The organism is Pseudonocardia sp. P-1 (assembly GCF_058111925.1).
The window spans coordinates 1,024,587-1,478,372 of record NZ_CM176614.1; the positions used below are offsets into that span (position 1 = coordinate 1,024,587).

Annotated in this window: 421 protein-coding genes, 2 tRNA genes, 15 pseudogenes and 2 riboswitches (2 of these 440 running past the window's edge); of the genes and pseudogenes, 169 read left to right on the plus strand and 269 right to left on the minus strand. The window is 74.8% G+C overall.

The genetic code is table 11. The annotated features are described in order from the left end of the window. Positions 1-430 (minus strand): annotated as a pseudogene (hemG, locus tag AC0GKK_RS04885) (protoporphyrinogen oxidase) (it extends 1,123 nt beyond the left edge of the window). Next, positions 427-1,521, minus strand: coding sequence for a uroporphyrinogen decarboxylase (hemE, locus tag AC0GKK_RS04890; RefSeq protein WP_251786105.1), 1,095 nt, complete (start codon positions 1,519-1,521; stop codon positions 427-429). Before hemE ends, hemG begins: the two are co-directional and overlap by 4 nt. Before the next feature lie 95 nt (positions 1,522-1,616). Here hemE and AC0GKK_RS04895 point away from each other — a divergent pair, with 95 nt between their 5' ends. The 3 genes from AC0GKK_RS04895 (at position 1,617) to AC0GKK_RS04905 (ending at position 4,484) form a co-directional block, all read left to right on the plus strand. Continuing rightward, positions 1,617-2,237: a DUF3000 domain-containing protein gene (locus AC0GKK_RS04895; protein ID WP_062402372.1), complete on the plus strand. Its 621-nt coding sequence runs from the start codon at positions 1,617-1,619 to the stop codon at positions 2,235-2,237. Positions 2,238-2,562: 325 nt separating this feature from the next. Then, complete coding sequence (locus AC0GKK_RS04900; RefSeq protein WP_033199956.1) at positions 2,563-3,216, plus strand: LuxR C-terminal-related transcriptional regulator; 654 nt, start codon at positions 2,563-2,565, stop codon at positions 3,214-3,216. A gap of 86 nt (positions 3,217-3,302) precedes the next feature. Next, positions 3,303-4,484 (plus strand): HRDC domain-containing protein, encoded by a 1,182-nt coding sequence (locus AC0GKK_RS04905; RefSeq protein WP_482638693.1) that lies wholly within the window; start codon positions 3,303-3,305, stop codon positions 4,482-4,484. Between the two features lie 77 nt (positions 4,485-4,561). Here the strand turns inward: AC0GKK_RS04905 and AC0GKK_RS04910 are convergent, their stop codons facing one another. Genes AC0GKK_RS04910 through dxs form a run of 3 tightly spaced genes read right to left on the minus strand, consistent with a single transcriptional unit; the run spans position 4,562 to position 8,350 of the window. Then, complete coding sequence (locus AC0GKK_RS04910; RefSeq protein ID WP_482637216.1) at positions 4,562-5,728, minus strand: sensor histidine kinase; 1,167 nt, start codon at positions 5,726-5,728, stop codon at positions 4,562-4,564. A gap of 4 nt (positions 5,729-5,732) precedes the next feature. Then, a complete protein-coding gene (locus AC0GKK_RS04915; RefSeq protein WP_062404606.1) occupies positions 5,733-6,410 on the minus strand; it encodes a response regulator transcription factor in 678 nt (225 codons plus the stop codon). After that, the gene (gene dxs / locus AC0GKK_RS04920) at positions 6,410-8,350 is read right to left on the minus strand and encodes a 1-deoxy-D-xylulose-5-phosphate synthase (protein WP_208820160.1); all 1,941 of its coding nucleotides are present in this window, start codon (positions 8,348-8,350) and stop codon (positions 6,410-6,412) included. Before dxs ends, AC0GKK_RS04915 begins: the two co-directional genes overlap by 1 nt. Before the next feature lie 669 nt (positions 8,351-9,019). On the opposite strand from dxs, the gene AC0GKK_RS04925 reads away from it, so the two are divergent. Further along, positions 9,020-10,399 (plus strand): GGDEF domain-containing protein, encoded by a 1,380-nt coding sequence (locus AC0GKK_RS04925; protein ID WP_405417860.1) that lies wholly within the window; start codon positions 9,020-9,022, stop codon positions 10,397-10,399. 165 nt (positions 10,400-10,564) lie between these two features. On the opposite strand, the gene AC0GKK_RS04930 is transcribed toward AC0GKK_RS04925, so the two are convergent. The 4 genes from AC0GKK_RS04930 to AC0GKK_RS04945 all read right to left on the minus strand — a co-directional run bounded on the left by AC0GKK_RS04930 (position 10,565) and on the right by AC0GKK_RS04945 (position 14,730). After that, positions 10,565-11,884 (minus strand): GGDEF domain-containing protein, encoded by a 1,320-nt coding sequence (locus tag AC0GKK_RS04930; protein ID WP_489883257.1) that lies wholly within the window; start codon positions 11,882-11,884, stop codon positions 10,565-10,567. A gap of 199 nt (positions 11,885-12,083) precedes the next feature. Next, complete coding sequence (locus AC0GKK_RS04935) at positions 12,084-13,412, minus strand: MFS transporter (protein WP_489883258.1); 1,329 nt, start codon at positions 13,410-13,412, stop codon at positions 12,084-12,086. 291 nt (positions 13,413-13,703) lie between these two features. Further along, positions 13,704-14,300 carry a histidine phosphatase family protein gene (locus AC0GKK_RS04940; RefSeq protein ID WP_251786098.1) on the minus strand — a complete coding sequence of 199 codons (597 nt, stop codon included), beginning with the start codon at positions 14,298-14,300 and terminating at the stop codon, positions 13,704-13,706. A 4-nt stretch (positions 14,301-14,304) separates the two neighbouring features. Continuing rightward, the gene (locus AC0GKK_RS04945) at positions 14,305-14,730 is read right to left on the minus strand and encodes an HIT family protein (RefSeq protein WP_062402348.1); all 426 of its coding nucleotides are present in this window, start codon (positions 14,728-14,730) and stop codon (positions 14,305-14,307) included. Positions 14,731-14,809: 79 nt separating this feature from the next. Here AC0GKK_RS04945 and AC0GKK_RS04950 point away from each other — a divergent pair, with 79 nt between their 5' ends. The 3 genes from AC0GKK_RS04950 to treY all read left to right on the plus strand — a co-directional run bounded on the left by AC0GKK_RS04950 (position 14,810) and on the right by treY (position 19,986). Next, the gene (locus AC0GKK_RS04950; RefSeq protein ID WP_208820148.1) at positions 14,810-15,277 is read left to right on the plus strand and encodes a PPOX class F420-dependent oxidoreductase; all 468 of its coding nucleotides are present in this window, start codon (positions 14,810-14,812) and stop codon (positions 15,275-15,277) included. A 170-nt stretch (positions 15,278-15,447) separates the two neighbouring features. Next, the gene (gene glgX, locus AC0GKK_RS04955) at positions 15,448-17,616 is read left to right on the plus strand and encodes a glycogen debranching protein GlgX (protein WP_489883259.1); all 2,169 of its coding nucleotides are present in this window, start codon (positions 15,448-15,450) and stop codon (positions 17,614-17,616) included. 3 nt (positions 17,617-17,619) lie between these two features. After that, on the plus strand, positions 17,620-19,986 hold the full coding sequence (gene treY / locus AC0GKK_RS04960) for a malto-oligosyltrehalose synthase (RefSeq protein WP_489883260.1): 2,367 nt from the start codon (positions 17,620-17,622) through the stop codon (positions 19,984-19,986). Positions 19,987-20,078: 92 nt separating this feature from the next. On the opposite strand, the gene AC0GKK_RS04965 is transcribed toward treY, so the two are convergent. Continuing rightward, complete coding sequence (locus AC0GKK_RS04965; protein ID WP_489883261.1) at positions 20,079-20,591, minus strand: DUF5709 domain-containing protein; 513 nt, start codon at positions 20,589-20,591, stop codon at positions 20,079-20,081. 83 nt (positions 20,592-20,674) lie between these two features. On the opposite strand from AC0GKK_RS04965, the gene treZ reads away from it, so the two are divergent. The 5 genes from treZ (at position 20,675) to AC0GKK_RS04990 (ending at position 26,875) form a co-directional block, all read left to right on the plus strand. Further along, the gene (gene treZ / locus AC0GKK_RS04970) at positions 20,675-22,420 is read left to right on the plus strand and encodes a malto-oligosyltrehalose trehalohydrolase (protein WP_489883262.1); all 1,746 of its coding nucleotides are present in this window, start codon (positions 20,675-20,677) and stop codon (positions 22,418-22,420) included. A 147-nt stretch (positions 22,421-22,567) separates the two neighbouring features. Then, a complete protein-coding gene (locus tag AC0GKK_RS04975; protein WP_346106595.1) occupies positions 22,568-23,530 on the plus strand; it encodes a carbohydrate ABC transporter permease in 963 nt (320 codons plus the stop codon). After that, entirely contained in the window at positions 23,527-24,402 is an 876-nt protein-coding gene (locus tag AC0GKK_RS04980) for a carbohydrate ABC transporter permease (RefSeq protein ID WP_202416725.1), read from the plus strand. The genes AC0GKK_RS04975 and AC0GKK_RS04980 overlap by 4 nt, the downstream gene beginning before the upstream one ends. Before the next feature lie 46 nt (positions 24,403-24,448). Then, on the plus strand, positions 24,449-25,780 hold the full coding sequence (locus AC0GKK_RS04985; protein ID WP_405417881.1) for an ABC transporter substrate-binding protein: 1,332 nt from the start codon (positions 24,449-24,451) through the stop codon (positions 25,778-25,780). A 15-nt stretch (positions 25,781-25,795) separates the two neighbouring features. Beyond that, positions 25,796-26,875 (plus strand): ABC transporter ATP-binding protein, encoded by a 1,080-nt coding sequence (locus AC0GKK_RS04990; protein WP_346106590.1) that lies wholly within the window; start codon positions 25,796-25,798, stop codon positions 26,873-26,875. A 185-nt stretch (positions 26,876-27,060) separates the two neighbouring features. Here the strand turns inward: AC0GKK_RS04990 and AC0GKK_RS04995 are convergent, their stop codons facing one another. After that, the gene (locus AC0GKK_RS04995; protein WP_405417885.1) at positions 27,061-28,047 is read right to left on the minus strand and encodes a malate dehydrogenase; all 987 of its coding nucleotides are present in this window, start codon (positions 28,045-28,047) and stop codon (positions 27,061-27,063) included. Positions 28,048-28,146: 99 nt separating this feature from the next. Between AC0GKK_RS04995 and AC0GKK_RS05000 the strand changes: the two genes are divergently transcribed. Both AC0GKK_RS05000 and AC0GKK_RS05005 read left to right on the plus strand, forming a co-directional pair. Then, a complete protein-coding gene (locus AC0GKK_RS05000; protein WP_489883263.1) occupies positions 28,147-29,304 on the plus strand; it encodes a DUF418 domain-containing protein in 1,158 nt (385 codons plus the stop codon). A gap of 70 nt (positions 29,305-29,374) precedes the next feature. Continuing rightward, on the plus strand, positions 29,375-29,887 hold the full coding sequence (locus AC0GKK_RS05005) for a hypothetical protein (protein ID WP_489883264.1): 513 nt from the start codon (positions 29,375-29,377) through the stop codon (positions 29,885-29,887). A gap of 6 nt (positions 29,888-29,893) precedes the next feature. Here AC0GKK_RS05005 and AC0GKK_RS05010 read toward each other — a convergent pair whose 3' ends face one another. Beyond that, positions 29,894-31,297 carry an FAD-binding oxidoreductase gene (locus AC0GKK_RS05010; RefSeq protein ID WP_489883265.1) on the minus strand — a complete coding sequence of 468 codons (1,404 nt, stop codon included), beginning with the start codon at positions 31,295-31,297 and terminating at the stop codon, positions 29,894-29,896. Positions 31,298-31,483: 186 nt separating this feature from the next. Between AC0GKK_RS05010 and AC0GKK_RS05015 the strand changes: the two genes are divergently transcribed. Beyond that, positions 31,484-31,693 carry a hypothetical protein gene (locus tag AC0GKK_RS05015; RefSeq protein ID WP_379673117.1) on the plus strand — a complete coding sequence of 70 codons (210 nt, stop codon included), beginning with the start codon at positions 31,484-31,486 and terminating at the stop codon, positions 31,691-31,693. A gap of 18 nt (positions 31,694-31,711) precedes the next feature. On the opposite strand, the gene AC0GKK_RS05020 is transcribed toward AC0GKK_RS05015, so the two are convergent. Genes AC0GKK_RS05020 through pyk form a run of 5 tightly spaced genes read right to left on the minus strand, consistent with a single transcriptional unit; the run spans position 31,712 to position 36,595 of the window. Then, positions 31,712-32,191 (minus strand): CoA-binding protein, encoded by a 480-nt coding sequence (locus AC0GKK_RS05020; RefSeq protein ID WP_379673118.1) that lies wholly within the window; start codon positions 32,189-32,191, stop codon positions 31,712-31,714. Continuing rightward, a complete protein-coding gene (locus AC0GKK_RS05025; protein ID WP_489883266.1) occupies positions 32,188-33,501 on the minus strand; it encodes an O-acetylhomoserine aminocarboxypropyltransferase/cysteine synthase family protein in 1,314 nt (437 codons plus the stop codon). Before AC0GKK_RS05025 ends, AC0GKK_RS05020 begins: the two co-directional genes overlap by 4 nt. 19 nt (positions 33,502-33,520) lie before the next feature. Further along, positions 33,521-34,231 (minus strand): dienelactone hydrolase family protein, encoded by a 711-nt coding sequence (locus AC0GKK_RS05030; protein WP_208820781.1) that lies wholly within the window; start codon positions 34,229-34,231, stop codon positions 33,521-33,523. Next, on the minus strand, positions 34,228-35,145 hold the full coding sequence (locus AC0GKK_RS05035) for an acyl-CoA thioesterase (RefSeq protein WP_178375207.1): 918 nt from the start codon (positions 35,143-35,145) through the stop codon (positions 34,228-34,230). Before AC0GKK_RS05035 ends, AC0GKK_RS05030 begins: the two co-directional genes overlap by 4 nt. A gap of 25 nt (positions 35,146-35,170) precedes the next feature. Next, positions 35,171-36,595, minus strand: coding sequence for a pyruvate kinase (gene pyk / locus AC0GKK_RS05040; protein WP_251786066.1), 1,425 nt, complete (start codon positions 36,593-36,595; stop codon positions 35,171-35,173). A 112-nt stretch (positions 36,596-36,707) separates the two neighbouring features. Here pyk and AC0GKK_RS05045 point away from each other — a divergent pair, with 112 nt between their 5' ends. After that, entirely contained in the window at positions 36,708-37,058 is a 351-nt protein-coding gene (locus AC0GKK_RS05045) for a VanZ family protein (RefSeq protein WP_224402875.1), read from the plus strand. Positions 37,059-37,103: 45 nt separating this feature from the next. On the opposite strand, the gene AC0GKK_RS05050 is transcribed toward AC0GKK_RS05045, so the two are convergent. The 6 genes from AC0GKK_RS05050 to AC0GKK_RS05075 all read right to left on the minus strand — a co-directional run bounded on the left by AC0GKK_RS05050 (position 37,104) and on the right by AC0GKK_RS05075 (position 43,144). Further along, on the minus strand, positions 37,104-38,135 hold the full coding sequence (locus AC0GKK_RS05050) for a M28 family peptidase (RefSeq protein WP_251786062.1): 1,032 nt from the start codon (positions 38,133-38,135) through the stop codon (positions 37,104-37,106). Between the two features lie 246 nt (positions 38,136-38,381). Continuing rightward, positions 38,382-39,020 (minus strand): DUF2461 domain-containing protein, encoded by a 639-nt coding sequence (locus AC0GKK_RS05055; protein WP_489883267.1) that lies wholly within the window; start codon positions 39,018-39,020, stop codon positions 38,382-38,384. After that, entirely contained in the window at positions 39,017-39,961 is a 945-nt protein-coding gene (gene lgt, locus AC0GKK_RS05060) for a prolipoprotein diacylglyceryl transferase (protein WP_100880275.1), read from the minus strand. The genes AC0GKK_RS05055 and lgt overlap by 4 nt, the downstream gene beginning before the upstream one ends. A gap of 3 nt (positions 39,962-39,964) precedes the next feature. Further along, positions 39,965-40,756 carry an indole-3-glycerol phosphate synthase TrpC gene (gene trpC, locus AC0GKK_RS05065; protein WP_251786461.1) on the minus strand — a complete coding sequence of 264 codons (792 nt, stop codon included), beginning with the start codon at positions 40,754-40,756 and terminating at the stop codon, positions 39,965-39,967. A gap of 127 nt (positions 40,757-40,883) precedes the next feature. Further along, positions 40,884-41,534 carry a Trp biosynthesis-associated membrane protein gene (locus AC0GKK_RS05070; RefSeq protein WP_083658010.1) on the minus strand — a complete coding sequence of 217 codons (651 nt, stop codon included), beginning with the start codon at positions 41,532-41,534 and terminating at the stop codon, positions 40,884-40,886. After that, positions 41,531-43,144: an anthranilate synthase component I gene (locus AC0GKK_RS05075; protein WP_405417901.1), complete on the minus strand. Its 1,614-nt coding sequence runs from the start codon at positions 43,142-43,144 to the stop codon at positions 41,531-41,533. The genes AC0GKK_RS05070 and AC0GKK_RS05075 overlap by 4 nt, the downstream gene beginning before the upstream one ends. Before the next feature lie 57 nt (positions 43,145-43,201). On the opposite strand from AC0GKK_RS05075, the gene AC0GKK_RS05080 reads away from it, so the two are divergent. After that, a complete protein-coding gene (locus tag AC0GKK_RS05080; protein WP_251786055.1) occupies positions 43,202-43,849 on the plus strand; it encodes a TetR/AcrR family transcriptional regulator in 648 nt (215 codons plus the stop codon). Here the strand turns inward: AC0GKK_RS05080 and AC0GKK_RS05085 are convergent. Then, entirely contained in the window at positions 43,807-44,475 is a 669-nt protein-coding gene (locus AC0GKK_RS05085; RefSeq protein ID WP_489883268.1) for a response regulator, read from the minus strand. The genes AC0GKK_RS05080 and AC0GKK_RS05085 overlap by 43 nt on opposite strands. A gap of 195 nt (positions 44,476-44,670) precedes the next feature. Between AC0GKK_RS05085 and AC0GKK_RS05090 the strand changes: the two genes are divergently transcribed. After that, a complete protein-coding gene (locus tag AC0GKK_RS05090; RefSeq protein WP_405417906.1) occupies positions 44,671-45,591 on the plus strand; it encodes an oxygenase MpaB family protein in 921 nt (306 codons plus the stop codon). 12 nt (positions 45,592-45,603) lie between these two features. On the opposite strand, the gene hisI is transcribed toward AC0GKK_RS05090, so the two are convergent. The 3 genes from hisI to priA are packed head-to-tail and all read right to left on the minus strand — an operon-like array spanning position 45,604 to position 47,500. After that, on the minus strand, positions 45,604-45,981 hold the full coding sequence (hisI, locus tag AC0GKK_RS05095) for a phosphoribosyl-AMP cyclohydrolase (protein ID WP_251786045.1): 378 nt from the start codon (positions 45,979-45,981) through the stop codon (positions 45,604-45,606). Beyond that, positions 45,978-46,751, minus strand: coding sequence for an imidazole glycerol phosphate synthase subunit HisF (gene hisF, locus AC0GKK_RS05100; RefSeq protein ID WP_489883269.1), 774 nt, complete (start codon positions 46,749-46,751; stop codon positions 45,978-45,980). The genes hisI and hisF overlap by 4 nt, the downstream gene beginning before the upstream one ends. After that, a complete protein-coding gene (gene priA, locus AC0GKK_RS05105; protein WP_482637198.1) occupies positions 46,751-47,500 on the minus strand; it encodes a bifunctional 1-(5-phosphoribosyl)-5-((5-phosphoribosylamino)methylideneamino)imidazole-4-carboxamide isomerase/phosphoribosylanthranilate isomerase PriA in 750 nt (249 codons plus the stop codon). The genes hisF and priA overlap by 1 nt, the downstream gene beginning before the upstream one ends. 37 nt (positions 47,501-47,537) lie before the next feature. Between priA and AC0GKK_RS05110 the strand changes: the two genes are divergently transcribed. Then, positions 47,538-48,320, plus strand: a complete 783-nt coding sequence (locus AC0GKK_RS05110; protein WP_346109037.1) for a DNA-formamidopyrimidine glycosylase family protein — start codon at positions 47,538-47,540, stop codon at positions 48,318-48,320. A 37-nt stretch (positions 48,321-48,357) separates the two neighbouring features. Beyond that, a complete protein-coding gene (locus AC0GKK_RS05115; protein ID WP_489883270.1) occupies positions 48,358-49,044 on the plus strand; it encodes an SDR family NAD(P)-dependent oxidoreductase in 687 nt (228 codons plus the stop codon). 47 nt (positions 49,045-49,091) lie between these two features. Here the strand turns inward: AC0GKK_RS05115 and hisH are convergent, their stop codons facing one another. Together hisH and AC0GKK_RS05125 are read right to left on the minus strand one after the other, a co-directional pair. Further along, positions 49,092-49,727, minus strand: coding sequence for an imidazole glycerol phosphate synthase subunit HisH (gene hisH, locus AC0GKK_RS05120; RefSeq protein WP_346109033.1), 636 nt, complete (start codon positions 49,725-49,727; stop codon positions 49,092-49,094). 1,036 nt (positions 49,728-50,763) lie between these two features. Continuing rightward, on the minus strand, positions 50,764-51,417 hold the full coding sequence (locus AC0GKK_RS05125; RefSeq protein WP_489883271.1) for an IclR family transcriptional regulator: 654 nt from the start codon (positions 51,415-51,417) through the stop codon (positions 50,764-50,766). 65 nt (positions 51,418-51,482) lie between these two features. Here AC0GKK_RS05125 and AC0GKK_RS05130 point away from each other — a divergent pair, with 65 nt between their 5' ends. Continuing rightward, positions 51,483-52,868 carry a CoA transferase gene (locus AC0GKK_RS05130; RefSeq protein ID WP_476654394.1) on the plus strand — a complete coding sequence of 462 codons (1,386 nt, stop codon included), beginning with the start codon at positions 51,483-51,485 and terminating at the stop codon, positions 52,866-52,868. Here AC0GKK_RS05130 and AC0GKK_RS05135 read toward each other — a convergent pair. From AC0GKK_RS05135 to hisD, 4 genes are read right to left on the minus strand one after another with little or no spacing between them, the layout of a single operon-like run. Beyond that, positions 52,835-53,887, minus strand: coding sequence for an LLM class flavin-dependent oxidoreductase (locus tag AC0GKK_RS05135; RefSeq protein WP_178375225.1), 1,053 nt, complete (start codon positions 53,885-53,887; stop codon positions 52,835-52,837). The two genes, AC0GKK_RS05130 and AC0GKK_RS05135, sit on opposite strands and share 34 nt — an antisense overlap. Positions 53,888-53,923: 36 nt before the next feature. Then, the gene (hisB, locus tag AC0GKK_RS05140) at positions 53,924-54,523 is read right to left on the minus strand and encodes an imidazoleglycerol-phosphate dehydratase HisB (RefSeq protein ID WP_062404576.1); all 600 of its coding nucleotides are present in this window, start codon (positions 54,521-54,523) and stop codon (positions 53,924-53,926) included. 11 nt (positions 54,524-54,534) lie between these two features. Next, positions 54,535-55,656: a histidinol-phosphate transaminase gene (locus tag AC0GKK_RS05145; RefSeq protein WP_346109024.1), complete on the minus strand. Its 1,122-nt coding sequence runs from the start codon at positions 55,654-55,656 to the stop codon at positions 54,535-54,537. Then, on the minus strand, positions 55,653-56,981 hold the full coding sequence (gene hisD, locus AC0GKK_RS05150) for a histidinol dehydrogenase (RefSeq protein ID WP_489883272.1): 1,329 nt from the start codon (positions 56,979-56,981) through the stop codon (positions 55,653-55,655). The genes AC0GKK_RS05145 and hisD overlap by 4 nt, the downstream gene beginning before the upstream one ends. A 92-nt stretch (positions 56,982-57,073) precedes the next feature. Between hisD and AC0GKK_RS05155 the strand changes: the two genes are divergently transcribed. After that, the gene (locus AC0GKK_RS05155) at positions 57,074-58,264 is read left to right on the plus strand and encodes a winged helix DNA-binding domain-containing protein (RefSeq protein ID WP_482637193.1); all 1,191 of its coding nucleotides are present in this window, start codon (positions 57,074-57,076) and stop codon (positions 58,262-58,264) included. 71 nt (positions 58,265-58,335) lie between these two features. Here AC0GKK_RS05155 and nadC read toward each other — a convergent pair whose 3' ends face one another. The 3 genes from nadC to nadA are packed head-to-tail and all read right to left on the minus strand — an operon-like array spanning position 58,336 to position 61,816. After that, the gene (gene nadC, locus AC0GKK_RS05160) at positions 58,336-59,223 is read right to left on the minus strand and encodes a carboxylating nicotinate-nucleotide diphosphorylase (protein ID WP_405417928.1); all 888 of its coding nucleotides are present in this window, start codon (positions 59,221-59,223) and stop codon (positions 58,336-58,338) included. After that, on the minus strand, positions 59,220-60,821 hold the full coding sequence (locus tag AC0GKK_RS05165) for an L-aspartate oxidase (RefSeq protein WP_476654391.1): 1,602 nt from the start codon (positions 60,819-60,821) through the stop codon (positions 59,220-59,222). The genes nadC and AC0GKK_RS05165 overlap by 4 nt, the downstream gene beginning before the upstream one ends. Beyond that, on the minus strand, positions 60,818-61,816 hold the full coding sequence (nadA, locus tag AC0GKK_RS05170; RefSeq protein WP_062402227.1) for a quinolinate synthase NadA: 999 nt from the start codon (positions 61,814-61,816) through the stop codon (positions 60,818-60,820). Before nadA ends, AC0GKK_RS05165 begins: the two co-directional genes overlap by 4 nt. 166 nt (positions 61,817-61,982) lie before the next feature. Here nadA and AC0GKK_RS05175 point away from each other — a divergent pair, with 166 nt between their 5' ends. Then, positions 61,983-62,693, plus strand: a complete 711-nt coding sequence (locus AC0GKK_RS05175; RefSeq protein WP_307799233.1) for an NUDIX hydrolase — start codon at positions 61,983-61,985, stop codon at positions 62,691-62,693. 13 nt (positions 62,694-62,706) lie between these two features. Beyond that, positions 62,707-63,378, plus strand: coding sequence for an LON peptidase substrate-binding domain-containing protein (locus AC0GKK_RS05180; protein WP_405421879.1), 672 nt, complete (start codon positions 62,707-62,709; stop codon positions 63,376-63,378). A gap of 2 nt (positions 63,379-63,380) precedes the next feature. Here the strand turns inward: AC0GKK_RS05180 and AC0GKK_RS05185 are convergent, their stop codons facing one another. After that, positions 63,381-65,009, minus strand: coding sequence for an ABC-F family ATP-binding cassette domain-containing protein (locus AC0GKK_RS05185; protein ID WP_489883273.1), 1,629 nt, complete (start codon positions 65,007-65,009; stop codon positions 63,381-63,383). A gap of 128 nt (positions 65,010-65,137) precedes the next feature. Next, positions 65,138-65,674 (minus strand): type II toxin-antitoxin system PemK/MazF family toxin, encoded by a 537-nt coding sequence (locus AC0GKK_RS05190; RefSeq protein WP_405417935.1) that lies wholly within the window; start codon positions 65,672-65,674, stop codon positions 65,138-65,140. Positions 65,675-65,755: 81 nt separating this feature from the next. Here AC0GKK_RS05190 and AC0GKK_RS05195 point away from each other — a divergent pair, with 81 nt between their 5' ends. Next, complete coding sequence (locus AC0GKK_RS05195; RefSeq protein WP_405421881.1) at positions 65,756-66,793, plus strand: zinc-dependent alcohol dehydrogenase family protein; 1,038 nt, start codon at positions 65,756-65,758, stop codon at positions 66,791-66,793. A 54-nt stretch (positions 66,794-66,847) separates the two neighbouring features. On the opposite strand, the gene bsaP is transcribed toward AC0GKK_RS05195, so the two are convergent. The 7 genes and pseudogenes from bsaP to AC0GKK_RS05230 all read right to left on the minus strand — a co-directional run bounded on the left by bsaP (position 66,848) and on the right by AC0GKK_RS05230 (position 74,277). Continuing rightward, entirely contained in the window at positions 66,848-67,069 is a 222-nt protein-coding gene (gene bsaP / locus AC0GKK_RS05200; RefSeq protein ID WP_405417936.1) for a biotin synthase auxiliary protein BsaP, read from the minus strand. Then, positions 67,066-68,073 (minus strand): biotin synthase BioB, encoded by a 1,008-nt coding sequence (gene bioB / locus AC0GKK_RS05205; protein WP_489883274.1) that lies wholly within the window; start codon positions 68,071-68,073, stop codon positions 67,066-67,068. The genes bsaP and bioB overlap by 4 nt, the downstream gene beginning before the upstream one ends. Continuing rightward, positions 68,070-68,758: pseudogene (gene bioD, locus AC0GKK_RS05210) on the minus strand (dethiobiotin synthase). Before bioD ends, bioB begins: the two are co-directional and overlap by 4 nt. Positions 68,759-68,810: 52 nt before the next feature. Then, positions 68,811-69,950: pseudogene (locus tag AC0GKK_RS05215) on the minus strand (8-amino-7-oxononanoate synthase); the annotation flags it as partial. 75 nt (positions 69,951-70,025) lie between these two features. Next, positions 70,026-70,415: a thioredoxin family protein gene (locus AC0GKK_RS05220; RefSeq protein WP_020623876.1), complete on the minus strand. Its 390-nt coding sequence runs from the start codon at positions 70,413-70,415 to the stop codon at positions 70,026-70,028. Between the two features lie 49 nt (positions 70,416-70,464). After that, entirely contained in the window at positions 70,465-72,774 is a 2,310-nt protein-coding gene (locus AC0GKK_RS05225) for a SulP family inorganic anion transporter (RefSeq protein ID WP_489883275.1), read from the minus strand. Between the two features lie 279 nt (positions 72,775-73,053). Beyond that, positions 73,054-74,277, minus strand: a complete 1,224-nt coding sequence (locus tag AC0GKK_RS05230; protein WP_235975479.1) for an adenosylmethionine--8-amino-7-oxononanoate transaminase — start codon at positions 74,275-74,277, stop codon at positions 73,054-73,056. Positions 74,278-74,432: 155 nt separating this feature from the next. Between AC0GKK_RS05230 and AC0GKK_RS05235 the strand changes: the two genes are divergently transcribed. Continuing rightward, positions 74,433-75,386, plus strand: a complete 954-nt coding sequence (locus AC0GKK_RS05235) for a PaaX family transcriptional regulator (protein WP_489883276.1) — start codon at positions 74,433-74,435, stop codon at positions 75,384-75,386. Between the two features lie 155 nt (positions 75,387-75,541). Here the strand turns inward: AC0GKK_RS05235 and dnaE are convergent, their stop codons facing one another. After that, a complete protein-coding gene (dnaE, locus tag AC0GKK_RS05240; protein ID WP_346108998.1) occupies positions 75,542-79,090 on the minus strand; it encodes a DNA polymerase III subunit alpha in 3,549 nt (1,182 codons plus the stop codon). Positions 79,091-79,434: 344 nt separating this feature from the next. Between dnaE and AC0GKK_RS05245 the strand changes: the two genes are divergently transcribed. Further along, positions 79,435-80,061 (plus strand): HAD-IA family hydrolase, encoded by a 627-nt coding sequence (locus tag AC0GKK_RS05245; protein WP_062402208.1) that lies wholly within the window; start codon positions 79,435-79,437, stop codon positions 80,059-80,061. Between the two features lie 517 nt (positions 80,062-80,578). On the opposite strand, the gene AC0GKK_RS05250 is transcribed toward AC0GKK_RS05245, so the two are convergent. Genes AC0GKK_RS05250 through AC0GKK_RS05275 form a run of 6 tightly spaced genes read right to left on the minus strand, consistent with a single transcriptional unit; the run spans position 80,579 to position 85,134 of the window. Beyond that, positions 80,579-80,809, minus strand: coding sequence for a hypothetical protein (locus tag AC0GKK_RS05250; protein WP_489883277.1), 231 nt, complete (start codon positions 80,807-80,809; stop codon positions 80,579-80,581). Positions 80,810-80,823: 14 nt separating this feature from the next. Further along, complete coding sequence (locus AC0GKK_RS05255; RefSeq protein WP_405417949.1) at positions 80,824-81,300, minus strand: hypothetical protein; 477 nt, start codon at positions 81,298-81,300, stop codon at positions 80,824-80,826. A gap of 3 nt (positions 81,301-81,303) precedes the next feature. After that, positions 81,304-82,215: an RluA family pseudouridine synthase gene (locus tag AC0GKK_RS05260; protein WP_062404557.1), complete on the minus strand. Its 912-nt coding sequence runs from the start codon at positions 82,213-82,215 to the stop codon at positions 81,304-81,306. Between the two features lie 10 nt (positions 82,216-82,225). Further along, positions 82,226-82,774 (minus strand): signal peptidase II, encoded by a 549-nt coding sequence (lspA, locus tag AC0GKK_RS05265; RefSeq protein ID WP_357438027.1) that lies wholly within the window; start codon positions 82,772-82,774, stop codon positions 82,226-82,228. A gap of 43 nt (positions 82,775-82,817) precedes the next feature. Further along, on the minus strand, positions 82,818-84,311 hold the full coding sequence (locus tag AC0GKK_RS05270; protein WP_405417951.1) for a potassium/proton antiporter: 1,494 nt from the start codon (positions 84,309-84,311) through the stop codon (positions 82,818-82,820). Between the two features lie 13 nt (positions 84,312-84,324). After that, positions 84,325-85,134 (minus strand): methyltransferase domain-containing protein, encoded by an 810-nt coding sequence (locus tag AC0GKK_RS05275; RefSeq protein ID WP_346109338.1) that lies wholly within the window; start codon positions 85,132-85,134, stop codon positions 84,325-84,327. A gap of 66 nt (positions 85,135-85,200) precedes the next feature. Between AC0GKK_RS05275 and AC0GKK_RS05280 the strand changes: the two genes are divergently transcribed. Beyond that, entirely contained in the window at positions 85,201-85,815 is a 615-nt protein-coding gene (locus AC0GKK_RS05280) for a hypothetical protein (protein ID WP_489883278.1), read from the plus strand. Positions 85,816-85,838: 23 nt separating this feature from the next. On the opposite strand, the gene ileS is transcribed toward AC0GKK_RS05280, so the two are convergent. From ileS to mraZ, 20 genes and pseudogenes are all read right to left on the minus strand, one after another. Next, the gene (gene ileS, locus AC0GKK_RS05285) at positions 85,839-89,024 is read right to left on the minus strand and encodes an isoleucine--tRNA ligase (protein ID WP_489883279.1); all 3,186 of its coding nucleotides are present in this window, start codon (positions 89,022-89,024) and stop codon (positions 85,839-85,841) included. 266 nt (positions 89,025-89,290) lie between these two features. Next, positions 89,291-90,859 carry a hypothetical protein gene (locus AC0GKK_RS05290; protein WP_489883280.1) on the minus strand — a complete coding sequence of 523 codons (1,569 nt, stop codon included), beginning with the start codon at positions 90,857-90,859 and terminating at the stop codon, positions 89,291-89,293. Between the two features lie 88 nt (positions 90,860-90,947). Continuing rightward, positions 90,948-91,802, minus strand: a complete 855-nt coding sequence (gene wag31, locus AC0GKK_RS05295) for a DivIVA-like cell division protein Wag31 (protein WP_073573917.1) — start codon at positions 91,800-91,802, stop codon at positions 90,948-90,950. A gap of 47 nt (positions 91,803-91,849) precedes the next feature. Continuing rightward, the gene (locus AC0GKK_RS05300) at positions 91,850-92,146 is read right to left on the minus strand and encodes a YggT family protein (RefSeq protein WP_374203845.1); all 297 of its coding nucleotides are present in this window, start codon (positions 92,144-92,146) and stop codon (positions 91,850-91,852) included. A gap of 3 nt (positions 92,147-92,149) precedes the next feature. Further along, a complete protein-coding gene (locus AC0GKK_RS05305; RefSeq protein ID WP_489883281.1) occupies positions 92,150-92,899 on the minus strand; it encodes a cell division protein SepF in 750 nt (249 codons plus the stop codon). Between the two features lie 128 nt (positions 92,900-93,027). Next, positions 93,028-93,786 (minus strand): YggS family pyridoxal phosphate-dependent enzyme, encoded by a 759-nt coding sequence (locus tag AC0GKK_RS05310; RefSeq protein ID WP_073573919.1) that lies wholly within the window; start codon positions 93,784-93,786, stop codon positions 93,028-93,030. 64 nt (positions 93,787-93,850) lie between these two features. Then, positions 93,851-94,633 carry a peptidoglycan editing factor PgeF gene (pgeF, locus tag AC0GKK_RS05315; RefSeq protein WP_405417959.1) on the minus strand — a complete coding sequence of 261 codons (783 nt, stop codon included), beginning with the start codon at positions 94,631-94,633 and terminating at the stop codon, positions 93,851-93,853. A gap of 5 nt (positions 94,634-94,638) precedes the next feature. Then, complete coding sequence (gene ftsZ / locus AC0GKK_RS05320) at positions 94,639-96,036, minus strand: cell division protein FtsZ (protein ID WP_489883282.1); 1,398 nt, start codon at positions 96,034-96,036, stop codon at positions 94,639-94,641. Positions 96,037-96,260: 224 nt separating this feature from the next. Then, positions 96,261-97,292: a cell division protein FtsQ/DivIB gene (locus AC0GKK_RS05325; RefSeq protein WP_489883283.1), complete on the minus strand. Its 1,032-nt coding sequence runs from the start codon at positions 97,290-97,292 to the stop codon at positions 96,261-96,263. A 23-nt stretch (positions 97,293-97,315) separates the two neighbouring features. Continuing rightward, a complete protein-coding gene (murC, locus tag AC0GKK_RS05330; protein ID WP_489883987.1) occupies positions 97,316-98,680 on the minus strand; it encodes a UDP-N-acetylmuramate--L-alanine ligase in 1,365 nt (454 codons plus the stop codon). A gap of 47 nt (positions 98,681-98,727) precedes the next feature. Next, positions 98,728-99,804, minus strand: a complete 1,077-nt coding sequence (locus AC0GKK_RS05335) for a UDP-N-acetylglucosamine--N-acetylmuramyl-(pentapeptide) pyrophosphoryl-undecaprenol N-acetylglucosamine transferase (RefSeq protein ID WP_208820799.1) — start codon at positions 99,802-99,804, stop codon at positions 98,728-98,730. Positions 99,805-102,049: 2,245 nt separating this feature from the next. Next, entirely contained in the window at positions 102,050-103,330 is a 1,281-nt protein-coding gene (ftsW, locus tag AC0GKK_RS05340) for a putative lipid II flippase FtsW (protein WP_489883284.1), read from the minus strand. Then, a pseudogene (gene murD, locus AC0GKK_RS05345) lies at positions 103,327-104,744 on the minus strand (UDP-N-acetylmuramoyl-L-alanine--D-glutamate ligase). Before murD ends, ftsW begins: the two are co-directional and overlap by 4 nt. Further along, on the minus strand, positions 104,741-105,811 hold the full coding sequence (gene mraY, locus AC0GKK_RS05350) for a phospho-N-acetylmuramoyl-pentapeptide-transferase (RefSeq protein ID WP_062404548.1): 1,071 nt from the start codon (positions 105,809-105,811) through the stop codon (positions 104,741-104,743). The pseudogene murD and the gene mraY overlap by 4 nt, the downstream one beginning before the upstream one ends. Further along, positions 105,808-107,253 (minus strand): UDP-N-acetylmuramoyl-tripeptide--D-alanyl-D-alanine ligase, encoded by a 1,446-nt coding sequence (locus AC0GKK_RS05355; protein WP_489883285.1) that lies wholly within the window; start codon positions 107,251-107,253, stop codon positions 105,808-105,810. The genes mraY and AC0GKK_RS05355 overlap by 4 nt, the downstream gene beginning before the upstream one ends. Positions 107,254-107,347: 94 nt before the next feature. After that, positions 107,348-108,958: a UDP-N-acetylmuramoyl-L-alanyl-D-glutamate--2,6-diaminopimelate ligase gene (locus tag AC0GKK_RS05360; protein WP_405417967.1), complete on the minus strand. Its 1,611-nt coding sequence runs from the start codon at positions 108,956-108,958 to the stop codon at positions 107,348-107,350. 367 nt (positions 108,959-109,325) lie between these two features. Further along, positions 109,326-111,152, minus strand: a complete 1,827-nt coding sequence (locus tag AC0GKK_RS05365) for a peptidoglycan D,D-transpeptidase FtsI family protein (RefSeq protein ID WP_489883286.1) — start codon at positions 111,150-111,152, stop codon at positions 109,326-109,328. Next, positions 111,152-111,838 (minus strand): cell division protein FtsL, encoded by a 687-nt coding sequence (gene ftsL, locus AC0GKK_RS05370; RefSeq protein ID WP_489883287.1) that lies wholly within the window; start codon positions 111,836-111,838, stop codon positions 111,152-111,154. The genes AC0GKK_RS05365 and ftsL overlap by 1 nt, the downstream gene beginning before the upstream one ends. A 64-nt stretch (positions 111,839-111,902) precedes the next feature. Beyond that, a complete protein-coding gene (gene rsmH / locus AC0GKK_RS05375; protein WP_489883288.1) occupies positions 111,903-112,901 on the minus strand; it encodes a 16S rRNA (cytosine(1402)-N(4))-methyltransferase RsmH in 999 nt (332 codons plus the stop codon). 394 nt (positions 112,902-113,295) lie between these two features. Beyond that, positions 113,296-113,727 (minus strand): division/cell wall cluster transcriptional repressor MraZ, encoded by a 432-nt coding sequence (gene mraZ, locus AC0GKK_RS05380; protein WP_489883289.1) that lies wholly within the window; start codon positions 113,725-113,727, stop codon positions 113,296-113,298. Positions 113,728-114,385: 658 nt separating this feature from the next. On the opposite strand from mraZ, the gene AC0GKK_RS05385 reads away from it, so the two are divergent. The 3 genes from AC0GKK_RS05385 to AC0GKK_RS05395 all read left to right on the plus strand — a co-directional run bounded on the left by AC0GKK_RS05385 (position 114,386) and on the right by AC0GKK_RS05395 (position 119,034). Next, positions 114,386-115,339 carry an AAA family ATPase gene (locus tag AC0GKK_RS05385; protein WP_489883290.1) on the plus strand — a complete coding sequence of 318 codons (954 nt, stop codon included), beginning with the start codon at positions 114,386-114,388 and terminating at the stop codon, positions 115,337-115,339. A 1-nt stretch (position 115,340) separates the two neighbouring features. Beyond that, complete coding sequence (locus AC0GKK_RS05390; protein WP_208827051.1) at positions 115,341-116,693, plus strand: DUF58 domain-containing protein; 1,353 nt, start codon at positions 115,341-115,343, stop codon at positions 116,691-116,693. A gap of 103 nt (positions 116,694-116,796) precedes the next feature. Then, positions 116,797-119,034 carry a transglutaminase TgpA family protein gene (locus AC0GKK_RS05395; RefSeq protein WP_405417977.1) on the plus strand — a complete coding sequence of 746 codons (2,238 nt, stop codon included), beginning with the start codon at positions 116,797-116,799 and terminating at the stop codon, positions 119,032-119,034. Between the two features lie 470 nt (positions 119,035-119,504). Here the strand turns inward: AC0GKK_RS05395 and AC0GKK_RS05400 are convergent, their stop codons facing one another. Together AC0GKK_RS05400 and AC0GKK_RS05405 are read right to left on the minus strand one after the other, a co-directional pair. Continuing rightward, positions 119,505-119,915 carry an SCO2097 family morphological protein gene (locus AC0GKK_RS05400; RefSeq protein ID WP_100880227.1) on the minus strand — a complete coding sequence of 137 codons (411 nt, stop codon included), beginning with the start codon at positions 119,913-119,915 and terminating at the stop codon, positions 119,505-119,507. A 314-nt stretch (positions 119,916-120,229) separates the two neighbouring features. Beyond that, positions 120,230-120,988: a class I SAM-dependent methyltransferase gene (locus AC0GKK_RS05405; RefSeq protein WP_308819803.1), complete on the minus strand. Its 759-nt coding sequence runs from the start codon at positions 120,986-120,988 to the stop codon at positions 120,230-120,232. A 128-nt stretch (positions 120,989-121,116) separates the two neighbouring features. Between AC0GKK_RS05405 and AC0GKK_RS05410 the strand changes: the two genes are divergently transcribed. Next, positions 121,117-121,947 carry a ParA family protein gene (locus AC0GKK_RS05410; RefSeq protein WP_489883291.1) on the plus strand — a complete coding sequence of 277 codons (831 nt, stop codon included), beginning with the start codon at positions 121,117-121,119 and terminating at the stop codon, positions 121,945-121,947. A 99-nt stretch (positions 121,948-122,046) separates the two neighbouring features. Here the strand turns inward: AC0GKK_RS05410 and AC0GKK_RS05415 are convergent, their stop codons facing one another. Both AC0GKK_RS05415 and AC0GKK_RS05420 read right to left on the minus strand, forming a co-directional pair. Beyond that, positions 122,047-122,442, minus strand: a complete 396-nt coding sequence (locus AC0GKK_RS05415; protein ID WP_405417981.1) for an SAV_6107 family HEPN domain-containing protein — start codon at positions 122,440-122,442, stop codon at positions 122,047-122,049. 416 nt (positions 122,443-122,858) lie between these two features. Then, the gene (locus AC0GKK_RS05420) at positions 122,859-123,179 is read right to left on the minus strand and encodes a hypothetical protein (protein WP_051050348.1); all 321 of its coding nucleotides are present in this window, start codon (positions 123,177-123,179) and stop codon (positions 122,859-122,861) included. A 326-nt stretch (positions 123,180-123,505) separates the two neighbouring features. On the opposite strand from AC0GKK_RS05420, the gene AC0GKK_RS05425 reads away from it, so the two are divergent. Together AC0GKK_RS05425 and AC0GKK_RS05430 are read left to right on the plus strand one after the other, a co-directional pair. Continuing rightward, entirely contained in the window at positions 123,506-124,117 is a 612-nt protein-coding gene (locus AC0GKK_RS05425; RefSeq protein WP_489883292.1) for a GNAT family N-acetyltransferase, read from the plus strand. Between the two features lie 37 nt (positions 124,118-124,154). Next, the gene (locus AC0GKK_RS05430) at positions 124,155-124,835 is read left to right on the plus strand and encodes an LppM family (lipo)protein (protein ID WP_346102278.1); all 681 of its coding nucleotides are present in this window, start codon (positions 124,155-124,157) and stop codon (positions 124,833-124,835) included. A 39-nt stretch (positions 124,836-124,874) separates the two neighbouring features. Here AC0GKK_RS05430 and AC0GKK_RS05435 read toward each other — a convergent pair whose 3' ends face one another. The 4 genes from AC0GKK_RS05435 to AC0GKK_RS05450 form a co-directional block, all read right to left on the minus strand. Then, positions 124,875-125,873, minus strand: a complete 999-nt coding sequence (locus AC0GKK_RS05435; protein ID WP_405417985.1) for an NADPH:quinone reductase — start codon at positions 125,871-125,873, stop codon at positions 124,875-124,877. A 47-nt stretch (positions 125,874-125,920) separates the two neighbouring features. After that, entirely contained in the window at positions 125,921-126,541 is a 621-nt protein-coding gene (locus AC0GKK_RS05440) for a DedA family protein (protein ID WP_405417988.1), read from the minus strand. A 78-nt stretch (positions 126,542-126,619) separates the two neighbouring features. Further along, the gene (locus AC0GKK_RS05445; protein ID WP_489883293.1) at positions 126,620-127,852 is read right to left on the minus strand and encodes an LCP family protein; all 1,233 of its coding nucleotides are present in this window, start codon (positions 127,850-127,852) and stop codon (positions 126,620-126,622) included. Between the two features lie 320 nt (positions 127,853-128,172). Further along, complete coding sequence (locus AC0GKK_RS05450; RefSeq protein ID WP_251784452.1) at positions 128,173-128,523, minus strand: ArsR/SmtB family transcription factor; 351 nt, start codon at positions 128,521-128,523, stop codon at positions 128,173-128,175. Positions 128,524-128,609: 86 nt separating this feature from the next. Between AC0GKK_RS05450 and mgtA the strand changes: the two genes are divergently transcribed. Further along, on the plus strand, positions 128,610-131,342 hold the full coding sequence (mgtA, locus tag AC0GKK_RS05455) for a magnesium-translocating P-type ATPase (protein WP_489883294.1): 2,733 nt from the start codon (positions 128,610-128,612) through the stop codon (positions 131,340-131,342). Continuing rightward, a complete protein-coding gene (tatA, locus tag AC0GKK_RS05460) occupies positions 131,339-131,587 on the plus strand; it encodes a twin-arginine translocase TatA/TatE family subunit (protein WP_285898640.1) in 249 nt (82 codons plus the stop codon). The genes mgtA and tatA overlap by 4 nt, the downstream gene beginning before the upstream one ends. A gap of 45 nt (positions 131,588-131,632) precedes the next feature. Here the strand turns inward: tatA and AC0GKK_RS05465 are convergent, their stop codons facing one another. The 3 genes from AC0GKK_RS05465 to AC0GKK_RS05475 all read right to left on the minus strand — a co-directional run bounded on the left by AC0GKK_RS05465 (position 131,633) and on the right by AC0GKK_RS05475 (position 133,342). Next, a complete protein-coding gene (locus tag AC0GKK_RS05465) occupies positions 131,633-132,277 on the minus strand; it encodes a vitamin K epoxide reductase family protein (protein WP_405417997.1) in 645 nt (214 codons plus the stop codon). Further along, positions 132,274-132,921 carry a DsbA family protein gene (locus tag AC0GKK_RS05470; protein WP_062402120.1) on the minus strand — a complete coding sequence of 216 codons (648 nt, stop codon included), beginning with the start codon at positions 132,919-132,921 and terminating at the stop codon, positions 132,274-132,276. Before AC0GKK_RS05470 ends, AC0GKK_RS05465 begins: the two co-directional genes overlap by 4 nt. Before the next feature lie 82 nt (positions 132,922-133,003). After that, entirely contained in the window at positions 133,004-133,342 is a 339-nt protein-coding gene (locus AC0GKK_RS05475; protein WP_208824504.1) for a hypothetical protein, read from the minus strand. Between the two features lie 156 nt (positions 133,343-133,498). On the opposite strand from AC0GKK_RS05475, the gene AC0GKK_RS05480 reads away from it, so the two are divergent. Continuing rightward, entirely contained in the window at positions 133,499-133,999 is a 501-nt protein-coding gene (locus AC0GKK_RS05480; RefSeq protein WP_405418000.1) for a cupin domain-containing protein, read from the plus strand. On the opposite strand, the gene AC0GKK_RS05485 is transcribed toward AC0GKK_RS05480, so the two are convergent. Genes AC0GKK_RS05485 through AC0GKK_RS05495 form a run of 3 tightly spaced genes read right to left on the minus strand, consistent with a single transcriptional unit; the run spans position 133,992 to position 137,397 of the window. Next, the gene (locus AC0GKK_RS05485) at positions 133,992-134,669 is read right to left on the minus strand and encodes a response regulator transcription factor (protein ID WP_224402914.1); all 678 of its coding nucleotides are present in this window, start codon (positions 134,667-134,669) and stop codon (positions 133,992-133,994) included. The two genes, AC0GKK_RS05480 and AC0GKK_RS05485, sit on opposite strands and share 8 nt — an antisense overlap. Then, the gene (locus AC0GKK_RS05490) at positions 134,666-135,973 is read right to left on the minus strand and encodes a sensor histidine kinase (RefSeq protein ID WP_405418003.1); all 1,308 of its coding nucleotides are present in this window, start codon (positions 135,971-135,973) and stop codon (positions 134,666-134,668) included. The genes AC0GKK_RS05485 and AC0GKK_RS05490 overlap by 4 nt, the downstream gene beginning before the upstream one ends. Further along, complete coding sequence (locus AC0GKK_RS05495) at positions 135,970-137,397, minus strand: DUF418 domain-containing protein (RefSeq protein ID WP_482637169.1); 1,428 nt, start codon at positions 137,395-137,397, stop codon at positions 135,970-135,972. Before AC0GKK_RS05495 ends, AC0GKK_RS05490 begins: the two co-directional genes overlap by 4 nt. A 267-nt stretch (positions 137,398-137,664) precedes the next feature. Here AC0GKK_RS05495 and AC0GKK_RS05500 point away from each other — a divergent pair, with 267 nt between their 5' ends. From AC0GKK_RS05500 to AC0GKK_RS05555, 12 genes are all read left to right on the plus strand, one after another. Then, positions 137,665-137,967, plus strand: a complete 303-nt coding sequence (locus AC0GKK_RS05500) for a hypothetical protein (RefSeq protein ID WP_489883295.1) — start codon at positions 137,665-137,667, stop codon at positions 137,965-137,967. Between the two features lie 1,831 nt (positions 137,968-139,798). After that, positions 139,799-140,758: a tetratricopeptide repeat protein gene (locus AC0GKK_RS05505; RefSeq protein WP_482637167.1), complete on the plus strand. Its 960-nt coding sequence runs from the start codon at positions 139,799-139,801 to the stop codon at positions 140,756-140,758. Between the two features lie 118 nt (positions 140,759-140,876). After that, positions 140,877-141,614 (plus strand): SDR family NAD(P)-dependent oxidoreductase, encoded by a 738-nt coding sequence (locus AC0GKK_RS05510; RefSeq protein WP_482638692.1) that lies wholly within the window; start codon positions 140,877-140,879, stop codon positions 141,612-141,614. Positions 141,615-141,637: 23 nt separating this feature from the next. Beyond that, positions 141,638-142,444 carry an enoyl-CoA hydratase/isomerase family protein gene (locus AC0GKK_RS05515; protein ID WP_489883296.1) on the plus strand — a complete coding sequence of 269 codons (807 nt, stop codon included), beginning with the start codon at positions 141,638-141,640 and terminating at the stop codon, positions 142,442-142,444. Between the two features lie 53 nt (positions 142,445-142,497). Further along, positions 142,498-145,350: an FAD-binding and (Fe-S)-binding domain-containing protein gene (locus AC0GKK_RS05520; protein WP_489883297.1), complete on the plus strand. Its 2,853-nt coding sequence runs from the start codon at positions 142,498-142,500 to the stop codon at positions 145,348-145,350. A gap of 127 nt (positions 145,351-145,477) precedes the next feature. Then, complete coding sequence (locus tag AC0GKK_RS05525; RefSeq protein WP_476654357.1) at positions 145,478-145,876, plus strand: hypothetical protein; 399 nt, start codon at positions 145,478-145,480, stop codon at positions 145,874-145,876. A gap of 178 nt (positions 145,877-146,054) precedes the next feature. Beyond that, positions 146,055-147,557 (plus strand): APC family permease, encoded by a 1,503-nt coding sequence (locus AC0GKK_RS05530; RefSeq protein WP_405418013.1) that lies wholly within the window; start codon positions 146,055-146,057, stop codon positions 147,555-147,557. Positions 147,558-147,592: 35 nt separating this feature from the next. Then, positions 147,593-148,303: a response regulator transcription factor gene (locus tag AC0GKK_RS05535; RefSeq protein ID WP_073573943.1), complete on the plus strand. Its 711-nt coding sequence runs from the start codon at positions 147,593-147,595 to the stop codon at positions 148,301-148,303. After that, positions 148,300-149,595: a sensor histidine kinase gene (locus AC0GKK_RS05540; RefSeq protein ID WP_489883298.1), complete on the plus strand. Its 1,296-nt coding sequence runs from the start codon at positions 148,300-148,302 to the stop codon at positions 149,593-149,595. Before AC0GKK_RS05535 ends, AC0GKK_RS05540 begins: the two co-directional genes overlap by 4 nt. Positions 149,596-149,679: 84 nt before the next feature. Then, positions 149,680-150,048: a hypothetical protein gene (locus AC0GKK_RS05545; protein WP_489883299.1), complete on the plus strand. Its 369-nt coding sequence runs from the start codon at positions 149,680-149,682 to the stop codon at positions 150,046-150,048. 112 nt (positions 150,049-150,160) lie between these two features. Next, positions 150,161-150,952 (plus strand): hypothetical protein, encoded by a 792-nt coding sequence (locus AC0GKK_RS05550; RefSeq protein ID WP_489883300.1) that lies wholly within the window; start codon positions 150,161-150,163, stop codon positions 150,950-150,952. A gap of 179 nt (positions 150,953-151,131) precedes the next feature. Continuing rightward, complete coding sequence (locus AC0GKK_RS05555; RefSeq protein ID WP_489883301.1) at positions 151,132-151,746, plus strand: C40 family peptidase; 615 nt, start codon at positions 151,132-151,134, stop codon at positions 151,744-151,746. A gap of 51 nt (positions 151,747-151,797) precedes the next feature. Here the strand turns inward: AC0GKK_RS05555 and AC0GKK_RS05560 are convergent, their stop codons facing one another. Then, positions 151,798-152,202: an STAS domain-containing protein gene (locus AC0GKK_RS05560; protein WP_489883302.1), complete on the minus strand. Its 405-nt coding sequence runs from the start codon at positions 152,200-152,202 to the stop codon at positions 151,798-151,800. A 315-nt stretch (positions 152,203-152,517) separates the two neighbouring features. Between AC0GKK_RS05560 and AC0GKK_RS05565 the strand changes: the two genes are divergently transcribed. Next, positions 152,518-153,207: a TVP38/TMEM64 family protein gene (locus AC0GKK_RS05565; protein WP_251784469.1), complete on the plus strand. Its 690-nt coding sequence runs from the start codon at positions 152,518-152,520 to the stop codon at positions 153,205-153,207. A gap of 4 nt (positions 153,208-153,211) precedes the next feature. Here AC0GKK_RS05565 and AC0GKK_RS05570 read toward each other — a convergent pair whose 3' ends face one another. Genes AC0GKK_RS05570 through AC0GKK_RS05585 form a run of 4 tightly spaced genes read right to left on the minus strand, consistent with a single transcriptional unit; the run spans position 153,212 to position 156,472 of the window. After that, a complete protein-coding gene (locus tag AC0GKK_RS05570; protein WP_489883303.1) occupies positions 153,212-153,430 on the minus strand; it encodes a hypothetical protein in 219 nt (72 codons plus the stop codon). Beyond that, on the minus strand, positions 153,409-154,002 hold the full coding sequence (locus AC0GKK_RS05575) for an endonuclease/exonuclease/phosphatase family protein (RefSeq protein WP_489883304.1): 594 nt from the start codon (positions 154,000-154,002) through the stop codon (positions 153,409-153,411). Before AC0GKK_RS05575 ends, AC0GKK_RS05570 begins: the two co-directional genes overlap by 22 nt. 8 nt (positions 154,003-154,010) lie before the next feature. Continuing rightward, positions 154,011-155,576 carry an FAD-dependent oxidoreductase gene (locus tag AC0GKK_RS05580; protein ID WP_482637158.1) on the minus strand — a complete coding sequence of 522 codons (1,566 nt, stop codon included), beginning with the start codon at positions 155,574-155,576 and terminating at the stop codon, positions 154,011-154,013. Next, positions 155,573-156,472, minus strand: coding sequence for a carotenoid biosynthesis protein (locus tag AC0GKK_RS05585; protein ID WP_489883305.1), 900 nt, complete (start codon positions 156,470-156,472; stop codon positions 155,573-155,575). The genes AC0GKK_RS05580 and AC0GKK_RS05585 overlap by 4 nt, the downstream gene beginning before the upstream one ends. A 126-nt stretch (positions 156,473-156,598) precedes the next feature. Here AC0GKK_RS05585 and AC0GKK_RS05590 point away from each other — a divergent pair, with 126 nt between their 5' ends. After that, positions 156,599-157,735 (plus strand): glycosyltransferase family 2 protein, encoded by a 1,137-nt coding sequence (locus AC0GKK_RS05590; RefSeq protein WP_476654352.1) that lies wholly within the window; start codon positions 156,599-156,601, stop codon positions 157,733-157,735. Then, a complete protein-coding gene (locus AC0GKK_RS05595; protein WP_405418042.1) occupies positions 157,732-159,285 on the plus strand; it encodes a phytoene desaturase family protein in 1,554 nt (517 codons plus the stop codon). Before AC0GKK_RS05590 ends, AC0GKK_RS05595 begins: the two co-directional genes overlap by 4 nt. Here the strand turns inward: AC0GKK_RS05595 and AC0GKK_RS05600 are convergent. Beyond that, positions 159,185-159,865: a CDP-alcohol phosphatidyltransferase family protein gene (locus AC0GKK_RS05600; RefSeq protein ID WP_251784474.1), complete on the minus strand. Its 681-nt coding sequence runs from the start codon at positions 159,863-159,865 to the stop codon at positions 159,185-159,187. The genes AC0GKK_RS05595 and AC0GKK_RS05600 overlap by 101 nt on opposite strands. A gap of 36 nt (positions 159,866-159,901) precedes the next feature. Here AC0GKK_RS05600 and AC0GKK_RS05605 point away from each other — a divergent pair, with 36 nt between their 5' ends. Then, entirely contained in the window at positions 159,902-160,714 is an 813-nt protein-coding gene (locus AC0GKK_RS05605; protein ID WP_489883306.1) for a YhjD/YihY/BrkB family envelope integrity protein, read from the plus strand. A gap of 25 nt (positions 160,715-160,739) precedes the next feature. On the opposite strand, the gene AC0GKK_RS05610 is transcribed toward AC0GKK_RS05605, so the two are convergent. Further along, entirely contained in the window at positions 160,740-161,534 is a 795-nt protein-coding gene (locus AC0GKK_RS05610) for an SDR family NAD(P)-dependent oxidoreductase (RefSeq protein WP_062402044.1), read from the minus strand. Positions 161,535-161,687: 153 nt separating this feature from the next. On the opposite strand from AC0GKK_RS05610, the gene AC0GKK_RS05615 reads away from it, so the two are divergent. Beyond that, positions 161,688-162,320 (plus strand): TetR/AcrR family transcriptional regulator, encoded by a 633-nt coding sequence (locus AC0GKK_RS05615; protein WP_251784475.1) that lies wholly within the window; start codon positions 161,688-161,690, stop codon positions 162,318-162,320. Between the two features lie 10 nt (positions 162,321-162,330). Here the strand turns inward: AC0GKK_RS05615 and AC0GKK_RS05620 are convergent, their stop codons facing one another. After that, positions 162,331-163,110 (minus strand): SDR family NAD(P)-dependent oxidoreductase, encoded by a 780-nt coding sequence (locus tag AC0GKK_RS05620; RefSeq protein WP_489883307.1) that lies wholly within the window; start codon positions 163,108-163,110, stop codon positions 162,331-162,333. A gap of 136 nt (positions 163,111-163,246) precedes the next feature. Between AC0GKK_RS05620 and AC0GKK_RS05625 the strand changes: the two genes are divergently transcribed. Both AC0GKK_RS05625 and AC0GKK_RS05630 read left to right on the plus strand, forming a co-directional pair. Beyond that, positions 163,247-164,488 carry a PucR family transcriptional regulator gene (locus tag AC0GKK_RS05625; protein ID WP_489883308.1) on the plus strand — a complete coding sequence of 414 codons (1,242 nt, stop codon included), beginning with the start codon at positions 163,247-163,249 and terminating at the stop codon, positions 164,486-164,488. 73 nt (positions 164,489-164,561) lie between these two features. After that, positions 164,562-165,392, plus strand: coding sequence for an alpha/beta fold hydrolase (locus AC0GKK_RS05630; protein WP_489883309.1), 831 nt, complete (start codon positions 164,562-164,564; stop codon positions 165,390-165,392). Positions 165,393-165,398: 6 nt separating this feature from the next. On the opposite strand, the gene AC0GKK_RS05635 is transcribed toward AC0GKK_RS05630, so the two are convergent. The 6 genes from AC0GKK_RS05635 to AC0GKK_RS05660 all read right to left on the minus strand — a co-directional run bounded on the left by AC0GKK_RS05635 (position 165,399) and on the right by AC0GKK_RS05660 (position 171,838). Continuing rightward, positions 165,399-166,151 carry an IclR family transcriptional regulator gene (locus tag AC0GKK_RS05635; RefSeq protein WP_307799891.1) on the minus strand — a complete coding sequence of 251 codons (753 nt, stop codon included), beginning with the start codon at positions 166,149-166,151 and terminating at the stop codon, positions 165,399-165,401. Between the two features lie 143 nt (positions 166,152-166,294). Beyond that, entirely contained in the window at positions 166,295-167,068 is a 774-nt protein-coding gene (locus tag AC0GKK_RS05640; RefSeq protein WP_489883310.1) for an SDR family NAD(P)-dependent oxidoreductase, read from the minus strand. Continuing rightward, the gene (locus tag AC0GKK_RS05645; RefSeq protein WP_100880211.1) at positions 167,065-167,838 is read right to left on the minus strand and encodes an SDR family NAD(P)-dependent oxidoreductase; all 774 of its coding nucleotides are present in this window, start codon (positions 167,836-167,838) and stop codon (positions 167,065-167,067) included. Before AC0GKK_RS05645 ends, AC0GKK_RS05640 begins: the two co-directional genes overlap by 4 nt. Then, a complete protein-coding gene (locus AC0GKK_RS05650; RefSeq protein WP_405418057.1) occupies positions 167,835-169,145 on the minus strand; it encodes an MFS transporter in 1,311 nt (436 codons plus the stop codon). The genes AC0GKK_RS05645 and AC0GKK_RS05650 overlap by 4 nt, the downstream gene beginning before the upstream one ends. Before the next feature lie 37 nt (positions 169,146-169,182). Next, complete coding sequence (locus AC0GKK_RS05655) at positions 169,183-170,919, minus strand: oxidoreductase (protein WP_476654347.1); 1,737 nt, start codon at positions 170,917-170,919, stop codon at positions 169,183-169,185. Then, positions 170,912-171,838, minus strand: coding sequence for a dihydrodipicolinate synthase family protein (locus AC0GKK_RS05660; RefSeq protein ID WP_405418061.1), 927 nt, complete (start codon positions 171,836-171,838; stop codon positions 170,912-170,914). The genes AC0GKK_RS05655 and AC0GKK_RS05660 overlap by 8 nt, the downstream gene beginning before the upstream one ends. A 126-nt stretch (positions 171,839-171,964) precedes the next feature. Between AC0GKK_RS05660 and AC0GKK_RS05665 the strand changes: the two genes are divergently transcribed. Continuing rightward, the gene (locus AC0GKK_RS05665; RefSeq protein ID WP_489883311.1) at positions 171,965-172,855 is read left to right on the plus strand and encodes a LysR family transcriptional regulator; all 891 of its coding nucleotides are present in this window, start codon (positions 171,965-171,967) and stop codon (positions 172,853-172,855) included. Here the strand turns inward: AC0GKK_RS05665 and AC0GKK_RS05670 are convergent. From AC0GKK_RS05670 to AC0GKK_RS05685, 4 genes are all read right to left on the minus strand, one after another. Then, positions 172,852-174,057 carry a cytochrome P450 gene (locus tag AC0GKK_RS05670; protein ID WP_489883312.1) on the minus strand — a complete coding sequence of 402 codons (1,206 nt, stop codon included), beginning with the start codon at positions 174,055-174,057 and terminating at the stop codon, positions 172,852-172,854. The two genes, AC0GKK_RS05665 and AC0GKK_RS05670, sit on opposite strands and share 4 nt — an antisense overlap. A gap of 38 nt (positions 174,058-174,095) precedes the next feature. Then, positions 174,096-175,043 (minus strand): PDR/VanB family oxidoreductase, encoded by a 948-nt coding sequence (locus AC0GKK_RS05675; protein ID WP_489883313.1) that lies wholly within the window; start codon positions 175,041-175,043, stop codon positions 174,096-174,098. An 87-nt stretch (positions 175,044-175,130) separates the two neighbouring features. Further along, a complete protein-coding gene (locus tag AC0GKK_RS05680; protein WP_489883314.1) occupies positions 175,131-176,801 on the minus strand; it encodes an FAD-binding dehydrogenase in 1,671 nt (556 codons plus the stop codon). Positions 176,802-176,941: 140 nt separating this feature from the next. Continuing rightward, positions 176,942-178,345: a CARDB domain-containing protein gene (locus AC0GKK_RS05685; protein ID WP_489883315.1), complete on the minus strand. Its 1,404-nt coding sequence runs from the start codon at positions 178,343-178,345 to the stop codon at positions 176,942-176,944. Positions 178,346-178,741: 396 nt separating this feature from the next. On the opposite strand from AC0GKK_RS05685, the gene AC0GKK_RS05690 reads away from it, so the two are divergent. Together AC0GKK_RS05690 and AC0GKK_RS05695 are read left to right on the plus strand one after the other, a co-directional pair. Then, positions 178,742-179,653, plus strand: coding sequence for a trypsin-like serine peptidase (locus AC0GKK_RS05690; RefSeq protein ID WP_489883316.1), 912 nt, complete (start codon positions 178,742-178,744; stop codon positions 179,651-179,653). Positions 179,654-179,706: 53 nt separating this feature from the next. Then, on the plus strand, positions 179,707-180,618 hold the full coding sequence (locus AC0GKK_RS05695) for an arsenic resistance protein (RefSeq protein ID WP_489883988.1): 912 nt from the start codon (positions 179,707-179,709) through the stop codon (positions 180,616-180,618). A 12-nt stretch (positions 180,619-180,630) separates the two neighbouring features. On the opposite strand, the gene AC0GKK_RS05700 is transcribed toward AC0GKK_RS05695, so the two are convergent. The 5 genes from AC0GKK_RS05700 to AC0GKK_RS05720 all read right to left on the minus strand — a co-directional run bounded on the left by AC0GKK_RS05700 (position 180,631) and on the right by AC0GKK_RS05720 (position 185,043). Then, entirely contained in the window at positions 180,631-181,830 is a 1,200-nt protein-coding gene (locus AC0GKK_RS05700) for a homogentisate 1,2-dioxygenase (RefSeq protein ID WP_405418075.1), read from the minus strand. Beyond that, positions 181,805-182,299, minus strand: a complete 495-nt coding sequence (locus AC0GKK_RS05705; RefSeq protein WP_489883317.1) for a hypothetical protein — start codon at positions 182,297-182,299, stop codon at positions 181,805-181,807. The genes AC0GKK_RS05700 and AC0GKK_RS05705 overlap by 26 nt, the downstream gene beginning before the upstream one ends. A 71-nt stretch (positions 182,300-182,370) precedes the next feature. Beyond that, positions 182,371-182,688, minus strand: a complete 318-nt coding sequence (locus AC0GKK_RS05710; RefSeq protein WP_489883318.1) for a hypothetical protein — start codon at positions 182,686-182,688, stop codon at positions 182,371-182,373. Next, positions 182,673-183,503, minus strand: coding sequence for a TetR/AcrR family transcriptional regulator (locus tag AC0GKK_RS05715; protein ID WP_489883319.1), 831 nt, complete (start codon positions 183,501-183,503; stop codon positions 182,673-182,675). Before AC0GKK_RS05715 ends, AC0GKK_RS05710 begins: the two co-directional genes overlap by 16 nt. 823 nt (positions 183,504-184,326) lie before the next feature. Further along, on the minus strand, positions 184,327-185,043 hold the full coding sequence (locus AC0GKK_RS05720; protein ID WP_208825682.1) for an alpha/beta fold hydrolase: 717 nt from the start codon (positions 185,041-185,043) through the stop codon (positions 184,327-184,329). 166 nt (positions 185,044-185,209) lie between these two features. Between AC0GKK_RS05720 and AC0GKK_RS05725 the strand changes: the two genes are divergently transcribed. The 6 genes from AC0GKK_RS05725 to AC0GKK_RS05750 all read left to right on the plus strand — a co-directional run bounded on the left by AC0GKK_RS05725 (position 185,210) and on the right by AC0GKK_RS05750 (position 190,342). After that, complete coding sequence (locus AC0GKK_RS05725; protein WP_405418086.1) at positions 185,210-186,400, plus strand: FAD-dependent monooxygenase; 1,191 nt, start codon at positions 185,210-185,212, stop codon at positions 186,398-186,400. 110 nt (positions 186,401-186,510) lie between these two features. Then, complete coding sequence (locus tag AC0GKK_RS05730) at positions 186,511-187,431, plus strand: LysR family transcriptional regulator (RefSeq protein ID WP_489883320.1); 921 nt, start codon at positions 186,511-186,513, stop codon at positions 187,429-187,431. Then, positions 187,428-188,531, plus strand: a complete 1,104-nt coding sequence (locus AC0GKK_RS05735) for a mandelate racemase/muconate lactonizing enzyme family protein (RefSeq protein WP_346104521.1) — start codon at positions 187,428-187,430, stop codon at positions 188,529-188,531. The genes AC0GKK_RS05730 and AC0GKK_RS05735 overlap by 4 nt, the downstream gene beginning before the upstream one ends. 26 nt (positions 188,532-188,557) lie before the next feature. Further along, positions 188,558-189,397, plus strand: a complete 840-nt coding sequence (catA, locus tag AC0GKK_RS05740; protein ID WP_489883321.1) for a catechol 1,2-dioxygenase — start codon at positions 188,558-188,560, stop codon at positions 189,395-189,397. Continuing rightward, the gene (locus AC0GKK_RS05745) at positions 189,397-189,681 is read left to right on the plus strand and encodes a muconolactone Delta-isomerase family protein (RefSeq protein ID WP_178375327.1); all 285 of its coding nucleotides are present in this window, start codon (positions 189,397-189,399) and stop codon (positions 189,679-189,681) included. Before catA ends, AC0GKK_RS05745 begins: the two co-directional genes overlap by 1 nt. 226 nt (positions 189,682-189,907) lie before the next feature. After that, complete coding sequence (locus tag AC0GKK_RS05750) at positions 189,908-190,342, plus strand: hypothetical protein (protein WP_405418092.1); 435 nt, start codon at positions 189,908-189,910, stop codon at positions 190,340-190,342. On the opposite strand, the gene AC0GKK_RS05755 is transcribed toward AC0GKK_RS05750, so the two are convergent. Next, positions 190,329-190,961 (minus strand): TetR/AcrR family transcriptional regulator, encoded by a 633-nt coding sequence (locus tag AC0GKK_RS05755; protein ID WP_179760402.1) that lies wholly within the window; start codon positions 190,959-190,961, stop codon positions 190,329-190,331. The genes AC0GKK_RS05750 and AC0GKK_RS05755 overlap by 14 nt on opposite strands. A 117-nt stretch (positions 190,962-191,078) precedes the next feature. Here AC0GKK_RS05755 and AC0GKK_RS05760 point away from each other — a divergent pair, with 117 nt between their 5' ends. Continuing rightward, entirely contained in the window at positions 191,079-193,121 is a 2,043-nt protein-coding gene (locus AC0GKK_RS05760; protein ID WP_405418095.1) for a fatty acid desaturase, read from the plus strand. A 277-nt stretch (positions 193,122-193,398) separates the two neighbouring features. On the opposite strand, the gene AC0GKK_RS05765 is transcribed toward AC0GKK_RS05760, so the two are convergent. Continuing rightward, a complete protein-coding gene (locus tag AC0GKK_RS05765; protein WP_139282678.1) occupies positions 193,399-193,602 on the minus strand; it encodes a hypothetical protein in 204 nt (67 codons plus the stop codon). Between the two features lie 204 nt (positions 193,603-193,806). After that, positions 193,807-194,238: an amidase family protein gene (locus tag AC0GKK_RS05770; RefSeq protein WP_489883989.1), complete on the minus strand. Its 432-nt coding sequence runs from the start codon at positions 194,236-194,238 to the stop codon at positions 193,807-193,809. A gap of 108 nt (positions 194,239-194,346) precedes the next feature. Between AC0GKK_RS05770 and AC0GKK_RS05775 the strand changes: the two genes are divergently transcribed. The 4 genes and pseudogenes from AC0GKK_RS05775 to AC0GKK_RS05790 all read left to right on the plus strand — a co-directional run bounded on the left by AC0GKK_RS05775 (position 194,347) and on the right by AC0GKK_RS05790 (position 201,408). After that, positions 194,347-195,021, plus strand: a complete 675-nt coding sequence (locus tag AC0GKK_RS05775) for a hypothetical protein (RefSeq protein WP_482637145.1) — start codon at positions 194,347-194,349, stop codon at positions 195,019-195,021. A gap of 238 nt (positions 195,022-195,259) precedes the next feature. Continuing rightward, the gene (locus AC0GKK_RS05780; RefSeq protein WP_489883322.1) at positions 195,260-196,111 is read left to right on the plus strand and encodes a hypothetical protein; all 852 of its coding nucleotides are present in this window, start codon (positions 195,260-195,262) and stop codon (positions 196,109-196,111) included. Between the two features lie 766 nt (positions 196,112-196,877). Then, a pseudogene (locus AC0GKK_RS05785) lies at positions 196,878-200,246 on the plus strand (GAF domain-containing protein); the annotation flags it as partial. 106 nt (positions 200,247-200,352) lie between these two features. Further along, positions 200,353-201,408, plus strand: a complete 1,056-nt coding sequence (locus tag AC0GKK_RS05790) for an ATP-binding protein (protein WP_489883990.1) — start codon at positions 200,353-200,355, stop codon at positions 201,406-201,408. A 49-nt stretch (positions 201,409-201,457) separates the two neighbouring features. Here the strand turns inward: AC0GKK_RS05790 and AC0GKK_RS05795 are convergent, their stop codons facing one another. Continuing rightward, positions 201,458-202,948 (minus strand): alpha/beta hydrolase, encoded by a 1,491-nt coding sequence (locus tag AC0GKK_RS05795; protein WP_489883323.1) that lies wholly within the window; start codon positions 202,946-202,948, stop codon positions 201,458-201,460. 193 nt (positions 202,949-203,141) lie between these two features. Here AC0GKK_RS05795 and AC0GKK_RS05800 point away from each other — a divergent pair, with 193 nt between their 5' ends. The 3 genes from AC0GKK_RS05800 (at position 203,142) to AC0GKK_RS05810 (ending at position 205,295) form a co-directional block, all read left to right on the plus strand. Continuing rightward, positions 203,142-203,558: a hypothetical protein gene (locus AC0GKK_RS05800; protein ID WP_062401967.1), complete on the plus strand. Its 417-nt coding sequence runs from the start codon at positions 203,142-203,144 to the stop codon at positions 203,556-203,558. Further along, the gene (locus AC0GKK_RS05805) at positions 203,555-204,538 is read left to right on the plus strand and encodes an Acg family FMN-binding oxidoreductase (RefSeq protein ID WP_489883324.1); all 984 of its coding nucleotides are present in this window, start codon (positions 203,555-203,557) and stop codon (positions 204,536-204,538) included. Before AC0GKK_RS05800 ends, AC0GKK_RS05805 begins: the two co-directional genes overlap by 4 nt. A gap of 106 nt (positions 204,539-204,644) precedes the next feature. Further along, positions 204,645-205,295 (plus strand): response regulator, encoded by a 651-nt coding sequence (locus AC0GKK_RS05810; protein WP_062401952.1) that lies wholly within the window; start codon positions 204,645-204,647, stop codon positions 205,293-205,295. Positions 205,296-205,300: 5 nt separating this feature from the next. On the opposite strand, the gene AC0GKK_RS05815 is transcribed toward AC0GKK_RS05810, so the two are convergent. Further along, positions 205,301-206,998: a sensor histidine kinase gene (locus AC0GKK_RS05815; protein WP_489883325.1), complete on the minus strand. Its 1,698-nt coding sequence runs from the start codon at positions 206,996-206,998 to the stop codon at positions 205,301-205,303. Positions 206,999-207,159: 161 nt separating this feature from the next. On the opposite strand from AC0GKK_RS05815, the gene AC0GKK_RS05820 reads away from it, so the two are divergent. The 5 genes and pseudogenes from AC0GKK_RS05820 to AC0GKK_RS05840 all read left to right on the plus strand — a co-directional run. Further along, positions 207,160-208,164 (plus strand): Acg family FMN-binding oxidoreductase, encoded by a 1,005-nt coding sequence (locus tag AC0GKK_RS05820; RefSeq protein ID WP_489883326.1) that lies wholly within the window; start codon positions 207,160-207,162, stop codon positions 208,162-208,164. 148 nt (positions 208,165-208,312) lie between these two features. After that, positions 208,313-209,713, plus strand: coding sequence for a cytochrome ubiquinol oxidase subunit I (locus AC0GKK_RS05825; RefSeq protein WP_489883327.1), 1,401 nt, complete (start codon positions 208,313-208,315; stop codon positions 209,711-209,713). Between the two features lie 13 nt (positions 209,714-209,726). Beyond that, positions 209,727-210,725 (plus strand): cytochrome d ubiquinol oxidase subunit II, encoded by a 999-nt coding sequence (gene cydB, locus AC0GKK_RS05830; protein ID WP_489883328.1) that lies wholly within the window; start codon positions 209,727-209,729, stop codon positions 210,723-210,725. A 322-nt stretch (positions 210,726-211,047) separates the two neighbouring features. Beyond that, positions 211,048-212,097: a fatty acid desaturase family protein gene (locus AC0GKK_RS05835; RefSeq protein WP_489883329.1), complete on the plus strand. Its 1,050-nt coding sequence runs from the start codon at positions 211,048-211,050 to the stop codon at positions 212,095-212,097. A 50-nt stretch (positions 212,098-212,147) separates the two neighbouring features. Beyond that, positions 212,148-212,228, plus strand: a pseudogene (locus AC0GKK_RS05840) (hypothetical protein); the annotation flags it as partial. 311 nt (positions 212,229-212,539) lie between these two features. On the opposite strand, the pseudogene AC0GKK_RS05845 reads toward AC0GKK_RS05840, so the two are convergent. From AC0GKK_RS05845 to AC0GKK_RS05855, 3 genes and pseudogenes are all read right to left on the minus strand, one after another. Continuing rightward, positions 212,540-213,289: pseudogene (locus AC0GKK_RS05845) on the minus strand (ATP-binding cassette domain-containing protein); the annotation flags it as partial. A 96-nt stretch (positions 213,290-213,385) separates the two neighbouring features. Beyond that, the gene (locus AC0GKK_RS05850; RefSeq protein WP_489883330.1) at positions 213,386-214,324 is read right to left on the minus strand and encodes an NAD(P)/FAD-dependent oxidoreductase; all 939 of its coding nucleotides are present in this window, start codon (positions 214,322-214,324) and stop codon (positions 213,386-213,388) included. Beyond that, complete coding sequence (locus AC0GKK_RS05855) at positions 214,321-215,337, minus strand: LLM class flavin-dependent oxidoreductase (RefSeq protein ID WP_489883331.1); 1,017 nt, start codon at positions 215,335-215,337, stop codon at positions 214,321-214,323. Before AC0GKK_RS05855 ends, AC0GKK_RS05850 begins: the two co-directional genes overlap by 4 nt. A gap of 149 nt (positions 215,338-215,486) precedes the next feature. Between AC0GKK_RS05855 and AC0GKK_RS05860 the strand changes: the two genes are divergently transcribed. Together AC0GKK_RS05860 and AC0GKK_RS05865 are read left to right on the plus strand one after the other, a co-directional pair. After that, positions 215,487-215,969: a CBS domain-containing protein gene (locus tag AC0GKK_RS05860; RefSeq protein ID WP_489883332.1), complete on the plus strand. Its 483-nt coding sequence runs from the start codon at positions 215,487-215,489 to the stop codon at positions 215,967-215,969. 70 nt (positions 215,970-216,039) lie between these two features. After that, positions 216,040-216,276 carry a hypothetical protein gene (locus AC0GKK_RS05865; RefSeq protein WP_251784525.1) on the plus strand — a complete coding sequence of 79 codons (237 nt, stop codon included), beginning with the start codon at positions 216,040-216,042 and terminating at the stop codon, positions 216,274-216,276. A 334-nt stretch (positions 216,277-216,610) separates the two neighbouring features. Here the strand turns inward: AC0GKK_RS05865 and AC0GKK_RS05870 are convergent, their stop codons facing one another. From AC0GKK_RS05870 to AC0GKK_RS05935, 14 genes are all read right to left on the minus strand, one after another. After that, on the minus strand, positions 216,611-217,240 hold the full coding sequence (locus AC0GKK_RS05870) for an SDR family oxidoreductase (RefSeq protein ID WP_489883333.1): 630 nt from the start codon (positions 217,238-217,240) through the stop codon (positions 216,611-216,613). A 185-nt stretch (positions 217,241-217,425) separates the two neighbouring features. Next, complete coding sequence (locus tag AC0GKK_RS05875; protein ID WP_405418128.1) at positions 217,426-217,734, minus strand: hypothetical protein; 309 nt, start codon at positions 217,732-217,734, stop codon at positions 217,426-217,428. Between the two features lie 141 nt (positions 217,735-217,875). Continuing rightward, positions 217,876-218,688, minus strand: a complete 813-nt coding sequence (locus AC0GKK_RS05880) for a mycofactocin-coupled SDR family oxidoreductase (RefSeq protein ID WP_100880181.1) — start codon at positions 218,686-218,688, stop codon at positions 217,876-217,878. Between the two features lie 20 nt (positions 218,689-218,708). Then, complete coding sequence (locus tag AC0GKK_RS05885) at positions 218,709-219,593, minus strand: alpha/beta fold hydrolase (RefSeq protein WP_100880180.1); 885 nt, start codon at positions 219,591-219,593, stop codon at positions 218,709-218,711. Beyond that, complete coding sequence (locus AC0GKK_RS05890; RefSeq protein ID WP_489883334.1) at positions 219,593-220,513, minus strand: alpha/beta fold hydrolase; 921 nt, start codon at positions 220,511-220,513, stop codon at positions 219,593-219,595. Before AC0GKK_RS05890 ends, AC0GKK_RS05885 begins: the two co-directional genes overlap by 1 nt. After that, complete coding sequence (locus tag AC0GKK_RS05895; RefSeq protein ID WP_346104368.1) at positions 220,510-221,421, minus strand: alpha/beta fold hydrolase; 912 nt, start codon at positions 221,419-221,421, stop codon at positions 220,510-220,512. Before AC0GKK_RS05895 ends, AC0GKK_RS05890 begins: the two co-directional genes overlap by 4 nt. 18 nt (positions 221,422-221,439) lie before the next feature. Next, positions 221,440-222,252, minus strand: a complete 813-nt coding sequence (locus AC0GKK_RS05900) for a mycofactocin-coupled SDR family oxidoreductase (protein ID WP_100880178.1) — start codon at positions 222,250-222,252, stop codon at positions 221,440-221,442. A 1-nt stretch (position 222,253) separates the two neighbouring features. Next, positions 222,254-223,363, minus strand: a complete 1,110-nt coding sequence (locus tag AC0GKK_RS05905; protein WP_489883335.1) for a glycoside hydrolase family 5 protein — start codon at positions 223,361-223,363, stop codon at positions 222,254-222,256. 2 nt (positions 223,364-223,365) lie between these two features. Then, positions 223,366-224,250 (minus strand): alpha/beta fold hydrolase, encoded by an 885-nt coding sequence (locus AC0GKK_RS05910; protein ID WP_346104373.1) that lies wholly within the window; start codon positions 224,248-224,250, stop codon positions 223,366-223,368. 11 nt (positions 224,251-224,261) lie between these two features. After that, entirely contained in the window at positions 224,262-225,413 is a 1,152-nt protein-coding gene (locus AC0GKK_RS05915) for a glycoside hydrolase 5 family protein (RefSeq protein WP_405418139.1), read from the minus strand. Between the two features lie 10 nt (positions 225,414-225,423). Then, a complete protein-coding gene (locus tag AC0GKK_RS05920; protein WP_489883336.1) occupies positions 225,424-226,269 on the minus strand; it encodes a sugar phosphate isomerase/epimerase family protein in 846 nt (281 codons plus the stop codon). Between the two features lie 8 nt (positions 226,270-226,277). Beyond that, on the minus strand, positions 226,278-227,198 hold the full coding sequence (locus tag AC0GKK_RS05925; protein ID WP_100880173.1) for a sugar phosphate isomerase/epimerase family protein: 921 nt from the start codon (positions 227,196-227,198) through the stop codon (positions 226,278-226,280). Further along, on the minus strand, positions 227,195-228,238 hold the full coding sequence (locus AC0GKK_RS05930) for a Gfo/Idh/MocA family protein (protein WP_379673479.1): 1,044 nt from the start codon (positions 228,236-228,238) through the stop codon (positions 227,195-227,197). The genes AC0GKK_RS05925 and AC0GKK_RS05930 overlap by 4 nt, the downstream gene beginning before the upstream one ends. A gap of 14 nt (positions 228,239-228,252) precedes the next feature. Further along, a complete protein-coding gene (locus AC0GKK_RS05935) occupies positions 228,253-229,110 on the minus strand; it encodes a sugar phosphate isomerase/epimerase family protein (protein WP_489883337.1) in 858 nt (285 codons plus the stop codon). Between the two features lie 130 nt (positions 229,111-229,240). Here AC0GKK_RS05935 and AC0GKK_RS05940 point away from each other — a divergent pair, with 130 nt between their 5' ends. Then, the gene (locus AC0GKK_RS05940; RefSeq protein WP_253067187.1) at positions 229,241-230,533 is read left to right on the plus strand and encodes an ROK family transcriptional regulator; all 1,293 of its coding nucleotides are present in this window, start codon (positions 229,241-229,243) and stop codon (positions 230,531-230,533) included. Positions 230,534-230,708: 175 nt separating this feature from the next. Here AC0GKK_RS05940 and AC0GKK_RS05945 read toward each other — a convergent pair whose 3' ends face one another. The 6 genes from AC0GKK_RS05945 to AC0GKK_RS05970 are packed head-to-tail and all read right to left on the minus strand — an operon-like array spanning position 230,709 to position 237,225. After that, on the minus strand, positions 230,709-231,866 hold the full coding sequence (locus AC0GKK_RS05945; RefSeq protein WP_379673481.1) for an acyl-CoA dehydrogenase family protein: 1,158 nt from the start codon (positions 231,864-231,866) through the stop codon (positions 230,709-230,711). After that, positions 231,863-232,657 (minus strand): NAD(P)H-dependent oxidoreductase, encoded by a 795-nt coding sequence (locus tag AC0GKK_RS05950; RefSeq protein ID WP_379673482.1) that lies wholly within the window; start codon positions 232,655-232,657, stop codon positions 231,863-231,865. Before AC0GKK_RS05950 ends, AC0GKK_RS05945 begins: the two co-directional genes overlap by 4 nt. After that, positions 232,654-233,874 carry an acetyl-CoA C-acetyltransferase gene (locus tag AC0GKK_RS05955; protein ID WP_379673483.1) on the minus strand — a complete coding sequence of 407 codons (1,221 nt, stop codon included), beginning with the start codon at positions 233,872-233,874 and terminating at the stop codon, positions 232,654-232,656. The genes AC0GKK_RS05950 and AC0GKK_RS05955 overlap by 4 nt, the downstream gene beginning before the upstream one ends. Further along, a complete protein-coding gene (locus AC0GKK_RS05960; RefSeq protein WP_489883338.1) occupies positions 233,871-235,514 on the minus strand; it encodes an AMP-binding protein in 1,644 nt (547 codons plus the stop codon). The genes AC0GKK_RS05955 and AC0GKK_RS05960 overlap by 4 nt, the downstream gene beginning before the upstream one ends. After that, the gene (locus AC0GKK_RS05965) at positions 235,511-236,332 is read right to left on the minus strand and encodes an alpha/beta fold hydrolase (protein WP_489883339.1); all 822 of its coding nucleotides are present in this window, start codon (positions 236,330-236,332) and stop codon (positions 235,511-235,513) included. Before AC0GKK_RS05965 ends, AC0GKK_RS05960 begins: the two co-directional genes overlap by 4 nt. Next, positions 236,329-237,225: a hotdog family protein gene (locus AC0GKK_RS05970; RefSeq protein ID WP_489883340.1), complete on the minus strand. Its 897-nt coding sequence runs from the start codon at positions 237,223-237,225 to the stop codon at positions 236,329-236,331. Before AC0GKK_RS05970 ends, AC0GKK_RS05965 begins: the two co-directional genes overlap by 4 nt. Before the next feature lie 150 nt (positions 237,226-237,375). Between AC0GKK_RS05970 and AC0GKK_RS05975 the strand changes: the two genes are divergently transcribed. Together AC0GKK_RS05975 and AC0GKK_RS05980 are read left to right on the plus strand one after the other, a co-directional pair. Next, on the plus strand, positions 237,376-237,993 hold the full coding sequence (locus AC0GKK_RS05975) for a TetR-type transcription factor C-terminal domain-containing protein (RefSeq protein WP_489883341.1): 618 nt from the start codon (positions 237,376-237,378) through the stop codon (positions 237,991-237,993). Between the two features lie 153 nt (positions 237,994-238,146). Continuing rightward, positions 238,147-239,499 (plus strand): MFS transporter, encoded by a 1,353-nt coding sequence (locus AC0GKK_RS05980; RefSeq protein WP_489883342.1) that lies wholly within the window; start codon positions 238,147-238,149, stop codon positions 239,497-239,499. Positions 239,500-239,742: 243 nt separating this feature from the next. Here AC0GKK_RS05980 and AC0GKK_RS05985 read toward each other — a convergent pair whose 3' ends face one another. After that, entirely contained in the window at positions 239,743-240,570 is an 828-nt protein-coding gene (locus AC0GKK_RS05985; RefSeq protein ID WP_489883343.1) for a phosphatase PAP2 family protein, read from the minus strand. Positions 240,571-240,655: 85 nt separating this feature from the next. After that, a complete protein-coding gene (locus AC0GKK_RS05990; protein ID WP_179760449.1) occupies positions 240,656-241,567 on the minus strand; it encodes a LysR family transcriptional regulator in 912 nt (303 codons plus the stop codon). Between the two features lie 274 nt (positions 241,568-241,841). On the opposite strand from AC0GKK_RS05990, the gene AC0GKK_RS05995 reads away from it, so the two are divergent. The 3 genes from AC0GKK_RS05995 to AC0GKK_RS06005 all read left to right on the plus strand — a co-directional run bounded on the left by AC0GKK_RS05995 (position 241,842) and on the right by AC0GKK_RS06005 (position 244,307). Continuing rightward, positions 241,842-242,942, plus strand: coding sequence for a PrpF domain-containing protein (locus AC0GKK_RS05995; protein ID WP_489883344.1), 1,101 nt, complete (start codon positions 241,842-241,844; stop codon positions 242,940-242,942). Between the two features lie 73 nt (positions 242,943-243,015). After that, complete coding sequence (locus AC0GKK_RS06000) at positions 243,016-243,714, plus strand: hypothetical protein (protein WP_489883345.1); 699 nt, start codon at positions 243,016-243,018, stop codon at positions 243,712-243,714. Beyond that, positions 243,597-244,307 carry an SLC13 family permease gene (locus AC0GKK_RS06005; RefSeq protein WP_489883991.1) on the plus strand — a complete coding sequence of 237 codons (711 nt, stop codon included), beginning with the start codon at positions 243,597-243,599 and terminating at the stop codon, positions 244,305-244,307. Before AC0GKK_RS06000 ends, AC0GKK_RS06005 begins: the two co-directional genes overlap by 118 nt. Here AC0GKK_RS06005 and AC0GKK_RS06010 read toward each other — a convergent pair. Further along, positions 244,231-244,863: an Lsr2 family DNA-binding protein gene (locus tag AC0GKK_RS06010; protein WP_489883346.1), complete on the minus strand. Its 633-nt coding sequence runs from the start codon at positions 244,861-244,863 to the stop codon at positions 244,231-244,233. The two genes, AC0GKK_RS06005 and AC0GKK_RS06010, sit on opposite strands and share 77 nt — an antisense overlap. A 642-nt stretch (positions 244,864-245,505) precedes the next feature. On the opposite strand from AC0GKK_RS06010, the gene AC0GKK_RS06015 reads away from it, so the two are divergent. Continuing rightward, complete coding sequence (locus AC0GKK_RS06015; protein ID WP_489883347.1) at positions 245,506-246,060, plus strand: hypothetical protein; 555 nt, start codon at positions 245,506-245,508, stop codon at positions 246,058-246,060. 434 nt (positions 246,061-246,494) lie between these two features. On the opposite strand, the pseudogene AC0GKK_RS06020 reads toward AC0GKK_RS06015, so the two are convergent. The 3 pseudogenes from AC0GKK_RS06020 to AC0GKK_RS06030 all read right to left on the minus strand — a co-directional run. Continuing rightward, positions 246,495-246,989, minus strand: a pseudogene (locus AC0GKK_RS06020) (transposase); the annotation flags it as partial. Positions 246,990-246,996: 7 nt separating this feature from the next. Beyond that, positions 246,997-249,080: pseudogene (locus AC0GKK_RS06025) on the minus strand (ISAzo13 family transposase). 52 nt (positions 249,081-249,132) lie between these two features. Then, positions 249,133-249,903 (minus strand): annotated as a pseudogene (locus AC0GKK_RS06030) (IS256 family transposase); the annotation flags it as partial. A gap of 146 nt (positions 249,904-250,049) precedes the next feature. On the opposite strand from AC0GKK_RS06030, the pseudogene AC0GKK_RS06035 reads away from it, so the two are divergent. Further along, positions 250,050-250,911, plus strand: a pseudogene (locus AC0GKK_RS06035) (IS5 family transposase). A 43-nt stretch (positions 250,912-250,954) separates the two neighbouring features. Here AC0GKK_RS06035 and AC0GKK_RS06040 read toward each other — a convergent pair. The 3 genes from AC0GKK_RS06040 to AC0GKK_RS06050 form a co-directional block, all read right to left on the minus strand. Continuing rightward, positions 250,955-251,425: a helix-turn-helix domain-containing protein gene (locus tag AC0GKK_RS06040; RefSeq protein ID WP_489883348.1), complete on the minus strand. Its 471-nt coding sequence runs from the start codon at positions 251,423-251,425 to the stop codon at positions 250,955-250,957. Positions 251,426-251,514: 89 nt separating this feature from the next. Next, positions 251,515-252,726: a tyrosine-type recombinase/integrase gene (locus AC0GKK_RS06045; protein WP_489883349.1), complete on the minus strand. Its 1,212-nt coding sequence runs from the start codon at positions 252,724-252,726 to the stop codon at positions 251,515-251,517. Positions 252,727-252,839: 113 nt separating this feature from the next. Next, positions 252,840-252,914, minus strand: a tRNA-Ile gene (locus AC0GKK_RS06050). Positions 252,915-253,010: 96 nt separating this feature from the next. On the opposite strand from AC0GKK_RS06050, the gene AC0GKK_RS06055 reads away from it, so the two are divergent. Then, on the plus strand, positions 253,011-253,880 hold the full coding sequence (locus tag AC0GKK_RS06055; RefSeq protein WP_100880158.1) for an LLM class flavin-dependent oxidoreductase: 870 nt from the start codon (positions 253,011-253,013) through the stop codon (positions 253,878-253,880). A 14-nt stretch (positions 253,881-253,894) separates the two neighbouring features. On the opposite strand, the gene AC0GKK_RS06060 is transcribed toward AC0GKK_RS06055, so the two are convergent. The 3 genes from AC0GKK_RS06060 to AC0GKK_RS06070 form a co-directional block, all read right to left on the minus strand. Beyond that, the gene (locus AC0GKK_RS06060; RefSeq protein WP_489883350.1) at positions 253,895-254,596 is read right to left on the minus strand and encodes a TetR/AcrR family transcriptional regulator; all 702 of its coding nucleotides are present in this window, start codon (positions 254,594-254,596) and stop codon (positions 253,895-253,897) included. Positions 254,597-254,681: 85 nt separating this feature from the next. Continuing rightward, a complete protein-coding gene (locus AC0GKK_RS06065) occupies positions 254,682-255,437 on the minus strand; it encodes an SDR family oxidoreductase (RefSeq protein WP_476654283.1) in 756 nt (251 codons plus the stop codon). A gap of 69 nt (positions 255,438-255,506) precedes the next feature. Then, entirely contained in the window at positions 255,507-256,046 is a 540-nt protein-coding gene (locus AC0GKK_RS06070; protein ID WP_489883351.1) for a metal-dependent hydrolase, read from the minus strand. Between the two features lie 116 nt (positions 256,047-256,162). Between AC0GKK_RS06070 and AC0GKK_RS06075 the strand changes: the two genes are divergently transcribed. Both AC0GKK_RS06075 and AC0GKK_RS06080 read left to right on the plus strand, forming a co-directional pair. Next, the gene (locus tag AC0GKK_RS06075; protein WP_489883352.1) at positions 256,163-257,473 is read left to right on the plus strand and encodes a D-arabinono-1,4-lactone oxidase; all 1,311 of its coding nucleotides are present in this window, start codon (positions 256,163-256,165) and stop codon (positions 257,471-257,473) included. After that, a complete protein-coding gene (locus AC0GKK_RS06080; protein WP_489883353.1) occupies positions 257,455-258,465 on the plus strand; it encodes an alanine racemase in 1,011 nt (336 codons plus the stop codon). The genes AC0GKK_RS06075 and AC0GKK_RS06080 overlap by 19 nt, the downstream gene beginning before the upstream one ends. 3 nt (positions 258,466-258,468) lie before the next feature. Here the strand turns inward: AC0GKK_RS06080 and AC0GKK_RS06085 are convergent, their stop codons facing one another. The 4 genes from AC0GKK_RS06085 to AC0GKK_RS06100 are packed head-to-tail and all read right to left on the minus strand — an operon-like array spanning position 258,469 to position 261,707. Beyond that, positions 258,469-258,909 carry an SRPBCC family protein gene (locus tag AC0GKK_RS06085; RefSeq protein ID WP_251784596.1) on the minus strand — a complete coding sequence of 147 codons (441 nt, stop codon included), beginning with the start codon at positions 258,907-258,909 and terminating at the stop codon, positions 258,469-258,471. 22 nt (positions 258,910-258,931) lie between these two features. Further along, the gene (locus AC0GKK_RS06090) at positions 258,932-259,687 is read right to left on the minus strand and encodes a hypothetical protein (RefSeq protein WP_489883354.1); all 756 of its coding nucleotides are present in this window, start codon (positions 259,685-259,687) and stop codon (positions 258,932-258,934) included. Further along, the gene (locus tag AC0GKK_RS06095) at positions 259,687-260,520 is read right to left on the minus strand and encodes a phosphoenolpyruvate hydrolase family protein (RefSeq protein ID WP_405418263.1); all 834 of its coding nucleotides are present in this window, start codon (positions 260,518-260,520) and stop codon (positions 259,687-259,689) included. Before AC0GKK_RS06095 ends, AC0GKK_RS06090 begins: the two co-directional genes overlap by 1 nt. After that, complete coding sequence (locus tag AC0GKK_RS06100) at positions 260,517-261,707, minus strand: Tm-1-like ATP-binding domain-containing protein (RefSeq protein WP_489883355.1); 1,191 nt, start codon at positions 261,705-261,707, stop codon at positions 260,517-260,519. Before AC0GKK_RS06100 ends, AC0GKK_RS06095 begins: the two co-directional genes overlap by 4 nt. Before the next feature lie 127 nt (positions 261,708-261,834). Here AC0GKK_RS06100 and AC0GKK_RS06105 point away from each other — a divergent pair, with 127 nt between their 5' ends. Beyond that, the gene (locus AC0GKK_RS06105; RefSeq protein WP_489883356.1) at positions 261,835-263,034 is read left to right on the plus strand and encodes a hypothetical protein; all 1,200 of its coding nucleotides are present in this window, start codon (positions 261,835-261,837) and stop codon (positions 263,032-263,034) included. A 74-nt stretch (positions 263,035-263,108) separates the two neighbouring features. On the opposite strand, the gene AC0GKK_RS06110 is transcribed toward AC0GKK_RS06105, so the two are convergent. Next, on the minus strand, positions 263,109-264,197 hold the full coding sequence (locus AC0GKK_RS06110) for a DoxX family protein (RefSeq protein ID WP_489883357.1): 1,089 nt from the start codon (positions 264,195-264,197) through the stop codon (positions 263,109-263,111). Between the two features lie 123 nt (positions 264,198-264,320). On the opposite strand from AC0GKK_RS06110, the gene AC0GKK_RS06115 reads away from it, so the two are divergent. Beyond that, on the plus strand, positions 264,321-265,283 hold the full coding sequence (locus tag AC0GKK_RS06115; RefSeq protein WP_224403036.1) for an ROK family protein: 963 nt from the start codon (positions 264,321-264,323) through the stop codon (positions 265,281-265,283). Between the two features lie 43 nt (positions 265,284-265,326). Further along, positions 265,327-267,048, plus strand: coding sequence for an alkaline phosphatase D family protein (locus tag AC0GKK_RS06120; protein ID WP_489883358.1), 1,722 nt, complete (start codon positions 265,327-265,329; stop codon positions 267,046-267,048). Between the two features lie 23 nt (positions 267,049-267,071). On the opposite strand, the gene AC0GKK_RS06125 is transcribed toward AC0GKK_RS06120, so the two are convergent. Further along, on the minus strand, positions 267,072-267,941 hold the full coding sequence (locus AC0GKK_RS06125; RefSeq protein ID WP_476654278.1) for a maleylpyruvate isomerase family mycothiol-dependent enzyme: 870 nt from the start codon (positions 267,939-267,941) through the stop codon (positions 267,072-267,074). Here AC0GKK_RS06125 and AC0GKK_RS06130 point away from each other — a divergent pair. Together AC0GKK_RS06130 and icmF are read left to right on the plus strand one after the other, a co-directional pair. Beyond that, on the plus strand, positions 267,940-268,323 hold the full coding sequence (locus AC0GKK_RS06130) for a hypothetical protein (protein ID WP_489883359.1): 384 nt from the start codon (positions 267,940-267,942) through the stop codon (positions 268,321-268,323). The genes AC0GKK_RS06125 and AC0GKK_RS06130 overlap by 2 nt on opposite strands. Before the next feature lie 114 nt (positions 268,324-268,437). Next, positions 268,438-271,704: a fused isobutyryl-CoA mutase/GTPase IcmF gene (gene icmF / locus AC0GKK_RS06135; RefSeq protein ID WP_489883360.1), complete on the plus strand. Its 3,267-nt coding sequence runs from the start codon at positions 268,438-268,440 to the stop codon at positions 271,702-271,704. A gap of 36 nt (positions 271,705-271,740) precedes the next feature. Here the strand turns inward: icmF and AC0GKK_RS06140 are convergent, their stop codons facing one another. Both AC0GKK_RS06140 and AC0GKK_RS06145 read right to left on the minus strand, forming a co-directional pair. Beyond that, positions 271,741-273,156, minus strand: a complete 1,416-nt coding sequence (locus AC0GKK_RS06140) for an MFS transporter (RefSeq protein ID WP_251784606.1) — start codon at positions 273,154-273,156, stop codon at positions 271,741-271,743. A gap of 446 nt (positions 273,157-273,602) precedes the next feature. After that, on the minus strand, positions 273,603-274,850 hold the full coding sequence (locus AC0GKK_RS06145; RefSeq protein ID WP_405418276.1) for an MFS transporter: 1,248 nt from the start codon (positions 274,848-274,850) through the stop codon (positions 273,603-273,605). A gap of 67 nt (positions 274,851-274,917) precedes the next feature. Here AC0GKK_RS06145 and AC0GKK_RS06150 point away from each other — a divergent pair, with 67 nt between their 5' ends. Beyond that, on the plus strand, positions 274,918-275,817 hold the full coding sequence (locus AC0GKK_RS06150; protein WP_489883361.1) for a LysR substrate-binding domain-containing protein: 900 nt from the start codon (positions 274,918-274,920) through the stop codon (positions 275,815-275,817). A gap of 82 nt (positions 275,818-275,899) precedes the next feature. Further along, positions 275,900-276,667 (plus strand): helical backbone metal receptor, encoded by a 768-nt coding sequence (locus AC0GKK_RS06155; protein ID WP_489883362.1) that lies wholly within the window; start codon positions 275,900-275,902, stop codon positions 276,665-276,667. A 16-nt stretch (positions 276,668-276,683) separates the two neighbouring features. On the opposite strand, the gene AC0GKK_RS06160 is transcribed toward AC0GKK_RS06155, so the two are convergent. Further along, the gene (locus AC0GKK_RS06160) at positions 276,684-277,331 is read right to left on the minus strand and encodes a TetR/AcrR family transcriptional regulator (RefSeq protein WP_405418281.1); all 648 of its coding nucleotides are present in this window, start codon (positions 277,329-277,331) and stop codon (positions 276,684-276,686) included. A gap of 60 nt (positions 277,332-277,391) precedes the next feature. Here AC0GKK_RS06160 and AC0GKK_RS06165 point away from each other — a divergent pair, with 60 nt between their 5' ends. After that, positions 277,392-279,830 carry a glycoside hydrolase family 3 C-terminal domain-containing protein gene (locus AC0GKK_RS06165; RefSeq protein WP_489883363.1) on the plus strand — a complete coding sequence of 813 codons (2,439 nt, stop codon included), beginning with the start codon at positions 277,392-277,394 and terminating at the stop codon, positions 279,828-279,830. 152 nt (positions 279,831-279,982) lie between these two features. On the opposite strand, the gene AC0GKK_RS06170 is transcribed toward AC0GKK_RS06165, so the two are convergent. Genes AC0GKK_RS06170 through AC0GKK_RS06180 form a run of 3 tightly spaced genes read right to left on the minus strand, consistent with a single transcriptional unit; the run spans position 279,983 to position 284,607 of the window. Further along, the gene (locus AC0GKK_RS06170) at positions 279,983-281,542 is read right to left on the minus strand and encodes a GMC family oxidoreductase (protein ID WP_489883364.1); all 1,560 of its coding nucleotides are present in this window, start codon (positions 281,540-281,542) and stop codon (positions 279,983-279,985) included. Continuing rightward, a complete protein-coding gene (locus AC0GKK_RS06175) occupies positions 281,539-283,095 on the minus strand; it encodes an APC family permease (protein WP_489883365.1) in 1,557 nt (518 codons plus the stop codon). Before AC0GKK_RS06175 ends, AC0GKK_RS06170 begins: the two co-directional genes overlap by 4 nt. A gap of 42 nt (positions 283,096-283,137) precedes the next feature. Continuing rightward, entirely contained in the window at positions 283,138-284,607 is a 1,470-nt protein-coding gene (locus AC0GKK_RS06180; protein WP_489883992.1) for an aldehyde dehydrogenase family protein, read from the minus strand. Between the two features lie 127 nt (positions 284,608-284,734). On the opposite strand from AC0GKK_RS06180, the gene AC0GKK_RS06185 reads away from it, so the two are divergent. Next, positions 284,735-285,496 carry an IclR family transcriptional regulator gene (locus AC0GKK_RS06185; RefSeq protein WP_346105234.1) on the plus strand — a complete coding sequence of 254 codons (762 nt, stop codon included), beginning with the start codon at positions 284,735-284,737 and terminating at the stop codon, positions 285,494-285,496. Positions 285,497-285,505: 9 nt separating this feature from the next. On the opposite strand, the gene AC0GKK_RS06190 is transcribed toward AC0GKK_RS06185, so the two are convergent. Then, complete coding sequence (locus AC0GKK_RS06190) at positions 285,506-285,970, minus strand: SRPBCC family protein (RefSeq protein WP_073574048.1); 465 nt, start codon at positions 285,968-285,970, stop codon at positions 285,506-285,508. Positions 285,971-286,172: 202 nt separating this feature from the next. On the opposite strand from AC0GKK_RS06190, the gene AC0GKK_RS06195 reads away from it, so the two are divergent. The 3 genes from AC0GKK_RS06195 (at position 286,173) to AC0GKK_RS06205 (ending at position 288,953) form a co-directional block, all read left to right on the plus strand. Next, on the plus strand, positions 286,173-286,532 hold the full coding sequence (locus tag AC0GKK_RS06195; protein ID WP_405418292.1) for a hypothetical protein: 360 nt from the start codon (positions 286,173-286,175) through the stop codon (positions 286,530-286,532). Continuing rightward, positions 286,529-288,145: an alpha/beta hydrolase gene (locus tag AC0GKK_RS06200; protein ID WP_489883366.1), complete on the plus strand. Its 1,617-nt coding sequence runs from the start codon at positions 286,529-286,531 to the stop codon at positions 288,143-288,145. Before AC0GKK_RS06195 ends, AC0GKK_RS06200 begins: the two co-directional genes overlap by 4 nt. 160 nt (positions 288,146-288,305) lie before the next feature. Then, positions 288,306-288,953 carry a TetR/AcrR family transcriptional regulator gene (locus AC0GKK_RS06205; protein ID WP_346105240.1) on the plus strand — a complete coding sequence of 216 codons (648 nt, stop codon included), beginning with the start codon at positions 288,306-288,308 and terminating at the stop codon, positions 288,951-288,953. Positions 288,954-289,020: 67 nt separating this feature from the next. Here the strand turns inward: AC0GKK_RS06205 and AC0GKK_RS06210 are convergent, their stop codons facing one another. From AC0GKK_RS06210 to AC0GKK_RS06235, 6 genes are all read right to left on the minus strand, one after another. Beyond that, positions 289,021-289,224 carry a cold-shock protein gene (locus AC0GKK_RS06210; protein ID WP_020624259.1) on the minus strand — a complete coding sequence of 68 codons (204 nt, stop codon included), beginning with the start codon at positions 289,222-289,224 and terminating at the stop codon, positions 289,021-289,023. Positions 289,225-289,370: 146 nt separating this feature from the next. Next, positions 289,371-289,742: a hypothetical protein gene (locus AC0GKK_RS06215; RefSeq protein ID WP_489883367.1), complete on the minus strand. Its 372-nt coding sequence runs from the start codon at positions 289,740-289,742 to the stop codon at positions 289,371-289,373. A gap of 42 nt (positions 289,743-289,784) precedes the next feature. Beyond that, positions 289,785-290,192, minus strand: coding sequence for a DoxX family protein (locus AC0GKK_RS06220; protein ID WP_489883368.1), 408 nt, complete (start codon positions 290,190-290,192; stop codon positions 289,785-289,787). Positions 290,193-290,253: 61 nt separating this feature from the next. Further along, a complete protein-coding gene (locus AC0GKK_RS06225; protein ID WP_405418297.1) occupies positions 290,254-291,510 on the minus strand; it encodes an alpha-hydroxy-acid oxidizing protein in 1,257 nt (418 codons plus the stop codon). 103 nt (positions 291,511-291,613) lie between these two features. Beyond that, positions 291,614-291,820, minus strand: coding sequence for a tautomerase family protein (locus tag AC0GKK_RS06230; RefSeq protein ID WP_489883369.1), 207 nt, complete (start codon positions 291,818-291,820; stop codon positions 291,614-291,616). A 44-nt stretch (positions 291,821-291,864) separates the two neighbouring features. Next, positions 291,865-292,623, minus strand: a complete 759-nt coding sequence (locus AC0GKK_RS06235) for an SDR family oxidoreductase (protein WP_346105247.1) — start codon at positions 292,621-292,623, stop codon at positions 291,865-291,867. Positions 292,624-292,724: 101 nt separating this feature from the next. Between AC0GKK_RS06235 and AC0GKK_RS06240 the strand changes: the two genes are divergently transcribed. Then, positions 292,725-293,567, plus strand: a complete 843-nt coding sequence (locus tag AC0GKK_RS06240) for a helix-turn-helix transcriptional regulator (protein ID WP_489883370.1) — start codon at positions 292,725-292,727, stop codon at positions 293,565-293,567. A 12-nt stretch (positions 293,568-293,579) separates the two neighbouring features. Here the strand turns inward: AC0GKK_RS06240 and AC0GKK_RS06245 are convergent, their stop codons facing one another. Next, entirely contained in the window at positions 293,580-294,791 is a 1,212-nt protein-coding gene (locus AC0GKK_RS06245; RefSeq protein ID WP_489883371.1) for a cytochrome P450 family protein, read from the minus strand. Positions 294,792-294,868: 77 nt separating this feature from the next. Between AC0GKK_RS06245 and AC0GKK_RS06250 the strand changes: the two genes are divergently transcribed. After that, positions 294,869-295,477 (plus strand): TetR/AcrR family transcriptional regulator, encoded by a 609-nt coding sequence (locus AC0GKK_RS06250; RefSeq protein WP_405421892.1) that lies wholly within the window; start codon positions 294,869-294,871, stop codon positions 295,475-295,477. A gap of 230 nt (positions 295,478-295,707) precedes the next feature. Here the strand turns inward: AC0GKK_RS06250 and AC0GKK_RS06255 are convergent, their stop codons facing one another. Continuing rightward, positions 295,708-296,085 (minus strand): hypothetical protein, encoded by a 378-nt coding sequence (locus AC0GKK_RS06255; protein WP_476654270.1) that lies wholly within the window; start codon positions 296,083-296,085, stop codon positions 295,708-295,710. A 486-nt stretch (positions 296,086-296,571) separates the two neighbouring features. Here AC0GKK_RS06255 and AC0GKK_RS06260 point away from each other — a divergent pair, with 486 nt between their 5' ends. Further along, positions 296,572-297,213, plus strand: a complete 642-nt coding sequence (locus AC0GKK_RS06260) for a class I SAM-dependent methyltransferase (protein ID WP_489883372.1) — start codon at positions 296,572-296,574, stop codon at positions 297,211-297,213. 198 nt (positions 297,214-297,411) lie between these two features. On the opposite strand, the gene AC0GKK_RS06265 is transcribed toward AC0GKK_RS06260, so the two are convergent. Beyond that, positions 297,412-297,483: transfer RNA gene (locus tag AC0GKK_RS06265), tRNA-Asn, on the minus strand. Between the two features lie 174 nt (positions 297,484-297,657). On the opposite strand from AC0GKK_RS06265, the gene AC0GKK_RS06270 reads away from it, so the two are divergent. After that, entirely contained in the window at positions 297,658-297,855 is a 198-nt protein-coding gene (locus AC0GKK_RS06270) for a hypothetical protein (protein ID WP_226365781.1), read from the plus strand. 48 nt (positions 297,856-297,903) lie between these two features. Here the strand turns inward: AC0GKK_RS06270 and AC0GKK_RS06275 are convergent, their stop codons facing one another. From AC0GKK_RS06275 to AC0GKK_RS06295, 5 genes are all read right to left on the minus strand, one after another. After that, a complete protein-coding gene (locus tag AC0GKK_RS06275; RefSeq protein WP_251784631.1) occupies positions 297,904-298,677 on the minus strand; it encodes a trans-aconitate 2-methyltransferase in 774 nt (257 codons plus the stop codon). Continuing rightward, on the minus strand, positions 298,674-299,186 hold the full coding sequence (locus AC0GKK_RS06280) for a hypothetical protein (RefSeq protein WP_251784632.1): 513 nt from the start codon (positions 299,184-299,186) through the stop codon (positions 298,674-298,676). The genes AC0GKK_RS06275 and AC0GKK_RS06280 overlap by 4 nt, the downstream gene beginning before the upstream one ends. Then, a complete protein-coding gene (dnaG, locus tag AC0GKK_RS06285) occupies positions 299,183-301,051 on the minus strand; it encodes a DNA primase (protein WP_405418342.1) in 1,869 nt (622 codons plus the stop codon). Before dnaG ends, AC0GKK_RS06280 begins: the two co-directional genes overlap by 4 nt. Before the next feature lie 10 nt (positions 301,052-301,061). Beyond that, complete coding sequence (locus AC0GKK_RS06290) at positions 301,062-302,045, minus strand: DMT family transporter (protein WP_489883373.1); 984 nt, start codon at positions 302,043-302,045, stop codon at positions 301,062-301,064. Positions 302,046-302,114: 69 nt separating this feature from the next. Next, the gene (locus AC0GKK_RS06295; RefSeq protein WP_482637021.1) at positions 302,115-302,498 is read right to left on the minus strand and encodes an STAS domain-containing protein; all 384 of its coding nucleotides are present in this window, start codon (positions 302,496-302,498) and stop codon (positions 302,115-302,117) included. Between the two features lie 144 nt (positions 302,499-302,642). Between AC0GKK_RS06295 and AC0GKK_RS06300 the strand changes: the two genes are divergently transcribed. The 3 genes from AC0GKK_RS06300 to AC0GKK_RS06310 all read left to right on the plus strand — a co-directional run bounded on the left by AC0GKK_RS06300 (position 302,643) and on the right by AC0GKK_RS06310 (position 304,635). Beyond that, the gene (locus AC0GKK_RS06300) at positions 302,643-303,026 is read left to right on the plus strand and encodes a helix-turn-helix domain-containing protein (RefSeq protein WP_489883374.1); all 384 of its coding nucleotides are present in this window, start codon (positions 302,643-302,645) and stop codon (positions 303,024-303,026) included. Positions 303,027-303,137: 111 nt separating this feature from the next. Next, entirely contained in the window at positions 303,138-303,584 is a 447-nt protein-coding gene (locus AC0GKK_RS06305) for an Hsp20/alpha crystallin family protein (protein WP_489883375.1), read from the plus strand. Between the two features lie 268 nt (positions 303,585-303,852). Continuing rightward, positions 303,853-304,635 carry an HNH endonuclease family protein gene (locus AC0GKK_RS06310; RefSeq protein ID WP_489883376.1) on the plus strand — a complete coding sequence of 261 codons (783 nt, stop codon included), beginning with the start codon at positions 303,853-303,855 and terminating at the stop codon, positions 304,633-304,635. A 67-nt stretch (positions 304,636-304,702) separates the two neighbouring features. Here the strand turns inward: AC0GKK_RS06310 and AC0GKK_RS06315 are convergent, their stop codons facing one another. From AC0GKK_RS06315 to AC0GKK_RS06330, 4 genes are all read right to left on the minus strand, one after another. Then, positions 304,703-306,001, minus strand: a complete 1,299-nt coding sequence (locus AC0GKK_RS06315) for a deoxyguanosinetriphosphate triphosphohydrolase (protein WP_482637018.1) — start codon at positions 305,999-306,001, stop codon at positions 304,703-304,705. After that, positions 305,998-306,615: a YdcF family protein gene (locus AC0GKK_RS06320; RefSeq protein ID WP_062404469.1), complete on the minus strand. Its 618-nt coding sequence runs from the start codon at positions 306,613-306,615 to the stop codon at positions 305,998-306,000. The genes AC0GKK_RS06315 and AC0GKK_RS06320 overlap by 4 nt, the downstream gene beginning before the upstream one ends. Positions 306,616-306,704: 89 nt before the next feature. Next, the gene (locus AC0GKK_RS06325) at positions 306,705-307,751 is read right to left on the minus strand and encodes an XdhC family protein (RefSeq protein WP_476654252.1); all 1,047 of its coding nucleotides are present in this window, start codon (positions 307,749-307,751) and stop codon (positions 306,705-306,707) included. Between the two features lie 80 nt (positions 307,752-307,831). Then, entirely contained in the window at positions 307,832-308,911 is a 1,080-nt protein-coding gene (locus tag AC0GKK_RS06330) for an SLAC1 family transporter (RefSeq protein ID WP_476654251.1), read from the minus strand. A 279-nt stretch (positions 308,912-309,190) separates the two neighbouring features. Between AC0GKK_RS06330 and AC0GKK_RS06335 the strand changes: the two genes are divergently transcribed. The 3 genes from AC0GKK_RS06335 (at position 309,191) to AC0GKK_RS06345 (ending at position 311,886) form a co-directional block, all read left to right on the plus strand. After that, positions 309,191-310,612: a hemolysin family protein gene (locus AC0GKK_RS06335; protein ID WP_489883377.1), complete on the plus strand. Its 1,422-nt coding sequence runs from the start codon at positions 309,191-309,193 to the stop codon at positions 310,610-310,612. Beyond that, entirely contained in the window at positions 310,609-311,598 is a 990-nt protein-coding gene (locus AC0GKK_RS06340; RefSeq protein WP_208824226.1) for a CNNM domain-containing protein, read from the plus strand. The genes AC0GKK_RS06335 and AC0GKK_RS06340 overlap by 4 nt, the downstream gene beginning before the upstream one ends. A gap of 87 nt (positions 311,599-311,685) precedes the next feature. Beyond that, complete coding sequence (locus tag AC0GKK_RS06345) at positions 311,686-311,886, plus strand: hypothetical protein (protein ID WP_073577983.1); 201 nt, start codon at positions 311,686-311,688, stop codon at positions 311,884-311,886. A gap of 64 nt (positions 311,887-311,950) precedes the next feature. Here AC0GKK_RS06345 and AC0GKK_RS06350 read toward each other — a convergent pair whose 3' ends face one another. The 3 genes from AC0GKK_RS06350 to AC0GKK_RS06360 all read right to left on the minus strand — a co-directional run bounded on the left by AC0GKK_RS06350 (position 311,951) and on the right by AC0GKK_RS06360 (position 315,022). After that, positions 311,951-313,357: a glycine--tRNA ligase gene (locus tag AC0GKK_RS06350; protein WP_062401525.1), complete on the minus strand. Its 1,407-nt coding sequence runs from the start codon at positions 313,355-313,357 to the stop codon at positions 311,951-311,953. A 202-nt stretch (positions 313,358-313,559) separates the two neighbouring features. Beyond that, positions 313,560-314,501 carry a type IV toxin-antitoxin system AbiEi family antitoxin domain-containing protein gene (locus AC0GKK_RS06355; RefSeq protein ID WP_405418361.1) on the minus strand — a complete coding sequence of 314 codons (942 nt, stop codon included), beginning with the start codon at positions 314,499-314,501 and terminating at the stop codon, positions 313,560-313,562. Between the two features lie 191 nt (positions 314,502-314,692). Then, positions 314,693-315,022: an antibiotic biosynthesis monooxygenase gene (locus AC0GKK_RS06360; RefSeq protein WP_346105315.1), complete on the minus strand. Its 330-nt coding sequence runs from the start codon at positions 315,020-315,022 to the stop codon at positions 314,693-314,695. 105 nt (positions 315,023-315,127) lie between these two features. On the opposite strand from AC0GKK_RS06360, the gene AC0GKK_RS06365 reads away from it, so the two are divergent. Then, positions 315,128-315,505 (plus strand): ArsR/SmtB family transcription factor, encoded by a 378-nt coding sequence (locus AC0GKK_RS06365; RefSeq protein WP_020624590.1) that lies wholly within the window; start codon positions 315,128-315,130, stop codon positions 315,503-315,505. Further along, the gene (locus AC0GKK_RS06370; RefSeq protein WP_373324130.1) at positions 315,502-315,954 is read left to right on the plus strand and encodes a Fur family transcriptional regulator; all 453 of its coding nucleotides are present in this window, start codon (positions 315,502-315,504) and stop codon (positions 315,952-315,954) included. Before AC0GKK_RS06365 ends, AC0GKK_RS06370 begins: the two co-directional genes overlap by 4 nt. 10 nt (positions 315,955-315,964) lie before the next feature. Here the strand turns inward: AC0GKK_RS06370 and AC0GKK_RS06375 are convergent, their stop codons facing one another. Then, positions 315,965-317,353 carry an aminotransferase class V-fold PLP-dependent enzyme gene (locus tag AC0GKK_RS06375; protein WP_489883378.1) on the minus strand — a complete coding sequence of 463 codons (1,389 nt, stop codon included), beginning with the start codon at positions 317,351-317,353 and terminating at the stop codon, positions 315,965-315,967. A gap of 43 nt (positions 317,354-317,396) precedes the next feature. After that, positions 317,397-317,511: riboswitch (SAM riboswitch) on the minus strand. 74 nt (positions 317,512-317,585) lie between these two features. On the opposite strand from AC0GKK_RS06375, the gene AC0GKK_RS06380 reads away from it, so the two are divergent. Together AC0GKK_RS06380 and AC0GKK_RS06385 are read left to right on the plus strand one after the other, a co-directional pair. Further along, positions 317,586-318,230: a hypothetical protein gene (locus AC0GKK_RS06380; protein WP_062401517.1), complete on the plus strand. Its 645-nt coding sequence runs from the start codon at positions 317,586-317,588 to the stop codon at positions 318,228-318,230. A 76-nt stretch (positions 318,231-318,306) separates the two neighbouring features. Continuing rightward, positions 318,307-318,516: a DUF2795 domain-containing protein gene (locus AC0GKK_RS06385; protein WP_208824731.1), complete on the plus strand. Its 210-nt coding sequence runs from the start codon at positions 318,307-318,309 to the stop codon at positions 318,514-318,516. Between the two features lie 39 nt (positions 318,517-318,555). Here AC0GKK_RS06385 and AC0GKK_RS06390 read toward each other — a convergent pair whose 3' ends face one another. From AC0GKK_RS06390 to hrcA, 13 genes are all read right to left on the minus strand, one after another. Then, positions 318,556-318,948, minus strand: coding sequence for a hypothetical protein (locus tag AC0GKK_RS06390; protein WP_062404463.1), 393 nt, complete (start codon positions 318,946-318,948; stop codon positions 318,556-318,558). Positions 318,949-318,968: 20 nt separating this feature from the next. Then, positions 318,969-319,796: an isoprenyl transferase gene (locus tag AC0GKK_RS06395; protein ID WP_251784647.1), complete on the minus strand. Its 828-nt coding sequence runs from the start codon at positions 319,794-319,796 to the stop codon at positions 318,969-318,971. A gap of 34 nt (positions 319,797-319,830) precedes the next feature. Beyond that, positions 319,831-320,193, minus strand: coding sequence for a hypothetical protein (locus AC0GKK_RS06400; protein WP_062401510.1), 363 nt, complete (start codon positions 320,191-320,193; stop codon positions 319,831-319,833). A 222-nt stretch (positions 320,194-320,415) separates the two neighbouring features. Further along, positions 320,416-321,252 carry a DNA repair protein RecO gene (gene recO / locus AC0GKK_RS06405; RefSeq protein ID WP_253067073.1) on the minus strand — a complete coding sequence of 279 codons (837 nt, stop codon included), beginning with the start codon at positions 321,250-321,252 and terminating at the stop codon, positions 320,416-320,418. Between the two features lie 20 nt (positions 321,253-321,272). After that, on the minus strand, positions 321,273-322,175 hold the full coding sequence (era, locus tag AC0GKK_RS06410) for a GTPase Era (RefSeq protein WP_224403076.1): 903 nt from the start codon (positions 322,173-322,175) through the stop codon (positions 321,273-321,275). Then, complete coding sequence (lhgO, locus tag AC0GKK_RS06415) at positions 322,172-323,404, minus strand: L-2-hydroxyglutarate oxidase (protein WP_178375482.1); 1,233 nt, start codon at positions 323,402-323,404, stop codon at positions 322,172-322,174. The genes era and lhgO overlap by 4 nt, the downstream gene beginning before the upstream one ends. Positions 323,405-323,517: 113 nt before the next feature. Further along, positions 323,518-324,942, minus strand: a complete 1,425-nt coding sequence (locus AC0GKK_RS06420; protein ID WP_489883379.1) for a hemolysin family protein — start codon at positions 324,940-324,942, stop codon at positions 323,518-323,520. Between the two features lie 37 nt (positions 324,943-324,979). Further along, entirely contained in the window at positions 324,980-325,525 is a 546-nt protein-coding gene (ybeY, locus tag AC0GKK_RS06425; RefSeq protein ID WP_251784650.1) for an rRNA maturation RNase YbeY, read from the minus strand. Positions 325,526-325,616: 91 nt separating this feature from the next. Next, positions 325,617-326,720 (minus strand): PhoH family protein, encoded by a 1,104-nt coding sequence (locus AC0GKK_RS06430; protein ID WP_405418373.1) that lies wholly within the window; start codon positions 326,718-326,720, stop codon positions 325,617-325,619. 93 nt (positions 326,721-326,813) lie between these two features. Next, on the minus strand, positions 326,814-327,710 hold the full coding sequence (locus AC0GKK_RS06435) for an alpha/beta hydrolase family protein (RefSeq protein ID WP_489883380.1): 897 nt from the start codon (positions 327,708-327,710) through the stop codon (positions 326,814-326,816). A gap of 158 nt (positions 327,711-327,868) precedes the next feature. Further along, complete coding sequence (locus tag AC0GKK_RS06440; RefSeq protein WP_489883381.1) at positions 327,869-328,624, minus strand: 16S rRNA (uracil(1498)-N(3))-methyltransferase; 756 nt, start codon at positions 328,622-328,624, stop codon at positions 327,869-327,871. Between the two features lie 4 nt (positions 328,625-328,628). Further along, positions 328,629-329,795 carry a molecular chaperone DnaJ gene (gene dnaJ / locus AC0GKK_RS06445; RefSeq protein WP_161151755.1) on the minus strand — a complete coding sequence of 389 codons (1,167 nt, stop codon included), beginning with the start codon at positions 329,793-329,795 and terminating at the stop codon, positions 328,629-328,631. 45 nt (positions 329,796-329,840) lie between these two features. Beyond that, on the minus strand, positions 329,841-330,860 hold the full coding sequence (gene hrcA / locus AC0GKK_RS06450) for a heat-inducible transcriptional repressor HrcA (protein ID WP_208824747.1): 1,020 nt from the start codon (positions 330,858-330,860) through the stop codon (positions 329,841-329,843). An 89-nt stretch (positions 330,861-330,949) separates the two neighbouring features. On the opposite strand from hrcA, the gene AC0GKK_RS06455 reads away from it, so the two are divergent. Together AC0GKK_RS06455 and AC0GKK_RS06460 are read left to right on the plus strand one after the other, a co-directional pair. Further along, positions 330,950-332,092, plus strand: coding sequence for a hypothetical protein (locus tag AC0GKK_RS06455; protein WP_489883382.1), 1,143 nt, complete (start codon positions 330,950-330,952; stop codon positions 332,090-332,092). Next, positions 332,089-333,894, plus strand: coding sequence for a DUF2705 family protein (locus tag AC0GKK_RS06460; protein WP_489883383.1), 1,806 nt, complete (start codon positions 332,089-332,091; stop codon positions 333,892-333,894). Before AC0GKK_RS06455 ends, AC0GKK_RS06460 begins: the two co-directional genes overlap by 4 nt. 22 nt (positions 333,895-333,916) lie before the next feature. Here AC0GKK_RS06460 and AC0GKK_RS06465 read toward each other — a convergent pair whose 3' ends face one another. After that, positions 333,917-334,702 (minus strand): lipase, encoded by a 786-nt coding sequence (locus AC0GKK_RS06465; protein ID WP_489883384.1) that lies wholly within the window; start codon positions 334,700-334,702, stop codon positions 333,917-333,919. Then, entirely contained in the window at positions 334,699-335,889 is a 1,191-nt protein-coding gene (hemW, locus tag AC0GKK_RS06470; RefSeq protein ID WP_482637008.1) for a radical SAM family heme chaperone HemW, read from the minus strand. Before hemW ends, AC0GKK_RS06465 begins: the two co-directional genes overlap by 4 nt. A gap of 453 nt (positions 335,890-336,342) precedes the next feature. On the opposite strand from hemW, the gene AC0GKK_RS06475 reads away from it, so the two are divergent. The 10 genes from AC0GKK_RS06475 to AC0GKK_RS06520 all read left to right on the plus strand — a co-directional run bounded on the left by AC0GKK_RS06475 (position 336,343) and on the right by AC0GKK_RS06520 (position 344,145). Next, a complete protein-coding gene (locus AC0GKK_RS06475; protein ID WP_489883385.1) occupies positions 336,343-338,010 on the plus strand; it encodes a nitrite/sulfite reductase in 1,668 nt (555 codons plus the stop codon). Further along, positions 338,007-338,183 (plus strand): hypothetical protein, encoded by a 177-nt coding sequence (locus tag AC0GKK_RS06480; protein ID WP_062401491.1) that lies wholly within the window; start codon positions 338,007-338,009, stop codon positions 338,181-338,183. The genes AC0GKK_RS06475 and AC0GKK_RS06480 overlap by 4 nt, the downstream gene beginning before the upstream one ends. Continuing rightward, positions 338,180-338,884 carry a phosphoadenylyl-sulfate reductase gene (locus tag AC0GKK_RS06485; protein WP_251784658.1) on the plus strand — a complete coding sequence of 235 codons (705 nt, stop codon included), beginning with the start codon at positions 338,180-338,182 and terminating at the stop codon, positions 338,882-338,884. Before AC0GKK_RS06480 ends, AC0GKK_RS06485 begins: the two co-directional genes overlap by 4 nt. After that, a complete protein-coding gene (gene cysD / locus AC0GKK_RS06490; protein ID WP_208824758.1) occupies positions 338,881-339,819 on the plus strand; it encodes a sulfate adenylyltransferase subunit CysD in 939 nt (312 codons plus the stop codon). The genes AC0GKK_RS06485 and cysD overlap by 4 nt, the downstream gene beginning before the upstream one ends. Beyond that, positions 339,819-341,150 carry a sulfate adenylyltransferase subunit 1 gene (locus AC0GKK_RS06495; RefSeq protein ID WP_489883386.1) on the plus strand — a complete coding sequence of 444 codons (1,332 nt, stop codon included), beginning with the start codon at positions 339,819-339,821 and terminating at the stop codon, positions 341,148-341,150. Before cysD ends, AC0GKK_RS06495 begins: the two co-directional genes overlap by 1 nt. A 243-nt stretch (positions 341,151-341,393) precedes the next feature. After that, positions 341,394-341,549: a hypothetical protein gene (locus AC0GKK_RS06500; RefSeq protein ID WP_251784661.1), complete on the plus strand. Its 156-nt coding sequence runs from the start codon at positions 341,394-341,396 to the stop codon at positions 341,547-341,549. 95 nt (positions 341,550-341,644) lie between these two features. Then, positions 341,645-342,547, plus strand: a complete 903-nt coding sequence (locus AC0GKK_RS06505; protein ID WP_251784662.1) for a sulfite exporter TauE/SafE family protein — start codon at positions 341,645-341,647, stop codon at positions 342,545-342,547. Positions 342,548-342,635: 88 nt separating this feature from the next. Then, the gene (locus AC0GKK_RS06510; RefSeq protein ID WP_168172205.1) at positions 342,636-342,776 is read left to right on the plus strand and encodes a hypothetical protein; all 141 of its coding nucleotides are present in this window, start codon (positions 342,636-342,638) and stop codon (positions 342,774-342,776) included. 53 nt (positions 342,777-342,829) lie between these two features. Continuing rightward, positions 342,830-342,982: a hypothetical protein gene (locus AC0GKK_RS06515; protein WP_168172052.1), complete on the plus strand. Its 153-nt coding sequence runs from the start codon at positions 342,830-342,832 to the stop codon at positions 342,980-342,982. Further along, positions 342,979-344,145 (plus strand): YeiH family protein, encoded by a 1,167-nt coding sequence (locus AC0GKK_RS06520; protein WP_489883387.1) that lies wholly within the window; start codon positions 342,979-342,981, stop codon positions 344,143-344,145. Before AC0GKK_RS06515 ends, AC0GKK_RS06520 begins: the two co-directional genes overlap by 4 nt. A 37-nt stretch (positions 344,146-344,182) precedes the next feature. On the opposite strand, the gene AC0GKK_RS06525 is transcribed toward AC0GKK_RS06520, so the two are convergent. The 3 genes from AC0GKK_RS06525 to AC0GKK_RS06535 form a co-directional block, all read right to left on the minus strand. Further along, complete coding sequence (locus AC0GKK_RS06525) at positions 344,183-346,135, minus strand: FAD/NAD(P)-binding protein (RefSeq protein ID WP_489883388.1); 1,953 nt, start codon at positions 346,133-346,135, stop codon at positions 344,183-344,185. Between the two features lie 231 nt (positions 346,136-346,366). Continuing rightward, complete coding sequence (locus tag AC0GKK_RS06530; RefSeq protein ID WP_489883389.1) at positions 346,367-346,738, minus strand: barstar family protein; 372 nt, start codon at positions 346,736-346,738, stop codon at positions 346,367-346,369. Further along, positions 346,735-347,202, minus strand: a complete 468-nt coding sequence (locus AC0GKK_RS06535; protein ID WP_489883390.1) for a guanyl-specific ribonuclease — start codon at positions 347,200-347,202, stop codon at positions 346,735-346,737. The genes AC0GKK_RS06530 and AC0GKK_RS06535 overlap by 4 nt, the downstream gene beginning before the upstream one ends. 314 nt (positions 347,203-347,516) lie before the next feature. Here AC0GKK_RS06535 and AC0GKK_RS06540 point away from each other — a divergent pair, with 314 nt between their 5' ends. Further along, positions 347,517-347,759: a hypothetical protein gene (locus AC0GKK_RS06540; protein WP_145983293.1), complete on the plus strand. Its 243-nt coding sequence runs from the start codon at positions 347,517-347,519 to the stop codon at positions 347,757-347,759. Between the two features lie 10 nt (positions 347,760-347,769). Here AC0GKK_RS06540 and AC0GKK_RS06545 read toward each other — a convergent pair whose 3' ends face one another. Beyond that, complete coding sequence (locus AC0GKK_RS06545; protein ID WP_489883391.1) at positions 347,770-348,630, minus strand: LLM class F420-dependent oxidoreductase; 861 nt, start codon at positions 348,628-348,630, stop codon at positions 347,770-347,772. Between AC0GKK_RS06545 and AC0GKK_RS06550 the strand changes: the two genes are divergently transcribed. Genes AC0GKK_RS06550 through AC0GKK_RS06560 form a run of 3 tightly spaced genes read left to right on the plus strand, consistent with a single transcriptional unit; the run spans position 348,611 to position 350,147 of the window. Then, positions 348,611-348,853, plus strand: coding sequence for a putative leader peptide (locus AC0GKK_RS06550; RefSeq protein ID WP_357546261.1), 243 nt, complete (start codon positions 348,611-348,613; stop codon positions 348,851-348,853). The genes AC0GKK_RS06545 and AC0GKK_RS06550 overlap by 20 nt on opposite strands. Before the next feature lie 38 nt (positions 348,854-348,891). After that, positions 348,892-349,341, plus strand: a complete 450-nt coding sequence (locus tag AC0GKK_RS06555; protein WP_073578011.1) for an OsmC family protein — start codon at positions 348,892-348,894, stop codon at positions 349,339-349,341. A gap of 17 nt (positions 349,342-349,358) precedes the next feature. Then, positions 349,359-350,147 carry an enoyl-CoA hydratase-related protein gene (locus tag AC0GKK_RS06560; RefSeq protein ID WP_405418402.1) on the plus strand — a complete coding sequence of 263 codons (789 nt, stop codon included), beginning with the start codon at positions 349,359-349,361 and terminating at the stop codon, positions 350,145-350,147. Between the two features lie 166 nt (positions 350,148-350,313). On the opposite strand, the gene AC0GKK_RS06565 is transcribed toward AC0GKK_RS06560, so the two are convergent. Then, on the minus strand, positions 350,314-351,201 hold the full coding sequence (locus AC0GKK_RS06565) for an endonuclease domain-containing protein (protein ID WP_489883392.1): 888 nt from the start codon (positions 351,199-351,201) through the stop codon (positions 350,314-350,316). A 327-nt stretch (positions 351,202-351,528) separates the two neighbouring features. On the opposite strand from AC0GKK_RS06565, the gene AC0GKK_RS06570 reads away from it, so the two are divergent. Continuing rightward, the gene (locus tag AC0GKK_RS06570) at positions 351,529-352,374 is read left to right on the plus strand and encodes an NAD-dependent protein deacetylase (RefSeq protein ID WP_489883393.1); all 846 of its coding nucleotides are present in this window, start codon (positions 351,529-351,531) and stop codon (positions 352,372-352,374) included. A gap of 4 nt (positions 352,375-352,378) precedes the next feature. Here the strand turns inward: AC0GKK_RS06570 and AC0GKK_RS06575 are convergent, their stop codons facing one another. Beyond that, positions 352,379-352,561: a hypothetical protein gene (locus AC0GKK_RS06575; protein ID WP_062401450.1), complete on the minus strand. Its 183-nt coding sequence runs from the start codon at positions 352,559-352,561 to the stop codon at positions 352,379-352,381. A gap of 44 nt (positions 352,562-352,605) precedes the next feature. On the opposite strand from AC0GKK_RS06575, the gene AC0GKK_RS06580 reads away from it, so the two are divergent. Together AC0GKK_RS06580 and AC0GKK_RS06585 are read left to right on the plus strand one after the other, a co-directional pair. Continuing rightward, complete coding sequence (locus AC0GKK_RS06580) at positions 352,606-353,571, plus strand: zinc-binding dehydrogenase (RefSeq protein WP_489883394.1); 966 nt, start codon at positions 352,606-352,608, stop codon at positions 353,569-353,571. A 221-nt stretch (positions 353,572-353,792) separates the two neighbouring features. Next, complete coding sequence (locus tag AC0GKK_RS06585; protein WP_062401445.1) at positions 353,793-354,221, plus strand: MarR family winged helix-turn-helix transcriptional regulator; 429 nt, start codon at positions 353,793-353,795, stop codon at positions 354,219-354,221. 85 nt (positions 354,222-354,306) lie between these two features. On the opposite strand, the gene lepA is transcribed toward AC0GKK_RS06585, so the two are convergent. Beyond that, a complete protein-coding gene (lepA, locus tag AC0GKK_RS06590; protein WP_062401443.1) occupies positions 354,307-356,169 on the minus strand; it encodes a translation elongation factor 4 in 1,863 nt (620 codons plus the stop codon). Positions 356,170-356,397: 228 nt separating this feature from the next. Between lepA and cynS the strand changes: the two genes are divergently transcribed. Then, positions 356,398-356,862, plus strand: coding sequence for a cyanase (cynS, locus tag AC0GKK_RS06595; protein WP_405418412.1), 465 nt, complete (start codon positions 356,398-356,400; stop codon positions 356,860-356,862). Positions 356,863-357,033: 171 nt separating this feature from the next. Next, a complete protein-coding gene (gene rpsT / locus AC0GKK_RS06600) occupies positions 357,034-357,297 on the plus strand; it encodes a 30S ribosomal protein S20 (RefSeq protein WP_062401442.1) in 264 nt (87 codons plus the stop codon). Between the two features lie 103 nt (positions 357,298-357,400). Here the strand turns inward: rpsT and holA are convergent, their stop codons facing one another. Beyond that, positions 357,401-358,369 (minus strand): DNA polymerase III subunit delta, encoded by a 969-nt coding sequence (holA, locus tag AC0GKK_RS06605; RefSeq protein ID WP_251784670.1) that lies wholly within the window; start codon positions 358,367-358,369, stop codon positions 357,401-357,403. A 140-nt stretch (positions 358,370-358,509) separates the two neighbouring features. Beyond that, positions 358,510-358,663, plus strand: a riboswitch (SAM riboswitch). Between the two features lie 6 nt (positions 358,664-358,669). On the opposite strand from holA, the gene thrC reads away from it, so the two are divergent. Then, entirely contained in the window at positions 358,670-359,938 is a 1,269-nt protein-coding gene (gene thrC / locus AC0GKK_RS06610; RefSeq protein WP_489883395.1) for a threonine synthase, read from the plus strand. A 240-nt stretch (positions 359,939-360,178) separates the two neighbouring features. Here the strand turns inward: thrC and AC0GKK_RS06615 are convergent. Further along, positions 360,179-361,666, minus strand: a pseudogene (locus AC0GKK_RS06615) (ComEC/Rec2 family competence protein); the annotation flags it as partial. Between AC0GKK_RS06615 and AC0GKK_RS06620 the strand changes: the two are divergent. Beyond that, entirely contained in the window at positions 361,562-361,927 is a 366-nt protein-coding gene (locus AC0GKK_RS06620; RefSeq protein ID WP_476654234.1) for a hypothetical protein, read from the plus strand. The pseudogene AC0GKK_RS06615 and the gene AC0GKK_RS06620 sit on opposite strands and share 105 nt — an antisense overlap. A gap of 470 nt (positions 361,928-362,397) precedes the next feature. Here AC0GKK_RS06620 and AC0GKK_RS06625 read toward each other — a convergent pair whose 3' ends face one another. The 7 genes and pseudogenes from AC0GKK_RS06625 to rsfS form a co-directional block, all read right to left on the minus strand. Next, positions 362,398-362,742, minus strand: a complete 345-nt coding sequence (locus tag AC0GKK_RS06625; protein ID WP_489883396.1) for a ComEA family DNA-binding protein — start codon at positions 362,740-362,742, stop codon at positions 362,398-362,400. Positions 362,743-362,810: 68 nt separating this feature from the next. Continuing rightward, positions 362,811-363,374 (minus strand): annotated as a pseudogene (locus AC0GKK_RS06630) (hypothetical protein); the annotation flags it as partial. Positions 363,375-363,786: 412 nt separating this feature from the next. Continuing rightward, on the minus strand, positions 363,787-364,641 hold the full coding sequence (locus tag AC0GKK_RS06635) for a DegV family protein (RefSeq protein ID WP_489883397.1): 855 nt from the start codon (positions 364,639-364,641) through the stop codon (positions 363,787-363,789). 9 nt (positions 364,642-364,650) lie between these two features. Continuing rightward, positions 364,651-366,093 carry a xylulokinase gene (locus tag AC0GKK_RS06640; protein WP_489883398.1) on the minus strand — a complete coding sequence of 481 codons (1,443 nt, stop codon included), beginning with the start codon at positions 366,091-366,093 and terminating at the stop codon, positions 364,651-364,653. After that, positions 366,090-366,821: a diglucosylglycerate octanoyltransferase gene (octT, locus tag AC0GKK_RS06645; RefSeq protein WP_489883399.1), complete on the minus strand. Its 732-nt coding sequence runs from the start codon at positions 366,819-366,821 to the stop codon at positions 366,090-366,092. Before octT ends, AC0GKK_RS06640 begins: the two co-directional genes overlap by 4 nt. Next, the gene (locus AC0GKK_RS06650) at positions 366,814-367,434 is read right to left on the minus strand and encodes a histidine phosphatase family protein (protein WP_208825198.1); all 621 of its coding nucleotides are present in this window, start codon (positions 367,432-367,434) and stop codon (positions 366,814-366,816) included. The genes octT and AC0GKK_RS06650 overlap by 8 nt, the downstream gene beginning before the upstream one ends. Beyond that, positions 367,431-367,814 carry a ribosome silencing factor gene (rsfS, locus tag AC0GKK_RS06655; RefSeq protein WP_062401418.1) on the minus strand — a complete coding sequence of 128 codons (384 nt, stop codon included), beginning with the start codon at positions 367,812-367,814 and terminating at the stop codon, positions 367,431-367,433. The genes AC0GKK_RS06650 and rsfS overlap by 4 nt, the downstream gene beginning before the upstream one ends. A 278-nt stretch (positions 367,815-368,092) precedes the next feature. Between rsfS and AC0GKK_RS06660 the strand changes: the two genes are divergently transcribed. After that, on the plus strand, positions 368,093-368,800 hold the full coding sequence (locus tag AC0GKK_RS06660) for a MaoC family dehydratase (RefSeq protein WP_489883400.1): 708 nt from the start codon (positions 368,093-368,095) through the stop codon (positions 368,798-368,800). Positions 368,801-368,804: 4 nt separating this feature from the next. On the opposite strand, the gene AC0GKK_RS06665 is transcribed toward AC0GKK_RS06660, so the two are convergent. The 3 genes and pseudogenes from AC0GKK_RS06665 to AC0GKK_RS06675 form a co-directional block, all read right to left on the minus strand. Continuing rightward, complete coding sequence (locus tag AC0GKK_RS06665; protein ID WP_405418420.1) at positions 368,805-369,485, minus strand: hypothetical protein; 681 nt, start codon at positions 369,483-369,485, stop codon at positions 368,805-368,807. A gap of 211 nt (positions 369,486-369,696) precedes the next feature. Next, a pseudogene (locus AC0GKK_RS06670) lies at positions 369,697-370,041 on the minus strand (GNAT family N-acetyltransferase); the annotation flags it as partial. Between the two features lie 14 nt (positions 370,042-370,055). Next, positions 370,056-370,793, minus strand: coding sequence for a class I SAM-dependent methyltransferase (locus AC0GKK_RS06675; RefSeq protein WP_073578028.1), 738 nt, complete (start codon positions 370,791-370,793; stop codon positions 370,056-370,058). Between the two features lie 63 nt (positions 370,794-370,856). Between AC0GKK_RS06675 and AC0GKK_RS06680 the strand changes: the two genes are divergently transcribed. Both AC0GKK_RS06680 and AC0GKK_RS06685 read left to right on the plus strand, forming a co-directional pair. Further along, positions 370,857-371,486 carry a DedA family protein gene (locus AC0GKK_RS06680; RefSeq protein ID WP_405418426.1) on the plus strand — a complete coding sequence of 210 codons (630 nt, stop codon included), beginning with the start codon at positions 370,857-370,859 and terminating at the stop codon, positions 371,484-371,486. Continuing rightward, positions 371,483-372,124 (plus strand): maleylpyruvate isomerase family mycothiol-dependent enzyme, encoded by a 642-nt coding sequence (locus AC0GKK_RS06685; RefSeq protein WP_251784683.1) that lies wholly within the window; start codon positions 371,483-371,485, stop codon positions 372,122-372,124. The genes AC0GKK_RS06680 and AC0GKK_RS06685 overlap by 4 nt, the downstream gene beginning before the upstream one ends. Here the strand turns inward: AC0GKK_RS06685 and AC0GKK_RS06690 are convergent. The 7 genes from AC0GKK_RS06690 to map all read right to left on the minus strand — a co-directional run bounded on the left by AC0GKK_RS06690 (position 372,109) and on the right by map (position 377,628). Continuing rightward, complete coding sequence (locus AC0GKK_RS06690; protein WP_346105387.1) at positions 372,109-372,672, minus strand: dihydrofolate reductase family protein; 564 nt, start codon at positions 372,670-372,672, stop codon at positions 372,109-372,111. The two genes, AC0GKK_RS06685 and AC0GKK_RS06690, sit on opposite strands and share 16 nt — an antisense overlap. A 76-nt stretch (positions 372,673-372,748) precedes the next feature. Further along, a complete protein-coding gene (locus AC0GKK_RS06695) occupies positions 372,749-372,946 on the minus strand; it encodes a ferredoxin (RefSeq protein WP_062404434.1) in 198 nt (65 codons plus the stop codon). A gap of 14 nt (positions 372,947-372,960) precedes the next feature. Continuing rightward, the gene (locus AC0GKK_RS06700) at positions 372,961-374,175 is read right to left on the minus strand and encodes a cytochrome P450 (protein WP_405418429.1); all 1,215 of its coding nucleotides are present in this window, start codon (positions 374,173-374,175) and stop codon (positions 372,961-372,963) included. A gap of 126 nt (positions 374,176-374,301) precedes the next feature. Next, positions 374,302-375,402 (minus strand): alpha/beta fold hydrolase, encoded by a 1,101-nt coding sequence (locus tag AC0GKK_RS06705; RefSeq protein WP_251784686.1) that lies wholly within the window; start codon positions 375,400-375,402, stop codon positions 374,302-374,304. Between the two features lie 81 nt (positions 375,403-375,483). Then, positions 375,484-375,663 carry a hypothetical protein gene (locus tag AC0GKK_RS06710; protein ID WP_405418430.1) on the minus strand — a complete coding sequence of 60 codons (180 nt, stop codon included), beginning with the start codon at positions 375,661-375,663 and terminating at the stop codon, positions 375,484-375,486. 248 nt (positions 375,664-375,911) lie between these two features. Next, the gene (locus tag AC0GKK_RS06715) at positions 375,912-376,844 is read right to left on the minus strand and encodes an alpha/beta hydrolase (protein ID WP_489883401.1); all 933 of its coding nucleotides are present in this window, start codon (positions 376,842-376,844) and stop codon (positions 375,912-375,914) included. Between the two features lie 7 nt (positions 376,845-376,851). Then, positions 376,852-377,628 (minus strand): type I methionyl aminopeptidase, encoded by a 777-nt coding sequence (map, locus tag AC0GKK_RS06720; RefSeq protein ID WP_489883402.1) that lies wholly within the window; start codon positions 377,626-377,628, stop codon positions 376,852-376,854. A 63-nt stretch (positions 377,629-377,691) separates the two neighbouring features. Here map and AC0GKK_RS06725 point away from each other — a divergent pair, with 63 nt between their 5' ends. From AC0GKK_RS06725 to AC0GKK_RS06740, 4 genes are all read left to right on the plus strand, one after another. Continuing rightward, entirely contained in the window at positions 377,692-377,961 is a 270-nt protein-coding gene (locus AC0GKK_RS06725) for a helix-turn-helix domain-containing protein (protein ID WP_208825176.1), read from the plus strand. Positions 377,962-378,291: 330 nt separating this feature from the next. Continuing rightward, positions 378,292-378,723 carry a nitroreductase family deazaflavin-dependent oxidoreductase gene (locus AC0GKK_RS06730; RefSeq protein ID WP_489883403.1) on the plus strand — a complete coding sequence of 144 codons (432 nt, stop codon included), beginning with the start codon at positions 378,292-378,294 and terminating at the stop codon, positions 378,721-378,723. 349 nt (positions 378,724-379,072) lie between these two features. Beyond that, on the plus strand, positions 379,073-379,627 hold the full coding sequence (locus tag AC0GKK_RS06735; protein ID WP_476654221.1) for a sugar O-acetyltransferase: 555 nt from the start codon (positions 379,073-379,075) through the stop codon (positions 379,625-379,627). A gap of 132 nt (positions 379,628-379,759) precedes the next feature. Next, positions 379,760-380,134, plus strand: coding sequence for a DUF4345 domain-containing protein (locus AC0GKK_RS06740; protein WP_489883404.1), 375 nt, complete (start codon positions 379,760-379,762; stop codon positions 380,132-380,134). 175 nt (positions 380,135-380,309) lie between these two features. Here AC0GKK_RS06740 and nadD read toward each other — a convergent pair whose 3' ends face one another. Continuing rightward, positions 380,310-380,903, minus strand: a complete 594-nt coding sequence (gene nadD / locus AC0GKK_RS06745; RefSeq protein ID WP_062401391.1) for a nicotinate-nucleotide adenylyltransferase — start codon at positions 380,901-380,903, stop codon at positions 380,310-380,312. Between the two features lie 9 nt (positions 380,904-380,912). Continuing rightward, positions 380,913-381,527 carry an alpha-ketoglutarate-dependent dioxygenase AlkB gene (locus tag AC0GKK_RS06750; protein WP_357546230.1) on the minus strand — a complete coding sequence of 205 codons (615 nt, stop codon included), beginning with the start codon at positions 381,525-381,527 and terminating at the stop codon, positions 380,913-380,915. Positions 381,528-381,589: 62 nt separating this feature from the next. On the opposite strand from AC0GKK_RS06750, the gene AC0GKK_RS06755 reads away from it, so the two are divergent. After that, positions 381,590-382,243, plus strand: a complete 654-nt coding sequence (locus AC0GKK_RS06755; RefSeq protein ID WP_489883405.1) for a DUF998 domain-containing protein — start codon at positions 381,590-381,592, stop codon at positions 382,241-382,243. Positions 382,244-382,336: 93 nt separating this feature from the next. Here AC0GKK_RS06755 and AC0GKK_RS06760 read toward each other — a convergent pair whose 3' ends face one another. Next, entirely contained in the window at positions 382,337-382,651 is a 315-nt protein-coding gene (locus AC0GKK_RS06760; RefSeq protein WP_100880087.1) for a hypothetical protein, read from the minus strand. Between the two features lie 153 nt (positions 382,652-382,804). Next, a complete protein-coding gene (locus AC0GKK_RS06765; RefSeq protein WP_489883406.1) occupies positions 382,805-383,857 on the minus strand; it encodes an ABC transporter substrate-binding protein in 1,053 nt (350 codons plus the stop codon). 156 nt (positions 383,858-384,013) lie between these two features. On the opposite strand from AC0GKK_RS06765, the gene AC0GKK_RS06770 reads away from it, so the two are divergent. Then, positions 384,014-384,838: a hypothetical protein gene (locus AC0GKK_RS06770; RefSeq protein ID WP_489883407.1), complete on the plus strand. Its 825-nt coding sequence runs from the start codon at positions 384,014-384,016 to the stop codon at positions 384,836-384,838. A gap of 19 nt (positions 384,839-384,857) precedes the next feature. On the opposite strand, the gene AC0GKK_RS06775 is transcribed toward AC0GKK_RS06770, so the two are convergent. Both AC0GKK_RS06775 and AC0GKK_RS06780 read right to left on the minus strand, forming a co-directional pair. Next, entirely contained in the window at positions 384,858-385,409 is a 552-nt protein-coding gene (locus AC0GKK_RS06775) for a TetR/AcrR family transcriptional regulator (protein WP_489883408.1), read from the minus strand. Between the two features lie 83 nt (positions 385,410-385,492). Further along, positions 385,493-385,861, minus strand: coding sequence for an SPW repeat domain-containing protein (locus AC0GKK_RS06780; RefSeq protein ID WP_062401380.1), 369 nt, complete (start codon positions 385,859-385,861; stop codon positions 385,493-385,495). 177 nt (positions 385,862-386,038) lie between these two features. Between AC0GKK_RS06780 and AC0GKK_RS06785 the strand changes: the two genes are divergently transcribed. Further along, on the plus strand, positions 386,039-386,713 hold the full coding sequence (locus AC0GKK_RS06785; RefSeq protein ID WP_208825159.1) for a hemerythrin domain-containing protein: 675 nt from the start codon (positions 386,039-386,041) through the stop codon (positions 386,711-386,713). Here the strand turns inward: AC0GKK_RS06785 and AC0GKK_RS06790 are convergent. The 4 genes from AC0GKK_RS06790 to AC0GKK_RS06805 form a co-directional block, all read right to left on the minus strand. Next, complete coding sequence (locus tag AC0GKK_RS06790; RefSeq protein WP_489883409.1) at positions 386,674-390,093, minus strand: ATP-binding protein; 3,420 nt, start codon at positions 390,091-390,093, stop codon at positions 386,674-386,676. The two genes, AC0GKK_RS06785 and AC0GKK_RS06790, sit on opposite strands and share 40 nt — an antisense overlap. A gap of 61 nt (positions 390,094-390,154) precedes the next feature. Then, positions 390,155-391,597, minus strand: coding sequence for a vWA domain-containing protein (locus AC0GKK_RS06795; RefSeq protein WP_489883410.1), 1,443 nt, complete (start codon positions 391,595-391,597; stop codon positions 390,155-390,157). A gap of 229 nt (positions 391,598-391,826) precedes the next feature. Then, entirely contained in the window at positions 391,827-392,699 is an 873-nt protein-coding gene (locus tag AC0GKK_RS06800) for a serine protease (RefSeq protein WP_357457836.1), read from the minus strand. A gap of 146 nt (positions 392,700-392,845) precedes the next feature. Continuing rightward, the gene (locus AC0GKK_RS06805) at positions 392,846-393,739 is read right to left on the minus strand and encodes an AAA family ATPase (protein ID WP_476654213.1); all 894 of its coding nucleotides are present in this window, start codon (positions 393,737-393,739) and stop codon (positions 392,846-392,848) included. Positions 393,740-393,837: 98 nt separating this feature from the next. On the opposite strand from AC0GKK_RS06805, the gene AC0GKK_RS06810 reads away from it, so the two are divergent. The 6 genes from AC0GKK_RS06810 to AC0GKK_RS06835 all read left to right on the plus strand — a co-directional run bounded on the left by AC0GKK_RS06810 (position 393,838) and on the right by AC0GKK_RS06835 (position 401,496). Next, the gene (locus tag AC0GKK_RS06810) at positions 393,838-395,949 is read left to right on the plus strand and encodes a RecQ family ATP-dependent DNA helicase (RefSeq protein ID WP_405418448.1); all 2,112 of its coding nucleotides are present in this window, start codon (positions 393,838-393,840) and stop codon (positions 395,947-395,949) included. Positions 395,950-396,010: 61 nt separating this feature from the next. Then, positions 396,011-397,018 carry an ABC transporter substrate-binding protein gene (locus tag AC0GKK_RS06815; RefSeq protein ID WP_489883411.1) on the plus strand — a complete coding sequence of 336 codons (1,008 nt, stop codon included), beginning with the start codon at positions 396,011-396,013 and terminating at the stop codon, positions 397,016-397,018. 63 nt (positions 397,019-397,081) lie between these two features. Next, positions 397,082-397,486: a nitroreductase/quinone reductase family protein gene (locus AC0GKK_RS06820; RefSeq protein ID WP_062404411.1), complete on the plus strand. Its 405-nt coding sequence runs from the start codon at positions 397,082-397,084 to the stop codon at positions 397,484-397,486. A gap of 63 nt (positions 397,487-397,549) precedes the next feature. After that, positions 397,550-400,456, plus strand: coding sequence for an ATP-binding protein (locus AC0GKK_RS06825; RefSeq protein WP_489883412.1), 2,907 nt, complete (start codon positions 397,550-397,552; stop codon positions 400,454-400,456). Positions 400,457-400,590: 134 nt separating this feature from the next. Further along, complete coding sequence (locus tag AC0GKK_RS06830) at positions 400,591-401,127, plus strand: DUF4333 domain-containing protein (protein ID WP_251784726.1); 537 nt, start codon at positions 400,591-400,593, stop codon at positions 401,125-401,127. 3 nt (positions 401,128-401,130) lie between these two features. Beyond that, positions 401,131-401,496, plus strand: a complete 366-nt coding sequence (locus AC0GKK_RS06835) for a hypothetical protein (RefSeq protein WP_489883413.1) — start codon at positions 401,131-401,133, stop codon at positions 401,494-401,496. A gap of 167 nt (positions 401,497-401,663) precedes the next feature. On the opposite strand, the gene AC0GKK_RS06840 is transcribed toward AC0GKK_RS06835, so the two are convergent. The 7 genes from AC0GKK_RS06840 to AC0GKK_RS06870 all read right to left on the minus strand — a co-directional run bounded on the left by AC0GKK_RS06840 (position 401,664) and on the right by AC0GKK_RS06870 (position 410,785). Continuing rightward, entirely contained in the window at positions 401,664-402,902 is a 1,239-nt protein-coding gene (locus AC0GKK_RS06840; protein ID WP_489883414.1) for a methyltransferase domain-containing protein, read from the minus strand. A 25-nt stretch (positions 402,903-402,927) separates the two neighbouring features. Continuing rightward, on the minus strand, positions 402,928-404,040 hold the full coding sequence (gene proB, locus AC0GKK_RS06845) for a glutamate 5-kinase (RefSeq protein ID WP_251784729.1): 1,113 nt from the start codon (positions 404,038-404,040) through the stop codon (positions 402,928-402,930). A gap of 7 nt (positions 404,041-404,047) precedes the next feature. After that, positions 404,048-405,547, minus strand: coding sequence for a GTPase ObgE (obgE, locus tag AC0GKK_RS06850; RefSeq protein WP_346107640.1), 1,500 nt, complete (start codon positions 405,545-405,547; stop codon positions 404,048-404,050). A 119-nt stretch (positions 405,548-405,666) separates the two neighbouring features. Continuing rightward, entirely contained in the window at positions 405,667-405,924 is a 258-nt protein-coding gene (gene rpmA / locus AC0GKK_RS06855) for a 50S ribosomal protein L27 (protein WP_020624745.1), read from the minus strand. Positions 405,925-405,936: 12 nt separating this feature from the next. Further along, a complete protein-coding gene (rplU, locus tag AC0GKK_RS06860; RefSeq protein WP_020624746.1) occupies positions 405,937-406,242 on the minus strand; it encodes a 50S ribosomal protein L21 in 306 nt (101 codons plus the stop codon). A gap of 181 nt (positions 406,243-406,423) precedes the next feature. Continuing rightward, the gene (locus AC0GKK_RS06865; RefSeq protein ID WP_489883415.1) at positions 406,424-409,798 is read right to left on the minus strand and encodes a translation initiation factor IF-2 N-terminal domain-containing protein; all 3,375 of its coding nucleotides are present in this window, start codon (positions 409,796-409,798) and stop codon (positions 406,424-406,426) included. A gap of 168 nt (positions 409,799-409,966) precedes the next feature. Further along, positions 409,967-410,785: a TIGR03936 family radical SAM-associated protein gene (locus tag AC0GKK_RS06870; RefSeq protein WP_179760648.1), complete on the minus strand. Its 819-nt coding sequence runs from the start codon at positions 410,783-410,785 to the stop codon at positions 409,967-409,969. Between the two features lie 94 nt (positions 410,786-410,879). Here AC0GKK_RS06870 and AC0GKK_RS06875 point away from each other — a divergent pair, with 94 nt between their 5' ends. Then, entirely contained in the window at positions 410,880-411,695 is an 816-nt protein-coding gene (locus tag AC0GKK_RS06875) for a class I SAM-dependent methyltransferase (RefSeq protein ID WP_489883416.1), read from the plus strand. A gap of 75 nt (positions 411,696-411,770) precedes the next feature. Next, entirely contained in the window at positions 411,771-412,259 is a 489-nt protein-coding gene (locus AC0GKK_RS06880; RefSeq protein WP_251784733.1) for an AfsR/SARP family transcriptional regulator, read from the plus strand. Here the strand turns inward: AC0GKK_RS06880 and AC0GKK_RS06885 are convergent. After that, positions 412,202-412,750, minus strand: coding sequence for a GNAT family N-acetyltransferase (locus AC0GKK_RS06885; protein ID WP_208819388.1), 549 nt, complete (start codon positions 412,748-412,750; stop codon positions 412,202-412,204). The two genes, AC0GKK_RS06880 and AC0GKK_RS06885, sit on opposite strands and share 58 nt — an antisense overlap. After that, entirely contained in the window at positions 412,743-414,716 is a 1,974-nt protein-coding gene (locus AC0GKK_RS06890; RefSeq protein ID WP_251784734.1) for a TIGR03960 family B12-binding radical SAM protein, read from the minus strand. The genes AC0GKK_RS06885 and AC0GKK_RS06890 overlap by 8 nt, the downstream gene beginning before the upstream one ends. Before the next feature lie 66 nt (positions 414,717-414,782). Here AC0GKK_RS06890 and AC0GKK_RS06895 point away from each other — a divergent pair, with 66 nt between their 5' ends. Both AC0GKK_RS06895 and AC0GKK_RS06900 read left to right on the plus strand, forming a co-directional pair. Then, the gene (locus AC0GKK_RS06895) at positions 414,783-415,658 is read left to right on the plus strand and encodes an alpha/beta fold hydrolase (protein WP_482636978.1); all 876 of its coding nucleotides are present in this window, start codon (positions 414,783-414,785) and stop codon (positions 415,656-415,658) included. A gap of 90 nt (positions 415,659-415,748) precedes the next feature. Then, positions 415,749-416,924 (plus strand): acyl-CoA dehydrogenase family protein, encoded by a 1,176-nt coding sequence (locus tag AC0GKK_RS06900; RefSeq protein WP_482636977.1) that lies wholly within the window; start codon positions 415,749-415,751, stop codon positions 416,922-416,924. A gap of 7 nt (positions 416,925-416,931) precedes the next feature. On the opposite strand, the gene AC0GKK_RS06905 is transcribed toward AC0GKK_RS06900, so the two are convergent. Further along, positions 416,932-417,738, minus strand: a complete 807-nt coding sequence (locus AC0GKK_RS06905; protein ID WP_489883417.1) for a helix-turn-helix domain-containing protein — start codon at positions 417,736-417,738, stop codon at positions 416,932-416,934. 141 nt (positions 417,739-417,879) lie between these two features. On the opposite strand from AC0GKK_RS06905, the gene AC0GKK_RS06910 reads away from it, so the two are divergent. After that, positions 417,880-418,260 carry a nuclear transport factor 2 family protein gene (locus tag AC0GKK_RS06910; RefSeq protein ID WP_489883418.1) on the plus strand — a complete coding sequence of 127 codons (381 nt, stop codon included), beginning with the start codon at positions 417,880-417,882 and terminating at the stop codon, positions 418,258-418,260. A gap of 13 nt (positions 418,261-418,273) precedes the next feature. Here AC0GKK_RS06910 and AC0GKK_RS06915 read toward each other — a convergent pair whose 3' ends face one another. Genes AC0GKK_RS06915 through AC0GKK_RS06925 form a run of 3 tightly spaced genes read right to left on the minus strand, consistent with a single transcriptional unit; the run spans position 418,274 to position 421,022 of the window. Next, complete coding sequence (locus AC0GKK_RS06915) at positions 418,274-418,705, minus strand: hypothetical protein (protein WP_346107625.1); 432 nt, start codon at positions 418,703-418,705, stop codon at positions 418,274-418,276. A gap of 47 nt (positions 418,706-418,752) precedes the next feature. After that, a complete protein-coding gene (locus tag AC0GKK_RS06920; protein ID WP_489883419.1) occupies positions 418,753-419,934 on the minus strand; it encodes a fatty acid desaturase family protein in 1,182 nt (393 codons plus the stop codon). Between the two features lie 29 nt (positions 419,935-419,963). Beyond that, positions 419,964-421,022 (minus strand): ferredoxin reductase, encoded by a 1,059-nt coding sequence (locus tag AC0GKK_RS06925; protein ID WP_489883420.1) that lies wholly within the window; start codon positions 421,020-421,022, stop codon positions 419,964-419,966. 87 nt (positions 421,023-421,109) lie between these two features. Between AC0GKK_RS06925 and AC0GKK_RS06930 the strand changes: the two genes are divergently transcribed. Then, entirely contained in the window at positions 421,110-421,919 is an 810-nt protein-coding gene (locus AC0GKK_RS06930; RefSeq protein ID WP_208819397.1) for a MerR family transcriptional regulator, read from the plus strand. Positions 421,920-421,932: 13 nt separating this feature from the next. Here AC0GKK_RS06930 and AC0GKK_RS06935 read toward each other — a convergent pair whose 3' ends face one another. The 11 genes from AC0GKK_RS06935 to AC0GKK_RS06985 form a co-directional block, all read right to left on the minus strand. Next, on the minus strand, positions 421,933-425,085 hold the full coding sequence (locus tag AC0GKK_RS06935; RefSeq protein WP_489883421.1) for an acetyl-CoA carboxylase family protein: 3,153 nt from the start codon (positions 425,083-425,085) through the stop codon (positions 421,933-421,935). 59 nt (positions 425,086-425,144) lie between these two features. Next, positions 425,145-426,023, minus strand: coding sequence for a 4-hydroxy-tetrahydrodipicolinate synthase (dapA, locus tag AC0GKK_RS06940; protein WP_062401273.1), 879 nt, complete (start codon positions 426,021-426,023; stop codon positions 425,145-425,147). A 90-nt stretch (positions 426,024-426,113) separates the two neighbouring features. Then, positions 426,114-426,890, minus strand: coding sequence for a TspO-related membrane protein (locus AC0GKK_RS06945; RefSeq protein ID WP_476654207.1), 777 nt, complete (start codon positions 426,888-426,890; stop codon positions 426,114-426,116). Positions 426,891-426,967: 77 nt separating this feature from the next. Next, a complete protein-coding gene (locus AC0GKK_RS06950) occupies positions 426,968-427,492 on the minus strand; it encodes a GNAT family N-acetyltransferase (RefSeq protein ID WP_405418467.1) in 525 nt (174 codons plus the stop codon). Continuing rightward, positions 427,489-427,899, minus strand: a complete 411-nt coding sequence (gene ndk / locus AC0GKK_RS06955) for a nucleoside-diphosphate kinase (protein ID WP_062404405.1) — start codon at positions 427,897-427,899, stop codon at positions 427,489-427,491. Before ndk ends, AC0GKK_RS06950 begins: the two co-directional genes overlap by 4 nt. Positions 427,900-427,971: 72 nt before the next feature. Then, positions 427,972-428,382 carry a DUF4233 domain-containing protein gene (locus AC0GKK_RS06960; protein ID WP_489883422.1) on the minus strand — a complete coding sequence of 137 codons (411 nt, stop codon included), beginning with the start codon at positions 428,380-428,382 and terminating at the stop codon, positions 427,972-427,974. Continuing rightward, the gene (locus AC0GKK_RS06965) at positions 428,379-430,016 is read right to left on the minus strand and encodes a bifunctional folylpolyglutamate synthase/dihydrofolate synthase (protein WP_489883423.1); all 1,638 of its coding nucleotides are present in this window, start codon (positions 430,014-430,016) and stop codon (positions 428,379-428,381) included. The genes AC0GKK_RS06960 and AC0GKK_RS06965 overlap by 4 nt, the downstream gene beginning before the upstream one ends. A 7-nt stretch (positions 430,017-430,023) precedes the next feature. After that, a complete protein-coding gene (locus AC0GKK_RS06970; protein WP_476654204.1) occupies positions 430,024-432,660 on the minus strand; it encodes a valine--tRNA ligase in 2,637 nt (878 codons plus the stop codon). Between the two features lie 55 nt (positions 432,661-432,715). Further along, positions 432,716-433,393 (minus strand): acetamidase/formamidase family protein, encoded by a 678-nt coding sequence (locus AC0GKK_RS06975; RefSeq protein ID WP_489883424.1) that lies wholly within the window; start codon positions 433,391-433,393, stop codon positions 432,716-432,718. Next, a complete protein-coding gene (locus AC0GKK_RS06980) occupies positions 433,350-433,841 on the minus strand; it encodes a hypothetical protein (RefSeq protein ID WP_489883425.1) in 492 nt (163 codons plus the stop codon). Before AC0GKK_RS06980 ends, AC0GKK_RS06975 begins: the two co-directional genes overlap by 44 nt. 259 nt (positions 433,842-434,100) lie before the next feature. Beyond that, on the minus strand, positions 434,101-434,622 hold the full coding sequence (locus tag AC0GKK_RS06985; protein ID WP_476654202.1) for a hypothetical protein: 522 nt from the start codon (positions 434,620-434,622) through the stop codon (positions 434,101-434,103). Between the two features lie 189 nt (positions 434,623-434,811). Here AC0GKK_RS06985 and AC0GKK_RS06990 point away from each other — a divergent pair, with 189 nt between their 5' ends. Together AC0GKK_RS06990 and AC0GKK_RS06995 are read left to right on the plus strand one after the other, a co-directional pair. After that, positions 434,812-435,234: a PPOX class F420-dependent oxidoreductase gene (locus AC0GKK_RS06990; protein ID WP_346107610.1), complete on the plus strand. Its 423-nt coding sequence runs from the start codon at positions 434,812-434,814 to the stop codon at positions 435,232-435,234. A 96-nt stretch (positions 435,235-435,330) separates the two neighbouring features. Further along, the gene (locus AC0GKK_RS06995; protein WP_405418474.1) at positions 435,331-436,791 is read left to right on the plus strand and encodes an MFS transporter; all 1,461 of its coding nucleotides are present in this window, start codon (positions 435,331-435,333) and stop codon (positions 436,789-436,791) included. 233 nt (positions 436,792-437,024) lie between these two features. On the opposite strand, the pseudogene AC0GKK_RS07000 reads toward AC0GKK_RS06995, so the two are convergent. The 9 genes and pseudogenes from AC0GKK_RS07000 to AC0GKK_RS07040 form a co-directional block, all read right to left on the minus strand. Next, positions 437,025-438,568 (minus strand): annotated as a pseudogene (locus AC0GKK_RS07000) (alkaline phosphatase D family protein). A gap of 66 nt (positions 438,569-438,634) precedes the next feature. Next, on the minus strand, positions 438,635-438,781 hold the full coding sequence (locus AC0GKK_RS07005; protein ID WP_157818505.1) for an MFS transporter small subunit: 147 nt from the start codon (positions 438,779-438,781) through the stop codon (positions 438,635-438,637). Then, positions 438,778-440,166, minus strand: a complete 1,389-nt coding sequence (locus AC0GKK_RS07010) for an OFA family MFS transporter (RefSeq protein ID WP_489883426.1) — start codon at positions 440,164-440,166, stop codon at positions 438,778-438,780. The genes AC0GKK_RS07005 and AC0GKK_RS07010 overlap by 4 nt, the downstream gene beginning before the upstream one ends. A 134-nt stretch (positions 440,167-440,300) precedes the next feature. Then, on the minus strand, positions 440,301-441,590 hold the full coding sequence (gene clpX / locus AC0GKK_RS07015) for an ATP-dependent Clp protease ATP-binding subunit ClpX (RefSeq protein ID WP_489883427.1): 1,290 nt from the start codon (positions 441,588-441,590) through the stop codon (positions 440,301-440,303). Between the two features lie 170 nt (positions 441,591-441,760). Next, positions 441,761-442,423, minus strand: a complete 663-nt coding sequence (locus AC0GKK_RS07020; RefSeq protein ID WP_062404399.1) for an ATP-dependent Clp protease proteolytic subunit — start codon at positions 442,421-442,423, stop codon at positions 441,761-441,763. Positions 442,424-442,452: 29 nt separating this feature from the next. After that, on the minus strand, positions 442,453-443,049 hold the full coding sequence (locus AC0GKK_RS07025; protein ID WP_062404398.1) for an ATP-dependent Clp protease proteolytic subunit: 597 nt from the start codon (positions 443,047-443,049) through the stop codon (positions 442,453-442,455). A 295-nt stretch (positions 443,050-443,344) separates the two neighbouring features. Continuing rightward, positions 443,345-444,790: a trigger factor gene (gene tig / locus AC0GKK_RS07030; RefSeq protein ID WP_346107601.1), complete on the minus strand. Its 1,446-nt coding sequence runs from the start codon at positions 444,788-444,790 to the stop codon at positions 443,345-443,347. A gap of 211 nt (positions 444,791-445,001) precedes the next feature. Beyond that, positions 445,002-445,307 (minus strand): hypothetical protein, encoded by a 306-nt coding sequence (locus AC0GKK_RS07035; RefSeq protein ID WP_224403143.1) that lies wholly within the window; start codon positions 445,305-445,307, stop codon positions 445,002-445,004. 73 nt (positions 445,308-445,380) lie between these two features. Continuing rightward, a complete protein-coding gene (locus AC0GKK_RS07040) occupies positions 445,381-445,554 on the minus strand; it encodes a CsbD family protein (RefSeq protein ID WP_062401261.1) in 174 nt (57 codons plus the stop codon). Between the two features lie 118 nt (positions 445,555-445,672). Here AC0GKK_RS07040 and AC0GKK_RS07045 point away from each other — a divergent pair, with 118 nt between their 5' ends. From AC0GKK_RS07045 to AC0GKK_RS07055, 3 genes are read left to right on the plus strand one after another with little or no spacing between them, the layout of a single operon-like run. Next, a complete protein-coding gene (locus AC0GKK_RS07045; protein ID WP_489883428.1) occupies positions 445,673-446,311 on the plus strand; it encodes an RNA polymerase sigma factor in 639 nt (212 codons plus the stop codon). After that, complete coding sequence (locus tag AC0GKK_RS07050) at positions 446,302-446,874, plus strand: Asp23/Gls24 family envelope stress response protein (RefSeq protein ID WP_489883429.1); 573 nt, start codon at positions 446,302-446,304, stop codon at positions 446,872-446,874. The genes AC0GKK_RS07045 and AC0GKK_RS07050 overlap by 10 nt, the downstream gene beginning before the upstream one ends. Next, positions 446,871-447,233 carry an Asp23/Gls24 family envelope stress response protein gene (locus tag AC0GKK_RS07055; protein WP_489883430.1) on the plus strand — a complete coding sequence of 121 codons (363 nt, stop codon included), beginning with the start codon at positions 446,871-446,873 and terminating at the stop codon, positions 447,231-447,233. The genes AC0GKK_RS07050 and AC0GKK_RS07055 overlap by 4 nt, the downstream gene beginning before the upstream one ends. Positions 447,234-447,270: 37 nt before the next feature. Here AC0GKK_RS07055 and AC0GKK_RS07060 read toward each other — a convergent pair whose 3' ends face one another. Next, positions 447,271-448,092 carry a (2Fe-2S)-binding protein gene (locus AC0GKK_RS07060; protein WP_489883431.1) on the minus strand — a complete coding sequence of 274 codons (822 nt, stop codon included), beginning with the start codon at positions 448,090-448,092 and terminating at the stop codon, positions 447,271-447,273. A gap of 587 nt (positions 448,093-448,679) precedes the next feature. On the opposite strand from AC0GKK_RS07060, the gene gltB reads away from it, so the two are divergent. Together gltB and AC0GKK_RS07070 are read left to right on the plus strand one after the other, a co-directional pair. Beyond that, positions 448,680-453,164 carry a glutamate synthase large subunit gene (gltB, locus tag AC0GKK_RS07065; RefSeq protein WP_489883993.1) on the plus strand — a complete coding sequence of 1,495 codons (4,485 nt, stop codon included), beginning with the start codon at positions 448,680-448,682 and terminating at the stop codon, positions 453,162-453,164. Then, positions 453,157-453,786, plus strand: partial view of a glutamate synthase subunit beta gene (locus AC0GKK_RS07070; protein WP_489883432.1) — the beginning only. Its footprint extends 822 nt past the window's final position; only the first 630 of its 1,452 coding nucleotides appear in the window; its start codon is at positions 453,157-453,159; its stop codon lies beyond the right edge, outside the window. Before gltB ends, AC0GKK_RS07070 begins: the two co-directional genes overlap by 8 nt.

A 453,786-nucleotide genomic window follows, 5' to 3' on the forward strand; every position in this document is an offset into this window, starting at 1 on the left:
GCGCGACATCGGTGCCCGGGTCCCAGTCCAGCGGCGTGGTCGGCTCGGCGGCGACCGCGGCCCGTCCGGCGTCGGACAGCACTCCCCCGAGGTCGGCGTCACGACCGGGCACGCCCATCAGCGTGCCGCGGGGCAGGCCGACGGTCCGCCCGCCGGCGCGGATCGTCGCCGTCGCCGCGGTGGGGTGGGTGAGCGCGTCGGCCAGCCCGATCTCGGTGAGCAACGCGGGGACCTCGGGGCGGCGGACGAGGAAGGCCTCGGCGCCGACGTCGAAGGGCGCCCCCGCGAGGTCGACCGTGCGCAGCACACCGCCGAGCCGGTCACGCTGCTCGAGCACGACGATCTCGGCGGCCGGGCCGAGCAGCGTGCGCAGCCGGTGCGCGCAGGCCAGACCGGAGACACCGCCGCCGACGACGGCGACGCGGGTCATCGCGACGGACGGTCGCCCGTCGGCCCGGCCACGGGCTGGGCGTGCACCGTCTCGACGGTCCGGGTGATCGCGTCCGGGTCGGTGGGGGGCAGGACACCGTGGCCGAGGTTGAACACGTGCCCGCGGGTGCGGGCCCCCTCGGCGGCGATCCGCACGACCTCGGCGTCGACGGCCTCCTGACCGGCGAACAGCACCGCCGGGTCCAGGTTGCCCTGCACGGGCACCGCGCCGCCGGCCCGGCGGGCCGCGACGTCGAGCGGGGTCCGCCAGTCGACGCCGATCACGTCGGCGCCCGCGTCGGTCATCGCACCCAGGAGCTCGGCCGTGCCGACCCCGAAGTGGATCCGCGGCACGCCGGCCCCGGCGAGCGCGCCGAGCACGGCGGCGGAGTGCGGCAGCACGAACTCGCGGTAGTCGCGCTCGGACAGCGCGCCCGCCCAGGAGTCGAACAGCTGGACCGCGTCCACCCCGGCGGCGACCTGCTGCTGCAGGAACGTGCCGGTGAGCACGGCGAGCTTGCCGAGCAGGGCGTGCCACACGTCGGGGGCCGAGCGCATGAGGGACTTGGTCCGCTCGTGGTTGCGGCTCGGGCCGCCCTCGATGAGGTAGGAGGCGAGGGTGAACGGGGCGCCCGCGAACCCGATCAGCGGGACGCGGCCCAGCTCGGGCAGCAGCAGGCCGATCGCCTCGGTGACGCGCGCCACCTGCTCGGGCGCCAGCTCGGGCAGCGCCGCGACGTCGGCGGCGGTGCGGACCGGCGAGTCCACGACGGGTCCGGTGCCCGGCACGATGTCCACCCCGATGCCAGCCAGGTACAGCGGCACCACGATGTCGGAGAACAGGATGGCCGCGTCCATGTCGTGGCGGCGGACCGGCTGCAGGGTGATCTCGCAGGTCAGGTCCGGGGTGAGACACGCCTCGAGCATCGCGTTGTCCCGGCGCAGGGCCCGGTACTCCGGCAACGAGCGACCCGCCTGGCGCATGAACCAGACCGGCAGCCGCGACGGCGTCGCACCGCGCGCTGCGTCGAGGAACGGTGCTCCCGCGAGGTCGCGGCGGGCGGGGGGCGCGGAGACGATGCCTGCAGTCATGACCTCCTGATGATCCCACGCGGACCGGGCCGGTGCTCGGGCGCCCCGGCGCGCCTGCCAGGGACGACGGGTGTCGCACCCTAGAGTCCGACGCCGTGCCGGACCCGAACTCACCACCACCAGCAGCGTTCCGCAGCGCGGTCCGCTCGCTCGCGTCGGTCCGACCGCGCCCCGAGCTCGTGGTGCGGCCGCTCGAGGCCCCTCCCCGGCTCGCGCCGTACAGCTGGGCGACCAGCGTCGAGGCCGACATCGGGCACCGCGGCGACGGGACCGACGACCTCGACGAGCCGGACACCTCCGGCCGGTTGATCCTGCTCCACGACCCCGACGGCCAGGAACGCTGGGAGGGCACCTTCCGGCTGGTCTGCTTCGTGCAGGCCCGGTTGGAGCCCGGCCAGCTCGGCGACGACATGCTCCCGCGGATCGGCTGGTCCTGGCTGACCGACGCCCTCGAGCACGCCGGCGCCGGGTTCACCGCGCTCGGCGGGACCGTCACCCAGACCTCGTCGGTCCGCTTCGGCGGGCTCAGCGGCGGCGGTGGCGGCCCCGGCGACGGGCCGCCGCGGGAGGACGACGTCGAGCTGCGCGCCTCCTGGTCGCCCACGGAGAGCGACGGCGATCTGTCCCGACACGCCGTCGCGTTCGCGTCCCTGGTGTCGACCGCTGCGGGTCTGCCGCCGGTCGGCGCAGTGCCGTTGAGCCGATCACCCGGCTGAACGTCGCAGGTCAACGGCATGCGTCGGAAATCTTTCACCCGGAGGGGTGGGACCGCGCCCACATGCATGTAACTTTCCAGGCCGGAAAGACGAATGCACACCAGACGTTAGGCCGCATGGAGGGATACCATCTCTTCCATGGCACCCGCCCGGGCGGCCGAGCGCCACTCTCCGTCCCTCGGGTTCCGGTGTTGGTCGGGGGCGTACGACCGACTCCAGGAAGGTTGACGACGTGGCTGTACTTGGCCAGCAAGTGCCGGCGCAGAGCTCCGGCAGCACCACCCCAGGTGGCGCTCCGATCGGTGGAGCAGTGCTCTCGCCGGGGATCGTCCCGCAGCCGCGGGAGGAGCTGTTCACGGTTCTCGTCGTGGACGACCACCCGCTGCTCCGCGAGGCGATCGCCGGACGGCTGCGCTCCATGGGAGCGGGCACCGTGCACGAGGCCGCCTCGGTCACCGAGGCGCGGGCCCGCGCCCACGCCGCGGGTCCCTGCGACCTCGCGATCCTCGACCTGACCCTGCCGGACGGCAGCGGGCTGGACCTGGTCAGCGAGCTCCGCTCGCTGGGCTGGAACCGGCTGGTCGTGCTCGCCTCCTCCGACGACCCGTACGCGGTCCGCTCGGCGTTCCAGGCCGGCGCGCAGGCCTACCTGCTCAAGTCGGCCTCGCCCTCGGTCGTGACCGACGGCGTCAAGCGGGTCCTCGACGGCGGCGTCTACGCCGACCCGACGGTCGCCCCGCTGCTCGCCACCGGGTCCCGCGTGCCCGGCACCGACAACACCCCGCGGGAGCTCTCGGCCCGCGAGGTCGAGGTGCTGCAGCTCGTCGCGGACGGCCAGTCCAACAAGGAGATCGGTGAGGCCCTGAACCTCTCCGCCCTCACGGTGAAGAGCCACCTCTCCCGGATCGGCCGCAAGCTCGGCACCGGCGACCGCGCCCAGATGGTCGCGCTCGCCATGCGCGCGGGGGTCATTCGCTGACTCCCGGGACCGGCGCCGCCGGCGGTACGGACACGACCCGGCCGCCGGTCTCGGCGACTCCGGACGGTTCACCCGATCCGGTACCGCTGCTCCGTCCCGCCGACGGCCTCCCCCCGGTCACCGCGACCGCCGACGACCTCGCCCGCGTGGCCGCGGCGATCGCCGGCGGCAGCGGCCCGGTCGCCGTCGACGCGGAGCGTGCCTCCGGCTTCCGGTACTCCCAGCGTGCCTACCTGGTGCAGCTCCGGCGTGCCGGGGCCGGGTCCGCGCTGGTGGACCCGATCCCGCTGCGCGGCGAGCTGGGCCCGCTCGCCGAGGCCCTCGACGGCCCGGAGTGGGTGCTCCACGCGGCCTCCCAGGACCTCCCGTGCCTGGCCGAGCTGGACCTGCGCCCGGCGTCGCTGTTCGACACCGAGCTCGCCGGCCGGCTGGCCGGGCTGCCCCGGGTCGGACTCGGCCCGATGGTGGAGAACCTGCTCGGTCTCGGCCTGGAGAAGGGGCACGGCGCCGCCGACTGGTCGCGTCGCCCGCTCCCCGAGGACTGGCTGGTCTACGCCGCGCTCGACGTCGAGGTGCTCGTCGACCTGCGCACGGTCCTGACCCGGATGCTCGACGAGCAGGGCAAGCTCGACTGGGCACGCCAGGAGTTCGAGGCGGTCCGCACCGCCCAGCCACCCCCGCCGCGCGCGGAGCCCTGGCGGCGCACCTCCGGCATCCACAAGGTCCGCCGTCCCCGCCCGCTCGCCGCGGTCCGGGAGCTGTGGCAGGCGCGTGACTCCCTCGCCGCCGAGCGCGACATCGCCCCCGGCCGGGTCCTGCCCGACGCCGCGATCGTCGACGCCGCGGTGCGCAACCCCGACTCCCCGCAGGCACTGGCCGAGCTGCCGGTGTTCCGCGGACGCTCCCAGCGCAGGCTGGCCCGCTACTGGTTCGACGCGCTGCGCCGGGCCGCCGACCTCCCCGAGACCGAACTGCCGCGCGGCGCCGCCACCACCGACGGCCCGCCGCCGGTGTCGCGCTGGGCCGACCGCGACCCCGACGCCGCGGCCCGGCTCGCCGCCGCCCGCGCGGCACTGACCACGGTCTCCGAGCAGCACGACGTGCCGGTGGAGAACCTGTTGCAGCCCGACCTGCTGCGCCGGGTCTGCTGGACCCCGCCCACCGACGGCGACCTCCCGGCCGCCCTGGTCGCCGGCGGCGCCCGCCCGTGGCAGGTCGAGCTGCTCGCCCCGCTGCTCGAACCGGCCCTGGCCACCCGGGCCCGCTGAGCCGCCGGGGCCTCCCCGCCCGCGTCCCGGTGGAGACACCCGCCCGGGTGAGTCACCCGGACCGGGCCGGCCTCCGGTCAGCGGGCGAGGACCGGGGCCCCGCCCGAGGGCGCCGGGGCCGTGCTGTCGTCGGGCAGCGCGACGTGCACCTCCAGTCCCCCGCCGGGCACCGCCTCGGCGTGCACGGACCCGCCGTGCGCGGAGGCCACCGACCGCACGATCGACAACCCCAGCCCGGAGCCGCGGGTGTGGGCGGTGCGGGCCACCGGGCCCCGCCGGAACGGCTCGAACAGCTCGGCCACCCTGTCCGGTGCCAGCTCCGGCCCGGACGACGCGACCCGCAGCACGACCCCCGGCTCCGGCGCGCCGGTCCCGCAGCCGACCTCGATCCAGCCGCCGTCGCGGTTGTGCCGCACCGCGTTCTCCAGCAGATTCGCCACCATCCGGCGCAGCAGCGGCTCGTTGCCCCGGGTCGTCGCGGGCCGCGGGTCGGTGCGCACGACCAGGCCGCGGACGGCGACGTCCCCGGCCACGGCCGCGAGCTCCGCGGCGACGAGCGCGGCCAGGTCCACCGGAACCCGGTCGGAGCCCGGCATCGCTCCCCCGGCCTCGGTGCGGGCGAGCAGCAGCAGCCCGCTGACCAGCTCGTCGCAGCGGCGGCCCGCCTCCCGGACGACCCCGGCCATCCGGCGCAGCTCCTCGGCGTCGGCGTCGGGGTCCTGCAGCGTCACGTCGATCTCGGTGCGCAGCACCGCGAGCGGGGTGCGCAGCTCGTGCCCGGCGTTGGCGACGAACCGGGACTGGGCGTCGAACGCGGCCTGCAGCCGGTCCAGCATCGCGTCGACGGCGGCGGCCAGCTCGGCGACCTCGCCGCGGGCACCGGCGAGCGCGACCCGCTCGTCGAGCGAGCTCGCCGAGAGCCGCGAGGTGGTCTCGACGACCCGGCGCAGCGGGTGCAGCACCCGCCCGACCAGCACCCAGGACGTGACCGCCCCGGCCGCGACGACCAGCGGGAACGCGATCAGCCCGGCCCGCAGCACCTCGGCGCGGGCCGCGGCGGCGACCGCGTCGCGGGCGGTCTCGGCGGGCACGGCGACCCCGCCGACGAACACCGTCCCGGGCAGCGCCGGGGTGCCCGCGACCACCGCGCCGACCAGCATCCAGCCGAGCCAGAGCAGCAGCGCGGCGACCGCGGCGACGAGCGCCGTCGCGAGCAGCGTCAGCCGCGGCCGGAGGGCGCCCACGCCGTCACGCCGTGGGGGTCCCGTCGGCGGGCACCCGGTACCCGGCACCGACGACGGTGTCGATCGGACCCGGCGCACCGAGCTTCTTGCGCAGGGTCATGACGGTGACCCGCACCGTGGTGGTGAACGGGTCGGCGTTCTCGTCCCAGACGCGTTCGAGCAGCTCCTCCGACGACACCACGGCCCCGCCCGCGGCGAGCAGGACCTCCAGCACGCCGAACTCCTTGCGGGTCAGCTCGACCGGCCGCCCGGAGCGCAGCACGGTGCGCCGGGCCGGGTCCAGCACGACGTCGCCTGCCCGCAGCGTGGGCGGCACCGCCGGGGTCGCCCGGCGGCCGAGCGCCCGGACCCGGGCGACCAGCTCGGGGAAGTCGAACGGCTTGGCCAGGTAGTCGTCGGCGCCACGGGACAGGCCCTCGACCTTGTCGGCCGGGGTGCCCGACGCGGTGAGCATCAGCACCCGGGTCAGGCCGCCCGCGGCGACGAGCTCGTCGCACAGGTCGTCGCCGCTGCGGCCGGGCAGGTCCCGGTCGAGGACGGCGACGTCGTAGCGGGTCACCGACAGCTTCTCCGAGCCCTCGTCGCCGTCGTAGGCCACGTCGACGGCCATCCCGTCCCGGCGCAGGCCGCGCACGACGGCGTCGGCCATCGCCGGCTCGTCCTCGACGACGATGACGCGCATCAGCGGGTGCGCTCCCGCCCGGGAACGGCGTCCTCGGGGGTCGAGGGGACCGCCGCGGCCGCCCACTCGGTGATCCGGCGGGCCATGTCCTGCTCGGTCAGCCCGGTCGCGGCGAGCACGTCGTCGCGGCTGCCGTGTTCCAGGTACTCCTGGGGCAGCGCGAGGTCGCGCTGGCGCACGTCGAGCTCGGCGGCGCGCAGCGCGTCGGACAGCGCGGAGCCGAACCCGCCGTGCGTGCCGCAGTCGGAGACGGTGACCACGAGCTGGTGGTCGGCGGCCAGCGTGAGCAGCTCCCGCGGGACCGGCAGCACCCACCGCGGGTCGACGACGGTCACGTCGACGCCCTGGTCGGCGAGCCGCTGCGCGACGGCGACGCCGGCCTTCGCGAACGCCCCGACGCAGACCAGCAGGACCTGGGAGCGCCCGTCGGACGGCTCGTGCAGCACGTCGACCCCGGCCGGGCCGTCGAGGCGGCGCAGCGCGGGCACCGAGCCGATCACCGAGCCCTTGGGGTAGCGCAGGGCGGTCGGGCCGTCGGTGACCGCGGTGGCCTCCCGGAACTCCTCGCGCAGGGTCTCCTCGTCACGGGGGGCCGCGACCCGCATGCCGGGCACGATGCCCAGCAGCGACAGGTCCCACATCCCGTTGTGCGACGGGCCGTCGCTGCCGGTGACCCCGGAGCGGTCCAGCACCAGCGTGACGCGCTCGCGGTGCAGGCCCACGTCCATCAGCAGCTGGTCGAAACCGCGGTTGAGGAACGTCGAGTACAGCGCGACGACGGGGTGCCGCCCGGCCCGGGCCAGCCCGGCGGCGGTGGTCAGCGCGTGCTGCTCGGCGATCCCGACGTCGACGATGCGGTCCGGGTGGGCGGCCGCGAACGGCGCCAGGCCGGTCGGGCCGAGCATCGCCGCGGTGATGGCGACGACGTCGGTGCGCCGCGACCCCAGCGCCACCATCTCCTCGGCGAACACGTCGGTCCAGCCGGTGACCGGGGTGCCGGTGGGCAGACCGGTCTCCGGGTCGAACGCGGCCGGGCTGTGCATCTGCTCGGCCTCGTCGTTCTCCGCGGGCGGGTAGCCGTTGCCCTTGCGGGTGACCGTGTGCACGATGACCGGCCCGCCGAAGCGCTTCGCCCGGCGCAGCGCCGACTCGAGCTGGCCGATGTCGTGGCCGTCGACCGGGCCGAAGTACTTGAGCCCCAGGTCGGAGAACAGCTCCTGCGGGGAGAGCGCGTCCTTCACCCCGGCCTTGAACGCGTGCAGGCCGGCGTAGAGCGCGGGCCCGACCACGGGGGTGCCGCGGACGGTGCGCTTGCCGGCCTCGAGCACCCGCTCGTAGCCGGGCTGCAGCCGCAGCGACGCGAGCCGGTCGGCCAGCCCGCCGATGGTCGGCGAGTAGGAGCGGCCGTTGTCGTTCACGACGACCACGACGTTGCGGTCCTCGCCGGCCGCGATGTTGTTGAGCGCCTCCCAGGCCATGCCACCGGTCAGCGCCCCGTCGCCGATCACGGCGACGACGTGCCGGTCGACCCCGGTCAGGGCGTGCGCGCGGGCGATCCCGTCGGCCCAGGACAGCGACGACGACGCGTGGCTGGACTCGACGTGGTCGTGCTCGGACTCGGCGCGGCTCGGGTAGCCCGACAGCCCGCCGGTCTTCTTCAGCCGGTCCCAGCCCTCCTGACGGCCGGTCAGCAGCTTGTGCACGTACGCCTGGTGCCCGGTGTCCCAGATCAGGGTGTCCTGCGGGGACTCGAAGACCCGGTGCAGGGCGATGCTCAGCTCCACCACACCCAGGTTGGGCCCCAGGTGGCCCCCGGTGCGGGACACCGCCTTGATCAGGAACCCACGGATCTCGGCCGCGAGCGAGGTCAGCTCGTCGGGCCCGAGCCCTCGCAGATCGGCCGGGCGCCGGATCGCCGAGAGTCCCCGGTTCGTCGTCACGTACTGCCTCCTCGCCGCCGGCCCCGTTCGGGCGTCCTCCACCACGGAGGACCGGCATCGACTCGTGGTCCCACTCTACGGACCGGTAGCCGAGGCGACCCGATGGCGCTGCCGGGCGCGGCGGGCGTCGACCGTCACCCGGACGGTGCCCGCCGCGTCCCGTGCTGCGACGCGGTACGTCCACTGTTCTCACCAACCCCAGTTACGCATTGTCGATCTCCTTTCGCACTCAGACCCACAGTTGATCGACACAATGGCCGCGGCCCTTACCGCGGACGCGTTCACCAACCCCAGTTGCGCATCGGACACCCCTTTCCTGATCGACATCTCCCACGTCGTGGCGCCGTCGTGACATCACGGGACAGCGATTACCGGCATACCGACATGGTCTCTCACGCATTCACCGGTGCCGCCGCCGAAAAGGGTGACCCGCCGTCGACCCGCGAACAAACCAGGGAGCACCATTGCGATATCAACAATCACCGGTCCGGCCGTGCGGCCGGCACTCAGCGTGATCACACCACTCGTCCGAGCAGCTACGACACGATCACGAAGCCGTATCGATCACAGACGGCGACGGGTGCGGTTAGGATCACGGAGGGGCGGCACGCCGGTCGCTGCCGCGGACGGGCAGGATCGGGTGGGACGACGCCGGCGAGGGAGGGACGTATGGCCCCGGAACCGGTCCGGCTGCACCAGGTCACCCGCTGGCCGATCTGGTCCATCCCGGGACGGCTGCTCGGCCCGGTCCTCGCCGTGGAACTGCTGGCGGTCTGCCTGGTGCTCGCCGGGCTGCTGAACCCGCCCCGGCTCGACCACGCGACACTGGTGCTGCTCGCCACGCTGACCGTGGCCGGGATCCTGCACACCGAGGTCGTGGCCGGCGTCGAACGCATCCGGCGCTACACCGCCGAGACCCACCACGTGAACCTGACCTCGGTCTGGACCTTCGCCTCGGCCCTGCTGCTGCCGCCGGTACTGGGCGCGTTCGTGGTGGTGGTGGTCTACACCCACCTCTACGTCCGGGTGCTGCGGCCGGTGCCGCCCCCGGACCGCAGGCCGGTCTACCGCGAGGTCTACAGCACCGCGACGGTCATCCTGTCCGTGCACGCGGCGGCCGGGGTGCTCGCCGCGACCCGGCCCGGCGAGCTCTACGGCAGCCTGCCCGGCACCCTCGCGCTGCTGCTCGCGCTGCTGACCTACACCGTCGTCAACACCTGCCTGGTCCTCGGCGTGGTCGCGGTGGCCAGCCCGGACACCCGGGTGGTGCGCATCCTGTTCGGCGGCGACGAGCTCACCCTGGAGCTGGCGACCCTCTGCCTGGGGGCGCTGACGGCGGGGGCGCTGGCCGCGAGCGGGCCGTTCGTCGCGCTGCTCGCGGTGCCGCCCATCCTGGCCCTGCACCGCACGATCCTGGTCCGCCAGCTGCGCGAACGGGCCGACACCGACGCCAAGACCGGGCTGCTCAACCACGCGGCCTGGCACCTGCGCGGGACCCACGAGCTGACCCTCGCCGAACGCGAACGGCGGCCCGCGGCGCTGCTGATCCTCGACCTGGACCACTTCAAGGAGATCAACGACACGCACGGCCACCTCTACGGCGACCAGGTCCTCGCCGCCACCGCCCAGATGCTGCGCGAGGAGCTGCGCGACCACGACCTCGTCGGCCGGTTCGGCGGGGAGGAGTTCGTCGTGCTGCTCCCCCGGCTCTCCGGCAACGACGGGCGCGAGGAGGTCCGGCAGATCGCCGAGCGGCTGCGCAGGCGGATCGCGGGCGGCTCCGGCCCGGTGGCACCGCCGGACGGGGTCCCGGCCCAGCGGCTGCCCGCACCGTCCCCGGGCGCCGCCCGGAGCGACGGCCGTCCGTCGCCCCGGGCCGGCGCCGGGATCACCGTCTCGATCGGCGGGGCGCTGTTCCCCGACGACGGCCACGCCCTGACCGGCCTGCTCGAGGTCGCCGACTCCGCGCTCTACGCGGCCAAGCGGGCCGGGCGCGACGCCGTGCGGATCGGGCGCCACACCTTCCCGGCCGAACCCGAACACGCCTGACGTTCCCGCGCCGACGCCCGTTCCCTCCGGGACGGAGCCGATCAGCCGCAACGGCTCGGTGTCCCCTGTGGCCCGGCGGCCCGGAGCCCGTCGTGCCCGGCGACCCATCCCCCGTCGCCCACGCCGGCCCGGGGCCCCGGTGCGGCGGCCCCGGTCGCCCGGGGGTCAGCGGCCGGGGACGCTCCCGTCGCGCCCGGTCCGGACCTGGTCGCGCCCGGCCCGCTTGGCCGCGTAGAGGGCGTGGTCGGCGACCTGCAGCAGCTCGTCGAGGGACTCGCCGTCGCCGCCGGTCACCGCGACCCCGACCGACACCGACAGGTCGCAGATGGTGATGCCGCCGCCCGGGCCGTCGACGTCCACGGCCAGCGAGCGGACGGTCCGCCGGATGCGCTCGGCCGCGTTGTGGGCGAGCTCGCGCCCCTCCGGCCCCACCGGCAGCCCGGCCAGCAGGACGACGAACTCCTCCCCGCCGAAGCGCCCGACCGGGTCGACCTCGCGGACCTGGGCCTTCAGCGTCCCGGCGACGGCGGAGAGCACCTCGTCGCCGGCGAGGTGGCCGTAGCCGTCGTTGACGGCCTTGAAGTGGTCCAGGTCGAGGATCAGCACCGCGACCGCACCGCGCTGGCGTCGCGCCCGGGCGAGCGCCCGGTGCGCCCGGGCTCGCCACGCGACGGCGGTCAGCAGGTTGGTCTTGGCGTCGGTGTTCGCCCGCTCCTCCAGCTGCCGGATCAGCACCGCCCGGTGCAGCACCAGCAGCGGCGGGAGGACCAGCAGCACGAGCAGCACCTGGCGCTGCACGGCGAGCGCGGCCAGCACCGCCAGACACAGCGTCGCGCCCTCCAGCACGTGGTCGTCCCAGTCCCCCACCAGACGTCGCCAGTCGGGGCGGTATGGCGAGGACAGCGCCAGCGCGGTCGCGACGAGCAGCTGGTTGACCAGTCCGTAGACCGCCATGGCCAGCAGGAGCGACAGGTAGCCGACCACCCGGCTCCCGCCACCGACCCCCGCGGCCGCGGTGAGCGACTCGGACGGGACGAGGACCGAGGCGGCCATCGCGGCCAGCACGACGGTCGCGGTGGTGTAGGCGTGCCGGTACAACTGCGCCCCGGCGGGACGCCAGACCCGCCACCACAGGTGGCCGTAGACGGCCACGACCACCAGGCCCGCCACCCCCGGCGGCAGCAGCAGCGCGGCCGCGAAGGTCCAGACCGTCGACAGGTCGAAGTAGGAGACGTGTGCGACCCGCCGGCGCACCCGCTCGATGCCGGTCGCCAGCTCGGTGTGCACCGCGCCGAGCGCCGCCAGACCGAGTGCACCCAGCGCCAGCAGGCCGGTGTCGCGGTCCCACGGCAGCCGGGCCAGGTCGGCCACGACGAGCACCACGGCGGTGAGCTCGACGAGCACCAGCACGGCGAGCACCCGCGCCGGCAGGCCGCGGAAGGGCCAGCGGGGCCGTTCGGGGTCACCACCCCGGATCCCGGTCACGGACACCTACCCGAAAGGACGGGACCGATCAGCCCATCGCGTTCATGCGACACCGTCGATATCACCCGAATGGGTACAATGGTCGTCGGTTCGTCACAATGAGTGACGGAGCTGGCGGCGGTGACGCCATACCGGACGACAGGAGGTGACGTCGTGCGCAACCGAGGCTGGTGATCACCGGGAACGACGCGTGCCGGGGTCATGCGACCGCCCCCGGACCGGCCGACCGGAGCATCCGGAACGCACCGAGGGCGAGCACGATCCCCACCGCACCGAACACACCGAGCGCCGTCGCCGGAGCGGTCCACTCGGCCAGTACCCCGCCGGCGAGGACCGCGACCCCCTGGGTCGCCACGAGACCCGACGCGGCGACGCCCACGGCGCTCCCGCGGACCGCGCTCGGCGTGGCCCGCGCGAAGCCCGACTGGGCCGCGATCAGGCAGGCCGTGGCGCAGGCTCCCGAGACCGCCCAGAGTGCGACCGCCTGCCACAGGCCCGCCGCCAGCGGCGTCAGGGCGAGCGGCAGCGCCGCCCCGACGGCCAGCGGTACCAGGCCGCGCTCGCGCAGCCGGGCCGGCAGCACGTAGGCGACGACGAGGGCCCCGACCGCGCTGCCCGCCGGGTCGGCCGCCATCAGCAGCCCGGTCGCCGCCGGGCCCGCCCCGATCGCGACGGCGTAGGCCGCCGCCAGCGCCTCGGGCAGCACGAAGATGCCGAGCATCCAGGCCATCAGGGCCAGCGGGCGCCGCCGGGGGTGGCCGAACACGATCGGCAGGCCGGTCAGCGCCGTCCGCCACCAGGCGCCGTACCGGGCCGCCCACCGCGTCGCCGACCCGGGCCCCGGCGCCGCCGCGAGCGCCGCGGCCGTCGCCGCCGACGGTCCGGCCGCGACCGCCGCGTGCCGGGACCGGACACCGAGGGCGAGGAGCACCGCCGAGCCGACGAACGTCGCGGCGTCGACCAGCAGCGCGCCGCGCGGGGTCAGCGTCGCGACGAGCAGACCGCCCCCCGCGAAGCCCGCCACCTGCGCCACCTGCACCGAGACCTGGCGCAGCGCCAGACCGCGGGCGAGCAGGTCGCCGGACAGCAGGTCGGGCAGCAGGGCCGAGCGGGCCGCGGTGTGCGGGCCGCCCAGCAGGACGACCAGCACCAGCAGCGCCCCCAGGACCGGCAGCCCGGGACCGGGCACGGCCATGGCGACGACGAGACCGGCCCGGACCAGGTCGGTCCCGATAAGCAGCCGGCGACGCGGCCACCGGTCGGCGAGGTGGCCGAGCAGCAGCCCACCGAGCAGGGCGGGCAGGAAGGTCAGCGCGTAGACCCCCGCCGACCACGCGACCGAGCCGGTCTCGCTCAGCACCAGGACGGTCAGCGCGACCCGCGCGACCTGGTCGCCGGCGACCGACAGGACCTCCGCGGTCCACAGCGCGCGGAAGTCCGGGACGGAGAAGGGGCCGCGGACGCCGGCGGCGGGATCGGGGTCGCGAGGCTCGTCGCCTCGCGTCCCGGAGCCGCCGCGCTCGACCATCGGCGTGGGGTCCCTTCGGAGTCCGGCGTGGGTGGCCCGCTGCGGACCCGGCACCCGACCTCGGCACGGGCCTACCACCTCGGCGTCGGCGGCGGGCAGGAGTTCCCGTCGAGCCTAGGTACCCCCCGCCCGGTCGTCGCCCCCGATGATCCGCCTGAAGCCAGGCGGCGCAACGACGGCGGCGAACGGCGTATGAGCGGCGTCACAGATTTCTGTCGTGGGCCGTCATCGACGGCAAACGGTCGACGGCAAGCGGTCGACGTGACCGTCACACAACGGTCCGCACCGGGATCAGAGCAGGTCCGCGACGTGCGCCGTCTCGTTCACCGTCCGGACCTTGCGCATCCCGTCACGGGCGCACACCACCCGCGAGATCCCGACGTAGTCCAGCGGGAACGGCAGGTCCCGGCCGATACCCAGCACCTCGGCGAGATAGGCGTTGACCACGCCCGCGTGCGCGACGACGACCACCGTCGCCCGTCCCGGGTGGGCCGCGACGACCTCCTCGATCCCGGCGCACACCCGGGCCCGGAACGCGGCGCCGTCGACGTGCTCGGGCAGGTGCCCGGCCCGCATCCGCTCCCACGCCGCCGGGTCGGCCTGCGCCATCCGGGCGACCGGCACGTAGAGCGAGCGTTCGGCGTCGTACTCGCGCAGGTCGGAGCGGGTGTGCGGGGTGAGACCGCGCTCGCGCGCGAGCGGCTCGGCGGTCTGGACCGCGCGGAGCATCGTGCTGGTGTGCAGCGCGTCGACCGGGGTGCCGGCCAGCGCGTCGACCAGCCGGGCGGCCTGGTCCCGGCCCTGCGGCGCGAGGCCCGGGTCGGCGTGGGTGCCGTCGTCGTGCTCGACGGCCTCGGGCAGCGCGTGCCGGACGAGCAGCAGGTGCACCCGCTCAGCCCGGGACGTGCGCGTCGTGCCCGGCGGCCCGCAGCGCCGTGCGCAGGGCCTCGGCGTGCCCGTCCTGCTCGGCGCCGTCGACGGTGGCGGCCGCGTTCGCGAAGTCGAAGGCCCGCATGTCCCAGGCCGGGAAGACGTGGACGTGCAGATGGGGCACCTCGAACCCGGCGACCAGCAGACCGACCCGCGGCGGCGACCAGATCTCCCGCACCGCGAGCCCGACGGTCCGCGACACCTCGGTGAGGTGGGCGACGAGCCCGGCGTCGGCGTCGACCCACTGGTCGATCTCCGCGCGCGGCACGACGAGCGTGTGCCCGGGGCCGAGCGGGTTGATCGACAGGAACCCGACGCACTGCTCGTCGGCCCAGACGAACCGGCCCGGGATCTCGCCGTTGATGATCTTCGTGAAGACGGTGGCCACGGATCCGGACCCTAGTGGCCCGCGGCGCGGGGTGAGGAACGGCGGGCGCGGGGCCCCCGGCCGCCCTAGGATTTCGGGCATGCCCCGCACCATCGCCCGCAACGACCGCGTCGACCGGGACGAGCTGCTCGAGTTCGTCCGTCCCCGGCACCACATGGTGCTGATGACCACCCGTTCCGACGGCGGCGTGCAGGCCTCCCCGGTCACCGGCGGCGTCGACGACGACGGACGCATCGTGATCGCCACCTACCCCGAGCGCGCCAAGTCGGCCAACGTCGCGAAGGCCGGCCGGGCCGCGGTCGTCGTGCTGAGCGAGGAGTTCGACGGCGCCTGGGTGCAGGTCGAGGGCGACGCCGAGCTCATCACGCTGCCGGACGCGCTCGAGCCGCTGGTCGACTACTTCCGTGCCGTCTCCGGCGAGCACCCGGACTGGGACGAGTACCGCCGTGCCATGTCCGACCAGGGGAAGGCCCTGATCCGCATCACCCCGGCCCGGTGGAGCCCGGTCGCCACCGGCGGCTTCCCCGCCCGGCTCGCCGACTCCTGACCGTTCCTGGGACGATCGACCGCCCCCGTCCGCAGCTGCTGCGGACGCGGGGGTGATGTGGCGCGGACCGCCGAGGAGTCCCGCCCACCATGCGGCAACGGTGCCCGCCCGACACAGTGTGAGCGCGCCCGCGGCCTGCGGCCGGGGCGCGCGACGAGAGGACGCAGACCATGCAGGCCTGGCCCGGGCACGCCTACCCGTTGGGTGCCAGCTACGACGGCACCGGCACCAACTTCGCACTGTTCTCCGAGGTCGCCGAGGGCGTGGAGCTGTGCCTGTTCGAGCCCGACCCGGACGCCCCCGGCGGCCTCGCCGAGACCCGGGTCCCGCTGACCGAGGTCGACGGCTTCGTCTGGCACGGCTACCTGCCCGGCATCGAGCCCGGCCAGCGCTACGGCTACCGGGTGCACGGCCCCTACGACCCCGCCCAGGGCCTGCGCTGCAACCCGAACAAGCTGGTCATCGACCCCTACGCCAAGGCCCTCGACGGCCCGGTCGACTGGGACGAGGCCGTGTTCGGCTACAACTTCGGCGACCCGGACTCGCGCAACGACACCGACTCGGCGCCGCACGTGCCGAAGTCGGTCGTGGTCAACCCGTACTTCGACTGGGGCTCGGACCGCCCGCCGAAGATCCCCTACAACGAGACCGTCGTCTACGAGGCGCACGTCAAGGGCCTGACGATCCAGCACCCGGAGGTCGAGGAGGAGCTGCGCGGCACCTACTCCGGCGTGGCGCACCCGGCGATGATCGAGCACTACAAGCGGCTCGGGATCACCGCCGTCGAGCTGATGCCGGTGCACGAGTTCGTGCAGGACCACCACCTCACCGAGAAGGGTCTGTCGAACTACTGGGGCTACAACACCATCGGCTTCCTGGCCCCGCACCACGCCTACTCGGCGGGCTCGGTCCGGTCCGGGTCGCAGGTCGCGGAGTTCAAGGCGATGGTGCGCGACCTGCACGACGCGGGCATCGAGGTCATCCTCGACGTGGTCTACAACCACACCGCCGAGGGCTCGGACATGGGTCCGACGCTGTCCATGCGCGGCATCGACAACCACGCCTACTACCGGCTGGTCGACGACGACGCCCGCTACTACATGGACTACACGGGCACCGGGAACTCGCTCAACGTCCGCAACCCGCACACCCTGCAGCTGATCATGGACTCGCTGCGGTACTGGGTGACCGAGATGCACGTCGACGGCTTCCGCTTCGACCTCGCCTCGACCCTGGCCCGCGAGTTCTACGACGTCGACCGGCTGTCGACCTTCTTCGACCTCGTCCAGCAGGACCCGGTCATCTCCCAGGTCAAGCTGATCGCCGAGCCGTGGGACGTCGGCCCCGGCGGCTACCAGGTGGGCAACTTCCCCCCGCTGTGGACCGAGTGGAACGGCAAGTACCGCGACACCGTCCGCGACTTCTGGCGCGGTGAGGCGGGCACCCTCGGCGAGTTCGCGTCCCGGATCACCGGCAGCTCGGACCTCTACCAGGCCGACGGGCGCCGCCCGTTCGCCTCGATCAACTTCGTGACCGCGCACGACGGGTTCACCCTGGCCGACCTCGTGTCGTACAACGACAAGCACAACGAGGCCAACGGCGAGGACGGCAACGACGGGGAGAGCCACAACCGGTCCTGGAACTGCGGCGTCGAGGGTCCCACCGACGACGAGACCGTGGTCGAGCTGCGGGCCCGCCAGCAGCGCAACTTCCTGGCGACGCTGCTGCTCTCCCAGGGCACCCCGATGCTGCTGCACGGCGACGAGGCGGGGCGCACCCAGGGCGGCAACAACAACGTCTACTGCCAGGACAACGAGATCGCCTGGCAGGACTGGGAGGTCGCGGGCAAGCACGACGAGCTGACCACCTTCACCGCGGGCGTCGCCGCGCTGCGGCACGCGCACCCGGTGTTCCGCCGGCGCCGGTTCTTCGCGGGCCGTCCGATCGGCCGGTCCTCCACCAGCGAGGACGTCGCCGACATCGGCTGGTTCACCCCGGCCGGGCGGGAGATGACCGAGGAGGACTGGGACAACGAGCTGGGCCGCTCGGTGGTCGTGTTCCTCAACGGCAGCCAGATCGCCGACGTCGACCAGCGCGGCCAGCGGATCGTCGACGACTCGTTCCTGCTGTGCTTCAACTCCTTCTGGGAGGACATCGACACCACGTTGCCGCCCGCCGAGTTCGGGCAGGCGTGGGAGATCGTCGTCGACACCCACTCGGGCGAGGTGCACCCGCCGAACGCCGCCGGCGTCACCGGGACCGACCTCGACCCGGTGTCCGCGGGCTCGGTGCTGACCCTGCCCGCCCGTTCCCTGCTCGTCCTGCGATCGAAGGGCTGAGGCGTGACCCGCCTTCCGGGATCGACCTACCGGCTGCAGCTGTCGGCCGACCAGACCTTCGCCGACGCCGCCGCGCTGACCGGCTACCTGGACCGACTGGGGATCGGGGCGCTCTACGCCTCGCCGCTGCTGGAGTCCACGGCCGGATCCACCCACGGCTACGACGTGACCGACCCGACCCGGGTGTCGGGTGAGCGCGGTGGCGAGCAGGGGCTGCGGTCGCTGCTCGCGACGCTGCGCGAGCACGGGCTGACGATGCTGATCGACATCGTCCCCAACCACGTCGGCGTCGCGAAGCCCGCGGAGAACCCGTGGTGGTGGGACGTGCTCACGCACGGCGAGGCGTCGCGCTGGGCGGGGCACTTCGACGTCGACTGGGGCGCCGGGCCGATCCTGCTGCCGGTGCTCGACGCCGACGAGGAGAAGGCGCTCACCGAGCTATCGGTGACCGACGGCGAGCTGCGTTACTACGAGCACCGCTTCCCGGTCGCGCCCGGGACCGGCGAGGGCACCGCGCAGGAGGTGCACGACCGCCAGCACTACCGGCTGGTGTCCTGGCGGCGCGGCGCCGCGGAGCTGACCTACCGGCGGTTCTTCGACGTCAGCGACCTCGCCGCGGTCCGCGTCGAGGACCCTGCGGTGTTCGCCGACGCCCACCGCACGGTGCTCGACATCGTGCGCTCCGACGACACCGTCGTCGGGCTGCGGGTGGACCACCCCGACGGCCTGTCCGACCCGGGCGGCTACGCGCGCCGGCTGCGCGCCGAGCTCGGCCCGGGCCGGTGGCTGCTCGTCGAGAAGATCCTCGGGGTCGGCGAGGAGCTCCCGATCTCCTGGCCGGTCGACGGCACCACCGGCTACGAGGCGCTGCGCGAGGTCTGCGGGGTGCTCGTCGACCCGGACGGGGCGGGGCTGCTCACCCAGTTCGCCGCCGAGCACACCGGGGAGAAGCGCTCCGCGCACGCCGTCGAGGACGACGGCCGCCACCTCGTCGTCCGGGAGATCCTGGTCGCGGAGGTGCGCCGGATCGCCGACGCCTTCCGCGCGGGACCCGGCGCCGACTCCGGCACCACCGGGCTCGACCTGGCCGACGTCGCCGCCGAGGACCTGCACGACGCGGTCGCCGAGCTGCTGTGCGGGTTCCCGATCTACCGCTCCTACCTCACCCCGGAGATCACCGAGGGCCGGGCGGCCGCCGACACCGCGGTCGCGGTGGCGCGCACCCGTCGCCCCGACCTGGCCGCGGTGCTGGGTGCGCTGCACTCCGGGCTGGTCCGCGAGCCCGGGTCGGACTACGCGACCCGGCTGCAGCAGACCTCCGGGATGGTCACCGCGAAGGGCGTCGAGGACACCGCCTTCTACCGGTACAACCGGCTCGTCGCGCTGAACGAGGTCGGGGGCGACCCGGCCCGGTTCGGGGTGACGCCCGAGGAGTTCCACACCGGGCTCGCCCGCCGGGAGGCCGGGCGGTCGCGCACCATGACCTCGCTGTCCACGCACGACACGAAGCGCTCCGAGGACGTCCGGGCGCGGCTCGCCGTGCTCGCCGAGCGTCCCGCGTCGTGGGCGGCGAAGGTCCGCGAGTGGTCGGTGCGCCACCCGCTGCCGGACAGGTCGCTCGAGCTGCTGGCCTGGCAGTCGCTGGTCGGGGCGTGGCCGATCCCGGCCGACCGGCTCGCGGGCTACCTCGGCAAGGCCTCCAAGGAGGCCAAGCTGGTGACCTCGCACATCGACGCCGTCGCCGAGGTCGACGAGGCGGTCGCGGCCTGGCCGGAGCAGGTCCTCGCCGACACCGAGCTCGTCGCAGAGATCGAGGCCTTCGTCGCGGAGATCGCCGAGCCCGGCTGGTCGAACTCGCTGTCCCAGAAGCTGCTGCAGATGGCCGGCCCCGGCGTGCCGGACGTCTACCAGGGCACCGAGCTGTTCGAGTACTCGCTGGTCGACCCGGACAACCGGCGCCCGGTCGACTGGGACGCGCGGCGCGCGATCCTGGAGCGTCTCGACGCCGGCGAGCAGCCACCGGTCGACGGAGGCGGTGCGGCGAAGCTGCTGGTCACCTCGGCGACGGCGCGGCTGCGGCGGTTCCGCCCGGAGCTGTTCAGCGGCTACGGCCGGGTCGACGCCCAGGGCACCGCGGCGGAGCACGCCGTCGCGTTCTCCCGCGGCGGGGGCGCGCTCGTCGCCGTCGCGACCCGGCTGCCCGAGGGGCTGGCCCGCCGCGGCGGGTGGGGCGACACCCGGCTGCCGCTGCCCGGCGGCTTCGACGACTGGCACGACATGATCGCGAACCGCCCGGTGGACGGTCCCGCACCCGCCCTGTCGGACCTGCTCTCGCGCTACCCGGTCGCGCTGCTGGTGCGCCCGGCCTGACCCGGCACCGCCCACCCTCTGGGCGGTCCCCAGGGGAACCTTCGTAGCGCTCTACGCCACGAAGGTTCCCCTGGGGGCACCCGTGGCGGGGGTCAGGGCTCGTCGACGACGTGCACGGCGGCCTCCTCGGCCGACGCGCCCGCCCCGTCGATCCCGGCGTCGCCCGCGACGAGCTCCTTCTCGCCGCCGTCGCTGCCGTCGAAGCTCGCGTCGTCGATCGTGAGGCGACCGGCGCGGCGGTCGCCCACCTCGTCGTCGGCGAGCAGCTCGCCGTCGGTGCCCGGGGCGTCCCCGAGCAGGTCGCCGGTGGCGTCGTCGACGTCGGAGAAGTCCTCGCGGGAGTCCGGGTCACCGACCACCCCGGCCGCCCGGGCGTCGTCGCGGTCCTCCGCGTCGGCGGTCGCGTCGAGCTCGGACGCCCAAGTGTCGGGCTCCTCGTCGGCGAGGCGCTCGTCGAGGGTCGCGTCGTCGCGGTCGTTCCAGGGCCGCTCGGGCGGCGAGTAGCCCTCGTCCAGCACGTCGGCCACGCCGCCGTACTCCAGGGTGTCCTCGGGTTGGAGCTGCGCGTCCTGGTCGAGGTCGTCGCCTGCGTCGGGGTCGCTCATCGGGGCAGCCTAGCGGCGCGTGACCCGGCCCACCCCCCACCGGGCGCGCGCGGACCCCACCGGGTGCGGAAGGATCGTCGTCCGTGACGGAGTTCGCCGTGTGGGCCCCCGACAGGAACCGCGTCAGCGTGCTGGTGGGTGAGCAGCGGATCGCGCTCGACCGCGCCCCGGGGGGCTGGTGGCACACGGACCAGCCCGACCACGGGCACGGGACCGACTACGCGTTCCTGCTCGACGACGACGCCACGCCGCTGCCCGACCCCCGCTCCCGCTGGCAGCCGAAGGGGGTGCACGAGCGCTCCCGCGTCTACGACCACGACGCGTTCTGGTGGACCGACGACACCTGGACCGGCCGCGCGCTGGCCGGGTCGGTGCTCTACGAGTGCCACATCGGCACCTTCACCGACGGCGGCACGTTCGACTCCGCGATCGGCCGGCTCGACCACCTGGTCTCGCTCGGGATCGACCTGGTCGAGGTGCTGCCGGTCAACGCCGTCGACGGCCCGGTGAACTGGGGCTACGACGGCGTCGGCTGGTACGCCGTCACCGAGAACTACGGCGGCCCCGACGCCTTCAAGCGCTTCGTCGACGCCTGCCACGCGCGCGGCCTGGGCGTGGTCCTCGACGTCGTCTACAACCACCTCGGGCCGTCCGGGGCCTACCTCGACCGGTTCGGACCGTACTTCGCCGGCTCCAACATCTGGGGCCCGTCGCTGAACCTCGACGCCGCGGGCTCCGACGAGGTCCGCCGCTACATGATCGACAACGCGCTGATGTGGCTGCGCGACTTCCACGTCGACGGGCTGCGCATCGACGCCGTCCACGCGCTGCGCGACACCCGCGCCCAGCACGTGCTGGAGCAGCTCGCCGTCGAGGTGACCGCGCTGGAGGCACACGTCGGCCGCCCGCTGTCGCTGATCGCCGAGTCCGACCTCAACGACCCGAGGATGATCACCGCCCGGGAGGGCGGCGGCCACGGCCTCGACGCCCAGTGGGCCGACGACGTCCACCACTGCCTGCACACCGTGCTCACCGGCGAGTCCCAGGGCTACTACGGCGACTTCGCCGAGGCGGGCCTCGACGGGCTCGCGCACGTGCTCACCCGCGGGTTCCTGCACGAGGGCACCTGGTCGTCGTTCCGGCGGCGCAGCCACGGCGCCCCGATCGACACCGCCCGCATCCCCGGCTCGCGGCTGGTCACCTACCTGCAGAACCACGACCAGATCGGCAACCGCGCCACCGGCGACCGGCTCACCCACACGCTGTCCCCCGGCCTGCTGGCCTGCGGCGCGGCGCTGCTGTTCACTTCCGGGTTCACCCCGATGCTGTTCATGGGCGAGGAATGGGGCGCGCGGACGCCGTGGCAGTTCTTCTCCCGCTTCGGCGACCCGGGCCTGCAGAAGGCCGTCCGCGACGGCCGTCGCGCCGAGTTCGCCGACCACGGCTGGGACGACGCCGCCGAGGTGCCCGACCCGAACGCCGAGTCCACCTTCACCGACTCCCGGCTCGACTGGTCCGAGCCCGAGCAGGAGCCGCACGCGACGCTGCTGCGGATGCACCGCGAGCTCATCGCGCTGCGCCGCGCCTGGCCGGAGCTGTCGGACCCGTGGCTGGACCGGATCGGCGTCGACGTCCACGAGCAGGCGCGCACGCTCGTCGTCGCCCGCGGGCGGATGCGGGTGGTGGTGAACCTCGGTCCGGAGCCGGTCACGCTGTCGCTCGGGTCGGAGATCACCCGGATCCTCCTGGCGTCCGAGCCGACGACGAGTGACGGCTCCTCGTTCACCGTTCCGGCGGAGGCATTCGCCATCTGCCGCGTGGCGGAGTAGCGAGAGCCTCTCGCGTCACCCGTCCGAGTGCCCTCGTTCACCTGTTCGCCGGACACGTGACACCGCCGGGCCACACGAGACTGCGAGGGTCTGCGAGGTCGCGACGGTGCGATCCCGCGTTCGCCCCTGCGACAGACGTGAGGTCACGTGACGTCCACTCCCACCCGGTCCGCCTCGACGCCGACAGCGCCGGGTACGGCCTCGCACCCCCCGCCGCGGCGACGGCGACGCTTCACCGCCCGGGACCGGCACGACTTCTGGGTGTTCCTCGCCCTGGTGCTGCCCAACGCCGCGCTGATCGTCGCCTTCGCCTACCGCCCGGTCATCGAGAACGTCCGGTACTCGCTGCTGAACTGGACCCTCGGGTCACCGTCGGCGACGTTCGTGGGACTCGGGAACTACGTCACGTTCCTGACCTCGCCCTCGTCGGCGGAGATCGTCTGGACGACGCTGGTGTTCACCGTCGTGACCGTCGGCGGGTCGATGGTGCTGGGTCTGCTGATCGCGCTGGCGCTCAACCGGCGGGTGCCGGGGACCGGCGTCGCGCGGGCCGCGGTGTTCTCCCCGTACGTGCTGTCCGGGGTCGGTGTCGGGCTGGTGTGGCTGTTCGTGTTCGACCCGTCGATCGGGGTGCTCGGCGCGGTCGTCCGGGCCTTCGGCGGGACCGCACCCGACTTCTTCAACGACCCGTCGATGTCGCTGGCGATGATCTGCATCGTCTACGTCTGGAAGAACATGGGCTACGCCGCGGTGATCTACCTGGCGGGTCTGCAGTCGATCCCGAAGGACCTCCTGGAGGCCGCGGCGCTGGACGGGGCGTCGTCGACGCGGACGTTCTTCCGGGTGGTGCTGCCGCTGCTCTCACCGGTCACGTTCTTCCTGGTCGTGACCAGCGCGCTGAACTCGCTGCAGGCCTTCGACCTGATCCGGATCATGACCCCGCTCGGCCAGGGCACGACCACGCTGATCTACGAGGCCTACCTGCAGGCGTTCGGGTCGAGCAACCGGGCCGGCTACTCGGCGGCGGTGTCGACGGTGCTGTTCGTGGTGCTGGTGGTCTTCACCCTGGTCCAGCTGCGGTGGATGGAACGGCGGGTGCACTACGCATGACCACCACCGCTCCGGAGCCCCGGTCGTCCCGCGCGCTGTCGCCGCGGGCCCTGTTCGAGGTCGTGACCAGCGCCTACGTCCCGCTGCTGGTCGCCGTGCTCGTCGTGCTGTTCCCGCTGCTGTGGATGACGCTGTCGTCGTTCAAACCGCTGACCGAGATCATCACCCAGACCCCGGCGCTGCTGCCCGCCGCGCCGACGACGGAGAACTACTCCACCGTCGCCGAGCGCCTGCCGTTCGGCCGGGTGTTCCTCAATTCGGTACTGGTCACCGCGGTCGGTGCCGCGCTCAAGGTGGCGCTGGCCGTGTTCACCGCCTACGGGCTGGTGTTCGTCCGCTTCCCGTTCAAGAACTGGATCTTCGCCGGGCTGCTGGTGACGCTGATGGTGCCGCCGCAGGTGGCGCTGCTGCCGAACTACACGCTGATCACCGCGCTCGGTGGCGCGGACACCTACTGGGGCATCATCCTGCCCGGTCTCGGGACGGCGTTCGGCACGTTCCTGCTGCGCCAGCACTTCCGCACGCTGCCGCCGAGCCTGCTCGAGGCCGCGGAGCTCGACGGCGCCGGGCACTGGCGCCGGCTCACCCGGGTCGTCCTGCCGGTGTCCGCGCCGACCGTCGCCACCGTCGCGCTGATCACCATCGTCTACGAGTGGAATGACTACCTCTGGCCGCTCGTGATCATCTCGAAGCCGGAGATGATGACGCTGCCGGTCGGGCTCACCCTGCTGGCCAACGTGGACAACCGGGCCGCGGCCTACGGCCAGCTCATGGCCGGGTCGGTCGCCGTCATCGTGCCGGTCCTGATCGTCTTCATCGCGCTGCAGCGCCACATCATCGCCGGGCTGACCCAGGGTGCGGTCAAGGACTGAGACCGCTCCCCGCTCCTCCTCCCACCCCGAAAGGACGCCAGCTGCCATGCATCTCGACCGTCGCGGATTCCTGAAGTTCGCCGGCATCACCGGCGCCGCCGCGGCGCTGGCCGCCTGCGGTGGCCCCTCCACCAGCGGCGGCGGGCCCGCCGACGTCCCGGAGGTCGACTACTCCGGCGTGCAGCCGGCGAAGGAGATCACCTGGTGGACGAACAACCCGGGCAGCTCGGAGAAGGTGTCGCGGCAGATCATCGACGCCTACCAGCGGGCCAACCCGGGCACGAAGGTCAACCTGGTGACCGCGGGCGCGAACTACGAGGAGATCGCGCAGCGCTTCCAGACCGCACAGGCCGGCGGCGGCTCCCAGCTGCCCGACCTCGTCGTGCTCTCCGACGTCTGGTGGTTCCGCTACTACATGCAGCGCTCCATCGTGCCGATGGACCCGCTGATCGCCGCGACCGGCATCGACACCGCCGACTACCGGCAGCAGCTGATCGAGGACTACCGCTACGACGGCAAGCTCTGGGCGCTGCCCTGGGCCCGCTCGACGCCGATCTTCTACTACAACAAGGCGCACTGGCAGAAGGCAGGCCTGCCCGACCGCGCGCCCGCGACCTGGGCCGAGATGGCCGAGTGGGGGCCGAAGCTGCAGGCCGCGGGCACCGGTGCGCAGAAGGCGTACCAGCTCCCCGCCCTGGCCGACTACGCCGGCTGGTCGTTCCAGAACAACCTCTGGGGCGAGGGCGGTGCGTGGTCGGACGAGTGGGACGTCACCTGCGACTCCCCCGAGGCGGTCCGCGCGGTCTCGGCCCTGCAGAACGCGGTGACCTCGGGCTGGGCCGGCGTCGCCGCCACCGACGGCACCACCGACCTGGGGGCCGGGGCGGTCTCGGCGACGGTCGGCTCCACCGGCTCGCTGGTCACCGTGCTCGACGCGGCCCGGTTCGACGTCGGCGCCGGCTTCCTGCCCGCGGGCCCGGTCGCCGGGCCCGTGTGCCCGACCGGCGGCGCGGGGCTCGGGATCCCGGCCGGGGTCCCGCCGGAGCGCCAGCTCGCCGCGGCGGCGTTCGCGAAGTTCCTGACCAGCCCGGAGAACACCGTGCTGTTCTCCCAGGCCACCGGCTACCTGCCGCTCCGGACCTCGGCCGACACCGGCCCGCTGCTCGCCGAGACCCCGCTGCGCAAGATCGCCATCGACCAGCTCGACCGGACCCGCACCCAGGACCGGGCGCGCGCGTTCTTCCCGGGCGCCGACCAGGAGATCGCGCGGACCTGTGCCAACATCCTCAACCAGCGGGCCGACGTGCAGGGCGAGCTCACCACCCTCAAGGGCACGCTGACCCGGATCTTCGACACCGACGTGAAGCCCAACATCTGATGGCGGGACGCTGACATGGCAACGGTCACCTACGACTCGGCGACGCGGATCTACCCCGGGTCGGACACCCCCGCCGTCGACGGGCTGGACCTGGAGATCGCCGACGGCGAGTTCCTCGTGCTCGTCGGGCCCTCCGGCTGCGGGAAGTCGACGTCGCTGCGGATGCTCGCGGGCCTGGAGGACGTCGACGCCGGCGCCATCCGGATCGGCGACCGCGACGTCACCGACGTCCGGCCCAAGGACCGCGACATCGCGATGGTGTTCCAGAACTACGCGCTCTACCCGCACATGACGGTCGCCGCGAACATGGGCTTCGCGCTGACCAACGCGGGCCGCCCGAAGGACGAGATCGCCCGCCGCGTCGCCGAGGCGGCGAAGATCCTCGACCTGGAGGGGCTGCTGGACCGCAAGCCGCGTGCCCTGTCGGGCGGGCAGCGTCAGCGGGTCGCGATGGGCCGGGCCATCGTGCGCGAGCCCGCCGTGTTCTGCATGGACGAGCCCCTGTCCAACCTGGACGCGAAGCTGCGGGTGTCCACCCGCACCCAGATCGCGTCGCTGCAGCGGCGCCTGGGTGTCACCACCGTCTACGTCACCCACGACCAGGTGGAGGCGATGACGATGGGCGACCGTGTCGCGGTGCTCTCGGGCGGGGTGCTGCAGCAGTGCGCGACCCCGCGGGAGCTCTACGAACGGCCGGTGAACGCCTTCGTCGCCGGGTTCGTCGGGTCGCCGGCGATGAACCTGGTGACGGTGCCGGTGGACGGCTCCGGGCAGGTCGCCCTGGGTGGGGCACAGATCGCGGTGCCGGCCTCGTCGTCGGGCACGGTCACGGTCGGGATCCGGCCGGAGGACCTGCGCCCGGCCGGTGCCGGGGACGGACTGGAGGTGACCGTCGACGTCGTCGAGGAGCTGGGGGCCGACGCCTACGTCTACGGCACCCTCACCGAGGACGTGGGACACGACGGGGCCGGGACGACGCTCGTCGCCCGGGTCGACGCGCGCACCCCGCCGGAGCGCGGGACCCGGCTGCGGCTGGTCCCCGACCCGGACCGCACCCACCTTTTCGACGGCGGCACCGGCGCCCGCCTGGGGTGACCCGGCCTGCCGCCGCCGGTCGTGCCGCGCAGCGTGGTGATCCGCAGCCCGCGCGCCGATCCGCTCGGCGCGCGCGTCCGGACGCGCGCGCGGCGCGGATCACCGCGCGGATCGGCGATCACCGGTGAGCGCACCGCGGCCCGCACCCGTGACGGGTGCGGGGCCGCGGTCCGTGTGCGGTCGGCTCAGATGAGGCCGAGCTTGGCGACGGTGTCGCGCTCCTCGACCAGCTCCGCGACGCTCGCGTCGATCCTCCCGCGGGAGAACTCGTCGATCTCCAGGCCCTGGACGATCTTCCACTCGCCGTTCTCGGAGGTGACCGGGAACGAGGAGATGATGCCCTCGGGGACGCCGTAGGAGCCGTCCGACGGGATCGCGGCGGAGGTCCAGTCGCCGGCCGGGGTGCCGTTGACCCAGTCGTGGACGTGGTCGATGGCGGCGTTCGCCGCCGACGCGGCCGAGGACGCGCCCCGGGCCTCGATGATCGCGGCACCGCGCTTGGCGACGGTCGGGATGAAGTCGTTCTCCAGCCACTCCCGCTCGACCTGCTCGGCGGCGATCTTGCCGCCGACCTCGGCGTGGAAGAGGTCCGGGTACTGGGTGGCCGAGTGGTTACCCCAGATCGTGAGCTTGCTGATCTCGTCGAGGCCGACGCCGAGCTTCGTCGACAGCTGCGCCAGCGCGCGGTTGTGGTCGAGGCGGGTCATCGCGGTGAACCGGTCCGCCGGGACGTCCGGCGCCGAGGCCTGGGCGATGAGGGCGTTGGTGTTGGCCGGGTTGCCGACGACCAGGACGCGGACGTCGTCCGCGGCACCGGCGTTGATCGCCTTGCCCTGCGGGCCGAAGATGCCGCCGTTGGCCTCGAGCAGGTCGCCCCGCTCCATCCCCTTGCTGCGGGGACGGGCGCCGACGAGCAGCGCGACGTTGGTGCCGGAGAACGCGGCGTTCGCGTCGTCGAAGATGTCGATGCCGCGCAGCAGCGGGAAGGCGCAGTCGTCGAGCTCCATCGCGGTGCCCTCGGCGGCCTTCACGGCCTGCGGGATCTCCAGCAGGTTCAGCTTCACCGGGGTGTCGGGCCCCAGCAGCTGCCCGGAGGCGATCCGGAAGAGCAGCGCGTAACCGATCTGGCCAGCGGCTCCGGTGACGGTAACGGTAACGGGGGTAGCAGACACGCCACGGACCCTAGCCCTGATCGCGCCCGCGTACCGCGACGGGGAGCACACCCACCGCCACGCGTGGCGGGAACCACACCGCCGGTAGCGTAGGGCGTGATGCGTGACGTCCCGGTGACCGGTCGTGCACCGGCGCCGGACCTGGCCCGCGGCGCGGCGCTGCTGCTGATCGCCGTCGCGAACGCCCACACCTTCGTCACCCACCGCGGCATCGGGGTGCGTGCCTACCCGCTCGACCCGACCGGCGTCGACGCCTGGCTCGCCGCGGCGCAGCTGACCCTGGTCGACGGCCGGGCCTATCCGCTGTTCGCGCTGCTGTTCGGCTACGGCATCGCCGGGCTCGCCCGCCGTGCGGCCCGCGACGGTGCCGGGCCCGACCAGGTCCTGGCCCTGGTGCGTCGCCGGGGCGGGGCGCTGTTCGCCGTCGGTGCCGCGCACGCGGTGCTGCTGTGGCACGGGGACTTCGTCGCCGCCTACGGGCTGATCGCGGTGGTCCTCGCGCCGGTACTGGTCCGTGGGTCGACCGCGGTGCTGGTGCTCACCGGGGTGGCCGCGACGACGCTGCTGGCGCTGCTCTACGCCCCCGTCGCGCTGACCCGGTCCGACGCGGCGTCGGCGTCGCCGTCACTGGTCGCGCCGGACGTCCTGTCGGCGGCGGTGGAGCGGTTCGGCGAGTGGTTGTTCGGCAACCTGCTGATCAGCGCGGTCGGGCTCCTGGGCGCGGCAGTCGCGGGGGTGCTCGTCGCCCGCGCCGGGTGGCTCGACGCCCCGGCCCGGCACCGGCGGGCGCTGCGCCGGGTCGCCGTCGCGGGGATCGGGGCCGGGGTCGTGGGCGGCGTGCCGCTGGGGCTGGTCGCCGCCGGGGTGTGGGCGCCGTCGGAGCCGGTGGCGCTCGTGGTCGGGGTGCTGCACGCGGTGACCGGCTACGCGGCCGGGGCCGGGTACGCGGCCGCCGCGGCGCTGGTGGTGGCCCGGGGGTCGGCGACCCGGCCGGTCGCGGGCGCGCTGGTGGCGCTCGGGCGACGGTCGCTGAGCGGGTACCTGGCGCAGTCGGTGGTGTTCGTCGGCCTGTTCCCGGCGTGGACGCTGGGGCTGGGGGCCGGTCTGCCGTTGTGGGCGGCGACGCTCTGCGGGGCCGGGGTGTGGCTGCTGACCGTCGTCGCGGCGGTGGTGTCCCGGCAGCGCGGCCGGCGCGGGCCCGCGGAGGTGCTGCTGCGGCGTCTGACCTACGGCCGCGCGCCCGCCGCGGCCCGCTGACCCCGCGCCGGTCCACCCGGGCCGGCGTCGACGGCCGCGGTGCCGCGGCCCGCCTCGCTACCCTCGCCGCATGAGCGGCACCCGCGGCGACGGCACCCACGGCGACCGGGCGGACGACGGCCGGGACGGCGGCGCCGCCGTCCCGGGCTCCGGGCCGGACGGTCCGCCGCCCGCGTGGCAGGGCGCGACCGGCTGGTCCGGGGTGGACCCGCTGCCGTCCGGGTCCGCGGAGGTCGGGCCGCACGCCCCGCTGCCCGGCGCGCCGCCGTACCCGCCGGGCACCGAGCCCGAGCGGGCCGCGGTCGCCGACCGGCCGGCGGCGCTCCCGCGGCCGGGCGCGGTGCTGCCCCGGTGCCTGGCCGCGACGGCCGGCTGGGTCGCGGTGGCACTGCTGCTCGCGCTGGCCACCGGGGTCGCGTCCTGGCCGCTGCGCGGCGTCGCCCTGCTCGTCCCCTGGGGGCTCGCCGCCGTCGCACTGGTGTTCCCGGCCCGGCGCGGCGTGGGGCCCGGCGGGCTGGTCGCCCTGGCGTTCGCCCCGTTCTGGCTGGTCCACGCGTTCCTGGTCGGCCTGCTCGGCTGGTGAGCCGGATCAGCCCGCCGGCGGGACGTTGACGTTGCGGTGGAAGACGTTGTCCGGGTCGTAGACCGCCTTGACCGCAGCGAGCCGCGCGTAGTTGGGGCCGTAGGTGGCGCGGACCCGACCGGCGTCGTCGCCCATCATCGCGTTGACGTACACGCCGGCGCCGAGCGCGTGCGGGGCCATCGCCGCGGCCAGACCCCGGACCCACTCCCGCTCCGCGGCGAGGCCCTGCGGGTCGGTGGTGAGCCCGACCGCGAACAGCCCGAGCCGCGGGCTGCGGCCGCCGCCGAACGCGGTCGCGTCGTCGTCGACGGCGGAGAAGGCGCCGTCGAGGGTGTACAGGTGCACGACCGACATCGGCGAGACCTTCCGCGCGACGTGCGCGGCGAGGTCCTCGACGGCCGCGTCGGTCAGCGACGGCAGGAAGCAGCCCTTCTCGTAGCAGTGCACGCCCCAGCCGTTGGGCTCGTCGAACATCTGCTGCAGCGCCGTCCAGGGCATCGGGGTGCAGAACTCGAACAGCCGGTCCGGCAGCGTCGCGCGGAGCAGGTCGTGCACCTGCTCCGCGTCCGGGTCCGGGACGGCTCCGGTGGTGCCGACGACCATCACCGCCCATCCGGGACGCAGGCGCACCTCCTCCGGGACGAACGGGGCGGGCGGTGCGTTCACGGCGACGACCTGGAACCCGACCGTCGACGGCAGCCGCCCGATCGCGTCGCGGGCGGCGCGCAGCAGGGCCGGCCCGTCGTCGAGGCCGCAGAAGAACATCCCGACCGACACGAGCGGGCCGACCGGTACCGCCGTGAACTCGAACTCGGTGACGATGCCGCAGTTGCCGCCCCCGCCGCGCAGCGCCCAGAACAGGTCGGGGTGCTCGTCGGCGGCGGCCCGCACGACCCGGCCGTCGGCGAGCACGACCTGCGCCGACACCAGGTGGTCGACGGTCAGCCCGGCCCGCCGGGTCAGCCAGCCCATGCCACCGCCGAGGGTCAGCCCGCCGACACCGGTGTGCCCGATCTCGCCGGCCGGGACCGCGAGCCCGTGCTCCTGGGTGGCGGCGTCCATCCCGCTCAGCAACGCGCCACCGCCCACCCGCACCCGGCGGGCGTCGGGGTCGACGACGACGGCGTCGAGGTCACCCAGGTCGATCACCAGGGCGCCGTCCCCCGCGCTGTGCCCGGCGGAGTTGTGTGCGCCACCGCGGACGGCGACCTCCAGCCCGGACCTCCGGGCGTGGTCGAGGGCGGTCACGACGTCCTCCACGTCGGCGCAGCGGACCAGGACAGCAGGTCGCTGGTCGATCGCGGCGTTCCAGACCCGCCGCGCGGCGTCGTAGCCGGGGTCGGCGGGTCCGAGGACGGGGCCCCGCACCCGGGCGCGGAGGAGGGCGACGTGGTCGACGGTGGCGGTCATGGCGGTTCCCCCGGATCTGCGGGTCGACGGACGACGGCGGTCCACCGTGTCCCCCGTCACAGCCGCTGTCACGGTCCCGACCCGGATTTCGTCACGGTTGACGACGGCGGACCGGACCCGCGCCACGAATGGCGCACGTCGCTGCGGCGCGCAATGATGCCCGTCACGCCACCGAAGGAGGCCCCCGTGGACGGTCACGACCCGCAGGTGCTGATGATGGCCGACGTCGCCGACCGGTGGGTGGTGCGCTGCGACTGCGGGTGCGGGGTCCTCGCCGAGTACGCCACCCGGGAGGAGGCCGACGAGGCGGCGGAGCAGGCCCGCGCCGAGGCCGGTCCCCCGGCGGCGAGCGAGGAGGTCGTCGACGACGCCGGGCGGGCCCCCGAACGGATCTGACCGCCGGGGGCACCCGGGTCAGTCCCGGCGCCGCGAGGTGATCACTCCGGTGTCGAACCCGGCCAGGTGCAGTCCACCGGCGAACCGCGCGTGCTCGACCTTGAGGCAGCGGTCCATGACGACGGTCAGGCCCGCGCTCTCGGCGCGGCGGGCCAGGTCCTCGTCGAACAGCCCGAACTGCAGCCAGAACGTCGACGGGACCGGGTCGAGGGCGAGGGCCTCGTCGAGCACGCCGCCGAGGTCCTCCGGCCGCCGGAACACGTCGACCAGGTCGGGCGCCACCGGCAGCTCCGCCAGCGACGGGTACACCGCGCGCCCCAGGATCGTGCTCGCGTTCGGGTTCACGAAGTACACGTCGAAAGCGGTCGAGGCCAGCAGGTAGGTGGCGACGAAGTTGCTGGCCCGGGCCGGGTTGGGGCTCGCCCCGACGACGGCGACGGTGCGGGTGTCGCGCAGGATCTGCTGCCGCCGCCACGCGGGCGGGTTCTCCCAGGTCACGCGGTCTCCTTCTGCGAGGCGGTGAGGGCCTGGTCGAGGTCCCAGACGATGTCGTCCGGGTCCTCCAGCCCGACCGAGATCCGGATCATGTCCTCAGGGACGCCGGCGTGCTCCAGCTGCTCGGTGGTCAGCTGCTGGTGGGTGGTGGACCCGGGGTGCAGGACGAGGGTGCGGGCGTCGCCGACGTTGGCGAGGTGGCTGCACAGCTGCACCGACTCGATGAACCGCGCCCCGGCGGCCCGGCCACCGCGCACCCCGAACGCGAACACCGCACCCGGCCCCGCGGGCAGGTACCGGCGAGCCCGCTCGTGGTGGCGGTGCGACGGCAGCCCGGGATAGGTCACGTACTCCACCCGCGGGTCGGCCTCGAGCCACTCGGCGACCTTCTGCGCGTTCGCGACGTGGGACTCCATCCGCTGCGGCAGCGTCTCGACACCCTGCACCAGCAGGAACGCCGAGTGCGCGGACAGCGTGGCGCCGACGTCGCGCAGCTGCTCGGCCCGCAGCTTGGTGAGGAACCCGAGCTCCTGGAAGTTGCCCCACCAGGTGAGCCCGCCGTAGGACGGGACCGGCTCGGTCATACCGGGGAAGCGGCCGTTGCCCCAGTCGAAGCGGCCGGACTCGATCACGACGCCGCCGAGGGTGGTGCCGTGCCCGCCGAGGAACTTCGTCACCGAGTGGATCACGATGTCCGCGCCGTGCTCCAGCGGTCGGCACAGGTACGGCGTCGCCAGCGTCGCGTCGATGATCAGCGGGAGCCCGGCCGCGTGCGCGATTTCGGCGAGCCCGGCGATGTCGGCGACCTCGCCGCCCGGGTTGGACACGACCTCGGCGAAGACGAACTTGGTGTTGTCGCGGATCGCGGCGGCGTAGTCGGCCGGGTCGGTGCCCGGCACGAAGGTCGTGTCGACGCCGAAGCGGCGCAGCGTCACGTCGAGCTGGGTGATGGTGCCGCCGTACAGCCCGGCCGCGGCGACGGCGTGGTCCCCCGCCCCGGCGAGCGCGGCGAAGGTGAGGAACTCGGCGGCCTGCCCGCTGGCCGTGCACACCGCGCCGATGCCCCCGTCGAGGCTGGCCAGGCGTTCCTCCAACGCCGACACCGTCGGGTTGGCGATCCGGGAGTAGATCAGCCCGTACTTCTGCAGCGCGAACAGCGCCGCGGCGTCGTCGGTGTCGCGGAAGACGTAGCTGGTCGTCTGGTGGATCGGCACCGCCCGGGAACCGGTCGCGGCGTCCGGCACCGTCCCCGCGTGCACGGCCCGGGTGCGGAAGCCCCAGGCCCGGTCCTGCTGATCATCGCGCTCGCTCACACCCCCCATCCTGCCCCGGCTACAGGTGGTCGCGCAGGAAGGCCCGTACCCGCTCCGTCGCGTCCGTCGCCGACGGCTCGTGGTACTCCGCGTGCAGCGGTGTCCGGCGCGCCACCGCGCCCTTCACGCCCGGCGTGCGCGTCATGAACGAGTGCCCGGCCTCGGGGTAGACGACGACGTCGTGCGGGATCCCCCGCTCGGTCAGGTCGGCCTCCAGGCGCTGCGGGTAGCCGTCGGCGAACTGCGCGTCCCGGCCGCCGAAGCTGGCGACGACCGGGCAGACCGGTTCCACCTCGACGCCGGCGCGGCCGTAGAACGGCACCGCGACCCGGTACAGACCGCTCTGGGACAGCAGCATCGCGAACCCGCCGCCCATGCAGAACCCCATGACCCCGATCCGGTCGGCGTCGACGGTGGGCTGGTCGGCCAGCCAGCGCCGCGCGGACTCGCAGTCGCCGAGCGCGGCGCCGCGGCCGGTGGCCATCGTCGCCACCGTCGAGGCGATGCACAGCGGCGTCACCCGGCCGCGGGCGAACAGGTCCGGGATGAGCACGGTGTAGCCCTCGCGGGCCAGCTCGCGGGCGATCCGGCGCATCTCCGGGGTCATCCCGAAGATCTCGTAGATCATCACGATCGCCGGGCCCGGGGTGGTGGTCTCGGGGCGGGCCAGGAAGCCGGGCAGCCTGCCGCCGTTGACGCTGGGCAGCGAGATCTCGGACTCGACGGTCATGGGCGTGCGTCCCTCCCGGCGCGCGGGACCCGGACGAGTCCCTCCTGCATGGTGGTGGCGACCAGGCGGCCGTCGGCGGTGAAGAAGCGTCCGCTCGCGAGGCCGCGCCCGCCCGACGCGGCCGGCGAGAAGCACGAGTACAGCAGCCACTCGTCGGCCCGGAACGGCGCGTGGAACCACATCGCGTGGTCCAGGCTCGCCATCTGCAGCCCGGTCCGGGGCACGTCGTGGCGGGCGACGACCGACCCCAGCAGGGTCAGGTCGCTGGCGTAGGTGAGCAGGCACACGTGCAGCAGCGGGTCGTCGGGCAGCTCGCCGTCGGCGCGCAGCCACAGCCGCATCGGGTCGTCGGACGGACCGGGGTGGTCCTGCGACCAGGACGGCTCGTCGATCAGCCGGATGTCCAGCGGGCGCGGCAGCCCGGCCATCCAGCCGCCGTCGCCGCGGGCGGCGCGGGTGCCGAGGTCGTCGACGGCGTCCGGCGCGGGGACGTCCGAGGGCATCGGCTGGGAGTGTTCCAGGCCGTTCTGCGGCAGCTGGAACGACGCCGACAGCGAGAAGATCGGCTCGCCGCGCTGGATGGCGAGCACCCGGCGGGTGGTGAACGACCGGCCGTCGCGGACCCGCTCGGTCTCGTAGACGATCGGGATGCTCGGGTCCCCGGGCCGGATGAAGTAGGCGTGCAGCGAGTGGACGCCCCGGTCGGCCGCCACCGTGCGGCCCGCGGCGACCAGCGCCTGGCCCGCGACCTGCCCGCCGAACACACGGGGCAGCGACACCGGCGGGCTCACCCCGCGGAAGAGGTTGTCCTCCAGCCGCTCCAGGTCCAGCAGCGCGACCAGGTCGTCGAGGACGGCCTGGCCGCGCGGTTCACCGTCGGCTGCGGTCTGCGCGGTTGCGGAATCGGCACTCACGGTCGGTGAGTATGCCCAACCGGCCTCAGGCGTGGTCGTCCTCGCCCAGGCGGTGCACCCGGATCAGGTTGGTCGACCCGACCGTGGAAGGCGGCGACCCGGCGACGACGACCACCAGGTCACCCGGCTTGAACCGGCCGATCGAGAGGATCGCGTGGTCGACCTGGCGGATCATGGCGTCGGTCGAGTCGACCTTGTCGACCAGGAACGTCTCGACGCCCCAGGTCATCGCGAGCTGGCTGCGCACCGCGGGCTCCGGGGTGAACGCCAGCAGCGGGAGCCGGGTGTGCAGCCGGGCCAGGCGGCGCACCGTGTCACCGGACTGGGAGAACGCGACCAGCGCCCGCGCCGAGAGACGCTCGCCGATGTCGCGGGCGGCGTAGGACAGCACGCCACGCTTGGTGCGGGGCACGTGGTTGAGCGGCGGCACGTCGGCCGGGCCCGCCTCGACGGCCTCGACGATCTCGGCCATCGTCCGCACGGTCTTGATCGGGTAGCGGCCGACGCTGGTCTCACCGGACAGCATCACGGCGTCGGTGCCGTCGAGGACGGCGTTCGCGACGTCGGAGGCCTCGGCGCGGGTCGGGCGCGAGCTGGTGATCATCGACTCCAGCATCTGGGTCGCGACGATGACCGGCTTGGCGTTCTCCCGCGCGATCTGCACCGCGCGCTTCTGCACCAGCGGCACGTTCTGCAGCGGCAGCTCCACGCCCAGGTCACCGCGGGCGACCATGATGCCGTCGAAGGCGAGCACGACGGCCTCGAGGTTGTCGACGGCCTCCGGCTTCTCCAGCTTCGCGATCACCGGGACGCGGCCGGCACCGGTGTTGTCCATGATCTTGTGGACGAGGTCGATGTCGGCGGGGCTGCGCACGAACGACAGCGCGACGACGTCGACCCGCAGCGACATCGCGAACTCGAGGTCCGCGATGTCCTTGTCCGACAACGCGGGCACCGAGATGTTCATGCCGGGCAGCGACAGGCCCTTGTTGTCCGAGACAGGGCCGCCCTCGGTGACCCGGCAGACCACGTCGTTGCCGTCGACGGCGACGACCCGCAGGCCGACCTTGCCGTCGTCGACGAGCATCCGGTCGTCGACCTGGGCGTCCTGGGCGAGGCCCTTGTAGGTGGTGGAGACCCGGTCGGGGGTGCCGGCCACGTCGTCGACCGTGATCCGCACCTCCTCGCCGGTCGCCCACTCGGTGGGCCCGTCGGTGAAGCGGCCGAGCCGGATCTTCGGGCCCTGCAGGTCGGCGAGGATGCCGACGGCGCGCCCGGTCGAGTCGGCGGCGGCGCGGACCATGTCGTAGACGCGCTTGTGGTCGGCGCGGTCCCCGTGACTGAAGTTGAGCCGGGCCACGTCCATGCCCGCCTCCACGAGGTCACGGATCCGGTCCGGGGTCGCCGTGGCCGGACCGATGGTGCAGACGATCTTGGTTCGACGTGTCACGGCTATCAGGGTAGCGCTGTCTGGAACGATCAGGACGATCGGAACCCGGCCTGTCGGCGTCCGGTCCGACGGTGTTCATCCCGGCGGTCACCGGTGGAGCAGACTGGGGGGCGTGCGCGTCCAGCCGTTCGTCCTGTCGGTCCTGTTGAGCCTGGTGGTCCTGTTCACCCCGGCGTCCGGGGTACCGACGGCACCTCCGGGCACCGACAAGCTCGTCCACCTGCTGCTGTTCGCGCTGCTGGCGTGGACCGGGCGGGCCGCCGGGATCCGGGTGTGGCCGCTGCTGGGCGGACTCGTCGTCTACGCCGCGGCATCGGAGGTCGCGCAGGCGCTGCTGCCGATCGGGCGCAGCGGGGACGTCCTCGACGCACTCGTCGACGTCGCCGGGGCGGCGCTCGGGGTGGGGCTGGCCGTGCTGGTGGCGCGCCGCCGGCCGGACCGCGAGACGTCGTCGCGGCTCTGAGCAGGAGCCGGTCCCCACGGCCGCCCGTGGGGCCGGTCGGTCGGCTCAGCCGGAGGGGCGCTGGGTGGCGTCGGCGAAACGGGCCAGGGTCGCCGCGATCGCACGGGTGTAGCGGTCCAGCTTCACGGTGTCGACGTTGCCGATCCGGTCGCAGGCCGAGTGGTAGCAGCCGTCGTAGGCCCGGCCCGCCTCACCGCCCCAGAGCTGGGCCTGGGAGCGGGACTTGGTGTCCTCGTCGCCGGTGACCGCGCCCGCGACCGGGATGCCGACCTCGGCGAAGGGGCCGTCGTCGTCGCCGTAGAGGCCGATGGTCTCGGGCTGCGGGGCGCCCGCCGCGGCCAGCTCCTCGGCCAGCACCGAGGCGACGACGCCGGACCCGGACGGGCCCCGCTCCTCGTCGTCCTCACCGCGGCCGCCCTGCACGAAGTAGCCGCCGTTGGGTGAGCCGAGCATGTCGGCGTTGAGGTAGAGCAGGTGGTGCTCGCGCTCCTCCTCCGACAGGGACCGCACGTAGCCGGTCGAGCCCTGCAGGTCGTCCTCCTCCGAGCCCCAGAACCCGAAGGAGACGGTGGCGCCAACGCCCGGCTGCGGGCCGAGCGCGGTCGCCGCGGCGAGCAGCCCGGCGATGCCGCTGCCGTCGTCGTTGATGCCGGGGCCGGCGCGCACGGAGTCGAGGTGGGCGCCGGCGAGCACGATCCGGGCGGGGTCGCCGCCGCGGGTGCGGGCGACGACGTTGCGCAGCTCGCGGCCGTCCCCGGCGTCGTAGGTGGGGGTGGTGACGTCGAACCCGGCGTCGCGCAGCACGCCGGCGACGTAGTCGACCGTCGCGTCGTAGCCGGGGGTCCCGGCCGCGCGGTTGCCGCCGTTGTCGTCGGCGATGCGTTCCAGGGCCCGCAGGTGCGGCACCGCGGCCTCGCCGGTCGCGGCGCCCGTGACCTGCTGGGACAGCGCCCCGGCGGGCGGCGGCGCGGTGGCGGGCCCGGCGGCGGTGCACCCGGCGACGACGAACGCCGCCGTCACCAGCGCCAGCAGCCCGTCACGGCTGCGCCGGCCCCGCGTCCGCCCCTGCACTCCCATGCCCACTCCCCCGTGCGTCGACCCGGACCGCGTCGGCCCGTCCGCGGTGTTCGTACCCCGGCCGTCGTCCGGATCACCGCGCAGGTTGTCGACCGTGTCACGGAAACCCGTCCGGCGCCGCCCGGGCCGTCGGCGCGGCACGGTGACTCGGCCCGGCGACAGCGCGGCAGCGGCACGGCGCGGCACGGCGCGGCGCGGCACGGCGACAGCGCGGCGGCGGCACGGCGGCGGCACGGCCGCGGCGGGTCAGCGGCGCGGGAGCTCGCTGGGACCGACGTGGTCGTCGAGCCACTCGGTGACCGGGCGGGAGGCCCGCCACACCGTGCGGACCCGGTCCCGGGCCCGCGGGCCGTGCAGCACGTCGTCCGGCGGCCAGCTCCGCGACACGTAGAGCCCCTTGTGCCGCAGCAGGTCGAGCCGCGGATGGCCGGGATCGGTGCCGCGCGGGCGGGTCCTGAGCGTCGCGCCGTCGACGGTGAGCCCGGCGGCGCGGGCGGTGTCGAGCCGGGCCCGCAGGTCCTCGCCGCGGCGCTGGTCGTCGACGCTCTCGCGGTAGCGGGTCAGCTGGTCGGGCGCCATGTGGTAGTAGCCGCCCGCGGCGAGCATCCCGTCCGCGGACACCTCGACGTAGAACGGCTCGGCGAAGCCGCCGCAGTGGGTCTTGTACGGCGTCTTGTCCGCGGCGAAGCGCACGTCGCGGTAGGGCCGGAACACCTTGCCCGCCCCGAACTCCGGTTCGAGGTCGGCGAGCAGCGCCGTCATCGGGCCGCGGACGTCGCTCTCGTAGACCTCGCGCTGGTCGGTCCAGTACGCCCGGGAGTTGTCGGCGAGCAGGCCGTCGTAGAACTCGACGGCGCCGTCGCCGAAGCCCGCGAACGCGCTCACGCGTCCTCGCGCTCCTGGGGCGTGCCCTGCTCCCCGGGAGCGGTGGTGTCCTCCGGCTCGGGCGCGACGAACTCCTCGCGGCCGCGCCGGGCGAACGCGACGTAGAGCACCGCCCCGACGAACACGACGGCCGAGACGACGACGTTGATCCGGACGTCGCCGAACACGCGGGTCGCCGGATCCGTGCGCATGAGCTCGATGAAGAACCGGCCGAGGGTGTAGCCCGCGACGTAGAGCGCGAACACCTTGCCGTGGCCGAGCCGGAACCGGCGGTCGGCCAGCACGATCAGCGCGGCGACGACGAGGTTCCACAGCAGCTCGTAGAGGAAGGTGGGGTGCACGACCGCGATCGGCGTGGGGTCGAGCGCGACGCCGCCGAGCGGGTCGTCCAGCCCGGTCGCGGGGTCGACCCGACGGTAGATCTCCAGGCCCCAGGGCAGGGTGGTCGGACCGCCGTAGAGCTCCTGGTTGAACCAGTTCCCGAGCCGCCCGATCGCCTGGGCGACGATGATGCCGGGCGCGACCGCGTCGGCGAACAGCGGCAGCGGGACGCCGTGGCGGCGGCAGCCGATCCAGGCCCCGACCCCGCCGAGCGCGATGGCGCCCCAGATCCCGAGCCCGCCGTTCCAGATCTCCAGCGCACCCCACGGGTTGCCGCCGGGGCCGAAGTAGGTCCGCCAGTCGGTGGCGACGTGGTAGAGCCGCCCGCCGAGCAGGCCGAACGGCACCGCCCACACCGCGACGTCGAGCACCGTCCCGGCCCGCCCGCCGCGCGCCTGCAGCCGACGCTCGCCCCACCACAGGGCGACCGCGATGCCGGCGATGATGCACAGCGCGTACGCCCGGATCGGGACCGGGCCGAGGTGCCAGACACCGCGGTCCGGGCTCGGGATCGAGGCCGGGAGCGCGGCGGGCAGGACGGTGGCGAGCGTGACGAGCACGGCTCAGCCGCCGTTGCGGCTGCAGGACGGGTGGAACCCGGCCGCGACCAGCCCGCGCACCGCGGCCGCCGGGTCACCGCTGGTCACCAGGCCCTCGCCGACCAGCACCGCGTCCGCACCCCAGCCCGCGTAGGTGAGCAGGTCACCGGGGCCACGGACACCGGACTCGGCGACCTTGAGCACGTGCGACGGCAGCCCGGGGGCGATCTCACCGAAGACCGACCGGTTCACCTCGAGGGTGTGCAGGTTGCGGGCGTTCACGCCGATCAGGGTGGCGCCGGCCTCCAGGGCGCGGTCGCACTCCTCCTCGGTGTGCACCTCGACCAGCGGGGTCATACCGAGGGACTCGATGCGGTCCAGCAGCGAGGCGAGCACCGGCTGCTCCAGCGCGGCGACGATCAGCAGCACGACGTCCGCGCCGTGCGCACGGGCCTCGTGCACCTGGTACGGCGTGACGACGAAGTCCTTGCGCAGCAGCGGGGTGTCGACCCGGGCGCGGACGGCGTCGAAGTCGGCCAGCGAGCCGCCGAAGCGGCGCTGCTCGGTGAGCACGCTGATCACCCGCGCGCCGTTGGCGGAGTAGGCCTCGGCGAGGTCGGCCGGATCGGGGATGTCGGCGAGCGACCCCTTCGACGGGCTGGCCCGCTTCACCTCGGCGATGACGCCGACACCCGGCTCGCGCAGGGCCGCCATCGCGTCCCGCGGCGGCGGCGCGGCCGCGGCCCGCCGTTTGATCTCGGCGAGGTCGACGACGCTCTCGCGCTCGGCGAGGTCCTCCCGGACCCCGTCCACGATGGACTCGAGGACGCTGGGTACGCGACCCGGTGTCCCGTTCGGATGTCCGGCAGTACCGGCAGTGCCCGTAGTGCTCACAGGGCCGACTCCTCCTCCGCTCGCGCGTCGCCCGGACGTCGAGGTCATGCTAGTTCTCCCCCTCACGCGGGCCGACGGTCGGGTCGCCGCCGGCATCGAGCCGTTCCCAGGCCGCCCGGTCGGGGTCGGCCGGTGTCGTGGCCGCCTGCGTCCCGGGTGCGGCGTACCGGGCGCCGAGCCGCGGCAGCCGCGGCTCGCGGACCACCAGCAGCACCGCCGCGGCGAGCGCGACGACCCCGCCGGCGACGGCCAGCCAGGGCCACGGCGTGGCCGAGACCGCGCCGGAGCCCGCGGGGGCGTTCGGGGCGGTCAGCCCGGAACGGGCGGAGGCCAGCTCCACCGCCGACGGCGGCACGGCGACCAGCCGCAGGGTCAGCACCACCGCGGCCGCCCCGGCGAGCCCGACCAGCACGCCCAGCACGCGGCGGGCGATGCCGGACAGTGCGACCAGCGCGGCGACGGCCGCCACCAGCAGCGCCGCGACCGCGGTGACGGCGGGCTGCAGCTGCGCGCCGGTGGCGCCGAGCTCGACGGTGCCGCGGGTCGCGGTGGGCACCTCCAGCACGAACCACTCGGCCGCACCGGCACCCCACAGCGCACCGGCGCCGAGCAGCAGGCCGAGCACGGTCAGGCCGAGTGCCCGCCGGTCGGTGCGGCCCGCCGTGGGCGCGGCGGCGCCGTCGTCGCCGGGCGCCGTCACGCGCTGCCCGGGACCGGCGGGGGTGACATGGACCCGGCCGCGGCGACGGCCGAGAGCACCGCCCGGGCCTTGTTCAGGCACTCCATGTCCTCCGCGGCCGGGTCGGAGTCGGCGACGATCCCACCGCCCGCCTGCACGTACGCGGTCCCGTTGCGGATCATCGCGGTGCGGATGGCGATCGCGGTGTCGGCGTTGCCCGCGAAGTCGAGGTAGCCGACGATGCCGCCGTACTGACCGCGCCGGGTCGGCTCCAGCCGGTCGATGACCTGCATGGCCCGCACCTTCGGCGCCCCGGACAGGGTGCCGGCCGGGAAGCAGGCGACGACGGCGTCGAACGCGGTGCGGTCGCCGCGCAGCAGCCCGGTCACCGTCGACACCAGGTGCATGACGTGGCTGTAGCGCTCGATCTCGAAGAAGTTCCGCACGGTCACCGTGCCGGGCTCGCACACCCGGCCGAGGTCGTTGCGGCCGAGGTCGACGAGCATCAGGTGCTCGGCGCGCTCCTTCTCGTCGCCGCGCAGCTCCTTCTCCAGGAGCTGGTCCTCCTCGTCGGTCGCGCCGCGCCAGCGGGTGCCCGCGATGGGGTGCGTGGTGGCACGCCCGTCGAGCACGCTGACCAGCGCCTCCGGGCTGGACCCGACGATGGAGAACGGCGGCCCGCCCGCCGCGTCGTCGAGACGCAGCAGGTACATGTACGGGCTCGGGTTCGTGGTGCGCAGGATCCGGTAGACCTCGAGCGGGTCGGCGTCGCACTCCATCTCGAAGCGCTGCGAGAGCACGATCTGGAACGCCTCGCCGGCGCGGATCTGCTCCTTGGCGTCCTCGATCGCGGCGTGGTGCTGCTCGGGGGTGCGCCGGCGGAGGAACTCGGGGCGGGTCGGGGTGTACACCGCGACCGAGCTGGGCGCCGGCACGGCGAGCTCGCCGGTCATCCGGTCCAGCCGGGCGACGGCGTCGTCGTAGGCCTGGTCGACGCGCTCGTCCGTGGCGTCCCAGTTGATCGCGTTCGCGATCAGGGTGACGGTGCCCTCGTGGTGGTCGAGCGCGGCCAGGTCGGTGGCCAGCAGCATGACCAGCTCGGGCAGCGCCAGGTCGTCGACGGCCGGGTCGTTCGGGTCCGCGATGCGCTCGACGCGGCGGACGATGTCGTAGCCGAGGTAGCCGACCATGCCGCCGGTCAGCGGCGGGAGCCCGGGCAGCGGCTCGGAGTGCAGCTCGGTGACCACGGTGCGCAGCGCGTCGAGCGGGTCGCCGGTGGTGGGCAGGCCGTCGGGCACCTCCCCGGTCCAGACCAGCTCGCCGTCGACGGCGGTGAGCGCGGCGGCGCTGCGGGCCCCGACGAACGACCACCGCGACCAGGACCGACCGTTCTCGGCGGACTCCAGCAGGAACGTGCCCGCGGTCCCGCCCGCGAGCTTGCGGTAGACCCCGACCGGGGTCTCGTCGTCGGCCAGCAGCCGCCGGGTCACCGGGATGACCCGGTGCGCGCGCGCCAGCTCCCGGAACTCCTCACGGGTGGGGCTCACCGCGCCCAGGGCGGCGACCGCGGGAGCCGCGGGGGCCCCGGTCGTCGTCGCGCCACCGGATGCGTTCTGGGTCCGCTGGGTCATGCGACTCATTGTCCCCGAGCAGTGACGGCCGCCCTCGCGCGGGTGAGGATGGGGCGCATGACCGAACCGAGCGCCACCGCACCCCCGGGCCCGGGGGCGTCGCCACGGCGTCGTGGCCGCCGGTCCGGCGGCGCGGACACCCGGGCCGGGCTGCTCGCGGCCGCCCGCGCCGAGTTCGCCGACCGCGGCTTCGACGGCGCCACGGTCCGCCGGATCGCCGAACGGGCCGGGGTGGACCCGGCCATGGTGAACCACTGGTTCGGCGGCAAGGAGAAGCTGTTCCTCGCCGCGCTGGACCTGCCGGTCGACCCCGCACAGGTCCGGCGGATGGTGCTGGACGGCCCCGCCGACCGGGTCGGCGAGCGGATCGTGCGGGGGTTCCTGACGGTCTGGGACACCGGCGGCGGCGCCCCGATGGCGGCGGTGCTGCGCAGCGTCGCGGGTCACGACATCGCGGCCCGGATGCTGCGTGAGTTCGTCGGCGGCGCGATCCTGCGCCCGGTCACCCGGGCGCACTCCCCCGACCGGCCCGACGAGCGGGGCGCGCTCGTCGGCTCCCAGCTGATCGGGCTCGGCATGATGCGCTACGTGGTGCGGCTGGAGCCGCTGGCCTCGGCGCCGCGCGAGGACGTCGTCGCCGCGGTCGGGCCGACCGTGCAGCGCTACCTGACCGGGAACCTGGGGTCGACGAACCCCGAGGAGTAGGCGGCGACGACGGCCTGGGTCCGGTCCCGCGACCCGGTCTTGGCCAGCACCGCGGCGACGTGGGTCTTCACCGTCTCCACGCCCAGCACCAGCTCCTCCGCGATCTCGGCGTTGGACAGCCCGCGCGCCACGAGGCGCAGCACCTCGCCCTCGCGCGCGGTCAGTCCGGCGGCGGCGAGCCGGTCGCCGTCGTCGGCGGCGAACCCGGCCACGAGCTCACGCACCGCCGCCGGGAACAGCAGCGACTCCCCCGCGGCGACGGTGTGCACGGCCCGCACCACGTCGCGCGGCGGGGTCCGCTTCAGCAGGAAGCCACCGGCCCCGGCGCGCAACGCGTCCAGGACGTGCCGGTCGTGGCCGAACGTGGTGAGCACCAGCACCCGCGGTGGGTGGGGCCGGCGCAGCAGCGCCCGGGTGGCGGTGATGCCGTCGACCGCGGGCATCCGGACGTCCATCAGCACGACGTCCGGCCGCAGCCGGGTGACCAGCCCGGGGACCTCGGCGCCGTCGGCGGCCTCGCCGAGGACGGTGATGCCGGGGTCGGCCTCGAGCACCGCGCGCAGCCCGGTGCGGATCAGCTCCTCGTCGTCGACCAGCAGGACGCCGACCGTCGCGTCGCTCGTCATCGCTCCCCTCCGTACGCCGGTCACCGTCCTACCGCGCCCGTCGGCGTGTCCCCGCATCGCCTCGCCGAGCGGCCGGTGAGCACGCCACCCCGGGAGCAGGACTGTCACCCGACTGCCGCAGCCGTCCTGCCCTCGGGACCGCCGGAGGCACCCGACCCGGTGGCCGCCGCCGGGGCACGACCGCACACTGGGGCCATGGTCGATCTGTCCGCCCGGCTCCCCGACGCCGTCACCGACCGGCTCGCGGCCCTGCGCTCGCGGGCCGGGTCGGCGGTGTTCAGCCGGGTCGCCGGGGACGAGGGCTCCGGCCGCCGGGCCCGCGTGCTCGGCGCCGAGGGCCCGCGCTGGTTCCCCGAGGACGCCGCGATCCGCACGGTGCACGGCGACGCGTCGATGTTCGTCGGCGGGCTGCGGGCGCTGCTGCTGCAGTCGCTGCACCCGCTGGCCATGGCCGGGGTCGCCGGGCACTCCGGGTTCCGGGGCGACCCGTGGGGACGGCTGCAGCGCACCTCCTACTTCCTGGCCGCGACGACGTTCGGCCCGGCCGAGGAGGCCGAGCGGGTGATCGCCCGGATCCGGCGGGCGCACGTCCACGTCCGCGGGACCGCGCCGGACGGGCGCCCCTACTCGGCGTCGGACCCGCACCTGCTGCGCTGGGTGCACATCGCCGAGATCGACAGCTTCCTCACCGCGCACGACCGCTACGGCAGCGCACCGCTGGACGCCGCGGGCCGCGACGCCTACGTCGCCGACGCCGCACGCGTCGCCCGTGAGCTGGGCGTGCCCGACCCGCCGGAGTCCACCGCGGAGCTGAAGGCGCAGCTCGACGGGTACCGGCCCGAGCTGGCCGGCACCCCCGAGGCGCGCGACGCCGCCCGGTTCCTGTTGTGGGAGCCGCCGCTGCCGCTCTCCGCGCGGGTGCCGTACGCGGTGCTGGCCGCCGCGTCGGTGGGGCTGATGCCGCGCTGGACGCGGCTGCCGCTGCGGCTGCCGTGGCTGCCGGTGGCCGAGCGGACGGTCGTGCGAGCGGGCGGGCACGCGATCACCGCAGGCATCCGGTGGGTGACGAGCACACCACAGCCCGCTCCCCCGCCGATGCCCCCGGCGCACCCCTGACCGGGCGCGCGCTCAGCTCCCGGCGAGCAGGACGTCGGAGTCGAAGCAGGTCCGGGTCCCGGTGTGACAGGCAGGCCCCTCCTGGTCGACGACGACGAGCACCGCGTCGCCGTCGCAGTCCAGCCGGACCTCGTGCACGTGCTGCACGTGCCCCGACGTGCCGCCCTTGACCCAGTACTCCTGCCGCGACCGCGACCAGTAGGTCCCCCGGCCGGTGGTCAGGGTGCGATGCAGCGCCTCGTCATCCATCCAGCCGACCATCAGCACCTCGCCGGCGCGGGACTGCACGACGGCGCAGACCAGGCCGTCGGCGTCGCGCTTGAGGCGGGCCGCGACCGCCGGGTCCAGCGCGGACTCGGCCGCGGACAGGCGCACGCTCTGTGCGGTCATCGGATCTCGACCCCCTCGCCCTGCAGCGCGTCCTTGACCTGGCCGATCCGCAGCTGCCCGAAGTGGAACACGCTCGCGGCCAGCACCGCGTCCGCTCCGGCCCGCACGGCCGGGGCGAAGTGCTCGACCGCGCCGGCACCACCGGAGGCGATCACCGGGACGTCGACCACCTTCCGGACCGCGGTCAGCATGTCCAGGTCGAACCCGGCCCGTGTGCCGTCGGCGTCCATCGAGTTCAGCAGGATCTCCCCGACGCCGAGCTCCTGGCCGCGCTCGGCCCACTCGACGGCGTCGATCCCGGCGGACCGGCGCCCGCCGTGCGTGGTGACCTCCCAGCCCGACGGCTGCGGCTTCTCCCCCTCCGGCACCCGGCGGGCGTCCACCGACAGCACGATGCACTGGCTGCCGAAGCGCCGCGACATCTCGTGCAGCAGCGTGGGCCGGGCGATCGCGGCGGTGTTCACCGAGACCTTGTCCGCGCCCGCGCGGAGCATCCGGTCGACGTCGTCGGGGGTGCGGATGCCGCCGCCGACGGTCAGCGGGATGAACACCTGCTCGGCGGTGCGGCGCACCACGTCGATCATGGTGCCGCGCTCCGACGACGACGCGGTGACGTCGAGGAAGGTCAGCTCGTCGGCGCCCTCGGCGTCGTAGACCCGCGCCATCTCGACCGGGTCGCCCGCGTCGCGGAGCTCCTTGAAGTTGACGCCCTTCACCACGCGCCCGGCGTCGACGTCCAGGCAGGGGATGACGCGGACCGCGACGCCCATCAGGCGCTCACCGCCCGCACGGCCGCCAGGGCCTCGGGCAGGGTGAACCGGCCGGCGTAGAGCGCCTTGCCGATGATCGAGCCCTCGATGTTCACGCCGGTCGCGGCGACCTCGGCGAGCCGGGTCAGGTCGGACACCTCCGAGATCCCCCCCGACGCGATGACCGGCGCGGTCGTGGCCTGCGCGACCTCGGTGAGCAGCTCGACGTTCGGGCCCTGCAGGGTGCCGTCCTTGGAGACGTCGGTGACGATGTAGCGGGTGGCGCCGTCGGCGTCGAGGCGGGCGAGGACCTCCCACAGGTCGCCGCCGTCGGAGGTCCAGCCGCGCCCCGCGACCCGGCGCCGGCCGTCGATCATCTTGACGTCGAGCCCGATCGCGATCTTCTCGCCGTGCTCGGCGAGGACCCGGCGGCACCAGTCGGGCTGCTCCAGCGCCGCGGTGCCGAGGTTGAGCCGGGCCGCGCCGGTGGACAGCGCGCGCTCCAGGGACTCGTCGTCGCGGATGCCGCCGGACAGCTCGACCCGCAGGTCGAGCTTCCCGACCACCTCGGCCAGCAGCTCGGCGTTCGAGCCGCGGCCGAACGCCGCGTCGAGATCGACCAGATGGACCCACTCGGCGCCGCCGGCCTGCCAGTTCAGGGCAGCGTCCAGGGGCGAGCCGTAGCCGGTCTCGGTGCCGGCCTCGCCCTGCACCAGCCGGACGGCCTGCCCGTCGACGACGTCCACCGCGGGAAGCAACGTGAAGCTCACCGCGCCAGGGTATCCGCGCCGCTCGTAGCCTCCGGGGGTGGCCGAGGGGGACAGCATCTTCCGGCTCGCGGCGCGGCTGGACGCGGCCACCGCGGGCGCGGTGATCGCACGCTCCGACGTGCGCCACCCCCGCTTCGCCGGCGCCGACCTCGCCGGGGAGGAGATCACCGGCTGGGTGCCGCGCGGCAAGCACCTGCTGGCCCGCACCGCGGGCGGCTGGACCGTGCACTCGCACCTGCGGATGTCCGGGCGGTGGTCGGTGCTGCGGCCCGGGAGGCGGCTCCCCCGCGCCGTCGCGGCCGACCTGCGGATCGCGCTGCACCTCGTCGACGGCCGCACCCTGGCCGGGATCGGGCTGCCGGTGCTGGCGGTGCTCCCGACCCGCGACGAGCACACCGTCGTCGGGCACCTGGGCCCGGACCTGCTCGGCGACACCTTCGACGGCGACGCGGCCCTCGCCCGGCTGCGCGCCGACCCCGGCCGGGCGGTGCTGGCGGCGCTGCTGGACCAGCGCGTCGTCGCCGGGCTGGGGAACATGTGGGCCCAGGAGCTGCTGTTCCTGGAGCGGATCTCCCCGTGGCGGGAGTGTTCCGCGGTCTCCGACCCCGGCGCACTCCTCGGGCGCGGCCGCGCGCTGCTGCGCGACGCGGTCGTCCGCAACCCCGCGCAGAACACCACCGGCCGGGTCCGGCCGCGGCACTTCGTCTACGGCCGCTACCGGCGGCCCTGTCTGCGCTGCGGGACCGCGGTGGCGTTCGCGGCGCCGGAGCGCACCCCGCACGGTCGCGAGACCTGGTGGTGCCCGCGCTGCCAGCGGTGAACGCGCGGCCGTCGCCGGTTCGCCCTACCGTCGGATCATGGAACTCTCCGGGGCGCGGACGCTGGTGGTCGGGGCGACGGGTGTGCTGGGCGGCGCGCTCACCGAGGCGCTGCGCGACCAGGGCGCGACGCTCGCGCTGGCGGGCCGCACCGATCCCTCCGGGGCCGACGGCGAGCCCACGTTCACGCTCGACGCACTCGACCTCGAGCGCTGTGCCGCCGTCGTCGACGAGGCGGCGGACGCCCTGGGCGGGCTGGACCTGGTGTTCGTGGCGATCGGGGTGGCCGGGTTCGGGGAGGAGTCGGAGAACGACGTCGTCACCGAGCACCTGCTGACGGTCAACGCGCAGGCGCCGATGGCGATCGGCCGGGCCGCCCTCCCGCACCTCACCGACTCCGGTGGCACCCTCGCGATGATCTCGGCGATCCTGGCCGACGTGCCGACGCCGGGGATGGCGACCTACTCGGCGTCGAAGGCGGCGCTGTCGGCGTGGCTGACCGCGACCCGCGGTGGCCTGCGCAAGCAGGGGGTGCGGGTGCTCGACGTGCGGCCGCCGCACATCGAGACCGGGCTCGCCGACCGCGCCGTCGCCGGGACGGTGCCGTCCGGCATCAGGGCCGGTTCCGACGTCGCGACGCTCGTCGGGCAGGTGCTCGAGGCGCTGCGCTCGGACAGGCGGACGGTGACCTTCGACCTGCGCTCCGGGGAGTACGCGCTGGGCTGAGGCGCGTTCCGCGGAACGGGCCCGCTCGCCCCGACGCCGCCCTCGGCTCAGCCCTTGACCGAGCGCAGCCAGTTCTCCAGGACCGCGGCGCCGGCGTCGCCGGACTTCTCCGGGTGGAACTGGGTCGCCGACAGCGGCCCGTTCTCGACCGCGGCGACGACGTCCTCGCCGTGGTGGGTCCAGGTCACCTTCGGCGCCGCGATCGCGTGCGAGGGCTCCAGGGTCCAGCGCCGGACGCCGAACGAGTGCACGAAGTAGAAGCGGGTGTCGGCGTCGAGCCCGGCGAACAGGGTGCTGTCCTGCGGGGTCCGGACGGTGTTCCACCCCATGTGCGGCAGCACGTCGGCCTGGATCCGCTCGACGGTGCCGGGCCACTCGCCGCAGCCCTCGGTGTCCTCGTCGAACTCGACGCCGCGCTCGAACATCACCTGCATGCCGACGCAGATGCCGAGGACCGGGCGGCCACCGGCGAGGCGGCGCCCGATGATCTGCGGGCCGCGGACCGCGTGCAGGCCCTGCATGCACGCCGCGAAGGCGCCCACCCCGGGGACGACGAGACCGTCGGCCTCGGTCGCCGCGTCGAAGTCGGACGTCACGGTGACGTCCGCGCCGACGCGTTCGAGGGCGCGCTCGGCGGAGCGCAGGTTCCCGGAGCCGTAGTCGAGGACGACGATGCGTGCCACGCGACCAGCGTAGTCGCCGCCCCGCGCGTCTCCCCGCGGCCCGGGGGCGACGCCGTGATCATCGGTACCTGTGCGCTGCTCGGGCCGACCGGCGACGGCGCTCGAGTACCGATGATCGTGCCGCCGGGTACGGGGTCAGACCGCGCGGTAGCGCGTCGCCGTTCCGTGCTCTGTCCGGCGAACGCGGCAAGCCCCGCCTCGGCCGCGACCGGAGCAGGACCGCGTCCTCGACACCCGGGCGCACACCACCTCGCCGAGCTCGAGCCGGCCCCCGCAGACCGGCGGTGACGACATCCTCGGGACGGCGCCCAGGTCGGGTCCCTGGCGGCTGTGGAGCTCGGTGGCCACGACACCGGGCACAGGACCTGGCCACGGACCACGGTGCCTCGGCTCACCGGGTGTCGCTCGTCCGGGGGGCGGTGCCGGCCCCACCAGCCCGGCCCGGCCGGGGGCGGGTGCACAGGCCCCGCCGTTCGGGGTCCTCACAGTGCCCCACCCGGTGATCAGCGGTCCGCGCGCAGATCCTCCGTCCGCGTGCGTCCGGACGCGCGCGAGGGGCGGATCTCCGCGCGAACCCGCAATCAACGGGGAGTGAGGTCGGCGAGGCGGTCGGTGTCGTCGCCGCCGGGTGGCCCGGGGGCACGGAACCGGGTGGTCGACCCGGCGCAGCGCCAGGGCCCCGGGCCGCGGGTACGCCCAGCACGACGACGCCGGTGAGCAGGCCGACGTCGTGGCATCGCCGGACCTCGCGGAACGTCGCGCTCGCCACCGACAGTTCCTCGGAGCCGGGCGGCGACGGCGGGCGTCGCGAGGTCGGGACCGCGAGGCCGCGACTCGACCACCAGCGTCGCGGCCTCGCGGTCCCGGTCCGGTTGCTGCGCGCGCTCGACGGCGTCGAGCAGCAACCGGCTGCCCTCGGGCACTTCCCCAGCCGGACCGGGGTTTCCGGCCTCCCTCCGGCCGGACCGGCCCGTGCGAGTGGGCCGTGACCGCGGTGTCGAGCTGCAGGACGCGGGCGAGCAGTGGCGACCTGGGCCTACGGTGTGGTGTCGCGTCCCTTCTCCAGCCGCACGTGGTGGTCGATGCCGATGCCCGCCGGCGTCGCCACCGCCTCGCGGTGGAGCCCGGGGGTGCGCCGGGTGCCGGTGCCGGACAGCCCGACATCGTCGGGGATGACGAGCGCCCGCGGCGGCTGCAGGTGGGTGCTCGGCCCAGTGGGTCCGGCCACGGGCGCACCCCAGGACGCCTGCGTCCCCCGGTCCGCGAGGGCGGCGACCAGCCGGGCCGCGGCGCGGTCCAGGGTGACGCTGCGGTCGGCCCGGCCCCGCCGGGTGCCGGTGAGCACCGCCGCCGCGACCGTCTCCCCGCCCTCCTCCACCGGGACGGCGACGGCGCGGATCGCCGGGTCCGCCAGCCCGTCGCTGCGGGCCAGCCGGGTACGGACGATCTCCGGTCGCTCGGCGAGGTAGGCCGCGACCGCCGGCGGGTCGTCGACCCCGGCCAGCGCGCGGGCGGACTCCTCGGTATCGCCCAGGGCCAGCAGCAGCCGTCCCGCCGCGGTGCGCAGCGGCGGGCGGGGCCGGTGGACGTCCGTCACCCGTTGCAGCCGGTCGGGGGCCCGAGGACCGGCGTGGTCGACGTAGCGCACCTGCCCGCCGACCAGCACGGCGAGCGCCACGGGTCCGGACACCCGACCGAGTCTACGGATATACGGAGGGCGTGGAGAGAACCGCCGTCCCGTCGCAGGCTGGAGCCATGACCACGACGACCCCGCCCGCACGGTTCCCCTCCGCCGCCGATACGGCGGCGACCTTGCTGCCGGACGCTCCCCCGGTGCGTTCGACGCTGCGGGTGACCGGCTCGGATCCGCTCACGCCGTCGGTGCACCGTCTCGCCGACGCGATGTCCGCGGCGGTCGGGGCGTTCGGGCTGCAGGTCGCGGGGCTCGCCGAGGACTCCGGCGGCGCACCCCGCGAGATCCGGGTGCGGGCGGCCGACGCGATCGACACCCTGCGCGCCCCGTTCCTCACCACCCTCGGCGGGGTCGACGTGCAGTCCGTCGCCGAGGACCCGACCGCGCTGGCCAACAACGGCTTCGTCCGCACCACCGACGGGTGGATCTTCCTGATCACCACCTACCCGCACCAGCGCGACGCCGTCTGCCGGGTGCTGGACTGTCCGCCGCTGCGGCCGCGGATCGCCGAGGAGGCCGCCCGGTGGCGCGCGGTCGACCTGGAGGACGCGGTGTGCGCGGCGGGCGGGGTGGCCGCGGCCGTCCGGAGTGCCGACCGGTGGGCCGCGCACCCGGCGGGCCGCCACCTGGCCGGGCGCCCGGTCGTCGAGGTGGAGCGGATCGGCGACGCGGCGCCGGAGCCGGTCCCGGACCGGCCGCGGGTGCTCGACGACACCCACGTCATCGCCGGGCCGGTCGCGGCCAAGCTGCTCGGCACGTTCGGCGCGGACGTCCTGCACGTGTCCCGCCCGGACCTGCCCGACCCGCTCGCGATGGTCGCGCTGACCGGCGGCGGGAAGCGCAACGCCTGGCTGGACCTGCGGGACCCGGCGCAGGCGGCGACGCTGCGCGACCTGGTGGGCGGGGCGGACGTGTTCGTCAACGCCTACCGGGGCACCGCCGCCCGGGGCTTCGGACCGGAGGACCTGGCGGCGCTCCGGCCCGGGATCGTCGCCCTGGACCTGCACTGCTGGGGCGCCGACGGGCCGTGGGCCGCGCGCGGCGGGTTCGACCAGCTGGCCTGCTCCGCGACCGGCTTCGCGGTCGAGGAGGGCCGGGACGGCACCCCGTCGCTACCGCCGACGCACCTGCTCAACGACTACCTCGCCGCCTGGCTCGGTGCCGCCGGGGTGCTCGCGGCGCTGCGCCGGCGCGCCGTCGAGGGCGGCTCGTGGCGGGTGCGGGTCACCCTCGCCGGGGTCTGCACCTGGGTCCGGGGGCTCGGGATGTTCACCGCGGCGGAGGTCGCGGACCTCCCCCGGCCCGGTACGGCGACCATCGCCACGCACGCCGTCGACGGGCCGATGGGCCGGCTCGTCGAACCCGTGCTCCCGCTGGAGTTCGACGGCCGGCCCGCGCCGCTGCCCGGCCCGCCTCAGCTGCTGGGGACCGCCGCCGCCACCTGGTGACCGGCCGGCGCCCAGCCGATCGCCGGGGCGACCCGCTCGGCGATCGAGCGCAGCAGGTGCGCGTTGTACTCGACACCGAGCTGGTTGGGCACGGTGAACAGCACGTAGTCCGCCTCCCGCACCGCGGCGTCCTCGGCGAGCTCGGCGGCGATCCGGTCCGGGTCACCGACGTAGCTGCGGCCGAACCGGGACCGGGCGCCGTCGAGGATCCCGACCTGGTCGTCCTCGCCGCGCTCACCGAAGTAGCGGCGGTCGAGGTCGGTCGTGACCGGGATGACGCTGCGCGACACCGACACCAGCGGGGTGCGCTCGTGCCCGGCGGCGGCCCAGGCCTCGCGGTAGCGCAGGATCTGCTCGGCCTGCAGCCGGTCGAACGACTCGCCGGTGTCCTCGGTGAGCAGCGTCGAGCTCTGCAGGTTCATGCCCTGGGTCGCGGCCCACTCGGCGGTGGCCCGGGTGCCCGCGCCCCACCAGATCCGGTCGCCGAGGCCCGGGGACTGCGGCTGCACCGGCAGCGCGACGTGCCGCCCGCGGGTGCGGGACGGGTCGGCGGGCGCCACCCCGGCACCGCGGATCGCGGCGAGGAACACCTCGGCCTTGGCGCGGGCGGCGTCGGCGTGGGTCTGCCCGTCGGCGGGCCGGTACCCGAAGGCCTCGGCACCGTTCAGCGCGATCTCGGGCGACCCCCGGCTCACGCCGAGCTGCAGCCGCCCGCCGGAGAGCAGGTCGGTCGCGGCGGCCTCCTCGGCCATGTAGAGCGGGTTCTCGTAACGCATGTCGATCACGCCGGTGCCCATCTCGATCCGGCTGGTGGTCGCCGCGATCGCTGCGAGCAGCGGGAACGGCGCGGCCAGCTGGCGCTCGAAGTGATGCACGCGCACGAAGGCGCCGTCGATGCCGATGTCCTCCGCGGCGCGCGCCAGCTCCACGGTCTGGCGCAGCGCGTCGGCGGCGGTGGGGGTCCGGGACCCGGGGACCTCTCCGTGGTGCCCGAACGACAGGAACCCGATCTTCGTCATGCCCTCTGCAACAGAAGTTGAGGGTTCAACATTCCGTCAGAGGGCGCCCTTGGTGGACGGCACACCGGTGACCCGCGGGTCGGGCTCGGTCGCGGCCCGCAGCGCGCGGGCGACGGCCTTGAACTCGGCCTCGGTGATGTGGTGCGGGTCGCGGCCGTCGAGCACCCGGACGTGCAGGGCGAGGTGCCCGTGGAAGGCCAGGGACTCGAACACGTGCTTGTTCAGCACGGTCGGGTAGTGCCCGCCGACGACGAAGCCGCGCATCATCTCCGGCTCGCCGGTGCACACGGTGTAGGGGCGGCCGGAGACGTCGACGACGGCCTGGGCCAGCGCCTCGTCCATCGGGATCCAGGCGTCGCCGAAGCGGCGGATGCCCTTCTTGTCCCCCAGCGCCTGGCGGATCGCCTGCCCCAGTACGATCGCGACGTCCTCCACGGTGTGGTGGGAGTCGATCTCGATGTCGCCCTCGGCGTGCACGGACAGGTCGAAGCTGCCGTGCTTGCCGAACGCGTCGAGCATGTGGTCGAAGAACGGGACCTTGGTGGCGATGTCGGTGCGCCCGGTGCCGTCGAGGTCGATCTCGACGACGATCCGGGTCTCCTTGGTGACGCGTTCGACGCGTCCGATGCGGCTCACCTTGTCGGTCGTCACAACAGCTCCTTGGTGGCGAGGTCGGTGGCGGCGGCGAGGAAGGCGTCGTTCTCCTCCGGCGTGCCCACGGTGACCCGCAGCCGCTCGGGGATGCCGACGTCGCGGATCAGCACGCCCTGGTCGAGGAACCCCTTCCAGGCGCGGCCGGCGTCGGCGAAGCGTCCGAAGAGGATGAAGTTGGCGTCGGAGGCGACGACGTCGTAGCCGGCGGCGGCCAGCTCGCCGGAGATCCGGTCGCGCTCGGCGGCGAGCAGCGCCACCGAGCCGAGGGTGGCCTCGGCGTGGCGGAGCGCGGCCCGCGCGGCGGCCTGCGACAGCACCGACAGGTGGTACGGCAGCCGCACGAGCTGGAGTGCGTCGATCACCGCGGGCGCGGCGGCGAGGTAGCCCAGCCGACCGCCGGCGAAGGCGAACGCCTTGCTCATCGTGCGGGAGACCACGAGCTTGTGGCCGTGCGTCGCCAGCAGGGTCGTGGCGCTCGGGCGGCCGGTGGCCTCGGCGAACTCGGCGTAGGCCTCGTCGACGACGACCATCCCGGGGGCGGCGTCGACCAGCCGGGCCAGGTCGTCCGGGGCGATCGACTGCCCGGTCGGGTTGTTCGGGCTGGTCACGAACGTGACGTCCGGGGCCTTCCCGGCCAGGACGGTGACGGCGGCGTCGACGTCGAGGGTGAAGTCGTCGCGGCGCGGCACCGGGACGAACTCGGTCTGCGTGCCGGAGGCGAGGATCGGGTGCATCGAGTAGCTGGGCACGAAGCCGAGCGCGGTGCGGCCGGGACCGCCGAAGGTCTGCAGGATCTGCTGGAGGATCTCGTTGGACCCGTTCGCGGCCCACAGGTTCGCCGTGGTCAGCTCGACCCCGGTCTGCCGGGACAGGTAGGCGGCGAGGTCGCCCCGCAGCGCGACGAGGTCGCGGTCGGGGTACCGGTGCAGCTCACGGGCCGCCTCCTCCACCGAGGCCGCGACGTCGGCGACCAGCTCGGGCGGCGGCGGGTACGGGTTCTCGTTGGTGTTGAGCCGCACCGCGACGTCGAGCTGCGGCGCGCCGTAGGGGCTCTTCCCGCGCAGGTCCTCGCGCAGCGGCAGGTCCGCGAGCCGGACCGTCGAACCGGCGGTCACGCCCCGGCCCCCTCGAACCGGGCGGTCAGGGCCTCGCCGTGGGCGGGCAGGTCCTCGGCGTTCGCCAGGGTCACGACCCGGCCGGCGACCTCGGCCAGCGCCTCGCGGCCGTAGTCGACGACGTGGATGCCGCGCAGGAACGTCGCCGTCGACAGCCCGCCGGAGTGTCGCGCGCAGCCCCCGGTCGGGAGCACGTGGTTCGACCCGGCGCAGTAGTCGCCCAGCGACACCGGCGACCAGGCCCCGACGAAGATCGCGCCCGCGTTGCGGACCTTCGCCGCGTCGCCCGCGGAGTCGGCGGTCTGGATCTCCAGGTGCTCGGCGGCGTAGGCGTCGACGACGGCGACCCCGTCGGCGGTCGAGGACACCAGGATGACCCCGGACTGCGGCCCGGTCAGCGCGGTGCGCACCCGCTCGGTGTGCTTGGTCGCGCCGACCCGGGTCTCCAGCTCGGCCTCGACCCGCTCCACCAGCGCGTCGGAGGTCGTGACCAGCACCGATGCGGCGTTCGGGTCGTGTTCGGCCTGCGAGATGAGGTCCGCGGCGACGTGCGCGGCGTCCGCGGTGTCGTCGGCGAGGATCGCGATCTCGGTGGTGCCGGCCTCGGCGTCGATCCCGACCAGGCCGCGCAGCATCCGCTTGGCCGCGGTGACGTAGACGTTGCCGGGGCCGGTGACCATGTCGACCGGCTCCAGCTCGGCGCCGTCGGTGTCGGTGCCGCCGTAGGCCAGCAGCGCGACGCACTGGGCGCCGCCGACGGCCCACACCTCGTCGACGCCGAGCAGCGCGGCCGCCGCCAGGATCGTCGGGTGCGGGCGTCCGCCGAACTCCGCCTGCGCCGGGGAGGCGACGACCAGCGACTCCACGCCGGCCGCCTGCGCCGGGACCACGTTCATGACCACGCTCGACGGGTAGACCGCCAGCCCGCCCGGGGCGTAGAGCCCGACCCGGCGGACCGGGACGAACCGCTCGGTGACGGTGCCGCCGGGGACGACCTGGGTGACCACGTCGGGCCTGCGCTGCTCGGCGTGCACGATCCGGGCGCGCTCGATCGAGGTCTCCAGCGCCGCGCGCACGTCCGGGTCGAGGTCGCGCAGGGCGGCGGAGATCGCCTCGGCCGGGACGCGCACGGTCTCCGGACGGACCCGGTCGAAGCGCTCGGTGGCGTCCAGCGCGGCGGCGGCGCCGCGGTCGCGCACGTCCTCCACCAGCGGGCGGGCACGCTCCAGAGCGGCGTCGATGTCCAGCTCGGCGCGCGGCATCATGCCGCGCAGGGTGGCCGGACGGGGCAGCGGTTCGGCTCGCAGGTCGAGGCGGCGGAGCATGACCCCAGGGTACGGCGGGGGTCCGACACGGTCCCATCCCGGCGGGGTGAGCCACGTCCTCGCCGTCGGTGGGCCGTGGCAGTCTCCGCGGCGTGACCCGCCACGTGAGCGACGCCGAACGCCGGGCCCGGCTGGTGACCCGGCACCGGCTCGCCCCGCACACCCGCACCGACGACGTCGTCGCGATCAGCGACGACCTGGTCGCGCTGCACTCCACCGACCCGGTCACGGTGTACCTGTCGGCGGCCGCGCGGATGGCGGCCCCGTCGCTCGCCCCGGTCGACGCCGCGCTGCACACCGACCGCACGCTGCTGCGCCACCACGCGATGCGCCGCACGCTCTGGGTGTTCGGCCACGCCCACGCCGCGCTCGCCCACCACGCCGCCACCGTCGACGTCGCCGCCGTCCAGCGCCGCGACCTGCTGCGCCAGGCCGCCGCGGCCGGCCACGCCGACCCCGGGGCGTGGTACGCCGAGGCCGCCGGGCAGGTCCTGGAGGTCCTCGCCGAACGGGGTCCCACCGCCGCCCGCGACGTCGCCCGCGCACTGCCCGAGCTCGCCGCGCAGCGGCTCGTCCTGCCCGGTGGGGGCCCGCAGCCCGCCCACACCCGGGTGCTGCTGGTGCTCGGGTTCGAGGGCCGCGTGCTGCGGACCCGGCCGATCGGGACGTGGATCAACGGCCAGTACCGATGGGCCGCGGCCGACGCCTGGGTCCCCGGCGGGATCGGCCCCGCCCCCGGCCCGGACGGTGACGCCCGTCGCGTCGCCGCGGCCGGGCTGGCCCGCGCCCAGCTGCGGGCGTTCGGGCCGGTCCGCCGCGACGACCTGCGGTGGTGGGCGGGCTGGACCGTCGCCACCACCACGACGGCGCTGGCCGACGTCGGCGCGGTCGAGGTGACCCTCGACGGCGGGGGCACCGGGTTCCTGCTCCCCGACGACCTGGACCCGGTCCCCGACCCCGGGCCGTCGGTGGCGCTGCTGCCGAGCCTCGACCCGTCGACGATGGGCTGGAAGGCCCGCGACTGGTACCTGCCCGCCGAGGTGGCACCGGAGCTGTTCGACCGCAACGGCAACGGCGGGCCGACGGTCTGGGTGGACGGGCGGATCGTCGGGACCTGGGTGCAGCGCCCGGACGGCGGGATCGCGACCCTGCTGCTCACGCCGGTCGCGGACCGGGCGCGGACCGAGGTGGCGGCCGCGGCGCGACGGCTGCGCGAGTTCCTCGGCGACGCCCGGTTCTCCGCCCGCTTCCCCGCCCCCGCCCAGCCCCGGCTGCTCGCCTGAGGGTGCCCGGCCCGAGGTGGCACGCCGCGGACCCCTCCGTGACGGGGCCCGGGCGTGCCGGCCGGCCGTGCTCACCCCAGGTCGAGCCCCAGGTCCAGCGCGGTCACCGAGTGGGTCAGCCCGCCGACGGCGAGGAAGTCCACGCCGGTGGCCGCGTAGTCCCGGGCGCTGCCCGGTGCCAGCCCGCCGGAGGACTCCAGCAGCGTCGCCCGGTCCCCGCGCCGCCGTACCGCCTCGGCCGTCTCCGCGACGGTGAAGTTGTCCAGCAGCACCAGCTCGGCGGCGAGCTCCAGGACCTCGTCGAGCTGGTCGAGCGAGTCGACCTCCACCTCGCACGGCAGGTCCGGGGCGAGCGCGCGGGCCGCGGCCAGCGCCGCGGACACCGACCCGGCCGCCGCGACGTGGTTGTCCTTGATCAGCACCGCGTCGCCCAGCCCGAGCCGGTGGTTCACCCCGCCGCCGCACCGCACGGCGTACTTCTCCAGCAGCCGCAGGCCCGGCAGCGTCTTGCGGGTGTCCCGGATCCGGGCCCCGGTGCCGTCGACGGCGTCCACCCAGGCGCGGGTGGCCGTGGCGATCCCGGACAGGTGCGTGAGCAGGTTCAGCGCCGTGCGCTCGGCGGTGAGCAGTCCGCGGACCGGGGCCCGCACCGTGAGCGCCGGGGTCCCGGCGGTGAGCCGGTCACCGTCGGCGGCCCCGGCGAGCACCGCGTACCCGCCCGCGCCCAGCACCTCGTCGAGCACGGCGCGGGCGGCCGGGAGCCCGGCGAGCACCCCGTCGGCCCGCGGGGTGAACGACGCGGTCGCCACGGCCCCGGCGGGCACGGTCGCCGCCGTCGTCGCGTCCGGGCCGTACCGCAGGTCCTCCTCCAGCGCGGTGCGCACGACGCGCAGCAGGTCGTCGGGGTCGGGGACGCCGACCTCGGTGACCCCGCCGACCCCGGCGGCGACGGTGCTCATGCGACACCCGCCAGCGTCTCGCCGGCCACGACGACCGGCCGTCCCGTGGCGTCGACCCGCACCCGCAGCGACGAGCGCTGGTAGGTGTCGTCCCGGTCCGGGAAGTCGGTGCGCACGTGGCAGCCGCGGGTCTCCCGGCGGGTACCGGCCGCGGCCAGCACGGCCTGGGCGACCAGGGTGAGCGCGGCGTCCTCGACCGCGGCGCGGCCGGCCGGGACCGCGGTGGCGGTGACGGCCTCGATCGCGTCCGACGCCCCGGCGAGCCCGGCGGCGTCGCGGCCGATCCCGGCGCTCACCGACATCGCCCGCTGCACCACGGCGCGGTCGGCCACCGGCAGCGCCGGGACCGTCGCGGCCGGGGTCGGCACCCCGGTCGGGCCCGCGTCGGCGAGCACCGCGCGGACCACCCGCTCCCCCACGACCAGTCCCTCCAGCAGCGAGTTCGACGCCAGCCGGTTCGCCCCGTGCAGCCCCGTCCGGGCGACCTCGCCCGCGGCGTAGAGGCCCGGCACCCCGGTCCGCCCGGACGTGTCGGTGACGACGCCGCCACAGGCGTAGTGCGCGGCGGGGGTCACCGGGATCGGCTCGGTCAGCGGGTCGATCCCGGCGGCCCGGCAGGACGCGTACACGGTCGGGAACCGTGCGGCGAACCCGTCGAGCGCGGTGGCGTCGAGCCAGGCGCACGCGCTGCCGGTCTCGGCCATCCGGCGGGTGATCGCAGCGGCGACGACGTCGCGCGGGGCGAGGTCGGCCCGCGGGTGGACCCCGGCCATGAACGCGGTGCCGGCCCGGTCGCGCAGGACCGCGCCCTCGCCGCGGACGGCCTCGGTCACCAGCGGGCGGCGCCCGGCGGTGCCGCTGCCGGGCCCGGTCCACAGCACGGTCGGGTGGAACTGCACGAACTCCAGGTCCGCGGCGACCGCACCGGCGCGCAGGGCGAGCGCGACGCCGTCGCCGGTGGAGGTGCCCGGGTTGGTGGTGGAGGCGTAGAGCTGGCCGTAGCCGCCGGTCGCGAGCAGCACCGCGGGCGCGGACAGCACCCCGGCGCGACCGTGGGCGTCGAGCACCGTGAGGCCGGCGACCCGGCCGGCGTCACGCAGCACCTCGGCGGCGACGTGCCCGTCGAGCACGGTGAGCTGCGCCGAGCGGGTGGCGGCGACCAGGGCGCGCTCGATCTCCGCGCCGGTCGCGTCACCCCCGGCGTGGACCACCCGGTACGCCGAGTGGCCACCCTCCCGGGTCCGCGCGGGGCGGTCCCCGCTCCGGTCGAACAGGGCGCCGCGGCCGCACAGCCTGCGCACCGCGTCCGGTCCGGCGCGCACGATCGTCCCGACCGCGGCGACGTCGTTCAGCCCGCCGCCCGCGGCGACCGTGTCGGCGACGTGGGAGTCGAGCGAGTCCCCCGCGACGTCGCCGAGCACGACGGCCACCCCGCCCTGCGCCCAGCGGGTGGAGCCCTCGCCGATGCCGTCCTTGGTGACCACCACGACGCGCAGCCCGGCCGCGGCCGCGTCGAGCGCGGCGGTCAGCCCGGCCACCCCGGACCCGACGACGACCAGGTCGGCTCCGGCCTCCCAGCTCACCCCCCGCGCCGTCACTCCCCACCTCCCGGCTGACCGATCTCGATCATCCGCTGCACGGCGGCGCGGCCGCGCGCGGCGAGGTCGGGGTCGACGTGGACCTCGTCGGTGCCCTCGCGGACCGACCGCAGCAGCGCCTCGGCGGTGATCATCTTCATGTAGGGGCAGGACGCGTTCTCGTTCACCGCGCGGAACGCGATCTCCGGGGCGGCCAGGCGCAGCTGGTGCAGCATCCCGACCTCGGTCGCGACGAGCACCTCCGTCGCGCCGGTGGCGCGGGCGGCGTCGATCATGCCGCCGGTGGAGAGGATCCTGACCTGCTCGGCGGGCACCGCGCCGGTGCCCGCCAGGTAGAGCGCCGAGGTCGCGCAGCCGCACTCGGGGTGCACGAACAGGTCGGCGCCGGGGTGGGCCGCGGCCCGCTCGGTGAGCTGCTTGCCGTTGATGCCGGCGTGCACGTGGCACTCCCCGGCCCAGACGTGCATGTTCTCCCGCTCCAGGGTGCGCCGGACGTGCGCGCCGAGGAACTGGTCGGGCAGGAAGAGCACCTCGCGGTCACGCGGGATCGAGTCGACGACCTCGACGGCGTTGGAGGAGGTGCAGCAGATGTCGGTCTCGGCCTTCACCGCGGCGGTGGTGTTGACGTAGGAGACGACGACGGCGCCCGGGTGCTCGGCCTTCCACTCCCGCAGCTGGTCGGCGGTGATCGAGTCGGCCAGCGAGCAGCCGGCCCGGGCGTCGGGGATCAGCACGGTCTTGTCCGGGCTGAGGATCTTGGCGGTCTCGGCCATGAAGTGCACGCCGCAGAACACGATCGTCGACGCCTGGGACTCGGCCGCGATCCGGGACAGCGCGAGCGAGTCCCCCACGTGGTCGGCGACGTCCTGGATCTCGGGCAGCTGGTAGTTGTGCGCCAGCAGGACCGCGTCCCGCTCGCGGGCCAGCGCACGCACCTCGTCGGCCCAGCCGGGGTCGGTCCCCGTGCCGCCGGGTGCCGTCAGCGTTCCGGTCATTGCGCCCTCCCGGGCCGTGTCGGGTTTTCGCCTAGCGGGCGGAAACTGAGCGGATGGTAGCACCGGTCGCGCGCCACCGGCACCTCCGTCGTGACCGGGACCTCACCCGACGGACACCCCGCCGTCACGTCCCGGTGCCGCGGCCGGTCCGCCCTAGGCTGGCCCCGTGACACCGCCACCCGCCCTGCACGAGGTCCTCGCCGTCGTGCTCAGGATCCGGGATGGCCGGGCGGGCGCCCTGCTCTGGCAGCGGGCCCTGGACCCGGACGCCGGACGCTGGGCGCTGCCCGGCGGCACCCTGGGCCCCGACGAGGACGTCGAGACCTCCGTGCGCCGCCAGCTCGCCGAGAAGGTCGACGTCCGCGAGGTCGCCCACGTCGAGCAGCTGTCGGTCTTCTCCGACCCGGCCCGCTCACCCGGCAAGCGCCGCATCGCCACCGCGTTCCTCGGCCTGGTCCCCTCCGACGCGGACCCCGAGCTGCCCGGGGACACCGCGTGGCACGACGTCGAGGACCTGCCCGCGACCGCGTTCGACCACGCCGCGATCGTCGCGGCGGGGCGGGACCGCCTGCGCGCCAAGCTCTCCTACACCAACCTCGGGTTCGCGCTCGCCCCCGCGGAGTTCACGATCTCGGCGCTGCGCGAGCACTACGTGGCCGCGCTGGGCCACGAGGTCTCGGCGACGAACCTGCAGCGCGTCCTCACCCGCCGCGGCCTGCTGGAGCCCACCGGTGAGGTGGTCCCGTCGGGCCGTTCCGGCGGCCGCCCGGCCGCGGTCTTCCGGTTCACCGACCGCGGGATGCGGGTCACCGACGCGTTCGCCGTGCTCCGGCCACCTGCGCGACCCGGCGGGCCCCGCGACGGCGTACTACCGTGAGCCGGTGTCCGCCATGCTCCCGCTGTTCCCGCTGGGGACGGTGCTGATGCCGGGTGCGGCGCTTCCCCTCCACATCTTCGAGCCCCGCTACCGCCAGCTCACCGTCGACCTGCTCACCGGTGCCGTCCACGACCGCGAGTTCGGTGTCGTCGCGGTGCGCGAGGGCCATTCGCCGGACCGTTCCGGGGCCGCCGGGATGCACGCCGTCGGCTGCACCGCGGTGCTCATCGACGCCCGCCGGCTGCCCGACGGCCGCTACGACGTCGTCACCCGCGGGGCCCGCCGCTTCCGGCTGCTCGACCTCGACGCGGGCTCGCACTCCTACCTCTGCGGCGAGGTCGAGTTCCTGCCCGACGACACCGGCGACGAGGCCGACCCGCGGCTGGTGGCGATGCTGGAGCGGTCCGCCCGCGCGGCGCACCGCGAGTACTGCGACACCGCGTGGCGGACCGGTGACTGGTCCGAGCCCGCCGACGACACCCCCACCGCCGACCTCGCGCACCTGCTGGCCGGGGACTGCCTGCTGCCCCTGGGCGACCGCCAGCTCCTGCTGGAGCAGACCAGCGCGGTGCAGCGGCTCCGGGAGATCCGCAGGCTGCTCGCCCGCGAGCGCGGCCTGCTGGAGACCCTGCGGGCGGTGCCCGCGCCGCTCGGGTCGTTCCCCGACGAGCACAGCCCGAACTGAGCTCACCCGCCGACGGCGAGGTGCGGCCCCTCCCAGCGCCGGCGCAGCCACCGGTCGTGCGAGGTGACGACGACCGTCCCCGGCGCAGTGCCGAGCGCCGACTCCAGCTCCCCGGCCAGCCGCAGCGAGACGTGGTTGGTCGGCTCGTCGAGCAGCAGCAGGTCCGGGGCGTCGGCGACGACGACGGCCAGGGCCAGCCGCCGCCGCTGGCCGAGGCTGAGCTCTCCGACCGCGGTGCCGTGCTCGCGCGGGTGCAGCAGCCCCAGCTCGCGCAGCGGGACGGTCTCCGCCCGCTCCACGCCGACGGCCTCGGCGTAGGCGGCCGCGGCGCTGCGGTCGGGCGGGCCGACGTCGGGGTCCTGGGCCAGCAGGCCGACCCGGCGCGCCCGGACGTCCACGGTGCCCGCGTCCGGAGCGAGGTCGGAGTGCAGGACCGCCAGCAGCGTCGACTTCCCGGCCCCGTTGGGGCCGGTGACCAGCAGCTTCTCCCCCACCGCCAGGTCGAGCAGGCCGAGCCGCAGCCGGCCGTCGACCCGCAGGTCCCGCACGCTCACGGCGAGCCCGCCGGCCGGGGCGTCGCCGGTGAGCTGCCCGGCGAACTCCAGCGGCCGGGGCGGCCTGCGGACCGCCTCGCGCTCGGCGGCCTCCAGGCGGCGCTGCGCGTCGTGGACCCGGCGGGCCCGGGTGCGTTCGACGCCCGCCCCCTTGAAGGCGTGGATGAACTTGTCGTTGTCGCGCGGTCCGCGCCCGGGGGCGATCGTCGACAGCCCGGCCCGCGCCTTCTCCCGCAGCGCGGCGATCTCCTCCTGCTCCGCGGCGAAGCGCTCCTCCCACCGGCGGCGGCTCGCCGCGGCGGCGTCCAGGTACTCGGTGAACGAGCCTCCGAACCGGCGCCCGCCGTACCCGTCGGTGCCGAGCTCGCCGGCGTCGAGGTCGAGCAGCTCGGTGCAGACCCGGTCGAGGAAGGTGCGGTCGTGGCTCGCCGCGACGACGACGCCGGGCAGCTCCACCAGCGAGCGTTCCAGCAGCTCCAGGGCGGCGTCGTCGAGGTGGTTGGTGGGTTCGTCGAGCAGCAGCACCGCGGGGCGGCGGACCAGGGCGGCGGCCATCGCGAGCCGGGTGCGCTCGCCCCCGGACAGGGTCGCGACCGGCCGGTCCCGCTCCAGGTCGGCGACACCGAGCGTGCCCGCGGTGACCTCGGCGCGCCGGTCGGCGTCCCACGCGTCGTGGGCGATCGCCCAGGCCAGCACCCGGTCGTAGGCGGCGGCGCCGCTGCCGTCGGCCAGACCGGCGGCCAGACGCTCCAGCTCGGCGACGGCGTCGTGCAGCGGGCGCAGCGCCGCGTCGAGCAGGTCGCCGACGGTCCCCCCGTCGCCCAGGTCGGGTTCCTGCGGCAGGTACACCCGGTCCGCGGGAACCGTGAGCGTCCCGCCGTCCGGGGTGTCGACGCCGGCGAGCAGCCGCAGCAGTGTGGACTTGCCCGAGCCGTTCTCCCCGATCAGGCCGACCCGGGTGCCCGGCGCGGCGACGAGGTCGACGCCGTCGAGCACCGGCGGACGGCCGGCGCGGGCGGCGTGGGAACGGACCAGCCCGCGGGCGGTGACGGCGTGGACCTGCTCGGTCGATGACATGACGACGACTCCGGTGGAGACGGAGGAGGACCGCAGGGGCGTGTGCCGCGTCCGCGGTCGAGGGGGTCGTCAGTGCCTCATGATGACGGCGACCCTACCGGGTGCGCCCGCACGGGCGCACCCGGGTTTCAGCGCCAGCCGTAGCGCGACCGCAGCTCGTCCGCGACCCGGTCGAACCGCGCCCGGTCCAGCACCGCACCCTCCCGGCGGATGCCGTGCTCCTCGACCTCCAGCACCCGGTCGAGCCGGATGTAGGAGTCGCGGCCCTCGCGGTCCCAGGCGCCGGAGCCGATCCCGACCCAGTCCGGGTCGTGGGCCCGCTTGTCCTGGCTGGACAGCATCAGCCCGAGCAGCTCGCCACCCGAGCGCCCGACGACGAGCAGCGGCCGGTCCTTGCCCTGGCTCGCGTCCTCCTCGTAGGGCACCCAGGTCCAGACGATCTCGCCGGGGTCCGCGGCGCCGTCGGGCTCGGGGGCGTAGGCGACCTCCCGGGCACGGTCGCCGGTGGGCGCGGTGCGCACCCGCCCCGCCGTCGGCGGCGGGCCGGGCCGGGCGCCGCCGTCGTGGCCGCGCCGCGGGGCCTGTCCGTCCTTCTTCGAGTCCTTCAGGAACTGCACCGCCAGATCCGCGGCCTTGCGCAGCACCGAGCCCCAGTTGATCGCCATGCCGCCAAGCCTGCCGCACGTGCGGCACGTCACGACCACCGGGCGCGCATGAACGGTTCCGCATACGGGAAGTCCGGGGGCATGAAGGCGACTCTGATCCACGGCACGCACGACATCCGGGTCTCGTCCGACGTACCGGACCCGGTCATCCGTGACGACACCGATGCGATCGTGCGCGTGCTGCGCTCGTGCATCTGCGGCAGCGACCTGTGGCCGTACAACTCGGCCGACGACAACCCGCAGGGCGACCGGATCGGCCACGAGTTCCTCGGCGTGATCGAGGAGGTCGGGTCCGGGGTGCGGAACCGCACGGCGGGCCAGCTCGTCGTCGCACCGTTCGTCTGGGCCGACAACACCTGCGACTTCTGCGCGCAGGGGCTGCAGACCTCGTGCCGGCACGGCGGCGGCTGGGGCTCCGACGGCACCGACGGCGGCCAGGGCGAGGCGGTGCGCGTCCCGTTCGCCGACGGCACCCTGGTCCCGATGCCGGGCGAGCCGGACGACGCGCTGCTCGCGTCGATGCTCACCCTGTCCGACGTGTTCTCCACCGGCCACCACGCCGCGGTCTCGGCGCGGGTGCGCCGCGGGGACACCGTGGCCGTCGTCGGCGACGGCGCGGTCGGGCTGTGCGCGGTGCTCGCGGCGAAGCGCCTCGGCGCCGAGCGGATCATCCTGCTCGGCAGGCACACCGACCGCACCGACCTGGGCCGCGAGTTCGGCGCCACCGACGTCGTGGCCGAGCGCGGCGACGAGGCGGTCGAGAAGGTGCGCGAGCTGACCGGCGGCGACGGCGTGGACGCCGCGCTGGAGTGCGTCGGCTACGTGGAGGCGATCCGCACCGCCATCGACGTGACGAAGGACGGCAGGCTGGTCGGCCGCGTCGGCGTCTCGCAGTACTCCGACATCCCGCTCGGCGTCGGCGAGTTCATGCGCAACGTCGGCGTGCACGGTGGCGTCGCCCCGGCGCGCGCCTACATCGAGGAGTTGCTGCCCGACGTGCTGGAGGGCCGTATCCAGCCCGGACGGGTCTTCGACCGCACCATCGGCCTCGACGAGGTCCCCGACGGCTACCGCGCGATGAACGACCGCGAGGCGCTGAAGGTCCTGATCAAGCCCTGACCCGCGCGGACACCGGCGCGGCCCCCGCCACCGCGGGGGCCGCGCGGCGGCGGGTCAGGGCGAGGTGCGCTCGCCGTGCCGGCTGCACCGGGCCGTCCAGCCGACCGGGTGGACCTGCACCACCATCCGCCGTGCGCAGTCCGGGCAGAACCGCGGCGGCTCCAGCTCGCGCCGCGCCGCGCACCGGTCGTGCCCGGCCGCGGAGTCCGGCGACCCGCACTGGTCGCAGTACCGGCCCCCGTCCTCGCGGGTCGGCGTGCCCACCGGCGCCGTCACAGCGTCTCGTTGAGGGCCTTGATCGGCATCTCCAGCTCGCCGAGCAGGTCGATGTCGGACTCGGCGGGACGCCCCAGCGTCGTCAGGTAGTTCCCGACGATCACCGCGTTGATCCCGCCGAGCAGGCCCTTGCGGGCGCCCAGGTCGCCGAGGGTGATCTCGCGGCCACCGGCGAAGCGCAGGATCGTGCGCGGCAGCGCCAGGCGGAACGCGGCGACGGTGCGCAGCGCGTCCGGCCCGGACATCGGCTCCAGGTCCCCGAACGGGGTGCCCGGGCGCGGGTTGAGGAAGTTCAGCGGCACCTCGTCGGGCTCCAGCTCGGCGAGCTGCAGGGCGAACTCGGCGCGCTGGTCCAGGGTCTCCCCCATCCCGACGATGCCGCCGCAGCACACCTCCATGCCGGCCTCACGGACCATGCGCAGGGTGCCCCAGCGCTCCTCCCAGGTGTGGGTGGTGACCACGTTCGGGAAGTGGCTGCGGGCGGTCTCGAGGTTGTGGTTGTAGCGGTGCACGCCCATCGCGGCGAGCTCGCCGACCTGCTCGGCCGTGAGCATCCCCAGCGAGCAGGCGATGTTGATGTCGACCTCGTCCCGGATCGCCGCGATGCCGGCGGCGACCTGGGACATGAGCCGCTCGTCGGGCCCGCGGACGGCGGCGACGATGCAGAACTCGGTGGCCCCGGTCTTCGCGGTCTGTTTGGCGGCCTCGACGAGCATCGGGATGTCCAGCCAGGCCGAGCGCACCGGCGACGCGAACAGGCCCGACTGGGAGCAGAAGTGACAGTCCTCCGGGCATCCGCCGGTCTTGAGCGAGATGATCCCCTCGACCTCGACGTCCGGCCCGCACCAGCGCATCCGCACTTGGTGGGCCAGCTCGAGGAGGTCGTCGAGACGGTCGTCGGGCAGGTCGAGCACCTCGCGCACCTGGGTGACGGTGAGGCCGCGACCCTGGTCGAGGACCTGGTCGCGCGCGACGGTGAGGACGTCGGTCCGGGCGGTCGTCATACCCGTGGATCCTGCCAGTCACCCGGCTGGATCGGACCCAGTGTGTCCCGGGCCACCGCGGCGAAACGGTCCGGTGTCACCCGTCCGAGGCCCTCGGGCAGCAGGCCCCGGACCAGCACCCGGGTGATCATCGGCAGGTCCTGGAGGTTGCAGCGCTCGGCCAGGTCCGGCTCCGCCGGCCAGGACCCGATCACGATCCCCGCGCAGGTCAGGCCGCGCACCCGGAGCGCCTCGACGGTGAGCGCGGTGTGGTTGAGCGTGCCGAGCCCGGCCGCCGCGACCACCACGACCGGGGCGTCGAGCAGCCGGGCGACGTCGGCGAGGGTGCCGCCCTCGTCGGTGAAGCGGACGAGCAGCCCACCCGCACCCTCGACGAGGACGAGGTCGTGGTGGTCGGCCAGCGTCCGCGCGGTCACCGCGGCCTGCTCCGGGGTCACCGGGCGCGCCCCGCAGCGCCGGGCCGCGGTCGCCGGGGCCAGCGGGTCGGGGTAGCGGGCCAGCTCCCGGGTGGTGACCTCGGGGACGAGGCGGGCGACCTCGTCGACGTCGCCGGGGTCGTCCGGGCCGACCCCGGTCTGGGCGGGCTTGAGCACCGCCACCCGCTCCCCGCCGCGACCGCGACGGCGGCCAGCGCGGCGGTGGCGACGGTCTTGCCGACCCCGGTGCCGGTGCCGGTGACGACCACGAACCGCCCGGTCACGCCCGGGCCCCGTCCGGGCGTCGGCGAGCACCTCGGCGAGCACGCCGGTCGCGAACGACAGCTGCGCCCCGGTCAGCCCGGCACGGGCGGTGAGCCGGAGCCGGGAGGTGCCCGGCGGGACCGACGGCGGCCGGAAGCAGCCCACCCGCAGACCGCGTCGCAGGCAGGCGGCGGCCGCGGCGACCGCGGGGCCGGGCTCGCCCAGCACCACCGGGACGACCGCGGACACCGGCACCGCCGCGTCGCAGGCGGCGGCGAGCGCACCGGCGACCCGCAGCACGTCCGCGGCCCGCTCGGGCTCGGAGGCGAGCACCCGCAGCGCGGCCAGCGCCGCGCCCGTCGCGGCGGGGGCGAGGCCGGTGTCGAAGATGAACGAGCGCGCGGAGTCGACCAGGTGCGCGGTGACCGCGGCCGGGCCGAGTACCGCACCGCCCTGGCTGCCGAGCGCCTTGGACAGGGTCACGGTGGCGACGACGTCGTCCGCCCCGGCCAGCCCGGTCTCGGCGAGCAGGCCACGCCCGCCCGGACCGCGTACCCCGAGACCGTGGGCCTCGTCGGCGAGCAGCACCGCGCCGCGGGCCCGGCAGACCCGGTGCAGCGCGGCGAGCGGGGCGAGGTCGCCGTCGGCGGACCCGACCGAGTCGGTGACGACGAGCGCGCGGGTCTCGGTGCGGGCGGCCAGCGCGGCGTCGACGGCGTCGACGTCGGCGTGCGGCACGACGACCACCCGGGCCCGGGAGAGCCGGCAGGCGTCGACCAGGGAGGCGTGCGCGGCGGCGTCGGACACGATCAGCGCGCCGGGGCCGGTGAGCGCGGTGACCACCCCGAGGTTGGCGGTGTAGCCGGAGGAGAACACCAGGGCGTCGTCGTGTCCGCAGAACGCGGCGAGCTCGGCCTCCAGCTCGGCGTGCAGCGCGGTCGAGCCGGTGACCAGCCGTGACCCGGTGGCGCCCGCACCCCAGGTGCGCAGCGCCTCGGTCGCCCCGGCGACGACCCGCGGGTCGGTCGAGAGCCCGAGGTAGTCGTTGCCGGCGAGGTCGAGCGCGGGCCCGCCCGCGGGACCGGCCGGACGCGGGGACAGCCTGCGGCGCAGACCGGCCTCGGTTCGGGCGCGGGCGTGGGTGTCGAGCCAGGCCAGCGGGCGGGGTCCGGGCGGCGTCGGGTCGGGGCCGGTCACGCCCACACCCTAGGCACGACGGAGCCCCGCCCACCCTGGGGTGTGCGGGGCTCCGTGGGTCGTGCGGACGCCGGGTCAGGCCTGCGGCGCCTCGCCCTGCTGCTTCTCCTGCTCGGCGACGGCGGCACGGACCTCGTCCATGTCGACCGCCTTCACCTGACCGATGAGGTCCTCGAGGGCCTCGGCGGGCAGCGCGCCCGGCTCGGAGTAGAGCACCACGCCGTCGCGGACGGCCATCACGGTCGGGATCGAGGAGATCCCGAACGCGCCGGCCAGCGCCTGCTGGGCCTCGGTGTCGACCTTGCCGAAGGTCACGTCCTGGTGCTTCTCGGAGGCGGCGTCGTAGACGGGGGCGAACTGGGTGCACGGCCCGCACCAGGACGCCCAGAAGTCGATGAGCACGGTCGTCCCGGGCGCACCCACGACGTCGTCGAAGTTGTCGGTGGTCAGTTCCACGGTGGCCATACGGTCCCCAACGACGTCGTGGGTGCGGATTGTTCCCGGATGCGCGGGCTCAGACCTTCAGCAGCCGGCGGGCGGCGGCGGTGGCCCCGTGCCCGTGTCCGGCGGCGATCCGGTCGAGGTCCGAGACCCCGATGCCGAGGTCGGCGCGGGGCTCGACGAACCGGCCCGCGTCCTCGTCGAGGACGAGCACACGGGCGCTGCGGATGTCGTAGAACAGGCCCAGCACCTCGGCGCCGGAGTCCTGCGCCCGCAGCATCTCCAGCTGCATCGTGACGTTCACCATCGCCAGCTGGTCGGCCTCGCCGAATCCGTCCCGCGCGGCGGCGACGGCGACCGGGTGACCGTTCTCGTAGGCGCGCAGCACCGGCCGCGCCTCGCGCAGCCACTGGCCGAGCGCGGAGTCCCCGCTCGCGCCGCCGGCGAGCAGCCCCTGCATCGCGCCGCAGCCGGAGTGGCCGCAGACGGCGACGATCGGGACGTCGAGGGTGCCGGTCGCGAACTCGACGGCGGCCGCGGTGCCGGGCCCGACGACGAGGTTGCCGACGTTCTGCACGGTGAACACGTCGCCCGGGCCGCTGTGGGTGATGACGTGCGGCAGCACCCGGGAGTCCGCGCAGGTGATCATCATCGCGGACGGGGACTGCCCGTCGGCGAGCCCGGTCATGGTCGGGAGGATCGCCTCGGAGGTGTTGTCGTGGTACGCGGCGACGCCCGCCATCAGCGTCCCCGACGCACGCCCCTCGGTCTCCCTGCCCTGCCACTCGCCCCAGGTCAGGAAGCCGGCGCCGGGCGCGGTGGCGCGGCGGGCCTGCTCGGGCTCGATCACGGTCACGGTGGCGCCGGTGCCCTCGTGGCGGGCCTTCCAGGCGAGCAGGTGGTCGTAGGCGGCGTGGTCGAGGTAGTCGGTGACCAGCCGGACGGTGACGTCGCAGCCGCGCGGGACGGAGTTCAGCTCGCGGGACAGCCGCGGCACGGCCAGGAAGCTCAGCGAGCCCTCGACGACGAGCTCGCAGCTGCCGTCGTCGGCCTGCTCCAGGTGCGGGCGGGACCGGACGGCGCGCCAGAGCAGCATCAGCCCGGCCAGGACCAGCCCGAGGACGACGCCCTCGAGCAGGTTCAGGAACACGACGCCGAGCAGGGTGGCGGCGTAGATGACCAGCTCACCGTGCTGCCGCGCGGTGCGGATCTCGGCCGGCTTGACCAGCCCGACACCCATCATGACCAGCAGACCGGCCAGCGCGGCCATCGGGATGAGCTCGATGACGCCGATCAGCACGATCGCGAACAACGCGATCCAGACGCCGTGCAGCACCGCCGACGCGCGGGTCTCGGCACCGGCCTTGACGTTCGCGGCGGACCGGACGATCACGCCGGTGATGGGCAGGCCGCCGATCATGCCGGAGACGGTGTTGGCCGCACCCTGGCCGAGCAGCTCGCGGTCGGTGTCGGTGCGGGTCCCGGGCCTCATGCGCTCCACCGCGACGGCGGACAGCAGCGACTCGACGCTCGCGATCAGCGCGATGGTCAGCATGCCGAACAGCACGCCGCCCCAGTTCGACTCCGGCAGCGCGGGCAGGGACAGCGCGTCCAGGAGCGAGCCCCCCAGCTGCACCCGGACGACGTCGGCGAAGGCGAGGGAGACGACGGTGGCCGTGACGATCGCGACCAGCGCGGCCGGGACGACGGTCACCTTCGCGGGCAGCCGGTTCCAGGTCAGCATGATCGCGATGACGATGCCGCCGAGGAGCAGCGCGGGCCAGGACAGGTTCGCGATCGCGCCGGGCAGCGCGGCGATCGAGTTGACGCCACCGGTCTGCGCCTGACCACCGAACACGACGTTCAGCTGGCCGAGGGCGATGGTGGCGCCGATGCCCGCCAGCATGCCGTGCACGACGGCGGGCGGGATGGCCTGGGCGAACCGGGACAGCCGGGTCAGCCCGAAGACGATCTGCAGGACACCGGCGCCCGCGGTGATCAGCGTGGTGACCTGCCAGCCGAAGGTGTTGACCAGCTCGGCGACGATGACGGTCAGACCGGCGGCGGGGCCGGAGACCTGGAGCTTGGAGCCGCCGAGCAGACCGGCGACGACGGCACCGACGACGGCGGCGATGAGGCCGGCCAGGATCGGGGCGCCGGAGGCGACGGCGATGCCCAGCGACAGGGGCACCGCCACGAGGAACACGACGATCGAGGCGGAGAAGTCCGCCCGGGCGTGCGGGAACGTGCGGCCGAACCAGGAGCCGCCCGGCGGCGAGTGCTCACCGCGGCCGGACTCGGCCGGGGCGTGCTCGTGGTCCTGCACGCGGTGTTCGGAGTTACTCGTGGGGCTGGTGGTGCTGGAGTGACTGTGCGTGGGCACCGGATCCTCCGTATCGGTCCGTGGGGGGCGCCGGACCGCGACGGTGCGGTCGACAGGGGCGGGTCGCGCGATGCGCGACCGGCGGAGCGGGTGCGGCCGACCGGACGAATGCGACCGGCCGACACCGTTTCACCCCGACCACGGAAACGGATCATGATGAGAACGCTTCTCATCGTTTCGGACGTCCACGACGAAACGCCCGGTCAGCGCCGTACACCTCTGCGTAACGTGAGGTGGAACACACCGAAGTCCACCGGATCGGTGGTCCGGATCACGAACTCAGCGCTGATCCCGCTGCCCGGCAAGGGCTGCGGCCCGCATCCCGGCGGTGATCAGCGCCACGTCGTCGCGGGTGCTGACGAACGGTGGCATCGCGTAGACGAGGTTGCGGAAGGGCCGTAGCCAGACCCCGGCGAGCACCGCGGCGGCGGTCGCGGCGGCGACGTCGACCTCCTCGGCCATCTCGACGACACCGATCGCGCCCAGGATCCGGACCTCCCGCACGCCCGGCAGCGACCGGGCGGGGGCCAGCCCGGCGCGCAGCCCGGCGGCGACGTCCTTCACCTCGCGCCGCCAGTCGCGTTCGAGCAGCAGCGACACCGAGGCGTGGGCGACGGCGGCGGCGAGCGGGTTGCCCATGAACGTCGGCCCGTGCATGAGCACCCCGGCCTCGCCGTCGGTGATGCCGCGGGCCACCCGGGTGCTGCACAGGGTCGCGGCCATCGTCAGGTAGCCGCCGGTCAGCGCCTTGCCGACGCACATCACGTCCGGGGCGACGGCGGCGTGGTCGGCGGCGAACAGCTCGCCGGTGCGGCCGAAGCCGGTGGCGATCTCGTCGAACACGAGCAGCACGTCGTGGGCGTGGCACAGCTCGCGCAGCACGTGCAGGTAGCGGGGGTCGTGGAAGCGCATCCCCCCGGCGCCCTGCACCACCGGCTCGACGACCACCGCGGCCAGCTCGTCGGCGTGGGTCTCGACGAGCTCGGCAAGGTGGGCGACGTAGTCGTGGGTGAAGTCCTCCGGTGGGGCGTCGGCGAACACCTGCTGCGGGAGGACGTCGGACCACAGCGAGTGCATGCCGCCGTCGGGGTCGCAGACGCTCATCGCGCCGAAGGTGTCGCCGTGGTAGCCGCGCCGCCACGTCATCAGCCGGTGCTTGCCGGGGCGGCCGCGGGACCGCCAGTACTGCAGGCACATCTTGATGGCGACCTCGACCGACACCGATCCGGAGTCGGCCAGGAACACGTGCTCCAGCCCCTCCGGGCTGACGTCCACGAGCAGCCGGGCCAGGTCGACGGCCGGGCCGTGGGTCAGGCCGCCGAACATCACGTGGCTCATCCGGCCGAGCTGGTCGCGCACCGCCGCGTCGAGCCGCGGGTGGCGGTAGCCGTGGATGGCCGACCACCACGACGACATCCCGTCGACGAGCTCACGGCCGTCGGGCAGCCTCAGCCGCACCCCCTGCGCGGACTCCACGACGATCGGCGCCCGGGTCGCCGGCATCGGCGCGTAGGGGTGCCAGACGTGGTCCCGGTCGGTGGCGAGCAGTGCCCCCGTGTCGAGCGGGGATCCGGAGAGGGTCGGGTCCGGGACACGCCCGGGGCCTGCGGTGGTCACGGACGCCCACGCTAGTGCCGACCCTCTACGCTGGCCCGACCATGGCCACGCCCGACTCCGTGTACGAGCCGGAGGGGCCCGACGGGTCGGCCCTGCGCCGTCGCGAGCTCGGGCAGACCTCCGCACGATCGTTGCTGCTCACCGTGCTGGGCGAGTTCGTCCTCCCGGCCGGGGAACCGGTCTGGACCCGGGCCCTGCTCGACGTGCTGGGCGCGCTCGGGGTGGAGGCCAAGTCGGCCCGCCAGGCGCTGGCCCGCACCGCGGGCGAGGGCCTGCTGACCTCCGACCGCGACGGCCGCCGGGTCCGCTGGTCGCTCACCCCCGCCGGGTCGGAGCTGCTGTCCGACGGCGCCGCCCGCATCTACGGCTTCGGCCGTCCGACGACCGGCTGGGACGGCCGCTGGCTGGTCCTGCTCGCCTCGGTCCCGGAGTCGCGCCGACGCCTGCGCCACCGGCTGCGCACCCGGCTGGCCTGGGCCGGGCTGGGCTCCCCCGCCCCCGGGGTGTGGGTCAGCCCCGACCCCGGCAAGGAGGCCCGCGTCGCGGCGGTGCTCGACGAGCTCGACCTCGCCGGGTCCGGGTACTCCTTCGTCGGGCACTACGGCGGCATCGGCCGCGCCGACGACATCGTGGCCCAGGCCTGGGACCTCGACGTCGTGGAACGGGCCTACTCGGAGTTCCTCGACGAGTTCGGCCCCCACCTCGACGCGGTCTCCGCCGCGTCCTGCGCGGCCGCCGCCACCTCGGCCCCGGGCGCCGCCGGGCCCGCCACCGACGACGGCGGCGACGGCGACGGCGACGGCGACGTCCTGGCCCGCCAGGTCCGCCTGGTCCACGCCTGGCGACGGTTCCCGTTCCTGGACCCCGAGCTGCCCGCCGAGCTGCTGCCCGAGCAGTGGGCCGGGTCCCGCGCGGCGGAGCTGTTCACCACGCTGCACGAGCGCTGGAACGCCCCCGCCCGCGCCGCCTGGGCCGACCTGGCCCGCCGGGCCTGAGCCCTGCCCACCGCGACACCCCGCCGCACCCGGGCCGCCCGTCGTGCGCCGGCGGCACGGGCCGGTCGGCGCCGCACCCACACCCCCCACACCCGTTGCCCGGGCGTCCGCACCCGTGGCAACGGGTGTGGACGCCCGGGGAGGGGTGTGGGCGGTCAGCCGCCGAGGCAGCCGGGGCCGAGCAGGGCCTTCAGGTCCCCCATCAGCGCCGAGGTGTGCATGACCTTGAGCGAGTCGTCCAGCCGCAAGGCGGTCATCTTGGTGCCGTAGACCAGGGTCAGGTGCACCTCGGAGGTACCGGGGTGGTGGGTCAGCACCTCCTTGAGCTTCGCGACGCGCTCGGGGGTGCACTGGTCGGTGCGCAGGCTGACCCGGATCGGCAGCCCGGCCTCGCCGGTGGCCAGCTCGGGCACCGCGAGGTCGTTCGCGATCAGCGAGACGCGGTCGTCGCGCTTGTTGACCCGCGCCTTGACCAGCACGATCGCGTCCTCGGCGACGTCGACGCCGACCACCTGGTACGCCCGCGGGAAGAACAGCACCTCGATGCCGCCGGCGAGGTCCTCGATCTGCGCCGACGCCCACGGCTCGCCGTTCTTGTTCACCCGGCGGTTGACGTTGGCGAGGATGCCGCCGACCGTGACCTGCGCACCCTCGGCGACCGAGCCCTCGACGATGTCGGCGATCGAGGTGTCGGACTTCGCGGCGAGCGCCTGCTCGAGGCCCTGCAACGGGTGCCCGGACACGTAGAGGCCGAGCATCTCCCGCTCGACGGCGAGCTTGTGCTTGGTGTCCCACTCCTCGTCGGGCACCTTCACGTCGAAGATGCCACCGAGACCGCCGTCGTCGCCCTCGCCCGGCCCGTCCAGCGAGCCGAACAGGTCGAACTGGCCCATCGAGGCGGCCTTCTTGGTGCTCATCACCGCGTCGATGGCGTCGGCGTGCACGAGCAGCAGACCCTTGCGGGAGTGGCCGAGCGAGTCGAACGCGCCCGCCTTGATCAGCGACTCGACGACCTTCTTGTTGCAGACGACCGCGTCGACCTTGCGCAGGAAGTCGGAGAAGTCGACGAAGTTCCCCTTCTCCCGCCGCGCGGCGACGATCGCGTCGACGACGTTGTGCCCGACGTTGCGGATGCCGCCGAGGCCGAAACGGATGTCGTCGCCGACCGGGGCGAAGTTGCGCACCGAGTCGTTGACGTCGGGCGGGAGGACCGTGATGCCCATCCGGCGGCACTCCGCCAGGTAGACCGCGGCCTTGTCCTTGTCGTCGCGCACCGAGGTGAGCACGCCGGCCATGTACTCGGCCGGGTAGTTCGCCTTGAGGTAGGCCGTCCAGTACGACACCACGCCGTAGGCGGCGGAGTGGGCGCGGTTGAAGGCGTAGTCGGAGAACGGGAGCAGGATGTCCCAGAGCGTCTTGACCGCGGCCGCGGAGTAGCCGTTGTCCTTCATGCCCTGGGCGAAGCCGGCGTACTCCTTGTCCAGGATCTCCTTCTTCTTCTTGCCCATCGCGCGGCGGAGCAGGTCCGCCTGGCCGAGCGTGTAGCCCGCCAGCACCTGCGCGATGGACATGACCTGTTCCTGGTACACGATCAGGCCGAAGGTCTCACCGAGGACGTCCTTGAGCGGCTCGGCCAGCTCCGGGTGGATCGGCGTGATCTCCTGCCGGCCGTTCTTGCGGTCGGCGTAGTCGTTGTGCGCGTTCGCACCCATCGGGCCCGGGCGGTACAGCGCGCCGACCGCGGAGATGTGCTCGAACTCGCTGGGCGCCATGCGGCGGAGCAGGTCCCGCATCGGGCCGCCGTCGAGCTGGAACACGCCGAGGGTGTCGCCGCGGGAGAGCAGCTCGTAGGTCTTCCGGTCGTCGAGCTCGACCTTGTCCAGGTCGACGGCGGGCTTGCCGTTGAGCTCGATGTTCTCCAGGGCGTCGTCGAGGATGGTGAGGTTGCGCAGCCCCAGGAAGTCCATCTTCAGCAGGCCGATGGTCTCGCAGACGCCCATGTCGAACTGCGTGATGATCGCGCCGTCGGACTCGCGGCGCTGGATCGGGATCACGTCGATCAACGGCGTCGAGGACATGATCACGCCCGCGGCGTGCACACCCCACTGCCGCTTCAGTCCCTCGAGGCCCCGCGCGGTGTCGATGATCTCCTTGACCTGCGGGTCCGCCTCGTAGAGGGCGCGGACCTCGGTCGCCTCGGAGTACCGCTTGTGCGACGGGTCGAAGATGCCCGACAGCGGGATGTCCTTGCCCATCACCGCGGGCGGCATGGCCTTGGAGATGCGGTCGGCGACGGAGTAGCCGGGCTGGCCGTAGAGCACCCGCGCCGAGTCCTTGATCGCGGCCTTCGCCTTGATCGTGGAGTAGGTGATGATCTGCGCGATCCGGTCCTCGCCGTACTTCTCGGTGACGTAGCGGATCATCTCGCCGCGCCGGCGCTCGTCGAAGTCCATGTCGATGTCGGGCATCGAGACGCGGTCGGGGTTGAGGAACCGCTCGAAGATCAGCTTGTGCCGGATCGGGTCGAGGTCGGTGATGCCCAGGACGTAGGCGACCAGCGAGCCCGCCGCCGAGCCACGGCCGGGGCCGCAGCGGATGCCGACGGACTTGGCGTGCTGGATGAGGTCCGCGGTCACCAGGAAGTAGCCGGGGTAGCCCATCTTGATGATGACGCCGACCTCGTAGTTGGCCTGCTGCCGGTACTTCTCGGTGACGCCGTCGGGGAACCGCATGTGCAGTCCCCGCTCGACCTCCTTGATCAGCCAGGACTCCTCGGTCTCCCCCTCGGGGACGGGTGCCTTGGGCTGGAGGTCCTGGCCGGTGGTGAAGTCGATGTTGCAGCGCTCGGCGACGAGCAGCGTGTTGTCGCAGGCCTCGGGGTGGATCGGGTCCCAGAGCTGGCGCATCTCGGCGGCGGACTTGAGGTAGAAGTCCTGCGCGTCGAACTTGAACCGGTTCGGGTCCGCGAGGGTCTTGCCGGTCTGGACGCACAGGAGCACCTCGTGCGCCTTGGTGTCGTCCGGGTAGGTGTAGTGCAGGTCGTTCGTCGCGAGGCCGGGCAGGTCGAGCTTGTCCTTGAGCCGGAACAGGTCCTCCTGGACCCGCTTCTCGATCTCGATGCCGTGGTCCATCAGCTCCAGGAAGAAGTTGTCCTTCCCGAAGATGTCGCGGTAGTCGCTCGCGGCCTGGCAGGCGGCGTCGAAGTCGTGCTGCTGGAGCAGGCGCGCGACCTCGCCGGACGGGCAGCCCGTCGTCGCGATCAGGCCCTTGCCGTACTTCTCCAGCAGCTCGCGGTCCATACGCGGCTTGTAGTAGTAGCCCTCGAGGCTGGCCAGCGAGGAGAGCCGGAAGAGGTTGTGCATCCCCTCCGTGTTCTCCGCGAGCAGCGTCATGTGGGTGTACATGAGGTCGGGGTTGTTCTCGCTGCCGTTGCCCAGCGCGGTGCGCTTGCGCTCGTGCCGCGACCCGGGCGCGAGGTAGCCCTCCATGCCGATGATCGGCTTGACGTCGTGCGCCTTCGCCTTGCGCCAGAACTCGAAGGCGCCGTAGACGTTGCCGTGGTCGGTCATCGCGATGGCCGGCATCTCGTGCTTGGCGGCCTCGGAGAACAGGTCGTCGAGCCGGGCGGCACCGTCCAGCATCGAGAACTCGGTGTGCGTGTGCAGATGGACGAAGGAGCGACTCCCGGATCCGGCACTTCCCATGTGTGTCCCGCGCTCCTCTCCCGCGCCGCTGGGACGGCGCGGACCTCCGCTGGTGCGCACGCCCGTCGGGGCGGACGTGCCGACACCGGGCCGGCGGCGCGGACGGGCAGGGGCATCGGCGCCGGTGCGCGGACCTGGCGGGGCCCGCTCGCCGGAGCCGGTGGACCCTGCGGGTCCGGACCGACCGGATCGGTGAGGGCCCCAGCGTAACGGTGGGGTCCGACGGTTCCGGCGACGGCGGCCGGGCACGATCGGGCTCCGCGTGTCGGGCCTGCTCACCCCCTGTCCACCCCGGACGACGGCGTGTCGCGGACGGTCCGGCGGCGGGTTAGGGTCGGGCCACGATGCCCACCGCCCCCGAGCCGACGACGCCGCCCGGCACCGTGGTGTTCGACCTCGGTGAGGTGCTGGTGCCGTCCGCGGGCCTGGAGCGCCGGCTGGCCGGAGTGTTCGCCGTACCCGAACCCGTGCTGCGCGAGGCGTACTGGCGCCACCGCGCCCGACACGACCTGGGCGACCCGCCGGACCGCTACTGGACCGCCGTCTGCGCCGACCTGGGCCTGGCACCCGAGCGCGCCCGGATCGACGCCGCCGAGCGGGTGGACGTCACGTTCTGGTCGACGCTGCCGCCGTCGTCGTCGATGCTGATCGCCGACCTCGCGCGGGCCCGGGTGCGCCTCGCCGTGCTGTCCAACGCACCGCGCGGGCTGGCCTCCGCGGTGCGTGCCGCGGCCTGGAGCAGCCCGTTCGACCGGTTGCTGTTCTCCGCCGACGTGGGCGCCGCGAAACCGTCGCAGGACATCTTCCGGCGCGCCGACGTCGAGTTCGGCACCGCACCGGAGCAGGTGCTGTTCTTCGACGACCGCGTCGACAACGTCCGTGCCGCGTCCGCGCACGGCTGGGACGCCCACCGCTGGGAGGGCGCCGCCCGGGCCGTGCGGGTGCTGCGCGAGCGCGGGGTGCTGGGCTGACCGGTCCCCCGGGACCAGCGGCTGCGACGGTCGTGCACTGCCGTGCACTGCAGTCAGGGGGTCCGCCGACCCCGGGCACCGTCGGCTCATGGTCGGCACGCGTGCAGCGATCGGTGCCACGTCCGGCACCGATCACCTCCATCACGGCGATCATGGCCGGGCTGCCGGGCGGGGACCGGAGCCGCGACAACGTGATCGACGTCCGTGCAGCGATCGGTGCCACATCCGGCACCGATCGGCTCACTCGTGCTGATCATGGGCGGGCAGCCGGGGCGACCAGGGCCGCGCGGCCGGACGGGGCCGGGCGGGCGGAAGCCCGGGGCCGCCCGGAGGCCGGGGGCCGCCCGGAGGCCGGGGGCCGGCCGGAGACCGCGAGGCCGGACGAGGTCCGCGGCCGGCCGGGGCCCGGGTCGGACGAGGGCCGGGGCCCGACGAGGGCCGGGGCTGACGAGGGCCGGGGCTGACGAGGGCCAGGACCTGACGAGGGCCGGGAACGCGGCTCGGGGACGCGCGCGGCTCAGGGGACGGGGCCGTCGTCGGGCGGCGGGCTCGCGGTGGTGGTCTGCTCGGGCAGCAGCGGCGACAGTGCGAGCTCCGGTGCGCCGGTCCCGGCCGGCGCGGCCTGGACGCCGCGCACGCCCGGGCGCGCGGCGAGCGCCTCGAGCCCGGCCCGGTCGGCGGTCACGACCAGCGCGACCACGCAGGCGCAGCCCGGGTCGGCGAGCTCGCGTCGCTCGGCCGCGGCCACGGCGGCCCGCCGGGTCAGTGCCGCGCGGGCCTCCGGGGTGGCCGCTCCCCACCGTCGCGGACGGCGCGGTCGGCGTCGGCCTCGGCGGCGTGGGCGGCCCGCTCACGGGCGACGCCGAGCGCGGCCGCCGGGTCCCCGGTGCCGGTGACCGGCTCGAACCGCAGCGCGGTCTGCACCCGGTCGAACGGCACCCGGAACACCGCGGTCGTGGTCGTCGTGCCGGAGCCCGCGGCCGCGGCGTCGGACGGGGCCAGCGGGCGGGTGAACTGCACGAGCGCAGGCACGGACACCCCCGGTGCAGGCAGTGTCGCGGGCAGCCCGGCGAGGTAGCCGGCGACGTCCTGGCCGGGGTCGGGGCCCAGCCGCACCGACCCCGTCGCCGCCGGGGGCCCGGCCGGCGGACCGGACCCGGCGGCCCAGAGCGCACCGAGGAACACCACCGCCATCGCCGCGGCGATCCACGCCAGGGCCCGGGTGCTCAGACCGGTCACGCGTCAGTCCCGCAGGACGTCCAGCGCCGCGTCGAGGTCGGCCGGGTAGGGGCTGGTGAACTCGACGTGCCGCCCGTCGGCGGGGTGGGCGAACCCGAGCGTGCGGGCGTGCAGCCACTGCCGGGACAGCCCGACCCGCTTGGCCAGCGTCGGGTCGGCGCCGTAGGTGATGTCGCCGACGCAGGGGTGGCGCAGTGCGGAGAAGTGCACCCGGATCTGGTGGGTGCGCCCGGTCTCCAGGTGCACGTCGAGCAGGCTCGCCGAGCGGAACGCCTCGATGGTGTCGTAGTGGGTGACGCTGGGCTTGCCGCTCTGCATCACCGCGAACCGGTAGTCGTGGCGCGGGTGCCGGTCGATCGGGGCGTCGATCGTGCCCGACGACGGGTCCGGGTGCCCCTGCACGACGGCGTGGTAGCGCTTGTCGACGGTGCGTTCCTTGAAGGCCCGCTTGAGCTCGGTGTAGGCGTGCTCGGAGGTGGCGACGACCATCACCCCGGTGGTGCCGACGTCGAGCCGGTGCACGATGCCCTGCCGCTCGGCGGCGCCGGAGGTGGACAGCCGGAACCCGAGCGCGGCGAGCCCGCCGGTCACGGTCGGACCGGTCCAGCCCGGGGAGGCGTGCGCGGCCACCCCGACCGGCTTGTCGACGACGACGATGTCGTCGTCGGAGTGCAGCACCGTCAGGCCCGCGACGACCTCCGCCGGGCCCTCGATGACCGCGGGCGCCGGCGCGTCGGGCAGCTCGACCTCCAGCCAGGACCCGCCGGGCAGCCGGTCGGACTTGCCGGCCTCGCGGCCGTCGACCGAGATCCGGCCGGACTCGGCCAGGGTCGCGACGACGGTCCGGGACAGGCCCAGCAGCCGGGACAGCCCGGCGTCGATCCGCATGCCGTCCAGCCCGTCGGGCACCGGCATGCTGCGTACCTCACCCACGTTCGCGGCTCCCGTCGATCTCGATGCCGCGCACGGCCATCAGCACCAGCAGGATGCCGCCGCACACGATGCCGGTGTCGGCGATGTTGAACACGGGGAAGACGCTCCCGTCCGGGGAGAAGAAGGCCAGCATGTCCACGACGTGCCCGCGCATCGGTCCGGGTGCGCGGAAGAACCGGTCGACCAGGTTGCCCAGCGCGCCGCCGAGGACCAGGCCGAGGCCGATCGCCCAGCCGGTCGAGGCGAGCCGCCGCGCGATCCGGATGATCACGCCGACGACCACCACGGCGACGATCGTCAGCACCCAGGTGTAGCCGGTGGCCATGGACCAGGCGGCGCCCGGGTTGCGCAGCAGCGTGAGGTAGAAGAACCCGTCGATCACGGTGACCGGCCGCTGCCCCTCCAGCGTGGCGACGGCGGCGACCTTGGTGACGAGGTCGAGCGCCAGCCACACCGCGGCGATGCCCGCCAGCAGCGCCACACCGCGCCGTCGTACGGCGGGGTCGATCGGCGCGGTGGGGGGTGGGGGGTCGGCACTCACACCCGTGATTATGCGGGTCGCCCCGACACCGCCGACCGGCCGGTCAGCCCGCCCGCCCGCTCGGCCGGCCCCGGCCCTCGTGCCAGCGGACCAGCTTGCCGCCGCGGTCGACGTCGCGGATCCGCTGTTCGGTGTCCTCCCGGTTGTCCCGGGTACTGACGACGAGGAACTGGTCCCCCTCGCGCAGCCGGGTGTCCCCGCCCGGGGAGAACGCCTCGGCGTCGCGTACGACCAGGCTGACCGTGGCCCCGCGGGGCAGCCGCAGCTCGCGCAGGTAGACGCCGTGCAGCCGGGACCCGGGGGGCACCTTCACCTGCAGGAGCTCGGCGTCGACCTCGTCGAGCGGGGCGGCGTCGACCTCGACGCCGCGGGTGTCGGTGCGCGAGACCACCCCGAGCAGCCGCGCCACCCAGGGCAGGCTGGTGCCCTGGACCAGGGTGAGCAGCACGACCAGCACGAACACGACGTCGACCAGGCGTTGGTTCTGGCCGCCGCCCTCGGTGACCGCGACGAGGGCGAGCACGATCGGCACGGCTCCGCGCAGCCCCGCCCAGGACAGGAACGCCTGTTCGCGCCAGGGCACCCGGAACGGCAGTGCGGCGGCGGCCACCGACAGCGGCCGCGCGGCGAGCAGGACGACCGCCGCGCAGATCAGCGCGGGCACCACGGCGGCGGGCAGCCGCTCGGGCACCGCGTACAGGCCGAGCAGCACGAACAGCCCGATCTGGGCGATCCACCCGGTGCCCTCGGCGAAGGAGACGACACCGCTGCGGTGCGGCAGTCGGGAGTTGCCCAGCACCAGCGCGGCGCAGTAGGTGGCGAGCAACCCCGAGGCGTGCACACCCTGCCCGGCGGCGAAGGCCAGCAGGCAGGACGCGATCGCCGCGAGCGGGTACAGGCCGGTCGAGGGCAGCGCGGCGCGGCGCAGCGCCCAGGCCGCGCCCAGCCCGAGCAGCACACCGACGACGGCGCCCGCGACGAGCTCGTAGACGACCAGCAGCGGCGTCGTCCAGCTGATGGCCTCGGTCCCGGCCAGGACGACGACGGCGATCACCACCGGCGCGTCGTTCATCCCGGACTCGAGCTCCAGGGTCCCGGCGAGCCGTTGCGGGACGGCGACCCCGCGCAGCACGGAGAACACCGCTGCGGCGTCGGTGGAGGACAGCACCGCGCCCCACAGCAGCGCGGTGCGCCACTCCAGGTCGAGCAGCAGGTGCAGCAGCCCGCCCGCGACGGCGATCGACACCAGCACCGACAGCGTCGACAGCAGCAGCCCGAGCCCGAGCGCGGGCCGCACCGCCGACCAGCGGGTGGTGAGCCCGCCCTCGGTGAGGATCAGCACGAGCGCGGTGAGGCCGAGGGACTCGGTGAGGCCGGTGTCGTCGAACCGGATGCCCAGCACGGACTCGCCGAGCAGCACGCCGATGCCCAGGTAGAGCAGCAGCGACGGCAGGCCGAGCCGCACCGAGACGCGCACCGCGAGCACGCCGAGCAGCAGCACCCCCGCGGAGATGCCGAGCAGCAGTTCCAGACTCACCGGGGCCCCCTGCTCAGGGCGACCAGGTCAGGGTGACGGCGTCGGTGCGCCGCGGCGGGAGGTCCACCAGCGCGGCGGCGACCGCCTCGACGCGGTCGGCGGGCAGGCAGAGCCGGCGGGTGACCCAGGCGGCGTCGTGCGGCAGGCGGGCCGCACGGGTCCAGGTCAGCACCTCCGGGTCGACGCCCTGCTCCTCGCGCAGCACCGCGACGGCGTCGTCGTGGGTCGCCGACGGCGGCCGGACCACGTCGTGGAAGCGCTCCCACAGCGGGTCCAGCCAGGCCAGCGGGTGCTCGGTCAGCATCTCGACCACGACGCCGCCGATCCCGCCGCGGGTGCGGACGGCGCCGGTCAACGCGGCGAGGAACGGGGGCAGGTCGACGACGTTGTGCAGGACGTGGTGGCAGACGACGACGTCGTGCCGTCCGGCGTCCCCGGCCGCGTCGGGCCAGCTGCCGTGCACGGTGCCGTGGGGCAGGTCCCGGGCGCGGGCCGCCGCGGCGAACACCGCCAGCATGTCGGCCTGCCGGTCGACGCCGACCACCCGCGCCACCGGCGACGGCTCGGGCCACGCCGCGCCGAACGCGGCGTCCCCGCCCCCGCAGCCGACGTCGAGCACCGACGCCCCGGCGCAGGTCCACGCGGCGGCACGCTCGGCGATCGCCCGCGCCGCCCGGTGCGACGGCGTGTCGGCCGGCTCCGCGGGCGGGGTGAAGTCGGCGGGGTCGTGGGTCCACGGGTCGGCGGGGGCGTGCCGGAGGACGTGGTCGGGGATCCCGCGGCCGGTCTGGCGTTCCCGCCACCGTTCCGCCGCGTCACCCATGGGGTGAGGATAGGGCCCGGTGGTTCTGCGGAGTTGCGGCCGGTCCCGGTCGGCCAGACTGCCCCCGTGCCCGATCGACCCCGTCCGCCCCGGTGGTGGCTGCCGCTCGTCGTCGTCGTCGTGGTCCTCCCGACCGCGCTGGTGCTGTGGTCGCAGCACGAACCGCTGCCGTCGCCGGCCGAGGGCGCGGCGCTGCTGGTCGAGGCGGCGACGGGCCGGGAGCGCTCCGGCGTCACCGCCGACTGCCGGGTCCTGGACGGTGACGACCCGGTCCTCGGCTGCCGGATGCGCGACGACGAGGGCCGCCACGGCTGGGGCACTGTGCGCGTCGACGGGACGCGGGTGGAGGGCGCCCGCGGGTCCACCCCGCAGGACGTCGTGCGGACCCGCTGGGACTTCCCGGTGTCCGCCGACGGCGTCGCGGAGCTGGACGTGGTCGTCCCCGGCCTCGGCCCCGGCCCGACCGGGACCGACACGCTGGCCGGGGTCCTGATGTTCGCCGTGCGCGACCCGCTGCGCGCCGCGGGCCACGACGCGGTGCTCCTGTCCCCGCGCTGCCCGCCGGTGGCCGAGGGCGCGACGGTCGTGTGCCGGGTCGACGGGGTCCCGGCGACCGTCGAGGTCACCCGGGTCTCCGGCGCCGACCACCGCGTCCGTCTCACGGTGACACCCCGCCCCTGAGCGGTGGTCGGCGCCGGTACCGGTCAGGCGCGGGCGACCGCGGCCGACAGCGTGACCGACGTGCCGTCGGGGCCGACGACCTGCCCGCTCGACGCGCCGTCCCCGGCGGCGCCGTAGGCGACCGAGGTCGCCAGCACCTCCCCGGCGACGAACGCCTCGTGGGTCCGGACGGCGTCGAGCACCGCGTCCGGACCGTCGAGGGTCAGCGCGATCCGGTCGGACACGTCCAGACCCGCGTCACGGCGGGCCTGCTGCACGACGCGCACGACGTCGCGGGCGGTGCCCTCCGCGGCCAGCTCCGGCGTCACCGTGGTGTCGAGGACGACGAGCCCCGCGTTCCCGGGCAGGGCCTGGGTCCGCTCCGGGTCGGCGGCGACGAGCTTCTCGGTGAACTCCCCCGGCTGCAGCGCGATCCCCGCGGCCACGACGGTGTCGCCCTCCTGGGACCACTCCCCCGCCTTGACCGCGCGGATGCAGGTCTGGACGTCCTTGCCCAGGCGCGGTCCGGCGACCCGGGCGTTGACGGCGATCTCGAACCGGCCGTGCGTGGCGACGTCGTCGGTCAGCTCGACCGAGCGGACGTTGACCTCGTCGGCGAGCAGCCCGGTGAAGTCCTCCAGCGCCGTGGCGTCGCCGGCGGCGACGGTCAGCGCGGGCAGCGGCTGGCGCACCCGCACCTTCGCGGACTTGCGCAGCGACAGCGCCGCGCTCGCGACCTGCCGGATCCGGTCCATCCCGGCGACGAGACCGGCGTCGTGCGGCAGCCCGGCTCCGGCCTCACGGTGCGAGACCGAGGCGTCCGACCCGGCGGGCCAGTCGGTGAGGTGCACCGACCGCTCCCCCGTGAGACCGCGCCAGATGGCCTCGGTGGTCAGCGGCAGCAGCGGCGCCGCGACCCGGCAGGTCACCTCCAGCACGGTGTGCAGGGTGTCGACGGCGTCCTGGCGCACGGCCGGGTCCCCGGACCAGAACCGCTCGCGGGAGCGGCGGACGTACCAGTTGGTCAGCGTCTCGGCGTGGTCGCGGATCCGCTCGCAGGCCCCGGCGATGTCGTAGGCGTCCATGGCCGCGGTGACGCCGTCGACGAGGTCGGCGGTCTTGGCCAGCACGTACCGGTCGAGGACGTGCGGGCTGTCGGTGCGGAACGTGCCGCGCTCCCCGCCGGCGTAGAGCGACAGGAAGTACCAGGTGTTCCACAGCGGCAGGATCGCCTGGCGGACGCCCTCGCGGATGCCCTGCTCGGTGACGACGAGGTTGCCGCCGCGCAGGATCGGGCTCGCCATGAGGAACCACCGCATGGCGTCGCTGCCGTCGCGGTCGAAGACCTCGTTGACGTCGGGGTAGTTCTTGCGCGACTTGGACATCTTCGCGCCGTCGTCGCCCAGGACGATGCCGTGCGCGACGCAGTTGCGGAACGCGGGCCGGTCGAACAGGGCGGTGGCCAGCACGTGCAGCGTGTAGAACCAGCCGCGGGTCTGACCGTTGTACTCGACGATGAAGTCGCCCGGGTAGTGGTGCTCGAACCAGTCGCGGTTCTCGAACGGGTAGTGGACCTGCGCGAACGGCATCGAGCCGGACTCGAACCAGCAGTCGAGCACCTCCGGCACCCGGCGCATGATCGAGCGCCCGGTCGGGTCGTCCGGGTTGGGCCGGGTCAGCTGGTCGACGTACGGCCGGTGCAGGTCGGTGGGGCGCACGCCGAAGTCGCGCTCGATCTCGTCGAGCGAGCCGTAGACGTCGGTGCGCGGGTAGCGCGGGTCGTCGGACTGCCACACCGGGATCGGGCTGCCCCAGTAGCGGTTGCGGGAGATGCCCCAGTCGCGGGCACCCTCGAGCCACTTGCCGAACTGGCCGTCGCGCACGTGCGCGGGCGTCCAGTCGATCTCCTGGTTGAGCTCGACCATCCGGTCCCGGAACCGGGTGACGCGCACGAACCAGGAGTCGACGGCGCGCTGGATCAGCGCGTTGCCGCAGCGCCAGCAGTGCGGGTACGGGTGGTCGTAGGTCTCGTGGCGCAGCAGGACGCCCTGCGCGTGCGCGTTGCCGTCCTTCAGGTCGCGGATGACCTGCGGGTTCGCGTCGAACACCTGCATGCCGGCGTACGGCGGGACCTCGGTGGTGAACTCGCCGCGGGAGTCGACCGGGTTGACGACCTCGATGCCGGCCGCGTCGGTGACCTCCTTGTCCTCCTCACCGAAGGCGGGGGCGATGTGGACCAGCCCGGTGCCGTCCTCGGTGGTGACGTAGTCCGCGGCGAGCACGCGGTGGGCGTTCTCGCGGCCGGTGAAGAAGTCGAACGGCGGGGTGTAGCTCGCGCCGAGCAGGTCGGACCCCGTCACCCGCGCCAGCACCGGCGGCTCCTCCCCCAGCTCGCGGGCGTACGCGGCGACCCGGGCCTCCGCGAGCAGCCAGCGCTCGGAGTTCGCCTCCACCACCACGTAGTCGACGTCGGGGTGCACGGCCACGGCGAGGTTCGACGGCAGGGTCCACGGAGTGGTCGTCCAGACCAGGGCGAGGGCGCCGTCGGTCTCCGGGCGGTCCGGCGTCGACAGGCGCAGCCCGACGGTGACCGCCGGGTCCTGCCGGTCGGTGTAGACGTCGTCCATCTTGGTCTCGGTGGCGCTCAGCGGCGTCTCGCAGCGCCAGCAGTACCAGAGCACCCGGAAGCCGGAGTAGACGAGACCCTTGTCCCACAGCGACTTGAACGCCCAGAGGACGGACTCCATGTAGTCCAGGTCCAGGGTCTTGTAGTCGTTGTCGAAGTCGACCCAGCGGGCCTGGCGGGTCACGTAGTCGCGCCACTCGCCGGTGTAGCGCAGCACGGACGTGCGGCACGCCTCGTTGAACGCGGCGACGCCCATCTCGTCGATCTCGGACTTGTGCTTGATGCCGAGCTGGTTCTCGGTCTCGACCTCGGCGGGCAGGCCGTGGGTGTCCCAGCCGAAGCGGCGCTCGACCCGGTGGCCGCGCATGGTGCGGTACCGCGGGACGACGTCCTTGACGTAGCCGGTCAGCAGGTGGCCGTAGTGCGGCAGGCCGTTGGCGAAGGGCGGGCCGTCGTAGAAGACGTACTCGTCGGCCCCGTTCTCACCGGCGGGGTGCCGGTCGACCGACGCGCGGAAGGTGTCGTCGGTGTCCCACGACGCGAGCACGTCCTGCTCGAGCGTCGGGAACGACGGGTGCGCCGGGACGTCGGGATAGCCGCTCACGTGTGTCGCTCCTCGTGCGTGCTCTCGCTTCGCACGGGGACGACGACGGCTCTGGAGAGCCGGGCCGCGGTACCACCCCGCTTGCCCGTGCACGGGTGCACGGGCCTCTCGTTCGACGGCGATGACGGGCCGCACCCGTCCGGTTCTACTCCGGCCCGGGGCCGTTTCTTCCGGAGGCTCCCCGGTGATGGCCGGATCGGTGCCTGTGGAACCAGGGTAGCGCGCGACCGCGCCCCGTTATTCCGTGGGGCGCGCCGCGCTGCTGGTCAGCGGGCCTGGGCGGGGTGACGGTCGCCGAGGGTCCGGTTCGGTGCGCACCAGCCGCACGGGGTGAACCCGAGCTCGACCGCCTCGCTGACCGGCAGCGGGATCACCGGGCGACCGGTGAGGGCCCGGCAGGTCTGCACGTGGTACCGGGGGTGTTCGTCGATGACGAGCACCTCGTCGGGCAGGCGCGCGGCGAGTGCGGCGAGGGTCGGGTCGCGCGGCTCCTCCGGGGAGTCGCCGTCGGTCCCGGCGGGCGCGTCGGCCCCGACGGCGTCGGCCGGGGTGCCGTTCGTGTCCACGCCGGCTCCGGCTGGCGTGCCCGCCGGTGTCCCGGCCCGGTCGTCGTCGGCCGGGGCCTTGGATCCGGCGGCCGCGGCGCCCACGGGGGCAGCGGCGTCGGGAAGGCCTGCGCCGGACGGGCCGCCCGCTCCGACCGGTCCGCCGGGGCTGCCCGCGTCCGGATCGCCGGGTGCGCCCGCGGCGCGGGTCGCCGTGGTGGCGTCGGCCGCTCCGGGGGTGCGGGTCGCAATGGTCGCGTCCGCCGCCCCCGGGACGTGGTCCGCCGTGGTGGCGTCCGCCGCTCCCGGAGCGCCGTTCACGGTGGTCGTGTCCGCCGTTCCCGGGGTACGGGTCGCGGTGGTCGCGTCGGAGGGGCCGGACCGGCCCTCCGTGCTGTCCGGCCGGTCGGATCCGGCGGCGGGCGGGGTGCCCGTGCCGGCATCTCCCGTGCCGTCGGCGCCCGAGCCGGTGCCCGACCCCGAGCCGAAGCCCGGGTCGTCGGCACCGTCGTGGGCACCGGAACGTGCTGCCGGGTCCGAGCCCGACCCGCCGTCGCGGCCGGCTGCCACGGCACCGGCCGTCCCGGCGGCGACCGCGCCTGCGGCTGCCGCCGTCACGGCCGACGTCGTGCCGGCGGCGCCGGTTCCGGTCGGCCGCGAGTCCGTCGCCCGCGTCGTCGCCTCGGCGGGCGGTTCCGCGGTGCCGGGTTCGCCGGGGCCGGACCGTGCCGGGTCGCCGCCACGACCCGCACCGTCCTCCCCGTCCGGTCCCGCCGGGGCGCCCGCGTGCGACGCGGCCACCCCACTCGGGTCGGCCGCGTCCCCGGCACCGGATTCGGTCACCGTGCGTGACGAAAGTCCACCCGATCGAGATGCGCCGGGCGGTCCCTCCGCAGAGCCGGACGGCCTGACAACCGGCATCTGGATGGTCTGGTCGGTCGCGTTCTGCGCCGCCTCGGGCGTACCCGAGGCCGCGCCGCTGTCCGGCCGGACGACCGGCAGGACCTGCGTCGCGGGCTCCATGTCGGCGCCGTAGCGCGCCTCCATGTCGGCCCGGTCGGCCCGGTCCGGCGCCGCGGGGGCACCGGTGCCACGACCGGAGGCGTCGGCCTCCGCCCGGTCACCTGCCCTCACCGCGGCACGGGTCTGCCACCAGTCGTAGGCGAGCACCAGGCCCGCGATCAGACTGATGACCACCGATGTCCACGCCAGTGCCACCACGTGCAGGAACCATCCTGCGAGCAGCAGCACCAACGCGATGACCACGAGGATCAGGACCAGCACCAGCATCGGCGAACTCCGTCGGTCGGCAGCGGCACCTGTCCGCTACCCGGTCGTCGTCGGTCGTCCCCGGCACCTCGGAGGCGCCGTGGGGCGGTCAGCTCCCGGTGTCGGCCCGCTGGCCGTACCCGGAGGCGGCGTACCCGCCGTTCGAGCCCGACCTGGTGGCACCGGTGCCGTCCGACGGGGCAGCCGAACCGCGACCCTCCAGGTCACGCAGCTGCGACTCCAGGTAGGTCTTCAGACGGGTGCGGTACTCCCGCTCGAAGGTCCGGAGCTCGTCGATCTTCTTCTCCAGAACGGACTTGTCGCGCTGGATGGCGCCCATGATCTCGTTCTGCTTGCGCTCGGCCTCACTGACCAGGCCGGACGCCTTCTCGCGCGACTGGCGCTCGAGCGTCTCGGCCCGCGTGCGGGCGTCGTTGAGCATGGTCTCGGCACGCGAGCGCGCGTCGTTGACCAGGCCGTCGGCCTTCGTCCGGGCGTCCGACAGGAGCTGCTCGGACTTGTTCCGGGCGTCCGACAGCATCGTGTCGGCCTCGTTCTTGGCCTCCGCGGTCAGGCGGTCCGCCATCTCCTGGGCGAGGCCCAGGACCTTGGCGGCCTGCACGTGGTGGTCACCGCCGTCGGCATCGGCGGGGCCGGCACCGGCCAGCTGCGGAGCGGGAGCACCCGCACCACGGCCCATCGGCGACGGGGAGGCGGCCAGGGCCTGGGTCTGCGCCGGAGCCGGCTGGCTCCGTGCCTCCTCCAGGTCGGCCTCGGCATCGCCGAGACGCTGCTCCAGCTGCGCGACCTGGTCGCGCAGGTCGTCGTTCTCCCCGATCAGCCGGGCCAGTTCGGCCTCGACCAGATCGAGGAAGGCGTCGACCTCGTCCTCGTTGTAACCCCGCTTCCCGATCGGGGGTTTGCTGAACGCGACGTTATGAACGTCGGCGGGCGTCAGCGGCATCGGATCACCTCATGCGGTCCTCGGCGGCACTCCCGGGTGACTGGGGCTCATCCCAGGAGCTGTGATCTGACGGCGCTCATCGAGATGAACACCACCAGCAACAGAACCATAATCGACAGGTCCAGTCCTACGCCTCCGATACGGACCACGGGGATCACTCTCCGCAGCAACTTGACCGGAGGGTCGGTCACGGTGAAGACGACCTCGAGCGCCACGGCGGGCGCTCCGGCGGGTCGCCACTGGCGCGCGAACGACCGGACCATCTCGACGACGATGCGGGCCGCGAGCAGCAGCCAGAAGAAGAACAGGATGTAGTAGATCAGCGTCAGGATCGGGTCGGCCACGACTCAATCCTGTCGGAAAGCTCCGCGCTCGGCGAGCCTCCGCGCGTCGTCCGCGGAGACCTCGACGTCGGCCGGCGTGAGAAGGAACACCCGGTCGGTGACCTTGTCGATGCTCCCGCGCAGGGCGAACGCCAGGCCCGCGGCGAAGTCGACCAGGCGTTTCGCCGCCGCGCCGTCCAGATCCGTGAGGTTCATGATGACGGGCACACCGTCGCGGTAGCGCTCGCCGATGGTGCGGGCCTCGTTGTAGCTGCGCGGGTGCAGCGTCGTGATCGACGCCGGTCCCGCGGCGGCCCGGTCGCGCTGCTCCGGCACCGGCGCGGGGGCCACCACGGGCTCGCTCCGCTCCTCGCGTGCCGGGCCCCGGAGGGTCTCCGGGTCCATCGCCAGCGCCCCGCGGACGGCCGCTCCTGCGCCCCCTCCGAGAGGGGTGGGAAGGTTCCCGCGCTCCGGGACCAGCCCGAGCGTCTCCCGCTCGCCGCGGGGATCCTGCCGCACGGCGCGCGCCGGACGGAGGGTCTCCCGCACCGGGCGGGCGCCCCAACCGTCCTCGTAGCGGACCGCGGTCTCGTAGCGGTCGTCGTCGTAGGACGCCTGGTCGGCGAACCGACCGGCCCCGGCGGACCAACGGTCACCGCGCGGGCCGGCGTGGTGCTCGTGGCCGCCCCGGTAGTGATCCGGTTCGTCCACATAGTCCATCTCGTCGGCCGGGACCATGCCGAAGTACGCCTTCAGCCGGTACATCGCGCTCATCCGCTGTCCCCTCGCAGTACTGCTCGACTCCGTACGCGTCCCAACCGCACGCGCACCCCGCGTTCTGGCGACGGTCTCGCCGGCGGTGCGGTCTCCGCCACCTGCTCGGTACCCACACCCACCAGCGATTACTCGGAGGCTATCCGCCGATCCCCCACAAGGGCCGTACCGACACGCACCACCGTCGATCCGTGACCGATCGCCGACTCCAGGTCCCCGCTCATCCCGGCCGACAGGACCGTCGCACCGGGGTGCCGCCCGACGGTCTCCCGGTGCGCCTCGGCGATCCGCTCGAACGCCGCATCGGGCTCCCAGCCCAGCGGCGCGACGGCCATCAGCCCGGCCAGTTCCAGCCCCGGCAGCTCCGTGACCAGGTCCGTCAGCTCGACGAGCCCCTCCGGGGCGACGCCGCCGCGGTCGGCGTCGCCGTCGACGCTGTACTGCACGAGCACCGGCAGCGGGCCGCCGCGCTCCCCCGCGTCGCGGGCCTTCGCGACCTCCTTGTCGATCGCGCGGGCCAGCCGGGGCGAGTCGACGGAGTCGATCCGTGTCACCCACGGGAGCACCGTCCGTACCTTGTTCCGCTGCAGCCCGCCGACGAAGAACCAGTCCGGGGAGGCGTCCGGGCGCAGCGCCCGGACCTCGTCCACCTTGGACGCCGCCTCCTGCGCGCGGTTCTCGGCGAAGGCGTCCAGCCCGAGGTCGACCAGCGCGGCCACGTCGGCGGCCGGGATCGTCTTGGTGACGGCGAGCAGCCCGACCTCGGAGGGGTCGCGGCCGGCGGCGCGGCAGGCCTCGGCCACCCGCTCGCGGACGGCGGCCAGTCGGTCGGTCAGTTCGCCGACGCGGTCGGCGGTGGGGGTGCGGGGATCGGACACGGCGTCCATCGTTCCCGCCCGCGGGGGCGCCCGCGAGCCCCGCGTGGCGTGGATCGCCGGACCGGGCCGCCGGTCAGCGCGGGTCGAGCCAGGTGATCCCGGCCTGGCGGCCGCAGCGGCCGTCGCGGCGGTGGCTGAACAGGTCCGGGTCCTCGACGGTGCAGCGCGGGTCGGTCGCGACCTTCGTGACGCCGAGGTCGGCGAGGCGGCGGGTGAGCCCGGCGCGCAGGTCCAGGCCGGCGGTGCCGGTGCGGGTGGTGGACGCGCTGCCCGGCAGCGCGGCGTCGACCTCGGCGCGCATGGCCGGGGGCACCTCGTAGCAGCGGCCGCAGACCGACGGCCCGAGCAGGACCTCCAGCCGTGCGGGCTGCGCGCCCAGTGCGGTCATCTCGGTCACGACGGCGTCGACGACGCCCGCGGCCGCGCCGACGCGGCCCGCGTGGGCGGCCCCGACGACGCCGGCGACCGGGTCGCCGAGCAGCACCGGTACGCAGTCGGCCGCGAGCACCGCGACGCCGAGCAGCGGCACGTCGGTGACGACGGCGTCGACGTCGGCGATGTCCGGGGCGACACCACCGGTGCCGGGGCGGGCCCGCGGGGGCTCGCGCAGCACGGCGACGTCGCGGCCGTGGACCTGGTTCAGGAACACCAGTCCGGACAGGCCGAGCTCACGCACGACGCGGGCCCGGTTCCCGGTCACCGCGGCCGGGTCGTCCCCGACCCCCGACGACAGGTTGAACGAGGTGAACGGGCCCTCGGACCGGCCACCGGCCCGGGTGGTGGTGACCCGGCGGATCCGCGCGCGGCGGGTGCCGCCCGCGCGGGCCGCCGTGGCCGGCGTCGGTGAGTCCGGCACGCGGGTCAGCGCCGCATGAACGGCGGGACGTCCACCTCGTCCTCGACCGGCTCGGCCGGACGCGCCGCGGGGTTCCCGCCGACGGTCCCGTGCTGGGCCGGGGCCGACGTCGGCGAGGCCGGCGCGGACATCGGACCGCTCGGGACGGCCGCGCCGTCGCCGCCGTGGTGCTGGGTGTCGCCCTGGCGCGGGGCCGGGGCGGTGGGCTGCGCGGGCGGCAGCGTCCCGGTGCGCTCGGGGGCGTGCGCCGTGGCGGGCAGGTGCGGCGCCGACGGGGTGGTCGCAGTCGTCGCGGCCCAGCGGGACTGGCCCTGCGGTTGCTGGCCCTGGTGCTGCTGGGTCTGGTGCTGCTGGGTCTGCTCGGCCTGCTGCGGCGGCGCGGCCTGCGGTGCGGGCTCGGCGGACTTCTGGGTGCCGCGGGAGAACACGGCGGGCTCGAGCTTCTTGTGGGTCGGTGTGCCGCCCTCGAAGCCGGCCGCTATCACGGTGACCCGCACCTCGTCACCGAGCGAGTCGTCGATCACGGTGCCGAAGATGATGTTCGCCTCGGGGTGCGCGGCCTCCTGGACCAGCGACGCCGCCTCGTGGATCTCGAACAGACCGAGGTCCGAGCCGCCCGCGATCGACAGCAGCACGCCCTGCGCGCCGTCCATCGACGCCTCGAGCAGCGGCGAGTTGATCGCCTTCTCGGCGGCCTGCACCGCGCGGCCCTCGCCGCGTGCGGACCCTATTCCCATCAGCGCCGACCCCGCCCCGGACATGACCGACTTGACGTCGGCGAAGTCGAGGTTGATCAGGCCGGGGGTGGTGATCAGGTTGGTGATGCCCTGGACACCGGAGAGGAGCACCTCGTCGGCGGAGCGGAAGGCGTCCATCAGCGAGACGCCGACGTCGCCGAGCTGCAGGAGCCGGTCGTTCGGGATGACGATGAGGGTGTCGCACTCGTTGCGGAGCGCCTGGATGCCCTCCTCTGCCTGCCCGGCGCGGCGGCGCCCCTCGAAGGTGAACGGGCGGGTGACGACACCGATGGTCAGCGCGCCGAGCTTGCGGGCGATCGACGCGACGACGGGTGCGCCGCCGGTGCCGGTGCCGCCGCCCTCGCCCGCGGTGACGAAGACCATGTCGGCCCCCTTGAGGACCTCCTCGATCTCCTCGGCGTGGTCCTCGGCGGCCTTGCCCCCGACCTCGGGGTTGGCGCCGGCACCGAGGCCGCGGGTCAGCTCACGACCGATGTCGAGCTTCACGTCGGCGTCGGACATGAGGAGGGCCTGGGCGTCGGTGTTCACCGCGATGAACTCGACGCCCTTGAGGCCGACCTCGATCATCCGGTTGACGGCGTTGACGCCGCCGCCACCGATGCCGACCACCTTGATCACTGCCAGGTAGTTGTGCGGGGGCGTCATGCGCGGCACCTTCCAGTCGCTCGGGGTCCGGGGTTGGGGTGGGTCAAGCTCCGGGTGCCCCGGGCCTTCGGGTGCGCACGCTAAGTGGAGTGCGGTGCCCGGGTCCAGCAGGCGCGCCGCACGACGACAACACCCCGCCCGGGTGGTTCGACCTCGCCGCCGGTGGAAACCCGCACGGTCGTCGGACGGTCACCCACCGCGACGATCTGGCCGGGTGCGGCGGGTCAGCGCTGCCGGACGGTGACCAGCGACGGGCTGGAGACGTCGTAGACGGCGCCCTCGCGCTGCAGCACCGGTCCGAGGACCCGAGCCCGGGCGGCGGTCCGGTCGGTGTCCGGCCACGGGCCCCACAGGACCCGCCGGTCCTCGGTGAGCCCCAGCTCGAAGGTGGATCCGCCCCCGCCGAGCGATAGCGTCTGCACCTGGTCGCGGACCGGGACCGGCAGTGCCTGCAGGACGCCGAGCGCGGCGAGGGTGGCGGGGTCGTCCGGGGCGACGCGCGGCAGCTGGAGCCGGGGCAGTCGCACGTCGGGCGGGGCGTCGCGGTAGACGAACCCGGTGACGTCGACGAGCTTCGGTCCGTCCGGGGTGTCGAGCAGCGCGGCCGGGGTGCGTTCGGTCACGGCCACCACCAGGGTGTCCGGCCAGGACCGGTCGACCTCCACCGCGGCGACGCCGGGGATGGCCGACACGCGGGCGGCGACGCCGTCGGTGTCGACCGCGGCGAGCGGGACACCGGTCTGGTCGCCCGCGGCGTCCTCGACGTCGCGGACGGGGATCTGGCGGGTGCCGTCGACCCGCACGGTGGCCACCGGGGGGCCGTACCGGCCCAGCGCCCACCAGCCGGCCGCGGACACCCCGAGGAGCACGACGGCGGCGGTGGCCAGCAGGGCGACGAGGCGACGGCGCCGGTAGCGCGGGTCGCGGCTGCGGGACCGTTCGGCCGCGCGGGCCGCCGTGCGCTCCCGGACCGCGGCAGCCGCGCCGCGCCCGCTCCCCCGGCCCGCCGGGCCGGCCACCTCGTCGGTGTCGGCGGCCCGGTCGCCGGCCTCCCCGGGCTCGTCGGGCTCGTCGGGCTGGTCGTGGCCGTCGGCGGCGGGGGTCCCGGCGGCGGCGCGGCGTTCGGCGGCGCGGCGCTCCCGGATGCGCCGGGCGCGCTCGGCGGCGCGGCGCTCCTGCTCGGGGTCACGGCGGCCCGGCGAGCGGGCACCGTCCCGGGCCCGGTCGTCGCCGGTGTCCTGCTCGTCGCTGCTCATCGTGCCCCCGCTGTGTCGCGCGCTCACCCCTCGCCGGCGAGCTCCCGCAGGATCTCCGGCCCGAGCGCGGTGACGTCACCGGCGCCCATGGTGATCACGACGTCGCCGTCGGTCGCGAGCGCGGCGATCGCCGCGGGTGTCCGCTCCCACGAGGGGGCTCGGTGCACCCGCCCGGCCGGCAACGTCACCGCGTCGCAGATGAGCGCCGGACCGACGCCGGGTTCGGGATCCTCCCGGGCACCGTAGACGTCGAGCACCATCACCTCGTCCGCCAGCGACAGCGACGCGCCGAACTCGGCGGCGAACAGCCGGGTGCGGGAGTACAGGTGCGGCTGGAACGCGACCAGGACGCGGCCGCGTCGCCCGTCGCGGACCGGCGCGGCCTCGCGGGCGGCGCGCAGGGTGGCGGCGACCTCGGTGGGGTGGTGGGCGTAGTCGTCGTAGACCGACACGCCGCGGGCGCGGCCCTTGAACTCGAACCGGCGCTGCACCCCGCCGAACCCGGCGAGGCCCTCCAGCAGCACGGCCGGGTCGGTCCCGACGGCGACGCCGGCGAGGAACGCACCGAGCGCGTTGAGGACCATGTGCTCGCCCGGGACGCCGAGGGTGAGCTCGTGCTCGGCGTCGCCGGTGCGGAACCGCGCACGGCAGCCGGTGCCGTCCGGGGTGAACTCGAGCAGCCGGGCGTCGTGCGGGCCGGTCGCGGTGCGGCCGTAGCGCAGCACGGTGACGCCCGACTCCTCCGCTCGCACCGCGACCTCGGCGGACCCCGGGTCGTCGGCGCAGGCGACCAGCGTCGCGCCGGGCGAAAGCCGGTCCAGGAACCGCTCGAACACCGCCCGGTAGGCGGCCTCGTCGCCGTGGTGGTCGAGGTGGTCGGGCTCGACGTTGGTGACGATCGCGACCGACGGGGCGAACGCGGTGAACGAGCCGTCGCTCTCGTCGGCCTCGACGACGAATACGTCGCCGCTGCCGTGGTGGGCGCCCGACCCGGACACCGACAGGTCGCCGCCGATCGCGAACGACGGGTCGGCCCCGGCGTGCTGCAGGGCGACGGTGACCATCGACGTCGTCGAGGTCTTGCCGTGCGTCCCGGCGACGGCGACCAGCCGCCGTCCCTCGGTGAGCGCGGCCAGTGCGACCGCCCGGTGGACGACGTCGTAGCCGCGCTCGCGGGCGGCGGCCAGCTCCGGGTTGGTCTCCCGGATCGCGGTGGAGACGACCACGGTCGGCGGGGTCTCGCCGTCGTGGCGCAGGTGGCCGGCGTCGTGCCCGGTCTCGACGCGTGCGCCGAGCGCGCGCAGCGCGGTGACCGTGCGGGAGTCCCGCGCGTCGGACCCGGAGACGGTCGCTCCGCGGGCGAGCAGGATCCGCGCGATCCCGCTCATCCCGGCGCCGCCGATCCCGATGAGGTGGACGTGGTCGGAGAGCACGCTCACCGGCCCGCCACCTCCATGACGATGCGGGCGATCCTCTCGTCGGCCTCGCCGTGCCCGGCGGCGCGGGCGCGGCGGCCCATCGCGAGGGCCAGGTCGGGGTCGGTGAGCATCGGCATCAGCTCGTCGATCGCGCGGTCGCCGTTCATGTCCTCGTCCTGCACGAGCTTGCCGCCCCCGGCCTCGACGACCGGGCGGGCGTTGAGCGCCTGCTCACCGTTGCCGTGCGGCAGCGGCACGTACACCGCGGGCAGCCCGACGGCGGTGAGCTCGGCGACGGTGGTCATGCCGGACCGGCCGAGGACGACGTCCGCGGCGGCGTAGGCGAGGTCCATCCGCTCGATGTAGGGCACCGGCACGTAGCCGGGCCGCGGGTCGGCGGGGGTGCCGTTCTTCCCGTACGCGTGCAGGACCGAGATGCCCCGCTCGGTGAAGGCGGGCAGGGACTCGGCGACCGCGTCGTTCAGGGTCCGGGCGCCCTGGGAGCCGCCGAAGACCAGCAGCACCGGTCCGTGCGGCGGGAGGTTGAAGTGCGTCCGGGCCTCCGGCCGCAGCGACGCCCGGTCCAGAGTGGTGATCGAGCGGCGCAGCGGCATCCCGACCACCTCCTCGTTCGCGAGTCCGGTGCCGGGCACCGCGACGCAGACGGCGGAGGCGAACCGCGCACCGACCTTGTTCGCGAGCCCGGCGCGGGCGTTCGCCTCGTGCACGACGATCGGCACCCGGCCGCGGGCGCCGAGGTAGGCGGGCAGCGAGACGAACCCGCCGAACCCGACGACGACGTCGGCCTCGGCCGCCTCGAGCACCTCACGGACCCGCTTCACCGCGCCCCGGACGTTGCCGGGGAGCTTGAACAGGTCGGCGGTGGGCTTGCGGGGCAGCGGCACCGGCGGGATCAGCTCGAGCGGGTAGCCGCGGGCCGGGATCAGCTGGGTGTCGAGGCCCTTCTCGGTGCCGAGCGCGGTGACCCGGGCTCCCGGGACGAGCCGCCGGATCGCGTCGGCGACGGCCAGCGCGGGCTCGATGTGCCCGGCCGACCCACCCCCGGCGACGACGACCGACAGGCCGCCCCGCACCGGCGCCGGCGCCTGCTCCCCGCGGGTCGCGTGGTGGCGGGGCCGAAGGTGCGGGTCGCGTCGGGGCAGGTGGGTCCGGGCACGCCGGGCCCGGGCACGCCGTCGCCCTGCGGGTTCTGCTGCGGGCCGTTCGGCTGGGGGCCGGGTCCCTGGGGGCCGGGTCCCTGGAGGCCGTGCGGCTGCGGGCCGCCGGGGCCCTGGGGGCACCCGGGCCCTGCGGTCCGGGGGTGACCGGACCACCGGGGCCCTGCCGGCCGGGTGCACCGGGTCCGCCGGGGCCGTACGGGCCGGGGGTGGCCGGACCGAACCCGCCCGGGCCGACCGGGCGGAACGGGCCGGTTCCCGCGGGACCCGGGCGGCCGGGGCCCGCGTACCCGGGCCCCTGACGTGCGGGGCCCTGCTGACCCGGCGCCTGCGATCCGGGACCCTGCGGACGCGGGCGGGCGGTGCCCGGGCCCTGTGCTCCGGGGCCCTGCTGTCCGGGGCCCTGCTGTCCGGGGCCCTGCTGTCCGGCGGCGGGGTGGTGCGGGCCGGTGCCGGTCAGGGCGTTCGGGCCCGCGGGGCCGGGACGCCCGAACTGCTGCGGGCCGGGGCCACCGGGGACGGGGCCGTGGGGACCGGCGCCGGGACGTCCGGGCGCGTACGGACCGGGGGCGAACCTGCCGTGCGGGGGTACCGGGCCACGGGGACCGGTCGCCGACAGCGCGCCCGGCTCGGGCCCGCTCTGCGGACCGGTGGCGGTGACGCCGGCGTGCTCACGCTCGCCGGGCTGCGCCGGGCGCTGCTGCGGGGCCGACGGGGTCCGGGCCTGCTGCCACCCGGTGCCCGACGGGGTGTCCGCCGAGGCGGCGGCCGGGAGCCCGGCGGCGTCGCCCGCGGGGTGCGCGACGGTCGGCGGTTCGCCGGCCGCCTGCTCCCGGCGGGCCGGGGTGGATCCGGTGGACTCCGGCCCCGGGGTCGCCGGGCCGGTCCGCCGGGGCTGCTGCGGGCCGGTCCGCTGCGGGGCGCTCCGCCCGGGGTCGGTCGCCGTGGGGTCCTCGGCCGCTGCGGTGTCCCGGCCGTCGGCGACGGGCTGCTGCGGGCCCGTCCCGGCGTCCGGTCCGGTCGTGTCGACCGGGTCCGGGCCGGTGGCGGCGACGGTGGGGCCGGTGTCCGTCCCCGGCGCGCCGGGGACGTGCGGCCCCGGACCGGCGGGTGCGGGGCCGGCGGTGGGGCCGTCCTCCCCCGGGCCGGTGCGCGGCACGCCGTTCGCCGGGGCGCCGGACCGGGTCGGGTCCGGGCCGCTGCGTCCGGTGCTCCCGCGGGGGGTGAACAGGTCGTCGGCCGCGCCGGGACGCGCCGGCATCGCTCCGGGCGGCACCGGTCCCCCGGGCCGGCGGCGCGGAAGGCCGCCCGGCTGCTGTCCGGCGTCGTCGGCGGGGCGCGGTGCGCCGTTCAGGCCGCGCGGGCCACCGTCCGGGGCGACGCCGTCCGGGCCGTGGGACACGCCGTTCGGGCCCTGCGGAGCACCCTGGTCCCCCTCGGCCGCGCCGCGCGGGACACCGTTGCCCGGTGCGCCGTTCCGGGAGCCGCCGTTGCGGGGGGCGCCGTTCTGCGGAGTGCCGTTCTGCGGAGTGCCGTTCTGCGGAGTGCCGTTGCGCGGGTCACCGTCGTGCGGGGCGTCGTGGCGGTCGGCACCGTTGCGTGCGACGCCGTTCCGCGGGCCGTCGGTGCGCGGGCCGTCGTGGCGGTCGGCGCCGTCGGGCCCGAGGTCCTCGTGCGCGGCGCCGTTCGCCGGCCGGGCCGCGCCGCGGTCGCCGTGCGCGACGCCGTTCGTCCCCTGCGGCCCGTCACCGCTGCGCGGGGCGCCACCCGGGCGGCGGGACTGCGCATGCGGGTCCCACCCGGTACCGGGCAGCCGCTGCGGACCACGCGGACCCGGCTCGACGGACGGCTGCGACGCGGGGACCTGCGCCGACGCGGACTCCGGAGCAGCGGAGACACCGAACAGGTCCGCACCCGACGGGGACTCCGTGGGCCAGGCCGGGCGACCGCCCGTGCCGCCCGCCCCGTCCGGGGCGCCGAAGACCACACCGTCCGGCCGGACCTCGTGGGGCCCGGGGGCGCGGCCGCCCATGGTCGGACGCCGGCCGGGCTCCCGGCCCGAGCCGGTGCCGTCGTTCCCGCCGGTCTGATCCGTACCCGTCACGCTCTCGTGCCCCTTGCGTCGTCCGTCGTGTCCGCTCCCACCCGGAGTGGGAGCGCCCTAACGCGCCGCCCACCGCGACACCGGTGCCGGTGCGCGGTAGGGCTGCGGCAACGGCAGGCGCAGCAGCTTCGCCAGCCGCCCCTGCCCGTCCTTCCGGAGCGCGGCGACCGCCTCCGGCTCGTGCCGGGCCGCGTTCGTGAGCAGCCCGAACAGGAACATGGTCACCACCAGCGAGGAACCGCCGGAGGAGATCAGCGGGAGCTGCAGCCCGGTCACCGGCAGCAGTCCCACGACGTACCCGATGTTGATCGACGCCTGCACGACCATGCCCGCCGTCGACGTCGCGACGACGATCCGCAGCCACGGGTCGGTGTTGCGGGCGGCGATCCGCATGCCGGTGTAGGCCAGCGTCGCGAAGAGCGCGAGTACCGCACCCGCGCCGACCAGGCCCAGCTCCTCGCCGATGATCGCGAAGATGAAGTCGTTGTGGGCGTTGGGCAGGTAGTCCCACTTCGCCCGGCCCTGACCGAGACCGACGCCGAACAGGCCGCCGTCGGCGAGCGCGTACAGCGCCTGCGTCGCCTGGTAGGCCGGGCCCAGCGGGTCCGCCGACGACGACAGGAACGCCGTGATCCGGCTGGCCCGGTACCCGGCGGTCAGCCCGAGGATCACCGCGCCGGCCAGGCCGCCGCCCGCGATCAGCGCGAGCAGCTTCACCGGGGCGCCGCCGAAGTACAGCAGCGCCAGCATGATGATCCCGACCGAGATCGTCATGCCGAGGTCGGGCTCCAGGACGAGCAGCGTGAAGATCACCAGCGTCACCGGGACGACCGGGTTGAGGGCGTGCTTCCAGCGGTGCATCACGGCACGGCGGGCGGCGAGCACGTGGGCGCCCCACAGCGTCAGCGCGATCTTCACGCCCTCCGACGGCTGCAGCGAGACCGGCCCGAACGCGAACCAGGACCGGGCGCCGCCGCGCAGCGCACCGATCCCCGGGATCAGCACCAGGACCAGCGCGACCAGGCCGATGATCAGCAGCACCGGTGCCGCGGCGCGCAGGCGACGCGGGGGGACCCGCAGGCCCACGTAGAACAGCACCAGCCCGACCGCGCAGAACATCAGCTGACGGGTGAACACCGAGTACGACGAGCCGTCGCCGACCGACGACGCGGACAGCACCATCACCAGCCCGAACAGGGTCAGCAGCCCGAAGACGCCGAGGATCAGGTGCAGCGAGGTCAGCGGGCGGCGCAGCCAGCGCCGCAGCCGCCGCACGGCCCCGCGGGTGCCGGTCACGGCGGCCAGGCCGAGCGTGCGGTCCGGCGCGGCCGGGCTCACCGGGACACCCCGGCGGCGGCCAGGCCGGCGACGGCGGCGGCGAACGCGTCGCCGCGGTGGGCGTAGTCGCGGAACTGGTCCATCGAGGCGGCCGCCGGGGCGAGCAGCACGACGTCGCCGGGGCGGGCCAGGCCGGATGCGCGGCGGACCGCGGCCGGCATCGGGTCCTGCGGGTCGGAGGGCGCCATCGGACCATCGTGTCCCGGCGCGACCTCCTCGACCGGGAGGCCGGGCGCGTGTCGCGTCAGCGCCTCGACGATCGGTGTCCGGTCCGTCCCGATCACGACGATCCCCGCCAGCCGCTCGGCGTGCGCGGCGGCGAGCCTGCCGAGCTCGGCCGGGTCGACCCCCTTGAGCAGCCCGCCGACCACCCAGACGGCGCGGGCACCGGGCCGCCGGGCGGCGACGGCGGCCAGCGCGGCCCCGGCGGCGTGCGGGTTGGTCGCCTTGGAGTCGTCGAGGTAGGTGACACCGGCGTGCTCGCCGGCCGGGGCGCTGCGGTGCGGGCCGGGGGCGAACGCCGCCAGGGCGGCGCCGACGTGTTCCGGGTCGACGCCGTGTGCGCGGGCCAGCGCGGCCGCGGCGAGCGCGTCGGTGATCCCGGGCGGCCCCGGGGGACGACGGCGTCGGCCGCCAGCAGCGCCCCGCCGCCGAACGCGCGGTCGGTCAGCACCCCGTCGGCGACGCCGAGCTGGTCCGGTCCGGGCGGGCCGAGGGTGACCCCGACGCGTCGCGGCGCCGGGGACTCCCCGAGCAGCCGTGCGGCCACGGGGTCGTCGACCCCGCCGACCGCGACGTCACCCAGCAGCGCGCGTGCCTTGGCCGCGGCGTAGGCGTCGGTCCCGCCGTGCCAGTCCAGGTGGTCCTCGGCGACGTTGAGCACCACGCCCGCGGCCGGGCGCACCGACGGCGACCAGTGCAGCTGGAAGCTCGACAGCTCGACCGCGAGCACCGCGTGGCCCTCCGCGACCGCGGTGACCACCGGGTGGCCGATGTTGCCGCAGGCGACGGCGTCGACCCCGGCGCGCGCGAGGATCGCGGCGAGCATCTCGGTGGTGGTGGTCTTGCCGTTGGTGCCGGTCACGACCAGCCACGACGGCGGTGTGTCGCGCAGCGCGCCGAGCCGCCAGGCGAGCTCGGGCTCCCCGATGACCTCGACGCCGAGCCCGGTGGCCTCGGCGACCAGCGGGTGGTCCGGCCGGCGCCCGGGCGAGGTGACGACGGTGCGGACCCCCTCGGGGATCCCGCCGCCACGCCACGGCTCGACGCCGTCGGGCAGCGCGGCCAGCGCGTCGGCGCGGTCGTCGGACAGGAGCACCCGGGCCCCCGCATCCACCAGGGCCGTCGCGGCCGCGAGACCGGAGACACCGGCCCCCGCGACCAGGACCGGGTCCCCGCCGAACGGGCGGCTCACCCGGAACCCGACATGGACAGCCACTCGGAGTAGAAGATGCCCAGCCCCATCGCCGCGCAGATCGCGGCGAGCAGCCAGAACCGGATGATGACGGTCGTCTCGGCCCATCCGGCGAGCTCGAAGTGGTGGTGGAACGGCGCCATCCGGAACAGCCGGCGGCGCGAGGTGCGGAACACGATGATCTGCAGCGACACCGACAGCGCCTCGACGACGAACACGCCGCCGATGACGACGAGCAGCAGCTCGGTGCGGGTCACCATGGACAGCCCGGCGAGCAGGCCGCCCAGCGCGAGCGACCCGGTGTCGCCCATGAAGATGCGGGCCGGGGCGGCGTTCCACCAGAGGAACCCGATGCAGCCGCCCATCGCGGCGGCGGCGACCAGGCCGACGTCGAGCGGGTCGCGGACCTCGTAGCAGCCCGCGGTCGCGGCGATCGCGCAGTTGTTGCGGAACTGCCAGAACGCGATGATCACGTAGGTGCCGAGCACCATCGCGGCGGTACCGGCGGCCAGGCCGTCGAGGCCGTCGGTGAGGTTCACCGCGTTCGACCAGGCGGCGACGATCAGGTTGCACAGCAGCACGAACCCGACGACGCCGAAGCTCAGCACCGTGATGTCGCGGACGAACGACAGGCTCTCCGAGGCGGGCGCGAGGTTGCGCTCGTTCACGAAGCGCACCGCGAGCACACCGAAGATCGTCGCGGTCAGGACCTGGCCGACGATCTTGGAGGTCTTGTTCAGTCCGAGGTTGCGCTGGCGACGGATCTTGAGGAAGTCGTCGAGGAACCCGACGACGCCCAGCGCGGTGGTGAGGAACAGCACCAGCAGCGCCGAGGCCGTGATCGGCTCCCGGGTGAACGCGTGCGAGCCCAGGTAGCCCACCCAGATGGCGAGCAGGATCGCCACGCCGCCCATCGTCGGCGTACCGCGCTTGGACTGGTGGCTCTGCGGGCCCTCCTCGCGGATCTCCTGCCCGAAGCCCTGCCGCGCGAAGAAGCGGATCAGGTACGGGGTGAGCAGGATCGACACCGCGAGCGCGAGACCCGCGGCCAGGAACAGGCCCCTCACCGGCACACCAGTCCTTCGGTCGTCAGCAGGCCGGCGGCGAGCCGCTCGAGCCCGGCGCTGCGGGAGGCCTTGACCAGCACGACGTCGCCGGGCCGGGTCCGCTCCCGCAGCAGGGTCAGGGCGGTGGGCACGTCGGCGACGTGCTCGGCGCCGGGCCCGTAGTCGGGTGCGCCGACGGCGACCACTCGGGCCCCGGCGGCGCGGGCGTTCTCCGCTGCCGCGGCGTGCTCGGCGGCCGCGCCGTCCCCGATCTCGGCCATCGGGCCGAGGACCGCCCAGGCCCGGCGGTCCGGGCCGGCGATCTGCCCGAGCGCGACGATCGCGGCACGGACGGACTCGGGGTTGGCGTTGTAGGCGTCGTTGACGACGGTCACCCCGTCGGCGCGGTCGGTGACCTCCATCCGCCAGCGCGACGCCGGCGTCGCGGCGGACAGCGCCGCCGCGATCCCGTCCGGGGCGCCGCCCAGCTCGAGGGCGACCGCGGCGGCGGCGAGCGCGTTGGAGACCTGGTGCTCCCCCACCAGCCGCAGCGCGACGTCGGCCGAACCGGCCGGGGTGACCAGCCGGAACGACGCCCGGCCCGCGGTCAGGGTGACGTCGGTGGCCCGCACGTGGGCGTCCGCGGCGCGTCCGAAGGTGACGACCCGGGCGGGGGTGCGGGTCGCCATGGCGGCGACCAGCTCGTCGTCGGCGTTGAGGACGGCGACGCCGCCCCGCCCGCCGGGCAGGTCACCCGGCGGCAGCGCCTCGACGAGCTCGCCTTTCGCCGTGGCGATCGCGGCGCGGGAGCCGAACTCGCCCAGGTGGGCGGACCCGACGTTGAGGACGACCCCGATCCGCGGTGGCGCGACCGCGCACAGCGCGGCGATGTGGCCGATCCCGCGGGCGGAGAACTCCAGCACGAGGTTGCGGGTGCCCGCGTCGGCGCGCAGCGCGGTGTACGGCGTCCCGAGCTCGTTGTTGAACGACTCCGGCGGCGCGACGGTCGGCCCCAGCGGGGACAGCACCGCGGCCAGCAGGTCCTTGGTGGAGGTCTTGCCCGCCGACCCGGTCACGCCGACGACGGCGAGCCCCGGCAGGGCGCCCAGCACGTGTCGGGCCAGGCGGCCCAGCCCGGCCAGGACGGCGGCGCCGGTCCCGTCGGGGTCGACCGCACCGAGGTAGGTGTGGCTGTCGCGGACCTCGACCGGCGGCACGACGACCGCGGGGGCGTCGACCTCGCGGCCCGCCAGCACCGCGGTCGCACCGCGGGTGACGGCCTGCGCGGCGAAGTCGTGGCCGTCGGCCCGCTCCCCCGGCAGCGCCAGGAACAGCCCGCCCGGCCCGATCCTCCGGGAGTCGAACTCGACGGCGGTGACCGGCGCGGCGGCGGTCTCGGTGTCGATGCGGTGCAGGCGGCCGCCGGTCACGGCCCCGATCTCCGCCGGCGTCATCTCGATCATCGCCCGCTCGCCTCCACCGGTCCGATCCGTCCTCCTGCCCGTGCGCGGTCCGTGCCGGGTGCCGGCACGCCCTGCCCTGCCGCCCCGCGGCGCGTCACGTCGCCGCCCGGATCGCCGCCACCAGCTCGTCGGTGTCGTCGAACGGGTACTTGACGCCGTTGATCTCCTGGCCGGCCTCGTGGCCCTTGCCGGCGACCACCACCGCGTCGCCCGGGCGGGCCGAGCGGACCGCGTAGACGATCGCGCTGCGGCGGTCGCCGATCTCGATGACGTCACCGCGGGCGGGCTCGCCGAACGCGCCGTCGAGCATCGCGCGGCGGATCGCGCCGGGCTCCTCGCTGCGGGGGTTGTCGTCGGTCACGACGAGCACGTCGGACCGGATCGCGGCGGCGGCGCCCATCAGCGGGCGCTTGCCGGTGTCGCGGTCCCCGCCGCAGCCGAGCACGGTGATCACCCGCGCGTGCGGGCGGACCTGGCGGCGCAGCGCGTCCAGCAGCGCGGCGACGGCGGCCGGCTTGTGCGCGTAGTCGACCACGCCCAGCCAGGGCTGACCGGCGTCGACGCGCTGCATCCGGCCCGGCACCGACGCCCGGGCGAACCCGGCCGCGGCCACCTCGGGGTCGATCCCGTCGGCGTCGAGCACGGCCAGCGCGACGAGCGCGTTCGCGACGTTGTAGCGGCCGGGCAGGCTCAGCGTGACCGGCACCGCGAGCCCGCCGGGGCCGACCGCGGTGAAGGTCTGGGTGCCGTCGGGGTGGGCGGTGAGGTCGCGGACCGTCCAGGTGGCGGGCGCGCCGCGCGGGTCGGAGGAGACGGTGACCGCGTCCCGGTGGCGGGCCGCCAGCCGGCGGCCCCACTCGTCGTCGACGCAGACGACGCCGTGCCGCGCGGCCTCCACGCCCGCCCCGCCGCCGCCGAACAGCCGGGCCTTGGCCTCGAAGTAGTCGGTCATCGTGGGGTGGAAGTCCAGGTGGTCCTGGGACAGGTTGGTGAAGGCCCCGGCGGTGAACCGGGACCCGCCGACCCGGCCGAGCGCGAGCGCGTGACTGGAGACCTCCATGGCCACGTCGGTCACGCCGGCCTCGACCATGACCGCGAACAGCGCCTGAAGGTCCGGTGCCTCGGGGGTGGTGAACGCGCTGGGCAGTGCCCGGGCCGGGTGGCCGGGGACCTGGACCCGGGTCCGCACGGTGCCGAGCAGACCGGTGGCCCTCCCGGCGGCGGTCAGGCCCGCCTCCAGCAGGTGGGCGACGGTCGTCTTGCCCGAGGTGCCGGTCACGCCGAGCACCCGCAGACGGGCGGTGGGCTCGCCGTAGACGGCGGCCGAGACCGGGCCGAGGACCTCGCGCGGGTTCGGGTGCACCAGCACCGGGAGCCGGGAGTGCCGGATCTCGGCGCGGTCCGCGCCCGCGCCGTCGGTGAGGATCGCGCCGGCGCCCGAGGCGATGGCCTGTGCGGCGAAGTCGGCGCCGTGGGCGCGGGCGCCGGGCAGGGCCGCGAACAGGTCGCCGGGGCGCACCGAGCCCGCCCGCAGGGTGGCGCCGGTGACGGTGTGCGGTCCGGCCGCGGGGTCGAGCAGCGGGCCGGGCCCGCTGCCCGCGGTGCGCGGGTTCAGCTCGGCGCCGGCGAGCCGCCTGAGCAGGGCGACGTCGACCGGGCGCACCTGCGACGGGCGGTCCGGCAGCGACTCGAGGGATCCCGCCACGTCACCCGTCCCCGTCCGGTCGCCCTGCACGCCACCCGGCCCGCCGCCGAGCGCGCATCCGCCGGTGCTCCGGGAGCGGGCGGTGGCTGCGGTGTGGAGGTCGGGCACAGGCCGGAGGTTACCGACCGGCGCGGGCCGCCCCTCGTCCCGGTCAGGCGCCCGCGACCGCTCGCGGAGGCGGTCGCGGCGGGCGGCGGAACGACGACCGGCACACGGCCGTCCGACGAGCCGGATACGGCCATCCGGCGCAGGTTCCGGGCCGGTAGGCGGCTCGTCGGGCGGGGTGCACGGCAGCCCGGCCGGGCCCCGTACGGGTGGGCAGCGGCCGGGACCGTCCGACGCAGTCGGACCGCACCCGGCCGCGCCGTCACCGGATCTGCAGGGTCTGCACCGGCTGCGGCGCGGTCTGGACCGGCACGGCGTCGCGCTGGGCCAGGTAGGAGGCGATGTCGTGGAACAGCGGCGCCGCGCTCGTCCCGCCCTTCGGGGCGTCGAGCATGATCCCGATCACGAACCGCGGGTCCTGGGCCGGGAGCATCCCGGCGAAGGTGATCCAGTACTGGGAGCGCGAGTAGGCCCCGGTCGCCGGGTCCACCTGCTGGGCGGTACCGGTCTTGCCCGCCACCTCGTAGCCGGGCACCGCGGCGGCGGGCCCGGTGCCGGACTGGCCGTGCGCCTTCTGGGTGACGGCGGTGAGCATCGTCCGCAGGGTCTGCGCGGTCTGCGGCGACATCACCTGTACCGGCTCGGGCGCCTCGGTCGGCACCCGGACGCCGTCCGGGCCGGTCGTCGCGGCGACGATCCGCGGCGGGACCCGGACGCCGTCGTTGGCGATGGCCTGGTACATCCCGGCCATCTGCAGCACGGTCATCGACAGGCCCTGCCCGATCGGCAGGTTGCCGAAGGTGGAGCCGGACCAGGTCGCGCGGGCCGGGACCCGTCCGCCGCTCTCGCCGGGCAGCCCGACACCGGTCTTCTGCCCGATGCCCATCTTCGCGAGCATGTCCGAGAAGCGGTCCTCGCCGACCTTCTGCGCGATCATCAGGGTGCCGACGTTGGAGGACTTCGCCAGCACGCCGGTCAGCGTGTAGCGGTCGACGCCGTGCGCCCAGGCGTCCTTGATCGTGCGGTCGGCGACCTCGATGCTGCCGGGCACGTCGAGCACGTCGTCGGGCTTGGCGACGCCGGCCTCCAGTGCGGCGGCCATGGTGACGACCTTGTTGACCGAGCCGGGCTCGAAGGGCGTGGTGACGCCCTTGTTGCCCAGCGAGTTCGGGTCCGCGGACAGCAGCTGGGCCGGGTCGAACGAGGTGTTGTCGGCGAGCGCGAGCACCTGCCCGGTGGCCCGGTCGAGGACGACGGCCGAGCCGCTGCGCGCCTCGGCGCGGCCCGCGTAGTCGGCGAGCATCCGCTGCACCTGGAACTGCAGGTCGGAGTCGATCGTCAGCTGCACGTCGGAGCCGGACACCGCGGCCTGCTCGGAGCGCACGCTGCCGGGGATGACGGTGCCGCTGCCCTCGGCGGTGTCGGCGATCTGGAAGCCGTCGCGACCGGCGAGCAGTTCGTCGTCGGAGGACTCCAGGCCGATCCGGCCGATCAGCTTCTGCGCGTCGGCGCTCCAGGTCGCGGCGCCGATGATGTTCGAGGCCAGCGTCCCGTTGGGGTACTGGCGCGCCTCGCGGCTCTCCTCGGCGATCTCCGGGAACTGCGTCCGGAGGTCACGGGCGGGACCGGGGTCGACCGCGGTGGCCATCACGACGTAGCCGCGGTCGCTGTTCAGCGCCCGCTTCAGCTCCTCGGGGTCGCCGTGGGTCACCGCGGCGACGGCGTCGGCCATCCGGTTCTTGTAGGCCACCGCGTCCGCGCCCTTGGTGGAGTTGATCAGGCGCGGATTGGTGACGAGCGCCTTGGACTCGGTGGAGAACGCCAGCACGGCGCCGTTGCGGTCGCTGATCGCGCCGCGCTCGGCCGGGATGACGATCCGGCTGGCGCGTTGCTTCTCCGCGTCCGCGGTCAGCGTGCCCGCCTGCACCGTCTGGACGACGACGAGCTTGGCCCCGGACACCAGCAGCAGGGCGGCCAGCGCCACCCAGGCCAGGCGCAGCCGGAACCGCGGGTCGTCGGCCGGGGACCGGCGCCGGCCGCCCCGCGGACCCTGCCCCCGCGGCCGGGGGCGCGGCGGCGCATAGACCATCAGTTCCCGCCCGCCGCCCGGGTGTCGGCCGGGACCTCGTGCTCGGTGCCCTCACCGGCACCGGCGGCGCCACCCGCGGCGGCGCCCGGAGCGGCGTCACCGCCCTCGGCGGCCGGGTCGGTGGTGGCCGCGCCCGGCTGCTGCGCCTGCTGCGCGGGCGGGGCCTGCGGGGCCGGTGCGTCGGCGACGGGCGGGGCGGGCGGCGCCGCGGCGACGGCGGCACTCGGCTCCCCGACGACGTCGACGCGTCCGTCCGGTGCGACGACCAGGCGTGCCGGGTCGGTCACCCGGACCATGCCCTGGGCCGCGGCGCGGTCGGCGAGCGAGCCGGGGCTCTGCAGCACCGTGACCTCCTTGCGGAGCGCCTCGGACTGCTCGGTGAGCGACGCGGTCCGCTCCCGGGCCGCCTGCAGCGCGTAGGAGTCGGCCGCCGCGGCGGTCGACAGCCACAGCGTCGCGATCAGGCCCGAGACCAGCAGAACCATCACGACCAGCACGAACTTCGCGCGGCCGGTGTTCTCCCTGGCCGCGCTGCGGCGGCGCTGGTCGGCCATCCGTCGGGCGTCGCCGGGGCCGCGCTGGGCCGGGATCCGCGGGGGCGCCGCGGTACGACGGCTCTGGCGGGTGTCGGGCCGCGCCCGGCCACCGCCCGGGGTGCCCGGGCGCTCGATGACGGGTGTGCTCATCGGGGGTTCCTGCCTCTCCGCCGTGCCGGTACTGCCTGCGTGCTCGGGTCCGTGCCACGGGTGCTCACGGCTCGTCCTCCACGCGTTCCGCCGCGCGCAGGCGTACCGGGGCGGCCCGGGGGTTGCGGGCGATCTCGGAGTCGGACGCCTGTTCGGAGCCCCGGCTGAGCAGCCGGAACTCCGGTCCGTGTCCGGGGAGCTCCACCGGCAGGTCCACCGGGGTCCGCGAGCGGACGCGCTCGGCGAGCACGCGCTTGGTGATCCGGTCCTCCAGCGAGTGGTAGGACAGGACGATGATCCGCCCGCCCGGGGCGAGCGCGTCCAGTGCCGCGGGCAGCGCGTCGCGCAGCACCTCGAGCTCGCGGTTCACCTCGATGCGCAGGGCCTGGAAGGTCCGCTTCGCCGGGTGCCCGCCGGTGCGCCGGGACGCGGCGGGGACCACGCCGTAGAGCAGCTCGACGAGCTCGGTGCTGCGGGTGAACGGGCGCTTCTCCCGGGTCCGGACGATCGCGTTGGCGATCGGTCCGGCGAACCGCTCCTCGCCGTACTCCCGCAGGATCCGGCGCAGCTCGCCGGCGGTGTAGGAGTTCAGGACGTCGGCGGCGGTCGGCCCGGTGGTCGGGTCCATCCGCATGTCGAGGTCGGCGTCGCGGGAGTAGGAGAAGCCGCGGGCGTCCTCGTCGAGCTGGAGCGAGGAGACGCCCAGGTCGAACAGGATGCCGTCGGCGGCGGACATGCCCGCCTGCTCCAGCGCGCCGGCGACGTCGTCGTAGACGGTGTGCACCCGGTGCAGCCGGTCGGCGTAGGCGGTCAGCCTGCGGCCCGCGAGCTCGAGGGCCTGCGGGTCGCGGTCCATGCCGACGACGGTCAGCCGGGGGTGCGCGGCCAGCAGCGCCGCCGCGTGGCCGCCCATGCCGAGGGTGGCGTCCACGTAGACGGCGTCGCGGTCGCGCAGTGCGGGGTCGAGCAGCTCGGAGACGCGCTCCAGCAGGACCGGGGTGTGCCGGTCACCGGGCGCGCGCTCGTCGCGCGGGGTGGCGCCGTCGCCGGAAGTACCGTCCACGTCCCACCCCCCGGTGCGCCGTCCGTCCCCGTGTGGTGCGTGCGTGTCGTGCGGGCCGCCGGTGCGGCGGCCGTACCCGGTCCCGGCCACGGGGGCCGGGACCGGGTGGGTCGATGTCCGTGGGTGTGGCGTGCCGGCTCCCACAACCGGTCCGCTCCACGCCCGAAGACGCGCGGGCGCCACCGCGCCACCCGAACTCCCCAGTCGGGGTGGGCGCCGGCGCCGTCCCCACCCGGGGGCCGTGCCGAGACGGACCTGGCACCGGGGAAGGTGTGCCAGGGCCGACTCGATCACGGCACCCGGGTCGGGGCGGCGACGGTGGTGTCGTCCGCTGTCGGTCGTGCTGTCCTGCTCAGGTACTGCCGCCGTCCGTCGTCCCGCCCGCCAGCGGAACTCAGAACAGCCCGGGCAGAACCTCCTCCTGGGCCTTGGCGAACTCGTCCTCGTGCCGCCCCTGGTACTCCTGCCAGGCCTGCGCGTCCCAGATCTCGGCGCGCGTGAACGCGCCGATCACCACGCAGTCCTTGGACAGTCCGGCGTACCGGCGCAGCTCGGACTGGATCGCGATCCGGCCCTGGCCGTCGGGGTTCTGCTCGTCGGTGCCCGAGAAGAGGTTCCGCTGGAACACCCGCGCCGACTCGTTCGTCAGCGGGGCCGCGGCGATCTTGCGCGCCATCTCGGTGAAGGCGTCACGGGTGAACACGTAGAGGCAGTGGTCCTGCCCTTTCGTGATCATGCAGCCGCCTCGCAACTCGTCGCGGAATTTCGCGGGCAGCGTGAGCCGCCCCTTGTCGTCCAGCTTCGGGGTGTAGGTGCCGAGGAACACCGACCCCACCTCCACCTGGGACCCCTGTTCGCCCCAGCGATCACCACACTACCCCACACTCACCCACCGTCAACCCGAGACGGGTGGATCTTCGACCGTTCATCCGATGTTTTCGCAGGTCAAGGACGGTGGGGCGCGGTGGGGGCACGCGACGCGCCACCCGGTCGCGCGACGTCCGGAGGCCGTTTCCGGCCGCTCCGGCCGCACCTGCGCCCCACCGCTCCCCCACCGGCGTCGCCCCAGGTCAGGGACGGTTTCCGGGCCGATCGGGTCGTCCGGGGTGGGGACGGGTGGGGAGCCGGTGGGGGGACCGTGGTGAGCCCGGGTGGGGGCGGTGGGGGATCGGCGGACGCGCGGTGGAGCGGCGTGGGGAACCACCGTGGGGCGCCGTGGGAGACCTCCCGCCCGGGGCCGCCGGCGAGCCCCGGAGCGCGTCGCGTTCGGCCGTACGGAGCAGCGGGGCGAGGCGGGTGGCGGCGCCCGGTCCCGATCGGGGGACGTTTGACAGACTGGAGTCACCCGAGCCGTCTCCTGAGGAGGCCCGTTGTCGTCGAGCGCGCCGTCCGCGCCCTCCGTGCCACCCGTCCCGTCGCCGTCCGGTGGTCCCCTCCGCCGGGCCGAGGCCGGCGGTGCGCACCCCGGTTACGCGCCCGAGCCGATGGACGCCGCCGCCGTCGCCGACGCGGCGGGCCGGATCGCCGCCGCGATGGCCCGGATCATCGTCGGCAAGCCCGACACCATCCGGCTGGCCCTGGTCGCGATGCTCGCCGAGGGGCACCTGCTCGTCGAGGACGTGCCGGGCGTCGGCAAGACCACGCTGGCCAAGGCACTCGCCCGGGCCGTCGACGGGGCGGTGAGCCGGGTGCAGTTCACCCCGGACCTGCTGCCCGGCGACATCACCGGCTCGTCGGTCTACAACCGGCAGACCTCGGAGTTCGAGTTCCGGCCCGGCCCGGTGTTCGCCAACGTCGTGATCGCCGACGAGATCAACCGTGCGTCGCCCAAGACCCAGTCGGCACTGCTGGAGTGCATGGCCGAGCACCAGGTCACCGTCGACGGCGGCACCTACCCGCTGGGTGACCCGTTCATGGTCGTCGCCACCCAGAACCCGGTGGAGATGGACGGCACCTACCCGCTCCCCGAGGCCCAGCAGGACCGGTTCACGATCCGCGTCTCGGTCGGCTACCCCGACCCGGCGGCCGAGCTGGCGATGCTCGAGGAGCACGGCTCGACCGACCCGCTGGAGCGGCTGCGGCCGGTGACCGACCTGCGCACGCTGCGGTCGATGATCGCCGGGGTCCGCGGCCTGCACACCGCGGCGGAGGTGCGCCGCTACTGCGTCGAGGTCGTCGGGGCGACGCGACGGCTGCCCGAGGTCCGCCTCGGCGCGTCGCCGCGCGCGACCCTGCACCTGCTGCGGGCCGCCCGCGCCTGGGCGGCGACCGCCGGGCGCGGCTACGTCGTGCCCGACGACGTCCAGGCCGTGGCCGTCCCCGTCCTCGCGCACCGGCTGGTGCTGGGCCCCGAGGGGGTCGCGGCCCGCCGGACACCGGCGGACCTGGTGCGGGCCGCCGTCGCGCGGGTCGCGGTGCCGTCCCCGCCGCGGGGCTGAGATGGCGCCGACCGCGCCGCCGTCCGGGCCACCGGCTCCCACCGAGCCCGGTGCCCCGGCGGCACCCGGGTCGTCGGCGCCGCTCGCGGCCGGCGGCGCGCCGCGCCGGGAACGGCGGGCCGGGCTGACCGTGCGCGGGCGCTGCCTGCTCGCCGGCGGCGCCGCGATGGTCGTCTCGGCGATCGCGCTCGACGAGCGCGACCTCGTCCGGATCGGCGCGTTCGTGCTGTTCCTGCCGCTGCTGGCACTCGTCGTCGCGCTGCGGTCGCGCCGCTCGCTGCAGGTCGGGCGCACCCTGGAGCCGGCGCGGCTGGAGGCGGGCAGCGGCGGCACGGTGCTGCTGCGGATCGCCGGCGGCGCCCTGCTGGGCGCACTGCGGATCGCCGACCACGTGCCCGACGCCGCCGGTCCCGCCGACCGTTACCCGCCGCGGTTCACCGTGCACCGGCTCGGCCGGCGCGGTGCCCGGGTCGGCTACCCGGTGCGGCCCGCGGTCCGCGGCGCGTACCGGATCGGTCCGCTGCGCGGTCGCGGCACCGACGCGCTCGGCCTCGCCGAGTTCCGCCACGACCTGCTCCCCGCCGACCGGCTGCTGGTCCTCCCCCGGGTCACCCCGCTGACCGGGCGCCCGGCCCTGACCTCCACCGCCGCCGGGCGCGGCGCCGAGGGCGGCAGCCGTCCCGGCCCCGGCACCCCGGACGTGCTGATCCGCCCCTACCGCCAGGGCGACGAGCTGCGCCGTGTGCACTGGCGCTCCAGCGCCCGGCGCGACGAGCTGATGGTCCGCCTCGACGACCGTCCCGACCCGTCCGGGGTGACCCTGCTGATCGACCGGCGCGACAGCGCCCACCGCGGGCACGGGCCCGCCTCCAGCCTGGAGTGGGCGGTGGCGTTCACCGCGAGCGTCGCGGTGCACCTGCTGCAGCGCGGCGAGGCCGTCGCGCTCGTCGACGAGTCCGGCGAGGCCGTCGGCGACGTGCCGCCCGGTGTGACCGGTGCGGACGCCGTCCCCCCGCGGCTGGAGTCGCTCGCGGTGCTGCGGCCCTCGGCGAGCACCGGGTTCACCGCGCCCGGCCCCGGGCCCGGGCACCCGGAGGGTGTGCTCGCGGTGCTCGGCGGGACCGCGCCGCAGGACGTCACCGCGCTGGTCTCGGCCTGGCCGCGCGGCGGGCACGCCGTCGTCCTCGACGTCGACACCTGGTCGGCCGCGACGCGGTCCCGCCCGGCGTCGGTCGCGGCGGCCGCGCTCCGCCGTGCCGGGTGGCACGCCACCGTCGTCACCTCCGACATGACCGTCCAGCGGGCCTGGGCGGACGCCTGCGGCTCGCCCGGTATCGCGGGGGCGACCGGATGAGCGCGCCGACCCGGCCCCCGTCCGGCCCGCGCCGCAGCCCGCCGCGCCCGTCCCCGATGCCGCACCCGCGGGCCGGACGCCGGGTGCCCCGGCCTGGACGGTCGTGCTGGGACCGGTCGCGACGGTCGTCGCGGTGCTGCTCGCCGGGACGGCGATGAGCTCGGTCGTGCAGGGCGCGACCTGGTTCGCCCACGCCGCCGTCGCGGTCGTGCTGGTCTCGCTGGTCGGCGGCCTGCTGCTGCCGCTGCGGGCCTGGCTGGTCGCGCCCGGCCAGCTGCTGGCCCTGGTCCTGCTGGTGACCGCGTGGTTCACCGGCAGCGGCGTGCTCGGGGTGCTCCCCGGGCCGTCGGCGTTCGGCGAGCTGTCGGGCCTGCTCGGCGGGGCCGGGCAGCAGATCGACAGCGGGCTGCCGCCGGTCGCGGCGAGCCCGGAGATCCTGCTGCTGGTCACCCTCGGGTTCGGCACGATCGCGATCGCGGTGTTCGGGCTCGCGGTGACCGTGGCCGCCCCGGCCGCGGCCGGGGTGCCGCTGCTGGTGGTGTTCGCGGTGCCGACGGCGCTGCAGCCGGACCTGCTGCCCTGGTGGACCGTGGTCGCGGCGACGCTCGGCTACGGCGTGCTGCTGCTCCTGCGCCCGGACCGGCTGCGGCAGATCCCGGCCGGGGCCGCGGTCGTCGCGGTCGCCGTCGTGGGCTCGCTGCTGGCGGGACTGCTGGCATCGTCGGTGGGAACCTCGGGACGCTTCGACGCCACCGGCGGGACCGGGGGCGACGCCGACGGCTCGATCGGGCTGAACCCGTTCACCTCGCTGCGCGGACAGCTGACCCGCAGCGAGCCGCGCCCGCTGTTCAGCGTCCGGGGTCTGCAGACCCCGACCTACCTGCGCGCGCTCACCCTGCAGTCCTACGTGCCGCAGGAGGGCTGGAAGGCGGGGCGCCCGCTGCCGGGCGTGCCGCTGACCGGGCCGCTGCCGCCGTCGACGTCCGGGCCGGCCGCGTCCCAGGACGTGCAGGTCGACAACCTGGGCTTCCGCGACTACTGGCTGCCGGTGTTCGGCGACCCGACCCGGATCGCGGTGAACTCACCGAGCTGGGCCTACGACGCCGACGGCGGCATCGTCTACAGCGAGCGCGCACAGTCCGAGGACGGCTGGACCCAGTCGATGCGGCTGCCGGAGCCGTCGGCCGACCAGCTGCGCGCGGCCTCCGGGCCGACCACGGTCGACCGGTCCTACCTCGACACCGACGGTGTCGACCCACGGGTCACCGCGATCGCCCGGGAGGTGACCGCCGGGGCCACGACGCCGTTCGACCGGGCGATGGCGCTGGAGGACCACTTCACCGGGCCCGGCTCCCCGTTCACCTACAGCCTGGCGACCGCGCCGGGTGGCAACGGCGACGCCCTGGTCGACTTCCTGACCCGCGGCCGGACCGGCTACTGCGAGCAGTACGCCTCGGCGATGGCGGTCATGCTGCGCGCCGTCGACGTCCCGGCCCGGGTGGCGGTCGGTTTCACCGCAGGCGACGCCGACGGCTCCGGGGCCCGCACGATCACCACCGAGGACGCCCACGCCTGGGTCGAGGCGTGGTTCCCCGGCTACGGATGGATGACCTTCGACCCGACCCCGCTCGCCGACGGCCGCACCATCGACCCGGCCTATGTCCAGCAGGCCCGGGAGCAGGACGGCGGCACGCCCGCCGCCGAGCAGACCCCGCAGCCCGAGCCGTCCGCGACGCCGCCGCCCCCCGAGGCCGGTGGCCCCACCCCGGAGCCTCCGCCCACCGAGGAGCAGGCGGCCGACCGGCCGACGGCCGCGACCGGGTCGTGGTGGCCGCTGGTCGTGGCGCTGCTGCTGGCGGCCGCGGTGCTCGCGGTCGTGCTGACCCCGGGCCTGTGGCGCCGGCACCAGTACTCCCGCCGGGCCGGGCTGGCCCGGGCGGGCGGCGACGGCGCTGCGGCGGCGGCATGGGACGAGGTCCTGGCCGCCTCCCGCGACCACGGGGTCCCGGTGCCGCCCGGGGACACCGTCCGCGCGGCCGCCGACCGCATCACCGAGCGGCACGGCCTGTCCGGGCGCCCCGCCGAGGCGCTGCGGGAGCTGGCGGGCCGGGTCGAGGCGAGCTGGTACGGCGGGATGCTGCCCGAGCCCGGCACGCTCGACGGTCTGGTGGACGAGGTGCGGACGGCGATCGCGGCCGGCGGGACGTCGTTGCGGGCCCGGGTGCTGCCGGCCTCGGTGGTGCCGGAGGCGGTCCGGCGCGGGCGCCGCCCGTCCGACGACGACCCGACGGCCGACGACGGCGCCGCCGACACGGCCGGGGAACCTGCCGAGCGCGGCTGACCCGCCCGGCGCGCACGGCCGCCCCGCCCAGCGCGTGCGGCCGACCCGCCCACCGCGGCACGGGGTTCGCAGCCCCCGGCACCCCGGATCAGCGCCCGGCATCCGATCGGGGGCGTCGTCCGGTCGGCGGCATCGTCCGGTCGGCGGCATCGGCCGGCGGCGTCGCCCGGCCGGCGGCGTCGCCCGGCCGGCGGCGTCGCCCGGCCGGCGGTGTCGTCCGGCCGGCGGTGTCGTCCGGCCGGCGGTGTCGTCCGGCCGGCGGTGTCGTCCGGCCGGCGGTGTCGTCCGGCCGGCGGCCGTCGGACGGCGCGGGCCGGTCCCGATCGCCGGGCTCCCGTCCCCGGTGACACCCGGGCCCGACGCCGGTACAGCGGACGGCCGGCGCCGGACACACGACGGCGGGGCGGGCCACCGCATCGGTGTCCCGCCCCGCCGGGTGTCGTACGGGCGGCCACGTGGGCCGCCCCGTGTCACTCCTGCTCGAAACGGCGCCGGAAGCGCTCCTCCATACGGCCGGTGAAGCCACCGCCGCTCTCGCCGGACTGCTTGTCCTTCGGGGCGGCCCCGCCCTGACCGGTCGTCTCCTCGCCGCCGCGACGGGCGCCGATCGAGGTGACCGCCAGCAGCGCGCCGCCGAGCATGGCGAGGAAGCCGACGATGCTCAGGATCGGCAGGTCGCCGAGCCAGAGTGCCCGGAAGGGGATCCCGGCGACGAGCAGCACGAGGCCCACCACGAACAGGACGGCGCCCTGGATCCGGCGGCGCCGGGCGGGCTTGCTCCGCCGGCTACCGCTGACCGAGGACGCGAACTTGGGGTCCTCCTGGTAGAGGGCGCGTTCGATCTGTTCGAGCAGGCGCTGCTCGTGCTCGGAGAGCGGCATGCCTTCACCTCCGGCACACGTAATCGGACGGTAGGCCGCATTCAGCCCGGGCCTCCTCGCCCCGGCCGGTACGACGGGCGCCCCAACCTGGGCGTCTGATGTTCAGAGTACGAGGCGAATCGTGCCGCGACCACCCGGACCGTCCAACCCGCTCGGCTGATCGTCGAGCGGGCGGCGTGGCGCGGCGTGTCGTCGCTCACCCGGACTGTCGCAGACCCACCCGGACGGGGGTGGGCAGCCGGGTGAACGCCGGACGACCGGTCACCGACGGCAGCCGGACGGCGACCGTCGGACACCGGCGGCGGGGACGGGTGTCAGTACCGCCGGGCGAGCAGATGCAACCGCGGGGCGACCTCGGCGAGGGCGCCGACCTGCGACGCGAGCGCGTCCAGCTCGTCGCGCTCGTCGCGGCCCGCCGCCTCGCCCTCCTGGCCGGGGCCGGGCAGCCACGCCTCGAGGGTGCCGTCGCCCTGCAGGATCTCGGTCCGCAGCCGTCCGGTCCCGGCGGTGAGCTCCTGCAGCCGGTGCGCGTCGAACCGGCGCAGCAGCCGGTCGTCGGTACCGGTGCGGCCCTCGGGGTCGGTGAGCAGGGCACGGGCCTCGGCGAGCCGGCCGGTGGCCAGCCGCCCGATGAACGCGCCGTAGCGCCCCACCGTGAGCACCGACACCGCCCCGCCCGGGGCGGCGGCCGCGGCGAGCGCGGCGAGCACCCGGCCCGGGCCGTCGACGACCTCGAGCAGCCCGTGTCCCAGCACGAGGTCGGCGCCGTCGGCCGGGGCGACCTCGGCGAGGGTGTCGACGTCGCCGTTCACCGGGGTGATCCGGTCGGTCACGCCTGCCTCACCGGCGCGCCGGGCCAGCGTCGCCAGCGCGTTGGGACTGGTGTCGACGACGGTCACCGCGCAGCCGGCGATCGCCAGCGGCACCGCCCAGGTGCCGCTGCCCCCGCCGACGTCGAGCACCCGGGGCGCGGCCCCGGTGTCCCGGCGGACACGGTCGATCTCCCTGTCCAGCACCCGGAACACGGCGGCCCCGCGCGCTGCTCCGGCCTGCTCGCGTGTCGGCGATCCCACGGCACCGAGACTAGTGGCCCCCGCCGGTGCCCGGCCCGCCCGCCCGGCGGGACGCCCACGACCGGGCGCCCGACGATCACCGGCACTCCGCTCGGCGACCGTGCCGGACCGCACGGTAGGTTGGGTGGGTGCAGGTCGTCGCCACGCTCAGTCTCAAGGGTGGCGTCGGCAAGACCACGGTCGCACTGGGTCTGGCCGGCGCGGCGCAGCGGCACGGCGTCTCCACCCTCGTGGTGGATCTCGACCCGCAGGCCAACGCCACCACCGCGCTCGACCCGGAGCCCACCACGGCGACCGTCGCCGACGTGCTGGACGAGCCGCGCCGCGCAGTCGTCGAACGGGCCATCGCGCCGTCGGCGTGGGGCGAGGGCCTCGACGTGCTGGTCGGCGCGGAGCAGACCGAGCGGCACAACCACCCCGACCCGGGGGCGGTGCAGCTGTACCGGCTGGACCGCGCCCTGCAGCGGCTGGCCGGTGAGCTGATCACCGACGACTCCGGTGGCTCCGAGCACGCCGAGGAGCGCTACCGGCTGGTGATCGTGGACTGCCCGCCGTCGCTGGGGCAGCTGACCCGCAGCGCGCTGTCCGCCGCGGACCGGGCGATCCTGGTGACCGACCCGACGATGTTCTCGGTGTCCGGCGTGCAGCGCGCGTTCGACGCGGTCCAGACCGAGCGCGAGCGGTCCAACGACCGGCTTCAGCCGCTGGGTGTGCTGGTCAACCGGGTGCGGCCGCGCAACACCGAGCACGAGTTCCGGATCTCGGAGCTGCGCGAGCTCTTCGGCCCCCTGGTGTTCAACAGCGTCCTGCCCGACCGCTCGGCGGTCCAGCAGGCCCAGGGCGCCTGCCTGCCGATCCAGGCCTGGGACACCCCGGGCGCCCGGGAGATCTCCGCGGTGTTCACCGCGCTGCTGGGCCGGGTGCTGCGCAGCGCCTCGCGCCCCGCCGCCTCGGCCTGACCGGCCCCTCCCGGCCCGCTCCTCGGCCCCGTCCGCTCGCGTTCTCCTCCGTCCGCCGATCCGCTCCCCCGTGCGGCCCGCCGCCCCGGCGGACGGACCTCACCGGGGCAGCAGCAGCTGCACCCGGGTCACGAACTGCTCGGCCTGGCGCAGCAGGTCGTCGGCGGCGCGCCGGTCGACGTGCCGCCCGATCCCGACCTCGGCCTCGATCCGCAGCCGCGAGCACCCGGCGAAGAACGCCGCCCACTCCTCCAGCTCCGGAGCGACCTCGGCGAGGAGCCGCCAGACGTCGCGCGGGGCGCCCCGGCGGGTCCGGGGCCGGGCCCGCATCGCCAGCACCGCCGCCCCGGCACGCAGCGCGGCGAGGTAGGCGGCCGGGTAGCGGCGCAGCGGCTCGGTCTCCCGGTGCGCCTCGGCGAGCTGCTCGGCGGCCTGGCGCAGCAGCCCGAGCGCGTCCCGCGACGGCGGGGCGGGCGCGGGCGACCGGAGGGGCACCGGCCCGGCCGGCCGGGCCGCGCCCCGTCCGACGGCACGGGTGCGCCCGGCAGGGGGACCACCTGCCCGGACCGGCCGGCGGCGCCGGTCTCCCCGGCCCGGCCCGGCCGGCCGGTGCACCCGGTCCCGGCCGGGTCCGCACCGGTCCGGCCGCTCCCCCGCCGGGACGGCGCCGCCCCGGCGGCGGCCCCCGTACGGTCGGCGGCGCCCCGTCCCGTGCCCCGGGCCGCGCCGCAGTCCAGCGGCCACAACCCGTCGGCGACCGGCCGCACCCGGCCGGACCGCCGCTCCGGCCGCGCGGCGCCCGCCGGGGCGTCGCCCGGCCGTCGCGCCCCGGCGGACCGCGGCGACGGCAGCGCCAGGTCCAGTTCCATCGTCCTGCTCCGCACGCGCACCTCCCGCATCTCCCGCACCTCTCAGTCGACCTTCACCAGGTCCCACACGCCCGGACCGGACCGCATCCGCAGCACCACCTCGCGCGGCGGCTCCTGCGGGTCCTGCACCGACCGGGCGAGCACCCGCCAACAGCTCAGCCGGTCCCCGCCCACCGGCATCGGCGACGGGAACGGCCACGGGGACTCCTCGATCCACTGGTCTCGAACCCCGGTGACCAGGAAATGTTCCCCGCGGCGCGACGGACGCCGCGAGAACTCGACCGGCTCACCGTTCTGCCAGCGCACGTCGATCGCCGCCGGCTGGCGGGACCGGAACAAACGCGAGAAGCCGCCCACTGGCATCACCACGCCCTCCACCCGGTGGCCGGGCCTCGGTTCCCACCACCGGAATCGGTCTCCGGGACGCCCGGCGACGGGGTGCTTCCCCCACTCCGCCCACCGGACGCCCCGGCGTCGAACGCGCGTTCGACATACGTCAGTAGAACGCGTGTTCGATCGTCGCGTCAAGTCGGGCGACCGGGTGGCGCCACTCACCCACCGGCACCGCGGCGGGGTGCCCGGTCCGGACCCGCCGGGACCGGCCGGACGTGGTGTGATGGGGGCATGTACCCGGACACCGACCCCGCCCCGGCGCGGGCGTGCGGTCCCCACCGGGGCCGGTGCTCGCGGTGACCGCCGCACCGTCGCGTGCGCGCCTGATCGGCCTCGGCCGCAGCGACTTCGCCGACCGGCTGGGCGAGGCGATCGACGTCTACGTCACCGCGATGGGCTACCCGCGGTCGACCGCACGCCAGCGCCGCTCGCTGTGGCTCGAGCACTCCTACCGGCCGGGCTGGCGCTCGGTCGGCTGGCTCGACGCGCAGGACCGGCTCACCGGCATCGGCTACGGCTACTGGGGCGGCCCCGGGCAGTGGTGGTTCGAGGAGGTCCGGCGCGGGCTGCGCGCCCGTCGCGGGGAGCCCGGGGCCGTGAGCGCCGACTGGCTGACCGACTACTTCGAGCTGACCGAGCTGCACGTCCACCCGCAGGCCCAGGGCTCGGGCATCGGCGAGTCGCTGCTGCGGGCGCTGGCCCGCGACGCCGCCCGGGCCCGGATGCTGCTGTCCACCCCCGAGTACGGTCGCGCCACGCCCGGCCGGGCGTGGCGGCTCTACCGTCGTGCCGGGTTCGTCGACGTGCTGCGCGAGCACCTGTTCACCGGGGACCCGCGCCCGTTCGCCGTGCTCGGGCGCGAGCTGCCGCTGCTCCCCACGGATCACCCGACACACGCCCCCGAGTGACGCCGGGACCGTCGTGCCCGGGTGGCACGATGACGCCATGCCGTCGCACCGCACCGCGCCACCCGCACGCCGTCGATCCCGGACGCGTGCGCTCGTGCTGCTCGCGGTGCTGGCCCTCCTCGCGCTGACCGGCTGCACCCGGGTCCAGGTGGCCCTGGCCGTGCAGCCGGACGACACCGTCGACGGCACGATCGTCGTCGCGACGCCCGAGGGCGCGCCGGACGGCCGCGGCCCGCAGCTGGAGGTCCCGGCCGACCTCGCGGGCGATGTCGAGCTGTCGCCGTACGACCAGGACGGCTTCGTCGGCACCCGTGCGGCCTTCGAGAACCTGACCTTCGCCCAGGTCTCGCAGCTGAACCTGCTCGGCGGGAACGCGTCGGGACGGGCGAACCTGGAGCTGCGCCGGGTCGGGGAGCGGATCGCCGTGCAGGGCCGGGCCGACCTGACCACGATGCCGGTGGACCGGGCCGACGTGCGGCTCGCGATGAGCTTTCCCGGCGAGGTCGTCGAGTCCGACGGCGAGACCGACGGCGGCACCGTCACCTGGGAGTTCGTCCCAGGTGAGGTCTCGCAGATCAACGCCTCGGTGATCTCGACCGATCCGAACGCGCCGTCGATCCTGGGCTGGTCGCTGCTGCTGGCCGGGCTCGTCGTCGTCGCGGCGGGGGCCGCCGTGCTGCTGGCCCGGCGCGACCGGAACCCGCCGATCCGGCGCTGAGGGCGCGCCGGACCGGCGGGGGTGGCCGACCGGAACCGGTCAGAGGTCGACCACGACCTTGCCCGTCGTCCCCGCCTCGACGGCCTCGTGCGCGGCGACGACGTCGTCGATCCCGAACCGGGTGACCGGCAGCGGGGTCAGCGCTCCGTGCGCGGCCGCCACGCCCAGCCCGTGGGCCGCGTCGGCCAGCACCGGGCGGGGCACGGTGTAGAGCAGCGCGAACCGCAGCACCGCGTTCGCCCCCATCAGCGCGCGGACCGGGATCGACGGGTCCTGCGGGGTGGCGGCGTAGGAGACGACAGCGCCCCCGTTGCGCAGCACCGCGAGGTCCTGCGCCAGGTTCTGGGCGAGCGAGACCTCGACGATCCGGTCGACCGGTCCGGCGGCGTCGAGGATCGCGGCGCCGGGGTCGCCGTCGCGGTAGTTGACGACGTGGTGCGCGCCGGCGGCCCGGGCCAGCTCGGCCTTCTCCGGACCGGACACGGTGGTCACCACGGTCGCCCCGGCCCAGCGGGCGAGCTGGATGCCGTAGTGCCCGACCGCGCCCGCACCGCCGGTGACCAGCACCGTCCGTCCGGCGACCGGGCCGTCGGCGAACAGGCAGTGGTAGGCGGTCATCGCCGGGACGCCCAGGCAGGCGCCGAGGTCGTCCGGCGCGCCGTCGGGCAGCACGGTGGCCTGCTCGGCCGGCAGCACCGTGTACTGCGCGCAGGTGCCCCACTCGGCGAGCGCGGCGCCGCCGGCACCGCCCGGCGACGCGAGCCAGGTCCAGACCCGCTGCCCGACCCGGGACGTGTCGACCCCCTCCCCCACGGCGTCGATCTCGCCCACGCCGTCCTGGTGCGGGACGCGGACCCCGTCGAAGGGCCGTGACGTGGTGCCGTCGCGGGTCTTGGTGTCGGTCGGGTTGACCGCCGAGATGCGGACCCGGACCCGGACCTGCCCCGGGCCGGGCTGCGGGGTGTCGATCTCACCGACGGTCAGGACGTCGCGGGCGGTGCCCTCACGGGAGTAGCTCACTGCCTTCACCCCGGCCATCCTGCCGTCGCCGGTCCGGGCCCGCACCCGGTGCGGCACGACCGGCGTCAGGCGGCGTCGCGGCGCTCCTCGGCCAGGGCGGCGACGGTCTCGCGGGCGGCGGCCCGGCGGGCCTCGGCGCGACGACGCCGCACCCGCCACCCGCCGACGCCGGCGACGACCACGACCGCCAGGACCACCCAGCCGGCGATCCCGAAGGCCTTCTCGAACTGCTCGGCGGCCTCGCGCAGCAGGAACCCGGCGGTCACGTGCACGGCCGACCAGACCGTCGCCCCGACGACGACGGCGGGCAGGAACCGCCGCAGCGGCAGCCCGGACGCCCCCGCCGCGGCCGGGGTCATCGTGCGCACCACCGGCAGGAACCGGGCGCCGAGCACCGCCCACGGACCCCAGCGGCGCAGGGTGCGGGCGGCGTCGTCCCAGGCGTCGCGGCCCATCCGGCCGATGATCCGCGACTCGCGCAGCCGCGGGCCGAAACGGCGGCCGATCGCGTAGCCGATCGCGTCGCCGCAGGCGGCGGCGACCGCGACCACGCCGGTGACCAGCACCGCGGCCGGGACGTCCGGAACGGCCATCGCGGCGGCGATGAGCACGGTCTCGCCGGGCAGGACCAGCCCGACGCCGATCGTGGTCTCGCCGAGGGTGACCAGCCCCGCGACGAGCACCACCACCCACAACGGGACGGAGGTCAGGAAGTCGATGATCTCGGTGATGGGAGGCTCCTCGGCCGGGGTGACGGGGCCGCGTCAGTCGACGCAGGGCACCCCGTCGGCGGTCAGCTCGGGCTGGGTGTCGGCGGCCGGGGTCGGGTCACCCCGGGGCGCCGCGGCCCGTCCGGTCCCGCTCTCCGTCGGGGCCGGTGCCGCCGGCGCGGCGGTGTCCGCGTCGTCGCCGTCACCGGGATCGGCCGGTACCCCGGGCGCGGTCAGCCCGGCGAAGAACGCCGTGACCTGCCCCGGGTCGACCTTCACCGCGACGCCCTCGCTGCCGGTCCGGTAGTCGGCCCGGCCGGTGGGGATGGTGCGGAAGGTGACCCGGTCACCGCGCAGCTGCGCCGCGTGGGCGAGCATCGAGGTGAGGTCCCAGCCCTGGTCGAGCACGACGGCACCGTTGACCGCCTGCATCAGGTCGGCGACGGCCGTCGGGTCGGTGAGGGTGCCCGCCGACAGGAGCCGGTGGGTCAGCCCCGCGAGAAACGCCTGCTGGCGACGGACCCGGTCGAGGTCCCCCTCGGGCAGGCCGTGCCGCTGCCGGACGAACTGCAGGGCCTGGGCGCCCTGCACGGTCTGCGGGCCCGCGGCGAAGTCCGCGCCGGAGTAGCTGTCGCGCACCGGGGCCCTGAGGCACACCGGGACGCCGCCGAGCGCACGGGTGATCTCGGCGAACCCGGCCAGGTTGACCTGGGCGTAGTGGTCGATCGAGACGCCGGTGAGCTCCTCGACGGTGCGCACGAGCAGCCTGCTGCCCGCGGCGTTGGCCTCCCGCTCCAGGTCCGGCCCGCTCAGCCCCTGGCGGATCAGGTCCGGCCGGGCGATCGCGGCACCGCGCGCCAGCGCAGAGTTGATCTTGTGGTTGCCGAGGCCGGGGACGTCGACCCAGGAGTCGCGCGGGATCGACACCGCGGACGCGCCGAGGTCGGGGTCGTCCGGGATGCGGACCAGCATCAGGGTGTCGGTGTTGTCCTGGCCGTCGGCGTCGCCCGCGTCCAGGGCGTCGAGGACCTCGCGGGGCAGCGGGTTGCCGCGGGCGTCGACCCGGGAGTCGCTGCCGACCAGCAGGATGTCGGTCGCGCCGTCGGCGACGTGCGGTCCGGTCACGTCCGCGGTGGTCAGACCGCTGGTGCCGCCGACCATGGCCCAGCCGGCGCCGGTGGCGAGGAAGACCGCGACCGACAGTGCCGCGACGAGACCGCGGACGCGGTGCCGCCGCGGGGCGGGGGCACCCTGCTCGGCGCGCGGCCAGGGGGCGACCGGGCGCATCGGGGTGGTGGGGCGGGCGCCGGGGTCGGCGGGCCGGGCCCGCGGGCCGGCCGACGCGGGCCGACCGCCGGGCCGGGCCGGGCCGCCCGACGGAGCACCGGGGACCGCGCGCGACGGACGGGGACCGGCCGGGGCGCCGGGGCGCGCCGCCGGCGGGCCGCCGGAACGGGGCCACGCGCCCGGCGACCGGGTGTCCCGCGGCGCCGCACCCCGGGTCCCGGTCCGCGGCGCGCCCGGAGCCGGCGGGACGCCGGGGACACGGGGTGCGCCGGCCCGGTCCGGACGCGGACGGTCCGGGGGCACCGGACCCGGCGGCGGCGTCACACGATCCCCCGCCCGCGCACGGCGTCCGGCTCCCGCCTGCGCTCCTGCGCGGCCACCACGGTCCGGACCACCTCGACCATGCCGGCGTCCGCGATGACGTAGATCTGGTGGCGGCCCTCGCGGCGGGCGCGGACCAGCCCGGCGAGCTTGAGCTTCGCCAGGTGCTGGCTCACCGTCGCCACCGGCTGGCCGAGGGTCGTCGCGAGGGTGCCGACGTCGCGCGGGCCGTCGGCGAGCAGCCAGACGATCTGCAGCCGCGAGGTCGCGGCGAGCATCCCGAACGCCGCGGCCGCGTCGGCCAGCAGCTCGGGGTCGAGGGGCTGCGGGTCCTCGGGGGCGGTCTCCACCGGGCCTCCAGACAGTTGCGTCACTTACGCAACTGTTACCGTACCGGGCGGCGCCGGACGCGGTGCCGGGGACCGGAGGGGCACCGTTGGACCGGACGATCGGGCGCGACGGTGCCGCGGCGCGGCCACCGCCCCCGCCGGCCGATCCGCCCGTCACGCCCGGCGAGCCCGCGCTGCGGCACTGGGCGGGCGCCGACGCGTTCGCGCTGCTCCGGGGCCTGGAGTCCTCGCGCCGCGGACTGTGCGAGGACACCGCCGCACTACGCCTGCACGCCCACGGCGACAACGCCACCGATGCCGTCCGGCGCCCGGGCGCGGCCGTGTGGGCCCGCCGCGCGCTCGCCGGCCCGTTCTCCGGCCTGATGACCGTGCTCGGGGTGCTGCTCGCCGTCGCGGGCAGCCCCGGCAGCGCGACGCTGGTGCTCGTCGTCGCCGCGCTCGGCGTCGGGCTGCGCCTGTGGCACGCCGCCCGCGGCGACCGGCTGTCGCGGGAGCTGCGCGCGCACGCCGCGACCACCGTGACGGTCCGCCGCCGCCCGGCCCCCGGGACCGCACCGCGCGACAGCGAGGTGCCGCCGGAGGACCTGGTGCCCGGCGACGTCGTGCTGCTCGGCGCGGGCGACCCCGTCCCGGCCGACGCGCGGCTGCTGCACGCCCGGGACCTGCTGGTCGACCAGTCGTCGCTGTCCGGGGAGCTGCTGCCGGTGGCGAAGGCACCGCCGTCGTCGCGGGAGCCGCGCCCGGCGCCGCGGCGACGGTCGTCGCGGGCGGGGACCGACGACGGCCCGGTCACCGCGCACCCGGCGCTGCTGTTCGCCGGGAGCACCGTGGTCCGCGGCACCGCGACGGCGGTCGTGCTGGCCACCGGGGCGCACACCCACACCGAGGAGCTGGCCGGGCGCGGCCGCCGTCCCCGCCCGGAGTCCGAGGTGGACCGGGGACTGCGGTCGGTGCGCCGAGCGCTGGTGCGCTGCATGCTGCTCGCGGCGCCGCTGGTGCTGCTGGTGAACGTCGAGGTGTCCGGTGACGTGCGGCAGGCGCTGCTGTTCGCCGTCGTCGTGACGGTCGGCCTGGCCCCGGAGCTGCTGCCGCTGATCGTCGGGACCACGCTGTTGCGCGGCGCGTCCCGGCTGCGCGAGTCCGGGGTGCTGGTGACCCGCCCGGAGGCCATCCACGACCTCGGTTCGATCGACGTCGCCTGCCTGGACAAGACCGGCACGCTCACCGAGGACCGGGTGGTGTTCACCCACTCCGTCGACGTCGACGGCCGTCCCGACCCCGCCCCGGCCGACGCGGCCGCGGTCGCGGTGCGCTTCCAGACCACCCCGCGCGACGGCCTCGACGACGCGGTGTCCGCCGCCGACCGGGACGGGTCGGCGCTGCTGGCCCACGGCCTGTTCACCCGGGTCGAGGAGCTGCCCTTCGACCATTCCCGGCGGCGCTCGGCGATGGTGCTGCGCGACGCGCACGACCCCGGTGAGCTGGTGATCGTGCGGGGCGACCCGGACACCGTGCTCCCCCGCTGCACCCGGGTCGCCCGCGACGGCGGGGCCGTGGAGCTGACCGCGTCGCTGCGGGCCGCGGCCGCCGACGCCGCGGCCGGGCACCGCGCGACCGGGCTGCGGGTCGTCGCCGTCGCCACCCGCCGGACACCGCTGCTGCGTCCGCTCGGCGCCGGTGACGACGACCCCGAGCGCGACCTGCTGCTGCTGGGCTTCGTCGGGATGGTCGACCCGGTGCGGGAGTCTTCGGCCCGCGCGGTGGAGCGCTTCGCCGAGCAGGGCGTCGCGGTGAAGGTCCTGACCGGCGACGACACCGCCGTCGCCGAGCAGGTGTGCGCGCGGGCCGGGATCGCCGTCACCGGGGTGCTCGACGGCGCCGGGCTCGATGCCCTCAACGACGTCGCACTGGCCCGAGCGGTGGCGCGCACCACCCTGTTCACCCGGCTCGGGCCGCTGCAGAAGGAGCGGGTCGTCGCCGCGCTGCAGGCCCGCGGGCACACCGTCGGGTTCCTCGGCGACGGCCTCAACGACGTCGGCGCGCTGCGGATCGCCGACGTCGGGATCGGCGTCGACGGAGCGGTGCCCGCCGCCCGGGCGGCCGCGGACATCGTGCTGGCCGACCGCAGCCCCGACGTCGTCGTCTCCGCGGTCGAGGAGGGCAGGCGGACCCTGGGCCGCGCCACCCGCTACCTGACGGTGACCGCGGCGCTGAACGTCGGCAACGCCCTGTCGGTGCTGGTCGCCTCGGCGGTGCTGCCGTTCCTGCCGCTGCTGCCCGCGCAGCTGCTGCTGCAGGGCGTGCTGTTCGGGGTGGCCGCGCTGTCGCTGTCGTTCGACCGGGTCGAGCCGGGCTGGACGGCGCGGCCCCGGCGCTGGGACACCCGCGGGATGCTGTGGTTCATGGCGGTCCTCGGGCCGCTGGCCTCGGCGTTCGACCTGGTCACGTTCTGGGCGGTGTGGCGCTTCCTGGGCCTGGACACCCCGCAGGAGCAGGCGGTGTTCCAGGCCGTCTGGTTCATGGAGGGGGTGCTGTCCCAGGTCCTGGTGCTGCTCCTGCTGCGGACCCGGGCCGGGCGCGCCGCGCGGCCGGTGGTGGCGACGGTGACGGCCGTGGTCCTGGCCGGGCTGTCGGTGCCGTTCACCCCGCTCGCCCCCCTGTTCGGGATGGCGGCGCCACCGCCCGCGGTGTGGCCGCTGTTGGCGGCCGTCGTGCTGCCGTTCCTGTCGTGTGTGGCCGCGACGCGGCCGCTGTACCTGCGTCACGTGCTGGGGATCCGCCCCGCGGACCCCCGGCAGGAGAAGGAGAGGATCCGATGACCCCACCCGGACCGACCCAGCTGCTCGTCGTCCTGCTGGTCGTCGTGCTGCTGTTCGGCGCGAAGAAGCTGCCCGACCTGGCCCGCTCGGTGGGCCGGTCCACCCGCATCCTGAAGTCCGAGCTGAGCGGGACCCGCGAGGACGGCGCGGCCCGCTCCGAGGACCGGGACCTCGAGGAGCGGCCCGCCGGGGAGCCGGCGGCCCGGGAGCGGGTCGCGGAGGAACGGACCACCGGCGAGCGCTGACCGTCGCGGGGCCGGGGACGCACGTCCCCGGCCCCGCGGGCCGGTTCAGAGCAGCGAGGACCAGTAGGTCCAGAAGCGCTGCAGGATCAGCCCGACGACCACCAGGAACCACAGCACCACGGGCACCGCGTGGTAGCCGGTGATCCGGGCGTGCAGCGCACGCGCGCCGCCGCCGAGGGCGTCCAGGGTCGCGAGCAGCGAGTACCAGAAGATCGGGATCGTCACGGCCCACACGACCATGCAGTACGGGCAGAGCGCGCCGATCCGGTACAGGCTCTGGACGATCAGGTAGTGGACGAAGACGACGCCGAGCGCGGACCCGGCCGTCAGCCCCACCCACCACCAGCGCGGGAAGCGGGCCCCGGCCAGCAGGGCCGCACCCGTCGTCACCACGACCGCGAACGCCCCGATCCCGAGCAGCGGGTTCGGGAACCCGAAGAACGCCGCCTGCGGGGTCGTCATGACCGACCCGCAGGACAGCACCGGGTTGATGCTGCACGACGGCGTGTAGGCCGGGTCGATCAGCAGCTCGATGCGCTCGACGGTCAGCGTGAACGCCGAGATCAGCCCCAGCACGCCGCCGACGACAAGCAGCCACGGCAGGAACCGCGGCACCGGCCCCGGCACGGCCGGGGCGCCGGTGGTGACGCGGGAGAACTCCTCGGTCCGCGCCGCGGCGGGGACGCTCACCGGTTCACCGCGGCGTCGAGGGCGTCGGTGATGTCCTGCACCGAGCGGAGCTGCACCTTCTCACCGTTGACGAAGATCGTCGGGGTGCCCTCGACGCCGGCGGCGAGCCCGGCGTCCTTGTCGGCCTGGATCTTCGCGGCGGTCGCCGGGTCGGCGACGGCGGCGTCGTAGGCGTTCAGGTCGAGGCCGAGGTCCTGGGCGTAGCCGCGGAACACCGTCGCCGCGTCCGGGGACTCGGACCAGTCGCGCTGGGTCTGGAACAGGCGCTCGTACATCGGGTGGAACGCGCCCTGGGCGCGGGCCGCCTCACCGGCGAGCGCGGCGGCCTCGGCGTTCTGGTGCATCGGCAGCGGGAAGTTGCGGAACACGAACTGCACGCGGTCGCCGTACTGCTGCACCAGCTGGTCCATGATCGGCTGGACCTGGCCGCAGGCGGGGCACTGGAAGTCGGCGAACTCGACCAGGGTGGCCGAGGCGTTCGGGGCGTCGTTGAGGCGGGCGGCGTCGGCGGTGACGAGGCTGTCGGGCGCACCGGCGGCGGCGCCGGTCTCCGGGGTGCCGGGTCGCGTCGCGAACAGCAGCGCGGCGACGATCAGCGCGAACGCGCCGACGACGGCCAGGGAGATCTTGACGTTGCGGGTCATCGGGAGTCTTCCTCCACGGGGCCCGGCGCGGTGGCCGGGTCGGAACGGGTGCGGGGACGCGGTGGCGGGGTGTCCGCACGCCTCAGTTGCGGTCCACGCAGAGGTGCTCCACCGGCGACGGCGCGCACAGCGTCCGTTCCGGTGCGGCGGGCGGCGCGGTGCCGGTGTGCCCGGCCGCCAGGACGGCGACCACGGCGACCGGCAGCAGCGACGGGACGGGCACGTCGTCGTCGCGGCGGGGGGCCTGCTCGCAGTCCCCCGCGTGCATCAGCGTGAGCGGGTGCTGCGAGCAGTCCGAGCCGACGACGACCGCAGGGGTGGTGCCGTGGGCGCCCGGGGCGGTCGCGACGGCGGGGCCCGCGCACAGCACCAGGGCCAGGACCAGCAACGCCATCGGGGCGAGGACGCGCACGTGCCTCACCCCACCTCTCCGCTCCGACCACGGCCGGACGCCTCCGGCAGCGCCCACGACGATACCGAGGGGCCCTCGCCGCCCCGGTGCTCCCCCACGGCCCGCGTGGGTGGCGACCGGCCGCCGCGCCGGGACGCCCGGTCGCCGGGCCGCTACGGTCGGTGCGTGAGCTTCCCCGAGCCCGGCGCGGTGTGGCGCCCCGCCGCAACCACCGAGCGCGCCGTGACCTCCCCGACCGGCTCGTGGACCCGGTTCGCCGCACCCGGCGCGGAGGTCGGCGGAAGGTTCGGGCTGTTCGAGTCGTGGATCCCGGCGGACTCCCCGGGCGCGCTGCCGCACCTGCACACCGGGTTCACCGAGAGCTTCTACGTCCTCGACGGCGCACTGCGGGTCATGACCGGCGACACCTGGACCGAGGCCGGGCCGGGCGACCTGGTGCACGTCCCGCACCGGGGGGTGCACGCGTTCCGCACCGGCCCGGACAGCGACGCGCGGTTCCTCATCCTGTTCGTGCCCGGCGCACCGCGGGAGCGCTACTTCCGGGGGCTGGCGGAGTTCGCGGCGCGGGCGACGCCGCCGTCGGCGGAGGAGGTCGACGCGTTCGCGCTGACCTGCGACCAGGTCAACCTGCGCGACCACCCCGGCTTCACCACGCCGCTCAGCTGACCAGACCCGCCCGGAACGCCAGCGCGACGAGCTGCACCCGGTCACGCGACTGCGTCTTGGCGAGCAGGTGCCCGATGTGGGTCTTCACCGTCGCCTCGGAGACGACGAGGTCGGCCCGGATCTCGGCGTTGGACCGGCCGTTGCCGACGAGGACGAGCACCTCCCGCTCCCGCGGGGTCAGGTCGGCGAGCGCGGCGACGGCGTCCACCGACGGCTCCGCGGCGGCCGGCTCGGGCGCGGTGAGCAGCGGCCGGGTGGCGCGCAGCAGCCGCCGGGTGGAGACGGGGTCGACGACCGAGTCGCCGCGGTGCACGGTGCGGACGGCCTCGATGAGGTCCTGCGGGGACACGTCCTTGAGCAGGAAGCCGCTGGCACCGGCGGCGATGGCCTCGGTGACGGACTCGTCGAGGTCGAAGGTGGTGAGCACCAGGACCCGCACCCCGGGGTGCTCGGCGACGACCCGGCGGGTGGCGGCGATGCCGTCGAGGCGGGGCATCCGCACGTCCATCAGCACGACGTCGACCTCGGTGCGGCCCAGCTCGGCGAGCGCGGCCTCGCCGTCACCGGCCTGGGCGACGACGGCGAGGTCGTCGCACGAGTCGAGCACCATCGCGAAGCCGGTGCGGACCAGCTCCTGGTCGTCGACGAGCATCAGTCGTACGGGGTTCACCGTTCTCCTCGGGCCGGGGGTGTGAGGGGCAGGCGCAGCCGGACCGTCCAGCCGCCGTCGGCGCGCCGTCCGGCCTCGACCGAGCCGCCGTGCAGGGCGGCGCGCTCCCGCATGCCGGTCAGGCCGTGCCCGCCGCGCGGCGGGGTGGGGACGGGGCCGCGGGCGCCCTCGTCGTGGACGCGCACGGTCAGCTCGTCGGTGGTCCACCGCAGCTCGACGTGGGTGGGCACGCCGGTCCCCGCGTGCTTGATGACGTTGGTCAGCGACTCCTGCACGATCCGGTAGACGGTCAGGCCGGGACCGGTCGGGAGCTCCCGCGGGGTGCCGACGGTCCGCAGGTCCACCGGCAGCCCGCCGGTGCGGACCTGCTCGACGAGTGCGGGGACGTCGCCGGCGCCGGGCTGCGGACGCGCCGGGTCGGTGTCGGAGTCGTCGTCCGGGCCGGTGTCGCGCAGCATCGACAGCAGGCCGCGGACGTCGGACAGCGCGGACCGGCCCGTCGACGCGATGCCGGAGAGCACCTCGACGGCCTTCGCCGGGTCGCGCTGCGCGGCGAACTGGCCGCCGTCGGCCTGGGCGATGATCCCGGACAACGAGTGGGCGACGACGTCGTGCACCTCGCGGGAGATCCGCGACCGCTCGGCCAGCAGCTCGAGACGGACCTCCTGGCGGCGGCTCTCCTCCAGCAGCCGGTTGCGTTCGCGCAGGTCCAGGGTGCGGCGGTGGGCGGCACGGCGCAGCGACCCGAGCAGCCACACCAGCAGCGGGACCGTCGCCATCGCGCCGAACAGGGCCAGTACCACCAGCGGGGTCATGTCCGGGGAGGCGAACAGCGCCGCGGGACCGCGCGCCACGAACGGTCCGAACACCCCGACCGTGAGCACGACCAGCGCCAGCCAGCCGGCCCAGCGGGGCCCGTAGGCCACGGCCGAGTACCCCATGACCAGCGACGGCAGCAGGAACGCGGCCATCGTGCCGGGCAGCGCGAAGGAGCAGACCAGCGCGACGACCGCGGTCGCGATCGCGGCGGGCATCGGGTACACGCGGCGCAGCGGCACCGGAAGTGCCGCCAGCACCGAGACGACGAGCGCCTCGATCCGCATGTCCGAGCGGACACCCTTGCCCTCGAGGGTCCAGCTGACCGCGACCCAGATGAGCAGCGCGGCCAGCACGGCGTCGACGACGACGGGGTTGCGCCGCCCGAGGGCGACGGCCCGCTCGACGAGCGTGGGCGCCTCCGACGGGCTCGACCGGAGTGCGGGCAGCCGGCGCAGGGAGTCCCGCATCCGTGTCGCGATGCTCATCGCGCCTCCTCCCGCACCGGGTCCGATGATCCCCGGTACCCGATCGTGTCGGGCGCGCGGCCCGTCGTGCCGTTCTGCATGTCCCGAGCCTCCCGCGCCGCGGACCCGCCGGGCATCGGAGCGGGGTCCGATCCCCGGTCTCCGACCGTGGGCGGAGAACCGGCCGCGCGCACGGAGACGCTGTGCACCAGCGCCTCCAGCGGACCGCGCCCGACGAGCCCGCGCCAGGCCCACGCGGAGGCCACGGCCAGGACCGCGACCAGCGCCGTCGCCGCCCACGGCGCGGTCTGCGGCCACCCGCCGAGCGAGGCGAGCAGCGCGATGTGCCCGGCGTAGAGGGTCAGCGCGAGCGCTCCGGTCGCCGTGAGCGGGGCGAGCAGACGGCCCCCGTACCGGGCGGTGAGCAGACACAGGCCGAGCACGGCGACGGCGACCCCGGCCGCCCCGACGACGTCGAACGGGCTGCCGCTGTGCGGGGTCGCGGCGAGCAGCCAGGCGGGTGTGGTGGTGGCGACCGTGCCCAGGGCGCTGCCACCGAGCAGCTGCAGCGCGAGCTCGGCGGGCACACCGAGCCGGTCGGCGACGGGCGCGACCGACGCGAGGAGCGCGTCGCGGCCGCCCAGGACGTCCAGCGCCAGCCAGGACCCGCCGTAGCCGAGCACCGCACCGGCGGCCCCGCCGGCGACCAGCCGGGTGCCCGCCGTACGCAGGTCGAGCCGGCCGACCGCCATCCCGAGCAGCAGGAACGGCATCCAGGTCAGGACCGGGTAGGCACCGCTGAGCAGCACCGTGTCGAGCGCGTGCACGAGCCCGGCGGGCGAGGTGAGGTCGGACAGGTGCACGGTCGCGCCGAGCACCGTCCGCCCGTCGGCGTCGGCCGGGGACCCGAACCGGGCGCGCAGCACCCAGGACAGCAGCGGCCCGGCGACCGCCCCGACCGCGGCGGCGACCGCCAGCGCCCGGGCCGGGGCGAACAGCACCGGCAGGAGCAGCCAGAACAGCACCCCGTAGACGACGAGGATGACCATCGGCCCGCTGCTGACCTCGGCCAGGAGCAGCCCGAGGACCACCAGGAGCAGTCCGCGGACCGCGATCCGGCGACGCAGCCACACCCGGTTCCGCGCGGACGGCGCGGCGAGGACGGGCGCGGCCATCAGGGCCGGCGACACCCCGCCGAGCACCGCGAACAGCACCGCCGCGCGCCCGTTCACCGCCTGGACCAGCCAGGACGACCCCGCGGCGACGGCGACGTGCGCGACGATCATGCCGAGCACGGCGAGGCCGCGGGCGGCGTCGACACCGGCCACCCGGGCGCGCCCGGGACGGTGCCGGCCGGGACGGTGCCGGCCGCGCGGCCACGACCCGCTGTGCGGTCCGGCGGGTGGTTTCGACGGTGGGACGGGGGCCCGGTCTGTGGTGGTCATGCGGCAACGGTGCGGGCCGGGGCGGCCCGGGCGCGTCGGAGCGGGGAACGATCTGCGCTGTCCGACCACGGTCCTAGGGCCGCCCTCGTGGGCGACCCCTCCTCCGTGATGGTCGTCGCGCCCGGTCACGGTGCGCCGGCTGCACCTGCAGGCCCTGCGCACGCCGCGGGCACACCGCCGTCCCGCGGGAACAAGTGCCGGCGGCGGGCCGAGTCGCCCGCCGCCGCACGTCCGTCGACCCTCCGGACTCAGGATCCTGATGGGGTCGTGGTGCCGCGGCCGCCGGTGCTGCCGCTGTCGACGCCGGTCCTGTTGTCGCCGTCCCTGCCGCCGCCGTCCCTGCCGCGGCTGTCGACGTTGCCCGCCTGCGGGGTGCCGGTCGACGGGCCGCCGCTGCCCGCGCCCTCGTCCGGCCCGGTGCCGGTCGCGTCCGGGGCACCGTTCCCGGTACCCGGGCCGGATCCCGACCCCGATCCCGGTGCGGTGCCCGGACCCGAGGTGGGACCGGATCCCGCCGTGGGCTCGGGACCCGGCGCGGTGCCGGGTCCCGCGCCGCCGTCGGAGGGCTGACCCGCGCCGGAGCCGCCGGGGTCCGACGGGTTCGTGCCCGCACCGGGTGTGACGGGCCCGCCCGGGTCCGAACCGCCCGGTGGGGTGCCGGGCGCCCCCGGGGGCGCACCCCCGGCCGGGGCGCCGGGCTCTGCCGGGACGGTCCCGGAACCGCCGGGCGCCGGAGCGACCGGGCTACCCGGGCCGCCCGGGGCCGCAGGGCCGCCCGGGGCCGGTGCATCCGGTGCCGGCGGAGCGGCGGGTGCCGACGGGGTACGGCCGACGCCCGGCGCCGGGCGCGGTGCCGTGGGATCGGCCCGCCGCTCCCCGGGCCCGCGGACGGGTCCGGGCGGGACGCGCGGTCGGTGTCCGGGTCGGTGCGGCGCGGCTCCGGCGACACGGCCCGGTCGCGCTCCGCGGCCCCGGAGGAGCCCTCGGGCACCGGGACGAGAGGAGCCGGGGCCCCCGGGAGGCCGGCGGTCACCCCGTCCGGGCGGGTCACCGCCGTCGGGTCGGTCGCGCCGGGCCAGCCTGCGCCGTCGCTCTGCTGGGAGGCCAGGGCGACCGCGCCCGCGGCCGCACCGGCGGCCGCGAGCAGCGACCCGACCAGCACCACGGCCGTGAGCCGGGGGATCGGGCGCGGCGTGACCGCGGGGACACCGTGCAGGGTCGGGTCGGGGCCGGTCGTGGGCGGCCGGGGCGGGATCGCGTCGGGGGCCGGGACGGCCGTCGCCACGGTCGCGCCCGTCCCGGTGCCGTCCGGCGCGGCGGCCGCCGATGCCTCGCTCCCGGTCGACGGGATCGGGTCCGGGTCGGCGGGCACCGTCGTCCCGCTGTCCGGTCCCGTGGAACCGCTGCCCGATCCCGTGGAACCGCTGCCCGATCCGGTGGAGCAGCTGTCCGGCGCCGTCGGCCGGCCGGCCGGCGTGGGGGAACCGCTGTCCGGCACCGGGGGATCCGTCGTCGCGGCGCCCGGGGGCGCACCGTCCGGCACGACAGCACCCGACGGCTCCACGTCCGGATCCGGCGCCTGCGGGCCCGGGTCGACGGACCCCGGCGCGGTAGCCGGGTGGGCCGGCGTCGGCACGGCCGACACCGCCACGGCGGACGCCGGGTCGTCGGCGTCGGGTGCGAGGGCGTCCGGCGCTGCGGCGTCCGGCGCCGGGCCTGCCGGAGCGAAGGTCGCCGGGTCCGGGGTTGCCGGGGCCGGCGTTGCGGCGCCCGGGGCCGCGGACACCGGGTCGGCAGGGGCCGGAGCACCGGGCACCGCCCGGGGTCGCGTCCCTCCCGCCCCGAAGGCCTCGATGCCCGGAGGAGCGGGCTCGTCCGCGGGCGGTGCGACGGGTGGCGCCACCCCCAGGAACGGCGAGGTCGGCCGCAGCGGGGGCCGCGGAGGCGGCGGCCGGGGCGGTCGGCGCGCGGGCCGTCCCGCTGGGTCTCCGGTGGCGGGGTCGGCGCCGGTGTCTCGACGCCTCACCGCCCCTGCGTCGTCCGCGACCTCACCATCGGTGTGGTCGGCGTCCCCCTGCCCCGACACGAGGCCCCCTCTCCGCATGGCGTGCGCGCGATTGTCGAGCCCCCGGACACCGCACTCCAGGCACCGCGGCGGACGTGCACCCGTCCGGGGGCAGGGACCGCACGGCCGGGTGACTGCGTCCGGACGGGTCCGCCGGCCTCGGACCGTCGGTGCGCCTCCTGCGACGCACAGTGATCGGTAAGGGTGGCCTTCGCCTCGGATGCGCGTCCGGAGCGCGCGATACCGCCGGTTACAGGTACGTTCGGTCACGATTCAGTGGGCCGTCCGGGTGAGTCCGGACTGCTCGTCGCGGTGAGGAGGGGAGGTCGGGTGTCCGTGGCCGACCGGCGAGTGACCGTCCCGCACCACGGTGCGGACCGGTCGACGACGACCGCCGACCCCCTGCGCGAGGCCCTGCGGTCCCGTCACGACCGCGCCGCGACCGACGTGCGCGCCGCGGGACGCAGCGGCGACATGCCCGCGCTGCTGGACGCGACCCGTCGCGTCCAGCAGGTCCTCACCACCGCCCGTCGCGACCTCGGCCCGGACGACGCCGACACGCTCGTCGCCGAGGGGAGCCTCGCCGTCGCGCTGCTGCTGGGCTACGACCACGCCGGCGGGCTGGAGATCGCCACCCGCAACCTCGCCGCCCGCGAGGCGCTGCTGGGCCCGGACCACCCGGCGTCGCTCGCGGCCGCCGACGCCCTGGCCGCGGCCCACCGGGTGACCGGCGACGCCGAGGAGGCGGTCCGCCGGCACGAGGACGTGATCACCCGGCGGGCGCGGGTGCTCGGCGGGTCCCACCCCTGCACGATCGCGTCCCGGGCCGCGCTGGCGCTCGCCCGTGCCGAGACCGGCGACCTGCGCGGCGCGGCCGGCCTGCTCGCCGCGACGCTCGAGATCGCCGAGCGGGTGCTCGGCGCCGGGCACGCGGTGACCGACGACGTGCGGGAGCTGCTCACCGACTGCCGCGCCGCGGCCGACTCCGCGGGACACGCGACGGCACCCGCCACCGCGACCACCGGGGAGCCCGGCGTGCGACCGGACGCGGTGCCCGCCGTGCGGCCCGCCGGGGAACCCGCCGACGGGGCCGAGCCGCCCACGGGCGTCCTGCCGCGGATGCGCCCGCCGTCCGGGGAGCCCGAGCCCACGACCGGCGTCCTCCCGCGGATGCGCCGTCCGCAGGAGGACGACGAGCCCACGACCGGGATCCTCCCCCGGACCCCCGACCCGCGCGAGGAGACCCTCCCGCTGTTCTTCGACCGGCCCTCCGGCCCGCTGCCCGTGGTGCGCTGACCCGGCCCGACGGCACGGACCCGCCGGCGGAGATTGACCATGGGGGCCGGTGTCGTCATGGTGGGCGGTGTCCGACACCGGTGTCGGCGACCAGGAGGTGGACCGGCCCGTGGGCAGGATGGACGACCGGACGGTGCTCGTCACCGGGGCCGGGCGCGGCATCGGCCGCGCCACCGCACTGCGGCTCGCCGGGGAGGGCGCCCGGGTCGCGGTGACCGACCTCGACGGTGACACCGCCGCCGCGACCGCCGCGGAGCTGGGCGGGGCCGGGACCGCGTACGCCCTCGACGTCGCCGACCCCGACGCCGTGCGCGACACCGTCGAGCGGGTCCGCGGCGACCTCGGCCGGATCGACGTGCTGATCAACAACGCCGGCTGGGACAAGGTCGGCGCGTTCGTCGACTCCGACCCGGCCGACTGGGACCGGATCGTGCGGATCAACCTGTTCGGGGTGCTGCACACCGCGCACGCCGTCGTCCCGCACCTGATCGCGCAGGGCTCCGGGACGGTGGTGAACCTCGCCTCCGAGGCGGGCCGCGTCGGGTCCAGCGGCGAGGCGGTCTACTCCGCCGCCAAGGGCGGGGTCATCGCGTTCACCAAGACCCTCGCCCGCGAGGTCGCCCGGCACGGTGTCAACGTCAACTGCGTGTGCCCCGGGCCCACCGACACGGCGCTGTTCGCCGACGTCGTCGAGGGGAACGACCGGCTGCGCGACGCCCTGGTGAAGGCGATCCCGTTCCGCCGCCTGGCCCGCCCCGAGGACGTCGCCGCCGCCGTCGCCTTCCTCGCCTCCCCCGACGCCGACTACCTCACCGGGCAGACCGTCAGCGTCAGCGGCGGCCTGTCCATGCTCTGACCGCAGCCCCCGGGAGGACCCCCATGACCCTCGACCCGAGCTCCTACACCCAGCTGCGGTTCGAGCGCCGCGACGACGGCGTCCTGCTCATCACCATCGACAACCCGGCGAAGTACAACGCCGCCGACGAGGTCCTGCACGGCGAGCTCGCGCGGGTCTGGCGGGACGTGTCGTCCGACGCCGCCACCCGGGTCGCGGTGATCACCGGGGCCGGGAGGGCGTTCTCCGCGGGCGGGGACCTCGGCATGGTCGAGCGGATGGCAGGCGACCACGAGCGCGTCGCACACATGCTCCGGGAGATGTCCGACCTGGTCTGGAACATCATCGACTGCGAGAAGCCGGTCGTGTCGGCGATCAACGGGGTCGCCGTCGGGGCCGGGGTGGTCGTCGCGCTGCTCGCCGACATCGCGATCGCCGCCGAGGACGCGAAGCTGGGCGACGGCCACGTGAGGCTCGGCGTCGCCGCCGGGGACCACGCCGCGATCATCTGGCCGCTGCTGGCCGGCATGGCGAAGGCCCGCTACTACCTGCTGACCGGCGAGATGGTCACCGGCGCCGAGGCCGAGCGGCTCGGGATGGTCGCCAAGGCGGTGCCGCGCGAGCGGGTCCTCGACGAGGCACTGCGGGTCGCGCACGCCCTGGGCACCGGCTCCCAGCAGGCCATCCGGCTCACCAAGCGGGCACTGAACTCGTGGCTGCGCAGCGCCGGACCGGCCTTCGAGCAGTCCGCCGCCTACGAGATGTTGACCTTCATGGGCCCCGACGTGGTGGAGGGCGCCGCCGCGCTGCGCGAGAAGCGTCCCCCGAACTTCCCCTCGGCACGGGGCTGACCCTGGGGCAGGCTGGGTGCACGCGCGTCCCACCACACGCCAGGAGTACCACCGTGACCCTCACCGGATCGCCCGCGGAGACACCGCCCACCGACCCGGCAGACCGCCCGGCCGTGCACGCCCTGCACGACCGGCTCGCCGCCGCGGTCCGCCCCGCCGCCGTCGCCACCCGGGCGATCGACCGGCTCCGGATGGCGCACGACGCGTCGCACTTCGCCCGCACCCCGGCCGCGGTGGTGACGGCGTCGAGCGCCGCCGAGGTCGCCGCGCTGTTCCGCGCCGCGGGCGGGGTGCCGGTGACCTTCCGCTCCGGCGGGACGAGCCTGTCCGGCCAGGCCGTCACCGACGGCGTCCTCGTCGACGTCCGCCGCCACTTCCGCGGCATCGAGATCGAGGACGACGGCGCCCGGGTGCGGGTCGGGCCGGGCGCGACGGTGCGCTCGGTCAACACCCGCCTGGCCCGGTACGGCCGGATGCTCGGCCCGGACCCGGCCAGCGAGGTCGCCTGCACCCTCGGCGGGGTCGTCGCGAACAACTCCTCGGGCATGGCCTGCGGCACCGCCGCGAACAGCTACGCGCTGCTGGACTCCGTCGAGCTCGTCCTGCCCTCGGGCACCACCCTGGACACCGGTGCCCCCGGCGCCGACGACGAGCTGCGCGCCCGCGAGCCCCGGCTGTGGGCGGGTCTGGCGCGGCTGCGCGACCGGCTCCGCGGCGACGCGGCGCTGCGCACCGAGATCGAGCGCCAGTTCTCCCTGAAGAACACCATGGGCTACGGCCTGAACTCCTTCCTCGACCACCACGACCCGGTGCAGATCCTGGCCCGGCTGCTCGTCGGCTCGGAGGGGACGCTGGCGTTCCTCGCCTCGATCACCATGCGCACCGTCCCGGTGCTCGCCCACACCCGCACCGGGCTGCTGGTGTTCGACGACCTCGCCGCCGCCAACCGCGCGCTGCCCGGCCTGGTGGACTCCGGCGCCGCGACGATCGAGCTGCTGGACGCCACGTCGCTGCGGGTCGGACAGGGCGACACCGACGCCGACCCGCGGCTGCGGGCACTGACCGTCGACGAGCACGCCGCGTTCCTCGTGGAGTACCGCGGGCACACCGTCGAGGAGGTCACCCAGCTCGCCGGGGACGCCTCCGGGCTGATCTCCGGGCTGCCGCTGCGGGGCCCGCGGGAGCTGTCCGCGGACCCGGTCGCGAAGGCTGGGCTGTGGAAGCTGCGCAAGGCGCTCTACGCCAAGGTCGCGGGCGCCCGCCCGCCGGGCACCGCGGCGCTGCTGGAGGACGTCGCCGTCCCCGTCCCGGATCTGCTCGCGACCTGCGAGGGCCTCATCGCGCTGTTCGCGAAGCACGACTACGACCACGCCGTGATCTTCGGGCACGCCAAGGACGGCAACGTCCACTTCATGCTCACCGAGGACCTCGACGACTCGGGCACGGCGGGCGGCCGGGACCGCTTCGGCCGGTTCACCGACGACATGGTCGACCTCGTGCTGGCCCACGGCGGGACGCTCAAGGCCGAGCACGGCACCGGCCGGATGATGTCGCCGTTCGTCCGCCGCCAGTACGGCGACGAGCTCTACGAGGTCATGCAGGAGATCAAGCGGCTCTGCGACCCGCAGGGGATCCTCTCCCCCGGCGTCGTCCTCGACGACGACCCGACCGCGCACCTGGCCGGACTCAAGTCCGCCCCGGCCGTCGAGTCCGAGGTGGACCGCTGCGTGGAGTGCGGGTTCTGCGAGCCGGTCTGCCCCAGCCGTGACCTGACCACCACCCCGCGGCAGCGGATCGTGCTGCGCCGCGAGATGGCCGCCGCCCGGGCCGCGGGCGACGAGGCCCTGCTCGCCGAGCTGGAGGCCGACTACGCCTACGACGGCGTCGACACCTGCGCCGTCGACGGCATGTGCGGCACCGCCTGCCCGGTCCTGATCAACACCGGCGACCTGGTGCGACGGCTGCGCGGCGAACGCGACCACGGCGCCGCGGGCGCGGGCTGGACCCTCGCGGCGAAGCACTGGGGCGCCACCACCCGGGCCGCCGGGCTGGCGCTCACCCTCGCGCGGGCCGTACCCGGCGCCGCGCCCGTCTCGGCCGCGCTGCGCCGGGTCGCCGACCCCGAGCAGGTCCCGCAGTGGAGCCCCGACCTGCCCCGCGGCGGCGGGAACCGGGTCCCCGGCGGGCTCGTGTCCACCGACGCCGACCTCGTCCTGTTCTCCTCCTGTACCGGCGCCATGTTCGGTTCGGCGGGCACCGGCGCGGGCGAGGCGTTCGCCCGGCTCTGCGCGCGGGCGGGCCTGCGGGCGAGCGCACCCGCGGGCCTGGGGTCGCTGTGCTGCGGCACGCCGTGGAAGTCCAAGGGGCTCACCGACGGCGCCGCCGCGATGGCCGAGCGGGTCCTGCCCGCGCTGTGGACGACGACCCGCGCCGGGGCGGTCCCGGTGGTGTCCGACGCGTCGTCGTGCACCGAGGGGTTGCGGGTGATGGTCGCGTCCGGCCCCGAGCGCTACCGCGGCCTGCGGGTCCTCGACGCCGTCGAGTTCACCGCCGACCGGATCCTGCCCGCGCTCACCGTGCCCGCCCGGCTGGCCCGGCTCGTGCTGCACCCGACCTGCTCGGCCACCCAGCTCGGCCTGCTCGACCCGCTGCGGCGCCTGGCCGGGGCCGTCGCCGACGACGTCGTCGTCCCCGACTCGTGGAGCTGCTGCGGGTTCGCCGGGGACCGCGGGATGCTGCACCCGGAGCTGACCGCTGCGGCCACCGCACCGCAGGCCTGGGAGCTCGCCGGGGTCGACGCCGACGCCCACGCCTCCTGCAACCGGACCTGCGAGCTCGGCATGAGCCGCGCTACCGGGCGTGACTACGAGCACGTCCTGGAGGTGCTCGAACGGGTGACGAGATGAGCGATTTTCGTGATCCTGACGCCTCTTTTTCGGTCAAGTCCTTGTTTAGACCCCCCGGGACCGGGGATGAATGTCCGTGATGCGCGTTCCGTCGGGGGTGACGCGCACCCGGAAGGAGTCCGAGACCGTGACCGTGGTGACAGGTGGGGCCGCGGCGAACGCCGTGATGGCGGTCGTCCGGGTCGAGGCACCCGCGGGCGTCGAGGCGGACGTCGTGGAGGCCGAGCTGACCCGCGCCCTGTACACACACCGCAAGCGTCCGATGACCGTCGAGCTGTCCCTGGCCGACGGCACCGGCCCCTGGCCGCGGAGCGGACCCGCCCGGTACGCCTTCGTCGCCGTGCTGACCATGTCCGGGTGCTCCGAGCCGGAGCGGCTCGCCGCACGCATCGAGAAGACGGCCCGCAAGGCGATCCGGCGCCGTTTCGGCCGTCCGGCCACCGCGGAGGTCCGCACCGGGATCTCGGGCGCCGAGGCGGGCGCCTACTGGTTCAGCGTGCGGGGCACGCCGCACCGGCAGTTCTGACCACGGCGGGGGCGCGGCGTGAGACGCGACACCGCTGTTTCCGTTCGGGCGCGTCCGTGCCGCATCCTGTGTGCCGCCGCCGGCCCGGGCGGGAGCCGACGAGACGGGGAACGACCACCGTGCTGACCATCCTCACCGCCGAGAACGGCGGTTGACCGCCGCCGCACCGCCTCCCGTCGTGGAGGCCGGCCCGAAGGGTCTCCGCACCGGAGCGCTGGGCCTGTGGGGCAACACCGTCATCGGGCTCGGCGCCACCGCACCGGCCTACAGCCTGGCCGCGACGCTCGGCTACGTCGTCCTCGCCGTCGGCGAGAAGGCGCCCGCGATGTTCCTCGTCGCGTTCGTGCCGATGCTGTTCGTCGCCGTCGCCTACCGCGAGCTGAACCGCGCCGTGCCCGACTGCGGGACGACGTTCACCTGGGGCACCAAGGCCTTCGGGCCGTGGGTCGGGTGGATGGGCGGCTGGGGCGTCGCGGTGTCGGCGATCATCGTGCTGGCCAACGTCGCCGAGATCGCCGCCGTGTACACCCTGCGCGCGCTCGGGTTCGTCGCCGCCGCGGAGAACACGCTGGTCAAGGTCGGCGTCGGGGTGCTGTTCATCCTGGTCATGACCTGGGTCAGCCACCGCGGGATCGTGCTGTCCGAGCGGTTCCAGAACGCGCTGATCGTCTTCCAGATCGTGGTGCTCGCCGTCCTGGCCGCCGGGGCGCTGTGGCTCGTGTACTCCGGCGACGCCGGCCCGCAGGCCGTGCTGCCGAGCTGGAGCTGGTTCGACCCGACCGGGATCTCCGGCTCCGCCGCCGCGCAGGCGCTGATCCTCTGCATCTTCGTCTACTGGGGCTGGGACGCCTGTCTGGCCGTCGGCGAGGAGACCCGCGGCTCGACCAGCACCCCGGGCCGGGCCGCGCTGCTGGCCACCGTGATCCTGCTGGCGATCTACGTCGTCGTCGCGGTCGCGCTGCAGTCCTACGCAGGGTTCGGCGACACCGGGATCGGCCTGGCGAACCCCGAGCACTCCGAGGACGTGCTCACCCTGCTCGGCGCCCCGATGGGCGGCTCGGTGCTCACCGCGGTGCTGCTGCTGACCGTCGCGGTGTCGGCGGCGTCGTCGACCCAGACCACGATCCTGCCCACCGCGCGCGGCGCGCTGGCGATGGCCGTCTACGGGGCGGTCCCGCGCCGCTTCGGCAGCGTCCACCCCCGCTACGCGACGCCCGGGTTCGCCACCGTCGTCATGGGGCTGTCCGCGGTGCTGTTCTACCTGGTGCTGGGGCTGGTCAGCTCCGACGCGCTGCTCGACACCGTCGCCTCGCTCGGCCTGGCCGTGGCGTTCTACTACGGCATCACCGCCTTCGCCTGCGTCTGGTACTTCCGGCGCACCCTGCTCCGCTCGCCACGCGACCTGCTGCTGCGCGGTCTGCTGCCGCTGCTCGGCGGCGTGGTCATGGTGTGGGCGTTCGTGCAGAGCTCGGTCGACATGCTCGACCCGGCCTACGGCGAGACCTCCTTCGGTCCGGTCGGCGGGGTGTTCGTGATCGGCGTCGGCATGATCGCGCTCGGTGTACCGCTGATGCTGGCCTGCGCGGTGCGGCTGCGGCCGTTCTTCCGCGGCGAGACCCTCGACGAGGACACCCCGGTGCTCGTCCCGGAGACGGGTGAGCCGCCCTACGGCGGTTCCTAGGCCGCACGGGGTGCGGCGGCCCGGGCGGAGGGACGATGATCGGGCCGGTGAACGCCCGCATCCTGCTCGTCGAGGACGACCGCACGATCGGTGACGTCCTGCGCGGCAGCCTGACCGGGCACGGCTACGACGTCCGGTGGGAGCAGGCGGGCGGCCCGGCGCTCGCGGCGGCCGGGCACACCCCGTTCGACCTCGTCCTGCTCGACCTCGGGCTGCCCGACCTCGACGGCGTCGAGGTGTGCCGTCGGCTGCGCACGCTGCGCCCCGACGCGGTGCTGGTCGTGCTGACCGCCCGGACCGCGGAGATGGACGTGGTACTCGGCCTGGAGGCCGGCGCCGACGACTACCTGACCAAGCCGGTACGCCTGGCCGAGCTGCTCGCCCGGATCCGGGCGCACCTGCGGCGCGCCGGCGGCGACCGCACCGGGGACGTGCTGGAGGTCGGGGACCTGCGCGTCGACACCGGGGCGCGCCGCGCCACCGTCGCCGGGCGGGAGCTGGTCCTGCGCACCCGCGAGTTCGACCTGCTCGCCCGGCTCGCGACCGACCCGGGCACCGCGCTGAGCCGCGAGGTGCTGATGACCGACGTGTGGGACGCGCACTGGTTCGGCTCCACCAAGACCCTCGACGTGCACGTGGCCGCGGTGCGCCGCCACCTCGCCGCGCACGACGGCCCCCGGGTCCCGCTGATCACCACCCTGCGCGGGCACGGGTACCGCCTGGAGCTGCCCGGGGGCCTCCGGTGAGACGCCGCATCGTGCGCCTCACCCTCGTGGCGGTCGGGGTGACGCTGGTGCTGTTCGGGGTCCCGCTGGCCGCCGGGCTGGAGCGCTACACCGTCGCCCAGCAGCGCGAGTCGCTGCAGCGCATCGCGGACTTCGCCGCCCGCTCGGTCTATGACGACGTCGTCCACGACCGGGTCCCGGCCCGGCTGCCCGACGGCCGCGACGACGACACCGCCGTCGCGCTCTACGACTCCGACGGCGACCGCACCACCGGCGACGGCCCGCCGGAGGGCGACGAGGGCGTCGACCGGGTCCTGGACCGGGGTCTGTCGTCGTCCCCGCCGGGGCAGCTCGTCGCGGTGTCCCCGGTGACCGACGGCGACGACGTCGTCGGGGTGGTGCGCGCGGCCCGCCCGAACTCGGCGGTGTGGTCCTCGCTCGTACCGCTCTACCTCGCCATGGTCGCGCTGGCCGGGCTGGTGCTGGTCGCGGTGTGGGCGCTCGCGATGCGCCTGGCCGCGCACCTGTCGGCGCCGCTGGAGTCGATGGCCCGCGACGCGGCCCGGCTCGGCGAGGGCGACTTCGGGGTCCGTCCCGCGCCCACCGGCATCGGGGAGCTCGACCGCGTCGGGTCCGCGCTCGGCCACACCGCGGGCCGCCTCGACGACCTGCTGGCCCGCGAGCGGGCGTTCTCCGCGGAGGCCTCGCACCAGCTGCGGACGCCGCTGGCCGGGCTGCGGCTGCGGCTGGAGTCCGCGCTCGACGACCCGGCGCTGCTCCGGCCCGCGACCGTGGAGGACGGGCTGGCCTCGGTCGACCGGCTGGAGCGCACCATCGACGAGCTGCTGCTGCTCGCCCGCGAACGCAGCCGTGACGCCGTTCCGGTCGACCTCGCCCGGCTCTTCGACGAGGCGCAGGCCGAGTGGGGCGACCGGCTGTCCCGCGCCGGGCGGTCGTTCTCGGTGTCCCGCGACGGCGCCCTGCCCGACCCGCCCGCCTCCGCCGCGGCGGTCCGCCAGATCGTCGCCGCGCTGCTCGACAACGCCGTCCAGCACGGGGCCGGTGCGGTCGCGCTGACCGCGCGGGAGGCCGGGCCGGACGCCGTGGCCGTCGACGTCGCCGACGAGGGGCCCGGGGTGGCCGAGGAGGACCTGTCGGGCAGCGACGGCCGGCGCGGCCTCGGGGTCGCCCTCGCCCGGCGGCTCGCCGAGGCCGAGGGCGGACGGCTCACCGCCCGCCGGTCGCCGTCGGTGGTCACCCTGCTGCTGCCGCTGGAACCGGTCCGGGACGGCCGATCGCTTACCTCCTCCTAACCTCCACCTCATCCCCCGTGGCACACGGGCTCCCTACCGTCGGTACCGGACATGATCGACGACGGTCGGCACCGGGAGGCCCGCATGACCACGACGCCCGACCAGCGGATCCGCGACGCCCTCACCGCCGACCCGGTCCTGCGGACCCTCGGGTTCGACCACCGTTCCGTCGGGTCCGCGCCCCCGCCCGCGGGACCGGGCATCGTGCTCCGCTGGTCCGGGCAGTGGGCGGCGTCGGGTTCGGCGGCGCTCGGTACGGTGGTCGTCGACGTCGTCGGCGTCGACGGACGCACCCGCACGGCGGTGCTGGCCCGGATCGAGGTCGTGCTGTCCGGGCTGCGCGACGGCCCCGTGCGTCGGGTCGGGGCCGGGTCCCCCGCGGACGGTGTCACCGTGCTCGCCGGCACCGGCGAACCCGCCGGCCGGGCCGCGGCCGGCGCGACCGTCGGGTAGCGACCGGTCACCGCCCCCATCCGGTGACGGGCCCGGCGGAACGGACACGACGGCGTATCCGCCCAGGTGGGGGGCCGTCACGGCGATCTTGACCTCGCGTACGGTGCGGCCCATGGCTTCCGACACGAGCAGGCCCACGGACGGCAGCACGGCGACCGGCACCCCGGAGACCGACGACGCGGCCGGCTCCGTCGCGACGGACCGGGCGACCGCCGACGGCCCCGCCACGACCGCCACCGACGCCGCCGACGGCGCGGCCACCGGCACGACGGCCACCGGTTCCACCACGGCGGGTTCCACCACGGCGGGTTCCACCACGGCGGGCTCCACCGCCACCGACGGCACCGCCACCGACGGCACCGCGACCGACGGCACCGCGACCGGCTCCGCCGCGACCGCGGGCGCGGCCACCGACGACTCCGCCACCACCGGCCGCGCCGCCCCCGTGCGCACCGCGGCCGCCACCCCCGCCGGGACCCCGGCCGACACCGCCTCCGGCGGTGGCCTCGCCGGTGCGGGCGCCGTCGTCGCCGCGGGGCTCGGTCTCGCCTCGCTGACCGGCACCTCGGTGGGCGACATGCTGCGCGAGCGCGAGTCGCTCGTCGGGCAGATCCAGGCCGCGACCGGCGGCCCGGGCGACACCATCGAGTCCTTCTACGGCGCGCCCTGGGACGTCGCAGCCGTGGTCAACGGCGTCGTCGCGCTGGTCGCGGTCCTCGTCGGGCTCGTCCTGGTCCTCGGCCCCGCCGCCCGGCCCGCCGCGGGCGCCTGGGTCCGGCCGGTCGCCCTCGGCGGCCTGGTGCTCGGCGTCCTGGGGCTGCTGGTGTCCGGCGGCATGTACCTCGACCTGTTCGCCTCGACGCCGGTGCTCCCGCAGATGCCGGGCATCCCGGGCCTGGGCTGACCCGCCCCGGTCGGTGCCGCGCCGGTCCCCGGACCCACGCGGCACCGACCGGGTCACCCCGTTCACCCGCTCGATCGCTTCCGCTTCCGGTCGCCGCGGTCCCGTCCCTAGGTTCGGCGCAGGTCACCGCCCGGTGGCCCCGTCGCACCCGCCGACCGCGGGCGACCGGGACGAACGCCGTGCCGCTTCGGTCCCCGTTCGCGACGACGCTCGCCGCCGTGGTCCTGCTGCTGGTCACCGGCGGTGTGGCCGCGGCCGGGCCGGCGGCGACGCCCGAACAGCGTGCGGCCACCGCGGTCGAGGTCGCACTGCGCCAGATCGGGCTGCCGTTCGTGTGGGGCGGCAACGGGCCGGAGAACGGCGACCGCGGCTTCGACTGCTCCGGGCTGACCGCGTTCGCCTACGGCAAGGCCGGCGTCGTCCTGCCACGGACCGCGCACGCCCAGTACCGCCGCGGCCCGCGGGTCCCGGCCGGCTCCCCGCTGCGCCCGGGTGACCTGGTCTTCTACGGCACCGTCGACAAGGTCCACCACGTCGGGCTGTTCGTCGGGCAGGACCGGATGGTGAGCGCTCCGACGTTCGGGCTGCCGGTGCAGACCTCCTGGTACCGGTGGCGCGGCGACGACTACCTCGGCGCGACGCGACCGGCGCAGGCCACCGACGGCGTCGGGGACCCGGCGGTCCGGGAGACGCCGGACCCGTCGATCCCGGACGAGCCCTGGTTCGACGCCCCCGCCGCACCGCCGCTGCCCCCGTCACCGACGGCCCCGCGGCAGACCCCGGCGCCCCGCTGACTCCGCCGGTGGCACCGGCGGCGTGGACCGGCGACGCCGGCTACCGCCCGGTCAGGACGTGTCGGCCACCCGAGTGTCGACCGCGACCACGGTGAGACCGAGGCAGGGCACCAGCCTCAGTGCCCGGGCAGCAGGCGCCGCCGGGTCCAGTACCACCACGACCGCGGTCCCGTGGGCACGGGCGCGGTCGGCGGCCGCGCGCAGGATCGTGACCCCGCGCAGCCCGAGGAATCGGACGGCGTTGAGGTCGAGGACGACCCGGCCACCCGCCGCGAGGTCGACGGCGGCGAGCACGCGCACCTCGACCGCGGGTCCGGTGGCGAGGTCGAGGTCGCCGGACACGCCGATGACGACGGTCGCGGCGGGACCGCACCCGACCTCGACCTGCGGGCCGGCGGGAGCGGGGTCGGGCTCGGGGACGAGGAGGAGACGACGGGATGGCGTGGGCGCGGTCATGGGTCCGCCAGGAGGGAGGTGGGGCCGGTCCCGCTGCGGGGACGGTCAGCCCGTGGTGCCGTCGGGGCACTGAGCTGTACCGGACGACCGAACGGCGACGGCTCCGAGGAGGCGTCGCCCGAAGATGCGTCGAGCTGGACCGGGATCGTCACGGTCGACGGGCCCGGCCCGTCACCGTAGCCGTCGCCGACACCGGGTGTCCAGGGTGCGGTCCGCTCCCCGGCGGGCCGGCGCCGCGGCGGGGATACTCACGACGATGCCGACCGCACCGGAGATCCCCCGGGCCGCCGGGCCCCGACCGCCCGCCGGAGCCCGGTGACCGGGCCCGTCGTCGCCCGCCTCTGGCGTCCCGTCCTGCTCGTGGCGCTGGTGGGTGTCGCGGTCGGCGTCGCGGTCGCCGTCGGGGTGCCCTCGGTGGAGCAGCTCCGTGACGGCCTGGCCGGGACCGGATGGGCGGGACCGCTGCTGTGGGCGGCGCTGTACGCCGGGCTGTCGCTCACCCCGGTGCCGGTCAGCCTGCTCGCCGTGCTCGGTGGGGTGCTGTTCGGGTTCGGCGAGGGGCTGCCCGCCACGCTCGCCGGGAAGTTCGTCGGCGCGGCGGTCGGGTTCGCCCTGGCGCGGCGGCTGGGCCGGGACACGGTGCTGCGGCTGGTGGACCGCTCGGGCCGGGGTGCGGAGCGGATGGCGGTGGTCGACGACGTGGTGCGCCGTCGCGGCCTCCTGGCCGTGGTGGGGGTCCGGCTCGCGCCGGTCCTGCCGTACTCGGTGCTGAACCTGCTGTGGGGGCTGACCGCGGTCCGGTTCCGGCACTACCTCCTCGGCACCGTCCTGGGGGTCACCCCGGGGACGACGGCGCTGGTCGCGGTCGGCGCGTTCGGCACCGACCCCGGGTCGCTGCCGTTCCTGGTGTCGGTGGCCGGGCTCGCGGTCGTCGTGCTGACCGGGGTCGTCCTGGCCCGGCGCCGGCCGGTCCGCTCGCGCGCCGACCCGCCCGCGGACGGCTGAGGGCTCAGCCGGGCCCGACCGTCGCGGCGACGGCGCGGTGGTCACCGACGTCGAGCTGCAGCACGGCCGGGTCCCGCCCGGTCAGGCGGCCGAGCGCGATCAGGTGGTCGAGCTGGGCGCGCGGCGTCGCCGCCGGGAACGTCCGCCCGTCGACGAGCCGCCGGCCGCCGGTCACCGTCGCGGGGAGCGAGCCGGGCAGGTTCAGGTCCCCGGCGACGACCACCGGCCCGGGCAGCCGTGCCGTCCAGCGCCGCAGCGCCCGGAGCTGGCGGACCGCCGTCGGCGGGGCGAACGACAGATGGGTCGCCACCACCGTGAGCGTCCCCAGCTCCGCGGCGACGGCGGCGCGCGGCTCGTCGAGGAACCAGGCGAGCCGGGTCCCCCGCCGGGGGCGGGCACCGGCACCGGCAGCCGGGCCCGGCCGGCCTCGAACCCCAGCACGTGCCAGCGGCGCACCGGGAGCCGGGAGAACAGCGCGACGCCGTAGCGCGGCCCGGGCGCGGGGTCGCCGGGACCGCGCAGGACCGGGGGGTCGAGCGGGGTCCACGACGGCAGCGGGTCCGGACGCGGCTCGCCGTGCATGGTCGCGGCGCAGCGCCAGTCCACGGCACCGAGCCCGGCCGCGAGCAGCGACGGCTGGTCGTCGCCCGCCGAGCGGGACTGGCCGGTGTCGACCTCCTGCACCGCGACGACGTCGGCGCCCACCCCGGCGACGGCCGCCCCGAGCGCGGGGCCGGTCAGGTACCGCCCGTCCGCCCCACGTCCGGAGGCGAGGTTCAGCGACGCGACCCGCACGGCCGCGGTCAGCGGGTCGCGGCGTGGCGTCCGCGGGCCCCGCGCAGCGCCGGGACGCCGGCGAGCAGCCCGCGCTGCGGGATCCCGTCGACCGGTTCGGCGGCCGCCCCCAGCTCGGCGAGCACGTCGTTCGCGGCGAGCACCCCCGACATCGACGAGCGCTCCATCAGCCCGGCGAGGTAGGGCGTCTCCACGAAGTCACCGGCCACCCGCAGGCCGCGCGCGTCGGTCCGCACCCCCGGCCGGGTGCCCGCCGTCCCGGGCGGGAACGCGGGCGCGGTGGCCTCCAGCCGGTCGTACCGGTCGAGGACGGTCGCGTCCGCGGTCTCGGGCCACAGCACGGCCAGCTCGGCGCGCAGCGCGGCCGCGGCGGACGCCGCGTCGGGCTCGGCGCAGGAGTAGGAGTGCAGCTCCACCACCGACCCGCCGGTCCCGGCGGCCCACCGGGCCGAGGGCTCCTCCAGCCGGGAGTAGACGGTGACCGAGTCCAGGGTCGGCTGCCCGCTGACGGCACTGAACACCGCCCGTCCCGGGTCGACGTCGCGGTCCAGCCACAGCCTGCTGACCGCGAACGGGGGCGCGACGCGCAGCGCCGCACACTGCGCGTGCAGCCGCGGCGCCGTCGTCGCCAGCCCGGGTGAGCCGGTGACCAGCGCGCGCAGCGCACCCGGGTCGAGGGCGAGCACGAGGTGCCGGGTGGTGGTCGCCCCGGGGCCCTCGACCCGCCAGCCTGCGCCGTCGGGGTGCACCGCGGTGACCCGCGCCCCGGTGCGGACCTGCGCCCCGAGGGAGGTCAGGTGGCGCCACAGCGGCTGCCACACGGCGGTGGCGTGGTCGGTGCACGGGGCGTCGAAGGCGATGCCCTCGGGGTTGCCGAGGAAGTAGTAGTGGAACATCGCGACGAGCTCGGCGGCGGACAGGTCGCCCTGGTTGCAGAAGAACGACCGGGCGAACGCCTCGAACAGCATGCTGCGGGTGCGCTCGGTCATCCCGAGCCGGTCGAGGAACGACGCGGCGTCGACGCCGTCGAGCTCGGTCGTGGTGGTGGCCCGGTCGTAGGCCAGCAGGGCGCGTCCGGCGTCGGGGTCGGCGGAGGTGAGCTCGCGCCGCGACAGGCTCCTGCTGCGCAGCGCCAGCGCGAGCAGGTTGAACGGCGGGGCGGCGGGCAGTCCCGACAGGTCCTCGTCGGGCCACCGCGCGGAGATCACCGGGTAGTTCCCGACCGGGCGCAGGAACGACAGCTGCGGGTCGGCGCGGCGCAGGATCGACCGCCAGGTGTAGTACTGCCGGAAGAAGGCGTGGAAGCCGTGCTCGACCTGCGCGACGGTGCCGTCGGAGAGGGTGTGCGGCCAGGCCCCGAGCCGTCCGCCGAGGTGGTCGGCCGCCTCGAGCAGGGTGACCCGCACCCCGCGTTCGGCCAGCACCACGGCCGCGGACACCCCGGCGATCCCGCCCCCGACGACGACCGCCTCCGACCCGGCGGGCACCGCACGCGGCAGCAGCGGGTCGGGTGTCACCAGCCGTCGTCGGCGCATGCGCAGCGGTGCGGCGCGGCGCCGCAGCGGGTCGGTCACAGGGTCCCTCCGGGACGGACGTGCGGACCGTGTCCGCCGGGGTGGCGGGCAGCGGAGCCGTGGGCAGCGGAGCCGTGGGCAGCGGAGCCGTGGGCACCGCGGTGGCGGGTCCCGGGGCGGTGGGCGGCGCGGTCGCGGCGCAGGACGAGCGCGTACGGGACCGCGACCAGCCCCATCAGCACCCCGCCGACCAGGGCCGAGCCGGGCAGGCCGAAGAACACCAGGTGGGCGAGCACCGAGGAGGCGTAGACCCACAGGTACAGCGCGGCCGCGGGCCCCGAGCGCCGGGGGCCGCCGGGCAGCGCACGGTGCAGCGTCCCGACGATCAGCAGCGAGACGACCAGCCAGCCGGCGTAGTTGGTCAGCGGGATGCCGGGCACCAGCGGGAGACCCGGGTCGGGGCGCGCCCACACCCAGTGGCCCGCGTCGACCATCTGCGGGTCGAGGAACACGTCCCAGGCGGCCAGGGCGAACGCACCGACGGCGACGGTCCCCGCCCCGCGCCGGGCCAGCGCCCTGCCCACGACCAGCGCGGGCCACGCCATCATCGCCCAGGCCATCGGCACGACCAGCGGGACACCGGCCACCTCGGCGCCGAGGGTCCCGGTGTAGGCGTAGGCGCCGAACGGCCACCCCGTGGCCAGCCCGACGGACTCCGCGACCAGTCCCCCGCCGCCCGCGACGCCGAGCAGCACCAGCCCGCCCCGGGTGCCGTGCACCCGGACGACGTCGGCGACCGCGGCCAGGAAGAACACCGCGACGCTCAGCACCGTCACCGACGTCCGCAGCGGGGCGGGGGTGAGCGGGTAGAGGATCTGGACGGTCACCGCTCCGGCGACCAGCACCCAGGCGGGCAGGGTCGTGCGCAGTGCCCGGGGGGCAGCGGCCAACGCCACGCGGGAACCTCCACACGGTCCGGTCGGGGGTGGTCCCACGGTGCCACCACCCGGGCACACCCGCGCGTCGTCCGCGGCCGCGGCGACGTCGCGCGGCCGGGCCGCCCCCTCCGTAGGGTCGCCTGCGTGCTCCTCCGCCGGCCGCTGCGCGCCGTCCGTCCGCTCGTGGCCGCCGGGTCCGTCCTCGCCGCGGCCGGGACCGTGCAGGCCTGGGTGAACCGGGCCGGGCTGCGACGCCCGCCCGCCGCGCCGCCCACGGTGACCGTGCCGGTGTCGGTGCTGGTCCCGGCCCGCGACGAGGCACACCGGATCGCGCCGACCGTGCGGGCGCTGACCGGGCAGCGCGGGCTGGCCGACGTCGAGATCCTCGTCCTCGACGACGGCTCCACCGACGGGACCGCCGCCGTCGTCCGTACCGCGGCCGGCGGCGACCCCCGGCTACGGGTGCTCACCGGCACCCCGCCCCCGCCCGGGGTGCTGGGCAAACCGCACGCCTGTGCCGCGCTGGCCGCGGCCGCCCGCGGTGAGGTCCTCGTCTTCGTCGACGCCGACGTCGTCCTCGTCCCGCACGCCGTCGCCGCCGCGGTGGCGCTGCTGCGCGACCGGGACCGGCCGCTGGACCTGCTGTGCCCGTGGCCGCGGCAGGTCGCCTCCGGCCCGCTCGGCCGGCTGGTGCAACCGCTGCTGGCCTGGTCGTGGCTGACGACGCTGCCGCTGGCCGTAGCGGAACGGTCCGGACGGGGGTCGATGGCCGTCGCGAACGGGCAGTTCCTGCTGGTCGAGGCGGCCGCACTGGCCCGGGCGGGCGGCTGGGCCGCGGTGTCGGGCGCCGTCCTCGACGACATCGGGCTGGCCCGGGCGGTCCGCGCCGCCGGGGGCCGGACCGGCATCGCCGACGGGTCGCAGGTCGCGTCCTGCCGGATGTACGCGACCGGCGCGGAGCTGCGGGCGGGCTACCGCAAGTCGCTGTGGGCGGCGTTCGGCTCGCCCGCCGGGGCGGTCGCGGTCGGCGCCGGGCTGGTGCTGGTCTACGTGCTGCCCGCGCTCGCCGCGCTGACCGGGTCGCGGGCCGGGCTGCTCGGGTACGCCGCCGCCGTCGCCGGGCGGGTGCCCGCCGCGCGGTGGGTCACCGGGCCGTCGGGCGGCGGCGCGGTCGACGCGCTCGCCCACCCGGTGTCGGTGCTGGCCCTGCTCGGGCTGCTCGCGTCCTCGTGGGCGGGCAGGCTGCGCGGCACGCTGAGCTGGAAGGGGCGTGCGCTGTGAGCCGGGTCGTGGTGGTCGGCGCCGGGCTGGGCGGGCTCGCGGCGGCGGCGCGGCTGGCCGCCGCCGGGCACGCGGTCACCGTGTTCGAGCGGGCCGACACCCCGGGCGGGAAGCTCGGCGTCGTCACCCGGGACGGGTTCACCTTCGACACCGGCCCGTCGCTGCTCACGATGCCGGACCTGCTCGACGACCTGTTCGCCGCGACCGGCGGTCCCGCGGACCTGCCGGTCACGCCGGTCGACCCGGCCTGCGGCCACGTCTTCGCCGACGGCACGCGGCTGGACCTGCCGCACGCCGCGGCCGCGGTCCCGGCCGCCCTCGACGCCGCCCTGGGCGACGGCGCCGGCGCGTCCTGGGCGGCGCTGCACGAGCACTCGCGACGGCTGTGGGACCTCGTCGGCGAGCCGGTCCTGCGCCGCCCGCTCACCACGGCCGCGCTCGTCCGGATGAGCGCCCGCCCGGCCGACCTGCGCGCGGTCGCGCCGTGGCGGACCCTCGACGGGCTGGGCGCGCGGCTGCTGCCCGACCCGCGGCTGCGGACCTGGCTGAACCGCTACGCCACCTACTCCGGTTCCGACCCGCGTCGCACACCGGCGGTGCTGGCGGTGACCGCCTTCGTCGAGCAGGAGTTCGGCGCGTGGTGGGTGCCGGGCGGGCTGCGCCGCATCGTCGACGCCGTCGTGGACCGCTGCCTCGCCCTCGGCGTCACGCTGCACCCGGGCACGGCCGTCGACGAGGTCCTCGTGGAGCGCGGCCGGGCCGCCGGGGTCCGGGCCGGGGGCCGCGAGGTGCGCGCCGACGTCGTCGTCTCCGGGGTCGACGCGCACGTGCTGCACGAGCGGCTGCTCCCCCGCGACGTCGCGCGCCGGGCCCGCAGGCGGCTGCGCCGCACGCCCCGCTCGACCGCCGGGTTCGTGCTGCTGCTCGGGCTGTCCGGCCGGGAGCCAGGGCCGGCGCACCGGGTCTGGTTCCCGCGCGACCAGCACGCCGAGTTCGACGCGATCTTCGGACGCGAGCCCCGCCCGGTGCCCGACCCGACGGTGTACGTGCACGCCCCCGACGACCCGGCGCTGCGCCCCGACGACGCCTCCGAGGGCTGGTTCGTGCTGGTCAACGCACCCCTGCACGCCCCGGGGCGCGGTGTCGACTGGGACGCCCCCGGGCTCGCGGAGCGCTACCGGGACCGGGTGCTCGGCGTGCTCGCCGCCCGCGGCACCGACGTGCGCGACCGCCTGCGGTTCGCCGAGGTCCTGACCCCGGCCGAGCTGGAGCGGCGCACCGGTTCGCCGGGCGGCGCGATCTACGGCACCGCCTCGCACGGCCCCCGGGCCGCGCTGCGCCGGCCCGCCAACCGCGGCCCGGTGCCGGGCCTCTACCTGGTGGGCGGGTCCGCGCACCCGGGCGGCGGCATCCCGCTGGTGCTGATGTCGGCCGAGATCGTCGCCGGGCTCATCGGCCCGGCGGGGACCCCGGGAACCGCGGCGGGGTCGTCCGGACCACGCCCACCGCGAGCTGCGCCAGCCCGATCGCACCCAGGACCGTCCAGGTGAGGGCGAAGACGGTCCCCCACGACACCCCGACCAGCGGCGGGCCGGCCGGGAGCACCGCCGCACCGAGTGCGGGCAGGGCGACCACGACCAGCCGGGTCGGCCGCTCGGCGACGGTCACCGCGCCCACCCCCGGCATGCCGACCGACTGCGCGCGGGCCCGTAGGAACTCGTGCACGAACACCAGCGCGAGCGCCGCGAGGACCCAGCCGGGCGCGGCGCCGAGCGCGACCAGCACCGCCCCGAGCAGCAGGTCCCCGAGGCGGTCGGCGACGGCGTCGACCACCGCACCCAGCGGCCGGGCCCGCCCGGTGCGCAGCGCGACGGCGCCGTCGAGGCCGTCGAGCACCCCCGCGGCGACGACGAGCAGAGCCGCCGCCGCCGTCCACGGCGCCCCGGCGAGCGCGACCGCCCACGCCCCGGCCAGCACGACCACGCCGGACGCCGACAGCACGTCCGGCGGGACCCGGGCCACCGGGCCCGCGGAGAGGACCCGCACCATCCGGAGCCAGCCGCGTACCACCGGGGAGGGCCGGATGCCGCCGTGCAGGGCCGACCAGCCGTCGTCGTCCCCGGTCGTCATCGGACCAGCGTGCCAGCGCCGCAGCGGGGGCGCGCCGTGAACCGGGCCCGCACCCTCGCCCGCCGGCTCGGGAACACCTTCCCCGGCAGCGACATCGCGCTGTGGGCCGCCGGTGCGACCTACTTCGGGGTGATCGGGCTGGTGCCGCTGGCGATGGTCGCGCTGTGGGGCGTCGGTGCGCTGGCCGGGCCGGAGACGGTGACCACGGCGATGGACGCGGCGGTCGGCGGGCTCCCCGGCGGGCACGGCACGCCCGAGGCGCTGCGCACACTGGCCGCGGTGTCGCTGTCGATGGCCTGGTGGCAGGCACTGGTCGTGCTGTTCCCGGCCAGTCTCTACGGCGAGGGCCTGCGCCGCGCGTTCGTCCAGATGTCCGCAGCCCGCGACCGGCTCACCGGCTGGCGCGGCCGCGCCGGGCTGCTGGGGGTCGCGGCGGTCGCGCCGTTCCTCGTGCTGGTCGTGCTGGGCGCGGCTCCCTACGTCGGGCCGCTCTACGCCGCGGGTGGCTGGTCGCTGGTGTGGGGCGTCGTCGTGGCGTTCCACGTGGTGTGGGTGACGCTGTCGACCGCGCTGCTCGCGGTGTTCGGGCTGGTCGGGCCGGGGCGGCTGGGCCGGCGCGCGCTGGTGCTCGGCGCGTTCGGCACCGGGTCGGTGCTGGCCGGGTTCCTGCAGGGTTTCCTGCTGTTCCTGGCCATCCCGATCGAGTGGTCGGCACCGTTCGCCGGGCTCCCCGTGGTCGGGACGGTGTCGGCGCTGGCGCTGTGGCTCTACCTGCTGCACATCCTGGTGCTGTGCGGGTTCCGCGCCACCGTGGTGCTCGACGAGGTCCTCGCCGCCCGGGACCGGTGATCCCGGGCGGCGGGGACCCGGCGGGTCACATGCCCATGCCGCCGTCGACCGGCAGCCCGGCGCCGTTGACGAACCGGGCGGCGTCGGAGGCCAGGAAGGCGACCGCGTCGGCGATGTCGGCGACCTCGCCGAGCCGGCCCGACGGGGTCAGCTCGACCACCGCGCCGACCGCGGCCTCCGGGCTCTCGAACAGCCCGAGCCCGGCGGTCTCGACGGCGAGCTTCTGCCCCATCGCGGTCGGGACGAGCCCGGGGTACACGCAGTTGACCCGCACCCCGTAGCCGAGCTTGCCCGACTCCATCGCCGCGACCCGGGTGAGCCGGTCGACCCCGGACTTGGTCGCGGAGTAGCCGCCGATGGAGGGGAACGCGATGGTCGCGGCGACCGAGGCCACGTTGATCACGGCTCCGCCGCGGCCCGCCGCACCACCCGGGCGCATGGCACGGAAGGCGTGCTTGATGCCGAGCATCGTGCCGAGCAGGTTGACCTCGAGCATCCGGCGGACGTCGTCGGGCTCGGTGTCGACGAGCAGCTGGGTGACCTCGACGCCCGCGTTGTTGACGACGACGTCGAGGCCGCCGAACCGCTCCACGGTCTCGGCGACCGCGGCGGTCCACGAGGCGTCGTCGGTGACGTCCAGGTGCACGAACCCGTGCTGCTCCCCCAGGGACTTCGCGAGCGTGCCGCCCGCCTCGTCCTGCAGGTCGGCGACGACGACCCGGCCGCCCGAGTCGGCCAGCGCGCGGGCCATCCCCTCGCCCAGCCCCTGTGCGCCCCCGGTCACGAGCACGGTGCGTCCGGTCAGGTCGATCTGCGTCACGGCGACTCCAGTGTCGATCGGTGATGTGGGCCACACCCTGCCGCGATCTCTGACCAGTTGTCAAGATATCGTCGGGCGGGCGTCCAGAACGACGGCGTCGGAGACGCAGCGGTCGGTTACAGTGGCTCCCGGCGGACGACGGGAGGGGGCCGCGTGGCACGGGCGAACCCGGTCGACAAGCACGACGCGCGCCGCCGAGCGCTGGCGGACTCGGCCCTGCAGACCCTGGGCGAGCTCGGCTACGCCCGGGCGTCGCTGCGCGAGATCGCGCAGAACTCCCCGTACAGCCACGGCGTCGTGCACTACTACTTCGCCGACAAGCTGGAGCTGATCGTCTACTGTGTGCGGCAGTACAAGGCGGTGTGCGTGACCCGCTACGACGGCGCCGTCGCCGACGCGACGACGGCCGACGGCCTGGTCACCGCGTTCGCGGACAAGCTGTGCGAGACGATCGTCGACGAGGCCCCGATGCACCGCCTCTGGTACGACCTGCGCGCCCAGAGCATGTTCGAGCCGAACCTGCGCGAGGCCGTCGGGCAGATCGACCGCACCCTGGAGGACATGGTGTGGCGGGTCGTCACCCGTTACGCCGACCTCACCGGCACCGCGGTCGCGCTGAGCCCGCACGCCGCCTACGGGATGGTCGACGGTGTGTTCCAGCAGGCCCTGCTGGGGTTCCTCACCGGCGACGACCCGCACGCGTTGGACACCCTGCGCGCCGAGGTCCGCGACCTGCTGCCGCTGACCCTGCGCCCGGTGCCGGTCGGCGCGGGCGCAGGGGCCTGAGCGCCGGGCCTCACCGCGACCGTGCGGACAGCCCGCCGTCGACCGGTAGACAGACCCCGTTGACGTAGGCGGCGCGGTCCGACGCGAGGAACAGCGCGGCCTGGGCGACGTCGTGCGGGGAGCCCATCCGGCCGGTGGGGCTCACCTCGTGCCGGGCGGCCAGCGCGCCGGGGTCGTCGACGACCTGCTCGCGCACCATCGGGGTGTCGATCAGGCCGGGCAGCACCGCGTTGGCGCGGATCCCGTCGCGGGCGTAGGTCAGCGCCAGCGACACGGTCAGCTGGTCGACACCCGCCTTGGCCGCGCTGTAGGCGGGGTAGACGTAGCCGGTGTCGCGGATCGCGGCCAGCGACGACACGTTCACGATCGCCCCGCGACCGGCGGCGCGCATGTGCGGCAGCGTGTGCCGGCAGGTCAGGTAGGCGCTGGTCAGGTTCAGCGCGAGCGCCCGGTTCCACCCGGTGAGGTCGAGGTCGACGACCTCACCGAGCACCGCGGCGCCGACGTTGTTGTGCAGTACGTGCGGCACCCCGAGGGTGTCCACGACCGCGGCGACGGCGCGGGCGACGTCGTCCTCGTCGGTGACGTCGGCGGTGACCGCCAGTGCCGCACCACCGGCTCGGGTGATCTCCCCCGCCACCCGGGCGGCCTCGGCGGTGTCGCGGTCGACCGCGGCGACGACCGCACCGGCCCCGGCGTAGGCCAGCGCCGCGGCCTCGCCGTTGCTCGTCCCCCGCCCGCCCGACCCCGCGCCGAACACCACCGCCACCCGGCCCTCCAGATCCCGCACCGGACCCTCCCCGCCTCGTCGTGCCCTGCCGCGCCGTCCCCTGCTTCCGGCCACGGTGCGCCCGCGGTGCGCGCGGCCGACACCGTCCGCCGACGAACACGGCGGCCGCGGTGTGCTCCGTCTGTAGGATCGCCGGGTGCTCGGTGACGCGGCGACGGCGCTGATCGACCGGCTCGCCGAGGAGCTGTCCCGGTCGGTCGTCGTCGACGACCCCGCCGTGCAGGTCCTCTACGCGAGCGCGCACTACGGCGATGCGGACCCCACCCGCGTCGCGGCGGTGCTCAACCGCGGCGCGGAGCCCCGCGTCCGCGGCTACGTGCTCGCCCACGGTGTGTTGTCCTGGACCCGTCCCGGGATCATCCCGGCCAGCGACGAGCTGGGCATGCACGCCCGGGTGTGCGTCCCGGTCCGTTGGGAGGGCCGGCTGCTGGCGCTGCTGATGGTGATGGACGCCGACGGCTCGCTGACCACCGGCGAGCTCGGGCGCATCACCGCGGTCGCCGAGCAGCTGGCCCTGTCGCTGCAGGACCTGGCACGCACCGCCGACGCGGCCCGCGAGGACGAGCGCCGGGTGCTCGACCTCGTCGGCGACGACCCGGTGGCCCGGGTCCGGGCGGCGGCCGCCCTCACCACGGCGGGCCGGGCGCCGGAGCCGGGCGCGACGGCCGTCGTCGTCGCGGTGCCCGGGGCGGACGGGTACCACGAACACGCCGGGATCGCCCTGCGTACGGCCCTGTCCGGGCGCCGCCGCGACGGGACCGACGGGTGGCTCACCGCCGTCGCCGGCGGCACCGCGGTCCTGCTCGCCGCGCCGCCGACGCCCGGCTCCGAGGACCTCCCCGCGCGGGTGCGCCGGGTCGTCGATCGCGTCGGCGAGCTGGCCCACGGCCGCTTCCGCTGCGTCGCCGGGATCGGCGACCCGGCCCCCGCACCGGAGCTGCTGGCCGGGTCGGTGACGCGGGCCCGGACCGCGTGCACGGCCGCCGAGCTCGGGCTCCGGCCCCCGGTCGCCCGGTGGGCCGGGCTCGGGGCGCTCGGCCCGCTGCTCGCTCTCCCGCCGGCCCTGCTGACCGACGACGTGGTCCCCGACGAGGTGCGCCGGCTGCGTGCCGCCGACCCCGACGGACGGCTGGTGGCCACCGTCCGCGCCTACCTCGACGAGGCGGGCAACGGCCCGGCCGCGGCCGCCCGCCTGCACATCCACCGCACCTCGCTCTACTACCGGCTCGACCGGGTCACCCGGCTCACCGGTCTCGACGTCTCCGACGGCGCGACCCGGCTGGCGCTGCACCTGGGGCTGGTCGCGCTCGACGTCGTCGCGGCCCGGCACCCGGCACCCGGCCGGGAGCTTCGACAGACGGAGCACACACCGGCCTGATCCCTCGACCACCGGCGGTGGTGACCGGCGCCACTGCGGCCCAGACTCCTCCGCGGACCCGAGGAGGACACCGATGCCCACCTTCACCACCGCCGACGGTGTGACGCTCGACTACCGCGACTCCGGCGGGGAGGGCGTCCCGCTGGTGATGCTGCACGGCTGGGGCCAGACCCAGGCGATGTTCGCCCACCAGCTCACCGGCCTCGGCGCGCGGCGCCGCGTGGTCACCTACGACCAGCGCGGGCACGGCGTCTCGGACAAGCCGCACCACGGCTACCGCATCGCCCGGCTCGCGCAGGACCTGGTCGAGCTGCTCGAACGCCTCGGTCTCGACCGTGCCGACCTGCTCGGCTGGTCCATGGGCGCCTCGGTGCTGTGGAGCCACATCGACACCCACGGCACGGGCCGGATCGGCCGGCTGGTGCTGGTCGACCAGCCCGCGGCCGTCGCCGCGGTGCCGTGGATGTCGGCGCAGGAGCAGGCCGGGTCGGGCGCCATCTTCGACGTCGGCGGCCTGCTGGACCTCGCCGGCAGCCTCGCCGGCCCCGACGGGGACACGGTGCGGGAGGCGTTCGTCCGCTCGATGTTCTCCGGCACCCCCGCCGACGACGTCTGGTCCCTGGTCGCCCGGGAGATCACCCACACCCCCGCCCACGCCGGGGTACCGCTGCTGTTCGACCACTGCGCACAGGACTGGCGCGACGTGCTCCCCCGGATCGACGTCCCGACACTGGTCCTCGGGTGCGAGGGCAGCCACGTGAGCCCGGAGTCGCAGCGTTGGATCGCCGACCGTGTCCCCGGCGCGGTGCTGCACGTGTTCGGGCCCGACGAGGCGAACTCGCACTTCGTGTTCCTGGAGAACCCGGCCGCGTTCGACGCGGTGGTGGAGAAGTTCCTCGGCTGAGCGCACTCAGGGCACGGGGTCTCCCCCGCCGTGCGCCCGGGCGATGCCGTGGGCCGCGGCGCGCAGGGCGGGGACGAGCGTGCGCGCCCGGCCGTCGTGCGGCTGCACCGTCGACAGCGCGGCGACCACGGCCCCGTCGCGCCCGCGGACCGGGACGGCGACGCCCGTCGCGTCCGGATGGACGTGCCCGTCGGTGACGACGTACCCGTCGCGCCGGACACGGGCGAGCAGCACCCGCAGCCGGTCCGGGTCGGTCACCGTGGCGGGCGTCCGTCGTTCCAGGGGCGCCGCGAGCACCCGTTCCTGCTGCTCGGGCGGCGCGTGGGCGAGCAGCACCAGCCCCGACGACGAGACGTGCAGCGGCAGCCGCCCGGCGATCCGGGTCAGGTTGACCACCGCCCCGGGCGCGGAGAGCCGCTCCAGGAAGATGACCTCGTCGCCGTCGAGGACACCCAGCTGCACGTGGTGCCCGACGACGGCGTGCAGGTCCCCGAGGAACGGCAGCGCCGCGGCCCGCAGGGTCAGCGTCGGCGACGCCCGCTGCCCCAGCTCCCACAGCCGCATCCCGATCCGCAGCCGCCCGGAGCCGGTGCGGGTGAGCAGCCCCTGCTCGACGAGCTGCCCGACCAGCCGGGACGCGGTCGCGACGTGCAGCCCGGAGGCGCGGGCGATCTCGGCGACGCCCAGCTCGGGCCGCCCGGGCTCGAACACCGACAGGATCCGCACCGCCCGGGCCAGCACCGGTTCGCCCGCGACCACGGGTGGAGTCTGCCCCAGGGTGCGTCCCCGGTCACGCGGCCCGGTGGCGATCACCTGCCCGTGACGCCGCGACGGGCGGGCCGGCCCGGGCCCGTCGTCGCGGGTGCCCCGTACGGACCGTCGGACGGATACCGCCCCGTGGCTCAGCCCTGCGGGACGCGGAGGCCGGACATCCCGCCGTCGACCGCCAGGACGGCGCCGGTGAGAGAGCGCTGGTGCGGGTCGGCGAGGTGGATGATGGCCCGCGCGACCTCCTCCATCCCCACGAGGCCCCCGGTCGGCTGGCGGCTGCGCAACGCCGCGAGCTCGGTGTCGGGGTCGGCGGCGGCGTCGAGCAGCCGGCCGATCCACGGGGTGTCCACGGTGCCGGGGCACACGCAGTTGACGCGGATGCCGTCGCGGACGTGGTCGGCGGCCATGGCCCGCGTCAGGGACAGCACGGCCCCCTTGCTCGCCGAGTACAACGCCCGGTCGGGCAGTCCGGCGGTGGCCACGATGGAGCCGACGTTCACGACCGAGGCCGAGCCCGCGCGGCGCAGTGCGGGTAGCGCGGCCCTGGTCGTGCGCACCAGCCCGAGCAGGTTCACGTCGAGAACCCGACGCCACTCGTCGAGGTCGTTGGCCTCGACGGTGCCGGCCGCGCCGACACCGGCGTTGTTGACCAGGATGTCGATCCGGCCGAACGCCGTCATGACCTCGTCGACGGCGGCGGTGACGGAGTCGTCGTCGGTGACGTCGGCGCGCACGCCGAGCAGCGGGCTCGGCACATCGCCCGGATCGAGGTCGAGCACGGCGACCCGGGCGCCGCGCGCCGCGAACAGGGCCGCCGTGGCTGCGCCGATGCCGGAGGCCCCGCCGGTGACGACGGCGGTCAGCCCGGCGAAGTCCGCGCGGGGGTCGGTGGTGGTGTCGGTCATGGCAGGGTCTGTCCTCCGTCGACGTGCCAGGACTGCCCGGTGACGAACCGGCTGGTGTCCGAGGCGAGCACCAGGGCCAGGTCGGCGACGTCCTGCGGGGTGGTGAGACGTCCCATCGGGATGCCGGTGCGGTACTTCGCGGGGTCACCGTGGATCTGGCGCTCCGGGCCGACGCCGAGCTCACGCCACTGGGCGCGTTGCAGCTCGGTGTCGCAGGAGCCGGGGCACAGCGTGTTGACCCGGATCTGCTCGGCGGCGAGTTCCAGCGCCAGGCAGCGGGCCATCATGTCCGTGGCCGCCTTGGACGCGCAGTACGCACCCAGGTCCATCCGCGGGGTCCGGGCACAGTTCGAGGTGACCACGACGATCGAGCCGGGCCCGCCGCGGGCACGCATGTGGCCCGCCGCGGCGCGCACCGACAGGAACGCCGCCCGGGTGTTGACGGCGAACTGGGCGTCCCAGTCCTCGACGGCGGAGGTGACCAGGTCACCGGCCCGCAGGATGCCGGCGTTGTTGACGAACACCTCGGGTGCCCCGAGCCGCTCGACGACCTCGGCGAACGCCCGGTCGACGGCGTCGGCGTCGGTGAGGTCGGCCGACACCGGGACGCCGCCGAGCTCCTCGGCGACCAACCGCGCGCCGTCGGCGTCCTTGTCGATCACCGCCACCCGGGCCCCGGCGTCGGCCAGCGCCGTGGCGATGGCCCGGCCGATGCCGCGGGCCGCGCCGGTGACGGCGGCGGTGCGACCGGTGAGATCGAGTGCGGTCACGACGCGACCTCTCCGGTGGTGTGGTCGGCGTACCGGGCCCGCATGGTGAGCAGGGACGCCAGGCTGATCACGGCGGTGGCGACGAGGAGCGCGGCCATCGGCCAGGACGCCTGGTCGTAGGCGACCAGCAGTGCGCTGGCCACGAGCGGGACCAGCCCGCCGAGCATGCCGCCGATCTGGTAACCCAGGGAGGCACCCGAGTAGCGGAGCGCGGGCGGGAACATCTCCGAGTACAGCGCCGCCTGCGGCCCGTACATCAACGGGTGCCCGATGCCCATGATCACGATGACACCGAGGAACAGCAGCGGTGTCGACATCGTCTCGATCAGCCAGAACAGCGGGAACGCGAACACCGCCACCAGGATCGCCCCGGCCGCGAACACCGGTCGTCGGCCGACCCGGTCCGACAGCGCGCCGAACAGCGGGACGGTGCCGCACATGATCACGGCGGCGACCAGGACGGCGGCGAGGAACGTGCCGCGCGGGATGCCCAGGTGCGACGTGGCCCAGGACAGCCCGAGCACGGTGACCAGGTAGAAGACCGTGTTGATCACGATGAACGCGCCGGCGGCGCCGAGCACACTGCCCGGGTGCCGGGCCAGTGCGTCGCGCACGGGCAGCCGTGCGGTCTCCCCGGCCGACTGCATCTGCGCGAACACCGGGGACTCCATCAGCCGCAGCCGGACGACGAGCCCGACGACGATGAGCAGCGCGCTGGCCAGGAACGGCACCCGCCAGCCCCAGGACAGGAAGTCCTCGTCGGGCAGGCTGCTCACCGCGGAGAACGCCGCGGTGGAGAGCACCAGCCCGAGCGGGCTGCCGACCTGCGGCCACGACCCGTACCAGCCGGCCCTGCCGGGCGGCGCGTGCTCCACGGCCATCAGCACCGCACCGCCCCATTCGCCGCCGACGGCGACGCCCTGGACGAACCGGAGCGCCACGATGAGGACCGGGGCCAGGATGCCGATCTCGGCGAAGCCGGGGACCAGCCCCATCGCCAGGGTGCCGAGGCCCATCGCGAGCAGCGAGACCACCAGCATCTTCTTGCGGCCGACCCGGTCGCCGAAGTGGCCGAACACGATGCCGCCGAGCGGGCGGGCGGCGAAGCCCACCGCGTAGGTGGACAGCGAGGCGAGCAGGCCCGCACCCGGGGAGAACTCGGGGAAGAACAGCTTCGGGAACACCAGCGCTGCGGCGGTGCCGTAGATGTAGAAGTCGTACCACTCGACGGTGGTGCCGATCAGGCTGGCGAAGGCGACCTTGCTGCTCTGCCGCCGGTTGCCCGGTGGTGCGTGTACTGCGCTCACTGACGGCTCTGTCATGGCACGGGACCTCTTGTCGATGTCAGGGGGTGGGGGCGGATCGGGCGCTGGGGGCCAGGGCGGCGTCGAAGGCGCTGGTGATGGCCTCGCGGGCCTTGCCGGCCCGGGCGGCGTCGCCGACGACGAGCACCGTGCTCCCCGGGTCGACGGGCAGTCGGCGGGCCAGTTCGGCGCCGCGTCCGGTGCGGAGCCGGTAGTAGAGGGCGTCCCGGATCCGCGGGGAGGCGAACAGGCGGGCGGCTGCCCGCGAGCGGGCGGCACGGGTGCGCAGCAGGCGGGGGACGACGGCGCCGAGGCCGAACCGGTAGTGCGCGCCGGTGGCCACGACCACCAGGTCGGCGCCGCGCAGGTCGTCACCGGTGGCTTCGGAGCCGTAGCGGAACCGGACGCCGCCGAGCCGGCAGGTCCGTTCCAGCTCGTCGACGTAGGCGGTGAACGTCGGTTCGGCCGCGGCGACGTCGTTGAACCGGGGTGCGAGCCCGGTGAGCCGGAACGCCCCGCCGGCGCGTTCCGCCCTGTCGATCACCATGACGTCGTTGCCCTCGGCGACCTGGGAGGCGTAGGTCAGCCCGGCCGGTCCGGCGCCGAGCACCACGATCCGGCGGCCTCCCGGCGCGCTCGTGCCGGCGTAGACCTCCTCCCGGCCGGTCGCCGGGTTGACCACACAGGACAGCTGCGCGCCGGAGCGCATGTTCGTGATGCAGTGGTTGCAGGCCAGGCAACGCCGGACCGGGACTCCGGCCTGTGCCTTGGCCACCCAGTGCGGGTCCGCGATCAGTGGGCGGCCCAGGGCCACGATGTCGAGCTTGCCGTCGGCCACGGCGCCGGCGGCGACCTCGGGGTCGCCGAGCCGCCCGACCCCGATCACCGGGACGTCCACCAGCTGCTTCATCCGTGCCGCGTACTCGACGAACGTCGCCGCGGGGTACGCCATCGGCGGGATCATCCGCTCGGCGGCCGGCAGGGAGCGGTAGTGCCCGGCGGTCACACTGACCGCGTCGGCGCCGTCCCGCTCCGCCCACCGGCCGACCTGCATGCCCTCGTCGGCGGTGAGCCCGCCCGGGAAGAAGTCCTCCACCCCGATCCGGAAGATCACCGGCAGGCCGGGGACCTCGGACTTGATGCGGCGCAGGATCTCCAGCCCGAAGCGTGCGCGGTTCTCCAGCGACCCGCCGTAGGAGTCGGAGCGGGTGTTCTCCAGCGGGGACAGGAACTGCGAGATCAGGTAGCCGTGCGCGCCGTGCAGCTCGACCATGTCGAACCCGGCCCGCTGCGCGCGGGCCGCCGCGGCCACGTAGGCGTCGACCGTCTCGCGCATCCGGGCAGCCGACATGGCCTCGGGGACGGCGAGCTCGGCCTCGATCTCGAAGACCGGGGTGGGCACCGCCGACGGCGCCACGGGCGTGGTGCCGGAGACGACGGACCGCGCCCGGCTGCCGCCGTGCCCGAGCTGGATCGACGCCCGCGCCCCGGCCTCGTGCAGCGTGTCCACCAGCCGGCGCAGGCCGGGCAGGAACATGTCGTCGTAGATGCCCAGCTCGCGGAACCGGTGCTTGCCGGCGATCTCGGGTGAGGCCATCTCGACGGTGACCAGGCCGACGCCACCTTCGGCGCGGGCCCGGTAGTAGGCGAGCGTCGCGTCGGTGACGTGCCCGGCGTCGTCCGCGAGGCGGGTGGTCATCGAGGGCAGCAGCGTGCGGTTGCGGAGCCGCACTCCCCCGATCTCGATCGGGTCGAACAGGCCGGGGACCTCAGCCACGGGGCAGCTCCGCCCGCTCGACGGCCGCCCGCAGCGTGGCCCGCTCGGTGTCGGACACCGGCTGCAGGGGTGGGCGGACGTGCGCGGCGTCGATCCGGCCCAGCTGCGCCAGCGCGACCTTCATCCGGTTGTGCCCGTCCAGGAACGGGTCCGCGTAGCAGGCCTCGGCGACCGGCTGGATGCGGTCCCAGACCCGGCGTGCCTCGCCCAGGTCCTGCTTCTCGACGGCGCGGAACAGCTCCACCTGCAGGTCCACGACGAGGCTGCCGTGCCCGGAGAGGATCCCATCGGCGCCGAGCACCAGGGAGGCGAGCAGCGAGCGGCTGAAGCTGGACAGCAGCGACACCGGCCGGTCCAGGCTCCGCAGCGCCCGCAGGTTGCGCTCGTAGGCGACGATGTCGTTCGACCACTCCTTGACCGCGGCCACGGTCGGGATCTCCGAACAGACCCGGACCAGGGTGTCGGTGTCCAGCCGGAGCCCGGACGTCGCCGGGTAGACGAACGCGATCATCGGGAGCGACGTGGCATCGGCGATCGTGGCGTAGTGGCTCACCGCCATCTCCGGGCGCAGCTGTGCGCCGCCCTCGAACACGACCGTGGGGAACACCAGCAGGCCGTCGGCGCCGGCGGCTTCGGCCTCCGCGGCGATCCGCGCGGCCTTGGCCGAGCCGTCCTGGTAGACCCCGGAGATGACCGGGACCCGCCCGGCGACCTCGTCGAGGACGATGTCGAGCTGGCGGCGCTGCTCGTCCGCGGTCAGCGTGGCCACCTCGGAGGCGTGCGCGTTGGTCGTGATGCCGGTGACGCCCTCGACGTCGAGCAGCGCACGCAGGTGGCGACGGAGGTTGGTCTCGTCGATCTGCAGGTCCTCGGTGAACGGGAGCAGATGCGCCGGGATCACCCCGTGGAAGGAGACCATCGTCGGTTCCGTCCTCTCTTCGTCGGCTCGGCTTCTCCTCGTCGGATCAGCGCGCTGGCACCGACGCTAGGCCGGTCGACCATGCGGGATGAAATGCCGTTTCAGCACTGCTTATGCTTCGGACGCATGACAGAGATTCCGGCGGAGCACGGAGTGGAGTTCCGGCATCTCCGCGCCTTCGTGGCCGTGGCCCGGGAGCGGAACTTCACCCGTGCCGCGCACCATCTCCGGATCACCCAGCCTGCTCTGAGCCGCACCGTCGCCTCGCTGGAACGACTGCTCGGCACCACCCTCCTGGCACGGAACCGCCGGACGGTGCAGTTGACCGCCGCCGGTCAGCAGGTCCTGCCACACGTGCACCGGGTGCTGGCGGCGCTCGACGAGGCGGTCGGCGTCGCGACCGGCGCATCTCCCACCCTGCGGGTCGGCTTCACCTGGGGCTCCACGGCCGAGTACACCGCGCCGATCGTGCGCGACTTCGAACGTGCCCACCCGGACGTGACGGTGGAGATCCGGCGTTACGACGACACCGTGGCCGGTCTGGCAGACGGGCGTACCCACGTGGGGTTCCTGCCGGGTGACCCCGGTGACCCCCGGTTCGGGACGCTGGTGCTCGCCGACGAGCCCCGCGTCGTGGCCCTGCCGGCGGACCACCGGCTGGTGGACGGCGGAACCGTGGTGCTGGACGACCTCGCCGACGAGGCGATCGTGATCAACGTGGTCTCGGGCACGACCACGCTCGATCTCTGGGAGCCGGCCCGGCGCCCGGACACCGTCGTACGGGTGCGGAACGTCGACGAATGGATGGAGGCGATCGCGGCCGGGCGAGGCGTCGGGCTCACACCCGCGTCCACCGGACGGCTCTACACCCACCCGCAGATCCGCTACCGGCTCGTCTCCGACTCGCCACGGGTACCGATCACGCTGGCCTGGCCCCGGTTGGCCGCGCACCCACTGGTCGCGGACTTCGTCGCCAGCGCCGAGCGCCTACGACACCTGTCCGACCCCACCACCTAGGCCGGCGTGACCCGCAGCGGCATCGACGCCCAGGCGCGCATGGTGTTGTTCGGCCGCCGGCGCGGCGGTCCGGCGGGGGTGATCGTCGCGACCCGCGCGGCGAGCGCGGTCAGCACCGCCCCGGCCTCCAGCCGGGCGACGTGCTGGCCGACGCACTGGTGCAGACCCATCCCGAACCCGACGTGGCCCGACGGGTCGCGGTCCAGGTCGAAGGTGCCCGCGCCGGGGCCCCAGTGCCGGGGGTCCCGGTTCGCCGAGCCGAGGAACATCAGCACCTTGCGCCCGGCCGGGATCCGCACGCCGGCGAGCTCGGTGTCGGTCGCCGTCGTGCGGAAGAAGGTCTGTACCGGTGACTCCCAGCGGACCGCCTCGTCGAACGCGACCCGGGCGAGCCCGGGGTCGGCGCGCAGCCGCGCCCACTGCTCCGGGTACCGGGCGACGGCGTGCAGCACCGCCGCGAGCCCGGTGACGGTGGTGTCGACCCCGGCCGACAGGAGCGACCGCACGACCAGCGGAGCCTGCTCGGCGGTGATGTCGCCGCGGTCGGCGGCGGCCCAGATGTCGGCGCCGAAACCCTCCCCGGCCAGGGCCTCGCGGGCGCACTGGGCGTTCACCCAGGCCGAGAGCTCCCCGAGCCGCGGAAGCTTCTCCTCCAGCAGCGCGTTGCGCGGGCCGAAGGCGTTGAACAGCAGGTCGCCGTAGGGCAGCAGGTTCTCCCGTCCCTGCTCGGGCAGCCCGACGGCGTCGGGGAACACGCGCAGCGGGAACGCCTCGGCGAGGGCGGGGACGGCGTCGAACTCGTACCCGCCGGCCAGCACCTCGTCGACGAGGGTCTCGGCGTCGGCCGCCCAGCGCTCCCGCAGCACGCGCAGCGCCCGGGGGCCGAGGACCTTCCCGAGCACGCGGCGAGGCGCGTCGTGGTGCGGCGGGTCGGCCTCCAGCAGCAGCGACGGCGGCCGCCACGGTGTCTCGGTGTGGAAGTTCAGCATCCCGACCCCGGCCCCGGAACGGAAGGACTGCCAGTCGACGAGTGCGGCCCGGACATCGGTGTAGCGGCCGAGGGCGAGCACGTCGTAGCGGGTGAGCCGGACCAGCGGGCCCGCGGCGCGGAGCTCCTCGTGGAACGCGAGCGGGTCGGTGAGGACCTCGGGGGCGAACGGGTCGACGTCGGTGGTGGGCAGGTGGTCGAGCGCGGCCGTCATGGGCGTCGCCTTCCGGTCGGGTCGGGTCGGGGTACGGCTCAGAGGTCGAGGACCAGGCGCGGGCCGACCGAGCGCGAGACGCAGACGAGCATGCAGTCGGCGGCGGCGCGCTCGTCGTCGTCGAGGACGGAGTCGCGGTGGTCCGGCTCGCCCGCCAGCACGGTCGTCTCGCAGGTCCCGCAGGTGCCCTGCCGGCAGGAGGACAGGACGTCGACGCCGGCGTCGGCGACCGCGTCGAGCACGCTGCGCCCGGGCGGCACGGTCACCTCGGTACCGCGGCGGGCGAGGTGGACCGCGAAGGCGGTGTCGCGGACCGGGCCGGTCGCGCGCGGCACGAAGCGCTCGGTCCGCACCGTGTGCGACGGCCACCCGGCCGCGGTCTCGGCCAGCGCCGCGAGCAGCGGGGCGGGACCGCAGCCGTACACCCGGGAGCCCGGGGTGGGCCGCCCCAGGAAGCCGGGGAGGTCGAGCAGTCCCTCCTCGTCCTGCGGGACGATCCGGACCCGGTCCCCGTGGACCGCGAGCTCGCGGGTGAACGCCATCGACGCGCGGGTACGGCCGCCGTAGAGCAGCGCCCAGTCCGCGCCGACCAGGTCCGCCGTGGTGATCATCGGCAGGATCGGGGTGATCCCGATGCCGCCCGCGACGAACAGGTAGCGCGGGGCCGGGACCAGCGGGAAGTTGTTGCGCGGCCCGCCGAGCCCGATCTCGTCCCCGACCGCGAGGCGGTCGTGGACCCAGGCCGAGCCGCCGCGTCCGGCGGGCTCGCGCAGCACGGCGACCCGGTAGCGGTGGGCGTCCCACCGGTCCCCGCACAGCGAGTACTGACGGGTGTGCCCGCCGGGCAGCACGAGGTCGACGTGCGCGCCCGGGGTCCAGTCCGGCAGCCGCCCGCCGTCGGCGGCGACCAGCTCCAGCGACAGCACGCCGTCGGACTCCCGGTGGCGGCCCGCCACCCGGACCGTGCGGTTCTCGGCACCGGTCACCGTCGCTCCCCTCGTCGTCGAGGAGCCGAGCATCCGTCGCGCGGCCACCGCCCGGGAAGGCGACTCTCGCTCAGTGAGAGACCGGGTTCAGACGGTTCCCGCGAGACTCCGCCCGGCGGCCCGGCCGGAGAAGACGCAGCCACCGAGGAACGTGCCCTCCAGCGCGTTGTAGCCGTGCACCCCGCCCCCGCCGAACCTGGCGGCCTCCCCCGCCGCGTAGAGCCCGGGGATCGGTTCGCCGTGGGCGTCGAGGGCGCGGGAGTCGAGGTCGGTCTGGATCCCGCCGAGGGTCTTGCGGGTCAGCACGTGCAGCTTCACCCCGATCAGCGGACCGGCGGCGGGGTCGAGGATCCGGTGCGGCGCCGCGACCCGCCCGATCCGGTCACCGAGCGAGCGGCGGGCGTTGTGGATGCCCTGGACCTGGGCGTCCTTGCTGTAGGGGTGGGTCAGCTGCCGGTCGCGGGCCTCGATCTGGCGGCGGATCAGGGCCGGGTCGAGGGGCGGGGCGTCGGTGAGGGCGTTCATCCCCGCGACGAGCTCGTCGAGGGTGTCGGCGACGACGAAGTCCTCCCCGTGGGTCGTGAAGGCCTCGACCGGGCCGGGCGCACCCCGGCTGAGCAGCCGTTCGCGGAGGAAGGCGCTGCGGCGCCCGGAGGTGATGTCGGGGTTCTGCTCGGAGCCCGACAGCGCGAACTCCTTTTCGACGATCTTCTGGGTGAGCACGAACCACGAGTGGTCGTAGGGCGCGATGTCCGGGGTGGTGCGCAGGTGGCGCAGGGTGCCGAGGGTGTCGTAGCCGGGCAGGTACGGCGCGGGCAGCCGCCGCCCCAGCGCGTCGAACCACATCGACGACGGCCCGGGCAGGATGCGGATGGCGTGGCCGGGCCAGACCGGGTCCCAGTTCACGACGCCCTCGGTGTAGTGCCACATGCGGTCGCGGTTGACCAGCCGCACGCCCGCGTCGGCGGCGATGTCGAGCATCCGCCCGTCCACGTAGGCGGGCACCCCGGTGATCATCGACGACGGCGGGGTGCCCATCCGCTCGGGCCAGTACCGGCGGACCATCTCGTGGTTCGCGCCGATCCCGCCGGTGGCCAGGACGACCGCGGGCGCGGAGAGGGTGAACTCCCCGGTCACGTCGCGGTTGCTGGGGGCGCCGCGCGGCGAGTCGTCCGGGGCGAGGACGGCGCCGCGGACGCCGGTGACGGCGCCGTCGGTGCGGACCAGCCCGTCGACGCGGTGCCGGTGGTGGAAGGTCACCAGCCCGGCCTCGGCGGCGCGCAGGGCGGAGTCGACGAACGGTCCGACGACGCCCGTGCCGGTCCCCCAGCTGACGTGGAAGCGGGGCACGGAGTTGCCGTGGCCGGTGGCGGTGAGGTCGCCGCGCTCGGCCCAGCCGACCGTGGGGAGGAAGGAGATGCCCAGCTCGGTGAGGTAGGAGCGCTTCTCCCCCGCGGCGAACTCGACGTAGGCGCGGGCCCAGCGCGCGGCGTGGGTGTCCTCGTCGTCGAGGCGGTCGAACCCGGCGCTGCCCTGCCAGTCGCTCCAGGCCAGCTCGACCGAGTCGTGCACCCGCATGCGGCGCTGCTCGGGGCTGTCGACGAGGAAGATGCCGCCGAAGGACCACCACGCCTGCCCGCCCAGGTCGACCGGCCCCTCCTGGTCGACGACGGCGACCCGGCGGCCCCGCCGGGTCAGCTCGTGGGTGGCGACCAGACCGGCCAGCCCGGCCCCGACGACGATCACGTCCGCGTCCATGCCACTCCCGTTCGTCGCCGGCCCACCGCACCCCGGCAGGGGCGGCCGGTGTGCACAGACGTATCAGATCCGGACCCGGGAACGGGTGGCGGGCGGGTCGCGGCGCCCGTGCGCCGCGACCCGCCCGCCGGGACCCCGGGTCAGCGCACGACGGTCGTGGTCACCCGTGCGGCGTTGTTCGCGAGCTTCGGGTCACGGACCTGCGACGGGGCGACGCCCGCGTCGAGGGTCCGCGCCCCGGCCGCCGTGCGGTCCACGGTCACGGTGACCGTGAAGGTCCGCTCGGTGCCCGCGGCGATGCTCGGGACCAGGTAGGCGACGCTGCGGCCGCCGCTGACGATCCCGCCCGGGGCCGCGGTGGCCCGCAGGCCGGTCGGGAGGGTGACGGCACCGGCCACCCGGGTCGCGGCGGCCGGGCCCGCGTTGCGGATGGTCACGGTGACGGGGACGGTGGTGCCCGCCTTGATCGTGTTCGGCACGCCGAGCACGATCGAGAGGTCGGCCTCCCGCGGGATCACCGGCGCGGGGGTCACGGTGAGGGCGAAGGTGGTGCTCAGTGTGCCGGCGGTGGCGGTGACCGTCACCGGGCCCGCGGTGTCACCAGCCGACAGCGCCGGGCTGGTGGCGACGCCGTCGGCGCCGGTGGTGGCGGTGGCGGAGGCCCCGCCGGGGAAGGCGGCACTGCCGCCGGTCACGGTGAAGGTGACGTCCTGGCCCGCCACCGGGGCGTTGCCCGCTCCGGTGAGGGTGGCCGACAGCGGCTGGGCGAAGGCGGTGCGGACCTGGGCGCTCTGCCCGTTGCCGCCGGTCGCGGCGAGCGCGGTCGGGACGACCGGGTTGTCGAAGTCGACCGTGGTGCCGTTGATCCGCAGGTTGTCGACGCCCGAGCGCAGCCCCGGGTTGCCGCTGCCCTGGTTGACCGCGATCCCGCCGATGACGACGGCGTCGGGCAGCGCTGCCTTCACCGCGGCGAAGTCGGCGGTGTAGCTGTCGAAGCCGTACTTGTTGGGCACACCGGTGACGGGGTCCGTCCCACTGGCCCACCACCCGCCGCCGGTGCTCGACGCCGGCCACGTCTGCCAGGTCCCGTCCTGCAGCGGCGTGGTCGCGGTGTAGACGGGCTCGAACACCAGCGTGGTGAACGTGGAGCCTGCCTTGTTCGGGTTGACCGGGATGTTGAGCGCGGGGACCTGCCGCGAGTCGTTGCCCTGCTCGACGAGGGTCTGGTACTCGAGGTCGGTGATCTCCGAGAGCTTGCGCCCGTTGAAGGCCTGGGCGTACACGGTGACCTTGTCACCGCCGCCGGGGGTGTCCAGGCGCAGGTAGCCGCGTCCGGTGCGGGCCCGGGCGTCGTCGACGACGGCGGCGGTGCCGGCGCCCCGGACGGCCGTGCAGTAGCCGGTCGGGCTCACCGTCGCGCCGCACGCCGGGATCTGGTCGTTGCCGACCCGGACGCCGTCGGCGGCGGCGGCGGTCCCGGCGACGAGCGGGACGAACCCGACCGCCGCCACCAGCGCGGCCGCCAGCAGGCGTCGTCCGCCCACCCGTGCTCCGTGCTCCCCGACCCGACGCGCCATGACTGCCTCCACCGCTCCGCCCGTCCCCGGGCCGTCGTCGCCGGGGCCTCTGCGCTCCCGACGGCCCGTGTGTCGTGGCGGCGGTCACGGGCGCTACACGGCCTCATCAGAGCTGATGAGCCACTCGGCGCATCAGCAGGTGGGCCGGTCGGGGCACGGTCGGCTCCCACCGTCGACGCAGCGGCGACACGCGGGCGGACACGCCGGACCGGTCGTCGGACACCGGCCACCGGTCCGCCGCGGGCGGGGCCGACCACCCGACCGGACCGGGATTCACAGCACGTCCACAGCGGTCCGGCCGACGGAGCACAGGAGTGCCCTCTACCGTTGATCCGGTCAGCGGGACGAGCGGGGGAGGTGGACGTGCGGACCGACACCCGGCCCGGCCACGGCCCCTCCCTCCCGCGGTGGCGCGTCCCCGGGCTGCTCGGCGCCGCGCTCGCGGCGTCCGTCGGCGTCGCGCTCGCGGTTCCGTCGTGGACGCCCACGACACCACCGCAGGTGACGACCGCCGCAGCGGCCACTGCGGCCGCCACCGGTGCCGCCCCGGCCGGCCCGGCCACGGTCGTCCCCGTCGCGACAGGACCGTCCCTCCCGGCGGTCACGGCCCCCGACGGCACCCCGGTCACGCGGCCCGCGACCGGCGCCCTGTTCGACGGGCCGGCGGAGGACCCCGGTGACCACTTCTGCTCCGCCTCGGTGGTCGAGTCCGCCACCGGCGACCTCGTCGTCACCGCCGCGCACTGCGTCTCTGACGGCGACGGCACGCCGGCCCGGACGGGCATGAGCTTCGCCCCCGGCTACGACGACGGCACCGCCCCCTTCGGCTACTGGACCGTCACCGCCGCCGCGGTCCCCCCGGGCTGGCTGGAGAGCGGCGACCCCGATTCCGACGTCGCGTTCCTGACGGTCTCCCGGCCGGACGCCCCGCCGATCCAGCAGGTCACCGGCGCCTACCGGCTCGCCTTCGGCGCATCCGGCACCGGCGGCGACGACACCCCGGTGACCGCGGTCGGCTACAACGACGGCGACGCGGACGCGACGACGGTGTCCGGCACCGCCGGGACGCTCGACGAGGACCAGTGGCAGCTCGACCAGCCCGGCCTCGACCAGGGTTCCAGCGGCGGCCCGTGGCTGACCGGCCCGGACGACTCCGAGATCCTGGCCGTCACCGGTGGCTACCAGCAGGGCGGGGACTCCCCCGACGTCTCCCACGGCGCCGACCTCGGCCCGGCCGCGCAGTCGGCGTACCGCTCGGCCGGGGGCACCGACTGAGCCGGCTCGTCGCCTGGTGGGACCGCCACCAGGTCGCGCTGTACCTGGCCGCGATCCTCGCCGGGGCGCTCCTCGGTCTCCTCGCGCCGCGGGTCGCGCCCGCGCTCGCCGCGTCGGTCACCCCGCTGCTCGCGCTGCTGCTGTTCGCGACGTTCCTCGCGGTCCCGCTCGCCGACCTCGCGCGGGCCCTGACCGGTACCCGTTTCCCGGTGGTCGTGCTGGTGGCGAACGCCGTGGTGGTCCCGCCGGTCGCGATCGGGCTGTCGCGATGGGTCGCCGACGACCGCGGCCTGCTCGTGGGCGTCCTGCTCGTGCTGCTGACGCCGTGCATCGACTACGTCGTCGTGTTCACCGGGCTCGCCGGTGGCGCCCGCGCGCAGATGCTCGCCGCGACACCGCTGCTGATGGTCGCGCAGATGCTCCTGCTGCCCGGCTACCTGTGGCTCGCGGCCGGACCGGAGGTCCTCGCCGTGGTCGAGGCCGGGCCGTTCCTGCACGCGTTCCTCGTACTGGTCCTGGCCCCGCTGGCCGCGGCGGCCCTGGTCCAGGGCCTGCGACGACGGCGCCCGGCCGGCCGCGCGGTCCGTGTCGAGGGCGCCGTCGCCGGGGCGATGGTGCCGCTGATGGCGGCGACCCTGGCCGCGGTCGTGGGCTCGCAGATCGCCGCCGTCGGGGCGCAGGCGCTCACCCTGGTGCGGCTGGTGCCGCTCTACCTGGCGTTCGTCGTCGCGGCGGTGGTGATCGGTCTGCTCACCGCCCGGGTGGCCCGCCTGGACGTGCCGGCCACCCGGGCGGTGGTGTTCTCGGTGACGACCCGCAACTCGCTGGTCGTCCTGCCGCTCGCGCTGGCGCTGCCCGGCGCGCTCGCCCTCGCCCCGCTCGCCGTCGTCACCCAGACCCTGGTCGAACTCGTCGCCCTGGTCGTGCTGGTACGGCTGGTGCCGGTGCTCGTCCCCGCCCGGTGAGCGGTCACCCGGTCACCGGGCCGGGCCGCGCCCCGCCCAGCTCCACGCGTACGACGGGTCCTCGCAGGCCCGTCCGCCCTCACCGAGGGCGAGCGGCCGGAACGTGTCGACCATGACCGCGAGCTCGTCGAAGGACTCCGCGCCGAGCGCCCGCTCGACGGCGCCGGGCTGCGGGCCGTGGCTGTGCCCGCCCGGGTGCAGCGAGATCGATCCCTGCCCGATCCCGGAGCCCTTGCGGGCCTCGTAGTCGCCGCCGCAGTAGAACATGACCTCGTCGGAGTCCACGTTGGCGTGGTAGTAGGGCACCGGCACGGCGAGCGGGTGGTAGTCGACCTTGCGCGGCACGAAGTTGCAGATCACGAAGCCGGAGCCCTCGAAGACCTGGTGCACCGGCGGCGGCTGGTGCACGCGGCCGGTGATCGGCTCGAAGTCGGCGACGTTGAACGTGTACGGGTACAGGCAGCCGTCCCAGCCGACGACGTCGAACGGGTGGGTGGGCACCACGTAGCGGGTGCCGGTGATCCCGTCGGGCCCGCCGCGGTGCTTCACCAGCACCTCGACGTCGTTCTGCTCGACGAGCAGCGGCGCCCCCGGTCCGTGCAGGTCGCGCTCGCAGTACGGGGCGTGCTCGAGCAGCTGGCCGTAGCGCGACAGGTACCGCTTGGGCGGGGCGATGTGCGACGACGCCTCGATCGCGTAGGCGCGCAGCGGCTCGGACCCGGTGGGTACCCAGCGGTGGGTCGTCGCCCGCGGGAGGACGACGTAGTCGCCCTGGACCACGTCCAGCGCGCCGAACACGGTCTCGACGATCGCCGACCCGGACTCCAGGTAGACGACCTCGTCGCCGACGGCGTTGCGGTAGAGCGGGCTGGTCTCCCCCGCGACGACGTAGGAGATCCGCACGTCGGCGTTGCCCAGTACCAGCCGGCGCCCGGTCACGACGTCGACCGACTTCCAGTCCGGGGTGCCGAGCTCGTGCAGCCGCAGGTGGCGCGGGAGCAGCGGCCGGTTGTCGGTGAGCGACTGGTCGCCCGGGTCCCAGGGGGTGGCGTCGACGATCGCCGAGGGGACGCCCGCGTGGTAGAGCAGCGAGGAGTCCGAGGAGAAGCCCTCCTCCCCCATCAGCTCCTCGCGGTAGAGCGTCCCGTCGGGGCGTCGGTGCTGGGTGTGCCGCTTCGGCGGGACGTCACCGGCTCGCCTGTAGTACGCCATCGTGGCCCTCCTCCGGTCCGTTACGTGCCTGTACCTGTGTCCGTGGCGGTGGCGCCGTCGTGCCGCGGGCGGTCGCGCGGGCGAGGGCGGCCGCGACGTCGTCGCGGGACGGGGCGGCGAGCACGGCGGCGACGTGGGCGTCCGGGCGGAGCAGCCACACCTCGTCGGGCCGGGCGGCCAGGGTGGCCGTCACCGTCGGCCCGTCCCCGTCCCCGTCCCCGTCTGCGGCTCCGGCTCCGTCCCCGTCTCCGGCTCCGGCTCCGCCGAGGGCTCCGGCGACGGTGCCCGTGCGGCCGTCCAGCTCGGCGAGGGCGAGCACCCGGACCGGGCCGGGCGCACCGGCCGCCGCTGCGGCGACCGCGTCCGCGTCGGCCCGTGGGCCGGCGAGCAGCAGGAACCCGTCGCGGGCCAGCGCGCGCAGCCGTCCCGGACCGGCCGGGGTGCGCACCGGGGCGTCCGGGACGAGCACCCCCGGTCCGGCGGGCGGCACCTCGCCGCGGGCGGGACGCCCGGCGAACGGGCGCCGCGCGTCGGCGGTGGTCAGGGCGGAGTCGACGTACCAGAACGGCTCGGCCAGCCGGCCCGAGTCGACCCGCGCCCGGGCCGCGGGATCGGTCGCCGCCGCGGCGAGGACCTCGGTGCGGGCCCGGCCGCGAGGGTGTTGGCCAGGCTGGACACCGCGGCCCGGCTCATCCCGCACAGCTCCGCCGCCCGGCCCGCCTCCTGCCCGCCCGCGACCCACAGCGTGAACAGCAGCCGGAACGCCGACCAGCTCCATCCGGCGGGGCGGTGCACGGTCGACTCGAGGTCGTAGACCAGGGAGCCGGCGATCCGGTGCAGGTTCAGCACCAGCGCCATGGCCTCGCGGTCGGTGCCGGGGAGCCGATCGCCGGTGCGGGCGAGCGCGACGTCGGTGAAGGTGAGGAACCCGTCCACGTCGTTCCCGCTGCCGTCCACGCCGTCGCCGGCTCCGTCCCGTGCGGCCGCCGCCCGGCCCGGTGACCGCGCCCCGGCCCCCGGCGGGTCCCCGCCCGGCCCGGCGGTCCCGGCCCGGGTCGCGCCGCCACCGAGCCCTGCGAGGAACGCGGCGACCACCTCGCCCGGCGCCGCCCCCGCCCCGCCCGACCCAGGCGCCGTCCCCGCTCCGCCCGGCTCCGGCGTCGCCCCGCCACGCCGGGCCCCGGCTCGGCCAGTGCCTGCACCCCGTGGAGCAGGGCCAGCAGCTGCTCCACGAGCACCCCGTCCGGAGCCGGGACGACGATCCCGCCCGCCCGCCGGGCCTCCTCGAACCGGGCCACCAGCCGGGTCCGCCACCGCGCGGTCACCTCGGCGAGGACCGCGGCCGGCCCGGGCCCGGACGCCGCGACCCGGGCGAACGGCGTCCCGGTGTGCGCGGTGACCTCCTCGCAGAACACCTGCAGCGCCGCCACCCCGGACAGCCCGGCCGCGCGCCGCGCCACCCGGGCGTCGAGGTCGTCGAGGGCCCGCCGGAACGCGCACTCCACGATCGCGGCGCGGCCGGCGAAGTAGTGCGCCGGCGCCCCGTGTGCGACCCCCAGTGCCGCGCTGACCTCCCGCAGCGTGACCGCGTCCGGACCGCGCTCGGCGATCAGCCGCCAGGCGGCGTCGGCGATCTCGCCCCGGCGCTGCTCGTGGTCCACCCGCTTCGGCACGGCCGCTCCTCGTGGTAGCTCCCGGTTTTTCTACACCAGGAGAACCATGGCGGCCGCATCCAGATCCGGACGATCCTAGTCTATTCGGGCTAACGATAAGTCGTCGTCGCACGTCACCGGGCTGTTCGGCCTGACCCTCGCGCTCGGCGGCTCGGACACCCCGCGGGAGGCCCCGCACGGCGCGAACACCGTCATGCCGGCCCGGCTGTTCGTGACGGTGCACGGCAGCGGGGGCGACATCGTCGACGCGCCCACCGGGCGGCCCCACCCCGACGCACCACAGGTGCACGTCGACGTCGAGCGGCGCCAGGTCGGGATCCGCGTGCCGCACTCCGCGTGGGACCCCGCCGACGGGACGCAGCGACTCGCCGCCGCGGCCGGGCTGTGGAACAGCGACGCCGACGCCTACCTCCTCCCGCAGGTCACCGCGGACGCGACGCACCCCGGCGGCGCCGTCGTCGGCGACCCGACGCCGTCGGCGTTCTCCGACGCGACCTTCCGGTTCCACGAGCCCTTCGAGGCGCCCTACCGGAACCAGAAGCGCGCGATCGCGGACGGCGACCTCTCCGGGACGCGCCCGCCGACCCGCTGGCGCCGCTCGGCAACCCGGCGCAGGGCACGCCGCTCCCGCCGGAGGTGGGCAACGCCCCGCAGGCGCCGCTGCAGGAGCTCCCGCCCCTGCGGTTCCCGCCGAACCAGCTCGGCCAGGACCCGGCGCCCGGTGACGGCGCGCAGGAGCACCCGACCGGCTGACCCTCCGCACGGGCACGGGCACGGGCCCCCGGAACACCCGGGGGCCCGCTTCGGTGGGTCAGGACGCGACTCAGGCCTTCAGCAGGGCCTCGGCCAGGGCGTCGGGGCGGGTGAAGCAGCCCTCGTGGCTGCCCGGCACGGTGACCGGGGTGACCCCGAGCCGCTGCGGGAAGCGGTCCCAGCCGTACTCGCCGGGCGGCAGCGCGACGTCCTCGGTCGAGAGCACGTAGGCCACCGGCACCCCGAGCGTCGCCGGGTCGATCGGTTCCACGGTCTCGGTGAAGTACTGCAGCGGCTGCGGCACCAGGAGCTCGTGCACCAGGCGCTGGACCGGCTCGTCGGCGTCGTTCATGAACGCGCCCTGCCACACCTCGAACGGCAGTGCCACGGAGTTGTTCCCCGAGGCGGCGGCCTGACCGGCGAACAGCTCCCGGTACTGCGGGGGAACCTCGTCGTTGAGCGAGCGGCCCGCGGCGGGCACGAACGCGCTCCAGTAGACGAGCTTGCGCAGCCGGGAGGAGACCCGGTGCGCGGCACCGGTGATCACGTAGCCGCCCCAGCTGTGCCCGACGAGAGTCACGTCGGTCAGGTCGTGCGACTCGATCAGGTCGACGACCGCGTCCACGGTGTCGGACAGCCGGTAGCGGGTCGGGTCGTCACCGTCGTGCAGCCCCGGCAGGGTGGGGGTCAGCACACGGTGTCCCGCCGCACGCAGCCGCTCGGCGACCGGGCGCCAGGCCCAGCCCCCGTGCCAGGCACCGGTCACCAGCACGAACGTCTCGGACATCGCTCACTCCTCGTCGAGGTCGGAACGGGGCAACCGCCCCCGGCGGGTGAGCCTGACGGACCGGCGGGGCCCGGAGAAGAGGCCGTGCGGGTCGTACCGAAAGGGGTCCCGACTGAGACGATCCGTGGAGGAACACCCCATCGGTATCCGTGTCAGGATCAGAGTCATGGACGAATCAGTGGTGATCGTCGGTGCCGGGATCGGGGGCCTCTCGCTGGCCCTCTCGCTGCACGCCCGCGGCGTCCGGGTCACCGTGCTCGAGCGGGCGGCCGAGCTGCGCGAGGTCGGCGCGGCCGTCGCGCTGTCGGCGAACGGGCTGCGCCCGCTGGACGAGCTCGGCCTGCTGGGCGAGCTGGAGAAGGTGTCCGCCCAGCCGACCGAGCTCATCCACCGCGGCTGGCGCGACGACGAGCGGGTGACCGCCTTCCCGGTCGGCTCCGACGGCAGCTACCGGCGCCGCTTCGGCGCCCCCCACCTGGGCATCCACCGCGCGGAGTTCCAGCGGGTCCTCGCCGGCGCCTGCCCCGCCGGGATGGTGCGGCTCGGCTGCGAGGTGACCGCGGTCGACCCGGACGGGACGGTCACCCTCTCCTCCGGGGAGCGCGTCCGGGGCTCGGTCGTCGTCGGTGCGGACGGGGTGCACTCCCGGGTGCGCTCGGTCGTCGACCCCGCGGCCCGCCCCCGCTACACCGGGACGTCGGCCTTCCGCGGGATCGTCGACGTCGCCGACGCCCCGCTGCTGCCCGACCCCGGCGCGATCCAGTTCTGGATGGGCCCGGACGCGCACGTGCTGCACTACGCGATCGGCCCGCACGCCGAGCAGATCAACTTCTTCGCGGTGCTGGAGGGCCCCGACCCGTGGACGGGCGAGACCGGGCCGACCGAGACCGACCCCGGCACCCTGGCGCGGGCCTTCGACGGCTGGTCCCCGGGCGTCGTGCAGATGCTGACGGCGGTGCCGCAGTCCCCGCGCTGGCCGCTGTACACGCTTCCCCCGATGACGCGCTGGTCCCGCGGCCGCGTCGTCCTGCTCGGCGACGCCGTGCACACGATGCTGCCGCACCACGGTCAGGGCGCGAACCAGTCCATCGAGGACGCGGCGGTGCTCGCCGACCTGCTCGCCGCCCCCGGTGCGCTCGACGGCGGCCACACCGCGGTGTTCGACCGCTACCAGCGGCTGCGCCGGGCGCGGACCCGGTCGATCCAGCGCAGCTCGCTGGTCACCAGCGGGCTGCTGCACCTGCCCGACGGCCCGGCGGCCGACGCCCGCAACGCGGGGCTGACCGGGCTGGACCCGTGGTTGACCTGGATCCACGGCGTCGACGCGCGGGCCGACACCCGGCCCGTACCGGCCTGACCCGAGATTCAGCTGCTCCATCTCTGAATCGGGCCTTTTCCGGTCTTTGTGTCTACAGAGTCACCCGCCTACCGTCAGGTGACGCGCCGGATGCGAGGGAGGTGACGGGAATGGATCTGCGGCAGCTCCGCTACTTCGTGGCGGTCGCGGAGACGCGGCACTTCGGCCGCGCCGCCGAGCGGCTGCACATGGCCCAGTCCCCGCTCTCCCAGGCCATCCGCCAGCTGGAGAGCCAGGTCGGCGCCACCCTGTTCGAGCGCACCACCCGCCGGGTCGACCTGACCCCGGCGGGGACCTCGCTGCTGGAGGACGCACGGCGGATCCTCGCCGGCGTCGAGGACGCGCGCCGCCGCGTCGAGCAGGTCGCCGCGGGCACCGAGGGCGTGGTGACCGTCGGTGCCACCGACCTCGCCGCCTACCGGCTGCTGCCGCGGCTGGCCCGGGTCGCCGCCCGCCGGATGCCGGGCGTCTCGCTGCGGTTCCTGCCCGGGCTCCTCACCGCGGCCCAGGAGGACGCGCTCGACGAGCGCCGCATCGACCTCGCCGTGCTGCGCCCACCGGTGGTGCGCCCGGAGATGTCGGTCCGCCCGATCGCCCAGGAACGGCTCCTCGCGGTGCTGCCGGCCACGCACCGGCTCGCCGGGGCCGGGACGGTCGCGCTGGCCGAGCTGCGCGGCGACGACTTCGTCGCCTACGGCGCACCCGGGTCGGTGGTCGACTCGGTCGCCACCCAGGGCTGCCTGGACTCCGGATTCCTCCCGCGGCGCCGCACCGAGGCCCGCGACACCCCCATCCTGCTCACCCACGTCGCCGCCGGTGCCGGGGTCGCGCTGCTGCCCGAGTCGGTGCGCGCCCTGGGCACCGAGGGCGTGGTCTACGCCGACCTGGACCGCGAGCTGCGCGTCGACCTGGCCCTGGCCTGGCGCACCGACGACGACTCCCCCGCCCTCGTCCGGCTGCTCGACGTGCTCGCCGAGTGCGCCCACGAGCTGGACCCCCGCCCCGCCACCGTCCCCGGAGGACCGCAGTGAAGATCGTGGCCGTCGAGGCGATCCCGTTCGCCGTGCCCTACCGCAAACCGCTGCGGTTCGCCTCCGGCGAGGTGCACACCGCCGACCACGTGCTGGTGCGGGTGCACGCCGAGGACGGCGTCGTCGGCGTCGCCGAGGCCCCGCCCCGCCCCTACACCTACGGCGAGACCCAGGCCTCCATCCGCGCGGTGGTCGACACCGTGTTCGCCCCGGAGATCGTGGGCCTGAGCGTGTTCGAACGGGAACGCATCCACGCCGTCCTGGACCGCACGATCGGCAACCCCACCGCGAAGGCCGCGATCGACATGGCCGTCTGGGACGTCATCGGGCGCCGGCTCGGTGTCGGCGTCTCCGAGCTGCTCGGCGGATACACCGACCGGATGCGGGTCTCGCACATGGTCGGCTTCGCCCCCGACGACGTGATGGTCGCCGAGGCGCAGCGGATGCGCGACGAGCACGGCGTCACCACCTTCAAGGTCAAGGTCGGCCGCCGCCCCGTCGCGCTGGACACCGGCGCCTGCCGGGCGCTGCGCGAGGCGCTGGGCCCCGACGTGGAGCTCTACGTCGACGGCAACCGCGGCTGGACCGCGTCGGAGGCGGCCCGGGCCCTGGACGAGATGGCCGACCTCGGCCTGACCCTGTCCGAGGAGCTCATGCCCGCCGACCAGGTGCTCGGGCGACGCTGGCTCACCGCCCGCACCACCGTCCCGACCGTCGCCGACGAGTCCGCCACCCGGCCCGGCGAGGTGACCCGCGAGCTGCTCGACGGCGCCGCCACCATGATCAGCATCAAGACCGCGCGGACCGGGTTCACCGGCTCGCAGCGGGTGCTGCACCTGTGCGAGGGACTCGGCACCGAGGTGGTCATGGGCAACCAGATCGACGGTCAGCTCGGCACCGCCTGCACGGTCGCCTTCGGCGCGGCGCACCGCCACACCAGCACCCGCGCCGGGGAGCTGTCGAACTACCTCGACATGAGCGACGACCTGCTCACCGAGCCGCTGCGGATCAGCGGCGGCGAGCTGCGCGTCCCCGGCGGGCCCGGGATCGGCGTCGCCGTCGACCCCGACAAGCTCGCCCACTACCGCACCGACACCTGAGCACCGCCCCACCACAGGAGAGAGACATGTCCGAGACCGCCACCGCCGCCGGCTCCGGCGCGAACGCCACCGCCACTTTCGCGAGGAAGGAGCGCACCGGCGCCGCCGCCGACCCGGCCCGGGTGTCCGCCATCGCCACCGACACCCTGCAGGCCCTGCACGAGGTCATCCGCAAGCACGAGCTGACCTACGCCGAGTACGACGCGCTCAAGGCGTGGCTGATCCAGGTCGGCGCCGACGGCGAGTGGCCGCTGTTCCTCGACGTGTTCGTCGAGCACGTCGTCGAGGAGGTCGCCAACGCCGACCGCCGCGGCGCCGTCGGCACCATCGAGGGCCCGTACTACGTGCCGGGCGCCCCGGTCATCGAGTCCGGGTCCGCGATGCCGATGCGTCCCGACGAGAAGGGCACCCCGCTGCTGTTCCAGGGCACCGTCACCGACCTCGACGGCACCCCGGTCGCCGGCGCGACGGTCGATCTCTGGCACGCCGACGACGAGGGCTACTACTCCCAGTTCGCCCCGGGCATCCCGGAGTGGAACCTGCGCGCGGTCGTCCACACCGGCGCCGACGGGCGTTTCGCGTTCCACACCATGCAGCCCGCGCCGTACCAGATCCCGACCGACGGCTCGACCGGTGCGTTCATCACCGCGGCCGGCTGGCACCCGTGGCGCCCCGCGCACCTGCACCTCAAGGTGTCCGCACCCGGGAAGCAGCTGGTCACCACCCAGCTGTACTTCGACGGCGGCGACTACGTCACCGACGACGTCGCCCAGGCCGTCAAGCCAGAGCTGGTCCTGCGGCCCGGCCCGGCCGCGAGCGGCACCGGCAACGAGGTCACCTACGACTTCGCGCTGGACCCCGCCTGATGGCCCGCTTCGCCGTCCGGATGGAGGTCGATCTCCCCGCCGACATGGACGCCGACGCCCGGGCCGACCTGCTGGCGCGGGAGAAGGCCTGGTCGCAGCAGTGGCAGCGCTCGGGTGAGTGGGTGAGCATCTGGCGCTGCGTCGGCGAGTACGCCAACCTGTCGATCTTCGAGGTGCGCGACAACGAGCAGCTCCACGAGATCCTGTGGGGCCTGCCGCTGTTCCCGTACATGACGATGCAGGTGACCCCGCTGGCCACGCACCCGTCGGACATCCACGCCTGATCCCCGCCGGGGCGCCCGGACCCGGTGACGGGCGCCCCGGCGGCCACGCCGACGCCGACGCCGACGGCTTCACCGCCTCCGGGCACCCGGCCCGGGACCGGTTCGGCGAGCACCTGCTCGGCTGAGCCCGGCCCGTTTTTACCGTCGGCTTCCCCAGGGCTGTCCGCGGGCTGAGGTGGGGCGTCCTAGCGTCGGGGACACAGCGACGACCGTCCCCGGAGGCCCGATGATCCAGCCGGATCTGCAGCTCGTCGGACCCGCCGAGTTCGCCCGCGACCAGACCCTGCTTCTTCTCGCCGGCGACCCGGCCCTCATCCGGTCCGGTGTCACCTTCGCGAGCGTCGTCGCGCTACCGGGGATCGGCGGGTCGTACGCCGTGCCTGCCCGCGCGTCCGAGGACGTGCTCGCCCTGACCTGGTCGCCGCCGCGCGCCGCCGCCGACGGCACGGTGTGCCAGCGCGTGTGCCTGTCGGTGATCCCGTCCTGCGACGGGCACCGGCGCGGGGGCGCAGCGGTCCTGCGGGCCGCCGGGCGGGCACTGCTCGGTGCGGGCGGCTCGGTGCCCGGCGTCGCAGCGATCGGCGTCGCGCGGCCGCACATCCAGCGCTGCGTCGGCGACGGCGTCGTCACGACCGGGTTCGACGTCCTCAGCCGGGGCTGACCCCGGTCCCGCCCGGCCCGGCGGCGCCGCCGAGGAAGCCGCGGAGCAGCCACCCGGCCTGCGCGACCGCCGGCTCGGTGGAGTCCCCCGGTGACGTGGCGTGGCTGACCACCAGCCGCACCACCCCGTCGACGAGCCGGGGCAGGTCCGCGACCCCGGCCAGGGCCGGGTGGAGCGCGGAGATCTCGCGCAGCAGCGCCGTCGCCGCCCGGTCGCGCACCACATCGGGCCGGGCCGTCACCAGCGGGAGCAGGCTCTCCCCCACGCCCTCGTCGACGGTGAGGATCGACGTCAGGAGCGCGTTGCGCGCCCCGTACTCCAGCACGTCGCGGACCGCGGCCACCACGCCGGCGACGGCGTCCGCGGGGTGGGCGCGCATCTGTTCGCACATCACCGCGACGAACCCGTCGGTCTCGCGGCCCACCAGCGCGCTGCCCAGCTCCGCCTTGGTGCCGATCTCGTTGTAGAGGTGCTGGCGGCTGATTCCCGCACGCCCGGCGACGGCGCTCATCGTCAGCGACGACCACCCCGACTCCGTCGTGATGTCCCGCGCGGCGTCGAGGAGCCGCGTGCGGAGAACCTCCCGCCGCTCCCGCCGGAACGCACCCGAGCCCGCCACGCCTGCACTGTACAGAGCAACCACCGATGACTGATCTGTTGACAGATGAGCCGTGATTGTCAACTATTCCTACTGGCGGTCGACGACGACCGCGCTCCGTCCGGTCAGGAGGCAGCCATGAGCACGGCGGCGGGAACCACACGCGAGGGAGCCGGCGGCGACCGGCCCGCGGACCCCGGGCGGCCCGTACCCACCCCGGGGATCACGCTCCCCGTCGTCGCACTGCCGACCCTGGCGTTGTTCCTGGGCTCGCTCGCGGCCTGGGTGGGGGCGACCGCCCTGGTCCTGACCGGGACCGACCCGTGGCGCTACCTGGTCACGGTGCCGGTGCACGCCCTGGTCACGTTCGCGATGTTCACGGTGCTGCACGAGACCGTCCACCTCGCGGGCGGACGCCTGCGGTGGGTCAACGAGGTGCTCGGCCGGCTGTCGATGCTGTTCGTGGTGGCCTGGGCCGCGTTCCCGATGCTGCGTTACCTGCACATCGAGCACCACCGCAACACCAACGAGGACACCTCCCGCGACCCCGACGCGTGGACCGAGTCGGGCCCGGCGTGGAGCTGGCCGCTGCGCTGGATGACCATCGACCTCTGGTACGTGCGCTTCTACCTGCCCCGGATCCCGAGCAGGCCGCGGGCCGAGCTCGTCGAGCAGGCCGTGGTGTTCCTCGTCGTGGTCTCCGCGTTCGTCGCGACGGCGGTGACCGGCCACGGCTGGGAGCTGCTGGTGATCTACCTGATCCCGCAGCGGCTGGGCATCGCGCTGCTCGCCTGGTGGTTCGACTGGCTGCCCCACCACGACCTCGGGGAGACCGCTCGGTCCGACCGGTTCGCCGCGACCCGCATGCGGGTCGGCTGGGAACGCCTGGTCACCCCGTTGATGCTCGGCCAGAACTACCACCTGGTCCACCACATCCACCCGACCGTCCCGTTCTACCGCTACCAGGACGTGTGGCGCCGGGCGATGTCGGACTGGCTCGACCGCCCGGTCCCGATCACGACGGTCCTCGGCTCCGACCTGTCCCCCGCCGAGTACCGGGCGTGGCGACGGCTGACCTCCCACACCGACCGCGACGCCGACCTCCCGACCCGCCCGCACCCGCTGCGCGTGACCGCGGTGGACCGGCTCACCCCGGACGCGGTCGCGGTCACCCTGGAGGTGCCCGGCGAGCTGCGCGACGTGTTCGCCCACCGCCCCGGCCGCCATGTCACCGTGGGCACGCGGATCGACGGCGAGCTCGTGCGGCGCAGCTACTCGATCTGCTCCACCGACGGGTCGGCGCTGCGCATCGCCGTGCGCCGCGTCGACGGCGGACGGTTCTCGACGTGGGTGGGCTCCGCGCTCGCCGTCGGCGACACCCTCGAGGTCACGCCGCCCTCGGGGCAGTTCGTCCTGCCCGCCGGCCCCAGCGGGGACCGCACCGTCGCCGCGGTCGCCGCGGGCAGCGGCATCACCCCGGTCATCGCGATCCTCACCGCCGCCCTCGACGAGGACCCCGACCGCCGCGCCGTCCTGCTCTACGCCAACCGCGACACCGAGCACACGATGTTCGCCGACGAGCTCGACGAACTCGTCCGCCGCTCCGGGGGGCGGCTCACCGTCGTGCACCACCACTCGCGGTCCGGTGCCGCCGGGTCCGCCGACGGGTCCGCACCGGACGGCACGACGCGCACCGTCGTCCCGGGCCGCCTCGGCGCGGACCGGTTCGCCGAGCACCTCACCGCGCTGCCGGTGGACGACGCGGACTGGTTCCTCTGCGGGCCGCCGCCGATGCTCGACGAGCTCGTCGGCGTCCTCGACGCCCACGGCGTCACCCCGGACCGGGTCCACCGGGAGTTCTTCGTCGCCCCCACCGGCGACGACGGCGACGCCGTCCCGACCCGTCCGGCCGTGGTCACCGTGCGCCGCGGCGGGCGGGAGACCGTCACCCGGAGCCGGGGCACCGCGTCGCTGCTGGAGACCGCACTCGAGGCCGGGGTCGAGGCCCCGTACCTGTGCGCGGGCGGCATCTGCGGCACCTGCCGCGCGCAGGTCGTCACCGGCGCGGTGCACATGCAGCAGAACTACGCCCTCACCGACGACGAGGTGGCCTGCGGCGCGATCCTCACCTGCCAGTCCCGGCCCACCACCGACGAGGTGACCATCGACTACGACCGGTGACCACGCACATTCCGGCCTCGGTGTCGCGGTTCGTCCCGGCACGATCCGACCACGGCACCGCGATCAGTGGGAAGACCCTGGTCGCGATCGACGACGACACCGTGGTCGGCGCCGGGGTGGTCGTCCACTCGGTACGGTCGTCGGCGACGGTGCCGTGCCGGACCCGTTCCCCATGCAGGGCGAGCGCGTCGGCGCGGGCGGGGTCTGGGCCGGGACCCGGCGGCACCGGCGACCGCGGGACCGGCCGGGGAGTGAGCGCGGTCCGCTGACCGGCCGGTCAGATCGCGCCGGTCAGCTCCCCGGTGACCACGCGGCGCTCGTTCTCCGTCCGCCAGGCGCGGTAGTCGGCGTCGTCGGCGGCGGTCCCGATCCGGGCGATGCAGTCGGCGCAGAGGTCCGCGACCTGCAGCAGGCAGTCCTGGCCGCAGTCCCGGCACGCGATGAGCTCGGCGATGGGGTCGTTCACGGTCGCTCCGGACATGACCCCGAGCCTACCGAGGGTGCCCGGCGGGCCCCGGCGTGGCCGGTCCGACACACGGGACCGGCCCCGGCGTCGACGCCGGTCCACCAGCCGGTCCGGCAGCGTCCCGGCGAGCGCGACCACGACCGCTCGGTCACCACGGAGGTGCTCCTACCGAGGTGGCCGTGGGCGCGCCGGCGGTGGTCCGGTCGGGAGTGCCCCCGGTCAGCCGACGACGGTCCCGGGGCGGCGGTCCGCCCAAGGCAGCGCCCGCTCCAGGTCGGCGGCCAGCGCGAGCAGCGTCGCCTCGCCCGTGTAGGGCGCGACGAGCTGGACGCCGACCGGCCAGCCCTCCGCCGAGGTCCCCAGCGGCAGCGAGATCGCCGGGTTCCCCGTCATGTTCGACAGGGCGGTGAACCCGGCGGTGCTGAAGATCCGGTCGTACCAGCCGCGGGCACCGAGGGACGCGTCGTCGGCGTCCAGGTACCCGGCCGCGGTGTTGGGGACGTTCATGGTCGGCGTCAGGATCAGGTCGTAGGTGCGGTGGAAGTCCGCGACGGTCCGGCGGACGGCGTTGACGACCCGGTCGGCGGCGAAGAGGTCCGCGGCACGCAGCGTGCGGCCGTGCTCGACGCAGGCGAGCGTCGTGGCCTCCAGGTGCTCCGGGCCGGGCGTGAGGTCGAGGGCCTCGGCGAGGCCGTCGGCGGACCGGCTGCGGGAATCGGTCGATTGACGGACCCCGCGTGCCCGTTAGCGTGCTGGAGCATGACCGCGCTGGCGACGGCACGCGAGCTGGGCGCCTTCTTCCGCCGCAACGGTGGCCGGACCCCGGGCTCGGCCGCGGTCGTGCTCGACGGGCTGGTGGCGCTGGTGTCGTCGGGCTGCGCCGCGCTGTCGGTGTGGGACCCGGCGCTGGGCCGCCACCGCGCCCTGGCCTCGACCTACCCGTCCGACCTGACCGGCTTCATCGACCACGCCATGCACACCGACCCGCTGTTCGTCACGGTCCGTCGTGGCCGGGTCCCGGTCCGGGTCCGCGACCCCGAGCACGCTCGGCAGCGGGCCATCGAGCTCAACCTCCGTCGGGCCGGGCAGCGAGCGCCCGGACCACTCGGTTCGATCGATTTCGCGTACACGCTCGGCCTCGTCGACGACGACCTCGCCGACCACCTCACGTCACCGCCACCGGACCGGCAGCGCGGGCTGGCCCTCCGGACCGCGCAGCGCATTATCGCCGGTACGGGCCTGGACCGGGTCGCCTGGATCGGCGACGTCCTCCACCGCCTCGGCCAGGCTCCGCTGCCGCCGCTGTTCCTCGACGAGAGCACCGCGCTCGCGGCCCTGGCCGCCACCCCGAAGGTCCCGTGCACGGTCGTCACCTCCCCCGACGAGCGCCGACACTCGCCCAGGCGATGGCCCTGCCCGCCCTCGCCGCGGTGACGCACCTCGATGCACCGTCGCCCTGCTCGAGACCGTTCATCACGCCCTCGCCGCGGCCGGGGAGGAGGGCTACCTCGACGTCCTGGCCGATCTACGGTCCGCCTCGGCGGATCCGGCGTGATCCGAGTTCCCCGGACACGACGCCTCCCCAGTTCTGAGGAAGTACCGCAGGACCTGCTCACATCCGAGCCCCCGCTACGACAGACGGCGTAGTCGACATCGTTCATCGGGGGCCGCAGTGCACAATCGTCACGGACACACCGCCACGTGGGCCGGGCGACCGGCACGACGCAGGACCGGGCTGCGCGCGGTCGCCGCCACTGCGGTACTGACCTCGCTACTCGCCTCCACGACACTGCTCGCCTACGAGGCCGGACGCGGTGACGGCGCGCCGGTTCCGGCGGTCGTGGCCGCCGCCGCGCCGGTCCCCGCGGTCGTCGTCGCCCCGGCGGCACGCCCGACGCCGGCTCCGGAGCCCGGTCCCGTGCTCGTCGACACGGGTGGCACACCGCTACCCGCCGACATCGCGAAGTCCGTGCGGACCGTCCACCTCGCGCTCGACACCGGGGACCTCGACCCGGTCCGGGCCGCCTACAGCGTGACCGGCTCGGACGACTGGATCAGCACGGAGCAGTACCTGGACAACGCCGCCGTCCGTCGCGACGTCCTGGCGGCGCTGCGGACCGCCCCCACGAAGCGATCGGACTCGTTCCGGTTCGCCGCGGACGGGACCTCGGTGACGTTCGGCTGGTACGCGGCCGACACCGGCACCGGCGCGGGCCTGCTCACCATCGACGGTCCGTGGCGCGAGGACACGTCGGCCGTCGCCGCCGCACCCCGGAGCACGACGTCACCGGTGGGTGGACCGACCTGGACCGCACCCACCGGTTGCACCGCGGGCACCCTCGACCGTCCCGCGGAGGGCTACCCCTGCACCGACCCGGCCACCGGCCGCGGTGTGGCCCACGACGGCACCGTCGGCGTCCACGGCCTCAAGCCCTGCCCCTACGGCACCACGCTCCCGGCCGACCCCGACGAGCCCACCCGCAACGCCGGCACCGGTGAGATCTGCGGCTGGGACGGCAGCTGAGCAGTCCCGGCCACTGCGCCCCCACCACCCGCAACAGCCCCGTCCGGTCGTGACCCCCGACGTCGACGAACCCGGTGTCGCCCCCCTCGGCCACGGTCACCTCGTGGTGGGGCCGCCGTTCGGCGGCCGCCGAACGGCTCCGCGGACCTCGGCCGGGCCGCGAGCCGGACGACGGTGTCGCAGATGACGTCGCGCCGCGGCGACGAGTGGCGCACGTCCGGACGGGGTCGGCTAGATCTTCCACGGCCGCCCGACGGGGCCGAGGAGGTGGTTCATGCGCGGCGACGACGACGCGGTCGAGAGCACGGAGTCCGACCTCGTCCACGCCGCGATGGCGGCCCACGACTGGTCCTCCCACCCGCTCGGCCCGCCCGAGCGCTGGTCGCCGGACCTGCGCAGCGTCGTCCGGATGCTGCTCGACTCCCGGTTCTCGATGTGGATGGCGTGGGGCCCGGACCTCACGATGTTCTACAACGACGCCTACCGGCGCGACACGCTGCGCGACAAGCACCCGTGGGCGCTGGGCCGATCCGCGCCCGAGGTGTGGGCCGAGGTCTGGGACGACGTCGGCCCGCTGATCGGGTCGGTGCTCGCCGGCGGTGGGGCCACCTGGGACGAGGACCTCCTGCTGATCCTGGAACGCAGCGGCTACCCCGAGGAGACCTACCACACCTTCTCCTACAGCCCGCTGCACGAGGACGGCGCCGTCGCCGGGATGCTGTGCGTGGTCACCGAGAACACCGACCGCGTGCTCAGCGAACGCCGCATGCAGACGCTGCGCGACCTCGCCGCCGACCTGGGGCCGACCCGCACCGGGGCGCAGGTGTACGCCGCGGTCGGGCGGGCGCTGGGCGGCAACCCGCAGGACGTGCCGTTCGGGCTGGTCTACGAGTTCACCGAGGACGGCGGGACCCGGCTCGCCGGCTCCACGGGCATCGCGGCCGACGCGCCCGGTGCCGATCCGGCCGGCTGGCCGCTCGACCCGGTGCGCGAGGGCGGCACCGCGGTCGTCGAGGACCTGGCCTCCCGCCTGCCGGGCCTGCCCCACGGCGCCTGGGACCGGCCGCCGTCGCACGCCGTGCTGGTCCCGCTCGCCGGGGCGCAGGGCGAGACCCGGATGCGGGGGGCGCTGGTCGTCGGGCTGAACCCGTTCCGGACCTTCGACGAGCGCTACCGCGCCTTCGTCGACCTCCTGGCGGGCCAGGTCGGGGCCGCGCTGGTCGCCGCGGGCGCCTACGAGGCCGAGCGCGAGCGGGCCGAGGCGCTCGCCGAGCTCGACCGCGCCAAGACCGACTTCTTCTCGAACGTCAGCCACGAGTTCCGCACGCCCCTGACGCTGATCATGGGACCGGTCGAGCAGCTGCGCGACGACCCGCCGGGGCCCGACCGGCTCGCCGCGGAGCTCGACGTCGTGCACCGCAACGCGCTGCGCCTCGGACGGCTGGTCACCACGCTGCTCGACTTCTCCCGGCTGCAGGCCGGACGGCTGCACGCCACGTTCGAGCCGACCGACCTCGCCGCCCTCACCACCGAGCTGACCAGCCTGTTCCGGTCGGCGATGGAGCGCGCCGGGCTGGACTACACGGTGGACTGCCCGCCGCTGCCCGGGCCGGTCCACGTCGACCGGGAGTCCTGGGAGAAGGTCGTCCTCAACCTGCTGTCCAACGCGCTGAAGTTCACCCTGGACGGCCGCGTCGCGGTCGCCCTGCGCGCCGACGGCGACGACGCGGTCGAGCTGACCGTCGCCGACACCGGGGCCGGGATCGCGGCCGAGGAGCTGCCCCGGCTGTTCGAGCGGTTCCACCGCATCGCCGGCGCCCGCGCCCGCTCGACCGAGGGGTCGGGCATCGGGCTCGCCATGACCCGCGAGCTGGTCACCCTGCACGGGGGGACGATCACCGCGGCGAGCACCGCCGGCGCGGGCACCACGTTCACCGTCCGGATCCCGACCGGCACCGCCCACCTCGACCCGGACCGCGTCGCCGACACGGCGTCGGGCGGCGCACCGACCGCGACCTCGGAGGCGTTCGTCGGAGAGGCGCTGCGCTGGCTGCCCGGCCCGGCACCGGCGCCTGTCGTCGTCGACGGGACGGGCCCGGATGCACCGGCCTCCGCGGGCCGGATCCTCGTCGCCGACGACAACGCCGACATGCGCGAGTACCTGCAGCGGCTGCTGGCCGACCGCTACGAGGTCCAGCTCGTCGAGGACGGGAAGTCCGCGCTGACCGCGGCCCGGGAACGCCCGCCGGACCTGGTCGTCACCGACATCATGATGCCGGTCCTCGACGGCATGGAGCTGCTCGCGGCGCTGCGCGGCGACCGTCGTACCGCCGGGGTGCCCGTCCTGCTGCTCTCCGCCCGGGCCGGTGAGGAGGCCGCGATCGAGGGCCTCGGCGCCGGCGCGGACGACTATCTGGTCAAGCCCTTCTCCGCGGCCGAGCTCGTGGCCCGGGTCAACGCCCACCTGAAGCTGGGCCGGCTCCGCCGCGACGCCGAGGCCCGGTTCACCGCCATGGCCGACCTGGCCCCGGCCCTGATCTGGGTCGCGGACCCGGACGGCGCGCGGACCTACGTCAACTCCGGCTGGCAGGAGTTCACCGGCCGGGACGTCCCCGCGGACCTCGGCGACGGCTGGACCGACGGGCTGCACCCCCAGGACCGGCAGCGCTACCGCGACCGCGTGACCCCGGCGCTCGCGTCCGGGACGGGCTGGCAGATCGAGTACCGGCTCCGCCGCGCCGACGGCGCCTTCCGCTGGATCCTCGAGCACGCCGTCCCGCTGCACACCGGCACCGACGGGACGGTCACCGGCTGGGTGGGCAGCGGCACCGACATCAACGTCCGGTACCGCGAGTCCGAACGCCAGACGCTGCTCGCCCGGCTCAGCCGGGAGCTGGACGGCCCCGACGGCGTCGACGACCGGCTGCGGCGGCTGACCGCGCTGCTCGTCGAGACCCGGCTGGCCGACGCGTGCACGGTCCGCCGCGTCGACGACGCCGGGCAGCGCGTCCGCGTCGCCCGGTACGGTCCGGACGCCGCGACGGAGGAGGCGCTCGACGAGCGCCCCGCCGAGACCCCGTTCAGCCTCCAGGTCCTCGACACCGGCGCCGCCGTCCTGTGGGACGACACCGCCCCCGGCGCGACGGTCCCCGGCTCCTCGATCCCCGCACGCTCCGCGGTCGGGGTGCCGCTGTCCGCGCGCGGCCGGACGCTGGCCGTCCTGGTGCTGGTCCGGGGCCCGCGGACCACCCCGTACACCCCTGACGACATCGAGCTCGTCACCGAGCTCGCCGACCGGGCCGCGCTCGCGCTCGACAACGCGCTGCTGCTCGCCGACGAGCGCGCCAACGCCGACCGGCTGGCGCTGCTGCAGCGGGCCACCGCGCAGCTGTCGGCCGCCGCCGACCCGACCGAGGTGGCCCGGACCGTCGTCACCCACCTGACGGCGCTGCTCGGCACCTGCCGGATCGCGGTCTACGAGCTCGACCCGGCCGGGCAGCAGCTGCGGGCACTGGCCCTGCACGGCGTCGCCGACCCGCAGGCGTGGCGCGAGGTGCCGCTGACCTCGCCGGTGCCGGCGGCGGTGACCGCCCGCCGGGCCCGCGCGCTGTGGCTGGAACCGGGCACCGACTGGCGGGAGCGCCACCCGGAGACCGCCACCCTGCTCGACGGCCTCGGCCACGCGACCGTCTTCACCCTCCCGCTGGTCACCGCCGCCCGCACCGTCGGCGTCATCGCGGTCGCGTTCGGGACGCCGCGCCCGCTCACCCCGAACGAGCGCGCCACCCTGCTCGCCCTGACCGACCCGGCCGCACAGGCGCTCGAACGCGCCCGGCTCTACCGCGCCGAGCGGGAGGTCGCCCACACCCTGCAGCGCACGCTGCTGCCCGCCCGGCTGCCCGACCTCGACACCGTGGAGGTCGCGGTGCGCTACCAGGCCGGCGCCGCGGGTACCGAGGCCGGCGGCGACTGGTACGACGTCGTCGACCTCGGCGGCGGGCGGGTCGGGCTGTCGGTGGGCGACGTCGTCGGACAGGGCGTCGCGGCGGCCGCGGTGATGGCCCAGCTGCGCACCGTGCTCTCCGGGGCCGTCCGGCAGGGCCGCGACCCCGCGTCCGCGCTGGAGCTGCTCGACGAGTTCGCGACCTGGATCCCCGGTGCCCGCTACTCGACGGCGGCCTGCGTGGTCGTCGACCCCGGGCCGCGGGGAGCTGCGCTGGGCGCGGGCCGGGCACCTGCCCGTGCTGGTCGTCGACGAGAACGGCAGCCGTTACCTCGCGGGCGGCCACAACCCCGTCCTCGGCGTCCGCGGCCGGCCGCCCTTCGGCGAGGGCGTCGCCCCTATCGCGGCCGGGCAGACGCTGGTCCTCTACACCGACGGGCTCGTCGAGCGCCGCGGCGAGGTCGTCGACGAGGGGCTGGACCGGCTGGCCCGGATCGCCGCCGAGGTCGCGGGGCTGTCACCCGAGCAGTTCGCCGACCAGATCGTCGGCCGGGCCCTGGCCGGGGCCGCCCACACCGACGACGCCGCGCTGGTCTGCGTCCGTGTCCTCCCGCCCGACATCGACCTCGCCGTCCCCGGGTCCGCCCGGGAGCTGCCGGCGATGCGCCGCCGGGTCCGGCGCTGGGCCGGTCACGTGGGCCTGGGCGAGGACCTCGGCGACGACCTGGTCCGCGCGATCGACGAGGCCGCCGCCAACAGCGTCGAGCACGGCTACGCCGAGTTCGACCCGCCCGGCGAGGTGCACCTGCGTCTCGGCTACACCCCGCACGACGGCGTCCGGGCCCGGGTCGCCGACACCGGCCGCTGGCGGCCACCGCCGCCCGACCCCGGCTACCGCGGGCGCGGCCTGCAGATGATCCGCGCCATCGCCACCACCGCCGAGATCGACACGGCGGGCGGGGGCACCGTGGTGCGCATGCGGATCACCCCGGACCCGCGCACGCCCGCCGCGGCGCAGCAACCGGCGCCGCCCGTACGGCCCTCCCCCGGACGCCGGCGCACCGAGCTGCACGACGACGGCCGCAGCGGCGACGCCCGCCGCCTCACCCTGGCCGGCGACCTCGACCTCGCCGGGGCCGCCGAGATCCGCGACCGGCTCCTGGAGCTGGTCGCCGTCGGGCCGGTGCTCCTCGCCCTCGACGGACCGACCTACGTCGCGAGCAACGGCGCCGCCCTGCTCGCCGAGGCCGCCGACCGGGCGGGCGCCCGCGGGCACCGGCTGCGGGTCGAGGTGCCGCCGGGCCCGGCACGGCACGCGCTGGAGCTCTCCGGGCTGCTCACGCTCCTGGGGTGAGGGCCCGTCGGCCCGGCGCACAGCTGCCGGGCGGGCCGCCGCGACCGGGTCAGCGGCAGACCACGTCGTCGGGCGGGAGCGTCCCGTCCACCAGGTACGACGTCGTGACCCCCAGCGCGCACGGGGTGTCCCCGACGCCCGCGTAGACGCCGTGACCGCTCCCGTTCTCGACGACGAGCCGGGCCCGGTCGCCGAACTTCTCCCGGAGGAGCTCACCGCCGCGCAGCGGGGTGACCGGGTCGTGGCGGTTCTGCACGATCAGTACGTTCGCCGGGCCCTCGTCGAGCACACGGACCGGCGGCTCGGCCGGCTCGTACGGCCAGAAGGCGCAGGGCAGTACGTTCGCGCTCGCCGCGCCGTACACGGGGAACCGCTCGCGGTCCTGCGCCACCGCCCGCTGGTAGACCGCGACGTCCCGCGGCCAGGCGACGTCGTTGCAGGTGGTGGCGAGGAACGCCGTGTACGCGTTGTCCTGCGGCGACGGGCCCGCGGGCGGTGCCGGGGCGGGCGGCGCCGGGGCGGGCGGCGCGTCGGCGGACAGCAGCGACTGCCAGGCAGCGGCGGTGCTGCCGTAGAGGGTCGGGCCGTACAGACCGACGAAGGTGGCCGCCCGGAACACCCGCCCGTCGACCCCGCCCGACGGCCGGTCGTCGAGCCGCGCGGCGAGCCGGAGATAGGTCTGCCGCACCTCCTCCGGGGTGGCGCCCAGCCCGTAGGTGCCGTGCCGGTCGGCGGCCCAGCGGGCGAAGTCCCCGAAGGTCTCCTCGGCGCCGAGTGCGTAGCGGCGGATGCCGTCGGGGTCGAGGTGGGTGTCACCGACGTTGCTGTCGAGTACGACGCGGTCGGAGCGGTCGGGGAACAGGGAGGCGTAGGCCGCCCCGAGCGCCGACCCGTAGGAGAAGCCGAGGAAGCTCGCCTCCTCCTCGCCGAGCGCGGCCCGGATGCGGTCCGTGTCCCGGGCGACGTTGGCGGTCGTGACGTGCCGCAGGTGCCCGTTGCGGTCGTTCGCCGCGCACCGCTGCGCCACCTCCCGCGCGACCTCGGCCGTCCGCAGGACCGCCGCGTCGTCGGCGGCGTACGGCGGGATGTTGCCGATGTAGTCCTGGTCGGTGGTGAACCCGCAGCTCACCGGGTCCGAGTGGCCGACCCCGCGGGTGTCGAACCCGATGATGTCGTAGCTCTCCTGCACGCTCGCCGGCAGACCGCGCTTCACCAGGTCGTTCGCGAACGCCAGCCCGGTCCCGCCCGGACCCCCGGGGTTCAGGATCAGGATCCCGCGGCGCTTCTCCGGCTTCGTGCTCGCCAGCCGCGACACCGTGATCGTGATCTGCGCGCCGTCGGGGCTGCCGTAGTCCAGCGGCACCGGGATCTGCGTGCACTGCAGCGCCACCAGCGGCGCCACCACGTCCGCCGGGCAGGGGCCCCACTCCGGCCCCGCCGTGGGTTCCGCCGCCCCCGCGGGTGCGGCGACCACCGCACCGATCAGCCCGGCCAGCAGCGCCGGCACCGTCGCCCGTACGAGCCTCCGTCGTCCTCGCATCGTTCCCGTCCCCTCGTCGCGGTCGGGACGGACGCTAGGAACGTCGTCCGGCTCGGCACATCGATCGAACGGCGACGGCGCCCGACCGAAGTCGTAGTACGGGACCTTCGGCCGGGCCGGCTGTGCCGCCAGGCCCTGCCCCGCACCCGGCGCCCGGCGGAACATCGGATCAGGGACGACGGAGGAGGTCACCATGGTCGAGGCCGGGGTGCGCGGGCGGTTCACGGTGATGGTCGCGCTGGCCGGCGCCGACCGGCGGTCGCTGGACACCGCGGCCGCGATCGGTACCGAGCTGGCGGGGCAGGGACTGCGGCCACTCCTCGTCCGGGCGGGCGACGCCCACACGCTCGCCGGGGTCGCCGGGGTCGTGCTCGTCGGGGCGTGGGGCAGGCCGTGGGCCCGCCTCGCCGCGAGTCGGTTCCTGCACCGGCACGCGACCGTGCTGCGGGTCCGTCCGCTGTGGATGGTCGACGCCGCGCCCGCCGGGGACGGTCACCCCCACCCGGTGCCGGCGCCGGACCTGGAGCTCCCGGTGCGGCTGCACACCGCCGGGACACACGGCGGGCGGGAGTGGGCGGCCGGGCTCGCCGCCGCGGCGGTGTCGCGGTGACGGCGTCGCCGTCCGGGCCGGACGTGCTGCGGCGGGCGCTCGCGGCGGCGGTGCGCGCGCCCTCGGTGCACAACACCCAGCCGTGGCGCTGGCGGGTCACGACCGACCGGCTGGAGCTGCACGCCGACCCCGACCGACGGCTGCCCCACACCGACCCCGACCGGCGCGACCAGCTGGTCAGCTGCGGGTCAGCACTGGGCTTCCTGCACGTCGCGCTCGCCGCGCTCGGGGCGGGCCACGAGGTCGTCCGGTTCCCGACCGGGGACCGGAACCACCTGGCGACGGTCCGGCTCACCGGGACGCCCCCGGAGCCCGCCGACCGCACGGTCGCGGCGCTGGCCCGGGCCATCCCGCGCCGTCGCACCGACCGGCGGCCCTTCCGCGAGGGCGTGGACTCGCGGCACGCGCGCGCGGTCCTCGGCGAGCACGCGGCGCGCTACGGCACCACCCTGCACACCGTGACCGACGCGGTCGCCCGCGAGCATCTCGCCGCGCTGGAGGACACGGCCGCGCGGGAGATCCGCGCCCGCCCCGGCCAGGCCGCCGAGCTGCTGGTCTGGACCCACCGCTACCCGGGTTCCCACGACGGGGTGGCTGCCGGGTCGCTCCCCCGCGGCGCCCCGTGGCGGCCGGGCCCCGACCTGGGCGTGCGCTTCCCGGGCGGCTCGCTGCCGACCCGGGCCGCCGCCCGCGACGAGGCCACGATCATGGTGCTGACCACCCACACGGACGACGACCCGGCCCGGCTCGTCGCCGGGGAGGCCGCCGGGACCGTGCTGCTCGCCGCCACCGCGCTCGGTCTCGCGACCTGCCCGCTCTCGCGGGTGCTGGAGACCTCGCGGACCCGGTCGGAACTGGCCCGGCAGGTCCTGCGCACCACCGACCACCCGCAGCTGCTGCTGCGCGTCGGCCGCGCCCAGGACGACGCGGAGCTGCCGGAGACACCGCGCCGGAGCCCCGCCGACGTCCTGCTGCACTGACGTCCCCGTGACCGGGGCCACCCGGCCGGCGGGACCTTCGGCCCGGCCAGTGTGCCCGGAACACACGTTAGCCTCGCTCCGACGACCCGGACCTCGGAGGACGACGGTGACGATCTCGGTGTTCCTGCTCGACGACCACGAGATCGTGCGCCGGGGGCTGGCGCAGCTGCTCGGTATGGAGGACGACATCGAGATCGTCGGCGAGGCCGGAACCGCGGCGCAGGCCCTCGCCCGCGTCCCCGCCCTGCGCCCGGACGTCGCGCTGCTCGACGTCCGGCTGCCCGACGGCGACGGCGTCTCGGTGTGCCGCGACCTGCGCTCCGCGGTCGTCCCGCCACCGGCCTGTCTGATGCTGACCTCGTACTCCGACGACGAGGCGCTGTTCGGAGCGATCATGGCCGGGGCCGCCGGGTACCTGCTCAAGCAGGTCGCGGGCGTCGACCTCGTGGGTGCTGTGCGCACGGTCGCGGACGGCGGCTCACTGCTCGACCCGCGGGCGACCGCCGCGGTGCTGCAGCGGCTGCGCACCGGCGGCTCCGACGCCGACGCCGACCCCCGCTACGACACCCTCAGCCCACAGGAACAGCGGATCCTCGGGCTCGTCGCCGACGGGCTCACCAACCGTCAGATCGGCGCCACCCTGCACCTGGCCGAGAAGACCGTGAAGAACTACGTGTCCTCGATCCTGCACAAGCTCGGGTTCTCCCGGCGCACCGAGGCCGCCGTGTACGCGGTCGAGCGCCGCCACGGGCACTGACCCGCTCAGTCCAGCGGGACCCGCCACCGCAGCCGGGTGCCACCGGTCGCGACACGCTCGGCGACCGAGGTGCCACCGAGTTCGGCCGCGCGGTCGGCGATGTTGCGCAGCCCGCTGCGCCGGTCGGTCGGGCCGATGCCGCAGCCGTCGTCGACGACCTCCGCGGTCAGCTCACGCCCGGCCTCGACGCTCACGTGCAGCGTGCTCGCACCGGAGTGGCGGACCGCGTTCGACACGGCCTCACGCACCACGGCCAGCAGGTGCACGGCGACGTGCGCCGGCACGACGGTGTCGATCGGCCCCGCGATGTCGACGGTCGCGTCGATCCCGGACGCGGCCGTCCCGTGCGCGACGGTGTCGAGCAGCTGCCGGCGCAGACCGCCCTCCCCCTGGTCGGCGGTGTGCAGGTCGAAGATCGAGGTGCGGATCTCGCGGACCGTGCGGTCCAGCTCGTCGACGGCCTGCCCCACCTGTTCGCGCACGCCCGCGCCCGCGGGGTCGTCGCCGACACGGCGCAACGTGCTCTGCAGCGTGAGGCCGACCGCGAACAGCCGTTGGATGACGTGGTCGTGCAGGTCGCGGGCGATGCGGTCGCGGTCGGCGAGCACTGCGAGCTCGCGCTGGGTCCGCTGCTTCTCCCCCAGCTCCAGGGCCAGCGCCGCCTGGTCGGCGAAGGACACCAGCAGCGGCACCTCCGACGGACGGAACGGCGGGTCCCCGGCGGCGCGGCGGGCGACCAGGACCCCGCGCACCGTTCCCACGACCCTCATCGGCACCGCCACGACGGGCCCGCGGGCACCGTCGACGCTGACCGCGACCTCGGTGATGTCGGCCAGGACCGGCTGGCCGAGCTCGACGGCCCGGCGCAGCAGCGCGTCCTGGGGACCGCTGACGAGCGGCGGGCGGCCCGCGGTCGCACCCTCGCGGAACCCGCCGTCGTGGTCCGGGCCCAGCGCGATCGACGTCCCGTCGGCGCGCGACAGCTCCAGGCTGCGGCGGGCGACGAGGCCGAGTGTCGCGGCCTCGTCGGCTCCGGCCAGTACCTCCCCGCGGATCTCGGCCAGCGCCTCCAGCCACTGCTGCCGGAGCAGGCCCTTCTCGAACAGGTCGGCGTTCTGCACGGCGATCCCGGCGGCGGCGGCGAGCGCCATGAGGATCAGCTCGTCGTCGGCGGTGAACTCGGTGCCGGTGCGCTTCTCGGTGAGGTAGAGATTGCCGTAGACGGCGTCACGAACCAGCACGGGGACGCCGATGAAGCTGCGCATCGGCGGGTGGTGCGGTGGGAAGCCGACCGAGGACGGGTGCGCCGACAGGTCGTGCAGGCGCAACGGCCGGGGGTCGGCGATCAGCTGGCCGAGCAGGCCACGGCCCTCGGGCGGGCGCCCCAGCGCGATACGGGTCGCCTCGTCCAGGCCGACGTCGATGAAGCGGGCGATGCTGCCGTCCGGGGCGAGCACCCCCAGCGCACCGTAGCGGGCGTCGACCAGGTCGACCGCGGACTGCACGATCCGCTGCAGCGTGGTGTCCAGCTCGAGGCCTGCCGCGACCCCGAGCACCGCGTCGAGCAGCCGCTGCGTCCGGCGCCGGGTGGAGGCGATCTCGGCGAGACGCTCCTGCACCTCGGCGATGAGGTGGTCCAGGCGCAGCCCGGCCAGGATCCCGGAGATCTCCCCGGTCCCGTCACCGGCGTCGTCGGTCGTCACTGGCACCGCCTCCCCGGGGAGGCCGCGTCCCGGGCCGCCCCACCCCGACGATACGGCCGTCGAGGACCGGGACCTTCGCACCTGTCCGACCGGAACCGGCAGCGCCGACCATCGCCCCCGCAGGCACCGGTGAACGCCCGGTCCCGGGAAGGACGCACATCATGGACACCGTCGGTGCGGACGCGCCGGTCACCCCGATCCTCGGTCTCGACGCCGCGACGACCGCCCGGGTGCTGGCCACGGCGGGCCGGGCGCCGTCGCTGCACAACGCCCAGCCGTGGCGGTTCCGGACCGGCGCCGACCACGTCGAGCTGCGGGCCGACCCCGCGCGACGGCTGCCGGTCGCCGACCCGACCGACCGCGAGCTGCGGATCGGCTGCGGGGCGGCGCTGTACTCGCTGCGTCTCGCGCTGACCGGGGCCGGGATCCGCCCGCTCGTCACCCGCCTCCCCGACCCGTCGGACCCGGAGCTGCTGGCGGTGGTCCGTCGCGGCGCGACGATGCCGCCCACCCCCGAGCAGCGACGGCTGCTGGAGGCGGTGCCGCGCCGGCACACGAACCGGCGACCGTTCTCCGACGTCCCGGTGCCGGCCCCGGCCCGCACCGCGCTCACCCGCGCCGCCTACGAGGAGGGCGCCTGGCTGCAGTTGGTGACCGACCCGGACGACCTCGCCGTACTGGGCCGCCTCGCCCGCGAGGCGCACGCCCGGCAGTCCGCCGACCCCGCGTTCGTCGCGGAGATGGCGGCCTGGACCGGGCGGCACGGCGGCCACGACGACGGTGTCCCGGCCTCCGCGGGCGGACCGCTGCCGGCCCCGAACCACCCGTGGGTGACCCGGGACTTCGGCGGCCCCGCCCACCCGCGGCCCGCGCCGGCCGCGTTCGAGTCGGCGCCGCTGATCGCGGTGCTGACCTCGCACCTCGACGGCCCCCGCGACGACCTGCGCGCCGGCGAGGCCCTGGCGCGGGTACTGCTGACCGCGACCGCCGAGGGCCTGTCGGCCTCGCCGGTGTCCCAGCTGGTGGAGGTCCCCGACGTGCGGGAACGGGTGCGCCGCTCGCTCGCCCGGGACCGGCCCCCGCAGGTCGTCCTGCGCCTGGGCCACGGGGTCCCCGTCCCGGCGACTCCGCGGCGCCCGGCCGCCGACCTGATCGACCCGGGCTGACCCGGAGCACCGGCCCGGGACCTTCGTCCCGGGCCGGCGGGCCCTCCGGTGGGCCGCGGGCCGACCTTCGACCGGAGCCCCGTCCACCCGGCGCGGACGACGATCGGGTGACGGGTCCACACGGGACCCGCCGGCTCCGGAGGGCGTGATGAACCTCGACCTCGCGCGGTGGCAGTTCGCGATCACCACCGTCTACCACTTCCTGTTCGTCCCGCTGACGATCGGCCTCTCCCTGCTCGTCGCGGGCCTGCAGACCACATGGTTCGTCACCGCCGACGACCGCTGGCTGCGCGCCACGAAGTTCTGGGGAAAGCTCTTCCTGATCAACTTCGCGATGGGCGTCGTCACCGGCATCGTGCAGGAGTTCCAGTTCGGGATGAACTGGAGCGACTACAGCCGCTTCGTCGGCGACGTCTTCGGTGCCCCGCTGGCGATCGAGGGGCTGCTCGCCTTCTTCCTGGAGTCGACCTTCCTCGGCCTGTGGATCTTCGGCTGGGACCGGCTGTCGAAAGGCGTGCACCTGGCCTGCATCTGGCTGGCCGCGACCGGCACGGTGCTGAGCGCCTACTTCATCCTCGCCGCCAACTCCTGGATGCAGCACCCGGTCGGGTCGACGGTGAACCCCGCGTCGGGCCGGGCGGAGCTGACCGACTTCGGTGCGCTGCTGACCAACTCCACCGCGGTCGGGGCGTTCTCCCACACCCTGACCGCCTGCCTGGTGACGGCCGGGATGTTCCTGGTCACGATCAGCGCGTGGAACCTGGTCCGGGACCGCCACCCCGAGGTCTTCCGTCCCTCGATCCGGGTCGGGCTGTGGACGACGCTGGCCGGGAGCCTCGGCGTCGTCCTCACCGGGGACCTGCAGGCCCGGCTGATGACCGAGCAGCAGCCGATGAAGATGGCCGCGGCGGAGGCGCTCTACGACACCGTCGCGCCGGCGTCGTTCTCGGTGTTCACCATCGGCTCCCTCGACGGCACCCGCGAGCTGTGGAGCCTGCGGGTGCCGCGGCTGCTGTCGTTCCTGGCCACCGGCACCTGGGACGGCGAGGTGGAGGGCATCCACCAGCTGCAGGAGAAGGCCGTCGCCGCGTTCGGGCCGGGTCTGTACACACCGGACATCCCGCTCAGCTACTGGATGTTCCGGCTCATGATCGGTTTCGGGGTGCCGGCGGGGCTGCTCGCCGTCACGGGGCTCTGGCTGACCCGGCGTTCGCGGGCGACGCGGCGGCTGCCGCGCTGGTTCGGCCCGGCCGCCGGTCTGGGGCTGGCCGCACCGCTGCTGGCGAACACCGCGGGCTGGATCTTCACCGAGGCGGGCCGCCAGCCCTGGGTCGTCTACGGCGTGCTCCGGACGGCCGACGGCGTCTCGCCGAGCGTCGGCTGGGCGTCGGTGCTCACCTCGCTGGTCGTGTTCACGCTGCTCTACGGCGCGCTGGCCGTCGTCGAGGTCGTCCTGCTCGTCCGGGCCGTCCAGGCGGGTCCGCCTCCCCCCACGGCCGTGACCGTCCCGGAACCGTCCGGCACCCCCGCCCCCGTGGCGACCTACTGAGGAGGCGACCGACATGGCACTCGTCGACGTCTGGTTCGTCCTGATCGCGGTCCTGTGGACCGGATACCTCTGCCTGGAGGGCTTCGACTTCGGGGTGGGGATGCTGCTGCCCGTCGTCACCGGCGACGAGACCGACCGTCGCGTCGCGCTCGGCACGATCGGCCCGGTGTGGGACGGCAACGAGGTGTGGCTGATCGTCGCGGGCGGCGCGACCTTCGCCGCGTTCCCGGAGTGGTACGCGAGCCTGTTCTCCGGCTTCTACCTGGCGTTCCTGCTGCTGCTCGTCGCGCTGATCCTGCGCGGGATCGCGCTGGAGTACCGGGGCAAGGAGCCGCGCTGGGCCCCGGTGCTGGACCGCGTGCTGACCGGCTCGTCGCTCGCCGCGGCGCTGCTGCTCGGGGTGGCGCTGGCGAACATCGTGCACGGTGTCCCGCTCGACGCCGACCACGAGTTCACCGGCACGCTGCTCACCCTGCTCCACCCCTACGCGCTGCTCGGCGGCGTCACCACGGTGCTGGTCTTCGCCCTGCACGGGGCGGCCTTCCTCGCGCTGAAGACCGACGGCCCGGTGCGCGAGCGCTCCACCACCGTCGCGGTGACGGCGGGGCTGTGCGCGATCCCGGCGGGTGCGGCGTTCCTGGTCTGGACGCTGCTCGACGGCGCCCCGGTGTGGGTCGTCGCCCCGGTCCTGGTCGCGGCCCTCGGGCTGGGCGGCGGGACCCTCGCCGCCGTCCGGGGCCGGTCGGGCTGGTCGTTCACCGCGACCACGGTCGCGATCGTCGCCGTCGCGGTGACGCTGTTCGGGTCGCTGTACCCGGACGTGCTGCCGTCGACGACCGACCCGGCCTACTCGCTGACCGTGGTGAACGCGGCGTCGACGCCCTACACGCTGACGATCATGACCTGGGTGGCTGCGGTCGTCACGCCGGCCGTGCTCGCCTACCAGGCCTGGACGTTCTGGGTGTTCCGGCGGCGGCTGACCCGCGAGGACGTGGTGGACGCGGCGCACTGAGGCCCCGGGCGGGCGACGGTGTCGGGCGCGGGACGCGGCGGCGATCCCCATCAGCTCCAGCCGGTCTGCCGTCTCCGACCCCGGCCCGCGCCCGTGGACGACGAGCTGCTGTCCGGGCGCCGACCGGGCGTGGGCGTGCGGCTCGGCGACCCGTGTGTCACATTACGGAGGCGTGACCGTGCCGTCCCGTGGTGCGGTTCCGGCCGTTCCCGCACCGGCCAGGGTCGCGTGGTCGCTGTCCCGGCGGCTCGTTCCGACGCGTGAGCCGTGCGGTCGTGAGGACCGCCCGTCCCGTGTCCCGAGGGTCGACCGGAGAGCTCGCATGACGACGTCCCCACCCACCGGCACGTCCCCCCGCCCGACGACGGCGGGCGGGTTCGGCGAGCTGGCCGCCCTGGTGTCCGGGGCGGGTCTGCTGCAGGAGGCCCGTCGCGCCTACCTGCTCCTGTTCGCGGCGAACGCGGTCCTGCTCGCCGGCGGCCTCACGCTGTTCGTGTGGCTCGGCCCGTCCTGGTGGCAGCTGCTGCTCGCGGTGTTCTTCGCGGTCGTGACCACGCAGCTGGCCTTCATCGGCCACGACGCGGGCCACCGTCAGATCTTCGCCGGCCGGCGTGCCAACGACGTCGTCGGCTACCTGCACGGCGGGCTGGTCGGGCTGAGCTACGGGGCCTGGGTCACCCAGCACACCGCACACCACGCCCATCCCAACCACGCCGACGACGACCCGGACATCGACATCCCGGTGCTCGCCTTCAGCCCCGAGCAGGCCGCCGCCACGCGGGGCCCCGTCCGATGGATGGTCGGCCACCAGGCGTACCTGTTCCTCCCGCTGCTGTTCCTGGAGGGGTGGAGCCTGCACCTCACCGCCGTCCGGGCGATCCTGCGTCGAGAGGTCCCCCGCCCGCGGCTGGAGGCGGCGTTGCTCGTCGCGCACGCCGTCGGGTACCTGGGGGCGGTGTTCTGGGTCCTCGCGCCGGTGCAGGCCGTCGCGTTCGTCGTCGTGCACCAGGGGCTCTGGGGCGTGTACATGGGCCTGGCGTTCGCTCCGAACCACAAGGGGATGCCGGTCATCCCGGCGGGCCGTCGACTGGACCACCTGCACAAGCAGGTGCTGACCTCGCGCAACGTCCTCGGCGGTCGGGTGCTCGACGTCGCGCTGGGTGGCCTGAACTACCAGATCGAGCACCACCTGTTCCCCCGGATGCCACGCCCGCACCTGCGCCGCGCTCAGCCGATCGTGCAGGAGTTCTGCACCACCCACGGCCTGCCCTACACCCGGACCGGTCCCCTGCGTTCCTACGCCGAGGTCCTCCGTCACCTGCACGAGGTCGGCGCCCCGCTGCGGCGCCCCACCGGGCCACCGGCCGACTGACCCGTCCCCGGGTCCGCTCGGGGCGACAACCCCGAAGGAGAACCATCAGCATGGACGACCCGACCGCCTCGACCGCCTCCGACCACACCACCCCGGACGAGCCGTGCCCGGTCTGCCCGCATCCCTGGGAGGACCACGACGCGATCGACCGGAGGTTCTGCTCGGCGAAGATCGCGGGTGACGTCGTCCGGCCCGGCGACGGGCAGCAGGACCGTCGCGTCGGTGCCGGTGAGACGCCGCGCGAGCGGCCCGACCCGGCTCCGCACGAACGCGGGGAACGGCTCGTGGGCCCGGCCCGGGCCGGCCAGCCCGGCGGCGGGCCGGGCGGCCGCGGCGGCGGGCCGGGCGGCCGCCAGCAGCTCGGGGTCGTCCGGGTCGAGCAGGACAGCGCCGCCGGGCGCCGTCCCGCCACGTCGGGCGGCAGGCCGACCGCGCCCAGCAGCCGGACCGCCTCGGCGCGGGCGCCGGCGGCGGACAGGCCGTGGAGCCGGCGCAGCGGGCGGGCGACGGCGGCCCCCGCGGTGCGGGCCGGGTTGAGCTCGTGGACGGGGTGCTGCCCGACCAGCGCGACGACGCCCGGGGTGCGGTCACCCACCGGCCACGGCGTGGCGGCACCGGCCAGTGCGAGGGTGCCCCCGGTGACCGGCCGCACCCCGGCCAGTGCCCGGAGCAGGGTGGTCTTGCCGCAGCCGGATGGCCCGGTGACCACGGTCAGCCCGCCGGGCCGCACGGGAACGACCACGTCCGCGGCGGCCCCGGGGACGGCCGTGGTGACGTGCCGCGCGTCGAGGACCGGTACCGCGGTGGGCGACGGCCGTGCTCCTGCCCCGGACGGCGGCGGACCGGCCGGGGACGGCGGCGGCGCGGGGGCGCCCACCCGCACGACCCGGTCGGCGACCGCGGCGACGGCCGGGTCGTGGGTGACGACGAGGGTGACGCCGCCGCGGGCCCGGAGCAGCTCGACGACGACGGCGGTCGAGGCGGGATCGAGGCCCGCGGTGGGCTCGTCGAGCACGAGCAGGGCGGGGTCGCCTGCCAGCGCCCTGGCGAGCGCGACCCGGCGGGCCTGGCCCCCGGAGAGCCGGTCGGGCCGCAGCCCCCCGACGGCCGCCGGGTCGAGGCCGACCGCACGGAGCGCCGCATCGGGGTCGGGGACGGGCAGCTGGGCCCGGGCGTCGCGCAGCGGGTGCAGCGCCGGGTCCTGCCCCGGCTGGCCGCCACCCCCTCGGTGGACGAGCTGCGGTACTGACCCGGGCGCCCCGGACCGCGTCCGGGGCGCCCGCCGGGCTCACCCCTGGCCGGGGGCGACCGGCAGACCGGTCCGGAACAGCTCCTGCTCCAGCCACACCGCCGCGGCGACGCCGCTCCCGGCGCCCACGCTCACCAGTGTCACGCCGTCGGGCAGCCCGGGCTGACGGGCCGCGTCGCCGGCGGCGGAGACCCCCGGGACCGAGGTCCGGCCGCACTCGTCGACGGCGATCGTGCCGTCGTCGAGCACGGTCGCGCCGAGGCTCCCGGCCAGCGCGGTGCCGGGGCGGGTCGGGGCGCGGTGGTAGATGCCGTCGCGGGCGAGGGTGGTGCCGTCGGCGAAGCGCAGCTCGAGTGCGCCCAGGTCGCCGTCGATCGCCGTGATCGGGGACTCCACGACCCGCACGCCGCCCGCCTCCAGGTTCGCCGCGACCCAGCCGGGCAGCTCGGCGGGGCCGTGGGTGGCGAGGACGACGTCGTCGCTGAACCGGTCCCGCACGTAGGCGGCGAGCATCCCGGCCAGGCCGTTGCCGATCACCACGAGCGCCATGCCGGTGGTCTCGTAGCCGTGGCAGAACGGGCAGTGGAACACCGAGCCGCCCCACCGCTGCGCCAGCCCGGGCACGTCGAGCGGCTCGTCGACCTGGCCGCCGGCCAGCAGCAGCCGGCGCGCCCGCACGACGGTGCCGTCGTCGAGGTCGAGGACGAAGTCGTCGAGGGCGCCGCGCACGCCGGTGACCCGGCCCGCCCGGCGGGTCACCGTCGGGTAGGCGTCGACCTCCGCGCGGCCGTCGGCGAGCAGCTGCGCCGGGTCCCCGCCGTCGCGGCCGAGGTACATGTGCATCTCGGCGGCCGGGGCGTTGCGCGGCTCGCCGGCGTCGACGAGCAGGACGCGACGCCGCTGGCGGCCGAGCACGAGGGTCGCCGACAGGCCCGCGGGCCCACCGCCGACGACCACCACGTCGTAGGTGTCGTTCACGCGTTCTCCAGTTCCGTGCGGACGGCGGGCAGGACCTCGGTCGCGAGGCGTTCGACGTTGGCGAGCACCGCGTCGCGCTCGCCGGAGGACTCGACGTGCAGCAGCACCCGGCCGGCCCCGCTCCCCCGGACCAGGTCGACGAGCCGGCGGGCACAGAGCTCGGGCGGCCCGATCGGCTGGCGGGCGAGGATGCCCGCGGCCAGCTCGTCGGGGGTGGGCCGCGGGCCGCGGTACTCCTCGACCATCACGTACTCGGCGTAGCCGGAGGCGAACACCGGCGCCAGCCGCTCGTGGACGACCCGTTCGGCCTCGGCGACCGAGTCGGTGACATGGGCCAGGGCCGCGGTGCCGTGCACCGGCCGCGCCGCGGTGAGCTGCTCGTAGTCGGCGACCAGCCGTGCCTGCTCGCCGGCGGTCTGGGAGAAGAAGAACAGCATCGGCAGGCCGTGCCGGGCGGCCAGCTCCACCCCGGTGACCGAGGTCGCGGCCACGTGCACCGGCGGGTGCGGACGCGTGTACGGCTCCGGGCCGGGTGCGACCTCGCGGAACCGGTAGTGCTCGGAGTCGGCGGACACCCGCCCGGTGAAGGAGTCGAGGACCAGGCCGAGCGCCTCGGGCAGCCCGGTGCGCCACCGCTCGATGCCGGTGCCGAGGACCTCGTGGTCCACCACCGGCCCGGCCCGGCCGACGCCGAGGTCGAACCGGCCGCCGGAGAGCTGGTCGAGCAGCGCCGCCTGCTCCGCGACGTGCACCGGCGGGTGCGTCGGCAGGATCGTCACCGCCGTGCCGACCCGCACCCGCCGGGTGCGGCCGAGCAGGAACGCGGCCAGCGTCGTCGCGGAGGGGTTGACGCCGTAACCGGTCAGGAAGTGGTGCTCGGTGGTCCACACCGACGCGAACCCGTGTGCCTCGGCCGCCTGCGCGACGTCCGCGGCCAGCGCGAACACCTCGGTCGCGCTCTGCCCGGGGAAGCGGTGGGTGAACAGCATGACGCCGAACGACGGAGGGGACACGCCTTAACAGTAGCGGATGTCGTTATCGACTGACGGTGGTCGGTGGCCCGGGGCGGGGGCCGGACCGAGGGGCGCAGCGGGACCTCCGGCCCGTCCCCCCGGGGCGGTGGCGGGGCAGGCTGCGCGTGTCGGCCGACGGAGGGATCACGATGGGCCAGCAGGACGACCGCACACGATTCCGGCTCGACGCCCCGCCCGAGACCGTCGACGACGACCCGCCGCTGCACGCGGTCGTGGCCTCGCGCCTGGTCGCGGTCACCCCGCAGACCCCGGTCCGGACCGCGCTGGACCTGATGCTGGCCCACGACGTCCACCACCTCCCCGTGTTCGCAGGTCCGCGCTGCATCGGCCTCGTGACCGAGTCCGACCTGCTCCGGGGCGTCGCCGCCCAGTGGGGTCCGCTGGGCCAGGCCGTCCTCACCGTCGCCGAGGTCCACGGCCCGGTCGCCGTACTGCCGTCCTCGGCGCCCCTGTCGGCGGCCGCCGCGGCGATGGCGACCGACGGACGGGACGCCGTCCTCGTCGCGGACGGCGACCGGATCGACGGCATCGTCACCGCCTCCGACGTCGTCGGCGTCGTCGCGCGCCGGACCGGTCCCGTCCCGGGAGGGGTCCCGGGACCACCGATCTAGCTTCGGTCCGTCCGCAACGACGACCGGCGGCGCACCCCGGAGGTGACGCCGCGACGAGGCAGGAGAGCAGATGACGAAGCGACTGGGCATCCTCATCGGTGGAGCGGCGATCGCCATGGGCGCATCGCTCGCCGTGGCCGCACCCGCGTTCGCGGAGACGGTCGGCTACTACAACAACAAGACGGTCTGCCAGCAGCAGGGCGCGAAGATCGTCAACGCGGCCCCGGGCGCCCCGACCACCTTCACCTGCATCGGGAACGGCAACCCCACCACCGACTCCACCCGCTGGGAGCTGCGGGTCTACTGACCCGTCCCCGCGGCCCCGGGTGCCGGGAGACGACGCGCCCCCGCCGGTTGCTCCCGGGGGCTCTCGACCCGGAGCGCTGCCGGTGGTGCCCCCGGGAACCGCCCGGCGCGGAGTCGGGTGGCTCCCGGGGGGCCCGAGCCGCCGGGCCCGCCCACCCCGTGGATCACCGCCCCGGCCGGGGCGCCATCCACGCTGACGGTCGAGGCGGCCCAGCACGGCATCGCCCTCCACGGCGGCGACGCCTGCGTCGACCAGGCCATCACCGACGACCCGATCGGCCTCGGGACGCCACGGCAGGACGCGCGGTGCGGTGGCCGAGCACCACCGGTGCGGCCTACTTGAGCAGGAAGCCCGCGTCCACGGGGACGGTCGTCCCGGTGATCCACCTCCCCGCGTCGGAGCAGAGGAACGCGATCACCTCGGACACGTCGGTCTCGGCCAGGGCGTCCACCGGCATCAGATTGAACCGCATGGCGTTGCCCAGCTCCTCGTGCTCGGTCAGCCACTGCGGGAAGAAGTCGTTGTTCGACATCGGCGACGCGACGCCGGTGGGGTGGATGGTGTTCACCCGGATCGACTCCGGCGCGAGCTCCGTGGCCAGCGTGCGCATCAGGCCGACGATGCCGTGCTTGGCCGCCGTGTAGTGCGTGCAGCCGGCCACGCCGCGCAGTCCCGCGATCGACGACGTGATCACGATCGAGCCGCCGTCGCCGCCCGCCCGGATGTGCGGGACCACCGCCCGGCAGGCCTTGAACACGCCGGTGAGGTTGATGTCGATCATGTCGTCCCAGGCCTCGTCGGTGAGCTCCCAGGTGTTGTCCGACAGGCTCAGGATCCCGGCGTTGGCCAGCAGGATGTCGATGCGGCCGAACTCGCTCATCGCCGTGTCGGCCAGCCGGGCCATGTCCGCGGTGCGGCGCACGTCGCCCTCGAGCGCGATGCAGCGACGACCCAGCTCCTCCACCTGCGCGACGGTCTCCTCGAGGGTCGCCGGGGCGCCCGGTGGCGAACGGGACCGTGGCCACCTGCTCGGTGATGTCGCAGGTGACGATGTCGGCGCCCTCGCGGGCGAGGCGGAGCGCGTGCGCCCGTCCCTGCCCGCGCCCGCCGCCGGTGATCACCGCGACCTTGCCGTCCAGCTGTCCCATCTCAGTTCCCCTTCCGGTACGCCGCGGCGCGGCGGTTGTGTTCGGTGATCGCGTCGGTCAACGGCCGGTAGGGCTCGTCCCACGGGTCCTTGAGCCCCCAGCCGCGCCCACCGGTGTTCTCGACGTAGCCGCACCAGTGCCACCCGGCGAACCAGGGCTCGTCGAGCAGGACCTCCATCGCGGCGCCGTAGTCCGCGCCGCGGGCGGCGTGGTCGGGCAGGCCCTCGCGGTGCGGGTCGAGCTCGGTCGGGGTCCAGTTCCCGACGTCGGCGCTGCGGCTGCCTGGGTCCGGCTCCTGCCGGCGACGCACTGCAACAACGGTCATGGATGCTGCGCGCTCGGCAAGCCAAGCGGTGGCCGCACCCCTGTCCGGCCGACACGCCGCACGGCCTGCATCAACTCGACGACGGCAACGCCGGCCTGCCGGAGCACCGCGCCGTCCGAGCAGGGCCTACTTCAGCATGAAGCCGGCGTCCACCCGCACCTCTGTACCGGTGACGTAGCGGGCGTCGTCGCTGACCAGGAACGCGATCATCTTCGACACGTCCTCGGGCTGCACGACATCCACGGGCATGAGGTTGCCGCGCATCGGGCCGGTGAGCCGTTCGTGGGTGCCCATCCAGTCGACGAACCACTGGTTGTTGGACATCTCGGTGTTCACGCCGGTGGGGTGCACGACATTGACCCGGATCATCTCCGGCGCCAGCTCCCACGCCAGCGTGCGCATCAGCGCGATCAGCCCGTGCTTGGCCACGTTGTAGTGGGTGCAGCCGGCCACCGAGCGCAGGCCGCCGGTGGAGCCGGTGAGCGTGATCGCCCCGCCACGCTTCCCGGAGATCATGTGCGGGATGAACGCCCGGCAGACCTTCCAGCCACCCGTGACGTTGATGTCGAGCATGTCCTGCCACTGCTCGTCGCTGAGCTGCCACGTGCTGTCCGCGGCGCCCATGACGCCGGCGTTGGACACCAGCGCGTCGACGCGTCCGAACTCGGTCATCGTGACGTCGGCGGCACGCTGGACCGCCGCGGTGTCGCGGATGTCGGCCTCGATCGCCAGGCAGCGCCGGTCGTGCTTCTCCACCAACGCCACGGTCTCGGCCATGTCGTCGGCGGTGCTCATCGCGTAGTCGATGGTGGCGATGTCGCCCGGCGCGTCGAGGATGACGACGTCGGCGCCCTCGCTCGCGAGCGTGACCGCGTGCGAGCGGCCCTGCCCGCGCCCGCCGCCGGTGATCACCGCGACCTTGCCGTCCATGCGGCCCATGTCAGTTCCTTCCGTCTCTCTCACGCAGCGAAGAACTCACGCAGGACACCGGCCAGCTCCGCCGGCTGCTCCAGCGCCATGCTGTGTCCGCACTCGGCGATCTCGACGTAGCGCACGTCGTCGCTCACGCGCTCCATCTGCCGGCGGGTCTCCTCGCCGATGAACAGTTCACTGGCCACCGCGAGCACCGGCATGGGCAGCTTGGTCCGGCCCCACTCCTCGTCGAGCGCGATGTTGGTGAACGTGGCGCGGTAGACCTCGAAGATCGCCCGCAGCCCGCCCGGCGCGGATGAGCAACGCGTCCACTCGGCCACGCAGTCCGGAGTGATCGCGGCGGGGTTGTAGGTCTCGTTCTTCATCCACGTCGACCAGAAGATCTCCTCCCGACCGCTGATCAGCATTTCCGGGAAGTCCGGGACGTGGAAGAAGCCGACGTGCCACAGGAAGTGGCTGGACCGCACGTTGTCCGCGGTGAGCGCCGACCAGTCCTCCAGCCCGAAGCCGGGCAGCAGCATCTCGCCGTAGGACAGCTTGGTGACGCGCTCGGGGAACGTGGCGGCGACTGCGTAGGCGAACGCGGCGCCCCAGTCCTCGCCCGCCACGGCGAACGTCTCGTGGCCCAGCTCGGTGAGCAGCGCGCCGACATCCTCGGCGATCGTGCCCATGTCGTAGCCGCCCTCGGGCCGCTCGGAGTCGCCGAACCCGCGCACGTCGGGGGCGATCACGGTGAAGTGCTCGGTGAGCAGCGGGATGACGCGGTGCCAGTAGTACCAGGTCTTCGGCACGCCGTGCAGCAGCACGAGCGCGGGCCCCGACCCGGCGGTGACGTAGTGCAGCCGCACCCCGTTGACGGTCTTGCGGCCGTGCGTGACGGGGGTGCCGGCGTGGTCGGTGACGTCCAACATCAGTGCTCCCTGGTGGTGCGGTCGAACCGGGTCACGATCTCCACCAGCGCGGCCGGGTTCTCCTCGGCGATCCAGTGCCCGGCCTGCGGCACCGACTCGACGATGACGTTCTCGGCGACCTCGCGGCCCATCTCCTCGGTGACGGAGTCGAACAGGCTGACCTGGCCGTGCAGCCCGAGCACGGGCATCGTCAGCTTCCCGTTCGCCGCCAGTGCCGCCCGCGTGTCGACGGCGTCCTGCTCGAAGGCGCGGTAGAGGTCGAACCCGGCGCGCATCGCGCCCGGCTCGGCGTACGCGGCGGCGAAGTGGTCGGTGTCCACCGCGGTGGGGCGGAAGCCGAGCTTGTCGTAGAAGTGCTGCAGATACCAGCGCTCGCGGCCAGCGGTGAGTGCCTCGGGCAGGTCCAGGATCGTGTGGAACGCGAAGTGGAACAGGGTGGGGTCGTTCTTCATCCGGTCGTGCACCTCGGTGCCGGGCAGCGGCGCCTCCCCGTAGCCCATGGCGCGGGTGTCGCCGGGGTAGCGGAGGGCGTACGCGGTGGCGAGTTGGCCGCCCAGGTCGTGCCCGAGCACGAAGGCGGGCCCGGTCAGCCCGAGATGATCGTGCAGGAGCTGGTGGATGTCCTCCGCCATCTCCCGCTTGGTGTAGCCACCGGGAGGCAGGTCCTCGACCCGTGGGTCCACGGTGCGGCCCAGGTCCAGACGCGGGCGCGACGTGTTGCCCGCGCCGCGGTAGTCGGGCGCCACGACGTGGTAGCCCTCGGCGGCGAACATCGGCAGGACGTGACGCCACTGCCACGAGGTCTCCGGCCAGCCGTGCAGCAGCACCAGCGTGTCCTCGCCGGTCCCGGCCTCGTAGTAGTGCATCCGGACGCCGGTCTCCAGCAGAGCGGTCCCGGTCATCTCCGCGAGGTCGTTCATGCCGCCACCGTTTCCCCGAAGAACTCCAGATAGATCCGCGCCAGCTCGTCGGGCCGCTCCAGGGACGGGTTGTGCCCACACCGCTCGATCACGACGCTGCGGACGTCCTGCGCGACCGGCTCCATCTGGTGGCGGACCTCGTCGCCGAAGAACGCCTCGCCGCCGACGGCCAGCACCGGGATGGTCAGCTTGTGTTCGAACTGGGGTGCGTTCTGCTCGCCGTCGAGGTCGTTGGCCCGGTACACCTCGAGGATCGTGTGTGTGCCGCCCGGCGACTCCAACCAGCGGACCTGCTCGTCGACGTCCTCGTCGGTGGCTGCGCTGGGGTCGTACATCTCGCGCTTCATGAAGAACGACCAGAACTCGCGCTCCCGGCCGGGCATGAGCATCTCGGGGTAGTGCGGCACGTTGAAGAAGTCCAGGTGCCACATCGTGCGGGTGTCCTCCTTCTTCAAGGTCCTGGTACGACCCGCGACGTCGTCGCTGCCGTACCCGAGCCCCGGCAGGAGCATCTCCTGGAACACGAGTTGCTCCACGCGGTCGCGGTGGAACGCGGCCACCGCGTAGGCGATGGCGGCGCCCCAGTCCTCCCCGACGATCCGGAAGCGCTCGAAGCCCAGGTGGTCGGCGAGCGCGACGATGTCCTGCGCCATCGTCTGCGTGTCGTACCCGGTCTGCGGCCGCTCGGAGTCGCCGTAGCCGCGGCAGTCCACCGCGACGACGGTGTGGTGCGGGGTGAGCAGCGGGATCACCTTGCGCCAGAAGAACATCGTCTTCGGCACGCCGTGCAGCAGGATCACCGGGTCGCCGGAGCCACCCATCGCGTAGTGGATGTTCACGCCGTTGACCTCGGGGCGGCCGTGGGTGAGCCGCTGTCCGGCGTGGTCGGTCATGTCGTAGGTGCCCATGGGAACCTCCGTTCCGTCCTACTTGAGCATGAAGCCGGCGTCGATCGGCACGGTCGTCCCCGTGATCCACTTGCCCGCGTCGGAGCAGAGGAAGGCGACGACGTCGGACACGTCGCGCTCGGGCAGCGCGTCCACCGGCATGAGGTTGAAGCGCATGGCGTTGCCGAGTTCCTCGTGCTCGGTGAGCCACTGCGGGAAGTAGTCGTTGTTCGACATCGGCGAGCCGACACCCGTCGGGTGGATCGTGTTGACCCGGATCGACTCCGGCGCCAGCTCGCGCGCCAGCGTCCGCATCAGGCCGACGATGCCGTGCTTGGCCGCCGTGTAGTGGGTGCAGCCGGCGACCGCGCGCAGGCCCGCGATCGACGACGTGATGAGGATCGTGCCGCCGTTGCCGCCCGCGCGGATGTGCGGGACGACGGCGCGGCAGGACTTGAACACGCCCGTCAGGTTGATGTCGATCATGTCGTCCCAGGCCTCGTCGGTGAGCTCCCAGGTGTTCTCCGACAGGCTGAGGATCCCGGCGTTGGCCAGGTGGATGTCGATGCGCCCGAACTCGCTCATCGCCGTGTCGGCGAGGCGCTCCATGTCCGCGGTCTTCCGGACGTCGGCCTCGATCGCGACACAGCGCCGGTCGAGCTTCTCCACCGCGGCGACGGTCTCGTCCAGGTCACCGGGCCGCCCCGTCGGGAACGGGACGGTGGCCACCTGCTGCGTGATGTCGCAGACGACGATGTCGGCGCCCTCCTGGGCCAGCCGGATGGCGTGGGACCGGCCCTGCCCGCGCCCGCCGCCGGTGATCACGGCGACCTTGCCGTCGAGCTGCCCCATGTCAGTCCTTCCCGTGCTGCGCGAGCGCGCGGCGGTTGTGTTCGGTGATGGCGTCGGTCAGGTCGCGGTAGGGCTCGTCCCACGGGTCCTTGAGCCCCCAGCCGCGACCGCCGGTGTTCTCCACGTAGCCGCACCAGTGCCAGCCGGCGAACCACGGCTCGTCGAGCACGGCGTCCAGGGCGGCGCCGTAGTCGACCCCGCGGGCGGCGTGGTCGGGCAGGCCCTCGCGGTGCGGGTTGAGCTCGGTCGGCGTCCAGTTGCCGGCGTCGGCGACGATCACCGGCTTGCCCCCGCACTGTTCGCGCCAGCGCGCGAGGTCCGCGCGCAGCTGCGTGCGGGACTCCTCGGTCGGCTCGGTGAAGTACTGCACCGACAGCACGTCGACGAAGGGCTCCATCGCCCGCAGCACCGGCTCCGGGATGCCCTTGTTGCCGTTGAACCGGTCGCCGAGGATCAGGTGGTCGGGGTCGTAGCGGCGGATCGCGGTCACGATCGTCTCGTAGTAGCGGCTCGCGACGTCGTAGAGCTGCTTCTCCCGTTGGGCCGGGTCGAGGCCGCGCAGCTCGGCGAAGTCGGCGCCGGAGGCGTGCGGCAGCCAGGCCGGGATGTCGACGAGGAAGTAGCCGAGCAGGTCGGGCGAGTCGGCGTGCTCGGCGGCGATGCTGCGCGCGAGGTAGTCGCACCAGACCGCGTAGTCGTCGCCTCCGTGAGCAGGGTCCATGGGCCGGAACGCGGGGTAGCCGTTCCAGTCCTCGATCTCCTGCACCGGCACCTGCGCGACGTAGGGGATGCCCGCCCCGCGCAGCTCGGTGGCCGACCACGGGATGGAGTGCTTGAGGTCGATCGGGTCGCCGAACCAGTCCAGCGCCTCGCCCCAGCCGCCCGCGACGTACTCCTGCGTCCAGCCCAGCGTGTTGAACGACCAGTTCCGAAGGTCGGCGACGGCCCCGTCGGCGATCCAACGTTCGCGGGAGCCGTAGCGCTCCCGCCAGATGTCGCGGTTGTAGGGGAACTTGAGGTTGGTCTCGTCCACGTGGTTCAGGGCCAGGGACAGGAACGGTTTCCCGTCCGGGTCGACCAGCCGCCCGTCGCGGACCGCGAACGTCGCCATCTCTACAGCTCCCCGGCGAAGAAGCGGAGGTAGTGCCCGGCCAGCTCGTCGGGTGCCTCCTCGGCGAGCTGGTGGCCCCACGGCAGGGTCACCGCCCGCACGTCGTCGGCGACCTCGCGCATCTGCCGCTCGTTGTCGGCGCCGATGAAGTGCTCGCTGCCCACGGCCAGCACCGGCATCGGGAGCCGGGTCTTCGCGGACTCCCTGTTCTGGTCGCCGTCGGTGAGCGTGGCCCGGTAGATCTCGCACATGCACTTCACGCCGCCGGGCGAGGAGTAGCAGCGCACGTACTCGTCGAGCGCGTCCGGGGTGATCGCCGACGGGTCGTGTGTCTCGTGCTTCATGAAGTAGGAGAAGTACTCCCGCTCGTGCCCACTGATCAGCATCTCCGGGAACTCGGGCACCGAGTAGAAGTTGATGTGCCAGAGCCAGACGTAGCTGCGGACGTTGTCCGGGGTCAGGAACGAGTAGTCCTCCAGCCCGAACCCGGGAAGGATCATCTCCTGGTAGACCAGTTGCTGGACGCGGTCGGGGTGCCGGGCGGCGAGCTGGTAGGCGGCCGCGGCGCCCCAGTCCTCACCGACCACGCGGAACCGCTCGTGACCCAGCTCGGTCATCAGCTGCGCGAAGTCCTCGGCCACGTTGCGCATGTCGTAGCCGTCTCCTGCGTGCTCGGAGTCGCCGAGCCCGCGCATGTCCGGGACGATCACGCGGTACCGCGACGTGAGCAGCGGGATCACGTGCCGCCAGTGGTAGGACGTCTTGGGCACGCCGTGCAGCAACAGCACCGGCTCGCCCTCGCCGGCGGTCAGGTAGTGCAGCCGTACCCCGTTGACGGTGGCCCGCCCGTGCGGGACGAGGTCGCCGCGATGGTCGACGATGCGCATGGTTTTTCCTCTCAGAGCAGGTCGTAGACGGTGCGGTTGAAGTCCGCGATCGGGTCGACGTACTCGCCGTACGGCTCGTCCCACGGGTCCTTCATGCCCCACCCGCGCGAGAGGTTCTCGACGTAGCCGCACCAGTGCCAGCCCAGGAGCCACGGCTCGCGCACCAGGTCGGTGAACGTGTCGATGTAGTGGCGGGCGCGAGTGGCCTGGTCCGGGACGCCGTCCATCGTGCGCTGGGGGTTGAGCTCGGTAGCGGTCCAGTTGCCGATGTCGGGAATGAGGATCGGCTTGCCGACCCGCTCGTGGAGCCCGCGGGCGTGGGTGATCACGTGGTCGCGCGAGGCCTGGTCGTTGCCCGGGTAGTACTGCACCGACAGCACGTCGATGTAGGGCTTCGCGGCCTCGAGCACCACGTCGGGGAGCTCGTTGTCGCCGTTGTAGCGGTCGCCCAGGATCAGGTGGTGCGGGTCGTAGGTGCGGATGTGGCGGTGGATCGTCTCGTAGTACTTCGTGGCGATCTCGAACAGCTTCGCCTCGCGCTTGTCCCCCTCGAGCCCCTCGAGCCCCGGCCAGTCCGCACCCGCGGGGTGGCGGAACCACAGCGGCGCGTCGACGAACGAGTAGCCGATGAGGTTCTTGCTCTCGGCGGCGTCCACGCAGATGCTGCGCGCGAGGTAGGCGCAGTGGTCGTCGAAGTCGGCGTCGAAGACGTCGGGGTAGTACGGGCGCCCGTTCCAGTTCTCGTTCTCCGCCAGTCGCATCTGGATGATGTAGGGCATCCCGGCGGCCTCGAGGTCGGCCACGGTCCACTGCGCGCCGTGCTCGACGACGACGATCTGCGACCAGTCGAACTTCTCGCGCCAGCCGCCGCCGATGTACTGCTGGGTCCAGCCGATCGAGTTGAACCCCCAGTTGCGTAGGTCGGCGACGACGCCCTCGGAGATCCAGCGCTCCCGCGAGCCGCCGTAGCGCTTCTGCCAGACCTCCAGGTTGTGCGGGTACTTGAGGTCGGAGTCGTCGATGTGGTTCAGGCCGACGGACAGGAAGCCGTTGCCCAACGGGTCCACGAGCCACCACCGGCCGCTGTCGCGGTCGAGCCGGAACGCCCCGGTGGCATCGAACCTCCAGCGGGTCGAGCCGCCGTAGCTGTCGATCTCGGACAAGGTCTTCCCCTCAGCGCGGCAGGCACGAACGCACGTACGCGTCGGCCTTGGCCAGTTCGTCGGTGATGTGGTGCAGGGGCCAGCCGCCGGTGCCGTGGCACTTGAGGCTGGCGGGGCCGGAGTAGCCGACGCGGGCGAGCGTGCCGAGCGGGACGGCGTGGTCGAGAGTGCCGCCGACGCGGGGCAGCTGCTGCTCCCCCGCCCCGAAGTTCAGACCGTCGACGCCGTGGCGGTAGGCCCGGTCGATGTCCCAGATGTAGTAGTAGAAGAGCTTCCGGCGCTCGGCGAGCCAGGTGATGGCCTCGCTGATGCCGTCCTGCATGACCCACAGGTGTGGCGGGGCGAGGCAGATCCCGAGGTTCGGGTGGTCGATGTCGCATACCAACCGCTTGATCTGCGCGAGTGTGTCGACGCCTTCGTCCCAGCGCTGCTCCTCGCCGTGACCGGACTCGAAATCGGCGTTGAACGGCACGGTGAGGTGGTTCTCCACGGCGATCCGGACGCCGTTACGGGCGGCGGCCTCCACCAGGGTGGGGAGGAACGTCGCGACGAAGTCGGGGTAGTTGGCCTCACAGTCGAAGATCACGGTGTCGATGCCGAGGTCGCGGGCGAACTCGATGCGCTCGAGCATCTCGTCCTGCGTCTTCCCGTACATCGTCAGGCCGCAGGGGCGCACGCCGTAGCGGTCGAGCACCGCGCGGATGGCCGACGGGTCGTCGCCCGGGCTCACGTGGTGGGCCAGCGGCGCGGCCGAGGACCACAGGTTGACCTCGGTGAACCCGAGCCCGGCGAGCTCGCGGATCGCCACCTCGAGCGGGTAGTCGTGGTACGGCAGGATCTCTGCGGTGTAGCGCATTTCTCTCCTCACGCCACGATCAGCGGCCGCAGGGTGCGGTGGGCGACCTCCAGGCCGGTGTGGATCCGGTCCTCGGTGCCGCCCCAGACCGGGTCCTCGTGCTCGACCGAGAGCACGCCGTCGAAGCCGCCCTCGTAGAGGGTGTCGACGACCCGGCGCCAGTCGACGTCGCCGAGGCCGGGCACCCGGTAACGCCACCAGCCGACATCGAACGGGTCCTCGCGCCGCACGGCCTTGCCCGGCCAGCCGTAGCGGTGGCGCTCGTCCGGGAAGAGCTGGATGTCCTTGGCCTGGGCGTGCGGGATCCTGTCCACGTAGGGGCGCAGCGCCTCGACCGGGTCGATGCCCATCCACACCAGGTGGCTCGGGTCGTAGTTGAGGTAGAGCCCGAGCGAGAACATCCACTCCCACAGCTCGGGCGAGTAGGCGAGGTTGCCCGGGTAGCCGTCCGGGTGCCAGCCCTCCATCACGCAGTTCTCGACGATCAGCTTGACGCCGTGTTCGCCGGCCCGCTCCACCAGCGGTGGGAAGATCTCCTCGGCGTCGCGCAGGTTCTCCGCCACCGTCCGGCCGGGATGGCGCCCGACGAACGTCCCGACGGTCGGGCAGCCGAGCAGCGCGGCGGCGTCGATGCAGGCCGCGAGGTGGGCGTGCACGGCGGCGCGTTCGGCCGGGTCGGGGTGCAGGTTGTTGTCGTAGAACGCCAGCGAGCTCAGCGTCAGACCGTGCTCGTCGAACAGCGCGCGCGTGGTGTCGGCCTCGCGCTCGCCGAACGCGGCGACGTCGAGGTGGCTGGCGGTGAACGGCCGGTCGCCGATCGCCGGCCAGGCCGCCACCTCGAGGGCCTCGTAGCCCGCTCCCGCGGCCCATCGGGCGATTTCGTCCAGCGGCCGATCGGGCAGACAGGCGGTGAGCATTCCGAGTTTCACGAGGGCACCTCCACCCAGGTCGAGGACTCCGACGAGCGGATCACCGCGTCGGTCAGTGCGGCAGCACGCAGGCCGTCGGCGAACGTGGGCAGCCCGTCCGGTGCATCGCCGTGGACCGCGGAGTAGGTGTCGGCCACGAACGCGTTGAAGCAGTCCTGGTAGCCCTGCGGGTGGCCGGGCGGGAGCAGTGAGTACCGTGCCGCGGCCGGCGAGTACGCGGGCGCGCCGCGGTGCAGCACCCGGTCGCCGTCGCGGTCACCGATCCACAGCTGTTCGGGCGACTCCTGGTCGAAGCGGTAGGCCGCCCGCTCGCCGTCGAGGGAGATGCGCAGCGCGTTGCGCCGGCCGAGCGCGGTCTGGCTGACCACGACCGAGCCGGTGGCGCCGCTGTCGGTCTCGAACTGGACGGTGCTGGCCGTGCCCCCGCCCGCGGTCGCGGCGAGCAGGCGGGTGATCCGGTGCCCGCTGGTGAACTCGACCAGGTCGCACCAGTGCACACCGACGTCGGCGAACGCACGGTGCGCGCCGCCCTCGGCGGCGTCGCCGCGCCATCCGGCCGGCGCTCCGGCCGCCTGCCAGTCCTGGAGGTAGGCACCGTGCAGCAGGTGCAGCGGCCCGGCCCCGCCCGCGTGGACCCGGGCCCGGATCTCCCGGGCCGCGGGGTGGAAGCGGTAGACGAAGGGCACCGTCGCGACCCGGCCTCGGGCCGCGGCGACCAGCGCCCGCGCGTCGTCCAGCGTCGTCGCGAGCGGCTTCTCGCAGACCACCGTCTTGCCCGCGGCCAGCGCCCGGCGGGCCAGGGCGACGTGGGTGGAGTTCGGGGTGCACACGTGCACCACGTCGACGTCGTCGGCGTCGATCAGGTCGTCGCCGCTCACGGCCGCGGTGCGGGCACCGAGGCGGACGGCGGCCTCCTCCGACCGGTCGGGGCGCGAGGCCGCGACACGGGTCACCTCGCCCCCGGCCGCCCGGACGGCGTGTGCGTGCACGCCGCCGATGAACCCGGCGCCGATGATCCCGGCGCGGAGCCTGTCCGCCATCGCTTGCTCCTGTCTCAACTCGTCGTCACGGTCAGTCCGGCCCGGTCCAGCGCGTCGTCGAGCCAGGCGCGGCTGATCCGGGCCGCCTCGGCCGGGTCGCCGTCGTAGGAGTCCAGCTCGACGACCAGCCAGTCGTCGTAGCCGATCTCGGCGACGGCGGCGAGCACGCCGTCCAGGTCGAGCGCGCCGCGGCCGAGCGGCAGGAACGTCGCACCGTCGGACCCGAGGTCCTTGAGGTGCACGTGCCGGATCCGGTCCGCGTGGCGGCGGATGAGCGCGGCCGGGTCGCCACCACCGGCGGCCAGGTGGGCGGTGTCCGGGCAGAAGCCGATCGTGGATCGGGAGAACACGGCCTCGATCTGTTCCGGGGACTGGCCGATCGTGCCCAGGTGCGGGTGGTAGCAGGCGGACAGGCCGTGTTCCGCCGCGATCCCGGCGACCGTGTCGAGGGCCCGGGCGAGCCGGTCGTGATCGCCGTCGGCGATCCCCTGCGCTCGCGGCGCACCGCCACCGACCACCAGCTGTGCCGCGCCGAACCGGGCGGCGTCCTCAGCGGCCCGGCGTACCCGGTGCAGTTCGTCGGGCAGGATCTCGGGGTAGACGAAGTTCCCGCCCGTGTAGACACCGACCAGCGACAGCCCGGTCTCGTCGAGCAGCCGGTGCAGTGAGCCGGGGTGGTCGTCGCGGATCTCGGCGAACTCGCGCACGTTCCCGTCGAACATCTCGACGCCCCGGTAGCCGGCGGCGGAGATGTCGCGCAGCGCCCGGTCCATGTCTCCGGGGACCCGGTAGACGAGGTCCTTGACGCTGGTCACCCCGGCCGCGGCGCCGGTGACGCCGCCCCAGGTGATCGAGTGATAGCCGAGACGCACGACCCACCTCCTTCGGTGCGGCCACGGCGCCGCACTTGCGATCGATGCGATGACAGTAAAGTTTGATCTACACAAAAGTCAATGGACTATCCTCGGAAGCCTGGCCGAGGCGGAACGAGGAGGTCGCCGAGTGGGACCGTCCGTGCAAGGGGTCGCGCCGGACCAGCTGGACACGCTGGTCACCGTGCTCGACCTGGTTCGTTCCGGCGGCGCGCGCACACGTCCGGAGCTGGCCCGTCGCTCCGGGCTGGGACGCACGGTCGTCTCGCAGCGGCTCGGGCAGCTGGAGGCAGCGGGTCTGGTGACCGAAGGCGACCTCGGCACGTCCACCGGCGGCCGAGCGCCGCGCGAGCTGCGCTTCCGTGCCGATGCGGGGGTGCTGCTGGTGGCCTCGCTCGGGGTGACCGGATTCGACGCCGGTGTGGCCGACCTGAGCGGACGTCTGGTCGACCACCGGAGTCGCGCCTGGGACATCGCCACCGGGCCGGAGGCCAGCCTGAGCCGGGTGGAGAGCCTGTTCGACGAGCTGCTCGCCGACCGGGGCGCTCCCGCCGTCTGGGGCGTCGGTCTGGGGGTGCCGGGCCCCGTCGAGTTCGCCTCCGGCCGTCCGGTGGCGCCACCGATCATGCCGGGCTGGGACGGCTACCCGGTCCGCGACCGGCTGGCCACCCGCTACGACGCGCCCGCGTTCGTGGACAACGAGGTCAACCTGATGGCGCTGGGCGAGTACCGGGCGGGCCGGGGGGTCGGATCCCCGGACCTGGTCCTGGTCAAGATCGGTACCGGGATCGGGGCGGGACTGATCTCCGGCGGACGGCTGCACCGCGGTGCGCAGGGCTCGGCGGGCGACATCGGACACGTCGGGTTGACCGGATCGGTCCCCGGCGCGGAGCAGGTGGTGTGCCGTTGCGGCAACGTCGGCTGCCTGGAGGCGTTCGCGGGCGGCGCCGCACTGGCACGGGATGCGACGGCGGCCGCCCTGGACAACCGGGGGGAGCACCTGACCGAGCGGCTGGCTAAGGCGGGCGAGATCACGTCCGACGACGTCGTGCGCGCCGCCGAGTTCGGCGATCGGGTCGCGGTCGAGCTGTTGTCGCGTGCCGGTCGCCTGGTCGGCGACACCGTGGCGGCCATCGTCAACTTCTTCAACCCGTCGACGATCCTGCTCGGCGGCCGGGTCGGGACCTCCGGCGATCTGCTGTTGGCCGGGGTTCGCCAGTCGGTCTACCGCCGGTCTCTGCCGCTGGCCACCCGCGACCTGCAGATCGCGCGGGCGTCGCTGGGCGAACGAGCGGGCCCGACCGGGGCGGGCTGCATGGTCGTCGACGAGCTGTTCGGCCGGGACCTGCTGGCCCGGTGGATCCCGCACGGCAGCCCCGCCGGGATGCCTGGGCTGCATCCGAGCTCGCGCGCAGACGCCTGACAGGACAGCGGTCCACGGCCCAGCCGGCGCCGAACCGTCGGGGCCCGCGGCTCGCGCCCTGGCCCACCGCGCAGTCTGATGGCGAACCGGGCGTCATGCATCGGTGGGCGTACCCCACCGATCCGGTTGCCGCGGCGGAGGGACGACGGGCGGTGTGTCTCAGGAGCGGTGCGTCTCAGGCACGGTCGGTCCTGCCCAGCAGAGCGTCGGAGATGATCCGCAGCTGGATCTCCGACGTCCCCTCGAAGATCTTGGTGAGCCGCGCGTCCCGCCAGTAGCGTTCGGCCGGGAAGTCCGTTGTGTAGCCGGCGCCGCCGTGGATCTGCAGGCCCTCGCTGGTCACCCGCTCGGCCATCTCGGAGGCCACGAGCTTGACCATCGAGGCCTGTGTCGGACTGGGCCGCCCGGCGTCGACCGCGGTGCACACCTGGTACATCAGGGCCCGCGCGGCCTCGACCTGCGCCGCCATGTCGGCGATCCTGAACCGCAGCCCCTGGTTGACGCCGATCGGGCGGCCGAACTGGACCCGCTCGCCGACGTAGGCGATCGAGTCCTCCAGCGCCCCGCGGGCCAGCCCGATCGCCCGGGCCGCGGTGTGGATGCGGGCGGTGTCCAGGTCGCCCATGGCGATCCGGAAGCCCTTGCCCGGTTCGCCGACGATCTCACTCGCCCAGGCGCCGTCGAAGGCGAGCTCCCAAGTCTTCCAGCCGTGGTAGCCGATCTTGCGGACCGGGGTGCCGGTGACGCCCTCGGGCAGGGTGCCCCGCTGCTTCGGCATCAGGAAGCAGGTCACCCCGCGCGAGCGGTGTGCGGGGTCGACGGGCTCGGTCCGCGCGAAGACCTGCAGATAGTCCGAGCCGTCGGCGAAGGTGCACCACATCTTCTGGCCGGTGATCCGCCAGCCCTCGCCGTCCGGGACGGCGCGGCAGCTCAGGTTCGCGACGTCGGACCCCGCCTCGGCCTCGGACAGCGCGAACGCGCTGAGGAACTCGCCGCGCGCCATCGCGGGCAGGTAGCGGGCGCGCTGGTCGGCGTCGAACCCGGCGGTGAACTGCTGCCCGCGGGCGATCAGGCTGGCCACGCTCATCCAGGCGCGGGCCAGCTCCTCGACGATGATCGCGTACTCGGACAGGCCCAGGCCGAGCCCGCCGTACTCCTCCGGGATGAGGATGCCGAAGAAGCCCAGCCCGGCCATCTTCTCCCGCAGGGCCATCGGGATCTCGCCGTGCTCGGGGTCGAGCTCGTTGGCGACGGGCAGGACCTCCTTCATCGCGAAGTCGCGGGCCATCGCCTGGATCGCCAGGCGGTCCTCGGTGAGGAACGGTTCGGTCATCTCTCCGTCTCCGTGGGTCGATCGCGCAGGTGGATGCCGAGCCCGGCCCGGCCGGGGGCGAGGTGGTCGCGCAGGACGAGGTCGTCGTCGTAGTCCCCGCCGTTCTGCCTGCGGAACGGCAGCGGGGTCGTGTGCGGGACGGCGAGCACCCGCGCGCACAGCTCCGTCGCGGCCGTGGCGAACTCGTCGTCGGACACCCGGTTCGCGCCCGTGACGACGACGGGCGGCAGGACCTCGTAGCCGACGTAGAACAGGGTGCCGTGCTGCAGGGGGAAGAGCAGCTCGTCGAGGTGCCCGTGGACGCCGCGGGGTCCGAGGTCCGGGCCGCGCCCGCCGACCGTGGTCACCACCAGTGCCCGCTTGCCGGCGAGCGGGCCCTCGCCGTAGCGCAGGGTGCGGCCGGGGTGGTCGGGATCGGTGACGCCGTAGGCGAAGCCCTTGAGGAACACGCGGTCGAACCAGCCCTTGAGGATCGCGGGCATGCCGTACCACCAGAGCGGGAACTGGACGACGAGCGTGTCGGCGGCCGCGACCTTGGCCTGCTCGGCGCGCACGTCCGCGCTCAACGCACCGGCGGCGTAGGCCTGGGCCGACACCGGCCCGACCCGGAACCGCTCGTCCGGGTCGTGGCCGTAGTCCGCCGCCGTGACCACCGGGTTCCAGGCCATGGCGTGCAGGTCGGAGACGACGACCTCGTGCCCGGCCTGCTCGAGCGCGGCGACGCCCGCGTCCTTCAGCGCCCCGTTCAGCGAGCGGGGCTCGGGATGGGCGAGGACCCAGAGGACCCTCACGCGACGAGCTCGACGATCGCGGCGAGGCCCTGGCCGCCGCCCATGCACATCGTCTCCAGGCCGTAGCGGCTCCCGCGGCGGCGCATCTCGTACGCCAGGGTGGTGAGGATCCGGCAGCCGGTCGCCCCGGCCGGGTGACCGAGGGAGATCCCCGAGCCGTTCACGTTGAGCCGCGGCTCGTCCGAGGGGAGGCCCCATTCCCGCAGGCAGGCGATGACCTGGGCCGCGAACGCCTCGTTGACCTCGATCAGGTCGATGTCCGCCCACCCCAGCTCGGCGCGCCGGAGCGCCGTGGCCACCGCGGGGACCGGCCCGATCCCCATCGTCCGCGGCGGCACCCCGGCCGACGCGGAGGTCACGATGCGGAGGAACGGCGTGAGGCCGAGCTCGGCGGCCCGCGCCGCGCTGGTCACGACGCAGACCGACGCGCCGTCGCTCTGCCCGCAGGCGTTGCCCGCGGTCACCGTGGCGTCCGGGTCCTCGTGGCGGCGGACCGGCCGCAGCCGCGCCAGGTCGTCCAGGGTGAGACCGGCGCGCGGGTGCTCGTCGAGGGTCACCACGGTCTCCGGCGTGCGGCGGGTCCCGGGCACCGTGACCGGCACGATCTCCTCGGCGAACCGGCCCTCCTTCACCGCGCCGACGGCCTTCTCCTGCGAGGCGAGCGCGAACTCGTCCTGCTCGGTGCGGCTGATCGCGTACTGGGCGCGCAGGTTCTCGGCGGTCTCGAGCATGCCGCCGGGGACCGGGAAGTGCACCCCGCCCGCCGTGGTGCGGCCGCGGGCGATCCGGTTGACCATCCGCAGCTCGTCGCCGCGGACGCCCTTCTGCAGGCCCAGCGCGTAGTACTCGGCCTGGCTCATCGCCTCGACGCCACCGGCGACGACCAGGTCCGCCCAGCCCTGCCCGACGGTGAGCGCCGCCTGCAGGACGGCCTGCAGCCCGGAGCCGCAGCGGCGGTCGAGCTGCATGCCGGCCACGCCGACGCCGAGCCCCGCGTTCAGCGCGGCGACCCGGCCGATGGCGGGCGCCTCGCTCGTCGGGTAGCAGTAGCCGAGCACGACGTCGTCGACGTCGCCCTCCCCCAGCCCGGTCCGGGCGATCAGCCCCTGCAGGGCCTGGGTGGCCAGGTCCGCGGCGGTCAGGGTGGCGAACACCCCGCCGTCGACGCCGACCGGCGTGCGCACCGGGTCGCAGACGACCACGTCGGACGGGCTCACGTCGGGACCTCCGTGCTGTACAGCCGCGCCGCGAGCTCGCGCAGCGCGGCGGCCTTGATCTTGGAACCGTTGGTGCCGACGGTGGTCGGCATCTGCTCGACGAGGTGCACGGAGTCGGGCACCTTGAACGTCGCGAGCGCCTGGGCACACCAGGCCCGCAGCGCGGCCGGGTCCGGGGTGGTGCCGGGCACGGCCTCGACGAACGCGACGGCCCTGGTGTCCCCGTCCACCGTGACGCCGACGACCTTGCTCCGGGCCACGTCCGGGTGCTCGGCCAGGCGGATCTCGATCTCGGCGGGCTCCACGAGGAAGCCGCGCAGCCGGAACGAGTCGCCCATCCGGCCCGCGTAGTCGAACGCGCCGTCCGGGTGGACCGTGCCCAGGTCGCCGGAGCGGAACCAGCCGTCGGCGGTGAACGAGCGCGCGCGGATCGCACCGTCGGTGTCGCCGAGGTAGCCGTCGACCACGGCGTAGCCGCGGAACTGCAGCTCACCGGGCTCGCCCTCGGGCGGCGGCCCGCCGGTGACCGGGTCGACGGCGCGCACCTCGATGTCCGGGGACACGGGTCGCCCGCCCGCCCGCCACCGCGCGGGCGCCGGGTCGTGCTCGAGCCAGAACGACAGCAGCGAGAACAGCTCGCTGGAGCCGAAGATCCCCATGGTCGGGGTGCCGGTCTCCTTCTCGGCCCACTCCGCGACCTGGATGGACTTGCCGTAGAAGTCCCCGATGAGCAGGCGGCGCCACGCGGACAGGTCGCCGCCGTGGGCGCGGTGGCTCTCCATCAGCCGCCCGGCCACGTCGTCCGCGCTGGCCAGGTGGGTCACCCCGAACTCGCCCATGTGGGCCACGACCAGGTCGTCGTCGAACGTGGGCTCCAGCAGCGCCGCCCCGCCGGCGGCGATCGCGGCGAGCGCCGGGACGTAGCCGAAGACCCCGGACAGCGGCAGCACGACCAGGCTGACCGACTCCGCGTCCCAGCCGCCCGCGGCGGCGACGTTCCGGGCGTGGGTGGCCACGCCGCTCCCGAGGTGGGCGGCGAGCTTCGGCATGCCGGTCGAGCCGGAGGTCGTGAACGCCACGGCCAGGGCGTCCCGGGTGCCGCGCAGCGCCTGCGGGTCGGCCGCGTCCGACGGCGGGCTGGGCACCCAGGCCCCCGCGCCGACGTCGTAGGTCGCGGCGACGGCCTCGTCCGCGGGTGGACGGCCGGGTCCGGTCACGACGGCGATGCCGGGGGCGGGCACGTCCGCCTCGGCGACCGCCTCGCGCAGCCTCGCCCGCAGGTCCAGGCCGAGGAAGTCGTGGGCGATCAGCACCACCCGCGGCCGGGCCCGGTCCAGGACGTGCGCGACGTCCGCCACGCCGTAACGGGTGTTGATGCCGATGACGTGGGCGCCGAGCGCGGCCGCGGCGAACTGCGCCACCAGCGACTCGGACCAGTTCGGCAGCCACACGCCCACGCAGTCGCCCTCGCCGACGCCGTGGGCCCGCAGGTCCTCGCGCAACGTGAGGACGCGCGCCACCAGCTCCGCCCGGGTGACCCGGCGCGGCGCGGGCCCGCCGTCGATGACCACGGTGCTCTCCGGCGCGGCCGCGGCGGTGTCGGCCAGCAGGTCGGCGAGGGTGGTCGTGCGGCCGGTCATGCGGCACCCCGGCTCTCGCGGGCGCCCAGCTCGACGAGCCAGCCGTGCAGGACGTCGGCGAAGCCCTCGACCTCCTCCATCGGGTAGTGCCCGATGCCCTCCAGCAGGGTGAAGCGGGAGTCCGGGATGAGCTCGGCGGCGCGGCGGACGTCCGCGGGGTCGAGCCACAGGTCGTCGTCCCCGACGACGAGGTGGGTCGGGCAGGCCACGCCGTCGAGCGTCGCCCGCACGTCGTGGGTGGCCCAGCCGATGAGGTCGCTGGTGGAGATCTCGGGGTCCTCGCGGCGGTGCATGCGTGCGATCAGCTCCGCCCGCTCGGCCGCCACCCGCCGCCCGACGACGGCGAGCGTGCCGAGGTAGGTCCGGTCCGAGCGGCTGGGCGCGGCCGAGTCGACCAGCTCGCGCTCCAGCCCGCGCACGCTCAGCATCGTCGAGTCGGTGCCGCCGTGCGCCGCCAACGCGACGGCGCCGGCCAGGCGCTCACCGCGGCGCACCGCGAGCTGCAGGGTGATGGCGCCTCCGATGGAACAGCCGACCACGAAGGGCCGGTCCATCCCGAGCCGGTCCATGAGCTCCTCGCACCACTGCGCGTAGACGCCCAGGTCCCGCACCGGGCCGCCGGGGGCGGGCTCCGAGCGACCGTGCCCGGGCAGGTCCGGGACCACCACCCGGTAGCCCAGCTCGGCGAGCCGCGGCTGGACCTCCCGCCACTGCACACCGTTCTGGCCCGCGGTGTGCAGGCACAGCACCGGCTGTCCCTCGCCCTCCTCGAGCACGAAGGCGCGGGTCCCGCCCACCTCGACGTAGTCGGCCCTCATCGTGTCCCCTCCGTGCGGGCGAACGCCCGCGCCTCGTCGACCAGCGCGACGACCGCCGCGGTCAGCCGCAGGTACTCGTAGGCACTGCCCTCGACCTCGAACTCGTCGCGCAGGGTCCGCTCGGTGAAGTCGTTGCGCGGACCGGTCAGCAGCCCGGCCCACACGACGTCGGGCGCGGAGACGACGAACGTCGGCCCGTCCGGTACCCGGGTCCCGGCCTCGAGCACCTGTCCCTTGTAGACGCGGAACACCACCAGGTCGCCGCCGAGGCGCAGGCCAAGGGTGCCGTCCCAGGTCCCGGTGGCCCGGGTGAACGCGGCCGAGTCGCCGAGCGCGGTGGCCAGCGCCCGCGCCCACTCCACGGACGGGAAGGACCGGCCGAGCCGGGCGCGGCGGTCGTCGACCGCCTCGCGCGCCGTGACCAGCGCGGCGGTCCGGCCCACCTGCACGACCTCGTCGTGCTGGTTGCGGACCACCACGTGCCTGCCGACGACACCGTTGCGCAGCGCCGACGTGCGACGGGTGCGGGTCACCGTCATCTCGTAGGTCACCGAGTCGCCGACGTGGATCGGCGCCACGAAGTCCCAGTGCGTGTCGAACGCCGCCTCGACGTGCGCCGACAGGCCGCGCTCGTGGTGCCAGCCGAAGAAGCCGGCCAGGCCCAGCGGACCGTGGACCAGCGGGCGGCCGTCGGCGGACCGGCCGTGCTCGGTGTGCAGCGCGGCCCGGTCCCCGCTGACCTCGGCGAAGGCCGCGACCACCGCCGCGGAGAAGCTCCGCGCCGGGCCGGTGTAGACCTGCCCGACCTCGAAGTCCTCGAAGTGGGGCGCGGCCGCCCCTGCCCCGGGCCCACCGGGGTACACCGGCGACCCGGTGGTGGCACTGGTGCTCATCGACCGTCCTCTCCGACGGGCCGTCGCGATCGTCGTCCCCGACGCGCTCGCGACGACACGAACGAACGTTCTTACACCTGCCATGCAATCAGCAGCTTCCCGGCCCGTCAAGAGCAGGAGCGCCGTGGCGGGTGCGCTACCGTGAGCGACATGAACGACCGTTCCCCGACCCTGGTCGCCGAGACGGGGCGGCGGAACGAGGCCGCGATCCTCAACGCCGCGATCCACGCCTTCGGCACCCAGGGCTTCAACGGCGCCTCGATGCGCGACGTGGCCCGCGGCGCCGAGACCAGCCTGTCCAACCTCTACAACTACTTCCCGTCGAAGTCGAAGCTGCTGGCCGCGGCGCTGCGACACGCCAACGCCGAGCTGCGCAGCCGCGTCCTGTCGGCCGTGGAGCTGGCCGGCGACGACGCCCCGTCCCGCATGCGCGAGGCGGTCCGCGCGCACGTCGGGTTCGTCGTCGAACACCAGACGGCGACCCTGGTGGCGACCAACGAGCTCCGCTACCTCGACCCCGAGGACCGCGCCGCACTGGTGGAGGACCGGGACGCCACCCAGGACGCCTTCGAGCGCATCGTCGCCCAGGGCGTCGCCGACGGAGCCTTCCGCACGCCCTACGCCACCGACGCGGCACGTACGATCCTCGGTGCCGTCGCGGCGATCGCGAGCTGGTACCGCCCGGACGGCGCACTGGGCCGCGGCCAGCTCGCCGCGCAGTACGCGCGCTACGCCCTCGCCCTGCTCGAGGCCCCCCTCACGCACTGACGCCCGCCGCGGGGGGCGACCCGGCGAGATGCCTCTTGTCCGCTGTGACCCGAGTCGCTAGCGTTCTAAGAACGATCGTTCGTACTCGTGTCGGAGCTCCTCGTTCTCCGGCACCCTCACCGCCGCACCGTTGCGGCCTGGAGGTGGACCCGGATGGACCAGCACGCTCCCCCGAAGAAGATGGGCCGGCTCGCTGCCGCGGCGGTCTTCGCCACCGCGCTCGAATGGTTCGACTTCCTCATCTACGCCACGGCCGCCGCCCTCGTGTTCGGGCACCTGTTCTTCCCCTCGGTCAGCCCGGTGGCCGGCACCCTGGCCTCCTTCGCGACGTTCGCCGTCGGCTTCGTCGCGCGACCGCTCGGCGGCATCATCGCCGGGCACGTCGGCGACCGCTTCGGCCGCAAGCCCCCGCTGGTCGCCGCCATGCTGCTGATGGGCGTGGCGACGTTCGCGATCGGCGTCCTACCCGGGTACGCGACCATCGGGATCTGGGCACCGATCCTGCTGGTGGTCGCCCGCCTGGTCCAGGGCCTGGGCGTCGGCGCCCAGTGGGGCGGCGCCGCACTGCTGCTCACCGAGCACGCCCCGGTCGAGCGGCGCGGGTTCTACGGGTCGCTCGTGCAGACCGGCGCCATCGCAGGAGCGGTCGCGGGCAACCTCTTCTTCCTCCTGCTGACCACCGTCCTGTCCGAGGAGCAGTTCGTCGCCTGGGGGTGGCGTGTCCCGTTCCTCTCCGGCCTCGCCCTGGTCCTGATCGGCGCCTACGTGCAGCTCAAGATCGAGGACACCCCGGTGTTCCACGACCTGCAGCAACGGTCGGCGGAGTCCCGGCGCGACGCCGGACTGCGCAAGGCACCGCTCGTCCAGGCCGTGCGGCACTTCTGGCGGGAGATCCTGCAGGCCGCGGGCGCGTTCTTCGTCGTCAACGCCACCTTCTACATCCTGATCAGCGGGATGCTGAGCTACGCCACCACACAGGTCGGCATGTCCCGGTCGGCGATCCTGTGGTGCGTCATGGGCGCGGGCCTGACACAGGTCGTCTCGATGCCGTTCTTCGGCGGTCTGACCGACCGGATGGGCTCGCGGAAGAAGCTCTACCTGACCGGCACGGTGCTGATGGCGGTCTGGGCCTTCCCGATGTTCCTGCTGATCGACACCGGCTCGCTGCCACTGGTCTTCCTCGCCCTGCTGGTCGGGTTCACCATCCACGCGACGATGTACGGCCCCCAGGCCACCCTGTACGCCGAGATGTTCCCGGCGGACGTCCGCTACTCGGGTGCCTCGCTGGGCTACCAGTTCGCCTCGGTGTTCGCCGGCGGCCTCGCCCCGTTCATCATGACCGCGTTGCTGGCGGGCACGGGTGCGTCCTGGTCGGTCGCGCTCTACATCATCGCCACGTCCGTGGTCACCTTCGTCGCGGTGGTGACGCTGAAGGAGCGCTACCGCCGCGACCTCTACGAGACCTCCGACGCCGAGGCGGCCAGGACCGTCGCCACCCCGGGCTGAGCGCTCCGGCCGGCTCCAGGCCCCACCGCGCACGACCCGACATGCCCCTGCTGGGAGCTGTCCGACGACGCCCCCGCCATATGCGCCCGGTCGGCGGCCACCGTTGCCGAACCGGGCGGTCCCCCGGAGCCGGCGGCGAGACCTGGTGTGGTCATCCGCGATCCTCGGCGCGGATGCGGCCCTCGCTCCGAGCCCGACGAGGCGCATTCCCGGGCCACTCCCCGGCGCACCGCCTCGAGCGGATCATCCCGCCACGGGCGGTCCGGGCCTCCGGACCGCCCGACCGCGCGCGCCGGACCCCGGGCCCCGTCCGGTCACCCACATCAGACCCGTGACGACGACCGCGAGCCAGGCTCCGCCGAGCGTCCAGCTGGTCGCGACGTCGGTGACCCAGTGCACCCCCAGGTAGAGCCGGCTGAGGCTGATCGTGAGGACCGCGGCGGCGGCGACGGCGCCGACCACGACCCGCCACCCGGTGGACCGCACCGCGCGCCCCAGGACCACCGCGATGATCCCGATGACCACGATCGCGCCGAGGGCGTGGCCGGAGGGCAGCGACAGGTCCGGCTCGACGACCAGCTGGGTCGCCACCGGCGGGCGGGTGCGGCCGTAGAGGTCCTTGAAGGTCGGCACCAGCACCGCCACACCGCCGGTCGCGACGGCGACGGCCAGTGCGTCCCACCAGCGACGCGTCACCAGCAGGACGGCGACGGCCGCCGCCGCGAGCAGCAGCGTCCCGTTCGTACCCCCGTAGCGGCTGACCGCCTCCATCAGCGACGTCAGGTCCGGGGTGCGGTGGACGATCATCCAGTCCAGCACCGGCCGGTCGGCCCCGGCGACGATGCGGTTCGGGGCGTCCTCCACCGCGTCGACGACGACGGCCTGCCCGGTGTAGAACGCCACCGCCGCACCCGATCCCCACAGCAACGGGCCGGGGACCCGGACGTCGCGACCGATCAGCGGCCCCGACGTCACCAGGCCCGCCCGGTGGGCGAACAGGACGACCGCGACGAGCAGCCATCCGAGTGTCAGGACGAGTCCCGCGGCCTGCTGTGCATCGGCGGTGTTCACCGTGCAACTGTCCCGCGCCGGTGCTGTGGCGGCGCTGAGAACGCCGGCGCGGGAGGTACGGGGACACCGACGCGACCGTCCGGGCTCACGGCTGCGTCTGGTACTCCCGCGCGACGTCGACCAGCATCTGGTGCATCGCCAGCTCCGCCGGCGCCCGCAGCCGGTCCGGCCGGTGCGCCAGCAGCACCCGCCGCGACGGCGCCTCCCGTCCGAGACCGAGCACCCGCACGTCAGGACGGGGTGCGCTGACCGCCGTCCGCGGGGCCAGCGCCACCCCGACGCCGACGCTGACCATCGCCTGCGCCTCCTGGTAGTCGTTCGCCTCGAAGGCGATGCGCGGGGAGAACCCGGCGGCCCGGCAGCTGCGTTCCAGCACCTCGGCCACCGGGTGGTCGTGGGCGCGGACGATCCAGTCCTCGTCGGCCAGCTCGGCCATGGTGACGCTGCGGCGGCGGGCGAGGCGGTGGTCGTCGGCGACGACGAGGACGGTCGGGTCGTCGAGCAGCGGGGTGAGCGAGAACTGCCCTGGGTCGACCCGGTCCCAGGCGTAGTCCCAGAGCAGCGAGATCCCGACCCGGCCGCTCTCCAGCATCGCGATGAGCTCGTCGTGGCGGGCGCTGCGGACGTCGAGCCGGATGTCGGGGTACTGGCGGCGGAAGCGGCTGACGACCCGTGGCATCAGCGCGCTCGCGATCGTCGGGAACGTACCGATCGCGAGCGTCCCGCGGCGCAGCCCGGCCAGCTCGGCGAGGTCCGCCTCGGCGGCCTCGAGGCGGCGCAGCACGTGCCGGGCGTGCCCGGCGAGCACTGCGCCGGCCTCAGTGGGGAGCACCCCGCGGGCCTGGCGCTGCAGCAGCGGCTGGCCGGCCTCCTTCTCCAGCCGGCGCAGCTGCTGGGACACCGCCGACGGTGAGTAGCCGAGCTGTTCGGCGGCCGCGGTCATGGAGCCGGAGTCGAGCACCGCGGCGAGCAGTGCGAGCCGTCGGACGTCGAGCACGGGGGCCTCCGGGGGCCGGTCGGCCGCGCGAAGCGACCGATGACGAGGGGTCGGTGAATCAGCGTTCTGCTGGGGGTCGTGCAGTTCTGCTTCACGCTGCCCAACTGCGCAGTCGCGCGCCGATGCCGGTTCCCCGCCCCGCTCCGGCCTTCGTCATCCTGAAGCAGGACTTCACGAGGGTGCCACAACTCGTGATTGTGCTGCACGTCGGTCGGCGTCACCGTCGACGACGTCGCCGACCCCCGGCGGCCGCGCCGCAACCCCGGGAGCAGCCATGCGAGACATCTCCGCCACGTGGATGCGCGGTGGGACCAGCAAGTGCTGGGTCTTCGACGCCGACGACCTCCGGGTCGACGGCCGCACCGCGGACGAGGTGCTGCTCCGGCTCTACGGCAGCCCGGACCCACGCCAGATCGACGGCGTCGGCGGCGCGACGTCCACCACCAGCAAGGCCGTGATCCTCTCCCGCAGCACCCGCCCCGGCGCGGACGTCGACTACACCTTCGCCCAGGTCGGCATCGCCGACGGCCGGGTGGACCGGACCAGCAACTGCGGGAACTGCTCCGCGGTCGTCGGGCCGTGGGCGCTGCGCCGCGGGTGGGTCGTCCCCACCGGGGACGTCACCGAGGTCCGCGTGCACAACACCAACACCGGCCAGCTGATCGTGCTGGAGGTGCCGACCCCCGGCGGGCGCGTCGTCGAGGAGGGCCACGAGCACATCCCCGGGGTCCCGACCCCCGGCGTCGGCATCCGCATGTGGTTCGTCGACCCGGCCGGTCGCACGACCGGGTCGCTGCTGCCCAGCGGGAACCCGGCCGACGTCGTGCACGGCGTGCCGGTCACCCTCGTCGACGCCGGCGCCCCGGTCGTCGTCGTCCCGGCGGCGGCCGTCGGGATCACCGGGCACGAGTCGCCCGCCGAGATCGACGCGCTGCCGGGCCTGCTGGACCGGCTGGACGTGCTCCGCCGGGCCGCGGCCGTCCGCATGGGCCTGGCCGACACCCCGCGCGACGCCACCCGCGCCGTCCCCAAGCTGGCGCTGGTCGCCGAGGGCGCGCCGGGCCGGTCCGACGTGGCCGTCCGCATGCTGTCGATGGGGCGCACCCACCCGGCACTCGCCGTGACCGGCAGCATCGCGCTCACCCTTGCGACCCGCACCGCCGGTACCGTCCTGCACGACCTCGTCGCGACGGAGCGGGAGGACCTGCTGATCGACACCCCGGCCGGCGTGATCGCCACCGTGCACGGCAGCCGTGACGGCCTGCCCGCGGTCGCGGTCCGCCGCACCGCGCGCCGGATCGCGGACGCGCTCCTGGCCCTGCCGGAGCCCGCGACCGCCGCCACCGTCCCGACCGCCGCGGTGCACGCCGCCTGACACCGCCCCGGGACCGGCACCACCGGCCGGCTCCCGCCCACACCCGGACCGCTCCGAGTCACGAAGGACAACGATGTCACCCCAACTCCTCTCCGTCCTGGTTCTGGCCGGCATGTTCGTCGTCGCGACGATGCTGCCGATCAACATCGGGATCCTCGCCTTCGTCGCCTCGTTCGTGGTCGGGACGTTCGCCCTCGGCCTCGACGAGAAGGAGATCTTCGAGGGCTTCCCGGTCTCGCTGTTCATCACCGTCGTCGGCGTCACGTACCTGTTCTCCGTGGCGAAGCTGAACGGCACCATCGACCTGCTCGTCGACGCCGGGATCCGCCTGGTGCGGGGCCGCGCGATCCAGGTGCCCTGGGTGCTGTTCGCCGTCGCCGCGGTGCTCACCGCACTCGGCACGTTCACCCCGGCCGCCGTCGCACTGCTCGTCCCGGTCGGCATGAACTTCGCGTTCAAGTACCGCATCAGCCCGCTGATGATCGGCATGATGGTCATCTGCGGCGCGCACGCCGGGCCTTCTCCCCGATGGCCGTCTACGGGGCGCTGGTCTTCGGGATCGTCGCCGACTCCGGCCTCGCCGTGTCCCAGGCCGTGCTGTTCTTCGCCAGCCTCGCGTTCAACGCCCTGCTCGGCGGCATCACCTACCTGCTGCTGCGCCGTCGTGGCGAGGAGAGCTTCGTCGAGCGGCCCGAACCCGCCGACGACGACGAGCTGCCCACCGGGGGCGGCGGTGTGGCGACGATGGTCCGCACGCAGCCCCGCGTCGTGACCTGGCAGCAGCGCGCCACGCTCGTCGCGCTGGTCGGCCTCGTCGTCGGCGCCCTGGCCTTCCACCTGCAGATCGGCTTCCTGGCCCTGGCCGCCGGTGCCGTCCTGGCCCTGATGGACCGCGACAACCTCGGCAAGGCGATCGACGGCATCAGCTGGCCGACGATCCTGCTGGTCGCGGGCATGGTCACCTACGTCGGTGTACTGGAGCACGCGGGCACCATCGAGTGGGTGTCCGAGGGCGCCGTGCACCTGGGCGCCCCGCTGCTGGTGGCCCTGGTCCTGTGCCTGGTCGTCGGCATCACCTCGGCTTTCGCGTCCTCGACGGCGATCCTGACCGCGGTGATCCCGATGGCGATCCCGCTGCTGCTGACCGGTTCGCTGCCCGCGGCGGGCGTGATCGCGGCGATGGCCATCTCCACCACGATCGTCGACGTGTCCCCGTTCTCCACCAACGGCGCCCTGGTGCTGGCCAACGCCCGGGGTGTGGACCGCACCCGCTTCTACCGCCAGGTCATCACCTACACCTGCGGGATCGTGGCCCTCGGCCCGCTCGCCGCGTGGGCGGTCCTGGTCCTGCCCGGGGCGTTCTGACCCCGCCGGCCAGCACCCCCGACGACGTCGGGACGGGACCCCACCCACGCGACCGGGGCGTCCCCGACCGACCTCCGTGTGCCGGTACCCGCTCCCCGCGGGTGCCGGCACACGGCCGTCCGGGGGCCGGGCTGCCTGCCCGCCGACGACGACCACGCCGTCCGCGCCCGGTTGCTGCAGGCCCCGCGGCACCGGACACCCGCGCACCCCGCGGAAGGGCTGTGGTGCGCATCGATCCGATGGCCGTCTGCGCTCTCCCGCCGTCGCGGACACCGACGAGCAGCACGGTCGGGTGGGTCAGGACGGGACGGCGCGGGTCGACCCGCCGCGGTCGGCGGTCCGACACGGACGTCGCGGTGCTCGAGTCGCGGTCACGGCAGGCCTCGTCGACCTCGGCAGGAATGCGACCCTGCTCAGAGACGGGGTATCCGTTCTCACGCGCCCACACACGTATCGCCTCGTTGTGGCACCGGGCCTCGGTCGAGCCCCCCTCCCCCGCGACAGCCTCGCGACGGCGTGCGCGCCGGCCACCTCCTGCAGTTCGCGCGGCGGACACGAACGGGGCGAGCTTGTCCCGGAGCGTCGCTGCATCTCGGAGTCGTCATGTCCCTGCCCATCACTGCGATGCTCGACCTGCGCCGGCTCGCTACTCCCGACCTGCACAAGCTCCGGGACGCCCTGACCGTCGAGCTGCAGGGACGTGACGAGCTCGGCGAGAGTTCGCTGCGACCCCGAGCAGTTCGAGCGCCTGCTGGCGCACTCGGTGACTGCGCCCAGGCACAGGCCCTGCGCGCGGCGGCGGAGGCGGAGGACGGTCGGGTGACTCGAGGCCAGGTCTTCGCCTTCCTCGGGCGTTCCGCCCACGGCCGACTCAACGGGGTTCCGCAAGCCGATCGACCGTGCTGTGGCCGCGCTCGTGGTCGAGGGAGATCTTCCCGCGGTGAGGCCGGGGCCTCCCTACGTCGACTACGGCAGCGGTGTCGCGGCAGAGGCGTTCCACGTCCAACCCGCCGACCTGTCGTCGCTACGCGCAGCGGCTACGCGAGATGTTGTGCGAGGAGCTTGGCGTCCGTCTCCACAACCCTCCCGGCGAGTGGGGCGAACCTCGCTGGTTGCCTGGGTAAAGAGCAGTTCAACAACGTTGATGATCCGCAGTTCCGAGCGCTAATGACGGGGCGACGCGGCCGATAAGCGGTACGTGACTACGCCGCAGAGCCCCTACCAGGGCCACCCCCAGCAGCAGCCCTACTACGGCCAGTACCCGCCCCAGCAGGGCGGCCAGTACCCGCCGCCGGGCTACCCGCCCCCGCAGGGCCAGTACCCGCAGTACAACCAGGCCCCGCAGATCCCGCCGCCCGCGCCGAAGAAGAAGCGCACCGGGCTCAAGGTGACCCTCGGGATCCTGGTCGCGATCGTCGTCATCGCGATCGCCACCGGCGGTGGCGGCGACGAGCAGGCCCCGGCCACCGCCTCGGGCGACGCGAACGCCGCCCCTGCCGCCGCCGGTGCCCCAGCGAGCGGGGACCAGTCGGTGAAGTTCGGGCAGGAGGCCACCTCCGGAGACCTGGCCATCTCGGCGTCCGCACCCGAGCAGGTCACCGAGTTCGGCATGACGCAGGCGTGCTCGACAGTCACCTACAAGAACAACGGGTCCAGCCCGGCGTCGTTCAACCCGTTCGACTGGAAGTTCACCACCCCGGCCGGGGTCGAGGCATCCGCGTCGATCCCGTTCAACGCCGGGCCAAGGCGCTGAACTCCGGTCAGCTCGCCCCGGGCGGCACCACCTCGGGATGATCTGCGGCGACCAGCAGACCACCGACGTCAACGCGGTGAAGTACGCACCCTCGTTCAGCTTCTCCGACCCGATCACCTGGACGAACTGACCTCCCTCCCCCCGAGCTGCGCGCCGAAAGCCGGGGTAGTCACGCACAACGACACGGCGCGCAACCGAGGCCCCCGCTGCAGCAGCCCTGCGGCGGGGGCCTCGTCATCTCCGCGGCAGCCCCCACAGCCATCGACACCGCCCCCATCCACACCGCTGCCATCGACACCGCCGAGAGATCAGATCTCCAGGCGCAGGCGGGTTCCTCGCGTGGCGGGATCATCCGGCAGGAGATGTGGCCGAGCGGAGCTTGGTCAAGTCCGCTGGCGTGGTGTGTGACGACTGCCGCGTGATCTTCTGTTCTGTCAGGCGCTGAGCGCCGGGATCGTGTGGGTGGGGGTCACCTCCTCGGTGCCGGTCGGGGTGTCGGGGACGGGTGTGACGCGGGCGCGGGCCAGGACGTCGAGGCCGAGGTAGCGGCGTCCTTCGGCCCATTCGTCGTGCTGTTCGGCCAGAACGGCGCCGACCAGGCGGATCAGGGAGTCGCGGTCGGGGAAGATCCCGACCACGTCGGTGCGGCGACGGATCTCGCGGTTGAGTCGCTCGCTGGGGTTGTTCGACCAGATCTGGCGCCAGACCCCCTTCGGGAAGCTGGTGAAGGCCAGGACGTCGGCACGCGCGGTGTCGAGGTGCTCGGAGACCTTCGGCAGCTTCTCGCAGAGTGCGTCGAGGACCCGGTCGAACTGTGCGTGGACGCTCGCGGCGTCGGGCTGGTCGTAGACCGAGTGCAGCAGCGCCCGCACCCACGGCCAGGAGGACTTCGGGGTCGCGGCCATCAGGTTCGCCGCGTAGTGAAGCCGTCAAGGATTAACCTGTCGGCGTGTCAGCGAGCAGTTCGGTGGCGGTGCGGTAGCGGACTGCGGCGGCGGCTGGCAGGTGGCCGTCTCGTTCGAGCAGCGGGCGGGTTTCGCGGACGACGGCACCGATCAAGGAGCGGCTGACGTCGCCCAGGGCTTCGGCGAGGGCGTCGAGGGTGGCCTGGTTACGCATGTAGAGCAGGGCCAGCAGTATCCGTTCGCTGTTGGGGATCTTCTGGGGAACACGCCGCCGCGGGCGCCGGCCTGACGAGGCCCGCCGCGGCGCTGGTGAGCCAGCCGCTCGCCCTGGGCGGCTTGGCGGGGCGCAAGGCGCTCGATGAGCCGGCGTAGTTCGTCGCGGGGCATGCCGGTCAATGTGGGGTCGCTGAGCGCCTCGATGATCGCGGTGCGCCCCGGCGGGGTGTCGTGGTCGAGGAAGGCCAACAGCTCGGCGACGGTAGCGAACCGGACCGAGGCGAAGCCAGGGTCGTGTCCGTGGTCTTCGAGGACGTCGCGGGTCTCGTGGATCGGGGCGCCGATGGCGTATTGGCTGACTTCGAGCAGGTCGGCCAGCAGGCTCATCGAGCACACCTGCCGCTGGTAAAGCAGGGTGAGCAGCAGCCGGGCGGGATCGTCGAACAACGGCTTGCCCCGGAGTTTCCCGGTGGCGCGGCGGGCCCGGCCGCCGCGCTGCTCGCTGTAGCGCTGCTGCGCGCGGGCTGCCTGAGCTGGTGCCAGCGCGGCCGCGAGCACGTCGAGCTCGGCGGCGGTCATGCCGGTCAACCGTGGGTCGGCGAGCCGGGTGAGCATGTCCCGGCGGCGCTCGGCCGGTCCACCTTGCTCGCCGACCACGACCGCCGCGTCCGGGTCGAGAGGGTCGGGGCGCAGGGTGTAGTTCCAGGTCCCGTGGGTGGCGTGCCGGTGCAGGGGCAGGGCGGCGAAGCGCTCCTTGCTGATCGCAACGCCGGTCGGGTAGTCCCCGGTGTCCAGCGCAGCTTCGACGCGCAACCCGGTGCGGGTGCGGACCGCTTCGATGGTGTTGATGACGACTTCGTGGCTGGTCAGCGGACGAGCCCGCCAGTTATGGGTGATGTGGGAGAACAACCGGTGCTCGATTTTGTTCCATTTCGAGGTGCCCGGCGGAAAATGACATACCGTGATCGCCAAACCGGTTTCAGCGGCCAGCGCCGCGAGTTCGCTTTTCCAGACTCGGTAGCGGTAGCCGTTCGAGCCGCCGGCATCGGCGGTGATCAACAGCCGGGTGGCGGCCGGGTAATCGCGGCGGCCGCGGGCGCGCCACCAGCGGCGGATGGACTCCACGGCGAACACCGAGGTGTCGTGGTCAACCCCGACGTTGACCCAGCCGCTGTTGCGGGCGATGTCGTAGATGCCATACGGGATCGCCTGTTCCACATCCGGGCCGGTGAAGAAGAAGTGGTGGTCTTCGACCTCGACCGGCTCCCCGGCCGGACGCCATTCGCGCCCGGCCATCGGCAGCCGCCCGAGCTGTTCACGCTTCTTGGTGTCCACGCTGATCACCGGCTCACCCGCGGCCTGATGCTCTTTGGCCTGATCGTTGATGTAGCCGAACTGGGCGTCGCGATCGGGGTGCTGGGTGCCCTCGAGGGTCTTGGTGTTGGCCTGCAGGCTGAACCCCGCCGCGCCCAGCAACCGGCCCACCGTCGGCGCCGACACCTGATGTCCCTGGCGGGACAACTCATCGGCCAGGTGCCGCAACGACTTCGTCGTCCACCGCAGCGGCGATTCGGGGTCCCCGCGCTCGTCCGGCTCAATCAGTGCCAGCAGCGCCGCTGCCACGGCGGGATCGTTGTGCTCGACCGGCTTACGCCCGCCGCCCGACATGCGGACCCGGCCCTGCGGCAACGGGGCCTCGCCGGCCTCGAGCTCGGCCATCCCGCGCCGCACGGTGGTCTCGCTCATCCCCGCGGTCCGGGCCACTACTCGTACCCCACCGTGGCCGAGCAGCCGAGCCTCGGTGGCCGCCGCCAGCCGCCGCTGGCGCTCGTTCAGATGCGGCAACAACACCCCGAACCGGTCCCCGAGCTGGGAGACCACCGCCGCGTCGATCGCCATACCACACCAACGACGAGCAAGATCTAAAGCAACGAGTTGTTTCTTGACGGACCCAGTGGGTCCTGCAGCGCTGCCAGGCCGCGCCGGGCAACGTCGCCCCGATCGCGGCGACAAGGCCCTGGTGGGCGTCGCTGGTGACGAGCTTGACCCCGGACATACCGCGGGCGGTCAGGTCGCGGAAGAACCCCAGCCAGCCGGCGCCGTCCTCGGCGGAGGTGACCTGCAGGCCGAGGATCTCCCGGTGCCCGTCACCGTTGACCCCGGTGGCGAGCAGGGCGTGGAGGTTGACCACCCGCCCGTCCTCGCGCACCTTCACGACCAGGGCGTCAGCGGCGACGAAGGTGTAGGGGCCCTGGTCGAGCGGGCGGGTCCGGAACTGCTCGACCTGGTCGTCGAGGTCGGCGGCCATGATCGAGACCTGGGACTTCGACAGCCGGGTGATGCCCAGGGACTCGACGAGCTTCTCCATGCCCCGGGTCGAGACCCCGAGCAGGTAGCAGGTCGCGACCACCGTCGTGAGCGCTCGCTCGGCGCGGCGGCGTTCCAGTAACCAGTCGGGGAAGTAGGAGCCGTTGCGCAGCTTCGGGATTACCACGTCGATGGTGCCGGCGCGGGTGTCGAAGTCGCGGTGGCGGTAGCCGTTGCGGGTGTTCGTCCGCTGCTCGGAGCGCTGGCCCCAGGCGGCTCCGCACACCGAGTCGGCATCGGCGGACATGAGGGTGTTGATGAACGTGGTCACCATCTGGCGCAGCAGGTCGGGACTCGCCTGGGACAGCTGCTCGTGCAGGAACTCGGTGGGGTCGATACTGGAGGGCGCGGTCATCGCGTGATCCATCTCCTGTTGGCTGTGAGAGGCGTTCAGAAGATCACGCGGTGGCCGCCCTACACGATGCCTCGCCCGTCACCGAGCCGGTCGCACACCACCTTGGTGGACGCCACTGAGAGCGTGTTTGAGAAGGGTCGGCGTGTCTGCGCCGTGTGGTCGCGGGTCTGGTCCATCGTGGACGGGTGGCTCGGCGTAAGCGGCGGTACCCCTCGGACACCAGCGACGCCCAGTGGGCGCTGATCGAGCCGCTCCTGCCCGAGGCCGGATCGGGTGGGCGGCCGGAGAAGCATCCACGCCGGGACGTGGTCGACGCGATCCTCTACGTGGTGCGCGCGGGGTGCGCATGGCGTGCTCTGCCTGCGGACTTCCCGCCATGGCAGACCGTGTACTGGTACTTCAACCGGTGGGAGCAGCAGAAGGTCACCGAACAGATCCTGCCGGTCGTACGCGGACAGCTGCGCGCCGACGAGGGCCGCGACCCGGAGCCGAGCGCGGGCATCATCGACTCCCAGTCCGTGCGCGGCGCCGACACAGTCGGACAGGACACACGTGGATACGACGCCGGGAAGAAGATCAACGGTCGGAAGCGGTTCATCATCACCGACACCCTCGGCCTGCTCTTGACGACGATGGTGTGCTCGGCGTCGATCCAGGACCGCGACGGCGCCAAGTCGATCCTGCTCGACCTCTACCTGCACACGAGGGTGCGCTTCGTATTCGCCGACGCCGGGTTCGCCGGACGACTCCTCGACTGGGCCACCTCGATCCTGCGGACCACCGTCGAGGTCGTCCGCAAACCACCTGAACAGCGCGGATTCGCCGTCCTGCCCCGACGGTGGGCGGTCGAGCGGACCCTGGCCTGGCTCACCGCGCACCGCCGACTGGCCCGAGACTACGAACGCGACCCCGCCGTGTCCGAGGCCATGATCCGCTGGGCGGCGATCAACACCATCACCCGCCGCCTCGCCCGCGGCACCCCGGCCGCCCGGCAACAGAAGTACGTGATCACACCCGCGACTTGACCTTCTCAAACACGCTCTGAGAGCCTCTAGCCGAACTGCTGGACATGATGTCGCAGCTGCGAGTCGTCTTGCTCCAAGGTAACGACGCCCGAAACGGGTGGGCCCGGCTCGTGAAGCGTCACCCGGACAAGGCGCGCCGACCGGAGCGGGTAATCGCAACTTTCCATCCCGGGCGACAAGCCCTGTTCCATCCGAACCCCGACGTCCGCGCGGCTCGTGCCGAAAACCGACGGAATGCCTACCGCGAGCTTGCAGAGGTCCTGGGTCGTGCCTGAACATATCAGCAGCGAGCTGCTCCCCGTCGATGATCGCGTTCCCCGCTGCTCGTCCCGATCCGCCGCGCTGTCGCGACCCGCTCGAATCGGCAATCGGTGGTTGCTCAGCCAGTCGGTACTCCGGCCGACGAGGCCGGCGAGCTGGCTCTGGGTGTAGCCGCGGCGCTGCCGGTAGAACGCGATCCGCTCGCCGACCTGCATCTCGTCACCTGCTCCGCGCATCGGTTCAGGCTACCGCCGTCCGGCGCCCCGAATCGGACTGTTGCACAGCGGGGGGCGTGAACATCAGGAATCCATCCAAGCCGCGTCCATCACGGCCGCACCAGCGGGGTGCAGCTCGCCGCGGCGACGTAGATGTCGGTCAGAGTGCTGATCTTCGCATGCCCCGTCAGGTCCGCTTTCTGACGGTCGGTGAGGATTCCGGAGTCGTGCCAGATCGTCGCTGCGGTCTTCCGGAATGTGTGACTGGTGACCGGCCAGTCCATCCCCGCAGCCTTCCGCGCCTCACGGATGTAGGTCGCCATGTTGTTCGGATCCTTCCATCCGAGACCACCGGAAACGGCAGCAGCGGGAAACAGAGGATCCTCCGGACCGTCGGCCTCACGATTTCGGACCATCGCCACGACGAATTGCGGGAGTGGAACGATGCGCAGCGACGTCTCAGTCTTTCCGTCGTGCCGCTGGAGCCCCTTGCCGCGGTGCCGGACAATGTTGCCGGTGATCGCGACGATCGGCACGGCCCGCATCAAGTCGCCGTCGACGACGGGGACACCTTCCAGGTCGAGGTCGCACCACCGCACGCCGAGCGCCTCCCCGATCCGGACGCCGGTGCCGAGCATGAACGTCACGATTTCCGGCAGGTCGCGGCGGCGCGCCTTCTGCTGCTCCCGCGCCTCGTCCGCGTCGTCGGACGTGGCTCGCATCCAGTCGAGGAACTTCCGTCGCTCCGCCGTGGTGAGAGCCCGCGGCTTCCGGGACGCCTTCTCGATCGGGTCCAGGTGTCGGATCGGGTTGTCCGGGATCGCCTCGTGCTGGACCGCGACCCGCAGGATCTGCGAGACGATCGTGCGCACCGTCTTGCGCGACTCGGCGCCGTGCTGCGGCGACAACGACGCGAGGAACCCGTCGAACCGGGGCACCGTGCACTCGTAGAGCCGCCACTGCCCGATCGCCGGCAGGATCACCGAGCGCAGCCGCTGCCGGTACAGGTCGGCCGTGGTGACCGCACGGGCGCCATCGGCGACCTGGGCGTCGAGCTTGAGCAGCCACAACTCAGCAGCCCGCTCGAATGTGTGCTCCGGCCGCAGGGGCGCGGTCGCGACGCTGCGCGACCGGGTCCGGATCTCGTCCTGGAGCGCGCGGGACGCCGCGGCCTTCGTCGCCCCACTACGTTCGATCAGCCGGGTCCGGCCGTCGAAATCCCGGAACCGGCACTTGGCGACGTAGCTGCCGGTGATGTCGCCCGTCCGTCGGGCGACCTTGATGCTGCCGTGTGTACCCATCGGCAACGGTGGTCGGGCCACTCGATCACCTGCCGCTCGACCGAACCCCACGTAGTTTTCGTTGGGTTTTCGTTGGGTTCGATCATCGTACGGGCTTCGACCGCGCCAGCGCAACGCTCTGAACTGCGCTGGAGTGCGGCGGGCCGGGCTCGAACCGGCAACCTGACGGGTTATGAGTCCGCTGCTCTGACCAATTGAGCTACCGCCGCGGCGAGCCGGAGAGTACCGGAGCCGGGACACCCCGCACCCGCGTCACCCCGGTCCTCCGCCAGGGCCGGAGGTGCCCCGGCCTAGGCTGCGTCGCCATGCGGCTCGGTTACCTCACGCACGTCACCGGTGACGATCCGTCACGCGCCTACCGCGAGACGATCCGGTTGGCGGAGCGGGCCGAGGAACTCGGGTACGACTCGTTCTGGGTGGCCCAGCACCACGACGGCCATCTCGGTGGGCGGCTGCCGTCGCCGCTGGTCCTGCTGGCCGCGGTCGCCGAACGCACCCGGCTGATCCGGCTGGGGACGGCCGTCGTCGCGCTGCCGCTGGAGGACCCGCGCCGGCTCGCCGAGGACGCCGGTGTGCTGGACGCGCTCTCCGGCGGGCGCCTGGAGCTCGGCATCGGCGCGGGTGCCGACCCCGACGCGGCGCGACGCTTCGGGCGTCACCACGACGACCGGCACCGTGACACCGTCGCCGCGCTGGACGTCCTGCTGGAAATGCTGCCGCCCGCGCTCGCCGCGCAACGGGTGTGGTGGGCGACGGCGACGCCGTCGTCCGTGGACGCCGCCGCGGCCCGCGGGGTGGGTGTGCTGTCGGGCAGGCCGCCGTCGTCGGACGGCGACGTCGTGTCCGAGCTGGCCCGGTACTGGACCTACGCCCGCGGGGTCCCGCGCGTCGCGCTGTCCCGGCCGCTGCCGGCGGGCCACTCGACCGGCCGGATCATCGACGACCTGCTGGCCGACCCCGCCCTGCCGTGGGCGGGCGAGATCGTCGTGCAGGCTCAGCCGTCGACCGTGCGCGCCGACGTGCACGACGAGGTGATGGAGCGGGCCGCGCGCTTCGTGCGGCCGTTCCTCGGGGTGGCGGGGCCGGCGCACGGGCCCTCGGTCGTCGAGGAGGTCGACACCGACGAGCCCACGCCCGCGATGCGACCGCGGCCGGTGGTGCGGCCGCACCGGTAGGTCGTGGCGACCGCTCACCCCCGTCGCGCGAGCTCGGCCAGCCACTTCTTGAGCAGCACCGTCTCCGGCACCCCGAGGACGTCGTTGTCGTCGGGCAGCGCGAGCAGGGCCGCCGCGGCGTCGCCGACCCCCGGCCCGCCGGGTGCGTGCTCCGCGTGCCCACCGGTGATCGCGGCGAGGGTAGCCTCGCGCATGTCGGCCGACAGCCCGGGGTCCGGGCGCGCGGTGATGATCTGCCGCAGGGTGACCCCGACGTTGGCGGCGAGGACGTGGGCCGCGGCGCGTTCCGGGCTCACGGTGAGCCGGCCCCGGCGGTCGGCCTCCCGGGTCAGCCCGAGCAGGGCGGCAGCCGGTCCGTCCTGGGCGGACGGCCGTCGCCCGGGGGTGACCTGCCCGTACATCAGGGCGTAGAAGCCCGGGTTGGCGATGCCGAACTCGACGTGGGCGTCCCACCCGTCGCGGATGTCCTGGATCGGGTCACCGCTGGACTCCCGGGCCCGCTTCGCGGACAGGTACTGCTCGAACCCGTGCTCGACCACGGCGTCGAGCAGGCCCTCCTTGCTACCGAAGAAGTGGTACAGCGTGGGGAGCCGGACGCCGGCGGCGTCGCAGATGGCCCGCAGCGGGACGGTCTCCCCCGGCGACGCCGCGATGAGGTCGGCAGCCGCACGCAGGAGCCGGTCCCGGGTCCCGACCTCGGCCGGTTGATCTGCCACGACCCCACTGTAGGACGCCCGGCCGGAGCCGGGGCGCGGACCGCGGGCCGGCCGCCGCACGCCCCCGGCACCCACCGGACCACCCTCAGCGCGTGGTGTAGCCGCCGTTGGCGAAGATCGTCTGGCCGGTGATCCAGCGCCCCTCGGTCGCGAGGAAGCGCACGATCGGCGCGATGTCCTCGATCTCGGTGAGCCGCCCACCCATGGCCATCGACTTGTGGAACTCGACCCGGTCCGGGGTCTCCTGCGGGTAGAAGAACGGCGTGTCCATCGGGCCGGGGGCGACGTTGTTCACCGAGATCCCGCGGTCGGCGAACTCCTTGGCCGCCGCACGGGTGAAGTGCTCGACCGGGGCCTTGCCGCCGGCGTAGGTGGAGTAGCCGTCGGTGAAGGCCGCCAGCAGCGACGTGACGACGGTGATGATCGCGCCGTTGTCGGCGAGGCTGCGGCCCGCCTCCTTGATGAAGAAGTACGCGGCCTTGGAGTTGATGTCGAACATCGCGTCGTACTCGGCCTCCGTGGTGTCCACGATCGGCTTGCGGAGCACCTTGCCGACGGCGTTGACGGCGACGTCGATCGGCCCGAGCGACCCCGCCGCGTCGGCGAAGAGCCGCTCGACCTGCGCCGGGACGGTCAGGTCGCCCTGCAGGAGCACGCCTTCGCGACCCGCTGCCTCGACCGCCTTCAGCGTCTCCTCGGCCTCGGCGCGCGAGGACGCGGAGTTGTAGTGGATCGCGACGTTCGCCCCCGCCTCGGCGACCTGGCGGCTGATCAGCCCGCCGAGGTTCTTGCCGCCCGCGGCGACGAGAACGGTCCGGCCCTGCAACGACTGCACGCTCATGCCTTCCTCCTGTATCGACTGTATAGCTAGGTGTATCAGCTATACAGAGCGATGTCGAACGCGGTGTCGTCAGAAGGCCCAGGTCCCGGTCAGCAGTGCCACGCCGGTGACGGCCAGCAGCCCGACGACGACGTGCTCCCCCGTCCCGCCCGTGCGGAACCGCAGGGCCCGTGGCCAGCGGATCCCCTCCAGCGGCCAGAAGGCGAACCGGTTGCCGTGGGAGGTCAGCTCGTCGCCGATCGCCCCGACCCAGCAGCCCGCGCCGGCCGCGACACCGGTCCAGACCGCCGTCTCCCCGGGCAGCAGGAATCCGGTCCCCCACCACACCAGCAGCCCGACCGCGGCCGCGAAGACCGGCGAGTGCGACAGGCCACGGTGCGAGACCCCGGTCGTCACCCGGGACAGCCACCGGATCGCCCGGCACAGGAGCCAGGTGACCGGCGGCAGCGACCGCGCGGCGACGCTCGACGGGTGGTCGAGGTCGGGCGCGAAGGCCGCCAGCGCGCACACCACCACGACCACCGGCACCAGCACCGGTGGCGGTGGGACCGCTGAGCAGACCGCGAGCCCCAGCACCGCGCCCGACAACGCGTGCGTACGCCCCATCATCGTGACCCCACCCCTTCCGAACGGACACGGAGGGTAACCGCGCGACACCGTGACGCCGGGTCGCCGACACGCGTGCCGGTCTTGACCGTGCCCGCCGGGCCGCGCAGGCTCGCAGCGTGACGGACCAGTGGCGCAACTGGGCGGGCAACCAGCGCACCCGTCCGATCAGGACGGTCCACACCCGCGACGCCGACGACGTCGTCCGGGCGGTGCGCGACGCCGCCGAGGGCGACCTGCGGGTCCGCCCGCTCGGCAGCGGCCACTCCTTCACCGGCATCGGCGTGCCCGACGGCGTCGCCCTCGCCGTCCCCGCCGACCCCGCCGCGATCCGGCTCGACGGCGGGCTCGTCACCGTCCCGGCCGGGGTCACCCTGCAGACGCTGAACCGGTGGCTGTGGGCCCACGGCCGCGCCCTGCCCAACCTCGGCGACATCGAGGCCCAGACCGTCGCCGGCGCGATCTCCACCGGCACCCACGGCACCGGCGCCGGGTACCGCGGCATCGCCGACGGGGTGCGCCGGCTGCGCCTGGTCGACGGGCTCGGGGACCTCCACGAGCTGGGCCCGGCCGCCCACCCCGACCTGTTCGACCTGGCGCGGGTGGGGCTCGGGGCGCTCGGTGTCCTGGTCGAGGTGACGCTGGCGACCGTGCCCGCGTTCCACCTGCACGCCCGCGAGTCCGCGCGCCCGCTCGCCGAGGTCCTCGAGCGCCTCGACGATCTCGCCGCCGGCCACGACCACGTCGAGTTCTACTGGTTCCCGCACACCACGACCGCGGTGCTCAAGACGAACGACCGGACGGAACGGCGCTCGCCCGGGCGCGGCCGGGTCGCCGCGCTGGTCGGCGACGAGGTGCTCGGCAACGGCGCGTTCGGGCTCGTCCAGCGCGTCGCCGCGCTCGCCCCACCGCTGGTCCCGCGGCTCAACCGGGTCATGGCCGGGCAGATGGCCGCCGGGGAGTACGTGGCCCCGTCGTACGCGGTGTTCTGCAGCCCGCGCCGTGTCCGGTTCCTGGAGATGGAGTACGCCGTGCCGCGGGCCGCGTTGCCCGAGGCGTTCGCCGGGCTGCGGGCCGCCGCCGCGCGGCACGCCCACGACGTCGCGTTCCCGGTCGAGGTGCGGATCCTGCGCGGCGACGACATCGCGCTGTCCACCGCGTACGGACGGGACACCGCCTACCTCGCCGTGCACGTCCACTCGAGACGCCCGCACGAGGCGTACTTCGGGGCCGTCGAGTCGGTGCTGTCCGCACTGGACGGACGACCGCACTGGGGCAAGCTGCACACCCGCACCGCGGAGCAGCTGCGTCCCCGCTACCCGCGGTTCGACGCGTTCGTCGCCGCACGTGACCGGCTCGACCCGGCGGGCCGGTTCCGCAACCCCTACCTCGACCGGGTCCTGGGAGTGCCGTGCACGTCGACGACCTGACCACACCCGCGCTGCTCGTCGACGCCGCCGCGCTGGAGGCGAACCTCGCCGACATGGCCGCGCTGCTGCCCGGCCCGCGGCTGCGCCCGCACGTCAAGGCGCACAAGACGACCGAGCTGGCCCGGCGGCAGGCCGCCCACGGCCACACCGGGTTCACCTGCGCCACCGTGCGGGAGGTGGAGGGCATGGCGGCGGCCGGGCTGGGCGCGGACCTGCTGCTCGCCAACGAGGTGCTCGACGCCCGCCGGCTCGGCGCCGTCGTCGGGTCGGGCGCGCGGGTCACCGTCGCGATCGACTCGGAGCAGACGCTGCGGGCCGCCGTGGACGGCGGCGTCCGCGAGGTGCTCGTCGATGTCAACGTCGGCCTGCCCCGCTGCGGCATCGCGCCCGCGCGGGCCGGGGCGCTCGCCGACGCCGCCCGCGCCGCCGGGCTCGTCGTGCGCGGCGTGATGGGCTACGAGGGCCACCTGCAGATGCTCGACGACGCGGCCGAACGCGCCCGGCTCACCACCGAGTGCACCGACCGGCTGCTGGCCGCGCACGCCGACGTCGGCGGCGAGGTGGTCTCCGGCGGCGGCACCGGCACGCACGCGATGAACACCGCCTGCACCGAGATCCAGGCCGGGTCCTACGCGCTGATGGACACCGCCTACACCGCCGCCGGGCTGCCGTTCCGCCAGGCGCTGACGGTGCTGTCCACCGTGGTCTCGACGACCGCACCCGACGGCGACATGCCCGGCTGGGCGGTCGCCGACGCGGGCCTCAAGGCGTTCGGCATGGACCACGGCAACCCCACGGTGCCCGGTGGGAACGTGTGGTTCTGCTCCGACGAGCACCTGGTGTTCGCCGCCGACGTCCCGCCGCGCACCGGTGACCGGGTGCGGATCGTGCCGGCGCACGTCGACCCGACCGTCGCGCTGCACGAGCGGATGCACCTCGTCGACGGCGACGAGGTGCTGGAGACCTGGGCGGTCGACCTGCGCGGCTGGTGAGGCCTACCGGCCGAACCTCTCCCCCAGCGCCGCCAGGCCCGTACCGAACACGCCGTTCGCGAACAGGCCCGCGAGGTCGCCCTCGTCGGGGCCGTCGGCGTCGAACTCGGTCCACCACTCGCCGAAGGTGTGCCCGACCGCGGTGACCGGGGCCAGCCGCACGGTGGAGACGTAGCGGCGCACCGGGAACGGCGACTCGAGGATCTCGTAGGTGAGGGCGTGGCCGCGCTCGTCGAGTGCGGTCAGCTCCTCGACGACGGTGCCGCCGCCCTCGGCGAGGGTCAGGCGTCGCTGCGCGCCGATCTCGCTGCCGGAGGCGCCGCGGATCAGCTCGCAGGTCGCGATCGCCGGGTGCCAGCGGTGCAGGCCACCGAAGTCGCGGACGTGCGGCCACACCTCGGCCAGCGGTGCCGTGATCACGGCGCTGGAGTAGGGACGGGGCATCGGGGACTCCTCCTCGGGAGTGTCAGGACTGCCGGCGCAGGTGGGGGGCCTGCGCCGCGAGCTGGTCGAGCTGGGCGCGGACGTCGTCGAAGCCGCCGTCGACCCGCAGGTCCAGCGCGATCGACGCGGCCAGTTCCGCGGTGTCGTGGAAGGCGGTGCGGGCGACCTCGAGGCGGGCGCCCACGGTGCGGGCCATCTCGCTGCCCTGGCCCGCGCTCTCCAGGCTCTCCCCCATCCGCGCGGTGCGCAGGGCCTCGGCGAGCTCGGCGTCGAGGTTGCGGCCGATGTCGTGCAGCCAGTCCCTGGCCGGGCCGTCGGGCACAGTGCGCACCACGCCGTGGAAGGCGGTCACCGAGCCGACGCAGCCGGAGTAGGCGCGGGCCCAGCGCGACCCGGCGACGAGGCCGCCGGGCAGGGAGGCGGGGGCGTTCGCGGCGGCCCGTCGCATGGCCTCGCGCTCGGCGGGGCTCGCGGAGCGCAGGTAGGAACGGGCCAGCGCCTGGGCGGGCAGCCCGACGAACAGCACCGCCGGGACCGCGCAGAACACCGCCGAGGCGATCGCGTAGCCCAGCGTCCGGCCGAGCAGCTCGTCGGCCGGGTACTGCCCCACCTGCGTGATGCCGACGATCACCCCGATCAGCACACCGAGGGCCGCCCCGGCCAGCAGGAGCACCAGCCACCCGTGCGCGGCGAGGGCGTGCGACACCCTGCCCCCGCGCACCGCCATCCGTCGCCGCCAGTCCCCGCCGGGCGGCGGGGCGGGCATTCCACGCGCCATCACCGCTCCAGCACGTTCTTGAAGGCGCGCGTCTGCTCGGTCAGCGCGGTCTCGGTCGGCAGCCGCTCCATCGACGAGGCCCCGTAGAAGCCGTGGCAGACCTTCGCCGTGCGGAGCACGTGCGCGGCGTCCTCGGGCATCGCGACCGGCCCGCCGTGGACGAGGACGAGCACGTCGTCGCGGACCTCCAGCGCCGCCTGCGCCCACTCGTCGACGAGCGCGACGCAGTCGTCGAGGGTCTTCGCGGTGCCCGCCCCGATCGCGCCGCCGGTGGTGAGCCCCATGTGGCACACCACGATGTCGGCACCGGCCCGGGCCATGGCGCGGGCGTCGTCGGCGGAGAAGACGTACGGCGTGGTGAGCATGTCCTTGGCCCGCGCCGCGGCGACGAGGTCGACCTCCAGCGCGTAGCCCATCCCGGTCTCCTCCAGGTTGGCCCGGAAGGTGCCGTCGATCAGCCCGACGGTCGGGAAGTTCTGGATGCCGGCGAACCCGAGCGAGGACAGCTCGTCGAGGAAGCGGTCGGTGAACAGGAACGGGTCGGTGCCGTTGACCCCGGCCAGCACCGGGGTGCGGCGGACCACCGGCAGCACCTCGGCCGCCATCTCGACGACGATGTCGTTGGCGTTGCCGTAGGCCAGCAGCCCGGCGAGCGAGCCGCGGCCCGCCATCCGGTAGCGCCCGGAGTTGTAGATGACGATGAGGTCGATCCCGCCGGCCTCCTCGCACTTGGCCGACAGCCCGGTGCCCGCGCCGCCGCCGACGATCGGCTCGCCGCGGGCGGCCATCTCGCCGAACCGCTCCATCAGCTCCGCGCGGGTGAACCGCCTCATCGCCGTACCTCCTGCCAGGCCGAGAGCACCGCGTCGGCGAACTCCGGGTCGTTGACGTGGTGCGCGACCCGCCGGACGTTCCCCGGGGAGTCCGCACCGGACTCGATCGCGGCGAACAGTGCCGCATCGGCCTCGGGATCGTGGAACGCCGCGCCCGGCGCGTCCAGTGCGGACACCCCGCCCAGCGGGAGCAGGAACCGCCACGGCCCGGTCAGCGCGTTCAGCTTCGCCGCCAGCCAGGCACCGATCTCCCGGTTCTCGTCGACGGTGGTGCGCATCAGGGTGACGTTCGCGTTGTGCTCGTGGAACAGGCGGCCGGCGAAGCGTTCCGGGACGGTCGCCCGTGCGCCGAAGTTGACCATGTCCAGTGCACCGCAGGACCCGACCCACGGCACCGCGGTGCGGGCGATCGCGTCGAGCCGGTCGGGGCCGCAGGCCATCACCCCGCCGACGAGCAGGTCCGCGACCTCGGTGGTGGTCAGGTCCAGCACCGAGTCGACCAGGCCGGAGTCGACGAGCTTCTCCATCGACGGCCCGCCGGAGCCGGTGGCGTGGAAGACCAGGGCGTCGACGCCGTCGCCGAGCCGTTCGCGGACCGCGGTGACCAGCGGCGTGGTCACCCCGAACATGGTCAGCCCGACGGCGGGCAGGTCGGCACCGGTCTCCGGCGGCGGGGCGGTGACGGCGGCGGCCAGCATGTGCGCGGCGTTGCCCAGTACCCGTCGCGAGATGCGGTTGAGGCCGGCGACGTCGGTGACGGCGTACAGCATCGCGACGTCGCTCGCCCCCACGTAGGGCGCGGTGTCGCCGGAGGCGACCGTGGAGACCATCAGTTTGGGGACCCCGACCGGCAGGTCGCGCATCGCCGGGGTGACCAGTGCGGTCCCGCCCGAGCCGCCGAGCCCGAGGACGCCGCCGACGTCGTCGCGGCCGGCGAGGAAGGCCCGCAGCGCCTGCGCCATCGCCCCCACCGCGCTGCCGCGCTCACCGGTGAACACCGCGCCGGCGCCACCGGGGTGGCAGGCGGCGACCTCGGCCGCGGTGACGTCCGGACCGGGGCCCGCCGCACCGGAGGTGGACACGTCCACCCGGCGCACGTCGGCGCCGTCGGCGGCCATCAGCTCGGCCACCCACGCCAGCTCGGCGCCCTTGGTGTCGAACGTGCCGATCACGTATGCGGTCCCCACACAGGAGTTCTACCCGGACCCGGGCACCCGGGGCGAGGGCCGGAGCCCGGACGGCGCAGGGCACCATGGACACGCCCCCCTTCCGCCGGGCTCGTGACCTCGGGGCCCGTGACGTCGTTGGAGAGACATGCTCGGTCAACCGGACGACCCGCGAGGCATCGTGCTCCCGCTCGACGGGCGGCCCGGCGGAACGGAGACCGGCGCCCCCGAACGCAACGGTGGCCCGCGTCCCCTCCGCAACGGGACCCCTCCCCCCGGCCCGGCACTGCTGCTGAGCTGGACCCCCACCCCGGCCGTCGACGACGACGACCGCACCTGGGCGACGCTGTCGGCGTCGAGCGAGCTGGCGCGGCGGCTCGCGCCCGACGCCGGCCGGGCACCCGCCGCCGGGCTCACCTTCCGGCTCGCGCTGCCCGAGGCGTTCGGCGCCGAGCCGCTGCTGCGCCTGGCCGGCGGCGAGACGGCCGCGGCGGCCCCCGGGTCGTCGGCGCTGGTACCGGTCGCCCCCACCGCACCCGGTGACCGGCACGGCGCCGGGCTGGGCCTGCTCACCCTGACCACGGCGGCCGAGATCGCCGCGACGGGCACCCAGACCCGGGTGCTCGACGAGCTGACCGCCGCGGTCGACCAGCTGGCCCCGGCGTGCGTGATGCGGCTGGACTCGCGGCTCCGCGCGGCCGAGGAGTCGCTGCGCGAGGCCCAGACCGAGCTGCTCGAACGCGGCTCGCTCGTCGTCGACGGCGACGCGACCGGCAGCGGCTCCCCGTCGCGCGGGCTCGAGACGGCCGTCGCGAACCTGTCGGTCCTGCGCCACCAGACGCACGCCTGGATCGCGGGCTGGGAGCGGGTCGTCGCCGGGGCGGACCCGTCGGGCACGCCCGGCCTGGCGCTGCGCGACGCGCTCGGTGAGGTCGGCAAGCTCGGCTGGACCGGGTTCCCGGCCGCGGTGCACGGCGCCTACCAGGCACTCGTGCTGGACGCCCGGCGCATCCTGCTCACCGCGGCCGACCACCTGCTGCGCGCCCCGAACCGGCCGCTGACCGCGCTGCGGCCCCTGGTCGAGAGCGACCTCGCGGGCCGGGCCGCCGACGTCGCGCGGCTGCACCGGCTGCTGACCACGCTGTCGACGCTCCCGCAGACCGTGCGCAAGCGCTCCGGCGGGATGATGCCGAACCTGATCGCCGACCAGGCGGCGGCCAACGCACGCAGCCAGGCGCTGTTCACGCGGATGGCGAACGCGCTGCGCTCCCCGGTGTGGGACGGCCGGGTCGTCGTCGAGGTGCGGTCGCTCGACTCGGGCGAGCTGCAGGTGCTGCGCCCGGTCTGACCCCCGGACACGTCACGGCCCTCCCGTCCGGCGCGGAGCCGGTCGGGAGGGCCGTGGACGGGTGTCGCGGTGGGTCAGCGGGCGACGGCCTTGGCGCGCTTGCGCGCGTCCTTCGCCGACGCCTTGGCCTGCTTGGCGGCCTCGGCACCGGCCACCGACGCGCGGTCGGCCAGGTCCGAGCCGAGCTTCGCGGCCTGCGACTGGGCCTGGGTGACCAGGGTGGAGAAGCGGTCGGCGTACTCGGGGGCACGCTTCTCCGCGCGGGCGGCGGCCTTGCGGGCCTGCTTCTCCCAGCGGACGCGACGCTTCTCGGCCTCGCGCACCCACCGGTCGCCGGTGCGCCCGGCGGCCTTGCGGTACCGGGCGCCCTTCTTGTCCACGACCTTCTCGAGCTGGGCGCCGCGCTTCTCGGCCGCCTTCGCCAGCTTGGCGTCGCGCTTCTCGGCGACCGCGGCCTGCTTCTGGGCGGCCTTCGAGGTGCGCTCGGCGGCGGCCGAGAGCTGCTCGGACCAGGTGGACGCCTTGTCCGAGGCGACCTCGGACAGGTGCGCGGCCTGCTCGGAGGCCTTGCCGCCCCACTCGGTGGCGCGCTCACGCACGACCGGGCCGTACTCCTCGACGGCCTCGGCCAGCTTCTCCCGGCTGCCCGCGGCGGCCGCGGCGATCGAGGTGCCCGCGCCGGCCAGTCCCGCGGCGAGCTGGGCACCGGTGTCGGAACCGGAGCCGGACAGCCGGGCCTGGGCCCGCTCGGCGGCCTGGCGCGTCCGGTAGGCGTGCGACGGCTTGCCGTGGGTGTCGGCGGCCGCGATGAGCAGCCCGCCGAGCAGGCCGACGTTCTTCAGGAAGTGGATCTGCTCGTTGGCGCGCTTCTGCTGGTCGGTCTCCTCCCAGAAGCGGTGCCCGGCCAGGGTGGTCGGGACCAGCGAGGCGGCCAGCGCGGTGGCCGACAGGCGGGGGAACTTGCCCAGGGCGAGCAGCGAGCCCGCCACGATCTTCACCCCGGCGTCGACCTTGACCAGGGTCTCGTTGTCGGGGCGCCGGTCCAGCGGGGCGTTCTCCACGACCTTGTCGATGGCCGGGGCGGCCTGGTCGAGAACGGGCTGTGCGGCGGAAGTCAACGCGTCGGCGTTCCGCAGCTCGTTGATTCCGCCGTAGATGAACACGGCCGCGAGGGCGGGTCGGGCTACACGTCGCAAGACTGGCATGGGGCACCTTTCCCCGGCTCGTCCGTCCGCAAACCCGGGGTGGGTGTGGCGTCACCGCCGTGGGATGGCAATCATGCCCGGGTGACGAACGGACGGCGGGCCATCGGGCTCGACATCGGAGGAACGAAGGTCGCCGGAGCGATCGTGGGCGAGGATGGCACGGTCCACGCCGAGCTGCGGCGCAACACCCCGGACACGTCCGATGCGGACACGATGACCACCCTGTTGCGGGAGATGGTCGAGGAGCTGCGCGGCGACGCCGAGGGGGCGGACGTGTCCGCGATCGGCGTCGGTGCCGCGGGGACCGTGGAGTGGCCGGTCGGCCGGATCCGCTGGGCACCCAACAACAACTACGAGAACTGGGACGTCCGCGGCCTCCTGGAGTCCGCGTGCGGGCTGCCGGTGGTCGTCGACAACGACGGCAACGTCGCCGGTCTGGCCGAGGCCCGGCTCGGCGGGACCCGCAACGACGACATGGTGCTGCTGACCGTCGGCACGGGCGTCGGGGCGGGGATCGTGCTCGACGGGAAGATCTACCGCGGCGCGCACGGGCTCGGTGCCGAGGTCGGGCACATGAACGTCAACCCGGACGGCCCGCAGTGCGGCTGCGGCAACTACGGCTGCCTGGAGGCGGTCGCGTCGGGGACCGCGCTGACCCGGATGGGCCGCAGCGCCGCCCTGCACGACCCGCGGGGCATGATCGCGACCCTGGCCGCGGAGGCCGGGGGCGAGGTCACCGGCCAGCACGTGACGATGGCCGCGATGGCGGGCGACAGCACGGCGGCGTCGCTGTTCCAGCGGCTCGGGCGCTCGCTGGGGATCGGCATCGCCAGCATCAACGCGATCTTCGAGTTCGAGGTCGTGCTGATCGGCGGCGGCCTGGTCGACGCGGGCGAGCTGCTGCTCGAGCCGGCGCGCCGGGCGGCCCGGGAGTTCCACTACGGCCCGCCCGAGGTCCGCCCGATCCCGCCGGTGCTGCCCGCCACCTACAAGGGCGACGCCGGGAAGATCGGTGCGGGGCTGCTGGCGCTGGAGGAGACCTGATCTCGTCCCGCAACGGGGCCGGGGCACGACTACGCTCGGACGGGTGACACTCCTGCTCGGACCGGTGCTGCGGCACGTCGACGAGACCAGCGCGCTGGTCTGGGTGCAGACCTCCGGCCCGTGCCGCGTCTCGGTGCTCGGCTGCGACGCCGCGACCTTCGAGGTGTCGGGCCACCACTTCGCCCTGGTGCGGGTGACCGGGCTGACGCCGGGCACCCGCACCGCCTACGAGGTGCACCTCGACGGCGAGCAGGTCTGGCCGCTGCCGCACTCGCCGTTCCCGCCGAGCCTGATCGCGACGCGCGGCGCGGACACCGAGGCCCACCAGCGGATCGTCTTCGGTTCCTGCCGCTACGTGAAGCCGGCCGACCCGAAGCTGGCCCGGCAGTACGGCCTCGACGCGCTCGACGCCTACGCCGGCCGGATGGCCGGGCTGCCCCCGGAGACGTGGCCGACCACGCTGCTGCTGCTCGGCGACCAGGTCTACGCCGACGAGCTCACCCCACAGACCCGGCGGCGGATCGCCGGGCGGGGGGAGCGGCACCCGGACTGGCCCGACGACGAGATCGTCGGCTTCGACGAGTACTCGGGCCTCTACCGCGACACCTGGTCGGACCCCGAGGTGCGGTGGATGCTCTCCACCGTCCCCACCGCGATGATCTTCGACGACCACGACGTCCGCGACGACTGGAACACCTCCGGCGCCTGGCGCGAGCAGATCGCCCGCACGCCCTGGTGGTCCGAGCGCATCTGCTCCGGCCTGGCCTCCTACTGGGTCCACCAGCACCTGGGCAACCTGTCCCCCGCCGAGCTCGCCGCCGACCGGACCTGGCAGGAGGTGCAGGCCGCGGAGGGCGACGTCTGGCCGCTGCTGTCCGAGCGGGCCGCCCTGTGGGACCGCGAGACCGGCGACGGCGACGACACCCACAAGGACGAGCGGTTCTCCTTCTGCTGGGAGCTGGGCCGCACCCGGCTGATCGTCATCGACTCCCGCAACGGGCGGATCGTCGAGTCCACACCGCGCCGGATGGTGTCCGACGCCGAGTTCGACTGGATCTCGGCGAAGGCGCTCGCCCCCGGCGACATGGACCACCTCGTCCTGGGCACCTCGGTGCCCTGGCTGATGCCCCAGGTCATCTCCGACCTGGAGGCCGCGACCGAGAAGGGCGCGAACGGGTCCGGCCGGGTCGCCGCCGTCGCCGAGTGGGCCCGCCAGGAGGCCGACCTGGAGCACTGGCCCGCGTTCGGGCACTCCTTCGCCCGGCTCGCCGAGCTGATCCGCGAGGCGTGCCGCCCGCGCGCCGGGGACGCCCCGCCGGCCACGGTGTCGGTGCTGTCCGGCGACGTCCACCACTCCTACGCCGCCGTCGCCGACGTGCACACCCACACCCCCGGGGACCGGCCCGGCCGCGGCCCGGAGGGCACCCGGGTCCACCAGCTGACCTGCTCACCGGTGCACAACGTGGTCCCCGCGGTGATGCGGGTGATGTTCCGGATCACCTGGTCGCGGCTGCTGGGCAGGATGACGACCCGCTGGACCCGCCGGACCGGGGCCGGCAGCGCGGGCGTGGCCTGGGAGCGGACGACCGGTCCGCTGTTCGGCAACCTCGTCGCGACCCTGGAGACCGACGGGCGACGGGCGTCGTGCCGGTTCGAGCGGCCGCGCTCGGCCGCGGTGCTCGACACCGCGGCCGAGGTCGTGCTGACCCCGCAGGCCCCGCCCATGGCGGCCCGGCAGCGGAGGGGGACCACCCCGGCGGTCTGACCGGGGGCCTCGGCGACGGCCCGTCAGAACCCGGTACGGGCCAGCCAGCCCGTCCAGACCTCGGCGTCGCCGAGGACCTGGAGACGGTCGTCGTCGGCGGGGATGCGGCGGGTGACGCCCCGGAGCAGGTCGGCGGCGGTGCCGCGGACGGCGGCGTCGCCCTTGCCGTGCCCGTGCTCCCAGACCACGCGCCCGCCCGCGCCGCGCACCATCCACTCCCCCGCCGCGTCCGGCACGTCGTCGGTGGAGTGCAGGTGCAGCGTGGCGCCGTCGGCGAGCGGGGGCTCGTCGGCGGCGGGGCGGGCGGCGAGCAGGCCCAGCCACTCCGAGACGCCGTCGGCGGCGACCTGCGGGTCGATCGGGAACGGCGCCCCCAGCGCGACGGCGGCGTCGGCGCGGTGCACCGTCGCCTCGTGCAGCCGCCGCCGCACCCACCACGCCGAGGGCTGCGGACCGGTGAAGGTCCACACCGGCGCGGTCGGCCCGGCCGCGACGACGGCGTCGAGCAGCTCGGTCGCGCCGTCGCGCAGCCACTGCGCCGCGACCTCCGGGCCGCCCTCGGGCGGCTTCCCGCCGGGCACCTCGCGCGGGTCGAGGGCCTCGGTGGCGCCGGTGGCGACCATCCGGGCCGCCCACCGGTGCCCGCGCCCGACGTGGCGGAGCAGCTGCAGCAGCGACCAGCCCGGGCAGGTCGGGACCGGGGTGGCCGGATCGGCCGTCGTCAGGAGGGTGGCCAGCCGGTCGTTCTCCGAGAGGAGGACGGCGGCGTACGGGTCGACCGCGGTGCGGTCCGGTGTCGTGGTCATGAATTCGTACCCCCGGTCGCGGAACATGTGGGCGGGTTGCGGCGAGTCGTGCATGACGATCGCGGAGTTCGGGTAGGCAGGGATCATGCCGCCTCATCGCGACTGGACGCGACGGGGCGCGGGGCGGGCACTGCTGTACTGGCCGTTGACGGCCTTCCTGCTGGTGGCCGCATTCCCCGCGTACTCCGTGGTGCTGGTCATCGCCTCCGGGATCCTGCTGCCCACCCTCGGCCTCGTCGCCGGGCTGGCCGGGAAGCGCTGGCGGGCGCGCAAGCTCGCCCGGGCGCGTCGCGTGCTGTCCGACGTCGTGGACCCCGCCCCATCCGCCGACGACGACCTGGTCGCGCACGACGACGAGCCCGACACGACCGGTCCGGAGACCTCCTGGCCGACCGGCAGGCACGCCCGCCGGGTCCGCGACCGGGCCGCTCCGGCCACCGGGGAGCCCGCGGCACGCGACGCGGCCTGACCCGCACCGTACGACCCCTGTGACGCTCGCCGGGTTCCTTGTACGTCCGATACTAGGATGTCAAACTAAACCGGCCGGGACACCGCCGTCCGCCCGGCGGGAGGAACGTCCCCGATGAGCACGGACACGAACGCACAGGCCGAGCTGCACGTCCCCACGCACCCGGTCCGTTTCGTGACCGCGGCCAGCCTGTTCGACGGGCACGACGCCGCCATCAACATCATGCGCCGGATCCTGCAGCGACAGGGCGCCGAGGTGATCCACCTCGGCCACAACCGTTCGGTCGACGAGGTCGTGACCGCCGCGATCCAGGAGGACGTGCAGGGCGTCGCCATCTCCTCCTACCAGGGCGGGCACGTCGAGTACTTCTCCTACCTGGTCGAGCTGCTGCGCGAGCGCGGCGCCGGCCACATCAGGGTCTACGGCGGGGGCGGCGGCGTGATCGTCCCCGAGGAGATCGAGCTGCTGCACTCCCGCGGCGTCGCGCGCATCTTCTCCCCCGAGGACGGCCAGCACCTGGGCCTCCCCGGGATGATCAACATCATGATCCGCGAGTGCGACACCGATCTCGCGGCGCAGCCGCCGTCGTCGTTCGACGGGCTGTTCTCCGGGGAGACCGCGACGCTGGCGCGGGCGCTGACCCTCGCGGAGTCCGGGACGCTGCCCCAGCAGGTCCGCGAGCGCGTCGCCGCCGCCGAGCGCCCGGTGCCGGTCCTCGGCATCACCGGCACCGGCGGCTCCGGCAAGTCCTCGCTGACCGACGAGCTGGTCCGCCGCTTCCGGCTCGACCAGGAGGACAAGCTCCGCATCGCGGTGCTCGCGGTGGACCCGACCCGACGCAAGGGCGGCGGCGCGCTGCTCGGCGACCGCATCCGGATGAACGCGCTGTCTTCCGGGCCCGCCGGCGCAGGAGGCAGTCACAGCCCGGTCTTCTTCCGCAGCCTCGCCACCCGCGGCAACGACGGCGGCTCGCTGCCCGAGCGGCTCGGCGACACCATCGCGGTGCTCCGCTCCGCCGGGTTCGACCTGGTGGTCGTCGAGACGCCCGGCATCGGCCAGGGCGACGCGGGCATCGTCCCGTTCGTCGACCACTCGCTGTACGTGATGACGCCGGAGTTCGGCGCCGCGTCCCAGCTCGAGAAGATCGACATGCTGGACTTCGCCGACGTCGTCGCGATCAACAAGTTCGAGCGCCGCGGCGCCGAGGACGCCCGGCGCGACGTCGGCCGCCAGCTGGTGCGCAACCGTGAGGAGTTCGGCGCGACCTGGGAGGACATGCCGGTCTACGGCACCTCGGCCGCCACCTTCAACGACGACGGCGTCACCGCGCTCTACCAGCACCTGCGCGACCTGCTCGCCGAGGGCGGGCTGACCGTCGGCGAGGGGCGTCTCCCCCGCGTCGACACCAAGACCTCCAGCGACTACGCGGCCGTCATCCCGCCGGAGCGGGTCCGCTACCTCGCCGACATCGCCGGTGCGGTGCGGGACTACCACGCCGACACCGAGACCCACGCCCACGCGGCCCGCACCGCGCAGCACCTGCGCACCGCCGCCGAGCTGGTCGGCGGCGACGACCTCGACGAGGCGCTGCGCACCGCCGAGAAGAAGGTCCCCGCCGAGTCCGCCGAGCTGCTGGAGTCCTGGCCGTCGCGGGTCGCGGACTACTCCGGCGACGAGTACGTCTACACCGTGCGGGACAAGGAGTTCCGCACGAAGCTGACGCGCGAGACGCTGTCCGGCAACCCGGTGCGCCGGGTCGCGCTGCCGAAGTTCGACGACGACGCCGCGCTGCTGCGCTTCCTGCGCCGGGAGAACCTGCCCGGCTTCTACCCCTTCACCGCCGGGGTGTTCCCGTTCAAGCGGGAGGGTGAGGACCCGGCCCGCATGTTCGCCGGCGAGGGCGACCCGTTCCGCACCAACCGGCGGTTCAAGTACCTGTCGGAGAGCTCGGACGCCAAGCGCCTGTCGACGGCGTTCGACTCGGTCACCCTCTACGGCCACGACCCGGACACCCGCCCCGACATCTACGGCAAGGTCGGCACCTCGGGCGTCTCGATCGCGACCCTGGACGACCTCAAGGCCCTCTACGACGGCTTCGACCTGTGCTCGCCGACGACCTCGGTGTCGATGACGATCAACGGCCCGGCGCCGACGATCCTCGCCTACTTCCTCAACGCCGCGATCGACCAGCAGGTCGACCGGTTCCGCGACGAGCAGGGCCGCGAGCCCGACGGGGATGAGCGCGAGGAGCTCGTCGCCTACGCGCTGGCGAACGTCCGGGGCACGGTGCAGGCCGACATCCTCAAGGAGGACCAGGGCCAGAACACCTGCATCTTCTCCACCGAGTTCTCGCTGCGGATGATGGCCGACATCCAGGAGTGGTTCATCGCGCACAAGGTGCGCAACTTCTACTCCGTCTCGATCTCCGGATACCACATCGCCGAGGCCGGGGCGAACCCGATCAGCCAGCTCGCCTTCACCCTCGCGAACGGGTTCACCTTCGTCGAGAGCTACCTGGCGCGCGGGATGGACGTCGACGACTTCGCGCCGAACCTGTCGTTCTTCTTCTCCAACGGCATGGACGCCGAGTACACGGTGATCGGCCGGGTCGCCCGCCGCATCTGGGCGGTCGCGATGAAGGAGCGCTACGGGGCGAACGAGCGCTCCCAGAAGTTGAAGTACCACGTCCAGACCTCGGGACGGTCCCTGCACGCGCAGGAGATGAACTTCAACGACATCCGCACCACGCTGCAGGCGCTCTGCGCGCTCTACGACAACGCGAACTCCCTGCACACCAACGCCTACGACGAGGCGGTCACCACGCCCACGCAGGAGTCGGTGCGCCGCGCGATGGCCATCCAGATGATCATCAACAAGGAGTGGGGTCTGTCGCTGAACGAGAACCCGCTGCAGGGCTCGTTCGTCGTGGACGAGCTCACCGACCTCGTGGAGGAGGCGGTGCTGCGCGAGTTCGAGTCGATCGCGGAGCGTGGCGGCGTGCTCGGGGCGATGGAGACCGGCTACCAGCGCGGCCGGATCCAGGACGAGTCGATGCTGTACGAGCACCGCAAGCACACCGGTGAACTGCCGATCGTCGGCGTCAACACCTTCCTCAAGCCGGCCGACCCGGACGAGGCGCACCAGGAGATCGAGCTGGCCCGCGCCACCGAGGCCGAGAAGCAGTCCCAGCTCGACCGGCTCGCGGACTTCCAGTCCCGGCACCGCACCGAGGCCGAGCAGGCGCTGCGGCGGCTGCAGGACGTCGCGACCGGTGACGGCAACGTGTTCGACGAGCTGATGCGGGCCGCGCGGGTGTGCTCGCTGGGTCAGCTGACCACGGCGTTCTTCGAGGTCGGCGGACAGTACCGGCGCAACATGTGACGACGGGCGGGGCCGGTCCGCCCGGCCCCGCCTCCCTCACCAGCGGCCGCGCCGGTTGGGGATCCGTGCGGCCGCCAGGCCGACCGCCGCGAGCGCCACCGCCAGCACCCCGTAGGCGATCCCGGCGGCGACGCCCGGGTCCTCGGCGGCGGTCACCGCGGCGGTCAGCACCGACACCGCGGCGATCCCACCCATCTGCCGGAACATGATGCGCAGCCCGGACACCGCGGCGACCTCGTCGGGCACCAGGTGCATGCCGGCGTTGTTGGCGGCCGGCCCGGACAGGCCCGTGCCCAGCCCGAGCAGGGTGGAGCCGGCGAGCAGCCACACCGTGGGCCCGCCGAACGGGGGCGCCACCGCGGTAACCACCAGCCCGGCGACGACGGCGACCAGGCCACCGAGCAGCAGCGGCCGGAAGCCCAGCCGGCGCAGCAGCGCGACCGCGGCCGCCGAGGTGACGATGGTGCCGACCGCGCGGCCGGTCAGCAGCGCCCCGGCGACGAACGCGGGCAGGTCGTAGCGGACCTGGGCGTAGAGCGGCAGGGTCGCCGAGAACCCGATCACCACGGCGCCGAAGACGACGTTGGTGACGTTCATGATGCCCAGACCGCGCCCGGCGAGCAGGTGCATCGGGACGACCGCGTCGGGCCGTCGCCGGGCGTGCCGGACGAACACCGCACCCGCCGTCAGCGCGACCACCCCGGCCAGGGCGGTCCAGCCGGGCCCCGACCCCGGCGAGCCGAGCCGGGTGATGGTGAGCATCGTGGCCAGCAGGGTCACGACGAGCAGCGCGATACCGGCGGCGTCGATCCGCGCGGTCCGCCGGTGCGGAGGATCGTCGACCAGGGCCAGCCCGACGGCGACGAGCAGGATCCCGATCGGCACGTTCACCAGGAAGATGCCGTGCCAGGTCCAGGTGGTGAGCACCAGCCCGCCGACCAGCGGCCCGAGGATCGCGCCGATCGGGAAGACGCTGGTGAACAGCGCGAGCGCCCGGTCCCGGTCACGGCCGAACTGGTGCGCGACGATCCCGTTGGCGGCCGGCAGCATCACACCGCCGGCGAGGCCCTGCACCAGCCGGCAGGCGATGAGCACGCCGATCGAGGGGCTGAGCGCGCTCAGCCCGGACATCACCGTGAACACGGCGACCCCGGCCAGGAACATCCGCCGGCCGCCGAAGCGGTCGGACAGCCATCCGCCCAGTGGCAGCGCCAGGATCTGCCCGACGGCGGCGACGGTCACGACCCAGCCGGTCCAGGCCAGGTCGGCGCCGAGGTCGCCGCTGATCGTCGTCAGCGCGGTGGCGACCGACGTCCCGTCGAGGGAGAACATCAGCAGCGCCAGACCGACGACGGCGAAGACCGGCACGCGCCGGGGCAGCGGGTCGTCGCCGGGCGGCCCGGCGGAGCCGTCCCCGGCCGGGCGGTGGGTGTCGTGGGCGGCGTCGGTCACGTGGTGGGCACACCTGTCTTCCCGGAGGAAACGGACATGATGTGCTTACCACAAGCTAAACACCTCGGGCGGGGCGGCCGCCCGGCCGGCTCAGCGGCGGGGGCGGCTGCGTCGACGGCCGCGGTTCCAGCCGCCGAGGATGCCGATCGCCTCGACGAACGACTCGGCAGCCTTGGAGAGCTTGCGTCCGGCCTTCCGCATCGGGGTTCCTCCGAAGATGTGTCTGGTGCTGGGGGCGAGACCTCACCGTGACAGACGACGGCGAGTCGTCGACACGGGGGCACTGGTCCATGAGGGTGACGAACCGGACAGCGTCCGGTCCCGTCGCGGACGTCGACCACCCGGGCGGAGCACCGCGGCACGGCGTGTCGGGTGGCGGTGGCACCGACGGAGCAACGCCGGGGTGGACGCGCCGGGCCACTGCTCCAGGTGGGGAGAAGCGCGTCTCACACCGCGGGCGCCGGGGTCCGGCTCAGGACCAGCGCCAGCGCCAGGGCCCCCACCAGCAGCGCGCTGACGTAACCGACGACGCCCGCCCAGCCGGCGTGGTCGTAGGCGACCCCGCCGACGGCGCCGCCGATGCTGGACCCGGCGTAGTAACCGACCAGGTAGAGCGACGACGCCTGGGCCGGCACCGCACCGGGCAGCATCGCCGAGCGACGCCCCACCCAGGAGCTGGCGACCGAGTGGGCGCCGAAGAAGCCGACGGTCACCAGCAGCAGCCCGGCCAGGGTGGTGGGGAGCAGGTCGGGCAGGGTCACCCAGATCCCGCCGAGCGCGACCAGCGTCGCCACCCACAGCACCGGGCGGCGCCCGAACCGGTCCCCCAGCCTGCCCGCGCCGGTGGAGGCCCAGCTGCCGGCGAGGTAGCCGAGGAACACCAGCCCCACCAGGGTGCCGGGCAGCGAGAACGGCGGGGCCAGCAGCCGGAACCCCAGGTAGTTGTAGACGGTCACGAACGCGCCCATCAGCAGGAACGCCATCCCGAACAGGCAGAGCAGGCCCCGGTCGGTGAGGTGGCGGCGCAGCGGTCCACCGAGATCGCGCAGCCGGGTGCGGGCCGGGGCGGGCGCCGTCGCGGGCGGCAGGAGCAGCCGGAACGCGACGGTCGCGAGCACCGAGACCGCACCGACGGCCGCGAGCCCGGCCCGCCAGCCGCCGAGCTCGGCGACCCAGGACGCGACGAGCCGCCCGGACAGCCCGCCGAGGGTGTTGCCGGCGATGAGCAGACCGACCGCGCCGCCGAGGTGCCGCGGCGCGACCTCGTGGGTGAGGTGGGCCATCGACAGGGCGGGCAGCGCCGCGAGGGCGATGCCCTGCAGCCCGCGGACGACGACGAGGGTCTCGAAGGTGGGCGCCAGCGGGGCGAGCAGTGCGAGGACCGCCGACGCCGCGAGCGCCCAGGTCATGACCCGCGCGCGGCCCCAGGACTCGGTGAGCGCGGACAGCGGCAGTACGGCGAGGGCGAGGGTGCCGGTCGTCGCCGACAGGACCAGGCTGGCCGTCGACGAGGGCACGCCGAACTCCGCCGAGAGCGTCGGCAGCAGCCCCTGCACGCTGTAGACCAGCACGAACGTCGCCAGACCCGAGAGCCACAGGGCGATGCCGAGCCGCCGGTAGCCGGGGGTGCCGCGCTCATGGGGCGGGGCGGGCCGGGTGGCGGTCGGAGCCGGGGGACGCTCGGTCGTTGTCATCGCACACGACCGTAGGTGCCGACGTCGGATGCGTCCAATGCATGCTTCGTCGACGTACCATGCGTCGATGCATGAGTCGTTGGCGCCGGCGCTGCACCGCTTCGTCGCGGTCGCGCGCGACGGTCACCTCACCCGCGCCGCGGAGCGGATCGGGGTCCCGCAACCCACGCTGTCGCGGGCGATCGCCCGGCTGGAGTGCGAGCTGGGCGTCGCGCTGTTCCGGCGTTCCGGGCGCGGGCTGGCGCTGACCGCGGCCGGGCGGACGCTGCTGCCGCGCGCCGAGGCCGCGCTGGCCGAGCTCGGTGCGGGCGTCGCCGAGCTGGCGGGCGACGCCGACCCGGTCACCGGCCGGGTCGCGCTCGGCTTCCTCGGGACGATGGGCACCTCCGCGGTGCCGGGGATCCTGCGGGAGTTCCGGGAGCACCACCCGCGGGTGCGGATCGAGCTGGTGCAGGTGCCGCACGCGGCACTGCTGGAACGGGTCCGCGACGGCCGGGTCGACCTGGCCCTCACCTCCCCCGTGCCCGACGAGCCGGGCCTGGTCGCGACCCCGCTGGCCGAGGAGGAGCTGCGCCTCGCGGTGCCGTCCGCGCACCGGCTGGCGGGCGCCGGTGCCGCGGACCTCGCCGAGGTCGCCGACGACCCGTTCCTGCTGTTCACCCGCGGCTACGGGCTGCAGGGGGTGGTGGAGTCGTGGTGCGCGCAGGCCGGGTTCCGCCCGCGCCGGGCGTTCGAGGGCGGGGAGACGGCGACGCTGCGCGGCCTGGTCGGGGCCGGGCTGGGCGTCGCGCTGCTCCCCGCCGGGCCGGACGTGCCAGGGGTGGTGCAGGTGCCGGTGCGCAGCCCGCACACCGTGCGGACGCTGGGGATGGTGCACGCGGCCGACCCGCGGCCGACGGCGCCGGTGCGGGACCTGCGGGAGTTCGTCGTCCGGCACGGGCCCCGGTGGCTGGCCGACCACGGGTGAATCGGGGTCGGCGGACCCGGCGGACGGCCGCGGTGCCGGACAGGGACACGTCCGGCCCGGCCCCCCGGGATACCGTCGGCCCATGACTGCGCGGACTGCGGCACCGGTCGACGACGAGGGCCGCGAGGTCCCGATCCCGGGCACCGTGCGGCGGGTCGTGTCGATCGTGCCGTCGCTGACCGAGGCGCTGGAGGCGACCGCACCCGGCATCGTCGTCGGCGCGACCGACTGGTGCACCCACCCCGGCGAACTCGGCGCGGAACGGATCCGGGGGACGAAGAACCCCGACGTCGAGCGGATCGTCGCGCTGGCCCCGGACCTGGTCGTCGCCAACCAGGAGGAGAACCGCCTCCCCGACCTGGACGCGCTGCGCGCCGCGGGGCTGCCGGTCTACGTCACCGACATCCGTGACGTCGACGGCGGCCTCGCCACGCTGGGCCGGCTGCTCGCCGCCTGCGGGCTCGGCGAGCCCGGCTGGCTGCGCGAGGCCCGCGCGCTGTGGGCGGCCGTGGAGCCCGCGTCGCCGCGGCGGCGCGCCGTGGTGCCGATCTGGCGGCGGCCGTGGATGGCCGTCGGCTCGGACACCTTCACCGGCGCGGTGCTGGAACGGCTCGGGATCGACAACGCGCTCGCCGGCTCCCCCGAGCGCTACCCGCGGATCGACCCCGCGGCGCTGCCGGAGCACGACCTCGTCGTGCTGCCCGACGAGCCGTACCTGTTCACCGCCGACGACGGGCCCGAGGCGTTCGACGCGCCGTCGGCGCTGGTCAGCGGGCGGCTGCTGACCTGGTACGGGCCGAGCCTGGTGGAGGCGGCGCGGGAGCTGCCCGCCGCGCTCGGGACCCGCTGAGCGCCCCCGGGCGTCGTCACCGCGGCGGGACGAGCGCCGCGACGAGGGCACGCAGGTCGGCCGCCATGTCGAACCCGCCGGGGTCGGCGGGGTCGGCCGGGGCGGCCGGGTCACCGCCGGGAGGGCGGTCGAGCAGCCACTGGACCTGCAGCCCGTCGGCCGCGGCCAGCAGCAGCCGGGCCACCCGGTCCGGGGTGAGCTCCCCGGCGGGCGCCGCGCCGGCTCCGGGGTCCGCACCGGGACCCGCTCCGGGCTCCAGCTCCGCGGCGAGCGCGGTGCGCAGCCGGTCGTAGCGCCGGGCGAACCAGTCGTGGGCGGCGTGGCCCGGGTCGGTCGCCTCGGCCGAGGTGACCGCGTACAGCCGGACCAGACCGGGCTCGGACCCGTTGTCGCGCACGGTCTCCAGCAGCGCCTCGGGGCCGGTCCCGGGCTCGGCGCGCGCGGCGGCGGAGCGCTCGTCGCGGGCCTGCAGCACCGCGACCAGCAGCGCCTGCTTGGACCCGAAGTAGTGGAACAGGGTCGGCTCGCTGACCCCGACCCGGCGCGCGATCTCCTTCGTCGACGACGCGTGGAACCCGCCGGTCGCGAACACCTCCAGCGCCGTGTCCAGGATCTGCTCCCGCCGCTGCCGCCCCTTGGCGTAGCGCCCGCGTGCCGTCGTCACCGGTCGAGGCTAACCCACGAATCCCGAGTGTCACTAGATTTTCACGGGTACGGTGGCCCCATGCCTTCCGTCGACGAGGACCTGCTCACCACACTCATCGCCCGGCTCGACCTGGAGGCGAAGGTCCGGCTGCTGACCGGGGCCGACTTCTGGTCCACCCCGGCCGAGCCCGCGATCGGGCTGCGCCGGATGGTGCTGTCGGACGGGCCGTCCGGGGTGCGCGGGGAGAGCTTCGACGAGCGGTCACCGTCGCTGTCGCTGCCGTCGTCGACGGCGCTGGGCGCGACCTGGGACCCGGAGCTCGCCCGCCGCTACGGGTCGGCCCTCGGCGCCGAGGCCCGCCGGCAGCACGCCGACGTCGTCCTCGGGCCGACGATCAACCTGCACCGCACCCCCTTCGGCGGCCGCCACTTCGAGGCGCTGTCGGAGGACCCGCTGCTGACCGGCGAGCTCGCCGCGGCCTACGTGGAGGGGCTGCAGGCGCACGGGGTCGCCGCGACACCGAAGCACTACGTCGCCAACGACGCCGAGTCCGAGCGCTTCACCGTGGACGACGCGGTCGGCGAGCGGGCGCTGCACGAGCTGTACCTGGCCGCGTTCGAACCGGCCGTCACCCGGGCCGGGGCGTGGGCGGTGATGTCGGCCTACAACGGAGTCAACGGGGCGACGATGAGCGAGAATCCGCTGCTCGCCGAGCCGCTCACCGGCGAGTGGGGCTTCGACGGGCTCGTGATGTCGGACTGGGGCGCGGTGCGCACCACGGTCGCGTCGGCGCGCGCCGAGCAGCACCTGGTGATGCCCGGCCCGGTGGGCGCCTGGGGCGAACGCCTGGTCGCCGCGGTGCGCGACGGCGAGGTCCAGGAGTCCGTCGTCGACGGCAAGCTGCGGAGGCTGCTGCGCCTGGCCGCCCGGGTCGGCGCGCTGGAGGGGGCACCGACGCCGCCCGCCGCCCCGGCCGCCGAGGACGGCGCCGGCGTGGCCCGCGGGCTCGCCGCCGCGGGCAGCGTCCTGCTCCGCAACACCGGCGAGCTGCCGTGGGACGCCTCGTCGCTCGGCACGGTCGCGGTGCTCGGGCACAACGCCGCGCTCGCCCGCACCCAGGGCGGCGGGAGCGCCACGGTCCGGCCCGCCGCGGTCGTCGCGCCGCTGGACGGGCTGCGCGCCGCGCTCGGCGAGGACCGGGTGCGGTACCGGCTGGGCGCGCAGGTCGCCGAGGGCGTGCAGCCCTTCGACCCGGCCACGGTCACCGACCCGGTCACCGGGGAACCCGGACTGCGCGCGGTGTTCCGCGCCGCGGACGGCTCCGCGCTGCGCAGCGAGCACCGGCTCGGCGCCTCGCTGATCTGGATGGGCGCCGAGATCCCCGACGGCGCCGAGACCGTCGAGGTGTCGGCGCGGTGGGCACCCGAGCCCGGGACGCACCGGGTCGGGGCCGCCGCCGTCGGGCACGTGACGGTGCACGCCGACGGGACGGTGGTGCTCGACACCGAGGCCGTCCTGACCGGCGACGAGGGTCCGGGCGCGGCGATCTTCGAGGCCCCCTCGGTGACCGGGGAGGTCGACACCGACGGACCGGTCGACCTGGTCTTCCGGTTCCGCCCGTCCGGCGGCGAGGCCGGCATGGCGCTGTTCGCGCTCACCGTCGGGACCGAGACCGTCGTCGCCGACCCGCAGGCCGAGGTGGCCGCGGCGGCCGCGCTGGCGGCGGCCTGCGACGTCGCCGTCGTCGTGGTCGGGACCAGCGACCGGATCGAGAGCGAGGGCTTCGACCGCACCTCGCTGGCACTGCCCGGCCACCAGGACGACCTGGTCCGGGCCGTCGCCGCGGCCAACCCGCGCACCGTGGTGGTGGTCAACTCCGGCGCCCCGGTGCTGCTGCCCTGGCGCGACGAGGTGGCCGCGGTGCTGCTCGGCTGGTTCGGCGGGGAGCGCTTCGGCGACGCCGTCGCCGACGTGCTGCTCGGGCACGCCGAGCCGGGTGGGCGGCTACCGACCACCTGGCCCGGCACGGGCGAGGAGCGCTCGGTGCTGTCCGGGCGCCCGACCGGCGGCGTGCTGCGCTACGACGAGGGCGTGCACGTCGGGCACCGCAACTGGCTGCGCCACGGCGAGACGCCGGCGTACCCGTTCGGGCACGGGCTCGGCTACACCACCTGGACCCTCGACGACGCCGTCGCCGGGCCCTGGTCGGCCGACGGCATCGCGGTGACGGTCACCCTGACCAACACCGGCGACCGGGCGGGCCGCCAGGTCGTGCAGGCCTACCTGTCCCGGCCCGGCTCCGACGTCGAGCGGCCCGTCCGCTGGCTGGCCGGCTGGGCGGTCGTCGACGCCGCCCCCGGCACGACAACGGCCACCGTGGCGGTGTCGCGGCGCGCGTTCCGCCACCGTGCGGGCGGGACGTGGGCGACCGAGCCGGGGACCTACGACCTGCACCTCGGGTTCTCCGTGACCGACACCCCGCTGCACGCGACGGTGGAGGTCGTCGGCGAGGGCTGAGCGGTCAGCCCGTGGCGGGCTCGAGCGTGACCTCGTCCACCGGACCGGCGCGACGCACGTGACGCTGGACAACTCCGCCGACGACGTGCCGGTCGACGACCTCGTCGACCGGCTCCTGGCGGCCGTTCCCGGCTGAGCCGGTCCGGTCCGGGTCAGCCGGCGTGCGCGGCCCGCACCAGGTCCGAGCACTTCTCCCCGATCATCATCGTGGTGATGTTCGGGTTGATCGCCGGCAGGAAGGGCATCGCCGACGCGTCGGCGACCCGCAGGCCCTGCACCCCGCGGACCCGCAGCTGCGGGTCCAGGACGGCGTCCGGGTCGCCGTCGGGGCCCATCCGCGCGGTGCACGCCGGGTGGTACACGGTGTTGTGGGTCTTGGTGATGTAGTCGGCGAGCTCGTCGTCGGTCACGGCGTCCGGGCCCGGTGCCAGCTCGGCGGCGATCCACTCCTTCAGCTGCGGCTGCTCGGCGATGCGGCGGGCCAGCCGGACGCCCGCGGTCATCACCCGCATGTCGTGGCCCTCGGGGTCGGTGAAGTAGCGCGGGTCGACCCGGGCCCGGTCCCGGAAGTCGCGGGTGCGCAGCCGCACGGTGCCCCGGGACCGGCCACGGGTGACGTTCGGGGTGAGGCAGAACCCGTTGTCGGTGGTCGGGTAGCCCCAACGCAGCGTGTTCATGTCGAACGGCACCGAGCCGTAGTGCATCATCAGGTCCGGCCGGTCCAGGGCCGGGTCGGTGCGGTGGAACAGCCCGATCTCCCACCACTGGGTCGACTCGGTGACCATCGGCTTCGCCGCGTCCCAGAAGACCAGGCCCTCGACGTGGTCGTCGAGGTTCGAGCCGACGCCGGGCAGGTCCGAGCGGACCTCGATGCCGAACTCGCGCAGGTGCTCCCCCGGGCCGATGCCCGAGAGCATCAGCAGCTTGGGGGTGTCGATCGCCCCCGCGGAGAGGATCACCTCGCGCTCGGCGTGCGCGGTCTCGCGGCCCGGGCCGATCCCCCGCTGGTACTCGACGCCGGTGGCGCGGGTGCCGTCGAACAGCACCTGCGAGGCCCAGCAGTCGGTGCGCACCTCCAGGTTCGGGCGGGAGTCCAGGATCGGGTGCAGGTAGGACACCGAGGCCGACGCGCGGGTGCCGTCGGGGAAGGAGTTGATCTGGAAGTACCCGGCGCCGTCGGTGACGGTGTGGCCCTCGTTGAACCGCACCGTCGGCATGCCGACCTGCGCGGCGGCCGCCAGCACGGCGTCGCCGCAGGGATCCTTCGCGGGGATCTGCATGAGGTTGACCGGGCCGGAGCGGCCGTGGCCGTCCCAGTCGCCGTCGTTGGTCTCCAGGCGCCGGATCAGTGGCCAGCACTCGTCGGCGGACCAGCCGGTCAGGCCGGACGCGGCCCACTCGTCGAGGTCCTCGCGCGGGGTCCAGAAGGCGATGCAGGAGTTGTGCGAGCCGCAGCCGCCGAGCACCTTCGCGCGGGCGTGGCGCATGTGGGAGTTGCCGCGCTCCTGCGGCTCGACCGGGTAGTCCCAGTCGTAGCCGGAGTCGAGCAGCGCCATCCAGTCGGTGAGCCGCAGGATGTTCGGGTCGCCGACGTCGGACGGGCCCGCCTCCAGCAGCAGCACCCGCACGGCGGGATCCTCGGAGAGCCGCGCCGCGAGCGCACAGCCTGCCGAGCCGCCGCCCACCACGACGTAGTCGAACCGGTCGGTCATGCCGTCTCCCCCATGCCCTGCTCGATCTCCTTCGCCCGGTGCTCGGGCAGGCAGCCCAGTCCGTGGCGGCCACGCAGCCGGAACCACGTCAGCCCGGCCAGTGCCACGACGCCGATGAACAGGAACGCGATGAACCGCAGCCACCCGGTGCCGTAGACCTCCTCGCGCGGCCAGGCCAGGTTGATCGCCATCGCCGCGCCCCACAGCACCGCCAGCACGTTCACCGGCAGACCCAGACGTCCCAGCGAGAAGTACCCCTTCTGCCCCTCGTCCGGCCAGTGCCCGCGCAGCCGCCGGACCAGCATCGGCACCGTGACCAGCAGGTACGCGATGTAGATCATGATGATCGCCACGCTGGTGACCGCGGTGAACACCTCGGGCACACCGACGTTCGCGACCAGGATCAGGATCGCGACGACACCGACGACGATCGCCGGCACCACCGGCGTCTTGTGCTTCGGGTCGATGCGCGCCAGCACCGAGCCGGCCGGGAGCGCGTTGTCCCGGGCCATCGCGAACATCAGCCGGATCGCGGCCGTGTGCACGGCCAGCAGGCAGACGATCACCGCGATGCTGATGGTGATCAGGAAGATCCGGCCGATCGTGCCGCCGGCGACCTCCAGCAGCACGAGCTGCCCACCGCCGTCCTTGCTGCCCAGGCGCGGGTCGGCCAGGTCCGGTGCGGCCAGGATGATGCCGAGCAGGATCAGCCCGCCGAGCACGAACGAGGCGATCACCGCGCGCAGGATCGCCGCCGGGGCGGTGCGCCGCGGGTCGACCGTCTCCTCGCCGAGCGAGCTGGCGGTGTCGAAGCCGTACATGACGTAGGCCGAGGCGAGCGCCGCGACGAGGAACGTGCCGACGTATCCGCCACCGCCCGCGGCCGGTGCCGGGGTCTCGAACAGCACCGAGACCGGGTTGCGGATGCTCAGCAGCAGCGCCACGACGATGACCACCGCGGCGATCAGCTCGATGAACACCCCGGTGGAGTTGATCCGCGCCATCAGCTTGACGCCGACGGCGTTGATGACCGTGGTGAGCACGATGAGGATCGCCCCGAGCAGCACGCCGTTGACGGCGGCGTCGCCGGCATCGGAGGCGTCGCCGACGAGCTGGAAACCCGACCAGATCTGGGGGAAGGTCAGCTGCGCGGCCAGGGCGACCGCCGACAGCGACACCACCGAGGCCGTGAACATCATCCAGCCGGCCAGCCAGGACACGGTCGGCCCGGCCAGCTGCTTGGACCAGTTGTAGACCGACCCGGCGACCGGGTAGCGCCCGGCCAGCTCGGCGAAGGACAGCGCCACCATGAACTGGCCGGCGAACACCATCGGCCAGGACCACCAGTAGGCCGCGCCGCCGGTGCCGAAGCCGAAGTAGAACAGCTGGAACGTGCCGGTCAGGATCGAGATGTAGCTGATCCCGGCCGCGAAGCTGGCGAACTTGCCGATGCTGCGGTCGAGGGTCTGGCTGTAGCCGAACTCGGCGAGCCCTCCCCCGTCGCCGTCCGTGTCCGGGGACGGGTTGCGCCGGGTCGGTTCGGGAACGGTCATCGTGGACCTCCTGGGCCGTTGCGTCGCGTCATCAAGGCGCCGTCAGCGGCCCGAGAACCATCCCTGGGGCTGCGGATCGGTGTTGGTCCACACGTGCTTGATCTCCTGGTACTCGGCCAGCCCGGTCGGACCCAGCTCGCGGCCGTTGCCGGACCGGCCCATGCCGCCCCACTCCGCGCCCGGGAAGTACGGGTGGAAGTCGTTGATCCAGACGGTGCCGTGGCGCAGCGCGGACGCGACCCGGTGGGCGCGACCCATGTCGGCGGTGAACACCGCACCGGCCAGCCCGTACTCGGTGTCGTTGCCCAGGCGGACGGCCTCCTCCTCGGTGTGGAACCGCTCGACGGTCAGCAGCGGGCCGAAGGTCTCCTCGCGGATCAGCCGCGATCCCGGCGCCAGGTCGGTGATGACCGTCGGCAGGTAGAAGTAACCGTTCGCGAGGTCCGGGTCGTCCGGCCGGGCGCCGCCGCAGCGGATCGTGGCGCCCTCGGCACGGGCGGCCGCGACGAAGTCCTCGATCTTGGCCAGGTGCGCGGCGGAGACCAGCGGGCCGACCTCGACGCCGTCGGTGAGACCGTTGCCGAGCCGGATCAGCTGCGCGCGGCGCACCACCTCGTCGACGACGGCGTCGGCGACGGAGTCCTCGATGATCAGCCGGGCCCCCGCGGAGCAGACCTGGCCGGAGTGCAGGAACACCGCGAGCATCACGTAGTCGACGGCGAGCTCGACGTCGGTGTCGGCGAAGACGATGTTCGGGTTCTTCCCGCCCAGCTCGACGGCGGTGCGCTTCACCGTCTCGGCCGACGCCCGGATGATCTTCTGGCCGGTGGACAGGCCACCGGTGAAGCTGACCATGTCCACGTCCGGGTGCTCGGTCAGCGGGGCGCCGACCGACGGCCCGTCGCCGAGCACGATGTTCACCACGCCGGCCGGGACCCCGACCTCCTCGCACAGCTCCACCAGCACGATCGAGGTGAGCGGGGTGACCTCGCTGGGCTTGATCACCATGGTGTTGCCCGCGGCGATCGCCGGGGCGACCTTCCAGGACAGCTGCAGCAGCGGGTAGTTCCACGGCGTGATCAGGGCGCAGACGCCGACCGGTTCGTGCACGATCCGCGACACCACGGCCGGGTTGCCGGTGTCGACGACCCGCCCGGCGTCCTTGTCGGCGAGCCCGGCGTAGTAGCGGAAGACGGCGGTGACGTCGTCGACGTCCTGGCGGCCCTCCGCGATCGTCTTGCCCGTGTCGAGGGTCTCCAGCCGGGCGATCCTCTCCCGGTCGCGCACCAGCAGGTCGGCGATCCGCCCGAGGAGCGCACCGCGCTCGCCGGTCGTGGTCCGCCGCCACGGCCCGTCGTCGAAGGCGCGGCGCGCGGCGGCGACGGCCCGGTCGACGTCGTCGGGCCCGGCCTGGTCGACCTCGGTGACGGTCGAGGCGTCGTAGGGGTTGACCACCGGGGCGGTCCCGGCGGACCCGGTGGTCCAGCTTCCGTCGATGTAGAGGCTCGGCACGGCGCGAGCTTTCACCGGGAACCGGTCGATGTGCAAACCCGGGCCGGTGTCCTTGCGGGGGGAGACGGTCACGCTTTCCAGCCGGCCCCGCGTGGCAACGTGCCGAATGCCGGGTTAGGGTTGCGCGATGGGCAACACGGTGCGTGGACGGGAGCCCGGGGTGCAGTCGGTCGACCGGGCCATCACCCTGCTGACCCTGCTGGCCGACCGCAGCGAGGCGGGGGTCAGCGAGCTCGCGGCCTCGCTCGACGTCCACAAGTCGACCGCCTTCCGGCTGCTCGGGGCGCTGGAGGAGCGTGGACTGGTCGAGCAGATCGCCGACCGCGGCAAGTACCGCCTCGGGTTCGGGCTGATCCCGCTCGCCGGCCGTGTCGCCGAGCGCCTGGAGGTCACCACCCAGGGCCACCCGGTCTGCGAGACGCTCGCGGAGCGGCTCGGCGAGACCGTCAACATCGCCATCCCCGACCGCGGGTGGGCGGTCAACGTCGACCAGGCCCGCGGCCCGTCGATGGTCACCACGTTCAACTGGCTCGGCCGGATCACCCCGATGCACAACACCTCCAGCGGCAAGGTGCTCCTCGCCTCGGTGGTCCTCGACGACCCGGGGACGATGCCGGACACGGTGCCGGAGCAGGGCCGCGACACACTCGTCGAGGAGCTGCGCCGGGTCCGCCGGCACGGGTACGCGTGGTCGCTGGAGGAGCTGGAGACCGGCCTCAACGCCGTCGCCGCGCCGGTGCTGGACCACGGTGGTGCGGTGGTGGCCGCCCTGTCGGTGTCCGGGCCCGCCTACCGGCTCTCCGCCGAGCGGATCGAGCGGATCACCCCGGAGGTCGTCGCCGCGGGGCGTGAGATCAGCCGTCGCATGGGGTTCTGGCGCGACCGCTGAGCCGCGGGCCTACGGCGGCGGGGCCGGCGCGGGCCCCTGCAGACGTTCCAGCACCGGCGGCAGGGTGCGCTCCAGCTCGTCGCCGTGCCGCTCGAACTCGCGCCGCAGGAAGGGCGCCGCCAGCTTCAGCAGACCCTTGAGCCGCACCCGGGCGTGGAAGCTCACGACGCTCCCCCCGCCCTCGGCCGGCTCGACGACGATCTCCTCGGTCGCGGTGACCGTCGGGTTCTCCCCGACGAACACGACCCGACCGGCCGTCAGCTCCCGCAGCGTGTGGTCGAGCTCGCTCTCCCGTCCGCCCCACACCGACACCGTGTGCCAGGCGGCGCCGACCGCGACCGGGCCGCCGCCGTCGGAGCGGGTGCTGGAGCGCACGGTGGGGTCCCAGATCTCGCTGTGCCCGTGGTCGGCCAGGTAACCGAGCACCGTCTCGGCAGGGGTGGACACCGTCATCACCCGCTGGACGCCGACCACGACGCTCCTCTCCCCGGCCGGGCGCCGCTCGGGACCCGGCCCGCTGCTCCCGACCGGCGCAGATGGTCTCACGGCGACCGGTCATGATCGAGAGCCCCGTGCCGGTTTCCCCGGAACGACCGTGCCGGGGGCGCGCGGCACGCACACTCCCCCCGACGCGGGCGGGCCGGGCGGGCCCGCCACCGACGACGGAGGTGCCGCGGTGCACGACCGAGACCGACCGGGGACGCCGTGGACGAGCGGCCGCGCCCGTCCCGGACCGCACCCGTCGCCGGGCGGGGTGGCGCGCTCCGACCCGGACGGGCTCGACGCCGCCGCCACGGCGCTCGACCGCGTCGCCGAGGGCCTCGCCGGGGACGCGGCGCTCGTCGGCCCCGCCGTGCCGGTGCCCGGCTTCGCGACCGGGACGGCCGCGGCGGCCTGGGAGGACGCGATGGTGCGGGCCGTCCGGGAGCACGCAGGGCACACCGCGTCGACGGCGTCGGCCCTGCGCGCGGCCGCCGCGGCCTGGCGCGCCGCCGACGACGACGCCGCGGTGGCGTTCGCCGGGCACGCCTCGTGAGCGCCGGGCCCGCGCTGGGCGACCTCGTGGCCGCCGACCCCGGCGCGTGGCTGCGCCGCGCCGGCACCTGGGACGGGGTGTCCCGCGCCCTGTCCGACCGCGCGGCCGAGCTGGAACGCTCCGCACCGGAGTCGTGGAGCGGGGCCGACGCCGACGCGGCCGTGCTCGCCCGCGCCGAGCAGGTGCGCAGGCTGCGTGCCGACGCGGGCACCGCGTCCCGGGCCGCGCAGGTGCTGGGCACCCACGCCGGTGAGGTGCTCGACGCCCAGCGCCGGCTCGTCGTCGCCGCGCTGGCGGTGCACCCGCAGTTCGTCGTCGACCTCGAGCGCGGCACGCTGTGCGCCGGCCCCGCCGCGCACCCGCCGGGTGTGTGGCGGCTGCCCGCGACGGTCGCCCGCTTCGGGGCGGACCTGGTCCGCCTGTCCACCGCGGTGGCCGACGCCGTCGGCGCCGCCACCCGGTCCGACCACGCCACGGCCGCCGCGCTCGACGCGCTCCGCCCGGCCCCCGCGGCGGTGCCCCGCCCGGTCGCGCCCGCCGCGGCGCCGCCCGCCGGTGCGGACGCCGGCGCCGTGCGGTCCTGGTGGACCGGGCTGCCCGGGGCCGACCGGGAGCAGCTGCTGCACACCCGGCCCGGGCTCGTCGGCGGGCTGGACGGCGTCCCGGTCGCAGTCCGGGACCGGGCGAACCGGGTCCTGCTCGACGCCGAGCTGTCCCGGCTGCGGGCCCGGGCGGCGCTGCTGGACCGGGCCGGGGACACCGCGGGCGCGGACCGCGCCCGGCGGGCCTCGGCCGGGCTGGAGACCACCCGTCGACGCCTGGACGGCGGCGACGCGTACCTGCTCCGCCTGGAGCGCGGGGACACCGGCGGGCGGCTCGTGCTCGCCGTCGGCGACCCGGAACGCGCTGCGCACGTGCTCACCCACGTCCCCGGGACGACCGCGGGCTGGGGCACGGTGCCCGGCGACCTGGCCCGGGTCGAGGCGACCCGCGCGGCCGCCCGGGCGGCCGCGCCGGACGGTGCCGTCGCCGCGGTCCTGTGGACCGGCTACGACGCTCCCCCGGACCTGCTCGCGGCGGCGGACCCCGCTGCCGCCCGCGCCGCCGCCGGGGACCTGCGGTCCTTCCAGGACGGCCTGCGGGCCGGGCACGCCGGACCGGTCCACCTGACCGTCGTCGGGCACTCCTACGGCTCGACGGTGCTCGGGAACGCCGCCCGGGGCGGCGGCCTCGCCGCCGACGACGTCGTGTTCGTCGGCAGCCCCGGGACCGGCGCGGGGCACGCCTCCGAGCTCGGCACCGCACCCGGGCACGTCTGGGCGACGACCGCGCGGCACGACCCGATCGGCCGGGTGCCCGGGGTCGAGGTCTTCGCGACCTCGCGCGGTCTCGCCCCGACCGGGCTCCTGCACGGCCCGGACCCGGCGGCACCGGCGTTCGGGGCACGGGTGTTCGGCTCGGCCCCCGGGTCGGCGCTCCCGCGCCCGGACGACCCGGCCACCCCGAACGACGAGTCCGCGTTCGCCGCCGCGCACGGCGGCTACTGGGACCCCGGCTCGCCGAGCCTGAGCACCCTGGGCCGGATCGTCGCCGGAGCACCCGTTCCGCCGTGACGCTCCGTCATGGGCGATCCGCTTTGCGAGACCACCGCACGTCCGTCCGGCCGAACGAACGACCGCTCAATGAACGAGAGATGGGCCAGGTCACAGGTAGTCGTCAGACGAACCGCGACTAGCCTGTCCCGGACGTGGGCACGGGCAGTAGCATGCGGGCGTGACCGAGACCGAGAGCAGACCGGCACGGCGCACCGGCCGTCCGCCACTGACCGACCGCGCGACACTGCTGGCCGCTGCGCGCGAGCTCGGCTTCTCCGACCTGACGGTCGGCGCGGTGACCGCCCGGGTCGGCGTGAAGTACTCCACGTTCTACCGCCACTTCCCCAGCCTGGAGGCGCTCGTCGCCGCGCTGGTGGACGACGTGGTGACCGACGACGTCTTCCCCGCGACCGACGAGGGCCGGTGGCAGGAGCAGATGCTGGCGTTCGCGGCGGCGACGTTCGACGTGATGGCCGAGCACCCGGGACTCGCCCCCGCGATGGTGCGGCTGCCGGAGTCCCCCGACGCGATGATGTCGGCGTTCCGGCGACTGACAGACCGGCTGCTGGAGGCGGGCTTCACCGCCGAGGACGCGGCGCTGGGCGCCTCGACCGCCATCCAGATGGGAATGCAGCCGTGGCTGGCGGCCAACTCCTCCGGCATCGGGGACGTGCGCCGGCGCGACCAGGTGCTGGAGTCGACCGAGCCGTTCGACGCCCAGATCCGGTCGGTGTTCCGGGACCGGATCGACGACCCGCCGCGCAGCTGGACGCTGAGCCGCGTCGAGCTGGTCGTCGCCGGGCTGGAGACCCGCCTGGCGTCCTGACCCCCGACACGCCGACGCCCGGGGTGCTTCGCGTGAGCACCCCGGGCGTCGGCGTCGGATCAGGCGGTCAGGTGGGAACGACCTGGTCCGCCTGCGGACCCTTCTGACCCTGGGTGACCTCGAAGGTCACGGTCTGCCCCTCGTCGAGGCTGCGGTATCCGGAGGACTGGATCGCGCTGAAGTGGACGAACAGGTCCTGCCCGCCTCCGTCCGGCGTGATGAACCCGTACCCCTTCTCCGCGTTGAACCACTTGACGGTTCCCTGTGGCATCCGGATGTCTCCTCGCGTCTTGCCGGTTCCTACGGGGTGGACATTAGCCGTACCGGACCCCGCCGTGCTACAGGCGACGTGCGATCGGGTACCGGCGCGTCGCGCCGGGCGTCCCGTTCGCCCGGTTTTCCGGGTCCCCGGGGCGCTCAGCCGAGGATCGCGGCCAGCACCAGCCCGCCGCCGGTCGCGACGAAGGACAAACCGCTGACGACCCGGAAGACCGGGTGCCGGACGACGTCCGGTCCCCAGGCCATCGGCAGGAACAGCGCCGGGTTGACCCAGGTGCCGAACACCAGCACGGCCACGAGCCAGTCCGGCAGGTCCGGCGCGGCCAGCCCGACGGCGACCAGGATCAGCCCCATCAGCACGAAGTCGAGGTGCGCCTGCAGCAGCCGGCGTGGTTCCACGATCCCGACCCGCCGACACGCGTCGGGACGGGTCACCGACACGACCACCGCCCAGCCCAGCATCGCGCCGAGCGCGAGCTCGACGAGCCCGATCCGCACCATCGCGTCCATCCGGTGATCATGACAATCGGCCGGCGGCGGACCGGCACCGGCTCACCGGCGCGGGATCAGCCCTCCCGCGTAGAGCGCCCACGCCACCAGCAGCGGCTGCCCGGCCAGCCGCGCGGCGCGCTTCGTGTCGGTGTCGAGGCCGAACCCGTCGACGCGGTTGCGGTACTGCGAGACGTTGCCCGGGAAGATCGCGGTGAAGAACGCCGCGGCCAGGCCGCCGACCCGGCGGCGCTCCTTCGGGAGGCCGGCCAGCGCGGCGCCGAGCGCGATCTCGGCGGCCCCGGAGAGCAGCACGACGTCGTCGGTGTCCATCGGGACCCACGGCGGGACCTGGGCGCGGAACTCGCGGCGGGCGACGGTGAGGTGCGAGGTCCCGGCGAACACCAGCATCGCGCCGAGCGCGAGGCGGGCGACGTCCTGGCGGGTACGGGTGGCCGTCGTGCGCGTCATGATCCGACGGTGCCACGGCCCGGGCGGCCGGGCGCGCCGGACCGCACCGCCGGGTGACCCGTCAGGGACGCTCGCGCAGCTCGATCCCGGCCGGGGTGGTGGCCCCCGCCAGCCCGCAGACCAGGTCGAGCTCGGCGACGACGTTCTGCAGCACCTGCGCGACGCCACGGGCCCCGTCCAGGGCGAGTCCGTGCACGAACGGGCGCCCCAGCAGCACGGCGCGGGCGCCGAGCCGGACCGCGGTCGCGACGTCGGCGCCGGTGCGCACCCCGGAGTCGAGCAGCACCGGCAGCGCGTCACCGACGGCGTCGACGACACCGGGCAGCGCGTCCAGCGAGGCGACCGCGTGGTCGATCTGGCGGCCCCCGTGGTTGGACACGACGACACCGTCCACACCGGCGTCGGCGGCGCGGCGGGCGTCGTCGGGGTGCAGGACCCCCTTGAGCAGGATCGGCAGCCGGGTCCGCGAGCGCAGGGTCGCCAGGTCCTCCCAGGACAGCCGCGGTCGCGAGTAGACCCGCAGGAAGGTCTCCACGGCCGCCCGCGGGACGGGCGAGCGCAGGTTGTCCCGGAACCGTCCGGGGGCGTTGCGGGTGATCTCGAGCAGGGTGCGCACGGCCTGCGGGGTGACCTTCGGCGGCGCACCGGTGGACGGCGCGGCGAGGGTCTGTTCCACCAGGCCGCGGAACACCGGGTCGGAGGTGTACTGGGCGATCCCGATGCCGCGGGCGAAGGGCAGGTGGCCCAGGTCGAGGTCGCGGGGGCGCCAGCCGAGCATCGTCGTGTCGAGGGTGACGACGACGGCGTCGCAGCCAGAGGCCTCGGCGCGGCGCAGGAAGCTGTCGACGAGCTCGTCGGAGGTGGACCAGTACAGCTGGAACCAGGTGGGGCCGCCGACCGCGGCGATGTCCTCCATCGGCGTCCCTGCCTGGTTGGAGATCACCATCGGGACCCCGGCGGCCGCGGCCCCGCGGGCGACGGCGAGGTCGGCGCCGCGCCGGACCAGGTCCAGCGCGCCGATCGGGGCGAGGAGCAGCGGGGCGGGCAGCGTGCGACCGAACAGCTCGACGGTCAGGTCGCGCTCGCCGACGTCGCGCAGCACCCGCGGCACGATCTCCCGGCGCGCGAACGCCGCCCGGTTGGCGCGCATCGTGGTCTCGGCGCCCGCGCCGCCGGTGACGTAGGCGTCGGCGCGCCGGCTCATGGCCCGCCGCCCGCGGCGCTCCAGCTCGTCGGGACCGGTCGGGACCCGGGGCCGGGCGCCGGCGACGCCCTCGCGGTAGATCCGTTCCTGCCGAGCCCGGCCCGGTGCCGTCATGGCGCCCTCCCCCGTCGTCGCGCGGTCAGCCTACGGGCCGGGCCGCCCACCCCGGACGGACGCGGGACCGGGCCGCGTCCGGGGTGGGCGGCGGGCCGGACGGTCACCGTCCCCGCAGGTCGGCGAGGGTCAGGACCTGCCCGCGGATGCCCCAGCCGCCGTCGGCGACCTCGTCGACGAGGACCATGGTGTTGGCGCGGACCTCGTCGCCGAAGACGGCGGCGTAGAGGTCGGTGACCTGCTCGACGAGCTCGCGCTCGGCGTCGGCGTCGAGCAGGCCCGCGGGGACCTCGAGGTTGGCGAACGGCACGGGTGTCTCCTGTTCCGGGTGCACGGTCGGGTGCGGTGTGGTGGTCAGTGCGGGTCGGCGGCGTTGAGCCGGGCGACGACGTCGGCGTACTCGCCGCGGGCCTCGGCGCGGCGCAGCGGAAGCACCCGCTCGACGAGGACCTCCCCGCCCGGCGCTCCGGCCTCGAGCAGTGCGAGGACCTCGGCGACGAAGTCGTCGAGCGGCATCGCGATCGGGCTGTCCCGCTGGCCGGGGAGCAGCTCGGTCGCCACGGACGGCGGCACGATCTCGACGAGCTCGACGGTGGTGTCGGCGAGCTGCAGGCGCAGCGACTCGGTGAGCATGTGCACCGCGGCCTTGGTGGCGTTGTAGCTGGGCGTCGCGGCGAGCGGTACGAAGGCCAGACCGGACGACACGGTGACCACCGACGCGACCGGCCGTCCCCGCAGGTGCTCCACGAGCGCGCCGATCAGCCGGATCGGGCCGAGCAGGTTGGTGGTGACGACCTGCTCGGCCGAGGCGAGGAAGCCCTCGGGGCCGTGCCAGTCCTCGACCCGCATGATCCCGGCCATCGCGACGAGCACGTCGAGGTCGGGGTGCCGGTCGAGGACCTCGGTGACGGCCGTCGTGACGCTCGCCGGGTCGGCCGTGTCGATCTCGACGGCGTCGAGGCCGGGGTGGGCGGCGACGAGCTCGTCGAGCAGGTCGCGCCGCCGGCCGCCGAGGACCACGGTGTTGCCGCGCTCGTGCAGCGCCAGGGCCAGGGCGAGTCCGATGCCGCTCGTCGAGCCGGGGATGAAGACGGTGCGTCCGGTGATCTGCATGTCCCCACCGTCGCCGCGCGGCGGACGGGACGGCAGAGACCGGTCATCGGGGGATCGCCGGTCCCTGGTTGCCCGGCCGGTGCCCACGGATACTCGACGCCGTGGACCGAGCAGCCCTGGCCGACTTCCTGCGCCGGCACCGCGCCGGCCTCCGCCCCGGCGACGTCGGGCTCCCCGACGGGCCGCGCCGGCGCACGGCGGGGCTGCGCCGCGAGGAGGTCGCGGCGCTCGCGGTCATGTCGACCGACTACTACACGCGGCTGGAGCAGCAGCGCGGCCCGCAGCCGAGTGAGCAGATGCTGGCGTCGCTGGCCCGGGCGCTGCGGCTGGGCGGCGAGGAGCGCGACTACCTGTTCCGGTGCGCGGGCCGCAACGCGCCGGCGTCGGGCCCGGTGTCCGAGCACGTGGCCCCGGCACTGCTGCGGGTGCTGGACCGGCTGCACGACAGCCCGGCCCTGATCCTGACCGTGCTCGGCGAGACGCTCGTGCAGAACGACATGGCCCGGGCGCTGTTCGGCGACCACACCCACCACACCGGGCTCGCCCGCAGCGAGGTCTTCCGCTGGTTCACCGACCCGGACGCCCGGCGCATGTACCCGCCCGACGACCGGCCGCGCCAGAGCCGCGCGCAGGTCGCGACGCTGCGGGCGGCACTGGCGATGCTCGGGCCCCGGTCGCGGGCCGGGGAGCTGGTGGGGGTGCTGTCGGAGCGCAGCCCCGAGTTCGCCGCCCTGTGGGAGCTGCACGAGGTCGGGCGCCGGTTCGCCGACCACAAGACGCTGCTGCACCCGGAGCTCGGCGAGCTGGAGGTGGACTGCCAGGCGCTGTTCACCGAGGACCGGTCCCAGGCGCTGCTCGTGCTCACCGCGGCGCCGCGCAGCGAGACCGAACGACGCCTGGAGCTGCTCCGGGTGATCGGCAGCGAGCAGTTCAGCGCGGGCTGACCCGGGTACCGGTCAGGCGTTCAGGCGCACCGGGAGCGCCGTGAGCGCGTGGATCAGCGTGCTCTCCCGGTACTGCCCGGGGGCGTCGGCGAGCGCCATGTCCGGGAACCGCGCGAGCAGTGTCCGGAACGCGACGTCGGCCTCGAGGCGGGCCAGCGGGGCGCCGAGGCAGTGGTGGATGCCGTAGCCGAACGCGAGGTGCCCGGAGGTGTCGCGATCGGGGTCGAACCGCTGCGGGTCCGGGAAGCGCCCGGGGTCGCGGTTGGCCCCGATCAGCGAGACCAGCACGACCTCGCCGGCCGGGATCGTCACGCCGGAGTACTCGACGGGCTCGTCGGTGAAGCGGATCGTGGCGAGGTTGACCGGCCCGTCGTAGCGCAGGAACTCCTCGACCGCCTGCGGCACCCGGTCGGGGTCGGCGCGCAGCCGGGCGTGCCGGTCGGGGTCGCGCAGCAGCGCCAGCATGCCGTTGCCGATGAGGTTGACCGTGGTCTCGTGCCCGGCGACCAGCAGCAGGAACGCCATCGCGGTGACCTCGGCGGAGCTGAGCGAGTCGCCGTCCTCCGAGGCGCGGACGATCTCGGACAGCATGTCGTCGCCGGGGTGGGCGGACTTGTCGGCGACGAGCTCGGACAGGAACTGCGCCATCGACGCGGCGGCCGCGGCGCGCTCCTCGTCGGGGCCGCTGGAGAGCAGCAGGTTCGACCAGTGCCGGAAGTCCTCGCGCCGCTCCCCCGGGACGCCGAGGATCTCGGAGATGACCGTCATCGGCAGCGGGAACGCGAAGTGGTCCAGCAGGTCCAGCTCGGGACCCGCCTGCTCGGCGGCGTCGGCGAGCTCGGTGGCGATCTGCTCGATCCGCGGCCGCAGCCGGGCGATCGCGCGGACGGTGAACGCCCGCCCGACCAGCTTGCGCAGCCGGGTGTGGTCCGGTGGGTCGGCGTTGAGCATGTGCCCGACGAGCGAGTCGGCGAACTGGCGGAACGAGGTCGCGCCGTGCCGCTGCAGCACCTCGGGCAGCCGCCGGGAGTCCTTCCGCAGCCGCGGGTCGTTCAGCGCGGCGCGGGCGTCGTCGTAGCGGGTGATCATCCAGAACGTCAGCCCGTTCGGGCCGGTCGCACGGGCGACGGGGCGCGCGTCGCGCAGCTCCCGGTAGAGCGCATCGGGATCGTCGAAGAAGTCCTGGTCCAGCACCACCGGCCGGGTGTCGTGGTCGATCGTCATCGTCGGCTCCTCGTCCTGTCCTCGTCCACCGGGCTCCCTGGTCACGATTGCACGTCTCGTGCAAAATTGCACGCGTGATGAATGGGATGGAGGGGCGCCTCTCGGCCAGGGAGCGCAACCGGCGGTCGATCCTCGACGCGGCACAGGCCGTGCTGCGCGAGGACCCGGACGCCTCGCTCGACGAGGTCGCGAGCCGCGCCGGCGTCGTGCGACGCACCGTCTACGGCCACTTCCCCAGCCGTCACGACCTCGTCGTCGCGCTCGTCCGGGCGGCGTCGGCGGACTTCGTCGAGCAGGTCGGCGAGGTCGACCCCGACACGTCCGACCCGGCCGGGGAGCTCGCGGCCACCCTCCTGCGTACCTGGAGCACGTCGCGCCGCTACGGCCCGGTCATCGCGCTGGCCCGCCGGACCGCCGACGACGAGATCCGCGCCGCGATGGCGCCGTTCCACACGATCATGATCCGGCTGCTGGAGAACGGGCAGCGGGCCGGTGTGTTCTCCCGGCACGTCACGGCCCCGGTGCTGGCCGAGGTGCTGCAGGCGGGGTCGATGGCCTACCAGCACGCCGCACAGGACGGGCGGTGGGACGGCGACGAGGCCGACGTCGCCCTCGGGCACCTGCTGACCCTCGGGGTCCCCGTGGCCGACGCGCGTGCCGCCGTCGCCCGGGCGCGGGCGGCTTGACCTCGATCCGACTCCAGCTCGACCGACCCGTGGCGGGTGCGGTTCGTCGAGGTCCGCGGACGAGGCGAGGCGCTGACCGAGCCGCCGGACTCGGCGGGGCAGCCGACGGCGTCGAGGGCGATCATCCGGATCCGTCCGACCCGGATCCTCAGCCTGGCACTGTCCCCGGAGGAGCAGCGGATGCACCCGCACGAGGCGCGGCTCCGGGCGCGCGACGTGGGCTGGGACGGCTACAGCATCGCGTCGATCTCGCCGCGGTGGAACGCGAGGGGCGTGGCCGGGAACCCGTACCGGTCCTGGTGCCGTGTCCCCGAGCCGCACCACCCGCAGCGGCCCACCGCGTCGTAGACCGCCCGGCCCTCCAACTCGGCCCGGCGGGCCGTGACCGCACGGTCGGCGCGGGTGGGCCGCGGGGCCGACCGCCGCGCGGGGCGCGCCGTCGGACGGCCGGACAGGCGGGAGTACAACCAGATGCCCGCCACCGGCAGCGCGACCAGACCGGCGGCGACCACGACCCACTGCAGGACGCCGATCACCGTGCCGACGACGAGGACGGCGAGCACGACGATCCCGATCGCCTGGGCGAGCTTGAGCACGAGCGTCGACATCGCGGGGTCCTCCACGTCCGGTGTGGGTGGTTGCGGTCCCGATGTCGGATCGCCGCGGTACCGCGTTACACCGCCCCGGCGGGCCCGTGCACCCTCGCGCGCGCGCGGCGGTCGGCCCTCCGCTTCGCGGACGTCGGCCCCCCGCTCGGCGAATGCCGCGACGTCCTGCATGTGCAGTCGTGACTGCCGGCGGAAGACGCCGCGCAGGAGTGGCGCCGCCAGTCGCATGGACAGGCTGCTGAACCGGTACTCGTTCTCGCTCACCCGGAGCGTCGTCCCCGGACCGGCCTCGGCGAACCGTTCCCGAGCGGCGCTCCACATACCGTCGGCGACGATCTCACGGTCGAGGCGGACGACCCTGTCCGCCGGGATCCCGTCCAGATCCGACGGTTCCCGGCGCGTGACGGTCTCGGTGCACTCCCTCTCCTGCCCTCCCGTCCGCAGCACGACGCCACAACTGCTCGTGAGCGGCCTACCGTGTCGCCCATGTCCGACACCTGGCTGTCCGATACCCGCTCGTCGTACGACACCGACGCCGCCGGATATGCCGAGAAGGTCCGTGGCCTGCTCGACGACAATCCCTACCTGCGCGCGGGCCTCGGGTTGTTCGCCGAGTCGGTGCACAGGGCCGGTGGCGGCCCGGTCGCCGACGTCGGCTGCGGCCCCGGCTACGTCACCCGCCACCTCCAGGACGCCGGAGTGGACGCATTCGGCATCGACCTGTCACCCGAGCTGATCGCGATCGCACGCCGCGACCACCCCGGGCTCCGCTTCGAGGTGGGGACGATGACCGACCTCGACCTCGCCGACGACTCGGTCGCCGGCCTCGTGGCGTTCTGGTCGATCGTCCACGTGCCCGACCACGCCCTGCCCGGGGTGTTCGGACAGTTCCACCGAGTGCTGCGCCCCCGAGCACCGCTGCTCGTCGGCTTCCACGTCGGCGACGAGACACGACACACGTCCGAGGGCTACACGGGCCGACCGGTCTCCATCGAGAACCACCACCGCCGGCCGAGCACGGTGGCAGCCGGGCTGCGGGACGCGGGGTTCACCATCGACGCCCACCTCGTCATCCGACCGGATGAGGACGTCCCGGGGGCCATGATCTTCGCGCACACCCGCGCCTGATCGCAGCTCGGCTCCGACCGCTCTCGCGTCCGATCCACCGCGGCCGTGTGGGCAGACGTGGGTTCACCTGGCCACGACCGGGGCGAGGGGCCTGGAGGTCGCCGGAACGACGTCGACCCCCGGAACCCATCGGTGTGGGTCTCCTGGGGGTCGATCGTGAGTCACGACCCCGGGTCACGGTGTGACCTCGGGGAAATGCTCCTCCGATTGGACTCGAACCAATAACCGCCCGATTAACAGTCGGGTGCTCTGCCATTGAGCTACGGAGGACCGTTCATACCGTTCCAGGTGGTGTTCCCGGCGACGAGAAGAACTCTACAACACCCCCGACAGCCGTCTCGCAACCCCCCGTTCGGCCGCCGTTCCCGCAGGTCGGAGCCCCATCCGGGTGGCGGTCGGACAGCGGCCGCGGTCCGGGTACGGTCGCGGTCGGAGGTGAGGGGAATGGTCAAGTTCCTCGTGGGTGTCGCCGTCGGGTACGTCCTCGGCACCAGAGCCGGTCACGAGCGCTACGAACAGCTCGTCCGCGCCTATCACCGGGCGGCGGACCACCCCGCGGTGCAGGGCGCCGCGGGCGTCGCGCGGGCGGGTGTCGAGGGTGCGCTCGACAAGGTGCGCGGCGGCCAGAACACCGGGCGCTGAGGGCTCGCCCCGTCCCGTGACCCGTCCCCGGGTCACGGGACGGGCGGGTCAGCGTGTGCGGGCCACCGCGAAGACGCGGCGGAACGGGAACCAGGTGCCGCCGTCGGCGCTAGGCGGGTAGGCCGCCCGCAGCCGGGGCGCGAGCTCGCGGACGAACGCGTCGTAGGCGTCGTCGTCGAGGGCGTCGCGGACCGGGCGCAGGGCGGTGCCGGAGATCCAGCGCAGGACCGCGTCGTCGCCGTCGAGCCGCTGCAGGTACGTCGTCTCCCAGGCGTCGACGTCGGCGCCCGCGGCGGCCAGGATGTCGGCGTAGCCGAGCGGGTCGAGCACGGTCTCGGTGCCGCGGAGCAGAATCCGGTCCCGCCACTGCGGGAGCGTCGCGACCTCGCGGGTCAGCACGTGGGACGGGGCGTCGAAGTTGCCGGGGACCTGCACCGCGATCCACGCGCCGGGCGCGAGCGAGGCCACCCAGCGGCGCAGCACGTCGGGGTGCTCCGGCACCCACTGCAGCACCGCGTTGGTCACGAGCACCCCGGTGTCGCGGGGCGGGGTCCAGTCGCGCACGTCGACCTGCGTGGCGTCGACGCCGGCGGCGCGGGCCGCGGCGACCATGTCCGGGGAGGAGTCGAACGCCTCGACCGTCGCCGTCGGCCACCGCCGGGCGAGCAGCCCGGTCAGGTGGCCGGGGCCGCAGCCGGCGTCGACGACCCGGGTCAGCGCGGGGTCGGGCTCCCCGACCCGGGCCAGCAGGTCCAGGAACGGGCGCGAGCGGTGGTCGTCGAAGGCGCGGTAGAGCTCCGGGTCCCAGCTGGTCGTGGTCACGGTTCCTCCGGGAGTCGTGCGGCGATGCCCTCCGCCAGCCTCCGGGCGGCGACCGGATCGGTGCCCGGGTCGGGCCGGACCTGCAGCACCAGCCCGTCGCGGCCGGGGACCCGGCGCTGCAGCACCCAGACCCCTCCCCCGGGCAGCTCACGGCGGTTGCGGGTGCGGATGGACTGGGTGACCCGCTCCTGCACGGCCTGCGGCACCTTCCCCGGTTCGACGAGGCGGAACCGCAGCGGGCGCCCGTCGGCGAGCAGCTCGGTGCCGGGGGCGATCTGCTCGGCCGAGGTCGGCGTCACGACCAGGCTGACCTTGTCCCAGGTGGCCTTCGCGATCTCGTGCCAGCCCAGCCGCTCCCCACCGGGCGGCCAGATCCCCCACGAGGTGACCACGAGCATCCCGTCCGGGGCCTGCGCGGTGGCGACGACGGCCTCGGAGTCGGCGAGGGCGTCGGCGACCGCGTCGGGCACCGGCTCGCGGCCGAGCAGCCGCGCCCAGAAGCCCGTCACGACGCGACCCCGGACGCCTGCTCGCGCAGCTGGATCTTGTACTGCTCCAGCGGGACGAGCACGCCGAACAGGTCCATGTACTCGTCGTGGTCGGTCTCGGCGTTGGTGCGCTGCAGCTGCGACTTGAGGTCGGCGATCTCGCGCTCGACCAGGCCGAGCCGAACCCCGGCGAGGACGCCGTTGACGTAGCGGACCTCGTCGGTGTTGCGCTTGGGGAGCTCCAGGTTCTCCACGGCCAGCTCGCTGACCAGGCGCTTCACGTCGTCGCCCGCACCCTCGGCGACGACGGCGTCGAGCCAGTCCGACCCGTCCAGCCCGGCGCACACCCCGCCCGCGGCCATGATCGCCCGGTGCACCGCGGCCAGCTGCGGGTGGGTGAACCCGGCCTCGGGCAGCTCGTCGAAGCCGGGCCCGACGACGCCGGGGATCTGCAGGGCCGCCTTGAGCGCCTCGCGCTGCAGGTGCAGCTGGGTGTCGTCACGTCTCGGGGCGGGCAGCGGGGCGCGACGCCGGGAGCGGCCCCCCTCGGGCGGCACCCCGGCGCTCTCGCGCACCCGTCGCACGACGACGGCGATGTCGTCCCAGCCGACCCAGCCGGCCAGCCGCCGCGCGTACTCGTCGCGCAGGTCCTCCCGCTTGATCTGCGCGACCAGGGGGACGGTCCGCTGCAGCGCCGCGACCCGGCCCTCGGCGCTGGCGAGGTCGTGGCTGCGCAGCTCGGTGCGGATGGCGAACTCGAACAGCGGCTCGCGCCGGGCGACGAGGTCCTTCACGGCGGCATCGCCGTGGTTGTTGCGCAGGTCGCAGGGGTCCTGGCCGTCCGGGGCGACGGCGACGAAGGTCTGCGCGGCGAAGTTCTGGTCGCCCTCGAACGCCTTCATCGCGGCGCTCTGCCCGGCCGCGTCGCCGTCGAAGGTGTAGATGACCTCCCCGCGGTCGAAGGAGTCGTCGCCGATCAGCCGGCGGATGACCGAGACGTGCTCGGTGCCGAACGCCGTCCCACAGGACGCGACCGCCGTGGTCACCCCGGCCAGGTGCATCGCCATGACGTCGGTGTAGCCCTCGACGACGACCACCTGCCGGGTCTTCGCGATCTCCCGCTTGGCCTGGTCGAGGCCGAACAGCACGTGGGTCTTGCGGTAGACCGGCGTCTCGGAGGTGTTGAGGTACTTGGCCTCGATGCCGTCGTCGTCGAACAGCCGGCGCGCGCCGAAGCCGACGACGTCGCCGCCCAGGTCGCGGATCGGCCACAGCAGACGCCGGTGGAACCGGTCGATCGCGCCGCGCCTGCCCTCCTTGGAGATGCCGGCCTTGATCAGCTCGTCGAGCGCGAACCCCTGGGACAGCAGGTGCTTGGTGACGGTGTCCCAGCCGGCCGGGGCGTAGCCGCAGCCGAACTTCTCGGCGGCGGCGGCGTCGAAGCCGCGGTCGGCGAGGAACTGCATCCCCGCGCGTCCGGCGGGGGTGGCCAGCTGCTCCGCGTAGAACGCCTGGGCCTTCTTGTTGATCTCCAGCAGGCGGCTGCGGGTGCCGCGGTCGCGCTGCACCGAGGACCCGCCGCCCTCGTAGGTCAGCCGGACCCCGCACCGCTCGGCGAGCCGCTCGACGGCCTCGGGGAACCCGATGACCTCCATCTTCATGACGAAGTCGATGACGCTGCCGTGCTCGCCGCAGCCGAAGCAGTGGAACGTGCCGTGCGAGGGGCGGACGGTGAACGACGGGGACTTCTCGTCGTGGAACGGGCACAGGCCCTTCAGCGAGCCCGCCCCGGCGCGGCGGAGGGCCACGTACTCCTCGACGATCTCCTCGACCCGCGTGCGGTTGCGGACCTCGGTGATGTCGGCGTCCCGGATCCGTCCTGCCACGCGGGCCAGTCTAGGCGCCTGTGGCCAGGCGCCCCGGTCCGCCCGCCGCCGGTGCGACGGTGTGTCCGTCGGGCCGACCGGACGGGGCGGCGACGGCCGCGTCGGCGACCACCCGGCGGCCGCGCAGGCCGGGCACCCGGCCCAGCCCGACGAACATGCCGACCAGGGCGATGCCCAGGCCCAGCAGCGCCTGCACGGTGAGCGGCTCGCCGAGCACGGGCACGGCGACCAGCGCCGTCGTCGCCGGGACCAGGTTGAGCAGCGACGACACGAACACCGTCGAGCGGCGTCGCAGCAGCACGAACATCAGCACGAAGGCGCCCGCCGAGTTCACGACTCCCAGGAAGGCCACGGCCGCCCAGCCCGACGGCGCGCGGGGCAGCCAGTCCGCACCGAGGAACGGCCAGGCGGCCAGGGTCGCGACCAGCGAGGTCGCCATCTGGACCACGACGCTGGTCACCACGGGCGTGCTGTCGTTGAACCGCTTCTGGTAGAGCGTGCCTGCCGCCAGCGACAGCATGCCCAGCACCGGGAAGACGAGGTTGCCGCCGAGACCGGCGCCGAGGTCGTCGGCCAGCACGACGTAGACGCCGGTGGCGCCGATCAGCAGGCCCAGCACCGGTCCGACGCCCAGACGGGTGGACAGCAGCAACGGGGTGAGCAGCCCGACCAGCAGCGGCGCCATCCCGAGGATGAGGCTCGAGAGCCCGGCGGGGACGCCCGAGGCGAGCCCGCTGTAGACGAAGGTGAACTGCCCGACCTGCAGCAGCAACGCGGTGACCGCGAGGTGCAGCCAGGCCCGGCCGCGCGGCAGGCCCGGTCGCAGTACCGCGACCGCGGCGAGCATCACGACCAGCGCGATCACGAACCGCCAGAGCAGGACCGCGGGCACGTCGGTCGACCCGGTCGCGATCTTGCCCGCGATGAAGCCGGACGCCCACAGCGGGACGAAGAGCACGGCCAGCACCGGGACGAGCCAACGCGAGGAGGTCACGCCCTCACTCCATCGCAGTGCTAACGATCGGGGCAAGCCGGGGTGGCGGGAGCCTCACCGGAGGTCCGGTCAGGCCGCGACGACGGCCGGCGGCTCCAGCTCGGCGAGTGCCGAGGCCAGGTCCGGGTGGTTGCGCATCCCGTGCAGGACCGCCCGGGCGCCCGGCACCATGCGCGGCGCGACGCGTGCGGCGCCGATCAGCCGGACGTCCAGGCCACGGTTCCGCGCCACGTACCGCAGGTGGTGCAGCGCCCGCGACCCGCGCGCGGTGACCCCGGTACCCAGGTCGACGAGGACGTGCCGCACCGGCGCCCACCCGGCGCCGGCGACGGCGAGGTGCGCGTCGACCTGACGCAACAGTGACGCGCCCGCCGCCGCGTCCAACTCGCCCTCCACACGGACGCGGAGGACGTCCTCCCGGGGACGGTCGGTGCGGACCCTGCTCTCGTTCATCACGCTCTCCTCCCGGATCGTCGTCTCTCTCATATCTCTAGCGCACGGGTCATATTTTCGCCACCGAGTGGCTAGACTCGGGATCGACGGATGACCGGCCCGGGCGCCCGGGAGTGCGCCGCGGACCGCGAGGGAGGACCGACCATGGCACTGGACCGACTCGACGACCCCGACTACCCGACCGTCGCGATGGGCCAGGCCGCGCACCTGCTGGAGGTCGAGCCCGCCTTCCTGCGCAGCCTGGACAGCTCGGGCGTGGTGAATCCGCACCGCTCCGCGGGCGGGCACCGCCGCTACTCGCGCAACCAGCTGGAGCAGGCCGCCCGCCTGCGCACCCTGCTGGACGAGGGGCACCCGCTGGGGTCGGCGTCGTGGATCGACCGGCTGCGCGGGGAGCTCGCCGACAGCGAGGACCGCCTCGGCGCCGCGCACCGCGAGATCGAGCGCCTGCGCACGGAGCTCGCGCAGCTGCAGACCGAGCTCGGCGCCGACGCCCGCCCGAACCCCTTGACAACAGAAAATCTCTAGCTATAAATGGAGATATCCGGAGCTCCTCTCCGGAGTACCGACCCGACGAAGGACGACGAGGAGTCAGCCGACCGGTCGCGAACCGGCACGGCTGGAAGGGAGTGGTTCACGATGCTGCTGCGTACCGACCCGTTCCGGGCCCTGGACCGGCTCGCCGCGCAGGCGTTCGAGTCCGGCGGCACCTGGTCGCGCCCGGCGGCGATGCCGATGGACGCCTGGCGTCACGGTGACGAGTTCGTCGTGGAGTTCGACCTGCCCGGCATCGACCCGGACGCCGTCGAGCTCTCCGTCGAGCGCAGCACCCTGACGGTCAAGGCGGAACGCCGGCCCACCCACACCGGGACCACCGACCAGGTCGAGTGGGTCGCCTCCGAGCGTGCCTACGGCGTGTTCGCCCGTCAGCTGCTCCTCGGCGACAACCTCGACACGTCCGCCATCCACGCGTCGTACGACGCCGGGGTGCTGCGCATCCGCATCCCCGTCGCCGAGGCGGCCAAGCCGCGGACGATCGCCGTGCAGTCCGGGCACGACTCCGACCGGCCGGCGATCAACGCCTGACCTCCGCCGCCGGGCCCGGCCGCGTGCCGGGCCCGGCGGCGGGCCGGTCGGCCGGCGACGCCGTCGCGACGAGCACGCGTAGCCCGGGCGTGCTCGGGTTCCACCCCGGCAGTGGTGGACCGCAGGTCGGTGAGCGTGATCACGGACCCACCGACGGCCCGACCCTGTGCACGGACCGGCCCCTTCCTGGCAAGTCTCTTCACCCTGAGTGACGAACACGCGGCGTGTTGACGTGGTTCCGGCGTTCGCATTCGCGAACATCTCCGGTGTGCGTGTTCGAGGTGTGCGGGTCGCCGGGTTGCTCGCGACGATGCTGGTGATGGCCGGGTGCGGATCCCCCGGGTCGTTCGTGGACGTGCTGGACGCGGCACTCGACACCGGCGTCGTCGACGTCGGTGTCGCGGCGCCGGCGACACCCGGCACCGTGGAGGGCGCGGCCGCGGGCAGCGCGTCGACGACGCTGAGGACGCTGGCGGTGAAGGGCCGGGCGCCGAAGACCGGCTACAACCGCGAACAGTTCGGGCGCACCTGGGCCGACATCGACCGCGACGGCTGCGACCAGCGCAACCAGGTCCTCGCCCGGGACATGGACCGCGAGACGTTCAAGGCCGGCACGCACAACTGCGTCGTGCTCACCGGGTCGCTGCGTGACCCCTACACCGGCACCACCATCGCGTTCACCCGCGGCCAGGGCACCAGCGAGAAGGTGCAGATCGACCACGTCGTCGCGCTGTCCGACGCCTGGCAGAAGGGCGCCCAGCAGCTCGACGCGGCCACCCGGGAGAAGATCGGGAACGACCCGCTGAACCTGATCGCGGTCGACGGCCCGACCAACGGCCGCAAGAGCGACGGCGACGCCGCGACCTGGCTCCCGCCGGACAGCCGCTACCGCTGCGCCTACGTCGCGCGGCAGGTCGCGGTGAAGAAGAAGTACAAGCTGTGGGTGACCGGCGCCGAGCGCGACGCGATCGACAGGGTCCTCGGGACCTGTCCGACCCGCGCCGTGACCAGCGAGGCCGACGCGGCGAAGCCCGCGATCACCCTGCGCTGACCTCTGCCGACGGCCCCGCCGTCCGACCGGACGGCGGGGCCGTCGGCGTCCCGGGGCCGGTGTGGTCTCAGGGCCGGCAGAGCGTGCGGTGCCAGGCGTGCGCCTGCGGGTCGGTCAGCGTCGCGACCTGGTCGATCACGACGCGCAGCCGCGCCCGGTCGTCGGGGGCGGCCGCCCAGTCCTCCGCGCGGGCCGGGTCCAGGGCGTCGGGCCCCCGGGCGCACAACGCCGCGACGAGGTCGTGCAGCAGGTCGCGCTGGCGGGACTGCATCTCCAGCCGCCGCGGGTCGCTCATCACGTAGCGGGTGGCCAGCGCCTTGAGCACCACGACCTCCGCCGCCGCGACGACCGGGACCACCAGGTCGGCGCGGTGCCGGGCCAGCGGTGCGTCGCCGTAGGTGTCCAGGGTCGCGTCGGTGGCGGCCAGCGCGAACCGGCCCACCAGCTCGGAGGTCATCCGCTTCATCGCGACCAGGTCGTCGCCCGCGGCGGTGGCGGCGTCGAACCCGCGGACCGCGCGGACCACCGGCAGCGCGTCGAGCCGGGCGGCGGCCTCGGCGCAGGCGCCCTCGTCCTCGCCGAAGCGCAGCGACGCCTCCACCGCGAGCGCCGCGCGCTCGGCGGGCGAGGACAGCACGGCCAGGTCCATGCGGCCGGCGTGCACCGCGTCCTCGACGTCGTGCACCGAGTAGGCCACGTCGTCGGCCCAGTCCATGACCTGGGCCTCCATGCTCCGCACCCCCGGCCGGGCCCCGGCGCGCAGCCACTCCAGGGCGGGCAGGTCGTCGGCGTAGGCGCCGAACTTGCGCTCCGCGCCGCGGCGCGCCCACGGGTACTTGGTGGCGGCGTCCAGCGTCGCCCGGGTCAGGTTGAGCCCACCGGGGACGAGACCGTCGCCGGAGCGGGCCTTCGGCTCCAGGCGGGTCAGGATGCGCAGGGTCTGGGCGTTGCCCTCGAACCCGCCGCACTCCGCACCCGCGACGTCGAGCGCCCGCTCGCCGTTGTGCCCGAACGGCGGGTGGCCGATGTCGTGGGCGAGCCCGGCGGCGTCGACGACGTCCGGGTCGAGCCCCAGCTCCTCGGCGACGCCGCGGCCGATCTGGGCGACCTCCAGCGAGTGCGTCAGCCGGGTCCGCGGGATGCCACTGACCTCGGCGCCCTCCCCCGGCCCGACCACCTGGGTCTTGCCCGCGAGCCGGCGCAGCGCCGCGCAGTGCAGCACCCGGGCCCGGTCCCGGGAGTAGGGGCTGCGCCGCTCGACGCGGCCGCGCTCCCCCAGCCCGGACCCCTTCGGGGCCTCGGGGTGGCGGCGCTCGGCGTCGGCGGCGGTGTAACCCGGATCGGCCGGGGCGTGCTGGACGCTCATCCCAGACCGCTGCTCGCGGTGTCGACCGAGGCGTGCGTCAGCTCGTAGAACAACAGGGCACCGGTCTCGCGGTAGATGTAGCGCAGCTGCGTCTCACGGGTCTGCACGATCGGGCCGCTGCGGGTCGGGGAGGTGTAGGCCTTCAGCCCGGCGTCGCGGGCCATGGTGCGGGCCCGCAGGCTGTGCCACGGGTCGGACACCAGCAGCGCCGAGGACCAGCCCTGCTGCCGCGCGGTCGCCGCGACCGCCTGCAGGCTGCCGAGCGTGTCCGCGCCCTCGGGCACGGCCTCGACCGCCGAGGACGGCACGCCCTGCTCGATCAGCCAGTCCCGGCTGGCCTCGGCCTCGGTGTAGCGGTCCCCCGTCCGCCCGCCGCCGACGGTGACGATCCGCGGGGCCACGCCGTCGCGCCACAGCTGTTCGGCGTGCTTGAGACGGTTGGCCAGCACCGCGCTGGGCTCGCCGTTGTACTGGGCGGCGCCGAGCACGACGACCGCGTCACTGGGGCGCTGGTCGTCCACCCGGGCGACCTGCCAGACCCGCAGCGCGGTCACCCCGACCACCGCGACGAGCATGACCAGCCCGCCGACGAGCAGCCGCGCGCCCCAGGTCATGCCGGTCCGCACCGGGCGGCGCACGGTGCGCCGGTCCGGACCGGGCTCCGGCGGTGCGCCGCCGAGCCCGCGCCGCGACGACGTGCCGGTCATCCGCCGATCCGACCGGCGGAGGAGGCGAGCGCCGACGCCGAGCGCCCGGCGCGCAGCGCCACGACCTGGGCGACGATCGACACCGCGGTCTCGGCCGGGGTGCGGGCACCGAGGTCGAGACCGACCGGCCCGTGGACCGCGGCCAGGGCGTCCTCGGTGACCCCGGCGGCGAGCAGCCGCTCGCGGCGCGCGGCCTGGGTGCGCCGCGACCCGAGCGCCCCGAGGAACCCGCGGCCGTGGGCGAGGCCGTCGAGCAGGGCCGCGTCGAAGGCCGGGTCGTGGTCGAGCAGCACCAGCACGTCGGCCTCGGTGAAGGCGGCGACCGCGGCGCGCGCGTCGTCGACGGTGGTGACGGTGCGGGCGCTCCAGCCGAGCAGGCCCGCCTGGGCGTGCAGGGCGGCCCCGAGCGCACCCTCCCCGACGACCAGCACCGACGGGACCGGCACCAGCAGGTCGACCAGGACCGCGGTGCCGTCGACGTCGAGCCGCTCGGTGGCCGTGGCCCCGCGGCGCAGCAGGGCGCGGGCCTGCTCGGCCGCCGCGGCGGTGACCCCGCCGAGGTCACCGGTCGACTCCTCCAGGCCGGGCCCGGTGAGCACGAGGGCCGCGCCGGTGTCCACGACCGACAGCAGCGCGGCGGGCCGACCGGCCTCCAGCGCCTCCCCCAGCGCGGCGGCGGGAGCGGCGGGCAGCGGGTGGGCGAGCAGCGTCGCCCCGCCGGCGCAGGCGAGCCCGGCCGCGACCGCGGAGGACTCCCCGACGTGCGCCTCGCGCACCGTGGCCGTCCCGGACGCCGCCTCGGCGGCGAGCGGGTGCGCGGAGTCGTCGAGGGCGCCGAGGTAGAGCAGGCCGCCGACCTCGCCGTCGGTGGTGCCCGCGACCAGCTGGCCGGACTCGACGGAGCCGAACCCGTGCCGGTCGAGCACCCGGACGACGCCGATCCCCGGGCCGCCGGTCACCGCCCAGCGGCGCAGGGCCGCGCCCAGGTCACGACGGGGGTCGGCCGGTGGCCGTGCCGCGGAGGAAGTCGCCGAGGTGCTCACGGTCGCCAGGGTAGCGACGGGGCCTGACGGTGAGCTGAGAACGGGCCACCGCGCGCCGCTCACGAGGACCGTGTCCGGGGTCAGGCCCGTACCGACCGTCGCGCCGGCCCGATCTCGTCGGCGACGTCGGACAGTGCCGACAGCACGGTGGCGGCCGCGACCACCACCCACACCAGGACCAGTACCGCGAACAGCACCACCGCCGCCCCGACGACCGGGGGCAGCGCCGTCCGCGCGGCGAGCGCGTTCGTGCCGGTCACCAGGGTGCCGAACGGGAACGTCACCGCCCACCAGGAGGCGCTGAAGGGCATCCCCCGGCGCAGGGCGTGGCCGATCAGCACCGCCGACAGCACCGTCCAGCCGACCGCGAAGCCCCAGGCGGGCGCGCCGTAGAGCAGTCCCGCACCGATCGCGACGCCGGCGAACGGCTCGGTCAGCAGGCCCTGCGCCTGTCCCGCGAGCAGGTTCGCCGCCGTCACCGACTGCCCGAAGGGCCCCAGCACGATGACGACGGTCGGGGTGTCGGCCAGGGCGAGCCCGGCCGTGCCGAGCCGGGCCAGCACCCGTGGCAGCAGGGCCAGCGCCGACACCACGCCCAGCCCGAACAGGGCCACGCAGACCAGCAGCATCGTCGACGCCGCAGCCGGGCCCGGGGTGTGTCCGATCAGCAGCGCGCCGTCGGCGGCGGCGACCATCGGCCCGACCACCGGCATGATCCAGGCGGGCGCCGGGTCGGTGGCCGATCCGGGCCTGCTGATCCAGCGGAACGGCACCCACACCGCGACGACCAGCACCACCACGGTGCCCGACGACCACAACGTCCAGCTCAGTGCGGCCGCGGCCGGCTCGCCGAACAGGCCGGGACCGAGCTCGACCGCCCCCGCGCCGACGGTGAGCATCCCCAGGCCGGGTGCACCGAGGAACGGCAGGTCCGACGGGTCGGGGCGGTCACCACGCCGTCGTCGCGCCGCCCCGGCCCGCACGACCAGCACGCCCAGCGCCACCAGCAACGCCGCCGCGAGCAGCCACAGCACGGTCCCCACGAGGCGCAGGCCCGGCACCGGCACCGGGAACGAGGTGGTCGCGACCGCGACGATCCCGGTCCCCATCACCGTCCCGAACCAGGGCGGACCGGCCTGTTCCAGGCGAGACGTGATCACGGACGGGGATGACCCGCTCCCGCGTTGCACCAAACACCGGTACCGCCGTTCGGGCTATCACAGGGTGACCACCGCGACGGCTGCGTTCCGGAACCGTACGATTCCGGCACGCGTTGTACGCGTCGAACACCCATCAGACCGCGAGTCAGGAGTCATGGACCCCACCTGCAGTCCGCGCGCCGACCGTCCCCGTGACGGCCGGCGACCCCGCATCGTCCTCGTCCCCGCCCACGCCGTGCACATCCCGGCCGGGCCCGAGACCCGGGCGGTGACCTCCCGGTGATCGGCACGATCCTCGGCATCCTCCTGGGCATCCTGGTGGTCCTCGCGATCACCGCCCTGACCGGCTACTTCGTGGCCCAGGAGTTCGGCTACATGGCCGTCGACCGCTCCCGGCTCAAGGCCCGTGCGGCCGAGGGCGACACCGGAGCGTCCCGAGCCCTCGACATCACCCGTCGCACCTCGTTCATGCTGTCGGGCGCCCAGCTCGGCATCACCGTCACCGGTCTGCTGGTCGGTTACGTCGCCGAGCCGCTGATCGGTAACGGCATCGGTGAGCTGCTGGGCCTGGTCGACGTCCCGCTCGGCGTCGGTGTCGCGATCGGCACCGTGATCGCGCTGCTGTTCGCCACCGTCGTCCAGATGGTGTTCGGCGAGCTGTTCCCGAAGAACCTGGCGATCGCCCGGCCGGAGCCGGTGGCCCGCTGGCTGGCGCTGTCCACCAAGACCTACCTGGCGCTGTTCGGGTGGATCATCCGGATCTTCGACGCGGCTTCCAACCTGCTGCTGCGCGCGCTGCGGATCGAGCCGGTGCACGACGTCGAGCACTCGGCCACCCCGCGCGACCTCGAGGCGATCATCGACGACTCGAAGGACTCGGGTGACCTCAACCCGGAGCTCGCGGTGCTGCTGGACCGCGCCGTCGACTTCGGCGACCGCACCGCGCGGGCCGCGATGATCCCGCGGCCGCGGGTGTCGTGGGTCCGCGCCGACGCGACCGTCGAGAGCCTGGTCGGCCAGATGGCCGTCCAGCACTCGCGGTACCCGGTGCTCGGGCCGCCCGCCGAGGCGACGGACACCGAGAACGCGCTGGAGCTGGTGGGCGTGGTCTGCCTGAAGGACGTGCTGGCCCTCGCCGACCGCGACGACCGGCCGTTCGACCAGGTGCTGGTGTCGGACCTGATGCGGGCCCCGGTGCTGGTGCCCTCGTCCCTGCCGCTGCCGCAGGTGCTGGCCCAGCTGCGTGCCGACGACGAGGAGCTCGCCTGCGTGCTCGACGAGTACGGCGGCCTCGCCGGTGTCATCACCGTCGAGGACGTCGCCGAGGAGCTCGTCGGTGAGATCACCGACGAGCACGACCAGGCCGGGACGGACCAGGCACTGCGGTCCGACGACGGCTGGGTCGTGCCGGGTGACCGGCACGTCGACGAGGTCGGCAGGCTGATCGACGCCGAGCTGCCCGAGGGCGACTACCAGACCGTCGGCGGTCTGGTGATGGCCGAGCTGCAGCGGCTGCCGGACGCCGGCGACGCGGTCGTCGTGACGATCCCGGCCGAGAGCCCGGACGACGAGGACCGCGCCCTGCGCCTGGTGGTGCAGGAGGTCGACCGGCGGGTCCCGTCGGCGGTCCGCCTGGAGTGGACCGGACCGGTGATCGCCGGTTCCGAGCAGGACGGCGACGAGCGGGAGGTGCGGGCATGAGTGCTTTCCAGATCATCGCGACCATCGTCCTGATCGGGGCGAGCGCCTTCTTCGTCGCGATCGAGTTCGCCCTGATCGCGGCTCGCAACTACCGGCTGGAGGAGGCCGCACAGACCTCGGCCGCCGCCCGGGCCGCCCTGCGCAGCTCCAAGGACATCTCCGTGCTGCTCGCCGGGTCCCAGCTCGGCATCACGCTCTGTGTGCTGGGACTGGGCGCCATCAGCAAGCCGGCCGTGGACTACGCGCTGCGCCCGGTCCTGGAGGGCTGGGGCATCCCCGCCGGGGTCGCCGGGGTGGCGTCGTTCGTCATCTCGCTGATCGTGGTGACGTTCCTGCACCTGGTCGTCGGGGAGATGGCGCCGAAGTCCTGGGCGATCTCGCACCCGGAGCGCTCGGCGATCATGCTGGCGATCCCGATGCGCGGGTTCATGGTGGTGGCCCGGCCGGTGCTGCTCCTGCTCAACGGTGCCGCCAACCGCTGCCTGCGGCTGTGCGGGGTCCAGCCGGTGGACGAGATGGCCTCGGGCCGCAACGCCGACGACCTGCGCCAGCTGGTCGACCACTCGGCGAAGACCGGCACCCTGGACCAGGGGCGCCGTGACCAGCTGGTCACGGCGCTGGAGCTGGAGCGGACCCCGCTCGGCGAGCTCGCGCGGGAGCCCTCCGGGGTCGCCGCGGACGACGACGTCGCCGCCATCCAGGCGACCTGTCGCCGGACCGGTCACCTCCGGCTGGTCGTCCGCGACGGCGACACCCCGATCGGGTACGTGCACGTCCGCGACACCCTGACGCGGGCCCCGGGGACCCGGGCCCGGGACCTGATGCGCCCGGTGCTCACCCTGTCGGCGGACACGCAGTACCACACTGCGGTGAACACGATGCGTGAGCAGCGTGCGCACCTGGCGCTGGTGGAGTCCGACGACCGCCCGGTCGGCATCGTCACCCTCTCCGACCTTGTGGAACGGCTCCTCCCCGAGCCGGTGTAGGAGCGACCCCGGACCGGGTACCCGAGCTGCGCCCGGTCCGGGGCGGTCCTACTCTGGGTCGCCTCCCGATCACCCACGGAGGTTGTGATGACCGCTCCGACGCTGCGTCCCGCCGATCTCGACGACACGGCGCTGGCCAGGCTCAAGCAGCTCGAGGACCGCATCGGCGGCCCGCTCGTGGCCTACCGGCCCGAGTCGCCCTACGCCGCGCTGACCGCCGAGCAGCTGGAGGAGGTGCGCCGCGCCGAGTCCGAGCTGGGCGTGCAGCTGCTGGCCTACCGGCGCTGACCCACTCACGACGAACGCCCCCGCCCGGGTCCCGGGCGGGGGCGTTCGTCGGTCCGGAGCCTGCTCAGCAGCCGAGCAGGCGCGTCGCCAGGTAGGTCTCGACCTGGTCGAGGGCGACCCGCTCCTGCGCCATCGAGTCGCGCTCGCGGATCGTCACCGCCTGGTCGGTGAGGGTGTCGAAGTCGACCGTGATGCAGAACGGGGTGCCGATCTCGTCCTGGCGGCGGTACCGGCGGCCGATGGCGCCGGCGTCGTCGAAGTCGACGTTCCAGTTCTTCCGGAGCTGCGCGGCCAGGTCCTTCGCCTTGGGCGAGAGGTCGGCGTTGCGCGACAGCGGCAGCACCGCGGCCTTGACCGGGGCGAGCCTGCGGTCGAGCTTCAGCACGACGCGCTTGTCGACGCCGCCCTTCGCGTTCGGCGCCTCGTCCTCGGTGTAGGCCTCGATGAGGAAGGCCATCATCGACCGGCCGACGCCGGCGGCGGGCTCGATCACGTACGGCTTGTACCGGGTGTCGGAGGCCTGGTCGTAGAACGACAGATCGACGCCCGAGTGGTTCGAGTGCGCCGTGAGGTCGAAGTCGGTGCGGTTCGCGATGCCCTCGAGCTCGCCCCACTCCTGGCCGGTGAAGTTGAACCGGTACTCGATGTCGACGGTGCGCTTCGAGTAGTGGGAGAGCTTCTCCTTGGCGTGCTCGTAGTGCCGCAGGTTCTCCGAGGAGATGCCCAGGTCGGTGTACCAGCGGGTGCGCTCGTCGATCCAGTACTGGTGCAGCTCCTCGTCGCTGCCGGGCTCGACGAAGTACTCCATCTCCATCTGCTCGAACTCGCGCGTGCGGAAGATGAAGTTGCCCGGGGTGATCTCGTTGCGGAAGCTCTTGCCGATCTGACCGATGCCGAACGGCGGCTTCTTGCGCGAGGTCGTCTGCACGTTCAGGAAGTTCACGAAGATGCCCTGCGCGGTCTCCGGGCGCAGGTAGTGCAGCCCCTCCTCGGACTCCACCGGGCCGAGGAACGTCTTGAGCATCATGTTGAACTCGCGGGGCGCGGTGAACCGGCCGCGGGTGCCGCAGTTCGGGCAGGGGACCTCGGAGAGGTCGTTCTGGTCGGCCTGCTCCGGGTCGCGGCCCTTGCGCTCGGCGAACTCCTCGGCGAGCTGGTCGGCGCGGTAGCGCTTGTGGCAGGACTCGCACTCGACCAGCGGGTCGGAGAAGGTGCCGACGTGGCCCGACGCGACCCAGGTCTGGCGCGGCAGGATGACCGAGGAGTCCAGGCCGACGACGTCGTCGCGGCCGGTCACCATGGTCTTCCACCACTGGCGCTTGATGTTGTCCTTCAGCTCGACGCCGAGGGGCCCGTAGTCCCACGCCGACCGGGTACCGCCGTAGATCTCACCGGAGGCGAAGACGAATCCGCGCCGCTTGGTCAGCGCGACGATGGTCTCGATCTTGGCGGAGGTGGGCTTGCTGGCCACTGGCGGCACTCCAGAGAAGGTGGTTCGGAGGTCCCCCGGATACGGGGCGTCCCAGATTACCGACCCGCCATGCATCCCCACCCCCTGCCCCGCCCCACCCCCGCCGCGGTGGCTCCGACCGGCCGACCTCGCACAGGTTCCTGCGACCTCGCACACCCCGCAGAGGCTGCGAGGTCGCAGAACGGTCTGCGAGGTCGAGCGCTCACGCGGCACGGTCCAGGGCACGGTGCAGGCGGGCGACGGTCGGGGCGAACGACGCCGCGCTGCGCAGGTCGCCCCACACCCAGCGCACCACAGCGACTCCCTCGGCCCGGATCGCGTCCTCCCGCAGCTTCTCCCGCCACAGGACCTCCTCGAGGTCGCCGCCGGGGTCGAGCCGCCGGCCGTACTTGATGCGCCCGTCGAACTCCCCCGCCACCCGGGCCTGCTCCCACCAGAAGTCGACCCGGCCGAGGAACCGTCCCGCCGGATCCCGCAGCTCCTGCTGGGTGGCCGCTGCGGGCAGGCCGCAGGAGTGGAGGAGGAGCCTGCTGCGGGTCTCCCCCGGGCCGTCCGCGCCGCCGTCGGCCGCGGCGAGCACCCGGCGGGCGGCCGGGGTACCGGGACGTCGCGCGGACCGGGCCACGGCGGCAGCGAGTTCGTCGGCGGTGACGGCTCCGGCGTGCAGCGCCGCGTCGGTGACCGCGACCGCCACGACGAAGGGCAGAGCGCGGGCCAGGTCGACGACCGTGCGCGGGACCGTCGTCACCGGGACGCCGTCGACGACGGTGATCTCGTCCGCGGCGAGCGTCGCCGCATGGACCCGCGCCGACGGCGCCGTCCGCGCACCGCTGCGCCGGTTCCTGGTCACCTCCACCCGGTCGAGCGGGACCCGCCACAGCCCGATCCCGTGCATCGCGGCCGCCGAGACGTGGCTGAACACCGCGTCCGGGGACAGGGTGCGGACCGCCGCACGCACCGTCTGCCGGTGTCGTTCCACCCGTCCGAGGTCACCGGCTCCGACGTAGGCGCCGCGGCGCAGCCGGACGAGTCGGCCCGAGGCCCGGAGCCTGCGGAGCTCGTCGTCGCCCACGCCCGCCGCGACCAGGTCCCGGCGCAGCACGGGGGCGGGCGAACCGTGCGCCGGTCGCGGGTCGGGGTCCATGTCCCCACCGTCGCCGTGCACCGGGAGCGGGGGAAGCCCGTCACCCGTCCGGCCGTGGACGGTCCCGGCTCGCGCCGGGCGTCGAGCGCGTGCTGTGGACAACCCGGCCCCGCCGGACCTCGCACATCGTCCTGCGACCTCGCACCGTCTGCAGCGGCTGCGAGGTCGCAGGACGATGTGCGAGGTCGGGGTCAGCTCAGCAGGCTGGGGTGGTGGACGGGGGCGGCGCCGGCGGCCACCGTGATCAGGGACTCGTAGGTCGCCTCCGTGGTCGTGTCGGCCTCGGCCAGCAGCGGGTGCACGTGCTCACGGACCTCGAACGGTCCCAGGGCGCGACGGTAGGCGTCGACGGAGTCGAAGCGGACGGTCAGGACCCACTGCCCGGCATCCTCGATCGCCCGGCCCGCCTCACCCCCGCGGCAGCCCGGCCGGGCGGCCAGGAGCTCCAGCGCGCGGGCCGCGCGCGCGGTGAACGCGGCCTCCTCGGAGGGGGACACGCGGAAGCGGCAGACCAGCAGCACGACGCGACGATAACGAACACGCCTACCATGTCGGGTGCGGCCGGCACGGCACAGCAGCGCCGGGGGGTGTGGCCGCCGCCTCCGGGGAACGGACGGGTCCACCACATGTCTGCCGCAGCCCAGACCACGCACGCACCGGGAGCCGGCCCGGGTGCGGACGACGACCACCACCCCGCGCCCGAGCCCGGCCCGACCCGCGACCCGCGCACCCTGGCCGCCGCGGGCGACCTGCTGCGGGCACTCGCCGCACCGGTCCGGATCGCCATCGTCCTGCAGCTGCTGGAACACTCCCGGTGCGTGCACGACCTGGTGGACGCGCTCGGGGTCACCCAGCCCCTGATCAGCCAGCACCTGCGGGTCCTCAAGGCCGCCGGGGTGGTCGAGGGCGAGCGGAAGGGCCGTGAGGTGCTGTACTCGCTGGTGGACGACCACCTGGCACACATCGTGGTGGACGCCGTCGCCCACGTCGAGGAGGACACGTGACGGAGACGACCGACCGGACGACCGCGGCGACGATCACGCAGCGGTCCACCGCCGGGCCGCGCGGCATCCGCGCCACCCGGCAGCGGGCCGCCGTCACCGCGCTGCTCGACCGTCTGGAGGACTTCCGGTCCGCCCAGGAGATCCACGAGGAGCTGCGGCGCGCCGGTGAGGGCATCGGTCTGACCACGGTCTACCGGACGCTGCAGACCCTCGCCGACGGCGGCGAGGTCGACGTGCTGCGGGTCGCGTCCGGTGAGGCGGTCTACCGGCGCTGCGAGACCGAACACCACCACCATCATCTGGTGTGCCGCCGGTGCGGCGCCGCCGTCGAGATCGAGGGCCCCGCGGTGGAGTCCTGGACCGAGTCGGTCGCACAGAAGCACGGCTTCACCGAGGTGTCGCACACCCTGGAGATCTTCGGCCTCTGCGGCCGCTGCTCGGCGGGTTGACGCCCGGGGCTCAGTCCCCGCAGCCGGGGACGGCCGGCAGCTCCCGGTCCCGGGCGAACGGGTCGGCCGGGCGCGGGTCCGGGGTGGGCGCCCACCGGCCGTCGACGAGGGCGTAGGTCCAGGCCGGACCGCGCCGCGCCAGGTCGGTCAGCGCGTCCACCAGCCGGTCGACATCGGAGGAGCCGGTGCGCAGGCCCAGCGAGGCGCGCACCGCATCGCGGCCGCCGGTGAGCCGCTCCAGCAGCGGGTGCGCGCAGAACCGCCCGTCGCGGACGCCGATGCCGTACTCGGCGGACAGCGCCGCCGCGACGAGGCCGGCGGGCAGCTCGCCGAGGGTGAACGAGACGGTCGCGGTGCGGTCGGCGTCGGGCCCGTCGTCGAAGCAGGACAGGATCCGCAGGCCGGGAACGGTCGCCAGGCCCGCGCGCAGCCGGGCGGCGAGCTCGCGCTCGTGGGCGGGCACGGCGTCGTCGATCAGGTCCTCGAGGGTGCGGCAGGCCGCGCCCAGCGCGGCGGCGCCGAGCACGTTCGGGGTGCCGCCCTCGTGGCGCTGCGGCGCGGGCAGCCACTCGGTGACGGTGCCGCCCGGGCCGTCGACGGCGTCGTCGGCCGTGACGCCGACCGACCGGACCGCTCCCCCGCCCGCGACGTGCGGCTCGGCGGCGTCGAGCCAGTCCCGGCGGCCGACGAGGACCCCGGCACCGTAGGGCGCGTAGAGCTTGTGCCCGGACAGCGCGACGTAGTCCGCGCCCCACCCGGCCAGGTCGACGCGCCGGTGCGGGGCGAGCTGCGCGGCGTCGACGCACAGCCGGGCACCCGCGGCGTGCGCGATCCGGGCGATCTCGGCGACCGGGAGGAGCTCGCCGGTCACGTTGGACGCACCGGTGACCGCGACCAGCGCGGCGTCGGGACGGGCGGCGAGCTCGGCCCGCAGTGCGTCGAGGGTCGCGGCGATGCCGTGGCCGGCCCGCACGACCCGGTGCTCGGCGCCGCCGGTACCGCCCCGCCAGGCCAGTAGCGTCGCGTGGTGCTCCAGGTCCAGGGTCACCACCGGGCCGGGCACGGCGCGGGCGAGCAGGCCGAGCGCGTCGGTGGTGTTGCGGGTGAACACCACGACGTCGTCGGCGCGGGCCCGGACGAACCGGGCGACGTCGGCGCGGGCGTTCTCCACCAGGGCGGTGCAGACCTTCGAGGTCCAGCCGGCGCCGCGGTGCACGCTGCCGTGGTAGGGCAGCACCTGCGCGACGTGCGCGGCGACGCTCTCCAGTGCCGGCGCCGACGCGGCGGAGTCGAGGTCGCAGTAGCGGGCCCACCTGCCGTCGACGAGCGGGACGGTGAGGTCCGCGCCGACGACACGGGGCAGCGTGTGCTGGACGGGACGCGACAGGGCGAGGGTCATGATCGGGCCTCCGGCCGATCTCGGGGACCCGGCGTGGCGCACGGATCCGCGCTTGCCGACTGCGGGTGTCGCGTCGGCCCGGTCATCACCCGGGGCACCCCACCGCGGAGGAGGGTTGCCGTCCAGCGAGCCGGGGCTTCGCGCTGGCACTCGTGACCTTCGCCGCCGAAGCTAGCAGACCGTCTCAGAAGGAGACACCGTGACCGTCGCCACCCCGGATAGCGTCTGAACGATGACCGACACGCAACCCGCCCCGGGCACGGTACGGCGGATCGACGTCCCGGAGTCCGGCGAGCTTGCCCAGCTGGCGGCGGTGTTCGACGACCTGCAGTACGTGCTGCAGTGCTGCGAGCACCTGGTGACCGCGCTCGGCGGTCCGGAGTCCGGTCCGGTCCGGGTGGCCGCCGATCCGGCCCTGGTCGAGGCACTGTGGACCGGTGCGGTGATCGGCTACGTGCGCTGCTTCTCCGGCCGCACGAAGACCCTCACGAAGGACGACCTGTCCACCCTGGAGCTCGAGGGTGACGTCACCGGGTTCCACGACATGATGTCGACGCTGCGCGACCACTACGCGTCGCGGCACGTCAACCCGCGTGAGTCCTACGAGATCGGCGTCGCCCAGTCCAACGACGGCGCCCCGCGCGGTGTCGCGGTCGTCTCCACCCCGCGCCCCCAGGTCGACGAGACCACGGTGCGGCTGCTCGGCCGGGTCGCCTACCGCCTGTCCGGGCTGGTGGACGCGCGGATGACCAAGGCCCAGAACGACGTGCTGGGCGTGGCGCACGCGATGACCGCGGGCCAGCTGGCGGCGCTGCCGATCGTGCACCTCAGCGACTCCGGGGACGCCGCCGGGGAGACCACGGACACCGACGGCTGACGGGTGCGGCCGTCCGTGCATGGACGGCCGCACACCGGCTACCCGGTCACCGAACGTCCACGACGAGAGGTGACCCATGACAGCCCGTACGACGACCGCCGACGCCGTCCGCAGCGCCCTGCACGGTCTCGAGTTCCCCGCTTCCAAGGACGACCTGGCGTGGACCGCCGAGCGCAACGGCGCCGACGCCGCGACGGTCGAGGCCCTGCGTTCGGCACCGGCCGAGGACTACACCTCGGTCGACGCCGTCGTCGCGGCCGTCGACACCGGCGCCGACCAGGAGTGACCGGGCCGCGGCCGGGGGCACGCCCCCGGCCGGGCGGTCTCAGCTCTCGACCAGCTCCGCGCGCATGCTCGACGCCGAGGACACGACCAGCATCAGCAGGGTGCCCATCGGCCCCTCGCCCAGCCCGGCCGCGGGGAAGGCGTAGCGCAGGGTCACGTCCCAGCCGCGCTCGCCGCGCACCACCCGGGGCGTGCCGAACAGGCCCTCCCCCACCCCGAGGCCGACCCGGCGCGGCACGTCGTGCTCCGGGTCGGCGGACTCCGGCAGGTCCCACGCGACGACGCAGGTCAGGTTGAGGACGGGCAGACCCTCCTCCAGCTCGGTGCCCTGCACCACGCACAGCACGCCGCCGTGGGCGAAGGTCAGCGCGCCGTCGTCGTCGGTGGTGACGTCGTGGAACCGCTCCAGCGCCCCCTTGGCGGTGGTGAGCATCCCGGAGATCACATCGGTGGTCACGGTGTCACTCCATCGTTCGGGACGGCGGCGGCCGTGTCGATGCTCGCGTCCGCTCCGCGACGCTCGGAAGCTCCCCCGAAACGCCGGTCCCGGCGCGCGTAGATCTCGATCGCCTGCCAGATGTGCCGGCGGTCGAAGTCCGGGAACAGCGTGTCCAGGAAGACCATCTCGGCGTAGGCGCTCTGCCAGAGCAGGAAGTTCGACGTCCGCTGCTCCCCCGAGGAGCGCACGAACAGGTCGACGTCGGGCATGTCCGGCTCGTCGAGGTACCGGGCCAGCATCCGCTCGTCGATCTTGTCGGGGTTGATCCGGCCCTCCGCGGCGAGGCGGGCGAGCTGCCGCACGGAGTCGACGATCTCGGCGCGGCCGCCGTAGTTGACGCACATGGTCAGGTTCAGCACGTCGTTGCCGCGGGTGCGCTCCTCGGCGATCTCCAGCTCCTTGATCACCGAGCGCCACAGCCGCGGGCGCCGGCCCGCCCAGCGGACCCGGACCCCCATCGCGTCCATCTCGTCGACGCGGCGGCGGATCACGTCGCGGTTGAAGCCCATCAGGAACCGGACCTCGTCGGGGCTGCGCCGCCAGTTCTCGGTGGAGAACGCGTACGCCGACAGCCAGCGCACGCCCAGGTCGATGCAGCCGCGGGCGACGTCCATCAGCGAGGCCTCGCCCCGCTTGTGGCCCTCCGTGCGGGGCAGGCCGCGGGCGTTGGCCCAGCGGCCGTTGCCGTCCATCACCAGGGCGACGTGGCGTGGCACCAGCTCCGGCGGGATCGCCGGGGGCCGGGCACCGGACGGGTGCGGTGCGGGAGGCTGGAACGGCACGTCGCCGACCTTACGTCGGGGACGGCGGACGGGTTCAGTCGCGGTGGTCGGGCTGCGGCCAGGCCGGCACGGCCGGGTCCTCCAGCCGCTCGATGGTCTCGCGCAGCCGGCGCATCCCGCGGTGCCCGCGGATCCGGTCGGCCTCCGACATCGGCTCGGACTCGTCGGGCCGGATCACCGGCAGCATCGGGATGGCCGGCCACGCGCCGTCCTCGGTGCGGGCGCGGACCTGACGCATCGCGCGGGTGGGCCCGTCCTGCGGGGACTCCGGCATCGCCTCGGTGCGGACCGGGAACTGCTGGGTCGGCGGCACCGGGATGCGCTGCGTGGCGGCCGGGAGACGGTGGGTGCGACCGGTGTGGTCGTCGTCCGGCGGCGGGGTGTGGGGTCGGTTCACGACTGCCTCTCCGACGGGGCTGGGGTCCCCTCGATCACAGGAGCGTAACGAGACGGCGGAACCGGTTGCCCGTCGAAAGCGATGATCACCCGGTGGAGTCGGCGGAAGTCCCGTACGACGCGACCGGCGGCACCGAGAGGGCCGGCACGCCCGTACGTCAACCGCTCGACGGAGCGGACGGCCCGCTCACGGCACCCCACGCCGGACACAGGTCCGATCGGACTAGCCGGGGAGCGCGTCCGGGGGTGTCGCGGTTCCGCCGTCCGGCGGTTCCGGGGCGGGCCCCGGCACCCCGGGTGCGACGGCGGCGGCGGGCCGGACCCGGGCGCGGCGGTCGACCAGGGGCAGCGAGCGCAGCTGCCGCTCCAGGTGCCACTGCAGGTGCGCCGCGACCAGGCCGCTGGCCTCCCGCCGGGTCGGGGTGCCCGAGGCGTCCGCGGTGTCCCAGTCGCCGTGCAGCAGCGCGGACAGCAGGGCCACCGTCTCGGTCGCCGGGGTCACCGAGCCCGGCGGGCGGCAGCGCGGGCACACCATGCCGCCCCCGGCGACGGTGAACGACCGGTGCGGACCGGGGGTGGCGCAGCGCGCGCACTCCGACAGCGACGGCGCCCACCCCGCGTGGCTCATCGCCCGCAGCAGGAACGCGTCGAGCACCAGGGCCGGTTCACGGGCGCCGTCGGCCAGCGCCCGGGTGGCGCCGAGCAGCAGCAGGTACACCCGCAGGCTCGGCTCACCCTCCTCGGACACCAGCCGGTCCGCGGTCTCCAGGATCGCGCAGCCGCAGGAGTACGCCGACCAGTCCGCGACGATCGCCGGGGCGAACGCGTCGACGGTCTGGGCCTGGGTGACCACGTCCAGCGTGCGCCCGGTGTAGCACTGGACGTCGACGTGGTTGAACGGCTCCAGCCGTGCGCCCCACCGCGACCGGGTGCGGCGCACGCCCTTGGCGACCACCCGGATCTTGCCGTGCCGGCGGGTCAGCATCGTGATGATCCGGTCCGCCTCGCCCAGCTTCTGCACCCGGAGCACGATCCCGGTGTCGCGGTAGAACTGGGCCACGCACCCAGTCTAGGTCCTGCTCAGAACCCCAGCTTGCGCAGCTGCTTCGGGTCCCGCTGCCAGTCCTCGGCGATCTTCACGTGCAGGTCGAGGTGCACCCGGGTGCCCAGCAGCTTCTCGATCTGGCGACGGGCGTCGCTGCCGACCTGCTTGAGCCGGGCACCGCCCTTGCCGATCACGATGCCCTTCTGGCTGGACCGCTCGACGTAGATGATCGCGTAGATCTCCAGGAGGTCCTTCTTCTCGATCGTCTCCTCGACGACGACGGCGATCGAGTGCGGCAGCTCGTCGCGCACGCCCTCCAGCGCCGCCTCCCGCACGAGCTCGGCGACGAGCACGTCGGTCGGCTCGTCGGTGAGGTCGCCGTCCGGGTAGAGCTGCGGGCCCTCCGGCAGCAGTCCGACCAGCAGGTCCGAGAGCAGCGACACCTGGAAGCCCGACCGCGCCGAGGTGGGCACGACCTCGGTGAACTCCATCAGGGCCGACACCTCGGTGAGCCGCTCGGCGACCTGCTCGGGGCGGGCGGTGTCGGTCTTGGTGACGACGGCGACCACCGGGGTGTGCGCGGCGATCCGCCGCAGCTCCTCGGCGATGAACCGGTCGCCCTTGCCGACCTTCTCGTTCGCGGGCACGCAGAACCCGACGACGTCGACCTCGGACCAGGTCTCGCGCACCAGGTCGTTGAGCCGCGACCCGAGCAGGGTCCGCGGGCGGTGCAGCCCCGGGGTGTCGACCAGGACGATCTGGGCGTCCGGGCGGTGCACGATCCCGCGGATCGCGTGCCGGGTGGTCTGCGGGCGCGAGGAGGTGATCGCGATCTTCTCCCCGACCAGCGCGTTGGTCAGCGTCGACTTGCCGGCGTTGGGCCTGCCGACGAAGCAGGCGAACCCGGACCGGAAGCCCTCGGGCTGTGCGCCGGTCACGCCGCACCCAGCCGGTCGAGGATCTCGCGGCCGATCGGCAGGGCCGCCGTCGCCGCCGGGGACGGTGCGTTCAGCACGTGCAGGATCGAGCCGGGGCGGCCCGCGCCGTCCGGACCGGCCTGGTCGAGGAACAGGAAGTCGTCGACCAGGGTGCCGTCGGCCTTCACCGCCTGGGCCCGCACCCCGGCGCCGGCCGGGTGCAGGTCGGCGGCGGTGACGTCGGGCAGCATCCGCTGGATCTGGCGGACCATCGCCCGCGTCGACAGGGAGCGGCGGACCTCGCCGATGCCGTAGCGCCAGTGCGTGCGCGCCACCTTGACCATGCCGGGGTAGGTCAGTGTGCCCAGCAGTTCCTTCGGCCTGACCGTGCGCCAGTCGTAGCCCTCGCGGGCCATCGCGAGCACGGCGTTCGGGCCGGCGTGGACGGTGCCGTCGATGCCGCGGGTGGCGTGCACCCCGAGGAACGGGAACGCCGGGTCGGGCACCGGGTAGATCAGGCCGCGGACCAGCGAGGCGGCCCGCTCGGAGAAGCCGGAGTACTCGCCGCGGAACGGCACGATCCGCACCCCGGGATCGGCGCCGGCCAGGCGGGCGAGCTCGTCGCAGCGCAGGCCGCCGCAGACGACCGCGCGGGTGCCGAGCAGGTCACCGCGGGTGGTGCGCACGACGACGTCGGACGGGCGGCGGGCGAACCCGGTGACGGTGCGGCCCAGGTGGACCTCGCCGCCGTTCTTCTCCACCAGCTCGCCCAGCTTCTCCGCGACCAGCCGGTAGTCGGTGATGCCGGTCGAGGGCACCCACAGCGCGGCGAGACCGCGGACGTCGGGCTCGTAGGTGCGGATGCCGTGCTCGTCGAGGCGGTGGTTCTCCACGCCGTTGGCGTCGCCGCGGCGGGCCAGCTCGTCGAGCCGGGGCAGCTCCTCGGGCTCGGTCGCGACGACGAGCTTGCCGCACACCTGGTGCGGCAGGTCGTGCTCGCGGCAGAACGCGATGGTCTCGGCACACCCGGCGACGGCCAGGCGGGCCTTGTAGCCGCCCGGCGCGTAGTACAGCCCGGAGTGCACGACGTTGGAGTTGTTGCCGGTCTGGTGGTTCGCCAGGCGCTGCTCACGCTCGACGACGGCGACGCTGAGCCCGTTGCGGGTGGCGGCGTACGCGGTGGCCAGGCCGACGATCCCACCGCCGACGACGACCAGGTCATAGCGCGGTGTCGCGGGCAGCCCGGTCACCGGGCACGCTCCGCGGGGATGGTCGTGCGGGCAGCCATCAGGTCCTCCTCGCGTCCCACCCGTGGCGGGACGGTCACGTCCGTCGGTCGCTCCCCGTGGCGGGGGCGGCCAGGTCAGTGCCGGTCGGCGCCGGCGTGCTCGGTGGGGTCGCCCGCGACGTGGTCGGGCACGTCGGACTCCCGGGTGTCCCCGCGCGGCTCGTCGTGGTCGGTGTCCTCGGTCTCGGCCGGGTCCAGCGGGCTGACCAGCACCGAGGTGATGCGGACACGGCCCCGGGCGTCCTTGCCGCCCTCGCCCTGCAGCCGCAGCAGGCCGTCCAGCTCCGCGGTGGCGCCGGGCAGCGGCACCTTGCCCAGCCGCTGGGCGAGCAGCCCGCCGACGGTGTCGACGTCGGCGTTCTCCAGCGCCTCGTGCAGCTCGTCCTCCCGCGGGGTGCCGCGGAACCGGCCGGCGAACAGCTCCTCGAGGTCCTCGGCGGGCAGCCGGGCGGAGACCCGGAAGGCGCCGTCGGAGGCCTCGGCGACGTCGGGCACCTCCTCGGTGTCGTACTCGTCGGTGATCTCGCCGACGATCTCCTCCAGGATGTCCTCGATCGTCACCACGCCGGCGGTGCCGCCGTACTCGTCGACGACCACGGCCATGTGGTTGCGGGTGCGCTGCATCTCGCGCATGAGGTCGTCGCTGCGCTTGGAGTCCGGCACGAAGGCCGCGGGGCGCAGGATGTCGAGCAGCGGGACCTCGCGCTCCCCGCGCCGGGCCTCCTCGCGGGCCCGGACCAGGTCCTTGAGGTAGGCGATGCCGATGACGTCGTCCACGCCCTCGCCGAGCACCGGGATGCGTGAGTAGCCGCTCTTGAGCGCCAGGCGCAGCACCTTCTCCACCGGGGTGTCGCGCTCGGTCCAGATCAGGTCGGGCCGCGGCACCATGATGTCGCGGACCGGGGTCTCCCCCAGCTCGAACACCGAGTGGATCATCTTGCGCTCGCCCTCGTCGACCACGCCGCGGTTGCTGGCCATGTCGACGAGCTCGCGCAGCTCCACCTCGGTGGAGAACGGGCCGTCGCGGAAACCGGGGCCCGGGGTGATCGCGTTGCCCAGCAGGATCAGCAGCTTCGCCAGCGGCGACAGCACGACGCCGATCGCGCGGATCGGGCCCGCGAGCAGCAGCCCGATCCGGTACGGGTGCTGGCGGCCCAGCGTCCGCGGGCCGACCCCGACCAGGACGTAGCTGGCGAGCACCATGAGAACGCCGGTGAGCAGCAGCCCGATCCAGGTGGCGGAGAACAGCGGCGCGAGCGCGACGGCCAGCAGGATGATCGCAACCGTCTCGCAGGTGACCCGCAGCAGCATCAGCAGGTTGACGTGCCGCGGCCGGTCCGCGACGACGGCGGCGAGCGCCGTCGCGCCGGCGCGGCCGGCGCGCACCACGGCGTCCACCCGGGCCCGCGAGATCGACATGAGGGCCGAGTCCGCGGCGGCGAACACCCCGGCCAGCAGCACGAGCAGGACCGTCGCGACGATCAGCCAGACGGTGGTCACTTCTGCTCCTCGGAGAACGTGGTCGTGGGTCTTCCGGTCACCGGCCGGACTCGTCCTCGAAGCCGGCGGCACCGAGCAGACGGTCGTCGCTGCGCTTCTGGGCGTCCCGGGCGCGCTCGGCGGCCCGGTCGGACCGCCAGCGGACCAGCAGCCGGTTCTGCAGCGCGAACATCTCGCGCTCGTCCTCGGGCTCGAGGTGGTCGTACCCCAGCAGGTGCAGGATGCCGTGCACGGTCAGCAGGTGCAGCTCGTCGGCCAGGGTGTGCCCGGCCTTGCGCGCCTGGTCCCGGGCGAAGGCCGGGCAGAGCACGACGTCGCCGAGCAGGGCGGGGCCCAGGTCCGGCGCGTCGGGGCGCCGGGTGTCCTCGGACAGGGAGTCCATGGGGAACGCCATGACGTCGGTGGGGCCCGGCTCGTCCATCCAGCGGACGTGCAGCTCCTCCATCGCGTCCAGCCCGACGGCGGTGATCGCCAGCTCGGCGGACGGGCTCACCTTCATCGCGTCCAGCGCGTACCGGGCGACCGACACGATCTGCGCCTCGTCGACCGTGATCCCGGACTCGTTGACGACCTCGATGCTCACGCCGCCGCTGCCCTGCCCCTGCTCGCCGATACGGATGTAGGGGGCAGCCTAGACGGCCGTACCGACGGTCCCGGTGCCACCCGCCCCCCGGTCACCGCCGCCGGTCGGGACGCCGCGCGGGGCCGTTGCGGGGTGCGCCGTTGCCGACGGCGGCCGCGCGGTGCTCGGACGCGTCGAACCGGGCGTAGGCGTCGACGATGTCGGACACCAGGCGGTGCCGGACCACGTCGGCGCTCTCGAGCCGGGAGAAGTGCACGTCGTCGACGCCGTCGAGGATGTCCTGCACGACGGCCAGGCCGGACCGGGCGTTGCCCGGGAGGTCGACCTGGGTGATGTCGCCGGTCACCACGATCCGCGAGCCGAAGCCGAGCCGGGTGAGGAACATCTTCATCTGCTCGGGCGTGGTGTTCTGCGCCTCGTCGAGGATGATGAACGCGTCGTTGAGGGTGCGGCCGCGCATGTAGGCCAGCGGCGCGACCTCGATCGTCCCGGCGGCCATCAGCTTCGGGATGGACTCGGGGTCGATCATGTCGTGCAGCGCGTCGTAGAGCGGGCGCAGGTACGGGTCGATCTTCTCGAACAGCGTGCCGGGCAGGTAGCCCAGCCGCTCCCCCGCCTCGACCGCGGGCCGGGTCAGGATGATCCGGTTGACCTGCTTGGCCTGCAGCGCCTGCACGGCCTTGGCCATCGCCAGGTAGGTCTTGCCGGTACCGGCCGGGCCGATGCCGAAGACGATGGTGAACGCGTCGATGGCGTCGACGTAGCGCTTCTGGTTGAGCGTCTTGGGCCGGATGGTCTTCCCGCGCCGGGACAGGATGTCCAGGCTCAGCACCTCGGCCGGGGACTCGCCCAGGCGCTCGTCGGCGGTGTTCTCCGCCGAGAGCATCTGCACGGTGCGGCGCACGGTGTCCGCGCCGACCAGCTGGCCGCGCTCGGCCAGGGTGATCAGCTCGGTGAAGACCCGCTCGGCGAACGCGACGTCGCCCGGGTCCCCGGACAGGGTCAGCTCGTTGCCGCGGACGTGGACGTCGGCGGTCAGCTCCTCCTCGGCGGCGCGCAGGCTGTCGTCACGCGAGCCGAGCAGGGACAGGAGGGCGGTGTCCGGCACGGCCATCCTCGACCGGACGGTCCCGCCCGGTGCTACGTCGGACCGCTCGTCGGTCCGAGGGGTGGGGCCGGGTTCGGTGCCGGTCAAGAGTGTGTTCGCCTGCCTCGTACGTCGGGTCGCCGGACTGCACCGATCGTACCGGTCGGACCGCCGTCGGCACCCGGGGATTCTCCCCGCGGATCAGGCGGGGGTGCTCAGCCGTTCCACGGCCTGCAGCGCGGCGGCCCAGCCGGGGTGGGCGACGTCGATGAGCTGCAGGTGGTTCGCGCCCTCGACCCGCACGAGCTCCGACCGGTCACCGGCGGCCGTCGCGGCGGCGACGAAGTCCTCGCTCTGGGAGAGCGGGACCACCTCGTCGGCGGTGCCGTGCACGCACACCGACGGCACGCCGAGCGGGACGGCCTCCAGCGGGCTGGTCGCCCGGAAGCGGGCCGGGTCGGCGCCCGGGGTCGCCGCGACGAGGTCGGCGACGGCGCCGTCGCCGAGCAGCATCCCGCCGGCCAGGTCGAGCACCCCGGCCAGCGAGACCACCCCGGCCGGGCGGACCACGGGCGTCGCGCCCGGGTCGCCGGGGGCGAGCGTCGCCCGCATCGCCAGCCAGGCCGCCAGGTGCCCGCCCGCGGAGTGCCCGAGGGTGACGAGCCGGCGCAGGTCGAGCCGGGTGGAACGCAGGGTCGCGAGGTGGTCGGTGGCCATCGCGACGTCGTCGAAGGTGGAGGGCCAGCCGCCGCCGGCGCCCACCTTCCGGTACTCGATGTTCCAGACCGCGAAGTCCGCCGCGACCAGCGCGTCGACGACCGGGCGCATGATCGTGAGGTCGGTGCCGGCCCGCCAGAAACCGCCGTGCACGACGATCACGGTGCCGCGGGGCAGGTCCCGGCTCGCCGGGAAGGTCAGCTCGCCGAACTGGTCGGGCTGGCCGCCGTAGGCCATCCGCTCGGTCCGCGGGGCGGTCTCGTCGCGCGGGGGCCGCCGCGGGGCCGCGGGGGCGTCGTTGCCGCAGGCGCCGAGCAGCGGGGTGGCGGCGAGGCCGGCCAGCAGCGCGCGGCGTCCGATCCGGGGAGCGTGGTCACTCACGCGGCGGATGATGACACCCGCGCCCGGTCCCCGACGACCGGTTCGCCGGATCGTGACGCGCGTCGGTCCCTCCGTGCCCTGCTCCCAGGGTCACCCTCGTAGCGCTCTAAGCCCCGAAAGTTCCCCTGGGGGCATCCGGGGCGGGTCGGCGAGGGGGCTCAGCGGGCCCAGCGGCCGGTGCGCACGGCGAGCGCGCCGAGCGCGACGCAGGCCGCGGTGGAGGCCCGCAGCACCTCGGGCCCCATCCGGACCGGGACGGCGCCGGCCTCGGTGAGGCGGTCGAGCTCGGCGTCGTCGACGCCGCCCTCCGGTCCGACGGCGAGCAGCACCTCCCCCGCCGCGGGCAGCGCGACCGAGGCGAGGTCCTCGCCCGCGGACTCGTGCAGCACCAGCGCGGTGTCGGCGGCACCGACCCGGGCGGCGAGCTGCGCGGTGGTCACCGGGCCCGCGACGTCGGGCTGCCACGGGCGGCGGGCCTGCTTGGCGGCCTCGCGGACGGTGGACCGCCAGCGTTCGAGGGCCTTCGCGCCGCGCGGGCCGTCGTCCCAGCGGGTGACGCAGCGGGCCGCCCTCCAGGGGACGAACCCGTCGGCGCCGGCCTCGGTGGCGGTCTCCACGGCGAGCTCGCCGCGGTCGCCCTTGACCAGCGCCTGCGCGACGACGACGCGGACCGCGGGTGCGGGCACCCGGGTCACCTCGTGCAGCCGCACGGTCAGCGCGTCACGACCGGCGACGTCGACGACCTCGGCGCGGGCGAGCCCGCCCCGGCCGTCGGACAGCACCAGCGCCTCGCCGGGGCGCAGCCGTCGCACGGTCGCGGCGTGGCGCCCCTCCGGGCCGTCGAGCACCGTGTCGGAGCCCGGGCCCGGGAGGGACCCGACGTCGTCGACCAGGAACAACGGCGCCGTCGTCACCGGGTCAGCGTCCGGTCCAGCTGTCGCGCAGCTTGGAGAACAGGCCGTGCCCGTTGCGGGAGCCGCCGATCAGGTCCGGCTGCTCCTCCCCGCGCAGCTCGGCGAGCCGGCGCAGCAGGTCGGTCTGCTCCTTGTCCAGCCGGGTCGGCACCGCCACCTCGACGTGCACGAGGAGGTCGCCGTGGCCGTCGATGCGACCGGTGGAACGCAGCCGGGGCATGCCCTTGCCGCGCAGCGTGCGGACCGTGCCGTGCTGGGTGCCCGCCTCGACGTCGATCTCGGCGACCGAGCCGTCGAGCAGCGGCAACGGCAACGTGGTGCCGAGCGCGGCCGCGGTCATCGGCAGCGGGAGCGTGCAGTGCAGGTCGGCGCCGTCGCGGGTGAACAGCTCGTGCGGCGCCTCCTCCACCTCGACGTAGAGGTCACCGGCGGGACCGCCGCCGGAGCCGACCTCGCCCTGGCCGGACAGGCGCACCCGCATGCCCTCGGCGACGCCCGCCGGGATCTTGACGGCGACGGTGCGCCGCGACCGGACCCGCCCGTCGCCCGCGCACTGGCGGCAGGGGTCGGGGATGACCTCGCCGAACCCGCGGCAGGTCGGGCAGGGCCGCGCGGTGACGACCTGCCCGAGGAACGAGCGCTGCACGCTCTGGATCTCCCCGGAGCCGCCGCAGGTGTCGCAGGCGGTGGGGTGGGTGCCCTCGGCGCAGCCGGAGCCCTGGCACTGGGTGCACAGGACCGCGGTGTCGACGGCGAGGTCGCGCTGCACACCGGCGGCGCAGTCCTCCAGCGTCAGCTCCATCCGGATCAGCGCGTCGGCGCCGGGCTGGACCCGGCTGCGCGGGCCGCGCCCGCGTCCGCCGCCGGCGGTGCCGCCGAAGAACGCGTCCATGATGTCGCTGAACCCGCCGAACCCGGCGAACGGGTCACCGCCGCCACCACCCCCGCCGCGGGCGTCGAGGGGGTCGCCGCCGAGGTCGACGACCCGGCGCTTCTCGGGGTCGGTCAGCACCTCGTAGGCGGCGCTGACCTCCCGGAACCGCTCCTGTGCCGCGGGGTCGGGGTTGACGTCCGGGTGCAGCTCACGGGCGAGCTTGCGGTACGCCCGCTTGATCTCCGAGGCGTCGGCGCCGCGCTCGACGCCCAGGATCCCGTAGTAGTCGCGTGCCACCTGGCTCTTTTCCTCAGTGAAGTACGTACAACGACGATGAAAGGTCTACCGACCGGTCAGGATCTCACCCACGTACCGGGCGACCGCATGCACCGCCGAGATCGTGCCCGGGTAGTCCATCCGGGTCGGCCCGACGACGCCCATCCCGCCCAGCGGGGTACCCGATCCGTACCCCACCGTGACCACGGACGCGGTGCGCAGGTCCTCGGCCTCGTTCTCCTCGCCGATCCGGACCGTCACCAGCCCGGAGTCCTGCGAGGCCGCGAGCAGCCGCATGACCACGACCTGCTCCTCCAGGGCCTCCAGGACCTGGCGCAGCGAGCCGGGGAAGTCGGCGTGGCTGCGGGTCAGGTTGGCCGTGCCGCCCAGCACCATCCGCTCCTCGGGGTGCTCGACGAGGGTCTCGATGAGCACCGTCGCGAGGTGCAGCAGCGGGGTGCGCAGGTCCTCCGGAGCCGTCTCCGGCAGCTCGGCCACGGCCGCGGAGGCCTCGGCGAGCTTGCGACCGCCCAGGGCGTTGCCGAGGATCTCGCGCAGCCGGGCGACGTCGGCGTCGGCGAGCACGTCCCCCAGGTCGACGACGCGCTGGTCGACGCGCCCGGAGTCGGTGATCAGCACCAGCATCAGCCGGGCCGGGGTCAGCTGCACGACCTCGAGGTGGCGGACCGTGGATCGGGTGAGCGTCGGGTACTGCACGACGGCGACCTGGCGGGTCAGCTGCGCGAGCAGCCGCACCGAGCGGCGCAGCACGTCGTCGAGGTCGACGGCGCCGTCCAGGAACGTCTGCACGGCCCGCTTCTCGGCCGACGACAGCGGCTTGACCTGCGAGATCCGGTCGACGAACTGGCGGTAGCCCTTGTCGGTGGGGATCCGGCCCGCGCTGGTGTGCGGCTGCGCGATCAGGCCGTCCTCCTCGAGGACGGCCATGTCGTTGCGCACCGTCGCGCTCGACACCCCGAGATTGTGCCGGTCGACGATGGCCTTCGACCCCACGGGCTCCTGCGTCGACACGTAGTCGGCCACGATGGCCCGCAGCACGGCGAACCGCCGCTCGTCGGCGTTCATCTCCTCGCACCTCCCCCGGTGTGCCCCGTCCATTCTAGGCGCCGTCGTGGCCGCGCGGCCGGGGCACGCGGCGTGGCACGGTGGGTGGGGTGATGTCCGCACGCCGCTTCGGCCGGCGCTCCCTGCTCGTCGGTGCCGGTGCCGTCGCCCTGGTCGCGGTGGGCACGACCGACCGCTGGCTCCCCGTCGGCGACGTCGCCGGGACCCCGGACCCGGCCGCGCTGCGGGCCCGGATCCTGGCGGGTGTCGTCCCCCACTCCGGCCTGGCGACGGCGACCGGCCGGCTCGGGCTGCCCACCGTCGCGCCGATCGGGTCCGCGGCCCGGCTGCTGTCCACGACCACCCGGATCCGCGTCCAGGTCGCCGACGCGGGCCGCTGGCGGGTCGACGAGCTGACCCCGGTCGGCGAGGTCGACACCTACCGCGACGGACAGGTCGAGCGGATCTGGGACTACGGCGCGGACCGGCTGACCACGGTCTCCCCGCTCGCCCCGGTGCGTTTCCCGCGGGCCTCGGACCTCGCCCCGGCCGACCTGGCCCGCCGGCTGCTCGGCGCGACCCCCGACGACCCGGTGACGGCGCTGCCGGCACGGCGGGTCGCCGGGCGGGCCGCGGCCGGGCTGCGGGTGACCCCGGCCGACCCGGACAGCCTGGCCGGGCGGATCGACGTGTGGTCGGTCCCCGTCGGCGACGGCGCCCTCCCGGTCGCGGTCGAGATCGCCGCCCGGGACGGCGCGGGCCCGCTCCTGGAGACGGCGTTCGAGGCGGTGGACACCGCCGCGCCGCCGGCCGCGGCGCTGGTCCCGGCGCCGCCGTCGTCGGCCGAGCGGGTGCGGGCCCGTCCCGACGACCTGACCGGCTCGCTGCGCGGGGTCGGCGCGGTGCCCCCGCCGGACCGGCTCGCCGGCCGGGACCGGGTGGAGCTGCCGGTGTCCGGGGACGTCCCGGCCGCCGAGCTGCTGCCCGGGGTCGGTGTGTACGGCACCGGGGTCGGCCGGTTCGTGCTGGTCCCGGCCGCACCGGAGGTCGTCGACGGGATCGTGCGCGGCTCGGCCGCCGCGGGCGGGGTGGACGTGGCGGGCCTGCCCGGCGGCTCGGCCGCCCGGGTGGCGACGCCCCTGCTCAGCCTGGTCGTCGCCCGTCGGCGACGGCGCGGGGTGCTGCTGGCCGGGACGGTGCGGCCCGGTGTGCTGGAGTCCGCCGCCGTCGAGCTGATGGGGACCCGCCGGTGAACGGCCCGGTGGTCGCGACGCACGCGGTGACCAAGCGGTTCGGCCGGGTCACCGCCGTCGACGGCGTCGACCTGGCGGTGCCCGCCGGCTCCCGGTTCGGGCTGCTGGGCCCGAACGGCTCCGGCAAGACGACGCTGGTGCGGATGCTGCTCGGGCTGGTGCACGCCACCTCGGGGTCGATCGAGGTGCTGGGCTCGCCGATGCCGCGGGCCGCCCGCACGGTGCTGCCGCGGGTCGGTGCGCTGGTCGAGTCCCCCGCCGCCTGGCCGGGGCTGTCGGGCCGGGCGAACCTGACCCTGCTCGACGCGGCGGGCTCGGTGGGCGGCCCGCTGCACCGGCCCGCCGACCGGCGACGACGCGTGCAGGAGGCCCTGGAGCAGGTCGGCCTGGGCGGGGTCGACCGCCGCCCGGTGCGGGCCTACTCGCTCGGGATGCGCCAGCGCCTGGGCATCGCCTCGGCGCTGCTGCGCGCCCCGGAGCTGCTGCTGCTCGACGAACCGACCAACGGCCTGGACCCGCGGGGCATCGGCGAGATGCGCGCCCTGCTGACCGCGCTGAACGAACGGGGCACGACCGTGGTGCTGTCCAGCCACCTGCTCGCCGAGGTGGAGACGCTGTGCACCCGGGTCGGGGTGATGGACGCCGGGCACCTCGTGCTCACCCAGGACCTCGACGAGCTGCGGGCACCGACCGGCCGGGTCGTCGTCCGCACCCCGGCCCCGGCGGCCGCGGCGCGGGTGCTCGGCCGGGCGCTGGAGTCCGCCGACGGCGACCGGCTCGTGGTCCGCGCCGTCGACCCCGCCGACCTCAACGCGCACCTGGTGCGGGCCGGGGTGCCGGTGGCGTCGCTGGAACCGGAGCGCCGCACCCTGGAACAGGTGGTGCTGGCACGGACCGGTGACGGCTCGGACCGGGTGGCCACGGCCGGGCGGGGGGGTGGCGCGGTGATCCTCGTCGAGCTGGCGCTGCTGCTGCGCCGCACCCGGGTGTGGCTGTGCTGGCTGCTGCTGTGCGCGCTGCCGGCGCTCGTCGCGGTGGTCGTGTCGGCCACCGGGATCCTCCCGCCGCCCGGGCAGGGGCCCGCGTTCCTGTCCGCGGTCGCGACGAACGGGCAGATCTTCCCGGCGTTCGCGCTGGCGCTGGTGCTGCCGTTCCTGCTGCCGATCACCGTGGCGGTGGTCGCCGGGGACACCGTCGCCGGGGAGGCCGCCGCGGGGACCCTGCGCTACCTGCTGATCCGGCCGGTCGGGCGGCTGCGGCTGCTGGTGGCGAAGCTGGTGTCGGTGGCGTTCTTCGTGGTCACCGCGGTGACGCTGGTGGTGCTGACGTCCTACGCGGTGGGGATCGCGGTGTTCGGCACCGGCACCACCACCGCCACCGGCGGTCTCACCCTGCCCCCGGTCGACGCCGGGCCCGGCTCGGTCGCGTCGCTGTCCGGGACGGTGATCGAACCGGTGGACCTGGCGACCCGGACCGGGCTGACCGTGGCCTACCTGGCGCTGTGCATGCTCACCCTGGGCGCGCTGGGGATCTTCTTCTCCACCCTGACCGACTCCCCGCTCGCGGCGGCGCTGGCGGTGCTCGCGGTCGTGGTGACCAGCGCGTCGCTGCAGGCCCTCGACGCCTCGGCCGCCTTCGTCGACTTCCTGCCGACGGCGCACTGGCTGGCCTGGATCGACCTCTACCGCGACCCGGTCCTCTACGACGCCGCCCGCACCGGGGCGTGGGTGCAGGCGGGCTGGGTCGCCGTCGCCGTCGGGGCGGCGTGGGCGAACCTGGCGACCAAGGACATCGCGAGCTGACCGCCCGCCGCGCCGGGCCGTCTCAGCCCGCGGCGCGCAGGGTGCCGCAGGCGGCCGGGGCCTCGTCGATCGGTGCGGTGGACAGGGCACGGACGACCAGGCCGATCACGGCGTCGTCGGCGGGCAGGCCGCCGTGGCCCACGGTCGAGCCCGGGCACAGCTGCTGCAGCTCCACGTTGACCGCACCGTCGAGGCGGGCCGAGGTCGGCGGGGTGACGACCTGGTCACGGTCGGTCCACACCGACAGCCAGGGCACCACCATCCCGGCCCCGGCGAGCTCCCCCAGCAGCGCCGACCCCGGGGCGAGCTGACGGCACGCCTGCGGGCACGCCTCCGGGGCCACGGCCGCGGCGGAGCCGGCCACCGTCGTCCCGGCCAGCGGGGAGCCGATCGACACGATCCGCCGGGCCCGCGCCGGGCCGTCGTCGCGGATCGCCCACAGCCCCGCGACGACGCCGCCCGCGGAGTAGCCGACGACGTCGACCGACGGCGCCCCGGCGTCGGTGGCGACGGTGACCGCGCGGTCCAGGACCTCCACCTGCCGGTCGAGGTCGCCGGTGCCGTCGCCGTCCAGGGCCAGGACGCGCGCGTCGCGGCCCTGGGTGCGCAGGGCCCCGGCGAGGACCTCCAGGCCGGTGCGGTCGCCGCCGTAGCCGGGGACGAGCAGGACCGGGCCCGGCCGGTCCTGGGCGACGGGCCCGCCGGCTCCGCGGGCCCCCTCGGGCAGGGCCGCGACGACGGCGGCCACCACGCCCAGCGCGACCATCAGTGCGGCGACGACCAGCAGCGCCCGGCGGCGCGGGCTCACCGGGCCCCCGCCGGGGTGCCGGCGGCCGGGGTGTCGTCGGCGATCAGCAGGTCGGTGACGACCCGGTCGGCCAGCAGCCGTCCGCGGTCGGTCAGCACCGCGCGGCCCGCGGCGTGCGCCGCCGGGTCCAGCAGCCCGTCGGTGACGGCGCGGGCGGCGGCCGCACGACCGCCGTCGTGCAGCAGGGTCAGGGCCATGCCCTCGGCGAGGCGCAGCCGCAGCATGACCCGCTCGGTGTGCCGCTCGTCCGCGGTGAGCTCCTCGCGACCGCCCTCGGGGGTCTCCCCCGCGGCGAGCGCGCCCGCCCAGCGCGCCGGGTGCTTGACGTTCCACCAGCGCGTCCCGGCCAGATGGGAGTGGGCGCCGGGGCCGATCCCCCACCAGTCGCCGTCGCGCCAGTAGCCCAGGTTGTGCCGGCACTCGGCGCCGGGCAGCGACCAGTTCGACACCTCGTACCAGGACAGCCCGGCGTCGCGCAGCCGCGCGTCGAGCAGCTCGTAGCGAGTGGCGGCGACGTCGTCATCGGGGGCGGGCAGCTCCCCGCGGCGGACCCGGCGGGCCAGTGCGGTGCCGTCCTCGACGATCAGCGCGTAGGCCGAGACGTGGTCCACCCCCGCGTCGAGGACGGCGTCGGCGGAGGCGCGCAGGTCGTCGTCGGTCTCGCCGGGGGTGGCGTAGATCAGGTCCAGGTTGACGTGGCCGAACCCGGCGGCCCGGGCCTCCCGGGCGGCGGCGACGGCGCGCCCCGGGGTGTGCGTGCGGTCCAGTACGGCGAGCACGTGCGGGGCGGCGGACTGCATGCCCAGCGAGATGCGGGTGAACCCGCCGGCCCGGAGCCGGTCGAAGAACTCCGGCGAGACCGACTCGGGGTTGGACTCGGTGGTGACCTCGGCGTCGTCGGCGAGCGGGAGGTGCTCGCGGACCGCGTCGAGCATCGCGACGAGCCGGTCGGCGCCGATCAGCGACGGGGTGCCGCCGCCGACGAACACCGTCTCCACGGTGCGGTCCCCCACCGTGCGGGCGGCGAGCGCGATCTCGGCGCGGGCGGCGGCGAGCCAGCCGTCCGGGGACGCGGCGTCGCCCGCGAGCTCGGAGGCGGTGTAGGTGTTGAAGTCGCAGTAGCCGCAGCGGGTCGCGCAGAACGGCACGTGGACGTAGAGCCCGAAGGCCGGCGGCACGGGGGTCACGTCCGGCGAGTGTGCCACCGCCGGGCCGGTGGGTGCCGGGCGCACCTCGGGCCCGGACCGCTCCCCGGCACGTCCGGGGCGCGCGGGACGGGCCGGTCGCGACGGGGTGGCACCCGGGGTCCCCGCGGTGGACGACGGGTTCCACCGGGCCCGTGACCCCGGTGATTCCGGGTGGACCGGACACCGCGCGGTGAACGTCCGGACCTATCCGCCCACCCCTCCCAGGATGCGAACATCACTTTGTGGCAGGTCCGGACACCGTGGCACCCTGTATCCGTGCCCGCACTCCGTCTCCGCCTCGTGGCGCGTCGCCACGTGGACCTGAACCGGACCCGTAGCGCGCTCTGTCGTCGTCGCTGACCCGACGGCCCCTCCCGAACCGCCCCGGGCCGCTCCGTGCCCTGTCCCGGGCCGGGGTGTGCCCGGTCCGCCCGACATCGGAGCACCCACCACATGGCGCCCTCGAAGACCGCACCCCGCCGCCCGAAGGGCCAGGGGCAGTGGAAGCTCGGCCACCGCGAACCGCTGAACCCCAACGAGCGCAGCAAGCGCGACGACAATCCGCTGAACGTGCGCGCGCGGATCGAGAACGTCTACGCCCGGCGCGGCTTCGACTCGATCGACCCCGCCGACCTGCGCGGACGGTTCCGCTGGATGGGGCTCTACACCCAGCGCAGGCCCGGGATCGACGGCGGCCGCACCGCGGCGCTGGAGCCCGAGGAGCTCGACGACGAGTACTTCATGATGCGCGTGCGCCTCGACGGCGGCTCGGTCTCGGTCGAGCAGCTGCGCGCGCTCGGTGAGGTCTCGCGGCGCTACGGCCGCGACACCGCCGACGTCACCGACCGGGAGAACATCCAGTACCACTGGATCCGCGTCGAGGACGTCCCGGCGATCTGGAAACTGATCGAGCCGCTGGGCATGCAGACCACCGAGGCCTGCGGCGACTGCCCCCGTGTGGTCATGGGGTCCCCGGTCGCCGGCGTCTCGGCCGACGAGGTGGTCGACCCGACCCCGGCCATCGACGAGATCGTGCGCCGCTTCATCGGCGACCGCGAGCTGTCGAACCTCCCGCGCAAGTTCAAGTCCGCGATCTCCTGGCAGCAGGACGTCGCGCACGAGATCAACGACATCTCCTTCGTCGGCGTCGAGCACCCCGAGCACGGCCCCGGCTTCGACCTGTGGGTCGGCGGCGGACTGTCGACCAACCCGCGGATCGCCGAGCGGCTCGGCGCCTGGGTCCCGCTCGACGAGGTCCCCGACGTGTGGCACGGCGTCGTCCAGGTGTTCCGCGACTACGGCTACCGCCGCCTGCGCCACCGCGCCCGCATCAAGTTCCTCATCGCCGACTGGGGCCCGGAGAAGTTCCGCCAGATCCTGGAGGACGAGTACCTGGGCCGGAAGCTCGTCGACGGCCCCGCCCCGGCGGTCCCCGAGCGGCCCATCGACCACGTCGGCGTCCACAAGCAGAAGGACGGCCGCAACTACGTCGGCGTCGCCCCGCCGTCGGGCCGCGTGTCGGGCACGACGCTGCTCGCCGTCGCCGACGCCGCCGAGCGCGCCGGGTCGGACCGGATCCGGTTCACCCCGTACCAGAAGATCGTCGTGCTGGACGTGGCCGACGACAGGCTCGACGGGCTGATCGAGGACCTGAACCGGCTCGGCCTGCCGGCCCGGCCGTCGACCTGGCGCCGTTCCACGATGGCCTGCACCGGCATCGAGTTCTGCAAGCTCGCGATCGTCGAGACCAAGGAACGCGCGATCCGGCTGGTGGAGGACCTGGAGAAGCGTCTCGCCGACGTCGTGCCCGACGTGCCGATCTCGCTGCACCTCAACGGCTGCCCGAACGCCTGCGCCCGCACCCAGGTCGCCGACATCGGCCTCAAGGGCCAGATCGTCACCGACGCGGACGGCAACCAGGTCGAGGGCTTCCAGGTCCACCTGGGCGGCGGGCTGGGGCTGGACTCCGGTTTCGGGCGCAAGCTGCGCGGGCTCAAGGTCACCAGCGCCGAGCTGGGTGACTACGTCGAGCGCGTCGTGCGCCGCTTCGCCGAGCAGCGCGACGGCGACGAGCGGTTCGCCCAGTGGGTCCTGCGGGCCGACGAGGAGGACCTGAAGTGAGCGGGCGCGTCACGCCGTTCCACTGTCCGTACTGCGGCGAGGAGGACCTGCGCCCGGCCGAGCGGTCCGAGAAGGTCCCCGGCGCCGCCTGGTGGTGCGCGGGCTGCCTGCGCACCTTCGTCGTGACCTTCGTGGGGATCGGCGTCCCCGAGACCTCGGGAGCGGAATCATGAGTGTTGCCCTGGAGACCGACCTGCGCGCCACCGCCGAGCGCGGTGCCGCCGAGCTGGGCCCGGACGCGACCGCCGAGCAGCTGCTCGCCTGGGCCGCGGAGACCTTCGGTGACCGGCTGATCGTCGCCTCCAACATGCAGGACGCCGTCCTGGTCGACCTGGCCCAGCGGGCCCGGCCGGACGTCGACGTGCTGTTCCTGGAGACCGGCTACCACTTCGCGGAGACCATCGGCACCCGCGACGCGGTCGACGCCGTCTACCCGCGGCTGCGCATCGTGAACGCACAGGCGGACCAGACGGTCGCCGAGCAGGACGCCGAGTACGGCAAGGACCTGTTCGCCCGCGAACCGGACCGCTGCTGCGCGCTGCGCAAGGTCGTCCCGCTGGAGCGGACGCTGTCCGGCTACGACGCCTGGGTCACCGGCGTCCGCCGCGTCGAGGCCCCGACCCGGGCGAACACGCCGCTGGTCACCTACGACGAGAAGTTCGGCCTGGTGAAGATCAACCCGATCGCCGCGTGGTCCGACGAGGACATGGACGCCTACATCGCCGAGCACGGGATCCTGGTGAACCCGCTCGTCGACGCCGGCTACCCGAGCATCGGCTGCGCGCCCTGCACCGCGAAGCCGAAGCCCGGCGAGGACCCCCGCTCCGGCCGCTGGGCCGGGCGTGCCAAGACCGAGTGCGGGCTGCACGCATGACGACCCTGGAGGAGACCGCCGTGACCGCCGCCGTCACGACCCCGGCCCTGGACGCGCTCGACGCGCTGGAGTCCGAGGCGATCCACGTGTTCCGCGAGGTCGCCGGTGAGTTCGACCGCCCGGTGATCCTGTTCTCCGGCGGCAAGGACTCCACCCTGCTGGTGCACCTGGCCATCAAGGCGTTCGCGCCCGCCAAGGTGCCCTTCGGCCTGCTGCACGTCGACACCGGGCACAACTACCCGGAGGTCATCGAGTTCCGGGACCGGGTCGCCGCGCAGCACGGGCTGCGCCTGGAGGTCGCCCGCGTCGAGGACTACCTCGCCGACGGCCGCCTCGTCGAGCGCGCCGACGGGACCCGCAACCCGCTGCAGACCCAGCCGCTGCTCGACGCGATCGCCGAGCACCGCTTCGACGCCGTGTTCGGCGGCGGCCGGCGCGACGAGGAACGCGCGCGGGCCAAGGAGCGGATCATGAGCCTGCGCGACGCGTTCGGCCGCTGGGACCCGCGCAAGCAGCGCCCGGAGCTGTGGAACCTCTACAACGGACGGCACGCCGCCGGTGAGCACGTCCGCGTCTTCCCCATCTCCAACTGGACCGAGCTCGACGTCTGGCGCTACATCCGGCGCGAGGGCATCGAGCTGCCGTCGATCTACTACGCGCACGAGCGCGAGGTCTTCCAGCGCGACGGCATGTGGCTCGCCGAGGGCCCCTGGGGCGGGGCGCGCGACGGCGAGCGGCTGGAGCGCAGGTCCATCCGCTACCGCACGGTGGGCGACGGCTCGTGCACCGGCGCCGTCGAGTCCACCGCCACCACCCTCGACGAGGTCATCGCCGAGGTCACCGCGTCGCGGCTCACCGAGCGTGGCGCGACCCGGGCCGACGACCGGCTGTCCGAGGCCGCGATGGAGGACCGGAAGAAGGAGGGCTACTTCTGATGGTGGACACCGCCACCCCGCGCGACCTGCTGCGCTTCGCCACGGCGGGCTCCGTCGACGACGGCAAGTCCACCCTGGTCGGGCGCCTGCTCTACGACACCAAGTCGGTGCTGGCCGACCAGATCGAGGCCGTCGAGCGCGCCTCGGTCGACAAGGGGATGTCGACGCCGGACCTGTCGCTGCTCGTCGACGGCCTGCGCGCCGAGCGCGAGCAGGGCATCACCATCGACGTCGCCTACCGCTACTTCGGCACGCCGACCCGGGAGTTCGTCCTCGCCGACACCCCGGGCCACGTCCAGTACACCCGCAACACCGTCACCGGCGCGTCCACCGCCGAGCTGGCGGTGCTGCTGGTCGACGCCCGCAACGGCGTCGTCTCCCAGACCCGCCGGCACGCCGCGGTGCTGTCGCTGCTGCGCGTCCCGCGCCTGGTCCTGGCGATCAACAAGATCGACCTGATCGAGTACGACCAGGCGAAGATCGCCGACATCGAGCACGAGTTCACCGAGCTGACCCGCTCGCTGGGCTTCACCGACGACGCCGTCCAGGTCATCCCGGTGTCCGCGCTGGTCGGGGACAACGTGGCGTTCCGCAGCGGGAACACGTCCTGGTACACCGGGCCGACGCTGCTGGAGCACCTGGAGTCGGTCCCGGTCGACGGCCCCGACGCCGACGCCCCGTTCCGGATGCCGGTCCAGTACGTGATCCGCCCCAGGAACGGTGCCGAGTCTCGCTCCGCTGACGCTTCGCTCGGTGACCTGCACGACTACCGCGGCTACGCCGGCCAGGTCGCCTCGGGCACCGTCCGTCCGGGCGACGAGGTCGTCGTCCTGCCCGAGGGGCACCGCACCACCGTCTCCGAGGTCCGGACCGCCGACGGCCCGCTGGCCGCCGCCGGGGCGGGCCTGAGCGTGACGGTGCTGCTCGCCGACGACATCGACGCCCCCCGCGGCGCCCTGATCGCGGCCGCGTCCGACGTCCCGGAGGTCACCTCCGAGATCGACGCGACGCTGTGCTGGCTGGCCGAGAAGCCGCTGCTCCCGGGCGCGCGGCTGCTGCTCAAGCACGGCACCCGCACCACCCAGGTGATCGTCGGGGCGCTGGGGTCGCGGCTGGACACCGAGACGGTGTCCTACGCCGCCGCGCCGGAGAAGCTGGAGATCAACGACATCGGCCGGGTGTCGCTGCGCGTCGCCGACCCGCTGCCGGTCGACTCCTACTCCCGGGTCCGCACCACCGGCGGGTTCCTGCTGATCGACCCGCCGACGGGCAACACGCTCGCCGCCGGTCTGGTGGGCGACCCGCTCGCGGCGGTGCCGGCCGCAGGCTGACCGCTCCGCGCCGTCCACGGCCCCCGCACCCGCTCCGGGTGCGGGGGCCGTGTCGTGCCGGGCGGGGTGTCCGGACCGGGCGGTCGTGGCCCGGGTCACCCGGACGCGCCGGAGCGGCGCCCACCACGGTACGTCCCCGCAGGTCAGCGACCCGCGACGGCCACGTGTCCGGACAGGTTTCCCGTCGTCCCGACCAGCGGACGACGACTTGTCGACCCCCTCGATCCGTTCCACCATGGACGGGTGACCACGACCGCCGCCCCCGCCGACCGGACCCTCGCGTCCGGCCGCCGCGCGGAGTCGGACCCGGCGGTCTCCTGGCACCTCGTCGCGCACCTCGAGCGGTTCTGGCCGTCGCGCCGGCTCGACGCGTTCGACGAGTTCTGTCGTCGGGGCTGAGACACCTCCCCGACCGACCTCCCACCACGTACCGCGTACCCCTCCCACGGGTCGCGGACGCTCCCGCACGCCCGGCGTGCGCAGGAAGCAGGATCATGTTCGACCCCTCGCTCGCGCTCGCCGGCCTGCTCGTCGGCTTCCTCGTCGGCCTCACCGGCATGGGCGGCGGTGCGCTCCTGACCCCGTTGCTCGTCCTGGTGTTCAAGGTCAACCCGCTCACCGCGATCTCCTCGGACCTGCTGACCTCGCTGGTCATGAAGCCGGTCGGCGCCGCGGTGCACGCCCGGCGGCGCACCGTGCACTGGCGGCTCACCGGGTGGCTGGTGCTCGGCGCCGTCCCCGCCGGGTTCGCCGGCGCGGTGGTCATCGGGATGATCGGGAAGGGCGTCGGCGTCGAGGACCGGCTCAAGGTGTTCATCGGGATCGCGCTGGTCGCCTCGGTGCTGACCACCCTGTTCCGGCAGGTCATGGACCGGCGCGGCAGCCGCAACGCCGTCGACGTCGACGCGCCGGTGGACGTCCGTCCGCTGCGGACGGTGCTGATCGGCGTCGTCGGCGGGCTGGCGGTCGGGATGACCTCGGTCGGCGCCGGGTCGCTGATCATCGCGATGCTGCTGCTCGCCTACCCGCAGCTGCACCCGTCGCGGCTGGTCGGCACCGACATCGTGCAGGCGATCCCGCTGGTCGCCGCCGCGACGGTCGGGCACCTGTTCTTCGGCGACGTCCAGTTCGGTCTCGCCGCGGCGCTGCTCGTCGGGGCCCTGCCCGGCGTGTGGTTCGGCGCGCGGCTGTCCTCCGGGGGCACCGGCCGGCTCATCAAGCCGGTCGTGACCGCGGTGCTGCTCGCCTCGGCGCTCGCGCTGCTCGGCGTCCCCGGCCCGTGGGTGCTGGTGGCGACGGCGGCCGCCCTCGTCGTGACCGTCGTCCTGCTGCCGCGCCGCCGCCCGGCCGTCGCCGAGCCGGAGCGGGTCCCCGAGCCGGTCGGCGCCCGCGACTGACGCCGGCACCGGACCGACCTGTCCGGACAGTCGTCCGCCCGATGGGCGACACCTTGTCCCCTTCGTCCCCGCCACGCACCATCGACACATGACCGCCCGGACACCCCGTCGCCTCGCGACGTCTCCGCGCGCGGCCCGGCACCTCACCCGGTGCCTCGAGGAGTTCTGGCCGTCGCGACGGCCGCACGCCTACGACGAGTTCTGTCCGCGGGCCCGCCTCCGCCCCTGACCGACCCGTCCCGAAGGAACTCCCATGTCCCGCACCACCTCCCGGGTACGCCCGTGAGCGCCCCCGCCGACCACCCGCACGAGCCCGGCGACATCCCCGCGCAGCGCCGGCTCGCCCTGAACGAGGACTGGGCCGCGACGGTCGTCGGCCTGCTCCTGCTCGTTCTCGTCCTGTCCGGGCTCTGGCCGGGGTGGCTGGTCCCGTGACCGGGCCGCACACCGGCCGACCGGCCGGGCATCGGAACGAACCGCACACCGGGGTGCACGCCGGGCCCGCGGCGGCGGCACCCGGCCGCTCCCCCGTCCTGTGGGCCCTGGGTGGCGTCGCCGTCGCCCTCGTCCTGGGCGGGCTCGTCCGCTTCCTGGAGCAGACCGTCCCCGACGCCGCCGAGGGCACCGCGTTCTCCGGGATCGCCGACGCGGTCGAGTACCCGGTCTACGCGATCGCGCTCGGGCTGCTCGGCAACGTCGTCCTCACCGTGACCGGGCTGCGCGAGCGGCTGTCGGGTGGGTTCCGCACCGAGTTCTTCATCAAGACCGGGCTGGTCCTGCTCGGCGCCTCGATCGACTTCTCGGTCATCGTGCGCGCGGCCGGGCCGGCCGTGCTGCAGGCGATCGTGCTGATCACCGTGGTCTTCGGCTTCACCTGGTGGCTGGCCGGGAAGGCCGGCGTCGACGACAAGCTCCGGGCGCTGCTCGCCTCCGCCGTGTCCATCTGCGGGGTCAGCGCCGCGATCGCCGCCGCGGGCGCCGTGCAGGCCCGGAAGGAGCAGCTCGCCTACACGGCCAGCCTGGTCATCATCTTCGCGCTGCCGTCGATCTTCCTGCTGCCCGCCGCGGTCGGGGCGCTGGGTCTGTCCCCGGCCGTCGCCGGGGCGTGGATCGGCGGCAACATCGACACCACCGCCGCGGTCAGCGCGGCCGGGGCCATCGTGGGCGAGGAGGCGCTGCAGATCGCGACCATCGTCAAGACCACGCAGAACGCGCTGCTGGGCGTCGTCGCGGTGGCGCTGACGGCCTGGTTCACGCTGAAGGTGGAACGCAGCGGGTCGGCGGGCAGGCCGGGGCTGCGCGAGTTCTGTGAGCGCTTCCCGAAGTTCGTGCTCGGGTTCCTCGCCGCCTCGGTGATCGCGACGGTGTTCGTCGCGACCGCCGGGTCCGACGTCGCGAAGCCGCTGATCGGCGACGTGAACGCCTTCCGGACGATGTTCCTGATCCTGGCGTTCGTGTCGATCGGGCTGGAGTTCCGGGTGGCGCCGCTGCGGGAGGCCGGATGGCGCCCGATCGGGGTGTTCGCCGCGGCGACCGGGGTCAACCTGGCCGTCGGACTCGGGCTGGCGGTGCTGCTGTTCTCCGGGCTCACCGTCTGAGGTCCCCGTCCCGCCCGGGCACGCCGGGCGGGACGGCTCAGGCCGCCGGGACGGCGCGGGACGCGGCGCCGGGCAGGGCGCTCAGCACGGCGCGGGCGACGGCGTCGTTGTAGCGCAGGCTCTGCGCGTTCATCCCGGGCCGGGTGAACGCCCCGGCGACCTTGACCGTCGTGTGCGGCCCGACCGCGAACCGCCGCTCGTGCACCCCGCCGTCCGCGGTGTGCAGCGCGCCGTCGGCCGGACGGACCGACAGCAGGCCGGTGTTGCGCAGCGGGGCGCCGTCGTCGTCGTGGAGGACCTCCTCGACGGCCTCGCCGCGGGCGAGCAGGCCACCCAGCAGCCCGTCCACCGTACGCGAGACGCTCGGGTCGGGCAGCCGGGCGTCGACCAGGACCCGGGTCGTCACGGGCGGCGCCCCGGCCAGGGTGGTGCTGGTGGCGTGGAAGCCGTCGGCGTCGACGTCGACGCTCATCCCGGCGCCGAGGAACCGCAGGTACCCGGCACGGGACAGGGCGAGCATCTGGCGGACCCGGAAACCGGGTGGGCCGGACGCGACCGAGTTGAAGAACGACTGCCACCACGGCATGTCCCTCGCCCGCGAGCGCGGCGAGAGCACCCCGGACCCGGCCAGGCGGGTGGTCTCGGTGTAGACCGACAGCATCGCGACGAACGCGCCGAGGTGCGGGGTGTGCCGCTCGTCGACGTGCTGGCGCAGGTCCTCGGCGATGCGTTCGCGCACCAGGGGTTGCAGCGCCTCGAGGTCCGGGGCGTGCACGCCGTCGAGCGGGCGGTCCAGCGCGGTCAGGTCGAGCCGGTCGAGCGGGTCGGGCACCAGCTCGGCGATCAGCGCCGCCTCCTCGGGCGAGCCGTGCGCGACGGCGGAGAACCGCCGGGCGAACTCGTCCCACCCGGCGCGGACGCGGTCGGGGTGGCCGACGAACAGCTCGTGGTACCAGCCCCAGCCGATCTCCTTGGCCATCAGCGGCCACACCCGGGTGGCGACCTCGACCGGGCCGCCGGAGGCGATGAGGTCGTCGGTGACGTCGGGGCCGAGGAACCGCGGCAGCGGCGGAAGCCCGGCCCGTAGCTGGTAGTGGGTCTTGGAGTGGTAGGTCGCGCCGCGCGGGGACCCGCCGACGAGCACCGGCTCCCGCCCGCACGGCTCGTACCGCAGCCGGCCCGGGTCGGCGTCGTCCGGGTCGGGGACGAAGCGCCCGCCGCGGCCCTCGAACAACAGCACCACGAGGTCGACGAACGCCAGCCCCAGCCCGCGGGCCAGCACGGTCTCGCCCGGCGCGATCACCGACAGGTCGGAGTCGGAGGTCTGCTCCGGGGGCAGGTAGCGCAGGCCGAACTCGTCGGCGCGGGCGGCGAGCGCGATCTCGTCGTCGGTGGGGGTGGCGTCGAGGTGCCCGGAGGCGAGCACGACGGCGTCGCCGCGCAGGACGGTGCCGTCGGCGAGTGTCACGACCTGCCTGCCGTCGGTCTCGTCGAGGGCCTCGGCGGTGGTGCGGTGCACGTGCACCCGCATTCCGGCCGGCGCCCGGCCGACGATCTCGCGCAGCACCGCGGCGAGGTAGTGGCTCTGCAGCCGCCGCGACGGGAACGTCGACGCCGTGACCTGCGCCAGCTCGTCGGCGAGCTCCGGTCCGAGCTCGGCCCGCGGGTCGCCGTGCTCGCGCAGGTCCTGCGCCCAGTCCCAGAACGACGGGCCGGGCGCCACCGGGCCGTCGCAGACGACCGAGGAGTCGGTCCACATCGTGACGTCGGCGGCCATCGAGTTCATCGCGAGCAGCGGGGACTGCGCGTGCCGCCAGATGCGGCCCGCCCCGGCCGGGAACGGGTCGACGAGGTGGACGTCGACGCCGGGTCCGGCGAGGGCGTCGGACAGCAGCTCGGGCGCACTCGCGACCATGCGCTCCAGCACGCCGGCCCCTCGGGGGCCGGCGCCGACGATCACGACGGACGGGGCGTGCGGGCTACGGGACATCGGGGCGCTCCTGGGTCGGCGGGCGGAGGGGGACGACCCCTCACGGCGCCCACCGCAGGCGGCACAGGTCGACGTGCCTGCGCCTCACCAGCCGGAGACCCATGGATGCCACGGTAGGTCGCCTCCCTCGCCGTGGCCACCCGCCACGGTCGGTCCACCTGCCTCAACACCGCACCGGCCTCCGGGATTCCGCACCCCGTCCGTGAGCGCGGGCCGGTGGCGGCACGGTCGTCAGGCGGCCGGGCCGGCCAGGGTGACGTGCAGCGGCCGGTCGGTCCCCGCCGTCGCGGCGACGGCCTCGGCGAGGATCTCCAGGACCGTCTCGTGGGTGCCGGGGTCGGCCGCGGCGAGCGGACCGTCGGCGACGACGAGCTCGACGGGTCCGGCGGGCAGCCAGGACAGATCGCCCAGGCAGTCCGCCAGCGCGTCGAGGTTGTGGCCGTAGTACTCGGGGAAGCTCAGCGCCCGGCCGAGGGCGGACAGGACCGCGGCGCGGTCCGCGACCCCTTCGACGACGGCGACGCGACCGGAGCCACCGGCCCGCCCCCGGGCCGCGTCGACGGCGGGGGCGGTTCCGGCGCTCTCACGGGGAAGGGTGCTCACCTCGAGACGTCTACCACGACGAACGAGGCGTAGTGGTCGGCCGTGTAGTAGTACTCCCCGCCCGATCCGGTGACGATCCGCCGGGCGCCGCGGGTGCTCGCGCCGGGGGTCGGCACGGTGAACTCCTGGTAGTAGCCCGAGGACTTCGCGGGCAGGATCCCCTCCCGGTTCTGGAAGGTCGTCCCGTCCTGGCTGTACGGGTACGGCCCGCCGGAGCGGATCAGCCGGTAGGTGTCGGTGGCCTGGGACGGCAGCGACGACAGCGCCCGCACCGGCAGCCCGGACTCCTGCTCCCCCGGCACGGCGGCCGGGGCGACGGGAGCGGCGACGGCGGCAGGCACGGCCGGAGCGGGTGCGGCGGCGGCCGCGGCGGGCAGGGCGAGGCCGAGGGCGGCCAGAACGGCGACGAGTGCCCCGACGATCAGGGTACGCGTCCCGGACCGCGCATCCGGTCGAATGATCATGGTCCGGACGCTAGGCCGGGTCACCCGTTCGGGTACAGACGTCGCGACGAACCGCCACCGTCCCGTCACCCGCTGTTTCCACGGCTGCCGCGACGACCACCCTCCGTTCGCCCGCCGACCGCATCGGCGGGCCGGTGACAGGCCATGATCACGACCGGTCACCGCGTAGGTGCATCCGGTCACCGTGTCCTGCGTCGCACCCCTGTTCTACGCGCAGTAAAAGCGCGTTGAAGCGGGTACAACGGAGCTCGAGAGACCAGGAACGACTGCGCATGACACGCCCCGATCCCGACACGTTCAACGGAGAACGTCGCATGACCGCAGAGTTGATTCACCCCCTGCCCGAGGCTCCCGCACCCGTGGAGCTCCCGGCACCCCAGGCCGGCCGCTCGACCGTGGACCGGCTGCTGGACTCGATCGACGACCTGGTGCGCCGGCACCGCGCGCTCGCCGCGCACGACGGCGCCTCCGCCGCCCTGCACGCCGAGCTGATCGCGGCCGAGCTGGACCAACAGGTGGCGATCCTGCGGACGATGCCCCGCCAACCCGGCAGCTGACCCACGCGGGTCAGAGCTCGGCCGCTGCCGGGATGATCTCCGATCCGAACACCCGCAGCGGCTCGATCGTCGCCACGTCCGGCACCACCGTGTGCACGTGCTGCACACCGAATGCCGCGTAGCCGCGCAGCTCCTCGACCGCGGCCTTCGGGTCGGCCGGATCGAGCCGCGCCATGACCGTCTTCTCGATCTCGTCGTAGTCGCGTCCGACCTCCTCGCAGCGGGTGCGCAGCACGTCCAGCTTGCGCTCCAGCTCGGGGCCGCCGAACAGGTTGCACGCGTCGGCGTACTGCGCGACCAGGCGCAGCGTCTTCCGCTCCCCACCGCCGCCGATCAGGATCGGCGGATACGGCCTGCGCAGCGGCTGCGGGGTGTTCAGCGTGGCGCCGAGCCGGTAGTGGGTCCCCTCGAAGGGGCCGTCGTCGTCGCTCCACATCTGACGGGCGATGCGCAGCGTCTCCTCCAGCCGTTCGAACCGCTCCGCGGTCGGCGGGAAGAACAGCCCGAGCCCGGTGGCCTCCTCGTCGTTCCAGGCGGCGCCGACACCCAGCATCGCGCGGCCCTTCGACAGCACGTCCAGGGTGGTCACGGCCTTCACCAGCAGGCCGGGGTCGCGGTAGGTCACCGCGGTCACCCAGGCCAGCAGGTCGACCTTCTCGGTGCGGGCGGCCAGGTAGCCGAGCACGGTGTAGGCCTCGAGCATGTCGGTCTCGACCGGCCCGACCGGCCGGATCTGCCAGAGGTGGTCCATGACGCTCACCCGGGAGAAGCCCTGCTCCTCGGCCGCGACGGCGATCCGGGACAGGTCGTCGGCCAGGCCCGCCGGTCCGGCCGGGTAGGTGAAGTCCGCGATGTGCAGTCCGATCCTCACGGCATGTCCTCTCGTAAACGGAGCCAACTCCGTTTCGAGCCTAGCCCTCTCCCGGCGACCGGCGCCACCGCGCCCATCGGACCGCGGGCGTCGCCGGTTCGGTCGGCTCCGTCACGTCGCGCACGACCGTTCGGTGCGGTTCACTGATCCGGTGATCGTGCTCGTGCGGAGGCTGCACATCGACCTGGGCCGGACGGCCGGGGCCCTCTGTCCCCGCTCCTGACCCCGTCCCCCCGCAGCCCCTCGTACAGGAGTTCACCCATGCCTCTCGTCACCTTCGCCGTCAGCGGCCAGGGCACCGGCGTCGCGCAGACCGTCGCGGTCGACGGCGCCGGCTACGTCATCGAGACCGACGCCTACCCCGCCTTCGGCGGCAAGGACGAGCACCCCAGCCCGCTCGCCTACACGCTCGCGTCGCTGTCGTCGTGCAACCAGGTCACCAGCTCGATCGTCGCGAAGGAGCTCGGCATCACGATCGAGCACGTGCGCTTCGACGTCGCCGCCGACTTCAACCCGACGACGATGACCACCGGGACCCACCGCGACGGCGAGACCACCTTCCAGAACCTGCGGGTCGACGCCGTGATCACCACCGACGGCACCGACGAACAGGTCGCGCAGCTGGCCCGGGAGACCGAGCGCCGCTGCCCGGTGTCGCAGCTGTTCGCCCTGGCCGGGGTGTCGATCACCAGCACCTGGACGAAGGCCTGAGGTCCTAGTCTGCGGGGGTGGCAGACACCGTCGACTCCCCCGAGCTCGTCCACCTGGCCGTCGAGGCCGGGATCGCGACGATCACCCTGGACTCCCCGCGCAACCGCAACGCACTCTCGGCGCAGCTGCGCCGGGAGCTGATCGCGCACCTCGACGCGGCGATCGCCGACGACGCGGTGCGGGTCATCGTGCTGACCCACACCGGCACGGTGTTCTGCGCGGGCATGGACCTCAAGGAGTCCCGTGGCGCGGGCGCCGAGCAGCAGGGCGTCACCGAGGTGCCGCGGATCCTGACGACGCTGTGGGACTCCCCCAAGCCGGTCGTCGCCCGGCTGTCGGGCCCGGCCCGCGCCGGTGGGGTCGGGATCGTGGCGGCGTGCGACATCGCCGTCGCCGCCGAGTCGGTCACCTTCGCGTTCTCCGAGGTCCGGATCGGGGTGGTGCCCGCGGTCATCTCGGTGACCGTGCTGCCCCGGCTGTCCGCCCGCGCCGCGCACGAGCTCTTCCTCACCGGGGAGACCTTCGACGCGCGGCGCGCGGCGGCCGTCGGGCTGATCAACAGCGCCGTCCCGGCGGAGACCCTCGACGACGAGGTGGCCCGCTACACCGGCATGCTGCGCCTCGGTGCGCCCGGCGCCCTGGCCGGGGCGAAGGCGATGCTGCGCCGCGAGCGCCCGGCGACGATGAGCGACGACTTCGCCGCGATGAACACGCTGTCCGCCTCGTACTTCGCCTCCGAGGAGGGGCAGGAGGGCATCCTGGCCTTCGGGGAGAAGCGGACGCCGTCCTGGGTGCCGGAGGGCTGAGCCCCGCGCCCCGGCCCGGCTCGCCCCGGCCCAGGCCCGCTCCGGCTCGACCAGGCCCGGCTCGCCTCGCGCCGGCCCGGCTCGCCACGGCCCGGGTCCGTCCCGGCCCGGCCCGGCCCGGCCCGCCGAGTGGCACACCGGGCACCTCGGACCCCCTCGGGCGGGTTCACGGTGTACCACTCGTCGGTGCGTGGTCCAGCGCCCGGCCGATCTCCGCGACGATGCGCCCGGGCTCGTCGCGCAGGTCGAGCCGGGTGTAGCAGTAGATCCGCCACCCGGCGTCGACGAGGCGGGTCACCCTCGTGGCGTCGCGCAGGACCCGGTCGGGGCCGGTGTGGTCGGCGCCCTCGTACTCGATGCCGACGCGCGGCGCGGGATAGGCGAGATCGAGCCACACCGCGCGGCGCCGGGCGTCGTCGAGCACCGGGTGCTGGACCTCAGGTCGCGGCAGGCCGGCCCGGACCAGGAGCAACCGCAGCCGGGTCTCGGGCGGGGACATGGCGCGCCGGTCGGCGAGCCCCAGGACGCCGGGAACGCCGGCCACTCCGCGCAGCCCCCGGTAGCGGACCGCGAAGTTCAGCAGCAGGTCCGGAGCGAACCCGTGCCGGAACGCCAGCGCGTCCACCGCGACGACGGCGGCGGTCTCGTCGCGACCCCGGGCCAGGTCGAACGCGGTCCGCAGCGGCGTGGTGACCCGGACCCCGTCGCACCACCACCCGATCTCACCGCGGTGCAGCCGGTCGCGGCGCACGCGCACCCCCGCCGGGGCCCGGGCCCGGACCGGGAGCACCACGTCGACCGGCGCCCCGGCCGGCGCGCACGGTGCGCCGGACAGCTCGGCCGCGGCCCATCCCGCGATCACCCCGCGACCGCCGGACCAGCGGAACACCGCCCGGCACCGGTCGGCGTGTCCGAGCGGGACGAGGTGCCGGGCGGCCCAGGTGTCGGGCAGCACCCGGACGAACGCCGGGCCCTGCAGCCGTCGCGCCGTCACGAGGCCCGCGCCGACGGCGGCCGAGCCACGGAAGATGAGGGGCCACCCCGGCACGTCCACCGACGCAGGATCCGGGGACACCGCGCCGGGCGGGGCCGTTCGGCGTCGCCGGTGTGCGATCGCGAACCGGTCCGGTCGCCGGAGTGCGCCGAGTGGCACCCCACGGACCCGGGACCGGCCCCGACGGGTCCACGGTGTGCCACTGGGCGAAGCGGGCCGTGGCTCGGCGAGGGCGGCCCGGAGGTCCCGGAGGGTGCCGCGACCACTGCGGGCGGGGGTCCTGCTGCGGCTCGGCGAAGGGGGGCTCCGCGGCGGCGGGGCGCGGTGCGGAGGTGGGGCGGGCCGCCGAGGGGCGGGGAGCCACCGGGCGCGCCTACCCTGGAGGGCATGAGCGTCCCCGTCGTCAGCACCGACCCGGGCGCGGCACTGGACCTGCTCGCCGGGCGGCGCCTCGTCGTCCTCACCGGGGCCGGGCTGTCCACCGACTCCGGCATCCCGGACTACCGCGGCCCGGGCTCACGACCGCGCAACCCGATGACCTACTCCGAGTTCGTGTCCGGGGAGCCCGCGCAGCGGCGGTACTGGGCGCGCAGCCACGTCGGCTGGGCCCGGATGCGTCGCGCCGACCCCAACCCCGGACACCGCGCGCTGGCCGCACTGGGGGCGGCGGGCGTCGTCGACGGGCTGATCACGCAGAACGTCGACGGCCTGCACTCCGTGGCCGGCAGCCGCGGCGTGGTCGACCTGCACGGGCGCATCGAGGAGGTCGTCTGCCTGGACTGCCGCCGCATCACCCCGCGTGACGCGCTGCAGGCCCGGCTCACCGCGCTCAACCCCGGCTTCACCGAGGCGCACAGCGCGCAGGTCGAGACGGCCCCCGACGGCGACGCCGCGGTGGAGATCACCGACGGCTTCCGGATCGCGCCGTGCGCGTCCTGCGGCGGGGTCCTCAAACCGCACGTCGTGTTCTTCGGGGAGAACGTGCCGAAGGACCGGGTGGCGCGCTGCTACGCGATGGTGGCCGCGCTGACCCCCGAGGACGGCGCGCTGCTCGTCGCCGGGTCCTCGCTCACCGTCATGTCGGGGCTGCGGTTCGTCCGGGCCGCGCACCGGGCGGAGGTGCCGGTCGTGATCGTCAACCGCGGGGCGACCCGGGGCGACGAGCTCGCCGACCTGCGCGTCGACGCGGGCTGCTCGGAGGCGCTGGCCGCACTCGCGGCCCAGCCGGTCTGAGCGCTCAGGCCCCGCCGTCGCGACGCCCGCGGGGGGTGTCGAAGCGCCGGGTGGCGCGGTCGGCACCGATCGCGACCAGCGCGCACGCGGGCAGGACCACCACCGTCACGAACACGACCTGCGCCACGAACGGCAGGCCGGTGAGCCACAGCTCGAACGCGTCCCAGCCGTCGATGATCGTGCGCACACTCCACACGGTAGTCCCCGGGCCCAGGCATTAGGTTCGGGGCCATGTTCGCTGTCTATGCGCAGGAGCCCAACCCCGACGCTCCCCTCGACTCCCTCGTCGTGGGCGAGCGGCCCGACCCGGAGGTCCCCGACGGCTGGGTCTCCGTCAACGTCTCCGCCGCCAGCCTCAACATGCACGACCTGTGGACGCTGCGCGGGGTCGGCATCAAGCCCGACCAGTTCCCCATGACCCTCGGCTGCGACGGCGCCGGGACCCTCGACGACGGCACCGAGGTCGTCCTCTACCCGATCATCGGCGACCCTGACTGGCGCGGCGACGAGACGCTCGACCCGAAGCGCACCCTGCTCACCGAGCGCCACCAGGGCACGATGGCCGACAAGGTGATCGTCCCGGCGCGCAACGCCGTCCCCGCCCCGAAGGGCCTCACCCCCGGCCAGGGCGCCGTCCTGGGCACCGCCTGGCTGACCGCGTACCGGATGCTGTTCACCAAGTCGGGCCTGCAGCCGGGCCAGACGGTGCTCGTCCAGGGCGCCTCCGGCGGCGTCTCGACGGCACTGGTCCAGCTGGGCCGCGCCGCGGGCTTCCAGGTGTGGGTCACCGGCCGCGACGAGGAGAAGCGCGCACTGGCCGAGCGCCTCGGCGCGCACGCCACGTTCGAGTCCGGGGCGAAGCTGCCGGGCAAGGTCGACGCCGTCATGGAGTCGGTCGGCGAGGCCACCTGGAAGCACTCCATGCGGGCGCTGCGACCCGGTGGCCGCATCGTCGTCTGCGGCTCCACCTCGGGTCCGAACCCGCCCGCGGACCTGCAGCGGCTGTTCTTCCTCCAGCTCGAGGTGGTCGGCGCGACCATGGGGACGCGCCAGGAGCTCGCGGATCTCATGAACTTCGTGGCGACGGCCGGGATCGCGCCGGAGATCGGGACAGAACTGCCGATGGACTCCGCGAAGGAGGCGTTCGAGGCGATGGCCGCGGGGCGCACGGCGGGGAAGATCGTCCTGACCCGCTAGAGCGTTACGTGATCCGGGTGTGATGCAGTCGTGATGTCGTTGGTGAACGTCAAGCGGTCTACGTAATCGCTGGTCGTCGGCCTGTCGGTCATCGCTGCGTGACGACCGCCCGGCGCTCGGGGGACGTTTGCCCAGGACAGGGTCGGATTTCGCCCGTTCGGCAAGTACAGTGCGTCATCGTGACCGAGCCTTTCAGTCGACGGGCGTCGGGGACTGCCACCATGGCTGCCCCGACGCCTGGAGCCGCGGGTGTCGTCGAATTCCTGGACCGGGTCGACCACGCCGTGGCCACAGCCCTGTCCACCAACCCGTCCTCGACGGACGTCAGCCGTGACGGCTGGCGGGTCCTGTTGATGCTCGCCCGCGGCACCGGCCGCAGCATGGGTGAGGTCGCGGGACACACGTCGCTGCCCGCCCCCACGGCCACCCGGATCGTGGACCGCCTCGTCGAGAAGAAGCTGGCCTACCGGTCGGCCGACCCGCTCGACCGGCGCCGCGTGCTGGTGCACCTGTCGGCCGAGGGACGGACGGTCGTCGAGTCCGTCTGCCAGCGGGTGCAGCGCATCCTGTCGCCGCGCCGTGCCCCCGCCGCCCGGCCCGCGCCGTGCGACGGGCCGATCCCCGGCCCCCGGGCGGGCTCGGTCATGTAGACCGCCCCCGCGCTCCCCCGCCCCCACCACGTACACGTCGGGCCCGACCCCCAGCCGGGAGTCGGGCCCGCTTCGCGTCCGGGAGCTACTTCTTGGGCTTCTCGGTGGCCGTCCCGCCGCCGGTGGACAGCGCGGCGACGAAGGCTTCCTGCGGGACGTCGACGCGGCCGATCGTCTTCATCCGCTTCTTGCCCTCCTTCTGCTTCTCCAGCAGCTTGCGCTTGCGGGAGATGTCGCCGCCGTAGCACTTGGCGAGGACGTCCTTGCGGATCGCGCGGATCGTCTCGCGGGCGATGATCCGGGCGCCGACGGCGGCCTGGATCGGCACCTCGAACTGCTGGCGCGGGATGAGCTCGCGCAGCTTGGTCGCCATCGAGGTACCGTAGGAGTACGCCGACTCCTTGTGCACGATCGCGGAGAACGCGTCGACGGCCTCGCCCTGCAGCAGGATGTCGACCTTGACCAGGTCGGCCACCTGCTCGCCGGCCTCCTCGTAGTCGAGGCTGGCGTAGCCGCGCGTGCGGGACTTCAGGTTGTCGAAGAAGTCGAAGATGATCTCGCCGAGCGGCATCGTGTAGCGCAGCTCGACGCGGGTCTCGGACAGGTAGTCCATCCCGCCGAGCTGGCCGCGCCGGCTCTGGCAGAGCTCCATGATGGTGCCGACGAACTCCGACGGCGCCAGGATGGTGATCTTGGTGATCGGCTCGCGGACCTCGGCCACCTTGCCCACCGGCCAGTCGCTGGGGTTGGTCACCTCGATCTCCTCGCCGTCGTCGGTGGTGACCTGGTAGACGACGTTGGGTGCGGTGGAGATCAGGTCGAGGTCGAACTCGCGCTCGAGCCGCTCGCGGGTGATCTCCAGATGCAGCAGGCCGAGGAAGCCGCAGCGGAAGCCGAAGCCCAGCGCGGCCGAGGTCTCCGGCTCGTAGGTGAGCGCGGCGTCGTTGAGCTGCAGCTTGTCCAGCGCCTCACGCAGGTCGGGGTACTGCGAGCCGTCGATCGGGTAGAGCCCGGAGTAGACCATCGGCTGCGGCTCGCGGTAGCCGGTCAGTGGCGCGGTGGCCCCGTTGCGCTTGGACGTGACGGTGTCGCCGACCTTGGACTGACGGACGTCCTTCACCCCGGTGATGAGGTAGCCGACCTCGCCGACGCCGAGGCCGTCGGACGGTTTGGGCTCCGGGGAGACGATCCCGATCTCGAGCAGCTCGTGCTCGGCACCGGTGGACATCATCTTGATCTTCTCGCGCGGCGAGAGCTTGCCGTCGACGACCCGGATGTAGGTGACGACGCCGCGGTAGGTGTCGTAGACCGAGTCGAAGATCATCGCGCGGGCGGGGGCGTCGGCGTCGCCGACCGGAGCGGGGACCTGCGCGATGACGGCGTCCAGCACCGCCTCCACACCCTCACCGGTCTTGGCGCTGCAGCGCAGCACGTCCTCCGGCTCGCAGCCGGTGATGTGCGCGATCTCCGCGGCGTAGCGCTCCGGGTCCGCCGCCGGCAGGTCGATCTTGTTGAGGACCGGGATGATGTGCAGGTCCTTCTCCATGGCCAGGTACAGGTTGGCCAGGGTCTGCGCCTCGATCCCCTGCGCGGCGTCGACCAGCAGGATCGCGCCCTCGCACGCCTCGAGCGCCCGGGACACCTCGTAGGTGAAGTCGACGTGGCCCGGGGTGTCGATCAGGTGCAGCACGTGCTCGGTCTCGACGCCGTCGGCGTTCTTCGCCGTCCACGGCAGCCGCACGTTCTGCGCCTTGATCGTGATGCCGCGCTCGCGCTCGATGTCCATCCGGTCCAGGTACTGGGCCCGGGCGTCACGCGCGCTGAGCACCCCCGTGACCTGCAGCATCCGGTCGGCCAGGGTGGACTTCCCGTGGTCGATGTGGGCGATGATGCAGAAGTTCCGGATGCGCTCCGGCGGGGTGAACGTGCGGTCGGCGTACGTCGTCACTCGGCTGTACTCGGCTTTCGCTCATGCGTGGGGCTTCGGGCACTTCGGGTGCTCAGGGCACTCGGGGCTCGGGGCACTGGGTCCCATCGTCCCATGTCGGGCCGGGCGACCGCCGTGGTGGCACCGCAGATCGTCACACGCCGTTCACGCGACGCGTCCCGGCGTTGCCGCCCGCCCACCGATCGCGCACGATCGAACGGTCAGCCACCCCCACCAGGAGGAGTCACCGTGTCGGTCACCCCCGTCCCCCCGCTCGACCGACTGGGCGCCGCCCGCGTCGTGCTGGTCCGCAAGAAGAAGCTGGGCCTCACCTGGGACAAGATCGCCGAGGCGTTGGACCACCCGGTCGAGTGGTCCACCTCGGCCCTGCTCGGGCAGCAGACGCTGACCCGCGAGCAGGCCGAGACCGCGGGTTCGCTGCTCGACCTGGACCCCGACGTCGTCGACGCGCTCACCCTCCCGCCGGTCCGCGGCGCGTCCGCGGTGGACCTCACCGATCCACTGGTCTACCGGCTCTCGGAGATGGTCCAGGTGTACGGAACGACGATCTCGGAGCTGGTCCGCGAGGAGTTCGGCGACGGCATCGTCTCGGCCATCGACTTCGAGCTGGACCTGCAGCGGGTGCCCGACCCCAAGGGCGACCGGGCCGTGATCACCCTCAACGGGAAGTTCCTGCCCTACCGCGTGTGGTGACCCGGCACAGGGCGCGACGACGCCGCTGGTAACCTTGTGCGTCGAGCGCTCGGCGTGCTCGCCCGAAACGGCCTGGACCCTCTCTCCAGTGATGCTGTTCGGTGCCGCCGGAGCGGACCCGGACGAGAACACTCACCAGCCGACCAGCAGGCAGGAAGACCAGAGGCAGACGTGGCCAACATCAAGTCGCAGATCAAGCGAGTCAAGACCAACGAGAAGCGCCGGCAGCGCAACAAGTCGGTGAAGTCGTCGGTCAAGACCGCGATCCGCCACTTCCGCGAGGCCGCCGACTCCGGCGCCGACAACGTCGTGGAGCTGCAGCGCAAGGCGGCCAAGGCCCTCGACAAGGCGGCCGGCAAGGGCGTCATCCACCGGAACCAGGCGGCGAACCGCAAGTCGGCCCTGGCCAAGCGTCTCAACGACGTCCAGGCCTGAGCCACCCCGGTTCTTCCGACGACGGCGCCGCCCCACCCGGGCGGCGCCGTCGTCGTGTTTCCGGGCCCCGGGCGGTGTCGGAGCGCTCGGGGGTCCGGCCGGGTCAGCGCGGGGTGCGCGCGGAGACGACGGCCAGTACGGCCCGTTCCAACGCGTACTCCGCGTCCGCGGCGACGCCCTTGACGTCGGCGTTCACCCGCGCCGTCGCCGCGATGGCGACGGCGAGCTGCTCCGGCCGCCACTGCCGGACCGTCTGCTGGGCCTTGCGGATCTTCCAGGGCGGCATGCCCAGCTCCCCGGCCAGCCGGTTCGGGTCGCCCCGCCCGGCCGAGCCGACCTTGGCCAGGGTGCGCACCGAGTCCGCGAGGGCGTCGGCGATCAGCACGTGCGGGACACCGAGCACCAGCGCCCACCGCAGCGCCTCCATCGCCGCCCGCCGGTCCCCCGCGACCGCCGCGTCGGCCACCGCGAAGCCCGAGGACTCGGCCCGGCCGCGGTGGTAGCGCCGCACCCCGGCCTCGTCCACGGCGCCGCCGGTGTCCGCGACGAGCTGCCCGGCCGCGGCCGCCAGCTCCCGCAGGTCCGACCCGACCGCCTCGACCAGCACCGCGAGCGCCCCGGGCGTGATCGTGCCGCCGTGCCGGCGGACCTCGTCGCGCACGAAGTCCGACCGCTCGTCGGCGCGGGTGATGCGGTTGCAGGTGACGGTGTGCGCCCCGGCCTTGCGCATCAGGTCCAGGACCGCCTTGCCCTTCGCCCCCCCGGCGTGCTGGACCACGAGCACGATCCCGTCGGCCGGGTCCTTCACGTAGTCGGCGATGGCGGCGGTCATGTCCTTGTTCGCGTCCTGACCGTGGGTGAGCACGATCACCCTGCCCTCCGCGAAGAGCGAGGGGCTGAGGTGCCCGGCCAGCTCGCCGGGTGCCACCTCGGAGGTGCGGAAGCGGCGCAGCTCGGTCTCCGGATCGCGCTGCCGTGCGCGCCGGACCAGGTCGGACACCGCCCGCTCGGCCAGGAACTCCTCGTCCCCGACGACCAGCTGCAGCGGGCCCGGTTCGCTCGTGCTGCTCACACCCCCATGGTGGCCCACACCTCCGACAACGGGTGAGCCGCGTCCCGACCGGAGGACGCCGTCTGGCGGTGGGGCGGCCCGCTCGCGTACGGTCGTCGTCGATTCCGGCGACCGGCGTCCGGAGCACCACAACCGCATATGGCTCATCCAGAGGGGCAGAGGGAACGGCCCGTTGAAGCCCCGGCAACCGGCGTCGCACGACGATCCGCCCAGACCTGCGCATTCCGCGTGGCGAGGACGTCGACGAACACGGTGCCAATTCCGGCCCGCCACCTCCGGCGGGACAGATGAGGAGATCTCGTGACTCTCACTGCTGCGCCCGAAACCACCTCCGCCTACGACCTCGGTTCCGCGCGCGCTCTCGCGTGCCGCGAGTGCCACCACGAGATCCCGCTCGCCGCGGAGTTCGCGTGTCCGCGCTGTTTCGGCCCCCTCGAGGTCGCCTACGAGTTCCCGACGGTCACCCGCGCCTCCATCGAGGCCGGGCCGAAGTCGATCTGGCGCTACAAGGACCTGCTGCCGGTCCCGTCGACCGTCGAGCAGCACGCGAACACCGAGCCCGGCCTGACCCGGCTGATCGAGGCCGACAACCTGGCCCGAGCGCTCGGCGTCCGCAAGATCTGGATCAAGGACGACACGGGCAACCCGACGCACTCGTTCAAGGACCGCGTCGTCGCCGTCGCGCTCGCCGCCGCCCGTGAGCTCGGCTTCTCGGTGCTGTGCTGCCCCTCGACGGGCAACCTGGCCAACGCCGTCGCCGCTGCGGCCGCCCGCGCGGGCTGGGACTCGGTCGTGCTGATCCCGTCCTCGCTGGAGCAGGCGAAGATCGTCACCACTGCCGTCTACGGCGGCACCCTGCTCGCCGTCGACGGCAACTACGACGACGTCAACCGGCTCGCCACCGAGCTGGCCGCCGAGCACGAGGACTGGGCGTTCGTGAACGTCAACGTCCGGCCGTACTACGCCGAGGGTTCGAAGACCCTGGGCTACGAGGTCGCCGAGCAGCTCGGCTGGCGGCTCCCGCAGCAGGTCGTCGTCCCGGTCGCCTCCGGCTCCCAGCTCACCAAGATCGACAAGGGGTTCACCGAGCTCGGCACCCTGGGTCTGGTCGAGCCCACCCCGTACACCGTGTTCGGCGCCCAGGCCACCGGCTGCTCGCCGGTCGCGCGGGCCTTCGAGGCCGGCCACGACGTGATCCAGCCGCAGAAGCCGGACACCATCGCGCGCTCGCTGGCGATCGGGAACCCGGCCGACGGTCCGTACGTCCTCGACTCGGTGCGCCGCACCGGCGGCTCGGTGGGGCACGTGTCCGACGAGGAGGTCGTCGCCGGCATCCGGCTCCTGGCCCGCACCGAGGGCGTGTTCGCCGAGACCGCGGGCGGGGTCACCATCGCGACCACCAGGAAGCTGCTCGAGGCCGGGGCACTCGACCCCGACGCCGAGACCGTCCTCATGATCACCGGAGACGGCCTCAAGACCCTCGACGCCGTCTCCGGCGAGGTCGGCCCGACGGCGACCGTGCCGTCGACGTCCGCCGCGGTCCGCGAGGCGCTGGCGAACCGGGGCTGACCGGCCCCGCCGGCCGGGCGCCGGACGGGGGTCGCCTCGCGCGACCACCGCCAGCCCGGCCGGGTCGTCGCCGGTCAGGGCCAGGTCGCCGGACCGGTCGGTGCGTGCGACGACGATCCCCGCCCCGGCGAGCCGGTCCACCAGCTCCGCATTGGGGTGCCGGTAGCTGTTGCCGTTGCCGACGCTGATCACCGCCGCCCGCGGCGCGACGGCCGTGATCAGCCGCGGGACCACCTTGCGGGATCCGTGGTGGGGCATCTTCAGCACGTCCGCCCGCAGGTCGGCCCCGGAGTCGAGCAGGTCGTCCTGGGCGACCAGCTCGGCGTCGCCGGTCAGCAGGATCGTCGCGGCCGGGGTGGTCGCGCGCAGCAGCAGCGAGATGTCGTTGACCGCCGTCCCGTCGCTGCCGTCGACCGTCAGGGGCGGGTGGACCGGACCGAGGACCTGCAGGCGCAGCTCCGGCCAGCCCAGCTCCATCCCGCGCGCGAGCCCCACCACCGGGGCACCGGCCTCCTCGGCACGCCGGGTGATGTCGCGCAGCCCGGACGCCGGTTCCCGTACCGGCCCGACGGCGATACCGCCCGCGGCGCGGCCACGCAGCGCGCCGGCGATGCCGCCGTCGTGGTCGGCGTGGAAGTGGGTGATCACCACGAGTTCCAGGACCCGGACGCCGAGCCGGTCCAGGCAGGTGTCGACGGCGTCGTCGGTCGGCCCGGTGTCGACCAGGACGGCGTGCCCGGGTGTACCGGTGGCGAGGACGAGCGCGTCGCCCTGACCGACGTCGCAGGCCACCATCCGCCACCCGGCGGGCGGCCATCCGGGCGGCGCGAACCGGGTCGGGACGAGGACGACGAGCAGCCCGACCAGCAGGGCCAGCAACAGCGCCCGCAGCCGGGGCACCCGGCCCATCGCCAGCAGCACGACCAGCACCCCGGTGAGCAGCAGCGCGCCGCCCGCCCCCGCAGGCCACGGCACGGTGGCACCGGGCACCGCGGCGGCCCGGTCCCCGACCACCACCAGCCACCACACGAACGGTCCCGCCAGCCAGGCGCAGCACCACGCGGCGGCCGGGCTCACCGCGGACAGCACCGCACCGAGCACACCCAGCACCGTCGCGGGGGCGACAGCGGGCGCCGCGAGCAGGTTCGCCACCACGGTGACCAGCCCGACTCCCCCGTTGAGCCCGGCGATCACCGGCGCGGTGGCCAGGGCCGCGGCGACCGGGACGACCAGGGCCTCGGCCGGTCCGGACGGCAGCCCACGCCGCCGCAACGCCGCCGTCCAGCCCGGGCCGAGCAGGACCAGCGCACCGGTGGCGACGACGGAGAGCACGAACCCGGCGTCGACGGCCAGGGCGGGGGCGGCCAGCAGCAGGCCGAGCACGGCCACCGCCAGCGCGGGCACCGCCGACCGGGCGCGGCCGGCCGCGAACGCCATCAGAACCACCCCGCCCATGACCGCCGCCCGCAGTACCGACGGTGACGGCCGGGCCAGCACGACGAACCCGACCAGGGCCAGCATCGCGGCCGCGGCCGCGATCCGCGGGTCGGTCCGGAACAGGCGCAGGAGGAGCAGCACCGCCCCGGTGATGATCGCGACGTTGGCCCCGGAGACGGCGGTGAGATGCGCGAGCCCGGCGGTGCGGAAGTCCTGCTCGGTCTCGGCGAGCTGGGCGCGGGTGTCCCCGATCGCGAGCCCGGGCAGCAGTCCCGCGGGTGCCTCGGGCAGCGCGGAGACCGCCGCGTCGCGCAGGCCGTCGCGCAGCGCCCCGGCCCCGGTCTGCCACCAGGGCGGCGCGGTCACGTCCTGCGGCGCACCCCGGACCTTCAGCACGGCGACCGTGAGGTCGGGGCGCTGTGCGGGCATGAGCAGCCCGGCGGCGGAGACCTCCTGGCCGGGGAGCAGCCCGGTCCAGCTCGCCGCCGGGGCCAGGAGCAGGAGCTTCCCGCCGGTGGTCGCCCGGTCCCCGCCGACGGTGGCCGTGACTAGCTCGGTGGGTACCAGCGCCATCGCCCGGGCGGCGCCGGACTCGTCGCCACCACCGGTGGTGCTGCGCAGGACCCGGGGGTCCTCGGTGAGCCGGACGCGGACCTCGGCGGCGGCGCCGCGGTCGGCGGGTGCCCGCAGCGGGTGCGACGCCAGCGCGGCCGCGTGGACGGTCCCCAGGACGGCCGCGACGAGCGCGCACCCGGCCGCGGCGAGCACGATCGAGGACGGTGCCGCGGCACGGGCGCTGGTCCGGGCGCGGAGCAGCGCGACCGGCAGGGCGAGCGCGGCGAGGGCGGCGGCGGTGATCCCACCCGCAGTGCCGCCGAGCAGTCCGGCGAGGACGGCGGCCCACGTGGCGAGCGCGGCGGGGACGAGGCGCAGGTCGGGTGGGGCGGGACGCTCGGCCTGCCCCTCGTGCTCGTCGTCGTGCTCCCCGTGGACCGGGTCCGCCCGGCGGGCTCCGGCGCGGGTCACACCCGTACCAGTTCCTGGAGCTGGGCGAAGCGGCGCTCGCCGATGCCGTCGATCTCCCGCAGCTGCTCGACCCGGCTGAAGCGCCCGTTGGCATTGCGCCAGTCGATGATCTTCTTCGCGGTGACCGGGCCGACGCCGGGCAGGGCGTCGAGGTCGGACGCGGTCGCGGTGTTCAGGTCGATCTTCCCGCCGGGGGCGCCGGGCGGGGCGGGGGCGCCCGGTTCGGTGCCCGACGCGGGCTCGGAGCCCGGGGCGGGCAGGACCGGGGCGGCGTCGGCGGCCGGTGGGACGCCGACCGCGATCTGTTCGCCGTCCCCGAGCCGCCGCGCCAGGTTGAGCACGCCGAGGTCGACCTCGGGCAGCGGGCCCCCGCGGCGTCGAGGGCGTCGGCGACACGCGACCCGTCGGGCACCCGGACGAGGCCGGGCCGGGCGACCCGCCCGACGACGCTGACGACGAGCGGCCCCGCGGTGACCGGGGCCGCCGCGACGGGTGCCGGTGCGCCCGCGTCCGCCGACCGGTCCGTCTCCTCGGCCGCCGCCCCGCCGGGCACCGCCGTCACCTCGGGGAGGCCGCCGACGGGCTGCACGGTGGGGCGGTCGAGCCACACACCCACCCCGGCGACGAGCGCACCGACGAGCACCACCGCCACCAGCGCGAGCGCACCGGGGCGGCCCGGGTCGACCCGCGCCCCGGCCAGCGACGACGGCAGCCACCGCTGGGCCCGGCGGCGCAGCCAGGAGGGGCGTCCGCCGTGCGGGCCGTCGTCGGCGAGAGTCTCCTCGGGCGGGGCGGGGTCGTCCCGGGCCAGCAGGGCCAGGGGGTGGCCGGCGTCGGGGTCGGCGGTCCACACCGGCCTCGCGCCCTGCGGGTCGGCGGGCCACTCCGGTCCCGCACCGTGCGAGGCGTCGGGGTCGGCGTGCCGGACAGGTGTCGCACGGTGCGGGGTGTCGCGTCGGGAGGCGGACGGCATCGGACCCGGCGGAACGGCACCGCTGACATCGTGCGGCGGGAGTGGCCCGGGTGCGGGCGGTCGTCCGGGGCGTGACCCGGCCGGGCCGGGAGGCACCGGCAGCGCGGGCAACGGGACCGTCGGGGGTTCGAGCCGGTCCGCGACCGTGTCCGGCCGCCCGCGCCTCCCGATCCCGGCGAGCCGCCGGGCCGGGTCGAGGGCGGTGTCGGTCCTGGTCACGCATCCGACGCTAGGTCCGTGACCCCCGTTCCGACCGGCCGGTGTCCGGCCTGTGGACGGATCCGTCGCTTGGGGACCGACGGCATCCCGTGGGCCGTCACGGGGCCGGACCGTCGGCGGTCCGTGCTACACACCGGCGGGGCCCGTCGGCCCGTGGCAGGGCGGCCGGAGCCGGCCCCCCTCGACGAGGCGGTCAGCCCGCCGGCACCACCACGACCCCCACCAGCCCCGGTCCCGCGTGCGCCCCGATCACCGCGCCGACCTCGGAGACGTGCATCCCGGCGGCGTCGGGCAGCCGTTCGCGCAGCCGGTCGGCGATGTCCTCGGCCCGGTCCTCGGCGCCGAGGTGGTGCACGGCGACGTGCGCCCCGGGACCCGCCGCGGAGACCGCGAGCGCGACGAGCCGTTCGGTCGCGCGCGAGGTCGTCCGCACCTTCTCCAGCGGCACGATCCGGCCGTCGCGCAGGTGCAGGATCGGCTTGACCGACAGGGCCGTGCCCACCAGCGCGGACGCGGCACCGATCCGGCCGCCACGGCGCAGCCGTTCCAGGTCCTGCACGGCGAACAGGACCCGTGCCCGTGCGGCGACGGCACCGGCCACGGCCTCGACGTCCTCGGGGGCCGCACCTGCCCCGGCGGCGTCGGCGGCGGCCAGCACGGCGAAGCCCAGACCCATCGCGATGGCACCGGAGTCGACGACCCGGATCCGGTCCGGGGCGACCTCCTGTGCGGCGAGCCGGGCCGCGTCCCAGGTGCCGGACAGCTCCCGGGACAGGTGCACGGCCACGACGGCGGGGGCGCCGTCGTCGAGCAGGGCGGTGAAGCGCTCGGCGAACGCGGCCGGGGTCGGGCGCGAGGTCTGCACCAGCAGGGTGCGGTCGGCGAGGGCGGTGATCAGCTCGGCGGCGGACACGTCGACACCGTCACGGGCGGTGCGCTCACCGAGCCGCACCTCCAGCGGGACGACGTGGATGCCCCGCCGTTCCGCGACGCCGGGCGGCAGGTGGGCGGTGGAGTCGGTGACCACGGCGACCGGCGAGGGGGGCACGGCCGGACCCTATCCACCCGTCGGGCGGAACAGCGGTGCCAGTGCCCGCTGCGCGGCGAGGTAGCGGCCGTGCGCGTCGTCGAGGCGACCGCGGGTGCGCGGGTCGGGGGTGAACTCCCGGTCGAGGCGCACCATGCGCCCGGCGAGCTCGCCGACCGAGGCGGCGTCGCCGGTCGCGAGCGCGGCGAGCATCGCGGCACCGAACACCCCGGCGTCGCGCTCGGCGGTGCGGCGCAGCGGCCGGTCCAGCACGTCGGCCTTGATCTGGCACCAGAGGTCGCTCGCCGCACCACCGCCGCAGGCGGCGATCGTGTCGGCGCGACGTCCGGCGGCGGCCTCCAGCGGCCCCAGGACGTGCCGGGCGGCGTGCGCGACGCCCTCCAGCACGGCGCGGCCCAGCTCGGCGGACCCGGTGGCGAAGCCCGCGCCGAGCCAGTGCCCGCGCAGGCCCGGGTCCCACAGCGGGGCCCGTTCCCCGGCGAGCTGGGGCAGGAACAGGACCTGACTCGGGTCGGCGCAGGCGGCGCGGTCCAGCAGCTCGCCCGGTGCGACGCCGAGCACCGCGGACGCCCAGGTCAGGGCGTCGCCGCCGGCCTGGGTGGGCCCGGCGTGCACGTGCAGCCCGCGCCACGACGGGAACGTGACGATGCCCGGGGCGCCGCCGCCGGGCGTCGCGGCGAGGGCCAGGACCTCCGAGGTGCCCGCGATGTCGATCGCGTCTCCGGGGGCGGCGATCCCGCCGCCGAGCAGCGCCGCCCAGGCGTCCATCGTCCCGACGGCGACGGGCAGCCCGGCCGGGAGTCCGCCCGCGCCGGTGGTCTCCCCCGCGACCGACGCCGGGTCGGCCAGGGGCGCCGGCATCGCGCGCAGCCCGGGGACGAGCAGGTCGAGCCAGTCCGGGTACCGGCCGTCGGGGCCGAGGAGCCCGGTCGAGGACAACGGGTCGGCCACGGCGGTGCCGGTGAGCCGTTCGAGCAGCCAGTCCTTGGGGGCGAGCAGCCTGCGTGCGCGGGCCCACGCGTCGGGCCGGTGCGCGGCGAGCCAGGCGGCGCGGGCGGCCGCGTGCGAGGCGTCGACGGTGCCCAGCCCGCCCCGGACCCGGGCCCGGTCGGCGGGGGTGAGCCGTCCGGTCAGTGTCGCCGCGACCGGGCCGCACCGGCCGTCCTGCCAGGTGATCGCCGGGTGCACGGGGGCACCGTCGTCGTCGACGAACAGATGGGTGTTGACCTGGGCGCACACCCCGACCGCCGTCACCCCGGCCAGTGCCGGGCCGAGCGCGCCGACCACCTCGGTGAGCCCGGACCACCAGTCGTGCGGGTCCTGCTCGGCGTGCCCGGGTGCGGGCCGCGCGGTGGGGTGGGCGGCCCGGGCCGCGGCGACCCGGACGCCCTCGCCGGTGAACACCGCGGCCTTGACCGAGGTGGTGCCCAGGTCGATGCCGAGCAGGGTCACGGCCGGTCCCCCACGGTCGCGAGGAGCCCGGCCAGCGCCTCCCCGACGGCGGCGTGGCCCGCCCAGCCCCAGTGCAGCCCGTCGGGGTTGCCGTATCCACCGAGGACGTGCTCGCCGACCAGGGCGGGCACGTCGAGCACCGTCACCGCCGGGGCGCCGGCCGCCCAGCGGTGGATCGCGGCGTCGGTGGCGGCGCGGTGCGGGTGGGCCAGGCCGTAGTCGGCGGCGCGGTGCACCGACGGTGCCAGCGCCACCACCGGCAGCCCGGGGCGCAGCGCGTGCACCCCGGCGCGGCAGCGTTCCAGGTAGGCGGCGGTGAGGCGGGGCGGCAGGGTCGCCGGTCCCCCGCCGGGCAGCCGCGCCAGTGCCGGGGCCAGCCGCGGCTGGGCGCGCCGGTAGGCGCTGCGGGCCGCGTGGCGCAGCGGGGCGGGCCGCAGTACCGGGATCAGCTCGCGCAGCGCGGTCGGCAGCGGGGACGGCAGCGAGTCCATCCCGGACACCCCGAGCACGACCGCTCCGACCCGCGGCAGCGCCGCCCACACCCGCGGGTCCCCGGTGATCGCCGACCAGGCGTGCCGGGCGGTCCACCCGGCACGCGCGACGATCTCGGCGCGGCCCCCGAGCCGGGCGGCGGCGATGTTGGGCCACAGCCTCGGCTCGTCGGCCGGGCAGGGCCGCTCGGGCCCGTGGAAGGCCAGCGAGTCCCCGACGACCAGCAGGTCAGGCACCGATGTTGTACCCCGACAGGCGCCAGCGGGGGTGGTCGTCACGACGGGCGACGACGGCCCAGCGGGTGTTGCCCAGCCCGCCGATCACCGGCCAGGACGACTGCGGCAGGTCGAGCAGCCCGCACACCATCCCGGCGATCATGCCGCCGTGCGCGACGAGCAGCACGGAGCGCTCCTCCGGGTCGGAGGCGTACTCGAGGTCCAGCTCCTCGACGACCGGCAGCGACCGGACGACGACGTCGACCCGGGACTCCCCGCCGGGCGGGGTGAACCGCGGGTCGGACCGCCACTCGGCGATCGCGCCCGGGTCGTCGGCACCGATCTCGGCGATGGTGCGTCCCTGCCAGTCCCCGAGGTGGGTCTCCCGCAGCCGCTTGTCCACCGACAGCGGCAGCCCGACGGCCTCGGCCACGGCGGTCGCGGTGTCGTGGGCGCGGGTCAGGTCCGAGGTGATGATCCGGTCGAACCGTTCCTGCGCGAGCCGCGGCGCGACGGCCGCGGCCTGCGCGCGCCCGGCGTCGGTCAGCCGGGTGTCCAGGTGCCCCTGCATCCGGCCGACGGAGTTGTACTCGGTCTGCCCGTGCCGCAGCAGGGTGACCCGGCGCAGCGTCATGCAGTGCCGTCCGGGGCGCCCTGGGGGTCGGGCACCTCGATCGCCGGGCAGTCCTTCCAGAGCCGGTCCAGGCCGTAGAAGCCGCGCTGCTCGGTGTGCATGACGTGCACGACGATGTCGTTGAAGTCCAGCAGGACCCAGCCGTTGTCGTTGTCGCCCTCGCGCCGGGTCGGCTTGCTGCCGCGCTCGCGCAGCTTCTCCTCGACCTCGTCGACGATGGCCTGGACCTGACGCTCGTTGGCCGCCGACGCCAGCACGAAGCAGTCGGTCAGCGCGAGCTGGTCGGACACGTCGAGCGCGACGATGTCGACGGCCTTCTTGTCGGCCGCGGCGGCCGCGGCCACCTTCGCCAGCTCGACCGCCTCCGGTGATGCCGTCACCACACTCTTCCCTTCACGACCACGATTGACCTCGACAGTGTGTCAGCCGGGCACCGGGGGCTTGGGCGGCGGGCACCGGGCGGGATAGGTTTCCGCCTCACGGTGGATCGTCGAAGGAGACTCCCCATGCCCCTGGCGCCCGATCTCGAGGGCACGCAGTGCGAACCGGTCAGCTTCGCGTGGGCACGGGACGACGTGCTCCTGTACGCGGTCGCCGTCGGCGCAGGGGTGAGGACCCCACCGCCGAGCTGTCGCTGACCACGGAGAACACCGGGGGCGTGCGGACGGCGGTGCTGCCGTCGTTCGCGGAGATCGTCACGGCGGGCGCGAAGGTCGACCTCGGTGACGTGGACGCCTCGCGCGTCGTGCACGCCGAGCAGGCGTTCCGGGTGGTCGGCCCGCTGCCGGTGGAGGGGCGGGTCCGGGTGACCGCGACGGTCACCGAGGTGCTCGACAAGGGGTCCGGGGCGCTGGTGCGCGCCGAGGCCGAGGCCGTCGACGCCGGCACCGGGGACCCGGTGCTGACCAGCACCAAGACGTTGTTCGTCGGCGGCGAGGGCGGCTTCGGCGGCCCCCGCGGTGACAGCGCGCCGAGCCCCGTCCCCGACCGGGCGCCCGACCACGAGGTGACCTACCGGACCACGCCCGGCCAGGCCCTGTTGTACCGGCTGACCGGGGACCGCAACCCGCTGCACAGCGACCCGCGGTTCGCCGCGAAGGGCGGGTTCGACCGGCCGATCCTGCACGGCATGTGCACCTACGGGTTCACCACGCGTGCGCTGGTCGCGACCGTCTGCGACGGCGACGCCCGTCGCCTCGTCGCGATGGACGCCCGGTTCACCCGCCCGGTCGTGCCCGGGCAGTCCCTGACCGTCTCGGTGTGGGACACCGGCGACGGCACGGTCGCGTTCCGGACCGCCGTCGACGGCGAGGTGGTGCTGGACCGCGGCACCGCGGAGGTCACGGCGGCGGCCCCGTCCGCCTGAGTGCTCAGGACGCCGCCGCGGTGACCCGCGGCGGCGCCGGGTCCCCCGGGTAGTCCTGACCTCCCCGATAGGCGAGGGCGGACAGCGCGTCGAGCGCCGCGAGCTGCGGGTAGGTCCGGTCCGGGTCGCCCCGGTGCGGCCACCGGTGGTCCAGGTGGCGGAAGGACACCGCGCGGTGCCGCGTGGTGGCCAGGAAGCGCGGGTTGTCCCGCACGAAACGGGCGTAGGCGTACCGGAGCACGGGGTGGCGGCCCAGCTCGGTGCGGACGAACCGGTCGACGTCGGCGCCGATCTCGTGGACGTACTCCCCGCAGGGGGCGACCACGAACGGCACCACCCACGCCTCGTGTACGCCGAGCAGGTCGCGCACGGCGCGCTGGCGGTGCCCGGCGTTCTCGCTGCGCGACATCCACGCGGCGACGACGGCGCGGCGGCGCGTGCCCATCCGGGCGAGCACGGCCGACGACGGCCAGGGGAACGACGTCCGGAACGGGATGTGGACCGGGTCGCCGTCGACGTGCACGTCGTGGTCGGCGACGCCGCCGCCGGAGTCCTGCACGAGCTGCGCCGACACGGCGCCCCACGGGGCGAGGGTGTGCATCGCGGCGTGGGCGTCCCGGCGGACGGGCTGCGGCACCGCGCGGAGCAGCAGACCGGCCACCGTCGGGGTGGGGACCTCGATCACGAGGATCACCGTAGCCCGATCGGCGCAGCACAGCGTGACCGATGGTCGACCATTGCACTGCGTCGTCACCCGTTCGGCGCTGCGTGATCGGCAGCCGGTAGAGCGCGGCGACCGGCTCGCGACCGTCCGGGAAGCGCCATCCGGCGGGCGCGGCCCCGGTGCGGACCCAGCCGGCCGCCCGGTAGAGGCGCTCGGCCGGGACGGACTCGACGACGTCGAGCACCCCGTCGCGGCCACAGGCCGCGAGCGCGGTGGCGACGCCCGCCAGCAGGGTGCGGGCGTACCCGGCACGACGGACCGCCGGGTCGACGAACACCCGGGTCAGCCGCAGCGCACCGGAGTCGCCCGCGGCGTCGACATCGTCGGTGAGGAGCGCGGCGTGCCCGGTGACCCGCTCCCCCACCGTGACGACCAGTGCGGTGACCAGTCCCGGCGGGGAGAGGAACGCCGCCGGGTCGGCCGGCCAGGTCGACGGGTAACGGTCGGCGGCGTGCACGGCACGCAGTACCGCGACGCAGCCCGGCAGGTCGTCGTCGGTGCGGGGGCGTACGACCACGTCCGGACGCCGGGTCAGCGCGGACGCAGGACGTAGCCGGTGTAGCCGTACTCGGCGCCGAACCGTTCCCGCACGGCGATCTCGTCGCCCACCTCGTCCAGCGCCGCCGGGTCGACGCCGTCCTCACGCAGGGTCGCGATCCGGCAGGCCAGCGGCCGGTAGTAGGCGTCCCAGTCGGAGTCGGGGAGCAGGTAGACCGCCTGCACCGTGTACCCGGCGCGCTCCGCGGCGGCGACGTTCTCCGCGGTCGTCCGCATCCCCGGGTAGCTCCTGTCCCAGAACTCCCGCGCGCCGGGCGACGGCTCGGTGGTCGTCCACTCGGCCTCGGTGAGGACCAGCACACCGCCCGGGGCGAGCAGGCGCCGCCAGCCGGCCAGCGCGGCGTCGAACCCCATGATGTAGGCCGCTCCCTCGGACCAGACGAGGTCGGCCTCGCCGTCGGGCAGCGGGAGGTCGTCCATCGCCGCGACGAGCGGACGCACCCGCTCCCCCAGCCCGGACGTCGCGGCGCGGGTCCGCAGCCGCCGGAGGAAGGGCTCGTGCAGGTCGACGGCGACGACCTCACCACCGGTCGCCGCGGCCAGCGGGAGCGTCGAGGGGCCCGTCCCGCAGCCGATGTCGACGATCCGCGGCCGCTCGGGCAGGTCACCGGCCAGCCGCAGCAGCAGCGCCGTCGTCTCCTCCGATCCCGGCGCCTCACGGGGCAGGTCGTCGTGGGCGGCCAGGAAGACCTGCTCCAGCGGTGTGCTCACGCCCGCGCATGATGCCCGCACCGGGCCGTCACCGCACCACCGGAACGTGTGCATGATGGAGTGGTGCACGTCGACATGCTCCTGATGGCGATCCCCCCGCTCGCGATCTACTTCCTGTGCGCGGGTGTGGTCGGGGTGGAGAGCATCGGGGTCCCGCTCCCCGGCGAGATCGTGCTGGTCGGCGCGGCGCTGCTGGCCGCGCGCCCGGGGTCCCACATCGACCCGGTCGCCGTCGCGGCGTCGGCGACGGCGGGCGCGATCGTCGGTGACTCGATCGGCTACTCGGTCGGGCGCCGCTACGGCACCGGTCTGCTCGACCGGCTCGGCCGTCGCTTCCCGAAGCACCTCGGCCCGGCCCACCTCACTGTCGCCCGCCGCATCTTCGACCGGCACGGGGTGTGGGCGGTGCTGTTCGGCCGCTTCGTGGCGATCCTGCGGATCCTGGCCGGGCCGCTGGCCGGGACGATGAAGATGCGCTATCCCGCGTTCCTCGCGGCTAACGCCACCGGTGCGGTGCTGTGGGCGGGCGGCACGGTCGCCCTGATCTACCTGCTCGGCATCGTCGCCGAGACCTGGCTGAAGCGGTTCTCCTGGATCGGGCTGATCGTCGCCGTCGTGGGCGGGCTGGTGGTGTCGCGGTACGTGCGGCACCGCGTCGAGCGGGCCGCCTCCCGGGAGGAGACGGCGCAGTGAGGCGCGGCCCGGTGCACGACCTCGCCGCCGCGGAGCGCGCCGACCTGGCCGGCCTGCTCGACACCCTCACGCCCGGCCAGTGGGTGTCGGACTCGCTGTGCGCCGGCTGGCGGGTGCGCGACGTCGTCGCACACCTGATCGGCTACGACGTGGCCGGGCTGCGCGGGTTCCTCGGCACCGTGGTGCGGGCCCGGGCCACCGGCCGCGACCCGAACGACCTCGTCGTCGCGCAGTGGGCCGATCGCCCGGTCACCGAGGTGGTGGCGGCCGTACGGGCGCATCTGCGTCCACGCGGGGTCACCGCCGCCTTCGGCGGGCGGATCGGGCTCACCGACGCCCTGATCCACCACCAGGACATCCGCCGCCCGCTCGGGCTGCACCGCAGCGTCCCGGCCGACCGCCTCGCCGCCGCGCTGCCGTTCACGATGACGGCACCGCCGCTGGGCGCCCGCAGGCGGGTCGCGGGCCTGCGGCTGGTCGCGACCGACCTCGACTTCCGCCACGGTGACGGGCCGGAGGTCGCCGGGCCCGCCGAGGCGCTGCTGATGGCCGCCGCGGGGCGGGCGGACGCGGTCGCGGAGCTGTCCGGCCCGGGCCGGGAGCTGCTGGCAGCGCGGACGGCTCAGCGCGGCGCGTGAGCGGTGTAGACGATCCCACCACCGAACGAGCGGGCGTCGAGGAGCCGTAGCCCCTCGGCGTTCCAGCCGTCGGGGAACAGCCGCCGGCCGGCACCCTGGACCACGGGGTGGTGGAAGAGCCGGAACTCGTCGACGAGCCCGGCGGCGATGAGCGTGTGGCACAGCGTGATGCTGCCGGTCAGGACGATGTCGGTGCCCGGCTGCTCCTTGAGCGCCGCCACCTCGGCCACCGGGTCCCCGGACAGGATCGTCGAGTTCTGCCACTCCGGGTCGGTCAGCGTGGAGGACACCACGTACTTGTCGACCTGGTTCAGGTAGTCGGTGATGCCGGTGGCGTCGTCGGTCTGCGCGGGCCAGAAGCCGCGGAAGTCGCAGAACGTGCGACGGCCGAGCAGGGTCGCGTCGGACGCGGAGTCCTGGCGGTGCAGCTCGGCCAGCATGTCGCCGCCGTCGTCTCCTCCCGACCCGGCGGTCGGGTCGAACCAGTCGCCGAGGAACTCGACGGCGCCGTCGAGGGTGATGTTCTGGGTGATCGCGAGGGTGCGCACGGGAGGTGCCTCCACGGTCGTCGGTGCGTCGTACACCGGGGTCGACCGCGGAGGCGTCCCGGACTCATCGCTCCGCTCAGCCGTCGACGACGGTGATCGCCGACGCCGGGCAGCCGCGCGCCGCGTTGCGCACGGCCTGCTCCTGTCCGTCCGGCGGGGTGTCGGTGAGCAGCTCGACGACGGCGTCGGAGTCGCGCTGGTCGAACACGTCCGGGGCGGTGAGCAGGCACTGCCCCGAGCCGACGCACGCGTGCTGGTCGACCTCGACCTTCATCGCGGTCCCCTCCCTCACCAGCGGACCGGCAGGCTGCGGACGCCGCCGGTGATGTGGTCGGTGCGCACGTCGAGCTCGTCCATGCCGACGGCGAGGTCCAGCCCGGGAAGGCGGCGGGCGAGCGTCGCGAACACCGCGCGCAGCTCGGTGCGGGCCAGGCTCGCGCCGATGCAGAAGTGCGGCCCGTGGCCGAAGCCGACGTGCCCGCGCTCGGTGCGGTCGGGGTCGAAGGTCTCGGCGTGGTCGAAGACGTCGACGTCGCGGTTGGCGGCGTTGACCGAGAGGATCACCGCGTCGCCGCGCGCGACGGTGACCCCGGCGATCTCCACGTCGGAGTGGGCGTAGCGCAGCAGCCCCAGGTCGCCGGGCGCGCCGAGGCGCATGACCTCCTCGATGACGGCGTCGACCCGGCCGTCCGGGTCCGCGGCGAGCCTGTCCCACTCGTCGCGGTTGGTCATCAGGAACAGGATGCCGAGCCCGATCCGGTTCACCGTGGTCTCGTGGCCGGCGAACAGCAGCCCGACGCAGAGCCGGACCATCTCCGGGTAGCCGAACCCGGGGTCCTCGGCCTGGGCCTGCACGAGGTCGGTGATGACGTCCTCGCCCGGCTCGGCGCGCTTGCCCTCCGCGAGCCCGGCCATGTAGCGGCCGAACTCCTCGCGGGCGGCGTGGGCGTCCTCCCCGGAGAAGGTGGCCATCCGGTCGGACAGGGCGCGGAAGTACTCGCCGTCGGACTCGGGGACGCCGAGCAGCGAGCAGATGACCGCGACGGGCAGCGGGAAGGCGAGGTGGGTGTGCAGGTCCACGGTGGCACCCCGGCCCGCGGCGTCGTGCTCGGCGACCATCGCGTCGACGTAGCCGTCGACGAGCTCCTGCACGTGCCCGGACAGCGTCCGCATCCGCTTGGCGGAGAACGCCGGGGTGAGCAGCCGGCGCATCCGGCCGTGCTCCTCCGCCTCGTTCTCGTAGGTGCCGGTCGGCCCGTCCTGGACGGCGGCGGTGCTGATCCTCGACGCCTTCTCCGGCTCCGGGTGCGACCGGCCGAACCGCTTGTCCCCGAGCAGCTCGCGGACCTCGGCGAACCGGGTCACCAGCCAGGCCGGGTCCCCGGCCGGGGTGGTCACCGGCGCGATCGGTGCCTCGCGGCGCAGGACCTCGTAGAACGGCGCGAGGTCGAGCAGGTTCGGTCGGGTGAACGGCAGGCGGGGACGCTCGGTGGCGAGGGTCATCGACACTCCTGGGGTCGTGGTGGTGAACCCCAGCCTACGATTTATTGGCAGTATCTGCCACGAATGTGTCCGGAGTGCGCCGGACCGTCCCCGAACGGGCGGGTCGGGGACGGTCCGGGTCCGTGGTCACGCCGGGCTGTCGAGCAGCTCCTGCAGGTACTGGTCGATCTGCGGCATGTAGGTGGGCGCGACGCCGAACAGGGCGAGGTGCCCGAGCAGGTCGTCGACGACGCGGATCGTCGCGTGCGGGGTCAGCTCCAGCTCGGCCTCGTGGTCACGGACCGGGAAGAACATGTCCTCGTTGATCGGGATGACCCGGGCGACGGACTCGTTGCGCCCGAGCGCCTCGGCGAGGTCGCCGCCGGTGTGGCGGGCGACGTCGCCCCGTTGCCACTTCCACGCCATGCACAGCAGGTCGTTGGGGTCCATCGCGGTGAAGTACGGCTCCAGGAAGCCGGCCATGAACGCCTCGCGGGACTCGAACTCCAGGGCGCGCCACACCTCCTGCTTCCAGAACTCGGTGGAGAACCCCATCACCGCCCAGATGCCGGCGTGCCGCTTCAGCCCGGCCTCGACCTCGGTGTTGCTGCGGTAGTCGCCGCCGGCGAAGCCGGGGTCGGAGGTGATCGCCTCGACCAGGGCCTGCGTGTAGAGGAAGTCGTGCGGGGTGTTCTGCGCGGTCCCGGCGATCGGCGCGGCGCGGCGCACCTTCTGCGGGAACCGGACCATCCACTCGTAGGTCTGCTGCGCGCCCATCGAGCCCCCGACGACCAGCGCGAGCCGGTCGATCCCGTAGTGCTCGCGCAGGAGCTGCTCCTGGGCCCGGACGTCGTCGCCGATGCGGACGTGCGGGAAGTTCGACATCGCGATGCCCGCGTTGGCGCCCGAGGCGTTGTGCGGGCTGGTCGACAGACCGTTGCCGATCTGGTTGACCACGACGATGAAGTACCGCTCCGGGTTCAGCGCGTGGTCCGGACCGATGTAGACGTCGCGGAAGATCTGGTGCGTGCCCGAGTACCAGGTCGTCACGAGGATCGCGTTGTCCTTCGCCGCGTTCAGCGTGCCGAAGGTGGCCACCGCGAGCTGCAGGTCGGGGATCACCCCGCCCTCCTCCAGCGCGAACTCTCCCAGGCTGATGAGGTCGTAGTCGCCGTGGAACTCATGGGTGTAGTAGGGATTCTCGATCGCCGTCGGCTGCGCTGTCGTCCCGGTCGTCACTGCTGTCACGCTCCTGCTCCGTCGAAGACGCGGACCGGGACGACTCTTCTCCCTTGTGACGCGTGGCACAAGATCCCGACCGGGCCGTGCTCAGCTCCAGGCGACGACGAGCCCCAGCATCGTCACGACGATGCCGAGTCCCAGCACCGTCATCAGCAGCCAGGCCGCGGCGTTCGGTGGCGCCGCGGCGGGGGCCGGGTCGGTGCTGCGGCGCAGCTCGGCGAGCTGGGCGGGGTCGAGGATGGGCACGGTCAGGTCGTCGGAGTTCATACGGTGGTAACGCGCGGGGCCGGGTCGCAGGCACTGCGTTCCCGTCTCTCGTGTGCCGCAGGAAGATCGATGTCGCGGACGGTGGCTCACGTCCGCCCACCGGGCTCACTTTCCGTAGACCGGGAACACGCGTTGCATGACTCACCGTGATCGGTCGGGTCGCGGCGTCGCACCTCGCAGAGGCTTCCCGGACCTCGCAGCCCCCGCAGTGGCTGCGAGGTTGCGGCACGGTGTGCGGGGTCGGGTCGTCACACGCCGGCCGGCGGGGACGCGCCGTCGATCCGGGCGGACAGCCAGTCCCGTGCGTACCGCAGCGCGGTTGCGGCGACCGGGGTGTCGTGCCCGGCGAAGCCGTGCGGGACGCCCGGGTGGACGCGCAGGTCGACCTCGACCCCGGCCGTCGCGAGCCGGGCGGCCATCGCGAGGTTGTCCTCCAGCAGTACGTCGTCGGTACCGACCGTCATCAGCAGCGGCGGCAGGACGGTGAGGTCGGCGAACACCGGGGAGAGGTCCGGGACGGTCCGGTCGGCGACGTGGCCGGCGTAGGCGCGCAGGAAGTACTCCTCGGCGATGCGGCGACCGGCCGGGGTGCGGGCACTCAGGTCGTAGGTGCCGTACCGCAGCTCGGCCCCGGCGACACGGTCGGCCAGGCCGCGGTCGCGCAGCCGCAGCAGCGTCGTCACGGCCAGGGTGGCCCCGGCGGAGACGCCCGTGAACGCGATCCGGTCGGTGCCGAACAGCTCCGGCGCCCGGTCGAGCAGCCACAGGGCCGCGGTCGCGCAGTCGTCGGGGGCGGCGGGCCAGGGGTGCTCCGGGGCGAGCCGGTGGTCGACGGCGACGACCGCGACGCCGAGCGCGTCGGACAGCGCCCGGTTCCCGACGTCGTCCCGCGCGGCGCAGCCCAGGTAGAAGCCGCCGCCGTGGATCTGCAGGAGCACCCCGCGCGCCGTGCTTGGCGGGCGGCAGATCCGCACCGGCACCCGACGGCCGTCGGCGACGGCGGTGTCCCCCACCGCGGGCGGCACCGCGGGTGGTGGCGTGGCGGCCGCGGCCCGGACCGCGCGCAGCTCGTCGGCGTCCGCGGGGCCGCGGCCCGCCGGACGGGCACGGTAGAAGGCCCGGGTCCGCTCGGCGTCGGTCGGCGGGACCGGCACGGTCAGTGCGTCGAGGGCGACACGCACGGGCCGCTCAGTCCTGCCCGCGGCGGGTCAGCACCGTGGGGCCGTCCTCGGTGATCGCGACGGTGTGCTCGGAGTGCGCGGTGCGCGAGCCGTCGGCGGAGCGGATCGTCCAGCCGTCCGGGTCGAACACGATCTTGTCGGTGGTCCGTGCGAACCAGGGCTCGAGTGCGAGGGTCAGCCCCGGTCGCAGGGTCAGGCCGCGGCCGGCCCGCCCGGCGTTCGGGATGTGGATGTCGCCGTGCATGGTGCGGCCGAGGTCGTGCCCGCCGAACTCGGTGTTGACCGGGTAGCCGTAGTCGCGGGCGACCCCGCCGATGGCGGCGGAGATGTCGCCGAGCCGGTTGCCCGGCCGGGCCGCGTCGATCGCGGCCTCCAGTGCGTCCTCGGTGGCCCGGATGACGCGGAGGTCGCCCTCGTCGGCCGTCGTGCCGACGACGACCGTCCGGGCGGAGTCCGCGACCCAGCCGTCGATGCTGACGGCGATGTCGGCGCTGAGGACGTCGCCGTCGCGCAGGACGTAATCGTGCGGGAGCCCGTGCAGCACGGCGTCGTTGACCGACAGGCAGATGACGTTGCGGAACGGGCCGCGCCCGAAGGACGGGGCGTAGTCCCAGTAGCAGGACTCGGCGCCGCGTTCGGCGATCATGCCGCGTACGTGCTGCTCGATGTCGAGGAGGTTCACACCGACGTCGGCGATCCGGCCGACCTCGGTGAGCACCTCGGCGACGAACCGGCCGGTCGTGTGCATCCGGTCGAGCTCGGCCGGTGTCTTCAGTTCGATCACGGTATTACTATACCGGACCGTCACGGCTTGCCGGTACAGTAATACCGACCCTACGCTCGATACATGGTCCGTCAGCCCCTCACGCCCGAGCAGATCGAGGCCGGCCGCCGTCTCGGCGCGCTGCTGCGCCGGGCCCGGGGCGACCGCGACCCGGTCGACGTCGCGCGGGCGGCCGGCATCTCCCCCGAGACGCTGCGCAAGCTCGAGACCGGACGGCTGCCGTCGCCCGGGTTCGGGACGATCGTGTGCCTGGGCGAGGCGCTCGGGGTGCCACTGGAGGAGCTGGCGGCGGAGTGGCGCGGGAGCGACATGGCCATGGAGGCGGCCGGATAGCGGTTCCCCCGGGCCCGTGCGCCGACCGGCCACCCGTTCGGCCGGCCCTCGCCGTCGACGACGCACCAGCCGGCACCGTCGAGCCACCGGCGTCCCACGACCCGTCCGACCGCCGGTGGACCGGTCGCCCGTCCGCGTCGGCCGCCTCGCGGTGGAACCGGCACACGAGCCCGTCCGGCACTCACTCGGACCAGGGCCTGCGCGGGTCCCGGGTGTCCGACGCGGCCGGGCCCGTCGATCGGGTTGCGGACCGCCGAAATGACCGACGACGGGGCGAGGTTGACCGGAGCGGTGCCGGACGGCGCCGGACACCCGTTGGAGGAGCACGAGATGAGTGACGCGTCGGCCCCGTTCGACCTGGCGGCGATGAACCGCGCCGTGATCGAGGAGTTCCGGGAGACCGGAGGACGGGCGGGCGGCATGTTCGAGGGCAAGCCGCTCCTGCTGGTGCACCACACGGGAGCCCGGTCCGGCACCGAGCGGATCGCGCCCCTGGTTCCGCTCCTCGACGGCGAGCGGGTCGTCATCTTCGCCAGCAAGGGCGGCGCCGACACCAACCCGGACTGGTACCACAACCTCCTGGCGAACCCCGACACCCGCGTCGAGCTGGGCACCGAGACCCTGCCCGTGCGGGTACGGGAGGTCACCGGCCCCGAGCGGGACGAGGTCTACGCCCGCCAGGTCGCACTGGAGCCGCAGTTCGGCGAGTACCAGCGCTCGACCGAGCGGACCATCCCGGTGCTGGAGCTGCAGCGGACCTGAACCCGCACCCCGGTTCAGGCCCGCCGCGTGGCCGGCCGGTCGCCTGTCCATCAGTACCTGAGCGCGCTCGCGTGGGGCGCGCACAGCACTCCTGTACTGATCGACGGGACCTCGTCGTCGCCCGGGGTGGATGGGGCAGGATCCGCACTCCTCCCCGGGCACGGTGCAGAGGTGCACCGGCACCTCCACCGTGGCGATCACACCCGGCGCACCGACAGGCCGGCCGAGCTCCCGTCCACCCGGCGGTCCCCGGCCCCGTGGTGGTGACCGGTCGTCGTCGGGCCTCGCCGGCCGGGCCGGCATGTACCGGATTTGTACCCGAAGGCCCTCGGGACGCAGGATCAGAAGCGTGGGCGAGCACAAGGAACGCATGCTCCGCAACGACTGGTACCTCGACGAACCCGACCTGGCCGAGCACCGACGTCGCTGCTGGCGTCTCCTCGACCGGTTCAACGCGACCGGCGCCGATGACGACGACGAACGCGCCATGCTCCTCCGCGACATCGTCGGACACGTCGGCGGCGGCGTGGTGGTACTGCCCCGCTTCCTGTGCAGCTACGGCACCCACATCTCGCTCGGCGACCGCGCTTTCGTCAACCACGACGCCCTCTTCATGGACGACGCCGCCATCACCATCGGCGATGACGTCCGCATCGGACCGCGCACCCAACTCCTCACGGCACAGCACCCCGTCGACGACCGTGACCGCCGTCGCGAGGGATGGGAACGTCCTCTCCCCATCAGCATCGCGAGCAACACCTGGCTCGGCGCCGGGGTCATCGTCTGCCCTGACGTGACCATCGGGGCGGATGCCGTGGTCGGGGCAGGAAGCGTTGTGACGCGGGATGTGCCCGACCGCGTTCTCGTCGCAGGGAACCCGGCCCGGCTCGTCCGCGAGTTATGAGAGAGCCAGGTACATCGACCCCGTTGCGATCGTCGACATCGGGCACAGTCCTGGACAGCTGACGCCCGCCTCCCCCCACGGTCCGTCGATATCCGGTCCGACCACTGCCGCCGCTCGTGCCAGGATCACCTCATGTCGACGCTGCGAACCGTGGGACGTCTGACCGGGTGGGCATGCATCGCGATCGGTGGGATCCAGCTCGTCGGCGGAACACGCGGGGAGCCGGGCATGACCGACGACGCGACGGTCGACTCGCACGTCCGCTTCATGGGGCCTGTCTTCGCCGGCTACGGAGTCGCCTGGCTCGACGCCGTGGCCGACGACGAACCGAACCTGGACCGCATGCGGCTTCTCGCCGGGCTGATGGCCCTCGGGGGGATCGGACGGCTCGCGACCCGCGCGACCCTGGGCCGGCCGCACCGGTTCCATGACCTGCTGCTCGCAGTCGAGCTCGCCGCACCGGTCCTCACGGAGGTGGCGGGCCACCGTGAGCGTCGACGTCGATGAGGACCGCGCGGTCGACGACGCCGCACGGGAGATCGCACTCGCCATCGCCGAACGACGACGTGGACAGCGGCGCCACGGCCGCGGGAGACGCAGGCGGGTCCGCTGGACCGACCCACAGACCGGCGAGCCCCGTACGGAGCCGTTCGAGCACAGGGCCGGTGGGAGGAACCGCAGGTCAGACGTCCGGATTCAGGTAGAGACTGCGCTTGGAGATGTACTGCACCACCCCGTCCGGCACGAGGTACCAGACCGGCCTCCCCGCACCCACGCGCGCCCGGCACTCGCTGGACGAGATCGCCATCGCGGGCACCTCGACCGTCGTCACCGACCCCTGGGGCAGGTGCCCGTCGGCCAGCTCGTACCCGGGCCGGGTCACGCCGACGAAATGCGCGTAGCGGAACAGCTCGTCGACCTTGCGCCAGGACAGGATCTGCTGGAGCGCGTCGGCGCCGGTGATGAAGAACAGCTGCGCGTCGGGCATGGCGTCGTGCAGGTCGGCGAGGGTGTCCGCGGTGTAGGTGGGGCCGTCGCGGTCGACGTCGACGCGGCTGACCGAGAACCGGGGGTTCGACGCCGTCGCGATGACCGTCATCAGGTAGCGGTCCTCGGCCGGCGAGACGTCGCGGCCGGTCTTCTGCCACGGTCTCCCGGTCGGTACGAAGATCACCTCGTCGAGGGCGAAGCGGTCCGCCACCTCACTGGCGGCGACGAGGTGGCCGTGGTGGACGGGGTCGAACGTCCCGCCCATCACGCCGATCTTGCGCTGCATCGACGCAGACTATGTCGGTCGCCCACCCGGCGGCATCCCCGGATACAGGTGGCGGAACTGGACGCTGATGCGCGGACCGCTGCACGCCACCTTCGGGACGCTGTGCTGCCAGGTCCGCTGGCACGTCCCGCCCATGACCAGCAGGTCGCCCGAGGCGAGCGGGAACGACACCGACGCGCCGCCGCCGGCCGGGCGCAGCCGCAGCGGCCGCGTCGCGCCGAGGGCGACCAGCGCGACGACGGCCTCGGGCCGCTCGCGGGCGACCCGGTCGCCGTGCCAGGCCACGCCGTCGGCGCCGTCGCGGTAGAGGTTCACGCCGATCTGGGTGAAGTCGTGGCCGTAGCGCTCCCCCAGCGTCCGGCCCATCTCGCGCAGCCGGTGGGGCACCGCGTCGTCGGGCAGGACCCAGCGGTGGGTGAGGCGCGGCTCGTCGACCACGCGGTCGTACATGCGGCGGCGGTGGCCGCGGAACGGCACGGTCGTGCGGAGCAGCGCGAACAGCTCGTCCGCATCGGGGGCCCAGCCGACCGCGACGTCGACCCACGCCCCGGCGGTGAGCTCGTGCCGGTACGCCGGGGCCGCACCCCCGGTCGCGAAGAGCGAGGCCTGCCCACCGACGTCCACCCCCCGGACGCTACGCCGGATCGAACGAGAGTTCGAGTGACGTCTCTGCGACGATCTTCGTCATGTCCTCGCGTGCCGACGGTGCCGTGCTGTCCTACCTGGGTCTGCGGCGTGCCGTCGGCGTGATCGGGATCCTGCTCCCGTTCGTGCTGGTGGCGGGCGACCTGACCCTCGGCGGCGACGGGCTGCGGGACTCCATCAGCCGCTACTACTACTCGCCGATGCGCGACGTGTTCGTCGGCTCGCTGTGCGCGGTCGGCGTGTTCCTCTTCTGCTACCGCTACGAGCGGCCGGACAACCGGCTCGCCAACATCACCGGGACGGCGGCGATCGCCGTCGCGCTGCTGCCCACCCGGCCCGACGGCGCGGCGACGGCGGCGGCGACCGTCGTCGGGTACCTCCACCTGGCCGCGGCGACGGTGTTCTTCGCGGGCCTGGCCTGGTTCTGCCTGGTCCTGTTCACCCGCGGCGGATCCGGGACGCGGAGCAAGGCCGCCCGCAACCTCGTCTACCGGGTCTGCGGCGCGACGATCGTGACCTGCCTCGTGCTGGCCGCACTGGACGCGGCACTGGTGCCCGACGCCGTCGCCGAGCGGTTCCACACCCTGTTCTGGCTGGAGGCCGTCGCGATCCTCGCGTTCGGTGTCGCGTGGTTCGTCAAGGGCGACACGATCCTGAAGGACCCACCGACGCAGGACCCGGCGCCGGTGATCTGACCCGCCCGTACGACACCGGCCCCGCAACGGCGGACGGGCCGGTCCGGACACCCCTCGAGGGTCCGGACCGGCCCGTCACGGGACCGGGGTCGGTCAGCCGACCGGGGTCGCCGGCGCCGACGGCAGGTCGCCGCCGGTGGCGCCGGTGATCATGTCGACGACGCTGTCCAGCGGGGCTGGCAGCGCGAGGTCGTGCTTCTTGTCGTCGTGCTTCTTGTGGTCCCACTTCTTGTGGTGACCGTGCTTCTTGTGGTGGCCCTTGTCCTTGTCACCCTCGTGCTTCGAGTGACCCTTGTCCTTGCCACCCTCGTCGTAGCCGGTGGTGCCGGCGAAGGCCGCGGCGGGCGCCGCGACGGCCAGGGGGAGCAGCGCTGCGCCGACGAGCGCGCCGCGAACGGACTTCCGCATCTCACAACCTCCATGGTTGGTCGTTAGACCGTCGCAAACGGTCTTGCCCACTCAACGAGGGGCGACCGCGCCCGCAACGCGCATTCACCCGTTCGCGTCACCTGCGAAGATAACTGATAGTCAGATGTCGACTACGGCAGGTGGGTGACCGGATCAGCCGCGCGAGCGAGCGGCGGCGGCGGCCAGGATCGGCAGGTACGCGTCGAGCACCCACGGGATCGACAGGACCGACGGCGCCGAGCTCGCCACCACCCGGTCGGCCCCGACGACCGGGGCGAACCCGCCACGGGCCATCGCCGGCAGCAGCCCGACGCCGGGCGCGCTCCGGAAGGCCTGCTCCTCGGCCGGCGTCGCGAAGAAGCCGATGACGAGGTCGGACTCGACGCGCGAGAGCAGCTCACCGCTGACGGTGTAGTAGACCTCCCCACCGCCCGGGGCGTTCTGCTCGACGTAGGGCGCCAGGGTGAGCCCGAGGTCGGTGACCAGCTGGACGCGGACGTCGCCCGCCCGGAAGACGCCGAGCGTCCCGGAGTCCATCCCCCCGGTGTAGACGAACGTGGCCCCCGCCAGCTGCGGATACCGCTGGGTCGCGGTGCGCAGGCGCTGCCCGGTGGAGTCGATCAGCTGCCGGGCCCGCGCCGGGTCGCCGAACACCTGACCGGCGATCCGGGTCTGGTCCTGCCAGCCGGTGGAGTAGGGGGCGTCGGGGTAGGCGACGGTCGGGGCGATCGCCGACAGCTGGTCGTACTCGGCCTGCGTCAGCCCCGAGTAGGTGGCCAGCACCAGGTCCGGCCGGGCCGCGGCGACCTGTTCGGTCGGCGTCGCCGACAGGTCGTCGGAGCCGATGACCTGCGGGAACGCGCCACCGTGCGCGGTGATCGCGTCGCGCACCCAGGGCAGCACGCCCTCGGCGTCGCCGCCGTAGACGGTGCGTGGGATCGCGACCGGCAGCACCCCCATCGCCAGCGCGACGTCGGTGTTCGCCGCGCTCAGCGTGACGACGCGCTGCGGCCGGTCGGGGACGACCGTCTCGCCCAGCGCGTGCCGCACCGTCACCGGGTAACCCTCCGCGGCCGCACCGTCGGTCCCCTGCCCGTCCTGCGTCCGGGTCCCGCACCCGGCGAGGACCAGCAGACCGGCGGCGCCGGCGAGGACGCCGCGACGGCTCACGGAGCGGGCGGACAGGGGTGCTGCGGCGAGCGGCACGGGAGCCTCCTTCGAGCTAGGAAGGCGAGCCTAACCTGACCGGTTGGTCGACTCCGCGTGATCCGTACCGCTCGTTCGGCGCCCCGGGGGCCGCACCCGTCGCGCGGGACCGACACCCCGGCCGGAGCACCCCGACCCGCGGGTAGCGTCGCGGCCATGCGTGCTCCGGACACCGGCGACCGGGCCGACCGCGACGCCGGCCCCCGCTCCCCCGCGCCCGGTCCCCCGGCCCCTCCGCCCGCGCCCGGCGGACGTCGGCCGCCGCACGAGCCCGCGGCCCCGCCGCCCCCGGGTGCACCCGGCCCGGTGCTGGCCCCGCCCGCGCCGCCGGTGCCCGAGAGCCGTCCCGGCGACCGGCCCGGCGAGCCGGCCGCAGCCGTCGCGCCGGCCGGGCCGTGGCCGACCGTGCGACCGCCGTCGCTGCGGGCCGTCGTCGTCGGCCGGGTCGCGGCCGGGGTCGCGGCGGCGTGGTTCGGCGTCGTCTACTCGATCACCACCGACGTGCACGCCCGCGCCGACCACCTGCTGGCCGCGATCGTCGTCGGCGGGCTGCTGAGCCTGCTCGGCGTGGTGCTGCTGTGGCTGTCGGCGTCGCGGATCCCGGTGCGGGTCACCCCGGCCCGCGGGCCGGACATGGGACTGGTGCGCGACCGCGCGGCCGCACGGAAGGTGCTGCGCTCGGGAGGCACCCCGGACGGTGAGCAGCGCAGGCTGATCGCCGTCGACGTGCTCGCCGACGCCCGGCTCCCGCAGGTCGCGGGCGCGGTGTTCGCGCTGCTGGGCCCGCTGGTCATGGCCGCGGTCAACGCCTCGGGTCCGCTCGGCTGGGCCGGGCCGCTCACCGCCGGGCTGATCGTCGTCGTGCTGGCGCTGGTCGGATGGCGGACGTGGGCCGCACACGCGCTGCACCGGCTCGCCGACCGCAGGCACACCGTCCCGCGCTACGAGGAGTCCGGCGCGCCCTGGCGCCCCTGGCCCTGACCACCGCTCCGGGGCGCCGCTACAGGCCCGCGGCCACGAAGGACAGCTCGGCCTCCATGTCGGTGCGGGCGTCGTCGCCGTGCCGGTCCAGAGCGTAGCGGTGCCCGATCGCCGCGGCCAGCAGCCGGGCGGCGCCGCGGATCCGATCCGGTGCCCCGCCGCCGGTGTGCAGCACCTCGTGCACCGCGTCCTCCAGCTCGCCGGAGCGGCGCAGCAGCGCGTCGCGGACGACCGGGTGGGTGTCGGCCTCGCGCCACAGCAGGTGGGACAGGACCGAGGACGCGTCGAGCGCCCGGTCCAGCGCGGCGACCAGCGCACGCAGCCCGGCGAGCACGTCCCCGGCGACGGCGACGTCCGCCCCGCGCACCGGGTGCGGGAGCCGTTCGACGAGTGCTTCGAGCAGGTCGGGCTTGCGGCGGAAGTAGTAGTGCACCAGCCCCTTCGGCACCCCGGCACGCTCGGCGATGCGCGAGGTGGGCGTCGCGTCGAAGCCGTGCTCGGCGAACAGCCCCTCGGCCGCGTCGAGGATGCGGTCCCGGGCGGGTGTGTCCGGGTCGAACTCGGGGTCCACGGTGCGATCCTCCCCCGGACACGGCGGGGGCCGCGACCCCTCCGGGTCGCGGCCCCTCACCTGGTCGTCGTGCTGCCGGACGGTCAGTGCGTGGCGAGCGTGCGGTGCTCCGCGTTCGCCGCGGGCAGCGCCGAGGCCGCCACGACGACCGCGAGGACGCCCGCCACCCAGGACGTCCACGACGCCCCGGTCAGCGCGCTGTAGCCCATCACCCAGGGGGCGAGGAACAGCAGCACGCCGAGCACACCGTGCACCCATTCGCTCGCCACCGAGCCGGGCACGGCGAGCGACCAGAGCGACGTGGCGGCGAGCACCACGCCCAGTACGACCATCGTCCACGCGGCGGCGGCGTTCGTCGTCGTCACGAGAGGCGAGAGGGCCGTCAGCACACCGATCACGAGAGCGGCCCAGTCCTGCCACCGCTGCCAGGTACGACCAGTGGTCCCAGCCATCGTCAGTCACCTTCTCCTGTGAGGTCCCTGTGGGGATGCCTCCGGTCTACTCTTGGTTGGCCGACCGGTCAAGACCCGGCGAACGGTGGCACAAGTGAGGTGCAAGTCCCCGGCCGGCGGGTGGGCGCACGGTCTGCGGTGTCGAGACCGACCGCCCCGAACCCGTAGGAGATCCCGGTGACCACCGCCCGCGACACCCGTACCGCCGACCTGGTCGGCATCACCCTCGCCCACCGCGTCATGCGGGTCGACCTGCACCGGCTCGCCGACGCCGCCCGCGCGATCGCCGATGGCGCGCCCTGCCCGGACCGGCGCGCCCGCGCGCTGCGGACCTGGCTGGAGCAGCTGGAGCACGAGATCCACGGCCACCACACCGCCGAGGACGACATCGCCTGGCCGGTGATCGCCCGGCACGCCGGGCACGCCGTCGACCTGGACGAGCTCAGCGACGACCACGGCCGCCTCGACCCGCTGCTCGCCGCGGTGCGGGAGGCCGCGGCCGCCGTCGTCGCCGCGGCGCAGGGACCGGCCCGGGCGCGGGCGGCGGGCGTACTCGCGGACCGGCTCGCCGTCGTCCGCGACGAGATCGACGAGCACCTCGACGCCGAGGAGCGCGACCTGTTCCCGGTGATCGAGCGCCACGTGCCCGCCGACGACTGGGACGCCGTCGTCGCGCAGGTGCAGAAGTCCGGGCCGGGCCTGCGGTTCATGCTGCCGCGGATCGTCGCGGTGACCACCCCGCAGGAATGGGCCGGGATGCGCCGCGAGGCCGGGCCGGTGGTCGTGCTGCTGGAGCGCCTGCTGCGCGGCGGCTACCGCAGGCGCTGTGCGCTGGTGTTCGGCACGTCCTGAGCCCCGGGAGCCGGTGCCGTCGAGGGGTCGGCGCCGGCCGCCGAGAGCAGCCGCCGGGCGCGGTCGCGCCACACCGGGGCACCCAGCTCCGCCGCGACCCGCTCGGCCTCGCGCAGGTGGTGGACCCGGCCGCCGCCTGCCGGGTCGAGCAGCCCCTCCAGACCGGCGAGCACCAGGTCGGTGGGCCCGAGCGCGATCGTGCCCGACGACAGCCCCGCCACCGTTCCCGTCCACGGGCGCAGCTGCTCCCGGCACCGCGCGGCGACGTCCCGGTCGGCCAGGCCGACCGCCACCTCGGCGCGCACGCAGGTCCAGATCAGCCAGTAGTAGCTGCGGGCCAGCTCCGCGTCCGGCGCCCACATCTCGCGGGCCCGGACGGGGTCGCCCGCGTGCAGGTGGGCCAGCGCGAGGAAGTCGCCGAAGGTCGGCGGCAGCGCGTCGCGGAGCGTCTCGAGCTCGGGGGCCAGCTCCCCGAGGCGGCCCTGGTCGTGCCGCACGACGAACCTCCCGAGCAGCCCCATCAGCGCCCCGTTGACCTGGCCGGCACCGACCAGCCGGGTCGCGAGCTCGGTGTAGCGCTCCTCGGCGGTGCCCAGCTCCCCCGCGACGAGTGCGCGCAGCGCCGAGAAGATGTAGGCCCAGCCGAGCGTGAACTCCAGCTGCCCGCCCGGGGCCCCGGCGACGGCGGCCTCCGCGTGCCGTGTCGCCGCGTCGAGGTCGTGGCTGCCGGCGGCGACCATGAGCTGCAGGTGGTGGGCCTGCGTGCGGTAGCCGGCGTGCCCGGCCCGGCCGCCGAGCTCGGCCAGCTCCTCCCCCACCGGGGCCATCTCGTGCCACAGGTCCGGGGCGAGGACGGCGAAGAACCGGGCGTTGAGCGCCCGGCAGCGCAGCAGCGGGTCGACGCCGCGCCCGGTGAGCGCCATGGCCTCCGCCGAGGCGGAGCGGACCCGGTCGTCGTCGTGCCCCTCGATCTCGAACACCAGGGCGGCGAGCAGCCGCACCCGCCGGTCGACGGCGTCGGGCGGGGTCTCCGCGAGCTCGGTCTCGATGAGGTCGATCAGCTCGGCGTCGATGTTCTGGCCCGGCCGGATGGTCCAGCTGACCGGGGTGTCGTAGCTGGTCAGGACGGCGCCGAGCCACTGCGGTGCTGCGGCCGTCGCCTGGTCGACGGCGGTCCGGCGTTCGATGAGGGCGGTGTGGCCGTCGCCGCCGCGGGCGAGCTCGGCGACCAGCGCGCAGCGCAGGGCCAGCTCGTCGTCGACGCCGGTCCCGGCCCGTCCGGCGAGCTCGACGGCGCGGCCGTAGAACCGGGCGGCCTCGCGGTGCGAGCCGAACCCGGCGGCGGCCGCGGCGGCGGCACGGACCGCGGCCAGGGCACGGTCCGGTTCGACGGCGGACCCGGCGGCGAGTGCGTGGTGGGCCAGCGGGACCGGGTCGTCGGGCCGCCTGCGGGTGAGGATCGCGTGGGCCGCGGCGTGCAGCCGGGCGCGACGCAGCTGCGGGATGTCGCCGTAGAGGGTGTCCCGGACCAGGTCGTGGGAGAACCGCAGCCGTCCCGGCCCGGGTTCGAGCAGCATCCCGCCGAGCACCGCGGGCTCCAGGGCGTCCAGCGGGTCGACGCCGTCGGCGGTGGCGGCGAGGTCGAGGGCGTCGTCGGTGTCCAGGTCGCGGCCGAGCACCGAGACCCGGGCCAGCGCGGTGCGGGTCGTCGCGGGCAGCCGGGCCAGGCGCCGGCGCAGCACCTCGCGGACCCCGGCCGGGACGGCGTCGGCCGCGGCGGACGGGCCCTCGGCGGCGACGAGGCGGGCCAGCTCGCGGACGAAGAGCGGGTTCCCGCCGGTCCGTTCGGTGATCCGGGCGACCAGCTCGGGCGCGGCGGCGGGCACGCCGTGCCGGTCCAGCATCCCGGCGACGTCGCCCGCGGTCATCGGCGCCGGCTCGATGCGGTCCGCCGTGGGCTCGGCGAGGGCGGCGAGCGCGGCCTGCAGCTCGGCGCCCGCCTCGGCCGGGCGCAGGCCCGCGGCGACGAGCACGGGCAGCTCCGCGACCCCGGCGACGACCGCGCGCAGCAGGGCGAGGGTCTCGGACTCGGCGCGGTGCAGGTCGTCGAGGACCAGCAGCAGCGGCCGCTCCCGCCCCGCGACGGCGAGCAGCTCCACCACCGCCCGGGCCAGCCAGAACGTGACCTCGGCGCCGCCGGGCCCGGCCGGGGAGCGCAGCGGGGCGAGCCGCTCGACCAGGTCGGCGGGCGGGTCGTGCGCCGTGACGAGCGCGTCGACGATCTCCCGCCACGCCCAGGCCGGCGGGGCGCCGTCGATCTCCGGGCAGCGGCCGGTGACGGCGGTCCAGCCGTCGGCGGTCGCGGCGGCGGCGAACGCGGCGAGCAGCGTGGACTTGCCCGCGCCCGCGTCGGCGGCGACGAGCACCAGCTGCCCACCGCCGCGGGCCCGCTCCGCGGCGGCGGTGAGCCTGCCGAGCTCGGCCGCCCGTCCGAGCAGGGCCGGGGTCCGCGGGGACGTGTCGGCCGGTCCGGGCGGGCGCGGCGCGGTCCCGGACGCGGGCGCGTCGGTGCGGCTGGCGGGACCGACGCCGGTTCCCCCGCCGGGGTCGCCGCCGGGGTCGCCGCCGGGGTCGCGGTGGGCGAGCACGTCCGCCTCGATCGCCCGCAGCCCGGGGCCGGGGTCGACTCCCAGCTCGTCGGCGAGCAGGCGACGGGTGCGGGCCAGCACGGCCAGCGCGTCGGCCTGTCTGCCGGTGCGGTACAGCGCGACGGCCAGCAGCCCGACCGCGTCCTCGCGCAGCGGGTGCTCCCCCACCAGCGACGTCAGGTCCGGGACGACGGCGTCGGCCCGGCCCAGCCGCAGCCGCGCGCGGGCCCGTCGCTCGAGCGCGACCTGACGCAGCTCGTCGAGGCGTTCGGCCTCGGCGCGCGCCCAGGCGGCGTCGGCGAACTCGGCGTAGGCGGGACCGTCCCACAGCGCCAGGGCCTCGCCGAGCAGGGCGTCGGCCCGGTCCGGTGCGGCCTCGGCGGCGCGGTCGAGGAGGTCGGTGAAGGCGCGCGCGTCGAGCCCGTCGGGGCCGAGTGCCAGCGCGTAGCCGGGTGGGCGGCTGACCAGCACCGTCGGGACCGCCCGCGGGGACCGGTCGGGTTCGAGCACCCGTCGCAGCCGGGAGACGTGGACCTGCAGCCCGCCGTGTGCCTGCGCGGGCGGGGCGCCCTGCCACAGGTCCTCCACCAGCGTGTCGACGGCGACGACCTCGCCGCCGGCCGCGGCGAGCCGGGCGAGCAGCTCGCGGCGGCGGCCGGAGCCGACCTCGACCGCCGCGCCGCCGGCCGTCACACGGAGCGGGCCGAGGACCCGGACCGTGATCTCCTGCACCCCGGCAATCTAGGACGCGACGACGCCGGTGTCAGCCCTCCCGGGATGATCGCCCGGAGGATCAGACCGGCAGCAGCGCCTGGACGACGTCGGTGAGCTGCGCGGCGGTACGGCACTCGTGCATCGGGAGCACCTCGCCGTAGCGGGTGGCGGCCGAGTCGCCGGAGCCCCAGCTGCGCTCGGGCTCGGGGTTGAGCCAGTGCGCGTGCCGGACCCGCCCGGCCATCATCGTCAGCGCCCGCTGATTGGGGTCGCGGTAGTTGGTGCGGCCGTCGCCGAGCACCAGCAACGACGTCTTCGGGGTGAGCGCGTCGCCGTGGTGCTCCAGGAAGTCGCCGAACGCGCTGCCGTAGTCGGAGTGCCCGTCGAACGCGGTGAGCGTGGCCTCGCGCAGCACCCGCTGCATCACCCCGGACAGCTCCGCGCCGGGTTCGAACAGGTGCGTGACCTCGTCGGTGCGCTCGATGAACGCGAACACCCGCACCTTGGAGAACTGCTCGCGCAGCGCCTGGACCAGCAGCAACGTGAAGTGGCTGAAACCGGCGACGGAGCCGGACACGTCGCACAGCAGCACCAGCTCGGGGCGGCCGGGGCGGCGCACCTTGTGCGCCGGGTCCATCGGCACGCCGCCGGTGGACATCGACCGGCGCAGCGTGCGCCGCAGGTCGAGCCGGCCGCGGTTCGAGCGGCGCCGCCGCGCCGACAGCCGCGACGCGAGCCGCCGGGCCAGCGGCTGCACGGTGCGGCGCAGGTCGGCGAGCTGGGTGGCGTTCGCGGTGAGGAAGTCGACCTGGTCGGTCTGGGTGGGGGTGGTGGTGCGAGCGATCTGCTCGCGGCCCCGCTGCTCGGCGGTGCGGCGGCGGACCTCCTCGCGGACGACGTCGCGGAACCGGGCGATGCGGTCGCGGATCTCGCGGCGGCGGACCTCGGACACGAAGTCGGTGTCGCCCTCCTCCCGCAGCCCGTCGAGGATCCGGGCGAGCAACGTGTCCGGGGACAGCGCGCCCAGCGCCTGGTAGGCCGACCAGTTCGGCTTCGCCGTCTGCCCGCGGACGCCCTGCCCGGCGGCACCGGAGGTCCCGATCGCGTCGACGGCGGCGCGGGCGAGCTCGCGCAGGGTCTCCTCGTCGCCGTCGCGGAGCAGGTCGGCGAGGATCTCGCGCAGCGCGTCGACGTCGACCGGGCCGGTACCCTCCCCGGACTCGTCGTCGATCCGCGGGACGTCGACGTCGGACGACCCGGCGCCCAGCGCGGGCGGGAACCACAGGTCGAACAGCGCGTCGAAGGTGCCGCGCTGCCCGGAGCGGCGCAGCAGCGCCGCGGCGAGCCCCTCCCGCAGCTGGTCCCGGTGCAGCAGGTCCAGGGCGCCGAGCACGCGGGCCGCGTCGACGGTCTCCCCCGGGCCGACCGCGACGTGGTGGCGGCGCAGCGCGGAGACGAAGTCGACGAGGTGCCCGGGCAGGCCGTGCTCCGGGGCGAGCGCGGTGGCGGGCGGGATCGTCACCGGTCCATCATGCGTGACGCGGGCGTGATCAGCGAGGGTGGTCAGCCCACCGTCCCCAGGCTCCAGGTGTAGGTCGCGGTGGTCGCGCCGGGTTCGGGTACCGGGTGCGGACGGGGTCGACCCCGCCGGAGTCGTCGCCGAGCACGTACACCGGCGCTCCGGTCGAGCCGCCGAGCCACGACCGGAGCGCCGGGGTGCACCGCGGTCCCACGCCGCGGGGGTCCTCCGCCTAGAAGGCGGGGTCGATCGGCACCGGCTGCGGGGTGAAGGGACGGTCGCCCTCGACCAGGCGCAGTGCTCCGCCGTGGCCGCCGGGGCCGTTGGCGTAGTCGAGGATCCTCCGCAGGTCGCTGATGCCGTTCGTGCCGGGAGCCGGAGCCAGGTTCAGCGTCGAGAGGACGCCGAGGGCACGGCCGTCGGCGGTCAGGTAGCCCGAGCCGGAGTCACCGGGCACGCCGGGCGGGACGGTCACGACGGTGTGCGTCCAGCCGCCGCCCCCGGTACCGGTCGAGGTGCCGGTCTTCGGCCGCAGCGCGCGCACGCCCTGGCGCAGCGAGGAGTTGCCGTAGCCGTAGACGATCCCGCCGGTCGCGACGCCGTCGGCGGCCACCCCGGTCGGGCCGCCGTAGAAGGGCACCGTGGGGCTCGTGCGAGCGGCGTCGTCCGGGCTGAGCTCGACCAGCGCGAAGTCGTTGAACCGGCAGGTGTCCGGGTCGGTCTCGCCCCGCTCCTGCATGCTCAGCCAGGAGGAGTACACGAGCCGCCCCGGTGCGGCGGCGCCCTCGACCTCGACCGGGGTGCCGAGCGGCAGCGACCCGGCCTCGCACCCGTCCACCTCGGTGGACCCGCCGGTGCCCGCGCAGTGTGCGGCCTGCCCGAGGTAGGTCGCGGACCCGTCGGTGAAGACGAAGTTCGCGGTGCACTGCGCACCCTCGGGTCCGGTACGGGTCATGACCCCCGGGTGCACACCGGCGTCCGGGGCGCCGTCCTGCGCCGACGCGGTGCCTGCGGCGGCGAGCCCGAGCGCGAGCACGGCACCGGCGGCCAGTCCGGCGCGCAGCAGGCGGCGGGCGGTGCGGGGCAGTTCCGGGAGGGCGGTCATCGGTGGACCTCCGGTCGCTGGGGAGCGTGTAACCGGAACAACTCGCGCCACCCGTCCCGGTTACGCCCGGTGCCCCGATCGATCCGATCTTCACTCCACAGGGGCGCAGATCTTGACAGCCGATCAGCGGTGCGTGACTGGGCCGTTCAGTTCAGTCGCAGCTCGGCGGCGGCCTTGTCGGCGTCCGAGCGGTGCTTCAGCACGACACCGAGGGTGGCGCGGACGGCGTCGTCGTCGAGGGTGTCGAGGCCCAGGGCGAGCAGGGTGCGGCCCCAGTCGATCGTCTCGGCGACGCTGGGGGCCTTGCGCAGCTCCATCGCGCGCAGCACCCGCACGGTGCGCACCAGGGCGTCGGTGAGCTGTTCGGTCAGCTCCGGGACGCGGGTGAGCACGATCCGGCGCTCCAGGTCGGCGTCGGGGAAGTCCAGGTGCAGGAACAGGCAGCGGCGCTTGAGCGCCTCGGACAGCTCACGGGTGGAGTTCGAGGTCAGCAGCACGAACGGGCGCCGGTTCGCGGTGACCGTGCCCAGCTCGGGGATGGAGACCTGGAAGTCGGACAGGACCTCCAGCAGCAGGCCCTCGACCTCGACGTCGGCCTTGTCGATCTCGTCGATCAGCAGCACGGTCGGGTCGGTGCGCCGGATCGCGGTGAGCAGCGGGCGCGGGAGCAGGAACTCCTCGGAGAACACGTCGTCGCGGGTGGCGTCCCAGTCCGCGCCGTCGTCACCGCGCTGCCCGGCGGTGATCCGCAGCAGCTGCTTGGCGTGGTTCCACTCGTAGAGCGCGCGGGCCTCGTCGATGCCCTCGTAGCACTGCAGACGGACCAGCCCGGACTCCGTCGCCGCGGCCACGGCCTTGGCCAGCTCGGTCTTCCCGACGCCTGCGGGGCCCTCGACGAGCAGCGGCTTGCCGAGCCGGTCCGCGAGGAACACCGTCGTCGCGACGGCCGTCGAGGCCAGGTAGCCGGCGTCGGCGAGCCGGGCGGTCACGTCCGCCACGGAGCCGAAGACCGGGCGGTGGACGGGGCTGTCGGACGACACGCGATCATCCTGCACGCCCGGCCCGCCGCGCGTCGGACGGGTGGCCGGTTCACACCCCGGTGGCCCGCGTCGGGTCGCTGTCGGGGGTCGGGTCCACCATGGGTGCCGTGACCACCGCATCGAGCACCGACCTGCGCGAGCGCGCCGAGACCGTCCTGCAGCAGCTGGCCGGCCCGCAGGCCCGGCTGCGCGAGGACCAGTGGAGGGCGATCGAGGCACTCGTCGCCCAGCACCGCCGCGCGCTGGTCGTGCAGCGCACCGGCTGGGGCAAGTCCGCGGTCTACTTCGTGGCGACCGCGCTGCTGCGCGCCCAGGGCGCCGGGCCGACGGTGATCGTGTCGCCGCTGCTGGCGCTGATGCGCAACCAGATCGACGCCGCGATCCGCTCCGGGATCGTGGCGGTCACGGTGAACTCGGCGAACGCCGACGAGTGGGACGCGGTCTACGCCGACATCGCGAACGGCGACGTCGACGTGCTGCTCGTGTCCCCGGAGCGGCTCAACAACCCCGACTTCCGGGACCGGGTGCTGCCGGAGCTGGCGGCGAGCGCGGGGATGCTGGTGGTCGACGAGGCGCACTGCGTCTCCGACTGGGGCCACGACTTCCGCCCGGACTACCGGCGGCTGCGCACGCTGATCGCCGAGCTGCCGTCGGGGATCCCGGTGCTGGCCACGACGGCGACGGCGAACGACCGGGTCGTCACCGACGTCTCCGAGCAGCTCGGCATGGGGCGCGACCAGCAGGACACGCTGGTCCTGCGCGGGTCGCTGGACCGCGAGTCGCTGCGCCTGGCGGTGGTCCGGCTCCCGAGCCCGGCGCGGCGGCTGGCCTGGCTCGCGGCCAGGCTCGACGAGATGCCCGGCGCCGGGATCGTGTACACGCTCACCGTCCAGGCGGCCGACGACGTCGCCGAGTTCCTGCGCGAGCGCGGCGTCGCCGTGCGCTCCTACTCCGGGCGCACCGACCCCGAGGACCGCCTCGCCGCCGAGTCCGACCTGATGGAGAACCGGGTGAAGGCCCTGGTCGCGACCTCCGCGCTGGGCATGGGCTTCGACAAGCCCGACCTCGGGTTCGTCGTGCACCTCGGCGCGCCCGCCTCGCCGGTCGCCTACTACCAGCAGATCGGCCGTGCCGGGCGTGCGCTGGACCGGGCCGAGGTGGTGCTGCTGCCCGGCCGCGAGGACCGCGACATCTGGGCCTACTTCGCGTCGCTGGCGTTCCCGCCCGAGCCGCTGGTCCGTCAGACCCTCGCCGTGCTGTCGGACCGGCCGCAGTCCACCGCCTCGATCGAGACCCGGGTCGACCTGTCCCGCACCCGGCTGGAGATGCTGCTCAAGGTCCTCGACGCCGACGGCGCCGCGAAGCGGGTCAAGGGCGGCTGGGTCGCGACCGGCCGGGAGTGGGTCTACGACACCGAGCGGCACGAGCGCGTGAACTCCGCCCGCCGGTCCGAGCAGCAGGCGATGCTCGACTACATCGCGACCACCGAGTGCCGGCTGGTGTTCCTGCGCCGCCAGCTCGACGACCCGGACCCGACGCCGTGCGGGCGCTGCGACACCTGCACCGGCACCGTCTGGTCCGACGAGGTGTCCGCCGACGGCGAGCAGGCCGCCGCCGAGCGCCTGACCCGGCCCGGGATCGAGGTCGCGCCGCGGAAGATGTGGCCGTCCGGGATGAAGGACATCGGGGTCCCGCTGTCCGGGAGGATCGGCGCGGGCGAGCAGGCCGCGTCCGGCCGGGCGATCGGGCGGCTGTCCGACATCGGGTGGGGCACCCGGCTGCGCGAGCTCGTGACCGGCGGCGACGACCCGGTGCCGGCCGACGTGCTCGACGCGCTGGTCCGGGTGCTCGCCGGGTGGGGCTGGGAACAGCGCCCGGTGGGCGTGGTCGGGATCGGCTCACGCACCCGCCCGCACCAGCTCGACCACCTCGCCCGGCGGATCGCCGAGATCGGCAGGCTGCCGCTGCTCGGCACCCTGTCCCCCGCCGGCGAGCGCCCCGCGGCGACCGAGAACTCCGCCCAGCGCCTGGCCGTGGTGTGGGAGGGGATCGACAGCGCGACCGTGCCGGACCTGTCCGGGGTGGACGGGCCGGTGCTGCTGGTCGACGACGTCGTCGACTCGGGATGGACGATGACGGTCGCCGCGCGGGCGCTGCGCCGGGCCGGGGCCCCGGAGGTGCTGCCGCTGGTGCTGGCCGTCGCCGGGTGAGACTTCCTCGCCGTACCTGTTCTCTGATATAAGGTGAGCCTCACCTTACCTGAGGAGAACGATGAGGCACCGTGGAACCACGCTGCTCGCGGCGCTGCTCGGTGCGGCCCTGGTCCTGACCGGCTGCGGCGCGTCCCCCGGCGGCACCGGCACCACCCCGGCGACGCCGTCCGACGGGGCCGCGTTCCCGGTGACCGTCCGGCACGCCTTCGGCGAGACGACGGTGCCCGCACCCCCGCAGCGGGTCGTCGCGCTGGGCATGAACGACCTGGCCGTCGCCCAGGCCGTCGGCGCACCGGTCGTCGGCGCGGTCCGCAGCTCCGGCGACAGCGGTCCCGTGCTCCCCTACCTCGACCCCCTACCGCCCGAGGTGCTGGCGATCGAGCCCGACGGGACGCTGCCGCTGGAGCAGATCGCGGCGTTCCGGCCCGACCTGGTCCTCGGGGTCTCGGCGTTCCAGATCAGCGACCGGGCGGGCTACGAGGCCCTGTCGCGGATCGCGCCGACCGTCACCTACGCCGAGGGCCTGTACACCTCCTCCATGCAGGACGACGCCCGCCAGATCGGTCGGGCGCTGGGCCGCGGGGACGCCGTCGAGACGCTGGTCGCCGAGGCGGACCGCCGCATCGCCGAGACCCGTGACCGGCTGCCCGGGCTCGCCGGGAGGACCTACCTCTACGGGCAGGCCCGCGGGGAGATCCTGCCGATGGTGGTCGGCGAGCAGAACCAGTCCACGGTGTTCCTGCGGTCGCTGGGTCTGGAGGTGCCGGCGTCGTTCCGGGACGCGCCGGCGAGCGACGCGCTGGCCCCGGGCACGGTGGGGGTGTCCTACGAAGAGGTCGGCAGGCTGTCGGAGGCCGACCTGCTCCTGATGACCTTCGCGGGGCCGACCGACCGCGCGAGGTTCGAGGGCGACGAGCAGGTGCGCCGGGTGCGAGCGGTGCGGCAGGGCACCTACACACCGGTGACGCTGGACCAGGCCATCGCCCTGCAGGCGCCGAACGTGGTGTCGGTGGGCTGGCTGCTCGACGGGCTGCGGCCCGCACTGGAGAAGGTCGCGACGAGCTGACGAGCCCGGCTACCCGCCGGTAGGCTCGGGGTCGTGAACCCACCCGACATCGCGCTGAAGGCCATGAACGCGGGCCACCGTCTGCTGATCCGGCTGACCGGTGGGAAGGTCGGCCACTCGGCGATGGGGATGCCCGTCGTCGAGCTGACCACCCGCGGCCGGCGCTCCGGCGAGCCGCGCACGGTGCTGCTGACGGCACCGGTCCACGGTGACGGGAGCTACGTCGTCGTCGCCTCCCGGGGCGGCGACGACCGCCACCCCGCCTGGTTCCTCAACCTGCGTGCGGACCCGGACGTCGAGGTCGCCGTGCAGGGCGGGCCCCGCGTACCCATGCGCGCCCGGATCGCCGACCCGGCCGACCGCGCGACGCTCTGGCCGCAGATCGCCGGGAAGTACCGCAACTACGCCGGCTACCAGCGCAGCACCACCCGCGAGATCCCGCTGGTCCACCTGGAGCCGCGCGGCTGACCGGCCACGCATCATCAGGGCAGATGATTCCGGAGATCCGGATCATCTTCGTAGGGTCGGGGCATGTCCGGTCCTGCCGTGCCTGCGGAGGCGGTCCCCCCGCAGGCGTCGTCACTGCAGCTCTCGGTCCTCGGAGGTGTGCGGGCGAGCCGTGACGGCGACGACCTGGGGCTCGGCGGGCCGCGCCCGCGGGCCCTGCTCGCCGCGCTCGTCGTCGCCGCCGGGCGTCCGGCCACCGAGGACCTGCTCATCGACGCCGTCTGGGACTCCGAACCCGCCCAGGCCGCGAAGCAGGCGCTGCACACCTACATCGCCCGGCTGCGCGGTGTCCTGGAGCCCGGCCGCTCGGCGCGCGGGGCCGCGACGGTGCTGGTCCGCGGCAGCGGCGGCTACACCCTGGCCCTCCGGCCCGAGCAGGTCGACGTGTGGGCGATGCGCGAGCTCGCCGCCCGGGGCGCGACCGCGCTGGCGCAGCGACGCCCGCACGAGGCGGTGTCCGTGCTGGACCTGGCGCTGGCCACCGGCGACGGCACCCCGTTCGGCGACCTCGCCGACCGTGCCTTCCTGGCCGCCGAGGTGGCCGCGCTGACCGAGCTGCGCGCCGGGATCCGCGAGGACCGGGCCGCCGCCGCGCTCGCCACCGGCGAGGACGTGACGCTGCTCGACGACCTGGCCGCGCTCACCACCGAGTACCCCCTGCGCGAGCGCGCGTGGGAGCTGCGGGCCCGCGCGCTCTACCGCGCCGGGCGCCAGGCCGACGCCCTCGCCGTCCTGCGGACCGCGCGGGACCTGCTCGCCGAGGAGCTCGGCGTCGACCCGGGGCCCGGCCTCGCCGCGACCGAACGGGCGGTGCTCGCCCACGACCCGGAGCTGCTGCGCCGGGCCCCCGCCGCCGACGCCCCGGCGCCCGCCGCCGGGACCACCCGCAGGCCGCTGCCGGTGCCGTCGACGGCGCTGCTCGGCCGCGACGACGACCTCGTCCGGCTGCGCGCCGCCCTCGACGCCCACCGGCTCGTCACCGTCGTCGGCCCCGGCGGGGTGGGCAAGACCCGCGTGGCGCTGGCGCTCGCCGCCGACGCGGGCGGTCCGGTGTGGTGGGCCGAGCTCGCCGACCTCGCCCCGGGGACCTCCGGCGCGCTGCTCGCCCCGGTCGTCGCCGAGGCCGCCGGGGTGCTCACCGCCCAGGGCGCCGACCAGCTCGCCGCCGCCCTGGCCGGCGCCCCCGGCCTGCTGGTGCTCGACAACTGCGAGCACGTCCTCGACGCCGTCGCCGAGCTGCTCACCACGCTGCTGCCCGCGTGCCCCGGCGTGCGGGTGGTCGCGACCAGCCGCGAGCCCGTCGACCTGCCCGGTGAGCAGCTGCTGGAGCTCGCGCCGCTGTCCTCCGCCGCGGCCGAGCAGCTGTTCCTGGACCGCGCGTCGGCCGCGGCCCCCGGCGCGGCCCCCACCGGCGACGACCGGGCCCGCGTCGCCGAGGTCTGCGCCCGGCTGGACGGGCTCCCGCTGGCCGTCGAGCTGGCGGCCGCCCGCAGCCGCACCCTGTCGGTCGGGGAGATCGCCGACGCCCTCGACGACCGGTTCTCCCTGCTCGTGGGGGCCGGCCGGGGCACCCCCGCCCGGCACCGGAGCCTGGAGCACACCATCGCGCTGTCGGTCGACGACCTCGGCCCGGCCGACCGGCGGCTGTTCGGGGCGCTGTCGGTGTTCACCGGCGGGTTCGACGCGGCCGCGGCCGCCGCCGTCGCCGGGGTGCCGGTCCGCGACGGGCTGGCCACGCTCGTCGCGAAGTCCCTGGTCGGCGTCGACACCGGTGCGCCGGGCCCCCGCCGGTTCGCGCTGCTGGAGACCCTGCGGGCCTTCGGCGACACCCTGCTCGACGACGCCGCGCGCACCGCGGCCCGCACCGCGCACCGGCGCTGGGTCCTCGACGTCGTCACCGAGGCCGACGCCGCGTGGCTCGGCCACGACGCGGCCCGCTGGTTCGGGCGGGTCCGCGCCGAGCAGCCGAACGTGCGGGCCGCGTTCGGTGCCGCGCTGGCCGACGGCGGTGCCGCCGCGGTCGACGACGCGCTGCGCCTGGCCGGGGCGATGGGCTGGTACTGGTACCGCTTCGGCCGGGTCGCCGAGGGCATCGGGTGGGCCACCGCCGCGCTGGCCGCGGCCGGGCCGGACGCCGACCCGGAGGCCGTCGGGCTGGCGCACTTCGCCTCCGGTCCCCTGCGCTACCTGGCCGGCGACCCGGCCGGTGCGGCCGCCGACGTCGCCGCCGGGCTGGAACGGATGGACCCGGCCCGGCACCCGACGAAGGTCGCCCGCGGGCTGGCGTTCCGCGCCTACCTGGCCGCGCCGGCCGACCCGGCGGCCGCGCAGGCCCTGCTGGGCGAGGCACTCGCGGTCTCGCGCGCGGCCGGGGACGGCCCCGGTGAGTCCGAGACGCTGATGGCCGCCGGGCACCTCGCGCGCCTCGGCGGGGACACGGCGACGGCGCTGGACGTGCTGCGGTCCGCGGTGGCCGTGGCGCGGCGGGCCGGGCACGGGTTCGCCGACGGGTCCTCGCGCTGGCACCTGGTGAAGACCCTGCTCGACCGCGGCGATCCGGCTGCGCTGGACGAGGCGGGGTCGCTCGTGCGGTTCCTCGGTGGCGAACCCGACGTGACGTCCTGGCTGGTCGCGGTGCACACGCTCGCGGGCGCGCTGGGACAGTCCGGCGACGGAGCGCGGGGCGCCCGGCTGCTGGGGGCGGTGTCCGCGGTCGGCGGCGAGGTCGGCTACCGGCCCGAGGAGATGGACCCGCAGGACTCCGAGCGCAACGTCGCCCTGGTCCGGGCCGCGCTCGGCGGCTCGGCGGAGCGGTACGCCACCGCGTTCACCGAGGGCGTCGCGGGTGGACGGGCGGCGATCGCCGCGGTCCTCGACGAGCTCGGTGACGGCGGCACCGTCGCCACCCGGGTGGTGGGCCGGAGCGCCTGAGCCGCGCTCCGCGGGACCGCGTGCAGGACCCTGCAAGGCCGCTGCAAGTGGATTGCCAGTGGCCCACCGCAGAGTTCGTGGTGTTCGCCCCACCGGCCGCCCGGGCCGCCGGGGCCACCACCCGAGGAGACACCATGAACGCCACCCTGCGCAGCCTCGCCCGGCTCGGCCTGGTCGCCGCGGCGACCGGCACCGTCCTGTTCGGCACCACGGCCTGCAGCCTCGCCTCCGTCCCGGCGGACAGCGTCGAGCAGCAGATCGTCAGCAAGCTGGGCGCGCAGGGCGTCTCCCTCGACAACGGGAAGGCCGACTGCGCCACCGACCTCGACGCGACCGTCGGGGCGAGCCAGACCTGCGAGTTCCACTCCGGTGGCCAGCCGGTCGGCGCGGTCGTCACCGTCACCGCCGTCGACGGGGACAACGTCTCCTTCGACATCACCACCGAGCCCCGCCCGGTGCCGAAGGCCCTGCTGCAGGACACCGTCGGCTCGCTCGTCGCGCAGAACGCCGGCGTCCCGATCGACACCACCACCTGCGACGGCGACCTCGCCCCCACCACCGGCCAGGCCGTCGGCTGCCGCGTCACCTCCGGCGAGGACTCGATCGACGTCCGCGCGACCGTGACCGAGATCCAGGGCGGTCTGGTCAACTTCGACGTCGAGCAGGTCTGAGCCGTGCGGACCGCGACCTGGCTCTCCGCACTCGCACTGGTCGTCGTCGCCGGGGCCCCGCTGACCGCCTGCTCGACCGGAGCGGAACGGCAGGTGTGCGGGGTCCTGGAGGCCGACGGCGACGACTACCTGGAGGTGGACCCGGCCGCCTGCCCGGCGCCCGAGGCGGTCGTGTCACCGGCCGGGCCGCGGTGGGTGCCGGTCTCCGCGCTCGACGACGACGACCACGACCACCACCGCACGGTCGTCGCCCGGTCCCCGGGCACACCTCGGACCACCGCCGCGCGGACCCCGGCTCCCCGGGCGACCGCGGCGCCGCGGACCACGACGAAGACGACGGGTCCGAAGCGGACGACCCGGTCCCGGTGAGCACCGTGCCCCGGTCACCGCGGGCGGGCCGCCGGCGGGCCCGGGGTCCGCCGGCGGCCCGCCCGGGGACGCCGGTGGGCCGGGGCACCGGGCCACGGGCTCCGCGCCGCAGCAGCGGTGCGGGACCGTGTCGCCCCGGGCCCGGCTCCGGGCCGTGTCCCCGCGTGTCAGCCCGTGGCCGGACCCCAGCGCAGCGTCAGCCGGGTACCCGCGCCGTCCACCACCACGTCCCCCGGCCCGGCCCGGTCCCCACCGGAGCCGCGCTCCGCCCCGCCACCGGGACCCGCGAGCGACGGGACGACCGCCTCGATCCGCAGGTCCGCCGCGTGCGGCCGGCCCGCGTCGACCCACCCCGCGACCAGCCCGGCCAGCCGCTCGGCGGCGAGGTCACCGTCCGGCCCGCAGGCCCGCACCGTCGCCTCCGGGTCCCCCAGCAGCACCGCGCACCCGTCGCCCGCGACCAGGCCCAGCGTCGCGCGGACGCCACCGAGGTCGAACAGCGCCGGTGCGACCCCGCCCCCGGCCGGGCCGAACAGCCGCACCACCCCCGGGTCCGCGACCGCGCACCACAGCCCGAGCCCGTCCCACAGGTCCGCCACCGTGCCCGCCGCGGCCACCGGCCGGTCGGTGCCCGCACCGGTGGTCGCGCGGGCCAGCGCCCGCGGGTCCGGGACGTCGGCGTCGTGGGAGCCGCAGGCGGGCTGCACCCGCCACCGGCCGTCCGGAAGCGCGACCTCGGCGCCCGGGTCGGCGCCCTCCCCGCGCAGCCGGACGAACGCGCAGCTGCGCACCGACCGCGAGTGCAGCCGTCCCGGGGCGGTGTGGGCGAACGCCACCGACAGCTGGCTGCCGCGCACCGTGAGCGGCAGCAGCAGCCGCCCACCGGGCGCGAGCTGGGCGACCCACTCCGGCCGGACGCCGGTGGAGCCGACGGTCAGCTCGATCCGGTCGTAGGGCGCGGCGGGCGGGTACCCGAGCGCCCCGTCCCCGACGACGACGTCGACGCCGTCGAACCCGGCGGCGTCCAGGTTCGCCCGGGCCCCGGCGACCAGGTCGTCGTCGATGTCGAGGGTGGTCACGGCCCCGTCCGGACCGACCAGCTCCGCCAGCAGCGCCGCGTTCCAGCCGGCCCCCGCACCGATCTCCAGCACCCGGTGCCCCGGCCCGGCCTCCAGCTGTTCCAGCATGATCGCGACCATCGACGGCTGGGAGACCGAGCTGACCGTCACGCCGTCGTCGACCTTGATCGGGACGGCGACGTCGTTGTAGGCCCCGCCGGGGTCGAGGGCGGGCAGGAACAGGTGGCGCGGCACCGTCTCCAGTGCCGCGCGGACCGCGGGGGTGCGCACCCGGCCGTCGCGGACCAGGGACGCGACCAGCGCGGAACGGGCGCGGTCGGCCGACATGCGGGCATTGTGCCCCTGCCGCCGTCTAGAGCAGAACGAGGTCGTCCGCGTGGACGAGCTCGCGCCGCTGCTCGGGCGGCAGCTCGCGGGTCCGTCGGCCGATCATGTGCGGCAGCTCGGTCGCGTCGTAGGAGACGACACCCCGCGCGATGGCCCGCCCACCGGGGGCGAGCAGCTCGACGACGTCGCCGGCGTCGAAGTCACCGGACACGCCGTGCACCCCGGCGGCGAGCAGCGAGCGGCGACGGCGGCGGACGGCCTCGACCGCGCCGTCGTCGAGGTCGAGGGCCCCGCGGACGTCGGCGGCGTGCCGCAGCCAGAACCGGCGGGCACCCATCCGGGTCCCCGCGGCGCGGAACACCGTGCCGACCTTCGGGCCGTCCTCGGTGGTGGCCAGGGCGTCGGCGATCCGGTCGGCGGAGGTCAGCAGCACCGGGATCCCGGCCGCCGACGCCATCGCGGCCGCCTCGACCTTGGTGGCCATGCCGCCGGTGCCCAGTCCCGACCCGGGGCGGGTGACGCTGACCCCGGCGAGCTCGGCCGGGTCGTCGACCTCGGTGATCAGCGACGTCCCGGGGTCGCGCGGGTGGCCGTCGTAGAGGCCGTCGACGTCGGAGAGCAGCACGAGCGCGTCGGCGCCGACGATGTGCGCGACGAGCGCGGCGAGCCGGTCGTTGTCGCCCACCCGGATCTCGGCGGTGGCGACGGTGTCGTTCTCGTTGACCACCGGCAGCGACCCGAGCTGCAGCAGCCGCTCGAGGGTGCGCTGGGCGTTGCGGTAGTTCGAGCGGCGGATCATGTCGTCGGCGGTGAGCAGCACCTGCCCGATGCCCTGCCCGTGCCGGGCGAACGACGCCGAGTAGGCGTGGGCGAGCAGCAGCTGCCCGACCGACGCGGCGGCCTGCTGGGTCGCCAGGTCCCGCGGCCGGCGGCGCAGCTGCAACGGCGCGAGGCCGGCCGCGATCGCCCCCGAGGAGACGAGCACGACCTGCGCACCGGCGGCGCGGCGCCCCACCAGGGCGTCGACCAGGGCGTCGAGCCGGGCCGGGTCGAGACCACCGGTCAGGCTCGTCAGTGACGACGACCCGACCTTCACCACGATCCGCTTCGCCGCACCCAGTGCGGCGCGCGTGCTCACGCGGGTCTCACTCCTCGATCTCGTGGTCCGACGAGTAGCGGGCCCCCGCGGCGAGCTCGGCGTCGGACAGGTGGTTCCGGCGCGCGACCCGGGCGCGCTTGCGCTCGGCGGCGCCGACCCGGTCGTTGCCCTCCAGCCGGATGTCGGTACCGCGCCCGGTGAGCAGGGCGGCGACGCCGGCCGGGGTGGACGGCTCCCAGTCGAAGGTGACCTGGCCGATGGTGACCGGGCAGCCGGGGACGGCTCCGGCCTTGGCGAGCGCCTCCTCCACGCCGAGCCGGGCGAGCCGGTCGGCGAGGTAGCCGACGGCCTCGTCGTTCTCGAACGCGGTCTGGCGGATCCACCGCTCGGGGCGCTCCCCGCGCACGACGAACCCGCCGTCGAGCTCCGGGTCGGGCGTGATGGTGAAGCCGGTGTCGTCGACGGCGCGCGGGCGCAGCACGATCCGGCTCGGCTCGGCCTCCGGGCGCGCGGCACGGGCCGCGGCGACCCGCTCGGCCATCGCGAAGCTCAGCTCCCGCAGCCCGGCCCGGGACGCGGTGGAGATCGCGAACACCGGCCAGCCGAAGCGCTCGGTCAGGTCCTCGCGGACCATGTCGACCAGGTCCGCGGCGTCCGGGACGTCGATCTTGTTGAGCGCGACCAGGCGCGGGCGCTGGTCGATCCGCTCCCCCAGCGCGCTGGTGCCGAGGGCCTCGGCGTAGTGCGCCAGCTCGGTCTCCAGTGCCTCGATGTCGGACACCGGGTCGCGCTCGGTCTCGAAGGTCGCGCAGTCCACGACGTGCACCAGCACCGAGCAGCGCTCGATGTGGCGCAGGAACTCCAGGCCGAGGCCGCGGCCGTCGGCGGCGCCCGGGATCAGGCCGGGGACGTCGGCGACGGTGAAGGTGTCGTCCCCCGCGCTGACCACGCCGAGCTGGGGCACGAGGGTGGTGAACGGGTAGTCGGCGATCTTCGGGCGGGCCGCGGACAGGGCCGCCACCAGCGAGGACTTGCCCGCGCTGGGGAACCCGACGAGGCCGACGTCGGCGAGGCTGCGCAGCTCCAGGGTCAGCTCGACCTCGTCGCCGGGCTCACCGAGCAGCGCGAAGCCGGGGGCCTTGCGGGCGGCGGAGGACAGCGCGGCGTTGCCGAGCCCGCCCCGTCCGCCCTCGGCGGCGACGAACCGGGTGCCGATACCGACCAGGTCGGCGACGACCTCGCCGCCGGCGTCGAGCACGACGGTGCCGTCGGGCACCCGCAGCTCCAGGTCCGGGGCGTTCGCGCCCTGCTTGAACGCGCCCTGCCCCTGGGTGCCGTTCTTCGCCTCCGCGCGGGGGCGGTGGTGGTAGTCGAGCAGGGTGTGCACACCCGCGTCGACGACGAGCACGACCGAGCCGCCCCGGCCGCCGTTGCCGCCGTCGGGGCCGCCGAGCGGCTTGAACTTCTCGCGGTGTACCGAGGCGCAGCCGTTGCCCCCGGCACCCGCGGTCGCGTGCAGCACGACGCGGTCCACGAACCGGGACATGACGGTGCTCCTGTCGTTGTCGTTCCGCGGCGGGGCCGCGGTGGGTGGTGACACGACGAACGGCGGGCCCCCCGTTACCGGGGTGACCCGCCGTCGGCGTCGCTGTGCTGGCGGGTCGCTCAGACCTCGGCCGGCACGATGTTCACGGTCTTGCGGCCGCGCTTGGAACCGAACTCGACGGTCCCGGCGGCGAGGGCGAACAGCGTGTCGTCCTTGCCGCGCCCGACGTTGACACCCGGGTGGGTGGCGGTGCCGCGCTGACGGATGAGGATCTCGCCGGCCTTGACCGACTGGCCGCCGAAACGCTTCACACCCAGGTACTGGGCGTTGGAGTCGCGACCGTTACGGGAGCTGGACGCACCCTTCTTGTGTGCCATGACGCGGGCTCCTTACTTGCCGATCGCGGTGACCTGGACCTTCGTCAGGGGCTGACGGTGCCCCTGACGCTTGTGGTACCCGGTCTTGTTCTTGAACTTGTGGATCCGGATCTTCGGACCCTTGGTGTGCTCGACGACGGTGGCCGTCACCGCGGAGGTGAGGCCGCTGGCGTCGGTGGTCACCTGGTCGCCGTCGACGAGCAGCACGGCGGGCAGAATGATCTCGGCGCCGGGCTCACCGTCGAGCTTCTCGACGGTGACCACGTCGTCGACGGCCACCTTGTACTGCTTGCCGCCGGTCTTGACGATCGCGTACATCGCTGACGCACGACTCCTGAACATCGGGGGCGCATCTGGTGCGCTCGGGCTTTCACAGCTCGCGCCGGTCCCCGGCGCGCACACCACGGCCCCCGTGCCGAACACTGTCGTGTGCAGAGGCGTGGCTTCTGTCGGTCAAGGTTACGCGACCCCGTCGGAGTGCTCTCCGCCGGGGTCGCCGTCACCCTCCGTCCTGGGGCGGACCCGCCGGACGGGAGGCCGCCCGGCGTGGACGGCGGGTACGGGTGACGGCCGCGGCGGGCTCCGGCTGCGCGGCGACGGCCGGAGCGGCCGCCGTTCCCGCGTCGGCCGGTGCCGCCGTGGCCGCCGGCGGAGCGGACTCCTCCGGCGTCGAGGCGGTCGTGATGACCACCGCCTCACCACCGCGGACCGGGGCGCCGGCGGAGCGGCTGACCCGGCGGCGGCGCGGTGCGGGTGCGTCGGGCTCCGGGGCGGCGGGGGTCGTCCCCGCCGGCTCCGGGGCCACGTCCTGGGCAGGGGCCACGTCCTGGGCCGGTGTCGCGGCCTGCGGGGCCCCGGTGGGCTCGGCGACCACCGGGGCGGCCGGACCGGTCAGCTCACCGCGCGGCTCGGCGACGACGGTCTCGTCGTCGGCCGGGGCCGGTGCGGGTGCGGCGTCGGTGACGGTGGTGTCGGCCGTGGCCGGCACGGAGACCCCGGTGGACCCGGCGGCCGCGCCGTCGTCGCCCTTCGGGGTGCTGCCCGCGGCGACGGCCGCGGCACCCGCGGCGGCGTCGACGCGCCCGGTGTCGCCGGAGCCGTCCCGGTCCCCGGCACGGTCGGCACCGTTGCGGTGCCCGGAGCCGTTGCGGTCGGGCGCGTGGCGGTCGGCGTCGTGGCGGTCGGCGTCCCCGTTCCCGGAGGCGTCGTGGCCGGACTCGCCGTTGCCGGACTCGCCGTTGCCGTTGCCACCGCGGCGACGACGGCGACGCCCGCCGCCGTCGGAGTCGCCGTTGCCGGCGTTCCCGGAGCCGGACCCGTTGCCGGATCCGCCGCCGTTGCCGTTCCCGTTGCCGGAGCCGTTCCCGTGCTGCGCGCCGTTGCCGGAACGGCCGTGCTGGTGGTCCGGACCGGTGTCGGTCGAGACGATCACGCCCCGCCCGCGGCAGTGCTCGCAGGTGGTGGAGAAGTGCTCCAGCAGCCCGCCCCCGACCCGCTTGCGGGTCATCTGGACCAGGCCGAGCGAGGTCACCTCGGCGACCTGGTGGCGGGTGCGGTCCCGGGCGAGGCACTCGGTGAGGCGGCGCAGGACCAGGTCCCGGTTCGCCTCGAGCACCATGTCGATGAAGTCGACGACGATGATCCCGCCGATGTCACGCAGCCGCAGCTGGCGGACGACCTCCTCGGCCGCCTCCAGGTTGTTGCGGGTGACGGTCTCCTCGAGGTTGCCGCCGGAGCCGGTGAACTTGCCGGTGTTGACGTCGACGACGGTCATCGCCTCGGTCCGGTCGATCACCAGGGTGCCGCCCGAGGGCAGCCAGACCTTGCGGTCCAGCGCCTTGAGCAGCTGCTCGTCGATCCGGTACTCGGTGAAGACGTCGGACGGGCCGGTGTGGCGGTGCATCCGGTCGGTGAGCTCGGGCGCGACGTGCCCGACGTAGCCGGACACGGTGTCCCAGGCGTCGGCGCCGGACACGATCAGCTTCGAGAAGTCCTCGTTGAACTGGTCGCGGACGACCTTGACCAGCATGTCCGGCTCCTCGTAGAGGAGCGTCGGGGCCTTGGGCGCGCCCGGGCCGGTCTTGTTCGCCTTCTCCTTGACGACCTCCCACTGCGCCTGCAGGCGGCGGACGTCGCGCTCGAGGGCCTCGTGCGAGACACCCTCGGAGGCGGTCCGGATGATCACACCGGCGTCGGCCGGGACGATCTCCTTCAGCATCTCCTTGAGGCGCTTGCGCTCGGTGTCGGGCAGCTTGCGGGAGATCCCCGCGGCGCCGCCGGAGGGCACGTAGACCAGGAAGCGGCCGGCGAGGGAGATCTGCGTGGTCAGCCGGGCACCCTTGTGGCCGACCGGGTCCTTCGTGACCTGCACCAGCACCTGGTCGCCGGAGGACAGCGCCTGCTCGATCTTGCGCGCCTTGCCGTTGAGGCCGGCGGCGTCCCAGTCGACCTCACCGGCGTAGAGCACGGCGTTGCGGCCGCGCCCGATGTCGACGAAGGCCGCCTCCATCGAGGGCAGCACGTTCTGCACGCGGCCGAGGTAGACGTTGCCGACCATCGAGCTGCCGGAGTTGCCGCCGGTGATGAAGTGCTCGACGAGGATGTCGTCCTCGAGCACGCCGATCTCGGTGCGGTCGGAGCGCTGGCGGATCACCATCTGGCGGTCGACCGACTCGCGCCGGGCCAGGAACTCCGACTCGGACAGGATCGGCGGACGGCGGCGGCCCGCGTCGCGGCCGTCCCGCCGGCGCTGGCGCTTGGCCTCGAGCCGGGTGGAGCCGCGCACGCCCTGGACCTGGTCGTCGGAGGACGACCCGGAGTCCTGGCGGGACTCGCTCCGGGCCTCGCGGACCCGGGTGACGGTGTTGGGCGGGTCGTCCTCGGAACGGTCCTCGACGTCGGACCCCCCGCGACGACGACGGCGCCGCCGGCGGCGCGAGCCGCCCGGGGACTGCTCGTCGGAGTCGTCGGCGTCGTCGGAGTCGGAGTCCTCGGAGTCGGCCCCGGTGGAACCGGCGTCCTCGGAACCGGACTCGTCGGAGTCCTCCGAGTCGTCGCCGTCCTCGCCGGAGTCCTCGCCGCCCTTGCCGCGGCCGCGGCCACGACGGCCCCGGCGGCGACGACGGCGGTTGCCGTTCTCGTCCTCGCCGTCGTCGTCGGAGCCGTCGCCCCGGTCGTCGGCGTCGGTGGTCCCGTCGGGGTCGGCGTCGTCGGCCGCCGGGGTGGCGGCCCCGGAGTCCGCGGCCGGGGACGCGGTGGTGTCGGTGTCGCGGTCCTTGCGACGGCGGCTCTTACGGCCGCGGCGGGGGCCGCCGTCGGTGCCGTCCTCGCCACCGGGCTGCTCGGCCGCGTCGTCGACGGCGGGCTCGGCGGCCGCCGGGGCGGTCTGCGCGGCGCCCTGGGCGGTGGGGGCCTGGAACATCGGGACGGCGAAGACCGGCGCCAGTGCGGGCGCGGACCCGCCCCGGGAAGCACCGGAACCGGTGTCGAACGGGTTCGCCCGGACCTCGGTGGTCGCGTCCCCGGCGTCGGCCGATTCGATGTCGAGTACGGCCACGGCCTCGGCGAGTGCGGCGTCCGGCGTGTCGGCCGCGGGGGCGGCCTCCGCCGCGGCGGGCTCGGCCCCGTCAGTGGGGTCCGGGGAGGTGGCCCCGGCGGCGTCCGTGACCGGGCGCAGCGCCGCGACGACCTGCTCGGCCGTCGCACGGGTGATGCTGGACTGGGCGCTACGGACCTCCTGGCCCAGACCGACCAGGGTCGCCAGGACATCGCGGCTCGCCGTGCCCAGCAGCTTGGCCAGGGCGTGGACCCGCATCTTCTCTGGCAGCTCGGAGAGCCCGCCGGTGCTACCGGCGGGCGCGTCGTTCACGGACATTCAGCTCCTTCGCCCCCGGGCGCCTCACGTCGGAGGCGGCCGCTCAGGGACCTTGCGCGTACGTTCCGCAGCTCGCGCGGGTTGCGCGGTACGGCACATCTGGTGTCGCTCCCCGGTCTTCGGGGATGGTGCTCGACGCCGGACCGGAGGCGGGAAGTGCCGTCCGTGTCAGGAACCGTCCGGCCGGGCCCGGGTCGCCGGGACCGCACCGAGCGGATCCACCAGGTCGCCCCCGTCGTCGAGCAGGCCCTGCGCCAACCGGGTGGCCGTCACCGGTACCGGCGGCGCCAGGTCTGCGACGACGGTGAGCGCGCCCAGTACGTCATCGGGTCGGACGGTCGGTGTCGTCAGCCGTACGACCGCCGTCAGTATCGCACAGTCGGTGACCGAACCCGGGGAACCCGCCGCCCCGGACGGGTCATGATCGGCCGGTGTGCCGTTCACCTGCGGTTCGACCGACAGAGTCACGACGGCGGCGCGCACGTCGATCTCCTTGCGCCCGGACGGGGTCACCCGGGTCACCACGACCGAGGTCTCGGCGAGGAACCGCTCGACCGCGGACCGCACCTCGGCGGGGTCGAGCCCGCGGATCTCGAGCCGCCAGCGGGCGGCGTCGATCCGGTCGGCCAGCGCGGGCGGCGTCGCGACCGCAGCCGCGACGACGTCGAGCCCGTCGGGCAGCGCCCGGTCCATGGCCTCCCGGACCAGCTCCGGGTCGACCTCGCGGGTCAGCCCCATCTCGACGTACTCGGCCTCGCTGGCCGCCCCGGTCGGGGCGGCGCCGACCCAGGACAGCCGCGGGTGCGGGCTGAAGCCGTGCGAGTGCGAGACCGGGACACCGGCCCGGCGGACCGCGCGTTCGAAGCTGCGGGCCACGTCGCGGTGCGAGAGGAACCGCAGCCGTCCGCGCTTGGCGAAGCGCAGGCGGACCCGCTGCACCGTCGGGGGTGCCGGGTTCGCCGCCGCTCCTGCCTTCACGCGCGCCATGCACCCGAGTCTAGGAGGGGTGTGCACACGGTCGGGCACACGGTCCGCGCCGATCCTCGCGGGGCGACCAGCCGCTCGGGAGGAGCACCCCACCATGACCATCGTTCCCGACCTCGGCACGCTCGGCGCGGCCCACCGCGCCGTGTGGGCCTCCGGCGACTACCCGGCCGTCGCGGCCGAACTCATACCCGGCCTGGGCGAGGTCGTCGTCGACGCGGTGACCGTCGGCCCCGGTGACCGGGTCCTCGACATCGCCGCGGGCACCGGCAACGCGGCGATCCCGGCCGCGCTGCGCGGCGCCACGGTCGTCGCCGCGGACCTGACCCCGGAGCTGCTGACCGTCGGCGCCCGGCTCGCCGCGGACCGGGGGGCCGCGCTCGAGTGGGTCGAGGCCGACGCCCAGGCGCTGCCCTTCCCCGACGCCGCGTTCGACGTCGTGCTGTCCTGCGTGGGCGTGATGTTCGCCCCGTTCCACGAGCGGGCGGCGGCCGAGCTGCTGCGGGTCTGCCGTCCGGGCGGCCGGATCGGGCTGCTCTCCTGGACGCCGGGCGGGTTCGTCGGTGGGCTGCTCGCCACGCTGCGCCCGTTCGTGCCCGCCCCGCCGCCCGGCTCGGCACCGCCGGTCCGCTGGGGGGACGAGGCACACGTGGGCACGCTGCTCGGGGACGGGGTGCGGGACCTGCACACCTCGCTGGGGTCCGCGCGGTTCGCGGTCACCGACTCCCCGGCCGCGTTCCGCGACTGGTGGAAGCAGCGCTACGGGCCGATCGTCACCACCTACGCCCGCATCGCCGACGACCCGGAACGGACCGCCGAGCTGGACGCCGCGTTCCTCCACCACCTGACCGCCGCCCGCACCGGCGACCACTGGGACTCCGAGTACCTGCTGGTCACGGCCGTTCGCCTCTGAGAGGAGGGGCCGAACGGCCGGTTCCCGCGGCCCGGCGGCGGTGTCATCCTCCCCCTGCGGGCAGGGAGGTGCCGTGTGACCGTCGTCCGGCTGCTCGGCCCGCCCCGCGCGGGCGCCGCGGAACCGGTCCGGGGCCGCAAGCCGTGGGCGCTGCTGGCGCTCGTGCTGTGCAGCAGCGGCCCGGTCCCGCGCTGCCGCGCCGTCGGGCTCCTGTTCCCCGGTGCCGAGGACCCGGGGGCCGCGCTGCGCTGGACGCTCAGCCGGGCGCGGCGGGCCACCGGGAACGCGCTACGGCTCGGTGGTGACCCGCTGCGCGTCGAGCCGGCCGAGGGGACGGTCGTCGACGTGCTCGACGTGCTGGCCGGGCGACGGCCGCGGTACTGGCCGGTCGCCGAGGCGACGCTGCCGCTGCTGGAGGGCTGCGAGCCGGACGTGCCGGAGTTCGCCGCCTGGCTGCACGGCCGCCGGCTCGACCTGTCCCGCGCCGGGCAGCGGCTGCAGGAGGTCTACTGCTCCAGCACCAGCAGCGCGTCGCCGGCGGGCCGGAACCCGGCACGCCGGTAGAACGCGGCGCTCCCCGCGGTCGGGGCGAGCATCAGCCGCCGGTACCCGCGGGCCCTGGCGTGCGCGACGACCGCCGCGAGCAGCACCCGCGGCACCCCCGCCTCGGTGAACGCGGCGAGGACGAAGGCGTTGCCGACCTGCCCGCTGCGCGTGCCACGGCCCCCGGGGCGGGGCATCTGCACGGTCTCCAGCACGTTGATCGACCCGACCGGTGTCCACCCGGCGCGGTCACTGCCCGCCTCGGCCACCCAGAACGCCCGCCGCGGCTGCTCGACCCGCCACCAGGCGGCGAACGACTCGGCGAACGACGGGTCCTCGACCGGTCGCCCGGCGCGCTCCTCCAGCCAGAGGCGGCGCAGCCGGGCGAGCGCGGCGACGTCACGCTCGTCGGCGACCCGGACCCGCAGGCGCCTCCCGCCGTACTCCCAGGAGGATCCGTCGGCGTCGGCGACGGCCGGGTCCGGGATCGAGGACAGTCCGTTCTCAGTCACCCGGGTGTGCGCCCCCGAGCGACCCCGCGGCCGAGGCCGTCGGGTTGACCACGGTCAGCGGCAGCAGGGTGGTCCCGCTGGGGCCGACCTCGATGTCGGTACCGGTGGACGGGCAGACACCGCAGTCGAAGCACGGCGTCCAGCGGCAGTCGTCCTGCTCGCGGCCGTCGAGCGCGTCCTGCCAGTCCTCCCAGAGCCAGTCGCGCTCCAGGCCGGAGTCGAGGTGGTCCCAGGGCAGGATCTCGTCGGCGTCGCGCTCGCGGGTGGTGAACCAGTCCAGCGACACCCCCTGCGGCTCCAGGGCCTCGGCGGCGGAGTCGACCCAGCGGCGGTAGGAGAAGTGCTCGGACCAGCCGTCGAACCGGCCGCCGTCGCGCCAGACCTTCTCGATGACGGCGCCGACCCGGCGGTCGCCGCGGGCGAGCAGTCCCTCGATCAGCGAGGGCTCGCCGTCGTGGTAGCGCATGCCGATGTTGCGGCCGATCTTCCGGTCGGCGTTGACCGCCTCGCGCAGCTTGCGCAGCCGGGAGTCGACGACCTCGGGGTGGCACTGCGCGGCCCACTGGAACGGGGTGTGCGGCTTCGGGACGAACCCGCCGATGGAGATGGTGCAGCGGACGTCGTTGCGCCCCGACGCCCTCCGCCCGGCCTCGATCACCCGGTAGGCCATCCCGGCGATCTCCAGGACGTCCTCGTCGGTCTCGGTGGGCAGCCCGCACATGAAGTACAGCTTGACCTGCCGCCAGCCCTGGGAGAACGCCTCGGCGCAGGTCCGGATGAGGTCGTCCTCGGAGACCATCTTGTTGATCACGCGGCGGATGCGCTCGGAGCCGCCCTCGGGGGCGAAGGTCAGCCCCGAGCGACGGCCGTTGCGGGAGATCTCGTTGGCCAGGTCGATGTTGAACGCGTCGACCCGGGTGCTCGGCAGCGACAGCGAGGTGTTGGTGCCCTCGTAGCGGTCGGCGAGGCCCTTGGTGATCTCGGCGATCTCGGAGTGGTCGGCGCTCGACAGCGACAGCAGACCGACCTCGTCGAAGCCCGAGGCCCGCACGGCGGCGTCGACCATCTCGCCGACGCCCTGCAACGACCGCTCCCGCACCGGGCGGGTGATCATCCCGGCCTGGCAGAACCGGCAGCCGCGGGTGCAGCCGCGGAAGATCTCGACGCTGGCCCGCTCGTGCACGGTCTCGGCCAGCGGGACCAGCGGCTTCTTCGGGTACGGCCAGTCGTCCAGCTCGATCGTGGTGCGCTTCTGCACGCTCGCGGGGACCCGCTCGTCGGCCGGGGTGACGGCGGCGATGTGACCGTCGTCGGCGTAGGTCACGTCGTAGAGGGACGGCACGTAGCAGCCCGGCGTCGACGACAGCCGCAGCAGCAGCTCCCGGCGCCCGCCCGGGCGTCCCTGCTCCTTCCAGTCCCGCACGACGTCGGTGATGTCGCCGACGACCTCCTCGCCGTCACCGAGCGCGGCGACGTCGACGAAGTCCGCGACCGGCTCCGGGTTGAACGCCGCGTGCCCTCCGGCGACGACGACCGGGTGGCTCTCGTCGCGGTCCCGGGCGTGCAACGGGATCCCCGCCAGGTCGAGCGTGGTGAGCAGGTTGGTGTATCCGAGCTCGGTGGAGAACGAGACGCCGAGGACGTCGAAGTCACCGACCGCGTGGTGGGCGTCGACGGTGAACGACGGCACCCCCGACTCGCGCATCAGGGCCTCGAGATCGGGCCAGACCGCGTAGCAGCGCTCGGCCAGTGCGTCGGCGCGCTCGTTGAGGACCTCGTACAGGATCTGGACGCCCTGGTTGGGCAGGCCGACCTCGTAGGCGTCCGGATAGAGCAGTGCCCAGCGGACGGCCGCGGAGTCCCACGGCTTGACCTGCGAGTTCCCCTCACCGCCGACGTACTGCACCGGCTTGGCGACGCGGGGCAGGATCGGCTCCAGGGCGGGGAATACGGAGGTGGGTGCCACGCTGCACCAGGGTAGCCACGTCCGTTCGGGACGAACCGGCGGGTCGCGTCCGACCGAACGCGGGGTGTGGAACCCGAGCAGTACACCGACGTCGGCGCGGTCCGGCTGTGCCACCAGTCCGTCGGCGACCCGGCCGACCCGGTGGTGGTCCTGGTGATGGGCCTGGGTCTGTCGCTGGACTGGTGGCGCGAGGACCTCTGCACCGCCCTGGCCGGCCGCGGGTTCCGGGTGGTGCGGTTCGACAACCGCGACGTCGGCCGCTCGACGCACCTGTCCGGCCCCGGGATCTCGGCGTGGGGGTTCCTGACCCGCCGGGCCCGGCCGGTCTACACCCTGGCCGACATGGCCGACGACACCGGCGGGCTGATCGCCCGGGTCGCGCCGTCCGGGGCGCACGTGGTCGGCGCCTCGCTGGGGGCCTCGGTCGCCCAGGAGACCGCGATCCGCCACCCCGGCCTGGTCCGGTCGCTGACCTCGGTGATGGGCCGCCCCGGCGACGGCACCGGGCGGACCGCGCCGCGGATGCTGCCGGAGTTCCTGCGCCCGCCGCCCGCGGACCCGGTCGAGGGCATGGTCCGGTCGTTCCGCCGGATCGGCTCCCACGACCGGACCGCCGTGGACGACGAGGACGTCCGCGTCACGTTCCGGCGGGCGCGGGCCCGCGAGACCGGCGACGGCAGCGGGGCCGGCAGGCAGCTGGCGGCGATCGTCGCCGAGCGGGACCGCACCGCGGACCTGCGGGCGCTGACCTGCCCGGCGCTGGTGCTGCACGGGTGTGAGGACCGGGTCATCCGCCCCGACGGGGGCCGTGCGACCGCCGCGGCCGTCCCCGGCGCCGAGCTGGTGGAGGTACCGGGGATGGGCCACGACCTGCCGCGGTGGGTCTGGCCGGAGCTCGTCGAGGGGATCGTGCGGACCGCCGCCCGGGCGCACACCCGCTGAGGCACGGGTCACGGCGGACCGGCGGGCCGGGCACCTACGCTGGCGCCGACCTGCTCCCCACGCGCGTCCCCGAACTCCCAGGAGACCCCCGTGCCCGTGACCGACGCCGAGCTGCACGCCCGGTTCCGCCCGCTGTTCGAGAAGATCGCCGCCGGCGCGGTGGAGCGCGAGCTGAGCCGCAGGCTGCCCGTCGAGGAGATCGCCGCCCTGCGCGACGCCGGGTTCGGCGCGGTCCGGCTGCCGGTGGAGGCCGGCGGCGCGGGGGCCTCGCTGCGCCAGCTGTTCGCGCTGCTCGTCGAGCTGGGCGCGGCGGACTCGAACATCCCGCAGGCGCTGCGGACGCACCTGCTGTTCGCCGAGCTGTGGTCGGCCGGTGCCGCCGACGACCCGGTGCTGCGCGGTCGGCTGGAGCAGGTCGCGGCCGGCCGGCTCGTCGGCAACGCCATCTCCGAGCGCGGCGGCGTCGTGCGCAACTCCTCCACCACGGTGCTGCACCGCGACGGGGACAGGCTGCTGCTCGAGGGCGAGAAGTTCTACTGCACCGGCACGCTCTACGCCGACCTCGTCGACGTCGTCGCGCTCGACGAGGACGGCAGCCGGGTGAGCGTGCTGGTGGAGACCTCCGCGCCCGGTGTCGAGCGGATCGACGACTGGCGCGGGTTCGGGCAGAAGCTGACCGCCAGCGGCACGACCCGGTTCACCGCGGTCGAGGTCGACCCGGCCCAGGTGCGGCCCGCGCCGACCGATGCCCACCAGCCGGTCCGGCAGGGGTTCCTGCAGCTGGTGCAGCTGGCGGCGCTGGCCGGGATCGCCCGCCGCGCCGCCGACGACGCCGCCGCCTACGTCCGCGACCGGCGCCGCAACTGGCCCTACGGCAACGCCGACCTGCCCAGGGACGACCCGCTGGTGCAGCAGGTCGTCGGGAAGGTCGACGCGGCGGCGTTCACCGTCGCCGCCGTCGTCGACGCCGCGGCCGCCTCGCTGGAGCGGGCGTTGTCCGAGCCCGGCCACGGCCCGGCCGCCGAGCTCGACGTGTACCGGGCCCAGTCGACGGTGCCGCAGCTGGTGCTGGACGCGACCTCGGAGCTGTTCGAGGTCGGCGGCGCGTCCACCGTCGACGTCGACCGGGCGCTGGACCGGCACTGGCGCAACGCGCGCACCCTCGCCGTGCACAACCCGATCGTCTACAAGCAGCAGGTGGTCGGGGCCTTCGCGCTGAACGGGACGGTGCCGGTGCTGTCGCTGTCCCCGGGCGTCGCGGGCTGAGCGGGGCTCACCGGCCGGCGCGGGCGGTGAGGGCGGCGCGCGTGGCGTCGTCGGCGGGCAGGAAGGTCTCCAGCGCCAGCTCGGCAAGGGTGACGTCGTGCGGTGCGCCGAAGGTCGAGACCACCGAGTGGAACCTCAGCGTGCCGTCGTCGGTGTCGAGGACCAGCGGCGGCAGCACGTCCGAGCCCGGCGACGGCAGCGCGGTCTCCTCGGGTGCGGGGTGGTCCCGGCACTCGGCGAGCAGCGCGACGAGCCGCCGGTCCGCGGTCATCCGCACCTGCCGTTCGAGCCGGTGCAGCAGGTGCCCCCGCCACTGGGCGAGGTTGCGGATGCGCGGCGCGAGCCCGGCGGGGTGCAGGCAGACCCGGTGCACGTTCGGCGGCGGCCCGAGCACCGCCGGCTCGAGGCCGCTCAGCAGCGCCGAGGCCGCGGCGTTGGCGAGCCGGACGTCGCCCCACCGGTCCACGACGAGGGCCGGGTACGGGTCGTGCGCGGCGACGAGCCGCGCCAGCGCCTCCCGCACGGGTGCGAGGTCCTGGTCGTCGAGCGACCGTTCGGTGTACGCGGGGGCGTAGCCGGCGGCCAGGAACAGCGCGTTCCGCTCCCGCAGCGGGATCTCCAGCGCGTCGGCGAGCGCGCCCAGCAACTCCCTGCTCGCGCCCGAACGGCCGGTCTCGACGAAGCTGAGGTGCCGCGCCGAGACCCCCGCCGCGAGCGCCAGGTCGAGCTGGCTGCGCCGGCGGCGGCCCCGCCAGAACCGCAGCATCTCCCCCGGTCCCGCCGTGCGGGCCGGACGGACGTCGGTGTCGTTCACCGGGCCGACGCTGGCCGGGCCCGGGCGTCGCGACGACTACCTGCGGGGTAGGCGGATCCGGTTACCCCGCAGGTCATCGCGCCGCGGCGGCGGTGGCAGCAGGCTCGGTGAGGTCCGAACCGCACCACCCAGGAGGTAGGGATGACCGACTTCACCGCCCTCGCCGAGCGCTACGTCGCGGCGTTCGACGAGGCCGACCCGACGGCGCGGAAGGCCCGCGTCGCCGAGCTGTTCACCACCGACGTCCGCTACACCGACCCGCTCGCCGACGTCACCGGGCGCGACGGCGTCGCCGGGTTCCTGGACGCGGCCCGGGAGAAGCTGGCCGGGTTCGAGTTCCGGCTGTACGGCGAGATCGACGCGCACCACGACCGGGCGCGGTTCCGCTGGCAGGCGGCGCCGCCGGAGGTCTTCGCGGCGGGCGCCGAGCCTCCGGTGGTCGGGTTCGACGTCATCGTGACCGACGGCGACGGCCGGATCGCGCAGGTGCACGGCTTCCTCGACGTCGTCCCCGCCCTGTAACGGGCCGGGCCGGTCAGTGGACGACCGGCCCCGACGACGGGCCGTGCGCCCAGGACGGCGGCGGGCCGGGTTCGGCCCGCCGCCGCGGGACGGCGAACGCGGCCACGGCCAGCAGCCCGGCCAGGAGCATCCCGTACTGCAGGCTCAGGAGGTAGCCGAGCCCCCGGCCCAGCACGAACGGCGCCTGCGGGTCGAACAGCGTCCACGCCGAGCCGGCCAGGAGCAGTACGGCCCCGGTCAGCGGTGCGCCCGGGGACAGGCGCGCGGCGAGCACCACCGCGCCCAGGAGCAGCCCGCCGACGAGCAGCAGGCCCGAGCCCGCGGGGACCCGGTCGAGGTCCATCCGCATCATCGACTCGTAGGCGATGCCCATCCCCGCACCGGCGACGACCAGCGCCACCGCCGTCCCGACGAGCCCGACCAGGATCCCCACCAGGTGCCGCACGACCGCCCCCTCCGCCGACCCGGACGGATCGGACGGAACGGAAGCTATCAGCGCTTCCCGTTCGGCAGGGCCAGTCGGTTGATCGTGCCCAGGACCTGCATGTACTGCTTCCACAGCGGCCCGGTCGTGTACTCCAGCCCGTACTCCCGGCACAGCTCCCGCACCTCGGGCGCGATCTCGGCGTAGCGGTTGCTGGGCAGGTCGGGGAACAGGTGGTGCTCGATCTGGAAGGACAGCTGGCCGGTCATCAGATGGAAGAACCGGCCGCCCTCGAGGTTGGCCGAGCCCAGCAGCTGACGGACGTACCACTCGCCGCGGCTCTCGTCCTCCAGCTGCTCCTCGGTGAACTGCACCGCGCCGGTCGGGAAGTGCCCGCAGAAGATGACCGCGTGCGACCAGACGTTGCGCACCAGGTTCGCGGTGAGGTTGCCCGCGAGCACCGGCAGGAAGAACGGCCCGGCCAGCGCGGGGAACGCGACGTAGTCCTTCAGGATCTGGCGCCCGGTCTTGCGGCCGATCGACTTGACCTGCTGCCACACCCGGCTCAGCGGCTTCTCCCCCGCCACGACCTTCTCGACCTCGAGGTCGTGCAGCGCGACGCCGTACTCGAAGAACAGGCTGAGCAGGAGGTTGTACAGCGGGTTGCCCAGGTAGTACGGCGTCCACCGCTGTTCCTCGGACAGCCGCAGGATCCCGTAGCCCACGTCGCGGTCCTTGCCGACGACGTTGGTGTAGGTGTGGTGCATGTAGTTGTGCGAGTGCTTCCACTCCGCCGAGGACGAGACGCTGTCCCACTCCCAGGTCGATGAGTGGATCTTCGGGTCACGCATCCAGTCCCACTGGCCGTGCATGACGTTGTGCCCGATCTCCATGTTCTCGAGGATCTTGGCGATCGAGAGCATGGCGGTCCCGGCGATCCAGGCCGGGGGCAGGACACCGGCGAACAGCAGCGCGCGGCCGCCGATCTCCAGCGCCCGCTGCTTGCGGATGACGCCGCGGATGTACTCGGCGTCCGAGGCGCCGCGCTCGGCGAGGACCCGGTCACGGATCGCGTCGAGGCGACGCCCGAGCTCCTCGATCTGCTCGGCGGTCAGGTCGGTGGTCGCGGCCACGTCCTCGCGGCGCGACGACGGCACGAGCTCCAGCACCGGGCGCTGCGGGTGCTGCTCGCGGCCGGTCTCCTCGGGGCCGGGCTCGGCGTGCGTGGGGTTCTCCAGGACGGCGGTCATGAGGACCTCCTTCGGTCGGAGCGGGTGTGTCAGGGAAGGTCGATGCGGGCGGGCCCGCACGCGGAGTTGATGCAGGTCTGGACCAGGTCGCCGGGCTCGCCGTGCGCCTCGCCGGTGCGAAGGTCGCGCACCCGGCCCTCGCGCAGCGGCAACACGCAGCCGAAGCAGATGCCCATCCGGCAGCCGCTGGGCATGAGCTTCCCGGCGGCCTCCCCCGCCTCGAGGAGGCTCTGGCCGGACTCGACGACGACGTCGTCGCCGCCGAGGTCGACGGTGCCGCCGGTGCCCTCGGTGGCGCGGGCCGGCGGGGTGAAGCGCTCGGCGGTGACGCCGTCCCAGGCATCCTCCAGGGCGTCGAGCAGGCCGTCGGGGCCGCAGGCGTACACGGCCCGGTCGGCCCGGTCGGCGACGGCGGCGTCGAGGGTCGCGGGGTCGAGCCGCCCGGAGACGGCGCTGTGACGCAGCACGACCCGCAGCAACGGGTGCCGCGCGGCGAGGCCGGCCAGCTCGGCGCGGAAGATCGTGTCCTCCGGCGTGCGGGCGCCGTGCACGAGCACGACGTCGGGCATCGTCCCGGCGCGGTCGAGCGTGCGCAGCATGCCCATCACCGGGGTGATGCCGCTGCCCGCGGTGACGAACAGCAGCTTCCCCGGGAGCGGGTCGGGCAGGACGAAACCGCCCGCCGCCTGGTCGAGCTCGACGATCGTGCCGATCGGCAGGTCGCGGACCAGGGTCGGCGACACGGCGCCGCCGTCGACCTCCTGCACGGTCACGGTGAGGTGCTCCGCGCCCTCCGGGGAGGTCAGCGAGTAGCTCCGGGTGAGCCGGACGCCGTCGACCTCGACGCCGATGCCGACGTACTGGCCGGCGCGGTGCCCGACCCAGGCGCGCCCGGGCTCGATGATCACCGAGACCGCACGGCCGGTCTCGCGGCGACGGGCGACGACCCGGCCGCGCAGCGACGTGGTCGACCAGAGCGGGTCGACCAGCGTCAGGAAGTCCTCGGGCAGCAGCGGGGTCGTGAGGGCGCTCGCGGCGGCCAGCAGGCCCCGGCGGCGCGTGGTCGTGCCAGGAGCGGATCGGAACATGACATCAACTGTGCACGGTCCTATGTCACATAGCAACTGGGTCTGTCTGGATCCTGTGTCACATGCCCGCCTGCTATTCTCCGTGTCATGGTCGAGGACCCGGAGTCGGCGGACTGGCGCACCATCGACGAGCTGGCGCGGTCCAGCGGTGTCACGGTGCGCAACATCCGCGCCTACCAGTCCCGGGGGCTGCTGCCCCCGCCGCAGGTCAAGGCCCGGACGGGCTACTACGGCCCCGGTCACGCGGCGCGTCTGGAGCTGATCCAGGACCTGCAGGACGAGGGCGTCAAGCTCGACACGATCAAGAAGCTGCTCGACACCACCGGTGGCTCCACCGAGCAGGTCGTGCAGTTCATCCGGACCGTCCGCGCGCTGTTCGCGCCCGAGGACCGGCAGATCGTGCACCTCGCCGAGCTCGCCGAACGGTACGAGAGCACCGACGTCGGCGTCGCCAAGCGCGGGGTCAAGATGGGCCTGCTGCGCGAGCTGGGCGACGACACCTACGAGGAGATCAGCCCGCGGCTGATGAACGCCGCCGCCGAGCTGACCGGTCTCGGCATCCCGATCACCCGCTCGCTCGACGTCGTGGAGCAGCTGCGCAAGCACGCCGACGCCGTCGCCCGGCTCTACGTCGACCTGTTCCTCGGCGAGATCTGGCAGCCCTTCGACGCCGAGGGCCGTCCCGACGACCAGTGGCCGCGCGTCTACGAGACGATCGAGCGGATGCGCCGTATCTCCGGCGAGGTCATGATCGCCGTGCTGGAGCTGGCCGTGGCCGAGCGGGTCGACGTCACCTTCGGCCGCGACATCGTGCGCAACGTGAAGACCACGAGCGCGGGCCCCACGGTCGCACCCGACGCCGCGGGGCCGTCCGCGGACGGGGCGGAGCCGTCCTGACCACCGGCGCCGGTCAGCGTCCGCGCAGCGCGCGGGAGACGACGGCCCGGGTGTCGGCGGGGTCGATGACGTCGTCGATCTCGAACACGGTCGCCACGCCGAGCGCCTTGCCGCGCTCGTAGTACCCGGCGACGAGCTCGTCGTAGCGGGCCCGCCGCGCGGTCTCGTCGGTGATCGCGGCCAGCTCGTCGCGGAAGCCGAGGCGGACCGCGCCCTCCAGCCCCATCCCGCCGAACTCGCCGGTGGGCCAGGCCACGGTCAGCACCGGTGCGTGCAGGTCACCGCCGGCCATCGCCATCGCGCCGAGGCCGTAGCCCTTGCGCAGGACGACCGTCACCAGCGGCACCGTCAGCCGTGCGCCGGCGACGAACATCGCCCCGAACCGGCGGACGGTCGCGGTGCGCTCGGCGTCCGGGCCGACCATGAACCCCGGGGTGTCGCACAGCGACACGACCGGCAGCCCGCGGGCCTGGCACAGCGTCAGGAACGCGGTGGCCTTGTCCGCGGCGTCGCCGTCGATCGCGCCACCGAGGTGCTCGGGGTCGTTGGCGATCACGCCGACGGCGCGGCCGTCGAGCCGGGCCAGTGCGGTGACCATCCCCGCGCCGAACCCGCCGCGCAGCTCGACGACGGAACCGGTGTCGCACAGGGTGTCGACGACGCGGCGGACGTCGTAGGCGCGCAGCCGGTTCTCCGGGACGAGGTGGCGCAGCAGCCGCTGGTCGGCGTGCCCGCCGGCCACCGGGTCCCCGGCGACGTGACGCAGGTACCGGCGGGCCGCGGCGGCCGCGGCCCGGTCGTCGGGCACGAGCAGGTCGACCACGCCGTTCGCCCACTGCACCGGCATCGGTCCGACGTCACCGGGTGCGACGACGCCGAGCCCGCCGCCCTCGATCATCGCCGGGCCGCCCATGCCCAGGCTGCTGCCCTCGGTCGCGACGATCAGCTCGCAGGCCCCGGCGAGGGCCGCGTTGCCGGCGAAGCAGTAGCCGGCGACGACCGCGACGGTCGGGACCCGGTCGCGCAGGCGGGCGAACAGCCGGAAGGTCGGCACGTCGAGCTGGGTGACGGCGGAGGTGTCGGTGTCCCCCGGCCGGCCGCCGCCGCCTTCGGCGAACACGACGACCGGCAGCCGGTCGCGCTCGGCGAGCTCGAGGAGCCGGTCGGTCTTGCGGTGGTTGAGCACGCCCTGGGTGCCGGCGAGCACGGTGTAGTCGTAGGCCAGCACGGCGACCGGGCGTCCGCCGACGGTCCCGGTGCCGGTGACGATGCCGTCGGCGGGGGTGCGGGCGACGAGCTCGGCGGTGCTGCGCCGGGCCCGCTGCGCCGCCAGGGTCAGCGCGCCGTACTCGACGAGGCTGTCGGGGTCGAGCAGGTCGGCGACGTTCTCCCGGGCGGTGCGCCGCCCCGCCGACCGCCGGCGTGCGACGGCGGCGGGCCGGCCGGCGTCGAGCCCGCCGTGGCGGCGGTCGCGGACCTCGGCCAGGTCGGGCCGGATCCGGTCGGGGTCGAGGTCCTCGGTACGGCCGGGGGCGTCCGCGGCGTCGGCGTCGGCGAGGACGGCGAGCAGCTCCCCCGCCTCGACCGCGTCCCCGACGGCGACGACGACCGTCTCCACCCGGGCCGGCCGCTCCGCGGTGACCGGGTGCTCCATCTTCATCGACTCGAGGACGACGACCTCGCCGCCCGCGGCGACGACCTGCCCGGCCCGGGTGGGCAGCGCCACGACGACGCCGGGCCGGGACGCGCGCACGGCGGTCCGGTCCGCGGGGACCTCGACCGCCGGGCCCGGCGCCGATCCGTTCCCGGCGGCGTCACCGGCCGCAGACGCACCGGGCGCCGGCGCACCGGTCGCGGGAAGCACGGTCTCGCGGGGCGCCGCGGCCAGCTCGGCCAGGTGCCTGTCGACGAAGGTGGTGTCCAGGGTCCCGTCGACCAGCTCGGGGCGGGCGAGGACGGCCTGCAGCAGCCCCAGGGTGACCGCGACGCCGGCCACGTCGAACCCGGCGAGGGCACGCCGGGTGGCGGCGGCCGCGGCCTCCGGCGTCGCCCCGCGGGCGACGACCTTGGCCAGCAGCGGGTCGTAGCGCGGCCCGACCCGGTACCCGGCGTAGCCGTGGGTGTCGACGCGGACCCCGCGCCCGGCGGGCGGCTGGAAGCGGGTCAGGGTCCCGGCGGCCGGGACGAGGGTCCCGTCCTGCCCGACGGTCTCGGTCGTCACCCGGGCCTGCACCGCGGCCCCGCGCGGCGCGGGCGGGGCGACGAGGCCGAGGTCGGCGAGCCGGGCGCCGTAGGCGACCCGCAGCCCCAGCTCGACGAGGTCGAGGCCGGTGGTCTCCTCGGTGACGGTGTGCTCGACCTGGATCCGCGGGTTGACCTCCAGGAAAGCGATCTCCTGCCCGGCGAGCAGGAACTCGACGGTGGCGAGGCCGCGGTAGCCGTCGCACAGGCGCAGCGCGGCCTCGTGCAGCCGTGTGCGCACCGGGGCGGGCACGGCGGGGGCGGGCGCGATCTCGACGAGCTTCTGCCGGCGGCGCTGCGCGGAGCAGTCCCGGTCCCCCAGCACGACGGCGCCGGTGCCGTCACCGAGGACCTGCACCTCGACGTGCCGGGCGGCCGGCAGGAGGCGTTCGACCTGCACCGCACCGTCGCCGAACGCGGCGAGCGCCTCGGACGAGCAGCGGGCGACGGCGTCGTCGAGGTCGGTCGGGTCGGTGACCGGGCGCATCCCGCGCCCGCCGCCGCCGGAGCGGGCCTTGACCATGACGGCGCCGCCGGGGCCGAGGCGGGACAGCAGCGCGGCGCCGTCGGCGGGTTCGACGGCCTCCAGCACCGGTACGCCGAGCGCGCCCGCGTGGTCGCGGGCGGCGGCCTTGTCCCCGAACAGCTCCAGCGTCCGCGGCGACGGCCCGACGAACACCACGCCGGCGTCCGCGCAGGCCCGGGCCAGCGCCGGGCTCTCGGAGGCGAACCCGTAGCCGGGGTGCAGCGCACCGGCCCCGCCGTCGACGGCGGCCCGCACCAGCGCATCGACGTCGAGGTAGGCGGCGGCGCCGGTGCCGGGCAGCGCGACGGCGGCGTCGGCGCGGGCGACGTGCGCGCAGGCGGCGTCGTCGGCCGCGTGCACGGCGACCGTGCGCACGCCCAGCGCCGACGCCGTCTCCATGATCCGGACCGCGATCTCGGCGCGGTTGGCGACGAGCAGCGCCCCGGGGAGCGTAGGACTCAGGACAGCAGGCCCGCGGCCCGCAGCGCGGCGCGGACGTCCTCGTGGTGCCACTCGTCCAGCGGCACCAGCGGCAGCCGGATCCCGCCGGGCATGAGCCCCAGCTCGGCCAGCGCCCACTTCACCGGGATCGGGTTCGGCTCGGAGAACAGCGCCGCGTGCAGGCCCGCGAGGTCGGCGTCGAGCGCGGAGGCGGTCTCGGCGTCACCGGCGACGGCGGCCTTGCACATCCGGGCCATCGTCTCGGGGGCGACGTTCGCCGTCACCGAGATGTCGCCGTGGAACCCGGCGAGCATCGACGCGCGGGCGGTGCCGTCGTCACCGGAGTACAGCGCGAAGTCGTCCAGGCCCAGCGCGACGAGCTCGCGGACCCGGTCCAGGTCGCCCTTGGCCTCCTTGAGACCGACGATGTTCGGGATCTCCGCCAGCCGGGCCACCGTCGACGGCAGCATGTCGCAGGCCGTGCGGCCCGGGACGTTGTAGAGGTACTGCGGGATGTCGACGGTCTCGGCGATCCGCTTGAAGTGCTGGTAGAGGCCCTCCTGCGGGGGCTTGTTGTAGTACGGCGTCACGAGCAGCGCGCCGTCGGCGCCGGCCGCCCGCGCGGCGCGGGTCAGGTGGATCGCCTCGTCGGTGGAGTTCGCCCCGGTGCCGGCGATGACCGGGACCCGGCCGTTCGCGACCTCGATGGTGCGCCGCATGACCTCGGTGTGCTCGAGCACCGACAGCGTGGACGACTCGCCGGTCGTGCCGACCGAGACGATCGCCGCGGTGCCCGCGTCGACCTGCCGCTCGACGAGCTCGCCGAGGGCCGTGTGGTCGACCTCGCCGCTGTCGTGCATCGGGGTCACGATCGCGACGATGCTTCCGGTGATCATGCCGGGCCTCCCTGGTACCGCTGCTCCTGCCGGTGCGACCGTAGCAAGCGGGACCGACGTCCCGGTGCGGGTTTCCTCTCAGCCGCCGGCTCAGCCCAGGGCCAGCCGGGCGGGCTGGACCGACCGCGTGATCCGGCGCACCGCCTGCACCGCGATCGCCCCGGCCGCGACCGTCGCGACCAGGGTGACGGCGATCGGCCGGTCGCCCGCCACGATGCCGATCAGCGCCCAGCACAGCGCTCCGGCGAAGCCCGCGAACCCGGCGGTGGAACCGACGACCGACAGCACGACCGCGGTGAGGATCACGAGCAGCAGGATGGCCGCGACCTGCGGGAGCACCCCGTCGGACGGCAGCCCGACCGCGACGCCGGCCGCCATCAGACCCAGCACCAGCGCGGCCGAGGCCCAGCCGAGGTAGATGGCCAGCGGCAGCCGCATCGCCAGCCGTTCCGCCCAGCCGTCGGCGACGCCGCGGGACAGCCGGCCGTAGACGACACCGAGCGCGACGACGAGCAGGACCAGCAGCACCTCGGCGGTGACCACCCAGCGGTTCGAGAAGGCCGCGATCCACAGCGGGTTGAGCACGGCGGTCGCCGCGACCCACCAGCCGACGCGGCGGTGCACCTCGCGGCCGCGCTGGCCGGGCAGCAGGGCGTAGCCGGCGTAGACCAGCACGCCCAGGTAGATCAGCCCCCAGATCGAGAACGCCCAGCCCGCGGCCAGCAGCGGGGTGTCGTAGTCGCGCGCGACGGCGCCGATCCCCGACCCCCCGAACGCCGACACGAGCACCTGCAGGATCGCCAGGACCGCCACGACGACTCCACGGACCAGGTCCGCGGTCGTCGGGCGCGGGGTGAGCACGGTCATGGCCCACATGGTGGACCGCGGGGACGGCCTCTGCCATCCGGCCGTCGGGGGGAATCGATCTTCCCCCGGGCCGGGGGTCAGCCGAGTGGCAGGAAGAACAGGTGGACGTCGCGCGCGTCCTCCGGGGAGAGCAGCACCCCGCCGGGCAGCCTGCCGTACTCGACGAAGCCGCGGGCGGCGTAGAACGCGGGCAGCGGGGTGCCGCCGCGGGCGCCGAGGGTCAGCATCGCCAGGCCCGTCTCCCGGGCGTGGGCGACGGCGGCGTCGAGCAGGACCGTACCGAGACCACGTCCCTGCAGGTCCGGGTGCACCATGAGGCGCTGCACGTCCGCGCGATGCGCGGCGATGCCGGTGCCCGGGACCAGGAAGACCGTGCCCAGCGGCGCGGTGTCCTCCCCCAGCACGAACATCAAGGACGCGCCGGACCGGGCGGCGTCGACGGTCTCGACCGCCAGCGCGCGGACCTCGTCCGGGTCGGCGCCGGGCACGAAGTCCACGGCGCCGCCGGCCTCGGTCACGGCGATCCAGAGATCACCGAGCGCGGCGGCGGCGCCGGGGCGGGGGTCGACGACCCGGCGGACGGCCGGGACGCCTGCGGTCACAGGTTCGGGAACCAGAGCTTGATCTCCCGGTCGGCCGACTCCGGGGAGTCCGAGCCGTGCACCAGGTTGGAACCGGTCTCCAGGGCGAGGTCGCCACGGATGCTGCCGGGGGTGGCCTTCTCCACCGGGTCGGTGCCGCCGGCGATCTGCCGCCAGGCGGCGATGGCGCGGGGGCCCTCGACGACCGCGGCCAGGACCGGGCCGGAGGTGATGAACGACAGCAGCTCCTCGAAGAAGGGCTTGCCGTCGTGCTCGGCGTAGTGCTGGGCGGCCAGCTCACGGTCCACCGTGCGCAGGTCGAGGGCCACCAGGCCGAGGCCCTTGCGCTCGATGCGCGAGACGACCTCACCGACGAGCTTGCGCGCGACGCCGTCGGGCTTGACCAGGACGAGAGTGCGTTCAGTCACGCGCGACAGGGTAGCGACGACCCACCGGGGGTCCGGCACCCACCGTCACGAGTGCGCCCGGACCGCCGTGTGTCAGTCCTGCTGCTGCGACGGCAGCGTCCCCGCCGCCATCCGGCGGGCCACCTCGCGCCGCATCCAGACCAGGACCGCCCACACGAGGATGAACACCACCGCGACCACGACCAGCGAGGACAGGAACACCAGCGCCGCGACGAGCAGCGCCCCCTGCAGCACCACTGCCGCGGTGAGCCCCCACGGCCGCCGCTGCACCCCGGACGCCAGGATCATGGCGACGGCGATGCCCGCCACCACCCCGAAGCCGAGCGCGGTCGACCCGGTGCCGAAGCGCGGGAGCACCAGCAGCGCCAGGAGGACGACGATCGCCTCCAGGATCAGCGTCGCGGCGAACACGCCGCGGGCACCCTTCATGGGGTCGGTGGGCGGCGGCCGCACACCCTCGGGCACACCCGGCACGTCGCTCACTCCGGTTCCTTCCCGAACAGCGCCCGCGCCTCGCCGACGGTGACGACCGACCCGGTGACGACGACGCCGACCCCGGACCCGCCCGCCTCCTCGGCGATCTCACGGGCCTGCTCGACGGCCTCGGCCAGCGACGGCTCGACACTGACCCGCTCGGAGCCGAACACCTCGGCGGCGAGCGCGCCGAGCTCGTCGGGGTCCATCGCGCGGGGCGAGGAGTTGGTGGTGACGACGACCTCGTGCAGCGCCGGCTGCAGCCCCTCCAGGATGCCGCGGGCGTCCTTGCCCTGCAGCACCCCGATCACGCCGACGAGCCGGGTGAAGCGGAACTCCGAGCCCAGCGCGCCCGCGAGCGCGGTGGCGCCGGCCGGGTTGTGCGCGGCGTCGAGCAGCACGGTCGGCCGGTCCGGCCCGCCCTCGACGGGCTCGAGCCGCCCGGGTGAGCGGACCGAGGCGAACGCGGCGCGGACCGCGTCGGGGTCGAGGGGCTGCGCGGTACCGGCGCCGACGAGTGCCTCGGCCGCGGCCAGTGCGACCGCCGCGTTCGACGCCTGGTGCTCGCCGTGCAGCGGCAGGAAGATCTCGTCGTAGCGGCCGGACAGACCCTGCAGCTCCAGGCGCTGCCCGCCGACGGCGAGCTCCCGCTCCACGACGCCGAACTCGGCGCCCTCCCGGGCGACCTGTGCGCCGACCTCGGCGCAGCGCTCCAGGAGGACCTCGGCGACCCGCTTGTCCTGGGCCGCGAGGACGGCGACCGAGCCCTCCTTGATGATCCCGGCCTTCTCGCGGGCGATGTCGGTGATGTCGTCACCGAGGTACTCGGCGTGGTCGAGCCCGACCGGCAGGACCACCGCCACGTTCCCGTCGGCGACGTTCGTGGCGTCCCAGCGCCCGCCGAGCCCGACCTCGACGACCGCGGCCTCGACCGGGGCGTCGGAGAACGCCGCGAAGGCCATCGCGGTGAGCACCTCGAACTTGCTCAGCGCGGGCGCGTCGCCGCGCGCGGCGTCGACGAGCTCGACCAGCGGCTCGACCTCGCGGTAGGCCGCGACGTAGCGCTCGGGGGTGACCGGGCGGTTGTCCAGGTTGATCCGCTCGGTGGCGCGCTGCAGGTGCGGGCTGGTGTAGCGCCCGGTCCGCAGCCCGATCTCGGTGAGCAGCGCGTCGACCATCCGGGAGGTGGAGGTCTTGCCGTTGGTGCCGGTCAGGTGCACGACCGGGTAGCCGCGCTGCGGGTCGCCCAGCGCGTCGCACAGCGCCTGCATGCGCTCCAGCGACGGCTCCATCACCGACTCCGGCCAGCGCCGGTCCAGCGCCGCGTCGACGGCGAGGAACTCGGCGTAGCCGGTCACCGTGGACTGGGCCGGGACGACGTCGGGGTCTCCCCCGCCGCGGATCTCGTCCAGGACGGCCGCGATCAGGGCCTCCTGGGTGTCCTCCGGTGCCGCGGCGGACGCCTCGGGGTCCTCGGAGCGGTCCTCGCCACCGGGCTCGTCGTCCTGCTGCTGCTCGGCGTCGCCGCCGGACGGCTCACCGTCGGGCGAGTCGCCGAACCCGCCCTCGGCCCACCGGTCGCCGCCGTAGGTCGGCGAGTCGGCCTCGGTGAAGTCGTCGAACTCGTCGTACTCCTTCGCCACGGCGGGATCAGGCCTCCGGGAGCGCGGCGAGCCGCGCGGTGATGCGGTCGATGTCGGCGACGGCGGTCGCGTGCCGGGCACGGATCCCGTCGACGACCTCGGCCGGTGCCTTCTCGGTGAACTTGGGGTTGGTCAGCTTCTTGTCCGCCTGGTCGCGCTCCTTCTCGGCGACGGCGAGGTCCTTGCCGAGCCGGGCCCGCTCGGCGGCGACGTCGATCGCCCCCGAGGTGTCCAGCTCGACGGTGACCGGACCGCCGGAGGTGGCGACCTCGAAGCTCGCGGTGGCGGCGAAGTCGTCACCGGCCGGGTCGAGCCGGTTGAGGAAGCGCAGCGCGCGCTCGTGCGCGGCCAGCCCGGCGGCGTCGAGGCCGGTGAGGCGGGCGGCGACGGCCTTGCGGTCGGGCAGCCCCTGCTCGGTGCGGAACCGGCGGACCTCGGTGATGACCTTCTGCGCGTCGGTGACCCGGGCCGTGGCGGCCGCGTCGACCGGCGCGCCGGTGCCCTCGGCCGTCGGCCAGGCCGCGGTCACGACTGTCTCGCCGCCGGTCAGCGCGGTCCACAGCGCCTCGGTGACGAACGGCGCGATCGGGTGCAGCATCCGCAGCAGCGCGTCGAGGACGTGCCCGAGGACGGCCCGGGTGCCCGGCTCGGTGGCCGGGTCGTCGAGCTGGGTCTTGCAGAGCTCGACGTACCAGTCGGCCAGCTCGTCCCAGGCGAAGTGGTAGAGCCCCTCGGTCGCCTTGGCGAACTGGTAGCCGTCGAGCAGCTCGTCGGTCTGCGCGCGGACCTCCGCGAGCCGGCCCAGGATCCAGCGGTCGGCGTCGGTCCGGTCGGCGTGCGCGGGCAGCGGCAGGCTCGCGTCCGCGCCCTTGGCCAGGGCGAACCGGGTGATGTTCCAGAGCTTCGTGGTGAAGTTCCGGGACCCGGCGACCCACTCCTCCGACAGCGACATGTCGGTGCCGGGGTTGGAGCCGCGGGCGATGGTGAACCGGAGCGCGTCCGCGCCGTAGGAGTCGATCAGCGCCAGCGGGTCGATGACGTTGCCCTTGGACTTCGACATCTTCTTGCCGTGCTCGTCGCGGATGAGCCCGTGCAGGTAGACGTCGCGGAACGGGGCCTTCCCCATCACGTAGGTCCCGAACATCATCATCCGGACGACCCAGAAGAACAGGATGTCGTAGCCGGTGACCAGGACCGAGTTCGGGTAGTAGCGCTCCAGGTCCGGGGTCTCGTCCGGCCAGCCGAGCGTGGAGAACGGCCACAGCCCGGAGGAGAACCACGTGTCGAGGACGTCGGGGTCCTGACGCCAGCCCTCGCCCGACGGCGGCTGCTCGTCCGGTCCGACGCAGACGACCTCGCCGGCCGGGCCGTACCAGACCGGGATGCGGTGCCCCCACCAGAGCTGACGGCTGATGGTCCAGTCGTGCATGTTGTCGACCCAGTCGAAGTACCGCTTGGCCTGCTCCTTCGGGTGCAGGACGGTCTCGCCGGAGCGGACGGCGTCGCCCGCGGACCGGGCGAGCGGCTCGACCTTGACGAACCACTGCAGGCTCAGCCGCGGCTCGATCGGGACGCCGGTGCGCGAGTCGTGCCCGACCGAGTGCAGGTAGGGGCGCTTCTCGGCGACGATCCGGCCCTGCGCGCGCAGCTCCTCGCGGATCGCGACGCGCGCCTCGAAGCGGTCCATGCCGTCGAAGCGGGTGCCGGTCCCGGCGATGGTGCCGGCCTCGTCCATGATCGTCGGCATCGGCAGGTCGTGGCGGCGGCCCAGCTCGAAGTCGTTCGGGTCGTGCGCCGGGGTGATCTTGACGGCGCCCGAGCCGAACTCGGGGTCGACGTAGTCGTCGGCGACGACCGGGATCCGACGGCCGGTGATCGGCATCTCGATCTCGGTGCCGACCAGGTGCGCGTAGCGCTCGTCGTCGGGGTGGACGGCGACCGCGGTGTCACCGAGCATCGTCTCGACCCGGGTGGTCGCGACGACGAGCGAGGCGTCCCCGTCGCCGTAGCGCATCGAGACCAGCTCGCCCTCGGTCTCGATGTGGTCGACCTCGATGTCGGAGATCGCCGAGCGCAGCGCCGGGGACCAGTTGACCAGGCGCTCGGCCCGGTAGATCAGTCCGTCGTCGAACATCTTCTTGAAGACGGTGGCGACGGCGCGGGACAGGCCCTCGTCGAGGGTGAAGCGCTCGCGGGACCAGTCGACGCCGTCGCCCAGGCGCTCCATCTGCCCGAGGATCGAGCCGCCGGACTCGGCCTTCCACTGCCAGACCTTCTCGACGAACGCCGCACGGCCGATCGCGTGCCGGTCCGGCTCGCCCGCGGCCGCCATCCGCCGCTCGACGACCGACTGGGTCGCGATGCCGGCGTGGTCCATCCCGGGCAGCCACAGCGCGTCACGGCCCTGCATGCGGGCGCGCCGGGTCAGCACGTCGATGAGCGTGTGGTCCATCGCGTGGCCCAGGTGCAGGCTGCCGGTGACGTTCGGCGGCGGGATGACGATGCAGAACGGGTCCTTGTCCGACGACGGGTCGGCCCGGAAGTACCCGGCGTCGACCCAGCGGCGGTACATGTCGCCCTCTACCTCGCCCGGGGTCCACTTGGCGGGCAGGTCGGCGGTACGCGCTGGCAGGGTCTCGGTCACATGTCAAGTCTACGAGTCGACACCGACACGTTTCCCGGCCCCCGGACCCGCGCGCTCAGGACCGGAAGTGCGCCTTGGGGATGACCCCGTGCACCCCGACGGTCCGGTCCACCACCTGCGAGACCGCGAAGTCCGCCGCCGCGGAGAGGTAGGCGTAGGCCGTCGCCCGGTCCATGCCCCGGTCCTCCTGCAGGAAGTCGAGCGCGTTGACCACGGCCCGGCGCATCGCGACGTCCAGGTCGCCCTGCTGCCCGCCGATGCTCCCGTCCGGGTCGGAGAGCCCGATGGGCACCCAGGCGTCCGGGGTCTCGCCGAACGGGTGGCCGAAGGCCACCGACGGCGCCGTGCCCTCCCCCGGCCGGCACACGGTGAGCCGGAACGTGGCGCGCAGCGAGCCCTCCAGCGCGGTCAGGGCGACCTCCCCGTCGCCCATCGCCAGGTGCGGGTCGCCGACGTGGAACAGCGCCCCCTCCGCGCGGACCGGCAGGTAGAACGCCGAGTCCGGGCCGAGCAGCCGGATGTCGATGTTGCCGCCGCCCAGGGTCGGCGGGATCGAGTTCAGCTCGGCGGCGTTCTCGGCGTCCGCCGCGACGTGGGCCACCCCCATGGTGCCCATGAAGGGCCGCAGCCCGAACGACACCTCCTGCCCCTCGCCGAACGCCAGGTAGGCCTCGGGCCCGTCCGCCCCGTCACGGACCGGGGTGAAGACCGAGACGTTGCCGCCCGGGGTCACCGGTGGCGCGCCCGTCGGTGGCCGGCGGCGGCATGACCTCGTCGAGGGCGATCCCGGCGGGCGGCGCGCCGGACGCGGTGCGCCCGAGCGCCCCCTTCCCGTGCCTGCTGGAGACGACGCCGTAGGGCACCCGGGGCACCGCGGACAGGGTCTCGACCTTCAGGACGTCGCCGGGGCGCGCCCCCTCGACGAACACCGGCCCGGTGATGACGTGCGGGCCGTCGGCGTCGAAGTCGCGCGGCGTGCGCCGGTAGTCCCGGGCGACCGCGACGGCATCGGAGAGCACACCGTCGGCCGCCACCCCGTGGCGCCCGAACCAGGCAACCGGGTCCCGGCCCTGGTCCTCCAGGATGCCCTCGTGGGAGACGGTGTCGATGGTGACCGTCTGCCCCGACCGCATCGTCAGCACCGGCGCGGCCCCGATCGCCGGGACGTAGCCCCAGCGCACGTCGGCCGGGTCGGACCCGAGGTAGTGGTCGCCGGGGATGTCGCCCGCACCGGGCTGCAGCGGACCGTCCGGCAGCGCCGCCGCGGCGGGCCCGGGGCGGCGGCGGACGTGCCGCAGCCGGCCAGCCCTCCGGCCGCGGTGACGGCGGCGGCCGCGCGGAGGAAGTCGCGCCGGCCGAGCGCGGCGAGCAGCGGGCGGGGATCGGGGGAGCCATGTCCCCACCCTCACCCGCGTCCGTTACGTCCGGATCACCGCTCGTTTACGCCCGGCCCGCGGGCAGCAGCAGGCACCACGGCCGCGGCCACCCCAGCACCCCGCCGACGGCCGCCGGGTCGCCCCGCCGGAGCGACGCCGGGTCGAACGCCCGCACCCGGCCGGAGCCGGGCTCGTAGACGCGCCACCGGCCGTCGGCGTCGACGCCCAGGACCAGCACCCAGTGCCGCGGCAGCCACCGGGACCCGACCAGCAGCGGAACCGGGCCGACGGCGGCGGGCACCGCGGCGAGCGCGTCGCGGGTCGCCGGGCGGATCCGGAACGGTCCCGCGGCGGGTGCGTGCCGGCGCAGCCACGCCCGCATCCCCCACGGCGTCGTCCCCAGGGCGCGCGGCCAGAGCCGGTTGGCCTGGCGGTGCGCGGTCCGCTGGGCGGCGGCGAACCGGTCCGCCACCACGCCGGGCCACCCCGAGCCGGCCAGCACCGCGGTCACCACCAGCACCGAGGGTCCGCACGTGACACCGTCGACCTGGCGGCCGAGCAGGGTGCCGGGTGTGAGCTCGTCCATGGCGGACACCCTCCCCCGGCGGCGCGCGGCGCGGCACCCCCGGGCGGGTCCGTGGGACCGCCGGGCGGCGGCTACGGCTGCCTGCCGGCACGGCCCGGCGGTGGGCGCGTGTGGTCACGGCCGGTCCGGGCGGACACGACCCGGTGTCGCCCGGGTGGTCGGGCGGGTTTCCGGCCTAGGCTCGGCGACATGCCCGTTCTCTCACCCGAGGTCGTCGAGTTCCTGAACCACGGCACCCGTACCGGAATGCTCGGCTGGACGGCGAAGGACGGGCGCCCGCTCGTCGCGCCGGTCTGGTTCCTCGTCGAGGACGACACGATCGTCTTCGACACCGGGGCGGACACCGCGAAGGGACGGGCGATCGTCCGCGACCCGCGGGTCGTGCTCACCGCCGACCTGCCCGCACCGCCGTACGCCTTCGTGCAGGTGCAGGGTGTCGCCGAGATCAGCACGGACCCCGACGAGCTCCTGCGCACCGCGACCGCGCTCGGAGGCCGCTACATGGGCGCCGACCGGGCCGAGGAGTTCGGCCGGCGCAACGGCGTGCCCGGCGAGCTCGTCGTCCGGATCCGCCCGACGAAGGTGGTCGCCCACCTCGACATGACGGCGTGATCGGTTGACCTGAAGTCCGGTTCACCGTCCACCGTCGCGGCGGGCGATGAGTTCGGCCGTCGGCGTCGGTCCATCACCCCGAGAGGACGGTGGACCATGACGCAGCTCGACCTCCGGCACGGCACGCAACGGGTCTTCGCGCACCTGCTGGTGAGCACCCTGGTCGTGTCGGTCGTGAACTTCACGGTGTGGTTCGCCGTGACGTTCTGGGTGTTCCTGGAGACGGGGTCGGTCGCGGCGACCGGCATCATCGCCGGGATCTTCCTGGTGGCGACGGCGCTGACCGGGATCCCGTTCGGCGGGGTCGTGGACCGGTTCGGCAAGCGCGCGGTCATGCAGGTCTCGGCGGCGGTGTCCGCCGTGGTCTACGCGCTGTGTCTGGCCCTGCTGCTGCTCGCCCCCGACGGGGCGTTCCGCGACCCGACGGGCCCGTTGCTGTGGACGCTGGTCGTCGCGCTGATGCTGGGGGTGATCGCCGGGAACCTGCGCACGATCGCGCTCCCGACCCTGGTCACCCTGCTCGTCCCGGCCGCGGTCCGGGACCGCGCCAACGGACTGGTCGGGACCGCGACCGGGGTGAGCTTCCTGGTCACCTCGGTCGCGTCCGGGCTGCTCGTCGCGGTGGACGGGATGCGGTCGGTGCTCGTCGCCGCCCTCGTCGTGCTGGTCGTGTCGCTGGTGCACCTGTCACGGGTCCGGATCCCGGCCGCGCCCGCAGCGGCCGGCCCGGCCGTCCCCGTGACCGTCGAGGAGCGGGGCGGCCTCGACCTGCGCGGCACCGTCCGGCTCGTCGCGGGTGTGCCGGGGCTGCCCGCACTGATCGTGTTCTCCTGTGTGAACAACCTGCTCGGCGGGGCGTTCATGGCGCTGATGGACCCCTACGGCCTGTCGATGATGTCGGTCGCGGCCTGGGGGCTGCTGTGGGGCGTGCTGTCCGCCGGGGTGATCGTCGGCGGGCTCCTCGTCGCCCGGATCGGGCTGGGCAGCCGCCCGGTCCGGTCGTTGCTGCTGGTCAACGCCGTGCTCTGGGCCTCGACGATGCTGTTCCCGCTGCAGGCCTCGATCCTGCTGCTCACGCTCGGCATGGCGGTGTTCATGCTGCTCATGCCGTTCGCCGAGGCCGCCGAGCAGACCGTGCTGCAGCGGGTCGTGCCCTACGGGCGGCAGGGCCGGGTCTTCGGGTTCGCGCAGAGCGTGGAGCAGGCCGCGTCGCCGCTGACCGCGTTCCTGCTGGCCCCGTTCACCGAGCTGGTGGTGGTTCCCTACATGAGCGACGGCGGCGCCGGTGCGGCCGCGATCGGCTCCTGGTTCGGCACCGGCACCGCCCGCGCGATCGCCCTGGTGTTCGTGGTCTGCGGCGCCCTGGGCGTGGTGCTGACCCTCGCCGCCCTGGCGAGCCGCCCCTACCGTCGCCTGTCCGCCGCCTACGCGACCGCGCCCACCGGGTCCGTCACCCCCGCCGCGGAGGCCGCCGTGGCCGTGACCACCACCCCCGTCCCCGGACCGGCCACCGCCGCCCGGCTCCCCGCGGAGCCGGACTCCGCACCCCGGCGCTGACCCGGGCGTGGGCACCCGGCCGTCGCCTGGATCCACACCCCTGGCGGGCTCCCACACCCGTCGCGACAGGTGTGGGTGCCCGCCGGAGGGTGTGGGCGCGGCCGGAGGAGCCGTCGCACCCCGGCCGGGGTCGTCGCACCCGCCGCGGAGGGTGCGACGACCCCCGCAGGGGTGCGGCGGGCCGCCGGTGACCGCCACGGGGGCTCCGGGCGCGGGGGCCGCGGACGCGGTCGTCAGGTCCGGCGCAGGGTGGTGGTCCAGAGGGAGGCGCCGGCCTGGTCGCGCAGGTGGACCTCCAGGGTCGTCCCGTCGGGGGCGACGTCGAGCTCCCCGAAGTGCTGGAACCCCTCCAGCGGGCTCGCGCCCTGCCGGGACGGTCCGCGCACGAACTCCGCCCGCGGACCGAAGGTCGGGTCGAGCTCGTTCGGACCGAAGGCACCGGCGTGCAGCGGGCCGGACACGAACTCCCAGAACGGGTCGAAGTCGGTGAACGCGGCGCGCTCCGGGGCGTAGTGGTGGGCGGCGGTGTAGTGCACGTCCGCGGTCACCCAGACCACGTTGCGGACCCTCCGCCGGCGAATCCCGGCCAGCACCCCGGCGATCTCGGACTCGCGCCCGCTCGGCGGACCGGGCACCCCGTTGGCCACGGCCTCCCAGGCGGTGTCGCCGTCGGGCACCAGCACGCCGATCGGCATGTCCGAGGCGACGATCTTCCAGGTCGCCCGCGACGACGCGAGCGCGTCGACGAGCCAGCGGGCCTGGGCCTCCCCCAGGATCCGCTCGCCGCGGCCGGTGTTGGCGGAGTTCGCGCCGCGGTAGGTGCGCATGTCCAGCACGAACACCTCGACGTGCGGGCCGAACGGCACCCGCCGGTACACCCGTCCGTCGACGGCGGTGCGTGGGTCGACCGGCTGCCACTCGTGGAACGCGCGGAACCCGCGGGCCGCGAGCACGTCCACCCGCTTCTCGGTGTAGCGCTCCCCCACCTCGCCGGTGAGGATCTCCCCCGGGTACCAGTTGTTGGTGACCTCGTGGTCGTCCCACTGCACGATCTGACCGACCGAGGCGGCGAACCGGCGCAGGTTGTCGTCGCGCAGGTTGTAGGCGAACTGGCCGCGGAACTCGGTCAGGGTCTCGGCGACCTTCGCCTTCTCGGGCGTCATCTCGTTGCGCCACACCCGGCCGTCGGGCAGCGTGACGGTCTCGGTGAGCGGGCCGTCGGCGTAGACGGTGTCGCCGGAGTGCAGGAACAGGTCGGGGTCGCGGTCGGCCATCGCGGAGAAGATCCGCATGCCGCCGGTGGCGCGGTCGATGCCCCAGCCCTGCCCGACGACGTCGCCGGACCACTGGATCCGCACCGGCTCGCCGCGCCCGGGGACCGCCCGGAAGGAGCCGGTCAGCGGCGCGCTCGCGGGACCGCCGTCGAGCGGCTCGGCGACGACGCGGTAGTGCACCCGCCCCCGCGTCGCCGGGACCCGCAGCTTCCCGGCGAGGTCGGTGTCCGGGGTCAGCACCGGGCCGGGGACCCGCAGCGCCCGCCGGAAGTCCGGCGAGCCCGCGACCTCCACGACCATCCGCGACGGCCGGTCGGCGCGCGTCCACACCAGCCCCGACCCCGGCCGGACGTCCCCGGCCTGCACCCCGTGGGTGAGGACGGGCCGCCCGAGCGGACGAGTGCGGGCGCGGCCGGTGCGATGCCGGGCAGGGCCAGTGCCGCGGCGCCGGCGAGACCGCCGGCGGCCGCGGTGCGGAACAGGGAGCGTCGGGAGAGAGCCACGCCCGCCGTTCTAACCCGGACGAGTGACCATGAACCGGACCGTACGGGTGAACGGCGGGCGAAGACTCAGCCGAACAGGGCGGGGATCTTCAGGACGAGCTCGTACAGCCCGTAGGCGAACGGGACGCCGACCCACACCCAGGCCAGGACGGCCCCGATCCACTGCACCGGCCCCCAGGTCGACGACCCGCCGGTCTCGGCAACGCTGCTCACGCGGTCTCCTTCTGCTGTGTCGAGCCCGGCGCGGCCGCCGCGGCGGTGGGCTCGTGGAACTTCCCGTCGACCGGGCGGATCAGCTCGTTGCAGACGAACGCGATGACCAGCAACACGATCATGATGATGAACGCGGTCGTGTAGCGGGCCGGTCCCTCGACACCGGCGTCGATCCGCGCGTCGGCGATCGCGTTGACGATCAGCGGACCGAGGACGCCCGCGGTGGACCACGCCGTCAGCAGGCGGCCGTGGATCGCGCCGACCTGGTAGGTGCCGAACAGGTCCCGCAGGTACGCCGGGACGGTGGCGAACCCGGCGCCGTAGAACGACAGGATCAGCACCGCGGCGACGATGAACAGCGCCCGCGACTGGTTCGGGATCAGCGTGATCAGCAGGTACAGCAGCGCGCCGACGCCCAGGTAGATGCGGTACATGTTCTTGCGACCCAGCACGTCCGACAGCGACGACCAGGCGATGCGCCCGGCCGAGTTCGCCAGCGACAGGATCGCGACGAACCCGCCCGCCGCCGCGGCGAGGGTGGCTGTGGCCCCGTTCTCCGCGAAGAAGTCCTGGAAGATCGGCGAGGCCCGTTCCAGGATGCCGATGCCCGCGGTGACGTTGAAGCACAGCACGACCCACAGCAGCCAGAACTGCGGCGTGCGGATCGCGTTGTTCGCCGAGACGTTGCCGGTCGAGATCATCCCGCTCTTCTTGGCCGTCGACGGGTCCCAGCCCGGCGGCGTCCAGCCCTCGGCGGGCACCCGGATGAGGATCCAGCCGACCGACATGAAGACGAGGTAGATCAGGCCCATCGTGAGGAACGTGGACCCGATGCCGGCCGAGGTGGCCCCGTCACCGGACCCGCCGAACGCCGACAGCAGCGAGCTCGTGAGCGGGGTCGCGATGAGCGCGCCGCCACCGAAGCCCATGATCGCCAGGCCGGTGGACAGGCCCGGTCGGTCCGGGAACCACTTGATCAGTGTGGAGACCGGCGAGATGTAGCCGATGCCCAGGCCGATGCCGCCGACGAAGCCGTAGCCCAGCACGACCAGCCAGTACTGCTCGGCGTAGAGGCCGAGACCCGAGATCAGGAACCCGGCGACGAAACAGCTCGACGCGACGACCATCGCCCAGCGCGGGCCGTTGCTGTCGACCTTCGTGCCGAACAGCGCCGAGGACAGGCCCAGCATGATGATGCCGAACGTGAAGGGCAGCGCCGTGGCGACGCCCGACAGGTCGAGCGCGTTCGCCAGCGGGGTCTTGAAGACGCTCCAGGCGTAGACCTGGCCGATGGCCAGGTGGATGGACAGCGCGGCCGGTGGGACGAGCCAACGGCTCCATCCGGGTGGAGCGACGATGTGCTCCCGCGTGAGAAATCCGGACATGTCGCCCTCCGTCGTAGTTGACGGAGCAACGCTAAGTAGTGCGGAAGGGTGCAGCAACCCGAGCGGGTCTCGAAACGACAACGCCGGTCCCACCTGCAGGTGGGACCGGCGTCGGGTCGGATCTCGCGGCGGGCTCAGGCCGAGCGGTCGCGCCGCTCCCGGCGTTGCGGCTGGCGCGGGACGATCGTCGGGTTGACGTTGTCCCTCACCGTCTGTGCCGTCACCACGACCTTCGCCACGTCGTCGCGGCTGGGGATGTCGTACATGACCGGGAGGAGCACCTCCTCCATGATCGCCCGCAGGCCACGGGCGCCGGTGCCGCGCAGGATCGCCTGGTCGGCGACGGCGTCGAGGGCGTCCTCGGCGAACTCCAGCTCCACGCCGTCCATCTCGAACAGCTTGCGGTACTGCTTCACCAGGGCGTTCCGCGGCTCGGTCAGGATCTTGACCAGGGCGTCCTTGTCGAGCGAGGTCACCGAGGCGACGATCGGCAGCCGGCCGATGAACTCGGGGATCAGGCCGAACTTGATCAGGTCCTCGGGGAGGGTCTCGGCGAAGCGCTCCGCGGAGTCCAGGTCCTTCTTCGAGCGGATGTCGGCGCCGAAGCCGATACCGGACTGGCCGACCCGCTCGCCGATGATCCGCTCCAGCCCGGCGAAGGCGCCGGCCACGATGAACAGGACGTTCGTCGTGTCGATCTGGATGAACTCCTGGTGCGGGTGCTTGCGGCCGCCCTGCGGCGGGACGCTCGCGGTGGTGCCCTCGAGGATCTTCAGCAGCGCCTGCTGCACACCCTCGCCGGACACGTCGCGGGTGATCGACGGGTTCTCCGACTTCCGCGCGATCTTGTCGACCTCGTCGATGTAGATGATGCCGGTCTCGGCGCGCTTCACGTCGTAGTCGGCGGCCTGGATGAGCTTGAGCAGGATGTTCTCGACGTCCTCGCCCACGTAGCCGGCCTCGGTGAGGGCGGTCGCGTCGGCGATGGCGAACGGGACGTTGAGCATCTTGGCCAGCGTCTGCGCCAGGTAGGTCTTGCCGCACCCGGTGGGGCCGAGCATCAGGATGTTCGACTTGGCGATCTCGATGCCGTCGGAGGCGTCGCCGCCCGCGGCACGGCTGCGCTCGCCCGCCTGGATGCGCTTGTAGTGGTTGTAGACCGCCACCGACAGCGTGCGCTTGGTGGTGGCCTGACCGACGACGTACTGGTCGAGGAACTCGTGGATCTCGGTGGGCTTGGGCAGCTCGTCGAGCTTGACCTCACCGGCCTCGGCCAGCTCCTCCTCGATGATCTCGTTGCAGAGATCGATGCACTCGTCGCAGATGTAGACGCCGGGGCCGGCGATGAGCTTCTTGACCTGCTTCTGGCTCTTCCCGCAGAACGAGCACTTGAGCAGGTCCCCGCCGTCGCCGATGCGTGCCATAGGTGTCGATCCCCAGTCCTGGTCCGGCGTTCTCGCGTCGCGCCCGTCGCCCCGTGCGGGTTGACGGTACCTGCCCGCGGCCCGCACGGGGACCGGAAGCGGTGTCCGGTTCCCCGGCGGGTCGCCGGGCGGTCACCGGCGGCCGGAACCGGCCGCCGGTGACCCGGGTGTCACTTGCCGCCGGCGGTACCGGACAGCTTGCGGCTCTGCACGATCTCGTCGACCAGGCCGTACTCCTTGGCCTCCTCGGCCGTCAGGATCTTGTCCCGGTCGATGTCCTCGCGCACCTGGTCCGCGGAACGGTTCGAGTGCCGCGCGATGACCTCCTCCATCCGCTTGCGGATGCGGGAGATCTCCGCCGCCTGGATCTCCAGGTCCGACACCTGGCCGTACACGCCCTGCGTGGCCGGCTGGTGGATCAGGATGCGGGCGTTCTCGACCGCCATGCGGCGGCCCGGGGTGCCCGCGCACAGCAGCACGGCCGCGGCCGACGCCGCCTGCCCGAGGCAGACGGTCTGGATGTCGGGACGGATGAACTGCATGGTGTCGTAGATCGCCATCAGCGACGTGAACGACCCGCCCGGCGAGTTGATGTACAGCGAGATCTCGCGGTCCGGGTCGAGCGACTCGAGCACCAGCAGCTGCGCCATGGTGTCGTTCGCCGAGGTGTCGTTGATCTGCTCACCGAGGAAGATGATGCGCTCCTCGAAGAGCTTGTTGTACGGGTTCGACTCCTTGACCCCGTAGCTGGTGCGCTCCACGTAGGACGGGAGCACGTACCGGGAGCGGGCCGGGTCCGGCGCCCAGCCGCCGGGGCCGCGCAGGTCGGTCATCGACTCCGGGTGGCGAGGGTCGAAGGTGCTCACTTGTCGCTCCCGTTCTGCTCGCCGATCCGCCCGGCGTGCGTCACGACGTGGTCGACGAAGCCGTAGTCCTTGGCCTCCGGCGCGGAGAACCAGCGGTCACGGTCGGAGTCCCGCTCGATGGTCTCGACCGACTGACCGGTGTGCTGGGCGATCAGCTCCGCCATCTCCCGCTTGGTACGGCGGAACTGCTCGGCCTGGATGGTGATGTCGGCTTCGGTGCCACCGACGCCCGCGGACGGCTGGTGCATCATGATCCGTGCGTGCGGCAGCGCCGAGCGCTTGCCCGGGGTGCCCGCCGACAGCAGGAACTGCCCCATTGACGCGGCCATGCCCATCGCCGTGGTCGCCACGTCGCACGGGATCAGGTTCATCGTGTCGAAGATGGCCATGCCGTCGGTGACCGAGCCACCGGGCGAGTTGATGTAGAGCTCGATGTCCTTGTCCGGGTCCTCGGCCGCGAGCAGCAGCATCTGCGCCGCGATGCGGTTCGAGATCTCCGCGTCCACCTGCTGACCGAGCACGATGATGCGCTGCTGGAGCAGGCGGTCGTACACGGAGTCGGACAGCGACATCGCGCTGATGCCGGACCGCATCTGCGGCCCGGTGCCGCGGCCCGCGGACGGGCCGGTGTCCTGCTGGCTCACTTCACCCTGCTTTCCGAAGTCGGGCCCGCCCCCGTGGCGCGGACGCCGCGGGAGAGAGTCCCGGAGTCTTCCTCTGGATCGCTCTCGGTTCTCCGGTGTCGGGTCTTGCGAACCCGTTCACGGTCCGGTTGGGGACCGGTTCGGAGCCGACCCTACGCGGAGCGGATGCCCCGCGTAGGGAACGACGCCCGATGTTCGCCGACAGCGCACGACGAGTCGTGCGGGACCGCGCGACGACCGCCGATCAGGCCTTCGCGTCGGCCTTGTCGGAGGCCTCGTCGGCGGTGGTGTCCGCGGCGTCGTCGGCGGTGTCGTCGGCACCGTCCACGTCGGTCGCGGGGATCTCCTCGACGGTGGTCTCGTCCTCGTCCGGCCCGAGCAGGTCGGACAGGTCGACGGCCTCGCCACCCGGCAGGGTGACGGTGGCGGAGCGCACCGCGGTGATCAGCGCCTTGGAGCGGCGGACGTCCTGGTAGATCACGCCGAGCTGGCCGGCCTGCTGGATCTGCTGGACGAACTGCTCCGGGGCCATGCCGTACTGCTGCGCCTGGTAGACGATCCGCTCGGTGAGCTCCTGGTCCCCGACCGAGATCTCCTCGCGGTCGGCCAGGGTGTCGAGCACGAGGCGGTAGCGGACGGCCTTCTCGGCCTCCTCGCGCGTCTCGGTGTCGAACTGCTCGCGGGTCTTGTCCTGCGAGGAGAGGAACTCGCCGAACTTGTCCTCGTCGTGGTCGAAGGCGTGCACCGCGTCGTGGGTGCGGGTCTCGACCTCGGCGGCGACGACCGACTCCGGCAGCGGCACCTCGGTGTCCTCGACGAGCTTGTCCAGGAGACGGTCACGGGCCTGCGCGGCCTGCTCCATCCGCTTGGACCGGCCCAGACGCTCGCGCAGGTTCTCGGTCAGCTCGTCGAGCGTGTCGAACTCCGAGGCCAGCTGGGCGAACTCGTCGTCGGCGTCGGGGAGGTGACGCTCCTTCACGGTGGTCACCTTGACGGTGATCTCCGCGTCCTTATCGGCGTGCTCACCGGCGACCAGCTTCGAGGTGAAGGTCTTCTCCTCGCCGGCCGACATGCCCTCGAGGGCCTCGTCGATGCCGTCGATGAGACCGCCCTGGCCGACCTCGTAGGAGAAGCCGGTGGTGGTGGCCTCCTCGATCTCCGTGCCGTCGACGGCGGCGGAGAGGTCGATCTGGACGTAGTCACCGGACTGCGCGGGACGCTCGACACCGGCCAGGGTGCCGAACCGGGCGCGCAGCTGGTCGAGCTGCTCGGTGACCTCGTCCTCGGTCACCTCGGTCTCGTCGACCTCGACGGTCAGGCCGTCCAGGTCGGGGAGGGTGATCTCGGGGCGGATGTCGACCTCGGCGGTGAACGCGATGCGCTCGCCGTCGGCGATCTCGGTGACCTCGATGTCGGGCCGGCCGATCGGCTTGACGTCCTCGGACGTCACCACGGCCTCCTGGTACTTCACCGGGATCGCGGCGTTCACGACCTCGTCCAGGACGGGGCCACGGCCGATCCGGGCCTCCAGGATGCGGGCCGGCGCCTTGCCCGGGCGGAAGCCGGGGATGCGGACCTGCTGGGCGATCTTCTTGTACGCGCGGTCGAAGTCGGGCTTGAGCTCGTCGAACGGCACCTCGACGTTGATCCGGACGCGCGTCGGGCTGAGGTGCTCGACGGTGCTCTTCACGGTGGAACTCCTTGGGCGGTACGAGTGCTGCAACGGGCCGCGGCTCGCGCGGCCCCCGGTCGGTGGCCCCGCCCGCCGGCGCCGGACGATCCCGGCTCTGCGCCGGGCGTCCCGTGCCACCGGCCGCCGGGTACGTGGGACGCGCCCGGTGACGGCGGGGCTCGCGCGAGTCTAGGCGAGCCCGGTCACCGTGCGACGGCCCGGGCGCGGCTCAGGGTGCGACGGCCCCGCCCGCACCGACGTCGGCGACGGTCACGTCGACGGCCAGGGTGTCGTCACCGAGGACGGCACGGACCCGGTCGGCGACCTCGTCGGCGACCACGGCGAACGGCCTGCCCAGCCGGAGGACGACGGCGATCTCCACCGGGTCGGCCAGCCGCACACCCTGGACCCGGTGCCCGGGCAGGTACGACGCGATCGAGCCGAACGGGCCGCCGTCGAGCCGCAGCACCGACGGGTGGGCGAGCACGGCGTCCGCGACGGCCTGCGGGCCGGGTCCTGCGGCGGGGTCGGTCACGGGTCGGACCCTAGCCACACACGACGGCGGCGGCACCCCGCTGCGGGGTGCCGCCGCCGTCGTCGTGCGCGGGTCAGCTCTTGAAGGTGTCCTTGAGCTTCTCGCCGGCCTGCTTCAGGTTGCCGGTGGCCTGGTCCGCCTTGCCCTCGGCCTGCAGGTCCTTGTCGTCGGTGGCCTTGCCGGTGGCCTCCTTGGCCTTGCCACCCAGCTCCTCGGCCTTGTTGCTGATCTTGTCTCCGAGACCCATGGGGCTCACCTGCTTCCTGATCGCGTGTCCGGCGGGCGGGGGTGCGAGCCGGTCGCTACCGTCGCTGACGGGGTGGACTACCCCCACCCTCCACTTCCCACACCCCGACGGGGCGTCCATGGCGAACGCACAGGTCAGCGGCCCACCGCCCGCCGGGCCCCCGGGCCCCCGCGTGCCGTCGGCACGGCCGGCGCGGGTGCCGTCGCGGGCCGCGCTGGACGAGACCACGCTGGTCGTCCGGGCCCAGGACGGCGACGTCGGCGCCTTCGAGGAGCTGGCCCGCCGCCACCAGAACGCCCTGTTCCGGGTCGCGGTCCGGGTGCTCGGCGACGCCACCGACGCCGAGGACGCCCTGCAGGACGCGCTCATCGACGCCTGGCGGCGGATCGGCAGCTTCCGCGGCGAGGCGGCCTTCTCCACATGGATGTACCGCATCGTCACCCACCGCTGCACCGCGCTGGTCCGGCGGCGGCGACGGACCGACCCGCTCCCGACCGACGACGGGCCGGGCGCCCCGGCCGACGACCGCTCCCCCACCCCGGAGCGGGCGGCCGAGGTCGACGCGGAGATGGCGGCCCTGTCGCGGGCCGTCGCGTCGCTGCCGGAGGACCAGCGCACGGCCTGGGTGCTGCGGGAGCTGGAGGGGCTGGGCTACAGCGAGATCTCGCAGATCACCGGGGCGGGTGAGACCGCCGTCCGCGGCCGGATCCACCGGGCGCGCGGGGCACTCGCGGAGAGGATGCGGGCATGGCGGTAGAGAGGAGCGGGGCGGAGCGCGTCGAGCCACTGGCCTGCGGCCGGGACGCCGCCGACGTCTGGGACCACGCGGAGGCGGGTGTGCTCGACGAGCACGAGCTGACCTGTCCGCACTGCGTGCGCGCGCACGCGGACCACGACCGGCTCGGCGGGCTGGTGGCGCGGATGGCGGCCGAGCCGCTGCGGCCGCCGCCGTCGGTGCTGGAGCAGGTGATGGGCGCGGTCGTCGCGGACCTGCGCCCGCACGAGCTGCTCGCCCTGGGGCCGGACGCCTGGCTGGGCAGGCCGACCGCGGAGGCGGCGCTGCGGCACGTCGTGGACACGATGGACGGGCTGCGGGCCCGCCGGTGCCGGATCGAGCAGCTGCGCGCCCCGGACGGTTCCGGGGAAGGCCCGGCCGCGGTGTGGGTGCGGGTGACCGTCGCGGCCCGGTTCGGGGTCGACCTCGCCTCGGTCACCGCGCGCGTCCGGCAGATGATGATCTCGGCAGGGGACCGCACGCTCGGCGTGCCGATCGCCGGGGTCGACATCCTGGTCGAGGACCTGTGGGAGGAACCGGCATGAGCGGGCGCACGACGGTCACCGTCTCCGACCTGGCCGTCGCACGGGTGGCGGCGCGGCGGGTCCGGCGGGTGCCGGGGGTGGCGGCGCTGATGGGCGACGTCACGCAGACCCTGCTGGGACTGGCCGCGGACTGGCTGCCCCGCGACCCGATCCCCGAGGAGCTGCGGGTGCAGGGCCTGGTCGCGTCGGTGCACGGGCACGAGGCCGAGATCCGGGTGACGGTCGGGGTGCGGTTCGGCACGAACTGCGCCGAGCTGGCCGAGCGGGTGCGCCGGGAGGTGACCGAGGAGGTCGCGACGGTGTGCGGCCTCGACGCCCGGGTGCGGGTGACCGTCGCCGACATCGCGCTGCCGGCCTGAGCCGCGGTCCCCTCTCTCCCCGCGCGCGGGGAGCGGGTCAGGCCCGGCCGGCGAGCACGCAGTCGCCGCAGGTCCCGCCGCCGGGGGCGCGGACGTAGAGGCAGCAGGAACGGCGCCGGAACGCCCACTCGGTGTCCGGGTCGGTGTCGTCGAGGCGGAGCAGCCGGCCGGTGGCACCCGGCGGCAGCGGCCCGCGCAGCACCGGGTGGTCGGCGAGCGCGTCGAGCAGGGCCAGGTAGCGGCGCCGGTCCGGGCGTCGCACGGCCTCCATGACCCGTGCCGCCCCGCCGATCGAGGACACGACGTTGCCGCGCAGCACCCGCGGCGACACGACGGCCCGGGCCGCGACGGCGGCGTACAGCGGATCGAGGTGGGTGGCGGCGAGCTCGCGGGCCAGCAGGTCCGCGGCGCCGGCCGGGTCGTCGGCGACGTCCGGGGTGGCGACGCCGGTGGACCCGGCGGGCAGGCTCGGCGCCCACGGGTCGTCGGCGCCGGAGTCGCGGCGCAGCTCCCCGAGCGACGGGAGCACACCGTGCAGGGCCACGGCCGCGAAGGGCATCGACACGATCCGCGCCGCGAGCCCCATCACCGCCACCGAGGCCCCGATCCGCCGGTCCCCGCCGAGCGCGGTGGTGACCTCGTCGATCCGCCGGCCGAGCGGGTCCGGGCCGCCGGGGACCGGCGCGGTGTGGAGGTCGTCCCACCGGACGGTCCCGGAGGCGGCGGGGGTCGCCACCGCGAACCAGGGACCGATCGTCGCGACGTCGGAGAGGACCTCCGCCACCCGGCCGTCGGTCACCCGCCCGGGTGAAGCGGGCGGCCGCCCGGGTGTGGCGACGCGGATCGGGGGCACGTTCACGAGGGGCCAGTCTGCCCGACCCGGGGACGCGCTGCGTAACGGTCCGGACGCCCCCGGCGATCCCATGCAGTAGAAGGCCGGTCCCGACGGATGGTCACGCCTCGCTCACCGTCCGGACACGGGACGGCAACGTTGACCTGCTCGCATGGTCAGCGATCCACATCACGGGACCGGTGGGCCGCTCTCAGTAGCGCACCCCGGTGGCGACGTGCGACTCTGTGCACTCGCCAGACCGCACTCGCCGGGGTGTGCGGTCGAACCGTGCCGCAGGAATGGCCGGGTACTGGAAGTCAGCGCCCGGCCGCTCGGCGTGCCCGGAGGAAGATTCCGTCCGCCGGTCACCCACCCGGCGGCACGGTGCACCTGAACGGCCCTCGTCGCACGTCCCACTCGGGCTGCGCGCTGTATCCTGAGAACTTTCTTCGGACCGCAGCGAGCTGCCCGGTCCGGGTCGTCCGATGCGGGTGACTCCAGGTGCACCGAGACGACAGGAGGAGCAGTTGGCCGCGATCAGTGACCAGACGCGTCGCCCCTCGCCCGGTGGGCTGTACGCCGCCGATCACGAGCACGACGCCTGCGGTGTGGCCATGTTGGCCGACGTCACCGGCAAGCGGAGCCATGCCATCGTGCAGAAGGCCATCGAGGCCCTGCTGCGACTGGAGCACCGCGGTGCGCGTGGCGCCGAGTACAACACCGGTGACGGTGCCGGGATCCTGATCCAGGTCCCGGACGCGTTCTACCGCGAGGTCACCGACTTCGACCTGCCCGCGGAGGGCGCCTACGCCACCGGCATCGCGATGCTGCCGCGTGACGAGGCCGAGGCCGCCGCGGCGATCGAGCGGATCGGCGAACTCGCCGCCGAGGAGGACCTCACCGTCCTGGGGTGGCGCGAGCTGCCCACCGACCCCGACGCCGCGGACCTGGGCTCGATCGCCCGGGACGCGATGCCCGGGTTCCGCCAGCTGTTCGTCGGCGGCGTGGAGCTGGCCGGGGACTCCCCCGGCACCGCCCCGGCCGGCATCGACCTGGAGCGTCGGGCGTTCTGCTTCCGCAAGCGGGTCGAGCACGACACCGAGACCTACTTCCCGTCGCTCTCGCCGCGCACCGTCATCTACAAGGGCATGCTCGCCGAGCCCCAGGTCGCGGCGTTCTACCCGGACCTGAACGACGAGCGCGTCACCTCGGCGCTCGCGATCGTGCACTCGCGCTTCTCCACGAACACGTTCCCGGCGTGGCCGCTGGCGCACCCGTTCCGCTACGTGGCGCACAACGGTGAGATCAACACGCTGCGCGGCAACCGGAACTGGATGGCGGCCCGCGAGTCGCTGCTGGAGTCCGCGAACCTGCCCGGCGACCTGTCGCGGCTGACCCCGATCGTCACCCCGGACGCGTCGGACTCGGCCACCTTCGACGAGGTCCTGGAGCTGCTGCACCTGTCCGGGCGCAGCCTGCCGCACGCGGTGCTGATGATGATCCCGGAGGCCTGGGAGCACAACACCGAGATGGACCCCGCCCGGCGGGCGTTCTACGAGTACCACTCCACGCTGATGGAGCCGTGGGACGGACCGGCCCTGGTGGCGTTCACCGACGGCACCCGGATCGGCGCGGTGCTGGACCGCAACGGTCTGCGCCCGGCCCGCTACTGGGTCACCGAGGACGGCCTGGTCGTGCTCGCCTCCGAGGTCGGCGTGCTGGACGTCGCGCCCGACAAGGTCGTCCGCAAGGGCCGCCTCGAGCCGGGCCGCATGTTCCTCATCGACACCGAGCGCGGCAAGATCGTCGACGACGACGAGGTCAAGGGCGCGCTGGCCGCCGAGCAGCCGTACGCCGACTGGCTGCACGCCGGACTGATCCGGCTCGACGACCTGCCCGCGCGTACCCGCGAGACCCCGACCCACGAGACGCTCAACCTGCGTCAGCAGGCCCTCGGCTACACCGAGGAGGAGCTCAACGTCCTGCTCCGCCCGATGGCGGTCACCGGGGCGGAGCCGATCGGCTCGATGGGCAACGACGCGCCGATCGCCGCGATCGCCGAGCGCCCGCGCCAGCTCTACGACTACTTCATCCAGCTGTTCGCCCAGGTCACCAACCCGCCGCTGGACGCGATCCGCGAGGAGCTCGTCACCTCGCTGTTCAGCCAGCTCGGGCCGGAGCAGAACCTGCTCGACGCGACGCCGGCGCACTGCCGGACGATCGTCGTGCCGTTCCCGGTGCTGACCAACGACGACCTGGCGAAGATCGTCCACATCAACGACGACGGGGAGTTCCCCGGCTTCGCCTCGCACGTCGTCCGCGGCACGTTCACCGCCCGCGACGGCGGCAAGGGCATGCTCTCGCGGCTGGCCGAGATCAAGCAGGAGGTGTCCCGCGCGATCGAGAACGGGGCCCGCCTGATCGTGCTGTCCCAGCGCGGGGTGGACGCCGAGCACGCGCCGATCCCGTCGCTGCTGCTCACCGGCACCGTGCACCACCACCTCGTCCGGGAGCGCTCGCGCACCCGCGTCGGGCTGGTCGTGGAGTCCGCGGACGCCCGCGAGGTGCACCACATCGCGCTGCTGCTCGGCTACGGCGCCTCCGCGGTGAACCCGTACCTGGCGATGGCCACGGTCGAGGACCTCGCCGAGCGCGGCGACGTCCCGGGCGTCGACGGCCGGACCGCGGCGAAGAACCTGGTCAAGGCGCTCGGCAAGGGCGTCCGCAAGACCATGTCGAAGATGGGTGTCTCGACGGTCGCGTCCTACACCGGCGCGCAGATCTTCGAGGCCGTCGGCCTGGGCTCCGACGTCATCGACGCGGCCTTCCGGGGCACCGCGTCGCGGATCGGCGGCGTCGGCTTCGACGTCCTCGCCGAGGAGGTCCTCTCCCACCACCGCCGCGCGTACCCCGCCGACGACGTCCGTGCCTCGCACCGGGCGCTGCCGGTCGGCGGCGAGTACCAGTGGCGCCGCGAGGGCGAGCTGCACCTGTTCAACCCGCAGACCGTCTTCAAGCTGCAGCACTCCACGCGGGCCGGGAAGTACGAGGTCTTCAAGGAGTACACGAAGGCCGTCGACGAGCAGGCGAAGCGGCTGATGACGCTGCGCGGCCTGTTCCGGTTCAAGGACGGCCTGCGCGAGCCGGTCTCGATCGACGAGGTCGAGTCCGTCGAGTCGATCATGACCCGGTTCGCGACCGGCGCGATCTCCTACGGCTCCATCTCCCAGGAGATGCACGAGACCCTGGCGATCGCGATGAACCGCATCGGCGGCCGCTCGAACACCGGTGAGGGCGGCGAGGACCCGGACCGCTTCACCCCGGACCCGAACGGGGACTCGCGCCGCAGCGCGGTCAAGCAGGCGGCGTCCGGCCGGTTCGGCGTCACCAGCGAGTACCTGGTCAACGCCGACGACATCCAGATCAAGATCGCCCAGGGTGCCAAGCCCGGCGAGGGCGGTCAGCTGCCCGGCGGCAAGGTCTACCCGTGGATCGCGACCACCCGGTACTCGACGCCGGGTGTCGGCCTCATCTCGCCGCCGCCGCACCACGACATCTACTCGATCGAGGACATCAAGCAGCTCATCCACGACCTGAAGAACGCCAACCCGCGGGCCCGCATCCACGTGAAGCTGGTGTCCCAGGTCGGCGTCGGGACCGTGGCGGCCGGCGTGTCCAAGGCGCACTCCGACGTCGTGCTCATCTCGGGCCACGACGGCGGCACCGGCGCCTCGCCGCTGTCCTCGATCAAGCACGCGGGTGGTCCCTGGGAGCTCGGCCTGGCCGAGACCCAGCAGACGCTGATGGCCAACGGGCTGCGCGACCGGATCACGGTCCAGGCCGACGGCCAGCTCAAGACCGGTCGTGACGTCGTCATCGCGGCGCTGCTGGGCGCCGAGGAGTACGGCTTCGCCACCGCCCCGCTGGTGGTCTCGGGCTGCATCATGATGCGCGTCTGCCACCTGGACACCTGTCCGGTGGGCGTCGCGACGCAGAACCCGGAGCTGCGCAAGAAGTTCAACGGCAAGGCCGAGTACGTCGTGAACTTCATGAGGTTCGTGGCGCAGGAGGTTCGCGAGATCCTCGCCGAGCTGGGCTTCCGCTCGCTCGACGAGGCGATCGGCCGGGCCGACGTGCTCGACGTCGACTCCGCCGCCCAGCACTGGAAGTCCCGGCACCTGGACCTCTCGCCGATCTTCCGGATCGCCGACGTGCCGGACGACGCGCCGCGCAAGCGGACCCGCGAGCAGGACCACGGCCTGGACAAGGCGCTGGACAACACCATGATCCAGCTGGCCGAGGGCGCGCTGCGCAACGGCGACCGGGTCCGCCTGGACCTGCCGGTGCGCAACGTCAACCGCACGGTCGGGACCATGCTCGGGTCCGAGCTGACCCGGGCGCACGGTGGCAAGGGCCTGCCCGACGACACGATCGACATCACGTTCACCGGCGCGGCCGGGCAGAGCTTCGGTGCCTTCGTGCCCAAGGGCATCACGCTGCGGCTGGTCGGCGACACCAACGACTACTTCGGCAAGGGCCTGTCCGGTGGCCGGCTGACCCTGCAGCCGGACCCGTCGTCGCCGTTCGCCGCCGAGGAGAACGTCATCGCCGGCAACGTGATCGGCTACGGCGCGACCTCGGGCGAGATGTTCATCCGCGGTGTCGTCGGCGAGCGGTTCTGCGTCCGGAACTCGGGCGCGGTGGCCGTCGTCGAGGGCGTCGGTGACCACGGTTGCGAGTACATGACCGGTGGCCGGGTCGTCGTCCTCGGGCGGACCGGGCGCAACTTCGCGGCCGGCATGTCCGGTGGCGTCGCCTACCTGCTCGACATCGACAAGAACCGGGTCAACCCGGAGATGGTCGACCTCGACCCGCTGTCGGACGAGGACCGCTCGATCGTGCACGACCTCGTCGAGCGGCACCACGCAGAGACCGGCTCCGCGGTGGCGCACGCGCTGCTCACCGACTGGGACAACGCGGTCGAGCGGTTCGGCAAGGTCATGCCCAAGGACTACAAGCGCGTGCTGCTCGCGACGGAGAACGCCGAGCGCGAGGGCCGCGATGTCAACCAGGCGATCATGGAGGCTGCTCATGGGTGACCCCAAGGGCTTCATGACCACTCCTCGGCAGACGCCCACCCGGCGGCCGGTGGACCTGCGGCTGATGGACTGGCGCGAGGTCTACGAGGACTTCCCGACCACGACCCTGGAGTCCCAGGCCGGGCGCTGCATGAACTGCGGCATCCCGTTCTGCCACCAGGGCTGTCCGCTCGGGAACCTCATCCCCGAGTGGAACGACCTGGTCTACCGCCACGACTGGCGGGAGGCGATCGAGCGGCTGCACGCCACGAACAACTTCCCGGAGTTCACCGGGACGCTGTGCCCCGCCCCGTGCGAGGCGGCGTGCGTGCTGGCCATCAACGACGACGCGGTCACGATCAAGCAGGTCGAGATCGAGATCATCGACAAGGCCTGGGACGAGGGCTGGGTCGGCCCGCAGGTGCCCGAGGTGAAGACCGGCAAGAAGGTCGCCGTCGTCGGGTCGGGTCCGGCCGGGCTGGCCGCCGCCCAGCAGCTGACCCGGGTGGGGCACGACGTCGTCGTGTTCGAGCGGGCCGACCGCATCGGCGGGCTGCTGCGCTACGGCATCCCCGAGTTCAAGATGGAGAAGGCGCGCCTGGACCGGCGCCTGGCGCAGATGGTCGCCGAGGGCACCCACTTC

What these genes read in the sequence shown, in the direction of transcription:
- AC0GKK_RS06525 (WP_489883388.1), bottom strand. Translation starts at nt 346,135, where the DNA reads ATGTCCCGTAGCCCGCACGCCCCGTCCGTCGTGATCGTCGGCGCCGGC.
- AC0GKK_RS05310 (WP_073573919.1), bottom strand. Translation starts at nt 93,786, where the DNA reads ATGGACGCCGTGTCCGATCCCCGCACCCCCACCGCCGACCGCGTCGGC.
- AC0GKK_RS05420 (WP_051050348.1), bottom strand. Translation starts at nt 123,179, where the DNA reads ATGCCAGTGGGCGGCTTCTCGCGTTTGTTCCGGTCCCGCCAGCCGGCG.
- nadD (WP_062401391.1), bottom strand. Translation starts at nt 380,903, where the DNA reads ATGCAGCGCAAGATCGGCGTGATGGGCGGGACGTTCGACCCCGTCCAC.
- AC0GKK_RS06770 (WP_489883407.1), top strand. Translation starts at nt 384,014, where the DNA reads ATGCGTGCTCCGGACACCGGCGACCGGGCCGACCGCGACGCCGGCCCC.
- AC0GKK_RS06550 (WP_357546261.1), top strand. Translation starts at nt 348,611, where the DNA reads ATGTGCAGTCCGATCCTCACGGCATGTCCTCTCGTAAACGGAGCCAAC.
- AC0GKK_RS06245 (WP_489883371.1), bottom strand. Translation starts at nt 294,791, where the DNA reads ATGACGATCGACCACGACACCCGGCCGGTGGTGCTGGACCAGGACTTC.
- hisD (WP_489883272.1), bottom strand. Translation starts at nt 56,981, where the DNA reads ATGCTCCGCCGCCTCGACCTGCGAGCCGAACCGCTGCCCCGTCCGGCC.
- AC0GKK_RS05050 (WP_251786062.1), bottom strand. Translation starts at nt 38,135, where the DNA reads ATGGGAGTGCAGGGGCGGACGCGGGGCCGGCGCAGCCGTGACGGGCTG.
- AC0GKK_RS05660 (WP_405418061.1), bottom strand. Translation starts at nt 171,838, where the DNA reads ATGGTCTCCTTCCACGGGGTGATCCCGGCGCATCTGCTCCCGTTCACC.
- AC0GKK_RS05400 (WP_100880227.1), bottom strand. Translation starts at nt 119,915, where the DNA reads ATGCCGCTCTCCGAGCACGAGCAGCGCCTGCTCGAACAGATCGAACGC.
- AC0GKK_RS06380 (WP_062401517.1), top strand. Translation starts at nt 317,586, where the DNA reads ATGACCGACACGCAACCCGCCCCGGGCACGGTACGGCGGATCGACGTC.
- AC0GKK_RS06870 (WP_179760648.1), bottom strand. Translation starts at nt 410,785, where the DNA reads ATGGCGCGCGTGAAGGCAGGAGCGGCGGCGAACCCGGCACCCCCGACG.
- AC0GKK_RS06340 (WP_208824226.1), top strand. Translation starts at nt 310,609, where the DNA reads ATGAGTGCTTTCCAGATCATCGCGACCATCGTCCTGATCGGGGCGAGC.
- AC0GKK_RS05495 (WP_482637169.1), bottom strand. Translation starts at nt 137,397, where the DNA reads ATGACCACCACAGACCGGGCCCCCGTCCCACCGTCGAAACCACCCGCC.
- AC0GKK_RS05960 (WP_489883338.1), bottom strand. Translation starts at nt 235,514, where the DNA reads ATGACCGGCCGCACGACCACCCTCGCCGACCTGCTGGCCGACACCGCC.
- AC0GKK_RS04950 (WP_208820148.1), top strand. Translation starts at nt 14,810, where the DNA reads ATGCCCCGCACCATCGCCCGCAACGACCGCGTCGACCGGGACGAGCTG.
- AC0GKK_RS05365 (WP_489883286.1), bottom strand. Translation starts at nt 111,152, where the DNA reads ATGGTCTATGCGCCGCCGCGCCCCCGGCCGCGGGGGCAGGGTCCGCGG.
- wag31 (WP_073573917.1), bottom strand. Translation starts at nt 91,802, where the DNA reads ATGCCGCTGACGCCCGCCGACGTTCATAACGTCGCGTTCAGCAAACCC.
- AC0GKK_RS05260 (WP_062404557.1), bottom strand. Translation starts at nt 82,215, where the DNA reads ATGCCGGTGCCCGACGGGCTGGACGGCATGCGGATCGACGCCGGGCTG.
- AC0GKK_RS05355 (WP_489883285.1), bottom strand. Translation starts at nt 107,253, where the DNA reads ATGATCGAGATGACGCCGGCGGAGATCGGGGCCGTGACCGGCGGCCGC.
- AC0GKK_RS05490 (WP_405418003.1), bottom strand. Translation starts at nt 135,973, where the DNA reads ATGAGCATCGCGACACGGATGCGGGACTCCCTGCGCCGGCTGCCCGCA.
- AC0GKK_RS06755 (WP_489883405.1), top strand. Translation starts at nt 381,590, where the DNA reads ATGTCCTCGCGTGCCGACGGTGCCGTGCTGTCCTACCTGGGTCTGCGG.
- AC0GKK_RS06710 (WP_405418430.1), bottom strand. Translation starts at nt 375,663, where the DNA reads ATGAACTCCGACGACCTGACCGTGCCCATCCTCGACCCCGCCCAGCTC.
- AC0GKK_RS05710 (WP_489883318.1), bottom strand. Translation starts at nt 182,688, where the DNA reads ATGGCGCTGGTGCTGAACCTGCACCGGATCGCCGGCTCCCTGGTCTAC.
- AC0GKK_RS06570 (WP_489883393.1), top strand. Translation starts at nt 351,529, where the DNA reads ATGAGCGTCCCCGTCGTCAGCACCGACCCGGGCGCGGCACTGGACCTG.
- murC (WP_489883987.1), bottom strand. Translation starts at nt 98,680, where the DNA reads ATGAGCGGGATCGCGCGGATCCTGCTCGCCCGCGGAGCGACCGTCTCC.
- AC0GKK_RS05730 (WP_489883320.1), top strand. Translation starts at nt 186,511, where the DNA reads ATGGATCTGCGGCAGCTCCGCTACTTCGTGGCGGTCGCGGAGACGCGG.
- AC0GKK_RS06505 (WP_251784662.1), top strand. Translation starts at nt 341,645, where the DNA reads ATGTTCGACCCCTCGCTCGCGCTCGCCGGCCTGCTCGTCGGCTTCCTC.
- cysD (WP_208824758.1), top strand. Translation starts at nt 338,881, where the DNA reads ATGACGACCCTGGAGGAGACCGCCGTGACCGCCGCCGTCACGACCCCG.
- AC0GKK_RS05180 (WP_405421879.1), top strand. Translation starts at nt 62,707, where the DNA reads ATGCTCCCGCTGTTCCCGCTGGGGACGGTGCTGATGCCGGGTGCGGCG.
- AC0GKK_RS04935 (WP_489883258.1), bottom strand. Translation starts at nt 13,412, where the DNA reads ATGGTCGAGCGCGGCGGCTCCGGGACGCGAGGCGACGAGCCTCGCGAC.
- AC0GKK_RS04990 (WP_346106590.1), top strand. Translation starts at nt 25,796, where the DNA reads ATGGCAACGGTCACCTACGACTCGGCGACGCGGATCTACCCCGGGTCG.
- AC0GKK_RS05745 (WP_178375327.1), top strand. Translation starts at nt 189,397, where the DNA reads ATGGCCCGCTTCGCCGTCCGGATGGAGGTCGATCTCCCCGCCGACATG.
- AC0GKK_RS06090 (WP_489883354.1), bottom strand. Translation starts at nt 259,687, where the DNA reads ATGGCGCGTGGAATGCCCGCCCCGCCGCCCGGCGGGGACTGGCGGCGA.
- AC0GKK_RS05080 (WP_251786055.1), top strand. Translation starts at nt 43,202, where the DNA reads ATGACCGAACCGAGCGCCACCGCACCCCCGGGCCCGGGGGCGTCGCCA.
- nadC (WP_405417928.1), bottom strand. Translation starts at nt 59,223, where the DNA reads ATGAGCACCGTCGCCGCCGGGGTCGGCGGGGTCACCGAGGTCGGCGTC.
- AC0GKK_RS06320 (WP_062404469.1), bottom strand. Translation starts at nt 306,615, where the DNA reads ATGACCTGGGGCGCGCGGCTGCTCGTCGGCGGGCTGGTCATGCTCGTC.
- AC0GKK_RS06225 (WP_405418297.1), bottom strand. Translation starts at nt 291,510, where the DNA reads ATGACGGCACCGGGCCGGGCTCGGCAGGAACGGATCTACCGCGAGGGC.
- AC0GKK_RS06175 (WP_489883365.1), bottom strand. Translation starts at nt 283,095, where the DNA reads ATGACCGTTCCCGAACCGACCCGGCGCAACCCGTCCCCGGACACGGAC.
- AC0GKK_RS04925 (WP_405417860.1), top strand. Translation starts at nt 9,020, where the DNA reads ATGGCCCCGGAACCGGTCCGGCTGCACCAGGTCACCCGCTGGCCGATC.
- AC0GKK_RS06390 (WP_062404463.1), bottom strand. Translation starts at nt 318,948, where the DNA reads ATGCTCACCACCGCCAAGGGGGCGCTGGAGCGGTTCCACGACGTCACC.
- AC0GKK_RS05910 (WP_346104373.1), bottom strand. Translation starts at nt 224,250, where the DNA reads ATGCGCATCGTCGACCATCGCGGCGACCTCGTCCCGCACGGGCGGGCC.
- AC0GKK_RS06475 (WP_489883385.1), top strand. Translation starts at nt 336,343, where the DNA reads ATGGCGCCCTCGAAGACCGCACCCCGCCGCCCGAAGGGCCAGGGGCAG.
- catA (WP_489883321.1), top strand. Translation starts at nt 188,558, where the DNA reads ATGTCCGAGACCGCCACCGCCGCCGGCTCCGGCGCGAACGCCACCGCC.
- AC0GKK_RS05945 (WP_379673481.1), bottom strand. Translation starts at nt 231,866, where the DNA reads ATGACCGAACCGTTCCTCACCGAGGACCGCCTGGCGATCCAGGCGATG.
- AC0GKK_RS05115 (WP_489883270.1), top strand. Translation starts at nt 48,358, where the DNA reads ATGGAACTCTCCGGGGCGCGGACGCTGGTGGTCGGGGCGACGGGTGTG.
- AC0GKK_RS05640 (WP_489883310.1), bottom strand. Translation starts at nt 167,068, where the DNA reads ATGACCGACACCACCACCGACCCCCGCGCGGACTTCGCCGGGCTGACC.
- AC0GKK_RS06150 (WP_489883361.1), top strand. Translation starts at nt 274,918, where the DNA reads ATGCATGAGTCGTTGGCGCCGGCGCTGCACCGCTTCGTCGCGGTCGCG.
- hrcA (WP_208824747.1), bottom strand. Translation starts at nt 330,860, where the DNA reads ATGAACGCCGACGAGCGGCGGTTCGCCGTGCTGCGGGCCATCGTGGCC.
- AC0GKK_RS06355 (WP_405418361.1), bottom strand. Translation starts at nt 314,501, where the DNA reads ATGGACCCCGACCCGCGACCGGCGCACGGTTCGCCCGCCCCCGTGCTG.
- AC0GKK_RS05970 (WP_489883340.1), bottom strand. Translation starts at nt 237,225, where the DNA reads ATGAGCACCAGTGCCACCACCGGGTCGCCGGTGTACCCCGGTGGGCCC.
- AC0GKK_RS05965 (WP_489883339.1), bottom strand. Translation starts at nt 236,332, where the DNA reads ATGAGGGCCGACTACGTCGAGGTGGGCGGGACCCGCGCCTTCGTGCTC.
- AC0GKK_RS06820 (WP_062404411.1), top strand. Translation starts at nt 397,082, where the DNA reads ATGAACGCGGGCCACCGTCTGCTGATCCGGCTGACCGGTGGGAAGGTC.
- hisI (WP_251786045.1), bottom strand. Translation starts at nt 45,981, where the DNA reads ATGACCGCACAGAGCGTGCGCCTGTCCGCGGCCGAGTCCGCGCTGGAC.
- AC0GKK_RS05085 (WP_489883268.1), bottom strand. Translation starts at nt 44,475, where the DNA reads ATGACGAGCGACGCGACGGTCGGCGTCCTGCTGGTCGACGACGAGGAG.
- AC0GKK_RS06315 (WP_482637018.1), bottom strand. Translation starts at nt 306,001, where the DNA reads ATGAGCGTCCAGCACGCCCCGGCCGATCCGGGTTACACCGCCGCCGAC.
- AC0GKK_RS06495 (WP_489883386.1), top strand. Translation starts at nt 339,819, where the DNA reads ATGGTGGACACCGCCACCCCGCGCGACCTGCTGCGCTTCGCCACGGCG.
- AC0GKK_RS06040 (WP_489883348.1), bottom strand. Translation starts at nt 251,425, where the DNA reads ATGCGCGGAGCAGGTGACGAGATGCAGGTCGGCGAGCGGATCGCGTTC.
- AC0GKK_RS06000 (WP_489883345.1), top strand. Translation starts at nt 243,016, where the DNA reads ATGTCACCCCAACTCCTCTCCGTCCTGGTTCTGGCCGGCATGTTCGTC.
- AC0GKK_RS06105 (WP_489883356.1), top strand. Translation starts at nt 261,835, where the DNA reads ATGCTCGGTCAACCGGACGACCCGCGAGGCATCGTGCTCCCGCTCGAC.
- AC0GKK_RS05820 (WP_489883326.1), top strand. Translation starts at nt 207,160, where the DNA reads ATGGACACCGTCGGTGCGGACGCGCCGGTCACCCCGATCCTCGGTCTC.
- AC0GKK_RS05775 (WP_482637145.1), top strand. Translation starts at nt 194,347, where the DNA reads ATGACCGCGCTGGCGACGGCACGCGAGCTGGGCGCCTTCTTCCGCCGC.
- AC0GKK_RS06485 (WP_251784658.1), top strand. Translation starts at nt 338,180, where the DNA reads ATGAGTGTTGCCCTGGAGACCGACCTGCGCGCCACCGCCGAGCGCGGT.
- AC0GKK_RS05825 (WP_489883327.1), top strand. Translation starts at nt 208,313, where the DNA reads ATGAACCTCGACCTCGCGCGGTGGCAGTTCGCGATCACCACCGTCTAC.
- AC0GKK_RS05135 (WP_178375225.1), bottom strand. Translation starts at nt 53,887, where the DNA reads ATGACGAAGATCGGGTTCCTGTCGTTCGGGCACCACGGAGAGGTCCCC.
- AC0GKK_RS05390 (WP_208827051.1), top strand. Translation starts at nt 115,341, where the DNA reads ATGGCGCCGACCGCGCCGCCGTCCGGGCCACCGGCTCCCACCGAGCCC.
- AC0GKK_RS07045 (WP_489883428.1), top strand. Translation starts at nt 445,673, where the DNA reads ATGGCGAACGCACAGGTCAGCGGCCCACCGCCCGCCGGGCCCCCGGGC.
- AC0GKK_RS05445 (WP_489883293.1), bottom strand. Translation starts at nt 127,852, where the DNA reads ATGCGCCCGGTCGCCCCCTGGCCGCGCGCCGAGCAGGGTGCCCCCGCC.
- AC0GKK_RS05005 (WP_489883264.1), top strand. Translation starts at nt 29,375, where the DNA reads ATGAGCGGCACCCGCGGCGACGGCACCCACGGCGACCGGGCGGACGAC.
- AC0GKK_RS05885 (WP_100880180.1), bottom strand. Translation starts at nt 219,593, where the DNA reads ATGTTGGACGTCACCGACCACGCCGGCACCCCCGTCACGCACGGCCGC.
- AC0GKK_RS06920 (WP_489883419.1), bottom strand. Translation starts at nt 419,934, where the DNA reads ATGACCGCCGTCCTGGAGAACCCCACGCACGCCGAGCCCGGCCCCGAG.
- AC0GKK_RS06255 (WP_476654270.1), bottom strand. Translation starts at nt 296,085, where the DNA reads ATGTCGACGCTCGTGCTCAAGCTCGCCCAGGCGATCGGGATCGTCGTG.
- clpX (WP_489883427.1), bottom strand. Translation starts at nt 441,590, where the DNA reads ATGGCACGCATCGGCGACGGCGGGGACCTGCTCAAGTGCTCGTTCTGC.
- AC0GKK_RS05385 (WP_489883290.1), top strand. Translation starts at nt 114,386, where the DNA reads ATGGACGCCGCCGCCGTCGCCGACGCGGCGGGCCGGATCGCCGCCGCG.
- AC0GKK_RS05510 (WP_482638692.1), top strand. Translation starts at nt 140,877, where the DNA reads ATGGACGACCGGACGGTGCTCGTCACCGGGGCCGGGCGCGGCATCGGC.
- AC0GKK_RS06210 (WP_020624259.1), bottom strand. Translation starts at nt 289,224, where the DNA reads ATGCCACAGGGAACCGTCAAGTGGTTCAACGCGGAGAAGGGGTACGGG.
- AC0GKK_RS06945 (WP_476654207.1), bottom strand. Translation starts at nt 426,890, where the DNA reads ATGACCGTGCTCACCCCGCGCCCGACGACCGCGGACCTGGTCCGTGGA.
- AC0GKK_RS05535 (WP_073573943.1), top strand. Translation starts at nt 147,593, where the DNA reads ATGATCGGGCCGGTGAACGCCCGCATCCTGCTCGTCGAGGACGACCGC.
- AC0GKK_RS05130 (WP_476654394.1), top strand. Translation starts at nt 51,483, where the DNA reads ATGACCACGACGACCCCGCCCGCACGGTTCCCCTCCGCCGCCGATACG.
- AC0GKK_RS06740 (WP_489883404.1), top strand. Translation starts at nt 379,760, where the DNA reads ATGTCGACGCTGCGAACCGTGGGACGTCTGACCGGGTGGGCATGCATC.
- AC0GKK_RS05090 (WP_405417906.1), top strand. Translation starts at nt 44,671, where the DNA reads ATGGTCGATCTGTCCGCCCGGCTCCCCGACGCCGTCACCGACCGGCTC.
- AC0GKK_RS05030 (WP_208820781.1), bottom strand. Translation starts at nt 34,231, where the DNA reads ATGACCGTCGAGTCCGAGATCTCGCTGCCCAGCGTCAACGGCGGCAGG.
- AC0GKK_RS05600 (WP_251784474.1), bottom strand. Translation starts at nt 159,865, where the DNA reads ATGACGACCGGGGACGACGACGGCTGGTCGGCCCTGCACGGCGGCATC.
- AC0GKK_RS05890 (WP_489883334.1), bottom strand. Translation starts at nt 220,513, where the DNA reads ATGAACGACCTCGCGGAGATGACCGGGACCGCTCTGCTGGAGACCGGC.
- AC0GKK_RS06250 (WP_405421892.1), top strand. Translation starts at nt 294,869, where the DNA reads ATGAATGGGATGGAGGGGCGCCTCTCGGCCAGGGAGCGCAACCGGCGG.
- AC0GKK_RS06700 (WP_405418429.1), bottom strand. Translation starts at nt 374,175, where the DNA reads ATGACCCTCGCCACCGAGCGTCCCCGCCTGCCGTTCACCCGACCGAAC.
- AC0GKK_RS05435 (WP_405417985.1), bottom strand. Translation starts at nt 125,873, where the DNA reads ATGGCCGGGGTGAAGGCAGTGAGCTACTCCCGTGAGGGCACCGCCCGC.
- AC0GKK_RS05190 (WP_405417935.1), bottom strand. Translation starts at nt 65,674, where the DNA reads ATGGCGATCAACTGGGGCTCGGTGCTGCGCAAGGCCGCGGATCTGGCG.
- AC0GKK_RS06985 (WP_476654202.1), bottom strand. Translation starts at nt 434,622, where the DNA reads ATGGACGAGCTCACACCCGGCACCCTGCTCGGCCGCCAGGTCGACGGT.
- AC0GKK_RS06925 (WP_489883420.1), bottom strand. Translation starts at nt 421,022, where the DNA reads ATGTTCCGATCCGCTCCTGGCACGACCACGCGCCGCCGGGGCCTGCTG.
- AC0GKK_RS06875 (WP_489883416.1), top strand. Translation starts at nt 410,880, where the DNA reads ATGACCATCGTTCCCGACCTCGGCACGCTCGGCGCGGCCCACCGCGCC.
- AC0GKK_RS05430 (WP_346102278.1), top strand. Translation starts at nt 124,155, where the DNA reads ATGCCGTCGCACCGCACCGCGCCACCCGCACGCCGTCGATCCCGGACG.
- AC0GKK_RS05860 (WP_489883332.1), top strand. Translation starts at nt 215,487, where the DNA reads ATGGGCCAGCAGGACGACCGCACACGATTCCGGCTCGACGCCCCGCCC.
- AC0GKK_RS07055 (WP_489883430.1), top strand. Translation starts at nt 446,871, where the DNA reads ATGAGCGGGCGCACGACGGTCACCGTCTCCGACCTGGCCGTCGCACGG.
- AC0GKK_RS05800 (WP_062401967.1), top strand. Translation starts at nt 203,142, where the DNA reads ATGGTCGAGGCCGGGGTGCGCGGGCGGTTCACGGTGATGGTCGCGCTG.
- AC0GKK_RS05980 (WP_489883342.1), top strand. Translation starts at nt 238,147, where the DNA reads ATGGACCAGCACGCTCCCCCGAAGAAGATGGGCCGGCTCGCTGCCGCG.
- AC0GKK_RS06930 (WP_208819397.1), top strand. Translation starts at nt 421,110, where the DNA reads ATGGTCGAGGACCCGGAGTCGGCGGACTGGCGCACCATCGACGAGCTG.
- AC0GKK_RS05515 (WP_489883296.1), top strand. Translation starts at nt 141,638, where the DNA reads ATGACCCTCGACCCGAGCTCCTACACCCAGCTGCGGTTCGAGCGCCGC.
- AC0GKK_RS05720 (WP_208825682.1), bottom strand. Translation starts at nt 185,043, where the DNA reads ATGTCCGAGACGTTCGTGCTGGTGACCGGTGCCTGGCACGGGGGCTGG.
- AC0GKK_RS06935 (WP_489883421.1), bottom strand. Translation starts at nt 425,085, where the DNA reads ATGGAGACGGCGTCGGCGCTGGGCGTGCGCACGGTCGCCGTGCACGCG.
- AC0GKK_RS05865 (WP_251784525.1), top strand. Translation starts at nt 216,040, where the DNA reads ATGACGAAGCGACTGGGCATCCTCATCGGTGGAGCGGCGATCGCCATG.
- AC0GKK_RS06620 (WP_476654234.1), top strand. Translation starts at nt 361,562, where the DNA reads ATGCGCGAGCCCGGCGGTGCGGAAGTCCTGCTCGGTCTCGGCGAGCTG.
- AC0GKK_RS04965 (WP_489883261.1), bottom strand. Translation starts at nt 20,591, where the DNA reads ATGAGCGACCCCGACGCAGGCGACGACCTCGACCAGGACGCGCAGCTC.
- gltB (WP_489883993.1), top strand. Translation starts at nt 448,680, where the DNA reads ATGTTGGCCGACGTCACCGGCAAGCGGAGCCATGCCATCGTGCAGAAG.
- AC0GKK_RS05195 (WP_405421881.1), top strand. Translation starts at nt 65,756, where the DNA reads ATGAAGGCGACTCTGATCCACGGCACGCACGACATCCGGGTCTCGTCC.
- AC0GKK_RS06055 (WP_100880158.1), top strand. Translation starts at nt 253,011, where the DNA reads ATGCGGCTCGGTTACCTCACGCACGTCACCGGTGACGATCCGTCACGC.
- AC0GKK_RS06815 (WP_489883411.1), top strand. Translation starts at nt 396,011, where the DNA reads ATGAGGCACCGTGGAACCACGCTGCTCGCGGCGCTGCTCGGTGCGGCC.
- AC0GKK_RS05185 (WP_489883273.1), bottom strand. Translation starts at nt 65,009, where the DNA reads ATGTCATCGACCGAGCAGGTCCACGCCGTCACCGCCCGCGGGCTGGTC.
- AC0GKK_RS06555 (WP_073578011.1), top strand. Translation starts at nt 348,892, where the DNA reads ATGCCTCTCGTCACCTTCGCCGTCAGCGGCCAGGGCACCGGCGTCGCG.
- AC0GKK_RS05470 (WP_062402120.1), bottom strand. Translation starts at nt 132,921, where the DNA reads ATGACCCGCAACGTCAAGATCTCCCTGGCCGTCGTCGGCGCGTTCGCG.
- AC0GKK_RS05290 (WP_489883280.1), bottom strand. Translation starts at nt 90,859, where the DNA reads ATGCTGGTGCTGGTCCTGATCCTCGTGGTCATCGCGTTGGTGCTGCTG.
- AC0GKK_RS05630 (WP_489883309.1), top strand. Translation starts at nt 164,562, where the DNA reads ATGCCCACCTTCACCACCGCCGACGGTGTGACGCTCGACTACCGCGAC.
- hisF (WP_489883269.1), bottom strand. Translation starts at nt 46,751, where the DNA reads ATGGGCGTCGCGGTCCGCGTCATCCCCTGCCTGGACGTCGACGCCGGG.
- AC0GKK_RS06730 (WP_489883403.1), top strand. Translation starts at nt 378,292, where the DNA reads ATGAGTGACGCGTCGGCCCCGTTCGACCTGGCGGCGATGAACCGCGCC.
- AC0GKK_RS06260 (WP_489883372.1), top strand. Translation starts at nt 296,572, where the DNA reads ATGTCCGACACCTGGCTGTCCGATACCCGCTCGTCGTACGACACCGAC.
- AC0GKK_RS04980 (WP_202416725.1), top strand. Translation starts at nt 23,527, where the DNA reads ATGACCACCACCGCTCCGGAGCCCCGGTCGTCCCGCGCGCTGTCGCCG.
- dapA (WP_062401273.1), bottom strand. Translation starts at nt 426,023, where the DNA reads ATGATCACCGGAAGCATCGTCGCGATCGTGACCCCGATGCACGACAGC.
- AC0GKK_RS06155 (WP_489883362.1), top strand. Translation starts at nt 275,900, where the DNA reads ATGACTGCGCGGACTGCGGCACCGGTCGACGACGAGGGCCGCGAGGTC.
- AC0GKK_RS06800 (WP_357457836.1), bottom strand. Translation starts at nt 392,699, where the DNA reads ATGACCGCCCTCCCGGAACTGCCCCGCACCGCCCGCCGCCTGCTGCGC.
- AC0GKK_RS05230 (WP_235975479.1), bottom strand. Translation starts at nt 74,277, where the DNA reads ATGCCGGCGACCCGGGCGCCGATCGTCGTGGAGTCCGCGCAGGGGGTG.
- AC0GKK_RS05235 (WP_489883276.1), top strand. Translation starts at nt 74,433, where the DNA reads ATGGCCACGCCCGACTCCGTGTACGAGCCGGAGGGGCCCGACGGGTCG.
- AC0GKK_RS06990 (WP_346107610.1), top strand. Translation starts at nt 434,812, where the DNA reads ATGCCCGTTCTCTCACCCGAGGTCGTCGAGTTCCTGAACCACGGCACC.
- AC0GKK_RS06345 (WP_073577983.1), top strand. Translation starts at nt 311,686, where the DNA reads ATGACCGCTCCGACGCTGCGTCCCGCCGATCTCGACGACACGGCGCTG.
- AC0GKK_RS06725 (WP_208825176.1), top strand. Translation starts at nt 377,692, where the DNA reads ATGGTCCGTCAGCCCCTCACGCCCGAGCAGATCGAGGCCGGCCGCCGT.
- AC0GKK_RS06760 (WP_100880087.1), bottom strand. Translation starts at nt 382,651, where the DNA reads ATGCGGAAGTCCGTTCGCGGCGCGCTCGTCGGCGCAGCGCTGCTCCCC.
- AC0GKK_RS05000 (WP_489883263.1), top strand. Translation starts at nt 28,147, where the DNA reads ATGCGTGACGTCCCGGTGACCGGTCGTGCACCGGCGCCGGACCTGGCC.
- AC0GKK_RS07025 (WP_062404398.1), bottom strand. Translation starts at nt 443,049, where the DNA reads ATGCGGTCCGGCATCAGCGCGATGTCGCTGTCCGACTCCGTGTACGAC.
- AC0GKK_RS05275 (WP_346109338.1), bottom strand. Translation starts at nt 85,134, where the DNA reads ATGGGTGACGCGGCGGAACGGTGGCGGGAACGCCAGACCGGCCGCGGG.
- AC0GKK_RS05665 (WP_489883311.1), top strand. Translation starts at nt 171,965, where the DNA reads ATGACAGAGATTCCGGCGGAGCACGGAGTGGAGTTCCGGCATCTCCGC.
- AC0GKK_RS05075 (WP_405417901.1), bottom strand. Translation starts at nt 43,144, where the DNA reads ATGACCCAGCGGACCCAGAACGCATCCGGTGGCGCGACGACGACCGGG.
- AC0GKK_RS06540 (WP_145983293.1), top strand. Translation starts at nt 347,517, where the DNA reads ATGACCGCAGAGTTGATTCACCCCCTGCCCGAGGCTCCCGCACCCGTG.
- AC0GKK_RS06170 (WP_489883364.1), bottom strand. Translation starts at nt 281,542, where the DNA reads ATGACCGACCGGTTCGACTACGTCGTGGTGGGCGGCGGCTCGGCAGGC.
- AC0GKK_RS05795 (WP_489883323.1), bottom strand. Translation starts at nt 202,948, where the DNA reads ATGCGAGGACGACGGAGGCTCGTACGGGCGACGGTGCCGGCGCTGCTG.
- AC0GKK_RS06375 (WP_489883378.1), bottom strand. Translation starts at nt 317,353, where the DNA reads ATGACCCTCGCCCTGTCGCGTCCCGTCCAGCACACGCTGCCCCGTGTC.
- AC0GKK_RS06235 (WP_346105247.1), bottom strand. Translation starts at nt 292,623, where the DNA reads ATGCAGATCACCGGACGCACCGTCTTCATCCCCGGCTCGACGAGCGGC.
- AC0GKK_RS05905 (WP_489883335.1), bottom strand. Translation starts at nt 223,363, where the DNA reads ATGGCGACGTTCGCGGTCCGCGACGGGCGGCTGGTCGACCCGGACGGG.
- AC0GKK_RS05545 (WP_489883299.1), top strand. Translation starts at nt 149,680, where the DNA reads ATGACCACGACGCCCGACCAGCGGATCCGCGACGCCCTCACCGCCGAC.
- AC0GKK_RS05220 (WP_020623876.1), bottom strand. Translation starts at nt 70,415, where the DNA reads ATGGCCACCGTGGAACTGACCACCGACAACTTCGACGACGTCGTGGGT.
- AC0GKK_RS07040 (WP_062401261.1), bottom strand. Translation starts at nt 445,554, where the DNA reads ATGGGTCTCGGAGACAAGATCAGCAACAAGGCCGAGGAGCTGGGTGGC.
- AC0GKK_RS05010 (WP_489883265.1), bottom strand. Translation starts at nt 31,297, where the DNA reads ATGACCGCCACCGTCGACCACGTCGCCCTCCTCCGCGCCCGGGTGCGG.
- bioB (WP_489883274.1), bottom strand. Translation starts at nt 68,073, where the DNA reads ATGACGACCGCCCGGACCGACGTCCTCACCGTCGCGCGCGACCAGGTC.
- tatA (WP_285898640.1), top strand. Translation starts at nt 131,339, where the DNA reads ATGACCCCACCCGGACCGACCCAGCTGCTCGTCGTCCTGCTGGTCGTC.
- AC0GKK_RS07010 (WP_489883426.1), bottom strand. Translation starts at nt 440,166, where the DNA reads ATGTCCGGATTTCTCACGCGGGAGCACATCGTCGCTCCACCCGGATGG.
- AC0GKK_RS04985 (WP_405417881.1), top strand. Translation starts at nt 24,449, where the DNA reads ATGCATCTCGACCGTCGCGGATTCCTGAAGTTCGCCGGCATCACCGGC.
- AC0GKK_RS05245 (WP_062402208.1), top strand. Translation starts at nt 79,435, where the DNA reads ATGCCCACCGCCCCCGAGCCGACGACGCCGCCCGGCACCGTGGTGTTC.
- AC0GKK_RS05680 (WP_489883314.1), bottom strand. Translation starts at nt 176,801, where the DNA reads ATGGACGCGGACGTGATCGTCGTCGGGGCCGGGCTGGCCGGTCTGGTC.
- AC0GKK_RS05835 (WP_489883329.1), top strand. Translation starts at nt 211,048, where the DNA reads ATGACGACGTCCCCACCCACCGGCACGTCCCCCCGCCCGACGACGGCG.
- icmF (WP_489883360.1), top strand. Translation starts at nt 268,438, where the DNA reads ATGAGCACGGACACGAACGCACAGGCCGAGCTGCACGTCCCCACGCAC.
- AC0GKK_RS06220 (WP_489883368.1), bottom strand. Translation starts at nt 290,192, where the DNA reads ATGACGCGCACGACGGCCACCCGTACCCGCCAGGACGTCGCCCGCCTC.
- AC0GKK_RS05765 (WP_139282678.1), bottom strand. Translation starts at nt 193,602, where the DNA reads ATGTCCGGAGCGACCGTGAACGACCCCATCGCCGAGCTCATCGCGTGC.
- AC0GKK_RS06125 (WP_476654278.1), bottom strand. Translation starts at nt 267,941, where the DNA reads ATGATCCCTGCCTACCCGAACTCCGCGATCGTCATGCACGACTCGCCG.
- AC0GKK_RS06295 (WP_482637021.1), bottom strand. Translation starts at nt 302,498, where the DNA reads ATGAACGAGAGCAGGGTCCGCACCGACCGTCCCCGGGAGGACGTCCTC.
- obgE (WP_346107640.1), bottom strand. Translation starts at nt 405,547, where the DNA reads ATGTCCCGGTTCGTGGACCGCGTCGTGCTGCACGCGACCGCGGGTGCC.
- glgX (WP_489883259.1), top strand. Translation starts at nt 15,448, where the DNA reads ATGCAGGCCTGGCCCGGGCACGCCTACCCGTTGGGTGCCAGCTACGAC.
- dnaE (WP_346108998.1), bottom strand. Translation starts at nt 79,090, where the DNA reads ATGGGAAGTGCCGGATCCGGGAGTCGCTCCTTCGTCCATCTGCACACG.
- AC0GKK_RS05700 (WP_405418075.1), bottom strand. Translation starts at nt 181,830, where the DNA reads ATGGCGTACTACAGGCGAGCCGGTGACGTCCCGCCGAAGCGGCACACC.
- AC0GKK_RS06535 (WP_489883390.1), bottom strand. Translation starts at nt 347,202, where the DNA reads ATGATCATTCGACCGGATGCGCGGTCCGGGACGCGTACCCTGATCGTC.
- AC0GKK_RS06830 (WP_251784726.1), top strand. Translation starts at nt 400,591, where the DNA reads ATGAACGCCACCCTGCGCAGCCTCGCCCGGCTCGGCCTGGTCGCCGCG.
- AC0GKK_RS06070 (WP_489883351.1), bottom strand. Translation starts at nt 256,046, where the DNA reads ATGATGGGGCGTACGCACGCGTTGTCGGGCGCGGTGCTGGGGCTCGCG.
- AC0GKK_RS07020 (WP_062404399.1), bottom strand. Translation starts at nt 442,423, where the DNA reads ATGACCGACCTGCGCGGCCCCGGCGGCTGGGCGCCGGACCCGGCCCGC.
- AC0GKK_RS05550 (WP_489883300.1), top strand. Translation starts at nt 150,161, where the DNA reads ATGGCTTCCGACACGAGCAGGCCCACGGACGGCAGCACGGCGACCGGC.
- AC0GKK_RS06825 (WP_489883412.1), top strand. Translation starts at nt 397,550, where the DNA reads ATGTCCGGTCCTGCCGTGCCTGCGGAGGCGGTCCCCCCGCAGGCGTCG.
- AC0GKK_RS06385 (WP_208824731.1), top strand. Translation starts at nt 318,307, where the DNA reads ATGACAGCCCGTACGACGACCGCCGACGCCGTCCGCAGCGCCCTGCAC.
- AC0GKK_RS06365 (WP_020624590.1), top strand. Translation starts at nt 315,128, where the DNA reads ATGTCTGCCGCAGCCCAGACCACGCACGCACCGGGAGCCGGCCCGGGT.
- AC0GKK_RS06810 (WP_405418448.1), top strand. Translation starts at nt 393,838, where the DNA reads ATGGGTGCCGTGACCACCGCATCGAGCACCGACCTGCGCGAGCGCGCC.
- AC0GKK_RS06270 (WP_226365781.1), top strand. Translation starts at nt 297,658, where the DNA reads ATGGTCAAGTTCCTCGTGGGTGTCGCCGTCGGGTACGTCCTCGGCACC.
- AC0GKK_RS06865 (WP_489883415.1), bottom strand. Translation starts at nt 409,798, where the DNA reads ATGTCCGTGAACGACGCGCCCGCCGGTAGCACCGGCGGGCTCTCCGAG.
- AC0GKK_RS06580 (WP_489883394.1), top strand. Translation starts at nt 352,606, where the DNA reads ATGTTCGCTGTCTATGCGCAGGAGCCCAACCCCGACGCTCCCCTCGAC.
- hemE (WP_251786105.1), bottom strand. Translation starts at nt 1,521, where the DNA reads ATGACTGCAGGCATCGTCTCCGCGCCCCCCGCCCGCCGCGACCTCGCG.
- rpmA (WP_020624745.1), bottom strand. Translation starts at nt 405,924, where the DNA reads ATGGCACACAAGAAGGGTGCGTCCAGCTCCCGTAACGGTCGCGACTCC.
- AC0GKK_RS05930 (WP_379673479.1), bottom strand. Translation starts at nt 228,238, where the DNA reads ATGGCGGACAGGCTCCGCGCCGGGATCATCGGCGCCGGGTTCATCGGC.
- AC0GKK_RS05920 (WP_489883336.1), bottom strand. Translation starts at nt 226,269, where the DNA reads ATGCGCTACACCGCAGAGATCCTGCCGTACCACGACTACCCGCTCGAG.
- AC0GKK_RS06995 (WP_405418474.1), top strand. Translation starts at nt 435,331, where the DNA reads ATGACGCAGCTCGACCTCCGGCACGGCACGCAACGGGTCTTCGCGCAC.
- AC0GKK_RS05305 (WP_489883281.1), bottom strand. Translation starts at nt 92,899, where the DNA reads ATGAGCGCGATGTACCGGCTGAAGGCGTACTTCGGCATGGTCCCGGCC.
- AC0GKK_RS05750 (WP_405418092.1), top strand. Translation starts at nt 189,908, where the DNA reads ATGATCCAGCCGGATCTGCAGCTCGTCGGACCCGCCGAGTTCGCCCGC.
- AC0GKK_RS05880 (WP_100880181.1), bottom strand. Translation starts at nt 218,688, where the DNA reads ATGGGCCGCATGGACGGCAAGGTCGCGGTGATCACCGGCGGCGGGCGC.
- AC0GKK_RS06065 (WP_476654283.1), bottom strand. Translation starts at nt 255,437, where the DNA reads ATGAGCGTGCAGTCGTTGCAGGGCCGGACCGTTCTCGTCGCCGCGGGC.
- AC0GKK_RS06650 (WP_208825198.1), bottom strand. Translation starts at nt 367,434, where the DNA reads ATGACGCTGCGCCGGGTCACCCTGCTGCGGCACGGGCAGACCGAGTAC.
- AC0GKK_RS05325 (WP_489883283.1), bottom strand. Translation starts at nt 97,292, where the DNA reads ATGAGCAGCGACGAGCAGGACACCGGCGACGACCGGGCCCGGGACGGT.
- AC0GKK_RS06840 (WP_489883414.1), bottom strand. Translation starts at nt 402,902, where the DNA reads ATGTCGGCCGACCGCGCCCGTTCCGCGCTGGTCGCGTCCCTGGTCCGC.
- AC0GKK_RS05760 (WP_405418095.1), top strand. Translation starts at nt 191,079, where the DNA reads ATGAGCACGGCGGCGGGAACCACACGCGAGGGAGCCGGCGGCGACCGG.
- AC0GKK_RS06910 (WP_489883418.1), top strand. Translation starts at nt 417,880, where the DNA reads ATGACCGACTTCACCGCCCTCGCCGAGCGCTACGTCGCGGCGTTCGAC.
- AC0GKK_RS05900 (WP_100880178.1), bottom strand. Translation starts at nt 222,252, where the DNA reads ATGGGGCAGCTCGACGGCAAGGTCGCCGTGATCACCGGCGGCGGGCGC.
- AC0GKK_RS06215 (WP_489883367.1), bottom strand. Translation starts at nt 289,742, where the DNA reads ATGGACGCGATGGTGCGGATCGGGCTCGTCGAGCTCGCGCTCGGCGCG.
- ftsZ (WP_489883282.1), bottom strand. Translation starts at nt 96,036, where the DNA reads ATGACGCCCCCGCACAACTACCTGGCAGTGATCAAGGTGGTCGGCATC.
- AC0GKK_RS06300 (WP_489883374.1), top strand. Translation starts at nt 302,643, where the DNA reads ATGGCACTGGACCGACTCGACGACCCCGACTACCCGACCGTCGCGATG.
- cydB (WP_489883328.1), top strand. Translation starts at nt 209,727, where the DNA reads ATGGCACTCGTCGACGTCTGGTTCGTCCTGATCGCGGTCCTGTGGACC.
- AC0GKK_RS06585 (WP_062401445.1), top strand. Translation starts at nt 353,793, where the DNA reads ATGGCTGCCCCGACGCCTGGAGCCGCGGGTGTCGTCGAATTCCTGGAC.
- AC0GKK_RS06095 (WP_405418263.1), bottom strand. Translation starts at nt 260,520, where the DNA reads ATGAGGCGGTTCACCCGCGCGGAGCTGATGGAGCGGTTCGGCGAGATG.
- AC0GKK_RS06165 (WP_489883363.1), top strand. Translation starts at nt 277,392, where the DNA reads ATGCCTTCCGTCGACGAGGACCTGCTCACCACACTCATCGCCCGGCTC.
- ftsL (WP_489883287.1), bottom strand. Translation starts at nt 111,838, where the DNA reads ATGAGCACACCCGTCATCGAGCGCCCGGGCACCCCGGGCGGTGGCCGG.
- AC0GKK_RS06130 (WP_489883359.1), top strand. Translation starts at nt 267,940, where the DNA reads ATGCCGCCTCATCGCGACTGGACGCGACGGGGCGCGGGGCGGGCACTG.
- AC0GKK_RS06185 (WP_346105234.1), top strand. Translation starts at nt 284,735, where the DNA reads ATGGGCAACACGGTGCGTGGACGGGAGCCCGGGGTGCAGTCGGTCGAC.
- AC0GKK_RS07050 (WP_489883429.1), top strand. Translation starts at nt 446,302, where the DNA reads ATGGCGGTAGAGAGGAGCGGGGCGGAGCGCGTCGAGCCACTGGCCTGC.
- AC0GKK_RS06780 (WP_062401380.1), bottom strand. Translation starts at nt 385,861, where the DNA reads ATGGCTGGGACCACTGGTCGTACCTGGCAGCGGTGGCAGGACTGGGCC.
- nadA (WP_062402227.1), bottom strand. Translation starts at nt 61,816, where the DNA reads ATGACCGGAACGCTGACGGCACCCGGCGGCACGGGGACCGACCCCGGC.
- rplU (WP_020624746.1), bottom strand. Translation starts at nt 406,242, where the DNA reads ATGTACGCGATCGTCAAGACCGGCGGCAAGCAGTACAAGGTGGCCGTC.
- AC0GKK_RS06695 (WP_062404434.1), bottom strand. Translation starts at nt 372,946, where the DNA reads ATGAAGGTCGAGGTCGACCAGCACGCGTGCGTCGGCTCGGGGCAGTGC.
- AC0GKK_RS05725 (WP_405418086.1), top strand. Translation starts at nt 185,210, where the DNA reads ATGGACGAATCAGTGGTGATCGTCGGTGCCGGGATCGGGGGCCTCTCG.
- AC0GKK_RS04915 (WP_062404606.1), bottom strand. Translation starts at nt 6,410, where the DNA reads ATGCGCGTCATCGTCGTCGAGGACGAGCCGGCGATGGCCGACGCCGTC.
- AC0GKK_RS06305 (WP_489883375.1), top strand. Translation starts at nt 303,138, where the DNA reads ATGCTGCTGCGTACCGACCCGTTCCGGGCCCTGGACCGGCTCGCCGCG.
- AC0GKK_RS05995 (WP_489883344.1), top strand. Translation starts at nt 241,842, where the DNA reads ATGCGAGACATCTCCGCCACGTGGATGCGCGGTGGGACCAGCAAGTGC.
- AC0GKK_RS06085 (WP_251784596.1), bottom strand. Translation starts at nt 258,909, where the DNA reads ATGCCCCGTCCCTACTCCAGCGCCGTGATCACGGCACCGCTGGCCGAG.
- AC0GKK_RS06510 (WP_168172205.1), top strand. Translation starts at nt 342,636, where the DNA reads ATGACCGCCCGGACACCCCGTCGCCTCGCGACGTCTCCGCGCGCGGCC.
- AC0GKK_RS05895 (WP_346104368.1), bottom strand. Translation starts at nt 221,421, where the DNA reads ATGGGCACCTACGACATGACCGACCACGCCGGACAGCGGCTCACCCAC.
- AC0GKK_RS05975 (WP_489883341.1), top strand. Translation starts at nt 237,376, where the DNA reads ATGAACGACCGTTCCCCGACCCTGGTCGCCGAGACGGGGCGGCGGAAC.
- AC0GKK_RS06145 (WP_405418276.1), bottom strand. Translation starts at nt 274,850, where the DNA reads ATGACAACGACCGAGCGTCCCCCGGCTCCGACCGCCACCCGGCCCGCC.
- AC0GKK_RS05670 (WP_489883312.1), bottom strand. Translation starts at nt 174,057, where the DNA reads ATGACGGCCGCGCTCGACCACCTGCCCACCACCGACGTCGACCCGTTC.
- AC0GKK_RS05560 (WP_489883302.1), bottom strand. Translation starts at nt 152,202, where the DNA reads ATGACCGCGCCCACGCCATCCCGTCGTCTCCTCCTCGTCCCCGAGCCC.